This window comes from Rubrimonas cliftonensis, from assembly GCF_900107585.1.
Classification (GTDB): domain Bacteria; phylum Pseudomonadota; class Alphaproteobacteria; order Rhodobacterales; family Rhodobacteraceae; genus Rubrimonas; species Rubrimonas cliftonensis.
In genome coordinates, this window is sequence record NZ_FNQM01000002.1 from 1 (window position 1) to 446,539 (window position 446,539).

General features: G+C 72.2%; 401 protein-coding genes, 3 tRNA genes and 1 pseudogene (1 of these 405 cut by a window edge). 197 read left to right on the forward strand and 208 right to left on the reverse strand.

From position 1 onward, the window contains the following. Positions 1 to 425: 425 nt before the first annotated feature. The 4 genes from BLW43_RS02745 to BLW43_RS02760 form a co-directional block, all read right to left on the reverse strand. Complete coding sequence (locus BLW43_RS02745; protein WP_093248200.1) at positions 426 to 821, reverse strand: PIN domain-containing protein; 396 nt, start codon at positions 819 to 821, stop codon at positions 426 to 428. Next, entirely contained in the window at positions 811 to 1,038 is a 228-nt protein-coding gene (locus BLW43_RS02750) for an AbrB/MazE/SpoVT family DNA-binding domain-containing protein (RefSeq protein ID WP_093248201.1), read from the reverse strand. The genes BLW43_RS02745 and BLW43_RS02750 overlap by 11 nt, the downstream gene beginning before the upstream one ends. Positions 1,039 to 1,225: 187 nt before the next feature. Beyond that, complete coding sequence (locus BLW43_RS02755; RefSeq protein WP_093248202.1) at positions 1,226 to 1,795, reverse strand: Uma2 family endonuclease; 570 nt, start codon at positions 1,793 to 1,795, stop codon at positions 1,226 to 1,228. Between the two features lie 142 nt (positions 1,796 to 1,937). After that, positions 1,938 to 2,012 (reverse strand) — tRNA-Val (locus tag BLW43_RS02760). Positions 2,013 to 2,169: 157 nt separating this feature from the next. On the opposite strand from BLW43_RS02760, the gene BLW43_RS02765 reads away from it, so the two are divergent. Both BLW43_RS02765 and BLW43_RS02770 read left to right on the forward strand, forming a co-directional pair. After that, the gene (locus BLW43_RS02765; RefSeq protein ID WP_093248204.1) at positions 2,170 to 3,033 is read left to right on the forward strand and encodes an N-formylglutamate amidohydrolase; all 864 of its coding nucleotides are present in this window, start codon (positions 2,170 to 2,172) and stop codon (positions 3,031 to 3,033) included. A gap of 104 nt (positions 3,034 to 3,137) precedes the next feature. Continuing rightward, positions 3,138 to 3,212: transfer RNA gene (locus tag BLW43_RS02770), tRNA-Thr, on the forward strand. A 96-nt stretch (positions 3,213 to 3,308) separates the two neighbouring features. Here BLW43_RS02770 and phnE (BLW43_RS02775) read toward each other — a convergent pair. The 4 genes from phnE (BLW43_RS02775) to phnD form a co-directional block, all read right to left on the reverse strand. Further along, positions 3,309 to 4,127 carry a phosphonate ABC transporter, permease protein PhnE gene (phnE, locus tag BLW43_RS02775; protein WP_093248206.1) on the reverse strand — a complete coding sequence of 273 codons (819 nt, stop codon included), beginning with the start codon at positions 4,125 to 4,127 and terminating at the stop codon, positions 3,309 to 3,311. Between the two features lies 1 nt (position 4,128). After that, positions 4,129 to 4,890, reverse strand: coding sequence for a phosphonate ABC transporter, permease protein PhnE (gene phnE / locus BLW43_RS02780; RefSeq protein ID WP_245730899.1), 762 nt, complete (start codon positions 4,888 to 4,890; stop codon positions 4,129 to 4,131). A gap of 44 nt (positions 4,891 to 4,934) precedes the next feature. Next, the gene (phnC, locus tag BLW43_RS02785) at positions 4,935 to 5,753 is read right to left on the reverse strand and encodes a phosphonate ABC transporter ATP-binding protein (protein WP_093248210.1); all 819 of its coding nucleotides are present in this window, start codon (positions 5,751 to 5,753) and stop codon (positions 4,935 to 4,937) included. A 90-nt stretch (positions 5,754 to 5,843) separates the two neighbouring features. Beyond that, a complete protein-coding gene (phnD, locus tag BLW43_RS02790) occupies positions 5,844 to 6,794 on the reverse strand; it encodes a phosphate/phosphite/phosphonate ABC transporter substrate-binding protein (protein WP_093248212.1) in 951 nt (316 codons plus the stop codon). Between the two features lie 299 nt (positions 6,795 to 7,093). On the opposite strand from phnD, the gene BLW43_RS02795 reads away from it, so the two are divergent. From BLW43_RS02795 to BLW43_RS02820, 6 genes are read left to right on the forward strand one after another with little or no spacing between them, the layout of a single operon-like run. Then, positions 7,094 to 9,943, forward strand: coding sequence for a monovalent cation/H+ antiporter subunit A (locus BLW43_RS02795; RefSeq protein ID WP_093248214.1), 2,850 nt, complete (start codon positions 7,094 to 7,096; stop codon positions 9,941 to 9,943). 1 nt (position 9,944) lies between these two features. Then, positions 9,945 to 10,280, forward strand: coding sequence for a Na+/H+ antiporter subunit C (locus tag BLW43_RS02800; protein ID WP_093248216.1), 336 nt, complete (start codon positions 9,945 to 9,947; stop codon positions 10,278 to 10,280). After that, the gene (locus BLW43_RS02805) at positions 10,277 to 11,803 is read left to right on the forward strand and encodes a monovalent cation/H+ antiporter subunit D (protein ID WP_093248218.1); all 1,527 of its coding nucleotides are present in this window, start codon (positions 10,277 to 10,279) and stop codon (positions 11,801 to 11,803) included. Before BLW43_RS02800 ends, BLW43_RS02805 begins: the two co-directional genes overlap by 4 nt. Continuing rightward, on the forward strand, positions 11,800 to 12,291 hold the full coding sequence (locus BLW43_RS02810) for a Na+/H+ antiporter subunit E (protein ID WP_093248220.1): 492 nt from the start codon (positions 11,800 to 11,802) through the stop codon (positions 12,289 to 12,291). Before BLW43_RS02805 ends, BLW43_RS02810 begins: the two co-directional genes overlap by 4 nt. Next, complete coding sequence (locus BLW43_RS02815; RefSeq protein WP_093248222.1) at positions 12,288 to 12,557, forward strand: K+/H+ antiporter subunit F; 270 nt, start codon at positions 12,288 to 12,290, stop codon at positions 12,555 to 12,557. Before BLW43_RS02810 ends, BLW43_RS02815 begins: the two co-directional genes overlap by 4 nt. Beyond that, positions 12,554 to 12,958 (forward strand): Na+/H+ antiporter subunit G, encoded by a 405-nt coding sequence (locus BLW43_RS02820; protein WP_093248224.1) that lies wholly within the window; start codon positions 12,554 to 12,556, stop codon positions 12,956 to 12,958. Before BLW43_RS02815 ends, BLW43_RS02820 begins: the two co-directional genes overlap by 4 nt. A 36-nt stretch (positions 12,959 to 12,994) precedes the next feature. Here BLW43_RS02820 and BLW43_RS02825 read toward each other — a convergent pair whose 3' ends face one another. The 6 genes from BLW43_RS02825 to BLW43_RS02850 all read right to left on the reverse strand — a co-directional run bounded on the left by BLW43_RS02825 (position 12,995) and on the right by BLW43_RS02850 (position 21,892). Next, the gene (locus BLW43_RS02825; RefSeq protein WP_093248226.1) at positions 12,995 to 15,610 is read right to left on the reverse strand and encodes an HAD-IC family P-type ATPase; all 2,616 of its coding nucleotides are present in this window, start codon (positions 15,608 to 15,610) and stop codon (positions 12,995 to 12,997) included. Between the two features lie 386 nt (positions 15,611 to 15,996). Further along, positions 15,997 to 16,761: a fumarylacetoacetate hydrolase family protein gene (locus BLW43_RS02830; protein ID WP_093248228.1), complete on the reverse strand. Its 765-nt coding sequence runs from the start codon at positions 16,759 to 16,761 to the stop codon at positions 15,997 to 15,999. 145 nt (positions 16,762 to 16,906) lie between these two features. Continuing rightward, positions 16,907 to 19,087, reverse strand: coding sequence for an RNA degradosome polyphosphate kinase (locus BLW43_RS02835; protein ID WP_093248230.1), 2,181 nt, complete (start codon positions 19,085 to 19,087; stop codon positions 16,907 to 16,909). Positions 19,088 to 19,166: 79 nt separating this feature from the next. Then, complete coding sequence (locus BLW43_RS02840; RefSeq protein ID WP_093248232.1) at positions 19,167 to 19,841, reverse strand: P-loop NTPase family protein; 675 nt, start codon at positions 19,839 to 19,841, stop codon at positions 19,167 to 19,169. After that, entirely contained in the window at positions 19,838 to 20,977 is a 1,140-nt protein-coding gene (locus BLW43_RS02845; RefSeq protein WP_093248234.1) for an AI-2E family transporter, read from the reverse strand. The genes BLW43_RS02840 and BLW43_RS02845 overlap by 4 nt, the downstream gene beginning before the upstream one ends. Positions 20,978 to 21,127: 150 nt before the next feature. Continuing rightward, the gene (locus tag BLW43_RS02850) at positions 21,128 to 21,892 is read right to left on the reverse strand and encodes an NAD kinase (RefSeq protein WP_245730900.1); all 765 of its coding nucleotides are present in this window, start codon (positions 21,890 to 21,892) and stop codon (positions 21,128 to 21,130) included. A 337-nt stretch (positions 21,893 to 22,229) separates the two neighbouring features. Here BLW43_RS02850 and glyA point away from each other — a divergent pair, with 337 nt between their 5' ends. From glyA to ribD, 4 genes are all read left to right on the forward strand, one after another. After that, positions 22,230 to 23,525: a serine hydroxymethyltransferase gene (glyA, locus tag BLW43_RS02855; protein WP_093248238.1), complete on the forward strand. Its 1,296-nt coding sequence runs from the start codon at positions 22,230 to 22,232 to the stop codon at positions 23,523 to 23,525. Between the two features lie 418 nt (positions 23,526 to 23,943). Then, complete coding sequence (locus tag BLW43_RS02865; protein ID WP_175478729.1) at positions 23,944 to 24,348, forward strand: acyl-CoA thioesterase; 405 nt, start codon at positions 23,944 to 23,946, stop codon at positions 24,346 to 24,348. 106 nt (positions 24,349 to 24,454) lie between these two features. After that, positions 24,455 to 24,925 (forward strand): transcriptional regulator NrdR, encoded by a 471-nt coding sequence (nrdR, locus tag BLW43_RS02870; RefSeq protein WP_093248244.1) that lies wholly within the window; start codon positions 24,455 to 24,457, stop codon positions 24,923 to 24,925. A gap of 17 nt (positions 24,926 to 24,942) precedes the next feature. After that, entirely contained in the window at positions 24,943 to 26,091 is a 1,149-nt protein-coding gene (gene ribD / locus BLW43_RS02875) for a bifunctional diaminohydroxyphosphoribosylaminopyrimidine deaminase/5-amino-6-(5-phosphoribosylamino)uracil reductase RibD (protein WP_342741586.1), read from the forward strand. 9 nt (positions 26,092 to 26,100) lie between these two features. Here the strand turns inward: ribD and BLW43_RS24225 are convergent, their stop codons facing one another. From BLW43_RS24225 to BLW43_RS02925, 10 genes are all read right to left on the reverse strand, one after another. Next, on the reverse strand, positions 26,101 to 26,973 hold the full coding sequence (locus BLW43_RS24225) for a cell wall hydrolase (RefSeq protein ID WP_245730901.1): 873 nt from the start codon (positions 26,971 to 26,973) through the stop codon (positions 26,101 to 26,103). 180 nt (positions 26,974 to 27,153) lie between these two features. Beyond that, a complete protein-coding gene (locus BLW43_RS02885) occupies positions 27,154 to 28,137 on the reverse strand; it encodes an ArgK/MeaB family GTPase (protein WP_093248246.1) in 984 nt (327 codons plus the stop codon). Continuing rightward, entirely contained in the window at positions 28,134 to 30,800 is a 2,667-nt protein-coding gene (gene ppdK / locus BLW43_RS02890; RefSeq protein ID WP_093248248.1) for a pyruvate, phosphate dikinase, read from the reverse strand. The genes BLW43_RS02885 and ppdK overlap by 4 nt, the downstream gene beginning before the upstream one ends. Before the next feature lie 130 nt (positions 30,801 to 30,930). Then, positions 30,931 to 33,207, reverse strand: coding sequence for a glycine--tRNA ligase subunit beta (gene glyS, locus BLW43_RS02895; protein WP_093248250.1), 2,277 nt, complete (start codon positions 33,205 to 33,207; stop codon positions 30,931 to 30,933). Between the two features lie 88 nt (positions 33,208 to 33,295). Beyond that, positions 33,296 to 34,252, reverse strand: coding sequence for a glutaminase (locus BLW43_RS02900; RefSeq protein ID WP_245730902.1), 957 nt, complete (start codon positions 34,250 to 34,252; stop codon positions 33,296 to 33,298). Continuing rightward, entirely contained in the window at positions 34,249 to 34,656 is a 408-nt protein-coding gene (locus BLW43_RS24230; RefSeq protein ID WP_093248252.1) for a DUF6446 family protein, read from the reverse strand. The genes BLW43_RS02900 and BLW43_RS24230 overlap by 4 nt, the downstream gene beginning before the upstream one ends. Before the next feature lie 190 nt (positions 34,657 to 34,846). Continuing rightward, complete coding sequence (locus BLW43_RS02910; protein ID WP_093248253.1) at positions 34,847 to 35,671, reverse strand: capsular polysaccharide export protein, LipB/KpsS family; 825 nt, start codon at positions 35,669 to 35,671, stop codon at positions 34,847 to 34,849. 18 nt (positions 35,672 to 35,689) lie between these two features. Then, complete coding sequence (locus tag BLW43_RS02915; RefSeq protein ID WP_093248255.1) at positions 35,690 to 35,986, reverse strand: hypothetical protein; 297 nt, start codon at positions 35,984 to 35,986, stop codon at positions 35,690 to 35,692. Between the two features lie 25 nt (positions 35,987 to 36,011). Then, the gene (locus BLW43_RS02920) at positions 36,012 to 36,941 is read right to left on the reverse strand and encodes a glycine--tRNA ligase subunit alpha (protein ID WP_093249857.1); all 930 of its coding nucleotides are present in this window, start codon (positions 36,939 to 36,941) and stop codon (positions 36,012 to 36,014) included. Between the two features lie 100 nt (positions 36,942 to 37,041). Beyond that, positions 37,042 to 37,758, reverse strand: a complete 717-nt coding sequence (locus BLW43_RS02925) for an SIMPL domain-containing protein (RefSeq protein WP_093248257.1) — start codon at positions 37,756 to 37,758, stop codon at positions 37,042 to 37,044. Between the two features lie 91 nt (positions 37,759 to 37,849). Between BLW43_RS02925 and BLW43_RS23355 the strand changes: the two genes are divergently transcribed. Continuing rightward, positions 37,850 to 39,643: a hypothetical protein gene (locus tag BLW43_RS23355; RefSeq protein WP_175478730.1), complete on the forward strand. Its 1,794-nt coding sequence runs from the start codon at positions 37,850 to 37,852 to the stop codon at positions 39,641 to 39,643. Positions 39,644 to 39,674: 31 nt separating this feature from the next. Here the strand turns inward: BLW43_RS23355 and BLW43_RS24650 are convergent, their stop codons facing one another. The 10 genes from BLW43_RS24650 to BLW43_RS02975 all read right to left on the reverse strand — a co-directional run bounded on the left by BLW43_RS24650 (position 39,675) and on the right by BLW43_RS02975 (position 51,134). Continuing rightward, the gene (locus tag BLW43_RS24650) at positions 39,675 to 41,312 is read right to left on the reverse strand and encodes an NTP transferase domain-containing protein (protein ID WP_093248264.1); all 1,638 of its coding nucleotides are present in this window, start codon (positions 41,310 to 41,312) and stop codon (positions 39,675 to 39,677) included. Then, a complete protein-coding gene (locus BLW43_RS02935) occupies positions 41,309 to 42,343 on the reverse strand; it encodes an XdhC family protein (protein ID WP_093248266.1) in 1,035 nt (344 codons plus the stop codon). The genes BLW43_RS24650 and BLW43_RS02935 overlap by 4 nt, the downstream gene beginning before the upstream one ends. Before the next feature lie 116 nt (positions 42,344 to 42,459). After that, positions 42,460 to 43,014: a putative glycolipid-binding domain-containing protein gene (locus tag BLW43_RS02940; RefSeq protein ID WP_093248268.1), complete on the reverse strand. Its 555-nt coding sequence runs from the start codon at positions 43,012 to 43,014 to the stop codon at positions 42,460 to 42,462. Next, positions 43,004 to 44,245, reverse strand: coding sequence for a vWA domain-containing protein (locus BLW43_RS02945; RefSeq protein ID WP_093248269.1), 1,242 nt, complete (start codon positions 44,243 to 44,245; stop codon positions 43,004 to 43,006). The genes BLW43_RS02940 and BLW43_RS02945 overlap by 11 nt, the downstream gene beginning before the upstream one ends. A 68-nt stretch (positions 44,246 to 44,313) precedes the next feature. Beyond that, positions 44,314 to 44,922 carry a glutathione S-transferase family protein gene (locus tag BLW43_RS02950; RefSeq protein ID WP_093248271.1) on the reverse strand — a complete coding sequence of 203 codons (609 nt, stop codon included), beginning with the start codon at positions 44,920 to 44,922 and terminating at the stop codon, positions 44,314 to 44,316. Positions 44,923 to 45,211: 289 nt separating this feature from the next. Continuing rightward, positions 45,212 to 46,300: an ABC transporter ATP-binding protein gene (locus BLW43_RS02955; RefSeq protein ID WP_093248273.1), complete on the reverse strand. Its 1,089-nt coding sequence runs from the start codon at positions 46,298 to 46,300 to the stop codon at positions 45,212 to 45,214. Positions 46,301 to 46,322: 22 nt separating this feature from the next. Next, positions 46,323 to 47,984: an alpha-glucosidase gene (locus tag BLW43_RS02960; RefSeq protein WP_093248275.1), complete on the reverse strand. Its 1,662-nt coding sequence runs from the start codon at positions 47,982 to 47,984 to the stop codon at positions 46,323 to 46,325. Between the two features lie 6 nt (positions 47,985 to 47,990). Further along, a complete protein-coding gene (locus BLW43_RS02965) occupies positions 47,991 to 48,821 on the reverse strand; it encodes a carbohydrate ABC transporter permease (protein ID WP_093248277.1) in 831 nt (276 codons plus the stop codon). Beyond that, positions 48,818 to 49,783: a carbohydrate ABC transporter permease gene (locus tag BLW43_RS02970; RefSeq protein ID WP_093248279.1), complete on the reverse strand. Its 966-nt coding sequence runs from the start codon at positions 49,781 to 49,783 to the stop codon at positions 48,818 to 48,820. Before BLW43_RS02970 ends, BLW43_RS02965 begins: the two co-directional genes overlap by 4 nt. 76 nt (positions 49,784 to 49,859) lie before the next feature. After that, positions 49,860 to 51,134, reverse strand: coding sequence for an ABC transporter substrate-binding protein (locus BLW43_RS02975; RefSeq protein WP_093248281.1), 1,275 nt, complete (start codon positions 51,132 to 51,134; stop codon positions 49,860 to 49,862). Between the two features lie 224 nt (positions 51,135 to 51,358). Here BLW43_RS02975 and BLW43_RS02980 point away from each other — a divergent pair, with 224 nt between their 5' ends. Beyond that, on the forward strand, positions 51,359 to 53,287 hold the full coding sequence (locus tag BLW43_RS02980) for an amidohydrolase (RefSeq protein WP_342741587.1): 1,929 nt from the start codon (positions 51,359 to 51,361) through the stop codon (positions 53,285 to 53,287). 62 nt (positions 53,288 to 53,349) lie between these two features. Here the strand turns inward: BLW43_RS02980 and BLW43_RS02985 are convergent, their stop codons facing one another. After that, positions 53,350 to 54,633 (reverse strand): NAD(P)/FAD-dependent oxidoreductase, encoded by a 1,284-nt coding sequence (locus BLW43_RS02985; RefSeq protein ID WP_093248284.1) that lies wholly within the window; start codon positions 54,631 to 54,633, stop codon positions 53,350 to 53,352. Positions 54,634 to 54,769: 136 nt separating this feature from the next. Between BLW43_RS02985 and lysM the strand changes: the two genes are divergently transcribed. Further along, positions 54,770 to 55,201, forward strand: coding sequence for a peptidoglycan-binding protein LysM (gene lysM / locus BLW43_RS02990; protein ID WP_093248286.1), 432 nt, complete (start codon positions 54,770 to 54,772; stop codon positions 55,199 to 55,201). A gap of 58 nt (positions 55,202 to 55,259) precedes the next feature. On the opposite strand, the gene msrA is transcribed toward lysM, so the two are convergent. Both msrA and BLW43_RS03000 read right to left on the reverse strand, forming a co-directional pair. Next, complete coding sequence (msrA, locus tag BLW43_RS02995; protein ID WP_093248288.1) at positions 55,260 to 55,871, reverse strand: peptide-methionine (S)-S-oxide reductase MsrA; 612 nt, start codon at positions 55,869 to 55,871, stop codon at positions 55,260 to 55,262. A 108-nt stretch (positions 55,872 to 55,979) separates the two neighbouring features. Then, complete coding sequence (locus tag BLW43_RS03000; RefSeq protein ID WP_093248290.1) at positions 55,980 to 57,374, reverse strand: aspartate aminotransferase family protein; 1,395 nt, start codon at positions 57,372 to 57,374, stop codon at positions 55,980 to 55,982. Positions 57,375 to 57,525: 151 nt separating this feature from the next. Between BLW43_RS03000 and speB the strand changes: the two genes are divergently transcribed. Beyond that, a complete protein-coding gene (gene speB, locus BLW43_RS03005) occupies positions 57,526 to 58,521 on the forward strand; it encodes an agmatinase (RefSeq protein ID WP_217632090.1) in 996 nt (331 codons plus the stop codon). Then, positions 58,518 to 59,882: a glutamine synthetase family protein gene (locus tag BLW43_RS03010; protein WP_093248292.1), complete on the forward strand. Its 1,365-nt coding sequence runs from the start codon at positions 58,518 to 58,520 to the stop codon at positions 59,880 to 59,882. The genes speB and BLW43_RS03010 overlap by 4 nt, the downstream gene beginning before the upstream one ends. A gap of 43 nt (positions 59,883 to 59,925) precedes the next feature. Here BLW43_RS03010 and BLW43_RS03015 read toward each other — a convergent pair whose 3' ends face one another. Together BLW43_RS03015 and BLW43_RS03020 are read right to left on the reverse strand one after the other, a co-directional pair. Beyond that, the gene (locus BLW43_RS03015) at positions 59,926 to 62,592 is read right to left on the reverse strand and encodes a spermine/spermidine synthase domain-containing protein (RefSeq protein ID WP_093248294.1); all 2,667 of its coding nucleotides are present in this window, start codon (positions 62,590 to 62,592) and stop codon (positions 59,926 to 59,928) included. Further along, complete coding sequence (locus tag BLW43_RS03020; RefSeq protein WP_093248296.1) at positions 62,589 to 63,209, reverse strand: putative 2OG-Fe(II) oxygenase; 621 nt, start codon at positions 63,207 to 63,209, stop codon at positions 62,589 to 62,591. Before BLW43_RS03020 ends, BLW43_RS03015 begins: the two co-directional genes overlap by 4 nt. 159 nt (positions 63,210 to 63,368) lie before the next feature. On the opposite strand from BLW43_RS03020, the gene BLW43_RS03025 reads away from it, so the two are divergent. Next, positions 63,369 to 63,788, forward strand: coding sequence for a hypothetical protein (locus tag BLW43_RS03025; RefSeq protein WP_093248298.1), 420 nt, complete (start codon positions 63,369 to 63,371; stop codon positions 63,786 to 63,788). 22 nt (positions 63,789 to 63,810) lie between these two features. On the opposite strand, the gene BLW43_RS03030 is transcribed toward BLW43_RS03025, so the two are convergent. Genes BLW43_RS03030 through BLW43_RS03045 form a run of 4 tightly spaced genes read right to left on the reverse strand, consistent with a single transcriptional unit; the run spans position 63,811 to position 66,994 of the window. Further along, on the reverse strand, positions 63,811 to 64,425 hold the full coding sequence (locus BLW43_RS03030) for a HupE/UreJ family protein (protein ID WP_175478731.1): 615 nt from the start codon (positions 64,423 to 64,425) through the stop codon (positions 63,811 to 63,813). Next, positions 64,422 to 65,051: a HupE/UreJ family protein gene (locus BLW43_RS03035; RefSeq protein WP_093248302.1), complete on the reverse strand. Its 630-nt coding sequence runs from the start codon at positions 65,049 to 65,051 to the stop codon at positions 64,422 to 64,424. Before BLW43_RS03035 ends, BLW43_RS03030 begins: the two co-directional genes overlap by 4 nt. A gap of 24 nt (positions 65,052 to 65,075) precedes the next feature. Then, complete coding sequence (locus BLW43_RS03040; protein WP_175478732.1) at positions 65,076 to 66,095, reverse strand: HupE/UreJ family protein; 1,020 nt, start codon at positions 66,093 to 66,095, stop codon at positions 65,076 to 65,078. Next, positions 66,092 to 66,994 (reverse strand): peptidyl-prolyl cis-trans isomerase, encoded by a 903-nt coding sequence (locus tag BLW43_RS03045; protein ID WP_139283966.1) that lies wholly within the window; start codon positions 66,992 to 66,994, stop codon positions 66,092 to 66,094. The genes BLW43_RS03040 and BLW43_RS03045 overlap by 4 nt, the downstream gene beginning before the upstream one ends. A gap of 246 nt (positions 66,995 to 67,240) precedes the next feature. On the opposite strand from BLW43_RS03045, the gene BLW43_RS03050 reads away from it, so the two are divergent. From BLW43_RS03050 to gspD, 12 genes are all read left to right on the forward strand, one after another. After that, the gene (locus tag BLW43_RS03050; protein WP_093248308.1) at positions 67,241 to 69,346 is read left to right on the forward strand and encodes a hypothetical protein; all 2,106 of its coding nucleotides are present in this window, start codon (positions 67,241 to 67,243) and stop codon (positions 69,344 to 69,346) included. Between the two features lie 76 nt (positions 69,347 to 69,422). Continuing rightward, positions 69,423 to 70,175 carry a prepilin peptidase gene (locus BLW43_RS03055; RefSeq protein WP_139283967.1) on the forward strand — a complete coding sequence of 251 codons (753 nt, stop codon included), beginning with the start codon at positions 69,423 to 69,425 and terminating at the stop codon, positions 70,173 to 70,175. Positions 70,176 to 70,251: 76 nt separating this feature from the next. After that, positions 70,252 to 71,985, forward strand: a complete 1,734-nt coding sequence (locus tag BLW43_RS03060) for a GspE/PulE family protein (RefSeq protein ID WP_093248312.1) — start codon at positions 70,252 to 70,254, stop codon at positions 71,983 to 71,985. Positions 71,986 to 71,987: 2 nt separating this feature from the next. Then, entirely contained in the window at positions 71,988 to 73,208 is a 1,221-nt protein-coding gene (locus BLW43_RS03065) for a type II secretion system F family protein (RefSeq protein ID WP_093248314.1), read from the forward strand. After that, positions 73,205 to 73,681, forward strand: coding sequence for a type II secretion system major pseudopilin GspG (gspG, locus tag BLW43_RS03070; protein WP_093248316.1), 477 nt, complete (start codon positions 73,205 to 73,207; stop codon positions 73,679 to 73,681). The genes BLW43_RS03065 and gspG overlap by 4 nt, the downstream gene beginning before the upstream one ends. Then, positions 73,665 to 74,114 carry a GspH/FimT family pseudopilin gene (locus tag BLW43_RS03075; RefSeq protein WP_093248318.1) on the forward strand — a complete coding sequence of 150 codons (450 nt, stop codon included), beginning with the start codon at positions 73,665 to 73,667 and terminating at the stop codon, positions 74,112 to 74,114. The genes gspG and BLW43_RS03075 overlap by 17 nt, the downstream gene beginning before the upstream one ends. Next, positions 74,107 to 74,520, forward strand: coding sequence for a PulJ/GspJ family protein (locus tag BLW43_RS03080; RefSeq protein WP_093248320.1), 414 nt, complete (start codon positions 74,107 to 74,109; stop codon positions 74,518 to 74,520). The genes BLW43_RS03075 and BLW43_RS03080 overlap by 8 nt, the downstream gene beginning before the upstream one ends. Continuing rightward, the gene (locus BLW43_RS03085) at positions 74,517 to 75,119 is read left to right on the forward strand and encodes a prepilin-type N-terminal cleavage/methylation domain-containing protein (RefSeq protein ID WP_093248322.1); all 603 of its coding nucleotides are present in this window, start codon (positions 74,517 to 74,519) and stop codon (positions 75,117 to 75,119) included. The genes BLW43_RS03080 and BLW43_RS03085 overlap by 4 nt, the downstream gene beginning before the upstream one ends. Beyond that, positions 75,116 to 76,189: a PilN domain-containing protein gene (locus BLW43_RS03090; protein ID WP_139283968.1), complete on the forward strand. Its 1,074-nt coding sequence runs from the start codon at positions 75,116 to 75,118 to the stop codon at positions 76,187 to 76,189. The genes BLW43_RS03085 and BLW43_RS03090 overlap by 4 nt, the downstream gene beginning before the upstream one ends. A gap of 7 nt (positions 76,190 to 76,196) precedes the next feature. Further along, a complete protein-coding gene (gene gspM, locus BLW43_RS03095; protein ID WP_093248326.1) occupies positions 76,197 to 76,760 on the forward strand; it encodes a type II secretion system protein GspM in 564 nt (187 codons plus the stop codon). An 87-nt stretch (positions 76,761 to 76,847) separates the two neighbouring features. Then, positions 76,848 to 77,492, forward strand: coding sequence for a hypothetical protein (locus BLW43_RS03100; RefSeq protein ID WP_093248328.1), 645 nt, complete (start codon positions 76,848 to 76,850; stop codon positions 77,490 to 77,492). Then, on the forward strand, positions 77,482 to 79,680 hold the full coding sequence (gene gspD, locus BLW43_RS03105) for a type II secretion system secretin GspD (RefSeq protein ID WP_093248330.1): 2,199 nt from the start codon (positions 77,482 to 77,484) through the stop codon (positions 79,678 to 79,680). The genes BLW43_RS03100 and gspD overlap by 11 nt, the downstream gene beginning before the upstream one ends. Positions 79,681 to 79,717: 37 nt before the next feature. Here the strand turns inward: gspD and BLW43_RS03110 are convergent, their stop codons facing one another. Then, positions 79,718 to 80,500, reverse strand: coding sequence for a hypothetical protein (locus BLW43_RS03110; RefSeq protein WP_093248332.1), 783 nt, complete (start codon positions 80,498 to 80,500; stop codon positions 79,718 to 79,720). 266 nt (positions 80,501 to 80,766) lie between these two features. Here BLW43_RS03110 and BLW43_RS03115 point away from each other — a divergent pair, with 266 nt between their 5' ends. From BLW43_RS03115 to BLW43_RS03125, 3 genes are all read left to right on the forward strand, one after another. Further along, positions 80,767 to 81,414: a putative 2OG-Fe(II) oxygenase gene (locus tag BLW43_RS03115; RefSeq protein ID WP_093248334.1), complete on the forward strand. Its 648-nt coding sequence runs from the start codon at positions 80,767 to 80,769 to the stop codon at positions 81,412 to 81,414. Positions 81,415 to 81,538: 124 nt separating this feature from the next. Beyond that, positions 81,539 to 81,904: a hypothetical protein gene (locus BLW43_RS03120; RefSeq protein ID WP_093248336.1), complete on the forward strand. Its 366-nt coding sequence runs from the start codon at positions 81,539 to 81,541 to the stop codon at positions 81,902 to 81,904. Between the two features lie 46 nt (positions 81,905 to 81,950). Beyond that, on the forward strand, positions 81,951 to 82,853 hold the full coding sequence (locus tag BLW43_RS03125) for a M15 family metallopeptidase (protein ID WP_139283969.1): 903 nt from the start codon (positions 81,951 to 81,953) through the stop codon (positions 82,851 to 82,853). Between the two features lie 23 nt (positions 82,854 to 82,876). Here BLW43_RS03125 and BLW43_RS03130 read toward each other — a convergent pair whose 3' ends face one another. From BLW43_RS03130 to rsmI, 6 genes are read right to left on the reverse strand one after another with little or no spacing between them, the layout of a single operon-like run. After that, positions 82,877 to 83,572: an RraA family protein gene (locus BLW43_RS03130; RefSeq protein WP_093248340.1), complete on the reverse strand. Its 696-nt coding sequence runs from the start codon at positions 83,570 to 83,572 to the stop codon at positions 82,877 to 82,879. Next, entirely contained in the window at positions 83,569 to 84,477 is a 909-nt protein-coding gene (locus tag BLW43_RS03135) for an alpha/beta hydrolase fold domain-containing protein (protein WP_093248342.1), read from the reverse strand. Before BLW43_RS03135 ends, BLW43_RS03130 begins: the two co-directional genes overlap by 4 nt. 16 nt (positions 84,478 to 84,493) lie before the next feature. Continuing rightward, positions 84,494 to 85,435: a glutathione synthase gene (gshB, locus tag BLW43_RS03140; protein WP_093248344.1), complete on the reverse strand. Its 942-nt coding sequence runs from the start codon at positions 85,433 to 85,435 to the stop codon at positions 84,494 to 84,496. 10 nt (positions 85,436 to 85,445) lie between these two features. Next, the gene (locus tag BLW43_RS03145) at positions 85,446 to 86,192 is read right to left on the reverse strand and encodes a BON domain-containing protein (protein ID WP_175478733.1); all 747 of its coding nucleotides are present in this window, start codon (positions 86,190 to 86,192) and stop codon (positions 85,446 to 85,448) included. 5 nt (positions 86,193 to 86,197) lie between these two features. Next, the gene (locus BLW43_RS03150; RefSeq protein WP_093248348.1) at positions 86,198 to 86,581 is read right to left on the reverse strand and encodes a YraN family protein; all 384 of its coding nucleotides are present in this window, start codon (positions 86,579 to 86,581) and stop codon (positions 86,198 to 86,200) included. Continuing rightward, positions 86,574 to 87,539: a 16S rRNA (cytidine(1402)-2'-O)-methyltransferase gene (rsmI, locus tag BLW43_RS03155; protein ID WP_093248350.1), complete on the reverse strand. Its 966-nt coding sequence runs from the start codon at positions 87,537 to 87,539 to the stop codon at positions 86,574 to 86,576. The genes BLW43_RS03150 and rsmI overlap by 8 nt, the downstream gene beginning before the upstream one ends. A 54-nt stretch (positions 87,540 to 87,593) precedes the next feature. Here rsmI and BLW43_RS03160 point away from each other — a divergent pair, with 54 nt between their 5' ends. Genes BLW43_RS03160 through murJ form a run of 3 tightly spaced genes read left to right on the forward strand, consistent with a single transcriptional unit; the run spans position 87,594 to position 93,239 of the window. After that, on the forward strand, positions 87,594 to 88,802 hold the full coding sequence (locus tag BLW43_RS03160; RefSeq protein WP_175478734.1) for a penicillin-binding protein activator: 1,209 nt from the start codon (positions 87,594 to 87,596) through the stop codon (positions 88,800 to 88,802). Between the two features lie 5 nt (positions 88,803 to 88,807). Continuing rightward, a complete protein-coding gene (locus tag BLW43_RS03165; protein ID WP_093248354.1) occupies positions 88,808 to 91,654 on the forward strand; it encodes a [protein-PII] uridylyltransferase in 2,847 nt (948 codons plus the stop codon). 10 nt (positions 91,655 to 91,664) lie between these two features. After that, positions 91,665 to 93,239: a murein biosynthesis integral membrane protein MurJ gene (gene murJ, locus BLW43_RS03170; RefSeq protein ID WP_093248356.1), complete on the forward strand. Its 1,575-nt coding sequence runs from the start codon at positions 91,665 to 91,667 to the stop codon at positions 93,237 to 93,239. Between the two features lie 8 nt (positions 93,240 to 93,247). Here the strand turns inward: murJ and BLW43_RS03175 are convergent, their stop codons facing one another. Further along, positions 93,248 to 93,898, reverse strand: coding sequence for a rhomboid family intramembrane serine protease (locus BLW43_RS03175; protein WP_093248358.1), 651 nt, complete (start codon positions 93,896 to 93,898; stop codon positions 93,248 to 93,250). Between the two features lie 92 nt (positions 93,899 to 93,990). Between BLW43_RS03175 and trpS the strand changes: the two genes are divergently transcribed. Continuing rightward, a complete protein-coding gene (gene trpS, locus BLW43_RS03180) occupies positions 93,991 to 95,022 on the forward strand; it encodes a tryptophan--tRNA ligase (RefSeq protein WP_093248360.1) in 1,032 nt (343 codons plus the stop codon). 13 nt (positions 95,023 to 95,035) lie between these two features. Here trpS and BLW43_RS03185 read toward each other — a convergent pair whose 3' ends face one another. From BLW43_RS03185 to BLW43_RS03205, 5 genes are all read right to left on the reverse strand, one after another. Further along, positions 95,036 to 95,839: an RlmE family RNA methyltransferase gene (locus BLW43_RS03185; RefSeq protein WP_093248362.1), complete on the reverse strand. Its 804-nt coding sequence runs from the start codon at positions 95,837 to 95,839 to the stop codon at positions 95,036 to 95,038. Positions 95,840 to 95,844: 5 nt separating this feature from the next. Beyond that, entirely contained in the window at positions 95,845 to 96,963 is a 1,119-nt protein-coding gene (locus tag BLW43_RS03190) for a Ppx/GppA phosphatase family protein (RefSeq protein ID WP_093248364.1), read from the reverse strand. 55 nt (positions 96,964 to 97,018) lie between these two features. Continuing rightward, positions 97,019 to 97,909 (reverse strand): methylenetetrahydrofolate reductase [NAD(P)H], encoded by an 891-nt coding sequence (metF, locus tag BLW43_RS03195; protein ID WP_093248366.1) that lies wholly within the window; start codon positions 97,907 to 97,909, stop codon positions 97,019 to 97,021. Positions 97,910 to 98,269: 360 nt separating this feature from the next. Further along, positions 98,270 to 99,202: a sulfurtransferase gene (locus tag BLW43_RS03200; RefSeq protein WP_093248367.1), complete on the reverse strand. Its 933-nt coding sequence runs from the start codon at positions 99,200 to 99,202 to the stop codon at positions 98,270 to 98,272. A 238-nt stretch (positions 99,203 to 99,440) separates the two neighbouring features. Then, positions 99,441 to 99,899, reverse strand: coding sequence for an SAM-dependent methyltransferase (locus tag BLW43_RS03205; RefSeq protein ID WP_093248368.1), 459 nt, complete (start codon positions 99,897 to 99,899; stop codon positions 99,441 to 99,443). Positions 99,900 to 100,027: 128 nt separating this feature from the next. On the opposite strand from BLW43_RS03205, the gene BLW43_RS03210 reads away from it, so the two are divergent. Continuing rightward, complete coding sequence (locus BLW43_RS03210) at positions 100,028 to 100,627, forward strand: LysE family translocator (protein WP_093248369.1); 600 nt, start codon at positions 100,028 to 100,030, stop codon at positions 100,625 to 100,627. Between the two features lie 26 nt (positions 100,628 to 100,653). On the opposite strand, the gene BLW43_RS03215 is transcribed toward BLW43_RS03210, so the two are convergent. The 6 genes from BLW43_RS03215 to BLW43_RS03240 all read right to left on the reverse strand — a co-directional run bounded on the left by BLW43_RS03215 (position 100,654) and on the right by BLW43_RS03240 (position 104,491). Beyond that, positions 100,654 to 101,283, reverse strand: a complete 630-nt coding sequence (locus BLW43_RS03215; protein WP_093248370.1) for a CoA transferase subunit B — start codon at positions 101,281 to 101,283, stop codon at positions 100,654 to 100,656. Between the two features lie 49 nt (positions 101,284 to 101,332). After that, positions 101,333 to 101,572 (reverse strand): EF-hand domain-containing protein, encoded by a 240-nt coding sequence (locus BLW43_RS03220; protein ID WP_093248371.1) that lies wholly within the window; start codon positions 101,570 to 101,572, stop codon positions 101,333 to 101,335. Between the two features lie 15 nt (positions 101,573 to 101,587). Continuing rightward, the gene (locus BLW43_RS03225; RefSeq protein WP_093248372.1) at positions 101,588 to 102,283 is read right to left on the reverse strand and encodes a CoA transferase subunit A; all 696 of its coding nucleotides are present in this window, start codon (positions 102,281 to 102,283) and stop codon (positions 101,588 to 101,590) included. Positions 102,284 to 102,356: 73 nt separating this feature from the next. Then, complete coding sequence (locus BLW43_RS23360; protein ID WP_093248373.1) at positions 102,357 to 103,880, reverse strand: alpha/beta hydrolase; 1,524 nt, start codon at positions 103,878 to 103,880, stop codon at positions 102,357 to 102,359. A 136-nt stretch (positions 103,881 to 104,016) separates the two neighbouring features. Next, positions 104,017 to 104,093, reverse strand: a tRNA-Arg gene (locus tag BLW43_RS03235). 86 nt (positions 104,094 to 104,179) lie between these two features. After that, positions 104,180 to 104,491: an ETC complex I subunit gene (locus tag BLW43_RS03240; RefSeq protein ID WP_093248374.1), complete on the reverse strand. Its 312-nt coding sequence runs from the start codon at positions 104,489 to 104,491 to the stop codon at positions 104,180 to 104,182. Positions 104,492 to 104,597: 106 nt separating this feature from the next. Here BLW43_RS03240 and uvrB point away from each other — a divergent pair, with 106 nt between their 5' ends. The 8 genes from uvrB (at position 104,598) to BLW43_RS03280 (ending at position 115,644) form a co-directional block, all read left to right on the forward strand. Beyond that, positions 104,598 to 106,772 carry an excinuclease ABC subunit UvrB gene (gene uvrB, locus BLW43_RS03245; RefSeq protein WP_425441160.1) on the forward strand — a complete coding sequence of 725 codons (2,175 nt, stop codon included), beginning with the start codon at positions 104,598 to 104,600 and terminating at the stop codon, positions 106,770 to 106,772. A 204-nt stretch (positions 106,773 to 106,976) separates the two neighbouring features. Then, the gene (locus BLW43_RS03250) at positions 106,977 to 108,617 is read left to right on the forward strand and encodes an amidohydrolase (RefSeq protein ID WP_093248377.1); all 1,641 of its coding nucleotides are present in this window, start codon (positions 106,977 to 106,979) and stop codon (positions 108,615 to 108,617) included. Next, complete coding sequence (locus BLW43_RS03255; protein WP_093248378.1) at positions 108,614 to 109,555, forward strand: ABC transporter permease; 942 nt, start codon at positions 108,614 to 108,616, stop codon at positions 109,553 to 109,555. Before BLW43_RS03250 ends, BLW43_RS03255 begins: the two co-directional genes overlap by 4 nt. Beyond that, a complete protein-coding gene (locus tag BLW43_RS03260; RefSeq protein ID WP_093248380.1) occupies positions 109,552 to 110,451 on the forward strand; it encodes an ABC transporter permease in 900 nt (299 codons plus the stop codon). The genes BLW43_RS03255 and BLW43_RS03260 overlap by 4 nt, the downstream gene beginning before the upstream one ends. Before the next feature lie 36 nt (positions 110,452 to 110,487). After that, positions 110,488 to 112,059: an ABC transporter substrate-binding protein gene (locus tag BLW43_RS03265; RefSeq protein ID WP_093248382.1), complete on the forward strand. Its 1,572-nt coding sequence runs from the start codon at positions 110,488 to 110,490 to the stop codon at positions 112,057 to 112,059. A gap of 65 nt (positions 112,060 to 112,124) precedes the next feature. Then, a complete protein-coding gene (locus BLW43_RS03270) occupies positions 112,125 to 113,549 on the forward strand; it encodes an amidohydrolase family protein (RefSeq protein ID WP_093248383.1) in 1,425 nt (474 codons plus the stop codon). Beyond that, positions 113,546 to 114,532 (forward strand): ABC transporter ATP-binding protein, encoded by a 987-nt coding sequence (locus BLW43_RS03275; protein WP_093248384.1) that lies wholly within the window; start codon positions 113,546 to 113,548, stop codon positions 114,530 to 114,532. The genes BLW43_RS03270 and BLW43_RS03275 overlap by 4 nt, the downstream gene beginning before the upstream one ends. Beyond that, positions 114,529 to 115,644 (forward strand): ABC transporter ATP-binding protein, encoded by a 1,116-nt coding sequence (locus BLW43_RS03280; protein ID WP_245730904.1) that lies wholly within the window; start codon positions 114,529 to 114,531, stop codon positions 115,642 to 115,644. The genes BLW43_RS03275 and BLW43_RS03280 overlap by 4 nt, the downstream gene beginning before the upstream one ends. Here BLW43_RS03280 and BLW43_RS03285 read toward each other — a convergent pair. From BLW43_RS03285 to BLW43_RS03365, 17 genes are all read right to left on the reverse strand, one after another. After that, positions 115,605 to 116,318, reverse strand: coding sequence for a toxin-antitoxin system YwqK family antitoxin (locus tag BLW43_RS03285; protein WP_093248385.1), 714 nt, complete (start codon positions 116,316 to 116,318; stop codon positions 115,605 to 115,607). The genes BLW43_RS03280 and BLW43_RS03285 overlap by 40 nt on opposite strands. Before the next feature lie 19 nt (positions 116,319 to 116,337). Beyond that, the gene (locus tag BLW43_RS03290; protein WP_093248386.1) at positions 116,338 to 118,314 is read right to left on the reverse strand and encodes a type VI secretion system Vgr family protein; all 1,977 of its coding nucleotides are present in this window, start codon (positions 118,312 to 118,314) and stop codon (positions 116,338 to 116,340) included. Positions 118,315 to 118,319: 5 nt separating this feature from the next. Further along, positions 118,320 to 120,875 carry a type VI secretion system ATPase TssH gene (gene tssH, locus BLW43_RS03295; protein WP_093248387.1) on the reverse strand — a complete coding sequence of 852 codons (2,556 nt, stop codon included), beginning with the start codon at positions 120,873 to 120,875 and terminating at the stop codon, positions 118,320 to 118,322. Then, positions 120,872 to 121,813, reverse strand: a complete 942-nt coding sequence (gene tssG / locus BLW43_RS03300; RefSeq protein WP_175478735.1) for a type VI secretion system baseplate subunit TssG — start codon at positions 121,811 to 121,813, stop codon at positions 120,872 to 120,874. Before tssG ends, tssH begins: the two co-directional genes overlap by 4 nt. Next, positions 121,810 to 123,672, reverse strand: coding sequence for a type VI secretion system baseplate subunit TssF (gene tssF, locus BLW43_RS03305; protein ID WP_093248390.1), 1,863 nt, complete (start codon positions 123,670 to 123,672; stop codon positions 121,810 to 121,812). The genes tssG and tssF overlap by 4 nt, the downstream gene beginning before the upstream one ends. Positions 123,673 to 123,680: 8 nt before the next feature. Then, entirely contained in the window at positions 123,681 to 124,136 is a 456-nt protein-coding gene (gene tssE / locus BLW43_RS03310) for a type VI secretion system baseplate subunit TssE (RefSeq protein WP_093248391.1), read from the reverse strand. Next, positions 124,129 to 124,629 carry an Hcp family type VI secretion system effector gene (locus BLW43_RS03315; RefSeq protein WP_093248393.1) on the reverse strand — a complete coding sequence of 167 codons (501 nt, stop codon included), beginning with the start codon at positions 124,627 to 124,629 and terminating at the stop codon, positions 124,129 to 124,131. Before BLW43_RS03315 ends, tssE begins: the two co-directional genes overlap by 8 nt. A 33-nt stretch (positions 124,630 to 124,662) precedes the next feature. Then, positions 124,663 to 126,141, reverse strand: a complete 1,479-nt coding sequence (gene tssC / locus BLW43_RS03320) for a type VI secretion system contractile sheath large subunit (protein WP_093248395.1) — start codon at positions 126,139 to 126,141, stop codon at positions 124,663 to 124,665. An 82-nt stretch (positions 126,142 to 126,223) separates the two neighbouring features. Further along, on the reverse strand, positions 126,224 to 126,793 hold the full coding sequence (tssB, locus tag BLW43_RS03325) for a type VI secretion system contractile sheath small subunit (RefSeq protein ID WP_342741588.1): 570 nt from the start codon (positions 126,791 to 126,793) through the stop codon (positions 126,224 to 126,226). A 112-nt stretch (positions 126,794 to 126,905) separates the two neighbouring features. Then, a complete protein-coding gene (tssA, locus tag BLW43_RS03330) occupies positions 126,906 to 128,015 on the reverse strand; it encodes a type VI secretion system protein TssA (protein WP_175478736.1) in 1,110 nt (369 codons plus the stop codon). Continuing rightward, positions 128,012 to 131,911, reverse strand: a complete 3,900-nt coding sequence (locus tag BLW43_RS03335; protein WP_139283972.1) for a type VI secretion system protein — start codon at positions 131,909 to 131,911, stop codon at positions 128,012 to 128,014. The genes tssA and BLW43_RS03335 overlap by 4 nt, the downstream gene beginning before the upstream one ends. A 49-nt stretch (positions 131,912 to 131,960) precedes the next feature. After that, complete coding sequence (locus tag BLW43_RS03340; RefSeq protein WP_093248401.1) at positions 131,961 to 132,710, reverse strand: DotU family type IV/VI secretion system protein; 750 nt, start codon at positions 132,708 to 132,710, stop codon at positions 131,961 to 131,963. Beyond that, positions 132,707 to 134,101, reverse strand: a complete 1,395-nt coding sequence (gene tssK, locus BLW43_RS03345; RefSeq protein ID WP_093248402.1) for a type VI secretion system baseplate subunit TssK — start codon at positions 134,099 to 134,101, stop codon at positions 132,707 to 132,709. The genes BLW43_RS03340 and tssK overlap by 4 nt, the downstream gene beginning before the upstream one ends. Continuing rightward, entirely contained in the window at positions 134,098 to 134,547 is a 450-nt protein-coding gene (locus tag BLW43_RS03350; protein WP_093248403.1) for a hypothetical protein, read from the reverse strand. Before BLW43_RS03350 ends, tssK begins: the two co-directional genes overlap by 4 nt. Next, a complete protein-coding gene (locus BLW43_RS03355) occupies positions 134,544 to 135,266 on the reverse strand; it encodes an SPOR domain-containing protein (protein ID WP_093248404.1) in 723 nt (240 codons plus the stop codon). The genes BLW43_RS03350 and BLW43_RS03355 overlap by 4 nt, the downstream gene beginning before the upstream one ends. 184 nt (positions 135,267 to 135,450) lie before the next feature. Beyond that, a complete protein-coding gene (locus BLW43_RS03360) occupies positions 135,451 to 135,840 on the reverse strand; it encodes a DUF4280 domain-containing protein (RefSeq protein WP_093248405.1) in 390 nt (129 codons plus the stop codon). A 656-nt stretch (positions 135,841 to 136,496) separates the two neighbouring features. Next, on the reverse strand, positions 136,497 to 136,967 hold the full coding sequence (locus tag BLW43_RS03365) for a hypothetical protein (RefSeq protein ID WP_139283973.1): 471 nt from the start codon (positions 136,965 to 136,967) through the stop codon (positions 136,497 to 136,499). Between the two features lie 963 nt (positions 136,968 to 137,930). On the opposite strand from BLW43_RS03365, the gene BLW43_RS03370 reads away from it, so the two are divergent. Continuing rightward, positions 137,931 to 138,365 (forward strand): SET domain-containing protein, encoded by a 435-nt coding sequence (locus BLW43_RS03370; protein WP_093248407.1) that lies wholly within the window; start codon positions 137,931 to 137,933, stop codon positions 138,363 to 138,365. Then, a complete protein-coding gene (locus BLW43_RS03375; protein WP_093248408.1) occupies positions 138,362 to 138,694 on the forward strand; it encodes a DMT family transporter in 333 nt (110 codons plus the stop codon). The genes BLW43_RS03370 and BLW43_RS03375 overlap by 4 nt, the downstream gene beginning before the upstream one ends. Before the next feature lie 60 nt (positions 138,695 to 138,754). Here the strand turns inward: BLW43_RS03375 and BLW43_RS03380 are convergent, their stop codons facing one another. The 4 genes from BLW43_RS03380 to BLW43_RS03395 all read right to left on the reverse strand — a co-directional run bounded on the left by BLW43_RS03380 (position 138,755) and on the right by BLW43_RS03395 (position 146,266). Then, entirely contained in the window at positions 138,755 to 139,858 is a 1,104-nt protein-coding gene (locus BLW43_RS03380; protein WP_093248410.1) for an extracellular solute-binding protein, read from the reverse strand. Beyond that, positions 139,855 to 141,939 (reverse strand): hybrid sensor histidine kinase/response regulator, encoded by a 2,085-nt coding sequence (locus BLW43_RS03385; protein ID WP_139283974.1) that lies wholly within the window; start codon positions 141,937 to 141,939, stop codon positions 139,855 to 139,857. The genes BLW43_RS03380 and BLW43_RS03385 overlap by 4 nt, the downstream gene beginning before the upstream one ends. A 353-nt stretch (positions 141,940 to 142,292) precedes the next feature. Then, positions 142,293 to 144,683: a YbcC family protein gene (locus tag BLW43_RS03390; RefSeq protein WP_093248413.1), complete on the reverse strand. Its 2,391-nt coding sequence runs from the start codon at positions 144,681 to 144,683 to the stop codon at positions 142,293 to 142,295. 20 nt (positions 144,684 to 144,703) lie between these two features. Then, entirely contained in the window at positions 144,704 to 146,266 is a 1,563-nt protein-coding gene (locus BLW43_RS03395; RefSeq protein WP_093248414.1) for a proton-conducting transporter transmembrane domain-containing protein, read from the reverse strand. A 101-nt stretch (positions 146,267 to 146,367) separates the two neighbouring features. On the opposite strand from BLW43_RS03395, the gene BLW43_RS03400 reads away from it, so the two are divergent. After that, entirely contained in the window at positions 146,368 to 147,282 is a 915-nt protein-coding gene (locus tag BLW43_RS03400; RefSeq protein ID WP_093248415.1) for a LysR family transcriptional regulator, read from the forward strand. Here the strand turns inward: BLW43_RS03400 and BLW43_RS03405 are convergent. From BLW43_RS03405 to BLW43_RS03415, 3 genes are all read right to left on the reverse strand, one after another. Beyond that, positions 147,279 to 148,118: an SDR family NAD(P)-dependent oxidoreductase gene (locus tag BLW43_RS03405; protein ID WP_093248416.1), complete on the reverse strand. Its 840-nt coding sequence runs from the start codon at positions 148,116 to 148,118 to the stop codon at positions 147,279 to 147,281. The two genes, BLW43_RS03400 and BLW43_RS03405, sit on opposite strands and share 4 nt — an antisense overlap. 142 nt (positions 148,119 to 148,260) lie before the next feature. Next, on the reverse strand, positions 148,261 to 149,175 hold the full coding sequence (locus BLW43_RS03410; protein ID WP_093249876.1) for a polysaccharide deacetylase family protein: 915 nt from the start codon (positions 149,173 to 149,175) through the stop codon (positions 148,261 to 148,263). Between the two features lie 5 nt (positions 149,176 to 149,180). Further along, a complete protein-coding gene (locus tag BLW43_RS03415; protein WP_093248417.1) occupies positions 149,181 to 149,654 on the reverse strand; it encodes an ureidoglycolate lyase in 474 nt (157 codons plus the stop codon). Between the two features lie 239 nt (positions 149,655 to 149,893). On the opposite strand from BLW43_RS03415, the gene BLW43_RS03420 reads away from it, so the two are divergent. The 4 genes from BLW43_RS03420 to BLW43_RS03435 are packed head-to-tail and all read left to right on the forward strand — an operon-like array spanning position 149,894 to position 153,730. Continuing rightward, entirely contained in the window at positions 149,894 to 150,988 is a 1,095-nt protein-coding gene (locus BLW43_RS03420; RefSeq protein WP_093248418.1) for an ABC transporter ATP-binding protein, read from the forward strand. 24 nt (positions 150,989 to 151,012) lie between these two features. Next, positions 151,013 to 152,044 (forward strand): extracellular solute-binding protein, encoded by a 1,032-nt coding sequence (locus BLW43_RS03425; protein WP_093248419.1) that lies wholly within the window; start codon positions 151,013 to 151,015, stop codon positions 152,042 to 152,044. Continuing rightward, positions 152,041 to 152,916: an ABC transporter permease gene (locus tag BLW43_RS03430; protein ID WP_245730906.1), complete on the forward strand. Its 876-nt coding sequence runs from the start codon at positions 152,041 to 152,043 to the stop codon at positions 152,914 to 152,916. Before BLW43_RS03425 ends, BLW43_RS03430 begins: the two co-directional genes overlap by 4 nt. Further along, the gene (locus BLW43_RS03435) at positions 152,909 to 153,730 is read left to right on the forward strand and encodes an ABC transporter permease (RefSeq protein WP_093248421.1); all 822 of its coding nucleotides are present in this window, start codon (positions 152,909 to 152,911) and stop codon (positions 153,728 to 153,730) included. The genes BLW43_RS03430 and BLW43_RS03435 overlap by 8 nt, the downstream gene beginning before the upstream one ends. Here the strand turns inward: BLW43_RS03435 and hisD are convergent. The 9 genes from hisD to choX all read right to left on the reverse strand — a co-directional run bounded on the left by hisD (position 153,727) and on the right by choX (position 162,936). Next, the gene (gene hisD, locus BLW43_RS03440) at positions 153,727 to 155,052 is read right to left on the reverse strand and encodes a histidinol dehydrogenase (protein WP_093248423.1); all 1,326 of its coding nucleotides are present in this window, start codon (positions 155,050 to 155,052) and stop codon (positions 153,727 to 153,729) included. The genes BLW43_RS03435 and hisD overlap by 4 nt on opposite strands. 11 nt (positions 155,053 to 155,063) lie before the next feature. Continuing rightward, a complete protein-coding gene (locus BLW43_RS03445) occupies positions 155,064 to 155,852 on the reverse strand; it encodes an ABC transporter permease (RefSeq protein ID WP_093248425.1) in 789 nt (262 codons plus the stop codon). Between the two features lie 10 nt (positions 155,853 to 155,862). Further along, positions 155,863 to 156,885, reverse strand: a complete 1,023-nt coding sequence (locus tag BLW43_RS03450; protein ID WP_093248427.1) for an ABC transporter permease — start codon at positions 156,883 to 156,885, stop codon at positions 155,863 to 155,865. A 7-nt stretch (positions 156,886 to 156,892) separates the two neighbouring features. After that, complete coding sequence (locus BLW43_RS03455; RefSeq protein ID WP_093248430.1) at positions 156,893 to 157,975, reverse strand: ABC transporter substrate-binding protein; 1,083 nt, start codon at positions 157,973 to 157,975, stop codon at positions 156,893 to 156,895. A gap of 22 nt (positions 157,976 to 157,997) precedes the next feature. Continuing rightward, a complete protein-coding gene (locus BLW43_RS03460) occupies positions 157,998 to 159,113 on the reverse strand; it encodes an ABC transporter ATP-binding protein (RefSeq protein ID WP_093248432.1) in 1,116 nt (371 codons plus the stop codon). Between the two features lie 67 nt (positions 159,114 to 159,180). Next, positions 159,181 to 159,951: a glucose 1-dehydrogenase gene (locus BLW43_RS03465; protein WP_093248434.1), complete on the reverse strand. Its 771-nt coding sequence runs from the start codon at positions 159,949 to 159,951 to the stop codon at positions 159,181 to 159,183. A gap of 121 nt (positions 159,952 to 160,072) precedes the next feature. Continuing rightward, entirely contained in the window at positions 160,073 to 161,101 is a 1,029-nt protein-coding gene (choV, locus tag BLW43_RS03470) for a choline ABC transporter ATP-binding protein (protein WP_175478737.1), read from the reverse strand. Next, the gene (gene choW, locus BLW43_RS03475) at positions 161,101 to 161,937 is read right to left on the reverse strand and encodes a choline ABC transporter permease subunit (protein WP_093248436.1); all 837 of its coding nucleotides are present in this window, start codon (positions 161,935 to 161,937) and stop codon (positions 161,101 to 161,103) included. The genes choV and choW overlap by 1 nt, the downstream gene beginning before the upstream one ends. A gap of 81 nt (positions 161,938 to 162,018) precedes the next feature. Then, the gene (choX, locus tag BLW43_RS03480) at positions 162,019 to 162,936 is read right to left on the reverse strand and encodes a choline ABC transporter substrate-binding protein (protein WP_093248438.1); all 918 of its coding nucleotides are present in this window, start codon (positions 162,934 to 162,936) and stop codon (positions 162,019 to 162,021) included. A 118-nt stretch (positions 162,937 to 163,054) separates the two neighbouring features. Here choX and betI point away from each other — a divergent pair, with 118 nt between their 5' ends. The 4 genes from betI to betA are packed head-to-tail and all read left to right on the forward strand — an operon-like array spanning position 163,055 to position 168,357. Further along, entirely contained in the window at positions 163,055 to 163,639 is a 585-nt protein-coding gene (gene betI, locus BLW43_RS03485) for a choline-binding transcriptional repressor BetI (RefSeq protein ID WP_093248441.1), read from the forward strand. Further along, the gene (gene betC / locus BLW43_RS03490) at positions 163,636 to 165,144 is read left to right on the forward strand and encodes a choline-sulfatase (protein ID WP_093248443.1); all 1,509 of its coding nucleotides are present in this window, start codon (positions 163,636 to 163,638) and stop codon (positions 165,142 to 165,144) included. Before betI ends, betC begins: the two co-directional genes overlap by 4 nt. A gap of 55 nt (positions 165,145 to 165,199) precedes the next feature. Beyond that, a complete protein-coding gene (betB, locus tag BLW43_RS03495; protein WP_093248445.1) occupies positions 165,200 to 166,684 on the forward strand; it encodes a betaine-aldehyde dehydrogenase in 1,485 nt (494 codons plus the stop codon). A 14-nt stretch (positions 166,685 to 166,698) separates the two neighbouring features. Beyond that, complete coding sequence (betA, locus tag BLW43_RS03500) at positions 166,699 to 168,357, forward strand: choline dehydrogenase (protein ID WP_093248448.1); 1,659 nt, start codon at positions 166,699 to 166,701, stop codon at positions 168,355 to 168,357. Positions 168,358 to 168,487: 130 nt separating this feature from the next. On the opposite strand, the gene BLW43_RS03505 is transcribed toward betA, so the two are convergent. Further along, complete coding sequence (locus BLW43_RS03505; protein ID WP_093248451.1) at positions 168,488 to 168,736, reverse strand: ParB N-terminal domain-containing protein; 249 nt, start codon at positions 168,734 to 168,736, stop codon at positions 168,488 to 168,490. A gap of 187 nt (positions 168,737 to 168,923) precedes the next feature. On the opposite strand from BLW43_RS03505, the gene BLW43_RS03510 reads away from it, so the two are divergent. After that, positions 168,924 to 171,929: a hybrid sensor histidine kinase/response regulator gene (locus BLW43_RS03510; RefSeq protein ID WP_093248454.1), complete on the forward strand. Its 3,006-nt coding sequence runs from the start codon at positions 168,924 to 168,926 to the stop codon at positions 171,927 to 171,929. A gap of 103 nt (positions 171,930 to 172,032) precedes the next feature. Further along, the gene (pip, locus tag BLW43_RS03515) at positions 172,033 to 174,792 is read left to right on the forward strand and encodes a prolyl aminopeptidase (protein ID WP_139283975.1); all 2,760 of its coding nucleotides are present in this window, start codon (positions 172,033 to 172,035) and stop codon (positions 174,790 to 174,792) included. A gap of 27 nt (positions 174,793 to 174,819) precedes the next feature. Here pip and BLW43_RS03520 read toward each other — a convergent pair whose 3' ends face one another. After that, positions 174,820 to 176,049, reverse strand: coding sequence for a Zn-dependent hydrolase (locus BLW43_RS03520; RefSeq protein WP_093248461.1), 1,230 nt, complete (start codon positions 176,047 to 176,049; stop codon positions 174,820 to 174,822). A 250-nt stretch (positions 176,050 to 176,299) separates the two neighbouring features. Here BLW43_RS03520 and BLW43_RS03525 point away from each other — a divergent pair, with 250 nt between their 5' ends. From BLW43_RS03525 to BLW43_RS03630, 22 genes are all read left to right on the forward strand, one after another. Beyond that, positions 176,300 to 178,369 (forward strand): hydantoinase/oxoprolinase family protein, encoded by a 2,070-nt coding sequence (locus BLW43_RS03525; protein ID WP_245730907.1) that lies wholly within the window; start codon positions 176,300 to 176,302, stop codon positions 178,367 to 178,369. Further along, positions 178,366 to 180,009, forward strand: a complete 1,644-nt coding sequence (locus BLW43_RS03530) for a hydantoinase B/oxoprolinase family protein (protein WP_217632092.1) — start codon at positions 178,366 to 178,368, stop codon at positions 180,007 to 180,009. The genes BLW43_RS03525 and BLW43_RS03530 overlap by 4 nt, the downstream gene beginning before the upstream one ends. Positions 180,010 to 180,061: 52 nt before the next feature. After that, on the forward strand, positions 180,062 to 181,069 hold the full coding sequence (locus BLW43_RS03535; protein WP_217632093.1) for a TRAP transporter substrate-binding protein: 1,008 nt from the start codon (positions 180,062 to 180,064) through the stop codon (positions 181,067 to 181,069). Then, positions 181,059 to 181,637, forward strand: coding sequence for a TRAP transporter small permease (locus BLW43_RS03540; protein ID WP_093248465.1), 579 nt, complete (start codon positions 181,059 to 181,061; stop codon positions 181,635 to 181,637). The genes BLW43_RS03535 and BLW43_RS03540 overlap by 11 nt, the downstream gene beginning before the upstream one ends. A gap of 12 nt (positions 181,638 to 181,649) precedes the next feature. Next, complete coding sequence (locus tag BLW43_RS03545) at positions 181,650 to 182,951, forward strand: TRAP transporter large permease (protein ID WP_093248467.1); 1,302 nt, start codon at positions 181,650 to 181,652, stop codon at positions 182,949 to 182,951. 185 nt (positions 182,952 to 183,136) lie between these two features. After that, positions 183,137 to 184,201, forward strand: coding sequence for a TRAP transporter substrate-binding protein (locus tag BLW43_RS03550; protein WP_175478738.1), 1,065 nt, complete (start codon positions 183,137 to 183,139; stop codon positions 184,199 to 184,201). An 82-nt stretch (positions 184,202 to 184,283) separates the two neighbouring features. Next, positions 184,284 to 184,865, forward strand: coding sequence for a TRAP transporter small permease subunit (locus BLW43_RS03555; RefSeq protein WP_093248471.1), 582 nt, complete (start codon positions 184,284 to 184,286; stop codon positions 184,863 to 184,865). A gap of 40 nt (positions 184,866 to 184,905) precedes the next feature. Next, a complete protein-coding gene (locus tag BLW43_RS03560; protein WP_093248473.1) occupies positions 184,906 to 186,189 on the forward strand; it encodes a TRAP transporter large permease in 1,284 nt (427 codons plus the stop codon). Between the two features lie 42 nt (positions 186,190 to 186,231). Beyond that, the gene (locus BLW43_RS03565) at positions 186,232 to 188,277 is read left to right on the forward strand and encodes a hydantoinase/oxoprolinase family protein (RefSeq protein WP_093248475.1); all 2,046 of its coding nucleotides are present in this window, start codon (positions 186,232 to 186,234) and stop codon (positions 188,275 to 188,277) included. Then, positions 188,274 to 189,929 carry a hydantoinase B/oxoprolinase family protein gene (locus tag BLW43_RS03570; protein ID WP_093248477.1) on the forward strand — a complete coding sequence of 552 codons (1,656 nt, stop codon included), beginning with the start codon at positions 188,274 to 188,276 and terminating at the stop codon, positions 189,927 to 189,929. Before BLW43_RS03565 ends, BLW43_RS03570 begins: the two co-directional genes overlap by 4 nt. Before the next feature lie 104 nt (positions 189,930 to 190,033). Beyond that, positions 190,034 to 192,565 carry a cation:proton antiporter domain-containing protein gene (locus BLW43_RS03575; RefSeq protein ID WP_093248480.1) on the forward strand — a complete coding sequence of 844 codons (2,532 nt, stop codon included), beginning with the start codon at positions 190,034 to 190,036 and terminating at the stop codon, positions 192,563 to 192,565. Between the two features lie 154 nt (positions 192,566 to 192,719). Then, positions 192,720 to 193,691 carry a TAXI family TRAP transporter solute-binding subunit gene (locus BLW43_RS03580; RefSeq protein ID WP_093248482.1) on the forward strand — a complete coding sequence of 324 codons (972 nt, stop codon included), beginning with the start codon at positions 192,720 to 192,722 and terminating at the stop codon, positions 193,689 to 193,691. 95 nt (positions 193,692 to 193,786) lie between these two features. Then, a complete protein-coding gene (locus BLW43_RS03585) occupies positions 193,787 to 196,546 on the forward strand; it encodes a TRAP transporter permease (protein ID WP_093248484.1) in 2,760 nt (919 codons plus the stop codon). A gap of 16 nt (positions 196,547 to 196,562) precedes the next feature. Continuing rightward, positions 196,563 to 196,991: a universal stress protein gene (locus BLW43_RS03590; RefSeq protein ID WP_093248486.1), complete on the forward strand. Its 429-nt coding sequence runs from the start codon at positions 196,563 to 196,565 to the stop codon at positions 196,989 to 196,991. 82 nt (positions 196,992 to 197,073) lie between these two features. Next, complete coding sequence (locus tag BLW43_RS03595) at positions 197,074 to 198,021, forward strand: carbon-nitrogen hydrolase family protein (protein ID WP_093248488.1); 948 nt, start codon at positions 197,074 to 197,076, stop codon at positions 198,019 to 198,021. Between the two features lie 23 nt (positions 198,022 to 198,044). Then, a complete protein-coding gene (locus tag BLW43_RS03600) occupies positions 198,045 to 200,813 on the forward strand; it encodes an aminotransferase class I/II-fold pyridoxal phosphate-dependent enzyme (RefSeq protein WP_245730908.1) in 2,769 nt (922 codons plus the stop codon). A gap of 18 nt (positions 200,814 to 200,831) precedes the next feature. After that, entirely contained in the window at positions 200,832 to 202,283 is a 1,452-nt protein-coding gene (locus BLW43_RS03605; RefSeq protein ID WP_093248490.1) for a biotin carboxylase, read from the forward strand. Positions 202,284 to 202,287: 4 nt separating this feature from the next. After that, a complete protein-coding gene (locus BLW43_RS03610; protein WP_093248492.1) occupies positions 202,288 to 203,274 on the forward strand; it encodes a C45 family autoproteolytic acyltransferase/hydrolase in 987 nt (328 codons plus the stop codon). Positions 203,275 to 203,387: 113 nt separating this feature from the next. Beyond that, positions 203,388 to 204,104, forward strand: a complete 717-nt coding sequence (locus BLW43_RS03615; RefSeq protein ID WP_093249896.1) for a paraquat-inducible protein A — start codon at positions 203,388 to 203,390, stop codon at positions 204,102 to 204,104. Further along, positions 204,101 to 204,802 (forward strand): paraquat-inducible protein A, encoded by a 702-nt coding sequence (locus BLW43_RS03620; RefSeq protein ID WP_245730909.1) that lies wholly within the window; start codon positions 204,101 to 204,103, stop codon positions 204,800 to 204,802. The genes BLW43_RS03615 and BLW43_RS03620 overlap by 4 nt, the downstream gene beginning before the upstream one ends. Continuing rightward, the gene (locus tag BLW43_RS03625; protein ID WP_175478739.1) at positions 204,799 to 206,610 is read left to right on the forward strand and encodes a PqiB family protein; all 1,812 of its coding nucleotides are present in this window, start codon (positions 204,799 to 204,801) and stop codon (positions 206,608 to 206,610) included. Before BLW43_RS03620 ends, BLW43_RS03625 begins: the two co-directional genes overlap by 4 nt. 2 nt (positions 206,611 to 206,612) lie before the next feature. Then, positions 206,613 to 207,173, forward strand: coding sequence for a PqiC family protein (locus BLW43_RS03630; protein ID WP_175478740.1), 561 nt, complete (start codon positions 206,613 to 206,615; stop codon positions 207,171 to 207,173). A gap of 390 nt (positions 207,174 to 207,563) precedes the next feature. Here the strand turns inward: BLW43_RS03630 and BLW43_RS03635 are convergent, their stop codons facing one another. Then, complete coding sequence (locus BLW43_RS03635) at positions 207,564 to 209,162, reverse strand: ABC transporter substrate-binding protein (RefSeq protein ID WP_093248498.1); 1,599 nt, start codon at positions 209,160 to 209,162, stop codon at positions 207,564 to 207,566. Between the two features lie 323 nt (positions 209,163 to 209,485). Between BLW43_RS03635 and BLW43_RS24715 the strand changes: the two are divergent. From BLW43_RS24715 to BLW43_RS03675, 7 genes and pseudogenes are all read left to right on the forward strand, one after another. Next, positions 209,486 to 209,652: pseudogene (locus BLW43_RS24715) on the forward strand (integrase core domain-containing protein); the annotation flags it as partial. A gap of 486 nt (positions 209,653 to 210,138) precedes the next feature. Then, a complete protein-coding gene (gene gap, locus BLW43_RS03650; RefSeq protein WP_093248504.1) occupies positions 210,139 to 211,140 on the forward strand; it encodes a type I glyceraldehyde-3-phosphate dehydrogenase in 1,002 nt (333 codons plus the stop codon). 105 nt (positions 211,141 to 211,245) lie between these two features. Beyond that, complete coding sequence (locus BLW43_RS03655) at positions 211,246 to 211,566, forward strand: hypothetical protein (RefSeq protein WP_093248506.1); 321 nt, start codon at positions 211,246 to 211,248, stop codon at positions 211,564 to 211,566. 7 nt (positions 211,567 to 211,573) lie between these two features. Next, positions 211,574 to 211,852 (forward strand): hypothetical protein, encoded by a 279-nt coding sequence (locus BLW43_RS03660; RefSeq protein WP_139283977.1) that lies wholly within the window; start codon positions 211,574 to 211,576, stop codon positions 211,850 to 211,852. Beyond that, the gene (locus tag BLW43_RS03665; protein ID WP_093248510.1) at positions 211,852 to 213,042 is read left to right on the forward strand and encodes a phosphoglycerate kinase; all 1,191 of its coding nucleotides are present in this window, start codon (positions 211,852 to 211,854) and stop codon (positions 213,040 to 213,042) included. Before BLW43_RS03660 ends, BLW43_RS03665 begins: the two co-directional genes overlap by 1 nt. Before the next feature lie 86 nt (positions 213,043 to 213,128). After that, positions 213,129 to 214,364 (forward strand): PQQ-dependent sugar dehydrogenase, encoded by a 1,236-nt coding sequence (locus BLW43_RS03670; protein WP_175478741.1) that lies wholly within the window; start codon positions 213,129 to 213,131, stop codon positions 214,362 to 214,364. Then, on the forward strand, positions 214,354 to 214,944 hold the full coding sequence (locus BLW43_RS03675; RefSeq protein WP_175478742.1) for a c-type cytochrome: 591 nt from the start codon (positions 214,354 to 214,356) through the stop codon (positions 214,942 to 214,944). Before BLW43_RS03670 ends, BLW43_RS03675 begins: the two co-directional genes overlap by 11 nt. A gap of 26 nt (positions 214,945 to 214,970) precedes the next feature. Here BLW43_RS03675 and BLW43_RS03680 read toward each other — a convergent pair whose 3' ends face one another. From BLW43_RS03680 to BLW43_RS23365, 3 genes are all read right to left on the reverse strand, one after another. Further along, positions 214,971 to 215,663, reverse strand: a complete 693-nt coding sequence (locus tag BLW43_RS03680) for a metal-dependent hydrolase (RefSeq protein WP_093248514.1) — start codon at positions 215,661 to 215,663, stop codon at positions 214,971 to 214,973. A gap of 30 nt (positions 215,664 to 215,693) precedes the next feature. Then, positions 215,694 to 217,844, reverse strand: a complete 2,151-nt coding sequence (gene scpA / locus BLW43_RS03685) for a methylmalonyl-CoA mutase (protein ID WP_093248516.1) — start codon at positions 217,842 to 217,844, stop codon at positions 215,694 to 215,696. Between the two features lie 584 nt (positions 217,845 to 218,428). Further along, entirely contained in the window at positions 218,429 to 218,788 is a 360-nt protein-coding gene (locus BLW43_RS23365; protein WP_175478743.1) for a caspase family protein, read from the reverse strand. A 121-nt stretch (positions 218,789 to 218,909) separates the two neighbouring features. On the opposite strand from BLW43_RS23365, the gene BLW43_RS03695 reads away from it, so the two are divergent. Beyond that, positions 218,910 to 219,275 (forward strand): DUF4174 domain-containing protein, encoded by a 366-nt coding sequence (locus tag BLW43_RS03695; protein WP_175478744.1) that lies wholly within the window; start codon positions 218,910 to 218,912, stop codon positions 219,273 to 219,275. A gap of 145 nt (positions 219,276 to 219,420) precedes the next feature. Here the strand turns inward: BLW43_RS03695 and BLW43_RS03700 are convergent, their stop codons facing one another. The 9 genes from BLW43_RS03700 to BLW43_RS03740 form a co-directional block, all read right to left on the reverse strand. Beyond that, on the reverse strand, positions 219,421 to 220,005 hold the full coding sequence (locus tag BLW43_RS03700) for a hypothetical protein (RefSeq protein WP_093248530.1): 585 nt from the start codon (positions 220,003 to 220,005) through the stop codon (positions 219,421 to 219,423). 89 nt (positions 220,006 to 220,094) lie between these two features. After that, complete coding sequence (locus BLW43_RS03705; protein WP_093249912.1) at positions 220,095 to 222,137, reverse strand: acetyl-CoA carboxylase biotin carboxylase subunit; 2,043 nt, start codon at positions 222,135 to 222,137, stop codon at positions 220,095 to 220,097. Next, on the reverse strand, positions 222,119 to 222,466 hold the full coding sequence (locus BLW43_RS23370; protein WP_093248533.1) for a hypothetical protein: 348 nt from the start codon (positions 222,464 to 222,466) through the stop codon (positions 222,119 to 222,121). Before BLW43_RS23370 ends, BLW43_RS03705 begins: the two co-directional genes overlap by 19 nt. Before the next feature lie 131 nt (positions 222,467 to 222,597). Beyond that, on the reverse strand, positions 222,598 to 222,831 hold the full coding sequence (locus tag BLW43_RS03715; protein ID WP_093248535.1) for a hypothetical protein: 234 nt from the start codon (positions 222,829 to 222,831) through the stop codon (positions 222,598 to 222,600). 32 nt (positions 222,832 to 222,863) lie between these two features. Beyond that, positions 222,864 to 223,541, reverse strand: a complete 678-nt coding sequence (locus tag BLW43_RS03720) for an SDR family oxidoreductase (protein ID WP_093248537.1) — start codon at positions 223,539 to 223,541, stop codon at positions 222,864 to 222,866. A gap of 104 nt (positions 223,542 to 223,645) precedes the next feature. Beyond that, positions 223,646 to 224,056, reverse strand: a complete 411-nt coding sequence (locus BLW43_RS03725; protein WP_245730910.1) for a RidA family protein — start codon at positions 224,054 to 224,056, stop codon at positions 223,646 to 223,648. A 16-nt stretch (positions 224,057 to 224,072) separates the two neighbouring features. Beyond that, positions 224,073 to 224,291, reverse strand: coding sequence for a hypothetical protein (locus BLW43_RS03730; protein WP_139283978.1), 219 nt, complete (start codon positions 224,289 to 224,291; stop codon positions 224,073 to 224,075). Then, on the reverse strand, positions 224,284 to 224,520 hold the full coding sequence (locus BLW43_RS03735; RefSeq protein ID WP_139283979.1) for a hypothetical protein: 237 nt from the start codon (positions 224,518 to 224,520) through the stop codon (positions 224,284 to 224,286). Before BLW43_RS03735 ends, BLW43_RS03730 begins: the two co-directional genes overlap by 8 nt. Positions 224,521 to 224,582: 62 nt before the next feature. After that, a complete protein-coding gene (locus tag BLW43_RS03740; RefSeq protein ID WP_093248543.1) occupies positions 224,583 to 226,115 on the reverse strand; it encodes an acyl-CoA carboxylase subunit beta in 1,533 nt (510 codons plus the stop codon). 218 nt (positions 226,116 to 226,333) lie between these two features. On the opposite strand from BLW43_RS03740, the gene BLW43_RS03745 reads away from it, so the two are divergent. Both BLW43_RS03745 and BLW43_RS03750 read left to right on the forward strand, forming a co-directional pair. Further along, on the forward strand, positions 226,334 to 228,625 hold the full coding sequence (locus BLW43_RS03745) for an NADP-dependent malic enzyme (RefSeq protein WP_093248544.1): 2,292 nt from the start codon (positions 226,334 to 226,336) through the stop codon (positions 228,623 to 228,625). A 190-nt stretch (positions 228,626 to 228,815) separates the two neighbouring features. Further along, the gene (locus BLW43_RS03750) at positions 228,816 to 229,310 is read left to right on the forward strand and encodes an invasion associated locus B family protein (RefSeq protein ID WP_175478745.1); all 495 of its coding nucleotides are present in this window, start codon (positions 228,816 to 228,818) and stop codon (positions 229,308 to 229,310) included. Between the two features lie 31 nt (positions 229,311 to 229,341). Here BLW43_RS03750 and sucD read toward each other — a convergent pair whose 3' ends face one another. The 5 genes from sucD to BLW43_RS24240 form a co-directional block, all read right to left on the reverse strand. Then, positions 229,342 to 230,238, reverse strand: coding sequence for a succinate--CoA ligase subunit alpha (gene sucD / locus BLW43_RS03755; RefSeq protein ID WP_093248546.1), 897 nt, complete (start codon positions 230,236 to 230,238; stop codon positions 229,342 to 229,344). Positions 230,239 to 230,249: 11 nt separating this feature from the next. Then, on the reverse strand, positions 230,250 to 231,428 hold the full coding sequence (locus BLW43_RS03760) for a malate--CoA ligase subunit beta (protein WP_093248547.1): 1,179 nt from the start codon (positions 231,426 to 231,428) through the stop codon (positions 230,250 to 230,252). Positions 231,429 to 231,509: 81 nt separating this feature from the next. Next, positions 231,510 to 232,481 (reverse strand): HpcH/HpaI aldolase/citrate lyase family protein, encoded by a 972-nt coding sequence (locus tag BLW43_RS03765; protein ID WP_093248548.1) that lies wholly within the window; start codon positions 232,479 to 232,481, stop codon positions 231,510 to 231,512. A 92-nt stretch (positions 232,482 to 232,573) separates the two neighbouring features. Then, a complete protein-coding gene (locus BLW43_RS03770) occupies positions 232,574 to 233,773 on the reverse strand; it encodes an aminotransferase class V-fold PLP-dependent enzyme (protein WP_093248549.1) in 1,200 nt (399 codons plus the stop codon). Positions 233,774 to 234,201: 428 nt separating this feature from the next. After that, a complete protein-coding gene (locus tag BLW43_RS24240; protein WP_245730911.1) occupies positions 234,202 to 234,837 on the reverse strand; it encodes a response regulator transcription factor in 636 nt (211 codons plus the stop codon). Positions 234,838 to 235,078: 241 nt separating this feature from the next. Between BLW43_RS24240 and BLW43_RS03780 the strand changes: the two genes are divergently transcribed. The 6 genes from BLW43_RS03780 (at position 235,079) to BLW43_RS03805 (ending at position 239,396) form a co-directional block, all read left to right on the forward strand. Further along, complete coding sequence (locus BLW43_RS03780) at positions 235,079 to 235,696, forward strand: 50S ribosomal protein L25/general stress protein Ctc (protein ID WP_093248551.1); 618 nt, start codon at positions 235,079 to 235,081, stop codon at positions 235,694 to 235,696. A gap of 101 nt (positions 235,697 to 235,797) precedes the next feature. After that, a complete protein-coding gene (pth, locus tag BLW43_RS03785) occupies positions 235,798 to 236,502 on the forward strand; it encodes an aminoacyl-tRNA hydrolase (protein ID WP_093248552.1) in 705 nt (234 codons plus the stop codon). A 73-nt stretch (positions 236,503 to 236,575) separates the two neighbouring features. Next, positions 236,576 to 237,334 (forward strand): SDR family oxidoreductase, encoded by a 759-nt coding sequence (locus BLW43_RS03790; protein ID WP_093249916.1) that lies wholly within the window; start codon positions 236,576 to 236,578, stop codon positions 237,332 to 237,334. Positions 237,335 to 237,444: 110 nt separating this feature from the next. Continuing rightward, complete coding sequence (locus BLW43_RS03795) at positions 237,445 to 237,879, forward strand: CBS domain-containing protein (RefSeq protein ID WP_093248553.1); 435 nt, start codon at positions 237,445 to 237,447, stop codon at positions 237,877 to 237,879. 340 nt (positions 237,880 to 238,219) lie between these two features. Continuing rightward, positions 238,220 to 238,717 carry a pantetheine-phosphate adenylyltransferase gene (gene coaD / locus BLW43_RS03800; protein ID WP_093248554.1) on the forward strand — a complete coding sequence of 166 codons (498 nt, stop codon included), beginning with the start codon at positions 238,220 to 238,222 and terminating at the stop codon, positions 238,715 to 238,717. Positions 238,718 to 238,799: 82 nt separating this feature from the next. Beyond that, positions 238,800 to 239,396 carry a peptidylprolyl isomerase gene (locus tag BLW43_RS03805; RefSeq protein WP_425441163.1) on the forward strand — a complete coding sequence of 199 codons (597 nt, stop codon included), beginning with the start codon at positions 238,800 to 238,802 and terminating at the stop codon, positions 239,394 to 239,396. A 48-nt stretch (positions 239,397 to 239,444) separates the two neighbouring features. Here BLW43_RS03805 and BLW43_RS03810 read toward each other — a convergent pair whose 3' ends face one another. Further along, positions 239,445 to 240,347, reverse strand: coding sequence for a LysR family transcriptional regulator (locus BLW43_RS03810; RefSeq protein WP_093248555.1), 903 nt, complete (start codon positions 240,345 to 240,347; stop codon positions 239,445 to 239,447). Between the two features lie 252 nt (positions 240,348 to 240,599). Here BLW43_RS03810 and BLW43_RS03815 point away from each other — a divergent pair, with 252 nt between their 5' ends. From BLW43_RS03815 to BLW43_RS03840, 7 genes are all read left to right on the forward strand, one after another. Further along, on the forward strand, positions 240,600 to 241,694 hold the full coding sequence (locus BLW43_RS03815) for an ABC transporter ATP-binding protein (protein WP_093248556.1): 1,095 nt from the start codon (positions 240,600 to 240,602) through the stop codon (positions 241,692 to 241,694). Positions 241,695 to 241,765: 71 nt separating this feature from the next. Then, positions 241,766 to 242,875 (forward strand): extracellular solute-binding protein, encoded by a 1,110-nt coding sequence (locus BLW43_RS03820; RefSeq protein ID WP_093248558.1) that lies wholly within the window; start codon positions 241,766 to 241,768, stop codon positions 242,873 to 242,875. 70 nt (positions 242,876 to 242,945) lie between these two features. Beyond that, positions 242,946 to 243,269, forward strand: a complete 324-nt coding sequence (locus BLW43_RS22835) for a DUF1330 domain-containing protein (RefSeq protein WP_139283980.1) — start codon at positions 242,946 to 242,948, stop codon at positions 243,267 to 243,269. Positions 243,270 to 243,325: 56 nt separating this feature from the next. Next, positions 243,326 to 244,588 carry an ABC transporter permease gene (locus BLW43_RS03825; protein WP_093249927.1) on the forward strand — a complete coding sequence of 421 codons (1,263 nt, stop codon included), beginning with the start codon at positions 243,326 to 243,328 and terminating at the stop codon, positions 244,586 to 244,588. A gap of 6 nt (positions 244,589 to 244,594) precedes the next feature. Continuing rightward, positions 244,595 to 245,449, forward strand: coding sequence for an ABC transporter permease (locus BLW43_RS03830; RefSeq protein WP_093248559.1), 855 nt, complete (start codon positions 244,595 to 244,597; stop codon positions 245,447 to 245,449). Between the two features lie 22 nt (positions 245,450 to 245,471). Continuing rightward, the gene (gene aroQ / locus BLW43_RS03835; protein ID WP_093248561.1) at positions 245,472 to 245,915 is read left to right on the forward strand and encodes a type II 3-dehydroquinate dehydratase; all 444 of its coding nucleotides are present in this window, start codon (positions 245,472 to 245,474) and stop codon (positions 245,913 to 245,915) included. Between the two features lie 67 nt (positions 245,916 to 245,982). Further along, positions 245,983 to 247,230 carry a CaiB/BaiF CoA transferase family protein gene (locus BLW43_RS03840; protein WP_093249930.1) on the forward strand — a complete coding sequence of 416 codons (1,248 nt, stop codon included), beginning with the start codon at positions 245,983 to 245,985 and terminating at the stop codon, positions 247,228 to 247,230. 16 nt (positions 247,231 to 247,246) lie between these two features. Here BLW43_RS03840 and hmuQ read toward each other — a convergent pair whose 3' ends face one another. Further along, positions 247,247 to 247,555, reverse strand: coding sequence for a heme-degrading protein HmuQ (gene hmuQ, locus BLW43_RS03845; protein ID WP_093248565.1), 309 nt, complete (start codon positions 247,553 to 247,555; stop codon positions 247,247 to 247,249). Positions 247,556 to 247,711: 156 nt separating this feature from the next. Between hmuQ and BLW43_RS03850 the strand changes: the two genes are divergently transcribed. Beyond that, entirely contained in the window at positions 247,712 to 249,007 is a 1,296-nt protein-coding gene (locus BLW43_RS03850; RefSeq protein WP_217632095.1) for an FAD-binding domain-containing protein, read from the forward strand. Further along, positions 249,007 to 249,873 carry a class I SAM-dependent DNA methyltransferase gene (locus tag BLW43_RS03855; protein WP_093248567.1) on the forward strand — a complete coding sequence of 289 codons (867 nt, stop codon included), beginning with the start codon at positions 249,007 to 249,009 and terminating at the stop codon, positions 249,871 to 249,873. Before BLW43_RS03850 ends, BLW43_RS03855 begins: the two co-directional genes overlap by 1 nt. A 4-nt stretch (positions 249,874 to 249,877) precedes the next feature. Here the strand turns inward: BLW43_RS03855 and BLW43_RS03860 are convergent, their stop codons facing one another. From BLW43_RS03860 to BLW43_RS03880, 5 genes are read right to left on the reverse strand one after another with little or no spacing between them, the layout of a single operon-like run. Then, entirely contained in the window at positions 249,878 to 250,579 is a 702-nt protein-coding gene (locus BLW43_RS03860) for a haloacid dehalogenase type II (protein ID WP_093248569.1), read from the reverse strand. Beyond that, entirely contained in the window at positions 250,576 to 251,421 is an 846-nt protein-coding gene (gene panC, locus BLW43_RS03865; protein WP_093248571.1) for a pantoate--beta-alanine ligase, read from the reverse strand. The genes BLW43_RS03860 and panC overlap by 4 nt, the downstream gene beginning before the upstream one ends. 20 nt (positions 251,422 to 251,441) lie before the next feature. Beyond that, entirely contained in the window at positions 251,442 to 252,527 is a 1,086-nt protein-coding gene (locus BLW43_RS03870; RefSeq protein WP_093248573.1) for a phosphotransferase family protein, read from the reverse strand. Between the two features lie 51 nt (positions 252,528 to 252,578). Then, positions 252,579 to 252,824 carry a glycine zipper 2TM domain-containing protein gene (locus BLW43_RS03875; RefSeq protein ID WP_093248575.1) on the reverse strand — a complete coding sequence of 82 codons (246 nt, stop codon included), beginning with the start codon at positions 252,822 to 252,824 and terminating at the stop codon, positions 252,579 to 252,581. Then, positions 252,824 to 253,207, reverse strand: coding sequence for an EF-hand domain-containing protein (locus BLW43_RS03880; protein ID WP_093248577.1), 384 nt, complete (start codon positions 253,205 to 253,207; stop codon positions 252,824 to 252,826). Before BLW43_RS03880 ends, BLW43_RS03875 begins: the two co-directional genes overlap by 1 nt. A 224-nt stretch (positions 253,208 to 253,431) precedes the next feature. On the opposite strand from BLW43_RS03880, the gene BLW43_RS03885 reads away from it, so the two are divergent. The 4 genes from BLW43_RS03885 (at position 253,432) to BLW43_RS03900 (ending at position 257,711) form a co-directional block, all read left to right on the forward strand. Beyond that, a complete protein-coding gene (locus tag BLW43_RS03885) occupies positions 253,432 to 255,036 on the forward strand; it encodes a sensor histidine kinase (protein ID WP_175478747.1) in 1,605 nt (534 codons plus the stop codon). Then, the gene (locus tag BLW43_RS03890) at positions 255,026 to 255,733 is read left to right on the forward strand and encodes a response regulator transcription factor (RefSeq protein WP_093248581.1); all 708 of its coding nucleotides are present in this window, start codon (positions 255,026 to 255,028) and stop codon (positions 255,731 to 255,733) included. Before BLW43_RS03885 ends, BLW43_RS03890 begins: the two co-directional genes overlap by 11 nt. 181 nt (positions 255,734 to 255,914) lie before the next feature. Next, positions 255,915 to 256,694, forward strand: a complete 780-nt coding sequence (locus BLW43_RS23375; protein ID WP_093248583.1) for a hypothetical protein — start codon at positions 255,915 to 255,917, stop codon at positions 256,692 to 256,694. Positions 256,695 to 256,835: 141 nt separating this feature from the next. After that, positions 256,836 to 257,711, forward strand: coding sequence for an HTD2 family dehydratase (locus BLW43_RS03900; protein ID WP_093248586.1), 876 nt, complete (start codon positions 256,836 to 256,838; stop codon positions 257,709 to 257,711). Positions 257,712 to 257,865: 154 nt separating this feature from the next. Here BLW43_RS03900 and BLW43_RS03905 read toward each other — a convergent pair whose 3' ends face one another. From BLW43_RS03905 to coaBC, 4 genes are all read right to left on the reverse strand, one after another. Next, complete coding sequence (locus BLW43_RS03905) at positions 257,866 to 258,384, reverse strand: hypothetical protein (RefSeq protein WP_093248589.1); 519 nt, start codon at positions 258,382 to 258,384, stop codon at positions 257,866 to 257,868. Between the two features lie 133 nt (positions 258,385 to 258,517). Next, the gene (locus BLW43_RS03910) at positions 258,518 to 259,291 is read right to left on the reverse strand and encodes a HesA/MoeB/ThiF family protein (protein ID WP_342741589.1); all 774 of its coding nucleotides are present in this window, start codon (positions 259,289 to 259,291) and stop codon (positions 258,518 to 258,520) included. A 1-nt stretch (position 259,292) separates the two neighbouring features. After that, a complete protein-coding gene (gene dut, locus BLW43_RS03915; protein WP_093248594.1) occupies positions 259,293 to 259,757 on the reverse strand; it encodes a dUTP diphosphatase in 465 nt (154 codons plus the stop codon). Continuing rightward, positions 259,754 to 260,995, reverse strand: a complete 1,242-nt coding sequence (gene coaBC / locus BLW43_RS03920; protein WP_093248596.1) for a bifunctional phosphopantothenoylcysteine decarboxylase/phosphopantothenate--cysteine ligase CoaBC — start codon at positions 260,993 to 260,995, stop codon at positions 259,754 to 259,756. The genes dut and coaBC overlap by 4 nt, the downstream gene beginning before the upstream one ends. A gap of 507 nt (positions 260,996 to 261,502) precedes the next feature. Here coaBC and BLW43_RS03925 point away from each other — a divergent pair. The 3 genes from BLW43_RS03925 to BLW43_RS03935 are packed head-to-tail and all read left to right on the forward strand — an operon-like array spanning position 261,503 to position 264,259. Next, positions 261,503 to 262,228, forward strand: coding sequence for an ABC transporter ATP-binding protein (locus BLW43_RS03925; RefSeq protein WP_245730913.1), 726 nt, complete (start codon positions 261,503 to 261,505; stop codon positions 262,226 to 262,228). Continuing rightward, positions 262,221 to 263,552, forward strand: a complete 1,332-nt coding sequence (locus BLW43_RS03930) for an ABC transporter permease family protein (RefSeq protein ID WP_093248598.1) — start codon at positions 262,221 to 262,223, stop codon at positions 263,550 to 263,552. Before BLW43_RS03925 ends, BLW43_RS03930 begins: the two co-directional genes overlap by 8 nt. 23 nt (positions 263,553 to 263,575) lie before the next feature. Next, on the forward strand, positions 263,576 to 264,259 hold the full coding sequence (locus BLW43_RS03935) for a copper chaperone PCu(A)C (RefSeq protein WP_093248600.1): 684 nt from the start codon (positions 263,576 to 263,578) through the stop codon (positions 264,257 to 264,259). Between the two features lie 73 nt (positions 264,260 to 264,332). Here BLW43_RS03935 and ubiB read toward each other — a convergent pair whose 3' ends face one another. Together ubiB and ubiE are read right to left on the reverse strand one after the other, a co-directional pair. Beyond that, on the reverse strand, positions 264,333 to 265,889 hold the full coding sequence (ubiB, locus tag BLW43_RS03940; protein WP_093248602.1) for a 2-polyprenylphenol 6-hydroxylase: 1,557 nt from the start codon (positions 265,887 to 265,889) through the stop codon (positions 264,333 to 264,335). Continuing rightward, positions 265,889 to 266,641, reverse strand: coding sequence for a bifunctional demethylmenaquinone methyltransferase/2-methoxy-6-polyprenyl-1,4-benzoquinol methylase UbiE (gene ubiE, locus BLW43_RS03945; protein WP_093248604.1), 753 nt, complete (start codon positions 266,639 to 266,641; stop codon positions 265,889 to 265,891). Before ubiE ends, ubiB begins: the two co-directional genes overlap by 1 nt. Before the next feature lie 184 nt (positions 266,642 to 266,825). Here ubiE and mutM point away from each other — a divergent pair, with 184 nt between their 5' ends. The 14 genes from mutM (at position 266,826) to BLW43_RS04015 (ending at position 281,324) form a co-directional block, all read left to right on the forward strand. Beyond that, positions 266,826 to 267,677, forward strand: coding sequence for a bifunctional DNA-formamidopyrimidine glycosylase/DNA-(apurinic or apyrimidinic site) lyase (mutM, locus tag BLW43_RS03950; RefSeq protein ID WP_093248606.1), 852 nt, complete (start codon positions 266,826 to 266,828; stop codon positions 267,675 to 267,677). A gap of 85 nt (positions 267,678 to 267,762) precedes the next feature. Beyond that, positions 267,763 to 268,539 (forward strand): enoyl-CoA hydratase, encoded by a 777-nt coding sequence (locus BLW43_RS03955; RefSeq protein WP_093248608.1) that lies wholly within the window; start codon positions 267,763 to 267,765, stop codon positions 268,537 to 268,539. A 152-nt stretch (positions 268,540 to 268,691) separates the two neighbouring features. Next, a complete protein-coding gene (gene rpsT / locus BLW43_RS03960; protein ID WP_093248610.1) occupies positions 268,692 to 268,961 on the forward strand; it encodes a 30S ribosomal protein S20 in 270 nt (89 codons plus the stop codon). Between the two features lie 349 nt (positions 268,962 to 269,310). Next, positions 269,311 to 269,760, forward strand: a complete 450-nt coding sequence (locus BLW43_RS23880; RefSeq protein WP_093248613.1) for a rhodanese-like domain-containing protein — start codon at positions 269,311 to 269,313, stop codon at positions 269,758 to 269,760. A gap of 113 nt (positions 269,761 to 269,873) precedes the next feature. Continuing rightward, on the forward strand, positions 269,874 to 271,295 hold the full coding sequence (dnaA, locus tag BLW43_RS03970; protein ID WP_093249943.1) for a chromosomal replication initiator protein DnaA: 1,422 nt from the start codon (positions 269,874 to 269,876) through the stop codon (positions 271,293 to 271,295). Between the two features lie 95 nt (positions 271,296 to 271,390). After that, on the forward strand, positions 271,391 to 272,473 hold the full coding sequence (locus tag BLW43_RS03975; protein ID WP_093248616.1) for an ABC transporter ATP-binding protein: 1,083 nt from the start codon (positions 271,391 to 271,393) through the stop codon (positions 272,471 to 272,473). Between the two features lie 81 nt (positions 272,474 to 272,554). Further along, positions 272,555 to 273,301, forward strand: coding sequence for a UMP kinase (gene pyrH, locus BLW43_RS03980; RefSeq protein WP_245730914.1), 747 nt, complete (start codon positions 272,555 to 272,557; stop codon positions 273,299 to 273,301). Between the two features lie 61 nt (positions 273,302 to 273,362). Then, positions 273,363 to 273,920 carry a ribosome recycling factor gene (frr, locus tag BLW43_RS03985; protein ID WP_093248624.1) on the forward strand — a complete coding sequence of 186 codons (558 nt, stop codon included), beginning with the start codon at positions 273,363 to 273,365 and terminating at the stop codon, positions 273,918 to 273,920. 35 nt (positions 273,921 to 273,955) lie between these two features. Next, on the forward strand, positions 273,956 to 274,714 hold the full coding sequence (gene uppS, locus BLW43_RS03990) for a polyprenyl diphosphate synthase (protein ID WP_093248627.1): 759 nt from the start codon (positions 273,956 to 273,958) through the stop codon (positions 274,712 to 274,714). Between the two features lie 117 nt (positions 274,715 to 274,831). Further along, entirely contained in the window at positions 274,832 to 275,671 is an 840-nt protein-coding gene (locus BLW43_RS03995) for a phosphatidate cytidylyltransferase (protein WP_093248630.1), read from the forward strand. Then, a complete protein-coding gene (gene dxr, locus BLW43_RS04000) occupies positions 275,668 to 276,843 on the forward strand; it encodes a 1-deoxy-D-xylulose-5-phosphate reductoisomerase (protein ID WP_425441164.1) in 1,176 nt (391 codons plus the stop codon). Before BLW43_RS03995 ends, dxr begins: the two co-directional genes overlap by 4 nt. 137 nt (positions 276,844 to 276,980) lie before the next feature. Next, complete coding sequence (gene rseP / locus BLW43_RS04005; protein WP_175478749.1) at positions 276,981 to 278,336, forward strand: RIP metalloprotease RseP; 1,356 nt, start codon at positions 276,981 to 276,983, stop codon at positions 278,334 to 278,336. Positions 278,337 to 278,380: 44 nt separating this feature from the next. Continuing rightward, positions 278,381 to 280,699 (forward strand): outer membrane protein assembly factor BamA, encoded by a 2,319-nt coding sequence (bamA, locus tag BLW43_RS04010; protein ID WP_093248646.1) that lies wholly within the window; start codon positions 278,381 to 278,383, stop codon positions 280,697 to 280,699. A gap of 70 nt (positions 280,700 to 280,769) precedes the next feature. Continuing rightward, positions 280,770 to 281,324 (forward strand): OmpH family outer membrane protein, encoded by a 555-nt coding sequence (locus BLW43_RS04015; RefSeq protein WP_175478750.1) that lies wholly within the window; start codon positions 280,770 to 280,772, stop codon positions 281,322 to 281,324. 56 nt (positions 281,325 to 281,380) lie between these two features. Here the strand turns inward: BLW43_RS04015 and lpdA are convergent, their stop codons facing one another. The 6 genes from lpdA to BLW43_RS04045 form a co-directional block, all read right to left on the reverse strand. Next, positions 281,381 to 282,778 carry a dihydrolipoyl dehydrogenase gene (gene lpdA, locus BLW43_RS04020; RefSeq protein ID WP_093248650.1) on the reverse strand — a complete coding sequence of 466 codons (1,398 nt, stop codon included), beginning with the start codon at positions 282,776 to 282,778 and terminating at the stop codon, positions 281,381 to 281,383. A 154-nt stretch (positions 282,779 to 282,932) separates the two neighbouring features. Further along, complete coding sequence (locus BLW43_RS04025; RefSeq protein WP_093248652.1) at positions 282,933 to 283,517, reverse strand: DUF924 family protein; 585 nt, start codon at positions 283,515 to 283,517, stop codon at positions 282,933 to 282,935. Positions 283,518 to 283,613: 96 nt separating this feature from the next. Further along, positions 283,614 to 284,912, reverse strand: coding sequence for an MFS transporter (locus BLW43_RS04030; protein ID WP_093248654.1), 1,299 nt, complete (start codon positions 284,910 to 284,912; stop codon positions 283,614 to 283,616). A 116-nt stretch (positions 284,913 to 285,028) separates the two neighbouring features. Continuing rightward, a complete protein-coding gene (locus BLW43_RS04035; protein WP_093248655.1) occupies positions 285,029 to 285,358 on the reverse strand; it encodes a TraR/DksA family transcriptional regulator in 330 nt (109 codons plus the stop codon). Positions 285,359 to 285,413: 55 nt separating this feature from the next. Next, positions 285,414 to 286,511, reverse strand: coding sequence for a tRNA preQ1(34) S-adenosylmethionine ribosyltransferase-isomerase QueA (gene queA / locus BLW43_RS04040; protein ID WP_093248663.1), 1,098 nt, complete (start codon positions 286,509 to 286,511; stop codon positions 285,414 to 285,416). Between the two features lie 126 nt (positions 286,512 to 286,637). Next, positions 286,638 to 288,011 carry a D-alanyl-D-alanine carboxypeptidase family protein gene (locus BLW43_RS04045; protein ID WP_245730915.1) on the reverse strand — a complete coding sequence of 458 codons (1,374 nt, stop codon included), beginning with the start codon at positions 288,009 to 288,011 and terminating at the stop codon, positions 286,638 to 286,640. Positions 288,012 to 288,312: 301 nt separating this feature from the next. Here BLW43_RS04045 and BLW43_RS04050 point away from each other — a divergent pair, with 301 nt between their 5' ends. The 5 genes from BLW43_RS04050 (at position 288,313) to BLW43_RS04070 (ending at position 293,501) form a co-directional block, all read left to right on the forward strand. Continuing rightward, positions 288,313 to 288,753, forward strand: a complete 441-nt coding sequence (locus BLW43_RS04050) for a phasin family protein (protein ID WP_175478751.1) — start codon at positions 288,313 to 288,315, stop codon at positions 288,751 to 288,753. 160 nt (positions 288,754 to 288,913) lie between these two features. Next, positions 288,914 to 289,285, forward strand: coding sequence for an ATP-dependent Clp protease adapter ClpS (gene clpS / locus BLW43_RS04055; RefSeq protein WP_093248670.1), 372 nt, complete (start codon positions 288,914 to 288,916; stop codon positions 289,283 to 289,285). A 289-nt stretch (positions 289,286 to 289,574) separates the two neighbouring features. Further along, positions 289,575 to 291,905 (forward strand): ATP-dependent Clp protease ATP-binding subunit ClpA, encoded by a 2,331-nt coding sequence (gene clpA, locus BLW43_RS04060; protein ID WP_093248675.1) that lies wholly within the window; start codon positions 289,575 to 289,577, stop codon positions 291,903 to 291,905. A 127-nt stretch (positions 291,906 to 292,032) separates the two neighbouring features. Next, a complete protein-coding gene (locus tag BLW43_RS04065) occupies positions 292,033 to 292,821 on the forward strand; it encodes a hypothetical protein (RefSeq protein WP_093248676.1) in 789 nt (262 codons plus the stop codon). Further along, positions 292,818 to 293,501: a hypothetical protein gene (locus BLW43_RS04070; RefSeq protein ID WP_139283982.1), complete on the forward strand. Its 684-nt coding sequence runs from the start codon at positions 292,818 to 292,820 to the stop codon at positions 293,499 to 293,501. Before BLW43_RS04065 ends, BLW43_RS04070 begins: the two co-directional genes overlap by 4 nt. 154 nt (positions 293,502 to 293,655) lie before the next feature. On the opposite strand, the gene BLW43_RS04075 is transcribed toward BLW43_RS04070, so the two are convergent. After that, positions 293,656 to 294,096, reverse strand: coding sequence for a hypothetical protein (locus tag BLW43_RS04075; RefSeq protein WP_093248681.1), 441 nt, complete (start codon positions 294,094 to 294,096; stop codon positions 293,656 to 293,658). A 217-nt stretch (positions 294,097 to 294,313) separates the two neighbouring features. Between BLW43_RS04075 and recQ the strand changes: the two genes are divergently transcribed. Further along, complete coding sequence (gene recQ / locus BLW43_RS04080) at positions 294,314 to 296,362, forward strand: DNA helicase RecQ (protein WP_093248687.1); 2,049 nt, start codon at positions 294,314 to 294,316, stop codon at positions 296,360 to 296,362. Positions 296,363 to 296,452: 90 nt separating this feature from the next. Here recQ and carA read toward each other — a convergent pair whose 3' ends face one another. Continuing rightward, positions 296,453 to 297,646, reverse strand: coding sequence for a glutamine-hydrolyzing carbamoyl-phosphate synthase small subunit (carA, locus tag BLW43_RS04085; protein WP_425441161.1), 1,194 nt, complete (start codon positions 297,644 to 297,646; stop codon positions 296,453 to 296,455). Positions 297,647 to 297,799: 153 nt separating this feature from the next. Between carA and BLW43_RS04090 the strand changes: the two genes are divergently transcribed. The 4 genes from BLW43_RS04090 to hisG all read left to right on the forward strand — a co-directional run bounded on the left by BLW43_RS04090 (position 297,800) and on the right by hisG (position 301,854). Next, positions 297,800 to 298,255, forward strand: a complete 456-nt coding sequence (locus tag BLW43_RS04090; protein WP_093248696.1) for a GatB/YqeY domain-containing protein — start codon at positions 297,800 to 297,802, stop codon at positions 298,253 to 298,255. Between the two features lie 89 nt (positions 298,256 to 298,344). Beyond that, a complete protein-coding gene (gene hisS, locus BLW43_RS04095; RefSeq protein WP_093248699.1) occupies positions 298,345 to 299,958 on the forward strand; it encodes a histidine--tRNA ligase in 1,614 nt (537 codons plus the stop codon). Positions 299,959 to 299,962: 4 nt separating this feature from the next. After that, positions 299,963 to 301,144: an ATP phosphoribosyltransferase regulatory subunit gene (locus BLW43_RS04100; protein ID WP_245730916.1), complete on the forward strand. Its 1,182-nt coding sequence runs from the start codon at positions 299,963 to 299,965 to the stop codon at positions 301,142 to 301,144. Further along, positions 301,138 to 301,854: an ATP phosphoribosyltransferase gene (hisG, locus tag BLW43_RS04105; protein ID WP_093248705.1), complete on the forward strand. Its 717-nt coding sequence runs from the start codon at positions 301,138 to 301,140 to the stop codon at positions 301,852 to 301,854. Before BLW43_RS04100 ends, hisG begins: the two co-directional genes overlap by 7 nt. A 6-nt stretch (positions 301,855 to 301,860) precedes the next feature. On the opposite strand, the gene BLW43_RS04110 is transcribed toward hisG, so the two are convergent. Further along, complete coding sequence (locus tag BLW43_RS04110; RefSeq protein ID WP_093248716.1) at positions 301,861 to 302,298, reverse strand: acyl-CoA thioesterase; 438 nt, start codon at positions 302,296 to 302,298, stop codon at positions 301,861 to 301,863. A 124-nt stretch (positions 302,299 to 302,422) separates the two neighbouring features. Between BLW43_RS04110 and bchI the strand changes: the two genes are divergently transcribed. The 3 genes from bchI (at position 302,423) to BLW43_RS04125 (ending at position 306,532) form a co-directional block, all read left to right on the forward strand. Beyond that, positions 302,423 to 303,421 carry a magnesium chelatase ATPase subunit I gene (gene bchI, locus BLW43_RS04115; protein ID WP_093248718.1) on the forward strand — a complete coding sequence of 333 codons (999 nt, stop codon included), beginning with the start codon at positions 302,423 to 302,425 and terminating at the stop codon, positions 303,419 to 303,421. Positions 303,422 to 303,666: 245 nt separating this feature from the next. Next, entirely contained in the window at positions 303,667 to 305,592 is a 1,926-nt protein-coding gene (locus BLW43_RS04120; protein ID WP_093249953.1) for a VWA domain-containing protein, read from the forward strand. Positions 305,593 to 305,638: 46 nt separating this feature from the next. Continuing rightward, positions 305,639 to 306,532, forward strand: a complete 894-nt coding sequence (locus tag BLW43_RS04125; RefSeq protein ID WP_093248721.1) for a DMT family transporter — start codon at positions 305,639 to 305,641, stop codon at positions 306,530 to 306,532. Here the strand turns inward: BLW43_RS04125 and BLW43_RS04130 are convergent. From BLW43_RS04130 to clpB, 3 genes are all read right to left on the reverse strand, one after another. Further along, positions 306,529 to 308,547: a sigma-54-dependent Fis family transcriptional regulator gene (locus tag BLW43_RS04130; RefSeq protein ID WP_217632096.1), complete on the reverse strand. Its 2,019-nt coding sequence runs from the start codon at positions 308,545 to 308,547 to the stop codon at positions 306,529 to 306,531. The genes BLW43_RS04125 and BLW43_RS04130 overlap by 4 nt on opposite strands. A 39-nt stretch (positions 308,548 to 308,586) precedes the next feature. Then, positions 308,587 to 309,072: a hypothetical protein gene (locus BLW43_RS04135; RefSeq protein WP_245730917.1), complete on the reverse strand. Its 486-nt coding sequence runs from the start codon at positions 309,070 to 309,072 to the stop codon at positions 308,587 to 308,589. 242 nt (positions 309,073 to 309,314) lie between these two features. Beyond that, on the reverse strand, positions 309,315 to 311,933 hold the full coding sequence (gene clpB, locus BLW43_RS04140) for an ATP-dependent chaperone ClpB (RefSeq protein WP_093248731.1): 2,619 nt from the start codon (positions 311,931 to 311,933) through the stop codon (positions 309,315 to 309,317). 538 nt (positions 311,934 to 312,471) lie between these two features. Between clpB and BLW43_RS04145 the strand changes: the two genes are divergently transcribed. Genes BLW43_RS04145 through dnaQ form a run of 4 tightly spaced genes read left to right on the forward strand, consistent with a single transcriptional unit; the run spans position 312,472 to position 315,225 of the window. Continuing rightward, the gene (locus tag BLW43_RS04145) at positions 312,472 to 313,056 is read left to right on the forward strand and encodes a Maf family protein (RefSeq protein WP_093248733.1); all 585 of its coding nucleotides are present in this window, start codon (positions 312,472 to 312,474) and stop codon (positions 313,054 to 313,056) included. Next, the gene (locus tag BLW43_RS04150) at positions 313,053 to 313,886 is read left to right on the forward strand and encodes a shikimate dehydrogenase (RefSeq protein ID WP_093248735.1); all 834 of its coding nucleotides are present in this window, start codon (positions 313,053 to 313,055) and stop codon (positions 313,884 to 313,886) included. Before BLW43_RS04145 ends, BLW43_RS04150 begins: the two co-directional genes overlap by 4 nt. Continuing rightward, entirely contained in the window at positions 313,883 to 314,521 is a 639-nt protein-coding gene (gene coaE, locus BLW43_RS04155; protein ID WP_217632097.1) for a dephospho-CoA kinase, read from the forward strand. The genes BLW43_RS04150 and coaE overlap by 4 nt, the downstream gene beginning before the upstream one ends. After that, on the forward strand, positions 314,518 to 315,225 hold the full coding sequence (gene dnaQ / locus BLW43_RS04160; RefSeq protein ID WP_093249955.1) for a DNA polymerase III subunit epsilon: 708 nt from the start codon (positions 314,518 to 314,520) through the stop codon (positions 315,223 to 315,225). Before coaE ends, dnaQ begins: the two co-directional genes overlap by 4 nt. Before the next feature lie 193 nt (positions 315,226 to 315,418). Here the strand turns inward: dnaQ and bhcD are convergent, their stop codons facing one another. The 4 genes from bhcD to bhcA all read right to left on the reverse strand — a co-directional run bounded on the left by bhcD (position 315,419) and on the right by bhcA (position 320,002). Further along, positions 315,419 to 316,411 (reverse strand): iminosuccinate reductase BhcD, encoded by a 993-nt coding sequence (bhcD, locus tag BLW43_RS04165; RefSeq protein WP_093248753.1) that lies wholly within the window; start codon positions 316,409 to 316,411, stop codon positions 315,419 to 315,421. A gap of 225 nt (positions 316,412 to 316,636) precedes the next feature. Beyond that, entirely contained in the window at positions 316,637 to 317,800 is a 1,164-nt protein-coding gene (bhcC, locus tag BLW43_RS04170) for a 3-hydroxy-D-aspartate aldolase BhcC (protein WP_093248755.1), read from the reverse strand. Positions 317,801 to 317,833: 33 nt separating this feature from the next. Then, positions 317,834 to 318,805: a beta-hydroxyaspartate dehydratase BhcB gene (gene bhcB / locus BLW43_RS04175; RefSeq protein WP_093248760.1), complete on the reverse strand. Its 972-nt coding sequence runs from the start codon at positions 318,803 to 318,805 to the stop codon at positions 317,834 to 317,836. Between the two features lie 3 nt (positions 318,806 to 318,808). Further along, the gene (gene bhcA, locus BLW43_RS04180; protein ID WP_093248761.1) at positions 318,809 to 320,002 is read right to left on the reverse strand and encodes an L-aspartate--glyoxylate aminotransferase BhcA; all 1,194 of its coding nucleotides are present in this window, start codon (positions 320,000 to 320,002) and stop codon (positions 318,809 to 318,811) included. A gap of 241 nt (positions 320,003 to 320,243) precedes the next feature. On the opposite strand from bhcA, the gene bhcR reads away from it, so the two are divergent. The 3 genes from bhcR (at position 320,244) to BLW43_RS04195 (ending at position 323,194) form a co-directional block, all read left to right on the forward strand. Continuing rightward, the gene (gene bhcR, locus BLW43_RS04185; protein ID WP_093248762.1) at positions 320,244 to 321,083 is read left to right on the forward strand and encodes an HTH-type transcriptional regulator BhcR; all 840 of its coding nucleotides are present in this window, start codon (positions 320,244 to 320,246) and stop codon (positions 321,081 to 321,083) included. Beyond that, positions 321,080 to 321,535 (forward strand): cell wall hydrolase, encoded by a 456-nt coding sequence (locus BLW43_RS04190; protein ID WP_093248763.1) that lies wholly within the window; start codon positions 321,080 to 321,082, stop codon positions 321,533 to 321,535. Before bhcR ends, BLW43_RS04190 begins: the two co-directional genes overlap by 4 nt. Positions 321,536 to 321,724: 189 nt before the next feature. Then, positions 321,725 to 323,194, forward strand: a complete 1,470-nt coding sequence (locus BLW43_RS04195) for an NAD-dependent succinate-semialdehyde dehydrogenase (RefSeq protein ID WP_093249956.1) — start codon at positions 321,725 to 321,727, stop codon at positions 323,192 to 323,194. 7 nt (positions 323,195 to 323,201) lie between these two features. Here the strand turns inward: BLW43_RS04195 and BLW43_RS04200 are convergent, their stop codons facing one another. The 7 genes from BLW43_RS04200 to BLW43_RS04230 form a co-directional block, all read right to left on the reverse strand. Beyond that, complete coding sequence (locus tag BLW43_RS04200) at positions 323,202 to 323,957, reverse strand: SAM-dependent methyltransferase (RefSeq protein ID WP_093248764.1); 756 nt, start codon at positions 323,955 to 323,957, stop codon at positions 323,202 to 323,204. Next, complete coding sequence (locus tag BLW43_RS04205; protein ID WP_093248767.1) at positions 323,954 to 324,880, reverse strand: pseudouridine-5'-phosphate glycosidase; 927 nt, start codon at positions 324,878 to 324,880, stop codon at positions 323,954 to 323,956. Before BLW43_RS04205 ends, BLW43_RS04200 begins: the two co-directional genes overlap by 4 nt. Beyond that, positions 324,877 to 325,743 carry a PfkB family carbohydrate kinase gene (locus BLW43_RS04210; protein WP_093248771.1) on the reverse strand — a complete coding sequence of 289 codons (867 nt, stop codon included), beginning with the start codon at positions 325,741 to 325,743 and terminating at the stop codon, positions 324,877 to 324,879. The genes BLW43_RS04205 and BLW43_RS04210 overlap by 4 nt, the downstream gene beginning before the upstream one ends. A gap of 59 nt (positions 325,744 to 325,802) precedes the next feature. Continuing rightward, the gene (locus BLW43_RS04215) at positions 325,803 to 326,609 is read right to left on the reverse strand and encodes a substrate-binding domain-containing protein (protein ID WP_093248773.1); all 807 of its coding nucleotides are present in this window, start codon (positions 326,607 to 326,609) and stop codon (positions 325,803 to 325,805) included. 140 nt (positions 326,610 to 326,749) lie between these two features. After that, entirely contained in the window at positions 326,750 to 327,406 is a 657-nt protein-coding gene (locus BLW43_RS04220; protein ID WP_093248776.1) for an aspartate/glutamate racemase family protein, read from the reverse strand. Beyond that, on the reverse strand, positions 327,403 to 328,866 hold the full coding sequence (hydA, locus tag BLW43_RS04225) for a dihydropyrimidinase (protein ID WP_093248786.1): 1,464 nt from the start codon (positions 328,864 to 328,866) through the stop codon (positions 327,403 to 327,405). Before hydA ends, BLW43_RS04220 begins: the two co-directional genes overlap by 4 nt. Continuing rightward, positions 328,863 to 329,804 carry a dihydrodipicolinate synthase family protein gene (locus BLW43_RS04230; RefSeq protein ID WP_093248790.1) on the reverse strand — a complete coding sequence of 314 codons (942 nt, stop codon included), beginning with the start codon at positions 329,802 to 329,804 and terminating at the stop codon, positions 328,863 to 328,865. Before BLW43_RS04230 ends, hydA begins: the two co-directional genes overlap by 4 nt. Positions 329,805 to 330,005: 201 nt before the next feature. On the opposite strand from BLW43_RS04230, the gene BLW43_RS04235 reads away from it, so the two are divergent. The 3 genes from BLW43_RS04235 to BLW43_RS04245 all read left to right on the forward strand — a co-directional run bounded on the left by BLW43_RS04235 (position 330,006) and on the right by BLW43_RS04245 (position 331,387). After that, positions 330,006 to 330,368, forward strand: a complete 363-nt coding sequence (locus tag BLW43_RS04235; protein WP_175478752.1) for a response regulator — start codon at positions 330,006 to 330,008, stop codon at positions 330,366 to 330,368. 81 nt (positions 330,369 to 330,449) lie between these two features. Then, a complete protein-coding gene (locus tag BLW43_RS04240; RefSeq protein WP_093248794.1) occupies positions 330,450 to 330,803 on the forward strand; it encodes a response regulator in 354 nt (117 codons plus the stop codon). 296 nt (positions 330,804 to 331,099) lie between these two features. Further along, complete coding sequence (locus BLW43_RS04245; protein ID WP_093248795.1) at positions 331,100 to 331,387, forward strand: hypothetical protein; 288 nt, start codon at positions 331,100 to 331,102, stop codon at positions 331,385 to 331,387. A 15-nt stretch (positions 331,388 to 331,402) separates the two neighbouring features. Here BLW43_RS04245 and BLW43_RS04250 read toward each other — a convergent pair whose 3' ends face one another. From BLW43_RS04250 to BLW43_RS04260, 3 genes are all read right to left on the reverse strand, one after another. Then, positions 331,403 to 332,212, reverse strand: a complete 810-nt coding sequence (locus tag BLW43_RS04250) for a transglutaminase-like domain-containing protein (RefSeq protein WP_093248799.1) — start codon at positions 332,210 to 332,212, stop codon at positions 331,403 to 331,405. A gap of 157 nt (positions 332,213 to 332,369) precedes the next feature. Continuing rightward, positions 332,370 to 332,981: a flavin reductase family protein gene (locus BLW43_RS04255; RefSeq protein ID WP_093248800.1), complete on the reverse strand. Its 612-nt coding sequence runs from the start codon at positions 332,979 to 332,981 to the stop codon at positions 332,370 to 332,372. 68 nt (positions 332,982 to 333,049) lie between these two features. Continuing rightward, positions 333,050 to 334,639, reverse strand: coding sequence for a gamma-glutamyltransferase family protein (locus BLW43_RS04260; RefSeq protein WP_093248801.1), 1,590 nt, complete (start codon positions 334,637 to 334,639; stop codon positions 333,050 to 333,052). Positions 334,640 to 334,971: 332 nt separating this feature from the next. Between BLW43_RS04260 and BLW43_RS04265 the strand changes: the two genes are divergently transcribed. From BLW43_RS04265 to xrtE, 3 genes are all read left to right on the forward strand, one after another. Then, on the forward strand, positions 334,972 to 338,508 hold the full coding sequence (locus BLW43_RS04265) for an SdrD B-like domain-containing protein (RefSeq protein ID WP_139283983.1): 3,537 nt from the start codon (positions 334,972 to 334,974) through the stop codon (positions 338,506 to 338,508). Between the two features lie 111 nt (positions 338,509 to 338,619). After that, complete coding sequence (locus BLW43_RS23380; RefSeq protein ID WP_175478753.1) at positions 338,620 to 338,787, forward strand: hypothetical protein; 168 nt, start codon at positions 338,620 to 338,622, stop codon at positions 338,785 to 338,787. 94 nt (positions 338,788 to 338,881) lie between these two features. Continuing rightward, positions 338,882 to 340,528 carry an exosortase E/protease, VPEID-CTERM system gene (gene xrtE / locus BLW43_RS04270; RefSeq protein ID WP_093248804.1) on the forward strand — a complete coding sequence of 549 codons (1,647 nt, stop codon included), beginning with the start codon at positions 338,882 to 338,884 and terminating at the stop codon, positions 340,526 to 340,528. 19 nt (positions 340,529 to 340,547) lie between these two features. Here xrtE and galU read toward each other — a convergent pair whose 3' ends face one another. Next, on the reverse strand, positions 340,548 to 341,441 hold the full coding sequence (gene galU, locus BLW43_RS04275) for a UTP--glucose-1-phosphate uridylyltransferase GalU (RefSeq protein ID WP_093248805.1): 894 nt from the start codon (positions 341,439 to 341,441) through the stop codon (positions 340,548 to 340,550). 211 nt (positions 341,442 to 341,652) lie between these two features. Here galU and BLW43_RS04280 point away from each other — a divergent pair, with 211 nt between their 5' ends. The 11 genes from BLW43_RS04280 (at position 341,653) to BLW43_RS04330 (ending at position 354,802) form a co-directional block, all read left to right on the forward strand. After that, positions 341,653 to 342,612 carry an aspartate carbamoyltransferase catalytic subunit gene (locus BLW43_RS04280; protein ID WP_093248808.1) on the forward strand — a complete coding sequence of 320 codons (960 nt, stop codon included), beginning with the start codon at positions 341,653 to 341,655 and terminating at the stop codon, positions 342,610 to 342,612. Beyond that, positions 342,609 to 343,925: a dihydroorotase gene (gene pyrC / locus BLW43_RS04285; RefSeq protein ID WP_093248812.1), complete on the forward strand. Its 1,317-nt coding sequence runs from the start codon at positions 342,609 to 342,611 to the stop codon at positions 343,923 to 343,925. The genes BLW43_RS04280 and pyrC overlap by 4 nt, the downstream gene beginning before the upstream one ends. Further along, the gene (gene plsY / locus BLW43_RS04290; protein WP_175478754.1) at positions 343,915 to 344,538 is read left to right on the forward strand and encodes a glycerol-3-phosphate 1-O-acyltransferase PlsY; all 624 of its coding nucleotides are present in this window, start codon (positions 343,915 to 343,917) and stop codon (positions 344,536 to 344,538) included. The genes pyrC and plsY overlap by 11 nt, the downstream gene beginning before the upstream one ends. Next, positions 344,535 to 345,647 carry a DNA-processing protein DprA gene (dprA, locus tag BLW43_RS04295; protein WP_093248815.1) on the forward strand — a complete coding sequence of 371 codons (1,113 nt, stop codon included), beginning with the start codon at positions 344,535 to 344,537 and terminating at the stop codon, positions 345,645 to 345,647. The genes plsY and dprA overlap by 4 nt, the downstream gene beginning before the upstream one ends. Before the next feature lie 12 nt (positions 345,648 to 345,659). Then, positions 345,660 to 346,316, forward strand: a complete 657-nt coding sequence (locus tag BLW43_RS04300) for a MarC family protein (RefSeq protein ID WP_245730918.1) — start codon at positions 345,660 to 345,662, stop codon at positions 346,314 to 346,316. A 97-nt stretch (positions 346,317 to 346,413) separates the two neighbouring features. Continuing rightward, positions 346,414 to 349,230, forward strand: coding sequence for a type I DNA topoisomerase (topA, locus tag BLW43_RS04305; protein ID WP_093248818.1), 2,817 nt, complete (start codon positions 346,414 to 346,416; stop codon positions 349,228 to 349,230). Positions 349,231 to 349,234: 4 nt separating this feature from the next. Continuing rightward, positions 349,235 to 350,389, forward strand: coding sequence for an AI-2E family transporter (locus BLW43_RS04310; protein ID WP_175478755.1), 1,155 nt, complete (start codon positions 349,235 to 349,237; stop codon positions 350,387 to 350,389). Between the two features lie 44 nt (positions 350,390 to 350,433). Then, positions 350,434 to 351,351, forward strand: coding sequence for a CE1 family esterase (locus BLW43_RS04315; RefSeq protein ID WP_093248836.1), 918 nt, complete (start codon positions 350,434 to 350,436; stop codon positions 351,349 to 351,351). A gap of 138 nt (positions 351,352 to 351,489) precedes the next feature. Further along, a complete protein-coding gene (locus BLW43_RS04320) occupies positions 351,490 to 352,893 on the forward strand; it encodes a circularly permuted type 2 ATP-grasp protein (RefSeq protein WP_093248839.1) in 1,404 nt (467 codons plus the stop codon). Positions 352,894 to 352,921: 28 nt separating this feature from the next. Further along, positions 352,922 to 353,860, forward strand: coding sequence for an alpha-E domain-containing protein (locus BLW43_RS04325; protein ID WP_093248843.1), 939 nt, complete (start codon positions 352,922 to 352,924; stop codon positions 353,858 to 353,860). 6 nt (positions 353,861 to 353,866) lie between these two features. Next, entirely contained in the window at positions 353,867 to 354,802 is a 936-nt protein-coding gene (locus tag BLW43_RS04330; RefSeq protein WP_175478756.1) for a transglutaminase domain-containing protein, read from the forward strand. A gap of 4 nt (positions 354,803 to 354,806) precedes the next feature. Here the strand turns inward: BLW43_RS04330 and BLW43_RS04335 are convergent, their stop codons facing one another. Continuing rightward, positions 354,807 to 355,349, reverse strand: a complete 543-nt coding sequence (locus BLW43_RS04335) for a hypothetical protein (RefSeq protein ID WP_139283984.1) — start codon at positions 355,347 to 355,349, stop codon at positions 354,807 to 354,809. A 155-nt stretch (positions 355,350 to 355,504) separates the two neighbouring features. On the opposite strand from BLW43_RS04335, the gene otnI reads away from it, so the two are divergent. Further along, a complete protein-coding gene (otnI, locus tag BLW43_RS04340; protein WP_093248848.1) occupies positions 355,505 to 356,293 on the forward strand; it encodes a 2-oxo-tetronate isomerase in 789 nt (262 codons plus the stop codon). 6 nt (positions 356,294 to 356,299) lie between these two features. On the opposite strand, the gene BLW43_RS04345 is transcribed toward otnI, so the two are convergent. Together BLW43_RS04345 and BLW43_RS04350 are read right to left on the reverse strand one after the other, a co-directional pair. Next, positions 356,300 to 356,995: a tellurite resistance TerB family protein gene (locus tag BLW43_RS04345; protein WP_175478757.1), complete on the reverse strand. Its 696-nt coding sequence runs from the start codon at positions 356,993 to 356,995 to the stop codon at positions 356,300 to 356,302. 130 nt (positions 356,996 to 357,125) lie between these two features. Further along, the gene (locus tag BLW43_RS04350) at positions 357,126 to 357,857 is read right to left on the reverse strand and encodes an HAD family hydrolase (protein WP_093248853.1); all 732 of its coding nucleotides are present in this window, start codon (positions 357,855 to 357,857) and stop codon (positions 357,126 to 357,128) included. Positions 357,858 to 357,995: 138 nt separating this feature from the next. Here BLW43_RS04350 and BLW43_RS04355 point away from each other — a divergent pair, with 138 nt between their 5' ends. The 3 genes from BLW43_RS04355 to BLW43_RS04365 are packed head-to-tail and all read left to right on the forward strand — an operon-like array spanning position 357,996 to position 361,218. Beyond that, on the forward strand, positions 357,996 to 358,712 hold the full coding sequence (locus BLW43_RS04355) for a FadR/GntR family transcriptional regulator (protein WP_093248855.1): 717 nt from the start codon (positions 357,996 to 357,998) through the stop codon (positions 358,710 to 358,712). After that, the gene (locus BLW43_RS04360) at positions 358,702 to 360,228 is read left to right on the forward strand and encodes an acyl--CoA ligase (protein WP_093248858.1); all 1,527 of its coding nucleotides are present in this window, start codon (positions 358,702 to 358,704) and stop codon (positions 360,226 to 360,228) included. Before BLW43_RS04355 ends, BLW43_RS04360 begins: the two co-directional genes overlap by 11 nt. A gap of 12 nt (positions 360,229 to 360,240) precedes the next feature. Beyond that, positions 360,241 to 361,218, forward strand: coding sequence for a 2-dehydropantoate 2-reductase (locus BLW43_RS04365; RefSeq protein WP_093248968.1), 978 nt, complete (start codon positions 360,241 to 360,243; stop codon positions 361,216 to 361,218). A 17-nt stretch (positions 361,219 to 361,235) separates the two neighbouring features. Here BLW43_RS04365 and BLW43_RS04370 read toward each other — a convergent pair whose 3' ends face one another. The 5 genes from BLW43_RS04370 to BLW43_RS04390 form a co-directional block, all read right to left on the reverse strand. Continuing rightward, positions 361,236 to 362,597: a hypothetical protein gene (locus tag BLW43_RS04370; RefSeq protein ID WP_093249122.1), complete on the reverse strand. Its 1,362-nt coding sequence runs from the start codon at positions 362,595 to 362,597 to the stop codon at positions 361,236 to 361,238. A 127-nt stretch (positions 362,598 to 362,724) separates the two neighbouring features. Then, entirely contained in the window at positions 362,725 to 363,399 is a 675-nt protein-coding gene (locus BLW43_RS04375; protein WP_093249150.1) for a hypothetical protein, read from the reverse strand. 6 nt (positions 363,400 to 363,405) lie between these two features. Then, a complete protein-coding gene (locus tag BLW43_RS04380) occupies positions 363,406 to 364,806 on the reverse strand; it encodes a selenium-binding protein SBP56-related protein (RefSeq protein WP_093249153.1) in 1,401 nt (466 codons plus the stop codon). A 108-nt stretch (positions 364,807 to 364,914) separates the two neighbouring features. Continuing rightward, a complete protein-coding gene (locus tag BLW43_RS04385) occupies positions 364,915 to 366,870 on the reverse strand; it encodes a heavy metal translocating P-type ATPase (protein WP_093249155.1) in 1,956 nt (651 codons plus the stop codon). Between the two features lie 101 nt (positions 366,871 to 366,971). Beyond that, positions 366,972 to 367,253, reverse strand: a complete 282-nt coding sequence (locus BLW43_RS04390) for a hypothetical protein (RefSeq protein ID WP_093249158.1) — start codon at positions 367,251 to 367,253, stop codon at positions 366,972 to 366,974. Positions 367,254 to 367,379: 126 nt separating this feature from the next. Here BLW43_RS04390 and BLW43_RS04395 point away from each other — a divergent pair, with 126 nt between their 5' ends. Genes BLW43_RS04395 through BLW43_RS24565 form a run of 5 tightly spaced genes read left to right on the forward strand, consistent with a single transcriptional unit; the run spans position 367,380 to position 372,950 of the window. After that, complete coding sequence (locus BLW43_RS04395; RefSeq protein ID WP_093249160.1) at positions 367,380 to 369,011, forward strand: ABC transporter substrate-binding protein; 1,632 nt, start codon at positions 367,380 to 367,382, stop codon at positions 369,009 to 369,011. 13 nt (positions 369,012 to 369,024) lie between these two features. After that, complete coding sequence (locus BLW43_RS04400) at positions 369,025 to 369,969, forward strand: ABC transporter permease (RefSeq protein WP_093249163.1); 945 nt, start codon at positions 369,025 to 369,027, stop codon at positions 369,967 to 369,969. Between the two features lie 10 nt (positions 369,970 to 369,979). Continuing rightward, on the forward strand, positions 369,980 to 371,860 hold the full coding sequence (locus BLW43_RS04405; protein ID WP_093249165.1) for a dipeptide/oligopeptide/nickel ABC transporter permease/ATP-binding protein: 1,881 nt from the start codon (positions 369,980 to 369,982) through the stop codon (positions 371,858 to 371,860). After that, positions 371,857 to 372,831, forward strand: a complete 975-nt coding sequence (locus BLW43_RS04410) for an oligopeptide/dipeptide ABC transporter ATP-binding protein (protein ID WP_093249960.1) — start codon at positions 371,857 to 371,859, stop codon at positions 372,829 to 372,831. Before BLW43_RS04405 ends, BLW43_RS04410 begins: the two co-directional genes overlap by 4 nt. After that, on the forward strand, positions 372,828 to 372,950 hold the full coding sequence (locus BLW43_RS24565) for a hypothetical protein (protein WP_281243466.1): 123 nt from the start codon (positions 372,828 to 372,830) through the stop codon (positions 372,948 to 372,950). The genes BLW43_RS04410 and BLW43_RS24565 overlap by 4 nt, the downstream gene beginning before the upstream one ends. 189 nt (positions 372,951 to 373,139) lie before the next feature. Here the strand turns inward: BLW43_RS24565 and BLW43_RS04415 are convergent, their stop codons facing one another. From BLW43_RS04415 to BLW43_RS04435, 5 genes are all read right to left on the reverse strand, one after another. Then, positions 373,140 to 374,321, reverse strand: coding sequence for a S8 family serine peptidase (locus tag BLW43_RS04415; protein WP_093249168.1), 1,182 nt, complete (start codon positions 374,319 to 374,321; stop codon positions 373,140 to 373,142). A gap of 41 nt (positions 374,322 to 374,362) precedes the next feature. Further along, on the reverse strand, positions 374,363 to 374,953 hold the full coding sequence (locus BLW43_RS04420; protein ID WP_093249170.1) for a hypothetical protein: 591 nt from the start codon (positions 374,951 to 374,953) through the stop codon (positions 374,363 to 374,365). A 73-nt stretch (positions 374,954 to 375,026) separates the two neighbouring features. Further along, positions 375,027 to 375,581, reverse strand: a complete 555-nt coding sequence (locus tag BLW43_RS04425; protein WP_093249173.1) for an RNA polymerase sigma factor — start codon at positions 375,579 to 375,581, stop codon at positions 375,027 to 375,029. 247 nt (positions 375,582 to 375,828) lie between these two features. After that, positions 375,829 to 376,119: a hypothetical protein gene (locus tag BLW43_RS04430; RefSeq protein WP_093249176.1), complete on the reverse strand. Its 291-nt coding sequence runs from the start codon at positions 376,117 to 376,119 to the stop codon at positions 375,829 to 375,831. Positions 376,120 to 376,198: 79 nt separating this feature from the next. Next, a complete protein-coding gene (locus BLW43_RS04435; protein WP_245730919.1) occupies positions 376,199 to 376,882 on the reverse strand; it encodes a GntR family transcriptional regulator in 684 nt (227 codons plus the stop codon). A 114-nt stretch (positions 376,883 to 376,996) separates the two neighbouring features. On the opposite strand from BLW43_RS04435, the gene BLW43_RS04440 reads away from it, so the two are divergent. From BLW43_RS04440 to BLW43_RS04455, 4 genes are read left to right on the forward strand one after another with little or no spacing between them, the layout of a single operon-like run. Further along, positions 376,997 to 378,211 (forward strand): CaiB/BaiF CoA transferase family protein, encoded by a 1,215-nt coding sequence (locus tag BLW43_RS04440; RefSeq protein ID WP_093249180.1) that lies wholly within the window; start codon positions 376,997 to 376,999, stop codon positions 378,209 to 378,211. Positions 378,212 to 378,227: 16 nt separating this feature from the next. Next, a complete protein-coding gene (locus tag BLW43_RS04445; protein ID WP_093249183.1) occupies positions 378,228 to 379,013 on the forward strand; it encodes an enoyl-CoA hydratase in 786 nt (261 codons plus the stop codon). Then, on the forward strand, positions 379,010 to 379,480 hold the full coding sequence (locus BLW43_RS04450) for a PaaI family thioesterase (protein ID WP_093249186.1): 471 nt from the start codon (positions 379,010 to 379,012) through the stop codon (positions 379,478 to 379,480). Before BLW43_RS04445 ends, BLW43_RS04450 begins: the two co-directional genes overlap by 4 nt. 18 nt (positions 379,481 to 379,498) lie before the next feature. Further along, entirely contained in the window at positions 379,499 to 380,764 is a 1,266-nt protein-coding gene (locus tag BLW43_RS04455) for an aminotransferase class V-fold PLP-dependent enzyme (RefSeq protein WP_093249190.1), read from the forward strand. Positions 380,765 to 380,771: 7 nt separating this feature from the next. Here BLW43_RS04455 and BLW43_RS04460 read toward each other — a convergent pair whose 3' ends face one another. From BLW43_RS04460 to BLW43_RS04480, 5 genes are all read right to left on the reverse strand, one after another. Beyond that, positions 380,772 to 381,824 (reverse strand): Ldh family oxidoreductase, encoded by a 1,053-nt coding sequence (locus BLW43_RS04460; RefSeq protein ID WP_175478758.1) that lies wholly within the window; start codon positions 381,822 to 381,824, stop codon positions 380,772 to 380,774. Between the two features lie 2 nt (positions 381,825 to 381,826). Further along, positions 381,827 to 383,353 carry a tripartite tricarboxylate transporter permease gene (locus tag BLW43_RS04465; RefSeq protein WP_093249197.1) on the reverse strand — a complete coding sequence of 509 codons (1,527 nt, stop codon included), beginning with the start codon at positions 383,351 to 383,353 and terminating at the stop codon, positions 381,827 to 381,829. A gap of 25 nt (positions 383,354 to 383,378) precedes the next feature. Beyond that, positions 383,379 to 383,825, reverse strand: a complete 447-nt coding sequence (locus tag BLW43_RS04470) for a tripartite tricarboxylate transporter TctB family protein (protein WP_093249200.1) — start codon at positions 383,823 to 383,825, stop codon at positions 383,379 to 383,381. Positions 383,826 to 383,894: 69 nt separating this feature from the next. After that, complete coding sequence (locus BLW43_RS04475; protein WP_093249204.1) at positions 383,895 to 384,875, reverse strand: Bug family tripartite tricarboxylate transporter substrate binding protein; 981 nt, start codon at positions 384,873 to 384,875, stop codon at positions 383,895 to 383,897. Positions 384,876 to 384,968: 93 nt separating this feature from the next. After that, positions 384,969 to 385,619: a GntR family transcriptional regulator gene (locus tag BLW43_RS04480; RefSeq protein WP_175478759.1), complete on the reverse strand. Its 651-nt coding sequence runs from the start codon at positions 385,617 to 385,619 to the stop codon at positions 384,969 to 384,971. A 186-nt stretch (positions 385,620 to 385,805) separates the two neighbouring features. Here BLW43_RS04480 and BLW43_RS04485 point away from each other — a divergent pair, with 186 nt between their 5' ends. Together BLW43_RS04485 and BLW43_RS04490 are read left to right on the forward strand one after the other, a co-directional pair. Further along, a complete protein-coding gene (locus tag BLW43_RS04485; protein ID WP_093249209.1) occupies positions 385,806 to 386,546 on the forward strand; it encodes an SDR family NAD(P)-dependent oxidoreductase in 741 nt (246 codons plus the stop codon). Positions 386,547 to 386,590: 44 nt separating this feature from the next. Continuing rightward, the gene (locus BLW43_RS04490) at positions 386,591 to 387,631 is read left to right on the forward strand and encodes an AbrB family transcriptional regulator (protein WP_093249961.1); all 1,041 of its coding nucleotides are present in this window, start codon (positions 386,591 to 386,593) and stop codon (positions 387,629 to 387,631) included. Positions 387,632 to 387,849: 218 nt separating this feature from the next. Here the strand turns inward: BLW43_RS04490 and BLW43_RS04495 are convergent, their stop codons facing one another. The 8 genes from BLW43_RS04495 to BLW43_RS04530 all read right to left on the reverse strand — a co-directional run bounded on the left by BLW43_RS04495 (position 387,850) and on the right by BLW43_RS04530 (position 397,267). Continuing rightward, positions 387,850 to 388,527 (reverse strand): DnaJ domain-containing protein, encoded by a 678-nt coding sequence (locus BLW43_RS04495; protein WP_093249212.1) that lies wholly within the window; start codon positions 388,525 to 388,527, stop codon positions 387,850 to 387,852. After that, positions 388,524 to 389,252 (reverse strand): vWA domain-containing protein, encoded by a 729-nt coding sequence (locus BLW43_RS04500; protein ID WP_175478760.1) that lies wholly within the window; start codon positions 389,250 to 389,252, stop codon positions 388,524 to 388,526. Before BLW43_RS04500 ends, BLW43_RS04495 begins: the two co-directional genes overlap by 4 nt. A gap of 64 nt (positions 389,253 to 389,316) precedes the next feature. Further along, positions 389,317 to 391,797: a DNA topoisomerase (ATP-hydrolyzing) subunit B gene (gene gyrB / locus BLW43_RS04505; protein WP_093249214.1), complete on the reverse strand. Its 2,481-nt coding sequence runs from the start codon at positions 391,795 to 391,797 to the stop codon at positions 389,317 to 389,319. 39 nt (positions 391,798 to 391,836) lie between these two features. Further along, positions 391,837 to 392,457, reverse strand: coding sequence for a LysE family translocator (locus BLW43_RS04510; protein ID WP_093249217.1), 621 nt, complete (start codon positions 392,455 to 392,457; stop codon positions 391,837 to 391,839). 63 nt (positions 392,458 to 392,520) lie between these two features. Further along, positions 392,521 to 393,708, reverse strand: coding sequence for a DNA replication/repair protein RecF (gene recF / locus BLW43_RS04515; protein WP_093249219.1), 1,188 nt, complete (start codon positions 393,706 to 393,708; stop codon positions 392,521 to 392,523). After that, the gene (gene dnaN / locus BLW43_RS04520) at positions 393,705 to 394,829 is read right to left on the reverse strand and encodes a DNA polymerase III subunit beta (protein ID WP_093249222.1); all 1,125 of its coding nucleotides are present in this window, start codon (positions 394,827 to 394,829) and stop codon (positions 393,705 to 393,707) included. Before dnaN ends, recF begins: the two co-directional genes overlap by 4 nt. Positions 394,830 to 394,953: 124 nt before the next feature. After that, positions 394,954 to 396,540, reverse strand: coding sequence for a gamma-glutamyltransferase family protein (locus tag BLW43_RS04525; protein WP_093249225.1), 1,587 nt, complete (start codon positions 396,538 to 396,540; stop codon positions 394,954 to 394,956). A gap of 49 nt (positions 396,541 to 396,589) precedes the next feature. Then, positions 396,590 to 397,267, reverse strand: a complete 678-nt coding sequence (locus tag BLW43_RS04530) for a class I SAM-dependent methyltransferase (protein ID WP_093249228.1) — start codon at positions 397,265 to 397,267, stop codon at positions 396,590 to 396,592. A 50-nt stretch (positions 397,268 to 397,317) separates the two neighbouring features. Between BLW43_RS04530 and BLW43_RS04535 the strand changes: the two genes are divergently transcribed. After that, positions 397,318 to 397,659 (forward strand): DUF2794 domain-containing protein, encoded by a 342-nt coding sequence (locus BLW43_RS04535; protein ID WP_093249231.1) that lies wholly within the window; start codon positions 397,318 to 397,320, stop codon positions 397,657 to 397,659. 44 nt (positions 397,660 to 397,703) lie between these two features. Here BLW43_RS04535 and BLW43_RS04540 read toward each other — a convergent pair whose 3' ends face one another. The 3 genes from BLW43_RS04540 to BLW43_RS04550 all read right to left on the reverse strand — a co-directional run bounded on the left by BLW43_RS04540 (position 397,704) and on the right by BLW43_RS04550 (position 401,356). Next, on the reverse strand, positions 397,704 to 399,296 hold the full coding sequence (locus BLW43_RS04540; protein WP_093249233.1) for a bifunctional metallophosphatase/5'-nucleotidase: 1,593 nt from the start codon (positions 399,294 to 399,296) through the stop codon (positions 397,704 to 397,706). Between the two features lie 87 nt (positions 399,297 to 399,383). After that, on the reverse strand, positions 399,384 to 400,901 hold the full coding sequence (locus tag BLW43_RS04545) for an alanine/glycine:cation symporter family protein (RefSeq protein WP_093249236.1): 1,518 nt from the start codon (positions 400,899 to 400,901) through the stop codon (positions 399,384 to 399,386). Positions 400,902 to 400,912: 11 nt separating this feature from the next. Continuing rightward, the gene (locus BLW43_RS04550; RefSeq protein WP_175478770.1) at positions 400,913 to 401,356 is read right to left on the reverse strand and encodes a universal stress protein; all 444 of its coding nucleotides are present in this window, start codon (positions 401,354 to 401,356) and stop codon (positions 400,913 to 400,915) included. A 206-nt stretch (positions 401,357 to 401,562) separates the two neighbouring features. Between BLW43_RS04550 and xylB the strand changes: the two genes are divergently transcribed. The 5 genes from xylB (at position 401,563) to alaS (ending at position 411,082) form a co-directional block, all read left to right on the forward strand. Next, the gene (xylB, locus tag BLW43_RS04555) at positions 401,563 to 403,038 is read left to right on the forward strand and encodes a xylulokinase (protein WP_093249241.1); all 1,476 of its coding nucleotides are present in this window, start codon (positions 401,563 to 401,565) and stop codon (positions 403,036 to 403,038) included. 512 nt (positions 403,039 to 403,550) lie between these two features. Further along, positions 403,551 to 404,720, forward strand: a complete 1,170-nt coding sequence (locus BLW43_RS04560) for an RsmB/NOP family class I SAM-dependent RNA methyltransferase (protein WP_093249244.1) — start codon at positions 403,551 to 403,553, stop codon at positions 404,718 to 404,720. 150 nt (positions 404,721 to 404,870) lie between these two features. Next, a complete protein-coding gene (locus BLW43_RS04565; protein WP_245730933.1) occupies positions 404,871 to 406,970 on the forward strand; it encodes an ATP-binding protein in 2,100 nt (699 codons plus the stop codon). A gap of 116 nt (positions 406,971 to 407,086) precedes the next feature. Beyond that, the gene (recA, locus tag BLW43_RS04570; RefSeq protein WP_093249246.1) at positions 407,087 to 408,154 is read left to right on the forward strand and encodes a recombinase RecA; all 1,068 of its coding nucleotides are present in this window, start codon (positions 407,087 to 407,089) and stop codon (positions 408,152 to 408,154) included. A gap of 267 nt (positions 408,155 to 408,421) precedes the next feature. Then, complete coding sequence (gene alaS, locus BLW43_RS04575) at positions 408,422 to 411,082, forward strand: alanine--tRNA ligase (RefSeq protein WP_093249249.1); 2,661 nt, start codon at positions 408,422 to 408,424, stop codon at positions 411,080 to 411,082. A 276-nt stretch (positions 411,083 to 411,358) separates the two neighbouring features. Here alaS and BLW43_RS04580 read toward each other — a convergent pair whose 3' ends face one another. The 10 genes from BLW43_RS04580 to BLW43_RS04625 form a co-directional block, all read right to left on the reverse strand. After that, a complete protein-coding gene (locus tag BLW43_RS04580) occupies positions 411,359 to 411,631 on the reverse strand; it encodes a hypothetical protein (RefSeq protein ID WP_093249250.1) in 273 nt (90 codons plus the stop codon). A gap of 153 nt (positions 411,632 to 411,784) precedes the next feature. Beyond that, positions 411,785 to 412,366, reverse strand: a complete 582-nt coding sequence (locus BLW43_RS04585) for a retropepsin-like aspartic protease family protein (protein WP_093249252.1) — start codon at positions 412,364 to 412,366, stop codon at positions 411,785 to 411,787. After that, the gene (locus tag BLW43_RS04590) at positions 412,363 to 414,234 is read right to left on the reverse strand and encodes an ABC-F family ATP-binding cassette domain-containing protein (RefSeq protein WP_093249255.1); all 1,872 of its coding nucleotides are present in this window, start codon (positions 414,232 to 414,234) and stop codon (positions 412,363 to 412,365) included. Before BLW43_RS04590 ends, BLW43_RS04585 begins: the two co-directional genes overlap by 4 nt. Positions 414,235 to 414,289: 55 nt before the next feature. Beyond that, entirely contained in the window at positions 414,290 to 414,781 is a 492-nt protein-coding gene (locus BLW43_RS04595; RefSeq protein ID WP_093249259.1) for a MaoC family dehydratase, read from the reverse strand. A gap of 2 nt (positions 414,782 to 414,783) precedes the next feature. Further along, entirely contained in the window at positions 414,784 to 415,293 is a 510-nt protein-coding gene (locus BLW43_RS04600; protein ID WP_093249265.1) for a MerR family transcriptional regulator, read from the reverse strand. Beyond that, entirely contained in the window at positions 415,290 to 415,592 is a 303-nt protein-coding gene (gene ihfA / locus BLW43_RS04605; RefSeq protein WP_093249270.1) for an integration host factor subunit alpha, read from the reverse strand. The genes BLW43_RS04600 and ihfA overlap by 4 nt, the downstream gene beginning before the upstream one ends. A gap of 100 nt (positions 415,593 to 415,692) precedes the next feature. Next, positions 415,693 to 416,664, reverse strand: coding sequence for a beta-ketoacyl-ACP synthase III (locus BLW43_RS04610; RefSeq protein ID WP_093249971.1), 972 nt, complete (start codon positions 416,662 to 416,664; stop codon positions 415,693 to 415,695). 62 nt (positions 416,665 to 416,726) lie between these two features. Beyond that, the gene (gene plsX / locus BLW43_RS04615) at positions 416,727 to 417,803 is read right to left on the reverse strand and encodes a phosphate acyltransferase PlsX (protein WP_093249273.1); all 1,077 of its coding nucleotides are present in this window, start codon (positions 417,801 to 417,803) and stop codon (positions 416,727 to 416,729) included. Between the two features lie 63 nt (positions 417,804 to 417,866). Continuing rightward, positions 417,867 to 418,070: a 50S ribosomal protein L32 gene (gene rpmF / locus BLW43_RS04620; RefSeq protein WP_093249278.1), complete on the reverse strand. Its 204-nt coding sequence runs from the start codon at positions 418,068 to 418,070 to the stop codon at positions 417,867 to 417,869. A gap of 207 nt (positions 418,071 to 418,277) precedes the next feature. Then, positions 418,278 to 418,820 (reverse strand): YceD family protein, encoded by a 543-nt coding sequence (locus BLW43_RS04625; RefSeq protein WP_093249284.1) that lies wholly within the window; start codon positions 418,818 to 418,820, stop codon positions 418,278 to 418,280. A 146-nt stretch (positions 418,821 to 418,966) separates the two neighbouring features. Between BLW43_RS04625 and BLW43_RS04630 the strand changes: the two genes are divergently transcribed. Next, positions 418,967 to 419,422, forward strand: coding sequence for an outer membrane protein assembly factor BamE (locus tag BLW43_RS04630; protein WP_175478761.1), 456 nt, complete (start codon positions 418,967 to 418,969; stop codon positions 419,420 to 419,422). 56 nt (positions 419,423 to 419,478) lie between these two features. Here the strand turns inward: BLW43_RS04630 and BLW43_RS04635 are convergent, their stop codons facing one another. After that, positions 419,479 to 420,714, reverse strand: a complete 1,236-nt coding sequence (locus BLW43_RS04635) for an MFS transporter (protein WP_093249296.1) — start codon at positions 420,712 to 420,714, stop codon at positions 419,479 to 419,481. A gap of 194 nt (positions 420,715 to 420,908) precedes the next feature. Here BLW43_RS04635 and BLW43_RS04640 point away from each other — a divergent pair, with 194 nt between their 5' ends. From BLW43_RS04640 to BLW43_RS04660, 5 genes are all read left to right on the forward strand, one after another. Continuing rightward, a complete protein-coding gene (locus tag BLW43_RS04640; protein WP_093249304.1) occupies positions 420,909 to 421,343 on the forward strand; it encodes an acyl-CoA thioesterase in 435 nt (144 codons plus the stop codon). A 342-nt stretch (positions 421,344 to 421,685) separates the two neighbouring features. Beyond that, positions 421,686 to 423,359: a urocanate hydratase gene (gene hutU / locus BLW43_RS04645; protein ID WP_093249307.1), complete on the forward strand. Its 1,674-nt coding sequence runs from the start codon at positions 421,686 to 421,688 to the stop codon at positions 423,357 to 423,359. Positions 423,360 to 423,529: 170 nt separating this feature from the next. Beyond that, the gene (locus tag BLW43_RS04650; protein WP_093249314.1) at positions 423,530 to 424,615 is read left to right on the forward strand and encodes a TRAP transporter substrate-binding protein; all 1,086 of its coding nucleotides are present in this window, start codon (positions 423,530 to 423,532) and stop codon (positions 424,613 to 424,615) included. Between the two features lie 71 nt (positions 424,616 to 424,686). Further along, the gene (locus BLW43_RS04655) at positions 424,687 to 425,190 is read left to right on the forward strand and encodes a TRAP transporter small permease subunit (RefSeq protein WP_093249322.1); all 504 of its coding nucleotides are present in this window, start codon (positions 424,687 to 424,689) and stop codon (positions 425,188 to 425,190) included. Next, positions 425,187 to 426,737, forward strand: a complete 1,551-nt coding sequence (locus BLW43_RS04660) for a TRAP transporter large permease (protein ID WP_093249332.1) — start codon at positions 425,187 to 425,189, stop codon at positions 426,735 to 426,737. Before BLW43_RS04655 ends, BLW43_RS04660 begins: the two co-directional genes overlap by 4 nt. 48 nt (positions 426,738 to 426,785) lie before the next feature. Here BLW43_RS04660 and BLW43_RS04665 read toward each other — a convergent pair whose 3' ends face one another. Together BLW43_RS04665 and pyc are read right to left on the reverse strand one after the other, a co-directional pair. Then, the gene (locus BLW43_RS04665; RefSeq protein WP_093249335.1) at positions 426,786 to 427,175 is read right to left on the reverse strand and encodes a YbaN family protein; all 390 of its coding nucleotides are present in this window, start codon (positions 427,173 to 427,175) and stop codon (positions 426,786 to 426,788) included. Positions 427,176 to 427,336: 161 nt separating this feature from the next. After that, on the reverse strand, positions 427,337 to 430,786 hold the full coding sequence (pyc, locus tag BLW43_RS04670; RefSeq protein WP_093249339.1) for a pyruvate carboxylase: 3,450 nt from the start codon (positions 430,784 to 430,786) through the stop codon (positions 427,337 to 427,339). Between the two features lie 233 nt (positions 430,787 to 431,019). On the opposite strand from pyc, the gene BLW43_RS04675 reads away from it, so the two are divergent. Then, positions 431,020 to 431,364 (forward strand): antibiotic biosynthesis monooxygenase family protein, encoded by a 345-nt coding sequence (locus BLW43_RS04675; RefSeq protein ID WP_093249341.1) that lies wholly within the window; start codon positions 431,020 to 431,022, stop codon positions 431,362 to 431,364. A gap of 99 nt (positions 431,365 to 431,463) precedes the next feature. On the opposite strand, the gene BLW43_RS24245 is transcribed toward BLW43_RS04675, so the two are convergent. From BLW43_RS24245 to BLW43_RS04730, 11 genes are all read right to left on the reverse strand, one after another. Then, entirely contained in the window at positions 431,464 to 432,177 is a 714-nt protein-coding gene (locus BLW43_RS24245; RefSeq protein WP_093249344.1) for a VPLPA-CTERM sorting domain-containing protein, read from the reverse strand. 223 nt (positions 432,178 to 432,400) lie between these two features. Continuing rightward, positions 432,401 to 432,892, reverse strand: coding sequence for a DUF6505 family protein (locus tag BLW43_RS04685; protein ID WP_093249347.1), 492 nt, complete (start codon positions 432,890 to 432,892; stop codon positions 432,401 to 432,403). Beyond that, positions 432,889 to 433,602: a biotin/lipoate--protein ligase family protein gene (locus BLW43_RS04690; RefSeq protein ID WP_093249975.1), complete on the reverse strand. Its 714-nt coding sequence runs from the start codon at positions 433,600 to 433,602 to the stop codon at positions 432,889 to 432,891. Before BLW43_RS04690 ends, BLW43_RS04685 begins: the two co-directional genes overlap by 4 nt. 19 nt (positions 433,603 to 433,621) lie before the next feature. Next, the gene (locus BLW43_RS04695) at positions 433,622 to 434,725 is read right to left on the reverse strand and encodes an Mrp/NBP35 family ATP-binding protein (RefSeq protein ID WP_093249350.1); all 1,104 of its coding nucleotides are present in this window, start codon (positions 434,723 to 434,725) and stop codon (positions 433,622 to 433,624) included. Further along, positions 434,722 to 434,925 carry a DUF6494 family protein gene (locus BLW43_RS04700; protein ID WP_093249354.1) on the reverse strand — a complete coding sequence of 68 codons (204 nt, stop codon included), beginning with the start codon at positions 434,923 to 434,925 and terminating at the stop codon, positions 434,722 to 434,724. Before BLW43_RS04700 ends, BLW43_RS04695 begins: the two co-directional genes overlap by 4 nt. Positions 434,926 to 434,998: 73 nt before the next feature. Then, positions 434,999 to 435,571 carry a DsbE family thiol:disulfide interchange protein gene (locus tag BLW43_RS04705; protein WP_093249360.1) on the reverse strand — a complete coding sequence of 191 codons (573 nt, stop codon included), beginning with the start codon at positions 435,569 to 435,571 and terminating at the stop codon, positions 434,999 to 435,001. Then, positions 435,564 to 435,728 (reverse strand): heme exporter protein CcmD, encoded by a 165-nt coding sequence (ccmD, locus tag BLW43_RS04710; RefSeq protein WP_093249364.1) that lies wholly within the window; start codon positions 435,726 to 435,728, stop codon positions 435,564 to 435,566. Before ccmD ends, BLW43_RS04705 begins: the two co-directional genes overlap by 8 nt. Beyond that, the gene (locus BLW43_RS04715; RefSeq protein ID WP_093249368.1) at positions 435,728 to 436,480 is read right to left on the reverse strand and encodes a heme ABC transporter permease; all 753 of its coding nucleotides are present in this window, start codon (positions 436,478 to 436,480) and stop codon (positions 435,728 to 435,730) included. The genes ccmD and BLW43_RS04715 overlap by 1 nt, the downstream gene beginning before the upstream one ends. A 66-nt stretch (positions 436,481 to 436,546) precedes the next feature. Continuing rightward, positions 436,547 to 437,212 carry a heme exporter protein CcmB gene (gene ccmB / locus BLW43_RS04720; RefSeq protein WP_093249371.1) on the reverse strand — a complete coding sequence of 222 codons (666 nt, stop codon included), beginning with the start codon at positions 437,210 to 437,212 and terminating at the stop codon, positions 436,547 to 436,549. Continuing rightward, a complete protein-coding gene (gene ccmA, locus BLW43_RS04725) occupies positions 437,212 to 437,898 on the reverse strand; it encodes a heme ABC exporter ATP-binding protein CcmA (protein ID WP_425441165.1) in 687 nt (228 codons plus the stop codon). The genes ccmB and ccmA overlap by 1 nt, the downstream gene beginning before the upstream one ends. A 107-nt stretch (positions 437,899 to 438,005) precedes the next feature. Next, positions 438,006 to 438,809 (reverse strand): potassium channel family protein, encoded by an 804-nt coding sequence (locus BLW43_RS04730; RefSeq protein WP_093249379.1) that lies wholly within the window; start codon positions 438,807 to 438,809, stop codon positions 438,006 to 438,008. A gap of 239 nt (positions 438,810 to 439,048) precedes the next feature. On the opposite strand from BLW43_RS04730, the gene acnA reads away from it, so the two are divergent. The 5 genes from acnA to BLW43_RS04760 all read left to right on the forward strand — a co-directional run. After that, positions 439,049 to 441,808, forward strand: coding sequence for an aconitate hydratase AcnA (gene acnA, locus BLW43_RS04735; RefSeq protein WP_093249382.1), 2,760 nt, complete (start codon positions 439,049 to 439,051; stop codon positions 441,806 to 441,808). Between the two features lie 377 nt (positions 441,809 to 442,185). Beyond that, positions 442,186 to 442,746, forward strand: coding sequence for a peptidoglycan-binding domain-containing protein (locus BLW43_RS04740; RefSeq protein WP_093249386.1), 561 nt, complete (start codon positions 442,186 to 442,188; stop codon positions 442,744 to 442,746). A gap of 5 nt (positions 442,747 to 442,751) precedes the next feature. Further along, a complete protein-coding gene (locus tag BLW43_RS04745) occupies positions 442,752 to 445,172 on the forward strand; it encodes a caspase family protein (RefSeq protein WP_093249389.1) in 2,421 nt (806 codons plus the stop codon). Positions 445,173 to 445,449: 277 nt separating this feature from the next. Continuing rightward, complete coding sequence (locus BLW43_RS04750) at positions 445,450 to 446,085, forward strand: MSMEG_1061 family FMN-dependent PPOX-type flavoprotein (protein ID WP_093249393.1); 636 nt, start codon at positions 445,450 to 445,452, stop codon at positions 446,083 to 446,085. A gap of 297 nt (positions 446,086 to 446,382) precedes the next feature. Beyond that, positions 446,383 to 446,539, forward strand: partial view of a sugar ABC transporter substrate-binding protein gene (locus BLW43_RS04760; RefSeq protein ID WP_093249400.1) — the start only. It continues 911 nt past the right edge of the window; only the first 157 of its 1,068 coding nucleotides appear in the window; it begins with the start codon at positions 446,383 to 446,385; its stop codon lies off the right edge, out of view.

Consider the following 446,539-nt stretch of genomic DNA (forward strand, 5'->3'; position numbering starts at 1 on the left):
TCACCGCCCTCGGCATACCCGTCACCGAAGCCATAGGATGAGTCCGTCCGGGGAAAGGGGAAATCCGGCCCAGCCGTGATTTGCTCAACAGAGTCCCCTGCAAGCCGTGTATCTGCTCGTGAGATCGATCGTGGGCCGATCGCGTCAGCCGCGCAGCATGCGCTTTCGGACGTGTGAAAGAGGGAATGTCCTCCCTCTTGAGACAACCAGTTCGTGGGGCGCCGCGCCCGCGCCGATCCACCGTGAACATGATGGCGGACGTGTCGGCCAGAAACCAGCGGCTTCTGAGGTGGCGTGGCTCACACCGTGATCGCACCCTGCCCGGCGCCAGGTAGCACGCCTGTCCTGTGAACGGCTGAGCCCTGTCCGACGCGTGTGTCGCCGCAGAGCGACCGATGAGCCAGATCAGGGCCGTCAGCGGCCGGTCAGGCGAAGGGGTTCGCGATCCGGAGCCGGCCTTCCACCAGCAGGCCGTCCTGCATGTCCTCGCTCCACAGCGTGGCGCAGCCGGCCAGCAGCGCGGCTGCGACGATCATCGCGTCGTAGACCGACAGGCCGTAGCGCTCGGCCAGCGCCCGACCAACGTCATGGGTCCGCGGCGTCAGATCCTCGACTGCGCACAGCGCCCGGACGCCGGCGAGGAAGGCGCCCGTCTCCTCCCAACTCAGCCCCGCCTTCCGACGACAGTTCACCAGCGCCTCGTTGAGCACCTGGACGCTGATCCGCGGCCCCTGCCCCAGGATCGCCTCGGCGCGGTCCGCTTTCGGCCCATCGTCCAGCAGGTAGAGAACCACGTTGGTGTCGGCGAATTCAGCGCTCATGCGTGGCGTCGCGGCCCAACCGCGCGGTCACGGGCAGCCTGCCGCGGAACCGGCGCAGGTCCGCGAGAACCTCGTCGGCGCGCGCATGGCGGCGCAGCTTCACCGCGCCGTCATCTTTCACGAGTTCGATCCGGTCGCCTTCCTTCAGGCCCAGTTCCCGGACAAGGGCCGAAGGCAGGCGCACCGCAAGAGAGTTTCCCCATTTCGCAACCTGCATCGCAGCCTCCATGACCAACCCAGAAAAGATATACATATCACAATGGATATCCGCAAGGCTGTGGCTGGGCGAGGGGTCCCAGAGCCAAGCGGGATACTAAGCCATCGAGAGCACTGCGATGACGGGGGCAGTCGTCGGCGCTTTCTCACACGCCAAGATTTCCCGATGATGCTGACCCGCTGCCGTGTCAGTCGGCCCAGAGCGCGCCAAGCGCGAACCCCACCGCGTCGAACGGCGCCACGCGCACTTCGGCGTCGTCATGAAGGGCGGCGATCAGCACCCATGCGCCGTCCTTCAGCGCGAACGCCTCCAGCGTGCGCGCCGCAGGGTCGACGAACCAGAGCCATGCGACGCCCTGCTCGCGATAGACGTCGCGCTTCTCGGTGAGGTCGTAGGTCCGGGTGCTTGGCGACAGCACTTCGCAGACCCAGTCCGGCCCCACGGTGATCCCGACATCGTCCGGCAGGCTCGGAAGCCGCTCACGTTGCCATCCGGCGAGGTCGGGGACGAGAACCTCCTCGCCCAGATGAAGCTCCGGTTCGATCAGAATTGTCCAGCCGCCGGGTCCCCCTTCATCAGCGTCGAAGGGGCCGCCCAGTTTTACGCCCAATCGCGTGATCGCCCGGCTGTGCCTCGGCCTCGGCCGCGGCTGGAGGTGCAGCGCGCCGCGGATCAACTCGGCCACCATGTTCGGCGGCGCGTCGAGCACGTCCTGATAGGTGGCCGGCCGCTTGATGCTGGGCGTCTGGACGTTCATCGCGAGCCTCCCTTCGACCGATAAGTAGCACGCCCGTGCCCTTCCCGCACCAGCTGCAACCGCGCTGCGGAAACGCCGGGGATACGTCACCAAAAACCTGACCAAGAGCTTGCCGAAGGGGACCATAACCCGTTGAAGGATATGGTGGGCGCGGCTGGGATTGAACCAGCGACCCCTACGATGTCAACGTAGTGCTCTCCCACTGAGCTACGCGCCCCGCGCGCCCGGACGCGCCGGGCGTTTGCGTCGAAGCCGTATAGTGGCGCTTGGCGGACTGCGCAAGCCGCTTCGTCGGGAGGAGTTCGGCCGCCATTTCAACGGAGCGATGACGGGTTGCGCTAGGCGCCGGCCGCTCCGCCGCTACACTTGCACCCATGAACGTCGCAGACGCCTACCTGCTGGACCAGCCGCGCGCGCCGCTTTCGCGGGCGGTGTTCAGTTCGCCGCATTCCGGGCGGCGCTACCCCGAACGCTTCGTCCGCGAGGCGCGGCTCGGGCGGGTCGAACTGCGCGCCTCCGAGGACGCCTTCGTGGACGAACTCTTTGCGGATGCGCCCTTCTTCGGCGCGCCGCTGCTGCGGGCGCAGGCCCCGCGCGCCTATGTCGACCTCAACCGCGCGCCGGAGGAGTTGGACCCCGCGGTGGTCGAAGGCGTGCGGACCACTGGCCTCAACCCGCGAATCGCCGCCGGGCTCGGCGTGATACCCCGCGTCGTGGCCGAGGGGCGGGCGATCTACTGGGGCAAGATCTCCGAGGCCGAGGCGCAGGAGCGGCTCGCCGCCTGCCACCGTCCCTATCACGAGGCGCTGGCCGGCCTGATGGCGCGGGCGCGGGCGGCCCATGGCGCGGCGCTCCTGTTCGACTGCCACTCCATGCCGTCGGACGCCCTGCGCGCCGCCCCGCGCGTCAAGGGCCGCAGGCCCGACGTGGTGCTCGGCGATCGCTTCGGCGCCTCCGCGGCGGAATGGGCCATGGTCCGCGCCCAGCAGGCCTTCGAGGCGGCGGGTTTTGCGGTCGCGCGCAACACGCCCTTCGCGGGCGGCTACATCACCCAGCGCTACGGCCGCCCGAACCAGGGCTGGCACGCTGTGCAGATCGAGATCGACCGCGCGCTCTATCTCGACGAGAAGCGCGTGCAGAAGGGGCCTGGCTTCGAGGCGCTGCGCCGCGCCCTCGCGCCCGTTGTGGCCGCGCTCTGCGACGCGGCGACGGAGGCGGCGCCGCTCGCGGCGGAGTGAGCCCCCTTGCATTCCCGACACCGCCGCCTTATCCGGACGGCGGCGCGAAGACGGGGGCCTGCACCCCTCGCCGCGCCTCGTCCCGGCTCGCCGGGAGCGGGCGGGCTGCGGTAGCTCAGTGGTAGAGCACTCCCTTGGTAAGGGAGAGGTCGAGAGTTCAATCCTCTCTCGCAGCACCATTACTCGCCGACCATGAGCAGGGCTTCGGAGGCCGCGCGGCCCGCTCGGACGGGCGCCCTCGCCAGTGCCCGGCGCGCGTCGCCGGCGCCGTCGGCTCAGATGATCGCGTGGCGCACCTTCGCGCTCACCCATTCGCTGGCGACCACGGCGGCGAGGATCACGATGATGATCATCGTCACCTGCGGCCAGGCCAGCGTGTTGAGCGAGCCCGAAAGCTGCAGGCCGAGGCCGCCGGCGCCGACGAGGCCGAGCACGGCCGACTCGCGGATGTTGATGTCCCAGCGGAAGACGCTGACGCCCCAGAACGCCGGCGCGATCTGCGGCCAGACGGCGTAGGTCAGCACCTGCGGCCCGCTGGCGCCGGTCGCCTGCACGGCCTCAACCTGGCGCGCGTCGATCTCCTCGATCGCCTCGTAGAGCAGCTTTCCGATGAAGCCGATCGAGCGCAGCGCGATGGCGATGACGCCGGCCAGCAGCCCGGGGCCGAGGATCGAGACCAGCAGCAGCGCCCAGATCAGCGAGTTGATCGACCGCGACGCGACGATCACGAACAGCGCCGCCGGCCGCAGGATCAGCGCGCTCGGCGTGGTGTTGCGCGCCGCGAGGAACGCCACCGGCAGCGCGATGGCCACGCCCAGCAGCGTGCCGAGCGTGGCGATGTTCAGCGTGTCCCAGAGCGGCCCCCAGAGCCGCTCCATGTAGCTCCAGCGCGGCGGGAAGGCCCGGCCGGCGATGTCTGCGGCCTGGCGCGGCGCATCCGAGACGAAGGCCCAGATCGTCGTCTCCGTCATCACCTCCCAGCACCAGACCGTCAGCGCGACCAGCCCCAGCCAAAGCGCCCACTGCGCCAGCGACTGGCGCGGCGTGCGCAGCCGCCAGTCGAAGCCGCCGTCGGCGCGCCGCGTCACCGCCATGTCACTGCACCCATCTGCGGATGTGGCTGGAGGCGTATTCCGCCGCCATCACGATGCCGATGATGATCAGCAGGATCGCCCCGGCGCTGTCATATTCGTAGCGGTCGATGGCGGTGTTGAGCGTCGCCCCGATGCCGCCGGCGCCGACGATGCCGATCACCGCGCTCTCGCGGAAGTTGATGTCCACGCGGTAGAGCGACAGGCCGACCAGCCGCGGCATGACCTGCGGCATGACCCCCCAGGTCACAAGCTGCAGCCAGCTCGCCCCGGTGGCGCGGATCGCCTCGGCCTGCGCCTCGTCGATGGTCTCGATGTCCTCCGCCAGCAGCTTCGACAGGAAGCCGATGGTCGCGAAGGTCAGCGTGAGGAAGCCCGCGAACGGGCCGAAGCCGAACATCGCCACCAGCAGGATCGCGACGATGATCTCCTGCAGCGACCGGCTGAGCGCGATGATCGCTCGGCAGACGTAGTACACCGCCGGCGGTGCGAGGTTGCGCGCGGCGCCGACGCCGATGGGAATGGAGATCAGCACGCCCGCGACGGTCGAGGTCACCGTCATGGTCAGGCTCTCGGTCAGCCCCTGGCTGATGTCGCGCCAGCGCGTCGTGAAATCCGGCGCGAGAAAGCCGCCGATGAAGCGGGCGCCGCGCTCCAGCCCGTCGGCCACCCGCGCCCAGTTGACGTCGAGCGTGCCCAGCGCCAGCGCGAGATAGACGGCCGCGCCCACGGCGAGCGCCCAGCGCCAGCGCGGATCCTTCACCATGGTCGGCGGCCGCCGCCATGTGCGGGGATGAGCCGTCTCGCGCATCAGGCGAGGCCCGCGAGCCGCTCGGCCTCGTCGCGCTCGGCCTCGCGGTCCGCCTCGGCGGCCTTGCGCATCGCCGTCCAGTCCTCCTCGCCGTAGATGCGGGTGAGGGCGGCGGCGTCGAGCGCGTCGGGCGGGCCGTCGAAAACAACCGCGCCCGCGCGCAGGCCGATGATGCGGGCGACGAACTGCTGCGCGAGCGCCACGTCGTGGATGTTGATGATCGCGGGCAGGCCGCGCTCGTCGCAGATCTCCACGATGAGCCGCATGATCTGGCGCGAGGTTTTGGGGTCGAGCGAGGCGGTCGGCTCGTCCACCAGCAGCAGCTCCGGCTCCTGCGCCAGCGCCCGCGCGATGCCGACGCGCTGGCGCTGGCCGCCAGACAGCGCGTCGGCGCGCTTGTCGGCGTGCTCGGTCAGCCCGACCCGGTCGAGCAGGCGGAAGGCGTTCTCGATGTCGGCGGGCGGGAAGCGCCGCAGCCAGCTGCGCCAGAAGGACGTGTAGCCGAGCCGGCCCGACAGCACGTTCTCCATCACGGTCAGCCGCTCGATCAGCGCGTATTCCTGGAAGATCATGCCGATGCGCCGCCGGGCCCGGCGCAGCGCGCCCCTCGGTAGCGCGGTCACGTCCAGATCGCCCAGCCGCACCTTGCCCGAGGTCGGCTCGACGAGCCGGTTGACGCAGCGGATCAGCGTGGACTTGCCGGCGCCCGATGGCCCGATGAGTCCCACCACCTGCCCCTTGGGCGCCGTGAAGCTGACGGCGTTCAGCGCCTTGTCGCCCGTGCGATAGGTCTTGACGAGGTTCTCGACGCTCAGCATCGGGCGGGCTCCTGCCGGGAACGCGGACGGGAACAAAATAGACGGGGCGCGGAGGCCGGAACCCGCGCGCCCCGCCGGAACGCGGTCAGATCACTGGCAGGTGTACGCGACGCCGTTGGCCTCGTCGATCTTGCGGATGACCGCCCAATCCTCCTGGAAGGAGATCGGGATGAACTGGGCCTCGCCCGATTTCGAGAACTCCGCCTCCAGCGACGAGCCCTCCCACTGGAACGAGCTGAACGCCTCCTTGATCTTCTCCTGCAGCTCGGGGGCGAGGTTGTGCGCCACGCCGTAGCCCGTCGTCGGGAAGGTCTGCGAGGTGTACAGGATGCGGATCTGGTCGGCGGAGATCACCTCGCGGCTCTCCATGCGCTTGCGCACCGAGTTCGCGATCGACGCGGCCGCGTAGTCCTTGTTCGCCACGCCGAGGATCGAGTTGTCGTGCTTGCCGGAGAACACGGCCTCGAAGTCGCGGCCCGGCTCCATGTCGTAGTCGGCCTTGAGGATCGCCGAGGGCGCCTTGAAGCCGGAGTTCGACGTCTCGGAGGTGAAGGCGAGCTGCTTGCCCTTGATGTCCTCGACCGTCTCCACGCCCGAGCCGGGGTAGGTGATGATCTCCATCTCGTAGCCGAAGCTGCCGTCGGCGGCCGCCATCATCGTGAACGGGCGGAAGCCGGCGCAGGCGACGGCCAGCGGGTTGGAACCGGTGTTGAAGCCCGCGATGTGCAGGCGGCCGGCGCGCATCGCCTCGATCTGCGCGGCGTTGGACTGGACCGGGAAGAACTGCACGGTCTTGCCCGTGACCTCCTCCAAGTGGGTCAGGAAGTCGGCCCAGGCCTCGGCGTAGACCGCCGGATCCTCGACGGGCGTATAGGCGAAGATGAGCGTGTCGGGGTCGACGAGCTGCGCCGGATCGGTCGGAATGTCGGCGATCATGTCGCCGTCGGCGTCGGCGTAGCGGCTGTCGAGCCTGAATTCGGCCATCGCCGGAGCGGCGGCGAGCAGGGCGACGCCGGCGACGGCGGAGAGAAGGCGGGACATCGGTTGGCTCCCATGACTGTGTTGCGACAGTGTAACTAGGGGCGCTCGCCGACGCTTGCGTTACGAAACCGTGACGGTTTCACGACTGGCGCCGCGCCTCGCGCGCTTGTCATCCGCCGATGCGATCGCAGCCGCCGCCCAGCCGGCGCGACGGCGCCGCGGGGGCGCGCGTCGGGTGGCCGCGTGCGCCACGTCGCAAGGTCGGCCACGGCCTACGTTCCTTTTCCCGGAGCAGCCGATATGCTTTGGTCGCCCGGCTCCGGGCTTCGATGTAGGCCACGCATGATGACTGGACCGGCATGACCCTCGCGCTGATCGCCCTGACGCCTTTCCTGGGGGCGCTGCTGCCCGCCCTGATGATCCGCACCGGGCGCAACGCCTGCGCCGTCACGGCCGGCGGCGTCACGCTGTTCGCGCTCATCCTGCTGCTGGTGGAGGCGCCGGCGGTGTGGCGCGGCGAGGTGCTGTTGCAGCGCGTCGACTGGATGCCGGGGCTCGGCCTGAACGCGACGTTCATGCTCGACGGCCTCGGCCTGTTCTTCGCCGGGCTGATTCTCGGAATCGGTCTGCTCGTGATTCTCTATGCGCGGTTCTATCTCGACCGCGACGACCCGATGGGCCGCTTCTACAGCTATCTGCTGCTGTTCCAGGGCGCGATGGTCGGCATCGTGCTCAGCGACAACGTGCTGATGCTGCTGATCTTCTGGGAGCTGACCTCGCTCAGCTCGTTCCTGCTGATCGGCTACTGGCGCCATGCGCCCGAGGGGCGGCAGGGCGCGCGCATGGCGCTGGCCGTCACCGGCATGGGCGGGCTGGCGATGATCGGCGGGATGCTGATCCTCGGCGACATCGCCGGCTCCTACGACCTGAGCGTGATCCTGACCAAGGGCGAGGCGATCCAGGCCTCGCCGCTCTACCTGCCGGCGCTGCTGCTGATCCTGCTGGGATGCTTCACCAAGTCGGCGCAGTTTCCGTTCCATTTCTGGCTGCCGCACGCCATGGCGGCGCCGACGCCGGTCTCGGCGTATCTGCACTCCGCGACCATGGTGAAGGCCGGCATCTTCCTCATGGCGCGCCTCTGGCCGGCGCTCTCGGGCACGCCGGAATGGTTCTACATCGTCTCGACCACCGGGCTCGTCACCATGGTGATCGCGGCGGTGATCGCGCTCTTCAAGGACGACCTCAAGGCGCTGCTGGCGTTCTCGACCGTCAGCCATCTGGGGCTGATCACCATGCTGCTGGGCTTCGGCACGCCGATGGCGGCGACCGCGGCCGTGTTCCACATCCTCAACCATGCGACGTTCAAGGCCGCGCTGTTCATGTCCGCCGGCATCGTCGACCACGCCGCGCACACCCGCGACATCCGCCGGCTCGGCGGGCTGCGGCGTCTCATGCCCGCGACGTTCTGGGTGGCGACGATCGCCGCGCTGTCGATGGCGGGCGCGCCGCTGCTCAACGGCTTCCTCTCCAAGGAGATGATGCTGGAGGAGGCGGTCCATACCCCGTGGCTCGGCCTCGGCTGGCCGATCCCGCTGCTGGCGACGGTCGGCGCGCTGTTCTCCGCGGCCTACTCGTTCCGCCTGATCGGGCATGTCTTTCTCGGGCCGCAGCGCGACGACTATCCCGCCGCGCCGCATGACCCCGGCCCCGGCCTGCTCGCCGCGCCGGCGCTTCTGGTCGCGGGCGTCGTCGCGATCGGCCTTGCGCCGGCCATGGTCGCCGGCGGTCTGGTCAATCTCGTCGCCGACGCCGTGACCGGCGGCGCGGCGGAGCCGGTAAAGCTCAAGATCTGGCACGGCCTGACGCTCGCGCTGGCCATGAGCGCCGTCGCGCTCGTCGGCGGCTACCTGCTGCTCGCCCGCTACGCCGATGCGGTGGCGCGCTGGCGCCGCGCCGGGGTCTTCGCCGCCAAGCCCGTCTTCGACGCCCTGATCGCGCTGCTGGCGGCGCTGGCCGAGCGCGGCACCTCGGCGCTTCATGCGGGAACCCTGCCGAGGGCGCTGGGCGCGCTCTGCGTCGCGCTGCTGGCGATGGGCTTCGCGGGGTGGGGCGAGGGCGCGCTGGCGGGCTCGCGCGAGACGCTGACGCCGCCGCTTATCGCGCTCGCGCCCTGGGCGCTGCTGATCGGCACATGCCTCGCCGCCGCGCGGATGCACCATGACCGGCTGATGATGGTGCTGCTGACCAGCGTCGTCGGGCTCGTGGTGTCGCTGGGCTTCGTCTACCTCTCGGCGCCCGACCTCGCGCTCACGCAGATATCGGTCGAGGTCGTGACCACGGTGCTGATGCTGCTGGCGCTGAACTTCCTGCCGAAGGACTCGCCCGACGAGACGGGCCCGATGCTCAGGACGGCCCAGGCCGGCCTCGCGCTCGTCGCGGGTCTCGGGGCCGCCGCGCTCTCCTACGCGGTGATGACTCGCGACGGCCCGACGATCTCGGAGTTCCACGTCGCCCAGTCCTACCCCGGCGGCGGCGGCACCAACGTCGTCAACGTCATCCTCGTGGACTTCCGCGGCTTCGACACCTTCGGCGAGATCATCGTGCTGGCGATCGCCGCGCTGGGCATCTACGCGCTGCTCGACGGCGCGCTGCGCGGGCCGAGCCTGGGGCGCGTGATCTCCTGGGTGCCGGACCAGGAGCGCTCGAAGGACCGGCATCCGATGATGCTGGTCGTCGCGACGCGATTCCTGCTGCCGGTCTCGCTGGTGGTGGGCCTGTTCATCCTGCTGCGCGGCCACAACCAGCCCGGCGGCGGCTTCATCGCCGGCCTCGTGGTGGCGATCGCGCTGGTGATGCAGTACGTCGCCTCGGGCTACGCATGGACCGCCCAGCGCCGCCCGATGGACCATCACGGGATGATCGGGCTGGGCGTGCTCGTCGCGGGCCTCACCGGCGCCGGCGCCTGGCTTGCGGACCGCCCGTTCCTGACGAGCGCCTACGGCTACGTCACGCTGCCGCCGCTGGAGAAGTTCGAACTCGCCACCGCCATGGCGTTCGACCTCGGCGTGTTCCTCACCGTGGTCGGCGCGGTCCTGCTCGCGCTGGAGAACCTGTCGCGCGTGGCGCGCTTCGCCGAGCAGCCGGGCCCCGACGAGCCGATGGACGTCGATCCGTCCGCCGAGCCGCGCACCGCGCAGGAGAAAGGCTGAAATGGAGCTTCTCGTCGCAACCGCCATCGGGGCGCTCACCGCGTCCGGCGTCTACCTGATCCTGAGGCTGCGCAGCTTCCCCGTGGTGATCGGCACGGCGATGCTGTCCTATGCGGTCAACACCTTCCTGTTCGCCACCGGCCGGCTCGCGGTGAACCAGCCGCCGATCCTCGGCGCCAGCGCGGCGGGCGTGGTCGACCCGATCCCGCAGGCGCTCGTGCTGACGGCCATCGTGATCTCCTTCGGCATGACCGCGCTCATCGTGATGCTGATGCTGCGCGCCTATCTCGAGACCAGCGACGACGCGGTGAACCTCGACCCGGAGGACCGGCCGTGAATCACTGGATCATCGCGCCGATCGTCCTGCCCGCGCTCGTCGCGCCGCTGATCGTGCTCGCGCTGCGCTACGACCTGCTGCTGCAGCGCGTCGCGTCGCTGGCCGCCTGCGCCGGGCTGCTCGGCCTTGCGGTCGGGCTGATCGCGATGGCGGGGGAGGGGCCGCCGCAGGCCTATCTGCTGGGCGACTGGCCGGCGCCCTTCGGCATCGTCCTGGTGCTCGACCGGCTGTCGGCGATGATGGTGCTGCTGACGGCGCTGCTCGGGCTCGGCGTGGCCGGCTACGCCGCCGGTTCGGGGTGGGACACGCGCGGCCGGCACTTCCATGCGCTGCTGCAGTTCCAGCTCATGGGCCTGTGCGGCGCGTTCCTGACCGGCGACCTGTTCAACCTGTTCGTGTTCTTCGAGGTGCTGCTGATCGCCTCCTACGGGCTGATGCTGCATGGCGGCGGCGCCGCGCGGCTGAAGGCCGGCGTGCACTACATCGTCGCCAACCTCGCCGGATCTACGCTGTTCCTGTTCGCCGTCGGCGCGATCTACGCGGCGACGGGCACGCTCAACATGGCCGATCTTGCGGTGAAGGCGGGGTCCGCGACGGCCGAGAACGCCGATCTGCTGCGCGTGGGCGGGCTGCTGCTGCTGGCGGTGTTCGCGCTCAAGGCCGCGCTCGTGCCCCTGCATTTCTGGCTGCCCACCGCCTACGCCGCCGCGCCCGCGCCCTCCGCCGCGCTGTTTGCGGTCATGACCAAGGTCGGCGCCTATTCGGTCCTGCGGGTCTACACCCTGATCTTCGGGGCGGAGGCCGGCTCTTCCGCCTGGCTGGCGGCCGACTGGCTGATCCCCGCGGCGCTGGTCACGTTGGCCGTCGGCGCCGTCGGCGTGCTGGGCGCGCGGCGGCTCGGCGCGCTCGTTTGCTTCTCGGTGGTCGCCTCCATGGGCACGGTGATGGCGGGCGTGGGGCTCTTCACCGAGCGCTCGGCGGCGGCGGCGATGTTCTACATGGCGCACTCCACGCTGGCCGCGGCGGCGCTGTTCCTGATCGTGGAGCTGGTGTCGGAGCGGCGGACGCGCGGCGACCGCATCGCCCCGGCGCCGCAGATGCGCCACGGCGAGCTCGTCGGCGGGTTCTTCATGGTGGCGGCCATCGCCATGGCCGGGCTGCCGCCGCTCGGCGGCTTCCTCGGCAAGCTCATGGTGCTGGACGCCGCCCGCGCCGACCCCGCAGTCTGGTGGATCTGGGCGGTGGTGCTCACCGGGTCGCTGGTGATGGTCGTCGGCTTCGCGCGCGCCGGCTCGGTCCTCTTCTGGCGCGTCGAGGGCGAGCCGGCCGAGGGGCTTTCGAAACCTGCGAACGCGCCGCTGTGGGCGACCGGCGCGGCGCTCGCCGCGCTGGCGGCGCTGACCGTCTGGGCGGGGCCGGTCACCGGCTACATGGAGGCCGCGGCGGCGCAACTGCACGCGCCGCAGGACTATGTCGACGCCGTGCTGGGCGCCCAGACCGTCGCCGCGAGGGCCCTGCCATGACCGACCGCCTGTTTCCGCACCCGCGCCTGAGCGTGACGCTCATGCTGGTGTGGATGATGCTGGTGAACGAGGTCAGCCTCGGGGCGCTCGTTCTCGGGGCCGCGCTCGGGGTCGTCGTGCCGCTGCTGACGGCGCCCTACTGGCCGGGCAGACCGCGCTTGACGCGCGGCTGGGGCCTCGCGGGCTTCGTGGCGCTGGTGCTGCGCGACGTCGTCGCTGCGAACATCGCCGTCGCCCGACTCATCATCTTCCACACCAACGCGTCGCTGAGGCCCGCCTTCTTCGCCGTGCCGCTGGAGCTGCGCCAGCCCGAGGCGATCACGCTGCTTGCCGGCGCGATCACGATGACGCCCGGCACCGTCTCATGCGACCTGTCCGCGGACGGGCGGAGCCTGCTCGTCCATGTGCTCGACGCGCCGGACCCCGACGCGGTGCGCGACGAGATCAAGCTCCGCTATGAGAAACGCCTGATGGAGATCTTCCCATGATCGAGTATGCGCTCGGCTTCGCCTACCTCGCCTTCGGCGCGGCGCTCGTGCTGAACCTCTGGCGGCTCGCGCAGGGGCCGAGCGCGGCGGACCGGATCCTCGCGCTCGACACCATGGTGATCAACGGCATCGCGCTCGTGATCCTGATCGGCGTCAGCCAGGCGACGGCCGTCTACTTCGAGGCGGCCATGCTGCTCTCGCTGGTGGGCTTCGTCTCGACGGTGGCGCTGACGAAGTTCATCCTGCGCGGGGACGTGATCGAATGAGCGGCGCGGGCGTCACGATCGTCGAGGCGCTGGCGAGCCTGCTGATCGTCATCGGAGCGGTCTTCGGGCTGGTCGGCTCCTACGGTCTGGTCAAGCTGCCCGATCTCGTCATGCGGCTGCACGCGCCGACCAAGGCCACGACGCTCGGCGTCGGCGGCGTGCTGCTCGGCGCGATGGTCCACGCCTGGGGGGTCGAGGGGCGGTCGAGCTGGCACGAGCTGCTGATCGCGCTGTTCCTGTTCGTCACCGCGCCGATCTCGGCCAACCTTATCGCGAAGGCGTGGCTGCATCGCGAGGGCGCCGACCGGCCTCTCCCGCCCACGGGGCGCGAGTGCGGCTGGGCGAACGACGACCCGCCGCCCGACGCCTCGGAAAGCGGACGGGGCGACCCGCCGCGCTGACGCCGCCGCAGGCCCTGGCGTCTGATGAGGGCCGCGTCAGGAGGGCCGCGTCAGGAGGGGCCCTAGTCTGATCTGCTTCTCGATCTCGACGATGGCGAAGAACGCCGCGCCGACCCCGACGATGACGAGCCCATCCGCCAACGGCACCGGCCGCGTGCCGAGCAGCGCCTGCAGCGGCGGCAGATAGGTCACCGCGAACTGCGCCGCGACGACCGTCGCGACCACGGCCCAGACGACCGGCGTCGCCCGCAGGGCGCGCCATGTCAGCGAGGTTCCGTGCATGTTGCGGATGACGAACAGGTTGAACACCTCCAGCACGACCAGCGTGTTCATCGCCATCGTCTGTGCGAGCGCCAGCGAATGCCCCCGGTCGATCGCATGGCTGAAGACGCCGAACACCGCGGCGATGAACAGCGCCGTCACGAACGCGACGCGCCAGACGAGTTCCGCCGAGAGCAGCGGCGCGTCGCGCCGGCGCGGCGGTCGGGCCATCGCGTCCGGCTCGCTCGGCTCGAACGCGAGCGCCACGCCCAGCGTGACCGCGGTGATGAGGTTGATCCACAGGATCTGCACCGCCGTCACCGGCAGCGCCAGCCCCGCCAGCAGCGCGAGCACCACCACCAGCGACTCGCCCGCATTGGTCGGCAGCGTCCAGCTGATCACCTTCCGAAGATTGTCGTAGACCGTCCGCCCCTCCCGCACGGCCGCGGCGATGGTGGCGAAATTGTCGTCGGCGAGCACCAGATCCGCAGCCTCCTTCGCCGCCTCGGACCCCTTCAGCCCCATCGCAACGCCCGCGTCGGCCCGTTTCAGCGCCGGCGCGTCGTTCACGCCGTCGCCGGTCATGGCGACAGAGAGGCCGTTGGACTGCAGCGCCGCGACGAGGCGCAGCTTGTGCTCCGGGCTGGTGCGGGCGAACACGTCCACGCCCGCGACCTGAAGGGCCAGCGCGGCGTCGTCGAGCCGGTCGATGTCGGCGCCGGTCATCACGCGGGCGGGGTTCTCCAGCCCGATCTGTGCGGCGATGGCGGCGGCGGTGCCGGCATGGTCGCCGGTGATCATCTTGACGCGGACGCCCGCCGCCCGGCACTCCGCGATCGCCGCGACCGCCTCGGGCCGCGGCGGATCGATCAGGCCGACGAGGCCGAGAAAGACCATCCCGCCCTCCAGCGCCGCCTCGTCGATCCGCGGGCCGGGCTGGGCGCGCTCCGCCAGCGCCAGCACCCGCAGCCCCCGGCGCGCCATCGCCTCCGCGCGCGCCGTCCACGCGGCGTGGTCGGTGTCGGGGCACATGCCGAGCACGCGCTCGGGCGCGCCCTTGAGCCGAACGACGCGGCCCTCCTCGCCGTCGGTCAGCACCGCCATGAACCGGTGGCGGCTGTCGAAGGGCACGGCGTCGATGCGCCGGGCCGTGATTTCCGGCGAGACCTTGGCGGCGAACGCCCTGAGCGCGCCCTCCATCGGGTCGCCCTCGACGGTCCAGACGCCGTCGCGAAGCCGCAGCGCCGCATCGTTGCAGAGCGCCGCCGCCGCGCTCAGCCGCGCCAGGTCTCCGGCGGGCGTCACGGCCCCCTCCGGCGCGTAGCCTTCACCCGAGACCTCGAAGGCCCCCTCCGGCGTCTCGACCGCCGCGACGACCATCTCGTTGCGGGTCAGGGTGCCGGTCTTGTCGGTGCAGATGACCGAGACCGAGCCGATCGCCTCGATCGCGGGCAGTCGGCGGACGATCGCGTTGCGCCGCGCCATCGCCTGCACCCCGATGGCGAGCGTGATGGTCATGACCGCGGGCAGCCCCTCGGGGATCGCGGCGACCGCCACCCCGACCACCACCATGAAGATCTCGCCGAAATCCCGGTGGTCGACGAAATGCCCGTAGATCAGCAGCAGCGCCGATACGGCAAGGATCAGCAGCGACAGCCAGCGCGCGAAATGGTCCATCTGCGCGACCAGCGGCGTCGAGAGCGTCTCGACCCCCGCGAGCAGGCCGCCGATGCGGCCGATCTCGGTCGTCTCGCCAGTCGCCGTCACCAGCCCGCGGGCCGTCCCCTGTGTGACGAGCGTGCCCGACCAGAGCATCGAGCGCCGGTCGCCGAGCGGCGCGTCCGCCGCGACCGGCTCGGGGGTCTTGTCGACCGGGACGGACTCGCCGGTCAGGATGGCCTCCTGCGCCGCGAGGCCGCGCGCCTCCAGGATGCGCAGGTCGGCCGGCGCCTTGTCGCCCGCCTCCAGCAGCACGACGTCGCCGGGCACGAGATCGGCGCCGTCCACGCTGGCGCGGGCGCCGTCGCGCAGCGTCGCCGCCCGCGGCGCCAGCATGCCGCGGATCGCGGCCATCGCCGCCTCCGCCTTGCCTTCCTGGACGAACCCGATGACGGCGTTGGCGAGCACCACGGCGATGATCACGCCCATGTCCACCCAGTGCTGCAGCGTCGCCGTGACCGCGGCCGCCCCGAGCAGGACGTAGATGAGCACGTTGTCGAACTGCGCGAGAAAGCGGCGCGCGGGCCCGCGGGTCCGCGTTTCCGGCAGTCGGTTGGGGCCGAGCGCGTCGAGACGGCGCGCGGCCTCGGCGCTGGTCAGGCCCGAGGGCGCGGCGTCGAGCGCCGCCAGGCAGTCTTCGGGCGTGCGGCTGTGCGCATCGGTCAGATGCATGGGCTGCCATCCTTCGTCCGCGGCCTGTCCGGTCGCGGCGCGGCCCGTCGCGGGGGACGACCGCGCCTCGCGCGCAACACAAGGTGGAATCGCCCCGCGTCGCAAGCGCCGCGCCGGGCGTGCGGCGACATGTTCCGGCGGCGGCGCCCCAGGCGGCGGGCAGGCCCCGCCGGACCCGCACGCCCGCGGTCTTGCGGGGACGCGCCTGCTCCGCCGCGACGCCGCGCCGGTCATGAATGCGGCGGGCCGTCGGGCGGGCGAGTAGCAGGGGGCGGAGGGGCCGGCGGGGCGTTCGTCGCCATGACGCCGCCCCTCCAGGCCCGTGCTTCCCGGACCTGCGCTTCTCAGGTCACGCTTTTCAGGCTACGCTTCCCAGCCTATGCTTCTCAAGCTGCCGCCATCGTCACCGGCAGGTCGCCGATTCCGTCGATGACCACCGTCACCGCGTCGCCGGCCTTGACGGGCCGCGCGCCCAGCGAGGTGCCGCAGGCGATCACGTCGCCGGGCATGAGCGTGACGTCGCGCGACAGTCGCGAGACGATCTCGGCGGGGCCCATGAACATGTCCGACGCGGCGTAGCTCTGCCGTTCGCGTCCGCCCACCATCACCTTCACCGTCAGCTCCCGCCAGTCGAGCCCGGTCGCGACGACCGGGCCGATCACGCCGAACCCGTCATAGCCCTTGGCCCGGGTCCATTGCGGGAAGCTCGGCTCGGCGGTGAGTATCTCCAGCGCCGTGAAGTCGTTGACGCAGGTGTAGCCGAGGATCGCCGCCGCGGCCTCCGCCTCGGTCGCGTCCCGGCAGGGCGCGCCGATCACCACCCCGAGCTCGCCCTCGAAGAGCACGCGCCCGACGCCCTCCGGGATGACCACAGTCGCCCCCGGCCCCGCCAGCGACGTGGCGGGTTTCAGAAACCAAAGCGGATGATCGGGCCGGCTCAGCCCGTTCTTCTCGGCCGCGGCGGCGAAATTGTTCCACAGCCCGATGAACTTGCCCGGCTCGCAGGGCGGCAGCAGCGTCGCGCCCGCCAGCGGCTCGTCCGGCCCCGCAGCCTCCGTCGAGCCCAGCCTTGCGCGCGGCGAGAGCGCGCCGTCGCCCAGAACCCCGGTCAGAATGCGGCCGTCTTCCGTGCGAATGCGAGCGAACTGCATGACGTGTTCCTGGCGTTGGGCGCCGGCGTGCGATTGCGGGGGCGCGCGGCTGGCGGGGGGAGGCCTGAACGCAGACTGTCCCGCCCCGCGCGCCCGTTGGCAACCCGCCCTGCCGCGCCGGCTTCTGGCGGCTGGGCGCCCGGCGCTATTGCGCCGCGCGCGCTTCGGTCAGGCGCGGCGCGTCCTGCGCGCCGGCGCGGCCGCGGCCCGAGAGGCTGGGATGCTCCATGAAGAAGGCGTGCGCGTTGAACGCCTTATCCCCCTCGGGCGGCTGCGCGCGGGTGAAACTGCCGTCCCCGGCCAGCACCCAGCTCTGCGCCTCGTCGCGCAGGTTCGCCGCCATCACCTGCTCGATGATCTGGGCGTGGACGGTCGGGTTGAAGATCGGCACCAGCGTCTCGACGCGGCGGTTGAGGTTGCGGTCCATCCAGTCCGCCGAGGAGATGTAGACCTTCGCGGCCCGTCCCGGCAGGCCCTGCCCGTCGCCGAAGCATACGATGCGCGAGTGCTCCAGGAACCGCCCGATCAGCGACTTGACGCGGATGTTCTCGCTCAGCCCCTTCACGCCGGGCCGCACGCCGCAGATGCCGCGCACCACCATGTCGATGCGCACGCCGGCCTGGCTGGCGGCATAGAGCGCGTCGATCACCTCCGGCTCGGTGACGGAGTTCATCTTGGCCCAGACCTGCGCCGGGCGCCCCGCCCGCGCGTGGCCGGCCTCGCGCTCCAGCCCCTCGATCAGCGTCTTCTTGAGCGTCAGCGGCGCGGCGGCGAGCGCCTCCAGCCCGGTCGGCTCGGCGTAGCCGGTGACGTAGTTGAACAGCTTGGCGGCGTCTCGCCCCAGCGTGGCGTCGCAGGTGAAGAGCGACAGGTCGGTGTAGATGTTGGCCGTGATCGGATGGTAGTTGCCGGTCCCGAAATGGCTGTAGGTCACAAGCCTGCCGGCCTCGCGCCGCACCACGACCGAGATTTTCGCGTGCGTCTTCAGGTCGATGAAGCCGTAGACGACCTGCGCGCCGGCGCGTTCGAGCTGGCGCGCCTGGCGGATGTTGGCGGCCTCGTCGAAGCGGGCCTTCAGCTCAACCAGCGCCGTGACCGACTTGCCGTCCTCGGCCGCCTCGCACAGCGCCGCGACGATGGGGGAGTTGCGCGAGGTGCGGTAGAGCGTCTGCTTGATCGCCACCACGTCGGGGTCGTGCGCGGCCTGCTGGAGGAACTGCACCACGATGTCGAAGGACTCGTAAGGGTGGTGCAGCAGCATGTCCTTCTGGCGGATCGCCGCGAAGATGTCGCCCTCATGGTCCTTCACCCGCTCCGGCAGGCGGGGCGCATAGGGGGCCCAGCGCATCTCGGGCCGGTCTGAAATGACGATCTCATCCAGCGCCTTGACGCCGATCAGGCCCTCCAGCTCGATCACCTCGTCGCGGCCCACGCCCATCTCGCGGGCGATCTTGGCCTTGAGCTGCGCCGGCGCGTCGGCGGTGATGGTCAGGCGGATGGCGTCGCCCTTGCGGCGGCGCTTGAGCGCGGTCTCGAACTCGCGCACGAGATCCTCGCTCTCCTCCTCCACCATCATGTCGCTGTCGCGCAGCACGCGGAACACCGCCCGGCCGGTCACGCGGTAGCCCGGGAAAAGCCGGTCGAGGAACAGTCCGAGCAGGTCCTCCAGCCGCAGGAAGCGGATGGCGTCGCCGCGGTCGGGCAGGCGGACGAAGCGCTCGACCTGGGGCGGGATCGGCAGCAGCGCGTCGAGCTCCCCGCCGTCGCCGGCGCGCTCCAGCGAGAGCGCCAGCGCGAAGCCGCCATTGGCGATGAAGGGGAAGGGGTGGGCGGGGTCGATGGCCAGCGGCGTGACCACCGGGAACACCTGATCGACGAAGTACTGCTCGACGAAGCCGCGCTCGGCGTCGGTCAGCGTGTCGGGTTCGGCGACATGCATTCCGCGCGCGGCGAGCTCCTCTCGCAGCGCCGCCCAGACGCGCTGCTGCGCCTGCATCAGCGCGCGCGCGCCGGCGTCGATCTCGGCGAGCTGCTGGGCGGGGGTCAGGCCGTCGTCGGAGGGCTTCTCCACGCCCGCGCGCACCTGCGCCCGCAGCCCGGCGACGCGCACGGCGTAGAACTCGTCGAGGTTGTTGCCGGAAATGGAGAGGAACCGCACCCGCTCCAGCAGGGGATGGCTGACGTTCTCGGCCTCCTCCATCACGCGCCAGTTGAAGGCCAGCCACGAGACCTCGCGGTTGAAGAAGCGCGCCGGCGCCGCGAGGTCGAAGTCGGGCTCGGCCGCGGCGGCGGGGTCGACCGTGGTGTTGAGAAAGTCGGCGCGCATGGGTCGGTCTCCGCAGGCTGTGTCGCAGGATCGCACTATCGTCGAAGGGCGGCGCGGGCGCGACGGGACGTCTCGCCGCTCAGCCGATCAGTTCGGCCGCGAGACGGCGGGTGATGGGCCGTCGCGCGGCCAGCGACGCCGCGTCGAGCCGCGCCACGATCTCCGCGGCGGCGGCGAAGCTGCGCTCGATCCGCGCCGCGAGAAACGCCGGCAGGCCCGGCTCCACCAGCAGCCGCCGGTCGTCGAAGCCCTTGGCCAGCACGGCCTCGAGCAGCGCGTCGTCCGGCGGATGCAGCCGCGCCGCCGTGGTCGCCGAGAGGCGCGACACGAGGTCGGCCAGCCGCGTCGGCCAGCGCGCCGGCGGCTCGCGGCCGGTCAGCAGCAGCGGCGCGCCATGGGCCTCGGCCAGATTGACCAGATGAAAGAGCGCGGGCTCCGCCGCCTGCGGCAGCCGGTCGGCGTCCTCGACCGCCAGCGCGCCGCGCGCCACGAGGCGGGGCGCGTCAGCTTCCGCCAGCCTCGCCGCCGCCACGATCTCCGCGCCGGACGAGGCGGCGAAGACATGGGCGAGATGGGTCTTGCCCGCGCCCGCCGGCCCGCAGATCGCAAGCCGCGGCCGCGGCCAGTCGCGCCAGCGCTCCACCAGCGCCAGCGCCTCGGCGTTGGCTGGACTGGCGATGAAGTCCTCGCGCCCCATGGCGTGCCGCGACGCCGCCGGCAGCGACAGGGGAAGCTGGCCGGCGGCCTCGGTCATTCGGCGGGCCGCCTCCCACGGTCGCGCTCATGGTCGCGCTCATGGTCGCGCTCGTGGTCGGGGTCGTCGGGCAGCAGCGCCTCGCCGCCCTGGTAGAGCCGGCCCTGACGGTACTGCTCCAGCGCGAAGCGCGCCAGCACGCCGATCGCCGCCGCCGTCGGCACCGCGATCAGCAGGCCGACGAAGCCCATCGCCGCCCCGAACGCCGACAGCGCGAACATCAGCCAGACCGGATGCAGGCCGACGCTGCCGCCCACCAGCCTCGGCGTGAGGTAGTTGCCCTCGACCGCCTGCCCGACCAGGAACACCGCCGCGACCGCGACGATCCACCAGGGTTCGCCCCAGAACTGAAAGAGCGCGATGCCGATGGAGAGAGCGCCCCCCACCAGCGAGCCGACGAAGGGGATGAAGCTGATCAGCCCGGCGAACAACCCCACGAGAATCCCGAAGTTCAGCCCGAGCGCCAGCAGCGCCACGGCGTAGAAGCCGCCGAGGATGATGCAGACGGTGAGCTGCCCGCGCACGAAGCCGGCCAGAACGCCGTCGATGTCGCCGGCGATGCGGCGGATCATGGGGGCGTGGCGGCGGGGCAGCCAGTGGTCGATCTCGTCGATCATCCTGTCCCAGTCGAGCAGCATGTAGAACGCCACCACCGGCGTGATGATCACCAGCCCGAGGAAGTCGATCACCGCGACGCCGCCCGAATAGATCGATTCGACGATCTTGCCGCTGGCGTTCTTCACCTGCGTCTCGAGGTTGTCGAACGCCGTCGCCAGCAGCCCGCCCTCGGTGACGGCGGCCGGCGCGTAGCGCTCCATGCCGCCTTCGAGGAACTGCTGGATGGCCACTAGATAGTCCGGCGTCGCCCGCACGACGCGCGCGAACTGGTCGATCAGCACCGGCACGAGAACGAGAATCGCCATGATCGCCGCCAGCACCACGAGGCCCATCACGGCGGCGGTCGCCGCCAGCCGCGAAAAGCCGCGCCTCTCCAGCCGGTCCGCGACGGGATCGAGGAAATAGGCGATCGCCATGCCGGCCAGGAACGGCGTCACCGCGCCGGAGAAGAGCCACAGGAAGAGCGCCAGCGCCAGAAGCGCCAGTCCCCACCATCGCGCCTGTTCGCCCAGACCCATGCCGTTCCTCCAGTCGCCAGCCCATCGCACATGCGGGCGACAGGCGGCGCGGTCAAGCGGGCCGCGCGCGAGGCTGCCGCGACGCCGCCTCGACCGCGCCGCGCCCGGCTGCGGGGAGCGCCGTGTCCGACGTGGACCTCGCCGCCCCGATCAGGAGAACTGCTCGCGCAGCAGGCGCTCGCTCAGGCCATGGCCCTGATCGAAGAGCAGCTCCATCTCGACCGCGTTGTGGAACGCCACCTCCACCCGCGCCACCTGGCGGACCTCGGTGCTGTCGGCCACGGCGAGAACCGGGCGCTTGAGGCTGTCGAGAACCTCGATCGTCACCTGCGCCGTGCGCGGCAGGATCGCCCCGCGCCAGCGCCGCGGCCGGAAAGCCGCCACCGGCGTCAGCGCCATCATGTCCGCCTCCAGCGGCAGGATCGGCCCATGGGCGGAGAGGTTGTAGGCGGTCGAGCCCGCCGGCGTCGCGACGATCACGCCGTCGCAGATCAGCATCGGCATCCGCTCCCGTCCGTCCACGAGGATGCGCAGGCGCGACGCCTGGTAGGTCGAGCGCAGCAGCGAGACCTCGTTGATCGCCAGCGCCTCGGTCGTCAGGCCGTGCACCGTGGTGGCCCGCATCTTGAGCGGGTGGATGACGTAACGCTCCGCCGCCGCGAGCCGGGCGGGCAGGTCCGCCTCCGAATAGTCGTTCATCAGGAAGCCGACCGTGCCGCGATTCATGCCATAGACCGGCGCGCTCAGGTGCAGCGTGTCGTGGAGCGTGTGCAGCATGAAGCCGTCGCCGCCGAGCGCCACGATCAGGTCGGCCTCAGGGGCCGGGCTCTGGCCGTAGAGCTTCACCAGAGACTGCAGGCTCTGCTGCGCGTCGGGCGCGTCGCTGGCCGTGAAATGTATGCGCTGGACCGCCACCCGCCCGCTCTCCCCCTCGCGGCCGGCTCCTGCGGGACGTCGCGCGGCCGACCTTGCGGCGCACTCTGGCCGGCGCGCGCGCGCGCGTCCATCGCGCTGTCGAGACGAGCGTCGGGCAGGGGCGCGCCTTCGGCCGAGGAATGGCGAGACGCCCCTGCGGGTGATGGCGGGCTCACCCGAAGTTGGGTGTCTTCCGCGCCGCAAGGGTGGCGCGCGAGAACGCCGGGCGTGATGATGTGTCGCTGCGCGCTTTCGCCTTCCACGGGTGGAGCGTTTCCTATACGAAACAAATCGAAAGCCAGCCTTGCGCTGAGCGAAACTTGCGGGAGAGAACGACATGGACGCCTCAATCCGGGATAGCGGCTTCTTCACCGACGGCGTCGAACAGCGCGACGCCGCGCTCTTCCAGTCGCTGACAAACGAGCTCGCGCGCCAGCGCGACGAGATCGAGCTGATCGCGTCGGAGAACATCGTCAGCCGCGCCGTGCTGCAGGCGCAGGGCTCCGTGCTCACCAACAAGTACGCCGAGGGCTATCCGGGCAGGCGCTACTATGGCGGCTGCCAGCATGTCGACGTCGCCGAGAGCCTCGCCATCGAGCGCGCCTGCCAGCTCTTCAACTGCAAGTTCGCCAACGTGCAGCCCCATTCGGGCGCGCAGGCGAACCAGGCGGTGTTTCTCGCCACGATCAAGCCGGGCGACACCTTCATGGGGCAGGATCTCGCCTCCGGCGGCCACCTGACCCACGGCGCCGCGCCCAACCAGTCGGGCAAGTGGTTCAACGCGGTGCAGTACGGCGTGTCGCGCGACACCAACATCATCGACTACGACGCGGTCGAGGCGATGGCGGTGGAGTGCCAGCCCAAGGTCATCATGGCCGGCGGCTCGGCGATCCCGCGCCAGATCGACTTCAAGCGCTTCCGCGACATCGCCGACAAGGTCGGGGCCATGCTGTTCGTGGACATGGCGCACTTCGCCGGCCTTGTCGCCGCCGGCCTCTATCCGAACCCGCTCGACTACGCCGATGTCGCCACCACCACCACGCACAAGACCCTGCGCGGCCCGCGCGGCGGCATGATCCTCACCAACGACGAGGCGCTGATCAAGAAGATCAACTCCGCGGTGTTCCCCGGCCTGCAGGGCGGCCCGCTGATGCATGTGATCGCCGCCAAGGCGGTGGCCTTCGGCGAGGCGCTGACGCCCGAGTTCCGGGCCTACGCCCAGCAGGTGATCACGAACTGCCAGGCGATGGGAGAGGAGATCGTCAAGGGCGGCCTCGCGCTCGTCACCGGCGGCACCGACACCCACCTCATCCTCGTCGACCTGCGCCCGAAGGGCGTGACCGGCAAGGCCGCCGAGCAGGCGCTGGGCCGCGCCCACATCACCTGCAACAAGAACGGCGTGCCGTTCGACCCCGAGAAGCCGATGGTCACCTCCGGCATCCGCCTCGGCTCGCCGGCGGGCACCACCCGCGGCTTCGGCGAGGCGGAGTTCCGCGAGATCGGCCAGCTCATCGTCGAGGTGATCGACGGGCTGAAGGCGAACGGCGAAGACGGCAACGGCGCTGTCGAGGAGACCGTGAAGGCCAAGGTCAAGGTGCTCTGCGACCGCTTCCCGCTCTACCCCGGGCTCTGAGCGGGCTGCGAAGCCGGGGCGGCGAGGGCGTCGAGAGCCGCGCTCACCGCCTTCGCGGTCGACATGACGGCCGCGCACGGCGCATCCGGCGGCCGCGGAGCGACCTTCGCGGCGTCGCTGGGCGGGATCACCGCCGCCGTCCCGCACGCCTGCGTGGGCGACGGGCGGAGCGAGGCGGAAACGGGATCACCGGGCTCCGACGGCGTCATTGCGCCCTCGCGGCGACGTCGCGTTCAGGCGCCGAGCCCTGCTAGGGGCCGAAACCCCGCAGGCGCGAGGCGCTCCTGTCGATCCGGCTCCGACCGCGTCGCGACCCCGCCAGAAATGGCGAGACGTCGCGGGCGCTTCGGATGATACTGGCGCTGAAGGGCGACGACCGGACCAGGCCGCGCCGCAGATGTCCCGCGCCAGAGAGAGCATGTCAGACCCCGTTCCCGTCTCCGCCGACGCCCGCCAGCTCGCGATCCGCGCCATCGCGATGCCGGCGGACACCAACGCCAACGGCGACATCTTCGGCGGCTGGCTCATGAGCCAGATGGACATGGCCGCCGGCGCCGTCGCGGCCCGCGTGGCGCGGGGGCGCGTGGCGACCGTGGCGGTGGACGCCATGAGCTTCCACGAGCCGGTCAAGGTCGGCGACGAGGTCACGGTCTATGCCGACGTCGTGAGGATCGGCCGCACCTCGATCCGCATGGCCATCGAGGCCCATCGCCGCCCGCGCGGCGAGGACGTCTCGGCGCTGGTGACGCGCGGCGTCTTCACCTTCGTCGCGATCGATGACGAGGGGCGGCCGCGGCCCATCGTCGACCCGGGCGCGATGTGAGCCTCGCGAAGCCGCCAATCCACATCTCGGGCTCTTTCCCGGCCTCTACCCAAGCCCTCGTCCTGCGCCTATGGTGATGGAGGTCTGACGGGGTGGAGGGGACCGGATGCGCTGCCCGTTCTGCGGAAACGCCGATACGCAGGTGAAGGACTCGCGCCCCGCCGAGGACCATGTCGCCATCCGTCGGCGGCGGTTCTGCCCGGCCTGCGGGGGGCGCTTCACGACTTACGAAAGGGTGCAGCTCCGCGATCTGATCGTCGTCAAGAAATCGGGGCGGCGTGAGGATTTCGATCGCGACAAGCTCGCCCGCTCCATCCGCATCGCGCTCCAGAAGCGACCCATCGAGCCCGACCGCATCGAGCAGATGATCTCGGGCATCGTCCGGCGGCTGGAGAGCCTCGGCGACACCGACGTGCCCTCCGACAGGATCGGCTCCATCGTGATGGAGACGCTCGCGCGGATCGACACCGTCGCCTATGTCCGCTTCGCCAGCGTCTACAAGAACTTTCAGGAGGCGGGCGATTTCGAGGAGTTCGTGGCTGAGCTGCGCCCGGCCGCCTCTTCGGACCCGGTCTGAGCGCGAGCGGGGCCGAGATGACCGCAGGGGCCGATGAGGATGCGCAGCGCATGCGCGCCGCGCTCAGTCTGGCGCAGCGCGGGCTGGGCCTCACGGCGCCCAATCCCACGGTCGGCTGCGTGATCGCGAAGGACGGGCGCGTGATGGGGCGCGGCGTCACGCAGCCCGGCGGCAGGCCCCATGCCGAGCAGGTCGCGCTCGCGCAGGCGCGCGCCGCCTGGGGCGCAGAGGCGCTGCGCGGCGCGACCGCTTGGGTGACGCTGGAACCCTGCGCCCACCATGGGCGCACGCCGCCCTGCGCGGACGCGCTGGCGGCCGCCGGGGTGTCGCGCGTCGTCTCCACGGTGGAGGATCCCGACCCTCGCGTGCGCGGACGCGGCTTCGCAGCGCTGCGCGCGGCGGGTCTGGAGGTGACGACCGGCGTGCTCGCCGACGAGGCGCTCGCCCTCAATGTCGGCTTCTTCACCCGTCTCGCGCTCGGCAGGCCGCATGTCACGCTCAAGCTCGCCGCCGCGCTCGACGGCCGCATCGCCACGGCCTCGGGCGAGAGCCGGTGGATCACCGGGCCCGCGGCGCGCGCGCGCACCCATCTGATGCGCGCACGGAGCGACGCGGTGCTCGTCGGCGCCGGCACGGCGCGCACCGACGACCCGATGCTCGACGTGCGCCTGCCCGGGCTGGAGGGTCGCAGGCCGCTCAGGATCGTCGCCGACGGCGGCCTGAGCCTGTCGCTCATGTCGCGCCTGGTGCGCAGCGCCGGCGAGCGCCCGCTTCTGCTGATGCACCGCGAAGGCGCGGCGCGTGAGCGTCGCGACGCCCTGCGCGCGCTCGGCGTCGAGATGCTGCCGACCGGGGATCGCAACGGCGAGCTGCTGCTCTCCGACGCGCTCGCCCGGCTCGGCGCCCGCGGCGTGACCCGCGTTCTGTGCGAAGGCGGGGGGCGCATCGCGGCCGCTCTGCTGCGCGACGACCTCGTGGACGAGATCGCGTGGTTCGCGGCCGGGGCCGTGCTGGGCGCAGACGCCGCCCCCGCGGTAGGTCGGCTCTGCGTCGAACGACTTGCGAACGCTCCGACCTTCACGCTTTCCAGCCATGAACGGCTGGGCGGGGACACGCTGTCGGTCTGGACGCGGCCGCTGCCGGGTCTGCGGTGGTCCCCGGCTTGAGACGTCCGCTCAGTTCGAGGCGACCCGCGTCGGATACCGATAGAAGATGTGATCGTCGACGCGCTTGATCCTGACCAGCCGCCGGGCCCAATCGGGCTTCACGGCAGTCGTGTGGAAGTGCGTGGCGGCCCCGACGACGACCCTCGGACGGCCGGATAGCATGAGATTCGCGATCTTGCCGGCCAGCCGCCAGGCCGCCGGCTCGCGCACGATCTCGGGCCGGCCGTCGCACATGAACGAGAACTGGCAGCTGTGCAGGCGCTTTTCGCCCTGCCGCACCACGCGGCAGATCGTGTCGGGGTAGGAAGGGCTGTCGACCCTGTTCAGCACGACCTCGGCCACCGCGACCTGACCTTCGAGCGTCTGGCCCCTAGCTTCGAAGTAGATCGCCTGGGAGAGGCAGCGCCATTCCTCGCCGCCTGCGCCAGCGTCCACGCGCTTGACGTTGTCGAGGTCGATCGCGCCCGCCACGTCGCCGAGCAGCAGCTCCGCCATCGCGTCGTCCGCCGCGTCGCGCGCCAGCGTTCGGGCGCGGGCGTCGGCGTCGTTGAAGGCGGCGAGATTCAGCGCGTCCGTCGAGAGCGCCGCCAGGGCCGGCGCCGGGTCGGGCGCGCTGAGCGGCGCCGCACCTTCAAGACGCGACGCTGCCGCGTCGAGCTGTTCGAGCGCCACCCGCTCCACGGACAGCACGTTCCGGATGTGGTCCGCCGCCTCGGATAGCGCATCCGGGGACAGCGCGTCGTGGGAAAGCGCGGCGGCCGCCGCGGCTTCTTCGGTGAGTTCCGCGTCCACCTCGCCGGTCGCGCTCGCGGCGCCGGCGAAAAGAACCAAGGTGCCGGCGCAGACGATGCGCGCCGCGATGTGTGCCCTCTTGATCGGCATGTTCGCCCTCTTGCGAGGCCGGTCGCGCCCGGCTGGCGCTTGCGCTCGGAACGCCCCCCTGCGTTCCGCCGCCCCGGCGTCTTCGATACAGTCCGGTTAATCGCGTCACCGTAATCCGTGACGCGGCCCCCAGGGTAATCCCTCCAGGGTACTCCCACAGAGCTGCAACCGTAAACATCGCTACTGTGGCGTAAATCCGACAGAAAGCGCCACAACTCCCCGCCGCCACACGCGCTGCGCGAGCAAAAAAGGTGAATGTCGAGATTCCACAGGATCTAAGCAGTCCGACAATCTCGCGAATCCTTCGCTCCCGAAACCCTCGATCAGGGCCCGTCTCAGCCATATCGTCGCCTGCCGGGCGCGCGAATCGTTAAGATCGCCCAGTTTCGCCATGCGTTCGAGCAGCGCTTCGGCGAGCGCCTCGATTCCTTCGCCAGTGCCGGCGGAGCAGGTGAGGACCGGGATGGCCGCCCCGCCCTCGCCAGCCCCGCCGTCGCCAGCCGCGAGCGAGAGCGCTCCGCGCAGGTCCGCCGCGGCGCGCTGCGCGGGCGCGCCCATGTCGGCCTTCGTCACGACGGCGAGATGCGGGATCTCGATGATGCCGGCTTTCATGTACTGCAGCGCGTCGCCGGCGCCGGGCTGGGCGCAGAACACCACCGTATCCGCCACGTCGGCGATCTCGGTCTCGGACTGGCCGACGCCGACGGTCTCCACGATCACGATGTCGAACAGCGCCCGCATCAGCACCAGCGCCGGCCATGCGGTCGTGGCCAGCCCCCCGAGCGCGGCGCGCGCCGCCATCGACCGCACGAACACGCCTGCGTCAGCGGGGTCGGTCGTCAGGCGCGTGCGGTCGCCGAGCAGCGCGCCGCCGGTCCGCCGGGAGGAGGGGTCGACGGCGATCACCGCCACACGCGCGCCCTTGGCGCGGAACTGGCGGATCAGCGCGTCTGTGAGCGTCGACTTGCCGACCCCCGGCGGGCCGGTGAGCCCGATCGCGTGCCCCTTCGCCGCGCGCCACGCCGCGTCGAGCATCGCGGCCTGCGCCGGGTCGTCGGGACGGGCCTCGCAGCGCGCGAGCGCCTGCGCCAGCGCCCGCTTGCCGCCGGCGCGCACCCGCTCCAGCGCCGCGGCGCCGGCCGCGTCGGCCTCCGCGTCGCTCATGCCGCGCCGGGCGCGCCATCGTCGCGGTCGCGCCGCGCGAGAATGCTGGCCTGCGCCGCCGCCAGCCGCGCGATCGGCGCGCGATAGGGTGAGCAGGAGACGTAGTCGAAGCCCGCCAGTTCGCAGAAACGCACCGAGGCGGGGTCGCCGCCATGCTCGCCGCAGAGCCCGAGATTGACGTTGGGCCGCCCGCGCCGGCCGCGCTCGACCGCGATCAGCAGCAGCTCGCCCACCCCCTCCACGTCGAGACTGTGGAACGGGTCTTCCGGGAACACGCCCGCCGCGAGATAGGCGCGCATGAAGCCGCCCGAATCGTCGCGGCTCAGGCCGTAGGTCATCTGGGTCAGGTCGTTGGTGCCGAAGCTCAGGAACTCGGCTCCTTCGGCGATCTCCTCGGCGCGCAGGGCGGCGCGGGGCGTCTCGACCATGCAGCCGACCTTGTAGCTGAAGCCGCGCTCGCGCTCCTCGCGCACGGCTTCCGCCACCGCCTCGATCCGCTCGCGCAGCAGCGTCATCTCGCGGTTGGTCGAGACCAGCGGGATCATGATCTCCGGCACGACCGGCGCCGAGGTCGCCTCGGCCGCCTCCACCGCCGCCTCGAAGATGGCGCGGGCCTGCATCTCGTAGATCTCCGGCACGGTCACGCCGAGGCGGCAGCCGCGCATTCCCAGCATCGGGTTGATCTCCGCCAGCTCCGCGGCGCGCGCGCGCACCTTCGCCACCGGCACGCCCATCGCCTTGGCGAGATCGGAGAGATCGCGGTCGGAGCGCGGCAGGAACTCGTGCAGCGGCGGGTCGAGCAGGCGGATCGTCACCGGAAGCCCGCGCATGATGACGAACAGCTCCACGAAATCGGCGCGCTGCCAGGGCAGCAGGCGGGCCAGCGCCGCGCGCCGCGCGTCGGGGCCGTCGGCGAGGATCATCTCGCGCATCGCGGTGATGCGCTCGGGCTCGAAGAACATGTGCTCGGTGCGGCAGAGGCCGACGCCGTCGACGTTGAAGCCGCGCGCCACACGGGCGTCGGCGGGGGTGTCGGCGTTGGCGCGCACCCCCATCCGCCGGTGCGCGTCGGCCCAGACCATCAGCGTGGCGAAGGCGCCGGAGAACTCCGGCTGCACCATGGGCGCGGCGCCGGCCAGCGCCTCGCCGGCGCCGCCGTCCACGGTGATCACGTCGCCCTCGCGGAAGCTGCGCCCGCCTGCGCTCAGCACGCCCGCCTCGGGGTCGAGCTTCATGTCGCCGACGCCGACGACGCAGGGCGCGCCCAGCCCCCGCGCCACCACCGCCGCATGGCTGGTCATGCCGCCGCGCGCGGTGATGACGCCGGCGGCGACATGCATGCCGCGGATGTCCTCCGGCCCCGTCTCCATCCGCACCAGGATCGCCGGCTCGCCGCGCGCGGCGAACACCTCTGCGGCGTCGGCGCTGAAGGCGACCGGGCCGGCGGCGGCGCCGGGCGAGGCGGCGAGGCCGCGCCCGATCACCTCGCGCGGGGCGGCGGGGTCAACCGTCGGGTGCAGGTGCTCGATCAGGAGCCGCGGGTCGATGCGCAGCAGCGCGGCGGCCCGCGTGAGCCGACCCTCCTCGGCGAGATCGACGGCGATGCGCACCGCCGCCCGCGCGCCGCGCGGCAGCGTGACGGCGTCGAGCAGCGAGACCGCGCCGTTCTCCAGCGTGAACTCCACGCGCACGGCGTCGGCCATTGCGGCCTCCGCCCCGCGCACGGCCTCCGCCAGCGCAGCCAGCGCGCCGGGCTCGGCGCTCTCCAGCGTGTCGGCGCCGTGGCCGGTCAGCGGCGTCGGCTGGCGCAGGCCGAGGGCGGCGTCCTCGCCCTGGCCCTGCGCGAGCCACCGGCCCGAGAGCAGCGGCGCGCCGGTGCGGGCGCAGCGGCTGTCGGCGGAGCCGGCGCCGCAGAGCCCCGGCCCGATGCCGAGCGCCATCGCCTCCACGACGAAGCCGAGGCCCGCCTCCGGGTCGTCGCCGCGCGCCATGCGCAGCATCCGCGCGCGAGGACTGGCCCAGCCGCGCGCGCTGGCGGCGAGCGCGAGGTCGAGCTGCTCGCGCGGGGTGGCGGGGAAGGGGGCGCCGGTCTCCTCCAGCACCACGGCTTCGAGCGCGGCGATCTGGCGGGCGAGCTCGGCGGCGCGGTCGCCGGAGGGGGCGGCGCCGGAGGGGGGGGCGCCGGCCAGCGCCTCGGCGGGCGTCTGCGACAGCGCCTGCTCCAGCGCGTCGACGTCCACCCCCAGCGCGACCGGCGCGAAGCTGAGGATCAGCCGCAGCCGCAGCTCCCGCGCCGCTGACAGCCCGACGCGCCGCGCGACGCCGGCCTCGGTCATCGCGCAGACGCCGATGTTGAGGATCGCCGCGGCGCCCGAGGCGCCTTCGCCGGCGGAGGCCCGCACCGACAGCAGCAGCGGGTCGGTCGCGTCGCCGAGCCTCCGCCCGCGCGCCTCCTCCAGCCGCGCCAGCGCGACGTCGAGCGCCGGGCCGAGCGCGCCGGCCCCCTGCGAAGCGATGCGGGCGCCGTCGGCGGTGGAGATGGCGAAGCCCGGCGGCATCGGCAGACCCGCCTTCGAGAGCCGCGCCAGCCGCGCCGCCTTCGCGCCGTAGCGCGCGGCGTCGGCGGCGTCGATGAGGTCCACGATGTCGCTGCGCGATGTCATATGACTGTCTAACGCGCAATTAACGGGTTAGGAAAGCGGCAATGATGCGCTGCGGCGCCGCCCCCTTCCGGACGGGGGCGGCGCGGCGGGGCAGGGCGAAGACGGGAGGCCGGGCGGCGCCGGCCGGCTCTCAGCCTTCGAGCTTCGAGAAATCCGCCGCGCGGCCCATCGCGTCGCGGATGCGCGCGAGCAGGCACAGGCGGTTTCGGCGCAGGATGGGGTTCTCGGCGTTGACCACGACATCCTCGAAGAAGGCGTCGATGGGCGCGCGCAGGCCGGCGAGCGCGGCCATTGCTTTGGTGAAGTCCTCCTGAGCCAGCGCGGCGTCCACCGCCGGCTCGGCGGCGTCGAGCGAGGCGAAGAGCGCCTTCTCCGCCTCGGCCTCGGCGAATTTCGGGTCGGGTTCCAGCGAATACTCCACCCCGTCCTTCTTCTCCTCCGCCGCGAGGATGTTCGCCGCCCGCCGATACCCCGCCAGCAGGTTCGCGCCGTCCTCCGTGCCCAGCAGCGCCTGCAGCGCCTCGACCCGGGCCACCAGCGGCACGAGATCGTCGGCCCCCTCGGTGAAGCAGGCGTCGATCACGTCGTGGCGGATGCCCTTGTCGCGGAGGTGGACGCGCAGGCGATCATGGAAAAAATCTAAAATGCTCCTTCTGATATCTGATGGTGCTTTGATCTTTTGGTGAACCACATCATCATAAGCGATTGTAAAAATCGATTCTTTAAAGTTTCGAAATATGCACGCCTCACCACTTTCAAGTATTTGTGAGATTTCGGGGTCGAGATTATTTTCATCGTCAAAAAAGTCTATAGCAAGCTTAAAATGTGTTCCGTCTATTTCTGCGTCAGAAATATGAAGCAGGCGCTTGTTATTCGCAAGTTGTAAAAAAATTATGCTCAGTGATATTTCAATGTAATGTGATAGAGATATTTTGTGGCTTGTGTCGGAGATATTACGAATGATACCCAGCGCCGCCCGCCTCAGCGCGAACGGGTCCTTGCTCCCCGTGGGCTTCTCATCAATCGCCCAGAAACCCGTCAGCATGTCGAGCTTGTCGGCCAGCGCGACCGCCACGCTCACCGGCGCCGTGGGAACCGCGTCCGACGGCCCCACCGGCGCATAATGCTCGGCGCAGGCCGCCGCCACCTCGGGCGCCTCGCCGGCGGCTTCGGCGTAGTAGCGGCCCATGACGCCCTGAAGCTCGGGGAACTCGCCGACCATGGCGGAGGCGAGGTCCGCCTTGGCGAGGCGGGCGGCGCGCTCGGCCATGTCGGGGTCGGCGCCCACCTTCGGCGCGATCTCGCGGGCGAGCGCGGCGATGCGCTCGATGCGGTCGAACTGGCTGCCGAGCTTGTTGTGGAAGGTGACGGCGCGCAGCTTTTCCGCCATCGCCTTCAGCGGCGTCCGCCGGTCGTTCTCCCAGAAGAACGCCGCGTCCGACAGGCGCGCGGTCAGCACGCGGCGGTTGCCCGCGAGAAGCGCCGCGCCGCCGTCCTGCGCCGCGATGTTGGCCACGGTGACGAATTTCTCGATGCGCCCCGTGTCGGGGTTGCGCACCGAGAAGAATTTCTGGTGCGTCTTCATCGAGGTGCGCAGCACTTCGGGCGGCAGGCTCAAAAACTGCTCGCCGATCTCGCCCATCACGCAGACCGGCCATTCCACGAGGCCGGCGACCTCCGCCAGCAGCCCGGCGTCCTCGACCAGCTCCAGACCCTGCGCGAAGGCCAGCGTGCGCGCGTCCGCCTCGATGCGGCGGGCGCGCTCGGCGCCGTCGAGCACGACATGCGCCGCCTCCAGCTTCAGCGCGTAGTCGTCGAAGCCGGTGACGCGGATCGGCCCCGGCGCGTGGAAGCGATGGCCGAAGGTGACGTCGCCGGCGGCGACGCCGTCGATCTCGAAGGGGACGATCTCGGCGCCGGCCTCGTCGCTCAGCAGGCACAGGATCGAGTGCAGCGGCCGCACCCAGCGCAGGGCGCCCGCGCCCCAGCGCATCGACTTCGGCCACGGGAAGTCCCGCACCACGGCGGTGACGACTTCGGCGATCACCTCCGGCGCGGGGCGGCCCGGCTGGTCGATCACGGCGAAGAGCACGGCGCCCTTCTTGTCGGCGCGCTCCTCAAGCTGGTTGCGCGCAAGCCCGATGGAGCGCAGAAAACCCTCGATAGCCTTCTCCGGCGCGTCGGCGCGCGGCCCTTTGCGCTCCTCGCGGCGCGGCGTGGTCGCCTTCGGCAGGCCGCGGATGTCGAGCGTCAGGCGTCGCGGCCCGGCGAAGGCGCTGGCGCCCTCGTAGATCAGCCCGGCCTCCACCAGCCCGTCGGTGACGCGCTTCTTCAGATCATCCGCCGCCTTCGCCTGCATGCGCGCGGGGATCTCCTCGGAGAAAAGCTCAAGCAGCAGGTCGGCCATGGCGGGCTCCGGATAAGGCTGACGCGGGGCAAAGCCCATGGCGGCGGGAAGGTCAAGGGCCGCGCGCGACGCTGCGGGCCGGGCGCCCTCAGCGCCCCGGCGCGGGGTCGTCCAGCGGGCCGAACACCGACCAGCCGGTGCGCGCCGCCAGCATCGCCATCGCCTTGGAGCCGATCAGCGAATTGCCCTTCGCGTTCAGCCCCGGCGACCAGACCGCGAGCGAGGCGACGCCGGGAACCACGCCGAGGATGCCGCCGCCGACGCCGCTCTTGCCGGGGATCCCCACCGAGAAGGCGAACTCGCCCGAGGCGTCGTAGTGCCCGCAGGTCAGCATCAGCGCGTTGATGCGCCGCGCGCGCTGCGGCGTGATCACCGGGTCGCAGCCGCCGGTTCGGCCCGCGGCGGCAAGGTAGCGGCCCGCCGCCGCAAGCTGCCGGCAACTCATCGCGATGGCGCAGCAGTGGAAATAGACCTGCAGCACCTGCTCGACGGGGTGGCGCAGATTGCCCTCGGCGGCCATGAAGTTGGCGAGCGCGCGGTTGCGCATGCCCGTGCGCGCCTCCGACGCCGCCACCCGCGCGTCGCAGCCGACGCCCTCATCGCCGCAGAGCCGGCGCACCAGCGTCAGCACGTCGAGGATCGCCGCCTCCGGCGTGCGGTCGGCCAGCAGCACGTCCGCGACCACGATGGCGCCGGCGTTGATGAACGGGTTGCGCGGCACGCCGCGCTCGTGTTCGAGTTGCACGATTGAGTTGAACGGGTCGCCGGAGGGCTCGCGCCCGACCCGCCGCCACAGCGCGTCCCCCGCGCGCTCCAGCGCGAGCGTCAGCATGAAGACCTTGCAGACCGACTGGATGGAGAAGCGGACGTCCGCGTCGCCGGCCGCCGCCGGCGGTCGCGCGGCGTCGACCGGCGCGACGGCGACGCCGAAGCGCGAGGGGTCGACCCCGGCGAGCTCCGGGATGTAGCTCGCCGGCGCGCCGCGCTCGGTCTCGCGCGCCATGGCGGCGGCGACGGCGTCGAGCGTCGCCTGAAAGCGGCTCACTCCACCACTTCGCGCCACTGGAACGCGCGCCCGTCGGGATAGACCGCGACGATGCGGCGGAAGCCCTGCGGCTCCCGCCCCGCCTCCACAGCCCGCGCTCGGCCGGCTTCGAGATCGGCCCCGAGCGCTGCGGCGTCGTAGCAGTCGAACCACTTCGGCGCGACGAGCGGCGCAGGGTCCGCCGCTTCGGGCGCGCCTTCGAGCGCCGCGGGATCAATGGTGAAGCAGCCGCGCAGCTTCAGCGGCGAGCTGTCGCCCGCCAGCCCGCGATAGTCGGAGACGGGCGTGTCGTTCTCGCCGACCAGCACCGACGTCCTGCCGTCGTCGCGCTCGTACCAGGCGTATACCTGCGCATACCAGAGCGCGGCCCCGAAGAGCGCGGCGAACGCCAGCAGAGCGATCATCAATGTTCTGCCCGACATCGGTCCTCGCGCAAAGCTTGCAGCTCGCGTTGCATACGAGGCTGCGGACCCGCGTGCAACGCGGGCCGTCGACTCGCCGCGGCCGGGTCTGGCGCTCGCCGCGCCGGCTTAGTTGGTGGAGGTCGATGCCGACCGCCGCCGAACCCGAGAAAAAATGGCGCCGGCAAACAATCTACGGCATGCCCTGCCGTCGCGCGGCGTCCCTCCAGGCGCTCAGACGTTCGACCGCTTCGAGCTGATCGACGGTGCGAAGCGTGGCGCTGCCGAAAAAACGGGCGTAAAGATGCTGAGTGGCGGCGAATACGTCCTCGGCCGTCAGCGTGTTGCGCCGCCGTGCGCAGGACATGCGGTCCTCGGTGAAGCCCCATCCGGCATAGTAGCCTAGGCCGTAGGTGACCACCTTGCAGCCGCGCAGAGCCGCCTCGAGCCCGGCGTTCGACGTGCACACGACGACGGTCGGCCGCGCCGCGCAAAGCAGCGCCAGCGAGGCGGCGCCGGGCGCGGTCACGACCTGTGGCATCTCGCGGGCGATCGCGGCCAGTTCCGCCTCGTTTGCGCCATTGAAGGGATGCGGCTTGTAGACCACGCGTCGGCCGGGATATTCATGCGCCGCGGCGGCGACCATTTCGACGTTGCCGTCCACCGCCGAGGGGCTGGCCAGCCACGCCATGTCGCCAGCGACCTGCCCAAGCACGACCACGTCGTCAGGCCCGATCACGCCCGACCAAGAACCGCAGATCTGGGCGTACTTCTGGATCTCGCCGCGCCGGGCTCGCGCGACCAGCGCCGCGGCCCGCGGGTCCTCGGTCCATGCGCCGGACTGGTAGGCGTTCAGCACCGCCTCAAGCTCCGTAGGGCGCCCGCCGTCGAAGTACGAGGCCAGCGCGTCCGCGAGGTAACCTTTCACCGGGCGCGTCGGCTCCCACCCAGACAGCATCAGGGACGCCTCAAGCCGCACCACGCGCAGGCCAATCACCGCCGCGTCCTCGATGCCCATCTCCCGCTCGGCGTATCCCTAGACATACAGCGCGAGCCGGTCGCGGCGCGCCGTGCGAAGGATAGCTGTAATCAGTCGTCCTGCGAGCCGCGGCAGCCAGCGGGCGCCATGTCGCCGGACCTTCCAGACGCGCAATCGGAACACGGAGGCGCCCGGCGCGGCGTGCCGCAGCACGGCTGCGCGGTCGCGGCCCACGGCGAGACCCAGGGCTACCGGGCGCGCATGCGACAAAGCCGAGGCCATCGAGACCTTCACAATCAGCGTGACGAGATTGAGCCCGTCGCGCGCGACGGCGGCGAGCGCTGCGGGGGTCACGCGCGATCGTCGCGCTTGACACTCTTCACGCCGCCGCCCCGCCCTGCTCGGTCGTGAGATAGAGGTCGGCGCAGCCCTTCGCGAGCGCGCGCACGCGGGCGATGTAGGCCTGCCGCTCGGTCGGCGAGATCACCCCCCGCGCGTCTAGCAGGTTGAAGAGGTGGCTCGCCTTGATCGTCTGGTCGTAGGCGGGGTGGGCCATCGGGTTGGGGCGGTTCCCGGTCGCGGGATCGCCGGGCTCGGCTTCGAGGATGCGGCGGCACTCCGCCTCGGCGTCCTCGAAATGGCGCAGCAGCGCCTCGGTGTCGGCGACGTCGAAGTTCCAGCGGCTGTACTCGCGCTCTGTCTGCCGGAACACGTCGCCGTAAATCAGCGGTATGGGCGCGTCGGGGCTGTTGAACGGCATGTCCATGACGTGTTCGACGCCGAGGACGTACATGGCGAGCCGCTCCAGCCCGTAGGTGAGTTCACCCGAGACCGGCCGGCAGTCATGCCCGCCGACCTGCTGGAAATAGGTGAACTGGCTCACCTCCATGCCGTCGCACCAGACCTCCCAGCCGAGCCCCCAGGCGCCGAGCGTCGGGCTCTCCCAGTCGTCCTCGACGAACCGCACGTCATGGGTCAGCGGGTCGAGGCCGATGGCTTTGAGACTGCCGAGGTAGAGGTCCTGTAGATCGGGCGGGCTCGGTTTGATGATGACCTGGAACTGGTAATAGTGCTGGAGGCGGTTCGGGTTCTCGCCGTAGCGCCCGTCGGTCGGGCGGCGCGAGGGCTGGACATAGGCCGCCGCCCAGGGGCGCGGTCCGAGCGCGCGCAGGGTGGTGGCGGGGTGGAACGTGCCGGCGCCCACCTCCATGTCATAGGGCTGGAGCACGGCGCAGCCCTGCCCCGCCCAGTAGGTCTGGAGCCGCAGGATGACGTCCTGAAAGCATCGCGGGGCGGTCTCGGCGGTCATCGGAAATGCCTTCTTCAGCGCGCGCATTGCCTAGCGCCGCGGCCCGAGCCGGTCAACGCGCGGGCTGGCGCATGATGGGGCGCGTCAGCCGTCCCCGGCCTCACTCCAGCGCGAAGACCATCTCGACGCTGGCGCTGATCGTGAGCGTTCCCGGCGCCACCGGCGCGCTGTCGAAGGCCTCGGCGCGCATCATCGGGCGTGGGCCGCCGCCCTCGTAGCCGAGGCTCACGGAGAGCGGCGCGCCGAGCGCGACGCCGGCGGCGTCGGCCAGCAGCCGCGCCGCCGCCATCGCGTCCTCCACGGCCGCCCGGCGCGCCGCGTCGCGCGCCGGGCGCGGGTCGGAAAGGTCGAAGCGGACGCCCTCGAACACGTTCGCCCCGCCCGCGGCTGCGGCGTCGAGCAGCGCGCCGACGCCATCGAGGGCGCGCAGCGTCACGGTCATGGTCTGGCGGGCCGCATAGCCGGTGATCGACGGCCCCTCGGCGCCCTGGTCGCGCGCGTAGCGCGGGGCGAGCTGCAGGTCGTCGCTGCGGAGATCCGCCTCGGCGACGCCGGCCGCGCCAAGCGCGTCCAGCAGGCCGCGCATCCCCGCAGAGGCGACCGCCCAGGCCCGCGCCGCCGTCTCGGCCTCGGCGCTGACGCCGAGCCTCGCCTCGGCGATGTCCGGCGACGCGGCGACGGCGCCGGACCCCGTCACGCGCAGGGTCCGCGCGCCAGTCTCCTGCGCCGTCGCCGTCGCCGTCGCCGTCGCCGACGCCGCCAGCGCCAGCGTCGCCAGCGCCGCGAGCCCGCCCGTGAACATCCGTGTCAGCGCCATCCGCGTCTCCTTTTCCCCGCCGCTCGGCTCTTGGCCGCTTGTCTTGCGGGAGGTAGTCTTGAACTTGGACGAAGTGGTTGGGAAGAGCGCGATGGCGCGTCGGGGCGGGATGGGCGGCGAGGCCGTGGGGCTGGTTCTGTCCTTCTCCACGGACGGTGTGCGCCTTTTGGGCCGCGAGGCCGGCGGCGCATGGGGCGAGCTCGGCCTTGCGCGCACGGCGGACCCAGGCTTCGGTGCGGCGGCGCGCGCGTTCGGCGCGGCGGCGGCCAGCTTCGCGCCGGGGACGGCGGTCGATGTCGCTCTGCCCCCCGAACACGGTGTCACGCTGTCGCTGGCTGCCGATGCGGGCGAGGGCGAAGCCGTCGCGGCCCTGTCGAAGGCGCTCGGCGCGCGCGCGAAGCACGCCGTCTGGGCGCTGGGCGCGGCGACGCCGGGCGCGCCGCGGCTTCTTTCGGCCGCGGACGCCGAGACCGTGCGCGAGGCGCGGGTCTATGCCGAGAGTTGGGGCCTCGCGCCGGCGACGATATCCTCCAGCGGCGCCGACGGCCTGCCGCACGGCCCTGCGCTCTGGCGCTCCAGAGACCCCGCCGCAGACCCGACCGCATACCGCGCCGCGCCCGCGCGTCCGGCTGAACGGGCTGACCCGGCTGAACGGGCGGCCCCGGCTGAACGGGCGGCCCCGGTGCGGGATGCGGCGAGGCGGCGCGCCCCCGTTCCTGCGCGGTGGCTGGCCGGTCTGCTGGCCGCAGGCGTCCTCGCCTGCGGCGTCGCGGCCTTCGCGGCGTTCGCGCCGCCCGATCGCGGCAGCGGGCGCGCGCCCGAAGGTTCGGGGCCGACGCTGGCGACGGCGCCGCCGGCCCCCTTCGCCGGGGTCCGCCCCGCGCTCCACGACGCGCCGCCCCGCATCGCCGCGGTCGCCGCCGCGCCCTTCGCCGGCGCCTTCGCGCCGGAGCGGCCGGCGGCGCAGGCGCCGTCGCAGTCGCCGCCCCGGCCGGAGACCGAGGCGACGACATCGCGCGTCCTGCTCCTGCTGGCCGACACCCGCCTGCCGTCGGCTGCGGCTTTCGCGTGGCGGGCGCCGCTTCCGACCGGGCTGGAGCGTCCGCCCTTCGTGCTGATCAACGCGCCGCTTCAGGCGCCGCCGCCGAGCTTCCGGCCGGAGCCGCCACAGGCGAGCGAGGCGCCCCAACCCGCGCCTCAACCGGCGCCGCTCGCCCGGCCCGCAGACGGCGTTCCGGACGTCGCCGGCGAGCCGGTCGCCGACGCCCCGGCCCCTCAACCGGAGTCGGTCGCGGTCTCCCCGGCCGTCGAACAGGTCGACGCCGTTTTCCCGCCGCCCGGGCAGGAAGCCGCCGCCGAGGCCGGAGCGCTCCCCGCCCCTGCGCCGGCTGGAGATGGGCCGCGTCAGGGGGGCGAACCCGAGGCCGAGCAGGCGCCTGGAAACGCCGCGGCTGAGGCGCGCGCCGCACCGCTCGGGCCCGCGCCAACACCTCGCCCCGCGGCGCTCGCCGCGGAGGCGGAGGCGACGATTGCGCGCGCTGAAGCGTCGGCGCGCGCGCCGAAGCCGACGAAGCGCCCGGCCCTCGCCGCGCGACCGCGCGCATCGACGACGGCGCAGGGGGCGCGACCGCCGTCCTCCGTCGGCCGCTCGGTGAGTTCCGCGGCCACGATCCGCAACGGGCTTCCGGCGTCCGGCCCCAACCTGATCGGGGTGTTCGGCGCGCCGAACGGCCGGCGCGCCATCATCCGCGACGGCTCCGGCGCGCTGCGCCGCGTGGCTGCGGGCGACAGGGTGGATGGCTGGGTGGTGGGGGCCATCACCGAGGAAAGCGTGCGCCTGCGCTCCGGCTCGACGACGAGCACCCTCCGCCTGCCGGGGCGCTGACGCCCCCCGCCGAGCACCGCGCCGGCTGCGGTCAGGCCGCGCCGGCGCGGCCGGCCCGCCACGCGGCCCAGGCCTCCGGCGTGTCGAGATCGACCGCCGCCGCCTCGCCGGGCGTCGCTACGAGTTCGACCAGATCGGCGTGCTCGGCGAGCACGGCGCGCGCGCCGGCGTCGCCTTCGAGCCGCCCCAGCGTCTCGAAGAAGCGCCTGCCGAAGAGCACGGGATGCCCCGGCGCGCCGGAGGCGGTGGCGGCGCGACAGATGGCGCGGCCCTCCTCGGGGTCGAAGGCGGCGATCAGACGGTCGACATGGGCGGGGCCGATCTCCGGCATGTCGGCCAGCGCCAGCAGCACGGCGTCCGCCTCGGCGGGAGCGGCGGCGAGTCCCGCGCGGATCGAGGCGGCCATCCCCTCCGCGGCGAGCGGGTTCTCCACCACGCGCACGCCGAGGCCCTCGAGCGCCGCGCGCCGGGCGGCGTCTGCGGGACCGACCACGGCGATCACCATGTCGGCGCGGCTGTCGAGCAGCGCGCGCGCGGCGCGGACGATCTGCGGCGCGCCGTCGATCTCCTCCATAAGCTTGTCGCGCCCCGCCATCCGCCGCGAGGCGCCCGCGGCCAGCAGCAGCGCCGCCACCAGCGGCCGGCGCGGCGCGGTGGCGCCGCCGGCGCGCGGCGCGGGGCGGGAGGGGATCTCCTTGAGCAGACCGCCGACGCCCATCGCCGCGATGTCCGCAGCCGTCACGGGAAGGCGCGCGACCAGCCGCTCCAGCACCCAGTCCGCGCCGTTTAGCTTCGGCGACCGGGCGCAGCCCGGCAGCCCGAGGACCGGTCGCCCGCCGATGTCGCCGAGAAAGAGCAGGTTTCCAGGATCGACCGGCATCCCGAAGCGCGCCAGCGCGCCGCCGGCCGCGACGACCGCCGCCGGCCCCACGTCGAGCCGGTCGGAGGTGGCAGAGGCCGTCAGCACGAGCGTGAAGTCGCCGTCCGCCCCGGCGAGCGCCGCGGCCAGCGCCCCGGTCTCGTGGGCGACCTCGACCTCGCGCACTGCGGTCACGCCGAGCCCCGCCAACCGGGCGCGCACCGCGTCGGCGCCCTTGGTCAGGAGCGCGGGCTTCATGCCGGGCGTGACGGTCAGCGCCAGCGTCGCGCTGCGCAGGGCGAAGGGATGGGCGGCCAGCGCGGCTCTCCCGGCCTGCCGGGCGCGCGACGCCAGCGCCGCGCAGACCGCCTCCACGGCGGCTCTCGGCGCGCCATAGGGGATGATCTTCACCGTCGCCGCCATCTGGCGCGGCGCGACGCGGGCGAAGTCGGGCAGCGTGGCCACGGTCACCGCCTCGTCCACGGCGTTCGCCGCGGCGATCGCCTCGTCGTCGACGCGCAGCACCGCGGCCTCGGCGGCGAAGAGGTTGGCGCGGCCGGTGAAGGGCGCCGAGAGATCGAGATGCGGCCCGGCCAGCGCCCGCGCGACCTGCGCCGCGGCGGCGTCCTCGTCGATGTCGTCGGGTTCGAGCCGCGCCACCGTCACGCGCGCCAGACCGGCCTGCGCCAGCGCCGCGACATCCGCCGCGGAAAGCCTGCGCCCTTTCTTCAGCTTGCCCGCCGGCAGCGCGAGCGAATGGGCCAGGACCGCGCCCTCGGCCTCGGCCGGCGGAACCGCGCCGAACTTCACGCCGCCCGCGCCGCCGCGCCTTGGGCGGGCCTCCTCAGCGACGCGGTGATCTCCGACAACACGGACAGCGCGATCTCGGCGGGGGATTTCGCGCCGATGTCGAGGCCCACCGGCGCATGGATGCGCCCGATCTCGGCCTCGGAGAACCCCGCCTCCGCCAGCCGCGCGACGCGCTTGGCGTGGGTGCGCGGCGAGCCGAGGCAGCCGAGATAGAAGATGTCCGAGCGCAGGCAGGCGCGGATCGCGGGGTCGTCGAGCTTGGGGTCGTGGGTCAGCGTCACCACGGCGGTGCGCGCGTCGAGCCCGTGGGCCTCCAGCGCCGCGTCGGGCCATTCGCGCACGATCGTCTCGCCGGGGAAGCGCGCCTCGGCGGCGAAGGCCTCGCGTGGGTCGATCAGCGTCGCGTCATAGCCGACCTCGCGCGCCATCCGCATCAGGGGCTGCGCGATGTGCACCGCGCCGACCACCGCCAGCCGCAACGGCGGGTTGTGGACGCCGATGAACCAGTTTCCGTCCTCGATGGGCGCGAAGCCCGAGCGGTCGGTGCGGAAGGCGTCGCGCACCGCCTGGCCAATGGGCGTGCCGGCGGCGCCGTCGAGCAGCACCCTGTCCCAGCTCTCCACATTCACGACATAGGCCGCGGCGCGCCGCGCGGCGCGGCGGGCGCAGAGGTCGGCGATCAACTCGCGCAGCGGGCCCCGGCCGACGCCGACGGGCTCCACCAGCACGCGGATCTCGCCGCCGCAGGCCAGCCCGACGGCGAAGGCCTCCTCATCGGCCACGCCGAAGCTGAGCAGGCGCGGAACGCCGTCCTCCAGCGCCTCCAGCGCCTCGGCGACGACGGCGCCCTCGACGCAGCCGCCCGACACCGAGCCGGCGATCTCGGCCTCGCTCGATACGGCGAGCTGGCTGCCGACCGGGCGCGGCGCCGAGCCCCAGGTCTGGATGACGGTCGCGAGCGCGGCGCCCTTGCCGGCGTCCAGCCACGCGAGAGCGGTCTCCGGGATCAGGTCGTGGGCGGCTTCGGTCATGCGTGCTCCTCCGCAGCACATGGTAGTGTCTCGACGCGCCCGGCGCCATGTCCGCGCGGCGAGATGTCCTTCGCTGCGCCCTTCGCAGCGATGGAGCCGGCGGCGGGAGACGCGCCTCAGCCCTCCAGCCGCCAAAGCTCGGGATAGAGGGCGACGACGCCGTGCTCATCCACCCGCAGGCGGGCCGTGTAGCCGTTGTCGGGCGAATCGTAGCGGTAGACGTCCTCCGCCTCGCGCGCATAGCGCTGACGCAGCGGCTTCAGCCGCCAGTCGCGCGGGTCGAGCCACGCCGCGACGCCGCCGCCCGCCGCGCCCACAGCCAGCCCCATCCGGCGGAGGGCGACGGTGTTGGTCGCCGGGGTGAAGCCGAGATCGACGTCCAGCGCGTCGGGCGGCGCATCGGTCGCGGCGCCGTCGACGGTCCAGCCCTCCGGTCCGCGGGCGATCTCGAAGCGGAGGTCGCGCCCGCCGACCCAGCCTTCGACCAGCGCGGCGCGTGAGCCGCCGTCGCGGTCGCATGTCACGCAATAGGCCATGCGCGCGTTCTCGCCGTTCTCGCGCCACACCGCGACGCCCTCCAGCACGAGGTCGTCGGGGCCGGCGCTGATGCGGCAGGCGTCCGCGCCCGGCGCGTCGAGCCGCCGCCACAGGACGGTGCGCTCAGCCCTCATCGAGCATCCGCATCAGCCGCGCCTTCTCGCCGACGTCGTCGGGCCGGGTCAGCGCCGAGGCCAGGGCGGCGATGCTGTCGATGCTGTGCGCCGCGCGAAAACTGTCCACGTTCGGCAGCAGCGCCCGCACCCCGCCCGCGCGCGGCGCGAAGCCGTCCCAGCGCAGCAGCGGGTTGAGCCAGATCAGCTTGCGGCAGGACAGGCGCAGCCGCTCCGCCTCCCTGGCGAGGATGGCGGGGTCCTCCCGGTCCAGCCCGTCGGTGATCAGCAGCACGACGGCGCCCTGGCCCAGCACCCGGCGCGACCAGTCGCGGTTGAAGGCGTGCAGGCAGGCCCCGATGCGCGTGCCGCCCTCCCAGTCCTGCGCCTCGCGTCCGGCGCGCTTCAGCGCCTCGTCGGCGTCGCGGCGGTGCAGGTGGCGCGTGACGTTGGTGAGCCGCGTGCCGAAGGTGAAGCTGTGGACATGCGCCCAGCCGGCCCCCTTCGCGTTGGAGGCGCCATGCAGGAAGTGCAGCAGCATCCGGCTGTAGGTCGCCATCGAGCCGGAGATGTCGCAGAGCGCCACGAGCGAGGGCCAGCGCTGGCGGCGCTCGCGCCGGGCGAGGTCGCGGATCTCGCCGTGGCGCATGGCCGCGCGCACCGTGCCGCGCCAGTCGGCGATGCGCCCGCGCGCGCTGGCGCGGGTGCGGCGCGACGCGATCGGCTGCACGGGCAGGGCGATGCGGGCGATCGCCAGCCGCGCCGCCTGCGCCTCGTCGGCGCTCATCTGGTCGAAGTCGCGCGCGCGCAGCCGCTCTTCGCCCGAGAAGGCTAGGGTGGCGTCGATCTCGATCTCCTCGCCATCCTCCGGCGGCGGGGGCGGCGGCTTGCGCGCGCCCTGCATCAGCGCCTCCATGGCGCGCATCTCGCCGGCCTGCTTCTCGCGGTCGCGCGGCGGCGCGCGCATCTGCGGCATCAGCGAGGCCATCATGCGCTCGATGAAGGCGGGGTCGCGCCAGAACAGGCCGAAGGTCGCGGCGAACACGGCGCGGTGCTCGGGGCGGGAGACGAAGCAGGCGGCGAGCGTGTGATAGAAGTCCTCGCGGCTGTCGAAGCCGGCCGCCTCGACGGCGCGGATCGCCTCGGTCACGCGGCCCGGACCCACCGGCAGCCCCGCGGCGCGCAGGGCGCGGGCGAAGTGGACGATATTCTCGCCCAGCCGGCCGTTCTTGGGGATCGCAATTTCGGCCATCGGCTTCTCCGCCCGCTGAGGCTCGGAGTCTTGGTCGCGCCGACGTTGCGGCGCAAGGGCCGGGCAGGTCAGGCCGCGATGGCGGCCGCGCCCCGGTTCATCGCCGCAGCGAGCGCCGGGCGCGCCCGCACGCGGCCGAGATAGGCGCCGACGCTGCCGCCCGGCAGATCGAACTTCGCGCTCTCGGCCCAGCCGGCGCAGTGGCCGAGCAGCAGGTCGGGCACCGTGAAGGCGTCGCCGGTGACGAAGGGCGCGTCGCCCAGACGGCGCTCCAGCGTCTCCATCGCGCGGGCGAACTCGGCGCGGCAGGTCTCCTTCACCGCGGGCACGCGCAGGGCCTCCGGCAGCGCGAAGCTGTGCTTGCCCGCGGTCCACAGCGCGCCCTCGATCTCGTCGACGCAGAACTGGGTGAAACTGTCCTGACGCGCGCGCGCCAGCGTTCCGGCGGGCGCGGTCAGCGCGCCGGCGCGATCCGCCAGATACTGCACGATCGCGACCGAATCGGTTATCGCCTCGCCATCCACGACCAGCACCGGGATCTTCCCAGCGTCATTCACCGCGAAGGCTGTTTCGGAGCGGGGCAGGGCGGGGTCGTAGTCGCAGCTCTCGCCGAGTTCCTCAAGCATCCAGAGCACGCGCATGGCGCGAGATCGCGGATGACCGACAAGTCTGAGCATCGTCCGCGCCGGATTGGGAGATTCGCTCTACGGTGGGCGTCAGCGACGCTCGCGCGACTTGACCCTTACGGGGATCGGCTGAGGCGCGGGCGACGGCAGAAGGTCATCGAGAAACTCGGCGAGGGCCTCGAGGATCTTTTTCACAACGCAGCTCCCTTCCCACGGACAGCATCTGACAAGCGTCCACCCGACATGTTACTTAGTCCTTAAGCCCGCATGAGCAAGCAGCGCTGGCCGAAACGATACCCGGTCGCGGCTCTGCGTCAACTGCGACGGATCGGCGACGGCCTCAGCTCAGCCGCGCGCAGGCGAGGCCGTCGTCGCGGAACAGGTGGCAGAGCGCGCCGTCGAGCCCGAGCACCGCCTGTCCGCCCTCGCGCGCCTGCGCGTCGCCGGGGGCGCGGGCGATCATCCGCTGGCCGTCCGGCAGAACGACATGCATGAGATGGCTCTCGCCCAGCTGCTCCACCACGTCGACCTTGCCCTCGACTCCGACGCCGCCGTTCGCCGCGCCCATGTGCTCGGGCCTGATCCCCAGAGTGACCGGCTCACCCTCGACGACCCCCTCCGCCGAGACCCGTGCGGTCACTTCGCCGCCGCCGGGAAGGGCGCAGCGCACGCCGTCCGGTCCCGTTCCCGTCGCACGGGTCTTGATGAAATTCATCTGGGGCGAGCCGATGAAACCCGCGACGAACAGGTTGCGGGGGTGATGGTAGAGCCTCAGCGGCGCGCCGACCTGCTCCACCTCGCCAGCGCGCAGCACCACGATCTTGTCGGCCAGCGTCATCGCCTCGACCTGATCATGCGTGACGTAGATCATGGTCGCCGCCATGTCCTGGTGCAGCTTGGCGATCTCGATGCGGGTCTGCACCCTCAGCGCCGCGTCGAGGTTGGAGAGCGGCTCGTCGAACAGGAACACCTTGGGGTCGCGAACGATGGCGCGGCCGATCGCGACGCGCTGGCGCTGGCCGCCCGACAGGTCCTTTGGCAGCCGGTCGAGCAGGGGCGTGAGTTCGAGGATGCCCGCGGCCTTCTCCACCGCCTGCTTCACCGCGTCGTCGCCGCCGCCGGCGAGCCGCAGCCCGAAGGCGATGTTCTCGAACACCGTCATGTGCGGGTAGAGCGCATAGCTCTGGAAAACCATCGAGATGCCACGCTTCGCCGGCGGCAGGGCGTTCACGCGCTTGCCGTCGATCAGCAAATCGCCGCTCGTGATGTCCTCCAGCCCGGCGATGAGACGCAGCAGGGTGGACTTGCCGCAGCCCGAGGGGCCGACGAACACGACGAACTCGCGGTCGCGGATCTCGAGGTTCACGCCGTGGATCGTCTCGACCTTGCCGAAGGATTTTCGGACGTTCTTCAGCAGAACCTCGGCCATCACTCACTCCCCGTCGTTCTGTTTATTGGTATGCCGCGAAGAAGGCGTCGAAGGGGCCGAGCCGCGCTCCGGCCCCCTCCATCGCGCCGCCGAAGCCGTGCCCGCCGAGCGGGCTCATCGGCCCGAAGCCGCCGGTGTCGAAGCTCGCCGCGCCCGCGCCCAGGTTGAAGACGCAGAGCAGGCTGCTCCCGTCATGCCGGCGGCTGAACGCGACCACCGGCTCCGGCGCGTCGTGGAAGGCGATGTCGCCCTTGAGCAGCGCGGGCTGCCCGCGCCGCCATTTCAGGAAGGCCCGCACGCGATTGAGCGGCGAGACCGGGTCGCGGTGCTGGAGGTCCACGGCGCGGTCGAGATGGTCCGGCGGCATCGGCAGCCAGGGCTGGCCGTCGGAGAAGCCGCCATGGGCCGCCGACGCCGACCATGGCATCGGCGTGCGGCAGCCGTCGCGGCCCTTGAAGTCGGGCCAGAAGCGGATGCCGTAGGGGTCCTGCAGCAGCTCGAAGGGCACCACGGCTTCGGTCAGCGCCAGCTCCTCGCCCTGATAGAGGCAGGGCGAGCCGCGCAAGGACGTCAGCAGCGCGGTCAGCATCGGCCCGGCGCGGCGCGGGTCCTGCGAGAGGCGCCATCGGCTCAGCACGCGCATGTTGTCATGGTTGGAGAACGCCCAGGACGGCCAGTTGTCCGGCTGCCGCGCCATGCCTTCGGAGACGCGCCGGACATGCGCGGCCGAGTAGCTGTCGTTGAGGTAGTCGAAGCTGTAGGCCATGTGCAGCCGGCCGGGCGCGGTGTAGTCCTCCAGCGCCTTGTACATGTTGGTGACGGCGCCGACCTCGCCGACGCTCGCCGTCCCGGGGTAGCGGTCCATCAGCGCGCGCAGCCGCTCCATGAAGCCGAGATTCTCGGGCCGGTTGATGTTGTAGAGCGGCTGCTGCATCGAATACGGGTTCTGCTCGGGAATGCCGTTGACCGACATGCCCGGCGCGATGGGCGGATTGTTCCGCAGCTCGGCGTCGTGGAAGTACATGTTGGCGGTGTCGAGGCGGAAGCCGTCGACGCCGCGCTCCAGCCAGAACCGCGCGACGTCGAGCATCGCCTCCTGGACGTCGGGATTGTGGAAGTTCAGGTCGGGCTGGCTGGTGAGGAAGTTGTGCAGGTAGTACTGCCGCCGGCGCGACTCCCATTCCCACGCCGAGCCGCCGAAGATGCTCAGCCAGTTGGTCGGCGGCGTGCCGTCGGGCTCAGGGTCCGCCCATACGTACCAGTCATGGCGCGCGTTGCGCCGGTCGATCCGGCTCTCCTGGAACCACGGGTGCTTGTCGGAGGTGTGCGACAGCACGAGGTCGAGCATCACGCGGACGCCGCGGCGGTGGGCGCCGTCGAGCAGGGCGTCGAAATCCTCCAGCGTGCCGAACATCGGGTCGACATCGCGATAGTCGGCGACATCGTAGCCGAAATCCTTCATCGGCGAGGTGAAGAACGGCGAGATCCAGATCGCGTCGACGCCTAGGCTGGCGATGTAGTCGAGCCGCGCGGCGACGCCAGCGAGGTCGCCGACGCCGTCGCCGTTCATGTCGAGGAAGCTGCGCGGGTAGATCTGGTAGATGACGCCGCCGCGCCACCAGTCGGGGTCTCCGCCGAGCTGGCGCGGGGCGTTCGCGTCCGCAGGCGCGGGAGGCACGAACATCGCGGTCTATCCCTTGACGGCGCCGGCGGTCAGGCCGGACACGATCTTGCGCTGGAAGATCAGCACCAGAACGATCAGCGGCACGGTGACGATCACCGAGGCCGCCATGATGTTGCCCCAGGGCAGCTCGTACTGCGACGCCCCGGTGATGAGCGCGATCGCCACCGGCACCGTGCGCATCTCGTTGGACAGCGTGAATGTCAGCGCGAACAGGAACTCGTTCCACGCCGCGATGAACGCGAGCAGGCCGGTGGTCGCCAGCGCCGGCCCCATGATCGGCAGGAACACTTTTCGCACCACGATCAGGGGCGTCGCCCCGTCGACGTAAGCCGCCTCCTCAAGCTCCTTGGGCAGCTCGCGCATGAAGGTGGTCAGCACCCAGACGGTGAAGGGCAGGGTGAGGATCAGGTTGGCGAGGATCAGCCCGGTCAGCGAGTTGTAGACGCCGAGCGCGCGGATCAGCTCGAACATCCCCGACAGCACCGCCACCTGCGGGAACATCGACACCGACAGCACCGTGAGCAGCAGCGCGCCGCGGCCGCGGAAGTGGACCCGCCCCAGCGCGAAGGCCGCCGTGACGCCGAGGCCCAGCGACAGCACGACCACCACCACCGCGACGAACACCGAGTTGAAGATGTTGCGCGCAAAGGGTTGCTCGCGGAACACCGCCGCATAGTTGGTGAAGTCGAAGCCGGGCAGATAGGTGACGTCGAACAGCTCTGACGGCGCCTTCGTGCTGGAGACGATGGCGTAGTAGAATGGGAACACCGCGAAGATCGCGATCGCGGCCAGCAGCACGACGAAGCCCAGCTTGCTGGGGAGGCTCCAATGGCTCATCGCGGGTCTCCCCCCAGCTTCACCTTGCCGATGGTGATGGTGGCCAGCGTCAGCGCCGCGATGATGAGAAACAGCATGGTCGAGGCGGCGGAGCCGTAGCCGACGTCCTGGAAGTCCACCAGCTGCTGCCGGGCGTAGACCGACATCGTCATGGTGTCCTGCGAGTTCGACGTGAGCACATAGATCAGGTCGAAGATGCGCAAGCTGTCCAGCGCGCGGAAGATCACCGCCACCATCACCGCCGGATAGACGAGCGGCAGCGTGACCTTGAAGAACACCCGCACCGGGTGCACCCCGTCCACCCGCGCGGCCTCGTAGCAGTCGCTGGGCAGCATCTGCAGGCCGGCGAGGATCAGCAGCGCCATGAAGGGCGTCGTCTTCCAGACGTCCACGATGATGACGGCGAGCATCGCGGTGTCTGGGCTGGCGGTCCACGCCACCGGCTCCGCGAGCAGGCCGAGCGTCATGCCGAGGTCGTTGAGCATCCCGAACTGGTCGTGCAGCATCCAGCCCCACATCTTGGCGCTCACGATGGTCGGGATCGCCCAGGGAATGAGGATGGCGGCGCGCACCCAGCCGCGGCCGGGGAACTTCACGTTCAGCGCCAGCGCCACGATCATGCCGAGGACCGTCTCCAGGCTGACCGAAACGAAGGTGAAGTAGAGCGTGTTCCAGACCGCGGTCCACCAGTTCGCGTCGGACAGCAGGCCGCCCCATTCGCTGTTGTAGAAATTGTCGACGCCGACGAAGCCGTAGTTGCCGATGTCCGACAGGCTGGCGTCGGTGAAGCTGAACCAGATGGTGCGGATCAGCGGCCAGCCGGCCACGAGAAACAGCACCACCACCATGGGCGCCAGAAACAGCAGCGCCGAGCGCACCTTCGCGCGTGAAAGTTCGCTGCCTTCGCCGCCTGTCCGCGCCCGTTCTGGCGCGGCGGCGTGCAGGTTCGCGGCTTCGGCCATCGTCGCGTCTCCCCCCCCAAGGCCGCGCGCCCCGGGCGATCTTGCGCCGCCCGGGGCCGTTATCGGTCGCGTCGCGTCACCAGCCGCGGCGCTTGACCCCGTTCAGCTCGCCCTCCAGCGCGGCGAGCGCCGACTGCGCGTCGGAGCGGCCGCTCAGCACGTTGTGGGCGGCGTTCCAGAACGCGCTCGACACGCGGTTGTACTTCTCGCCGGTCACGCGCGAGGGGCGCGCCACCGCATTCGTGAAGGTGTCGTAGAGGTCGCCGAAGAACGGCACGGCGGCGAGCACCTCCTCGTCCCGATAGAGCTCGGCGATGGTCGGGTTGTAGGACGCCTTGATCGCCCGGCGCTTCTGCTCCTTGTAGGAGGTCAGATACATCACGAGGTCGGCGGCGATCTCGGGATTGGCCGAGTAGCGCGATACAGCGAGCTGCCAGCCGCCCAGCGTGCCGGTGTACTGGCCCTCTTCGCCGCCCTTCGGCAGCGCCACGACGCCCACCTTGCCCTTGATCGGGCTGTCGTCGGAGTTGGCGAGCGACCACGCATAGGGCCAGTTGCGCATGAACACGGCGTTGCCCGACTGGAACACGCCCCGCGCCTCCTCCTCGGCGTAGTTCAGCACGCCCTCCGGGGTGATCTCGCCGACCCAGCTTCCGGCGAGGTCGAGCGCCCTGACCGCCTGCGGATTGTTCACCGTGATGTCGCCGTTCCCGTCGACGATCGTGCCGCCGCGGTAGGCGTGCAGCCACTCCAGCGCGTCGCAGGTCAGACCCTCATAGGCCCGGCCCTGGAAGACGAAGCCCCAGATGTCGTCGTCGCCCGCGGCGCGCTCGGCGTCCATCACGAGCTTCGCCGTCTCGGTGAGGTCTTCCCACGTCTCGGGCACGTCGCGACCATGCTTCTCCAGCAGGTCGCGGCGGTAATAGAGCACGCCGGCGTCAGTGTACCACGGCATCGCCTTGAGCGCGCCGTCCACCGTGTTGTTGGCGATGATCGCCGGGAAGTGCCCGTCCTCGGCGCCGTCCGAATACTGCGACAGGTCGATGAAGTGCGCGCCGAGGATGCCTGGCCAGATCACGTCGATCTGGAACACGTCGATATCCTTCGCGCCGGCGGCGAGAAGTTGCTGATAAAGCGCCAGACGCTCGGTCGTGGAGTTCGGCGTCGAGACCACCGTGACGCTGTGGCCGGTCTCCGCCTCCCACGCCCTCACCCCTTCCTCGCAGAGCGCGAGTTCGGCGCCGACGGCCCCGCAGGAAATCGACAGGTCCGCAGCTTCGGCGGCAAGGGGCGCGGCGGACGCGCCGGCGACGAATACGGCCGCGGCGGCCGCGAACGATGCGGGTTTCATGGACTTCTCCTCTCCCGGTCGGTCGCGCGCCCGCTGGTCGATGGGCGCGTCTTTCGTGTTGCTTATCAACCTACAGAGGCGCCGCACCGGGTCAACCCCAAGGGGTGAACCGGTTCCAGCCTTGTCCCGGCGTCGCCGGTGCGGCAGACTGCGGCGGCGTCCGGCATCGGCCACGCTCGCGCGACGGCGCCGCATGGCGCGAGGGCTGGAGGGAGGCCACCGGGGTGGACGGACCGCTGCGCACACCGATTATCGCGCTGCTCGCCATGCTGGCGGCCACGCCGGCCGCCGCGCAGGAAATCGCCGACCGCATCTGGTTCGGCGGGCCGATCCTGACCATGGAGGACGGCGCGATGCGCGCCGAGGCGCTCGCCGAGAAGGGCGGGGTGATCCTCGCCGTCGGTTCCGAGGCTTCGGTGGCGACCCATCGCGGCGCCGGCACCCGGATGATCGACCTCGCCGGCCGCACGATGCTGCCGGGCTTCGTGGACGCGCACGGACATGTCTTCGCGATCGGGCTGCAGGCCTTGTCGGCGAACCTTCTCGCGCCGCCCGACGGGTCGGTGACGGATATCGCGGCGCTTCAGGCGACGCTCGGCGATTGGGCCGCGGCCCACCCCGAGCGGGTGGCGCGCGCCGGCCTGATCCTCGGCTTCGGCTATGACGACGCCCAGCTCGCCGAACTGCGCCACCCCACGCGCGAGGCGCTGGACGCCGTCTCGACCGAGACGCCGGTCTACGTGATCCACCAGTCGGGCCATATCGGCGTCGCCAACAGCGCGGCGCTGGCGGCGGCGGGCGTCGACGCCGCCAGCGTCGATCCCGCGGGCGGCGTGATCCGGCGCCGCGGCGACGGCCAGCCGGACGGCGTGCTGGAGGAGGCCGCCCATTTCGCCGCGCTGATGCGGCTGATCGGCGAGCTCGACGCCGATGCGGGCCGCGCGATCTTCCGCGCCGGGACCGAGCTGATCGCCTCGTTCGGCTACACCACCGCGCAGGAGGGCCGCGCCACTCCGGGCGCCGCCCGGCTGATGCAGGCGGTCGCGCGCGAGGAGGGCCTCGCCATCGACGTGGTCGCCTATCCCGACGTGCTGCTCGACCGCGACTTCATCGCCGGCGCGGTCTCGCGCGACTACGCGCACGGCTTCCGGGTCGGCGGCGCGAAGCTGACCATCGACGGCTCGCCGCAAGGCTTCACCGCGCTGCGCGACCGTCCCTATCACGCCCCGCCTTCGGGCTTGCGGGCCGACTACCGCGGCTACGCCGCGGTGACGCCGGAGCAGGTGTTCGACGCGGTGGACTGGGCGTTCGGCGCCGACATCCAACTGCTGACGCACGCCAACGGCGAGGGCGCCGCCGACCTGCTGATCGCCGCGATCCGCACCGCGACCGCCGCGCATGGCCGGGCCGACCGCCGGCCGGTCCTGATCCACGGCCAGTTCCAGCGCGAGGACCAGGTCGACGCCTTCGTGGCGCTTGGGGTGTTTCCGTCCCTGTTTCCGATGCACACGTTCTACTGGGGCGACTGGCACCGCGAGCGCACCGTCGGTCCGGCGCTGGTCGACGACATCTCGCCCACCGGCTGGTACCGCGCGCGCGGCGCGATGTTCTCCACCCACCATGACGCGCCGGTGGCCTTCCCGGACTCGATGCGGGTGCTCGACGCGACGGTGACGCGGCGCTCGCGCTCGGGCGACGTCATCGGCCCCGACCAGCGCGTGGACGTGATCACCGCGCTCAAGGCGATGACGATCTGGCCCGCGTTCCAGCATTTCGATGAGGACCGGAAGGGCTCGCTCGCGCCCGGCAAGCTCGCCGACCTCGTGGTGCTGTCCGGCGACCCGACCGCGGTGGACCCCGAGACGCTCGACGCCCTGCGCGTCGTCGAGACGATCAAGGCCGGCCGCACCATCTTCGCCGCGCCGCCGCCGGCGGACCGGCGCGGCGCGCTGGGGTTCCGCCCGGGGCGCGACGGCGCCGACCCGTTCGCCGCTTTCCTGCGCGGCGCGGCGGCTGCGCGCGACGCCGCCGGACTTGGCGGCGGGCCGCTGGCGCGGGCGATGCGCCGCGCGGCGGCGGCCGGCCCGCATGACGCCGCCTGCGTCGCCGGCGTCCTGTCCGACGCGCTCGCCCTGTCGGCCGCGGCGCGCTGAGGCGCGGGGCGCGCGGCGGCGCCGCGTGGGAGAACCCAGCCGGCGCCGCTCGAACCCGCCGCTCAGAGACGGTCCCGCAGGGCGTACCACGTCATCGCGAGCGCCAGCAGCGCCGGCCGGAGCCGGTCGCCGCCGGGGAAGGGCGGGCAGGGGACGCGCGCCAGCACGTCCCAGCGGTCGAGCGCGCCGCGCACCGCCTCCGCCGCGACGGCGCCGCCCATGGTGGCCATGTGGACGCCGGCGCCGGACCATCCGCCGATCACCAGCGTCCGCGTCCCCGCCCTGCGGAACAGCGGCGCGCGGGCGGCGGTGATCGCCAGCGTGCCGCCCCAGGCGTGATCGATCCTGACGTCGCGCAGTTGCGGGAAGACCTTCGCGAGCGGCCGCCGCACCAGCGCGGCGACGTCGTCGGGAAACCGCTGCGAATAGGTCTCGCCGCCGCCGAACAGCAGCCGGTCGTCGGGCGTCAGCCGGAAATAGTTGAGCACGAAGCGGCTGTCGGCGACGCATTCGCGCCCCGGGATGAGCGCCGCGCCGTCGAGCGGCTCGGTCGCGACGATGAAGTTGTTGATCGGCATGACCCGCGCCGCCGCGCCGCGCTCCAGCCGACAGAGATAGCCGTTGGCGGCGACGATCACCCAGTCCGCCGTCACGGCCCCTGCCGCCGTCTCGACCCTGCCCTCCTCCAGGCGCGTCGCGAGCGTGCGCTCGTGCAGCCGCGCGCCGGCTGCCTCCGCCGCGGCGGCGAGGCCGAGCGCGAAGTTGAGCGGGTGCAGATGGCCGCCCTCGCCGTCCTCCAGCCCGCCATGATAGCCCGGCGAGGCGACGCGGGCGCGCATCTCGTCGCGCCCGAGGGCGCGGATCGACGGATGGCCGTAGCGCGTCGCGGCGTGCTCGGCGTAGGCCTCGAAGTCGCGCAGGTGCGCTGGCCGGCAGGCGGCCTCCAGGTGTCCCGGCGCGAGGTCGCAGGCGATGGCGTGCTCGGCGACCAACCGCTTCACCAGCGCGGTGGCCTCGGTCGAGATCGCCCATATCCTGCGCGCGTCCTCCGGCCCCACCGTTTTCTCGTAGGTCCGGATGTCGGTGCGCGGCCCGTGGCTGAGCTGCCCTCCGTTGCGCCCCGACGCGCCCCAGCCCATCCGGTGCGCGTCGATCACGACCACGTCGAGCCCGGCCTGCGCCAGATGCAGCGCCGCCGAAAGCCCGGCGTAGCCGCCGCCCACCACGCACACGTCCGCCCGCGTTTCGCCGCGAAGCTCCGGCCGTTCTGGCGCCGGGTTCGCCGTGGCGGCGTACCAGGAGGGCGCGTGCGCGCCGGGGAGGTCGTTGGCGAAGAGATGGTTCATGGGCTCGGCGGCGCTCCAGGTTTACGGCGGATCGCCGCAGGGCGTCAGGGCGATGGCGCGGCGGCGAGACCGCGCCTAGTGTCGGCCGCGTCAGGTGGACGTCGCCGCGAATGGCGATCGCAATAGGGAGACCGACATGGGTCTGTTCAGTTTTCTCAAGGATGCAGGAAAGTCCATATTCGGCGGCTCGGCCGAAGCCGCCGAGCCGGAGAAGCTCAAGGAGGAGATCGCCGGCGCAGGCGTCGACGCCTCCAAGTTCGACGTCGCGATCGAGGGCGACAAGGTGGTGCTGAGCGGCGCCGCCGCCACGCAGGAGGAGCGCGAGAAGGCGATCCTCGCCGTCGGCAACATCGAGGGCGTCGCGACGGTCGAAGACGTCGTCACGGTCGCCGCGCCGGAGCCGGAATCGGCGTTCTACGAGGTGAAGAAGGGCGACACGCTCTCCGGCATCGCAAAGTCGCAGTATGGCGACGGCAACAAGTACATGAAGATCTTCGAGGCGAACAAGCCGATGCTCTCGCACCCTGACAAGATCTATCCTGGCCAGAAGCTGCGCATTCCCGCCTGAAAACCGCGCTGGAGCTGCGGTCCCGCCCCGGCGGGGCCGTCGGCCTTCCGCCGCAAGGTCAGCCGAGCCGCCTGAGCGCGTCGGCCGGGGTCTCGCCCCAGATGCGCCGGATGCGGCGGTCGCGCCCGCAGGAGGCGCGATAGAAGCCGTATTTCGCCGCGTTCGTCTCATGGTAGTTCTGGTGATGGTCCTCGGCCGGCCAGAACGTCGCGGCATCGCGGATGGGCGTCTCGATCTCGTCGTCGAGCGCCTCGGCCGCCGCCGCCCTCGCAGCCTCCGCCGCCGCCCGCTGCTCGGGCCCGCCGACGAAGATCGCGGGCGCATAGGACGGGCCGCGGTCGCAGAACTGGCCCCGGTCGTCGAACGGGTCGATGGTGCGGAAATAGATCTCCAGCAGCCGCGGGTAACTCACCCGAGCGGGGTCGAAGCGGATGCGCACCGCCTCGGAGTGCCCCGTCCCGCCATAGGTCACCTCCTGGTAGGTCGGATTCTCGACCCAGCCGCCCGTGTAGCCCGAGACCGTCTCGACCACGCCCGAAACCTTGTCGAAATCCGCCTCGACACACCAGAAGCAGCCGCCGGCGAAGATGGCGGCCTCGAGCGCCGCGTCCTGCGCCAGCGCGCCCCTAGCCGCCAGCAGCATCAGCGCCGCTGCGAATAGCCTGATCATCCCGTCGCCTCCGCCGCCCGTCGTTCAGATAGCGCGGCGCGACCGGCGAACCACGCCGACGCCCGCACCGCGCGGGTGAATCGCCGCAAGGCGCGCGATGCGGCCCGCTCAGGCCGCTGCGCCCTTGCGCGCATAGGCGTCCGCAAGGCCGTCCAGCGCCTTGCGGGCGCGGGCCGCCAGCTCGTCGATCTCCCCATGCGAGATGACCAGCGGCGGCGAGATGATCATGGTGTCGCCCACCGCCCGCATCACCAGCCCGTTCTCCACGCAAAGGTCTCGGCACCGGGCGCCGGCGCCCATGCCGTCGAGCGGGGCCAGGCGCGTGCGCGCCGCGCTGTCGCTCGCCAGCTCCAGCGCGCCGAGCAGACCCTTCGTGCGCGCCTCGCCCACCATCGGGTGATCGGCGAGGCCCGCCCATGCCTTGGCGAGATAGCCGGCCAGATCGTCCCTCACCCGCTCCACCAGCTTCTCCTCGCGCAGGATGCGCAGGTTGGCCAGCCCCGCCGCGCAGGCCGCCGGATGCCCGCTGTAGGTGTAGCCGTGGTAGAACTCGCCCGCCTTGTGCGCCACGACCTCGGCCACCCGGTCAGAGATGAGCACGCCGCCCATCGGGATGTAGCCCGACGTCATGCCCTTCGCGATGCTCATCAGGTCGGGCTCGATGGCGTAGGTGTCGGAGCCCCACCAGTTCCCGGTGCGCCCGAAGCCGCAGATCACCTCGTCGGCGATCAGCAGGATCTCGCGCTCGCGGCAGATGCGGCTGATCTCCGGCCAGTAGGTCTCGGGCGGGATGATCACGCCGCCGGCGCCCTGGATCGGCTCGGCGATGAAGGCGCAGACGTTGTCCTCGCCGATCGCGTCGATGGCGGCCTCAAGCTCGCGGGCGCGGGCGCGGCCGAACTCCGCCGGGTCGCTCTCTCCGCCCTCGCCGAACCAGTAGGGCTGGCCGATGTGGTGCACGCCGGGCACGGGCAGGCCCGACTGCGCATGCATCGCGCCCATGCCGCCGAGCGAGGCGCCGATGACGCTGGAGCCGTGATAGGCGTTCCTGCGCCCGATGAACATCTTCTTGGAGGGCTTGTCGAGACAGTCCCAGTAGACCCGAGCGAGGCGGAACACCGTGTCGTTGCTCTCGCTGCCGGAGTTGGTGAAGAACACGCGGCTCATGTGGGCGGGCGAGACTTCCGACAGCGCCTCGGCGAACTCCGTCGCGGCCGGATGGGTGCACTGGAAGAAGGTGTTGTAATAGGGAAGCTGGCGCATCTGCCGCGCAACGGCCTCCACGATCTCCTCGCGCCCGTAGCCTACGTTGACGCACCACAGGCCCGCCATGCCGTCGAGCAGGCGGTCGCCGTCATTGGTCGTCAGCCAGCAGCCCTGCGCCGACGAGATCACGCGCGTCCCCTTCGCGGCGAGCTCCGCCGTGTCGGTGAACGGGTGCCAGTGATGCGCGGCGTCGGACGCCTGGATCTCGGCGGTGGTGCGCAGGTTGAGAGCGGTCATCGGGCCTCCCGCCGTCGGGTGTCTGGGGGTGTGGGATGGAGCCTACCTCGTATGCGCGGCCGGGCAGGTCAAGCCGCCGTGGCGCCGCGGCGCCTTGCCTTCGCGGCCCCGCCCGTGCATCGGTCGGGGCTGAACGCCCGGAGCCGAACCGATGAGCACGCCGCCAGAATCCCCCCAGCAAGCCGCCCTTCGCCGGCGTGACAACGCCTTCGCCGTGGACGATCCGCACGCGGTGACCCATGACGAGTACATGTATGCGGGCGCGCTCAGCTTCTGCCGGCGCCGCTACGCGCGCACGCTGGAAGGGGTCGATCTCGCGGTGGTCGGCGTGCCGTTCGACACCGCCGTGACGAACCGCCCCGGCTGCCGGCTGGGGCCGCGCGCGATCCGCGCCGCCTCGACGAACCTCGCCTGGTCGCGCGCCTGGCCCTCGCCCTTCGACCCGTTCGAGCGGCTGAGCGTGGCCGACTGGGGCGACGTGTGGTTCGACCATGGCCGCCCCGAGACCGTGCCCGCCCAGATCGAGGCCGCGCTCGCCTCGGTGCTGGAGCAGGGCGCCGGCGTCCTGGCTCTGGGCGGCGACCATTTCACGACCTGGCCCAGTCTCAAGGCCCATGTCGCCAAGCATGGCGGGCCGCTGGCGCTGGTGCAGTTCGACGCCCACACCGACACATGGCCCGACGACGGCCGCATCGACCACGGCACGATGTTCTATCACGCGATCCGGGAGGGGCTGATCGACCCCGCCGCCTCGATTCAGGTCGGCATCCGCACCACCAACGACGACCCGATGGGCGTTCAGGTCTTCGACGCGCTGATGGTCCACGAGCAGGGCTGGCGCGCGGCGGCGGAGGCGATCCGCGCCCGCGTCGGAAACCGCCCGGTCTATGTGACCGTCGACATCGACGCGCTCGACCCGTCGCAGGCGCCGGGCACCGGCACGCCGGTCTGCGGCGGGCTGTTCATGCACCAGCTCAGCCAGATGATCCGCGCGATGCAGGGGCTCGACGTGCTCGGCATGGACGTCGTGGAGGTCTCGCCGCCCTACGACAACGCCGAGATCACCGCGCTGGCCGGGGCGACGGTCGCGCTGGAGCTCGCGTGCCTCTACGCTTCCGGAGCCCGCTTCGCGGCGAGGAGGCCATGAACATGTTCGCCGCCCGCGCCGCCGCCTTCATGGCCGAGAACCCCGACGTCGAGATCGTCGAACTGGTGTTCCCCGACATGAACGCGGTGATGCGCGGCAAGTGGCTGCCGGCGCGGCAGATCGAGAAGCTCGCCAAGGGGTCGGTGCGGATGCCGATGTCGACCTACAACCTCGACATCGCCTCGGAGGACGTCGTGGCGGCCGGCATCGCCGTCGACATCGGCGACCCGGACGGCGTCGGCTGGCCGATCCCGCACGCCTTCGGCCGCTGCCTCTGGGCCGAGCGGCCCACCGCGGTCGCGCTGATGACCATGACCGAGCCCGGCGGCGCGCCCTGCGTCTATGACCCAAGGCAGGTGCTCGCCCGCGTCAACGACCGGCTGAAGGCCAAGGGGCTGACCGCGGTGGTGGCGCCGGAGCTGGAGTTCTACCTCGTCGACGGCGAGACGGACGATTTCGGCCACGCCCGCCCGCCGCTTGGCGTCGGCGGCGACCGGCTGGAGGCGAGCCAGGTCTACATGCTCGACGTCAAGTCGGCGTTCTCCGGACTGCTGGCCGAGATCGACGCCGCGGCCATCGCGCTGGGCGCGCCGGCGGAGGCCGCCACGGCCGAATTCGGCCCCGGCCAGTTCGAGATCAACCTCGCCCATGTCGAGGATCCGCTGGCCGCGGCCGATCACGCGATCATGCTGCGCCGGGCGATCAGGGGCGTGGCGCGCAAGCACGGCGTGGACGCCTGCTTCATGGCCAAGCCCTATGGCGACCAGTCCGGCTCGGGCCAGCATTTCCACGTCTCGCTGATCGACGCCGACGGGCGCTGCGTGTTCGACAGCGGCGAGATGGCGGCGCCGAACGCAGCGATGCGCGCCGCTGTCGGCGGGCTGCTGGAGACGATGGCCGACGCGACGCTGCTGTTCGCGCCGCACCTGAACTCCTACCGCCGGCTGAGGCCGCATTCCTATGCGCCCTGGCTGGCGACATGGGGCCTCGACAACCGCAACGTGGCGGTGCGCTGCCCGGCGCTCGCGGGGCGCGCGGCGCGGATCGAGCATCGCGTGGCGGGCGCCGACGCCAACCCCTATCTGGCGCTCGCCGGCATTCTCGGCGGCGTGCTGCGCGGGCTGGAGACCGCCGCCGACCCCGGCGAGCCGACCGAGGGCGAGGCGCAGCCGCAGGCGCGCAGCGCCCTGCCGACGACATGGCCCTCCGCAATCGAGGCCTTCGAGAGTTCCGACTTCATCCGCGACACGCTCGGCGCGGAGTTTGCGCGCGTGTTCGCGATGATGAAGCGGCAGGAGATGGAGCGGCTGCTGGAGAGGGTGACGGACGTCGAATACGACACCTATCTCCGCACCATCTGACCGGCGCGTTCCGGGACTGTCGCCGGGGGCCCGGCGCCGCCTCTCAGCGCGGCGCGAGCCGGTCGAGCGCCGCCGCCGCCTCCCGCCGCGACGGCGCAGCCCTGTGGAGGGCGCGCAGCAGGCTCGCGGCGGCCGCCGGGTCGCGCCGCGCGAGCGCCTCGGCGAGAAGCAGGACCGGGTTGTAGGCCGGCGCGAAGTCGGGGCTGAGCCGCACGACCTCCAGCAGATCCGGCGCGAGCCGGGCGGCGTCCGTCGCCGGATCTCCCGTGACCGCCGTCGCGCCCGAGGCGCCCAGCGCGATGAAGCGGTCGCGGGCGCGCCAGTAGGCTTCGAGGCGCGCGGCGAAGTCGGCGGCCTGCGCGGTGGGCGGCAGGGCCACTGCGTCGGCCGCCCGGCGCGGCATGGCCTCGGTCAGCGCGATCAGGCGATCGGCCGCCGGGCCGAGCGGGGCGTAGACGGTGCGCGGCGCGGCGTACATCGCCACCGGGTGGTCGTCGGTGTTGAGCGGCCCGTCGCCGACGAAGGCCGCCAGCGCCTCCGGCCCTGCGATGAAGCCGCCGAACAGGGCGAACGGGTCTCCGAGCCCGGTGGCGGCCAGCGCCTCGCGCAGCCTGTCGTCAATCTTGCGCCGCATCAGCGCCGCGGCCTCCGGCGGCGCGCCGGCCTCGGTCCCCACCAGCGCCAGCAGCGGCGTGATGACGTTCTGGTTGCCCATGTAGAGCCGCGCGTCGGGAAACGCCGTCTGGAAGCTGCGCGCGATCAGCCTGAAGGTGGCCAGGTCGAGCTGATGCAGCGGCAGCCACTGCGTGAACACGCCGCCCGCCGCCAGCCGCGCCCTGATCGCCTCGAAATGCTCCACGGTGTAGAGCATCCCGGCGCCGTCGCGCGCCGGGTGGAAGGTGTCGGCGAGGATGACGTCGTAGCGCTTCGGCGTCGCCGCCACATGGCGCCGCGCGTCGGCGACAGACAGGGCGATGCGGTCCCCCGCCGCGGCGATCTCCCGGTCCACCGCCTCGAAATACGGAACTAGCGCCAGCGCTTCGGGGAGGATGTCCACCGCCTCCACGCGCAGCCTCGGGTGCGCCGCAGCGGCGGCGACCGTGGCGCCGGTGCCGACACCCAGAAACAGCGCCGAGCGCGGCTCGGGGTGCAGCATCAGCGCAAGATGGCCCTGTACGCGGTCGAGCCGGTAGCTCGGCGTGCCGCCCATGACGAAGGCGCCGTCGACCAGCAGGTAGCGCGCGCCGGTGGCGTCCTGCGTCACCGAAGCGGAGGCGGAGGGGCCGTCGAGATGCGCGAGCACCGCGCCGCCGGGCGGGATCGTCACGAGCCGCCGATCGAACGGGCCGAGAAGGGTCAGCCCGGCCAGCGCGGCTGGCAGACCGAAGGCCAGCGCCGCGCCGGCGCGGATGCGCCCGCGGGGCCAGAGCGCCGCCGCCAGCGCGAGATACCCCAGCGCCAGCGCCGCCAGCGCTCCCACCGGCCCCAGCGCCGGCACGAGCCCCAGCCCCACGGCGACCGGCGCCAGCGCCGCGCCGAAGGTGTTGGCGGCGAAGGCGGCGCCGAGGCCGCCGTCGGGCCCGCGCATCGCCTGCGCCAGCGCGCTGAACAGCGCGCCCATCGCCGCGCTCGCCGGGCCGAAGACGAGGATTGCGAGCGCCGCCTCGCCCAGCGGGCCGCCGCTCTGCGCACCGGGCAGAGCGGCCTCCAGCGCGTCGCGCAGCGCCGGCCCCGCCAGCGCCGCCAGCGCGCCGGTCGCGCAGGCGCCGGCGGTGATCGCCGCGAGCGCGCCGCTGTGGATGGCGCCGGGGCGGCGGGCGCAGAACCTCTGCCAGAGCGCGGCGCCGATGGCGGCGCCGGCGAGGTAGACGGCCACTGCGGCGGCGAAGGAATAGACGGTGTTCTGCATCGCCTGCGCCAGCGCGCGGATGGTGGCGATCTCGAAGCCGATGCCGAGCAGCCCGCTGGCGAAGAGCGCGGCGAGCCCGGCGGTCGTCCAGCCGCCGCCGGCTTCGCACGCCGGCAGGCGCGGCCGCGCCGCCTCGCCGCGCGCGGGGCCGGCCAGCATCAGCCCGGCGCAGAGGATGTTGACGGCGGCGAAGGCGCAGAGCGTCGCGGCGTAGCCGAGCGCCGGGGCCAGCCAGGCCGCCGTCAGCAGCGCGCCGGCCATCGCGCCGGCAGCGTTCGCGGCGTAGAGACCGCCGAGTCCCCTGCCGTCGCGCGCGGCGCGGGCGAAGGCGCGTTCGGCGGCGGGCAGCGTCGCGCCCATCGCCACCGTGGCCGGCGCCAGCAGCAGCAGCGGGCCGCCGAACGCCGCCGTCCAGCGCCAGAGCGGGGAGGGCGCGACGCCCATCGCCTCCAGCAACAGGTCGTTCGCCAGCGGGATCAGGAAGATCAGCGCCAGCGTCCAGACCCCGATCGCGACCTCGAGGCCGGCATACCACAGACCCGGCCGCCGGCTGCGCGCGATGGGTTGGTCGAGGGCCAAGGCGCCGAGCGCCAGCCCCGCGAAGAACGCCGCCACGACGGCTAGGGTGGAGAGCGCCTCGTGACCCAGCCCCACGCCGAGCATCCGCGTCCAGACCACCTGATAGCCCAGCCCGGCGAAGCCGGAGAGCACGAGCAGGCCATGCATGGCGAGGCGCGACCCTCCGGCGGCGCGCGTCTCGGCGCCGGAAGGCGACGGATCCGGGGCGGCCGCCGCCGTCATCGGAAATTCAGCACGTAGCCCCAGCTGTCGAGCCGCTCGGGGAGGGCGTTGAAGGCCGCCGTCAGCCGCGGCGGGCCCTGGTTGGGCGGCACCTCGTGCATCATGTAGCTCGGAAACAGCACCATGTCGCCGGGCGCGACCGGCGGCATCGAGAAGATCGGCGAGTTGAACGGGTTCACCTCGCAGCGCCGGTTCTGGTTCTCCATCACGAAGCCCGTCGCGCCCACATGGCGGTGGAACACGGTCGCCGCGGAAGGGTGCGTCTCCGTGAGGTAGAGCACGCCGGAGATGAAGCTGTTGGCGTGGTTGTGCATCTTCTGGGCGCCGCCGGTCTCCATGCGGTTGATCCAGATCTCCTTGATCGCCCAGCCCAGCTCCTCGCCCAGCAGCGTCTTGCCATAGGCGCGCAGGCGCGGGCCGACGCAGCGCAGGACGGCCGTGAAGTTCTCGTGGCTGCGCGGGTCGGCGACGGGCGTGTGGGCGAGCAGTGCGGTGCGCACGTTCGGCCCTGTCGCGGACTCGGTGAACTGGTCGATCAGCGCGGATACGAGCTCGGGCGGCGCGACGCCGCGCGCGACCATGACCGGCGTGGGAAACAGACCGACGATCTCATCCATGGGCCCTGTTCCGCTCCCGGCTGCGCAGGAGAGCGTTAACACCGGGCGCGAGCGCGTTGAACGACCGTCATCGAAATTTGATGTTGCCGCCGTCACGGCCCTGTCACGCCGTGCGTGCTATTCGTTCCGAAATCATGATCATGACTGGGAGACCGACGGATGCTTTCCCGACGCGCCGCCATTTTGTCCTGCGCCGCCTTCGCCGCCACCGGCGCGCGGGCGGCCGAGCTGCTCGAGGTCGCCGCGCTGCATGCGCCCGAAGAGCAGTTTTCAGACCTCGCCCGCGCCCATGAGGGCCGACGCGCGCGGTTTCGCGGCTACATGGCTCCGCCGCTGCGCGCCGACGCCAGCTTCTTCGTGCTGACCGGCGTGCCGATGTCGATCTGTCCGTTCTGCGACACCGAGTCGGAGTGGCCGCAGGACATGCTCGCCGTCTATGCCGACCGGGTGATCGAGGTGGCGCCGTTCTACAAGCGCATCGAGGTGACGGGGACGCTGCGGCTCGGCGCCCACACCGACGAACTCACCGGGCTCGTCAGCCGGGTCAGGGTCGAGAACGCGGTCTACGCGCCGGTCTGAGCGGCGCGACGGGGGCGGGGGGTCAGAGCCCCCCGGCCTGCGCGACCGTCAGCGCGAGGGAGGCCGCGCCGGCCGCCGCCAGCCAGCTTCCCGCCACGCGCCACACCATCGACAGCAGCGGAACGCGGTCCGCCGCGGCGCGCGCGCAGGCGACGCCCAGTATCACTGCGACGGACCCCGCCGCCGTGACGCCGAGGGAGAACAGGATCGGGTCGACCCCGCCGCCGAGCGCCGCCTGGCCGTTAGCCGCGCCCATCGCCAGCCCCACGAGCCCCGCGAAGGTCGCCACGCCCCATGGGCCAGGGCGCGCGTTCAGCGCCGCCAGCACGCCGCAAAGGGCGAGCGTCGCCGTCACTGCGGGGTCGAGCGCAGGCGCCTCGCCGACGACGCCGAAGCTCGCGGCGAGCGCGCCCAGCAGCAGCGCGGGCGGCGCGGCGACCAGCGCCCAGCGGCCGCTCTCGCGCGGCTGCAGCCCCGCCATGAGGGCGAGCGCGACAAGGGTCGCGCCATAGGCCACGCCTGTCGCCACATGCAGCGCGCCGGCGTAGAAATCCCCGAACTCCACGCCGACGAGATGCGCGCTCGCGGCGCCCGGGCTCAGCGCCGCCGCCAGAGCGAGGAGGAGCGCGCGCCTCACAGCGCCGCGGCCAGCGCGTTGGCGGTGGCGAACGCGCCCACCGCGGCGACGCCGGCGCCGCAGGCCCTGAGCGCGACGCCGCCCTGCGCGACCCGGCGCGCGCCCTCGCCGATCAGGATGCCCAGCGCATGGAGGAGGCCCGTGGCGAGGACGAAGCCCACGCCGTAGGCGAGCGGGTTGGCGGCGGCGGGCATCTCCTCGCCATGGGCGCTGCCGTGAAACACCGCGAAGACGCCGACGAGCGCCACGGCGGCCCAGACCGGCGCGCGCCAGCCGAGCAGGATGAAGACGCCGAGGCCGAGGGCGGAGACGCCGATGCCGATCTCGATCCCCGGCGCCGGATAGCCCAGCACGGCGGCGAGCGCGCCCACGGCCATCATCATCGGGAACGCGATCGGCAGCGCCGTGACGAGGGGCCTGCCGAGCTGCGCGCCCCAGAGGCCGACCGCGACCATGGCGGCGAGGTGATCGAGCCCCATCAGCGGGTGCATCGCCCCGTCGATGAAGCCGCCGGCCACGCCGACCTCCTCATGCGCGGCGGCGGCGGCCGGCAGCAGGGTTGCGGCGAGCACTGCGGCGAGACGAGCGGCGGAAGAGGCGGCGGAACGGGCGGATGGCAAGGGCATGTCGTTTGCTTTCCTCGGAGAGGGTCAGGCGATGAGCAGCGCGGCGGCGCGCTCGACGAACCAGAAAGCCGCGACGGACCCGACGACGTAGGCGGCGGGCGGCGCGCTGCGTCGCGGCATGGGCGCGGTCATGTAGCGCCACCCAGCCGCCAGCCCCAGCGCCAGCAGCACGAACACGAGCTGGCCGATCTCCACGCCGACGTTGAAGGCCAGCAGCGCCAGCAGGGCCGCGCCTTCCGGCAGGCCCAGCTCCATCAGCGCGTTGGCGAAGCCGAAGCCGTGCAGCAGCCCGAACCCGAACGCCGCCAGCCACGGATTGCGCAGCGTGAAGCTCGTGTCGCCGCGGTCGGCCTTCAGGATCTCCACGCCGATGAACACGATGGACAGCGCGATCATGGCGTTGACGAACGCCTCGGGCACGCCGATCCAGCCGAACGAGACCGCCGCGAGGGTGAAGCTGTGCGCCACCGTGAAGGCGGTGATGGTGCGCACCAGCCCCCAGCCGGAGCCGGAAATCCACATGAGCCCGAGCACGAAGAGCAGATGATCGATCCCGATGAGGATGTGCTCCACGCCAAGGTTGACGTAGGCCCCGGCGAGTTCGGCCCGGCCGGACCAGCTGGTCGCGTCGAAGTTCGGTCGCGCAACGGCGACGGGGTCGCTCGGCGTCAGCATGAGAACCTGCACGCCGCCGTCCAGCGCGCGGATCCGGATCATCGCCGCCGAATGCGCGACGCCGAGCCCCGTGAAGCTGACGTCGCCGGCGAGACCCTCCGCGCCGCACTCGAGCATCGGCCCGTCGGCGACGCAGTGCTCCGGCCAGAGCGGCTCCACCTTGACCCCGTCGGCGTCCCCGGTCTCGCTGGGCCGGTTGTCCCAGCGGGCGGCGTAGCGGCCCGGCTGCATCTCAGTGACGCTGACCACCGACATCGACGCCTCATGCGCCTCGGCGGAAGCGGCGACGCCGATCAGCGCCGCCGCCCCGAGCACGACCGCGCGCAGGCGCCGGGCGATCGCCCCGAAAGGAGGCCGCAGACCGCTCATTGCGTGAACGAGTCGGCGTCGGACGCGGCGACCTCCGCCGCGCGCTCCGCGAACGCGTCGGCGTCGTAGGGCGCCCGCGTCACGCGATAGCTCGCCATCAGCGCCTCGATGGACTGGCGCGCGGCAATCTTGAAGCGCTCGTCGCGCCAGTCGGCCTCGACGGACCCGGCCACGTCCTCGAACTCGGTGACGACCGGCGGGACGCGCTCCTCGAACATGGCGACCTGCCAGCCGCCCTCCGTCGGGGCCGGCGCCCATTCGCCCGCCGGGAGCTGCGTCAGGGTCTCCACGAAAGCGGTGCCGAACACCTGCTCCAGCGCCGGGCGCGGCCTTTCGGGGAAGGGGAAGATCCTGACCTCGCCGGGAGCGAGCTGCGTCTTCCCGGCGAAGGCGTCGTTGAGCCGGGCCGCGAGCGCCTTCGCCTGCTCTTCGTCGCCGTCGAGCCGCGCAAGGCGGAACGTGATGAGTTCGGGCGCCGTGTAGCGGTCGCGATTCGCCTCGTACCAGGCGCGCAGCGTGCGCTCGTCGGGGTCGTCGACCGTCACTGCGGTGTGCATGAGCACCCGCAGCTTCTGCATGATGCGCTCGCGCACCATCTCGTCGCCTTCGTCGAGGCCGAGCGCCCTGGCCTCGCGGTAGAGCGTCTCGTTCATGATCCAGCGATCGACGAGCGGCTCCATCTCCGCGGGCGTCGGCGCTCGGCCCCGCGTCTCCGCAAAGATGTCGACGATCTCTCCGTAGGCGGGCGCGTCGACGACGATGAGGCGCGGGTCCGCCGCCTCCGCCCGGGTCAGCCTGTCGGCGGCGAAAAGCGCGAGACCGATGGCGAGGAACTGGGCGAGCGGGTCGCGAAGGATGCGGCGCGCTAGGCCGCCTGTGCGGGTGATCTGAGGTGTCATGGCGCGGCTGTAACCGAGCCGCGCCGCGTCGGAAAAAGAATTTACTGTGACAGGCGTCGCCCGACGGCCGCCGCCCGGGGCGCGCGCGGCGCAGGCGGCCGGCACGCGCCCGGCACGCGCCCGACTTCACAAAAGTGACGTACAAGTTTCGCGTGAGTTGCGATTTTCCGTTGCAGTGAATGGTTAACCCTTCGCCAATGCCCGGCGAAAGCCGTGCAATGATCTGATTCATCGGGGGAGTGCCGCATGGCAATCGAGACCAGAAATTCAGTCGCCGCGCTGCTTTGCGGCGCCAGCGTGCTCGCCATGGGCGCCGCGCCCGCAATGGCGCAGCAGGCGCAGGCGTACGCGGACCGGATCGAGGCGCAGGGCGCCTACCTGACCGGCGACAAGCACAACCACACCACCTGCACCGATGGCACGACCTCGGTCCGGACGCTGGTCGATCAGTCCGCCGTCGTGTACGGCCTCGACTGGTTCGCCCAGACCGGCCACGGCGGCACCGGCAACCGCGACTGCCGCTTCGACGACATCCAGACTGGCAACGTGGTCCCGCTGACCAATCTCGGCTCGTTCAACCCGCGCGAGTTCTGGGAAGACACCATCGGTCTCGACGCGCTGAAGGGCGACGATATCGGCAACCGCATGTGGCGCTGGCAGTCGATCTACGAGTACGCCTATCCCGACATCGCCAATGCCGGCAAGCTGGCCGACAAGCCGACCTGGATCGGCATCGAGACCAACGCGCCCGGCCACGAGCACGTCTCCATGGGCATCATCGGCAACCAGTTCCGCACCGTCGGCGACGCTTACGCCACCGCCCAGTTCGAGTATCTCTGGGATCGTGGCGACAACGACACCTCCGGCGGCGAATCGCTGGACTTCGAGAACCCCGCCAACCGCGGCGTCGCGAAGCTGCCGAACGTCACCGGCGACCACTCCAAGTCGGTCAAGTCGGTGGAGTGGCTGCGCAAGCATTACCCGACCGACAGCTACTACGTGCCCGCCCACGTCGAGCGCCAGGGCGCCTACACCCCGGGTGAGAACCGCGGCTACAACGCCGAGGATCTGCGCGACTACCACAACGCCGGCCTGTTCAACCCCAACGACGTGACCAGCCCCTCGCTCGCCTTCGGCGGCGAGATGCAGGCCGGCCACATGGCGGCTGCGCAGCGCGGCACCTACTCCGCCGGGCGCCCCTCGGTCGGTCTCGGCACCTTCGGCGGCTCGGGCTGCTACGGCGCGGCCGAGATGTCGCTGCCGGGCACGGCGCCCGACGGCACGCCGCTCACCCGTGAGCTGGTCAACGAGATCGCCGACGCGTGGGAAGCCGAATACGCCGGCGTGCCCGATGCCGGCGGCTTCAACCGCAACGCCTCGCTGCCGCGCTATGTGTTCTGCAAGCCCGGCGTGAAGACGCTGTGGGACGCGATGCTCAGCGAAGGCCGCCGCTACTTCATCTTCGGCTCCTCCGACTGGCACAACCGCGGCGCGTTCGGCCCGTTCGAGCCGCACTCGACGCTCGACTTCTGGCCGGGCGAGTACCAGAAGATCTACGCCTACACCCGCGGCGTCTCCGGCAAGTACGACCTGCGCACCGCGCGGGCCGTGGTCTCGGGCATGCGCTCGGGCAACACCTACTCGGTCATGGGCGACCTCATCGGCCAGTTCAACTGGGTGATGTGCCAGGGCGGCAAGTGCGCTACCATGGGCCAGGAGCTGGTCGTCAACCCGGCCGGCGCGGACGTCGAGTGGTTCATCCGCATCGAGGACCCGTCGGGCGTCAACAACTCGCCCTACGCGTTCAGCAACCCCTACCTGCTGCCGCTGGGCCTCGAACAGCCGCTGAACGCCCCGATGCTCGACAACATCGACATCATCCGCGGCGACATCACCGGCCCGATCGACCCCTCCGACCCGGCCTACAAGACGATGGTCTCGCATCCCTCGACCGAGATCTTCATGACCATGTTCCGCGACGAGTTCTCGGCTGAGGGCGACTTCCTGATCGCCTCCGGCACGCTGCCGGCCGAGACCTTCACCAACGACATGTACTTCCGCATGCGCGGCACCAACCTGCCGAAGGGCACGCCGAACGGCACCGACGCCGACGGCAACCCGCTCAGCGACAACAACGCCGGCCGCGTCGTGTGCCCGTTCCCCTACACCGCCGAGGAAGGCACGAACGGTCGCAACTCCTTCGATCCGATGGCCTGCCCGCTCTACCTGCCGACCAACGACGAAGGTCAGCAGGTGCTCAGCTTCGACGTCGAGGCCTGGGCGAACCTCTGGTTCCACGCGAACCCGATCTTCGTGAAGGTCGCGCCGACGCAGCAGGCTCGCCTGCGCTGATCGCGCTGATCACTGAAATCGGGCGGGGGCTTTCGGGCCCCCGCCCTTTTGCGTTCTGAAAGGGTGTCGTCGCGTGGTGGCGGGGCTTCAAGACATCTCGGCGCTCGCGGCAGTCCTCGCCGCGCCGTTCTTCGGGAGTTTCGCGCTGCTTCTGGCGCATCGCTGGCCCTGGGACGCGGGCGTGGCGTTCGGCCGGTCGCGCTGCGACGGCTGCGGCGAAGGGCTCGACGCGGCGGCGCTGGCGCCGGTGATCGGCTGGGCGATGCTGGGCGGGCGGGCGCGCTGCTGCGGGGCGCCGCTCTCGCCCGCGTATCCGCTGGCGGAGATCGCGGCGCTGGGGCTGGCGCTGTGGGCGGCGGCGCTGACGAGCGGGCCGATACTTCTTGCAAGCGCCGTTCTGGGCTGGGCGCTGCTGGCGCTGGCGCTGATCGACCTGCGGACGATGACGCTGCCAGACGTCCTGACGCTGCCGCTGGTCGCAGCCGGGCTCGGCCTGTCGCTGGCGGGGCTGACCGGAGACCCCGCGGCCCATGCGCTCGGCGCGGCGCTGGGCTACGGCTCGGTCCGGGCGGCGGCGACGCTGTGGCGCACGCTGCGGGGCGTCGAGGGCGTCGGGATGGGCGACGCCAAGCTGCTGGCGGCGGCCGGCGCGTGGGTCGGCGTCGGTGGCCTGTCCTCCGTGATGCTCTGGGCCTGCGGCGTCGGCCTCGTCTGGGCGGCGGTCGCAGCGGCGCGCGGCGGCGACTGGCGCGGCCCGACGCCGTTCGGCCCCGCGCTCGCCACGGGATTCTGGATGACATGGCTGCATGGCCCCGTCGCGCCCTTCTGAGCGGCCCGGCCGGGGCCGTGGCGTCATCAAGCTGTCGTCGAACGGCCATAGAAACCGCCGCCATGGAGAGAGCGTCGTGACAAGCCTGCGTGCCGTCGCCGCCGATGGGGCCATGCTGGCCGACGCGCTGCGGGCGGAGGATCTCGCCGACGCGGCGACGCTGGCGCGCGCCGCCCGCGTCTCCGAGGAGACGGGCGAGCGGCTCGACCGCGTGCTGACGCGTCTCGGCATGGTCGGCGAGCGCGACATGGCGGCGGCGCTGGCGCGCATCGCCGGCCTGCCCTGCGCCGCCCCCGAGACGCTTGCAGGGGCGCCCGACCTGCTGGAGCAGCTCGGCGCCCGCTTCGCCGCGTCGGCCCGCGCGCTGCCGATCGAGGATGACGGCGCGGCGGTGCGGCTCGCCGTGGCCGACCCGTTCGACGCCGCCCTGGGCGATCTCGCCGCGATGAAGCTGGGCCGCCCGGTGAGCCTCTGCGTTGCAGCCCCCGCCGACATCGACGCTGCGCTGGAGCGCCTCGCCGGCGCCGGACGCGGGGCCATCGACGCGCTGGCCGAGGCGGCCGGCGCGCCCGACGAGGACTCCGCCGAGGACGTCGCGCGCCTGAAGGACATCGCCTCCGAGGCCCCCGTCATCCGCATGGTCAACCTCATCATCCGCCGCGCGGCGGAACTGGGCGCTTCGGACGTGCATCTGGAGCCCTTCGAGCGCCGCCTGCGCCTGCGCTATCGCGTTGACGGCCAGCTGCGCGAGGCCGAGGCGCCGCCGGCCTCGCTGCGCGCCGCGGTCGTGTCGCGCATCAAGATCATGGCGCGGCTCGACATCGCCGAGAACCGGCTGCCGCAGGACGGGCGCCTGCAGCTCACGGTGCTGGGCCGCGAGCTCGACGTGCGCGTGGCCACGACCCCAACGCTGCACGGCGAGGGTGTGGTGATGCGGCTGCTCGACCGCAGCGGCAAGGCCCCGGCGCTCGACAGCCTCGGCTTCGACGCCGCGGCCGTGGGGGCGCTGGAGGCGCTCATCGCGAGGCCCAACGGCGTGATCCTCGTCACCGGCCCCACGGGCAGCGGCAAGACGACGACGCTCTACGCCGCGCTCGGCCGGCTCAACACGCCCGAACGCAAGATCGTCACGGTCGAGGATCCGGTGGAGTACCAGATCGACGGCGTGAACCAGATCCAGGCGCGGCCGCGCATAGGCCTGGGCTTCGCCGAGGCGCTGCGCGCGATCCTGCGGCAGGATCCCGACGTCATCATGATCGGCGAGATCCGCGACGCCGAGACCGCGCGCATCGCCGTGCAGGCGGCGCTGACCGGGCATCTGGTGCTGGCGACCCTTCACGCGAACTCCGCCGCCGCGGCGGTCACCCGGCTGCGCGACATGGGGGTGCCGGAATACCTTATCGCCGCGACGCTCGTGGGCGCGGTGGCGCAGCGGCTGGTCCGCCGGCTCTGCCCAGACTGCGCGCGGCCGGAGGAGCCGGCGCTGGCCGCGCGGCTCGACCCCGGCGGCGCGGGGCATCTCGCGCCCGGCGGCTGCGCGGCCTGCGGCGGCGCGGGCTACCGCGGCCGGGCGGCGATGCTGGAGGTTCTCGCAGTCGGGGAAGGCGCGCGGCGGCTGATCCTCGACGGAGCCGACGCCGCGACGCTGGAGGCGGAGGCGGTTTCGCGCGGGATGCGCACCCTGCGCGGCCACGGGCTTGCGTTGGCGCGGGAGGGGCGCACCAGCCTCGCCGAGGTCGCCCGCGCGGCGAGCGACGACGCGGCGGCGCCCGCCATGGCGGCGCCGTCGGCCGCCGCGGCGGGGGCCTGAGCGTGGCGCGCTTCCGCTATCGCGCGCTCGAGTCGGGCGGCGGGGCCGTCGTCGGCGCGCTCGACGCCCCCGACCGCGCCGCCGCGGTGGAGGCCCTGCGCCGGCGCGGGCTGCTGCCGGTGGACGTCGCCGAGGGCGGCGGCTTCGATCTCGCGGCGCTGCTCAACGCCGAGATCACGCCGCGCAGGGCGCTCTCGCAGGCAGAGCGCATCGGCTTCACCCGCGCGCTCGCGACGCTGACCGGCGCCGGGCTGCCGCTCGACCGGTCGCTGGAGATCGTCGCGGAACTCGGCGAGCGCAAGGCGGGCCGCGCGATGGCGGCGCGGCTGCTCTCGGCCGTGCGCGGCGGCGCGGCGCTGTCGGCGGCGATGGCGGCCGAGGGCGACGCCTTCCCGCCGATGCACCGCGCGGTTGTGCAGGCGGGCGAGGCGGGCGCGGCTCTCGGGCCGGCGCTGGCGCGGCTCGCCGACGGGGAGGAGGCGGCGGCGCGGCGGCGGTCGGCGCTGACCGGCGCGCTGATCTATCCCGCCTTCCTGATGGTCGCGGCCGTCGGCGCGATTGCAGTCATGCTGCTCTTCGTCGTGCCGACCTTCGCGCCGCTGCTGGAGGACGCCGGGGCCGAGCCGCCGGCGCTGACTCGGGCGGTGATGGCCGCGGGCGACGTCTTCGCCGAGGGCTGGCCGCTGATGCTGGCGGGGCTGCTGGCGCTCTGGCTCGGCGCGCGCGCGGCGCTGGCGCGGCCGGCGCTCAGGCGCGCGGCCGCCGCGGCGCTGCTGCGCGCGCCCCTGCTCGGGGCGCTGCTGGCCAAGCTCGCCAGCGCCCGGCTCGCGCGGCTTCTGGCCGAACTCACGCAGAACGGCGTCGCGCTGCCGGCCGCGCTGCGGCTCGCCGGCGCGGCGGTTCCAAACGCCGCCTTCCGCGCCGAGATCGCCCGCGTCACGCCGCTGGTGGAGGCCGGCCGCGGCCTCGCCCGCCCGCTCGCGGAGGGCGGCGTCGCCGCGCCGCTCGCCGTCCAGCTGATCCGCGTGGGCGAGGAGAGCGGGCGACTCGGGCCGATGCTCGCCAAGACCGCCGACATTCTCGAAACAGAGGCGTCCGAGGCGCTCGACCGGATGCTGAGCCTGCTCACCCCGGCGCTGACGCTGGTGATGGGCGTGATGATCGCGCTCATCGTCTCCTCCGTCCTCCTCGCGCTGCTCCAGATCAACGAGTTGACCCTATGACCGCCAAGCCGCCTCTCTCCCGCTCTCCCGACAGACAGCCCGCGCCTCCGCCGCGCCGCGCTCGCGCCGACGCGGGCTTCACCCTGCTGGAGCTCCTGGTGGTCGTGACCATCCTCGTGCTGCTGACCGCCGCGGTTGGCACGGTGGCGCTGAACTTTCTCGGCGGTGCGAAGCAGGACGCGGCGCGGATACAGATCGGGCAGATCGAGGCGGGGCTCGACCTCTATCGCCTCGACATGGGCCGCTACCCGACCGAACGCGAGGGGCTTGAGGCGCTGGTGAGCGCGCCGACCGGCGCCGCGCGCTGGGCCGGGCCCTACCTGCGCAAGCGCGACGCGCTCGAAGACCCGTGGGGCGCGCCGTTCACCTACGCCGCGCCGGGGCAGGGCGGCGCGCCCTACGACCTATTGTCGCTGGGCTCGGACGGCGCCGAAGGCGGCGAGGGCGAGGCCGCCGATGTCCGCAATCGCTGAGCCGCGGACCCGCGCGGCGGGCTTCACGCTGCTGGAGATGCTGGTGGCGCTGGCGGTCGTGGCGCTGCTCGCCGCCGCCGCGCCGCGCTTCGTCGCGCCCGGCGCCGGGGGGCTGGACCGGGCGACGCGGCTCGTCGCGGGCGAACTGCGTGCCGCGCGCGCGCAGGCGATCGAGCGCGGCGCGCCGGCGGCGGTGACGTTCGACGTCGAGAGCGGCGCGCTGCGCCGCACCGGCGCCGAAGCGGCGTTCCTGCCCGAGGACGTCTCGCTGAGCCTCGTCACCGCGGCGGAGGCGGAGGCGCTGATGGGCGCGCCGGGCGTGGTGTTCTTCGCCGAGGGCGGGGCCACCGGGGGCGCCGTGACGCTCGCGCGCGGCGGCGCGTCGGCAACGGTCGCCGTGCGATGGCTGACCGGGGCGGTGCGCGTTGAGTAGCGGGTCGGCGGCAGGGGAGCGGCCGGGAGAGGGGCGGCCCGGAGAGGGGCGGACGGCGGGCTTCACGCTTCTGGAATGCCTCGTCGCCTTCACGGCGCTGGCGCTGATCCTGTCGGCGTCCTACGCGGCCTTCGGCGCCGGCGCGCGCGGCGCCGACGCCGCGGCGACGCGGCTTGAGGCGCTGGCGCGGGTGGAGAGCGCCCTTGCGCGCGCCGCGGTCTCGCCGCCTGCGGGCGGCGCGGCGGAGACGCGCGACGGGCGCTGGACCGTCCGGATGACCGCGGCGCCCTACGCGGAGGCGCCGGGACTTGTGCGCATCGCGGCCGAGGCGCGCTGGCGCGACGGCGCCGCGGAGCGCCGGCTGTCGCTGGCGACGCTCGCTCCGGCGCGGGATGACCGGCCGTGAGGCGGCAATCGGGCTTCACCCTGATCGAGCTCCTCGTCGCCGCGGCGCTGCTGGCGCTGATCGTCGCGACCGCCGCCGGCGGCCTGCGCTTCGGCGCGCGGGCCTGGGACAGGACGTCGGAGAGCGCCGAGGCGGCGCTGGAGGGTCGCGCCCTGCGCGGCTTTCTGCGCGCGCTGATCGAAGGCGCGGCGCCGATCCGGCTGCGGGAGGGCGAGCGGGAGCCGCCGGTGCTGTTTCTCGGCGCGCAGGACCGGCTGACGCTGGCCGCGCCGCTGCCTTCGGCGCTCGCGCCGCCCGGGCTGCACCTCGTCTCGCTCGCGTTCGAGCCGGCGCCGTCCGGCGGCGGGCTGGCGCTGGTCATGCGCTGGCGGGCGCTGGGCGCGCTGCGGCCGGCGCTGTCGCTGCCGCCGCAGGACGGCGCCGAGACGCTGGTCTCCGGGCTCGAGCGCGGCGGCTTCGCGTATCTCGGCCCCGACGGCGCCGCGGTTCAGTGGCGCGGCCCCGCGCCGCCGCGCCTCGTCGAGATCGCCATGGCGGGCGCGGCGCTGGGCCCATGGCCCGCCCTTGCGGCCGCGCCGCGCGCCGGGGTCGCGCCATGAGCCTGGCGGGCGATTTCCTGCGCTGGTGGGGGGCGGAACTCGCCGCGCTCGTCCCCGTGGCGGTCCGCCGGACCCTGGCGCCCTCGCGCGATCGCCTCGTCGCGGTCGTGTCCGACGGCGCAGCGACGGACGCGACGCTTGTGCGTGAGATCGGCGGCCGCCGGGCCTCGCTGGGGCCGCTCTCGACGCTCGGCGCGCGGGAGCGGCGCCGCCTCGCCGCCGCTGCGCGGGCGGGACGGCTGACGGTGACGCTCGCCCCGCCGCCCGCCGCCGCGGTGACGCGCCGCGTATCCCTGCCGCTGGCCGCCGAGCGCGACCTGGAAGCCGTGGTCGGGTTCGAAATGGACCGGCTGACGCCGTTTCCGGCCGACGCGCTCTACTGGCGGTGCGAGATCGCCGCGCGCCGGCCGGGGCAGGGCGCGCTTGACGCCGACGTGGTGTTCGTCCCGCGCGCGCCCTTCGCCGGCGTCGCCGCCGCGCTGGCCGACGCCGGGCTGCCCGTGGTCGGCGCCGCGCTGCCCGGGCCCGACGGCGCGCTGCTGCCGCTGCGCGGCGGCGCCGAAGCCGCGCAGCGCCGCGCGCCGCGCTGGGGCGCGCGCCTCGCATGGCTCGGGGCGGCGGCCAGCGTCGCGCTCTGCGCCGCATGGGCCGGTCTCGCGCTGCAGACGCTGGAGGATCGCGCGACTGCGCTCGAGGAGCAGGCGCTTGCGCTGCGCCGCGCCGCCGTCGCCGCGCAGGACCAGCGCCGCGCGGCGGAGGCGGCGGACGCGGCGCGGCTCGCGCTCGATCTGCGCGCCCGCACGCCGCTCGCCGCGGAGGCGCTGGCGGAGCTCTCGGCGATCCTGCCAGACGACGCCTGGCTGAGCGCCCTGCGCCTCACCGAGGAGGCGGTCGAGATCACCGGCCACGCGGCGGACGCCGTCGCGCTCGTCGCGCTGATCGACGCCAGCCCCGGCTTCGCCGCGCCGCGCTTCCTTGCGCCGATCACCCGCGAACCGGGCGAGGCGGGCGAGCGCTTCACGCTGACGGCGCGCCGCGCCGGCGTCGGCGCTCCGGTGACCACCCCGTGACCGCTGCATGACCGCGCCGCGCCGACTTCCCGCGCCGCTCGGCGCCGTCGCCGCGCTGGGGCTTGTCGCCGCGCTGGCGGGGCTCGGCTGGTTCGGCGCCGCGGCGCCGCTTCTGGCGCACCGCGCCGCGCTGATCGAGCGCGCCGCCGTCGCGCAGGAGCAGGCGGCGCGCTTCGCGGGGGCGCTGGCCCAGGCGGAGGCGGCGCCGGTCGTCGCCGCGCCGGCCGACGCGGCGCTGGCCGCTCCGACCCCCATGCGCGCGGCCGCGGCGCTGCAGGGACGTCTCGACGCGGCGGTTGCGGCCGCCGGCGGCACCCTGCGTTCGGCGCAGGTGCTCGACCCCAGGCCGCTGGAGGGCGCGGCGCGGGTGGCGGTGACGCTGGATGCGAGTTTCGACGCCGCGGGCCTGCGCGACTTCCTCCACGCCGTCGAGACCGGCGCGCCGCTCGTGTTCGTCGAGAGCCTCGACGTGCGGCGCGCGCCGGGCGCGGAGGAGGCCGAGGCGGGCGGCGTCGCCGTGCGCGCGACCCTCTGGGCCGTGGCGGCCACCGATGCGGCGGAGGCGAGATAAGCGGGTAATGGTGATCGAACTGTCACATAGTCGCGTTAAGGCTTCCCGGCGCGCGGCTCGTCGGCCTTGCGCGCAGGAGTCGCCGTCATGCTGCGCATGATCCTGCTCAACATGCTCGTCTGGGGCGCCGCGGCCTTCGCGGCGGCGGGGTTGGCGCGCGTCGCCGCCGCGCCGCCGGTCGAGCGTGCTCCGGCTCGCGTGTCGCTGTCGGCGCCGCTGGAGGTCGAGGCCCCGCGGCGACCCGGACCCGACGCCTTCGCCGCGATCGCGGAGCGGCCGCTGTTCTCGCCCTCGCGCCGTCCTCCCGCCGTCGTCGCGTCGGCCGGCGCGGCGCCCGACGGCCCGCCCCCGCCGCTCGCCCTGATCGGCGTGGTCGGCGGGGGGCAGACGCGCGTGGCGCTGGCGCGGACCTCTGGGGCGCAGATCTCGGGCGGCCGGGCGGACGAGACCCTGCGCCTGCGACCGGGGGATGTCGTCGATGGCTGGACCGTCGCCGAGATCGCCGAGCGCGCGATCACGCTTGAGCGTGGCGGGGAGCGGCGGAGCGTCGCGCTCGGCGACGCCGCGCCGGACGTCGACGCCGCCCTCGACGGACCCCTGAGCGCCCCGTCAGGCGCCCCGGCCCGCGCAACGGCCCGCGCCCGCCGGCCCGGGCGGTCCAACGCTCTGATCGGCCCCGACGGCGCGTTCGGCCTCGAGCCCGGAGAGTACCTCGGCGCCTATGACGACTGACGCCCGACGATCCTTCGCCCCGCGCGTCGCGGCTGCGCTGCTTCCGCTTGCGCTCGCGGTCGCGTGTTCGGAGACGACGCCCGCCGTCGATCCGTTCGCCGATCTTCGCGCCGAGGCGGCCGCGCCGCGCGGTCCGCTCGCGCCCCGGTCGACCGCGGCGGCGGCGGAGGGCGGCCCCATCGGCGCCGGCGCGGCCCGTCCGCCGGTCAGGGGCTTCGTGCGCCGCGGGCGCGACGGCGCGCTCGGCGCGCCCGGCGGCGGGAGCGACCTCGCCGCCGGCGGCGGCGGCGAGTTCACCGTGAACTTCGAGAACGCGCCCATGGCGGACGTGGTGCGCGCGATGCTGGAGGACGGGCTCGGCGCGAGCTATGTGCTCGACCCGGCCGTGAGCGGCATGGTGACGATCCGCACCAACGCCCCGCTCTCGCGCGCCCAGATCCTGCCGACGCTGGAGGAGATCCTGCGCCTCAACGACGCCGCGCTCGTCGAGAGCGCCGGCGTCCTGCGCGTCATCCCGCGCGAGGCGGTCGGCCTGACGGCGCCGCTGATGACCGCCGACAGCATCGCCCAGCGCGGCCTCACCACGCGGGTGACGCCGCTGCGCCATGTTTCGGTGGAGGACGTGCGCGGCGTGCTGGAGCAGTTTGCGCCGGTCGCCGGGGCGCTCAGCTACGACGCCAACCGCAACCTCGTCTTCTCCATCGGCAGCAGCGCCGAACAGCGCACCATCGCCGACCTGATCGCGCTGCTGGACGTCAACGCGCTGGCCGGGCGGAGCGTCGCGCTCGTGCCGCTGCGCAGCGGCGACCCCGAGGGCGTGACGGGCGAGCTCGACGCGATCTTCGCCGAGCGCGGCGGCCGGACCCCGCGCCTGCGCTTCGTCCCGGTCGAGCGGATGAGCGCGGTGCTGGTGATCGCCGAGAACCCGCGCCTGCTCGACGAGGCGCTGCCGGTGCTGCAGGGGCTGGACCAGGGCGCCGACACGCTGATGCAGATCCATGTGATGCCGGTGGAGAACCGCGAGGCGGCGGAGATGGCGCAGGTGCTTGGCGCGGCCTTCGGCGTGCGCGCCACCGTCACCCGCGCCGCGCGCGCCGGCGGGCTCGCGCCGGGGCTGACGCCGAGCGCGGCGGGGGCCGCGCCCGACGCCGCCGCTTTCGCCGCGGAGGCGGAAGGCGGCGCGGCCGCTGCGGCGGACATTGGCGGCGGAGGCATCGGCGGCGGGATCGACATCGGCGGCGCGACGCCGACCCGCGGCGTGGCGCGGCTTTCCGCCGACGAGGGCAGCAACGCGATCATCGCGCTGGCCGACGCCGACGGCGCGCGCCGACTGCGCGCCGCCATGCGCCGGCTGGACCATCAGCCGCTCCAGGTGATGATCCAGGCGACGCTCGCGGAGGTCACGCTCAACGACCGCCTCGAATACGGCGTCCGCTGGTTCTTCGAGCGCGGCAATTTCGCGGGGAGCTTCTCGGACGTGGCCAGCGGCGCCGTCGGCGCGGTGTTCCCGGGCTTCAGCGCCGTGTTCGATTCCGGCGACGTGCGCGCGGCGCTGAGCGCGCTCGACGAGATCACCGACGTCCGCTTCCTGTCCACGCCCACGCTGATGGTGATGGACAACCAGACCGCGCGTCTGCAGGTCGGCGATCAGGTGCCGGTGACGACGCGCAGCAGCACCAGCGTCTCCGACCCCGACGCGCCGATCGTCACGGAGACGGAGTTCCGCGACACCGGCATCATCCTCACGATCCGGCCGCGCGTGAACGGCAACGGGCTGGTGCAGCTCGACGTGCGGCAGGAGGTGTCCGACGTCCTGCCCGGGCCGGGGGGCGTGAACCCGACCTTCTCGCAGCGGGTGGTCGAGAGCACCGTGGCGGTGGACAGCGGCGACACGGTCGCGATCGGCGGCCTCATCAGCGAGCAGGGCAACCGCAGCCGCTCCGGTCTGCCGGTGCTGAGCAACATCCCCGTCGTCGGCGCGCTGTTCGGCGTGACGACCACCAGCGCGGAGCGCACCGAGCTCATCGTGCTGCTGACGCCCGTGGTCGTGCGCGACCAGCAGGGCGCCCGCGCGGCGACGGACGAGCTGCGCGACCGGCTGGAGGGCATCTTCGGCCCGCCGCCGCCCTCCGACCCGCTGACCGGCCCGCGCCGGGGCGCGCTCTGGTCGACGGGGCCAGGCCCCTGACGCGCCGGCGCCGCGGCGCCCTGCGCGCGCGTCCGTTTCAGGGCGCGGCTCGGGGCGCTGGGGGGCCGAGCGGGACGGCGCCGCGCCATTCCACCACGCGGAAGCCGTTCGGCCCCTCCAGCGTCACCACCGCCGCGACCGCGGCGCGGGCGCCGGCCGGCGTCTCCGCCTCGGCGCGCAGGGCGTAGGCCCGGCCGGGAGCGGGGACAGGATCGGGCTCGGCCGCCTCCACGGTCGCAGGCGTCCGCCGGCCATGCGCCGTCAGGCGCTCCGCCAACGCGGGCCACAGGGCCGCGGGCGCCAGGCCGCGCGCCGTCTCGACGGTCGGGAAGGCGACCGCGTCCAGCGACCACGGGATGCCCGCGGCGGCCAGGGCGCGACGCCGCGCCAGCACCGCCGCAGCGAAGGCTTCAGGCTCGGCGAGCCCCGCCGCCTGCGCCGCCGCCGCGAGCTCGCGCGCGTCGGCGCGGTTGAGATCGACCCGCGCATCCTCCGCGCGCGCCGTGACGCGCACCGTGACGCCCTCGAAGCTCCATGGCTGCGGAGCGCCGTCGAGCGGCGGCGGCGGCGGGCCCGCGCGCCGGGCGGCGGACGCCGACAGCGCCGCCGCCGCGCGCCAGAGGCCGGCCTCCGCCGCGGCGCGCGCCTCGGCCGCGCCGACCGCGCCGGCCGCCGCGGCGACGGCGCCGCGGCTGTCGCGGGTCAGCCCCGCCGCCAGCGCGGCGAGCGCGAGACCGAAGCCGAGCGCCGCGACCAGCGCGAAGCCCGCCGCGGCGCCGCGCCCGCCTCCCGGCCTCCCGCCGCCCTCGCGCCGCCCCATCCTCGCCCTCCGTCGCCGCGCCGCCGGCCGCCTCCGCCGCCTCGCCGCTTCATAGGGCGCCTGCGCGGCCCCGGCGAGACAGGAGCTCGGCGGGATCCGGCGCGGACAGGGCGCCTGCGCGCAGCGGCCGCGAACGGGGAGACGGCGCCGCCCGGGTGCGGCCTTGCGCCTCCGCCGCCCCGGCGCGCACGTCGGAGCGGCGGCGTCGCAAATCCGTCGTCAAGCCGCGCTATTCACCCGGTGTTCCCAGACCGAGGCCGCCGCCCATGCCCCCGCCCGCGAAACCCGCGCAGAAGCCCAGCGTCATCGGGCTTTTTCCGACGCCGGTGATGACCGTCCCCTCGCTCTGCCCGCCGGAGCTCTGCGCCTCGATCCTGGCCCAGGCGCGCGCCGATGCGAAGGAGCGCAATGCGCACGACCAGCGCCTCGCGCACAGCGCGATGGTGCGGCCGGAGGACGACCAGCGCTTCGGCCGCCTCGCCAGCCTCCTCGACCCGCACCTGACCGAGTTCGGCGCCGTTCTGCTCGGCGAGCGGCTGCGGTGGCGCGTCAAGGAGATGTGGGTGAACGTCATGCAGGCCGGCGGCCGGCAGGAGATGCACAACCACGCCAACAGCTTCGTCTCCGTCGTGGTCTATCTGACCGACACCTCGGCGGGCTCCCGCACCGTGTTCCACAAGGCGCTCGGCGGCGGCGACTTCGCCTTCGTCAACGAGAACAAGGCGACGCAGGTCTCCGCCTACAACGCCCGGCGCTGGGCGGCGCCGCCGATGCGCCCGGGCGACGCGATCTTCTTTCCGAGCTACCTGCTGCACGAGGCGCCGCCGCATGAGGGCCCCGAGCGGGTGACGCTGGCGCTCAACAGCCTGCCGGAGCGCATCGACAGCTGGGGCTATGCGGTGAACTTCGGCTGACGGCGCCGCAGGGGACGAAGGCGCGACCGCCGGTCGCGCGCGCGGCGATGCGGCGAATCCGCGTGTCATTCCAGCGGCGCATTGGCTAGGCTGCGCGCGGGTCCAGTCATTCCGGAAGCGCGCCATGAAATTCTCGCCCATCGCCTGCACCGCCCTGCTTCTGGCCGGCTGCGCCGGCGCGCCGGCGCCGGAGGGCTTCCAGCGCATCGCCTCCCAGACGGAGTTCCTCGACAAGGTCGCCGACGTGCCGATCACCTTCGACAACGGCGTGCAGCTCATCGCGAACCGCGACGGCAGCATCGGGGGCGACGCCGACGGCGAGACGCCGAAAGGGACATGGCGCTGGACGCCGGACGGCAAGCTCTGCCGCACCGTCACCATCGGCCAGCAGGATTTTCCCGAAGTATGCACCGCCATCGAGATCGATGACGGGCTCATCCGCCTGATCGACGGCGACGGCGCGGTGTTTGCGGAAGGCTCGCTGGGATGAGCGGCGCGCCGCGACGGCGGGCGCGGAGGATTTCCGGGGCGGGACGATGACGGAGCGGCGCGGCGGGGCGCTGCGGCTCGTCGGGCCGCTCGCGATCGCCTTCGCCATCCTCGCCGCGCCGGTGATCTGGCGCCTGACCGCGCCGCAGGAGCAGGCCGCGCTCACTGCCCAGCGCGCCGCGGTGCTCGAAGCGCAGATCGCCAATCTTGCCGACCGCCTCGATCTGATGCGCGACCGGATGGAGGCGCTGGAGGCGGCGCAGAAGCAGGCCGCCCTGGCCCCCCTGCCCGACATCCCCGCCACGCCCGCCCCGGCGGCGCAGGGTTTTGGCGGCTACGCCGACCTGATGCGGCTCTCGGCGCGGCGCTCCTACAATACCGGGTTGAAGCTGCTCAGCACCGCGACGCTGCGCGAGGTGTTCGGCGACCCCGCCGACGCGCTGGGGCAGGAATGCTCGCGGCCGACGAGCCCGCGTCTGCTGGCGCTGCTGGAGACGCGCGACGTGGGCCCGTTCCGCGCGCAGCTCATCAGGCCCGCGCTCGATAGTCTGGAGGCGATCCTCGCGCGCGTGGAGGACGACGACCCCGACCTCTACGCCCAGCTCAAGTCCTATGGCGGGCTCTGCGCGCGGCTGGTGCGCGGCTCGCAGGAGGCGATCTCGCGGCACGCCTTCGGGCTGGCCATCGACATCTCCATCGGCGGCACGCTCGACGCGATGGGCGACGGGCAGACCCAGCTCGGCCTGATCCTGATGAGCGACTTCTTCCTCGAGGAGGGCTGGATCTGGGGCGCCGCGTTCTCGCGCGAGGACAGCATGCACTTCGAGGTCAGCCAGGAGCTCTTCGAGCGCTGGCGCGTCGCCGGGCTGCTCGACGTTGAGCTGCCAGAGGGCGCGGCGCCGCCGGACCTGCCCGACCTGCCGGAGGACGCGCCGCCGCCGGCGGAGTGAGGCCAGGCGGCGGCGAGCGGGTTTCAGCCCTTGCGCGCGGCGTAGCGGGCCTGCGTCTCGGCGTTGGGCGGGTAGAGGCCGGGCAGGGTGGCGCCGGCCTTCACCTCCGCCAGCGCCCAGTCCTCAAAGGCCTCCTGCTCCGTCGCCGCCGCGGCGACCTCCGCCGCCATCGCGGCGGGGATGACCACGGCGCCGTCGCCGTCCGCTGCGATCCAGTCGCCGGGCTCGACGCACACGCCGCCGCAGCCGATCACGTCGCCCCAGCCGGTGAAGTGCAGGGCCGCGACCGAGGCGGGCGCCGCGGCGCCGGCGCACCAGACGGCGAGGCCGGTCTCGCGCACGCCGGCGATGTCGCGCACCGCGCCGTCAGTCACCAGCGCCGCGACGCCGCGCACGGCCATGCGCTGGCACAGGATGTCGCCGAACACCCCCGCCGCCGAGACGCCCATCGCGTCGATCACCGCCACCGCGCCGACCGGCATCGCCTCGATGGCGGCGCGGGTCGAGTTGGGCGAGGCCCAGGCCGCGGGCGTCGCGAGGTCCTCGCGCGCAGGTGCGAAGCGCAGGGTGAAGGCGCGGCCGACGATGCGCGGCCCCGGCGAGATCGGCGCCGCGCCGCGGATCCACAGGTTGCGCAGTCCGCGCTTGAGCAGCACGGTCGTCAGCGTCGCGGTCGATACGGCCTCCATCGCGGCCTTGAGCGCGGCGTCCTCGGTCATGGTCGGTTCTCTCCTGAGAGGCGGCTTGCGATGAAGGCGCCGGCTTCGGCCACGGTCGCGTCGGCCTCCGGCGCGGCGCCGACGAAGACGGGCCAGGCGTGCGGGGCGTCGGCCGACCAGCGCATCGTGACCCGCCCGCCAGCCGCGCGCCAGACCTCCGCCATCGCCGCGGCGTCGCCGGCGAGCAGTTCCGCGCGGCTCGCCGTGATGAACAGCGGCGGCGGCGGGGCGTCGAAGCGTGCGAAGACCGGCGAGGCTAGCGGGTCGCGCGGGTCGCCCCCGGCCATGCGCATCGCCACGACTTCCGCGAATCTCTCGGCAGGCAGCATCGCGTCCGAGCGCATGTTGGCGCGAAGCGTCGGGCTCGTCAGCGTCATGTCGCACCAGGGCGAGAAGGCCGCGACGCAGGCGGGGTCGGGCAGGCCCTCGCGCCGGGCGGCCAGCGTCAGCGCGCAGGCGAGCCCGCCGCCCGCGCTGTCGCCCGCCGCCGCCACGCGCAGCCCGCGCGCGACGAGGCCGCGATAGGCCGCCAGAGCGTCGTCGATCTGCGCCGGGTGGGGGTGTTCCGGCGCGCGGCGATAGCGCAGCACGAGCGCCGGCGCGTCGGCGGCCAGCGCCAGCGCCGCGGCGAGGTGGCGGTGCGTCTCGGGTGCGCCCATGACGAAGCCGCCGCCATGCAGGTAGAGGATCGCCACGCCGCGCTCGGACGGCCCGACCCAGAGCGCGCCCTCGACCTCGCGGGGGGTCGCCCCGGTGGGCATGGCCGCGAGCATCGGGACGGCGCGCTCCAGCCATCCGCGCATCGCGGCGAGGTTCTTGGCCCGGGCGACGCGGGGCTTGTTGACGTGGCGCAGGAAGGCGGTGATCAGCCGCATCCGCGTCGAGGGGCGCGCGTCGCCTGTCATGGCGATGCGGCCGCGCTCAGCCCGCGCGCCGCGCCTCGATCGCGTCCCACATCAGCCCCGCGCCGTTGACCCCGGAAAAGCGCTCGAGTTCCTGGATGCCGGTGGGAGAGGTCACGTTGATCTCGGTGAGGTTGCCGCCGATGACGTCGATGCCGACGAAGATCAGCCCGCGCTCTCGCAGCGTCGGGCCGATGGCGGCGCAGATCTCGCGGTCGCGCTCGGTCAGCTCGCTGGGAACCGCCGTGCCGCCGACATGCATGTTCGAGCGCGATTCGCCCTTCTGCGGCACGCGGTTGATGGCGCCGATGGGCTCGCCCTCGATCAGGATCACCCGCTTGTCGCCCTCGCTGACGGCCGGCAGGAACTTCTGCGCGATCAGCGGCTCGCGGTTGATGCCCATGAACAGTTCGTGCAGCGAAGCGAGGTTGCTGTCGGCCTGCGGCAGCTTGAACACCCCGGCGCCGCCATTGCCGTAGAGCGGCTTGAGGATCATGTCGCCATGCTCGGCGCGGAACGCCCGGATGTCGGCGAGCCCGCGGGCGATCATCGTCGGCGGGCCGAGATGGGCGAAGTCGAGCACCAGCAGCTTCTCGGGGCAGTTGCGCACCCAGAACGGGTCGTTGACCACGAGGGTGTGCGGGTGCACGCGTTCCAGCAGATGCGTCGTGGTGATGTAGCCCATGTCGAAGGGCGGGTCCTGGCGCAGCAGGACGACATCCCACTCCGCAAGGTCGATCTGCCGGCGCTCGCCGCGGGTGAAGTGGTCGCCGCGCTTGCGCCTCACCTCCAGGTCGCAGCCCGTCGCCAGCACGCGCCCCTCGCGCCAGACCAGCGCATCGGGGTGATATTCGAACAGCCTGTGGCCGCGCGCCTGCGCCTCCTCCGCCATGCGGAAGGTGCTGTCCGCGTCGATGTCGACGCCGCTGATCGGGTCCATCTGGATGGCGACGGAGAGCATGGGCGGATCCTCAGCCGGCGGCGGGGGCGGGCGCGGGGCCGAAACCGTCGCTGTTCCCGTCAGGCCGCGGCGTCTGTGCGAGACGGCGCGGGTCGTCGATCGAGAGCACATGGCTGACCACCGACGTCACGCCGGGGATGGCGGCGGCGATGCGCGTGACGCGCTGAAGCTCCTGCGGCGAGCGGGCGAGGCCGATGAGGTTCACCACGCCCCTGTGCGTCTCGATGTTGTAGTTGATCGAGCGAATCCCGGCGTCGGCGACCATCCGCGAGCGCAACTGCGTCGTGATCCAGAGATCCTGGCTGTAGCGCTGGATGCCCGGGTCGCCGGCCAGCGAAAGTTCGTTGATCACCTCGCGCACGCCCGGCGCGGCCCAGGCCTGCTTCACCGCCTCGATCCGCTGGTCCTGCCGCGAGACGGCGCCGCTCAGCAGCACCCTGCCCTCCACGACGTCGACGCCGACCCGTCGGAAGAGTTCGGGCGAGGCGTTCAGCAGGTTGTTGTTTATGGTCGTCTCGATCTCGATGTCGGTCAGCGCGTCGCGGGTGGTGCGCTCCTCCGCGACGGCCGCCGTCGTCACGGCGCCGGCGGCGACGATGGGGACCGCGGGAGAACAGGCGGCGGCCAGCGCCGCCAGGACGCCCGCGACGGCGACGCGGGCGGCCCATGGGCGGGCGCGCGGCGCCCTAGGGTATGCGCGGGCGCGCGGCGCCCGAGGATATGCGCGGGCGCGCGGCGCCCGAAGGAACGTGCTCATCAGGTTCACCATGCCTCGCTCATGCGGGCGTTCTCCACCACGTCCACCGCGCCGTCAGGCCCCACGAAGGCCGCGTCGAAGCGAACGGGCGCGTCGCCCGTCTCTGCGTGCAGCATATACCTCACGGCCGCCGCCTCCAAGCGCGCCCATTGGCGCGGCCCGATCGCGTCGCGCCGCAGCGCGCCGCGGCCGCTCTTGACCTCGACGAAGGCGATCACGCCGCCGTCGCGCACGATCAGGTCGATCTCGCCTTCCGGCGCGCGCCAGCGTCGCGCCAGCACCTCGGCGCCGCGCGACTCGTAGAAGCGCGCCGCGGCGTCCTCCCCCGCGAGGCCGGCGCGATGGTTGCGCCCGCCGCGCCGGGCGCGCGGCGCCGCCGCCTCAGCCATCGCGAGCCTCCTTCGAGAGCGCGAGCGCGCGGGCGTAGACCGACTTGCGCGGCGCGCCGAGCGCCAGCGCGACCGCCCGGCTCGCCTCGCGCACGCTGGCGCCCTTCAGCGCCTCCGACAGCGCGGCGTCGATGTCCGCCTCGGAGGTCGCCGTCGCCTCCGGCGGGCCGATCACGACCACGACCTCGCCCCTGGGCGCGCCCTCGGCGGCGTAGGCCTCCGCCAGCGCGCAAAGGCTGTCGCGCCGCGCTTCTTCGAAGCGCTTGGTCAGTTCCCGGCAGACCGCGGCGGGGCGATCGCCGAGCGCCTCCGCCATCGCCGCGAGGCTGTCGGCGAGGCGGCGCGGGCTCTCGTAGAAGACGAGCGTCGCCGGAACCTGCGCGAAGCTCTCCAGGAACCGCGCCCGCTCGCCGGTCTTGGTGGGCGGAAAGCCCGCGAAGAGGAAGCGGTCGGTCGGCAGCCCGGCGATGGAGAGCGCGGCGAGCAGCGCCGAGGCGCCCGGCGCCGCGGTCACCGGCAGGCCCGCGTCGATCGCCTCGCGCGCCAGCCGCCAGCCGGGGTCGGCGACGAGCGGCGTGCCGGCGTCCGACACCAGCGCCACCGAGGCGCCCTCCGCCATCCGCGCGAGCAGCCGCGGGCGCTGCTGGGCGCCGTTGTGGTCGTGGTAGGGGATGATGGCGCGTTCGCCGAGCGGCACGCCGTGGATCTCCATAAGCTGCCGCAGGCGCCGCGTATCCTCCGCCGCCAGCACGTCGGCCCGCGCCAGCGTGTCGAGCGCGCGCAGGGTGATGTCGTTTGCGGCCCCGATCGGCGTCGCCACCAGATGCAGGCCCGGCGCGAGCGGGGAGGGCGCGGCGCGCGTCGCCCCAGGGTCGGCGTCAGCGTCGGCGTCGGCGTCTGGCGCGACGGCGGCGGGCGCGCGGCGCGGGTCGCGTTTACTTCGCAGTGGCGCTTGCATAGCATCCTGTCGCCGCGGGCAGCGCCGCGGGCAATGGTCTTGAGGATTAGCAGGATGCGCGCCGCCGTCGTTTCAGTCACCCGTTTTCTCGCCGGTCTCTGCGCCTGCGTCGCCCTGGCCGCCTGTGCGCCCCGCCCAGCGCCCACGACGACCGGCGCAGCCGGCGCGGCGCCGTCGCAGGCCGCGGTCTCCGAGCGGCGCGTCGACGTCTCGCAGCCCCTGCTGATCGGCGTGCTCGCGCCGCTGTCGGGGTCGGACACCCGCGCCACCGCCTTCGGCGCCGATCTCGTCGCGGCGGCTGACATGGCCGCGCGTGAAAAGGGTGTGGGGCTTGTGAGGCTCAGCAGCTTCGACACTGGCGCTAATGCGGCCACCGCCGCGATTGCCGCGAGGTCTGCGATTGATGCCGGAGCCGTTGCGCTTGTCGGTCCCGCTTTCGCGATCGCTGCGCGTTCGGTCGCGAACTTAGTCGCCGAAACTGGAACTACGACGCTTTCTTTCACGCCGGACAGCGCTTCTGGCTCCGTTCCTCTTTGGGTGATTGGCGAGCTTCCCGAGGACGACGCAGATCGTATCGTCGGATACGCTGCTTCAACGGGCGTACGATCGATCGCTATCGTCTTCCCAGAGAACCTTTATGGGCAAGTTGCTTCGGCAGCGCTGCGCGATTCAGCGCGCCGACACAATGTTCGTGTTGGTTACGAATTCAGCTATCAATATAGTCCAGATGGTATTGCAGCTGCGGTTGAATCGAACGCTGCCGCTGTGCGCGCCAGTAATGTAGAGGCAATAGTGATACCAGACGGCGGACTTGCGCTTATTTCAGTAGTGTCATTTCTCGATTACTATGACGTTTCGCCGCGCAAATTGCAGTTTATGGGGATGGGGCTCTGGAATACTCCGGAGGTTATTCGGGAGCGGTCCATGCGAGGTGGTCTTTTCGCTGCGCCAGATATGGCGGCCCGTCGAAACTTTGGGGAGCGTTTTGCAGCCGTTACCGGACGCCAGCCCGATCCTCGCGCCTATCTTGGATATGATGCGGTAGCGGCGCTGGTTGACCTTGTGTCCGAAGCGCGTGTTGCAGGGTCGGCAGAACCTTTTTCGATAGAACGAATGACGCGCCAGCGTGGATTCATTGGGCCCGGGGGTACTTTCCGGCTCAAGACTGATGGTACAAATGTCCGGCCGCGCGCGATCTACGAGGTGACCGGGGACGGCTTCGCGCTGCGCGACCCGGCGCCGGCCGGCGCGCCGGGGAGTTGACGCGGGTGGATCGCGCCGCGACCGCCGACGAGGCTTCCGCCTCGCATCCGTCCGAGACGTCGACGCCGGTGGACGCGGACCCGCTCGAGGGGCTCGGCGCGCGCGTGCGCGCCATGGCGGCCGGGCAGGATGCGACGGCGGCCCGCGCCGTCGCCCACGCCGCGCTGTCGGAGGCCGTCCGGTGCGCCAAGGAAGCCGCGCGCGCCGCGCTTGGGGCGCAGGGCGACGGCGTCGCCTCCGCGCGCGCGCTCGCGGCGTCGATGGATGCGGTGGTGCGCGGCGCGCTCGACGCCGCCCTCGCGCTTCACCCCAACCCCAGCCCCACGCGCGGCGAGCGGCTCTGCGTCGCGGCGGTCGGCGGCTTCGGGCGGGGGGAGATGGCGCCGTTCTCCGACATCGACCTGCTGTTCCTGCGCCCCTACAAGCAGACAGCCTGGGGCGAGAGCCTCATCGAATGCGCGCTCTACCTGCTGTGGGACCTGAAGCTGAAGGTCGGCTACGCCGTCCGCACGCCGGAGGAATGCCTCCGGCTCGCCGGCGCCGACGTCACCATCCGCACGACGCTGCTGGAGAAGCGCTTCCTGTGGGGCGACCCCGCGCCCCTGGAGCAGCTCGACGCCCGGCTCTGGAAGGATCTGTTCCAGCGCACCGGGCCGGAGTTCGTGCAGGCCAAGCTCGCCGAGCGCGACCAGCGCCACAAGCGCAACGGCGGCTCGCGCTATCTCGTGGAGCCCAACGTCAAGGAGGGCAAGGGCGGCCTGCGCGACCTCCAGACGCTCTACTGGATCGCCAAGTATCTCCACCACGCCGACGACGTCGCGGCGCTCGTCAAGGCCGGCGCGCTGACCGAGGAGGAGGTCGCCACCTTCTCCGCCGCGGAGCGGTTCCTGTGGACGGTGCGCTGCTGGCTGCACTGGGTGGCGGGCCGCGCGCAGGAGCAGCTGAGCTTCGACATGCAGGTGGAGGTGGCGTGCCGCATGGGCTACGAGGATCGCGGCGGCCGGCGCGCGGTGGAGTGGTTCATGCAGAACTATTTCCGCGCCGCCAAGGACGTGGGCGACCTCACGCGCTGGTTCTGCGCCGCGCTCGAGCAGAGCCACCGCAAGCCGCGCCCCGACCTGCGGAGCTTCGCGCGCGCGTTGGGCCTCGGCGGGGCGACGCCGCTCGCGGCGGGTTTCCTGTTCCGCGACGGGCGCATCGGTCTCGCCGACCCCGACCTCTTTGACCGCGACCCCGCGGCGATGCTGCGGCTCTACGCCGAGGGTCTGCGCACCGGCTCGCTGCTGCACCCCGACGCGATGCGCGCGGTCGCGGCGAAGCTCGATCTCGTCGACGACGCGCTGCGTGCCGACCCGGAGGCCAACGCCATCTTCCTGTCGCTGCTGGCGCGGTCGACCGACCCCGAGCGCGCGCTCAGGCGCATGAACGAGAGCGGCCTGCTCGGGCGGTTCATCCCGCAGTTCGGCCGCATCGTCGCGATGATGCAGTTCAACATGTACCACCACTACACGGTGGACGAGCACACCATCCTCGCGGTGAAGGCGCTGCGCCGCATCCGCGACGGCGAACTGATCGCCGACCTGCCGGTGGCGAGCGAGATCGTGAAGGCCGGGCTCGACATGGAGGTGATGTCGGTCGCGCTGTTCCTGCACGACATCGGCAAGGGCCTGCCGGAGGACCATTCCGAGGTCGGGGCCGTCGTGGCGCGGGATCTCTGCCCGAGGCTCGGGCTCGACGCGGCGCAGAGCGAGCTGGTGGAATGGCTCGTGCGCCATCACCTGCTGATGAGCGACACCGCCCAGAAGCGCGATATCGCCGACCCGCGCACCGTGCGCGACTTCGCCGACGTCGTGCGCAGCCCCGAGCGGCTGCGGCTGCTGCTGGTGCTGACGGTCTGCGACATCCGCGCCGTGGGGCCGGGGGTGTGGAACAACTGGAAGGCGCAGCTCCTGCGCCATCTCTACTACGACACCCGCGCCGTGCTGACCGGCGGGGCGGAGCGGCTGTCGCGCGCCGACCGCGTGGAGGAGGCCAAGGACGCCGTGCGCCGCGCGCTCGCCGGCTGGCCCGCGGCGGCGCTGGAGGCGGAGACGGCGCGGCACTATCCGCCCTACTGGCTGGGCCTCGACGTCGACGCCCATGCCGCCTTCGCTCAAATGGCGCGCGAGCAGGCCGAGGAGCGCGCGGCGCTGACCGCGCAGGGCCGGGCGCCGGCGCCGGGGGCGGAGGACGCGCTGGCCCTGCGCATCGACGCCGACGCCGGGCGGGACGCGACGCGGGTGCTGATCTCGATCGGCGACCATCCCGGCATCTTCAGCCGCATGGCCGCGGCGCTGGCGCTGGCGCGGGCGCATATCGTTGACGCGCGCACCTTCACCACCGTCGACGGCATGGCGACATCGGCGTTCTGGATCCAGGACGCCGACGGCGGCGCCTATGCGGCCGACCAGTTCGAGCGGCTCCGCCTCGCCATCGGCCGCGCGCTTTCCGGCGAGATCGCGCCGCGCAAGGCGCTGGCGGAGCGCCGCCGCTCCGCGCGCCGCCGCGAGCGGCCCTTCGAGGCGCCGACCCGCGTCACCTTCGACAATGACGCCTCCGACATCTACACCGTGATCGAGGTCGACGCGCGGGACAGGTTCGGCCTGCTCTACGACCTCACGCGGGCGCTGGCGAACTGCAACATCAACATCTTCTCGGCCGTCATCGCGACCTACGGCGAACAGGCGGTCGACGTGTTCTATGTGAAGGACATCTTCGGGCTGAAGATCCGCTCGCCGGCCAAGCAGCAGGCGATCGCGCGGCGGCTGCGCGAGGCGGTGGCGGACGCCGCGGCCCAGACGCTCGCCGACTGAGTCCGGACCGATGACGACCGCGCCCGTCCGCCTGATGCGCGGCTTCGCGACCGTGGGCGGCCTCACCATGGCCTCCCGCGTGCTGGGCTTCGCGCGCGACGTGCTGATCGCGGCGCTGCTCGGGGCGGGGCCGATGGCGGAGGCGTTCTTCGTCGCCTTCCGCCTGCCCAACATGTTCCGGCGCTTCTTCGCCGAGGGCGCCTTCAACATGGCCTTCGTGCCGCTGCTCGCGAAGCGGCTGGAGGGTGAGGGGAGCGAGGCCGAGCGCCGCGCCGCGGCGCAGGACTTCGCGGAGGAGGCGCTGGCGGCGCTGACCGCCGTCCTGCTCGCGCTGACGGCGCTGGCGCTCGTGGCGATGCCGGTGCTGATGCTGGCGCTGGCGGGCGGCTTCGCCGACGACGCCGAGCGCTTCGACCTCGCCGTGGCCTACGCGCGCATCGAGTTTCCCTATCTGCTGTGCATGTCGCTGACGGCGCTGTTCTCCGGCGTGCTGAACGCGCTGGGGCGTTTCGCGGCGCCGGCGGCGGCGCCGATCCTGCTCAACGTGTTCCTGATCGGCGCGATGGGGCTGGCGCTCGCCTTCGCCTGGCCGGTGGGCGACGCGCTGGCCTGGGGGGTGCTGGCGGCGGGCTTCGCGCAGGCGGCCATGGTGTGGCTGGCGGCGCGGCGCGCAGGCATGGCGCTGCGGCTGCGCCGGCCAAGGCTGACGCCCGGCGTGCGCCGGCTGGCGCGGCTGGGCGCGCCCGGCGCGCTGGCCGGCGGGGCGACGCAGATCAACCTCGTCGTGGGCACGCTGATCGCCTCGTTCTTTCCCGGCGCGGTGGCGTGGCTGAGCTACGCCGACCGGCTTTATCAGCTGCCGCTGGGGGTGGTCGGCGTCGCGATCGGCGTGGTGCTGCTGCCGGAGCTTTCGCGCCGGGTCCGCCGCGGCGACGAGGCCGGCGCCCGCGACGCGATGAACCGCGCGGCGGAGCTGTGTCTGGCGCTGACGCTTCCCGCGGCCGCGGCGCTGGCCGCCGTCGCCGGGCCGATCGTCTCGGTGCTGTTCGGGCGCGGCGCGTTCTCGCCCGAGGACGTGGCGGCGACGGCGACGGCGACGGCGCTCTATGCGCTGGGGCTGCCGGCCTATGTGCTGCAGAAGGTCGTCCAGCCGATCTTCTTCGCGCGCGAGGACATGGACAGCCCGCTGCGCTACGCCGTGGCGGCGATGGCGACCAACGTCGTGGTGGCGGCGGCCGGCGCCCCGCTGGTCGGCTATGTCGCGATCCCGCTGGGCACGGTTCTGGGCGCGTGGCTGCAGCTCTGGCTGCTGATGCGCGGCGCCCGCGCGCGAGACCCTGCGGCGCGGGCCGACGCGCGGCTGGCGAAGGCCGCGCCACGGCTGCTGGCGGCGTCGCTGGCGATGGGCCTGGCGCTCTGGCTCGGCGCGCAGGCGCTGGGCGAGGCGCTCGCGGCGCCGGGCCTGCGCTGGCTCGCGCTGGCCGGTCTGATGCTCGGCGGCGGCGCGCTCTACGCCGTGCTGGCGGTGACGGGCGGCGGCGTGCGTCCGGCCGATCTGAGGGCCGCTCTGCGCCGCCGGGACTGACGCCGCGCTCAGATGGGCCCGATGGCGAAGCCGCGGCGCGGGGTCAGCAGTCCGCCGGCGAGCCAGCCGCCGATGAAGCCGCCGAGATGCGCCTCCCACGCCACCCCGCCGCCGGTGAGGCTGACCGACAGCAGCACGTTCACCGCGGTCAGCGCTAGGATCGTGCTCCAGAAACGGCGCCGCGGCAGGGCATGGGCGACGACATGACGCCACTCCCACCGCTTCATCGCCCCGAGAAAGCCGAAGAGCCCGCCGGAGGCGCCCACCATCGGCACGAACTCCAGCCCCGTGTCCGCGACCAGGCCGAAGAAGAGCGCGCCGACGACCGCCGCTCCGAGAAACAGCGCCAGCATCGCGCGCTCCCCGACAGCCCGGCACAGATGCGTCCCGAGCGCGAGGAAGACGCCGGTGTTCATCGCCAGATGCAGCATCCCGCCATGGAAGAAGGCGTGGCTGACGAACGACCAGTAGAACGCGAGCGGCACGTTCTGACCGGATCGCCACGCCTCGAAGTAGATGTCGTAGAAGGCGACGTAGCGATAGACGGTCCAGCGCAGTCCGCGTGGGAGCACGCCGATGTCGCTCAGCGTCAGCGTCGTCTCCAGCACGACGAAGACCGCCGCCATGGCCCAGACGATCGGCGGCGCGCCCGTCCTCATGGCTTGAGCCCCGGCCCCTGGCCGGCCCCATTCGCTTGACCGGCGCGGCTGCGCCGCCTATCACCCGCCCGCACCGCGCCGGGGGAATGAGAATGTCGGAAGTCGCTGGCCATGCCCACCGCGTGTTCTCGGGCGTCCAGCCCACTGGGAACCTCCATCTGGGCAATTATCTCGGCGCGGTCAAACGCTTCGTTGAGATGCAGGGGCGCGGCGCAGAGACGCTGTATTGCGTGGTCGACCTGCACGCCATCACCGTGCCGCAGAAGCCCGCCGAACTGCGCGGCGCCATCCGCGAGCTGACGGCGGCGTTCCTCGCCTGCGGACTCGACCCCGAGCGGTCGATCATCTTCAACCAGAGCCAGGTTCCCGCGCACGCCGAGCTGGCGTGGCTGTTCAACTGCGTCGCCCGCATCGGCTGGCTCAACCGCATGACCCAGTTCAAGGAAAAGGCCGGCAAGGACCGCGAGGGCGCCTCGGTCGGCCTCTACGCCTATCCGGTGCTGATGGCCGCGGACATCCTCGTGTACAAGGCGACCCATGTGCCGGTGGGCGAGGACCAGAAGCAGCATCTTGAGCTGGCGCGCGACATCGCCGCCAAGTTCAACCTCGATTTCGAGGCGCCGGACTATTTCCCGCAGCCCGAACCGATGATCGAGGGACCGGCGACGCGCGTGATGAGCTTGCGCGACGGCACGAAGAAGATGTCGAAGTCCGACCCGTCCGACCTGAGCCGCATCAACCTCACCGACGACGCCGACGCCATCGCGCTGAAGATCCGCAAGGCGCAGACCGACCCCGAGCCGCTGCCGGAGACGGTGGACGGGCTCGCCGGCAGGCCGGGCGCCGACAACCTCGTGGGCGTCTACGCCGCGTTGACCGACCGCACCAAGGCCGACGTGGTGGCGGAATGGGCGGGCAAGCCGTTTTCCGCGTTCAAGCCCGCGCTGGCCGACCTTGCGGTGCAGAAGGTCGCGCCGATCGCCGGGCGGATGCGCGACCTGCTCGCCGACCCCGGCCACATCGACGCGGTGCTGGCGAACGGCGCGGAGCGGGCGTCGGCCATCGCCGAGCCGGTGGCGCGCGGCGCCTATGACCTCGCCGGGTTGCTGCGCACCCGGGGCTGAAGGCCGGCGCCGGTCAACCCTCGTCGTCTCGGCCCTCGTCGTCGCCGGGCGTCTGCGCGGGCTCCGGCCGGAAACCGCTGGCGACGACATACATCTCGGCGCTGTCCTTGCGGCTCGCCGGCGGCTTCACATGGGCGACGGTTGCGAAGCGGCGCTTCAGCATCGCGAGAAGCTCATTTTCCGCACCGCCCTGCAGCACCTTGGCGACGAAGGTTCCGCCGGGGTTCAGCACCTCGCAGGCGAACAGCGCCGCCGCCTCGCAGAGCGCGATGATGCGCAGGTGGTCGGTGGCGCGGTGCCCGCTGGAGGCGGCGGCCATGTCCGACAGCACCACGTCGGCCGGCCCGGCGAGGGCGTCCTTGACCACCTGATCGGCGTCGTCGGCGAGGAAGTCGAGTTCGAGGATTTCGGCGCCCTCGACATGGTCGACCGGCTGGATGTCGACCCCCAGCACGAAACCTCGCGCCTTGCCCTGCTTGCGGCCGAGCGCGTTGACGCGGGCGACGGCGATCTGGAGCCAGCCGCCGGGCGCGCAGCCGAGATCCACCACCCGCGCGCCGGGCACGAGGAAGCGCTGGCGGTCGTCGATCTCCGACAGCTTGTAGGCGGCGCGGGAGCGGAAGCCCTCGCGATTGGCGCGCTGCACATAGGGGTCGTTGAGCTGGCGCTGGAGCCAGAGCGTCGAGCTGAGCTTGCGCCCCTTGGCGGTCTTGACGCGGGTGTGGAGCGCCGCCCGGCCGCCGTCCGTCGCCTTGCCGCCGCCTGCGCCGCGCCCCCCGCCCGGTCTGCCGCCGCGCTTTCCCCCGCCGTCCGCCATCGGCGTCAGACCCGGCTGGCGGAGCCGAGGCCCTCGCCGATCAGACCGTAGAGCAGCCCCTCGCGCAGGCCGCGGTCGGCCACGCGGATGCGCTCGGTAGGCCAGAGATTGAGCACCGTGGCGAGAATCGCGCCGCCGGCCACCAGAAGCAGCGAGCGGTCGGGACCGATGAAGGGGTGGCGGGTGCGCTCGTCGTCGTCCAGCGCGACGATCTGCGAGATCACCGCCATGGCGCCGTCGCTGGGCAGCCACATGCCGTCGACGCGCGCGCGGTCGTAGCGGCGCAGGCCGAGATGGGCGCCGGCGAGCGTCGTCACCGTGCCCGACGCGCCGATGAGCTGGTAGGCGCCGAGGGCGTCGCGCCGCTTGCCATAGGGCGCGAAGGCGCGGATCTCGTCCTCGAAGGCGGCGCACATGGCGTCGAACCGCGCCTTGGGGTTCTCGATTCGGCTGAACCTGTCATGCAGCGTGGCGACGCCGACGGGCGCGGAGACCCAGTCGACGATATGGGCGGCCGCCGCGCGCGCGCGGGCGTCCGCCTCCAGCGCGCCGCGGCGGGCCGGCGCCAGCGCCATCAGGAGCCTGCCGCGCAGGTGCGGGGGCGTGCCGCTGAGGTCGATCCAGATCAGCTCGGTGGAGCCGCCGCCGATGTCGACGACCATCAGCTGGTCGGCCTCGGGCACATGGAGCGGCGCGCAGCCGGCGACCGCGAGCCGCGCCTCCTCCTCGGCGGAGATGATGTCGATGCGCAGACCGGTGCGCGAGCGCGCGCGATCGATGAAGCCGGACCGGTTGGCCGCCCGCCTGCAGGCCTCGGTCGCGACCGCCCGCATCCGCCGTACGCCGTGACGGCGGATCTTCTCCGCGCAGACCGCCAGGGCGTCCAGCGCCCGGCGCATCGCGACCTCGCCGAGCACGCCGCTCTCCTCGACCCCCTCGCCGAGCTTCACCGCGCGGCTGAAGCTGTCGACGACCTGAAAGCCGGCCGGCGTCGGGCGGGCGATGAGCAGGCGACAGTTGTTGGTGCCGAGATCGACGGCGGCGAGCGGCGCTGCGCGGACGCCCGGGCCGCCGCTTCGGCGCGTCTGCTCGTTCCTCTCCGCCTGCTCCGTCGATGCGTCCATTCCACTCGATTAAACGAGGGGTGGCTGGGCGGCAAGGCGGCGCATGCGTCCGCGATCAGGCGCCGCCTGCGGCTGCGACGCGCGTAGGCTGCGGCTCGAAGCCGATGGCTCGGCACACTTCGAACGGCAGATCGGGATTGTTGAGGGTGTAGACGTGGAGGTGCGACGCCCCCTCCGCCAGCAGCTGCGCGCACTGCTCGGACGCGATGGAGACGGCGAGATCGCGCGCAGCCTCCTCGTCGGCCGCGTTCTCGAAGGCGCTCGTCATCCAGTCGGGAACGCTTGCGCCGCAGCCCTCGGCGAAATGGCGCATCTTCACGAAGTTCTCCACCGGCAGGACGCCGGGGATGATCGGCGCGTCGATCCCGGCCTTCGCGCAGGCGTCGCGGAACCGCAGGAACGTGGCGTTCTCGAAGAAGAACTGGGTGATGGCGTTCTCGGCGCCGGCGTCCAGCTTGCGCTTGAGATGGTCGATGTCGGCGCGCTGGTCGGCCGCTTCGGGGTGCTTCTCGGGGTAGGCGCCCACGGTGATGCGGTGCCCGCCCTCGCGCGCCAGCGCCTCGATCAGCTCGACCGAGCCGCCGAAGCCGTCGGGATGGGGGGCGAAGACGCCGGTCTCCTTCGGCGGGTCGCCGCGCAGCGCGACGACGCGCGCGCAGCCGAGCGCGCGGTAGCTGCGGGCGACCTGCAGCGTCTCCTCCCGGGTGGCGCCGACGCAGGTGAGGTGGCCGGCCACGTCGAGGCGCGCGCGCTCGCGGATCGCGGCGATGGCCGCCAGCGTGCGTTCGCGCGTCGTTCCGCCTGCGCCGTAGGTCACCGAGACGAACTGGGGGCCGAGCGGCGCGAGGCGCTCGACCGATCGCCAGAGGTTCTGCGCCGCCGTCGGCGTCTTGGGAGGGAAGAACTCGAAGGAGATCGTCGGCGCTCGACGGGCGGGATCATGCATCGGGCAGGCTTCCTTTCGGCGGCGCGTCGCACCTGCGCCGGAGACGCGAGGATGATAGGGCGATGCTGCGCCGCGATCAACACGGGCGGCAGTCGCAGGCGCCGAGGCGGCGCAATCCGAAGACATTGCCCGTCGAGGCGTTGCGGTAGCGTAAATAATGGCAGGGCGGCGACGCCGGAGCGGCGCGCGGCCTGACCGCCCCGCGGCCGCCGCCCCACGCCAGCGCCTCCTCGCGGTCTTCCTGTCGCGCCCTGATCCGGCCAGCCCGGACTCGCTCCAGGCCCGCGATGCGCCGCGCCGCGGGTCGCGGGGGCGTCCGGATGCGCCGGCGCGGAACGTCCCCGCCGGCGCGCCGACCCGTCAGCCGCCGGGCGAGAGCGGCAGGCCCGCCCGCGTCCAGCCGACGACGGATTCGGGATAGAGCTTCACGTTCTCGACGCCGGCGAGTTCGGAGAGCGCGAACCAGTTGGTCGCCGCCCAGTGACCGGTGTTGCAGAAGCTCACGATGGCGTCGCCGTTCGCCTCGGCCGCCAGCGCGCGGGCGCGCTCGAGCGCGGACTCCGGCGCGGTGACGCGGGGCGAGGATGGGGCGAACCAGCTGCTGTGCACGAGGTTGAGCGCGCCGAACAGGGTGCCGGCCTCCTGGGCCGCGTCGTGCTTCTTCAGCCCGCGGAAGAACTCCTCGGGGCGCGCGTCCACCAGCACGGCGCCGTCGCCGCCCTCGGCGGCGCGCACATCATCGCGCGTCGCGAGCCAGTCGTCGGCGATGCGCGCCTCGAAGGCGCTGCGCGCGACCGTCGTCGGCTCCGTCGTGACCGGCAGGCCTGCGGCCTCCCAGGCCTTCTGGCCGCCGTTGAGGATCGCGATCTGCGAGACGCCGGCCGATTTCAGCGTCCAGTAGACGCGGGCGGCGGCGCCGAAATCGCTGTCGGTCGCGCCGCGATAGGCGACCACGACCGGGGTCTCGGCGGTCACGCCGGCGGCCTGGAGCGTCTCGGTGAGCGCCGCGTCCGAGATCAGCGCGCCGGGGTTCTCCTTCGGGCCGCGATAGGCGCCGTAGGGCGTGTTGACGGCGCCGGCGATGTGGCCGTCGGCGAAGCCCTCGCTCACGAGCTTGCCGGCCTTGTCCTTCACCGTCTCGGGCGGACGGATGTCGAGGATGCGCAGGTCGGGCGTGCTCTCGATCAACGCCGCAAGCTCCTCCGGCTCGACGAGCTTGCGCCATTCCGAGGCGACGGCGGGCGGCGCGACGGCGAATGTCAGCGCGACGAGGGCGAGCAGTCTTGTGAACATGGCGCATCTCCTCAGGGCGTGTCACGGGCAGCGGCTATCTGCGCGCGGCCTTCGTCGCGCGCAACGGCGGGCCCGGTCCCGAGCCGCCGGCGGCGTTCGCCGCCGACGCGCCATCGGCGGAGGAACATCCGGCCGTCAGGTTCGCCACGGAACCAGGTTCCGCCTGAGCGCGGCTGGCGTGAAGGGCGTTCCTATTTCGGCGCCTTCGCCTCTCGCATCACGCCTGCGCGCACGGGCGTCACGCCTGCGCGCGAGGGCATCGTTCGGGCTTGAGGTCGATCAACGGCGTGCCGTCGAGGCAGTCGAGGCCACGCACCAGCAGCGTCGCGCCCTCCACGCCCAGCAGCGCGACGGGCGACGAGGCGACAGGGTTCGGCCGCAGCGGCGAGCGCAGCGCGAAGGTGCCGACGGTCGCGCCGTCGCGGCGCGGGTTCTGCCGCACGAGGTCTCGCCGGGCGCGGTGCATCCAGTAGAGCAGCTGCAGGCGGGCCCGGCCCGCGACGCCGTCGAGCGCCTCGGCCCAACGCGGGTCGATCTCGACGCGGCAGACCGGGCCCGCCTCCATGTCGCCCTGCTTGGGGCAGTCGGCCGGGTCGGTCCAGGGCGTGCGGATGCGGCCGATGAACCAGACGCCGGCGTCGAAATCCGTCGGCGTCTCGGTGACGATCTCTCCGGGACGCAGGTCGCTGTCGGTCATCTCTCGCGCTCCGACGGGGCTGGCTGAGAGAGGATGGCGCCGCGGGCCTCGGCGGGCAAGCGGCGGGCCATTGCGCCGGGAACAATCGCCACGTTGCAGGGACTCGGCGGCAGGCGTAGCGAACGGTCATGAGTCTTGACCTTCTTCTCGCGCTCGCGGCGCTCGCCGTCGCCTCGACCTGGACGCCGGGGCCGAACAACCTGATGCTCGCGAGTTCCGGCGCCACTTTCGGCCTGCGCGCGACCCTGCCGCATGCGCTGGGCGTGGCGCTCGGCTTTCCGCTGATGCTGTTCGTCGTCGCGCTGTTTCTCGGCGAGGCGTTCCAGCGCAGCGAACTGCTGCGCGAGACGCTGCGCTGGGTCGGCGTCGCGCTGCTTCTGTGGCTGGGGTGGCGCATCGCGACGGCGGGCAGAGCGAAGGCGAAGGGCCGCGCGCGCCCCTTCACCTTCCTTGAGGCCGCCGCCTTCCAGTGGGTGAACCCCAAGGCCTGGGCCATGGCCGTGTCGACGGCGGCCGCGTTCCTGACCGGCGCCGCGCCGGTGCGCGAGGCGGCGCTCTGCGCGGGCGTCTTCGTGCTGAGTGGACTGGGCTCGGCGCATGCCTGGGCCGGTCTGGGGGCCGCGATTGGGCGCCTGCTGTCCACGCCCGGCCGGCTGACGGCGTTCAACGCGACGATGGGCGCACTGGTGGCGGCGTCGGCGATTTATCTCGCCGTCGCCGATCTCTGAGCCTTCGAGGGCGGAGCAGGCGCGCGTCAGTCGACGAGCGCGGCCTCGGTGGCGGCGCGGGCCGCGTCGAGGTCGACGCCAGGCGCCAGCTCGACGATCTTCAGCCCGCCCTCGACGACGTCGAAGACGCCGAGATTGGTCACGATGCGGTCCACCACCGCCTTGCCGGTCAGAGGCAGGGAGCATTCCTTCAGCAGCTTGCTCTCGCCGGCCTTGTTGGTGTGGTCCATGATGACGACGACGCGCTTGACGCCGGCCACGAGGTCCATCGCGCCGCCCATGCCCTTCACGAGCTTGCCGGGGATCATCCAGTTGGCGAGATCGCCGGCCTCGCTGACCTCCATCGCGCCGAGGATGGAGATGTCGATGTGGCCGCCGCGGATCATCCCGAAGCTCGTCGCGCTGTCGAAATAGGAGGTGCGGTCGAGCTCCGTGATGGTCTGCTTGCCGGCGTTGATGAGGTCGGCGTCGACTTCGTCCTCGGTGGGGAACGGGCCCATGCCGAGCATGCCGTTCTCCGACTGCAGGGTTACGTCCACGCCTTCGGGGATGTGGTTGGCCACCAGCGTCGGGATGCCGATGCCGAGATTGCAGTAGAAGCCGTCCTCAAGTTCCTGCGCGGCCCTTCTGGCCATGTCGTCGCGTGTCCAGGGCATTTCTTGGTCGCTCCTCGGGCGTGACGGCCGCGCAGGAAGGCTCAGTCCTTCAGGCGGCCACTTTCTTTACGGTGATGTCGGCGTGGTTGCGCAGCGCGTCCGCCATCATCACGGCCGCGTACTGGTGCGCCATCGCCGAGGCGAAGGTCGCGGCGATCTCGGGGTGCTTGTCCGAAAATCCCTTGCCGCTGTACTTGTCGGCGAGTTCGCGGCCGTCGGTGATGAACACGTCCATGCACTCACGGATTTCGCGGCGAAGCTGTTCGGTCAGGGAATCGTATTCAGACATCTTCAAGGGCTCCGGTCAGGCGGCGCGGACAGTGCGCTGCTCGATCCTTTTTTCATGGCTGCCCTTGAAGATATGTTGAACAAATATCCCCGGCGTGTGGATCAGGTCCGGATCGAGCGCGCCGGGCTCCACCAGTTCCTCCACTTCCGCGACCGTCACCTTGCCCGACATCGCGCAGAGCGGGTTGAAGTTGCGCGCCGTCTTGCGGAACACGAGGTTGCCCTGCGCGTCGCCCTTCCATGCCTTGACGATGGCGAGATCAGCGCGGATGCCGCGCTCCAGAATGTAGGTCTCGCCGTCGAAGTCCTTGTGTTCCTTGCCTTCCGCGATGACGGTGCCGACGCCTGTCTTGGTGTAGAAGCCGGGAATGCCGCAGCCGCCGGCGCGCAGGCGCTCGGCCAGGGTGCCCTGCGGATTGAACTCCAGCTGGAGCTCGCCGCTGAGATACTGTCGCATGAATTCCGCGTTCTCGCCGACATAGCTGGAAATCATCTTTGCAATCTGGCGGCTCTCCAGCAGCACGCCGAGGCCGAAGCCGTCGACGCCGCAGTTGTTCGAGGCGACCGTGAGATCCTTCACCCCTGATTCGCGGATGGCCGCGATGCAGTTCTCGGGAATGCCGCAGAGGCCGAAGCCCCCGGCCGCGATCAGCATGCCGTCGCGCAGGACCCCGTCCAGGGCCTCGGCGGCGTTGGCGCGAACCTTCTTCATGGCGGATGTCCCTCCGGCGGCTGACGCCCCGTTCTAACGTCGCTCGCTGCGCTGCGCAAAGGGCCGCGGGCGTTCAGCGCGGCGGCAGGATGGCGCGGGCGGCGCGGGCGACGCGCGCCACCGGCCCGGCGTCGCCGCCCTCGCCGACGGAGGCGCGCAGGGTCTGCTCCGAGCGGCTCGCGCTCAGCAGCCAGAACAGCAGGTTGTCGCCGAAGACCGGGCTCTGGGTGATGGCGACGTGCTCCGAAGGCAGCAGCAGGGTGCTGGCGAGCCCCGAGATCGGCGAGCGCAGGGCGATCTCGCGCCGCTCCGCGTAGCCCTGGCGCTCGTCCATGAGCGAACTGGCGCGCAGAACCACCCCGTCCCCCTCCTCGAAGCCGACGATCTCCACGGCGCCGTCCTCCGGCGATACGACCGCCGTGGCCGGCGTCAGGTAGCCGCCGCCCACGACGAGGAACGCTTCGAGCCCCTGCGGAAAGCTGGCTGGACGGTCGAGCGCGGCCTGCAGCTGCTCCGCCCGGGCCAGCGCCTTGCGCTGGTGGGCGAGCCCGCGCGCGCGGCGGACCGCGGGATCGAGAACGTCGGGCATCACCGCCTCGAGCACCGGCGCGGCCTCCGGCGACGCGAGCCCCCAGCCGAAGCGCTCCCAGAGGCCGGGATCGAAGATGTCGACCGCCGGGCCGGTCTCGTCGCCGTAGCGCACGCGGCCGTGCCGCAGCCGGGGCAACAGCTGGTAGGTCGATGCGTGCGTGCCGATCAGCGCGGGCGGGAACTCCGGCTGCAGGAAGCCGAAGCTCTTGCCGTTCACGAGGTTCTCGAAGGCGATGACCGAGCCGGCGTTGGGCGGCGCGATCAACACGACGGTGCCCACGTCGCCGACGCCCTCCCATGTCAGGGGCGGCAGGCCGCCGTCGGCCGGCAGATCCTGCCCGCCATACATGAGGTAGTAGCGCGCGACGAGCGCGCCCATGGAGTGCGCCACGATGTCGAACACGACCGGCTCGCTCGCCGCGCCGAGGACGCGCCGCCGCTCCGCCTCGACCTGGGCGCGCTTGCGCCTGATGAAGTAGTCGAGGTCTTGCGCGGCCTCCACGATGTCGCGTCGCCAGTCGTAGGGAAACTCGAAGGCGTCGAGATTCTGGGCGCGCTCGGCGATCTCGGCGGCGCGGGTCTCGCGGAAGTCGTAGCCCCCGGCGATGAGGGTGCGGATGATCCCGCCATAGACGTCGAGCGAGAGCGTCGCGCCGAGGATGTCGGCCCGCGCAACGCGCACGACCCCGTCGGGCCGCACCCCGTCGCGCAGCGCGCCGAGCGCGGCGCCCTCGGGGCCGATGGGCAGCGCCAGCAGGCTCAGCGCCTCGGGCGTGTCCGGCTCCAGCGCGAGCCGGCTCTCGCCGCCCCAGACCGTGACGCTGGAACGGGTGTCCACGAGCCGCGAGCCGAGCGTGCCGGGGATGGTGATCACCGGCCGCCGCGCCTCGGCGTCTATCGCCGCCACGTCGGCGTAGATGCGGGTGAGGTCCGGCGGAGCGGGATCGCTCCCGCACGCGGCGAGCCCGGCCGAGGCGGCGACGAGAAGGGCGGCGGTCCGGCGCATCTGGAGCCCGTCGGGGATTGTTCGGCCCCGATCCTATTTCCGGGCTGCGCGATGGGGAAGCGGCGATGCGCGCGTCTGGCCCCTGGAGGCGTCCGGCCTCGCGGACCTGTGACCGGCCCGGACAGGTGCGGAGGGCTGGCGACCCCGGAGGGACTCGAACCCCCAACCTCGGACTTAGAAGGTCCTTGCTCTATCCGGTTGAGCTACGGGGCCCGCGCGCCGCCCTTATCACAGAGCCGGGCCGCTTCGCGCAACAGCCGCGCCGGGCGTCGTCGCGGGTTCCCGGCTCCGCCTTCGGTTCAATGGGTCCAGGGCGCCCGCCGCTCGGTGGCGAAGTTGTCGCCGTAGCCGCGCGGGCGGATCGTCGGACGGCGCTTCTTCGGCTCCAGCACCTGAAAGGCGATCCTGTGGCGTTCGGCGTACTCGACCGCGGCCTCGCGGCTGTCAAAGCGGAGCTTGACCTGGCCGTTCATGTCGTCGCTGGAGGTCCAGCCCATCAGTGGATCAATGGTGCGGCGGCTCTCGGGGGCATACTCCAGCACCCAGGACTTCGTGTTGGCCTGTCCGGATGTCATCGCGCTCCGGGCCGGCTGGTATATCTTGGCGAGCATCGGCTGGCTCCGCTGATTCATTGCGCTATGGATATGACGGAGTGCGTCGCGGCGCTCAAGCGCCCCGGCGTCGCGGGGCCGAACCCCAGGTCGGATGTTGCACGCCATGACCACTGACACGCTCGTCACCGTACCCCAGAGGCCCGCCCGCCGCGAGAAGCTGGAAGGCGGCGTCCGGCTGGAGATGGTCAGCGCGTTCTCGCCGGCCGGCGACCAGCCCAGGGCCATCGGCGAGCTCGCCGAGGGCGTCATGGCCGGCGAGCGCGACCAGGTGCTGCTCGGCGCCACCGGCACCGGCAAGACCTACACCATGGCGAAAGTCATCGAGGCGACCCAGCGCCCGGCGATCATCCTCGCCCCCAACAAGACGCTGGCGGCGCAGCTCTACGGCGAGTTCAAGAGCTTCTTTCCCAACAACGCCGTGGAATACTTCGTCAGCTACTACGACTATTACCAGCCCGAGGCGTATGTGCCGCGTTCCGACACCTACATCGAGAAAGAGAGTCAGATCAACGAGCAGATCGACCGCATGCGCCACTCCGCGACGCGGGCGCTGCTGGAGCGCGACGACGTGGTGATCGTGGCGTCGGTGTCCTGCATCTACGGCATCGGCGCGGTCGAGACCTACGGCGCGATGACCCAGGATCTTGTCGTCGGCAGGGCCTACGACCAGCGCACGGTGATGCGCGAGCTGGTGGCGCAGCAGTATCGTCGCGCCGACATGAATTTTTCGCGCGGCGGCTTCCGGGTGCGGGGCGACAGCCTGGAGATCTGGCCCGCCCACATGGAGGACCGCGCCTGGCGGCTCAGCTTCTTCGGCGAGGAGCTGGAGAGCATCCACGAATTCGACCCGCTGCTCGGCGAGCGCACCGCGACGCTCAAGCACGTCCGCGTCTACGCCAACAGCCACTACGTCACGCCGCGGCCGACGCTCAACCAGGCGGTCAAGCACATCCGCGAGGAGCTGAAGGTCCGTCTCAAGCAGTTCGAGGCCGAGGGCAAGCTTCTGGAGGCGCAGAGGATCGAACAGCGCACCAACTACGATATCGAGATGATGGAGGCGACCGGCTCCTGCAACGGCATCGAGAACTACAGCCGCTATCTCTCGGGCCGCAAGCCGGGCGAGCCGCCGCCGACGCTGTTCGAATACATCCCGGACAACGCCATCGTCTTCGCCGACGAGAGCCATGTCAGCGTGCCGCAGATCGGCGGCATGTATCGCGGCGACTACCGGCGCAAGTTCACGCTGGCCGAATACGGCTTCCGGCTGCCGTCCTGCATGGACAACCGCCCGCTCAAGTTCGAGGAATGGGACGCGATGCGCCCGCAGTCGGTGTTCGTCTCGGCGACGCCTGGAAAGTGGGAGATGGAGCGCACGGGGGGCGTCTTCGTCGAACAGGTCATCCGTCCGACGGGCCTCATCGACCCGCCGGTGGAGGTGCGCCCGGTCAAGATGCAGGTGGACGACCTGCTCGACGAGGTGAAGGCGACGGCGCTGGCCGGCTACCGCAGCCTCGTCACCGTGCTCACCAAGCGGATGGCGGAGGATCTGACCGAATACCTGCACGAGCAGGGCGTGCGGGTGCGCTACATGCACTCCGACATCGACACCATCGAGCGCATCGAGATCCTGCGCGACCTGCGGCTCGGCGCCTTCGACGTGCTGGTGGGGATCAACCTGCTGCGCGAGGGGCTCGACATCCCCGAATGCGGGCTGGTGGCGATCCTCGACGCCGACAAGGAGGGGTTCCTGCGGTCGGAGACGTCGCTGATCCAGACCATCGGGCGCGCGGCGCGCAACGTCGACGGCAAGGTGATCATGTACGCCGACCGCATCACCGGCTCGATGGAAAGGGCGATGCGCGAGACCGAGCGCCGCCGCGCCAAGCAGACCGAATACAACGAGGCTAATGGCATCACGCCGCAGAGCATCAAGCGCAACATCGACGACATCCTGCAGAGCGTCTACGAGCGCGACCACGTCACGCCGAAGATCGAGAAGGGCCCCGACGTCGGCCCAAACCTCAAGGCGCATCTGGAGCACCTGCGCAAGCAGATGATCAAGGCGGCCGAGAACCTCGAATTCGAGGAGGCGGCGCGGATGCGCGACGAGATCAAGCGGCTGGAGGCGGTCGAGCTGGCAGTCGCCGACGACCCGATGGCGCGGCAGTCCGCCGTCGAGGCGGCGTCGGAGGCGGCGGTCTCCGCGGCGGGCCGCTCGAAGGCCGGCCGCGCCGGCTCCCGCGGGAAGCCGGCGAGACGCGGCAAGGCGCGCGGCTAGGCGCCGCGGCTCACCGATGCGGCGCCGCGCGCCGTCGGGCGCCTTCCGCCTGGGCGGGCGCGCGACGGCGCCGCATTGTCGCGCGCTTCGCTTGACATCCCTCCGCCGCCCGTTTGAGCTTGGCTCGGCAGTAGGCGCCGGTCGCAGGGAGAGCCGCTTGAACGCCATGGCTTCTGGAAGGACGGTCGCCAGACGGGGCGGCCGGTGAACGGCGGCCGCGTCCACGCCGACGTCGTCCTGACCGGCGGGCGCGTCTGGCGCGGGCTCCGCGAAGACTGCTGCGAGGCCGTGGCGCTCTGGGGCGGGCGGGTGCTCGCGACCGGCTCGGCCGCCGAGATCGGGCCGCTTGTCGGCCCGGCGACGCGGGTCGTCGACCTCGCCGGGCGCCTTGCCACGCCCGGCCTCAACGACGCCCACATGCACCTGCTGCCCTACGGCACGGCGATGATCGAGGTGGACCTGCGCCCCGCCGCGGCGCCCACGCTCGACGCTCTGCTCGGCGCGCTGAAGGCCCGCGCGGCGCGCACGCCGCCGGGCGGCTGGATCGTCGGGCGCGGCTACGACCATTTCAGGCTCGACGTCGGCCGCCATCCGTTCCGCGAGGAGCTCGACGCCGCCTGCCCCGATCATCCCGTCTACATCGTGCGGACCTGCGGGCATGTCTCGGTCGCCAACAGCGCCGCGTTGGCGCTGTCGGGGATCGACGAGAGCACGGTCGGGCCGGCGGGCGGGCTGATCGAGAAGCAGAACGGCCGGCTGACCGGGCTGCTGGCCGAGCAGGCCCGCGAACTGGTGATGGACGCGATGCCGCGCGCGACGGTCGAGACGCTGACCGACGCCATCGAGCGCGCCGGGCGCGACCTGCTGAGCTACGGGATCACCTCCGTGATGGAGGCGGCCATCGGCATCCGCGACGGCTGGAGCGAAATGCTCGCCTACCAGCGCGCGCATCGCGAGGGCCGCCTGCCGGTGCGCGTCTACGGCGTGCTGATGGGAGACCGCAACCGCACCGTGCTGCCGGAGGCTATGGCGGCGGGCATGGTGACGGGCGGCGGCGACGACCGCTTCCGCATCGGCCCGGTGAAGATCTTCACCGACGGCAGCTTCGGCGGCCGGACGGCGGCGATGAGCCGGCCCTACAAGGGCGGTGACGCGCAGGATCTCGGCATCCTGTGCCTGCCCGACGACGAGCTGCGCGAGATGGTGCGCGAGGCCCACGCCGCCGGCTACGCCATGGCGATCCACGCCATCGGCGACCGCGCCATCGAGCAGGTGCTGCAGGCGCTGGAGGCTGCGCTCGACGCCATGCCCGACCCCGAGCGCCGCCACCGGATCGAGCATTGCGGCTGGCTCACGCCCGACCAGATGGACCGGATGGCGGCGCGCTGCATCCTCCCGGCGCCGCAGCCGGCCTTCAACTACTATTTCGGCGACCTCTACCTGACGCTGGCCGAGCCCGAGGCCGTCGCCGCCAGCTACCCGATGCGGACATGGATGGAGCGGGGCCTGCACCCCTCCGCCTCCACCGATTGCCCGGTCTGCGAGATCGCGCCGATGCCGAACCTCTACGCCATGGTCACGCGCCGCACGTCTCGGGGAACGCTGATCGGCCCCGAGGAGCGGCTGAGCATCGAGGAGGCGCTGCACGCCTACACCTGGGCGTCGGCCTACGGCTCGAAGGAGGAGGCGATCAAGGGTCGGCTGGTTCCGGGCCAACTCGCCGATGTCGCCATCTTCTCGCGCGACCTGCTGACGGCCGAGCCCGACGACATCCTCGCCACGGCCTGCGACATGACGATCCTCGGCGGCGAGGTGGTTTTCGAGCGCGCGGGCGCGGCGGGATGATCGCCCAGCTCGCCAACCGCATCGCCCTCTCGATCCCGGTGCTGCTCGGCGTGCTGGCGCTGGGCTTCGCGCTGCTGCAGCTCGTGCCCGGCGACCCGGCCATCGTGCTCGCCGGCCCCACCGCAACGGAGGAGGTCGTGCAGGCGATCCGCGTCGAGATGGGGCTCGACAAGTCGGTGCCGCACCAGTTCGTCCTGTATCTGGGGCGGCTGCTGGAGGGCGATCTCGGGCGTTCGCTGATCTCCAACAAGACCGTGGCGAGCGAACTCGGCGCCGCCATCGGGCCGACGGCGGAACTGATGGTCGCCTGCCTCGCCTGGTCGATCCCGCTCGGCATCCTGCTCGGCACGGTGGCCGCGTCGCTGCGCGGCGGCGTGATCGACCGGCTTGTGATGGCGTTCTCGGTCGCCGGCGTCTCGCTGCCGATCTTCTTCATCTGCCTGCTGATGATCCAGTATCTCGGCGTCGAATGGCGTCTGTTCCCGTTTCTCGGGCGCGGCGGGCCGCTCTGGACGGCGGAGGGCCTCGACCACATCGTGCTGCCGGCGCTGTCGCTGGGGCTGATCTTCGTCGGCCCGGTCGCGCGGATGACGCGCTCCTCGGTGCTGGAGGTGCTGAAGCTCGACCATGTCCGCACGGCCCGCGCCAAGGGCCTGAGCGAGACGGCCGTGCTGGTGCGCCACGGCCTGCGCAACGCGCTGATCCCGGTGGTGACGCTGGTGGGCCTGCAGGCCGGCTATCTGCTCGGCGGCGCGGTGGTGACCGAGTCGGTGTTCTCCTGGCCCGGCGTCGGGCGGCTGGCGGTGGGCGCGATCCTGTCGAGCGACTTCCCGCTGGCGCAGGGCGCGATCCTGACGCTGGCGATGGCGTTCATCGTCATCAACCTGATCGTGGACGCGGCCTACGCAGCGCTCGACCCGCGGGTGCGCGGCGCATGAGCCTCGCCGAGCCCGCCGCCGGCGCGCTCGCCGAGGACGCCGCGCCGCCAGCGCGCCGGCGGCTGTGGCTTAGGCTGCTGACCGACCCCGGCGCGGCGCTGGCGCTGCTGATTCTGCTGGTCGTGGTGCTGGGCGCCGTCTTCGCGCCGCTGCTGGCGCCGCACGACCCCTACGCCGCCTCGCGCGCGGTGATGCAGCCGCCCGTGTGGGCGGACCGGGGCGACTGGACCCACATCCTCGGCGCCGACGGGCAGGGCCGCGACATCCTTAGCCGGGCGCTTTACGGCGCGCGCCTGACGCTTCTGATCGGCGTGGTCAGCGTGGCGCTGGGCGGCGTCGTCGGCTCCGCCATCGGGCTGCTATCGGCCTTCTACAGCCGGATCGACCCCTACATCATGCGGGTGGTGGACATGCTGCTGTCCTTTCCCGCCATCCTGCTGGGGCTGGCGCTGGTGGCCGCGCTCGGCCCCGGCGCGACGCCGGTGATCATCGCCCTCGCCATCGCCACGGTGCCCGATTGCGCGCGCATCGCGCGGTCCATCGGCGTCGGCGTGATGGCGCAGGAGTTCATGGAGGCGGGCCGCGCCGTGGGCCTGTCGGACTGGGCGCTGTTCCGGCGCTACCTGCTGCGCAACTGCATCAGCTCCATCATGATCTTCATGTCCCTGCGCTTCGGGCAGGTGATCCTGCTCGGCTCGGCGCTCAGCTTCCTCGGCCTCGGCGCCCGGCCGCCCGCCGCCGAGTTGGGCATGATGGCGGCTCAGGGCCGCGACTTCCTGCTGTTCGCGCCGCACATCGCCGTGATCCCCAGCGCGATGATCTTCGTCATTGTGCTCGCCGCCAATGTCGCCGGAGACGCGCTCCGCGACGCGCTCGACCCCAGACTGAGAGCCTGACCCCGCCAGAGACCGCCCTTCCAGAAGGAGAGTTCCATGCGCAGACGTCTCACCCTGTCAATCGCCGCCATGGCCGTCGCCGCGCCGCTCGCCGCGCAGGAGATCACCATCGTCCGCGAGGTCGACAGCAACAACTACGACCCCCACCGCACCACCGCCCGCGGCGCCGCCGAGGTGCTGTTCATGCTGGGCGACACGCTGGTCGCGCTCGACACCGACATGCAGACGATCACCCCCGGCCTCGCCGAGAGCTGGGAGGTCTCCGAGGACGGCAAGGTCTACACCTTCAGGCTGAAGGAGGGCGTCAAGTTCTGCGACGGTCGCGACATGACCGCCGACGACGTGGTGTATTCGATCCAGCGCTGGATCGACCCCGAGACCAAGTCGCCGGTGGCGTGGCGCGCTGGCGACGTCGCCGAGGTGAAGGCGCTCGACCCGCTCACCGTCGAATACCGGCTGGAGGCGCCCGTCTCCGAACTGCTCTACCAGCTCACCCAGGCCTTCGCGATCATCATCGACAGGAACCAGGTCGAGGCGCTGGGCGCCGATTTCGGCGTGACCGGCATGAACGGCACCGGGCCGTTCTGCTGGGGCGAATGGACGCCGCGCGACAAGATGGTGATCACCCGCCACGAAGGCTATTCGTGGGGGCCGCCAGTCTACGAGAACCAGGGACCGGCGCACATGGCGCAGATCACCTGGCAGATCGTGCCTGAGGAGAACACGCGCACCGTCTCCGTCATCACCGGACAGTCCGAGGTGACGCAGTACGTCCCGCACATCGCGGTGTCGCGCCTGCGCCAGACGCCGGGCGTGCTGATCCAAAAGTCCGATCTGGCGTTCTGGACCTATTTCATCGGCTTCAAGACCGACAAGACCGTGGTTTCCGACCCCGTCGTGCGGCAGGCGATGAACCTCGCCGTCGATCAGGCGGCGATGGCCGAGGATCTCTATTTCGGCGAGGTCGAGCCCGCCTACAGCTATGTCAGCCAGGAGGCGCTCGACTGGAACGCCGATCTCGACGACCGGCTGCTGAAGTTCGACCCCGACCGCGCCAACGCGATGCTCGACGAGGCCGGCTGGACCCGCGGCGCCGACGGCGTGCGCGAGAAGGACGGCGTGCGGCTGGAGCCGCTGATCTACGTCTTCGCCGGCTCCGGCTGGTCCAAGATCTCCGAGGCGGTGCAGGCCTATCTGCGCGAGATCGGCGTGAACCTCGTCGTGCAGCCCTTCGACGCCACGGTGGCCTGGGGAAAGCTGGCGACGCAGGAGTTCGACATGTTCGGCATGTCCTACCCTTACGTCTCGTCGGGCGACGCGCTGAACCTCTATTTCCGCTCCGAGAACATGCCGACGCCGAACCGCATGAACTGGAACGACCCCGAGACCGACCGCCTGCTCGACGCCGGCAAGACCGCGCTCGACCCGGTGGTGCGCGCGGCGAGCTATGGCGAGGTGCTCGGCAAGGTGCATGACGCGGCGGTGTGGATCCCGCTCTACCACGAGCCGATGATCATCGCGCAGTCCGACCGGCTGGAGCCGGTGGAGCCGCACAACATCTACGGCTGCGGCCTCTACAAGGGCCTCGACCTCAAGTTCAGGGAGTGAGCCGCGGCGGCGGGCGCCCGAGCGGCGCCCGCCCTTGAATGGGCAGGAGCGGCGAGGGAAAGCGCATGACGACGACGGTGATCCGAAATGCCGACTGGATCGTGGCCCATGACGGGGCGCGGCACGTCTACGCCAGCGGGGACGTCGCCTTCGGCGGCGGCGCGCTGACCCATGTCGGCGGCGCCTATGCGGGCGCGGCGGATGTGGAGATCGACGGCCGCGGCCGCATGGTCATGCCGGGCCTCGTGAACGTCCACTCGCACCCGTCCTCGGAGGCGATGAACAAGGGCTTTCTCGACGAACTTGGCAGCAAGGGCCTTTACATGTCCTCGCTTTACGAGTTCATGCCGCTGTTCCGCTGCGACGACGAGGGGCGCGAGGCCTGCGTGCAGGTGGCGCTCAGCGAACTGCTGATGTCGGGCGTCACGACGGTGGTGGACCTGTCGGTGGCGTGGGACGGCTGGCTCGACACGCTCGCCGTCTCGGGCCTGCGCGCGGTGGCCGCGCCGATGCACCGCTCGGCGCGCTGGTTCACCAAGAACGGCCATGTGGTCGAGTACGAGTGGGACGAGGCCGCCGGCCGCAGGGCGATGGACGAGGCCCTGCGGGTCATCGACGCGGCGAACGCGCATCCCTCGGGGCGGCTCTCGGGCATGTGCGCGCCGAGCCAGATCGACACCTGCTCCGAAGAGCTGATCCGCGACAACTTCGACGCGGCGCAGGAGCGGGGCGTGCCCTTCCAGATCCACGCCGCGCAGTCTGTGGTGGAGTTCCACGAGATCACGCGCCGCCATGGCCGCACGCCGCTGCAATGGCTCGACGACCTCGGCGTGCTGAAGCCCGGCGCGATCATCGGCCACGGCATCTTCCTCAACGACCATGTCGGCGCGCACTGGCCCGAGGCGCGCGACTTCGACCTGCTGCGCGAGAGCGGCGCGGCGGTGGCGCACTGCCCGACCGTGTTCCAGCGCCGCGGCATCACCCTGCGCACGCTGGGGCGCTACCTGCGCGGCGGCGTTCCGGTGGGGATCGGCACCGACACCTATCCCCACAACATGCTCGAGGAGATGCGCAACGCGCTGACCAACAGCCGCGTCGTCAGCCGCAACGTCTACGACGTCGCCACCTCGCAGGTCTTCGACGCCGTCACCACCGGCGGCGCGGCGATCCTCGGGCGGTCCGACATCGGGCGGCTGAGCCCCGGCGCGAAGGCCGATCTCGTGCTGGTCGACGTGGCGCACCCGGCGATGCGGCCCCTGCGCGAGCCGCTGCGCTCGCTGATCTACGTCGCCGCCGAGCGCGCGGTGCGCGACGTGTTCGTGGACGGCCGGCAGGTGGTGGCGGACGGGCGCGCGCTGGCCTTCGACCTTCCCGCCGCGCTCGACCGGCTGGAGGCGGCGCAGCGCCGGGCGGAGGCCGCGTTCCGCCAGCTCGACTACGCCGGGCGCAGCCACGAGGACGCCTCGCCCTTCGTCTACGGCCGCGCATGACCGAGGCGCCGCTGCTCAGCGTCGAGGATCTCCGCGTCCATTTCCGCGTCGAGGGCCGCGTCTACCGCGCGGTGGACGGGGTGAGCTTCGCCGTGGAGCGGGGCCGGACGCTGGGCGTCGTCGGCGAGAGCGGCTGCGGCAAGAGCGTGACGTCGCTGGCCGTCATGCGCCTCGTGCAGACGCCGCCGGGCGTCTATGCCGGCGGGCGGGTGATGTTTGACGGCGTGGACCTGCTGACGCTGTCGGCGCGGCGGATGCGCGCCCTGCGCGGCGGGCGCATGGCGATGATCTTCCAGGAGCCGATGACCTCGCTGAACCCGGTCTACACCGTCGGCGACCAGATCGCGGAGAGCCTCGCGGCCCATGCCGGCCTCAAGGGCGCGGCGGCGCGGGCGCGGGTGACGGAACTGCTGGAGCTGGTGCGGCTGCCCTCGGCGGCGAAGCGCGCGAGCGACTATCCGCACCAGCTTTCCGGGGGCCAGCGCCAGCGGGTGATGATCGCGCTGGCGCTCGCCAACGACCCCGACCTGCTGATCGCCGACGAGCCGACGACGGCGCTCGACGTGACGATCCAGGCGCAGGTGCTCGACCTGATCGGCGACCTGCGCGCGCGCACCGGGGCGGGGGTGCTGCTGATAACGCATGACCTTGGCGTGGTGGCGGAGACCTGCGACGCGGTGGCGGTGATGTATGCCGGCCGCGTGGTCGAGACGGCGCCGGTCGCGGCGCTGTTCGCCGACCCGCAGCACCCCTACACGGTTGGGCTGATGGCCGCGGTGCCGCGGGTGGACGCCGCGCGCGGGCGACTGGAGACCATCGAGGGCTCGGTGCCGCCGCCGTGGTCGACGGCGCCGGGCTGCCGCTTCGCCTCGCGCTGCCCGTTGGCGGACGCGCGCTGCCGCGCCGAGGCGCCGCCGCTCGCCGCCGTCAGCCCCGGCCATGCGGTGGCGTGCTGGCGCGCGCCCATCGAGGCGGCGGCGTGAGCCCGCCGGAAGCCGGGGCCGCGCCGCCGGCGCTGGAGGCGCGCGGCCTCGTCAAGACCTTCGACGTGCGCCGCGGGCTGCTGCGTCGCAGGGTCGGCGCGGTGCAGGCGGTGGCCGATGTCAGCTTCTCGGTCGGCGCCGGCGAGACGCTGGCGCTGGTGGGCGAGTCCGGCTGCGGCAAGTCCACGCTCGGGCGCGCCGCGCTGCGGCTGATCGAGCCGACCGCCGGCGAGGTGCTGCTCGACGGGCGGAGCCTGACCGCGCTGCCGCCCGGCGCCCTGCGCGCGGCCCGGCGCGACATGCAGATCATCTTCCAGGATCCGTTCGGCGCGCTCAACCCGCGCATGACCGTGGCGGAGACGCTGGCCGAGCCGATGCTGCTGCACGGCCTGGCGGACGCGGGCGACGTCGGCGACCGGGTGCGCGCGCTGCTGGCGGCCTGCGGGATGCAGCCGTTCCACGCCGGGCGCTATCCGCACGAGTTCTCCGGCGGCCAGCGCCAGCGCATCGGCGTGGCCCGCGCGCTGGCGACGCGGCCGCGGCTGGTGGTGTGCGACGAGCCGGTGTCCGCGCTCGACGTCTCGGTGCAGGCGCAGATCGTCAATCTCCTGCAGGACCTGCAGGCGGAGATCGGCGCGGCCTATCTGTTCATCAGCCACGACCTCGCCGTGGTGCGCCACATCGCGGCGCGGGTGGCGGTGATGTATCTCGGCCGCATCGTGGAGACGGCGCCGACGGCGGAGATATTCGCGCGCCCGCGCCACCCCTACACGCGGCTGCTGCTGGAGGCCGCGCCGCGGCTGCGGCCGGGCGCGCGCAGCCGAACGGTGGTCGAGGGCGATCCGCCGAGCGCGATGGCGCCGCCGCCCGGCTGCGCCTTCCACCCCCGCTGCCCGATGGCCGAGGCGCGCTGCCGCATCGAGCGTCCGCAACTCGGGCGCGTCGGCGGCGCCGACGTGGCCTGCCATTTCGCGGAAGCTGCGCCGACGCCGCAGGACGAGGCGCCGCAGGCGGAGGAGGGGATGCTGGCGCGCCGCATCGCCGCGCTGCAGGCTGCGCGCGCCGCCGTCGGTCAGGATCGCCGGCCGGCCGCAGCCCCGCCGCCAGCCTGACCGGGCGCCAGCGAGGCGTAGAACGCCGCGACGGGATCGGGGTCGCCGCCGCCGCCCCCCGCCGCTGGAGCCGGGTGGTCGATCGACGACGCCTCGCGCCCGTCCGCATAGGTCGTTTCGCGCCCGGTCTTGACGCCTTCGCGGTAGAAGGCGCGGTGGGCGAGGGCGCCGTCCGGTCCGTACTCCTCGCACCAGCCGTCCTGCACGTCCTCGACGAAGTGCGCGCGCATCGTGAGCCCGCCGCCAGACCCGTAGGCCTCCGTTACGCCATGGCGCAGCCCGGCGCGGAACGTCACCAGCGCGCTCAGCGCCCCGGCGGCGTCGTAGAAGCGCGCCGGCCCTTCGGGCGCGCCATCCTTCAGCGTCATCTCCGCGGCGAGGCGGCCGTGGCGATACTGGCGGAGCGGCCCGCTCGGCGCGCCGTCGCGCCAGGTGGTCTCCGCCAGCCTGCGGCCCTGCGCGTCGAAATCCACGGCGACGCCGTCCAGCGCGCCCGCGCGGTAGAACGCCTGCCGCACGGGGCGGCCCGCATCGTCATAGAGGCGGAACGGACCGTCCAGAACGCCGTCGCGGAAACACGCCTCCTCCACCACCGCGCCGGCGTCGTTGCGCCGTTCGACCGCGCCGTTGAGCTGCGGCGGGGCGTCGTCTCCAGTGGCTGCGTCCTCGTCCATGCTCCGTCCCGCCCCGCGGTCAGTTGATCTTCACCAGGCCGCCCTTGACCGTCAGCATGCCGCCGCCGTCCACGGTCGCGCTCGCCGAGCCCTTCACGGTGGTCGAGGTGCCGCCGCTCAGGTCGAGGCTCGCGCCCGCCTTCACCGAAGCGCTCGTGCCGGCGGAAAGCGTCATCCCGGCGCCGGACTTCAGGCTCATCGAGCCGCCCGACTCCAGGTTCAGCGCGCCGCTCGACTTGATGGTGACGTCGCCCGTCACAGTGATCGTCAGCTTGCCCTTGACAGTCATCGTCGCGTCGCCGGCGACCGTCTCGGTAAGCTTGGCCCCGTAGTCGCGGGTCTCGTCGCTCGTCACGGTCAGGCTGCGCTTGCCGCCGACCTCGTGGGTCTCGTCGCCCTCCGTCACCGTGACCGTGCGCGAGCCCTTCTCGACCGTCAGGCTCTCGGCGCCCTCGCTGATGGTCACGGTGCGGGCGTTCTTGATGGTGGTGGTCTCGTCATGGCCGATGTCGGTGGAGCGGTCGTTGAGGATCTCCAATGTCATGTCCTTCTGGGCGTGGATGTAGATCTCCTCCGCATCCGCCTTGTCCTCGAAGCGCAGTTCGTTGAAGCCCTCGGCGTCCTTGGAGCTGTCGGACTTCAGCGTGGTCCTGGTCTGCTCGGCAGGCAGCGCGTAGGGCGGAGCGTTCTCGCCGTTGTAGACGACGCCGGTGACGAGCGGGCGGTCGGGGTCGCCGTCGAGGAAGGCGACGACGACCTCCTGACCGATGCGCGGCAGCGTGAAGGCGCCCCAGCCCGCGCCGGCCCAGACCTGCGCGACGCGCACCCAGCAGGAGCTGTTCTCGTCGCCGGCGCCCAGCCTGTCCCAGTGGAACTGGACCTTGATGCGGCCATGGGCGTCGGTCCAGATCTCCTCGCCGGCCTTGCCGACCACCTTCGCGGTCTGCGGCCCGGCCATGCGCGGACGCGGCGTCGCCTGAAGGGGACGGAACGGGGTGTCCTTGGCCTGCGCCTCGAAGCGGTTGGCGTAGTCGCCGCGCGCGGCGCGATGGCTGACGGCGCGGATCAGGTAGTCGCCGTTCAGGCCGCTCTCGGGATGGTCGGAGAGCGCAAAGGTCGCGCCGGCGATCATCAGGCGCAGCGGCGAGGCGCCCTCGACGATCTCCGCCTCCGCCTCCAGCGCCTCCAGCCGCCGCCGCGCGACGCTCTGGCCGCCGTCGGTGTCGTCGTAGCCGCCGGGATAGACGTAGGGGCCGCGCGCGCCGTCGCCGATGCTGACCTGCAGCGTCTGCGAGGGCGTCTCGAAGTTGAAGTCGCGCGCGTCGACCTTGCCGGAGACGACCGCGCCGCGCGCCGCGAGGCTCTGAACGCGGCGCTCGCCCATCTGCTCGCCCTGCCGCGGCAGGGGCAGGAACGGCACCGCGCCGCCCGCAAGCTCGGCGCAGGCGCTGACGTCGTCGAAGATCACCAGCGTGCACGCGCTGGCGGAATGCTCGAAGAAGTAGCCGAGCCCCTCCTCCTCCAGCAGCCGCGAGACGAAGGCGAGGTCGGTCTCGCCGAACTGCACGCAGTAGGGCCGCGCCGTCAGCGTTCCGGTGAGCGACAGGCGGTAGTCGGTGAAGCCGGCGTCGTCGAACACAGCCGAGACGATCTCGGTCGTCGTCTGCTCCTGGAAGATGCGGTTGTCCGAGCGCAGCGACAGCAGCGACAGCCATGGCCGCAGGGTCAGCGCGCAGGCCCGCCCCTCGCGCCGCACCGACCAGACGCGCCCCCTGATGACCCGGCTGACGTCGTCGCCGCCGGTCAGCGTCACGGTCGCGTCGCCGCCGAGCAGCGGGGCGAGGTCGGCGCCGTCGCTCGCCGCCTCGGCGGTCAGGCGGAATTCGAAGGGCGCCGACAGCCGCTCCTCGCCCTCCAGCGTCAGCAGGATCAGCGCGTCGTCGCCGAGCGTGGTCGAGAGCTTGAGGGAGGCGTGCGCCTGCGTGGGGTCGGCCATTGCGCTCACCGCGTCCGCAGGGTGAAGCCGCCGTCGGCCCCGAGGGCGACGTGGACGCCCGCCGCCGGCGCCGCCTCCGCGATGCGGTCTAGCATGAGGCCGGCGACCTGCGGCGTCAGCGTGTCGGCGATGACGGCCTCGACGTTGCGCGCGCCGCTCTCGCTCTCGGTCGCGCGGGCGATCAGCGCGTCGAGCACCGCGCGGTCCCATGTCAGCGCGACGCCGTGGTTCGCCGCCAGCCGGTCGCGCAGCGCGTCGAGCTTCATCGCCGCGATCCGCGACAGATGCTCGGGACCGAGCGGGCGGTAGGGCGTCACGATCAGGCGGCCGAGAAAGGCGGCGGGGAAGGCGCGCAGCAGTTCGGGCCGGATCGCGGCGGCGAGCGCGGCGGGGTCGGTCACGCCGCGCGCCGCGCAGTCGGCCAGCGTCCCGGCGCCGACGTTGGAGGTAAGCAGGATCAGCGTGTTGCGGAAATCGACGAGCTGCCCCTCGCTGTCCTCCAGCACGCCCTTGTCGAACACCTGGTAGAACAGTTCGATCACGTCGCGATGCGCCTTCTCGATCTCGTCGAGCAGCAGCACCGAATAGGGCCGGCGGCGCACCGCCTCCGTCATGACGCCGCCCCTGCCATGGCCGACATAGCCCGGCGGCGCGCCCTTTAGGCCCGAGATCGAATGCGCCTCCTGATACTCCGACATGTTGACGGTCACGAGCGCGCGCGGCCCGCCGAACAGCGCATCCGCCAGCGCGGCGGCGGTCTCGGTCTTGCCGACGCCGGAGGGGCCGACGAGCAGGAAAACGCCGGTCGGCCGCGCGGGCTCGCCGAGCTGCGCGAACCAGGACTGAACGCGCCGGCAGATCGTCTCCAGCGCCCCGTCCTGCGCGATGACGCGGGCGCGCAGCCGGGCGAGCAGGTCGCGCGCGCCCTCGGCGCCCTCGCGCAGCATCTCGCCGGTGGGCACGCCCGTCCAGCCGGAGACGACCTGCGCCACGGCGCGGGCGTCGACGAAGGCGTGGACGAGCGGCTCGCGGCCCTCCTGAAGCGTCTCCATCTGAAGGCGCAGCGCGCGCAGTTCGACGCGGTCGGCGGCGGCGGCTTCAAGCTCCAGCAGCCGCCGCACCACCTCGCGCTCGTTGCGCCAGCGGCTCCGCATCTCGTCGGCGCGCGCGCGCATCGCGTCCCTCTCGGCGTCCAGCGTCGCCGCACGCTCCGATTGCGCCGCGTCGCCCAGCGAGGTTTCGCGTGCAAGGCGGCCGATTTCAACCTCCATCGCGGCGATCCGGGCCAGTGCGCCCGCCAGCGCCGGGGGGTGTTCGGACTGGCTGACGGCGACCCGGGCGCAGGCGGTGTCGAGCACGCTGATGGCCTTGTCGGGAAGCTGCCGGTCGCTGATGTAGCGATGCGAGAGGCGCACGGCCTCGCGCAGCCCGCCCTCCAGCACCCGCACGCCGTGATGGGCCTCCAGTTTCGCCGCGACCCCGCGCAGCATCTCCACGGCGGCGTCCGGCTCCGGCTCGCCGACCTTGACGACCTGGAAGCGGCGCGCGAGGGCGGGATCCTTCTCGATATGGCGCTTGTATTCGCCCCATGTGGTCGCGGCGACGCAGCGCAGCTGGCCGCGCGCCAGCGCCGGCTTCAGCAGATTGGCGGCGTCATTCTGGCCCGCCTGCCCGCCGGCGCCGATCAGCGTGTGCGCCTCGTCGATGAACAGCACGATCGGTTGGGGGGAGGCGGCGACGGCGTCGACCACGCCGCGCAGCCGGTGCTCGAACTCGCCGCGCATCCCCGCGCCGGCCTGCAGCGCGCCGAGGTCGAGCGACAGCAGGCGCACGGCGGCGAGGCTCGCAGGGACGCGTCCCTCGACCATGCGCAGCGCCAGCCCCTCCACCACCGCCGTCTTGCCCACGCCCGCGTCGCCGGCGAGGATCGGGTTGTTCTGGCGGCGGCGCAGCAGGATGTCGACGAGCTGGCGGATCTCGTCGTCGCGGCCGACGACCGGATCGATGCGGCCCGCGCGGGCCTCCGCCGTCATGTCGAGCGTGAAGCGCGCCAGAGGGGCGTCACCCGCGTCGGGCCCGGCCTCCGCAGGGCCTTCCGACCCGCCCTGCGCCGCGCGCGCAAGGTCTGGATCGAGGTCCGTCGGCAGCTTCGCCAGCATCGGCGCGGCGGCGACGAGCAGCCGGCGCGACGCCTGCCCGCCCAGCATGGCGCGGATCAGATGGCCCGAGCGCACCCGGTCGGCGCCGCCGCCGAGCGAGGCGACGCTCCACGCCTCCTTCAGCGCCTCGACCAGATGCTGCGAGAGCGCCGGGGTGCGCGTCGCGCCGCCCTGGAACTGGTCGATGGCGCGCCGGAGGTCCGCGACGACCGCCGCGGCGTCGACGTCATGGGCGCGCAGCAGGCGGGCGGCGTCGCCTTCGGCGTCGGCGAGCAACTCCACGAGCAGGTGCTCAAGCTCTACGGCCGCCTGCCCGCGCCCGTTGCAGCGCTGCGCCGCGCGTTCGAGCGCTGCGCGGCAGGCCGGGTTGAGGCGCGAGACCAGCGCCTTCACGTCGGTCATCGCGCGTCCCGCATCCGGCGCAGGCGGACGTCCACCGCGCCGTCGGCCTCAAGGCGGCGGGTCGCCACCCAGGAGGTCCAGCCGAGCCGTGCGCCGCCGACGGCGCCGAGAACGGCGCGCGGCGCGGCGTCGGCGCGCACGATCAGGCGGCAGGTCGCGTCGGCCTCGCGCGGCAGCGTCGCGTCGACCAGCGCGCCGAGCGCGCCCGCGCCGCGCCCGCCGGGCAGCAGGTCGTTCAGCATCGGCGCGCCCATCGGCCCGATGTCGAGCCGGAAGCCCGCATCCTCGATCCACGCCGCGCCGCCCAGCGTCGCGCCGCGGCCGAGCCGTGCGCCGCGGACGGCGGAAAGCCGGGTGCGGTCGGCGGCGCGCAGGGGCGCCCAGCCGCCGACGAAGGCGCGGGCGCGCACCGGCGCGGCGAAATGGGCCGAGATCGCGCGCTCTGCGGCGTGCAGACTCTGCGGCTGCTGGTGGATCAGGCCCGCCGCCGCCATCAGCGTGCGGTCCACGGCGCTCGCGCTGCCCGGCGACAGCCGCCCGCACAGCGCGCGCAGCGCCTGGGCGTCGGGGCTTTCCTCGGGGCCCGGCCAGTCCGCCGGCCGCTCCAGCCGCAGCGCGTCGAGCATCAGCCGCACGAGGCGGTTCACGAAGATGTCGAAGAACGCCCGCGCGCCCTCGTCGCCTGCGCGCACCTGCGCGGCGACCGCATCCGCGAGCGGCTGCGGCAGGGGCCCGTGCGGCCCGAAGAAGGTCAGCGCGCCGGTCTCGATCACCTGACCGCCCTCAGCCTCGCGGCGCAGGCTCTTGAGGTCGCTCGGCTCGAACGCCTCGTCCACGGCGCCGCTGAACCGCACCGGGCCTTCGCCGGCGGCCTCCAGCAGGCGCGCGGCCTGCAGAAGCTGGAACGCCTGCGGCTCGGCGCGCAGGCGTTCGATCACGCCAGAAGGGCTTCGCCGCTTCGCGCCGGCCATCGCGCCCACTCCCTGTCCCTGCTGCGGCTCTCGATCGCCAGTTCCGTGAAGGCTCCGGCGCCGGCGTAGAGGCCGAAGAAGCGCGAGAGCACCGAGCCGAAGAGGTAGCCCGAGCCGCCGACGAAGTTCTCCTCGGCCAGCGTCAGCCGCACCTCGAACCCGCGCACCCAGCCGCGCCAGGCGTCCTCGCCCATGCGCCGCGCCACGCGGGCGGCGGCCACGTCGACCACGCCCTCGATCTGCCGCCGCGCCGTGGCGTCATGGGCGGCGCTGTAGAGCGTCAGCGCCTCGCGCAGCGCCGCGCCGGCCTCGGGCCCGTCCACGAAGGACAGCCGGTTCAGGGAGAGATGCGAGATCAGCCGCCAGAGGTCGGCGCCCACCGGCGGCGGGTCGATCTGCGGCGTCGGCTTGGTCGCGCAGATGACCGCGGAGACCGGCGCCTCGACCTCCAGGCCGAAGCGGGCGCCGACGGGCAGCCGCTCGGCGAGGCCGCGGTTGGTGCACAGGCAATGCGCGAAGGCGACCGGCGCGCCGGGCGCGCACGGGTCGAAGGCGCTGTCGCAGAAGGCGATGTCGATCTCGCCGCCGCGCTTGTCGGGCCGCAGCGACGGCGAGCGCCGGGCCACCCAGTAGACCGCGTCGGGCCGGCCGGCGTCGGCATGGGTCCAGGAGAAGAACGGCTGCGCCAGGGCGCCGTCGCGCGCGCGCGCGCTCGCCAGCGTGACCTGCGCGATGCTGTGGATCTCGGTGCTGCGCTCCTGCCTCAGATCGGGTTCCAGGCGGTATTCGCTGCGGGTGCGGTCGATGCGGATCGGCTCGGAGACGCGGTTGAACAGGTTGACCACCGGCGCGCCGCCGAGCCGGAAGGCGTCGCGCTCCGCCCCGGCCGGCGCGCGGCCGGGCGCGTCGAGGACGAAGACGAGGTCGAGCCAGCGGCCCGCCGCGATCCCGGCGGCGGCGCGCAGGCCCGAGACCTCCGAGAACAGGAACTTCTCCGGCAGGGCGAAGTATTCCTGGATCAGCCGGTGGCCCTGATGGGCGTGGGCCGGGTGCGGCAGCAGCGCGTCCTCCGGCTCGAAGCCGACGGCGCCGAGGGCGCCCGCGCCGAGCCGCCGCGCGCGGTCGGGCAGCCGCTCCTCCAGCGTGGGCGGGTCGCCGCCGTCGGGCGCGGCGAACACGGCCCAGACCTCGCGCGCATGGCGATGCAGCGTCTCGTGGAGCTGCGTCGCGGCGGCGAAGGAGCCGCCGAGATGGAAGCGCAGCGCATCGGGCAGCATGTCGGCGAAGCACTCGCCGCCGAGCGCGCGCAGCCTGACGCGCAGCAGTCCGCCGACGTCCGTGCGGCCGTCGAGGAAGGGAAAGAGCGCGGGGTCCGGCCGGTCCGCCGCCTCGACGTCGATGGGCCAGAGTTCGACGCGCGAGGCGGTGCGGAAGCGGCAGACGGCGCCATCGCCGGTGGGCGCGACGAGCTGCGTGCCCCGCTCGACGACGAAGCCGTGGGCGGCGCGGGCGCGGGCGGGGTCGATACGGAATTCGGCGATGGCGAGCGTCGGCACGGGGGCGGCCAGATGCGGATAGAGCGTCTCCAGCAGCGCATGGGCGATGCGCGGGTGCTGGTGGTGGATCGTGCGCTGGAGGCGCGCGGTCAGGAAGGCGAAGGCCTCGATCATCCGCTCGACGTTGGGGTCCGCCGAGCCCTGCGGGCCGAGCTCCAGCGCGCCGGCCACGCGTGGGTGGCGCCGGGCGAAGTCGGCGCCCTCGGCGCGCAGCGCCTCCAGTTCCCGGAGGTAGTAGTCGAGGTGTTCAGCGCGCGCGTCGGTCGCCATGGGGGCTCTTATGCAGGGAAGTCGAGCTGACCTGAGAACGTGAACGCCTCCAGCGTGCGCGAGAGCCTCAGCCAGCCCGTGACGCGGGCCTCGAGGCGCCCGGCGACAGCCGGATCGGGAACAACCGACACTTCGGGGCGCTCGAGCCGGGGCTCGAAGGCGAGAATGGCGTCGCGCATCGCATCGGCGAGGCGCGCGCGGTCGTCGGGCCGGGACGGCGCGAACTGCTCCAGCGACGGCACGCCGTAATCCACGACGAGGCGTTCGGCGGGCCCGCGCCGCGCGGCGTCGGGCCCCGCGCGCGTCGCCAGCAGGGCTCGCAGCGAGGCGGAGACGGCGCCGGCGAGCCCCTCGGCGTCATAAAGCGCCCCCGGCGCCGCGTCCTGCGCGGCGCCGAGCAGCTTCTCGAAGAACGGCGCGCGCGCGCCTTCGATGACGCGCGGGCCGACGGTCGCGCTACGCAACTTCCTGCAGCTTCAGGTCGTGGCTCACCGGCTGGACGCCGTCCGCGGTGTTGTCGTCCTTCTTCTGCGGGATGTAGTTGTAGGTGACCTTGCTGTAGCTCAGCGTGATCGACTCCACCGGAATGTCGCCCGTCCCGCCGCCGACGCTGACGTTGGAGACGATGACGTGCTCCATGATGATCTCGAGATACTTCACGGGCTTGTTGTCGCCGTCGGCGCGGTAGGCCTGGAAAGTGCACTTGTCGATCATGTTGCCCTGCCAGCAGAGCTTCAGCAGGTCATCGGTCGAGGCGTCGGTGTACTTGGTGAACTGGAAGTCGGTGTGGTTCGCCTGCTCCACCGTGCCGCCGCCGGCCGCGCTGCGGGTCGGCGAGGTCGGCTGGTTGAAGGCGTGCGACCAGGAGAGGACCTGGAGCTGATCGGTGTGCTCGGAGTCGGTCGACTCGCCCTTCACCTCGGGCCCCTCGATCTTCATGAACATGTTGCCGGCCATGGCTCAGCTTCCTTTCGTTCGTGTGCGTGAGGGTCAGGCCGCCGCGGCCGGAAGTTCGGCCACGAGTCGGATCGACGTCGACAGTTCTTCGAGCTGGAAGTGCGGCCGCACGAAGATCACGGCCTGATAGCTGCCCGGCCGGCCGGGGACCGGCTTCACGTCCACCCGCGCCTCGCGGAGCGGATACTTGGCCTTGAGCGACTGGCCGGCGTCGTCCTTGCCGAGGACGTATTCCGAGATCCAGGTGTTGAGGTAGTCGCGGATGGTGTCCTCGCTCATGAACGAGCCGATCTTGTCGCGCATCATCACCTTGACGTAGTGGGCGAAGCGCGACGCGTTCAGCATGTAGGGCAGCATCGCCGAGAGACGCGCGTTGGCGTTGGCGGCGCTGGTGTTGTAGAGCTTGGGCTTGTTGACGGTCTGCCCACCGAAGAACGCGGCGAAGTCCTCGTTCTTCTTGTGGACGAGGGTGATGAAGCCAAGCTCGTTCAGCTCGTTCTCGCGGCGGTCGGTGATGGCGACCTCGGTCGGGCTCTTCATCGCCACGTCGCCGTCGATGGTGAAGAAGGTGTGGATCGGCAGGCCCTCGACCTTGCCGCCGCCCTCGACGCCGCGGATCGCGGCGGTCCAGCCATGCTGCGAGAAGGACGCCGCGATGCGCTCGGCCATCACATAGGCGGCGTTGCCCCAGAGATACTTCGAGTGGTCGACGCCGGTCACGTCCTCACGGAAGTCCATGCCCTCGACCGGCTTCGTGGCGGGTCCGTAGGGCAGGCGCATCAGCACGCGCGGCAGCACCAGCGCGACGTAGCGGCTCTCCTCGCTCTCGCGGAACGACCGCCAGGGGGCGAGCTCGGCGCTCTCGAAGATCTTCGCGAGATCGCGCGGGATCGGCATCTCGGTGTGGCTGTCCATGTCGAACAGGCGCGGGCTGGCGGCGGCGATGAACGGCGCATGGGCGGCGGAGGCGACCTCGGAGATCAGCTTCAGCAGCGCGACGTCCTGCGGATGGCGGCCGAACTCGAAGCCGCCGACAAGCATCGAATAGGGATGGCCGCCGAAGGTGCCGTACTCCTCCTCGTAGACCTTCTTGAAGAGCGCGCTCTGGTCGAACTCCACGGCCTTCTCGAGATCCTTCAGCAGATCGGCCTTGGAGACGTTGAGCAGGCGCAGCTTCAGCTTCGTGCCGGTCTCGGCCTTGAAAACGAGATGGCGCAGGCCGCGCCATGTGGCCTCGAGCTCCTGGAACTCGGGACTGTGCAGCACCTCGTTGAGCTGGTCGCTGAGCAGGGTGTCGATCTCTGCGATGCGGGCGTTGATCATCGCCACCACGTCCGAGCCGACCTTGGCCTCGTCGGCGAGCACGTCGTTCACGAACTCGCCGACGAGGTCGCGGGCGTAGTCGCGCTGGCTCTGATCGCGGGCGATCTTGCCGTCATAGATGATCTGGTCGAGCAGGCTGCGCTCTGCGGTCTCGACCGCGGCGTCGCCGTCGTTAACTTCCTGAGCCATCATGTGCTTCCGGTTCTAGGGCGCGGCGCCGGGGGCGCGCGGCGAGGGACGAGGGGCGTGGAGCGGCGCGGTCGGCGCGCCGTCAGGCTTTGTCGGCGCCGGTCTCGGGCGCGTCGTCCGCGGGCGTCTCGGCCTTGAGCTGGTCGCGCAGCGTGGTCTGCCGTTCGGTGTTGGCCACGATCTCGCCGAGCAGGGCGTCGAGGCGGTCGTTGCCGTCGAGCTTGGTCAGCAGGTCGCGCAGGCGGGCGCGGGCCTCGAACAGCTTCGAAAGCGGCGGGATCTGGGCGACGACGTTCTCGGGCTCGAAATCGTCGAACTTCTCGAACTTCAGTTCGACGTTGATGTTGTCCTCGGCGCCGGGCTGCAGGCGGTTCGGCACGCGGAAGGCAAGGCGCGGCTTCGAGGCTGCCAGGACCTCGTCGAAGTTGTCGCGGTCGACGCCGACGAACTTGCGGTCGGCGACGCGTGGCGGCGCCTCGGCCGGCTTGCCCGAGAGGTCCGCCATGACGCCGATGACGAACGGCAGTTCCTTCTTCTCGATGGCGTCGCCGGTTTCGACATCATAGGTGATCTGCACGCGCGGCGGGCGAACTCTGGACAGTTTATGCTGTATGTTATCGGCCATTCTGCACTCCATGGTGTCATGCGCCATCGATCAGCATGTCTAGGGTCGAACTTATTGACGCCGCGTTATTTTCGACTGTCGCCAATGGAAGCTGAGCGCTGGTTCTTCGTGAAAAGCGCGGCGCATTTTCGACGCCGGCTCACTTCTTCGCCGCCGGCGCCATCAGCCAGTTGAGCATTTCCGGATCGCGCCCCTCCTTGGGCAGGTCGCGCAGCACGTCGGCGAGCGTCATGCCGCCCCAGCGCACCGCGCGCTCGATCAGATAGGGGGTCGGGCTGTGGGGCTCGATCCGGCGCAGCAGCGCCGCGATCTCGATCAGCGCCCGGTAGGCGTGCTCCCGGTCCCCGTCCGTCGCGATCGCAGGGACGGGGGCGGCCGGCGCGCGGGAAGGCGCGGCGGAGGTCGCCGTCTCCGAAGCCGCCGCGGCGCCCGAGGCCGGCGCAGGCGGCGGCGCGACGGGCGTGGCGGGCCGCCTGCGCGCCAGAATCGGCCCGACGAGACCGCCGACCTCGCGCGCCGCCCGCCGCAGCGCGGTCATCGACGGCGCGGCGTCGCCCGCCAGTCGCGTCAGCGCGGCCTCCAGCGCCTCGGCCGCCGCATCCGCCGCCGTCAGCGCGTCGTCGAAGGCCAGTAGCGCGGCCTCGGGCGTGGCGTCGGCCAGCGCGTCGAACTCCCCGATCGTCAGGTCATGGGCGGCGTCGGCCTTGCGCGATGACCTGGCGCGGCGCTGCGCCGCCTCGCCGTGGCGCGCCTGCTCGTAATGCGACCAGCTCAGCGCGACCCGCTCGCCCTCGCGCTCGCCGCGCGCGATCGGCGCCAGCCGGGCGGCCCTCGCCAGCGCGCCGTCCAGCCACACGATGGGGCCGTAGCGCGGCGAGTCGGCGTCGCCGTCATGGGCCGGATGCATCCCCTCCCAGAAGGTCTCGCACAGCGCCGCGACGAAGCGCATCCCGGCGGCCGCCGCCGCGAAGCCGCCGTCGCGCACCGCGGCGTCGACCAGCCAGCAGGCGACCAGGAGATCCTTCGATTTCGTCGCCAGCGCGTCGCGGCAGAGCGCGACCACATGGGCGTCGTCGGCGCGCTTGACGTCGCGTTGCCAGACGCCCTGCGGGAGGTCCGCGTCCTCCTCGCGCCGCGCTTCCTCGATCGCCGCATGGACCGGACCGTAGCGCAGCGAGGGGCCGGTGGGCTCGGGCCCGGGCAGCGGATCGAGCAGCCCGGCGAAGGTCGTCGCGACGTCGGCGCTCATCGGCCCGGCCCTCCCGCGGGGAAGACCGGCATGCGCAGCGCCGGCCCGGCCGCCTGCAGGCCGCCCGCGTCGAGCGGGCGGATCTCGACGCGCATGTAGAGCTCGGCGCGGTCCAGACTGGCCGCGCCCGCCGCAGCCGCCGGGTTGACCAGCAGCGGCGTCGCGATGCGGATCACGTTCGGGCGCGGGTCGCCCAGCGTCTGCAGGTCGGCCCCGCCGGGGGCGTTCGCGGCGACCATGGTGACGAGCGACCAGCGGTCGTCGTAGCTCAGCGTCAGCGTCCGGTCCTCCACCGCGGCGTCGCTGCGCCCGGGCTGGGCGGGCAGGTTCGGGCCGTTGCGCGCCCAGCGGAAGCTGAGCCTGATCGGGTCGCCCTGCCGCCAGATCAGCGCGCGCGGCGGCTCGAAAGAGCTCAGCCGCTCGGCGCCGATCTGCGCCGACCATTCGACGATCTGATCGCCGGCGCGCTCGCGGTCGCGGTTGGTGCGGAAGGCGAAGCGCACTGCGAAGGCGGCGCCGCCGGGCGCGATCGCGCCGTCGGGCCCGCCGAGGAAGGCGCGGACCTCCGCGAGGGCGGCGGTGAACTCGCGCGCGCGCTCCTCCTCGTAGTGGCGCGCCGGCGAGGCGGCGGCTTCGAGCTGGCGTGCGATCTCCGCCCCGTGGGCGCTGAAGAAGCGGCGCACGCTGTCGGGGTCGGCCGCGTCGGCGGCGCGGGACGGGTCGGCCAGGCGCGCCGCGCCGCCGACGCCCACGAAGGGAAAGCGCCCTGCGAGCTGCGCGTCGAACGCGTCGGCGATCTCGCCCTGCGCCGAGAGCGCGTTGGTCGTCCCGATATCCTCGCAGCGGTAGCGCAGCGCCCTGACCAGCGCGAACATCTGCTGGCCGAACCAGCCGGCGCCCGGGCGGACGGCTTCGAGCCGCTCGGCGCAGTTCGCCGCGTCGAGCTCGTTCAGGCCGACGACGATGAAGCGTTCGAGTTCCGACAGCGCGTTGCGCGGGCTGCGCGCGGCGTAGTCCGACAGCGTGGCGAGGATGTCGCGCCAGCGCGCGGCGGCGGCGGCGGCTGTCGCGTCGGTCGCGAGCGCGCCGCCGTAGTAGGCGACGATCGGCGCGGCCTGCTGCTCTCCGAGCGCCTGCACGAAGCCGCGCCAGTGGCGCACGACGCCGGCGAGCTCCGCGTCGCCGAACATGCCGAACATGGCGGGGGCCGACTGGGCCTCGCCGTCCCATGCGTCGACGCCGGGAAAGAAGGGCGCATAGGGCGCGGCGCCGTCGAGCTCGGCGTCGATCTCGCCGAGCAGCCGCGCGGCCTGCCGGTCGGCGACCTCCGCCAACTGGCGCTGCAGGGTCCGCAGACCGAGCAGCGCGGTCTGGTCGCGCAGCTTCGCCAGCAGCGGCGCGGCTGCGGCGAAGGACGTCGCCTCGACGCGCGTCGCGTCGCGCCCGCCGCCCTCCAGCGGGCGCAGCGCATCGTTGACCAGCGCCGACATGCGGGCCTCGGTGCGCGCGCGCACGACCGTGATCATCTGCTCGCGCAGGTCCGGCGGGAAGTCGCCCAGCGCGCTGGTGAGCGCGCCGAGCAGCCAGCCCGCCGTCTCCACCGCCTCGCCGAGGCGGAACGGATCCCAGCTCAGCCGCGCCGCGCCGACGTCGAGCCGCCGGCCGACCGAGGGCGCGCTCTGCGCCAGCCTGCCGTCCTCCAGCAGGGCCGCGGCGGCGTCGCGCAGCATCGGGTAGAGCGGGTCGAGCTCGGTCCCGTTCGGGCCGTCGCGCAGGATGGCGCGGCCCGAGAAGCCGACGAGCTGCCGGATCGTCAGCCGCGCCTCGGCCTCCGAAGCGTCGATCTCGTCGTCCAGCCGCGCGCGCAGGCCCGGCGGGGCGAAGCTGAGCCCGGCGATGGCGGCGGCGGAGCGGCGCAGGTCCTGGTCGAGGCGCCCGGCGCGATGGTCCAGCCAGTTCGCCTCCGGGTCGGCCAGCAGCGCCTCGGCCTCGTCGACGCCGCGCAGCAGCGAATCGAGACGGCCGACGATGTCGGCGTCCTGCGCGCCGGACTCGGTGAGCAGCCATGCGGCGTCGGCCGAGACGCCGCTCAGGGCGCGGAACAGCGGCGTGGTCGGATAGGCCGCGGCGAACACGCCCTCGTCGGGCTCCCCCAGCGCCGCCTTGAGCTGCGGGCGCATCGACGCCCGGTCGATCTGCGGCGCGTCAGTGCGGGAGAGCGCCCGGACGTAGATCTCGTAGGCGTCCATGAAGCCGGCCGGCGGCGGAAAGCCGATGGCGTAGTTCGACAGCTGCGCCAGCTCCTCGGCGGTGCGCGAGTCGCGCAGCGCGTCGTAGATCGCGATGTTGCCGTCGAACTCCGCGAGATCCTCGGCGAACCGCGCGATGCCGGCGGCGTCGAGCGCGGCGCGGTTCCGCGTCGTCGCGAGCGCCTGCGCGAAGCGGTCATGCAGGCCGTCGCGCAGCGCGCGCAGCGCGACCTCGTTCAGGCCGGTCGCCACGGCGCGCTCGATGCGGCTCTCGATGGGCGAGAGATAGCTCGTCGGCGCCAGCGGCGTCGGCAGGTCGTTGATGGTCAGCGTCGCCATGGCGTTGAGGATGTCGCGCGTCTCGCGGTTCAGCGTCTCCTGCGGGACGGAGAGGCCCTGGCTCTCCAGCCCGCGGTTCTCGGTGATCGACCGGTCGATGACGGAGAGCAGCCGCAGCAGGTCGCTCTGCGCCCCGCCGCCCTGGCTGAGCAGGAACAGCCCCAGCGCGCCGAGCGCGGCGAGCCCGCCGGCGGCGACCTTGAGGCGCAGCGCGGTGCGCGCGCGCTGCGTGAGCCGGCCCCTGGCGGGTCTGGCGAGGCGGCTCTCGGCGAAGATCTTGCGGGCGAAGACCTCCGCCGCGAAGGGCGCGGCCGAGCCCGCCCCGCCGTTTCCGCCGCCGACGAAGTAGAGGCCGCGGAACATCATAGGGTCCGCGAAGGCGGTGGCGCGCAGCATCGGCGTCAGCAGGCGGCGCAGGGGCGCCTCGAAGGCTGCGACGCGGCTCGACATGTCCAGCATCGCCTCCGACCGCTCCCCCGGCCGGGACGCCAGCGCCGCGAGGGCGAGCCCGTCCAGCGAGGCCGAGATCGCGGCGATCGCCGTCTGGATCGTCGCGGGATCCCACGGCGTCTCGGGCGAGCCGGGCGCGGACCAGCCGATCAGGGCGTCGTCCTCGCCCGCATCCTGCGCGGCGCGGCGCAGCGCGGCGAAGCCGGGCTCGGCCTCGATGCCGGTGACGAGCAGATAGACCGGCAGGCGGAGGCCGCCGACGGCCTGCGCCTCCTGCAGGAGGGCGCCGAACCGCTCGCCGAGCTCCGACAGCGCGCCGGGGCTCTCGTCCTCCAGCCGAGCGAGCACCTGTGCGCGGATCGCGAACGCCACGCCGTCCACCGGGCGGTCCGGCCGCTTGCGCCGGTAGCCCATGAGCGTCGCGCGCCACAGCGCGCGCCAGCCGTTCTGCGCCAGCAGATCGTCGCCGAAGCTGAGGATGACCCCGTGCGGCGTCATCGCCACGCGCGCGGGGCCCTCGGGGGCGCCGAGGGGCGCCAGCCCTTCCGGCGCACCCGCCGCCGCGGCCGCCACGGCGGCCTCGACGTCGGCGCCGGGGGCCCCGACCAGGGCGATCAGCGGCGGCGTGTCGGCGCCGGAGACGGCGCCGGCGAAGGATGCGGTCGAGCGCTCCAGGGCCGAGGCGGCGTCCCGGGCGGCGTCCCGCGCGGCGTTTCGGGCGGCCCCGCGCGCAAACGGCGGTTCGGCGACCCGCTGGAGCGCGCCGGCGATCGCCTCTCGCCTCATCAGGCGCGTGGCGGCCAGATAGGTCGCGACCGCGCCCGACAGCAGCAGCGCGGTCAGGATGACGGCGAGCATCGGCAGATTCGCTGTGGCCCAGGTTGTCATCGAGCTGCGGCGCCTTCTTTCATGGACCCACGGCGGCGATGCTGGCGGCGCGCAGGGCGACCGGGCCGAAGGTCCAGAGCCACGTGACGTGCGACAGGACGACATAGCCGAGGAGGACGCCGAGCACGGCGAGCCGCCAGCGCTCGACGTCCCGCGGCGGGCGCGGCGCCGGCTCGGTCTCGGTGCTGGCGTGGGCTTGGGCGAAGGCGGCGGCCATGTCGGGGCCGGCGGGCGGCGCGTGGTCGGTGGCGAGTTCGAAGAGGCCGCGGCGCAGGCGCTCGATCTCGCCGCCGTCGTCGGCCCCGCGCCAGCTCCCGCGGAAGCCGCAGGACAGCGCGAGGAAGATGGTCATGGCGAGGTCGCGCCGCCCGGCGTCGCGCCGCGCGAGGATCGCCGAGGCCGCCTCCAGCACGCGCTCGCCGGCGATGCGGCTGCCGTAGAGCGAGCGCTCCAGCAGGGTCGAGGCCCAGATGGTCGCCCCGCCCCAGCGGGTGAGGTGGATCATCGCCTCGTCGGCGTAGCTCGCCAGCACATAGGCGCTGTCGACCTGCTCCCAGCCGCCGCCTTCGGGCTGGCGCCGGGCGCCGAGAAGGCCCAGCCGCCGCGAGAGCTCGGCGAAGGCGTCGCGCGCCACCTCGCCAGAGCCGGCGTCGCCGCCGGAGGCGGAGCCGTCCTCGGCGCGCGCGCGGATCGCGGCCAGCGCGGCGTGGAATTCCTGGAAGTCGCGCAGGCTGCGCCGCGTCTCGCGCGGCAGACGCTCCACCTTCATGAGGCGTCGCCAGCGTCGCCAGCGTCGTCGAGCGGCAGCGCGAGGACGATGCGCGCCGGCTCGCCGGGCTGCCCGCCGCCTTCCGGGTGACGCACTTCCAGCGGCGCGCCCGGCGCGACGAAGCGCGGGTCGAGCGCGACCGTCGCCAGGACGCCCTCCTCCGGCGCCACGATGTCGAGGGCGTCTACGCTGTCGACGAGCCTGCGCGCCGCGCCGCGGACGCGGCTGAGCCGCACTTCCGACATCCGGTCCGACGACGCGATGCAGGCGGCCGCGGCCCACTGCGCCAAGCGCTGCGCGCCGTCGCCCGGCGCGGCGTACATGAGAAGGTGGACGGCCTCCGCGCCGCCGCCGGCCCCGGCGGCGTTCACGAAGCCGCCGTCGTCGTCACGCGCGAAGGGGAGCAGCCGGTGGGCGGCGCGCAGGCGGGCCATCGCGCCGAGAATCATGCCGGCCATGGCCTGGAAGCCCGGCAGCGCGTCGTGATGCAGGTAGGTCGGCGCCGTTGGCGGGGCCAGCCGCCGGTCCACCGCCGCCGCCGCCCCGAGCGCGTCGCAGAGCGCGAGGTGCAGCTGGTAGGGCGACGCCGCCTCGTCGCGCAGCAGCGCCTCCAGTCGCGGCAGCGGCGCCGAGATGGCGCGCAGGGCGATGTCGTCCTCCCGCGTCTCCACGCCGAGCCCTGCCGCTGCCCCCCTGAGCCGCTCGGCCACGCCGGTCGCCTTGCCGCGCAGATCCTCGGCGACGGCGCGCGCGACGGCGTGGATCGGCTGCTCCCGCGTCGCGCGCAGCGCGGGCGGCTGATAGGGCAGCAGCTCCAGCCGCCCGCCGACCTTCGCCACCTGCGCGATCGGCAGGGACACCCACGCGGCGCCCGGCCCGATCATCGGGGAGGCGGTGGCGTGGAGGGTGAGCGCCGGGCGCAGCCGCGGCGTCGCGACCGGGTTCTCGCCCAGGTTCTCGTCCATCACGAGCTCGCCCTCGACCGACAGGTAGCGCCGCAGCGCGCCCGGCGCCGCGGCGCGGGCGCTGTGCGCGGCCACGCCGAGATGGATGGTCGCCGGCCTTGCGGCGAGATCCTGATCCAGGGCGTCGAGGTCGAGTTCCAGCGAGGCGGCGCCGGGGCGCGGATGCGCGACCACCAGCCCGTCCGGCGTCAGCGCGTCGAGCTCGACGACGCGGAAGCAGCCGGCAAACAGCGCGCCGGCGTCGATTTCAAGCGCGCGCACGCCCCAGAAGAAGGGGGCGGCCGCGCGCAGCTGGTAGTTCAGCGTCGCCTCGATGCGCCGCGCCTCCTGCTGCATGTGCTGGGGGGCGAGCATCATGCCCTCGTGCCACTGCACCGCCTCGGGCGTCTCGGCGGCGGCGGGGCCCTCGGGGCGTCGGGCGCTCATTGCGCGACGTCGAAATCGCGGGGGCCGAGCGTGACCCGGACGCCGTCGAGGTCCGGCAGCTGGGCGCGATGCGCGCCCGGGCCTGCGTAGCTGGCGAAGACGAACACCGCCTCCACGCCGCAGGGGAAGCTCACGCTGTCGGGCCCCACGCTCTGCCCCGGCGCGATCTCCCACCCGGTCACGTCCACGCCGTCGGGATTGTCGCGCAGGATCTGGTCGCGGGTGGAGAAGTAGGTCGAGGCGGGCAGGGCCGCGAGCGCGTCGGCGGCCCGCTCGTCGCGCGCCACCACGACGTCGACGGCCGTCGCGGAGGCGCCGTTGGCGTCCGGGGCGGCCACGATCTCGACGGCGCCGCTGGCGTCCACGCCGCAGACCGTGGCGCAGGCCGACAGGAGCCCCGCCGCTGCGGCGCAGGCCGAAAGGCGCAGGAACGTCTTGGCGCTCATCGCGGCGTCTCCGTAGGGCGCAGGACCGGCGTGATGGCGAAGGCGCGGCGGATGTCCTCCGCCGCCCGCGCGGCGCTGCCGGAACTGGGATAGGGGCCGATGGTCACTTCCGACCATTCCCGGCCGCCGGGGTCGACCGAGCCCACCAGCCGCGCCGGCATCGCGCGCGCGCCGAGTTCCTCGGCGAACGCCTGCGCATCGGCGCGCCTCGCGAAGGCGCCGGCGGACAGCGTGTAGCTTTCCGGCTCCAGCGCCGCCAGCGCGGCCGTCGCGCGCGGGTCCGGCGCCGGGTCGGAAGACGCGTCGTGACGCGCGGGGTCGGCAGGCGCGCCGTGACGCGCGGGGTCGGCAGACGCGCCGTGACGCGCGGGGTCGGCAGGCGCGCCGGCGTCGGCGTTTCCGCCGGCGGGCGCGTCCGCCGGTCGGGGACGCGTCGCCGCCCGCGCGTCCGCCGAAGCGAGGGCGGCTGCGCCCGGCCCGGGGGCCTGAGCCGCCGCGCCCGCGGGGGCGACGCCGGCCGGGGGCGCGTCCCCGGCGGCGCCGAAGGGTGTTCGCGCGGAGGTCTCGGCGGAGGTCTCGGCGGAGGTCTGCGGGGCGGCGCCTGCCTGCATCGCGCCCGCGGCGCCGGCGGCCGACAGCGTCACGCCGAATACGGCCCCCAGCAGAAAGGCGCTCACCGTCGTCGTCACGAGTCCGGCGAGAATCACGACCCTGAGCATCGACTGTCTTCCCTGCATTCTGCACTGTCGCCACCCGCCGTTCTGGCGCGCGGAAGTTGAGGCGTCGCTATCACTCGCCCGATGCGCGAAAAAAAATTTCGGTCTGGCGTGCCGGACGGCGTCGGACGGCGTGTCTCATCAGCATGATGAACCTTCGTTTCGAGGTGGTTTCCCGGGCGGGCCGCTAGCTGACCATCACCGTGAACTGGCCCGCCATGGAGAACTGGATGGCGCCGCCATAGGCGCATGTCGCAAGGCAGCCGTCGTGCAGCGCCGGCTTGCCGCCGATCAGGACGGTCGCGGAGCCCGGCGCCCATGGAGCCACCGTCATCGGGATGCACGGCATCGGCGTGAGTGCGCCGAGGGCGGCGGCGGTGGCGGCGGCGACGGTGGGATTGGCGAGGCTCATGCAGGTTCCGAAAGTGGGAATGTTGAGCATGGGGACGTAGTCGAAGCTGGTGCCCGCCGGCAGACCGCCGGCCATCACCGTCTGTCCCGGCGCCGCGACGAATGCCGCCGGCGCCGCGCCGAAGCTGCACGACATCATGGCTCCGGTGACGACTTGAAAGGACATTGCGGCTCCGGATGCGGCCGCTCTGGAACGCAGGATGCGCCGGTTCGCTCGCCGTGCGCGCCCACATTCCGGGAGCGTGATCGTCGCCCGGTGTTGTTGTCGGATATGGTAAACTTTCGTTTAAGGCGCCTGCGTCGCGTCCCCGGCTTCGCGCCTCCCGCCGCTTCGGCGGCGCCGCCCGGTCAGTCCGGCCTGCGCCCCAGATCCGCGTGTCGCCGGCGTCTCCCGCCCTGCGGGGCGGTCAGGCCGCAAAGGCAGGCGCCGTCGGTCCCGCCGCGACGCGACAGGCGAGAGCCGCTTGCGCGACCGGCGGAAGCCGCCTGACGGCGCCCGCGCCACTCTCCGGCGCATGGCCTGCGCCGGGCGAAGCCTCGGGATTGCGCTGTGGAGCCTGCCGCCGCCCCCCGCCGCGCCGGGGCTGGGACGCGCGGGCAATGACCCGAACCATGATGCGATGGGGCCGCGCTCGCCCGCTGGCCTCCGGGATGGGGCGCATGGCCCGCATCCGATTCGAGTCGCGGCGCCTGTGGCGGGGCGTCCGCAGCCTCGCCCATGCCGATGCCGGCGACCGTATCATCGGAGGCGCGCCGCTCCGGCCGGGCGCGCGTCGCCGTCCGCACGGTCCCGCCGGGCGCCCCGAAATCTCCCGGCCGACGCTACCGGCGCAAGCGATCCTGTCGCCCGGGCGAGGGCTGCGACCCTCCGCCCGCTGGGCGCGCGCCGACCGTCGTTGCGGCGACGATCGCGATCTGGGACTGCGCGATGGCGTTCAGCCTTGCGACCATCGCGGCCGCCGCTGCGGGCGCCAGATCCGGCCGCGCCGCGGCAAACAGCGCCGCATGCCTCAGAGACTGGGCCGTGGCGGCCATCCATTTCCGCGCAAGCGGCGGCTCGATCCGGTCGAGCGCGTCCTCTATGCCGCAGGCATGTCGCCGCAGCTCTTCGGTCGTCGACCCGGCTTCGATCGTGCTGAGAAGGGTCGCCGCCTCGAGCGCCAGCCCGGCGAGTTCGGCGTCGATCTCGAAAGCGGCGCCGTTGATCTGAGACATCGGAATGCGTCTCCGAAAGAAACTGTACGGGGTTAGGGAAACACTTAACGATCTGTTAGGCAAGCGGGCCGCCGTCATGGCGCCATGGTCGCAGCGCGCGTCGGAGCGCCGTACGGCGTGGGGCGCGAAATGGGCGTTAGCGCAGGGCGCGGAATGACGGACATCGCGCGGGAACGGAGCGCAAGCAATTGAAATAAAGAATGAAAGCTATCCGGCGCGTTTGCGGCGGGATCCAGCCGGCTCGCGGCGTCCGATCGCCCTGAACCGGCGGGCGGCTGCCCGGCGGGCCCGTTTGGCGCGGTCGGCGACAGCGTCCCGCAGTCGTTCGTTAAAATTTTAGAAAGTTTTCGCGCCAAGCATGAAAGCGAAGCCCTGTCGAAGTCCGGAGCGACGCGTATGCGCGCACTGAAAGCGGCCATTGAAAAGCGACGGTCCAAATTTCTCGCCGCGCGCCTTTCGGGATGCGGCGACCGTCCCCGGTGGCGACCGTGACGGCTTGGGCGCCGAGGCGGGTTGCGCCGCGGCACGCAGCGCGGACCGTGCGTCTCCAGCGTCGCCAGCTTCCCGCCCGTCGCTCGAGATCTCTCGATGATCCCCGCCGAGGAGCCGCCAGCGCGGCCTGATCCGCGCGTGCCACGTCAGAAACTGCTTGAAGCGGCGGCCCCAGCGCCCGTCGCGAAGAACGACCCGTCCCGCTCCGCCCCCAGACGCCGCGCGCCCCGCTCGCCGCAGCGTTTCCGTGCGCAGCCCGGACGCCGCGCGCCGAACGCGCCGGAGGCGGCGCCGCGTCCGGCGCGCCCGGCTGCGTCCGGGTCCGACGCATGGTCGACCCCGCCGAAGCAGGCGAGATCACCGAAAGCGAGGCCATGGCGGTCGCGGTCGGGCGGGCTGTCCCGGGCGGACGGTCCTGCGCTGTCCGCTTCCCGCGCCGCCACCTTGCCGCTGTGATCCCATCTGCAAAGCCGGCGCTACTCTCGGTTGTGTGCGTCACGCCGGAGAGATGCGTTGCGTCGTGATCAACCCATGCATGAGGAACTGTAGATGTTCTTGATCAGAACCCGGCTCGACATGAGCCCGATCCACGGAATCGGCGTTTTTTGCGTAAACATGATCCATGCCGGCGCGCGCGTGTGGCGTTTCGAGCCCGCATTCGACAAGACTATCAGTGAAAGCGAACTGGCGCGGCTCCCCGAGCATGTGCGGGAGCATGTAATCGTGCATGCGGAACACTTCCCAGAGCTTGGAGTTTATCGCTTGTCGAGCGACGAGGACAAGTACATGAATCATTCCATCACGCCAAACCTCCGCGTGACTGAAGATGACGTGCTCGTAGCCATCCGGGACATCGCGCCTGGCGAAGAACTGACCATAGACTACGGAGAGATCGGGATGATTCATCACATCGAGCGGAGCATCGATCCGGAACTCTCCCGCGCCGGCAGGGTCGTCGCGCAGCGCAGGATGACGGCGGCATGAGCGGCGCGGGGATCGCCATCACCGGCTTCGCGGTCGCCACGGCGATTATCGCCGACTACTTCATCAAGATCGCTTCCCAGAAGGAAGCCTCGTTGTTGACCTGGAGCTTCCTTATCGGCGCCAGTCTCTATGTGCTTTCGGCCGGCGGCTGGCTCTTTGCAATGAAGACGATGACTCTGGGGCAGGTGGGCGTCCTGTACTCGGTCGTCACGATACTTGCATTGACCGCGATGGGCGTGATCTGGTTCGAGGAAACGCTGGGGTGGCGCGAGGGCCTCGGCATCTTCTTCGCACTGCTTTCGGTCCTGCTCATGTCGCGATTCCTCTAGGTGAGGCTGCGGGCCTAGCCCCGCGCCCGGCCGATGCGCTGCGTCGGCCGGGCGCCACGCCTACTTGGGCAGCTTGAGCCACATCCAGCGGTTGTTGATCTCCGACTGCATGCCCGTGCCGACCGCTGCGAGCGGGTAGAAGCGTTCCCGCATCTCCTCCGGCGGATAAACGCCCGGGTTGGAGACGATCTCGGCGCTCACCATCGGCTTCGATCCTGGAACGGCGTTCGCGGCCTGCGACCAGTTCGTGAGGCGCGCAGCGACGTCGGGCCGCAGCAGGTAGTTCACGAGCAGGTGCGCCTCCTTGCGGTGCGGGGCGCCGCGGGGGATGGCGAAGCTGTCGACCCAGATCTCGGAGCCCTCCCGCGGCAGCATGTAGCCGACTTCCAGCCCCTGGGCGGCCGACGCCATCGCAAGCAGCACCTCCGTGCTCCAGGCGAGCGTGACGCAGGAGGCGCCCGTCGCCATCGCGTTGATGAGTTCGCTGTCGATCGCGCGCCAATGGACGGAGGCGCGCTCGATCGCCGCCATCGCGGCCTCGATGTCTTCGGGGTTCTTGCTGCCCGGGTCAAGGCCGAGCCAGGCCAGCGCCGCGCCGATCGCGGTCTCCGGCGCGTCGATGACGTGGACGCCGCAGCTCTCGAGGCGCCGCGCCAGCTCGGGCTCGAAGATCAGCCCCCAACTGTGCGGAACGCCTTCGGGAAAGCGGCGCTCGAGCTCCTTGACGTTGTAGCCGATGCCGGTGGTGCCCCAGAAATAGGGCATGGTGAGCGTGGCGTCCGACGCCGCGCCCGGCATCAGCGCCATGATGGACGTGTCGACGCCGGCGCTGTTCGGCACCAGGTCCAGATCGAACGGCTCGATGACGCCGGCTTTCGCCAGCCGGTCGATCTGCTGCGAATAGACCACCACCAGATCGAAGCCCTGCCCGCCCAGCAGCAGGCGCGCCTCCGCCTGTTCGCTGCTGGTGTAGGTTTCGATGACGACGTCGATTCCGGTCTCCTTCTCGAAATCCGCGATGACCTTGGGGTTGATGTAGTCCACCCAGTTGTAGAGCCGGACCATCCGGCTGGCGTCCGCCGTCGCCATGGCGGGGAGCAGGACGAGAGCCGCGAGGCTGGTCAGCGCCGCGGCGACGCCCGCGCGGCTGCGGCGTCGGATCATGATCCCACCCCCCGTTTCGCGGCGCCGCGCGCGCTTCTCCGTCGCGGCAGCGCCGCCAGCGCCGCCTCCAGGCTCCCGGCGTCGACCGGCTTGGTGATGAAGCCGTCCATTCCCGCATCGACCGCCGCGGCGACATGCTCCGGGCCGACATGGGCCGACATGCCATGTATCCGCGGCTTCCTTCGCAGATCGAGCGCCCGGATGCGCCGCGTGGCCTCGCACCCGTCCATTCCCGGCATGGATATGTCCATGAGGATCAGGTCCGGCGCGAAGGCGCGCGCGAGGTCGATCGCCGCGCGGCCGCTGGCGCAGACGGTCACGCTGCATCCCAGGCGCTCCAGCATGGCGCGCGCCACCTCGAGGTTCACGTCGTTGTCGTCCACAACGAGGACGCGCGGCGCCTCTGCCGGCTCGTCCATGTCGGGCGCGGCGCCGGGCGCGCCTTCAGTCTGCTCCTCCGCGGCGGCGTCCTCGCTGTCGACGACTTTCAGCGGCAGGCGGACGGTGAAGGTGGAGCCGACGCCGGGCTCGCTCTCGATGGCGACGCCGCCGCCCATGCCCTCCGCCAGCCGCTTCACGATGGCGAGGCCGAGGCCGGTGCCGCCGAAGCGCCGCGTGGTCGAACTGTCGGCCTGCTCGAACACGTCGAAGACCCGCGCCTGCGCCTCCGGCGCGATGCCGATGCCGGTGTCCTCGATCGAGATCGCAAGCGTCTGCGCGCCGTCCCGAGCGTCCTCGGCGGAGACGGAGATCGCGACGCGGCCCTCATGGGTGAACTTGATGGCGTTCGAGACCAGATTGTAGATGATCTGGCGGATGCGTGTCTCGTCGCCGGCGTGCAGCGCCGACACCTCCGGCGCCACGGCGTGTTCGAGCGCCACGCCCTTGCTGCTGGCGAGCGGCTCGAAGAGGCTCGCGCAGTCGGCGACCACGCCCCTCATGTCCAGCGGCCGGCAGTCGAACCGCGTCGCCTGGGCCTCGAGGCGCGACAGGTCGAGGATGTCGTCGAGCAGCGAGACCAGCGTCTTTCCGGATGACGTTATGATGTCGAGCATCTTGAGCTGCTTGTCGTCGAGGCGCGTGTGGCGGAGGATGCCCGCCATCCCGAGCACGCCGTTCATCGGCGTGCGGATCTCGTGGCTCATGGTCGCGAGGAACTGGGACTTGGATTTCGAGGCCAGCTCCGCCGCCTGCGTCTTCCGCAGGATGACGTCCTGCGATTGCATCACGCGCCGCTCCAGCGGGAGGAAGATGAACGCCGCGCTGAAGATCAGCGCACCGAAGCACAGCGCGACGAGCACGACGCTCTCCGTCGCGAGGTCGTCCGTCGCCTTCAGCAGCGCCGCGTATTCGTCCCGCCGCATCTGCAGCAGCGCCGGCTGCGTGACCTTTGAGATGTCGATGCCGAGCGTGGAGTACCGCTTCGCCTCCTGGCCCAGCGGACCCCCGCGCTCGATGAGCGGCTCCGCCAGCCTGATCATGACCGTGATCTTCTCGAGCGGCCTCAGCATCGGATTGGAGAGGATCGCCATGGTCCGCGGGGCGAGCGCGCCGGCGTCGCGCAGCCGGGCGATGCCCCTGGCCGCCGCCGAGAGCTGCTCGCGCCCGCTGCGGATGCTCGCGCGGCTTTCCTCGGCGCGCCAGACGTCGCTGGAGGCGACGAGGTCGTGAAGCCCCAGTTCGATCGAGGAGATGCCGCTCTGCGCCGACGTCAGGGCCTCGGAGATCTGTATCTTCGTCCGCACGTCCTCCCGCATGGCGCTGATCGAGAAATGCGAGAACAGCACGACGCCGAGGATGAGGGCGAACGCCGCGGTGAGGCGCAGCCGCAGATAGAGCCGCGTGACCGGCGGCGTGTGCCGAGGCGGCGTCGCCTCTGGCGCCTCCGGGCTCCGGGCGCCGTCGCGAGCGATCCTTCGACCCAGCGCGCCGGAGATGCGGCGTCGGAGCGCGTCCAGCGTCATGGCGATGGCCGCGCCTGCGTCGTGGCGCGCGCCGCACTCAGCCGGGCTGGCGCTGCGCGCCCCCGATGCGGTCGACGCCGCGGATCCGTCGACGAGGTTCTCATGCAAGTCTGCCAATGGCGCGATATCCGGTCGTATCTGAACAATGCGTGCAGTTAGACAAGCACACAACCGAAGATAGCGCACCGGAGTTCGGCGCCACGGGCGCGGGCAGCTGCGGTCGTCGCGTTGGCGCCACGGGGCGAAGATGCCCGATCTCCGCGCGCAGGGGGCCCGCACGGCCGTCAGGAACCTCCAGGAATGCCGATCCGGGTTCGATCACGGCGCCGAGCATAGCACCGTTCCGCATTCAGGGCGCGAGGCTGACTGCGTCGCGGCCCGGCGCAGGCGCTTCGCCTGACGCCGGGACCGTCCCGGCCTTCGGCCCGGTCGGCGCCTTGCGCCGCGCGATGCGGATGTTCGGGCCGTTCTCAGGCGGCGAGACCAACCTCCACGTCGTCGCGCCATTCAAGCCCCGGTCGGTATCGGGCCGCGATCCGCCCGTCCCTCAGCGCGAACAGGTGCATCCAGCCGTTGTCGAACAGGGCGCGCACCGCCGGATGGCGCTCAAGGACCGCCGTGACGGCCTCCTGCGGGGCCTCGATCATCACCGACAGCCTCAGCGGCTCGTGCGTCCGGCGCTCGCCGTCATGCAGCGCCTGCGTCGGCAGGCCGGCGCGAAGCCGCCCGCCATTGCCCTCCACCACGCCGATCCCGCCGACGACGTTGTGGATCAGCTTGTCGCCGCCGCCGAAGGCCTCGGGGGCCACGGCCGAGCCGTAGTATTGCAGGCTGATCCAGCTCGCCACGACGACCGGCGCGGTGAGGATCAACTCCAGCGTCGCGCCGCCCTCGTCGCGCCGCCAGTCGTAGCTGTGCAGGAAGGCCCTGCCGGCGAGGTCCGCACCCGCGGTCGCCGCGCGCGGCCCCGCGATGAAGGCGGCGCATCCCGCCAGGCCCCATTCCGGGCGCACCTGGGCCCAGTCGAGCGCCCGTGCGGCGACCGTGGCCGGCGTGGCGTTCGGCAACCGCGCCGCGCGCTCGGCGCGCGTCTCCGCGCCGGCCGCGGCCAGCCAGACCCGCGCCGCGTCGAGCGTCTCGGCGTCGCCCTGCGCGGGGTCGTCGACGTAGAGCGTCACTTCATCGGTCGTCGTGTCGTGCAGGCCGCCGACGAAAATGGCGTCCGGCGCCAGCGAGACGCCGCGTCCGGCCAGGCCCGCGCGTGTCTCGGGGTCGTTCAGCAGCGTCGCCAGCAGCCGCGCCGACACCGCGCCGGTGTAGCCGCCGCAGGCGCCGCAGTGATAGGCGCTCTCATGCGGGTTGTTGGCGACCTGCGCGCCATGGCCGATCAGCAGCACGAGCGGCGCCTGCGCGTTCGCCAGCCCCATCGCCTTCAGGACGGCGGCGCCGGCGTCGGCCTTGGCGCCTGCGTCGAGCTCGGTCTCGAAACGCGGCGGCGGCCCCATCTCCACCTGCCGCTTCGCGCCGAGGGCGTCCTTCACCAGCTTGAAGCCGTAGAGCGGCCCGGCGGCCTCGACGAAGGCGAAGGACGACACCGCCGCCTGCCGGAAGCGACCCCAGGCGCGCATCGCGCGCGCGGCGATGCGCGCGTCCTGCTCCGCGTCGGGGGCCGCGCGGCTGCTCGATGCGAGCGTCGGGCGCAGCAGCGCCGGAAGATGCGCCTCGGCGGCGTCCGAGCCGTGGTCGCGATGGGCGACGGGCAGGCCGAAGAAGCCCGCGAAGCCGACGGTCTCGACGTCGGGGCTCTGGCGCTCCAGAGCCCGGCGGAAGATTTCGGAGCGGACGTCGATGCAGAATGCCGCCTGCAGCGCGGGGCGGGGCGGCGCGGCGGCGGCCGCAGTCGCCGCCGCCGTCGCCAGCATCGCGGCGAGGCGGCGCTGGTGTGCACGCTCCGAGGCGTCCTGAAGGGTCGCGTCGATCATCTGGTCGCGCGTTGGCGTCAGCGGCGCCTCGTGCGCCGCCACCGTCGCCGCCCAGCCGGCCTGCGTCTGCGGCGCATGGGCCAGCAGAGCCTCCTCCCAGAGCAGGCGGATCGCCAGGAGATCGGTCAGCGCGCCGTCGGTTCCGCCGTCCAGCTCCGCCCGCCAGAGCAGCCAGCGCGCGTGCTGCGCCCAGCCGCCGAAATCCATCAGCAGGCGATGGAAGGCGGTCTCCGCGGCCGCCGCGGTGACGCCCAGCCCGTCGGCCGCGCGCAGGATCGCGCGCTCGGGCGTGTCCGGCGCGTCGGCGACATGGGCGCAGAAGCCGGCGAGCCCGGCGATCTCCGGCGTCAGGTCGTGGGTCGCCCAGGCCTTCCACGCGTCATAGGCGCGCCGTCCGGGCGCCGGCGTCCACAGCGCCTGTCCACGGTCGAAATGTCCGGCCGCCCAGAGGCCCACGGTGCGGTCGATCACCGTCGGCCAGTCGACCGCGCCGGTTCTCGCGGCGAGTTCGGCCACGGTCGGCAGCGCCGCCGGCGCCGCGCCCTCCCCGAGGCAGGCGGCCTTGAGCGTCTGCAGGTCGATGGGCGGATGGAGCCCCTCGCAGGCCTCCAGCGCGGCGCTCAGATCCTCGTCGGCGACGCTCCCCGCCACGATCTCCGCCGCATAGTCGGCCCGCGGGCGCGTCAGGCGGACGCCGGCGACGCGCGCGAGCCGCGCGCAGGCCGTCGCGAAGGGCTCGCCGGTCTGGCCGAGGAAGGGGTTGGCGGCCACCGTCGCATCGAGCGGGAAGGCGGGGGGGATCGCCCGCGCGGCGGCCTCGGCGGCCTTGAGGACGGCGTCGACCCGAGCCGGCGTCGGCGGCGTGTGCTGCAGCAGCATTTGCGTGTCCTCCCGATTGGTCATGGGTTCCTCGCCGCCCGGTAGCCGCCGATCAGGCGGTCGAGCAGCGCGTTGAGATAGAGGCCGTTCGCGAGATGCACCCGCAGGCTGGCGGTCGCCGGGTGATGCGCCCAGAGCGGAAACAGCGCCTGCGCCACGGCCACCGCGCCGAAGCTGGCCACCGCGACGACGATCAGCGCCCATTGCAGCTGCCCCGGCGCCGGGGCGGCCGGCAGATGCGGCCCCCAGATCGCCTCGGCGACGAGCTGGAGCGCGAAGTAGGCGGCCGCCGCCGCCAGCGACGCGCGCGCCGTGCGCCGCGTCAGCGCCTTCGGCGCGGCGTCGGCCAGGCCCTGCGCGACCAGATAGGCCACGCCGAAGACCAGCATCGCCCCGAGCGCCAGCGCCTGCGGCGACTTCGGCCCCGCCACGGCGATGAAGGCGCCGGCGACGGCGCCGTAGAGCAGCACGGCGAGCGCGAAGGACTTCGCCACCGCCCCGAGGCTGGGAACCGCGACGGGCCCTGGCCTGCGGGTCGCCGCCACCGCCCTGACCGCTCCGCCCGAGGACAGGAAGGCGTGCGCCTTGTAGAGCGAGTGCGCCACGATGTGCAGCAGCGCCAGCGTCCACAGCCCGAGCCCGCATTGCAGCAGCATGAAGCCCATCTGCGCAACCGTGGACCAGGCGAGCGCGGTCTTGACGGCGCTCTGCGTCAGCATCACCAGCGAGCCGAAGAGCGCGGTGAGCCCGCCGAGCATCACCAGCCCGGCCATCACGCCGGGGCTCGCCTGCACGATGTCGGCCGTCCGGATCAGCAGCACGCCGCCGGCGTTGATGACGCCGGCATGGAGCAACGCCGAGACCGGCGTCGGCGCCTCCATCACCTCCGTCAGCCAGCCGTGCAGCGGGAAGGCGGCGGTCTTGAGCGCCGCCGCGAGCGCAAGCATGGCGACGGCGAGATGCCCCGCGATTGGCAGCCCGCCGGCCGCCGCGCGGGCCAGCGCCGCCAGATCCGTCTCTCCGAACGCGATGAAGAAGAGGATCGCGGCCAGCGCCAGCGACGCGTCGCCCGCGCGCCAGACGAGCGTGAACTTCGCCGCCGCGCGCTGGGCCTCGGGCCGATGCGCCCGGAACAGCAGCAGCCGCCGCAGCCCGGCGCCGACCGCGACGAAGGCGAGGATCAGCGCGCCGAAGCTCCCCGCCTGAACGAGGACAAGCACCGCCGCAAGCGTGGCGAGCATCAGGCCGTGAAAGGCGCCCTCCTGCGCCTCGCCGTCGAGATAGCTGCGCGCGTAGCGGATGACGATCCAGCCGATGAAGGCGACGAGCAGCGTCATGGCGGCGCTGACGGCGTCGAGGCGCAGCGACAGCCGCGCCGCGCCCTCCAGCATCGACGCCTCCGCCGGCCCGGCCGAGACGAAGCGCGCGACCCCGAACGCCGCGAGCGCCAGCGCCGCGAGCGCCGCCCGCTCCGCAAGCAGCGGCAGTCCGCCGGGACGGCGCCCCGGCGACAGCGCCGCGAGCGCCGCGACGACCAGCAGCGGGGCCGGCGCGAGAAATGACGGCGGAAGGGAGGACAGCATGGCTCAGCTCCGGACGATCTGCGGACCGGCGTGAAGCTAGGGCTTGCCGATCTTCCAGAAAATTACATATTATCGGGGTAAATCATCTATCAGATAGAACGATGTCCTCGCTCAACCTGCATCACCTGCGCCTGTTCCGCGCCATCGCGCGCGATGGCACGCTGACCGGCGCGGCGCGGGCGCTGAACCTGTCGCAATCGGCGCTCTCGACCCAGCTTCGCACGCTGGAGGCCGCGCTCGGCCACGACCTCTTCGAGCGGCGCGGGCGCGGGCTGGCGCTTTCCGAGGCCGGGCGCATCGCGCTCGACCACGCCGACGCGATCTTCAGGACCGCGGACGACCTCACCGCCACCCTGCGCGACGTCGCCGGGCCGCGGCGGGCGCTGCGCGTGGGCGCGCTCGCGACCCTTTCGCGCAACTTCCAGCTCGCCTTCCTGCGCCCGCTCATCGGGCGGCGGGACGTCGAGGTGGTGCTGCGGTCGGGGCCGCAGGCGGAGCTGCTGCGCGGTCTCGACGCGCTGTCGCTCGACGTGGTGCTGACCAACCTCGCCCCGGCGCGCGACGCCGCCAGCCCCTATCTCGTGCAGCGCCTGTCGGAGCAGCCCGTCAGCCTCATCGGCACGCCGGCGCGGGCGAGGGGTGGCGCCCGCCCGCTCGCGGCGCTGCTGTCGGACGCGCCGCTGATCCTGCCGACGCCCGAATCCGCGATCCGGGCGACGTTCGACGCGCTCGTGGAGCGTCTGGGGGTGACCCCGATCATCGCCGCCGAGGCGGACGACATGGCGATGCTCCGGCTGCTGGCGCGCGAGGACGCCGGGCTCGCGGTCATTCCCACCATCGTGGTGAAGGACGAGCTGGACAGCGGCGCGCTGGTCGAACTCGCCCGGCTCGACGACATCCGCGAGGCGTTCTGCGCCGTCACCATCCAGCGCCGCTTTCCCAACCCGCTGCTGGCGGAGGTGCTGCGCGCGCAGGCCGGCGCCGGCCTCCCCGTCGCTCCGGCGGCGGAGGCCTAGCCGTCCCTGCAGAACGCCGCGAAGGCCTCCACGTAGTCGGGATGCCAGCGCGACAGCGGCGGGCGGTTCTCGATGATGTCGCCGGCCGCCCAGGCGATGCGCTTCTCGTCGAGCGCGCGCGGCACGTCGTTGTCGGGGCACAGGATGTAGAAGTCGCCCGCCGCGAGCCGCTTCATCATGAAGGCGACGGTCTGCCCGGGCGTCCAGGCGGCCTCGGGCTTCTCCGTGCGGCCGCGCGCCGTCAGCCCGGTGAAGACGAAGCCGGGGATCAGCAGATGCGCCGAGACCTCGCAGCCCGGCGTCGAGCGCAACTCGTGCTGAAGCGCCTCGGTGAACGCCTTCACGCCGCTCTTGGCGACGTTGTAGGCGGGGTCGCCCGGCGGCGTCGTGATCCCCTGCTTGGAGCCGGTGTTGATGATCAGGCCCGGCGTCTTCCGCTCGATCATCCCCGGCGCGAACATCCGGCAGCCGTGGACGACGCCCCAGAGGTTGGTCTCGATGACACGCGTCCAGTTCTCCAGCGAGCCGAACAGCGCGCTGCCCGGCTGCACGCCGGCGTTGTTCATCAGCACGTCGACCGGACCGAGGCGGCTCTCGACGGCCTGCCGCAGGGCCTGCAGCTCCTCCACGCGCCCGACATCGGCGCGAAAGGTCGTCACGCGCTCGGGGCCGCCGTCGATGTTCGCCGCCGCCTCGGCGAGCCTGCCCGCGTCGATGTCGACGATGCAGACGCGCAGGCCGAGCGCGGCGAAGGCCTGCGCCGCGGCGAGGCCGATGCCGGCCGCGCCGCCGGTCACGACCGCGACGCCGCCCGACTTGAGTGCTGGATGGACCATTGCCTGCTCGCTTCGTTCGGGGATCGCTCCGTCTGGCTGACCACGGTAACGCGGTTCGCCGGCCGGGGCGACGCCGAACGCGCGGCCGCCTTCGGGGGGGGAGGCGCCTGCGGCGCGGCGGCGGGCGCGGTAGGGCTGGGCGCTAGACCTGCGCGGGGTGCTCCGCCGCCCAGTGGCGGGCGATGTCGAGCCGACGCGTGATCCAGACGCCCTCCTTCGCGGCGACGTAGTCGAGAAAGCGCGCCAGACCCGAGGCGCGCGCCGGGTGGCCGACGAGCCGCATGTGCAGGCCGACCGACATCATCTTCGGCGTGCGGGCGCCTTCCTCCCACAGCATGTCGAAGCCGTCCTTGAGGAATTCGAAGAACTCCCGCCCCGTCGCCATGCCGCCGCGCCCGAACTTGGCGTCGTTGTGGGTGAGCGAATAGGGCACCACCAGATGCGGTCTGCCCCCGACCTCGGTCCAGTAGGGCAGCTCGTCGTCATAGGCGTCGCTATCGTAGAGGAAGCCGCCCTCCTCCGCGACCAGCCGGCGGGTGTTCAGGCTCGGCCCGTAGCGGCAGTACCAGCCGAGCGGACGCTCGCCCACGGTCGCCTGCAGCGAGGCGACGGCGCGGCGGATGTGCTCGCGCTCCTCCTCCTCGCTCAGCCAGTAATGCTGCACCCAGCGCCAGCCGTGGCAGCAGACGTCGAAGCCGGAGGCGGCGACGGCGGCGGCGGCCTTGGGGTTGCGCTCCAGCGCCAGCGCGCAGCCGAACACGGTCATCGGCAGGCCGCGCTCCTGAAAGAGCCGCATGAGCCGCCAGAAGCCGACGCGCGAGCCGTAGGCGAACATGCCCTCGCCGGCGAGGTCGCGCCCCCGGACGTCGGGGTCGAGCGGCGCCTCGGTCAGCGCCGTCTCGGTGTAGCCCTCGCCGTCCTGGAACGACGGTTCGGAGCCCTCCTCGTAATTCACCACGAAATTCAGCGCGACGCGGGCGCCGCCGGGCCAGCGCGGGTCGGGCGGCGCGTCGGCGTAGCCGATGAGGTCGCGGCGGCTGTGGGTGCTGTCGTCCATGGCGGTCATCCCCTCACAAGAAACGGCTCGACGTCGACGAACTCCTCGTCGCCAGGGCCGCCGTCGCGCCACATCAGCACCGCGAGGCTCGCCGGCGCGGCGAGCAGCGTCAGCGGATGGTGCCAGACGTCGGCGCCATAGGTGACGCCGACGCCGCCCTCCGCCAGGAACGCCCGCGCGGCGGAGACGTCCGGGCCGCCCTGCGGCGCATGGGGCGCGACGATCACCAGCATGGCGAGGTCGCCCATCGGCACGAAGCTCTGCGAGCTGAACTGGTGGCGCTCCATCCGCCGCGCCTCGACGGGCAGCGACGCCGCCGCCTCCACGCGCGAGAGCGAGAGCGACGGACGCGCCGCCTCGCGACGCGACGCGAGCGCGCCCTCGAAGAAGGCCCGTCCGGCTGATATCGGCGGGACGAGCGGCTCGCCGAACGGGGCGAACGCCGCGGCGGTCAGCGGTTCGATGGAGATGGCGCGCATCGGCACGTCCCTGCAGCTTCGGTCGCCACAGCGGGCGCCATCCAGCCCGCCGCGTCGATAGCTCTGGCGATGTCCCCGGACGCATGGACAGAAATTGATTAAATTTTCAGCCGCCAGCCAAATGGAATGCCATCTTTTGGCTAGTTTCCTCCCAGTGCCGGCCCATGGGCTGAAAATCGTTGCAAGGAATCGCCCGCCGCTTTGCGACTTGGGCTGATTGGATCGGAAGCGGGATCGCAATGGCCGATGGCGGCGCAGTGACGGAGGCCGGCGCGACGCACGGGGTCAGCCTCGAAGTCGACGCGGTAAGCCACGAGTTCGGCGCCTATCGGGCGCTGGACGACGTGTCGCTGCGCGTCGAGCCGGGCGAGGTGATGGCGCTGCTCGGCCCGTCCGGCTGCGGCAAGACCACCCTGCTTCGGGTGATCGCGGGCTTTCTGGCGCAGTCGCGCGGCGCGGTGTCGGTCGGCGGCGTGCGCGTCGACCGGCTGCCGCCGGGGCGGCGCAACATCGGCATCGTGTTCCAGAACTACGCGCTGTTTCCCCACCTGACCGCCGCGCAGAACGTCGGCTACGGGCTGGCGGCGCGCGGCGCGGCGCGCGCCGAGATCGCGCGGCGGACCCGCCAGTTTCTGGAAGTCGTCCGAATGGAGGCCTACGCGGAGCGGCTGCCGCGCGAGCTCTCCGGCGGCCAGCAGCAGCGCATCGCGCTGGCGCGCGCGCTCTGCGTCAGCCCCGGCGTGCTGCTGCTCGACGAGCCCTTCGCCGCGCTCGACAAGAACCTCCGCCTCGACATGCAGATCGAGATCAAGCGGCTCCAGCGCCGCTTCGGGCTGACCGCGATCCTCGTCACGCACGACCAGGAGGAGGCGATGAGCGTCGCCGACCGCGTCGCGGTGATGCGCGGCGGGCGTATCGAGCAGCTCGGCCCGCCGGCCGACGTCTACGACCGGCCCGAGACGCTGTTCGTCAACAATTTCATCGGCTCGACAAATCTCCTGCCCGGCGCCGTCGCGGCCGACGGCTCGGTGCGGCTCGCCGCCGGCGCGACAGTTGCGCCGCCGCGCCCCGCGCCGGCCGGCGCCCGCGTCGTCGTCTCGGTGCGGCCGGAGGACGTGACGCTCCACGACGCGCCGGCGCCCGACCGGTTTCCGGCCCGCTGCCGCCTCAGCCTGCCGCTGGGCGCTGTCACGGTGCTCGATCTCGAAGCGGAAGGGGGCGCCGCCGTCAAGGTCGTGCGGCTGCGCTCCGCCGAGGGGCCGACGCTCGACGGCCCCCTCTGGTGCGGCGTGCGCGAGGGCGCGCGCGTCTCGATGTTCGCGGAAGACAGCTAGAACCCGACACGCAAGGAGACCGCCATGACACGACATCTCTTCAATCGCCGCGCCGTCCTCGGCGGGGCGGCGGCCGCGACGGGCGTCGCGCTCTCGGGGCTGCCGGCGCGCGCCTCGGGCGACGTGATCGCCGCGATCTATCCCGGCTCCTGGGAGGAGGCCTTCCGCAGCATCGTGGGGCCTGCGCTGACCGAAGCTTCCGGCGTCAACCTCGAACTCGATCCGCTCTATGCGGTCGACCAGATCGCCAAGGCCCGCGCCGCCCGCGGCCTGGCGCCGTTCGACGTGTTCGTGCTCGACCCCGGCCCGGCGGCGAGCGGCATGGAGATGGGCCTGTACCAGCCCCTCGACATGTCGAAGCTGAGCAACGCCGCGAAGCTGCCGCAGGTGTTCGTCGACGACTTCAGCATCCCCGTCGCGGCGCAGGTGGTCGGCATCGCCTACAACCCCACGAAGGTCGCCAAGCCCGCCGGCTGGGCGGACCTCTTCAAGCCGGAATTCGCGAGCCGGCTGGGCCTCACCGGCTTCCAGACCACCTTCGGCACGACCTCGCTGATCGAGATCTCGAAGATCTTCGGCGGCTCGGAGACCGACGTCGCGCCGGCGATGGAGAAGATCAAGGAGATCCTGCCGCAGGTGGCGGCCGTGGCCCAGCCCTCGGCGATGGCGGGGCTGTTCCAGCAGGGCCAGATCGACCTGATGTACACCAACACCCAGACGGTCGCGACGCTCAAGGGCCGCGGCGTGGACATCGAGTTCGCCGTCCCCGAAACCGGCGCCATCGCCTTCGTGACCACCATGCACATCGTGAAGGACGCCGAGAACGTCGAGAACGCCTACAAGTATCTCGACACGGTGATCAGCGCCGGCGTGCAGGACAAGCTGATGCAGGCGCCGTTCAACTTCATCCCCGTCAACGGCGACGTCGACCTGCTCGACACCCTGCCGATGGCGTCGCTCGACGAGATGAACGGCTTCGTCCGCCATGACTGGACGAAGATCAATCCGCTGCGGCCCGGCTGGATCGAGCAGTTCAACCGCGAGGTCGCGGCTTGACCGCAGCCGCCTCGGACCTTCGCGCAGGCGCCGTCGCGCGCCTGCGCCTCTCGCCGCCCGAGTGGCCGCTCGTGGCGCCGCTGGGGCTGATCTTCGTCGGCTTCTTCCTCGCGCCGCTGGCCCTGCTGGTCTGGACCAGCATGCACGCCGACGCGGAGATGACGCGCCTCGGGCCGGAGAGCTGGATGCGGTTCCTCGGCGACCCTTTCTATCTCAAGGTCGCCGCCGACACGCTGCTGCTCGGGCTCAAGACGGTGGCGCTGACGCTGGTGCTGGGCGTCGCCATCGGGCTGATATTCCTGGAGGCGTCGCCGGCGCAGCGCACCGCGCTGCTCTTCATCATCATCCTGCCGTTGCTGCTGTCGGTCGTGGTGCGGACCTTCGCGTGGATCGTCATCCTCGGCTCGGAGGGCGTGGTCAGCAACGCCGCATTGGCGCTGGGCCTTACCTCGGCGCCGTTCTCGCTGCTGCAGACCGAGCTCGGCCTCATCATCTCGCTCGCCCAGATAGAGCTGCCGCTCATGCTGCTGCCGCTGCTGTCGGTGATGGGGCGGATCGACCCGAACCTGCTCGACGCCTCGCGCGCGCTGGGGGCGAGCCGGTGGCGCACGCTGTGGCGGGTGATCCTGCCGCTCAGCGCGCCGGGGCTGACGGCGGGCTGCCTGCTGGTGTTCGCAAGCTCCACCGCCGCCTTCATCTCGCAGTCGGTGATCGGCGGGGGGCGGCTGATCTACATGCCGCTGGTGATCTGGCAGCAGTCGATCGTGGTCTACAACTGGCCCTTCGCCGCGGTCGTGTCGCTGTGCCTGCTGATCTCGGTGCTCGGGGTGATCGGCGTGATCCACTGGCTGGGGAGGCGCGTCCGTGCGTAGGATCCATGCGCCCGCCGACGCGCTCTACGCCGCGGTGGTGGGCCTTCTGGGGCTTATCGCGCTGGCGATCCTCGTCGGGCCGGTGCTCGTCGTGCTCGCAGTCTCGTTCACCAGCGAGCCGAGCCTGCGCTTCCCGCCGCAGGGCTTCTCGCTCAGATGGTACGCCGCCCTGATCGACCCGGCGCAGTCCGGCCACATCCACGAGGCCGCGCTGAACTCCGTCACGGTCGCGCTCCGGGCGGCGGGCGTCGCGACGCTGGTCTCCGGCGCGGCGGCGCTGTGGCTGCGCACGCGCAGCGGCCCTGCGGGACGGGCGGTCGACCTCGCCTTCATGTCGCCGCTGGTGCTGCCGATGCTCTCCTTCGGGCTGGCGGCGCTGATCCTGCTGACGACGATCCGCGTGCGGCCGACGCTGTTCTGGCTGTCGGCGGGGCATCTCGTGGTCGTCGCGCCCTATGTGCTGCGCACCACCGCCGCGAGCCTCAGCCAGCTCGGCCAGCCGCTTCTCGACAGCTCGGCGAGCCTCGGCGCCAGCCGCCTCTACACCTTCCGCCGGATCACGCTGCCGATCATCGCGCCGGGCCTTGCGGCGGGCGCGTTCCTCGCCTTCATGGCGTCGATGGACAACGTGCCCGTCTCGCTGTTCCTGAGCAGCGCGCGCACCGACATGCTGCCGATCCGGCTATGGGGCATGATCGAGTCCAGCCTCGACGTGCGGGTGGCCGCGGCGTCGGGCGTGCTTGTCGTCTCCACGACCCTGCTGCTGCTCGCCATGAACCGCCTCGTCAACCTGTCGAGACGGATCAGCCGCTAGCGGACGGGGGCTCGGTCCCGGTCCATCGCCACCGCCGCGGCGTGGGCGGCGAAGCCCTCGTAGCGCGCGAGCGCGTGGGCGTGGCGGGCCATCTCGGGGTAGGCGGCGGCCGTGACGTAGCCGACCGAGCTGCGCTTCATGAAGTCGGTGACGGAGAGCGGCCCGAAGGACTTCGCCCAGCCCCCGGTGGGCAGGACGCAGTTGGGGCCGAGAACGAAATTGCCCAGCGTGATCGGCGTGCGCCGACCCAGCAGCACCTCGGCGGCGTTGACGATGCGGCCCAGATGCGCGAACGGCTCGTCCGAAAGCACCTCCAGATGCTCCGGCGCGTAGTCGTTGACGAAGGCGTAGGCGTCCTCCAGCGACGCCGCCAGCACGACGCCGCCGCGCGGGCCGCCAAGCACGGTCGAGACGAAGCCCGCGCGCTGCTCGGGCAGGGCGGCGATCAGGCCGGGCAGGGCGGCCAGCGCGCCTTCCGCCACGGCCCGGTCATGGGTCACGAGATAGGCCGAGCTGTCGGGGCCGTGCTCGGCCTCGATCATCAGGTCGGCGGCTGCGAGGCGCGGGTCAGCCGTTTCGTCCGCGAACACGATCGATTCGGACGGTCCCGCCGGCAGGCCGGTGTCGATCCGCCCGGCCAGCAGCCGCTTCGCCGCGACGACCCACGGGCTGCCGGGGCCGACGATCTTGGCGGCTTTCGGGATCGGCCCGGCGCCGAAGGCGGCGGCGGCGACGGCCTGCGCGCCGCCGGCCTTGAACACGCGACCCACGCCGGCCTCGCGCGCCGCGACCAGCGTCGCGGCGTCCACCCCGCCCTGAGGCGTCGGCGGCGTCAGGATGCAGGCCTCGGGAACCCCGGCCACCATGGCGGGCACCGACGTCATCATCGTCACCGACGGAAACGCCCCCTTGCCGCGCGGCACATAGAGCGCGACGGACGGGATCGGCGTCCAGCGGTCGCCGGCGAAGGCGCCTGGGCGGACCTCCTCCAGCCACATCGGTTCGGGAAGCTGCTTCTCGTGGAAGCGGCGGATGTTCGCGACGGCGTAGCGGATCGCCGCGATCACCTCCGGTTCGACCGCGCGATAGGCGACCTCGAAATCCTCCTCGGTCGCCTCCAGCGCGCCAAGCTCGCCCGTCACGCCGTCCAGGTCGCGCGCGAAGCGGCGCAGGGCGGCCTCGCCCTCGGTGCGCACCGCCTCGATGATCGGGGCCGCGCGCTCCAGCACGTCGCCGAGTTCCTGGTCCGCCCGCAGCATCAGCGCCGCCCGCGCCGCGCCGTCCATGGCGCCCAGTTCGTGCAGGTTCACGCGCAGCGTCATCGCTCGCCCCCTCATTTGGCCTTCAGGAAGATGTCGAGCCCCACCAGCCGGTCCAGCGCCCAGATCGCCGCCGCCGCCGCCAGCACGAAGATGCTGGAGACCGCGGCGAGGTCGGGCGTTATCACCGCCCGTATGGAGTTGTAGACATGCACCGGCAGCGTGACCGTCCGCGCATCCACCAGCAGCAGGCTCACCAGGAACTCGTTCAGCGCGAGGATGAACATCAGCAGCGCCCCGGCGACAACCCCGGGCGCGACCGCCGGCAGCGTGACCAGCAGAAAGGTCTGCGCCGGCCCCGCGCCGCAGTTCGCCGCCGCGCGCTCCAGCTCCGGGTCGAGCCCGTTCACGCTCGCCGCCACCGCCCAGATCATGAAGGGCAGGTTGATCACGCAGGCCGCAAGGCCCACCGGCCAGACCGCGCCCAGCAGGCGAAGCTCGCCGAACAGCAGCATCAGCCCGATCCCCGAGCCGATCAGCGGCACGGTGAAGGGCAGCAGCAGGTAGAGCTGGATCGCCGTCGCCCGCCTGAACCGCCAGCGCGCCAGCGCCACCGCCGCCAGCGTGCCGGCGGGGATGGCTACCGCCGTGCAGACCGCCGCCACCTCCAGCGAGCGCAGGAAGGCGCCGCGCAGCGCCGTGCTCGACAGCACCTGCCCGTACCAGCGCAGCGAGAAGCCCTCGGGCGGAAAGGCGACGATGTTCCCTGCGGTGAAACTGGCGCCCAGCACCACCAGCGAGGGCGCCGCGAGAAACGCCGCGGCCAGCGCCGCGACCGTCCAGTGCAGCCAGCCGCCCCTCACCGCGCGCCCCTCACCGCGCGCCCCTCACGCCCAGCGCGGCGACGCCCGCCGCGGCCAGCAGGACGCCCGCGACCGTGGTGCCCGCCAGCGTGAGCAGGAGCGTGATCGCCGAGCCCAGCCCGGCGTCCGACGTCCGGAAGAACTGGTCGTAGACGAGGTTGGCGAGGAAGTCGTTGGTCCCGCCGCCGAGAATGGCGGGCGTCGCGAAATCGGTCAGCGTCAGCGTCGCCACCACCAGCGCCGCGGCGATCAGGCCGGGGAGGGCCATGGGGATGACGACATGCAGCAGGGCGCGCGGCCAGCTCGCGCCGCAGCTCTCCGCGGCGCGCTCGACCTCCTCGGGAATGGCGGCCAGCGCCGGGGCCAGCATCAGCACCGCAAAGGGCAGCATGTACTGCACCAGCCCGAACAGCACGGTGGGATACTGGAACAGCATCCGCCACGGGCCGAGGCCCAGCGCGCCCAGCGCCTCGTTGGCCAGCCCCTCCTGCCCCAGCACGATCAGCCAGCCATAGGCGCGCACGACCTGCCCGATGAAGAAGGGCAGGAACAGCCCCACCAGCAGCAGCTTGCGCAGCCGCGCCGAGCGGGTCCGCGTCATGGCGTAGGCGTAGGGGAAGGCCAACGCGAGACAGATGATCGTGACGACCGCCGCGGCGAGCAGGCTGCGCCGCGCCGTCGCCCAGAACGCGCCCGACCCCAGCGCCCTGGCGTAGTTGGCGAGCGACCAGTCCTCCGACAGCCGGTAGGTGCGGAAATCCATCTCGCGCAAGCTGGCGTCCGCCATCACGCCGAGGCCCCAGAGCAGCAGCGCGACCAGCGCCAGCGCGGGCGCCAGCAGCGCCCATTTGACCGCTCCCGACGCCCGCGCCGGCCACAGCGCCGCCAGCCCCTCGATCGCGTCGAGCAGCCGCCAGCTCAGCGGATAGGCGGGCCCGCCGCCGCGGGCGGGCCCGGTTTCGGGACTGGTCTCGGGTCCGGTCGCAGGTCCGAGACCGGATCCGGACTGCGGCCGCGCGTCGGGATCGGTCATGCGCGGCTCAGCCCTGCATGATCTCCTTGAACTTCGCGAACCATTCCGCGGTGTGCTCGGCCTGGATGCGCGGCGGCACCAGCAGGAGCTTCGCGAAGTCGGCCTCGGTGGTCGGATAGCTCGGGTCGCCTGCGAGATCGGCCGGCGGCGTCAGCCCCGGCGCGACGCCCGGCAGACCCAGCCCGTCGAGCCACACCTGCTGCGCCTCCAGGCTCAGCGCGAAGTCGATGTAGCGCTTGGCCCAGTAGAGCTCGTTCTCGGGCAGGCCCTTCGGGATCCACATGCCGTCGGTGTCGACCTTGGCGCCCTCCTGCGGCACGGTCCACGCGACGTCGACGCCGTTGGCGCGCGCCTCGCGGGCGTTGGAGCTGATGGTGCAGGCGACGTCGATCTCGCCGTTCTGGAACCAGGCCGTGAAGTCCGGATCCTCGCCCAGCAGCGGCTGCTGGTCCTTCAGCTTCGCGATGAACTCCCAGCAGGCGTCCATGTCGCCGGGGATGTCGGCCAGCGTCCCGCCGCCGGCGATCTGCGCGGCGGGGTGGAAGCCGATGCCGTCATTGTAGAGCGCGACGCGGCCCCTGAACCTCGGGTCGAGCAGCACGTTCCACGAGGTCGGCGCGCCGTCGGGGAACGCCTCGGGCCGGTAGGCGAGCACATAGACATAGGCGTAGGTGTTCACGATCGGCACGCCGTCGAGCCCGATGGGTCTGGCCAGCGGCAGGACGTTGGCGAGGTTCGGCAGGTCCGAGATGTCCTCGCACGCGCCGCGCAGCGCCGAGCTGGTGGCGTTCGCGGTCGTGTCCCAGTTGATGTGGATCGGCGGGATGCGGCCCTGATCCACCGCCGCCCAGATGCGCGGCTTGATCTCGTTGTCCTCGGTCAGGTCGTGGCGCACCGCGACGCCGGTCGCGGCGGTGAACGGGTCGGAGACGCCCTTCTTCAGGCTGTCGACCCACACCCCGCCCCAGGCGCGGACGATGATCTCGGCCGGCTTCTCCGGCTCCTGCGCGCGCAGGCCGAAGGGCAGGGCCGACGCCCCCCCAAGGGCGGCGGCGGTGGTCAGCAGGCGGCGGCGGCTGAGGTCGGTCATGCGGTTCTCCCTGTCGTTGGCGTCAGTCGGCGTCGAAGAGGATCATGTCGTCGCGCGCCCAGCCCGCCGTCACGGCGGCGCCGGGGGCGTGGCGGGCGTGCGCGCCTGGGTCGCGGTCGATGGCGCGCAGGCGGGCGCCGCCCATGGTCGGCAGGCGCAGTTCGTAGAGGATGCGGTCGCCCTCGAAGATCGCGTCCTCGACCAGCGCAGGCGCCGCCGCGTGGCAGCCCGCCGGCGTCGCGCCGGCGCCGGCCAGCCGCACCCGGTCGGCCCGCAGCGACCCGCGGGCGCGGGCGCCCGGCGCGGGGGCGGCGCGGCCCGCCGGCGCGCGGCCCGGCAGTGTCGCGCCGGCGATCGCCAGCGCCGGCCCTTCGGCGGCGACGCCGTCGAGAAACGCGCCGACGCCGAGGAAGCCGGCGACGAACGCGTGCGCCGGCTCGCGCCACAGCGTCTCGGGGTCGGCGTCCTGCAGGATGCGGCCCTGGTCCATCACGATCACCCGGTCCGACATCACCAGCGCCTCGCGCTGGTCGTGGGTGACGTTGATCGTGGTCACGCCCAGCTCGCGCTGGATGCGGCGAAACTCCAGCTGCATCTCCTCGCGCAGCTTGGCGTCGAGCGCGGCCAGCGGCTCGTCGAGCAGCAGCAGCTCCGGCTCGAACACCAGCGCGCGGGCGATGGCGACGCGCTGCTGCTGGCCGCCCGACAGCTCATGCGGCCGCCGCGCGCCGAGCCCGTCGAGCCGGACCAGAGACAGGAACCGCGCGACGCGCGCAGGAATGTCGCGCGCGTCCCAGCGGCGCATCCTGAGCGGAAACGCCACGTTCTCCGCCGCCGTCATGTGCGGAAAGAGCGCCAGGCGCTGGAACACCATGCCGACCGAGCGCCGGTGCGGAGGGATCGCCTCGACGGGGCGGCCGTAGAGCCGCAGCCGCCCGGCGTCGGGCGCCTCGAAGCCCGCGATCAGCCGCAGCAGGGTGGACTTGCCCGAGCCGGACGGGCCGAGGACGGTGAGGAAGCGGCCGGCCTCAAGCCGGAAGCTCGCCTCCGCGAGCGCGGCCACGTCGCCATAGCGCCGCGACACGCCCTCCGCTTCGACCGCCGGCGCGACGGATGGTGCAGCGCTCGTCGGCTTCATGGTCGGACCCCGGAGATGCCTGAATCATGTTCGCCGCCTGCGCACGGGTGTCAACGCCGCGCGCGGCCTAGATCGATGCGAGGTAGCCGCCGTCCACGCCGAGGCACTGGCCGGTGACGTAGGCCGCCGCGTCCGAACACAGGAACACCGCTGCGCCGCCGAGATCCTCGACCGCGCCGAAGCGGCCCATGGGGATCCTGTCCAGCATCGCCGCCGACCAGTCCGCGTCGGCGTAGAACGGCTCGGTGAGCGCGGTGCGGAAATAGCCGGGCGCGATCCCGTTCACCCGCACGCCCTGGGGCGCCCATTCCGCCGAGAGCGCCCGCGTCAGGCCCAGCAGCCCGGACTTCGACGCCGTGTAGGGCGCCGCCGTCGGCACGCCGACGAAGGACGTCAGCGAGCAGACGTTCAGGATCGCGCCGCGACGGCCGCCGGCGATCATCGACCGCGCCGCGGCCTGCGCGAGGAAGAAGGCGCCGCGCAGGTTGACGTCCACGATCCGGTCCCACAGCGCCTCGTCGACGTCGAGCGACGGCCTGACCTCCTCGACGCCGGCGTTGTTGATCAGGATGTCGAGCGGACCGAGCGCGGCCTCCGCCGCCGCGATCGCCGTTTCGGCGGCGCCCGCGGCGGAGACGTCGTGTTCGAGGGTCTCGGCGCGGCGGCCGGCGGCGCGGACGGCGGCGGCGGCGGCGTCCAGCGCGCTCCTGCCGCGCGCTGTGAGGGCCACGTCGGCGCCCGCCTCAGCCAGCGCGACCGCGAGCGCGGCGCCGATGCCGCGGCTCGCGCCGCTGACGAGCGCGCGGCGGCCGGCGAGGTTGAAGGATGAAGCGATCATGCCGGGGCGACCTCTCTGCTGGCGCGGAGGGATCGGACGACAGCCTGGCTCCCGGCGTCAAGGCTCGACCGACGCGCCGCCGCGCGTCGGTCCGAGGGGGTCGCAGGCCCCGCCCGCCGCGTCAGGCTCGGGGGTCCAGCAGCTTGGCGAAGACGGCGTTGCGGGTGACGACGCCGGCGAGCGCGCCGTCCGCGACGACGCCGATGGGCCGGTCCGCGTCGATCAGCGCCTGCATCACGTCGGCGATGGGCGTGTCCGGCGTCACGCTCGTCTCCGGCGTCGCGCCGTTGGCGGCGGTCATCACGTCGCGGGCGCAGAGCACGCCGAGCGGGTTCATGTGCGCGACGAAGTCGGCGACGTAGTCGTTGACGGGGTTGGAGAAGATCTCCTGCGGCGCGCCGTGCTGGATGATCCGCCCGCCCTCCATGATCGCGATGCGGTCGCCCAGCTTGAACGCCTCGTCGAGATCGTGGCTGACGAAGATGATCGTCCGCTTCAAGCTGCGCTGCAGCTCCAGCAGCTCGTCCTGCAGCCGGGCGCGGATCAGTGGGTCGAGCGCCGAGAACGGTTCGTCCATAAGCAGGATCGGCGCCTCGGTGACGAAGGCGCGCGCGAGGCCGACGCGCTGCTGCATGCCCCCCGACAGCTCGCCCACCTTGCGCTCCGCCCAGTCCCTGAGGCCAACCAGCGCCAGCTGTGCGTCGACGCGCGCCTCGCGCTCGGCCTTCGGCGTTCCGCCGAGCTCGAGCCCGAGGCCGACATTCTCGCGCACCGAGCGCCATGGCAGCAGCCCGAACTGCTGGAACACCATGGCGATGGCGTCCAGGCGCATCCGGCGCAGGGTGCGGGCGTCGGCGTGGGTGACGTCCACCATCTCAGCGCCGTCCCGCACGCGCACCGCGCCGCGCGCCACCGGGTTCAGCCCGTTGACCGCGCGCAGCAGCGTCGACTTGCCCGAGCCGGACAGCCCCATCAGCACGAGGATCTTGCCCGCGCCGACCTCCAGCGTGCAGTCGTGCACGCCCAGCACCTGCCCCGTCGCCGCCTCCACCTCGGCGCGGCTCCGGCCTTCGTCCATCAGCGGCAGCGCGGCGGCGGGGTCGTCGCCGAAGACGATGGAGACGTTGTCGAAGGCGACCGCGGCGTCCATCAGCTTCTCCTCCCGACATGCAGCATCCGGTCCAGCATGATCGCGACCACGACGATCACGAAGCCCGATTCGAAGCCGAGCGCGGTGTTCACCTGGTTCAGCGCGCGCACCACCGGCACGCCCAGCCCGTCCGCGCCCACCAGCGCCGCCACCACCACCATCGACAGCGACAGCATGATGGTCTGGTTCAGCCCGGCCATGATCTGCGGGAAGGCGTAGGGCAGCTCCACCTTGAGGAGCGTCTGCGTGGGCGTCGCCCCGAAGGCGCGCGCGGCCTCCAGCAGCGGCTGCGGCGTCGAGGCGACCCCGAGATAGGTCAGCCTTATCGGCGCCGGCAGCACGAAGATCACCGTCGCGATCAGCCCCGGCGTCATGCCGATGCCGAAGAACACGATGGCGGGAATAAGATAGACGAAGGTCGGCAGGGTCTGCATCAGGTCGAGCACCGGCCTCAGATAGCCGTACATGCGCGGCCGGTGCGCGGCGGCGATGCCCACCGGCACCCCGATCGCCATGCACACGACGCAGGCCGAGAGCACCAGCGTCAGGCTCTCCGTCGTCTCCTCCCAGTAATCCTGGTTGAGGATGAACAGGAAGCCCAAGCCGATGAACAGGCAGGTCTTCCAGTTGCGCTGGAGCGCCCAGGTCAGCGCGACGAAGGCGGCGATGACGATGAGCGGATGCGGCGTCTGCAGCACCCAGAGGATGCCGTCGATCAGCGCGTCCATCGCGTCGGAGAGGCCGTCGAAGAACCAGTCGCCGTTGTCCCGCAGCCAGTCGAAGACCGCGCTTGCGGTCTTGCCGACCGGGATCTTGGCGTCGCTCAGCCACTCCATGGGCGGTCTCCGTGCGGGCGGGTTCGGGGGAGGGGGCCGGCCCCGGGCGCGCCGGAGCCAGTCTCAGGGCGTCGGCGGGGCTCAGAGGCCGAGTTCGGCCCTGACCGCGGCCAGGCCGTCGCCGCTGTCGATGGTCGTCACGCCGTCGAGCCAGCCGTCGAGAACCTGCGGGTTCTCCTTGAGCCAGGCCAGGGTGGCGTCCTCGGGGTCCTCGCCCGCGTCGAGGATCTCGCCCATGATGCGGTTCTCCATGGCGAGGGTGAACTTCATGTTCTTGAGCAGCCGCCCGACATTGGGGCACTCGTCGACGTAGCCCTTGCGCGTGACGGTGTAGACCACGCCTTCGCCGCCGAAGAAGTCCTCGCCGCCGGTGAGATACTTCAGCGAGAAGTTGGCGTTCATCGGGTGCGGCTCCCAGCCGAGGAACACCACAGGCTCCTGCTTCTCGTAGGCGCGTCGCACCTGCGCAAGCATGCCCTGCTCGGAGCTTTCCACGATGTCGAAGCCGTCGAGGCCGAACCTGCCCTCCTCGGTGAGCGACACGAGGTAGGTGTTGCCCTCGTTGCCCGCCTCGATGCCATAGATCTTTTCGTCCAGTTCGTCGCGGAACTTCGCGATGTCGGCGTAGGTCTTGAGGCCGGCCTCCCAGGCGTAGGTTGGCGTCGCGAGCGTGTACTTGGTGCCTTCGAGGTTAACCGCGACCTGCTCGATCGTCCCCCGCTCCAGATAGGGCGCGATGGCGCCGTTCTGCGCCGGGATCCAGTTGCCGAGGAACACGTCGAGGTCGTCGTTCTCCAGCGAGGCGAACGTCACCGGCACCGACAGCACCTTGACGTCGACCTCGTAGCCGAGCGCCTCCAGCACATGCTTGGCGGTGGCGGTGGTCGTGGTGATGTCGGTCCAGCCGACGTCGGAGAACACGACCTCGTCGCAATCGGCGGATGCAGCCGTCGCGGCGCATGCCAGCGCCAGCGCGGACACGGTGGTCCAGACCCTCATTGTCGCACTCCCTGTTGCTTGATGGCGTTAACGCTGGGGGAAGTTGATTGACTAGTCAAGCAATAATCTGCCACCGTGTCGGCGGCCGGTCGCAGGCCGGGCGGCGCGGGAGCGTGGAATGCCGAGAATTGGGATGAAGCCGATCCGCCGCGCGAGCCTCGTCGAGGCGGCCATCGCGGAGATCGGCGACAGCGGGTCGCTCAACGTCACCGTGAGCCGCATCGCGCAGCGCGCGGGCGTCTCCAGCGCGCTCGCGCACCATTATTTCGGCACGAAGGAGAGCATCCTCCTCTCCGCGATGCGCCACATCCTCTCGGTCTATTCGGCCGACGTGCGCGCCGCGCTGGCCGGCGCCGCCGACCATCGCGGGCGCGTCGAGGCGGTCGTCCGCGCCAGCTTCGCGCCTGAGCAGTTCCGCCCTGCGGTCATCTCGGCGTGGCTGATGTTCTACGTCGGCGCCCAGCGCTCGCCCGAGACGGCGCGGCTGCTGGCGATCTACAAGCGCCGCCTGCGCTCGAACCTGCTCGCCGGTCTCCGCCCGCTGGTGGGGCGCGAGGCGGAGCTCGCCGCGGAGGGCGTCGCGGCGCTGATCGACGGGCTCTATATCCGCCAGAGCCTCGCCCGCGGCGCCCCGCCAGACTCCGCGGAGGCGACGGCGGTGGTGCTCGACTACGTCAACAGGGTTCTGGGGAGCCGTCCATGACGCAACCCGACATCCTGATCCTGATGGTGGACCAGCTCAACGGGACGCTGTTTCCCGACGGCCCCGCCGAGTGGTTGCACGCGCCCAACCTGCGGCGGCTGGCCGAACGCTCGACGCGCTTCGCCAACGCCTACACCGCCTCGCCGCTGTGCGCGCCGGGGCGGGCCTCGTTCATGACCGGCCAGCTTCCCTCGCGCACCGGCGTCTACGACAACGCCGCGGAGTTCTGTTCGGCGATCCCGACCTTCGCGCATCACCTGCGCCGCGCCGGCTGGCGCACCTGCCTGTCGGGCAAGATGCATTTCGTCGGGCCCGACCAGCTCCACGGCTTCGAGGAGCGCCCGACGACCGACATCTATCCCGCCGATTTCGGCTGGACGCCCGACTACCGCAGGCCGGGCGAGCGCATCGACTGGTGGTATCACAACATGGGCTCGGTCACCGGCGCCGGCGTCGCCGAGATCACCAACCAGATGGAGTATGACGACGAGGTGGCGCACCACGCCGTCGCGAAGATCTACGACTACGCGCGCGGCCATGACCCGCGGCCATGGATGCTGACGGTCAGCTTCACCCACCCCCACGACCCCTATGTGGCGCGGCGGCGGTTCTGGGATCTCTACGAAAACTGCGACCACCTGCCGCCCGACGTGCCGGCGATGGACTACGAGGCGCATGACGCCCATTCGAAGCGCATCTTCGACGCCAACGACTGGCGCGGCTACACGATCACGGAAGACCACATCCGCCGCGCCCGCCGAGCCTATTTCGCCAACATCAGCTATCTCGACGAGAAGATCGGCGCGATTCTCGCCGCGCTGGAGGCGACGCGGCGGGAGGCGGTCGTGCTCTTCGTCTCCGACCACGGCGACATGCTCGGCGAGCGCGGGCTGTGGTTCAAGATGAGCTTCTACGAGGGCTCCTCGCGCGTGCCGCTGATGATCGCGGCGCCGGGGATGGCGCCGGGGCGGGTGGATGCGCCGGTCTCGACCATCGACGTCGCGCCGACCCTGTGCGACCTCGCCGGCGTCGACCTCTCGGAGGTGTCGCCCTGGACCGACGGCGAGAGCCTCGTCGCGCTCGGCGCCGGGGGGCGGCGCGAGAGCCCCGTGGCGATGGAGTACGCCGCCGAGGCCTCCTACGCGCCGCTCGTGGCGCTTCGCCAGGGGCGCTGGAAGTTCACCCGCTGCGCGCTCGACCCCGACCAGCTCTTCGACCTAGAGGCCGACCCGCACGAGCTGACCGACCTCGCCGCCGACCCGGCCCACGCCGGGACGCTGGCGGCGTTCTCGGCGATGGCGCAGGCCCGCTGGGATCTCGCCCGCTTCGACGCCGAAGTGCGCGAGAGCCAGGCGCGGCGCCGGGTGGTGTACGAGGCGCTGCGCAACGGCGCCTACTTCCCGTGGGACCACCAGCCGCTCCAGCGCGCCTCCGAGCGCTACATGCGCAACCACATGGACCTCAACGTGGTCGAGGAGAACGCCCGCTTCCCGCGCGGCGAGTGATCCCGCGCCGACGCCCCCACCCTCCGACACGCCCCAATCCACCGGGAGACCCGCCATGCGCGACGACACCCCTGCAAGGCCGCTCCGGGCGCAGCCCGCAGCCAGCCACTTCGTGAACGGCGCGCCGCTTGAGGACGCGGCCGGCGCCGCCATCGCGGTGATCCATCCAGGCGACGGCGAAGCCGTCGCCGAGGTGCGCGCCGCCACGCCCGGCGTGCTGGGCGCCGCGCTCGAAGCCGCCGGCGCGGCCCAGCCCGGCTGGGCCGCGCTTGGCGGGGCCGGGCGCGGGCGCATCCTGCGCCGCGCCGCCGACCTCATCCGCGCCCGCAACCGCGAACTCTCGATCCTGGAGACGCTCGACACCGGCAAGCCGCTGTCGGAGACGCTGGTGGCCGACGCGGCCTCCGGCGCCGACGCGCTGGAGCATTTTGGCGCGCTGGCGGCCGATCTTTCCGGCGAGCACGTCCCCCTGCCGGGCGGCGACTTCGCCTACACGCTGCGCGAGCCGCTGGGCGTCTGCGCCGGGCTCGGCGCCTGGAACTACCCGATGCAGATCGCCTGCTGGAAGGCCGCGCCGGCGCTCGCCTGCGGCAACGCCATGGTGTTCAAGCCGTCCGAGACCACGCCGCTTTCGGCGCTGAGGCTCGCCGAGATCCTGCTGGAGGCCGGCGTCCCGCCGGGCGTCTTCAGCGTCGTGCAGGGGCTGGGGGACGTCGGCGCCGCGCTGGCCACCGATCCGCGCGTCGCCAAGGTCTCCCTCACCGGCTCGGCCGCCACCGGGCGGCGCGTCTACGCCGCCGCCGCCGGGCACATGAAGCACGTCACCATGGAGCTTGGCGGCAAGTCGCCGATGATCGTGTTCGAGGACGCGGATCTCGACGCCGCCGTGTCCGGCGCGATCCTCGGCAACTTCTACAGCGCCGGACAGATCTGCTCCAACGGCACGCGCGTCTTCGTGCATGCCTCGCTGCGCGAGGCGTTCCTCGAGCGCCTGGCCGCGCGGATCGAGGCCGGCGTCGTCATGGGCGACCCGCTGGACGAGGCGACGAATTTCGGCCCGCTGGTCTCGGAACGCCAGCGCGGGATCGTCGAGGGCTACGTCGCGAAGGGCCTCGCCGAGGGCGCGCGGCTCGTCTGCGGCGGCGCCCGCGTCGAACGCCCCGGCTTCTGGTTCGCCCCCACCGTGTTCGCCGACGTGAGCGACGCGATGACCATCGCGCGCGAGGAGATCTTCGGCCCTGTGATGGCGGTGCTGGACTTCGAGGCCGAGGACGAGGCCGTGGCCCGCGCCAACGCCACGCCCTACGGGCTGGCGGCGGGGCTCTACACCCGCGACCTCGCCCGCGCCCACCGCGTCGCGGGCGCGCTTCAGGCCGGGATCGTCTGGGTGAACGCCTACAACCTCACGCCCGTCTCGGTCCCGTTCGGCGGCGTGAAGGCGTCGGGCGTCGGGCGCGAGAACGGCCGCGCGGCGCTCGCGCACTATTCCCAGACCAAGACGGTCTACGTCGCCGCCGGCGGCGTGGACGCCCCCTTCTGAGCGAGGCGAGAGCGATGCAGGCGGATTACGTGATCGTCGGCGCCGGCTCGGCCGGCTGCGCCATGGCCTTCAGGCTGGCGGAGGCCGGGCGCTCGGTGCTGGTGATCGAGCATGGCGGGACCGACTGGGGCCCGTTCATCCAGATGCCGGCCGCGCTCAGCTACCCCATGAACATGGCGCGCTATGACTGGGGCTTCTCGTCGGAGCCCGAGCCGCATCTCGGCGGCCGCAGGCTGGTCACGCCGCGCGGAAAAGTGGTCGGCGGCTCGTCCTCGATCAACGGCATGGTCTATGTGCGCGGCCATGCGCGCGACTTCGACCACTGGGCGGAGTCGGGCGCCGAGGGCTGGAGCTACGCCGACGTGCTGCCCTATTTCCGCCGCATGGAGCATTGGCATGACGGCGGCCATGGCGGCGACCCGGCCTGGCGCGGGAGCGACGGCCCGCTCCACGTCACCCGCGGCCCCCGGCGCAACCCGCTGCATCACGCCTTCGTCGAGGCCGGCCGGCAGGCGGGCTACGGCGTGACGCCCGACTACAACGGCGCCCGGCAGGAGGGTTTCGGCCCGATGGAGCAGACCGTCTGGAAGGGCGTCCGCTGGTCCGCCGCCAACGCCTATCTCAAACCGGCGCTGAAGCGGGAGAACTGCGGCCTCGTGCGGGCCTTTGCGCGCCGCGTCGTGATCGAGCAGGGCCGCGCCGTCGGCGTGGAGGTCGAGCGCGGCGGCGCGGTCGAGGTGATCGGCGCCGGGCGCGAGGTGATCCTCGCCGCCTCCTCGATCAATTCCCCCAAGCTGCTGATGCTGTCGGGGATAGGCCCCGCGGCGCATCTGGCCGAGCACGGGATCGAGGCGGTCGCCGACCGGCCCGGCGTCGGCGCCAACCTTCAGGACCATCTGGAGGTCTACGCCCAGTTCGCCGCGAAGCGGCCGATCACGCTCTACCGCTACTGGAACCTGCTGGGCAAGGCGGCGATCGGGGCGCAGTGGCTGTTCACGAAGACCGGCCTCGGCGCCTCCAACCAGTTCGAGAGCGCGGCCTTCATCCGTTCCCGCGCCGGCGTTGAGTATCCCGACGTCCAGTATCACTTCCTGCCCATCGCCGTGCGCTACGACGGCAGGGCGGCGGCCGCCGGCCACGGCTTCCAGGCCCATGTCGGGCCGATGCGCTCGCCCTCGCGCGGGGCGGTGACGCTGCGCTCGGCCGACCCCGCCGAGGCCCCGCGGATCGTGTTCAACTACATGTCCACCGAGCAGGACTGGATCGACTTCCGCGCCTGCATCCGGCTGACGCGCGAGATCTTCGCCCAGCCGGCCATGGCCGAGCACGTCAGGTTCGAGATCCAGCCGGGGCCGGGCGTGCAGAGCGACGACGAGATCGACGGCTTCATCCGCGAGCACGCCGAGAGCGCCTATCATCCCTGCGGCACCTGCCGCATGGGCCGGCGCGACGACGCCGGGGCGGTGGTGGACCCCGAGTGCCGCGTGATCGGCGTGGACGGGCTGCGCGTGGCCGACAGCTCGATCTTCCCGCGCATCACCAACGGCAATCTCAACGGCCCCTCGATCATGACCGGGGAGAAGGCCGCCGACCACATCCTCGGCCGCCAGCCGCCCGCCCGCGCCAACGACCGCCCGTGGCTCCACCCCGACTGGGAGAGCCGCCAGCGCTAGGCCGCGCCAGGGCGCCCGACGAGCCGGACGGCCGACACGCCGCAGGCGGCGAGGGCGCGCGCAGACTGCGACCGGCGCCCAGGTCGGCGCCGAGGTCGGCGGCCCGACCGGCGCCGGGGCCGGCGCGCGTTCAGCGCACGCGGGCCTGCACCAGCACCGCCGCCACCTCGGTCTCGCCGAGCGACCTCAGCGCCTCGAGCCGATGCAGCCCTTCGATCAGCACGAAGCGGTCGCCGTCCTCGCGCAGCTGGATGGGCGTCTTCTGTCCGTGCTCCATGATGTCCTCGGCCAGCGCATCGGTCCGCGCCGCATCAAGGGTGCGGCGGCGCTTGGCGGGAACATAGACGCGGTCGATGGGGAGCAGGCGACGCTGAAGCATCGCGCGACGGTATCGCAGCCGCGGTCCGCAGGCCAGCCTTCCGCCAGCCGGGGGCGGCGGCTTCCCGGCCGCCCCCGGCTGGCGGGACGGGCGGGAGGCCCGATGCGCAACCGCACCTTAAGGAAGAATGCGTCTTGTTCGCCCCATGTCTCGAGCCGATCGCGCGGCGCCGCAGGGGAACGACGCAATGAACGATGCGCCCCTGGAGAGCGGCGACGCAGCGGCGCGACGCGAGGGCCGGGCGGAGCGCACCCTGCGCGTCCTCGCGCTGGCCGTCGCCGCCTTCGCGGCCGTCGCGCTCTGCCTCGCCGTCATGGGCGGGCGGAATGCGCTGGAGGCGTCGAGGGCGCGCCTCGCCGCGCAGGAGTATCGCGCGGCCTTCGAGGCGCTGACCGAAGGGGCGACCGCCGCGGCGGAGAACATCGCGCGGCTGCGCGGCGCCTCGGACCATCTCGCGCCCGAGGAGCTGGAGGCGTTCGTGCGGTCCGCCGTCGTCGCCTCCTCGCCCATGGTGCTCCAGCAGGGCTGGGCGCCGGTCGAGGCCGCGGCCCCCGGCGCGGCGCTGCTGCTGATCGACCGCGACGAGGCTTCGGTCAGGGTGCTCTCCGGCGGCGCGGCGCAGCCCGCGCTGGCGGGCCGCCTCGCCCGGATCGAGGCCGGCGCCGTCAGCATCGACGGCTTCGCGACCCGCGATCCGGGCCGCGAAGCGACGCCCGGGGTCGTCACGATCCTCGCGCCGACCGCGCGCGGGGCGGGGCGGATCGACGGCGCCGCCTTCGCGACGATCGATCTCGCCGCCGTCGCCGGCGCCCTGCCGCCCCATCCGCGCGCCGAGATCGTCGGGCTGCGCGTCGTGCGCGACGGCGTCGCCCGTTCGATCTTCGGCGACGGCGTCGCCCGTCCGGCCCTCGGCGACGGCGTCGCCCGTCCGGCCCTCGGCGACGGCGCGGCGAAGGCGGACGACTTCCTGCAGTCGACGCGGCTACGGCTCGCAGACGCCGTTGTGGAGATCGATGTCGGATGGCGCCCCATGCCGGCCTGGCGGGCGGTTCTGGCGCAAGGCGACGGCGCGCTGACGGCGGCGCTCCTCGGCATCCTGCTGACCTGCGCGCTGGCGACGCTCGCGCCCCGCCGGTCGGCGCTTTCGGCGGCGGCCGCCGCGGCCGCCAGCCGGCGGAAATCGCAGCTCGTCGCCGCCCTGGGCCATGAGGTCCGCACGCCGCTCACCGCGATCATCGGCATGGCCGAGCAGATCCGGAAGGGCCCGATGACCGAGCGGCAGAGCGTCGAGGCCGCCACGCTGGTCCGCTTGGCCGAATCGCTGCTCTCGACCATCGGCCAGATCCTCGACTTCTCGACGCTCGAGGGCGGCCGCCTCGACGTCGACAGCGTCGATACCGACCTCGCCGGGCTGGTCGGCGAGGTGGCGCAGGCGATGAACGTGCTCGCCGCGCAGAAGCGGCTCGATCTCGTCGTGAACATGCCCCTGCACGTTCCGCGCCTGGTGAAGACCGATCCGCCCCGCCTGCGGCGGATCCTGACCAACCTGCTGTCGAACGCCGTGAAGTTCACTTCGGAGGGAGCGGTCACGCTCACCGTCTCGCTGAACCGCGAACGCGGCGACCGGGGCGGGCCGGCCTGGTTCCGCTTCGTCGTGGCGGACACCGGCGCGGGCATGACGCCGGAGCAGGCGCGGATCGTCTTCGAACCGTTCGGCGAGGCCTCCGGCGCCGCCGCGCGCGGCGATGGCGGCGCCGGCCTCGGCCCCGGCGTCGCGCGGCGCCTCGCGCGGCTGCTCGGCGGCGACGTCGCCGTGTCGAGCCGGCCGGGCCGCGGCGCCGTGTTCACCCTCGAACTGCCCTTCGAGACGCTGCCCGCGCCGCGTCGGCTGCGGCGTGAGATCGGACTGTGCTCCGCCCAGAAGATCCTCGTCGCCGTGCAGGATGCGCGGACGCGCGACGTGCTGGTGGAGACGTTGGACGGCGTCGGCGCGCTGGCCGTCGGCGTCTGCGACATCGCCGAGGCGCGGGACGCGCTGGCCGGCGAGGAGGCCATGCGCGACCCGTTCGACATGGTGCTGTTTCAGGGCGTGTTCCGCGACAGGGGCTCGCTGCTGGAGACCCTCGATCTCGCGCAGTCCTGCGGGCTCCGGCCGACGCCGGTCTGGGTGCGTCCGAGCTGGATGGTCCCGGCGGAGGCGCCGCAGTCGTCCTGCGGCGTGGCGACCGTGCTCGAGGGCCCGTTCCTTCCCGAGAACGTGGCGCGCGGGATCGCGCATGCGGCGTCGGGCGGTCGGATCGCGGCGTCGCCTGAGCCGGGGAACGCCGCGCAAGGCCCCGGCCGGCGCGGCCCGAGCGTGCTCCTCGTCGAGGACGATCCCGCGAACCGGGAGCATGTCGAGGCGCTGCTGAAGGGCCTCGGTTGCAAGACGCGCATCGCCGGCGACGGCGTGGAGGCGATCGAAGCGATGCGGCAGGCGCGCTTCGATCTCGTCCTGACGGCCTGCCAGACGCCGGCGGCGGACGGCTGCGACGCCGCGGGGCGCATGGTCGAACTGATGCGCGCCGGCGCCCTTTGCGAGGCCCCGATCATCGCGCTCACGGAGGAAACCACGACGGAAGACCGCGCGCGCAGCCTCGCCGCGGGGATGTCGGACTGCCTCGCGAGGCCCGTCCGCGCAGCGGCGCTGGCGGCGCTGGTGGACAGATGGACGGCCCGCGGACCCGCCGGCGCCGCGGCGCAGGCCGACGCGCGCGACGCGGGCGGGGCGCCGCCGGCGGCTGCCCGCCCGTCAACCCCGCCCGCGGCGGCGCCCAGCTCCCCGCCCAGCTCCCCGCCCTGCGCCGCGCCTGCGGGCGGCCCCCCCGACCTCTCCGGGCCCGAAGCGGCGCAGCCCTGGCCAACCGGGCCGCTCGATGCGCCTCTGGAGCGCTTCGCCGCCGAGCTGCGGCGCGACCTTCTCGCCATGCCGGCGGCGCTGGAGGCGGGCGATCTCGACGCCTGCTCGCGCGCCGCGCGCGCCATGCGGGTCTCCGCCGGTCGGATGGGCGCGACCGCGCTCGCGGAGGCCGCGCAGGATCTGGAGCTGTCGGCGCAGGCCGCGGATGCGACGCCGGCGCATGTCGCGCTGACGGTCCGCGCGCTCGCGGTGGAGTTCAGGGCGTTCGTCGCCGGCTTGAAGGGCGCGGCCTAGCCCGTCGGGCGGCCGCCGCGATCCGCGCCGGCGCCGGCGCCGCTTGCCGCGCGCCGCGATCGATGCGCGACTGCGCGCGGACCCGCCGCCGGAGACGCCGCGCATGACCATCGAGGACCAGCTTCACCCCGAGATCGAGCCCTTCGAGACGCGGCGCATCGCCGTCGATCCGCCCCATGTCCTGCATGTGGAGCAGTGCGGGAACCCCGACGGCCTGCCTGCGCTGTTCCTGCACGGCGGGCCGGGCGGCGGCGCCAGGCCGTTCCAGCGGCGCACCTTCGACCCGGCGCGGTTCCGCGTCGTGCTGTTTGACCAGCGCGGCTGCGGGCGCTCCGAGCCTTCGGCGGAGCTCGCCGGCAACGAGACCGCGGCGCTGATCCGCGACATCGAGACGATCCGCGCCGCGCTGGGAATCGACCGCTGGCTCGTCACGGGCGGCTCCTGGGGCAGCCTGCTGGCGCTCGCCTATGCCGGCGCCCACCCCGAGCGCTGCCTTGGGCTGCGGCTGCATGGCGTGTTCCTCGGCTCGCCCGACGAGACGCGCTTCTGGTTCCACGGCATCGGGCGGTTCTTCCCCGAAGCGTTCGCGGAGTTCGAGGCCCATGTCGACGCGGCGGAGCGCGGCGACCTGCTCGAAGCCTACCGCCGCCGCCTGACCGACGACGACCCCGCCGTGCAGGCCGCCGCCGCGCAGGCGCTGCGGCGCTTCTCCGCGCGCAGCCAGACCCTGCTGCCGAGCGCGACGCATGTGAACGCGCTGACCCGGCCGCGCGCGGCGCTGGAGATCGCGCGCATCTTCACCCACTACTGCTCCAACCGCTTCTTCATGCCCGAAGGCCACGCGCTCGCCTGCGCCGCGACGCTGCGCCACCTGCCCTGCGAGATCGTGCAGGGCCGCTACGACGTGGTGACGCCGCCGCGCTCGGCGTGGCGGCTGGCGCAGGCATGGCCGGAGGCGCGCCTCACCATGGTCGATCTCGCCAACCATGTCGCGACGCCGGAGGCGCCGGCGCTTTCGGCGGCGCTGAGGGCCGCGACGGACCGGCTGGCCGACCGGCTGGGGCCGGCGCGTGACGCGCCGACCATCGACGACTGGCTCGCGCCGCGCGCCTGCAAGGCGCCGGCCGTCTCCGACGACGGCGGGCTGCTCGCCTTCCTCAGCGACGAGACCGGCTTCGATCAGCTCTGGACGATGGATCTCGCCGCCGGCGGCCCGCCGACGCAGCTTCTGGCGTTGAACGAATGCGTCGGCGCGGTCGCCTTCCGCCCCGGCGCGCGCGACATCCTGTTCACCACCGACGTCGGCGGCGACGAGCGGCATCAGCTCCATCTGCTCGCCGAGGGCGCCGGGCAGGCGCGGGCGCTGACCGCCGACCCGCGCCGCGTGCACGCCTGGGGCTGCTTCGACGCCGAAGGCGCCCGCGCAGCCTTCTCCCGCAACGCCCCCGACCCGCGTCATATGAGCGTGGTCGTGACGGACCTCGCGACGGGCGCCGAGCGCGTCGTCGTGGAGGGGCCGGGCTGGCGGCAGCCGATGAGCTTCCACCCCGACGGCAGGCTTCTGGTTCAGGACAACCGCGGCGGCATGTTCGACGCCGGGCTCGACCTGCTCGACCTGGACGCCGGCGCCGTGCGCGAGCTGCTGCCGCGCGGCGCGGGCCGCCACATCGCCGCCGCGCGGTGGAGCGACGGCGGCGCGCGGCTCATGCTGGCGATGGACGACGGGACCGGCTTCCACGGCCTCGCCGCGCTGGACCTCGCCTCCGGCGCGCTCGACTGGCTGAGCCGGCCCGAGGGCGACGTGGAGCTGCTCGCGGTCGCCAAGGGCGGCGCGCTGGCGGCATACGCCGTCAACGCCCAGGGCTTTACGCGCATAACGTTGCGCGACATGGCGTCGGGGACGGATAGCGACCTCGCCACGCCCTTCCCCGGCCGCGCCACGGCGCTGGCCTTCACCCCCGACGGCGCGGCGCTGATCGTCGCGCAGGCGGGCTTCTCGCGGCCCTCGACGATCCTGCGGCTGGATCTCGCGAGCGGGGAGGCGACCGTGCTGGCCGAGGGCGCGCCGCCGCCGCCGGGCGCGGTCGAGCCGCGCCTCGCCCATGTCGAGAGCTTCGACGGCGCGCAGGTTCCCGTGTTCGTCTTCGAGCCCGCCGGCCCCGTCCCGCCCGGCGGGCGCCCGGCGCTGGCGATGGTGCATGGCGGGCCGGAGTCGCAATACGCCGCCCATTGGCGGGCCGACGTTCAGCATCTCGTGCGCCGCGGCTGGGTGGTCGTCGCGCCGAACCTGCGCGGCTCCACCGGCTACGGCCGCGCGTGGCAGGCGGGCGACGACCTCGACAGGCGCATGGACAGCGTGCGCGACCTCAAGGCGGTGCGCGACTGGCTCGCCGCCCGGCCGGACGTGGACGCGGGGCGGCTCGTGGTCGCCGGCCAGTCCTATGGCGGTTTCATGGTGCTGGCCGCGATCACCGAACACCCGCAGGACTGGCGGGCGGCGGTGGACTTCTACGGCATCGCCGACTTCAACACCCTGATGGCCACCACCGGGCCGTGGCGGCGGGCGCTGCGGGCGGTGGAGTATGGCGACCCGGACACGGAGGCCGGCCGGGCGCTGCTCGCCGCCATCTCGCCGATGCGCAGGGTGGACCGGATCGAGACGCCGCTCTTCATCGCCCATGGCCTAGACGACCCCCGCGTGACGCCGAGCGAGAGCGAGATGCTGTTCTCGGCCCTGCGCGGGCTGGGCCGCGACGTGACGCTCGTCCGCGTGCCCCACGCCGGCCACGGCTTCACGCGGCTTGGGGACCGCAGCGCCGTCTACGGCGCCATGATGCGCTTCATCGAGACCCGCACGCGGTAGCGGGCGGGGTTCCGGGGCCGCGCCGCTTCAGCCGCGCAGCAGGGCGTCCGCCGCGGCGACGAAGACCTGCGCGCCCAGCGCGATGTCCTGCTCGGCGGTGTCCTCGGTCCAGTGGTGGCTGACGCCGCCGATGCTGGGCGTGAACAGCATTCCGGTCGGCATCAGCGGCGCCATGTACTGCGCGTCGTGCCCCGCGCCGCTCGGCAGCGCCATCCATGCGCCGGGGGCGACGCGCTCGGCGGCGGCCTCCAGCGCCCCGCGCGCGCGCGGGTGCATCACCGCCGGCTCGCTCTGGCCGAGCGTCTCCAGCGTCGCGGGGCAGCGGCCCTCGGCGTTCGCCTCGGCGACCAGCGCCTCGAGCCGCGCGCGCATCCGGTCGAGCACGGCGCGGTCGGCGTCGCGGAACTGGAACAGCATCTCGGCGCGGCCGGGTATGATGCTGGGCGCGCCGGGGTCGAGCGTGATGCGCCCCACGGTCCAGACGCTGTGCGGCCCGGCGACTTCGGGGAACCTCGCCTCGATGCGCTGGCAAAAGCGCGTCAGCGCCGCGCCCGCGTCGCGCCGCGCCGCCATCGACGTCGTGCCGGCGTGGTTCTGCGCGCCCTCGAAGGTGATCCGATACTGCCAGATCGCCACGATGGAGGTCACGACGCCGACGCGCAGCCCGGCGCGCTCCAGCCGGTCGCCCTGCTCGATGTGGGCTTCGAGAAAGGCGCCGTGGCGGCCCTGCTCTAGCTGCGCGCGCGGCAGCCCGGCGAGCCCCGCCTCCGCCAGCGCCTCGCGCAGCGGGCGTCCGTCGGTGCGGTTGCGCGCGGCGTCGATCTCGGCCTCGGTCAGCGCGCCGGTGAAGGAGCGGCTGCCGTGGAAATGGCCGAAATGCCCCTCCTCGTCGGCGAAGGCGATCACGTCGACGCCGGCCCCGGCGCCGGCTAGGCCGGCGTCCTCCGCCACGGCGCGCGCGGCCTCCAGCGCGTAGACGACGCCCAGCGCGCCGTCGAGCCATCCGGCGTGGTTCTGGCTCTCAAGATGCGAGCCGGCGAGCAGCTTCGGCCCGTCGCCCATCGCCCGGCTCACGACGCTGGCGATCCCGTCGATCGACGCCTCGGCGCCGGTCTCGCGCAACTGCGCGACGAGCCAGCGCCGCGCCTCCATGTCCTGCGCCGACAGCGTCGGGCGGTGCACGCCGGTCCTGTAGGCGCCCATGGCGCGCAGCGTGTGGAGATCGCGCAGGACGCGCTCGGGGTTCGCCTGGGCCATGGCGTCGGTTCTCCCTGCTCGCTCGCGCCGGAACGCCGTTCGCGCGCCTCGGCCGCCAGCGCACCTCAGCACGACGCCGGGCGCAGGGAAACCTGGCGCGCGCACGAAGCTGCGGATCGGGCAAGGCTTTGGCCCGGCGCCCGAAAAGCGGGCTGGGGCCGACCCGGGCGCCGCATCGGCGGACTTCGCGCTATCGCAGTGGGCGGCGCTGCGGCTAGCCTGTCTGCGAATCGGACCGGAGGCTCACAGAGTGCCTGCTTCGCTGGCCGCCGACATCGGCGGCACCTTCACCGACGTCGTGGCCGAGCGCGAAGGCCGCCGCTTCACCGCCAAGGTGCTGACCACCCACGGCCGCCCCGAGGCCGCCGTGCTGGAGGGCGCGCGGCAGGTGCTCGACGCCGCGGGGATCGGCTTCGCCGACCTCGGCGCCGTCATCCACGGCGCCACGCTGGCGACCAACGCGATCATCGAGCGCAAGGGCGCGCGCACGGCGCTGATTGCGACCGAAGGCTTCCGCGACGTCGTCGAGATCGCCGACGAGAGCCGCTACGACCAGTACGACATCGACATCGAGAAACCCGCGCCGCTCGTGCCCCGCCCCCTGCGCTTCACCGCGCCGGAGCGCGTCGACGTGAACGGCCGCGTCCTGCTGCCGCTCGACGAGGCGGCCGTGCGCGCGGTCGCGCGGGAACTCGTCGCGCAGGGCGTCGAGGCGGTCGCGGTCTGCTACATCCACGCCTACGCCAACCCCGCCCATGAGCGGCGGACCCGCGAGATCCTCGCCGACGTCGCGCCCGACCTGCCGGTGTCGCTGTCGAGCGAGGTCTGCCCCGAGATCCGCGAATACGAGCGCACCTCCACCACCATCGCCAACGCCTTCGTCCAGCCCTTGATGGCGGGCTACCTGACGCGGCTGCGCGCGGCGCTGGAGGCGCTCGGCTGCCCGGCGCCGCTGTGGCTGATGACCTCCGGCGGCCATCTGACCAGCGTCGAGACCGCCTGCCGCTTCCCGGTGCGGCTCGTGGAGTCCGGCCCTGCCGGCGGCGCGATCCTCGCCGCCCATGTCGCGCAGGAGCGCGCCGAGCCGCGCATCCTCTCCTTCGACATGGGCGGCACCACCGCCAAGATCTGCTTCATCGAGGGCGGCGCGCCGCTGACCTCGCGCAGCTTCGAGGTCGACCGTTCGGCGCGGTTTCTCAAGGGCAGCGGCCTTCCGATCCGCATTCCGGTGATCGAGATGATCGAGATCGGCGCCGGCGGCGGCTCGATCGCGCGGCTGGACGCGACGCGCTCCATCGCCGTGGGGCCGCAGAGCGCGGGCTCCGAGCCCGGCCCGGCCTGCTATGATCGCGGCGGGACGGCGCCCACGGTGACGGACGCCGACGTGGCGCTCGGCCGCATCGCGCCGGAGCACTTCGCCGGCGGCGCGATGACGCTGGACGTCGCGCGCGCCGCCGAGGCGCTGGCGTCGGCGCTGGGCAAGCCGCTCAACCTGCCGCTGGAGATGGCCGCGCTCGGCGTGTCGGAGATCGTGGACGAGAACATGGCCAACGCCGCGCGGGTGCACGCCGCCGAGCGGGGCGTGTCGCTGGAGGGGCAGACGCTGGTCGCCTTCGGCGGCGCCGCGCCGCTGCACGCGGCGCGCATGGCCGAGAAGCTGGGGCTGCGGCGGGTGATCGTGCCGGCCGATGCGGGCGTCGGCTCTGCGCTGGGCTTCCTGCGTGCGCCGGTGGCGTTCGAGCTGGTGCGCAGCCTCTACATGCGGCTCGACGGCTTCGACGCGGGCCGCGCGAACGCCGTGCTCGACGCGATGTCGGCGGAGGCGCGGGGGCTGGCGCAGGGCGCGCCGCGGCTGGCGGAGGCGCGGCAGACGTTCATGCGCTACTGCGGGCAGGGCCACGAGATCGCGGTGGACCTCCCTGACGGCCCGCTCGACGCCGGGGCGCCGGAGGCGCTGCGCGCGGCCTTCGAGCGCGCCTATGCCGGGCAGTTCGAGCGCGTCATCCCCGGCGCCGCGATCGAGGCGCTCAACTGGTCGGTCACGGTCCACGCCCCGCAGGCGCCGCCGGCGCGGACGCCAGCCGTCGAGCCGGCCGCGGCGCCGGCGCCCATCGGCGCGCGCGATGTGTTCGACAGCGCCGCGCGCGCGACCCGCAGCGTGCCGATCTACGCCCGCGCCAGCCTGCCGCCGGGCGCCTGCGCCGCCGGTCCGGCGCTGATCGTGGAGCCGGCGACCTCGACCTACGTCACCGAGCGCTTCGACTTTTCCGTGGACGGCGGCGGCGCGCTGGTGCTCGACCTGAGGAGGGACGCCGCGTGAGCCTTTCGCCCATCGATCTGCAGATCATGTGGTCGCGCCTGATCTCGGTGGTGGAGGAGCAGGCGCAGACCCTCATGCGCACCGCCTTCAGCCCCATCGTGCGCGAGTGCGGCGACCTCTCGGCGGGCGTCTTCGACGCCGAGGGCCGGATGCTGGCGCAGGCCGTCACCGGCACGCCCGGCCACGTCAACTCCATGGCCGAGTCCGTCAAGCACTTCATCGCGCGCTTTCCGCCCGAGACCATGAAGCCCGGCGACATCTACATCACCAACGACCCGTGGATGGGCACCGGCCACCTCAACGACTTCGTCCTGACGACGCCGGCCTTCCACGACGGGCGGCTCGTCGCGCTGTTCTCCTGCACCAGCCACCTGATGGACATCGGCGGCATCGGCTTCGGGCCCGACGCGACCGACGTGTTCATGGAGGGGCTCTACATCCCTTTCCTCAAGCTCGCCGAGGGCGGGCGGATGAACGAGACGCTGCTGGCGATGATCCGCGCCAACACGCGCCTGCCGGTCGACACCGAAGGCGACGTCTACTCGCTCGCCGCCTGCAACGACGTCGGCTGCCGGCGGCTCTCGGCGATGATGGACGAGTTCGGGCTGGAGACGCTCGACGAGATCGCCGCCCACATCCTCGCCCGCTCGCGCGAGGCCGTGCTGCGCGAGGTCGCGGCGCTGCCCAAGGGAACATGGCGCAACGAGATGACGGTGGACGGCTACGACGCGCCGGTGACGCTGGCGGCGGCGGTGACGGTGAGCGACGGCGGGATCCATGTCGACTACGAGGGCACGAGTCCCGCCTCGAGCCGCGGCATCAACGTGCCGCTCTCCTACACCACCGCCTACACGGTGTTCGGGCTGAGCTGCCTCGTCGGCGGGCGCATCGCCAACAACGCCGGCTCGCTGGGGCCGCTGACCGTCTCCGCGCCCGAGGGCTGCATCGTCAACGCGCTCAAGCCGCGCCCCGTCGCCTCGCGCCACGTCATCGGCCAGATGCTGCCGGACGTGGTGTTCGGCGCGCTGCGCCAGGCCGCGCCCGACCGCGCGCCGGCCGAGGGCACGTCGTGCCTGTGGAATCTCAACGTGCGCGGCGTCGCCGAGAAGGGCGAGAGCGGCAACTACGGCTTCACCATGGCCGTGACGTCGAACGGCGGCACCGGCGCGCGGCCTGCGCGCGACGGGCTCTCGGCCACCGCCTATCCCTCGGGCGTCAAGGGCACGCCGGTGGAGATCGCCGAGGCGGTCACGCCGCTCGTGTTCTGGCGCAAGGAGTTCCGCCCCGACAGCGGCGGGGCGGGCCGCACCCGCGGCGGGCTCGGCCAGATCATCGAGGTCGAGAGCCGCATCGGCGCGCCCTTCGACCTGCTCGCCGCCTATGACCGGATCGACCACCCCGCCCGCGGCTGCGACGGCGGGGGGGACGGCGCGCCGGGGCGCGTGGCGCTGGCCTCGGGCGCGACGCTCAGGGGCAAGGGGTTTCAGACGATCCCGCCGGGCGAGCGGCTGGTGGTGATGACGCCGGGCGGCGGCGGCGTCGGGGCGCCCGCCGAGCGCCCGCGCGCGAAGGTGGCGGCCGACGTCGCCGCCGGGCTCGTCTCGCCCGGACAGGCGGAAAAGACCTACGCCATGGAGTGACGCTATCGGAGCGCTGCGGGAGACGCCGACGCGCCGGAACAGGGAGACGCAGATGACGACCACACGACGCACGACCTTGGCGGCGCTCGGACTCGGGGCGCTCGGTCTGGGAGCGATGCTGGCCGCGACGCCGGCGCTGGCGGAGACCCGCTGGGATCTCTCGACCGTCTGGCCCGACGGCAACTTCCATACGATCAACGCGAAGCGCTTCGCGGAGGAGGTCTCGGCCGCGACGGGCGGCGAGGTCGTGATCGAGGTGCGCTCCGGCGGCCAGCTCGGCTTCAAGGGCCCCGAGCACCTGCGCGCCGTGCGCGACGGGCTGGTGCCGATGGCCGACGTGCTCAACATCCAGCAGGTCGGCGACGAGCCGGTGCTGGGCGCCGAGGGCGTGCCGTTCCTCGTCTCCTCGGCCGACGAACTGCGCGCGCTGCACAGGCACCTGCGCCCTGTCTACGAGGCGGTCGCCGCGCGCAACAACCAGAAGATCCTCTACATGGTGCCGTGGCCGACCCAGTATCTGCACATGAAGGCGAAGGCCGAGAGCCTCGACGCGCTCGCCGACACCAAGGTGCGCGCCCCCGACAAGAACGCCGCCGACATGCTCGACCTCGCGGGCATGGCGGGCGTGCTGATACCGTGGGGCGAGGTGGTGCCGGCGCTGGCCTCCGGCGCGGTCTCGGGCGTCTCGACCTCCGCGGTCTCGGGCGTGGACGGCAAGTTCTGGGAGTTCCTCGACTACGTCTATCCGACCAACCACGTCTGGTCCTCGCAGATGGTGACGGTGAACCTCGACGCCTGGGCGGCGCTGACGCCCGAGCGGCAGGCCGCCGTGGAGGCGGTCGCCGCGCGGCTGGAGCCGGAGTTCTGGGAGACCTCGGTGGCGGCGGACGGCGAGAGCCTCGACAAGCTCAAGGCCGGCGGCATGCAGGTGGTGGAGATCCCCGCGCCGATGATGGCGGAGTTCCGGGCGCGCACCGCCTCGATGCTGGAAGACTTCCTCGCCCGCGTCCCCGAGGCCGAGGCGCCGGTGCGCGCCTATCTCGCCGACCTTGGCCGCTGAGGCCGACGCCGCGCCCGTCCCCGCGCCGCTTGCGCGGGGGCTCGCGCTCGTCGACGCCATCGGCCAGGGCGCGGCCTGGGTCGCTGCGGCCTGCCTTGCCGCGCTGACGCTGCTGATGGCCGCCGAGATCGGGACGCGCGCGCTCTCCAACGTCGCCCCGATCTTTCCGGCGACCATTCCTGTGGCTTGGGAATACTCCTCCTGGCTGATGGGCAACGCGTTCCTGTTCGGCTCGGCGGCGACCCTGCGGGCCGGCGGGCACATCCGGGTCGCCGCGCTCGTGTCGGCGCTGCCGCCGGGGGCGCTGCGCATTCTCGAGATCGCGGCGTCCGCCGTCGGGCTCGGCGCGACGCTGTTTCTCGCCAGCTCCATGACTTCCTTCGCGCTCGACGCGATGGCGCGGGGGCAGAGTTCGGCCGCCACCGGCGCGCTGACCTGGCCCGCCAAGGCGGGGCTGGCGCTCGGCGCCTCGATTCTGTGCCTGCAGATGGCCGCGCGGCTCGTGCGTGCGCTGGCGGGGCTGCCGCCCGACGCGCCGCGCCGCGCCGTCGAGCTTCACGCCGACTGACGGGAGGGGCCGATGGGCGTCGTGCTGGGCTCGATGGTGGGCGTGCTCGCCCTGCTGCTGGCGGGCGGCGTCTGGATCGGGCTGGCGCTCGGCCTGACGGGCATGACGCTGCTGGGCATGTTCCGCAGCATGCCGCTCGACAAGCTGCTGCCGCAATATGTCTGGAACATCCTGACGACGTCGGAGCTGGTGGCCCTGCCGCTGTTCATCGTGATGGGCGAGATCCTGTTCCGCACCCGGCTCTCTCAGTCGCTGTTCAACGGGCTGGCGCCGCTGATGGGGCTGCTGCCGGGGCGGCTGCTGCACGTCAACGTCGTCGGCTGCTCGATCTTCGCCGCGATCTCCGGCTCCTCCGCCGCCACGACGCAGGTCGTCGGTCGCATCTCGCTGACGGAGCTGACGCGGCGCGGCTACGACCCCGCCGTGGCGATGGGCAGTCTCGCCGGCGCGGGCACGCTGGGGTTCCTCATCCCGCCCTCCAACATCATGATCATCTACGGCGTGCTGGCCGACGTCTCGATCCTGAAGCTGTTCGCGGCGGGGCTGATCCCCGGGCTGCTGCTGGCCGGCTGCTTCATGGGCTGGATCATGGTCCAGGCGACGCTGCGGCCCGGGATCGTGCCGGCTTCGGAACGCGCGCTGGGGCGGATGCGGCTGCGCGACAGGCTGATGGCGACGCGCGAGCTGGCCCCGGTCGTGCTGCTGATCCTGTGCGTGCTCGGCTCGATGTATGGCGGGATCGCCACGCCGTCCGAGGCCGCGGCGGTGGGCGTGCTCGGGGCGCTGGCCATCGCGGCCTTCCAGGGCGCGCTCGACCGCGCCGCGCTGCGCGACATCGCCCTCGGCGCCGCCGGCACCTGCTCGATGATCGCGCTGATCGTGCTGGGCGCCTCGATCCTGTCGAACGCCTCCGCCTTCCTCGGCGTGCCCGGCGCCGTGGCGCAGCTCGTCACGGCGATGGAGCTGACGCCCTTCGCGCTGATCGCGGCGCTGATCGTGCTCTACCTCGTGCTGGGCTGCTTTCTCGACGGCTTCAGCATGATCGTGATGTCGCTGCCCATCGTGCTGCCGCTGATCGGCGCGGCGGGCTTCGACAAGGTGTGGTTCGGGGTGTTCCTCGTGATCGTGGTGGAGATGTCGCAGATCACGCCGCCGGTCGGCTTCAACCTCTTCGTCATCCAGGGCCTCACCGGCGAGAGCCTCGGCCGCATCGCGCGGGTGACCCTGCCATACCTGCTGATCATGGCGGCCTTCGCCATGGTGATGGCCCTCGCGCCGGGGCTGGCGCTGTGGCTGCCCGGCCTGCTTGCGTGACGGCGCGCCCGGCGGCGACCTCCGGAGCCGCGTCTGCGGCCTTCGTGGGCAGGTGCGCGATCATGCTGCATCCGGGCGCCGAGAAAATGAACCGATCGCCGCCGCATGGCCGATCCGGCGACACAGGCGTTGACCCGGCGGCGTTAATGCATCGTAGTCGGCGGGTAACGAAAAGGGGGAGACGCATGTTCCGCAACGCAGTCGTCGCAGCCTTCGCCACGGTCGCACTGGCCGGAGGCGCAGACATCGAAGCCGCCAGCGCGCAGGAGCTGCCGTCGCTCCAGATCAAGGCGGTCGGCCTGAACGGCGCCACGCCGGTCTCGATCATCGACGAGGTGCCGTTCTGGACCGAGACGATCCCCGCCGCCTCGGGCGGCCGGATCACCGCGCAGATCACGCCGCTCGACCAGATGGGCATCGACGACAAGACGATGCTGCGCCTGCTGAAGCTGGGCGTGATGGACTTCGCCGGCATGGACATCTCCAAGATGGCCGGCGACGACGCCGTGTTCGAGGGCTGCGACCTCGCCGGCCTGACGCTGACGCCCGCCGAGGCGCGCGCGGCCTGCGAGGCGTGGCGGCCGGTGATCGACGAGACGCTCCAGCGCGACTGGGGCGTGAAGCTGCTCGCCATCGGCGGCAACACGCCCCAGGTGTTCTGGTGCCGCGAGCCGATCGACGGGCTCGACAGCCTGCGCGGCAAGAAGATCCGCGTCTTCAACAACACCATGCGCGACTTCCTCGCCGGGCTCGACGCGACCGTGATCTCGATGGCCTTCGCCGAGGTGGTCCCGGCGCTGAACAACGGCGTGGTGGACTGCGCGGTGACCGGCAGCCTCTCGGGCAACACCGCCGGCTGGACCGAGGTGACCGAGGCGATCTACCCGCTCTCGCTCGGCTGGAGCATCAACATCCTCGCGGTGAACCTGAAGACCTGGCAGCGGTTCGACGAGCCGACCAAGGCATTCTTCCTCGAACAGGCGGGCGCCTACGAGGACAAGATGTGGCGCACGCTGACCCAGGCCACCGACGAGGCCGCGAACTGCAACACCGGCCAGCAGCCCTGCACGCTGGGGAAGCTGGCAAGCACGACCATCGTTCCCGTCGCCGAGAAGGACAGCGCGGCGAAGAAGGCGCTCCTCGAAAGCGCCGTGCTTGCCGGCTGGGCCCAGCGCTGCGGGGCGGACTGCGTCACGGAATGGAACGAGACCGTCGGCGCGAAGCTCGGCCTGACAGCGCCGGCGCCCTGAGCGCCGCCGCCTCGCGCCGGAGCGCGCCGATGACGCCATACCGTGAGGAACGGCCCTCCCGCGCCGGCGCGGGGGCGGCGTGATGCTGCGGCTGGTCGCCGGGCTGCGGAGCGCCGCGCGCGTCGCCTCCTGGGGCGCCGGGGCGCTGATCATGGCGGCGGCGATCCTGATCGGCGTCGATGTGATGCTCCGCGGCGCGTTCCGCGTCTCGATCGGCGGGGCCGACGAGCTGGCCGGTTACGCGCTCGCCGCCGCCGCCGCCTGGGGGCTGGGGCTGGCGCTGACGGACCGGGCGCATATCCGTATCGACAGTCTCTATGGCCTGTTTCCCATGCGGCTGCGGCTGATCCTCGACTTCCTCGGCCTAGGCCTGTTCATCGGCTTCTTCGGCTTCGCCTGCTGGCACGGGCTGGGCGTGCTGGAGCAGTCGCTCCAGTCCGGCTCGCGCAGCCAGTCGGCGCTGCAGGTTCCCACCGCGTGGCCGCAGGCGCTGTGGCTCGCCGGGCTCGTGGCCTCGCTGCTGGTCGGCGTCGCGCTGTGGGCGGCGGCCGCGGCGTTGGTCCTGCGCGGCGAGGCGGGCGCCGCGACGCGGCTGATCTCCACGCGCTCGGCGCAGGAGGAGGTCGCCGAGGAGATCGCCGCGACTCACGCGCGCGCCGAATGACCGTCGCCGCTCTCCCACGGTCGCCCGAGGCGGCGCGCTGATGGTTCTCGTCACGGTCCTCATCCTGCTGGGGCTGCTCGCCGTCGCCGTGCCGGTGGCGGCGGTGCTGGGGGTGCTGGGCCTCTCGCTCTCCACGCTCTACTCGCCGCTGCCGCTGACCTTCGCGATGGGCGAGATCCTGTGGTCGACCTCGAACAACTTCCTGCTCGTGGCGATGCCGTTCTTCATCCTGCTCGGCGAGATCATGCTGCGTACGGGCATGGCGGAGCGGATGTACGCCGCGCTGGCGCTGTGGATGCCGTGGCTGCCCGGCGGGCTGATGCACGCCAACGTCGCGGCCTGCGCGCTGTTCGCCGCCACCTCCGGCTCCTCGGTCGCGACCGCCGCCACCATCGGCACCGTCGCGCTCGACGAGGTGGAGAAGCGCGGCTACTCCGAGCGGCTGTTTCTCGGCACCATCGTTGCCGGGGGCACGCTGGGCATTCTTATCCCGCCCTCGATCAACATGATCGTCTATGGCGTGCTGACCGAGACCTCGATCCCGCAGCTGTACCTCGCGGGCTTCCTTCCGGGGCTGCTGCTGGCGGCGCTCTTCAGCCTCACCGTCGTCGCTCTGTGCCTGATCAACCCCGCGCTCGACGGCGAGCGGCTCACCTCGAGCCGGGCGCAGCGCCGCGCCGCGCTGCCCGACCTCCTGCCTCCGGTGGTGATCTTCCTCGCCGTGGTCGGCTCGATCTACGCCGGCTGGGCGACGGCGACCGAGGCGGCGGCGCTGGGCGTGATCGCCGCCCTCGCCATCGCCGGGGCGCAGCGACGCCTGAACCTGCCGGTCCTGCTGTCGGCCTTCGAGGGCACGATCCGCACCACGGCGATGATCATGGCGATCATCCTCGCGGCCTATTTCCTCAACTTCGTCATCACCGCCATCGGGCTCACCGGACAGATCAACGCGCTGATCACCTCGCTGGGGCTGTCGCCCTACGCGCTGCTGGCCGTGGTGGTCGTGTTCTACCTCGTGCTGGGGATGTTCATGGAGACGCTCTCCATGATGGTCGCAACCGTGCCGATCATTGCGCCGGTGGTCGTGGCGGCGGGGTTCGACCCGGTGTGGTTCGGCGTCGTGGTGATGCTGCTGATGGAGCTCGCTATGATCACGCCGCCGGTCGGCATCAACCTCTACGTCGTGCAGGGGCTGCGGACCCGCGGCCGCATCGACGACGTCATCATCGGGGCGGCTCCGTTCGTCATCGCCATCATGGCGACCGTGCTGCTGCTCGCCGTCTGGCCGCAGATCGCCCTCTGGCTGCCCGGCGCGCTGCGCTGAACCTTGTCCCGGCGCCCTGCGCCTGCTGTCGCGGAGACTGCATTGACCGAACCCCACATCCGCATCGGCGTCGACATCGGCGGCACCTTCACCGATCTGCAGATCCTGAACGAGGCGACCGGCGCCCTGGCGAGCTTCAAGACGCCGACGACGCCCGACCCGTCCGAGGGCCTCGTGACCGGCGTGCGCGAGGCGGCGGCGCGCTTCGGCTTCGACCTCGCGGCCGTCCGCCTGATCGTCCACGGCACGACCATCGCCACCAACGCGGTGCTGCAGCGCCGCCTCGCGCGGGGCGTGCTTCTGACGACCGCGGGCTTCGAGGACGTGCTGGAGATCGGCCGCCACGGCCGCCGCGACATCTACGGCCTGAAGCCGCACCAGGAGCCGCCGCTGATCCCGCGCGACCGCCGGCTCGGCCTGCCCGAGCGGATGCGCGCCGACGGCTCGGTGGAGACGCCGCTGACCGGGGCCGCGGTCGCCGAGGCGCTGGACCGGCTCGCCGCGCTGGGCGCGGAGGCCGTCGCCGTCTGCCTGCTCAACGCCCATGTCAACGCGGCCCACGAGACGGCGCTCGCCGAGGCGCTGGCGCGCGCGCGCCCCGACCTGCCGGTGTCGGTCTCCTCCGCCATCAGCCCCGAGATCCGCGAATACGAGCGCTGCTCGACCACCGCCCTCAACGCGCTGCTGATGCCGACCGTGGGCGGCTACCTCGAGCGGCTGGGCGGGCGGATGGCGGAGGCGGGCCTCTCGGCGCGGCTGCTGCTGGTGCAGTCCAACGGCGGCGTCTGCACGGCGGCGCTGGCGAAGGCGCAGCCGGCGCGGCTGCTGCTCTCGGGCCCCTCCGGAGGGGCGCTCGCGACGCTGCGCACCGCGAAGGCGCTGGGCCGCGAGAACGTCATCGGCGTCGACATGGGCGGCACCTCCTACGATGTCTGCGTCGTGGCGGGTGGCCGGCTGACCTCGGTGACGCAGGGCGAGATCGACGGGCTGCCCGTCCGCCTGCCCATGGTGGAGATCCGCACCATCGGCTCCGGCGGCGGCTCCATCGCGCGGGTGGACGAGGCCGGGCGGCTGCGGGTGGGGCCGGAAAGCGCGGGGTCGCAGCCCGGCCCGGTCTGCTACGGGCGCGGCGGCGAGCGGCCTACCGTGACCGACGCGAACGTGGCGCTGGCCCGGCTCGACCCCGGCTTCTTTCTAGGAGGCGCCATGGCGCTCGACCGCGCCGGCGCGGCGGCGGCGATCTCGCGCGACGTCGGTGCGCCGCTGGGGCTGGCGCCGGAGGCGGCGGCGGAGGGGATGCTCGCGGTGACGGAGGCGCGCCTCGCGGCCGCGGCGCGGCTCAGCCTGTTCGAGAAGGGGCTCGACCCGCGGGAGTTCGCGCTGCTCTCCTTCGGCGGCGCGGGTGGGCTGCACGCCACCAGCGTCGCCGAGGCGCTGGGCGTGCGTGAGGTCGTGTTTCCCGCCGACGCCTCGACCTTCTCGGCCTTCGGCATCCTCTATTCCGACATCACCCACGATCTTGCGCGCTCGCGCGTCACCCCCGCCGACGAAGCCGCGCTGCCCTGGCTCGCCGAGACGCTGGCGGAGCTGCGCGCGCAGGGCGAGGCGCTGCTCGCCGACGACGGCGTGCCCGAGGCCGACCGGCGCGCCGCCGTCTCGGTCGACATGCGCTATCGCGGGCAGGCGTTCGAGCTGGTCACGCCTTGGGAGGTCGACCTCCCCGACGCCGCGGCGCTGGCGCGGCTGCTCGACGGCTTCCACGAACTGCACCGGCTGCGGTTCTCCTACAGCGACCCCGACGCCGCGACCGAGATCGTGGCGGTGCGCCTGAACGCCATCGGCGCGCTGCGCACGGCGACCGAGGCGGGGCGCAGCGCTGGCGGGGAGGGGACGCCGCCGGGCGTCCGCGAAATCTGGCTCGGCGGCGGCTGGCGGCCCGCAGCGGTTCACCGCCGCGAGGCGCTGACCGCCGCCGTCGACGGGCCGGCGCTCGTCGAGGAGGAATACACCACCTGCCTCGTCGGCGAGGGCTGGCGCTGCGCGCCCGGCCCCGCCGGCGCGATGATCGTCACGAGGACCGCGCCATGACCCCCGACGCCCTCAAACCCGACGCCGACGCGCTCAGCCCCGTCAGCCTTGAGATCTTCCGCAACGCGCTGACCGCCACGGCGGCGGAGATGGACGTCACCGTGTGGCGCACCTCGCGCTCAACGGTGGTGCGCGAGCTGCTGGACTACTCCACCGCCGTCTTCGACCGCGACGGCCGCAACGTCGCCCAGGCCGCCCGCATCCCGCAGCACCTCAACTCCATGGGCGCCGGGCTGCTGACGGTGATCGAGGAGCATCTGCCGCTCGACCGGTGGGAGGACGGCGACGTGGTGATCACCAACGATCCCTACAGCGGCGGCCAGCACATCCCCGACATCCTCGCCTTCCGCCCGGTGTTCGTGAACGGCGCGCGCGTCGCCATCGTCGGCACGCTCTGCCACCATCTCGACATGGGCGGCATGGCGGCGGGCTCCTACTCCGCCACGGCGACGGAGATCTTCCAGGAGGGGCTGCGCATCCCGCCGATCAAGCTCGTCCGGCGCGGCGCAATGGACGAGAACGTGTTCGCGATCATGACGCGCAACGTGCGGCGGCCGGACATGCTGAAGGGCGACCTTCAGGCGCAGCTCGCCTCGCTCGGCGTGGGCGAGGCGAATGTGCGCGCGCTCGCCGGGAGGGTGGGCGCGGAGGTCTTCGTCGCCTCCTGCGCGCGCATTCTCGACCAGTCCGAGGCCGCGATGCGGGCGATGCTCTCGCGCATTCCCGACGGCGTCTATTCCTTCGAGGACTGGCTGGACGACGACGGCATCACGCCCGACCCGATCCGCATCCACGCCGAAGTCACCATCGCTGGCGACCGCGCGACGGTGGACCTTTCCGGCTCCAGCCCGCAGGCGCGCGGGCCGGTGAACGCGACGCTGGCCTCGTCGCTCTCGGGCGTCACCTTCGCGATGCTCGCTGTCTCCGACGTCGACATCCCCGCCAACGCCGGCTGCATGAGGCCGGTGACGGTGGTCGCGCCCGAGGGCCTCGTCGTGAGCGCGCGGAGCCCCGCGCCGGTGGCCAACCGCATCGCCTGCACCCATCGCGTCGCGACCACCATCCTCGGCGCGCTGAGCCGCGCGATCCCCGACCGGGTGCCCGCAGCCTACTACGGCGTCAGCTATGTGATGACCTTCCAGACCATCGGGCTGGACGGCGCGCGCGGCGTGCTGGTGGAGATCGAGGTCGGCGGCTCCGGCGCCCATCACGACGTCGACGGGCTCTCGGGCTACACCTACGGGATGCACAACAACTCCAACATCCCCGTCGAGATGATCGAGAGCGAGATGCCGCTGACGATCATGGCCTATGGCCTCTCGCCGGGGTCGGGCGGGGCGGGGCGGCGGCGCGGCGGGCTGGGCCTGTTCCGGGAATGGCGCGTCGACAGCCCGGAGGCGATCTTCTCCGCCAACGCCGAGCGCTTCCGCTTCCGCCCCTACGGTCTGGAGGGCGGCGAGCCGGGGCGCGAGGGCCGGCTGACGCTGATCCGCGACGGCGAACGCACGGCGCTCGGCTCCAAGGTCAACAACCTCCCGCTCAGGCGCGGCGACGTGATCCGGCTGGAGACCTCGGGCGGCGGCGGCTTCGGCCCGCTGGCTGACCGCGCGCCGGAGGCGGCGGCGCGCGACGCGGCCCTCGGCTACGTCTGAACCCGCGGCCCTGCGGCGTCATCGGACGGCCCGGGCCCTCGATTGCATGGCCGCGGGGCGGCCAATAAGCTGACCCGGCCGGGTGGGCTGGCGTCGGGAGTTCGATGGACATCGCGCTCTACCTCGCGGCGGCGACGAGCCTGATCATGGCCGCCGCCGCCGGCCTGTCGGCGGTCTCGCGCTTCGTCGGCCTGCCGATGCCCGTCGTCGTGGCCTTCGCGGGGCTGCTCTACGGCGTTTTCGGGCTGACCAGCGGCCTGACCTTCTCCGGCGCCGCGCTCGACAGCTACGACCAGTGGTTCGTCGAGTCGCTGGCGCTCGACGCCAGCGGGCTGCTGCTGCTGTTCCTGCCGCCGCTGCTGTTCGAGATGGCGATGGGCGTCGATTTGCGCCGCATCCGCGACGAGGCGGCGACCATCGCCATCATGGCGATCATCGCGGTTATCGTCGCGACGGCGACGGTGGGCGCGGGCGTCTGGCTCGGCTCGGCGTGGATGGGCTCCGGCGTCGGGCTCGTCGCCTGCCTGCTGCTCGGCGCCGCCGTCTCCACCACCGACCCCGCGGCGGTGATCACGACCTTTCGCGAGATCGGCGCGCCGCGGCGGCTCGCCGCGCTGCTGGAGGGCGAGAGCCTGCTGAACGACGCCGCCGCCATCGCGCTCTACGCGCTGCTGCTGGGGGTGGCGGCGTCGCAGGGCTCGGCGACCTTCGGCGGTTTTCTGGGCGATTTCTCGCAGTCCTTCGCGGTCGGCGCGGCGACGGGTCTTGCGATGGCGTGGCTGGCGGCGCGGATCTATCCGCTGCTCGGGGCCTCCGCCGCGGCGGAGGCGTCGGCCACGGTCGCGCTCGCCTACGGCGCGCATCTGGCGGCGGAAGTGGTCTTCGGCGGCTCCGGCGTCGTGGCGGTTGTGGTGGCCGGCGCCGTCACCGGCTCCTCCGGCTTCGTCAGCATGGGGCCGCGCAACTGGGCGACGACGCGGGCGGTCTGGGCGCAGATCGGCTTCTGGGCCAACGCGGCGATCCTGTTCATCGTCGCCTCCGCCACGCCGGCGCTGCTCGCCGATTTCACGGTCGCCGACGGCGCGCTGGTGGTCGTCGTCTATGTCGGGGCGCTGCTGGCGCGCGGCGCGGTGCTGTTCGGGCTGCTCCCGGTTCTCGACCGCGCCGGCCTCTCGACGCCCATCGGCGCGCGCCAGAAGGCGCTGCTGCTCTGGGGCGGGGTGCGCGGGGCGGTGACGCTGGTGCTGGCGATCTCGCTCACCGAGGTCTCGGCGCTGGGCGAGGACGCGGGGATCGTCGGCGCCGTCGCAGCGGCCTACACGCTAGCGACGCTGGGCCTCAACGCGGCGACGCTCGGCTGGGTCACGCGGCGGCTGGGGCTCGACCGGCTGTCGCCCGCCGACGCGGCGCTGCGCGAGCGCGTCGCCGCCGGCGCCATCGAGCGCGTCGCCGAGGTGGTCTCGAACCTCGCGCGCGCCCGCGACATCGAGCCCGAGGCCGTCGCATTCGTCACCGACGCCCTGCGCCGCCGCCGGATGGAGGCGGAGGAGGAGGCCGAGGCGGAGGCGCAGGGCGAGCGCATCCCCTTCGGCGAGCGACTGCGGCTCGGCCTGACCATCGTCTGCGGGCAGGAGGCGCGGCTGGTGCGCCGGGCGTTCGAGGAGGGCGCCATCGGCCCGCGCGCCACGCTCGCGCTTTCCGGCGCGGCGGAGCGGCTGGCCGACGCCGCGCGCGTCGGCTCGCGGGAGGGCTACGACGCCGCGGTGGAGGCCGAACTGCGCCCCACGGCCTGGTTCCGCGCCGTCCATCGCCTGCACCGGCTGTCGGGCTTCAGCCGGCCGCTGCGGCAGGCGCTGGAGCTGCGCCAGACCTGCCTGCTGGAGACCGAGCGCGTCATCGGCGAGCTTCAGGCGTTCAGCCAGACGCGGCTGCCGGCGATGGTGGGCGCCGACGCCGCCGCCAACATCGCCGCCGCGCTGGCGGGCCGGCTCGACGGCGTGGTCGACGAGATCACGGCGCTGTCGCTGCAATACCCCGCCTATGCGCTGGCGCTGGAGAAGGCGCTGATGGCGCGCGCGGCCGTGCGGCGCGAGCGGCAGGAATACGACCGGCTGCACCGCGACGGCGTCGTGGGGCCGGAGCTGCGCGAGGCGCTCGCGCGCGAGCTGGACGATCTGGAGCGCCGCGTCGCCGCGCCGCCGCGCCTCGACGTGAGCGCCTCCTCCATCGACCTGCTGAGCGCCGCGCCGATGTTCGCCGGGCTCGACGACAAGCAGAAGCGCCGCGTCGCCAAGCTGCTGCGCACCCGGCCGATCTTTCCCGGCGACGTGATCGCGGAGATCGGCGAGCGCGGCGACACGCTGCACTTCGTGGCTTCCGGCGCGCTGGAGGTGCAGCACGGCGACGGGCGCGCCATCACCCTGTCGAACGGCGCCTTCTTCGGCGAGCTCGGCCTTCTGGCGCCCTCGCGACGGCGCGCCACGCGGGTCGTCTCGCTCAGCTTCGGCCAGCTCCTCACCCTGTCGCGGCGCGATTTTCGCCGGCTCGCCAGCCGCGAGCCCGAGATCGAGCAGCGCATCCGCAGCGCCGCAGAGGCGCAGCTCCGCGGCGGATTCTCGGCGCCAGGGCAGCGCTAGGCGTGACGCCGCCCCGCCCCGGCGGCGGCATTGTTACGGTTTCATGTCAGGTGGTTAACGGGCGAACGAAAAAAGCCGTGCATGTCCGCGCCCGCTGTGTTGAGCTATGCGCAAGACGCAAAGCCGTCATAATCGACACAGGTGGAAATTCGATATGCGCATGATCAAGACGATCGCCGTCGCAAGCGCCGGTCTGCTCGGCGCGCTGACCTCCGCTTCGGCGCAGGAGACGTTCATCACGATCGGCACCGGCGGCCAGACCGGCGTGTACTATGTCGTCGGGCAGTCGATCTGCAGCCTCGTCAACCGAGGCCAGTCCCAGCACGGCATCCGCTGCACGGCGCCCTCCACCGGCGGATCGATCGCCAACATCAACGCCATCAAGGCGGGCGACATGGACATGGGCGTGGCCCAGTCCGACTGGCAGTATCACGCCTACAATGGCAGCGCGCGGTTCGAGGGCGAGGGCTTCCCCGGCATCCGCGCGGTGTTCTCGGTGCATCCCGAGCCGTTCACGGTGGTCGCGCGCGCCGACGCCGGCATCTCGACCTTCGACGACCTCAAGGGCAAGCGCGTGAACGTCGGCGTTCCGGGCTCGGGCCAGCTCGCCACCATGCAGGTGGTGCTCGACGCCAAGGGCTGGACGATGGACGACTTCTCGCTCGCCTCCGAACTCGCCCCTTCCGAGCAGGCGCAGGCGATGTGCGACAACAAGGTTGACGCGATCATCTTCACCGCCGGCCACCCCAACGGCTCGATCCAGGAGGCCACCACGTCCTGCGAGGCGGTGCTGGTCGACGTCTCGGGCCCGGCGATCGAGCAGCTCGTCGCCGACAACCCGTTCTACGCGGTCGCGACCGTGCCGGGCGGCATGTACGCCGGAAACCCCGAGGACGTGACGACCTTCGGCGTCCGCGCCACCTTCGTTTCGGCCGACACCGTGCCCGAGGAGACGATCTACCAGACCGTCAAGGCCGTCTTCGACAATTTCGGGCGCTTCAAGCGGCTGCATCCCGCCTTCGCGACCCTGAACGAGGAGGAGATGATCACCTCCGGCAACTCCGCGCCGCTGCATGACGGCGCCCGGCGCTACTTCGCCGAGAAGGGCTGGCTGCCCACCAACTGAGGCCGCCAGGGGCGTTCGCCGTCGCGGCGGTCCGGCGCCGCCGCGACGCCCCGGCGCAGCATCGTGCGCGAGTGTGCAGGACGGAGACCGCAGCCATGGCCGACAGCGCGCAGCAGACCGGCAGGCAGGGCGCCAGCCAGACGGAGCTCGATGAACTCGTCGCATCCTCCGACGTGGGGGGCAGGGCGCCGGCGCGGCCCGTCGCCCTGCTGATCGCGGGCGTCGCGCTGCTCTGGTCGCTCTTCCAGCTCTGGTTCGCCTCGCCGATCCCCTTCGCGGTGGGGTTCGGCGTGTTCAACGACACCGAGGCGCGGTCGATCCATCTCGCCTTCGCGCTGTTTCTCGCCTTCACGGCGTTTCCGGCGGTGCGCTCGCCGTTCCAGCTCGTGCTCGGCGTCGGCGTCCCGCTGCTGCTGACGGCGCTGTTCATGATCGGCGCGAAGCCTGGCGAGAGCGTCTGGTGGGCGCCGCTGATCGGGCTCGGCGTGGCCGCGGCGGTGCTGGCCGGCTCGCCGCGGGAGCGGGTCGAGCCCTGGGAATGGGCGCTGACGCTGATCTCGGCCGCCGCCGCGCTCTATCTCTACATCTTCTACCGCGAGATCTCCGACCGCGTCGGCGCCCCGATCACGCAGGACATGATCGTGGGCGTGGCGGGTCTGATGCTGCTGCTGGAGGCGACGCGCCGCGCCCTCGGGCCGGCGCTGATGATCGTGGCGACGGTGTTCCTCGTCTATACCTTCCTCGGCCCCTACATGCCGCAGATCATCTCGCACAAGGGCAACTCGCTCAGCGAGGTGGTGAACCACCAGTGGATCACGACGCAGGGCGTGTTCGGCATCGCGCTCGGCGTCTCCACCAGCTTCGTCTTCCTGTTCGTGCTGTTCGGCGCGCTGCTCGACAAGGCCGGCGCCGGCAACTACTTCATCCAGGTCGCCTTTTCGCTGATGGGCCACATGCGCGGCGGTCCCGCCAAGGCCGCGGTGGTCTCCTCGGCGATGACCGGGCTGATCTCCGGCTCCTCCATCGCCAATGTCGTCACCACCGGCACCTTCACCATTCCGCTGATGAAGCGCGTCGGCTTCTCCGCCGAGAAGGCCGGCGCAGTGGAGGTGGCCAGTTCCGTCAACGGCCAGATCATGCCCCCGGTCATGGGCGCCGCGGCGTTCCTGATGGTCGAGTATGTCGGCATCCCGTATTTCGACGTCGTGAAGCACGCCTTCGTGCCGGCGGTGATCAGCTACATCGCGCTGGTCTACATCGTGCATCTGGAGGCGATGAAGGCCGGCATGAAGGGCCTGCCGCGCGCCTATGAGCCGGGGCCGCTTCTGCAGCGGCTGATGGGGATCGTCGTCGCGATCATCGCGATCTGCGCCCTGTCCTTCGCGGTCTACTACGGCATGGGCTGGCTCCGCCCGGCCTTTCCGGACACGGCCGGCTACATCGTGTTCGGCCTGCTGACGGCGGTGTACGTCGCGCTGCTCTGGGTGGCCTCGCGCGAGGCGCCGCTGCGCATGGAGGACCCCAACGCCCCGGTCACCTCGCTGCCGCTGCCGGGGCCGACGGCGCGCGCCGGCTTCCACTTCATCCTGCCGGTCGTCGTGCTGGTCTGGGCGCTGATGGTGGACCGTCTGTCGCCCGGCCTGTCGGCGTTCTGGGCGGCGTGCTTCATGATCTTCATCCTGCTGACGCAGCGCCCGCTGCTGGCGCTGATGCGCGGCGAGGGGCGGTTGGCGCAGGCCGTTCGGCAGGGCGTCGTGGACCTGCTCGACGGGCTGATCACCGGCGCCCGCAACATGATCGGCATCGGAATCGCCACGGCCGCCGCCGGGATCATCGTCGGCGCGGTGAGCCAGACCGGTGTGGGCTCGGCGCTGGCGGACGTGGTCGCGGTGCTCTCGGGCGGCAACCTGATGGCCATCCTGGCGCTGACTGCGGTGCTGTCGCTCATCCTCGGCATGGGGCTGCCGACCACGGCGAACTACATCGTCGTCTCGGCGCTGCTCGCCCCGGTGATCGTGACCCTGGGCCAGCAGAACGGCCTGATCGTGCCGCTGATCGCCGTGCACCTGTTCGTGTTCTACTTCGGGATCATGGCCGACGTGACCCCGCCGGTGGGGCTGGCGAGCTTCGCCGCCGCGGCCGTCTCCGGCGGCGACCCGATCCGCACCGGCGTCATCGCGTTCTTCTACTCGCTGCGCACCGCGGCGCTGCCGTTCCTGTTCATCTTCAACACCGACCTGCTGCTGATCGACGTCGGCTGGGCGCAGGGGATCTTCGTCTTCGTCACGGCGACGCTGGCCATGCTGCTCTTCGCCGCCGCGACGCAGGGCTGGTTCCTGACGCGCAACCGCATCTACGAGGCCGCGGCGCTGCTGCTGGTCGCCTTCACGCTGTTCAGGCCCGGCTACTGGATGGACATGATCAGCCCGCCCTTCACCGAGCGCGAGCCCGGCGCGATCGTCGAGGCCGCCGCAGCGACGCCGCCCGGCGAGGCGCTGCGCCTGCGGGTGAACGGGCTCGACCAGTTCGGCGACCCGATCAGCTTCGTCGCCCTGCTGGAGATGCCGGCCGACGCCGCCGGCGAGACCGACGGGGCCGCGCGGTTGGAGCAGGCCGGCGTCTTTGTCATGGAGCGTGACGGCAGGACCATCATCGACGATGTCGCCTTCGACAGCCCCGCGCAGGCCGCCGGCCTCGACTGGGATCAGGAGGTGGTGCGCGTGCTCCAGCCGGTGTGGCAGCCGAGCAAGTACCTGATGTACGTCCCGGCGCTGGGCCTCCTGGCGCTGGTCGTGCTGACGCAGCGCCGCCGCGCCGAGGCCGCCGAGGCCCGCGGCGCCGCGGCGACGGCCTGAGGGGAGGGCGGGGAAGATGTTCGCCAACATCCTGCTGCCGGTCGATCTCGGCCATGACAGCTCGTGGATCAGGGCGCTGCCCGCTGCGGCGGAGCTGGCGCGGCGCGACGGCGCCACGCTCCACCTGCTCGCCGTCGCGCCGGATTTCGGCATGACCGCGGTGGCGGGCTACTTTCCGGCCGGTTTCCAGCAGGACGCGGTGGCGCGGCTCAACGCCGATCTCGCGGCCTTCGCCGCGGCGAACGGGCCGAAGGACGTGGCGACCAAGGCCCATGTCGGCCTCGGCCACGCCGCGGAGCAGATCCTCGCCGCGGCGTCTGCGACGAAGGCGGACCTGATCGTCATGGCCTCCCACGCGCCCGACATGGTGCGCTCGTTGCTCATCGGCTCCGTGGCCGACAGGGTGGTGCACGCCTCGCCGGTTTCGGTGCTCGTCGTTCGATGATAAGCGTCGCCGACCAGGGCGCTTCGACGCCGGCGCCCCCGACGCGTCCTCGCCCGCCCCGTTTTCGAGAGACCGCGTCGCCATGACCCCCTTCGCCATCGCCGGCGTGCAGATGCACGTCGCCGCCGCCCATGACAACGTCGAGGCGATGCGCCATCGCCTCGACGTCCTGATGGCGCGGTTTCCGTGGACCCAGATGGCGCTGTTCAGCGAGCTTGCGCCCTACGGCCCGCTGCTGCGCTTCGCCCAGCCCTTCCCCAACCAGGCGCTCGACCAGTTCTGCGTCGATGCGCGCCGCCATGGCGTCTGGCTCATCCCCGGCTCGATGTTCGAGAAGGACGTCGACGGCCGCATCTACAACACCTCGGTCGTCATCAATCCGCACGGCGAGATCGTCGCGAAGTATCGCAAGATGTTCCCGTTCCGTCCATATGAGGCGGACGTGTCGGCGGGCGAGGGGTTCTGCGTGTTCGACGTGCCGGGCGTCGGCCGCTTCGGCCTCTCGATCTGCTACGACATCTGGTTTCCCGAGACGACGCGCCAGCTCACCGCGATGGGCGCCGAGGTGCTGCTTCACCCCGTGCTGACCGGCACGACCGACCGCGACGCCGAACTCGCCATCGCGCGCGCCACCGCGGCGCAGTTTCAGTGCTATGTCTTCGACGTCAACGGCCTCGGCGCCGGCGGCGTGGGCCGCTCGCTGGTGGTCGATCCCTCCGCGACGGTGCTGCACCAGTCGGCGGGGCAGGAGGACATGTTCCCCTTCGAGGTCGACCTCGACCTCGTGCGCCGCCAGCGCGAGAACGGCCTGCGCGGGCTGGGGCAGGTGCTCAAGAGCTTCCGCGACCGCCCGGTGGACTTCCCGGTGTACGACCGGGCGAGCGGGTCGGACGCCTATCTTGCGACGCTGGGGCCGCTCAGGATGCCGCAGCGGCCGCCGCCCCTGCCGGCTCCGCCGGTCGACGCCGCCGCCGACATCGCGTCGACGGCGCTGACCTACGGCCGCCCTGCGGCGGTCTCGGCGGAGTGATCTGAACGCAGACGGAGGCGACCATGGCCGATGACGGAATGGCGACCACGAAGGGTTCGATCGGGGAATACTACAGCGCGGTGCAGCTGCGCGCGGACCGCTGGACGGCGCTGCGGCAGACGCTGGAGGCCGCGGCGCGGCACGGGCCCAAGGCGCGAGGCGCGGCCAAGCTCGCCGCCAAGGCCGAGGCGCTGCTCGACAGCCTGACGCCCATCGAGGCCTACTGGGCCTTTCCCGGACGCGCCGCCTTCGAGCACATGCGCCGCCAGCTCGCCCACGGCCATCTCGACGACGCCGCCCATCTCGTGCGCCGCGCCGCCCGCGCCCTGACCTCCGGCGCCTATCGCCGACGCCATATCCCGCTCTCCATCGAGGACGCCGAGGCGGAGGAGATGGAGGACGAGTCGACGCTCTCGGTGGAGGCGCGCGCGCTCGTGCGCCCCTATTTCGAGGTGCTGGTCGTCGACGACATCTCCGAGCATCAGGAGCGCTGGCTGCGCGCCTCGCTGCAGCGCGCCCGTCGCCCGGAGGACGCCTTCGTCTACGAGATCGTCGTGGTGCCGAGCCTGGAGGACGCGCTGATCGGCATCCTCTTCAACCACAACATCCAGGCCGTGATCGTCCGCCCCGGCCTGCGGCTGAAATCCGAGAACCGGCTCACCGTCCTGACCCGCTATCTCAACCGCGTCGGCGAGGACGAGGACGTGGACGCCCTGTCGCCGGAGGATTACGGGCCGGAACTGTGCCGGCTCGTCTCCAAGGTGCGGCCCGAACTCGACGCCTATCTCGTCACCGACCGCTCCGTGGAGGACATCGCCGGCATGGATCTCGGTCACTGCCGCCGCGTGTTCTACAATCAGGAAGACTTCCTGGAGCTGCACCTCAACATCCTGCGCGGTGTCAACTCACGCTACAAGACGCCGTTCTTCACCGCGCTCAAGGAATACTCCAAACAGCCGACTGGCGTGTTTCACGCCATGCCGATCAGTCGCGGCAAGTCGATCAGCCGGTCGCACTGGATACAGGACATGGGGGCGTTCTACGGCCCCAACATCTTCCTCGCCGAGACGTCGGCCACCTCCGGCGGGCTCGACAGCCTGCTGGAACCGCATGGCCCAATCAAGAAAGCGCAGGAATACGCGGCGCGCGCCTTCGGCGCGAAGCAGACCTTCTTCGCCACCAACGGCACCTCGACCTGCAACAAGATCGTCGTGCAGGCGCTGGTGCGGCCCGGAGACATCGTGCTGGTGGACCGCGACTGCCACAAGTCGCACCATTACGGCATGGTGCTCGCCGGCGCCGAAGTAGTCTATCTCGACAGCTACCCGCTCAGCCAGTACTCGATGTATGGCGCGGTGCCGCTGCGCGAGATCAAGCATGCGCTGCTGAAGCTGAAGGCCGCCGGCAAGCTCGACCGGGTGCGCATGCTGCTGCTGACCAACTGCACCTTCGACGGCATCGTTTACAACGTCGAGCGCGTGGTCGAGGAATGCCTGGCGATCAAGCGCGACCTGGTCTTCCTGTGGGACGAGGCGTGGTTCGCCTTCGCCCGCTTCGGCCCGACCTATCGCCAGCGCACCGCGATGGCGGTGGCGAACACCCTGCGCCAGAAGCTGCGCGAGCCCGACTACGCGAAGGCCCATGCGCGCCACGCCAAGGCGCTGGAGGGCGCCGACGACGAAAAGCTTCTGGAGACCCGCCTGATGGCGCCGCCGGACGCGCGGGTGCGCGTCTACGCCACCCAGTCCACCCACAAGACGCTGACCTCGCTGCGTCAGGGCTCGATGATCCACGTCAACGACCAGGACTTCAAGGGCGAGGTCGAGCAGTCCTTCCACGAAGCCTACATGACCCACACCTCGACCTCGCCGAACTACCAGATCATCGCCTCGCTGGACGTCGGCCGCCGGCAGGTGGAGCTTGAGGGCTTCGAGATGGTGCAGCGGCAGGTCGAGGCCGCCATGTCGATGCGCCGCGCCATCGCCACGCATCCGCTGCTCAACAAGTATTTCAAGCTGCTGACCGCTGGCGACATGATCCCGGAGGCCTATCGCGAGAGCGGCGTGCAGAGCTACTACAGCTCAAGCCAGGGCTGGACCGACATCTGGGAGAGCTGGGCGAGCGACGAGTTCGTGCTGGACGCCACCCGCGTCACGCTGGCGGTGGGCGGCACCGGCTGGGACGGCGACACCTTCAAGAACGCCATCCTGATGGAGCGCCACGGCATCCAGATCAACAAGACCTCGCGCAACACCGTCCTGTTCATGACCAACATCGGGACGACGCGCTCCTCGGTCGCCTATCTCATCGAGGTGCTGGTCGGCGTCGCCAAGGAACTCGACGACAGGCTCGACGACGCCTCGCGCATGGAGCGCCTCGCCTTCGAGCGCCGCGTCAAGTCGCTGACCGAGGATTTGCCGCCGCTGCCCGACTTCAGCCGCTTCCACGCCGCCTTCCGTCGCGACGAGAACTCGCCGGAGGGCGACATCCGCCGGGCGTTCTTTCTCGCCTACGATGAGAAGAACTGCGATTACATGCCGCTCGACGGCGAGATCGACCGCGTCGTCAGGAGCGGCGCGGAGGTCGTCTCGGCCTCCTTCGTCATTCCCTACCCGCCGGGCTTCCCCATCCTCGTGCCGGGGCAGGTGATCAGCGAGGAGATCCTCGCCTTCATGCGCGCGCTGGATGTCAGCGAGATCCACGGCTACCGCCCCGATCTCGGCCTGCGCGTGTTCACCGACGCGGCGCTGTCGATCGAGGCCGGCGCTGCGCTGCGCCGGGCAGCCGAATAACAAACGACGGAGGGCGGCATGCCCAAGAAGACGCTGAAAAACATCTCCGAGATACGCCGTTTCTTCCACACCAATCAGGAGCCGATCTACTTCATATCGGCGACCAACTTCAACCTGCTCGGGATCGACGAGTGGGTGAAGAACTTCAAGTATGTCAACTACCTCGACTGCTACGACGGCCGGCACCCGAACGTCTTCGTGCCGGACGAGCAGCCCCATGCCGAGTTCCAGTCGATTGAGGACATCAACAACTACCTGCTCCAGCACAAGCAGGTGGACGACTACACGAAGGATCGCGGCGGCAAGCCAAAGTTCGTGTTCCTGATGTTCGACGAAAAGACCGAGAAGCTTGCGAAGCAGATGGGCGCCGAGGTCTGGTTCCCGAAGGCCAGCCTGCGCACCCGCGTCGACAACAAGATCGAGACGGTGCGCATCGGCGACAAGGCGGGCGTGCCGTCGGCGCCGAACACGCTCGCCGAAGTCGGAAGCTGGGAGGATCTGACGAAGCTGGCCAGGGAGGCCGGGCTGGGCTCCGACCTCGTGCTGCAGTCCGCCTTCGGCGACAGCGGCCACACGACCTTCTTCGTCAAGGACGAGGCCGACTTCCGCAAGCACGAGCACGAGATCGTCGGCCAAGGCGAGATCAAGATCATGAAGCGGCTGGTCTGCCGCGGCTCGGCCATCGAGGCTTGCGCCACCAGGGCCGGCACCATCGTCGGCCCGCTGATGACCGAGCTCGTAGGCTTCAAGGAGCTGACGCCCTATCGCGGCGGCTGGTGCGGCAACGAGATCTTCCCGACCGCCTTCGCGCCGAAGGTCCGGAACAAGGCGCGCGAACTGACGTTCAGGTTCGGCGAGCAGCTCAAGGCCGAGGGCTATCGCGGCTACTTCGAACTCGACTTCCTGATCGAGGAGAAGACAGGCGAGATCTATCTCGGCGAGCTGAACCCGCGGATCACCGGGGCCAGTTCGATGACCAACCACGCCGCCTTCGCCCACGCCGACGCGCCGCTGTTCCTGTTCCACCTGCTGGAGTTCAGCGGCAAACCGTTCGACATCGACGTGGAGGAGCTGAACGCCCGCTGGGCCGATCCCGACATGATCGACTCGTGGTCCCAGATGGTCATCAAGCACACCGAGGACAGCGTCGACATCGTGACCCAGGCGCCCGAGACCGGCATCTACCGCATGCTCGACGACGGCCGCGTGGTGTTCGACCGGTTCGACTATCACCGCCGCGCCGTCGAGAGCGAGAAGGAGGCGTTCTTCCTGCGCATCCTCAAGCCCGGAGACTACCGCTACGAGGGCGCCGACCTCGGCATCCTCGTGACGCGCGGCCGCTCGATGACGAAGAAGTTCGAGCTGGACCCCCGCGCCCGGAAGTGGATCGACGGCGTCAAGAGCGCCTTCTCGGCGCGGCCGCTGCCCTCCGCCGCCGCGCTCGCCGAACCCGCCTTCAAGATCCTGTGACGGCGTGGCGCTCACCTTCCGCGCCGTATCCGAGGATGCGCCCGGCCCGCTCTGGGCCGGCCTGTTCCGCGAGCACTGGCCCGCCTATCGGCGCTGGTGGCTGAAGCAGGGGGCCGAGGCGCGCCCGACCTATCGCGAGAGCCGCGAGGCGCTCAGCGCCGCCATGCCGGAGATGATCGGGCTCTACGAGGCGCTGTGCGACCTCGCCGGCGGTGGCGACCTCGAGGCGCGCTTCCTCAGCTTCCACTGCCCGCCGCCCTATCTCTCGGCCTGCTCGCAGGCGGTCTGGCCGGGCGAGGCGCCGCTGCTGGTGCGCAACTACGACTACAGCCCGGCGCTGTTCGACGCGCTGGCGCTGCGCACGCGCTGGGGCGGCGTGGGGGTCAAGGGCGTCTCCGACGGGCTCTGGGGCCTCGTGGACGGCGTGAACGAGGCGGGCCTCGCCGTCTCGCTGACCTTCGGCGGCCGGCAGGTGGTGGGAGACGGGTTCGGCGTGCCGCTGATCCTGCGCTACGTCCTGCAGACCTGCGAGACCGCCGAGGAGGCCGGCCGCCGGCTCGCCCGCATCCCCTGCCACATGAGCTACAACGTCACCGCGCTGGACGCCAAGCGCCGCTACCTCACCGCCTATCTCGCGCCCGACCGGCCCGCCGTCGTCACACATGCGGCCGTCGCGACCAACCATCAGGAGCGCGTGGAGTGGGAGACCCACGCCCGCTTCACCGCGACGGTGGAGCGCGAGCGCTACCTGCTCCACCGGCTGACGCTGCATGTCGAGCCGCAGGAGCGCTTCATCGCGGCCTTTCTCCGCCCGCCGCTCTATTCGCTGGCCTTTGCGCGCGGCTTCGGCACGCTCTTCACCGCCGCCTATCGCCCGCGCGAGTACGGCTTCGAGCTGCGCTGGCCGAACGCGGTCTGGCGGCCGTTCGACGACCCCGGCGCCCCGGCCGCGATGCGCGTCGCGCTGCCCGACCTCGCCGCGCAGGGGTGATCGCGGTCCGCGGCGCCGCGACCGTTGCGGATGGCGCAGACGTGCACGAAAAGCGGCGTCGCGTCGCCGGCGGGTTCACAAGCCCGCCGATCCGGACGACATGGAGCGCGATGATGCGCGAGGACGACATCGATGCGACCGCGAACGGCGCCGGCGCCTTCACAGGCGGCGCGCGGAAGCGCGCGGCTGCGGACCCTGCCGGGCTTCGCCTCGCCGCGCTCGGCCCGGACGACCTGATCGCCTGTCCCGCCTGCGACCTGCTGCACCGGCTGCAGACACCCCCGCCCGGCGGCAGGGCGCGCTGCCGGCGCTGCGGCGCGGCGCTGCTGACCGACCGGGCGGCGGCGCTCGACACCGCGCTGGCCTGCGCCTTCGCCATCCTGATCCTCATCGCCGCGACGCTGTTCTTTCCGTTCCTGACGCTGGAGGCCGCCGGCGTCGTGCGCCGCGTCTCGCTGCTCGACGCGGTGCTCGCCTTCGCGGCGGGGTGGCTGGCGCCGCTCGTCATCGCCATGGCCGCCTTCGTCGTCGCCGCGCCGGCGGCCCGCGCGGCGCTGCTGATCTATGTGCTCGGGCCGCTGCGCCTCGACCGCCCGCCGCTGCCCGGCGCGCGCGCCGCCTATGCGCTGGCCAACGAGATCAGGCCGTGGTCGATGGCCGAGATCTTCCTGCTCGGCGTCGCGGTGGCGCTGGTGAAGGTGGCGGGGCTCGCCTCGGTCAGCCTCGGCCCCGCCTTCTTCGCCTGCGCGGTCGGCGTCGCGCTGATCGTCGTGGAGGACGCCGTGGTCTGCCGCTGGTCGATCTGGCGGATGCTGGAGGGCGCGCGATGACGGGGGCGGCAGCGATGACGGGGGCGGCCGCCGCGCCGCTGATGATCACCGCGCGGGAGGCGGGCCTCGTCGGCTGCCGGCGCTGCGGCGCCGTCTCGCCCGCCGGCGCGGCGCGGTGCCGGCGCTGCGGCGCGCGGCCCGACGTCGTGGACGCGCGCTCGCTGCAGACCGTCTGGGCGCTGCTCGCCGTGGGGCTGATCGCCTACATCCCGGCCAACATCTGGCCGATGCTGCGCGTCAGCCGTTTCGGGACGACGCAGGAAAGCACCATCGTCGGCGGCGTGATCGAGCTGATCGACCATGGCGCCTACGGCGTCGCCGCCATCGTCGGCGTCGCCAGCGTCGTGGTGCCGATCGCGAAGTTTCTCGTGATCGCCTGGCTCGCCGTCGCCATCGCCGCCCGCCGCCGCCGCGCCCCCGACGCGCACGCGCTGCACCGGATGCACCGCCTGGTGGAACTGGTCGGGCGCTGGTCGATGGTCGACATCTTCGTCGTGGCGATCCTCGCGGCGCTGGTGCAGCTCGGCCTGATCGCCGCCATCCATCCGGGCCTCGCCGCCGTGTTCTTCGCGGTGTCGGTCGTCTTCACCATGCTCGCCGCGCAGGCCTTCGACCCGCGCCTGTTGTGGCTGGAGCATGGCCGCTCGGCCGCGCCCCAACCGCAGCCGCCCCGTCCCGTCGCAGGAGCCGACCGTTGACGCATGACGCCGACATCGCGCCGCCAGACCTCGAAGACCGGCCGTCGCGCCGCATCTCGCTGGTCTGGCTGCTGCCGCTCCTGGCGCTGGCCGGCGCGCTCGGCGTCGCATGGAGCGCATGGTCCTCGCGCGGGCCCGTCATCGAGATCGTGTTCGAGGACGCCTCGGGCGTGCGCGCCGGCGAGACCACCCTGCGCCGCCGCGACATCGAGGTTGGCCGCGTCGAGGACGTCAGCTTCGCGCCCGACGCGGATCACGTCGTCGTCACCGCCCGCATCGAGCCGGAGATCGCGCCGCTGCTCGACGACGGCGCGCAGTTCTGGGTGGTGCGCCCCGAGATCACCACGCGCGGCGTCACCGGCCTCGGCGCGCTGGTCTCTGGCGTCCACATCGAGACGGCGTGGGACGATGGGACGGGAGAGCCGCGGCGGGAGTTCGTCGGGCTGCCCGAAGCGCCGCTCACCCCGCCCAACACGCCGGGCCTGCGCGTCACGCTGCGCGCGGCGGAGGGCGGCTCGGTCGCCGTCGGGGCGCCGGTGTTCTTCAAGGGCATCGACGTCGGCCGCATCGAGAGCCGCCAGCTCACGCCCGCCGGCGACGCGGTGGAGTTCGAGGCGTTCGTCCGCGCGCCCTACGACGCCCACCTCACCCGCGCCACGCGGTTCTGGAACGCCTCCGGCTTCGACGTGGAGCTCGGCGCTGAGGGCGCGCGCCTGCGCGTCGCCTCGCTCCTGTCGCTGCTGCAGGGCGGCGTCGGCTTCGACACGCTGGAGGGCGCGCGGGCGCAGGGCGCCGCGGCCGCCGCCTCCGGCGCCGTGTTCCGGCTCCACCCCTCCGAGCGGGACGCCCGCGACAGCCTGCTCGACGGCGACGTGGAGCAGGCCGCGCTGATCACCGTCCGCTTCGAAGGCTCGGTGCGCGGCCTCAGCGCCGGGGCGCCGGTGGAGTTCCGCGGCATCCGCATCGGCTCGGTGCGCGACATCGCGCTGTCCGTGGAGGAGGGGGCCGAGGCCACGCTCGCCGCGACGCTGCAGATCCAGCCGCGCCGGCTTGGCGTGCCGGACCGGCGGGCCGCGCTCGACTTCATCGCCGACAACGCGCGCCGCGGGATGCGCGCCAAGCTCCAGAGCGGCAGCCTCATCACCGGCGCGCTCTATGTCGGCCTGGTGCAGGACGTGCAGGGGCCCGCGAAGTTCGACGCGACCGCCGAGCCCCATCCGGTGCTGGAGACCGCGCCCTCCGACCTCGAGACCGTGACGGCCACCGCGCAGGGCATGATCGCGCGCATCAACGCCCTGCCCATAGAGGCGCTGCTGACGGAGGCGACCGGGCTCATGAGCAGCCTCGCCGCCGTGGCGGCGGACCCCGCGACGCAGGGGCTTCCCGCCGACGCCGCGGCCGCGGTGCAGGCGTTCGGCCGGCTGGCGCAGTCGCCCTCGCTCGCCGAGGCCCCGGTCGCGCTGGCGCGCGCGCTCGACGAGGTCGAGACGCTGCTGACGACGCTGCGCGAGACCGGCGCGGTCGACCAGCTCGGCGCCGCCGTGGCCGACGCCCGCACCGCGATGGCGGCAGCCAGCGCGGCGGCGGCCTCGGTCGAGGAGGCGACGACGCGGCTGCCGCGGCTCGTCTCGGCGCTCACCGCCACCGCCGACCGCGCGGACGCCGTGCTCGCCTCGTTCGAGGTCGGCTCCGAGCTCAACTACGAGGCCGTGACGGCGCTGCGCGAGGTGCGGGACGCGGCGCGGGCGGTGACGGCGCTGATCTCCGCCTTGGACCGGCGGCCGAACTCCCTCATATTGGGCAGATGACAGTGTACCGTTTCGCGATCTTCGGCCTGCTCGCGCTGCTGGCGGCATGCGCCGCGCCGCAGGAGCAGCGCCTCTATCTCCTGGAGCCGCCGCGGGCCTCCCCCGGCGGGCCGATCGAGGCCTCCGTGGTCGCCGTGCGGGCGGTGGACCTGCCCGCCTACGCCCGCGCCACCGCGATGGTCCACATCGTCGAGGACGGCTCGGTGCAGCAGTCCGACGTCGCCCGCTGGGCCGACGATCCGGCGCGCGCCGCCACCGTCACGCTCGCCAACCAGATCGCGGACCGGACCGGCGTCGATGTCGTGACCGAGCCGTGGCCGAGCGACGCCCGTCCCGAGGCCGTCGTCTCGGTGCTGATCGAGCGCTTCATCGGCGCGCTCGGCGGAGACCTGACGCTGAGCGGGCGCTACTCGATCACCGGCGCCGACCGGCGGTCGGAGCGCGCCTCGTCGGGCTTCTCGATCGTCACGCCGACGCAGGGTCCGGGCTTCGAGGGCCTTGCCCGCGCCCATGGCGTCGCACTCGACACGCTCGCCGCGCAGATCGTCGAGAACCTGCGCTAGAGCGTTTCCACGAGCCGACAGAATCAGCCGGCGACAAGAAAACCGCTGCAAGACAGGAGCCTCGAGCGGCAGAGCTGACGCAGGCAGGTCTCACGCCGCTCCGGCGGCGCCGCGCCCATGGGCGGGCGGATCGGCGCAACGGCCTCGCCCCTTGCGCCCTCCGGGCCCCGAACCGCCCCGAAGCAGGGTCGGAACGCGCATGATGCGGAGTCGGCCTGTCCCCAGCTCCTGTAGCGCGCAGCCGTGCGGCGCCGAATTGAGATTCTCCGTCGCCCCGCCACAGCCGCGACGACATCGCGGCGCGAGCCGATTGTCCTCGCGCTGTCGCCCGGCGCCTGTCGGCGGTCGCCGCCGCAGGGCCGGGCGCTCTGGCGCCGGCTGTCGCCGGGCCTACTTCGTCGTCGCCCAGTAGAAGGCGGAGTGGATCGAGCCGCCCTGGCTGAAGCCCTCGACGTTCTTCTGCATCGCGACCTGCTGGATCTGCTGGAACATCGGCGCGAAGGGCGAGACCTGCTGGTGGATGCGCTGCATCTCCTCGTACATCGCCGCGCGCTTGTCGCCGTCCTTCTCCAGCACCGCCGCGTCCGCCAGCGCCTCGGTCTCGTCCGCCGGCCAGGCGTTGCGCCAGGCGAGCAGCCCGGTGGCGTTCGCCTCGTCGGAGTTGTCGGGGTTGCGGGCGAAGGTGTCGGCGTTGGTGTGCGGGTCGGGGTAGTCCGGCCCCCAGGCCTCGAGCGCGATCTGGTGCTTGCGGGCGCGATACTCGGTGAGCACCTCCTTGCCGGTGCCGACGCGCAGATCGATGGTCACGCCGGCCTCGGCCATGGTGCTCTGGATGCGCTGGGCCATGTCCAGCCGCTCCTGGTCGTTGCGCACCGAGATGGTGAAGGAGAGCGGGCCGACGCCGGCCTCCGCCAGCAGCGCCTTCGCCTTCTCGACGTCCAGCGAATAGGGCGTCTCGGTGATCGCGCCGAGGAAGCCCGCGGGCAGGAAGCTCTGGTGGACGCGGTACTGGCCCTTCAGGAAGGTCGAGGCCATGCCCTCGTAGTCGATCAGATACTTGAACGCCTCGACGACCTTGGGATTGTTCAGCCCTTCGACCTTCTGGTTGAAGGAGAGGTAGGGGATGCGGCCCTTCACCTCGTCGATCACCTTGAGGTCGGCGTCGCCCCCGATGCCGGCGATGTCCACCGGCGTCAGCTTGCGCGCCACGTCGACGTCGCCGCGCTCCAGCAGCAGGCGCTGGGTGGCGGGCTCGCCGACATGGCGCAGGAACACGCGGCGCAGCGGCACCTCGCCCCGCCACCAGGTGTCGTTTGCCTCCAGCACATAGCTCTCGCCGGGCTTGAAGCTGATCTGGCGGTAGGCGCCGGAGCCGGCGGAGTTCGACTTGAGCCACTCATGGCCCATGTCGCCGTCGACCTCATGGCTCAGCGCGAGCTCCTTGTCGACGATTGAAGCAACGACGGCGGTGAGGCAGTTGTAGAAGAAGCTCGGCGCATAGGGCTTGTCGGTGACGATGGTCAGCTCGTACTCGCCGGTCGCCTTGATCTTCTCGGCGACATTGTCCTTGGTGAAGCCGAACTGGGTGAGGATGAAGGACGGCGTCTTGTCGAGGATGACGGCGCGCTGCAGCGACCATGCCGCGGCGTCGGCGTTCACCGGCGCGCCGGAGTGGAACACGGCGCCTTCGCGCAGCCTGAAGCGGTAGGTGACGTCGTCGACCTGCTCCCAGCTTTCCGCGAGGCCCGGCACGAGCGGCCCGAGATTGGCGGGGTCGAGCTCGATCAGCGTGTCGTACACGTTGTTGTTCATGTCGTTGCCGGAGAACTCGAAGCTCTCGGCGGGATCGAGCGACACGATGTCGTCGATCTTGTCCGCGATCACCAGCGTATCGGCGGGCGTCTCGGCCCAAACGGCCGCAGGCGTCATCAACGAGACGATCGCGAGCGCCGTTGCTGCGCGCAGCGAACCGGCTGTTACGGATTTCATCTGGTGCTCTCCTGACCTTGGGCCCCGGGGGCGTGCCGGCGCGGAGACGCGCATGTTCCCCGACGCGCCGCCAGACTGACAACAGACCCCGCGCCCTGTCCAGCGGCGCCTGACATCCTGCGGGCCTGAGGCGGGGCGCGCCGCGCCGGAAAGCCTCAGCCATGGGCTCAGGCCGGGCGCCTGCGCGAAAAAGCGTCGCACCCCTGCGCCGCGACCATGCAGGACGGGCCGGCTCCGCCCTGTCGGGCGGCATGGTTCTGGGCTGAGCGGCTTCCGGCGCGCTCCGGCATCGCGCCCGCCCCGGCAAAGCTGCCCCGAATGCCTTCGCCGAGAGTTTCCGGGGCCGGATGCGCGACGAATGCCTCACAACGCGCACCTGTTCTTCTCGATGAACCACGCCTGCGTCGTGATCGCCGGCTGGGTCCATGACTGCAATACCGAACGCCGGCATTCCTCGCTGGGCCACCTCACACCCGCAGCCTTCGCCGCCACCTCACACCCGCAGCCTTCGCCGCCACGTTGCGCTCGCAACGGGCATCGACGCTGCGCCATCTGAAAAGCTGCGCGCCGATGCCCGTCGCGCACGGCGTCGGCGCGCGCCCTCGGCGACCGGCGCAGCGGCGCGACACGGGGTCCGACGCGTTTCGATCGCCCCGAAGGCTTCCGCCGATTCGCGGGAGGGGGGCGAGGCGCCGCCGCGCGTCGGTTCGCTGACCCCATGGCCACTGACGCCAGCGCGAGTTTCCGGCGCGCTTCCGAGACGGCGGTTCCCGGCGCTCCACCGGGCGGCGGGAGCGCCGGACGTCGGCCGCCGCGGCCCGCAGCGCGCCTTGTGAGATCGTCCGGGCCTGGAATACGGCGCTCCGGGGGCCTTTCGACGACCCTCCGGCCCGCCTGCGCTTTCGCCGCGCCGCCGCCGCCGTTATAAGCCGCCCCGAACGGGCGCATGGGGCGTCGGCGCGAGGGAGCAGGTGTCATGGCGGTCAAGGTGGCGATCAACGGTTTCGGGCGGATCGGGCGCAACGTGCTGCGCGCGCTGATCGAGTCGGGCCGCACCGATGTCGAAGTCGTTGCGATCAACGATCTCGGTCCCGTCGAGACCAACGCCCACCTGATCCGCTTCGACAGCGTTCACGGCCGCTTTCCGGGCGAGGTGAAGGTCGTCGGCGACAGCATCGACGTGGGTCGCGGCCCGATCCGGGTCAGCGCCATGCGCAACCCCGCCGAACTGCCCTGGGGCGACGTGGACATCGCGCTGGAGTGCACCGGCATCTTCACCGACAAGGCGAAGGCCTCCGCCCATCTGCAGAACGGCTCCAAGCGCGTTCTGGTCTCCGCGCCCGCCTCCGGCGCCGACAAGACCATCGTGCACGGCGTCAACACCGACGCGCTGACGAAGGATGACCTCGTCGTCTCCAACGCCTCCTGCACCACGAACTGTCTCGCGCCCGTCGCCCATGTCCTGCATCAGGTCGTGGGCATCGAGAAGGGCTTCATGACGACGATTCACAGCTACACCGGCGACCAGCCGACGCTCGACACGCTGCACAAGGATCTTTACCGCGGCCGCGCCGCCGCGATGAGCATGATCCCGACCTCGACCGGCGCCGCGAAGGCCGTTGGCCTCGTGCTGCCCGAACTCAACGGCAGGCTCGACGGCGTGGCGATCCGCGTGCCGACGCCGAACGTCTCGGTGGTGGACTTCAAGTTCATCGCCAGCCGCGCGACCAGCGTCGACGAGATCAACGCCGCCATCCGCGCCGCCGCAGACGGCCCGCTCAAGGACGTGCTCGGCTACACCGACGCGCCGAACGTCAGCATCGACTTCAACCACGACCCGCATTCCTCGATCTTCCACACCGACCAGACCAAGGTGATGGACGGGACCTTCGTGCGCGTGATGAGCTGGTACGACAACGAGTGGGGCTTCTCCAACCGCATGCTCGACACCGCCGTGGCGATGGCGAAGACGATGTAAGCTGGTGGAAGTCTCCTTCCGCCTCCTGCTCGTGGTCCTCGCCGCCTTCGCCCTGGCGGCGGCGGATCACTACGTTCTGGGCGACGCGATCAAGGGAGCGTTCTGATGGAGGACAAGGGCGCGCCGCTGCGCGAAATCGGCGAACTGCTTGAGCGGCAGTTTCCCGATTTCATCTGCCTTCGCTGCGGCCATGACACTTTCATGGTCATTGCGAACCCGCGCCCGGCGCAACCAGGGCAGACAGTTCCTAGGCTGGCGCGGCGGGCTGGTTTAATGTTCGAGCGTGTGGCCTTCGCTACAGGGACAGCCTTCGATCAACCTGAGAATTTCGCCAAGGTTGTTTGCAAACGATGCGGTCTAGCGGAAGATCACTATCTGCCGGCGCTGGCCGCCACGTTCATGAAAGCGGGCGGCGAAGATGACTAAGCTGACCGTGATCGATGGCGGCAAGTCGCCCTCAGGCGGCGGACCGGAGGACCCGATGATTGAAGCGCGAGTAGGGCGGCTGGAGGAGGACGTTCGCGAGATCAAGGCGGACATCCGCGAGATGCGCCGCGACGTGTCCGAGTTGAAGGACCGCTTCTCCCGCATGGAGGTCGGCATCGAGCGGATCAGCGCGCGGCTGGACAGCATTCCGAATGTCTGGCAGTTCGCCATGGGTCTGGTCACGACGGTTGTCGCCGTCGCGGCCTTGTTAGTGAGCCTTCGCTGATGCCGTTCAAGACCCTCGACGACCTCGACCTCGCCGGCAAGCGGGTGCTGACCCGGGTCGATCTCAACGCCCCGGTGCGCGAGGGGAAGGTCACCGACGACACCCGCCTGCGCGCCATCGCCCCCACCGTGCGCGACATCCTGGACAAGGGCGGCAAGCCGGTGCTGCTGGCGCATTTCGACCGGCCCAAGGGCCGCGTCGTGCCCGAGATGAGCCTCGGCCAGATCGCCCCCGCGCTGGAGAAGGCGCTGGGCGTGCCGGTCGAGTTCATCGACGCCTGCACCGGCCCGGCGCCGCTGGCCCATGCGCTGGCGCTGGCGCCGGGCAAGGTGCTGCTCTGCGAGAACACCCGCTTCCATGCCGGCGAGGAGAAGAACGACCCGGAATTCGCCGCAGAGCTGGCCAAGCTCGGCGAGGTCTATGTGAACGACGCCTTCTCCGCGGCCCATCGCGCCCACGCCTCGACCGAGGGTCTCGCGAAGCTTCTGCCCTGCGCGGCGGGGCGGCTCATGGAGGCGGAGCTGAAGGCGCTGGAGAAGGCTCTGGCGACGCCGGAGCGGCCGGTGATGGCGGTCGTCGGCGGCGCGAAGGTCTCCACCAAGCTCGATCTGCTGGGCAATCTCGTGGAGCGGGTGGACGTACTCGTGATCGGCGGCGCGATGGCCAACACCTTCCTGCTGGCGCAGGGCAAGCCGGTCGGCACTTCGCTGGTGGAGGCGGAGATGACCGACACCGCGCGCGAGATCCTCGCCCGCGCCGAGAAGGCCGGCTGCGCCGTCGTGCTGCCGGTGGACGTGGTGGCCGCCGAGGGCTTCAAGGCGAACTCGCCGCACGTCACGGTCGCCGCCGACGCGACGCCCGATGACAGGATGATCCTCGACGCCGGCCCCAAGACGGTCGCCGAGATCGAGAAGCGCCTCGCCGCGGCGAAGACGCTGGTGTGGAACGGGCCGCTCGGCGCCTTCGAGATCGAACCCTTCGACGCCGCCACCGTCGCCGCCGCGCGCAGGGCCGCCGAACTCACGAAAGCCGGCAAGCTGATGAGCGTCGCCGGCGGTGGCGACACGGTCGCGGCGCTGAACGCCGCCGGGGCGGCGGGCGACTTCTCCTTCGTCTCGACGGCCGGGGGCGCGTTCCTCGAATGGCTCGAAGGCAAGACGCTGCCGGGCGTCGCCGCGCTTTCGGCCTGACCGCGAGAAAGTTGCAGAACGGCGCTTCCACCAGCCGGCGTCGCTGCGCATAATCGTTCCAACCAGAACAACGGGAGGAGACGACAATGCAGCGGAAGACCCTTGCAACGACCGCCGTCGCGCCGTTTGGCGTGGCGCTGGCGCTGGCGCTGGCGCTGGCGACGCCGGCCGTGGCGCAGATGAGCGCGCTCGACGTCACCAACGCCGCCGCCAGCAGCCAGAACCAGGACCTGAGCCCCCACCGCACGCCGCCGACGCCCGCCGCGCTCGACGCGCTGCCGGTCGACAGGCTGAAGCTGCCGGCGGGCTTCAAGGCGGAGGTCTGGTCGCATGGCCACGCCGCCGGGCGCACCATGGTGATGGGCGACAAGGGGACGGTCTTCGTCGGCACGCGCCAGCTTGGCCGCGTCTACGCGATCACCGACCAGGGCGGCGAGCGCACCGTGCGGGTGATCGCGGAGGGACTCGTCCAGCCCAACGGCCTCGCGTTCCGCGACGGGTCGCTCTACGTCCTCGCTATCAACGAGGTGTTCCGCTACGACGGGATCGAGGACAATCTCGACGCGCCGGGCGAGCCCGTCGCGCTGACCGAGGCGTTCGGCCTGCCTCCGGAAGTCCATCACAACTGGAAATACGCCGATTTCGGGCCCGACGGGCGGCTCTACGTCCAGGTCGGCGCCGATTGCAACATCTGCGAGGTCAATCCCGGCGTCCACGCGCAGATCCGCGCCTACGAGCCCGACGGCTCGAACATGGAGATCGTGGCGCGCGGCGTGCGCAACACGGTCGGGTTCGACTGGCACCCGGCGACCGGCGAGCTTTGGTTCTCCGACAACGGCCGCGACTGGGCCGGCGACGACGGCCCGCAGGACGAGTTCAACCGCCTGCCGGCGAACCTTTACGGCGCCAGTTTCGGCTTTCCCTATTGCCACTCCGACGGCGTGCCCGACCCCGACATCAGGCGTCCCAACCCCTGCGCCGGCGTCATCATGCCCGCAGCCCTTCTCGGCCCGCACGCCGGCGCGCTGGGCGTGCGGTTCTATGACGGCGACATGTTCCCCGTCGCCTACCGCAACGTAGCCTTCGTGGCTCGGCGCGGCTCGTGGAACCGCGAGGACAAGTTCGGCTACGACGTGGTGGCGGTCACGACGCATCCCGACGGGAGCGCGACCGTGCAGCCCTTCATGACCGGCCTGCTGGACGAGGCGGCCAACGACTTTGTCGGCCGCCCGACCTACATCCTCCAGATGCCGGACGGCGCGCTGCTGGTCTCCGACGAGACCAATGGCGCGATCTACCGCATCTCCTACGATGCGGGCTGATCCCCGCCGCACCGCCGGCCAGCGCGGCCTCGTCGCGCTGGCCTTCTCGCTCCTCGGCGCCGCGGCCGCCGGCGCCGCCGACATCGATGCGCTGGCGGAGCAGTGCGCCGGCTGCCACGGCGAAGGCGGCGTCTCGCAGATGGCGGAGGTGCCGTCGCTGGCCGGCCAGCCGGAATTCTTTCTGTTCGACCAGCTCTTCTACATGCGCGAGGGCGTGCGGCAGGTGGAGGCCATGGAGGGCATCGCCGACGGGCTCAGCGACGCCGAGATCGACGCGCTGGCCAAGCGCTACGCCGCCGCCGACCCCGCGCTCGCCGGCCCCGAGCCGGACCCTGCGCGCGTCGCCGATGGCGCGGCGCTGGCAGAGGCCCGCCGCTGCGCGTCCTGTCACGGCGCCGGTCTGACGGGCCGCGAGGCGATCCCGCGGCTGGCGCGTCAGCGCGTCGACTACCTCCGCCATGCGCTGATCGCCTACCGCGACGAAACCCGGCGCGGCGCCGACACCACGATGACCGCCGCCGTCCACGGCCTGAGCGACGGCGACCTGGACGCGCTCGCCCACTACGCCGCCGCGCAGTAGGGGCGGGGCGGCCGTCACCGCCTGCGTCAGAGGGTGACGGCCTCCATCACCTTCGGCGCGATCACCCGAGTCGGCGCCATGGCCTGCGCAAAACCCTCCGCCGTCTGCTCCAGCAGCGGAAAAGTCCCGTAATGGCAGGGGATGACGGCTTCGAAGTCGAAGAACTTGCCGCAGGCGAATGCGGCGCGCCTTGCGTCCATCGTGAAGTGGCCGCCGATCGGGACGATCCCCCATTTCGGCGCGTGCAGCTCCGCCAGCAGGCCCATGTCGGCGAACACGTCGGTGTCGCCCATGAAATAGAGCGTCTCGCCGCCCGCCTCGATCATCCAGCCGGCCTCGGCGCCGAGATAGACCGGCCTGCCGTCCACCGGCATCGAGCTGGAATGCACCGCATGCACCAGCGTGGCCGCGACCCCGCCAAGATCGACCGTCCCGCCTTTGTTGAGGCCGATGGCGCCTTCCGTCGCGAGGAAATTGGCGAGTTCGTAGATGGCCACGACCACAGCGCCCGTCTTGCCGGCGATCTCCACCGCGCTTGAGGCGTGGTCGGAGTGGGCGTGGCTGAGCAGGATGTGCGTGGCGCCGTCCACCGCCTCGTCGAAGCGGTCCTCGGGAAAGCTCGGATTGCCCCTCAGCCACGGGTCGAGCAGCAGCACGCGGCCGCCCACCTTGATGCGGAAACCGGAATGGCCGAGCCAGGTCAGGGTCCAGTCGCTCATGGTCCATCTCCTGCGTTGGCGGCCGGCGGCTCACTCCGCCGCGTGCGGCCTGCGCGTCTCGTCGATCAGCCGCAGGATCTTGCGCGCCGCCTCGGGAATGTTGGTGCCGGGGCCGAAGATCGCCTTCACGCCCTTGGCCTGCAGGAACTCGTAGTCCTCCCGCGGGATCACGCCGCCGCAGATCACGATGATCTCGCCGGCGCCCTCGGCCTTCAGCGCCTCGATCAGCAGCGGCGCCAGCGTGCGGTGGCCCGCCGCCTGCGAGGAGACGCCGACCACATGCACGTCGTTGTCCACCGCGTCGCGGGCGGCTTCCTCGGGGGTCTGGAACAGCGGGCCCACGTCGACGTCGAAGCCGATGTCGGCGAAGGCGGTGGCGATGACCTTGGCGCCGCGGTCATGCCCGTCCTGGCCCATCTTCACCACCAGCATCCGCGGGCGGCGGCCCTCGACTTCGGCGAAGGCGGCGACCTCGTCGCGGATCGCCTGATACTCCGCGTCGCCCTCATAGGCCGCGCCATAGACGCCGGCGAGCGTGCGCACCTCGGCGCGGTGGCGGCCGAACACCCGCTCCATCGCGTCCGATATCTCGCCGACGGTGGCCCGCGCCGCCGCCGCCTCGACCGCCGCCGCCAGCAGGTTGCCGCTCTCCCGCGCGGCCTGCTCCAGCGCCGTCAGCGCCGCGTCGCAGGCCGCCTGGTCGCGGCTCTCGCGCAGCGCCTTCAGCCGCGCCACCTGGCTCTCGCGCACGGCGGCGTTGTCGATGTTGAGGATGTCGACGGGCTGCTCGGTCTCGGGGCGGTACTTGTTGACCCCGACGATCACCTCCTCGCCGCGGTCGATGCGCGCCTGCTTGCGGGCGGCGCTCTCCTCGATGCGCAGCTTCGGCATCCCCGACGCCACCGCCTCGGTCATGCCGCCGAGCCCCTCGACCTCGTCCATCAGAACGCGGGCCGCGGTCGCCATGTCCGCCGTCAGCTTCTCGACGTAGTAGCTGCCGGCGAGCGGGTCGATCACCTTCGTCACCCCCGTCTCCTCGGCGAGGATGAGCTGGGTGTTGCGGGCGATGCGGGCGGAGAACTCGGTGGGCAGCGCCATCGCCTCGTCGAAGCTGTTGGTGTGCAGCGACTGCGTGCCGCCCAGCACCGCGCTCATCGCCTCATAGGCGGTGCGCACGATGTTGTTGTAGGCGTCCTGCTCCTGCAGGCTGACGCCGGAAGTCTGGCAATGGGTTCGCAGCATCAGGCTTTCCGGCTTCTTCGCGCCGAAGCCGTGCATGATCTCGGCCCAGAGCAGCCGGGCGGCGCGCAGCTTCGCCGCCTCCATGAAGAAGTTCATGCCGATGGCGAAGAAGAAGCTCAGTCGCGGCGCGAAGGCGTCGACGTCGAGCCCGCGCGACAGCGCCGCCTTCACGTATTCCTTGCCGTCGGCGAGCGTGAAGGCCAGCTCCTGCACCAAGTCCGCGCCGGCCTCCTGCATGTGGTAGCCGGAGATCGAGATGGAGTTGAACCGCGGCATCTCCGCCGCCGTGTAGGCGATGATGTCCGCCACGATCCGCATCGAGGGCGCGGGGGGATAAATGTAGGTGTTGCGGACCATGAACTCCTTGAGGATGTCGTTCTGGATGGTCCCGCTCAGATCAGTGGCGGCGCAGCCCTGTTCGCGCCCTGCGACGATGAAACTCGCCAGCACCGGGATGACCGCGCCGTTCATCGTCATCGACACCGACATCTCCTTCAGCGGGATGCCGTCGAACAGGCGCTTCATGTCCTCGACGCTGTCGATGGCCACGCCCGCCTTGCCGACATCGCCCACGACGCGCGGATGGTCGCTGTCGTAGCCGCGGTGGGTGGCGAGGTCGAAGGCGACGCTCAGCCCCTTCTGCCCCGCCGCCAGCGCCTTGCGGTAGAAGGCGTTCGAGGCCTCTGCGGTGGAGAAGCCCGCGTATTGGCGGATGGTCCACGGGCGGCCGGCGTACATTGTCGCCCGCGGCCCGCGGGTGAACGGAAACTGGCCCGGCAGGCCGCCGAGATGGTCGAGCCCCGCGACGTCGGCCTCGGTGTAGAGCGGCTTGACGTCGACGCCCTCGGCCGTGCGCCAGGTGAGCGTCTCGACGTCGCGGCCCCGCAGCTCCTTCTCGGCGAGCGCGCGCCAGGCGGAAAGATCGGGCGTGTCGGTCATCGGGCGTCTCCGCTGCGATCCGGTCCGGCGGCCGGGGCCGCGCCGGAGAGATGCGCGACTTTACCGCCCCGCGGGCGGGAAAGACACCGCCCCGCGGAGTCGCAGCAGGGGGCTGCGGTCAGAAGCGCTTGAGCTCGATCACGCAGGGCCGGTCCTCGCGGCGGCCCGTCATGCGCATGACGCCGCCCTGCACGCGCCCCTCGAAGACGAGGTCGAGCACGTCGTCCTCGATGCCGATTCGCGGGCCTTCGTCCAGGTCCCGACGCCCAGCGCGCGCACCTCGCCGTCTGCGAGCACCGTGAACTCCAGCCGCCGGTGCAGGGGGCGCCGCTCCAGCGCGTCTCGGGCTCGGGCGGCCCCGCGGCCCAAACGCCGCGCCCGCCTGTGATGGAGACGCGCACCGGGTCGCCCTCTGGCCGCGCCCAGCGCGGATCGCCCCCAGCTGATCGGCCTTGCGTCGCAGCGCATCGCGCCCACCCAGTTTCCGTCGAAGCGGGAGGTGCGGCCAGGCCCGGCGTCGGGGTCGCTCGGCACCACCTGTCGCGTCAGCGAGGAGGTCTCCCTGGGCGCCCGCCGGCTGCCGGTCACGCGGGCGACGAGGCCGCGGTCACGGATGAACACGTCCTCGATGCGCTCGCCGGGCTCGCGCGGGGCCGCGCCAGCGCCTCGGCGTAGGGGCTGTTGGGGCCCTCGCCGTCGAAGGCGACGGCGCCCGGCTCGGTGGCGAAGGCGATCAGCGTGCCCGGCGGCGCCTCGACGCCCGGCGCGGCGCCCGCCTGCATCAGCGCGTCGACGGCGACGGACCGGGCGCGCAGGTCCGCGAAGTCGTGCGGCGCTGCGTCCACGGGTGCGAGCCGGTCGCGCCGCTTCGCCGGCGCGCAGGCGGCCAGCACTCCCGGGGCGAGGCATGGCCCGAACAGAACTCCGCGGATGTCATGCTCCATCGACATGTTTCTTCCGAGCGGTGGCGGCCAGGCTAAGGTCCCTTCGCCGCGGGGTCTTCCCCGGCCCGTGCGCCGGGCTGGACGGGGTCGCGGCGCGCGCCATGTCCTCGCCATGATGTGCATGCTCGCAGGACTGACCATTTGCGCGGCCGCCGAACTGGGCCCGGAGGGCCTTGACGCGCTGCGCTGGGAGGCGCGCCCGGTCGTGGTGATCGCCGATCCCGACGACCCGCGTCTCGCCGAGCAGCTCGCGCTGTTCGAGGCCGACGCCGCCGACATGATCGAGCGCCGCAATGTCGTGATCGTGGACACCGCGCCGGGCTCGGCGCTGCGCCGGCGGTTTGGCGCGGACGGCTTTCTGGTGGCGCTCATCGGCCTCGACGGCGGCGTGAAGCTGCGCAGCGACGCCGTGACGCCGCCCGGTCGGCTGGAGGCGCTCATCGACGCCATGCCCATGCGCCGGCGCGAGATGCGGCGAGGCGATTGAACCGCGCCGCCGCCGCCACCAATTTCATGGCGCGTTTGCGTAGACGGCGGTAAGATGCCGTCGGATGGATTGGAGGGCGAGATGACCGGTCCCAACGACAAGATGCCGCCGTTCGACGACAGCCCCATCGTGCCGCGCGAGGGGCCTAAGCCCTGGTACTGATCCATCGGCCGTGGCGCTCCAGCCGCGCCACGCCGCCTTCAAGCGCCGCCTCGGCCTCCTTCGCCAGAACCAGCGTGCGGACCTTCACGGCCACCATGTCGCGGAACGCGGTCATCAGGCGCGGCGCGGGCATCTTGCGCAGCTCCCCCTCGCGCAGGTCGGCGATGAAGGCCGACAGGGTCGCCAGTTTCGCGTAATAGGCCACGACGGGCTCCACGACATTCCCCGGCAGGAGGTGGATCTCGCCCACCAGCGCCGAGAACACGGTGTCGTGCTTCTCCAGCGGGACGATCGGCTTGAACTGGGCATCCTGCGTGAACGTGCCGTGCAGGCGTTGCAGGCGCGGCATGTAGCCGCCGTCCTGCTTCTCGTCCTCCTCAAGCTCCCGCCGATGCGTGCGCACTTCCGCCAGCAGAGCCTTCTGCAGGTCGATGATCTTCTCGCGCCGGCGCTGCTCCTCCAGCTGGCGCTCGCGCGCGTGGTTCACGAACCAGCCGGCCGTCGTCACCAGCGCCGTGATGACCGCGGCGATGACGACGCCCAGCCAGACGGGACCGAAGCTCTCCATGCGCGTCGCTCCTTGCAGCCGCCGCACATCGAACAGGATAGGGGCGGGTCCGTCTCCAGTCTGCGAAAAACCTGAGCGCGGCGCCAGCCCTACTCGAACTCCATGATCACCTCGTCGACCGCGAGGCTCGCGCCGGGCGCGGCGTGGATCGTCCTGACCTTGCCCTTGCGCTCGGCGCGCAGGACGTTTTCCATCTTCATCGCCTCGACCGTGGCGAGCGTCTGACCCTCCTGCACCTCGTCGCCCACCGCGACGGCGATGGAGACGACGAGCCCCGGCATCGGGCACAGGAGCTGCTTGGCGCTGGCGCCGTCCTCGCGCGGGGGCATCAGCGCGGCGAGTTCGGCCAGCCGCGGCGAGCGCACCGCGATCGCAAGGTCCGCGCCGCGCCAGCGCAGGCGGAACCCCTCGGTCAGCTGGTCGACCTTGAGCGTCATCGGCGCGCCGTCCACCGTGACGCGCGCCAGCCGCGCGCCCGGCGCCCATCCGCCGAGATCCACGCCGTCGGGCGCGCCGCGGCCGTTCAGCGCCACGTCGAACCGCGCGTCGCCGAACGTCGCGACATAGGCCTTCGGCAGCTTGCGTTCATGGTTCGTCAGCACGCCGCTCACCGACGCGGCGCGGGCGTCCACGGCCGCGCGCATGGCCGCGGCGACATGGGCGAGCCGGCGCAGGTCCGCCTCGGCGATGGCGGCGCCGTTGAAGCCGTCTGGGAACTCCTCGGCGATGAAGGCGGTCGTCAGCCGTCCCTCTACGAAGCGCGGATGGTCCATCACGGCGGCGAGGAAGGGCAGGTTGTGGCCGATGCCCTCCAGCTCGAAAGCATCGAGCGCATCGCGCATCGCTGCGATGGCGGCGTCCCGGTCGGGCCCCCATGTGCAGAGCTTCGCGATCATCGGGTCGTAGTAGCGGCTGATCTCGCCGCCCTCGCACACCCCGGTGTCGTTGCGCACCCTCACGGGCGACCGCGCGTCGGCCGACACCGTGGCGCCGCCGAGCGCGCCCTCGGGCGTTGCCGGGTCAAGCGTCCCGGCAAGGCCGCGCTCCTGCGGGGGGCGATACCGCGTCAGCCGGCCGATGGAGGGCAGAAAGCCGCGATAGGGATCTTCGGCGTAGAGCCTGCTCTCGATGGCCCAGCCGTCGAGCGTCACGTCGCCCTGCGCCAGCGGCAGCCGCTCGCCCGCGGCGACGCGGATCATCAGCTCCACGAGGTCGAGGCCGGTGACGAGTTCGGTCACCGGATGCTCCACCTGAAGCCGGGTGTTCATCTCCAGAAAGTAGAAATTGCGGTCGCCGTCGACGATGAACTCGACCGTGCCGGCGGAGCAGTAGTCCACCGCCTTCGCCAGCGCCACCGCCTGCGCGCCCATCGCGGCGCGCGTCCCGGCGTCGAGGAACGGCGAGGGCGCCTCCTCGATGACCTTCTGGTTGCGGCGCTGGATCGAGCATTCGCGCTCGCCGAGGTGGATGACGTTGCCGTGCCGGTCGCCGAGCACCTGGATCTCGATGTGCCGCGGCTGTGTGACGAACTTCTCGATGAAGATGCGGTCGTCGCCGAAGCTCGCCTTGGCCTCGTTCTTCGACGACTGGAAGCCCTCGCGCGCCTCTGCGTCGTTCCAGGCGATGCGCATCCCCTTGCCGCCGCCGCCCGCCGACGCCTTGATCATCACCGGATAGCCGATCTCGCCGGCGATCTTCACGGCCTCGTCGGCGTCCGCGATCAGCCCCATGTGGCCGGGCACCGTGGAGACGCCGGCCTCCGCGGCGAGCTTCTTGGAGGTGATCTTGTCGCCCATGGCGTCGATCGCGGAAGCCGGCGGCCCGATGAAGGCGACGCCCGTCTCCTCGAGCGCGCGGGCGAACTCGGCGCGCTCGGACAGGAAGCCGTAGCCGGGGTGCACCGCCTCGGCGCCGCTGTCGCGGATGGCGGCCAGCACCTTGTCCATGGCGATGTAGCTCTCGGCGGCGGGGGGCGGGCCGATGTGCACGGCCTCGTCGGCCATGCGCACATGCAGCGCGTCCCGGTCGGCGTCGGAATAGACCGCGACCGTCCCGATCCCCATTTTCCGCGCGGTCTTGACGACCCGACAGGCGATCTCCCCGCGGTTGGCGATCAGGATCTTCTTGAACATGCGCATCCCCCGGGGCCGGCGTCTCGGTCGGAGCGTGGCTCCGACGCGGCGCGATCGGCCCACCGCCGCCAGCGCCGCGCGCCTCCCTCATGAAAGATTTGTCTCAGGGCGTCCAGCGTCCCGGACGTCGCGGCGGCGCCGTCGAGAAAGACCGCCGCCAGCGTCACCTGCGCCCTGTCCTCGCCTGAAACGACATGAACCACCGGCGCGAGCCCGCGCATCCGGCTCAGCCGGCGCCACAGATCCTGCCGCGCCGCCGTCGCCATGCGCGCCCGCCACAGTCGCCCCGCGCCGGGCGGCGCCGCGACGGTCTCCGTCGCGCAGACCACCGAAGTCGCCCGGCGCGGCGCGCGTGCGAGGGCGCAGGGGGCGACAACCGTCTCGCCCTCACGCTCCACCAGCGTGAAGCGGCCCGCGGCGCGCCGCGGCCCCGCCAGCAGTGCGCGCAGCGCCTCGGGGCTCAGCGGTCGCGCCCCATGTTCATGATCGCCACGCCCATGCCCACCGCCGCCCCGGTGAAGCCGAAGCCCGCGGCGAGCATCAGATAGCCGAGCCAGCCGACCTCCGAGCCCGCCATCAGCGTGCCGATCCGCCCGACATCGGTCCAGACGAGCCCCAGCAAAGCGGCCAGCCCCGCGAAGAAGCCGGTGGCGCCGTGGCGGGCGAGGAAGCGGATGAGGCGGGGGTCGGTCATGGCGAGGGACGTAGCGCGGACGGGCCGCCGCGTCAGCCCTCGGGGTTCGGCATGAGATAGACCTCGCCGACCGTCACATGCGCCGGCTGCTCCAGCGCATAGACGACGGCGCGGGCGACGTCCTCGGCCTTCAGCGCCTGCGGCTTGGCCTCGTCGAAGAAGGGCGTGTCGACCATGCCCGGCGCGATCACCGTGCAGCGCCCGCCCCACTCGCGCATCTCCTCGGCGAGGTTCTCGCCGAAGCCGTGCACGAAATGCTTGGTGGCGCCGTAGACCGAGCCCTTGAGCGTCGCGCGGCCCGCGCGCGAGCCGGTCAGCAGCATGTGGCCCTTCGTCTTGCGCAGATGCGGCAGCGCGGCGTGCACGGTCGCGACGAGCCCCCACACGTTCACGTCGATCATCGCGCGCCAGTTGGCGAGGTCGCCGTTCTCCGCGCCCGCCGCGCTGGCGCCCATGCCCGCGTTGGCGAAGGCCGCGTCGAGCCCGCCGAACGTCTCCGCCGCGCGCGCCATCGCCGCCTTCAGCGCGTCCGCGTCGGTCGCGTCGCAGGGCAGGGCGAGGGCGTCGCCGCCGATCTCGCGCACCAGCGCGTCGAGCCTGTCGGCGGAGCGCGCGGCCAGCGCAACGCGCCAGCCGGCCTCAGCCGCCGCGCGCGCCGTCGCCGCGCCGATGCCGCTGGAGGCGCCGGTGATGAAAAGGGTTCTGCTCATGGGGCGGTCTTTCGGTCGGGGTCGCCGCCGCGCAGCGAGGGGCGCAGAGGCTGTGAGACGTCTAGCTGTGTCGCCCTTGCGCGATGCGCAACCGCCGGCGCGGCTCAGCCCGGCCGGCGGGCGACGCAGTCGATCTCCACCAGCGCCCCCACCGCCAGCGCCGTGACGCCGACCGTCGTGCGCGCCGGCAGCCGGTCGGCGGGAAAGAAGCTCCTGTAGGTTTCGTTGAACGCGGCGTAGTCGCGCTCGAACCCGGTCAGGAAGCAGCGGCACTGCGCCACATGCTCCAGCCCCAGCCCGAGCTCGCCCAGCACGAGGCGGAGGTTCTCCATCACCCGCCGCGTCTGCGCCTCGACGCCTTCCGGCAACGGCGCGTCGGGGGCCGCCGGGTCGGTCGGCATCTGCCCGGTCAGGATCACCCACCCGTCGCTCTCGACCGCATGCGAGAACGGCGCGACGGGGCGCGGGCCGGCGGGCAGGGTGTGGAAGCGCATCTCGTCGCGTCGCGCAGTCACGACGCCTCCCGCGCGGTCACGATGCGGCGCGCCGCGGCGCGGCGTCTTCGCTCAGCACGTCCGCGACGCAGTCGAGCCATTCGCGCAGGCTCGCCGGGTCCGCGGTGCGGCCGTCCGGCAGCATCGCGGTGTCGCTGAGCACCTGCGCGACTTCCGCCTGGGGATCTCTCGCGAGCCTCTGCTCCAGAAAGCCGCGCATCGCCCGATGGGCCTGGTCCGGTGTGAGACTATCCATCGTCGCCTCCTTCGCGCGCCGATCCTGTCGCCACGCTGAAATAGTCGCGGGGCCTTTCGTTTCTGCCGCCATTCCTGATCCGGTCGCCCCTGACCTGCGCCCAGATCTGGGCGCCGTCTTCCTCGAGCGCAGCATACCATGCGGTTCCGTACCGGTCGCGCCCGATGAAGTTGGCCGGATCGGCGACAAGCCGCGTCAGCGCGTCGCGCGCCTTCGGCGTGTCGGCCATGTGGCCGGGGGCGGCCCTGAATATGTGAGCCGCGTCCGTCTCGGAAATGCGCGGCGCCGCAGTCACAACGGCAGATTGTCGTGCTTCTTCCACGGCGTCTCGACCCGCTTGCCCCTCAGCGCGGCGAAGGCGCGGGCGACGCGGCGGCGGGTGCTCATCGGCATGATCACCTCGTCGATGAAGCCGCGCTCGGCGGCGACGAAGGGGTTGGCGAAGCGGTCCTCGTACTCCTTCGTGCGGGCGGCGATCCTGTCGGGGTCGGCCAGTTCCGAGCGGTAGAGGATCTCCGTCGCGCCCTTGGCGCCCATCACGGCGATCTCGGCGGTCGGCCACGCATAGGTGACGTCGCCCTTCAGGTGCTTGGACGCCATCACGACATAGGCGCCGCCATAGGCCTTGCGGGTGATCACCGTCACTTTCGGGACCGTCGCCTCGCCGAAGGCGTAGAGCAGCTTGGCGCCGTGCTTGATGATGCCGGCGTATTCCTGCGCCACCCCCGGCAGAAAGCCCGGCACGTCCACGAAGGTCAGCAGCGGAATGCCGAACGCGTCACAGAAGCGCACGAAGCGCGCCGCCTTGCGCGCGCTGTCGATGTCGAGGCAGCCCGCCAGCACCATCGGCTGGTTCGCCACCACGCCGACCGTCCGCCCCTCGATCCGCCCGAAGCCGGTGATGATGTTGCGGGCGAAATCGCGCTGCTGCTCGCAGAAATCGCCCTCGTCGAGCACCTTCGTCACCAGCTCCTTCATGTCGTAGGGCTGGTTGGGGTTGTCGGGGATGAGGCTGTTCAGGCTCTCCTCCAGCCGCTCGGGACTGTCGAAGAACGGCCGCTGGGGCGGCGTCTCTCGGTTGGAGAGCGGCAGGAAGTCCACCAGCCGGCGCACCTCCGCCAGCGTCTCGACGTCGTTCTCGAAGGCGGCGTCGGCCACCGAGCTTTTCGAGGTGTGGGTCTTGGCGCCGCCCAGCTCCTCGGCGGTCACGGTCTCGTTGGTGACGGTCTTCACCACGTCCGGCCCGGTCACGAACATGTAGCTTGAGCCCTTCACCATGTAGATGAAGTCGGTCATGGCCGGCGAGTATACCGCGCCGCCGGCGCAGGGGCCCATGATGACGCTGATCTGCGGGATGACGCCCGAGCCCTCGATGTTGCGCTGGAACACGTCGCCATAGGCCGCGAGCGAGCCCACGCCCTCCTGGATGCGGGCGCCGCCGCTGTCGTTCAGCCCGATCACCGGCGCGCCGTTGCGCATCGCCATGTCCATGATCTTGCAGATCTTCGCGGCCACCGTCTCGCTGACCGAGCCGCCGAACACCGTGAAGTCCTGGCTGAAGACATAGACCTGCCGGCCGTTGATCGTGCCCCAGCCAGTCACCACGCCGTCGCCCGGATAGGTCGTCTCGGCCATGCCGAAGTCGTGGCAGCGATGCGCCACGAACATGTCATATTCCTCGAACGAGCCCTCATCGAGCAGCGCCTCGACCCGCTCGCGCGCGGTGAGCTTGCCCTTGGCGTGCTGGGCCTCGATCCGTTGCGCGCCGCCGCCGAGCCGAGCCACGGCGCGGCGCGCCTCGAGTTGCTCAAGGATGTCTTTCATGGCTTTCCCCTCGCCTGGGCCGACGCGACCCTTTCCGCCTGCCGCGCGCGCCGCGCCGCGTCAAGGGGCCGCCGCGCCGCTGGCCGCAGACCGGTCCAATCCGCCGCGCCCTGCCGCGGAGCGGCTTCGCGCCGGCGCGGGCCTGTGTATTGTGCCTGTCGACAAGAGCCCGGATGGAACCGGGGCAGGTTGGAACGGCAGGGGCGGGGGGAGCCGACATGAGCGACACGGGCGACGAACTGGGCGCGCAGGCGCTCGCCTACCATGAGGCGGGACGGCCGGGGAAACTGGAGGTGCGCGTCACCAAGCCGATGGCCACCAGCCGCGACCTCTCGCTGGCCTACAGCCCCGGCGTCGCCGCCGCGTGCCTCGCGATCCGCGACGACCCGACCGCGGCGGCGCGCTTCACCGGGCGGCAGAACCTCGTCGCGGTGGTCTCCAACGGCACGGCGGTGCTGGGTCTCGGCGACATCGGGCCGCTGGCCTCCAAGCCGGTGATGGAGGGCAAGGCGGCGCTGTTCAAGAAGTTCGCAGGCATCGACTGCTACGACATTGAGGTGGCGGAGACCGACCCCGCGAAGCTGGCCGCCATCGTCGCCGCGCTGGAGCCGACCTTCGGCGCGGTGAACCTGGAGGACATCTCGGCGCCGGCCTGCTTCGAGGTCGAGCGGCTCTGCCGCGAGACCATGGGCATTCCGGTCTTCCACGACGACCAGCACGGCACGGCCATCGTCGTCGCCGCCGCCGTCACCAACGCGCTGCGGCTGGGCGAGAAGCGGTTCGAGGATCTGCGCGTCGTCTCCACCGGCGGCGGCGCGGCGGGCATCGCCTGTCTCGACCTGCTGCGCCATCTGGGCGTCAGGCGCGAGAACATCATCCTCTACGACCGCGACGGGCTGGTGCACCTGCAGCGCCCTCTTGACGGCCGCAAGCCCGACTACGCGCTCCCCGGCCCTGGCCCGACGCTGGCCGAGGCGATGGTCGGCGCCGATCTCTTCCTCGGCCTCTCCGGGCCGGGGGTGCTGAAGCCCGAGATGGTGGCGGCCATGGCGCCCAACCCCATCATCCTCGCGCTCGCCAACCCCAACCCCGAGATCATGCCCGAGATCGCGCGCGCGGCGCGGCCGGATGCGATGATTGCGACGGGCCGCAGCGACTATCCCAACCAGGTCAACAACGTCCTGTGCTTTCCGTTCATTTTCCGCGGCGCGCTCGACTGCGGCGCTACCGAGATCAACGAGGCGATGAAGATCGCCTGCGCCACCGCCATCGCCGATCTCGCCCACGCGCCGGGCACCGAGGAGGCCGCGCGGGTCTACGCCGGCGAGCGCCTGGTCTTCGGCCGCGACTACCTCATCCCCAAGCCCTTCGACCCGAGGCTGCTGGCGACGGTTGCGGCCGCCGTCGCCGAAGCCGCGATGGAGAGCGGCGTCGCCACCCGACCGATCACGGACATGCCCGCCTATCGCGAGCGTCTGGAGCGCACCGTGTACCGCTCGGGCTTCCTGATGAAGCCGATCTTCGAGCGCGCACGGCAGGTGCGCCGCCGCGTCGTCTTCGCCGAGGGCGAGGACGAGCGCGCCCTTCGCACCGCGCTCGCCATGGCGCAGGAGGGCGTCGACCGGCCGGTGCTGATCGGCCGCCGCCGCGTGCTCGCCGCCAACATCGAGAAGCTCGGCCTGCCGCTGGAGGTCGGGCGCGACTTCGAGCCCTGCGACCCCGAGGACGACCCGCGCTACGGCGACTACTGGCGCGACTACTACAACCTCACCAGGCGCGAGGGCGTCACGCCCGACCTCGCCCGCGCGATCATGCGCACCAACACCACCGCCATCGGCGCGGTCATGGTGCATCGGGGCGAGGCCGACAGCGTGATCTGCGGGCTGTTCGGGCAGTATCTCTGGCATCTCAACTACATCCGGACCGTTCTGTGCCGGGACGGCAAGCGCCGGCCCATCGGGGCGCTCGTGGCGATGATCCTCGACAGCGGGCCGATCTTCATCGCCGACACGCAGGTTCACGCCGAGCCGACGCCGGCTCAGCTCGTCGAGATCGCGCGGGCGGCGGCGTCGGAGCTGGGCCTGTTCGGGATAACGCCCAAGGTCGCCTTCATCAGCGCCTCGAACTTCGGCAACCTGCGCGACGCGGCGTCGGAGCGCGCGCAGTCGGCGGTGCGCCTGCTCGACGCCGAGGGGGCGGATTTCGACTATGAAGGCGAGATGCATGTCGATGTCGCGGTCGACCCCGCGCTGCGCGAGCGGATATTTCCCAATTCCCGGCTGGAAGGCGCGGCGAACCTGCTCATCATGCCGTCCATGGATGCGGCGACGGCGGCGAAGAACGTGCTGAAGTCGCTGGCCGGGGGGCTGCAGGTCGGCCCGATCCTGATGGGGATGCAAGGCGCCGCCCACATCGTCACCCCGACGATGAGCGCGCGCGGACTGCTCAACGTGGCGGCGCTGGCCGGCGGCGGGGAATTCGGCGGGGCGGACCTGGCCGATCAGGCCTGAGCCGCCGCGCTGCCCCGCGGGCCCTCGCTGGTGCTCGGCGGTCTCGGCGCCTTCGGCGTGATGGAGCGGCGCACGGCGAGGCGCGCCCGATCGCTGCTTCACCCGCCACCTGCAAGGTCGTATAGTGGTGGCCGTGCCCCGGTCCGAATGGCCGGGTCCAAATTTCTGGATGGAAGAGAGTTTCCGCGCCATGAACAGAACGGCTGCATGCGTCGCCGGCGGCCTCGCCTTCGCCCTCGCGTCCGGCGCGCTGGCGCAGGACGGCGCCGCGGCAGATTTCGAGACCTTCGACGACTGGGCTTTCTCATGCTCCGCCGGAGCGTGCCAAGTCTACTCCGCGCTGGTCGAACGTGAGACAGGTCGCTTGAACGTATCGCTTTCCATCGTGCGCGACCCGGAGACAGACGGCCTGACCGCGATCGTGAACGTGCCGCTCATGGTGGCGCTCCAGCCCGGCGTGCAGATCATCGCCGAGAAGGGCGCTCCGCTGCGCGCCGGATATCAGTTCTGCGAAGAGAGCGGATGTCGCGCGATCGTGCAACTCGACGCCGAGGCCGAGACGGCCATGCGCGACAGCGGCGTGGTGGCGATCGACCTGTTTCGATACGGCGAGTCGTCGCCGCGGCGCACGACGATGTCGCTCGACGGCTTCGACGAGGCGATCGAGCGTCTGCTGCTGCGGTAGCCGGCGCGGCGTTCGCCGCGCCGGACCGCGATCAGGCCATCGCCTCGGCGCCCACCATCCTCGCGACGGTTTCGCCCATCGAGGAGGGGTTGGGGCAGATCGTGACGCCAAGCTCCTGCAGCAGCGTCACCTTCTCCTGCGCGCTCTCGCCGAAGGCGGAGATGATGGCGCCGGCGTGGCCCATCTTCCGGCCCTTGGGCGCCGACAGGCCGGCGACATAGGCCGCGAGCGGCTTCTTCATGTTCTCGCGCCAGTAGCGCGCGCCCTCGGCTTCCTGCGGGCCGCCGATCTCGCCGATCATCAGCACCGCGTCGGTCTCGGGGTCGTTCTCGAACAGCTCCAGGATGTCGCGGAACGAGGAGCCGTTGATCGGGTCGCCGCCGATGCCGACCGAGGTCGACACGCCGAGGCCCAGCGTCTTGAGCTGGCTCGCCGCCTCGTAGCCGAGCGTGCCCGAGCGGCCGACGATGCCGATGCGCCCCTCGCTGTAGATGTGGTCGGGCATGATGCCCATCATCGACTTGCCGGGTGAGATCACGCCAGCGCAGTTCGGCCCCACCAGCCGCAGCCGCGTCTCGGCGCGGTAGCGGCGCAGGTAGCGCTTGACCTTCATCATGTCCTGCGAGGGGATGCCGTCGGTCACGCAGACGGCGAGGCGCACGCCGGCGTCAGCGGCCTCCATGATCGCGTCGGCTGCGAAGGGTGGCGGAACGAACACCATGGAGGCCTCCGCGCCGGTCTCGGCGACCGCGCCCTTCACCGTGTTGAACACGGGCTTGCCCAGCATGGTCTCGCCGCCGCGGCCCGGCGTCACGCCGCCGACGATGTTGGCGCCGTAGTTGATCGCCTGCTCGGTGTGGAACATGCCGATTCGGCCGGAGATGCCCTGGACGATGATCGGCGTCGACTTGTCGATGAGAATGGCCATGGTTCCCTCCCTCAGGCGGCTTTTTCGGCGGTGGGGCGGGCGGCGACGGCCTTCTCGGCGGCCTCGGCCAGCGTCTCGGCGGTGATGATCGGCAGGCCGCTCTGGGCGATGATGCGGCGGCCCTCGTCGACATTGGTGCCCGAGAGCCGGACGATCACGGGCATCTGCACGTCGAGCTTCTGGAACGCCTGAACCACGCCCTCCGCGACCCAGTCGCAGCGGTTGATGCCGGCGAAGATGTTGACCAGCATCACCTTCACGTTGGCGTCGCCGAGCACGACGCGGAACGCCTTCAGCACGCGCTCGGGGCTCGCGCCGCCGCCGATGTCGAGGAAGTTCGCGGGCGCGCCGCCGGCGAGCTTGATCATGTCCATCGTGGCCATCGCCAGCCCGGCGCCGTTGATCATGCAGCCGATGTCGCCTTCGAGGCCGACATAGGCGAGGCCGCGGTCTGCGGCGGCGCTCTCGCGCGGGTCCTCCTGGCTGCGGTCGCGCAGTTCGCTGATCTGCGGCCGGCGGAACAGCGCATTGTCGTCGAAGCTCATCTTGGCGTCGAGCGCCACGAGATCGTCGGAGCCGGTGACGACCAGCGGGTTGATCTCGACCATGGTGGCGTCGAGGTCGCGGAAGGCGCGGTAGGAGGCCATCAGGATCTTGACGAGCTTGTTGACGAGCCGGCTGTCGAGCCCCAGCCCGAAGGCCAGTTCGCGCGCCTGGTACTCCAGCAGGCCCGCGGCGGGGTCGATCGAAATGCGCAGCAGCGAGTCCGGCTCCTCGACGGCGATCTCCTCGATCTCCATGCCGCCGGCGCTGGAGGCGACCAGCATGATCCGCTCGGAGGCGCGGTCGAGCACGATGCCGAGGTAGAGCTCCTGCGCGATGTCGGTGGCCTCCTCGACATAGAGGCGGCCGACCAGCTTGCCGCGGCTGTCGGTCTGGCGTGTGACGAGGCGGCGGCCGAGCATGTCGGAGGCGGCCTCCTGGATCTCGGTCTCGGAGGAGCAGATGCGCACGCCGCCGGCCTCGCCGCGGCCTCCGGAGTGGATCTGCGCCTTCACGACCCAGCGATCGCCGCCGATCTCGCGGGCGCGGTAGCTGGCCTGTTCGGGGCTGTAGGCAAGGCCGCCGACCGGCACCGGGATGCCATAGCCCGCCAGCAGTTCCTTGGCCTGATACTCGTGGATATCCATGGGCTTATTCCTCCTGACGTTTCTTGTTTGCGCGTGGTGTGCGAAGCGGCCCGACCCCTTTCGCGGCGCCGGGCGCGCGGGTCAGGCCGCCTGCGCGGCGCCGGCCTTGGCGGCGATGGCCTCGGCGATCACCAGAACGTTGTTGGCCATCTTCTCGCTGGCCGCGTCGATCATCTTGCCGTCGAGCGAGGCGGCGCCACGGCCCTGCGCCTCCGCCTCGCGCAGCGCCGCGATGATGTTGCGGGCCTTCTCCACCTCGGCGGGCGGCGGCGAGAACACCTCGTTGGCGAGCTTGATCTGGCTGGGGTGGATCGCCCACTTGCCCTCGCAGCCGAGCGCCGCGGCGCGGCGGGCGCCGGCCATGTAGCCCTCGGGGTCGGAGAAGTCGCCGAAGGGCCCGTCGCATGCGCGAAGGCCGTAGGCGCGGCAGGCGATGACCATCCGCGTGATCGAGGCGTGCCACTGGTCGCCGGGATAGTCGGGGTTCAGCCCGCCGATGTTGGTGGTGCGGGCGCGCATCGAGGCCGCGTAGTCGGCGACCCCGAAGTGCAGCACCTCCACGCGCGGGCAGGAGAGCGCGGCGAAGCGGGCGATATCCTCGACATTGGCCATGCCGAGCGCCGTCTCGATCAGCACTTCGATGCAGACATTGTTCTTGAGGCCCTTGGCCGCGGAGATCTGGTTGATCATCGCGTCGACCATGTAGAGGTCGCCCGTGACGCCGACCTTGGGGACCAGCAGCGTATCCACCTTCTCGCCGGCCTGCTCCAGCAGGTCGACCACGTCGCGATACATGTAATGGGTGTCGAGGCCGTTGATGCGCACCGACACGGTCTTGCCCTTGCCGCGCCAGTCGATGTCGTTCAGGAGCTGCACGGCGTTCTTGCGCGCCTGCTCCTTCTCGGGGGGGGCGACGGCGTCCTCCAGGTCGAGGAACACGACGTCGGCCTCGCTCTCGGCGGCCTTCTCGACCATGCCGGGGTTGGAGGCGGGCACCGCGAGCGTGCTGCGCTGCAGGCGCTGGCGGCGAAGGGGGTGAAGCGTATGGCTCATGGCGCTGATCCTTTGTCGAGAAACCGGAAAAAAAGCCCCGGGCCGCCGCTCAAGGCGCGACGAGCCCGGGAGTCAGGGAGGTTCCGGAAACTCTATTCGGCGGCCATCTTCGCGGCGGCGCCGGCGCGCGCCTCGCGGTAGTATTCGGAAGCTGCGGCGACGCCGGCGCCGGTGTCGATCATCGCGCCGTTGTCACGCAGCGCCATGCCCGCGACCGAGAGCGCGGTCAGGCACATGCCCTCGTTCAGATCGCCCAGATGGCCGATCCGGAACGCCTTGCCGGCGAGCCGCGCGAGGCCCGAGCCGAAGGAGGTGTTGTAGGCGTCGTAGCCGGTGCGGATCACCTTCACCGCGTCCACGCCCTCGGGGACCATGATGGTGGTCACGGTGTCGCTCTCGAAGCCGGGCTGGGCGCAGATCTTGAGGCCCCAGGCGGCGACGCCGCGGCGCACGCCCTCGGCGAGGCGCGCATGGCGCGCGATGACGTTGTCGAGGCCTTCTTCCTCGAGGATCATTTTGAGCGAGACCCGCAGGCCGTGGAACAGCTGCGTGGGCGGCGTGTAGGGGAAGTAGCCGTCGCCGTTCAGCTTCAGCATGTCGGCGAATTCGAAATAGGCGCGGCGCATCCTGGCCGACTTCGACGCCTCCAGCGCCTTCGCGCTGACGCCGAGCACGCCGAGGCCGGCGGGCAGCATCAGGCCCTTCTGCGAACCCGTCACGATCAGGTCCACGCCCCAGTCGTCCATGCGGAAGTCGATCGAGCCGACGGCGGACACGCCGTCCACGAACAGCATCGCGGGGTGGCCGCTGAAGTCCAGCGCCTTGCGGACGCCCTCGATGTCGGACGATACGCCGGTGGCGGTCTCGTTGTGGGTGGCGAACACGGCCTTGATGGCGTGCGCCCCGTCGGCGGCGAGGACGGCGGCGTAGTCCTCGACCGGCACGCCCCGGCCCCACTCGACGTCGATCACATGGACGTCGAGGCCGAGACGCTCGGCCATCTCATGCCAGAGGTGGCTGAACTGGCCGAAGCGGCTCATCAGCACCTTGTCGCCGGGGTTCAGCGTGTTGGTGATCGCGGCTTCCCAGGCGCCGGTGCCGGAGCCGGGGAACATGAAGACCGTGCCGGTCTCGGTGCGCAGAATATTCTTCAGCCCTGCGAACAGCGGCTTCGTGAGGTCGCCGAAGTCGGGTGCGCGCATGTCCTGCATCGGCACGTTCATCGCCTGTCGCACGCGCTCGGGGACGTTGGTCGGGCCGGGAATGAACAGGTGGTTGATGCCGGTCTTCATGGCGCAATCTCCTCCAGGTGCGCGCCTCTGAAGCGGGGCGCTGTGCGAATCTCCGCAACTTTATTGCGCTGGGCGCCTGATTCGCAGAACCCTCCGCCGGAGACAAAACGCTCGCCGGGCGGGTAGGGGCGCATCACCCGTTCGGGCCGCCCCAGTTCGCGCCCCAGTTCGCGCCCCAATTCACGCTGCGGGTCGCGTCCTCCGGGGGGCGGTCGCCTCCAGTCACGCCTGCCGCCGCACCGGCCGAGGATGGCGCGCATGGCCGCCATGCGATGCGCCGGATCCCGCAAGGCGCGGCCGGCGATCGTCGCGGGGGCGCCGACCGAGGCGGGCCGCCGTCTCGTCGGCCGGGCCGAGGGGCGCCGTGGGCGGCGCGCAGCGCGGCGTCCGGCGCATCGAACGCGCCGGATCCAGCCCGCGTCGGGGGCTCACATGGCGCGTTCGGTCAGGTAGCGCGCCACCGCGGCGGCCCGGTTGGGCACGTCGAGCTTGGAGAACAGAACCTTGAGGTGATGCTTGACGGTGTTGGGGGAGATGCCGAGCCGAGCGCTGATCTGGTCGTTCGTCCAGCCCTGCGCGAGCGCGCCAAGCACGTCGCGCTCGCGCGCGGTCAGCCGCTCGAACGGGTCCGAGCGCAGCATCTCGAAATCGACGTAGGGAAAGCTGGAGCGACCGGCCGCGACGGCGCGGATCGCCTCAAGCAGCGTCTCCGGCGGGTCGGCCTCGGTGACGCAGCCGCGCGCGCCGGCCTGCATCGCGTCGCGCACGCGGGCGGGCGTGGCGGCGCGCAGCCGCGCGATGGCCCGGACCTCCGGCTGGCGGCGCCGAAGCTTCTCGAGATACGGCACGAGGCCGCCGCCCCCGGCGCCGCCCCCCTCCGCCGCGCCGGCCGCCCCGAGTCGGGCGCAGACCACCGCGAGGTCGACGCCCGCGATCTTGGCCTCGCGCATGAGCCGCTCGCCGGTCTCGTCGGCGAAGGCGATGGAGAAACGGCCCTCTTCGCGCAGGACTGCGTCCAGCCCCTGCACGAACCAGGCGTTAGGGTCGACGACTGCGATTTTCACGATAGTTCCTCCCTGCGCCATTCCTCAGCACGCAAGGCGGGGGGTCAAGAGGGCCCTGCGCGGCGGCCGGGCGCAGGGTAGCCGCAGGGCGGGCGGCGCAGGGCAGCCGAAGAGGGCCGCGCCGCGCAGGGGCGGTCGCAGATTCGACCTTCCCTCCGGCCGCCGCGTGGATTATACGCGCGCTCAGCCGCGGCGACCGCACCCCTGGAGGCGCGCCGCATCAACCTTGAAGGAGCCGACCATGGGCGCAACGACGACGCTCGAGGCCACGGCGCGCGAGGGGACGGGCAAGGGGGCCGCCCGTACTGCGCGACGCAATGGACTCGTTCCCGGCGTGATCTATGGCGGCGGGGAAGCCCCGCAGCCGATCAACGTCAAGTTCAACGAGTTGCTGAAGCTGCTCAAGAAGGGCAAGTTCCTGTCGAGCCTGCACAACGTCGTGGTGGACGGCAAGGACAACCGCGTGATCTGCCGCGCCGTGCAGCGCGACGTGGTGAAGGACATGCCGACGCATGTCGACTTCCAGCGCCTCAGCGAGCGCTCGCGCATCAAGCTGTTCATCCCGGTCGAGTTCCTGAACCAGGGAACCTGCCCCGGCCTCAAGCGCGGCGGCACGCTGAACGTGGTGCGTCACGAGGTGGAGCTGAACGTGACGGCGGGGAGCATCCCCGACCGCATCGAGGTCGACCTCGGCGCTGCGCAGCTCAACGACGTCATCAAGATCTCGGCGGTGACGCTGCCGGCCGGCGTGACGCCGACGATCACGGACCGCGACTTCGTCATCTGCTCGATCGCGACGCCGTCCGGCTTCGTCGACGCCGGCGAGGAAGGCGAGGGCGAGGAGGCGGCGGAGGCTTGAGCCCCGCCGCGCCCTTTGGCCCCAAGGACGGGGCCCCGAAAGACGCGCGCCGCCCCTCGCCGGGCGGCGCAGCCGTTTCAGGGGGCGAAAGGATCGGGTCGATGCGTCTGTTCGTCGGGCTGGGAAACCCGGGCCCCCGCTACGCCGACACGCGGCACAATATCGGCTGGATGGCGCTGGACGCCATCGCCGAAGCCCACGCCTTCGCGCCCTTCCGCGCGAAGTTCCAGGGCCGGCTCGCCGAGGGCGTGCTGGGCGGCGAGAAGGTCATGCTGCTCAAGCCCGAGACCTTCATGAACCTCTCCGGCCAGTCGGTCGGCGAGGCGGCGCGCTTCCACAAGCTCGCGCCGTCGGAGATCGTGGTGTTCCATGACGAGCTCGACCTCGCGCCTGGCAAGCTGCGGGTGAAGCTGGGCGGCGGCCACGCCGGCCACAACGGGCTGCGCTCGCTCCACCAGCACATCGGGCCGGACTATGCGCGCGTGCGGATGGGCATCGGCCATCCCGGCGACAAGAACCGTGTCGCGGATTATGTGCTGCACCCCTTCCACAAGGCCGACCGGGAGTGGCTCGACGACATGCTCGCCGGCGTCTGCGACGGCGTTGCGAAACTTGCGGCGGGCGACGCGGCCGGCTTCCAGAACGCCGTCGCGCTGCGCATGGCCCCGCCGAAGCCGCCAAGACCGCTGAAGCCGGAGGCGCGGCCGCAAGCGGGCCCGGACGCCGCCCCCGCCCGGCCGCAGGCGCAGGGCGCTGACGGGCCCACCTCTCCCTTCGACGCGCTAAAGGGTCTGCTGCGCCGCTGAGCCGTCGGGCTTGCCGCCCGCCGCGCGAGCGCCGAATGTCCCGCCCGACGACTGGCGGAGAGGGGACATGAGCATGGGCGTTTCAGGCAAGGTCGCGCTGGTGACGGGCGCGAGCCAGGGGATCGGGCGCGCGACGGCGGACGCCTTCGCCAGGGCCGGGGCGCGCGTCGTCTATGCCGCGCGACGCGCCGACGCCGTGGCGCAGGCGGCCGAGGCCGCGGCGGCTGGCGGCGCGGAGACGCTTGGCGTCGCCTGCGACGTGACCGACCCCACTGCCGTCGACGCCCTTTTCGCCGCCATCCTCGACCGCTTCGGCCGCCTCGACGTCGTCTTCAACAACGCCGGCGCTGCGATGCCCGCGACGGAGACGGGCGACGTGAGCTGGGAGGACTGGCGCCGGCTGGTCTCGGTGAACCTCGACGGCGCCTTCCTCGTCGCGCGCGGGGCGTTCCGCATGATGCGCGCGCAGGCGCCGAAGGGCGGGCGCATCGTCAACAACGGCTCGATCTCGGCCCATGCGCCGCGCATCGGGTCGATCGCCTACACCGCCTCCAAGCACGCGATAACCGGGCTCACCAAGACGATTTCGCTCGACGGCCGCCAGCATGACATCGCCTGCGGCCAGATCGACATCGGCAACGCGGCTTCCGACATGACGGCGGCGATGACGAAGGGCGTGCCGCAGGCGGACGGCTCGATGAAGGTCGAGCCGGTGATGGACGTCGCCCATGTCGCCGACGCGGTGCTCCACATGGCCTCCCTCCCGCTGGAGGCGAACGTCCAGTTCATGACGGTGATGGCGACGAAGATGCCTTTCGTCGGGCGCGGCTGACCACAGCCGCGCGGCTGCGGCTTGTCGTTCATTGCAATGAGCGGCGTCTGCGCGCACCATTCCCTCAAGAGAATGGCCCGCCGGGGCCGCACGCAGGGAGGGAATGCGACATGACGGTGACGGCGATCCTGCAGCAGAAGGGCTCTCGCGACGTCTCCACCATCCGGCCCGACGCGCTGCTGGCCGAGTGCGTCCGCGAACTGGCCGCGCGCAAGATCGGCGCGCTGGTCGTCTCGGGCGACGGCCGGCGGGTGGAGGGCATCATCTCGGAGCGGGACGTCGTGCGCGTGCTGGCCGAGCACGGCGCGGCCTGCCTGCAGCGGCCGGTCTCCAGCGTCATGACGACGGGGGTGGAGTTCGCGGCGGACGGCGACCGCGCTCTCGACGTGCTCCAGCGCATGACCAGAGGGCGCTTCCGCCACATGCCGGTGGTGCGCGACGGCCAGCTCAGCGCCGTCATCTCCATCGGCGACGTGGTGAAATACCGCATGAGCGAGATCGAGATGGAGCGTTCGGCGCTGGAGGACATGGTGAAGGGCTTCTGAGCCGCGCCATGGTCACGCCCGCCTGCGTCGCGACGCTCGCGCGCGGCTACCGACGGCGAGGCGACGCGGGCGGAGGCCGAGAGGGCGGCGTCGAAGCGCGACCGGGCCGCACGCCTCTCCGGGCGGATCGGGCGGCGTGGCCGGACGCCCCGCGGCGCTCTGCGCCCCGCATCGGTTCGATCGCCGGATCGGCCTCCGGGGCGGGCGCGACGCCGACAGCCGCGGGCGCCCGATCCGCCTTGCCCGCCCGAAACCGCCTGAACCGCGCGATGCGCCGCACTTGACCCGGCGCGCGCAAGAATGTTGCCTGCGACGCTCATGAAGCCGCGAGGAGGGGCGCGTGCGCATCGGACTGTATCCCGGGACGTTCGATCCCGTGACGCTCGGCCATTCCGACATCATCCGCCGCGCGGCCAAGCTGGTCGACCGGCTGGTGATCGGCGTGGCGATCAACCGCGACAAGGGCCCGCTCTTCAAGCTGGAGGAGCGGGTCGAGATGCTGGAGGAGGAACTCGCGCCAGTGCGCGACGCCGGCGCCGACATCGAGGTGCGGCCCTTCGAAAACCTGCTGATGCACTTCGCCGAGGATGTCGGCGCCGGCGTGATCTTCCGCGGGCTGCGCGCCGTGTCCGACTTCGAGTACGAGTTCCAGATGGTCGGCATGAACCGCGCGCTCAACGACGAGATCGAGACGGTGTTCCTCATGGCCGAGGCCAATCACCAGGCCATCGCCTCGAAGCTCGTTAAGGAGATCGCGCGTCTCGGCGGCGACGTCTCCGCCTTCGTGACGCCTTCGGTGATGACGCGGCTCACCGACAAGTTCGGCATGACGGGTTGACCCCGCGCCGCGCGCGGCCCATCGGAGGGCCCCGTTCACCCGGCCCGACCATGGGCCGGCGTTCGCAGGAGAGCCGCACATGATGGACCGTCGCATGTTCGCCGCCGGCGCGCTTGTCGCCGCGGCCTTCGCCATTTCCGCACAGGAGGCCGCAGCCTTGGACGTCAAGGATCCAGAGAACACCCTAGTCATGACCCTGAGAAGCGGCGACGTGATCATCGAGCTGATGCCCGACGTCGCGCCGCAGCATGTCGAGCGCGTCAAGACCCTCGCCCGCGAGGGCGCCTATGACGGCGTGGCCTTCCACCGCGTCATTCCCGGCTTCATGGCGCAGACCGGCGACGTCGAGCACGGGAACACGACCAAGGGTTTCAGCGCCGGCCGGGCGGGCACCGGCGGCTCGAACTATCCCGACCTCAAGGCTGAGTTCTCGCAGACGCCGTTCGAGCGCGGCACGCTCGGCATGGCGCGCAGCCAGTCGCCCAACAGCGCCAACAGCCAGTTCTTCATCTGCTTCGAGGAATCGGCGTGGCTGAACGGCCAGTACACGGTGTTCGGCAAGGTGGTGGACGGCATGCAGCATGTCGACAACATCAAGATGGGCTCGCGCGCGGACAACGGCGCCATCGACGGCGATCCGGATGCGATCATCTCGCTGAAGGTGGCGGCGGACCTCTGACGTCCGACGCCCGACCGTCGGGGGCCGGCGGGCGCCGCGCGGCGGCGCTCACCAGTCCGGGCCGACGCCCTTGAAGCGCTCGGCGAGGAAGTCGACGAAGACCCGCAGCTTCGGCTGCGGGAAACGTCCGGCGGGGTAGACCGCCCAGACGCCGAGAGGCGCCGGGCGCGCGTGCGGCAGCACCTCCACGAGCCGGCCGTCCCGCAGGAACGGCGCCGCGATGAAGGCGGGTGAGAATGCGACGCCGAGGCCGGCCGCCGCAGCCAGCGCCAGCGCATCGCCGTTGTTGATCGTCAGCCGTCCCTGCGCGCGCACCTGCCGCTCCTCGCCCGAAGGGCCGCGCAGCCGCCAGGCGCCGCCGGAGGCGAGGTTGGCGTAGTGCAGCAGGTCGTGCTCGCCAAGCTCCTCCGGCGTCGTCGGCGCGCCGCGCCGGGCGACATAGTCGGGCGAGGCCACAAGCACGAGGTGCGTCTCGGCCAGTTTGCGCGCCATGAGCGAGCTGTCGGGCAGCGCGCCGATTCGCACCGCCATGTCGAAGCCTTCCGCCACGATCTCGACGAAGCGATCGTCCAGCGTCATGCGCGCGGCGACGTTGGGATAGGCGCAGAGAAAATCCGAGACCGCCGGCGCCAGATGCGCAAGCCCGAAACTCACCGGCGCCGAGACGCGCAGTTCGCCCTTCGGCGCGCCCTGCATCGAGGCCGCCATGGCGTCCGCCTCGCCCGCATCCATCAGCACGCGCACGGCGCGGTCATAGTAGGCGAGCCCGATGTCGGTGGGGCTCACGCGGCGGGTGGTGCGGTTGAGCAGACGCGCGCCGAGCCGCGCCTCCAGCGCCGAGACATGCTTGGATATCGCGGACTTGGAGACGCCCATCTTGCGGGCCGCATCGGTGAAGCCGCCGAGGTCCACGACCCTGACGAAGGCCTCCATCTCCGTGAGCCGGTCCATCGCATCCCCTCGCGCCCGCGCCGGCGCACGGACCGGAGCGCGCAGTGTTAACGGGCGCCGCCGGGGCTGGGCAAGACGGGGCGGCCACCTCTGCGCACGCCGCGCAACCAAGGCCGCGCGCGGCGCCCAAAAGGCAGGCGACGCGCCGCAGAAGAACGAAAAAACGCCGCGAACCGGTTGTGACTTCGGGTTCGGACATGCTTAGCTTGGACACGAGCGCCGACAGAGCGCATGGAAAGACAGGGTGAGCCGATGGGCGATGGCGCCGGCGAGAAGCCGTTCGTGGTCTTTGATCGCGTTCAGAAAAGCTACGACGGTGAGACTCTGGTCGTGAAGGATCTGAATCTCGGCATCGGCAAGGGCGAGTTCCTGACCATGCTCGGGCCGTCCGGCTCGGGCAAGACGACCTGCCTGATGATGCTCGCAGGCTTCGAGACCGCCACCCACGGCGAGATCCGCCTCGGCGAGAAGCCGATCAACAACATCCCGCCGCATCGCCGCGGCATCGGGATGGTGTTCCAGAACTACGCGCTCTTTCCGCACATGACCGTGGCGGAGAATCTCGCCTTTCCCCTCCAGGTCCGCAAGACGCCGAAGGCGGAGATCGAGGCCAAGGTGCGGCGCGCGCTCGACATGGTTCAGATGGGCGCTTTCGGCGGTCGTCGTCCGGCGCAGCTCTCCGGCGGCCAGCAGCAGCGCGTCGCGGTGGCGCGCGCGCTGGTGTTCGACCCCGAACTCGTGCTGATGGACGAGCCGCTGGGCGCGCTCGACAAGCAGCTGCGCGAGCAGATGCAGTACGAGATCAAGCACATTCACGACAGCCTCGGCGTGACGGTGGTGTATGTCACGCACGATCAGGCCGAGGCGCTGACCATGAGCGACCGCGTGGCCGTGTTCAACGACGGCGTCATCCAGCAGCTTTCGCCGCCGCAGGTGCTCTACGAGCGCCCGATGACCAGCTTCGTCGCGCAGTTCATCGGCGAGAACAACAAGCTCGCAGGCCGGGTCAAGGCCATCGAGGACGGCGAGGCGCTGGTGGAGATCGACGGCGGCGGCTTCTCGCGCGCGCTGGCGGTCAACTGCGGCGACGCCGGCTCGCGCACCCAGCTCTCCATCCGCCCCGAGCGGGTCACGGTGGGCGAGAGCAACCTGCCCAACCGCGCCGAGGCCCGGGTGCAGGAGCTGATCTATCTCGGTGACCATATCCGCTGCCGCATGAGCGTGCTCGGCTACGAGGATTTCGTCGTCAAGGTGCCCAACACCCCCGGCCACGCCCATCTCGCCGCCGGCGAGACCACGACCGTGGCTTGGCATACCGAGGATTGCCGCGCGCTCGACGCCGCCTGAAGCGGTCGCGCGCGGACACTCAGGCCCCGCATTGCGCCGGGGCGACTTTTGAACCAACCGGGAGACCACCTATGCGGAAAACGCTTCTAGCCGGAACGGCGCTCGTCGCTGCGGCCGCGGCGCCGAGCTTCGCCCAGAACATGGAAGGGACCCTGACCATCGTTTCCTGGGGCGGGGCCTACTCGGCGTCGCAGCAGAACGCGTACCACGCGCCCTACCTCGAGAAGAACCCGGGCGTCACCATCGTGAACGACGAGAGCTCCGCCGAGGCTGTCGCCCGGCTGCGCGCGATGACCGAGGCCGGCAACGTCACCTGGGACATCGTGGACGTGACCGGCGCCGACGCCATCCGCCTCTGCGACGAGGGGCTGGCGATGGAGATCGACCACAACGAGTGGCTGGCGCCGGCCCCCGACGGCACGCCCGCCACCGAGGACTTCGGCGAGACCATCCACACCGACTGCTTCATCCCGCAGATCGTGTTCTCCACGACCTTCGGCTACCGCACCGACGTGGAGGCCTGGGAGGGCCGCGAGCCCGACGACCTGTGCGACGTGTTCGACCTCGAGGCGTTCCCCGGCACCCGCAGCCTCGAGCGGCGCCCGATCTCGAACCTCGAATGGGCGCTGATCTGCGACGGCGTCGCGATCGACGACGTCTATGACGTGCTGGAGACCAACGAGGGCCAGGCCCGCGCCTTCGCCAAGCTCGACACCATCAAGGACAGCACGATCTGGTGGACCGCCGGCGCCGAGACGCCGCAGCGGCTGGCCGACGGCGAAGTGGTGATCGGCTCCACCTACAACGGGCGGCTGTTCTCGCTGATCGTCGAGCAGAACCAGCCGGTCAAGATGCTGTGGGACTGGCAGACCTTCGACCTCGACGGCTGGATCATCCCCGCCGACGTGCCGGATGAGAAGCTGCCCCTGATCAAGGACTACATCCGCTTCGCGACCGACACTCAGCGGCTGGCCGATCAGGCGAAGTACATCTCCTACGGCCCGGCGCGCGCGTCCTCGGCGCCGCTGGTCAGCACCCATGCCGAACTCGGCATCGAGATGGCGCCGCACATGCCGACCGACCCGAACAACGCGGGCAACACCTTCCTGTTCAACTACGAATGGTGGGCGGACAACCGCGACGATCTCGACGCGAAGTTCCAGGCCTGGCTGACGCGCTGAGCCGGTCTTGGCGCGGGCGGTTCGCCGCCCGCGCCGGCGCCCGCGCGTGCGCGGGTTTCGGGAGGCGGACATGGCCAAGGGCTGCTGGATCGTCGGCGTCGACGCGACCAACCCCGACCGTTTCGGACGCTACGTCGGGGCGTCGGCGCCTGGCCTGACGGGGCTGCGCGCGACCCGCCTAATGCGCCGCGCCGCGCATGACGGAGCCGAGGGCGCGCGTCGCGGCGTCGACATCGTCGTGGCGTTTGGCGGCCATGCAGGCGCCCTGTCACGCCGTCGTCTTGCGTCAGCCCGTCGGAAGAGCGCGCTCCACCGCCTCGCCCCTTCGCCCGGCGCCTTCCTGGCACGGGAAAAGCGCGGAATGAAGCTGAACCGTCGGAGGAGAGCCCGATGACCGACGCCACCCTTGGCGGCCCGAGCCGAGCGCCCTCGCGCGAGGAGCAGGCCGCGATGGCCGAGAAAAGCGAGGGCGGCGTGATGCTCGCGGCCGACGGCACGCCGCTGAAGCTGAGCCTCGCGCGCTCGCTGCGCCGCAAGCGGCTGCGTGCCTTCCTTCTCGTGCTGCCGCTGCTGGCCTTCGTGCTGCTGACCTTCATCGCGCCGATCGCGGACATGCTGTTCCGCTCGGTCGAGAACCAGATCATCCCCGACAACATGCCCCGCACCGTAGCGGCGCTGGAGGAATGGGACCCCGCCGAGAGCGAGCTGCCGCCGGACGCCGCCTTCGAGGCGCTGGTGCTGGACATGGTGGAGATGGAGGCCGCCAAGAGCCACACGCGGGTCGGCTCGCGCCTGAACTACGAGCAGTCAGGCATGTCGGGGCTGTTCCGCAAGACCGGGCGCCGGGCCGACCGCGTCGAGGGCGACTACCGGGCGGGCCTCATCGCCATCGACGAGGAGTGGGGCGAGCGCCAGACCTGGACCACCCTGAAGAACTTCTCCGGCGCCTACACGCTGGGGTATTTCCTCTCGGCGGTGGACATGACCTACGGCGAGACAGGGGAGATCGTCGCCAAGCCCGAACTGCAGCAGATCTACATGTTCCTGTTCGAGCGCACGCTCTGGCTGTCTCTGGCGATCACGGGGACGACGCTGCTGCTGGGCTATCCGATCGCCTACCTGCTCGCCAACCTGCCCATGCGCACCTCCAATCTGCTGCTGATCCTGGTGCTGCTGCCGTTCTGGACCTCGCTTCTGGTGCGAACGTCCTCGTGGATCGTCATCCTCCAGCAGCAGGGCGTGCTCAACGACACGCTGGTGGCGCTGGGGCTGATCGACGACCAGAACCGCCTGAGCCTGATCTTCAACCAGACCGGCACCATCGTGGCGATGACGCATATCCTGCTGCCATTCATGATCCTGCCGCTCTATTCGGTGATGAAGACCATACCGCCCAGCTATGTGCGCGCGGCGAAGTCGCTCGGCGCGACGAACTGGACCGCATTCTGGCGGGTCTACTTCCCCCAGTCGATCCCCGGCATCGGCGCTGGGGCCATCCTCGTCTTCATCCTGTCGATCGGCTACTACATCACGCCGGAACTGGTGGGCGGCACCTCGGGCGTGTTCATCTCGAACCGGATCGCCTATCACATCTCCAGTTCGCTCAACTGGGGGCTGGCGGCGGCGCTCGCGGTGATCCTGCTGATCGCCGTGATGGGGCTCTACTGGCTCTACGATCGCATCGTCGGCATCGACAACGTCAAGCTGGGGTAACCGACCATGGCCGCACTCCCTCCCTACGCCGGGCTTGGCGAACGCGTCTGGTGGTATTCGTTCCGCGTGATCTGCGGGCTGATCTTCCTGTTCCTGATCCTGCCGATCCTGATCATCATCCCGCTGAGCTTCAACGCGGAGGACTTCTTCACCTTCACGCCCGGGATGCTGGCGTTCGACGCCGAGGCGTATTCGCTGAAGCACTATGTGACCTTCCTGACCGACGAACGCTGGACGCGGGCGGTGCAGAACTCGTTCATGATCGCGCCGGCGGCGACGCTGCTCTCCACCGCGCTGGGCACGCTGGCGGCGATCGGGCTCAGCCAGGGGACGATGCCCTACAAGGGCGCGATCATGGCGGTGCTGATCTCGCCGATGATCGTGCCGCTGATCATCTCGGCGGCCGGCATGTACTTCTTCTACAGCCGCATCGGCCTGCAGGGGACCTACGCCGGCGTGATCCTCGCCCACGCCGTGCTCGGCACGCCCTTCGTCATCATCACCGTGACGGCTACGCTGGTGGGATTCGACCGCAGCCTGACGCGGGCGGCGGCCAATCTCGGGGCCGGGCCCGTGACGACCTTCTTCAAGGTGCAGATGCCGCTGATCCTGCCGGGCGTGATCTCCGGCGGGCTTTTCGCCTTCATCACCTCCTTCGACGAGGTGGTGGTGGTGCTGTTCGTCGGCGCCCAGCAGCAGAAGACGCTGCCGTGGCAGATGTTCACCGGCTTGCGCGAGCAGATTTCGCCCGCCATTCTCGCCGCAGCCACCATTCTGGTGACGTTCTCGATCATCCTGCTGGCGACGGTGGAGATCCTGCGGCGACGCTCCGAGCGGCTGCGCGGCATGTCTCCGGGCTGACGCCCGACCCGGAGACTCCGCGATGCCCGACCGCGTGTTCGCGCTCAACGGCCCGAACCTCAACCTGCTCGGCCAGCGCCAGCCCGAGATCTACGGCGCGGCGACGCTGGCCGACGTGGAGCGGGAGTGCGCGGCGCTCTGCGGCGAGCTGGGGCTCGCGCTCGAGTTCCGCCAGAGCAACCATGAGGGCGTGCTGGTCGACTGGGTGCAGGAGGCGCGCGGCGCCGCGAAGGCGATCGTCATCAACCCCGGCGCCTTCACCCACACCTCCGTCGCGCTGCTCGACGCGCTGAACGCGTTCGACGGGCCGGTGATCGAGGTCCACATCTCCAATGTCCACAAGCGCGAGGACTTCCGCCGCCATTCCTACGTCTCGCTGCGCGCCGACGGGGTGATCGCCGGCTGCGGGACCGACGGCTACGGGCTCGCGCTGCGCCGGGTCGCGAACCTTCTCGCAAGGCCCTGAGCGCCGCGCCCTTGAGGCGCTCCGCGCGATGGGACAGTCTCCGCCGACCAGTTCGGGGAGACGGATGATGGCGCAGGACAAGGCCGCGTTTCGCGACGGGCCGCTCACCGGGCTGAGGGTGCTCGACATGAGCCGCGTGCTCGCCGGCCCCTCCTGCGGCCAGCATCTCGGCGACCTGGGCGCCGACGTGATCAAGATCGAGCGCCCCGGCGCCGGCGACGACACCCGCGCCTGGGGGCCGCCCTTCGTGAAGGACGAGGCGGGTCGCGACACGGCCGAGAGCGCCTATTACCTCTGCGCCAACCGCAACAAGCGCTCCGCGGCGGTGAACCTCGCCAGCGAGGCGGGCCTCGCCGTCATCCGCCGCCTCGCCAGCCGCGCCGACATCCTGCTGGAGAACTTCAAGCTGGGCGATCTCGAGCGGCGCGGGCTCGGCTACGCGGCGCTGTCGGCGGAGAACCCCGGGCTGATCTACTGCTCCATCACCGGCTTCGGACAGGACGGGCCGGCGGCGCGGCGGCCGGGCTACGACTTCATGATCCAGGGGCTCGGCGGCATCATGTCGGTGACGGGGGAGGCGGGGCGCGAGCCGATGAAGGTCGGTGTGGGCATCGCCGACGTGATGACCGGCATGTACGCCTGCACCGCGATCCTCGCCGCGCTGAACGCTCGTCAGACCACCGGGCGCGGGCAGCACATCGACGTGGCGCTGTTCGACAGCCAGCTCGCCTGGCTCATCAACCAGGGCACGGCCTACCTCACCAGCGGCGAGACGCCGGTGCGGCGCGGCAACGCGCATCCGACGATCGTGCCCTACGAGACCTTCGAGGCCTCCGACGGCTGGTTCATCATCGCCTGCGGCAATGACGGCCAGTTCGCCCGGCTCTGTGCGGCGCTGGGCGCCCCGGCGCTTGCGCAGGGGCCGGACTACGCGACGAACCGCGCACGCGTCGAGGCGCGCGGGCGGCTGGTCCCGGCGCTCAACGCGCTGACGCGGGCGCAGCCCAGGGCGCACTGGCTCGCCGCGCTGGAGAAAGCCGGCGTGCCCTGCGGCCCGGTCAACGACATCGCGCAGGCCTTCGCCGAGCCGCAGGCCGTCCACCGCGGTGCGCGGCTCAGCCTGCCGCATCCCACGGCGGCGGGCGGCGCGGTCGAGACCATCGCCAACCCGGTGCGCCTCAGCGAGACGCCGGTGAGCTATCGCCACGCGCCGCCGACGCTCGGCCAGCACACCGCCGAGGTGCTCGCGGAGGCCGGCTATTCGGCGGCGGAGGTCGCGGCGCTTCAGGCCGAGGGGGCGGTGGCCTGCGGCTGACGCGCGCCCGCCCGGCTCAGACGCCGTCGACCGGCTCGAAGCCCTCGAACTCCGGCGGGCCGAGATAGAGCGGCTTCACGCCGCCGAGGTCGCCATGGGAGGCGCGGAACGAGGGCGACTTCATCCAGCCCATGAACGCCTCCCTGCTCTCCCAGGTGCTGTGCGAGCAGTAGAGGACGTGGTCCTCCCGCTCCGGCCCCTTCAAAAGCTGGAACGAGACGAAGCCGGGCGTCTCGGCGAGGCGGCTGTCGCGCCGGCGCCAGACCGTCTCGAACGCTTCCTCCGATCCCTTCGCCACCCTGAAGCGGTTCATCGCCACATACATCGGATGTTCTCCCGGGCGCCTGTCCCATGCGACGAAGGCGCCGCAACGCCGTCGACCGAGACGAGTCTAGCATGTCGGTCGTGCTTCTGGACCTCCGCGGCAGGGCTGTTATGTCACAGGGGCGGCTTGGTCCAGGCCTCGCGACGGGGGAGCTCGATGAACCAGTTCAGCCTCGATCTTCCCGGCGTCGCCGGCGACGACGCCGCGACCGCCGACCAGCGGCGCTGGCCGCCGACGCGCGCCGAAGGGCTCGCGCGGCTGGAGGCGTTCCGCGGGCGCATGGGGCGCCATTACGCCAGGAACCGCAACTTCGACTGGGGGCCTGACCGGCGCGACAACGTCTCGCTCGTCTCGCCCTGGCTGCGCCGCCGCCTCGTGACGGAGGAGGAGGCGGTGCGCATGGCCGTCGAGACGCACGGGGGCGGGGCCGACAAGTTCGTTCAGGAGGTCTTCTGGCGCAGCTACTGGAAGGGATGGCTGGAGATGCGGCCGTCGGTCTGGCGGGCCTATGTCGCGGGGCGTGACGCCGACCGGATGGCGCTGCGCGACTATCCCGACCTCGCGGCGCGGCTGGCGAAGGCGGAGGCCGGCGAGACCGGGCTGGAGTGCTTCGACGCCTGGGCGCGCGAACTCGTCGACACCGGCTGGCTCCACAACCATGCCCGCATGTGGTTCGCCTCGATCTGGGTGTTCACGCTGGAGCTGCCGTGGCGGCTCGGCGCGGACTTCTTCCTGCGCAACCTGCTTGACGGGGACCCCGCCTCCAACACGCTCGGCTGGCGCTGGGTCGCCGGGCTGCACACCCGCGGCAAGGTCTATTCCGCCGAGGCGTGGAACATCGCGAAGTTCACCTCCGGCCGGTTCCAGCCCGACCCGCGCGACCTCGCCCCCGACCCGGCGCCCCTGCACGAGGAGCCGACGGCGCCCGCCGCGCCCCTCGCGCCGGCGCCGCGCCTAGACCCCGACCGCCCCGCCGCGCTCCTGCTGACCGAGGAGGATCTTGCGCCCGAGGACTGGCGCGCCGCCCATGGCCTCGACTTCCGCGGCTTGCGCGCCGCGGCGACGCTGCAGCTTTCCCAGGCGCGGTCGGACCAGCCGATCTCGCCGGCGGTGGCGCGCTTCGACTGCGGCGCGCTGGAGGACGCCGGTGAGCGCGCCCGCGCCCTCGGCGCGCCGCTGGCCGAACGCCTCGCCGATGTCGCGCCGGCGGACCTCGCGCGCTGGGCCCGCCGCGCCGGCGCCGTGCAGGTCGTGACCGGCTGGGCGCCGGTCGGTCCCGTGCGCGACCAGCTCGCCGCCGCCCGCCCGGCGCTGAGGGAGGTCGGCGCGGAGCTGGTGATGCTGCGCCGGCCCTGGGACGACGCGGTGTGGCCGCACGCCACGGCCGGCTTCTTCAAGGTCAAGGAGAAGATCCCCGGCCTCGTGAAGCGCTTGATCCACGGCGCCGCCTGATGGCCGGGAAAGGGCTCGACGCGCCCCACGGCGACGGCCCTGAGGACGACGGCCCCGAGGGCGACGGGGTCGATCGCGAGGCGCTGTGGGAGGCTTATCAGGAGGGGCTGGCGCTGGAGAAGCTCGGCGAGCTCGACGCCGCCGCCGAGGCCTACCGCGCCGCGCTGGCGCTAGACCCTGACGACCATGGCGGCGTGTCGATGCGGCTGGCCGCCATCGGCCGCGCGGCCTCGCCCGAGCGCGCGCCGCCGGCCTATGTCGCGACGCTGTTCGACCAGCACGCCGAGGACTTCGACGCCATCCTCGTCGACCAGCTCAGCTACCGCACGCCGCAGGACGTCGCGGCCGCGCTGGCGGGCATGGGGCCGTTCCCGGCGATGCTCGACCTCGGCTGCGGCACCGGCCTCTGCGCCGTAGCGCTGGAGGGCGTGACGCAGACGCGCACCGGCGTCGATCTCGCCGAGGCGATGCTGGGCGAGGCCGACGACCGCGGCCTCTACGACGCGCTCTTCGTCGGGGACGCCGAAGGGTTCCTGGAGGCCGCGCAGGAGGAAGGCGAGACGTGGGATCTGATCGTCGCCGCCGACGTGCTGCCCTATCTCGGCCCCGTGGAGACGCTGTTCGCCGACGTCGCGGCCTGCCTGAACCCCGGCGGCGTGTTCGCCTTCTCCACCGAGAATCTCGTCGTGGAGGCCGCGTCCGGCTGGGGCGTCGGGCCCAAGATCCGCTACGGCCATGGCGAGCCCTACCTGCGCGGGACGCTTTCGGCGGCAGGGATGAGCGTCGTCTCGATCACCCCGATCGTGGTGCGCACCGACGACGGGGCCCCGGTCGAGGGCCAGCTGTTCGTCGCCCGCCGGCCCTGAGCGGTCAGCGCCCCACGCCGAGCGAGACCCGCGCCGCGAGGTCAGCGATGTCGTCGGCGACGAGATCCCACGGTCCGTCGGGGCTCAGGTCCGCGGTCTGGCCGGGGCCGTGCTCCTGCGGGCGCGGGATGAAGCCGGCCATCAGGCCCGCCGCGCGCGCCGCGCGCAGGTCGTCGTTGTGGGCGGCGACCATCATCACCGCGCCCGGCGCCAGCCGCAGGGCGGCGGCGGCGGCGAGATAGACCTCCGGCTGCGGCTTGTAGGCGCGCGCGACGTCGGCGCCGAGGACGCAGTCCCAGGGCAGGCCGGCGTAGCGCGCCAGCCGCGTCATCAGCGCGATGGAGCCGTTCGAGCAGGGCGCGATCATCGCCATGGTCCTGAGCCGCGCCAGCCCGTCGGGCGCGTCGGGCCATGCCGGCAGCCGCTCCCACGCCGTCGCCAGCGCGGCGCGGGCGGGCGGCGTCATCCGCGCGCCGAACGCCGCCAGCGTCTCGTCCAGCATCTCGGCGTGGAGTTCGTCGAGCGCGACATAGGGCCGGCCGCCGGCGCGCACCCGCTCCATCGCCGGCTGATAGCGCGCCCGCCACGCGGCGGCGAAGGCGAAGGGTTCGACCTGCGGCAGCGCGCGCGAGACGTCGCGGGCGACGCCCGAGCGCCAGTCGACCACGGTGCCGAACACGTCGAAGATGAAGGCCTGCGGTCTCATGCGATCTCCACGTTGTCGATCAGCCGCGCCCGCCCCAGCCGCGCTGCGGCGAAGACGCGGGCGGGCCGGGCCGGGTCGAAGCCGTCGATGGCCGCGAGGCTCGCGGCGTCCCGCGCCTCGACGTAGTCGGGCGGCGGGAAGCCGGCCTCCGTCAGCGCGCGCGCCGCCTCGCCGCAGGCCTCGGCCGGCGTCGCGCCGGCGGCGATGCGCGTCGCGGCGCGGCGGATTGCGGCGCAGAGCGCCGGGGCCGCCGCGCGCTCCGCCGCGCTCAGGTAGCGGTTGCGCGAGGACATCGCGAGGCCGTCGGCCTCGCGCACGATCGGCGCGCCGAGGATGCGCGTCGGGATGTCGAGATCGGCCGCCAGGCGTCGGATCACGGCGAGCTGCTGCCAGTCCTTCTCGCCGAAGATCGCGACGTCGGCCTGCGCCTGGTTGAGATACTTCGTCACCACCTGCGCAACGCCGTCGAAATGGCCCGGCCGCGCCGCGCCGCACAGCACGTCGGTCAGCCCCGTCACCCGCACCTGGGTCGCGAAGCCCGGCGGATACATCTCGCCCGCGTCGGGCGCGTAGAGCAGCCCGCAGCCGGCGCCCGCCAGCATCGCCGCATCCGCCGCCTCGTCGCGGGGGTAGGCGGCGAGATCCTCTCCGGCCCCGAACTGCGTGGGGTTCACGAACAGCGTCGCCGCCACCCTGTCGGCCTCCCGCAGCCCGATCTCCACGAGGCTCAGGTGGCCCGCGTGCAGCGCGCCCATGGTGGGCGTCAGCGCAACGCGCAGGCCCTCGGCCTTCCAGCCGGAGACGGCGGCGCGCAGGGCCGCCACGGTGCGCACGATGTCCATCGATGTCCTCCGGGAGAGCCTCAGCCCAGCGCGGCCTCGGCCTTTTCGATCAGTTCCGGCACGCGGGGCCCCAGCCCCTCGAACCGCGCGTCGCTCGTGGCCCCCGCCAGCCAGCGGGCGTAGATCTGCTGCAGCACCACCGCCGTCTTCCACAGGCCGAACGCCGTCGCCCAGGCCACGTCCGCCACCGGCAGTCCGGCCCGCGCGAGATAGCGGTCGGCCAGCTCCTCCTGCGACGGGTAATCCCCCGAGACGGTCGTCGCCGAGAACATCCCGCCCCAAGCCCCGCGGTCGGCGGCGAAGTAGCCGAGCGCCACGCCGAGGTCCACCAGCGGGTCGCCCAGGGTCGCCATGTCCCAGTCGAACATGGAGCGCACGCGGTCGGGCGCGCCCGGCGCGAACATGCAGTTGTCGAGCTTGGGGTCGTTGTGCAGCACCGAGACGCCGAGCGGCGCCGGGGCGCCCGCCGCCAGCCGGGCGGCCACCCGGTCGAACGCCGGAACGTCGCGGTCGCGCGCCGTCTCCCAGCGCCTCGCCCATCCCGCCACCTGCCGCGCGGCGAAGCCGTCCGGGCGGCCGAGGCCGCCGAGCCCGACTTCGACGGGATCGATCGCGTGCAGGTCCGCCAGCGCGTCCATCAGCGCGAAGGCCGTCCGGCGCTCCACCGCGGCGCAGTCGGCCAGTTCGGGCGGAAAGGCGCGCCTGACGACCACGCCCTCGCGGCGCTCCATGACGAGAAACGCCGCGCCGATCACGCCGGGGTCGTCGCAGTAGGCGAGGGGCGCCGGGGCCGGGCGATAGCGCGGCGAGAGCCCGGCGAGCACCGCGCGCTCCCGCGCCATGTCGTGCGCGCCGCGGGGCAGGGGCCCGTGCGGCGGACGCCGGACGACGACCGCGCGCTCGGCGAAGCGAAGCTCGTAGGTGAGGTTGGCGTAGCCGCCGCGGAACTGGCGCAGGCTCGGCGCACCCTCGAGCCCCGCGACGTTGGCCCTGAGCCACGCGCCGAGCCGCTCGACGTCCAGCGTCTCGCCGGCGCGCGGCGGGCCGAGATCTCCCGCCCCGCCGTCGTCGCAAGGGCGCGCGCCCGCCGCGTCGCGACCGTTCATCGCCGCCGTCCGTTCACGCGCGCGGTCGCTCCCCGCCCGCCGGCCGCCCGATCACTGGCCTGAGGCGATCCGGCCGCCGGCGATGGTCCCGAGCACCGCGCCGGCGCCTGTGGCGAGCACCTTGCCGCTGCCGCCGCCGAAGACCGAGCCCACGGCCGCGCCGGCGACGCCGCCCACGACCTGCCCGGTCAGCTCCTTCTGCTCGGGCGTCTGGTTGGCGCAGCCCGCCGCGGCGACCGCCATGATGAGCGCCAGTGTCGCGGCCCGCGCGCCGCGCATCCCTTCAACGGCTTTCATCAGTTCCGCTCCCTTTCGAAAACCATGATCTCTTCAACCGAGAGCGCGCCGTCGCGGTTGCTGTCGATGTCGAAGAAAAGGCCCATGCGCTCGGCGACGGCCTCGCCGAGAGAAACGTAGCCGTCGCCGTTCGCATCCGCCGCGCCGAAGCGGGCGGGGTCCACCTGCGGCACGTCCGCCTGCGAGACGCGGCCATCGCGGTCGGCGTCGACGCCGCCGAACAGCGAGACGAAATGTGCGACGTACTCATCGACGTTGAGCGCGCCGTCGCCGTTCTGGTCCGCGTCCGCGAAGGCAGCCGCGACGCCGCTCTCCTGAGCCTCGACGCCGGGCGCCGCAAGCAGCGCCAGCGCGGCGAAGCACGCCGCTTTTCCGTACCGCATTCGCCGTTCTCCCTCTTCTGAAGCCGCCAGAGCATAGCCCGATGCGCGGCCGCGCGACAGGTCTTGCGCGGGCGGCGCGGGCGCGCGCGACAGGGGGGGCTGGGGAGCACGGGGGGCGTGACAGGGAGGGGCGTGACAGCGCGTCCCGCGGCTTCTAGCTTCGCGCCATGGCGGATGCGGCGAGCGACGCGGCCGGCGCGCCGGCGCGCGGCAGGATCGGGGCGGTGACGCGCGACGCGATCGCGCGCCGGCTGGCGTGGGCCGTGCTCGGGCTGGCGGCGCTTCTCGCCGGGCTTGGCGGGCTCGCCGGCTGGGGCGCCTCGCGCATCGCCGAGGAAGTGGGGCGCGCCGAGCAGAGCATGGCGCGGCTGGAGGTCGCGCGCACGGTGGAGGCCGCCTTCACCCGCTATCTTCTCGCCGAGATCGGCCGGCGGCTGGAAGGCGAGGTCTCGGTCGCCGAAACCCGCGAGGCCGCCGAAGTGCGCGGGATGCTGCTCACCTATCGGCAGGACATCAACCGCCAGATCGCCGCCGCGCCGGCCGCGACGTTCTCGGCGGCCCGCTCGGACCTTCTGCGGGCCCGCGCGCTGGTGTCGCTGTTCGAGGCCATCGAGACCGACTCGATGCTCGATCGCCGCGCACGCGCCGGGGCAGGCGGGCCCGAGGCCGCGCGCGAGTTCTACGTGCGCATCGCCGCGGAGCGCGACGGGGCGTTCCGCAACATCGTCGCGGAGGTGGTCGCCGACGCGCGCGGCAGGGTGACGGACGCCTATCAGCGTCTTGAGTCGTTGCGGACGCGGCTGGCGTGGAGCGGCGCGGGCATCGCGGCCGCATTCATGGCGGCCGCCGTGGTCTTCGCGCTGGGGTTCCACCGCGGGCTCGTGCGCCCGATCCAGCGCCTTGCGGAAGTGGCGGCGGCGTTCGGGTCGGGCCAGCGCGCCGCGCGCGCGCCCGTCGCCGCGCCCGGCGCGCTGGCCGCCCTGTCCTCCCGGTTCAACGACATGGCCGACCGAATCGCCGGCGAGCAGGTGCGGCTGGAGGCTGAAGTCGCGGCGCGCACCGCCGATCTCGCCGCCGCCAACGCCGAACTGCGCGCGGTCGACGCCGCGCGGCGGCGCTTCTTCGCCAACGTCAGCCATGAGCTGCGCACGCCCGTGACCGTGCTGCTCGGCGAGGCGCAGGTCGTCCTGCGGGGCGCGGCGGCGCCGGAGGCGATGCGCGAGGCTCTTGAGCGGATCGCCGGCTCCGGCGGCTATCTGCGCCGCCGGCTGGACGACCTGCTGAGCCTCGCGCGGTCGGAGGACGGGACGCTGCGCATCGCGCTCGGCGAGGCCGATCTCGACGCCGCGCTCGCAGGGGCCGTCGACGCCGCGCGCGCCTACGCGGCGGCCAACGAGATAACGCTCCGCTTCGAGCCGTGCGGCGCGACGCGGCGGGTGCGCGCGGACGCGGCGACGCTGCGGCAGGCGGCGCTTGCGCTGATCGACAACGCCGTGAAGTTCTCGCCCCCCGGCGCCGCGGTGACGCTCAGCGCCCTGCCAGGCGCGGCCGGCTTCAGCGTCCGCGACGAGGGGCCGGGCTTCGGCGGGGGTGACGCCGAGGCGCTCTTCGGCCGTTACGCGCGGGGGGGCGACAGCCAGCGCGCGGGCGGCGCGGGGCTCGGCCTGTCCATCGTGCGCTGGATCGCCGAGCAGCATGGCGGCACGGTGACGGCCGCCGACAGGCCCGAGGGCGGGGCCTGCGTGCGGTTCCTGCTGGGCGAGGACGCCATCGACGACGAAACCGGGCCGCAGAGCCCGACAGGGGAGACGACCGGACATGCCGTCTGACGAAAGCGAGCGGTCCCCGGCCGCTCGGCGCGCCGAGCCGACCCTGCTGCTGGTGGAGGACGACACCGGCATCGGGCGGATGCTCGAGCGGGGCCTGCTCGCCGAGGGCTACAGGGTCCGCTGGGCGCGGGATCTGCGCGAGGCCGCGGAGATAGCGCGCGCCGAGACGCCGGATCTCGTGGTGCTCGACCGGATGCTGCCAGACGGGGACGGCGCGGCGTTCTGCGCGGCGTTCCGGCGTTCCGGCTCCAGCGCGCCCGTCCTGATGCTCACCGCGCGCGAGACGCTGGAGGACAAGCTGCGCGGCTTCGACGCCGGGGCCGACGACTACCTCACGAAGCCCTTCGAGTTCGACGAGCTCGCCGCCCGGCTCGCGGTGCTGCGTCGGCGCGGACATGGGGGCGTCGCCCCGTCCCTCACCCTCGAACCAGCCCTGCGCGAGGTGCGGTTCGCCGGGCGCGCCGTGCGTCTGACGCCGCGCGAGTGGCCGCTGATGGCGCATCTGCACGCCAACGCCGGCGCCCCGGTGACGCGCGATGCGCTGATCGCCGACGCGTGGGGGCTGGAGGGCCAGGTGACGGAGAACAGCGTCGATGTCTATGTCGGCTACCTGCGCCGCAAGCTCGGCGAACTGCGCTGCGGCGCGCGCATCGAGACGGTGCGCGGCGTCGGCTTCATGCTCGTCTTGGTCGGGTGACGGGGCCGGGTGACAGGCTTGCGGGCAAGACGGGATCGCGGGCGCGCGCGGGCGTGCAGGCATGTGGGCATGCGGCCGCTCTGCAGGGGTGAACCGGCCGCCGTCTGTGCTAGGCTCCGCCGCGAGTCGCAGGCCGGCGTCCGGGTTCCGGCGCGTCGCAGAAGAGGGGACTGGAGCCGCAATGTCTGAGAACAAGACCAACTCGATCTACTACATCGCCGGCGCGCTGGTCGTCGGCGCGCTCGTCGGCGCCGCGGTCGCCTCGCGCAATGACGGCGAGCAGGCGGCGATGGAGCGCCGGATCGTGGCGCTGGAAGGCCAGCTTGCGGAAGCCGGCGACGCCGGGGCGGACGCCGCCGCCGCCGCCGCGCAGTCCGCCGCGGATGCGACCGCCTCCGGGCTTGCGGCGCTCGAGACCCGCGTCGACACGATGGCGAGCGAGACGGCGGACGCTCTCGCCGCCGCCGCCGACACGGCGGGCGACGCCACCGCGGAGTCGGTCGCCGCGGTCAGCGACCGCGTCTCGGTGCTCGCGCAGCAGATGGCCGCCATCGTGGGCCGTATTGAGGAGATGGGATCGGCTGCGGCGCCCGGCGCGTCCTCCGGGGCAGCGCCCGAGGCCGCGCCCGAGGCCGCCGCGTCGGAAGGCGGGGCCGCTTCCGCGGAGGCCGAAGCCGCCGCCGCGCCGGCGCCCGAGCCGGAGACCGAGCCGGAGACCGTCGTGATCCCCGAGGGCGCGATCGAGCTCGCCGTCGGTCAGACTGCGCAGATCGGCGGCTCGGGCGTGTTCCTCTCCCGCGTGGACGCCGAGGCGCAGTCGGCCCAGGTGCTGATCGTCGGCGCCGGTCGGGCCACCGTGAGCGATCAGTCGGACCCTGTGACCCTCTCCGACGGCTGCACGCTCAAATTGGCGGTGACGATGCCGCGCCGCGCCGCCTTCACGACGGTCTGCCCCGAGTAAGCTGGCGCCCGCCGCCGACCCTGGCCGGCCGCGCGTGAAACAATCATGCGCGGCTGGTCTGCTGCAATGCAAAAAAGTTCTCGCCACGGGCGTTGAACCGGTGCTATCCCCCTCGCCGCCGAAACGGGGAGGACAACGGGCATGACGGTCACGGACGCCGAGCTTCAGGGCTACGAGGCCTATGTCGGGCGCGAGGCGCGCGACGCCTGCGTGATCGCGCCCGAGAGCTGCGACCTCATGGCGGCCACGCTCGACCGCGACGACCCGAGATACGCGCCCGGCGATCCGCTGCCGCCGATGTGGATCTGGATGGGCTTCCGCCCACACGCAAGGCGCAGCCAGATCGGCCATGACGGCCACCCCGCGCGCGGCGACTTCCTGCCCCCCGTCGCGCTGCCGCGGCGCATGTTCGCCGGCGCCCGCCACCGCTTCCTCGCGCCGCTGCCCTGCGGTGAGACCATCGAGCGCGTGCAGCGCATCAAGGCGGTGACGCCGAAGCGCGGCGCATCGGGCGCGATGGTGTTCGTGACCGTCGCGCAGAGCTTCGTCGTGGACGGCGTGACGCGGATGGAGGAGGAGCAGGACATCGTCTACCGCGAGGCCGCGACGCCCGGCGAGGCGCCGCCGCCCGCCGCGTCGAAGCCCGCGCCGCAGGCGCCGTGGTCGGAGACCTACCACCCCGACGTGGTGACGCTGCTGCGCTACTCCGCGCTCACCTTCAACGGCCATCGCATCCACTACGACCGGCCCTATGCGACGCAGGAGGAGGGCTATCCCGGCCTCATCGTGCATGGGCCGCTGACCGCGACGCTGCTGGCCGACCTCTGCCGCCGCCGCTCGGGCCGGGATTTTCTCGCCGCCTGGGAGTTCCGCGCGCGAAAACCGCTGTTCGACGTCAACCCGATCACCCTGACCGGGACGCCGGCCGCCGACGGGCTGAGCGTCGATCTCGCCGCCTACGACCATGAGGGCTTCGCGGCCCTCACCGCCACGGCGATCTTCGAGGCCGCGACCTAGAGCGTTCTCCGGGCCGGCCGGATCAGTCGGCGAAAGGAAGGCCGCGAGAAGACGTTGGCGCAACGCGGCGGGCCCGGCGCGGTCAGGTCGAGCGCCGCTCCGGCCGCGCCGCGGTCCGTCCGGCCGTGGCGCGCCCCCGGCTGCCGCCCCCGGACTACTTCGCCACCGTCTCCACGCCCAGCGCGAAGGCTTCTATGATGGTCACGCGCACCCGGTCGCCGGGTTTGCGGGCCTCGGCGAAGGCGCGCATCTCCGGTGCGACGACGAAGCGCAGCGTCTCCCCGGCCTGATCGCGGACGACCGCCGTCGCGGTTGCGGGATCATAGGCGACGACTTCGAGCGTCTCCTCCACGCCCATCGCGACGCCTGCGCCGGGCTTCTCGCCCTCGGCCGTGCGTACGGCGTCGGTGACGGAGAGCGGCGCGCCGTCCTCGGCGGTCGCCATGCGCGCGGCGACTGCGCGCATGTACTCCACCGCGACGGTATCCCCGACCTCGATCTGATCGAAATTGCGCACCTCGGGACTGGCGAGGACCTCGAAGACGGCGCCATCCTCGCCGCGGAGCGTCAGGGCGCGGGCGTCGCGGTCGATGGCGTCGACGGTGGCGGTCATGCGCAGCGCCTCGGCGCGCTCGGCCTGCGCCGGCGCCACGGGCGCCTGGGCGCAGGCCATCGGGCCTCCGCAAGCTACGGCGAAACAGAACAGGGCGCGGCTGAACTTCATCGTGAACCTCCCGATCGGCGCTCGCCCGGCGCGGCGCCGTAGTCGACATGCTACCCCGGCGCGAAGTGTCGGAGCCTGTCGATCAACGCGCCGGACGATCTGTCGCGCTCGGCGTTCCGCATGCCGGGCAGTCGGCGCGGCGCTTCACCACCAGCGTCCGCGTCTCCGCCGACAGCGCGTCATAGAGCATGAGCCGCCCGATCAGCGGCTCTCCGGCGCCGGTGATCAGCTTGACCGCCTCCACCGCCTGAAGCGCGCCCATCACGCCGGTCAGCGCGCCGAGCACGCCGGCCTCCGCGCAGCTCGGCGCGAGCCCCGCCGCGGCGTCCACGGGGAAGACGCAGGCGTAGCAGGGGCCGCCGGCTGCGGGATGATAGACGGCGATCTGCCCCTCCCACTGCCCCACGGCGGCGGAGACGAGGGGGATGCCGGCGGCGACGCAGGCCGCGTTCAGGATGCGCCGCGTGGCGGCGTCGTCGCAGCCGTCCAGCGCCAGCGCGCAGCCGTCGAGCAGCGTCGCCGCGTTCTCCGCGGTCAGCCGCTCCGCGACCGGCTCGACCACGCTCAGAGGGTTGATCGCGGCGAGCGCCTCGGCCGCGCTCTCCACCTTGAGCCGGCCGACGCGCTCCGTCGCATGGATCACCTGCCGCTGGAGGTTCGACAGCGACACCGTGTCGTGGTCCACCACCCGCAGCCGCCCCACGCCCGCGGCGGCGAGATACATCAGCGCCGGCGCGCCAAGGCCCCCGGCCCCGAGCACGAGCGCCTGCGCCGCGCCCAGCCGGCGCTGTCCGGGCCCGCCGATCTCGCGCAGGACGATGTGGCGGGCGTAGCGGTCGAGCGCCGCGTCCTCCACGTCAGCGCCCCGTCGAGCCGAAGCCGCCGGCGCCGCGGGCGGTCTCGTCGAGCGCCTCGGCCTGCGTCCACGCCGCCCGCGCAACCGGGCAGAGCACCGCCTGGGCGATGCGCTCACCGTGGCGGATCACCAGCGGCTCGCGCCCGAGATTGACCACCAGAACCATCAGTTCGCCGCGATAGTCGGCGTCCACCGTGCCGGGGCTATTGGGCATCGACAGCCCCTCGCGCAGCGCGCGGCCCGAGCGCGGCCGAACCTGAAGTTCGAAACCGGCGGGAACGGCGACGGCGAGTCCGGTTGGGATCGCCGCGCGGTCGAGGCTCGCCAGCGTCAGCCCGGCGGCGCGGGAAGGCTCCGGCAGGCACGCGCGCAGGTCGGCCCCGGCGGCGTCGACGGTCTCGTAGGCGGGCAGGGGCAGCGCGGGGTCATGGTGCGGCAGCCGCAGGACGGGCAGGGGAACGCTCATGTCTCGGCCTGCCGCGCGGCGAACCAGTCGGCCACGCGGAGAGCCAGCCGCCGCGCCGTCTCGGCCTTGCTGAGCCGCGGCCATGTCTCCGTCCCGGCGTCATCGGTGACGATCACGGCGTTCTCCGCGCCGCCCATGACGCCGCCTCCCGCCGCCGAGACGTCGTTGGCCACGATCCAGTCGCAGCGCTTGCGCAGGCGCTTGGCGGCGGCGTTGGCGGCGACGTCGTCGGTCTCGGCGGCGAAGCCCACCACCAGCGCCGGCCGCCTGCCCGCCGGCAGGGCCGAGACGGTCGCGAGGATGTCGGGGTTCTCGGTCAGCGCCAGCGGCGCCGGGGCCGAGCCGTCCTTCTTGATCTTGCCGGCGCGCGCCTCCGCGGGGCGCCAGTCCGCCACGGCGGCGGCGAAGATCGCCAGATCGGCCGGCAGCGCCGTCTCGACGGCGGCGAGCATCTCGCGCGCCGTCTCGACGCGGACGACCGCCACGCCCGCCGGCGCCGGCTCGACGGTCGGGCCGGTCACCAGCGTCACGCCCGCGCCAAGCTCGCGCAGCGCGGCGGCGATCGCCATGCCCTGCTTGCCCGAGGAGCGGTTGGCGAGATAGCGCACCGGGTCGATCGGCTCATGGGTGGGCCCGGAGGTGACGAGCGCGCGAAGCCCCGAGAGCGGCCCGCGCACGGCGTCACCGGCCCGCGCCAGCAGCGCGAGGGCCGCGTCGCGGATCGCCGCGGGCTCCGCCATCCGCCCCGCGCCGAACTCGCCGCAGGCCATCTCGCCCGCATCGGGGCCTACGACAGCGACGCCGTCGCCCTTCAGCGCGGCGAGGTTGCGGCGGGTGGCGGGATGCTCCCACATGCGCACGTTCATCGCCGGCGCGATCAGCACGCGCTTGTCGGTCGCCATCAGCAGGGTCGATACGAGGTCATCGGCGTGGCCGTTAGCCATCTTCGCCATGAGGTCGGCCGTGGCTGGCGCGACGATCACGAGATCCGCCGCCCGCGACAGCTGGATGTGCCCCATCTCCGCCTCGTCGGTCAGGTCGAAGAGGTCGCGGTAGACCTTCTCCCCCGACAGCGCGCCGGCGCTGAGCGGCGTGACGAACTGCTCCGCGGCGCGGGTCATCGCCACCGTCACGCCCACGCCCGCGCCGCGCAGCAAGCGGATCAATTCGAGGCTCTTGTAGGCCGCCACCCCGCCGCCGATGGCGAGCAGGACGCGTCTGGCGGTGCTGGAGACCATGGCGGGCGCCTCGTGCCGGGGGGTTGCCCGCCGCATCTAGCCCCCGGCGCCGGACGGCTGCAAGAGCGCGCCCGGGAGGGGCGACGCCGCGCGCGGCCCATCCCGCCCCGGCGCCGCTACGTCATGGAAACTTCATGCGCGTCTCCGCGCGATCGGCGTTACGTCGGAATGGACAGACATTTGGCGGATGCCGGCGGTCGCGACCGGGCGCGCAGCCGTCCGGAAGCCCGCCTGACGGTCCGCCGCCCGTTCATGGGGGACGGCGCTTGGCCGGGCCGGTTTCGTGACGGCTGCGTGAAGTTTTCGACGCCGCCGACGCCGCCCCTTCACGTCGCGCCGCCCCGCGGCTAGAGGTCGGGTTACACAATAACAGGGGCTGGACCGGGCTGTGGGGCGAAAGATGATCGGGGATCCTGGCGCGCAGGCGAGGTGCGGACGCGCCTCCGAAGGCGGGTCCGGCGGTTGCGCCCGTGCGACGGGTCGCCTTCGCGGCGGGGCCGCGCGCCCGTGACGGCTCCCGCGCTCAGCGCCCGCGACGTGACGGTGACGGCGGCGGACGGCCGACTGCTTCTGCGTCTGGACCGGCTCGACGTCGCGCCCGGCGCGGCGCTGGGCGTGCGGGGGCCTTCCGGCGCCGGCAAGTCGACGCTGCTGAACGCGCTCGCAGGTCTGCTGCGGCCGGCGACGGGCGCGATCCGCTGGGGCGGGACCGATGTCGCGGCGCTGGGCGAGGCGGCGCGGGATGCTTTCCGCCGTCGCTTCATGGGGCTGATCTTTCAGGACTTCCTGCTGTTCGAGGAGCTCTCGCCGCTCGACAACGCCGCCGTCGGCGCCGCCTTCGCGCCGCGGGCGGAGCGCGCGGCGATCCGCGCCCGCGCCGCCGCGCTGCTCGACCGGCTGGGCGTGGCGGCGGGCGCGCGGGACGTCTCGCGCATGTCGGGCGGCGAGCGCCAGCGCATCGCGGTGGCCCGCGCGCTTTCGGGCGGGCCGCGCGTGATCCTTGCCGATGAGCCGACCGCGAGCCTCGACCGCGCCAACGCCGACCTGCTGATCGCCGACCTGCTGGCGCTGGCGCGCGAGGGCGGCGGCACGGTGATCGCCGTCAGCCACGACCCCGCCGTGACGATGGCGATGGACCGCATCGTGTCGGTGGTAGACGGCGTCGCGCGCGACGGCGACCACGCCGGCGCGGCGGTCGTCGCAGCGCCCGTCGCGGAGCGCGCCCGTGCCTGAAGCGCTCAACGAGCTGTGGTTCGCCCTGCCGGTCAGGGGGCGCGATCTCGCCGTGCTGCTGGCCTGGCTCGCTCCCGCCGCGCTCGCCGGCGCGCTGATCCTGCGCGGGCACCGCGCCGGGCCGCTGGTGGCGGCGCTGCTCTGGCGCTTCCGCTGGTCGAACCTGCTGTTCTCCGGGCTGATCGCCGTCTCCGTGGGGCTTGGCGTCGCGCTGGTGGCGCAGGAGCGCGCGCTCAGGCAGGGCACGGCCAAGGCGGCCGACAAGTTCGACGTGATCCTCGCCGCGCCGGGCGACCAGATCCGGATGCTGCTGGCGGCGGTGTATCTCCAGCCGACCGACGCGCCGCTGCTGCGCGGCGACGTGCTGGCGCGGCTGCAGGCCGACCCGCAGGTCGACCTCGCCGCGCCCATCGCCTTCGGCGACAGCTTCGACGGCGCGCCGGTGGTCGGCTCAACGGCGCAGTTCGTCGAGCATCTCTCCGGCCCGCTCGCCGCGGGGCGGCTTTTCGCCCGCGAGGACGAGGCCGTGGCCGGCGCGCTCGCCTCGGTGGACGTGGGCGACAGCTTCACCCCGGTCCACGGCCACGGGCCAGCCGCCTCCGCGGGCGAGACCCATGACGGCGTCACGATCCGCGTGGTCGGCCGCATGGCGCCCACCGGCAGCCCCTGGGACCGCGCCATCGTCGTCCCGGTCGAGAACGTCTGGACGGTCCACGGCCTCGCCAACGGCCACGCCCCGTCTGCGGGAGACCGTCTCGGCCCGCCCTTCGACCCCGACTATTTCCCCGGCACGCCGGCGTTCCTCGTGCGCGCCGACGAGATCTGGAAGAACTACGCGATCCAGGCCCGCTATGACGGCGAGGGGGTGATGGCGTTCTTCCCCGGTTCGGTGCTGGGGCGGCTGCTCGCGCTGCTCGGCGACATGCGCGAGATGATGTCGCTGATGGCGGTGGCGACGCAGGCGCTGGTGGCGGCGGGCGTTCTCGCCGGGTTGGTGGCGCTGACGCGGCTGTTCTCGCGGCGCTTCGCGCTGCTGCGGGCGCTCGGCGCCCCGCGGCGCTTCGTGTTCGCGGTGGTCTGGAGCTACGCCGCCGCGCTCATCGGCGCCGGCTGCGCCATGGGCCTCGCCTTCGGCTGGATCGCGGCGCAGGTCGTCTCCCGCATCGTCACCGCGCGCACCGACGTGCTGGTGGCGCCCGCGCTCGGTTTCGCCGAGGCGCATCTCGTCGCCGCCTTCTTCAGCCTCGCCACGTTGCTGGCCCTGCTCCCCGCATTCGGCGCCTATCGCCGCGGCGTGGTGGAGGACCTGCGCGCCGCCGCCTGACCCAGCCGCCGAAAGGTTCCGCCATGCTCCGCACCACCATCCTCCTGCGCCTCGCAGCCCTCCCCGTCGCCGCCGTCCTCGCGCTTGCGCCGCCCGCGCAGGCCGATCAGGCGGCCGCACAGGCCTCGGGCGCCGCAGACCACGACCACGACCACGACCATGCGGAGCATGGCGCCGACGACCACGCGGACCACGAGCATGCCGAGCATGGGGACGACGACCATGCGGAGCATGGGGACCACGAGCATGCCGAGCATGGCGGCGACGACCATGCGGAGCATGGCGCGAGCGACGACCATGTGGCCGTCGCGCCCTTCGGCCTGCGCGCGCTCCACCCCTGGACCAACGCCGGCGATGGTCGCGAGGCGCTGGTCTATGTCGAGCTGCAGAACCACGCCGCCGACGGGCTGACGCTGACGGGCGCGCGCTCGCCCGCGGCGGACCACGCCGAGCTTGTCGGCTTCCAGCTCAGGGACGGCGCGCCGGCCCATGTCGCCGTCGGCGCCATGACGCTGGACGCGGGCGGCGACGCGACCCTCGCGCCCTTCGGCCTCGCGATCCGTCTCGAGGGCCTTTCGGAGCCGCGGCATGAAGGCGAGACGCTTCCGGTCACGCTGCTGACCGACCGCGGCGCGCTCGAAATGCTGGTCTCGGTGGAGCGCGCCGGCGCGACCCAGCACAGCCACGCCGGCCACATGCACGACTGAGCCGCCGGGGCCGCCTGCAGGGGCCGCTCGGCCGGCGCCCTGCGGGCGCCTTCCCCGTCGCAGGGCGCAGGCCTCAGCCCAGCACGTTCGCGAGCCAAAGCGCGCCGACGACCGCGCCGCCCCCCGCCGCCCCTGCGCCCACCATGGTCCAGACGCGCGGCCCGGCGTCCTTGATGCGCACCGCGGCGTCCAGTTCCTCGCTGCGGTCGGCGGCGATCACGAACTTCTCGGCGATACCGGGCAGCCGCGGGGCGTAGCGCGCCAGCACCAGCACGGCGTCGCGCACGTCGCGCGCGATGGCCTTGGGGCCGAGATTGTCGCGCATCCAGGTCTCCACCACGGGCTTCGCGGCGGTCCAGATGTTCACCTGCGGGTCGAGGCTGCGCGCGACGCCCTCCACCACGATCATGGTGCGCTGCAGCAGGATCAGCTCCGTGCGGGTGCGCATCCCGAAGCGCTCGGTCACTTCGAACAGATGCGCCAGCAGCCGCGCCATGGAGATGCGGCTGACGTCCTGCCCGAAGATCGGCTCGCCGATGGCGCGCAGGTTCTGCGCGAAGAGCTCCACGTCGCGGTCCGCCGGGACGTAGCCGGCCTCGAAATGCACCTCGGCGATGCGGCGGTAGTCGCGGCTGAGGAAGCCGTAGAGGATCTCGGCGTAGGTGCGCCGGGTCAGCGGATCGATGCGGCCCATGATGCCGAAGTCGAGCGCGAGAATCGCCCCGTCGGGCCGCACCTTGAGGTTGCCCTGGTGCATGTCGGCGTGGAAGAAGCCGTCGCTCAGCGCGTGCTTGAGGAAGGTCTGGATGATCTTCTCGGCCAGCCGCGGCAGGTTGACGCCCAGCTTCTCCAGCGCCTCCGGGTCGCCCATCGGCGCGCCCTCGACCCATTCCATCGTCATCACGCGCCGGGCCGAGAGGTCCCAGGTGATGGCGGGCACCACGAACATCGGGTCGTCGGCGGTGTTGTCGCGGAACTCCGAGGACGAGGACGCCTCCAGCCGCAGGTCCATCTCCGCCGAGACCACGCCGTTGAAATGGTCCACCACCGCCGTCGGCCGCAGGCGGCGGGTGGAGGGCAGCAGCAGCTCCAACGTGCGGGCGATGAAGTAGAAAGCGCTGATGTCCTTGCGGAACTGGCGCTCGACTCCGGGCCGCAGCACCTTCACCGCCACCTTCCTGCCGGTCAGCCGCTCAACGGCGGGGTGCACCTGCGCGATGGAGGCCGCGGCCACCGGCGGCTCGAACACCGAGAACATCTCGTCGACCGGGCGGCCCAGCTCGCTCTCGATCGTGGCGCGCGCCTGCTCGACCGGGAAGGGGGCGAGCCGGTCCTGCAGCACCCGCAGCTCGCGGGCGATGTCGCGGCCCACCACGTCGGGCCGCGTGCTCATGAGCTGGCCGAACTTGATGTAGGCCGGGCCGAGGGCGGCGATGGCGCGCGGCAGCGCCGGCATCTCCGGGTCGCCCTTCAGGCCGAAAGGGGCGATGGGAAACGTGACGACGCGCAGCACGGCATGGAAATAGGGCGGCGGGTCGAAGGCCCGCAGCACCCGCGCCAGCGCGCCGGTGCGCGCGAAGGTCGCGCCGACGCGGGCCAGCCGCCACAGGTTCGCAGGCGTCTGGAACATCAGATGCGCCAGCCCGAATGGATCGCCGCGACCCCGAGCGTCAGGTTGCGATAGCTCGCGCGCGAAAATCCGGCTTCGGCGATCATGCCCCGGAACGTCTCCTGATCGGGGAAGCGCCGAATCGATTCCACGAGATACCTGTAGCTGTCGCGATCCCCCGTCACCGCCTGCCCGAGCGCGGGGATCACGTTGAAGCTGTAGAGGTCGTAGGCCTGCGCCAGCAGCGGCTGCGGCACGCGGGAGAACTCAAGGCAGATGAAGCGCCCGCCGGGCCTCAGCACGCGCCAGGCCTCCGCCAGCGCGTCCTGCACCCGCGTCACGTTCCGGATGCCGAAGGCGATCGTGTAGGCGTCGAAGCTGCGATCGGGGAATGGCAGCGCCATCGCGTCGCCGCAGACCCACTCGACGCCGTCGATGCGGTCCTTCTCCGCCCGCGCGCGGCCCTCCGCCAGCATCGCCTCGGTCATGTCGCAGACGACGACCTCGCCGGCCCCCTTCAGGCGGCGCTGGAAGCGGAAGGCGATGTCGCCGGTGCCGCCGGCGACGTCGAGCAGCTTCATGCCGGGCCGCGGCGCGAGCCAGTCGAGCGCGGCCTCCTTCCAGACGCGGTGGATGCGCGCGCTCATCAGGTCGTTCATCAGGTCGTAGCGCGCCGCCACGGAGGTGAACACGCCATGCACGCGCCCGGCCTTCTCGCCCTCCGGCACGGTCTGATAGCCGAAATGGGTGGTGGGCTGGTCGTCTTCGGCCATGGCGCGCGTCGTTCCTTGGTTGTGTCGGGCCTCTGGCGTGTCGGGCCTCTGGCGTGTCGGGGCGGAAGCTAGCGCGGCGGCGGCGAAAGGACCATGTTGCGCGGCGTGACGAATGGACCGTCCGCGCCGGGCGCCGAATGCGGCCTGTCCGCGGCGCCCGCGCTTTCCGAAAGGCCGAGAGCGAATGCCCGAACTCCCCGAGGTCGAGACCGTGCGCCGCGGGCTCGCGCCGGTCATGGAGGGCCGCCGCCTCGCCCGCGTCGAGCAGAACCGCCCTGACCTGCGCTGGCCGCTGCCCGACGCCTTCGCCGCGCGGCTGACGGGGCGCAGGGTGCTGCGCCTCGGCCGGCGCTCGAAATATCTGCTCGCGGAACTCGACGGCGACGAGACGCTGATCGTGCATCTGGGCATGTCGGGTCGGATGCTGGTCGAGGCGGAGACGGTCGGCGATTTCGCGCACGCCGCCGGGCGGCTGCCGGCGCATGACCATGTGGTTTTCCACATCGAGGGCGGGCCGCGGATCGCCTTCAACGACGCGCGGCGCTTCGGCGCGATGGACCTGTGGCCGACCGCGGCGCTGGAGAGCCACCGGCTGCTGGCCGCGCTCGGCCCCGAGCCGCTGTCGAACGCCTTCCACGAGGCGCATCTCGCCGCGCGGCTCGCGGGGCGGCGGACGCCGATAAAGGCGGCGCTGCTCGACCAGCGAATCGTCGCCGGGCTCGGCAACATATATGTCTGCGAGGCGCTGCACCGCGCGCAGGTCGCGCCGGCGCGGCTGGCGGGGTCGCTGAGCCGTCCGCGCGTCGCGCGCCTGGCCGCCGCGATCCGCGAGACGCTGACGGCCGCGATCGAGGCCGGCGGCTCGTCCCTGCGCGATTTTCGCCATGCGGACGGAGAGCTGGGCTACTTCCAGCACGCCTTCCGCGTCTATGGCCGCGAGGGCGGGCCCTGCCTGCGGGAGGGCTGCGGCGGCGTCGTCGGCCGGCTCGTGCAGAGCGCGCGGTCGTCCTTCTGGTGCCCTCGCTGCCAGCGGTGAACCGGTTCTCGCGTTAACACGGCGCTTGATCGGCGGCGCCGCGTTGCGATAGTGCCGCCCGGCCCATCCATCGGAGACCGCCGCAATGGCTTACGAGACGATCATCGTCGAGACCCGGGACCATGTCGGGCTGATCCGCCTCAACCGGCCCGAGGCGCTGAACGCGCTGAACGCCCAACTGGTCGAGGAGCTCGGCGAGGCGCTGGCGCGCTTCGACGCCGACGACGCCATCGGCGCCATCGTGCTGACCGGCTCCGAGAAGGCGTTCGCCGCCGGGGCCGACATCAAGGAGATGCAGGGCAAGAGCTTCGTGGAGGCGTTCCGCGAGGACTTCATCACCCGCAACTGGGAGGCCGCGGCCCGCACCCGCAAGCCGGTGATCGCCGCTGTGGCCGGCTACGCGCTCGGCGGCGGCTGCGAGCTGGCGATGATGTGCGACTTCATCCTGTGCGCCGACAACGCGAAGTTCGGCCAGCCCGAGATCAACCTCGGCGTGATGCCCGGCGCCGGCGGCACGCAGCGGCTCACGCGATTCGTCGGCAAGTCGAAGGCGATGGAGATGAACCTGACGGGGCGGTTCATGGACGCGGCCGAGGCCGAGCGCTCCGGGCTCGTCAGCCGCGTGGTGCCGGCCGACAGCCTCGTGGACGAGGCGTTGGCGACGGCGGCCAAGATCGCCGAGAAGTCGCTGCTCGCGGTGATGGCGACGAAGGAGGCGGTGAACCGCGCCTACGAGACGACGCTGAGCGAGGGCGTGCGATTCGAGCGCCGCATGTTCCACGCGCTCTTCGCCACCGAGGACCAGAAGGAAGGCATGGAGGCCTTCATCGACAAGCGCCAGCCGCAGTTCAAGGACCGCTGAGGCGCGGGAACGCCCCCCGCCCGGATCCCGGCCCGGCCCGGCAATGGGCGTTGACATCGGCGGGTCGGGGAGCGTATCAGCGCGCTTCGCACGGAACCTAAGGTTCGCGCGGCGCTTGCACTCTGCGCCGGCGACGAGATTACGGGAAGACGATGGCCAACACGCCGCAATCCGAGAAGCGCATCCGGCAGACCGCGAAGCGCACCGCCGTCAACACGGCGCGCCGCTCGCGCATCCGCACCTTCATCCGCAAGGTGGAGGAGGCGATTCTGGCCGGCGACCCCGCCGCCGCGCGCACCGCGCTGCAGACCGCGCAGCCCGAGATCATGCGCGGGGCGTCCAGGGGCGTCCTCCACGCCAACACCGCCGCGCGCAAGATATCGCGGCTGGCGCACCGCGTGAAGGTGATGCAGCCGGTCTGACCGGCACTCCGCAGCTTCACCGGCCCTCGACAGAGCCCGCCGCTCGCAGCGGCGGGCTCTGTCGTCTCTGCGTCACCTGATCGCCGCAATTGGTCGCGGGCAGGCGCCTTCCAAATTGTTGCCTCTTGTCGCGGCGGCGGAGTATCCTGCCGGGGATCGGGCGAGCGGTTTGGCCTTCAAGTGACTCCCAAGTAGTTTTCTATTTCTGTTCAGTACTTTCGCCTGTCAACCAAGTAATTTTGAATGAATCCGCCTGTTCATGGCTGGTTCCAGTTGCGACCGGCTTCGTCGCGGGCATACCCTTTCGGCGGCGACTCAAGCGCGCCAAGCATGACAGAGAGGTGACGACATGGCGGCTCCGTCGGCTGGGGAGATCGGCCTCGTCACGCCTGACGAGGCGTGGCGGATGGCGTTGTCCGGCGAAGACGCCCTCATCGTCGATGTGCGCAGCCGAGCGGAATGGACCTTCGTGGGCGCGCCGGACCTCGGCGACGCTGGTGCGTCGATCGCCTTCGTGGAATGGACGCAGTTCCCGGGCGGTGCGCCGAACCCCGCCTTCGTCGAGACCGTCGAACGCGCGGCTGCGGAGGCCGGCTGTTCTCGAATCCTCTTTCTCTGCCGCTCCGGCGCGCGCTCCGACGCCGCGGCCCGGACCATGCAGGCGCGATTCGCCGAGACGGGCCGCGCCGTCGCCTGCTTCAACGTGGCCGAGGGATTCGAGGGCGATCTCGACGCCGACGGCCGCCGTGGGCGGCGCAGCGGCTGGAAGGCCCGCGGCCTTCCCTGGAGGCAGTCTTGAGCGCGGGCGGGGTCGCGTCCGGCGACGGGGCCGCCGAACCCTCCCGCCCGGCGCGCGTCGCCCCCCGCGACGGCGTCGCCGCGCTGCGCGGCGCGGCGGCGCCCGCGCCCGGCGTGCTCAAGGGGGCGCATGTCGGCGACGAGCCCGGAGTCGCCTGGCGCACCGCCTGCGACAGCCTGCGGGCCAAACTCAGCCCCGCCGCCCATGCGCGCTGGGTGACGCCGCTGCGGCTCGTGGCGGTGGAGGACGGCGTTGCGCGGATCAGCGCGCCGACGCGCTTCATCGCCGACTATGTCACCCGCACCTACGCCGACCACATCGCGGTCGCCCTGCGCGCCGCGAGGATGCCGATCGAACGCGTGGCGGTCGCCGCGGCGCGAGACGCGGACCTTGCGCCGGCGCCGGCCGGGGCCTCGCCAGACGCCGCGCCCGACGCCTTCCCCGAGGCGCCCGGCTCCGCGCAGGGCGGGCGTCGCGAGACCGGCGGGCAGGATCCGGCCTCGGCGCCGCTCGACGGACGCTTCACCTTCGACAGCTTCGTGGTCGGCAAGCCCAACGAGCTGGCCCACGCCGCCGCCCGGCGCGTGGCGGAGGGCGACGCGGTCGCCTACAATCCGGTATTTCTCCATGGCGGCGTCGGCCTGGGCAAGACGCACCTGATGCACGCCATCGGCTGGCGCCTGTGCGAGCTGCATCCGCGCAAGAAGGTGCTGTACCTCTCCGCCGAGCAGTTCATGTACCGCTTCATCCAGGCGCTGCGGAGCAAGGACACGATCGGCTTCAAGCAGGCGTTCCGCTCGGTCGACGTGCTGATGGTCGACGACGTCCAGTTCATCGCCGGCAAGGACGGCACGCAGGAGGAATTCTTCCACACCTTCAACGCGCTGATCGACGCCGGCAAGCAGATCGTGATCTCCGCCGACCGTGCGCCGGGGGAGATCGACGGGCTGGAGGAGCGCATCCGCTCGCGGCTGCAATGGGGGCTGGTCGCGGACATCCACCCGACCACCTACGAGCTGCGCCTCGGCATCCTGCAATCCAAGGCCGAGGCCGCCTGCGCGGCCCATCCGGGCCTGACCGTCGACCACAAGGTGCTGACCTTCCTCGCCCACCGCATCGCCTCGAACGTGCGGGTTCTGGAGGGGGCGCTGACGCGGCTGGTGGCGTTCTCCACGCTGGTCGGCAGACCGATCACGCTCGACGTCGCGAACGAGTGCCTCGCCGACCTCCTGAAGCAGCACGACCGCAAGATCACCATCGAGGAGATCATGCGCAAGGTGGCCGACCACTACTGCCTGCGCCTCTCCGACATGACGTCGGCCCGGCGCGCCCGCGCCGTGGCGCGGCCGCGCCAGGTGGCGATGTATCTCTCCAAGACGCTGACCTCGAAATCCCTGCCTGAGATCGGCCGCCGCTTCGGCGGGCGCGACCACACCACCGTCATGCACGCCGTGCGGAAGGTGGAGCAGCTCGCCGAGAGCGACGCCCAGATCGCCGAGGACGTCGAGCTCCTGCGCCGCATGCTCGAAGCCTGAGCCGACCGCCTCCGTCCGCCGCAACGCCCTCCGCCCCGGTTCACGCGACAGCCGCCGCGCCGTAAAGCGGGGCGGGCGGCAAGGGGGATTGGCTGATGAGCGTGCGGATCGAGGGCGCGGTGAAGCGATTCGGGGCGGAGACGGCGGTGGACGGCGTCAGCCTCGACCTGCCGCAGGGCGCATTCCTCGTCGTGGTGGGGCCGTCGGGCTGCGGCAAGTCCACGCTCCTGCGGCTGGTTGCGGGGCTGGAGACGCTGGACGACGGCGCCATCGCGCTCGACGGCCGCGCGGTGGCGGGCCCGGGCCTGCATGTCGCCCCCGAGTCGCGGCGCGTCGGGGTCGTGTTCCAGTCCTACGCGCTGTGGCCGCACATGAGCGTCGCGCGCAACGTCGCCTTTCCCGTGGAGGCCGCCGGCGCCTCGCGCCGCGCGGCGCTGGAGGAGGCGATGGGCCACCTGCGCAGCGTGTCGATGGAGGCCTTCGCCGACCGCGCGCCAGCCGCGCTCTCGGGCGGCCAGCGCCAGCGCGCCGCGCTCGCGCGCTGCCTCGCCAGCCGCGCCGGCACGGTGCTGATGGACGAGCCGCTCGCCAATCTCGACCCGCACCTGCGCGCGGCGATGGAGGAGGAGCTGGCAGCCTTCCACGCGCGCGCCGGCGTCACCACGCTCTACATCACCCATGACCAGCGCGAGGCGATGGCGCTCGGCGACGTCGTCGCCGTGATGGGGCGGGGGCGCTTCCTCCAGGTCGCGCCGCCGGAGGACGTCTACGCCCGGCCGGCCTCGGAGGAGGTGGCCCGCTTCATCGGCCGCGCGGCGGTGCTCGACGCGACCATCGAGCGCGTCGAGGGCGCGACGGCGCTGGCGCGCGCCGGCAGGCCGGCGGCGGCTGCATCCGGCCCGGTCCGGATGCGCTGCGCCGAGGGGACGCAGGCGGGGCCGTCGCGCATCGTCCTGCGCCCGGAGGACGCCGCGATCGACGCCGAAGGCCCGCTGCGCGGCGTCGTGGGGCAGGCGCTCTACCGCGGCGGCGCCTGGGAGGCGACGGTCGAGGTCTCCGGCCTTGGCGCGATTCCCGTCGTCTCGCGCAACAGGCTGCGCGCGCGCGACGCGGTCGGCCTCAGGTTGCTCGGCGGCTGGGCGCTGCCGGGTCGAAAACAAGGCGGCGCCCATGTTTAGGGCGGGAACGCCTTGCCAATCCGCGCCGGTGCGGTAGGACAGGCGCGCCCAGACGCCGGTTCCCGCAGGAGTGCGCCGCCCATGCCGCCAGCCGACCCCCCGGCCGAGACGCCAGCCGCGCCGATGTATCCCCGCGTCCTGCTCAAGATCTCCGGCGAGGCGCTGATGGGCGACCAGGGGTTCGGCCTGCACCCCCCGACCGTGCGGCGCATCGCCGAGGAGGTGAAGCAGGTGCATGACCTCGGGGTGCAGATCTGCCTCGTGATCGGCGGCGGCAACATCTTCCGCGGCCTTTCCGGCGCCGCCCACGGCATGGAGCGGGCGACGGCCGACTACATGGGAATGCTCGCGACCGTGATGAACGCGCTGGGCATGCAGGGCGCGCTCGAGGGCCTCGGCATCTTCACCCGCGTCATCTCCGCCATCCCGATGGACCAGGTCTGCGAGCCCTACATCCGCCGCCGCGCGATCCGCCACCTGGAGAAGGGGCGAGTCTGCGTCTTCGCCGCCGGCACCGGCAACCCCTACTTCACCACCGACACCGCCGCGACGCTGCGCGCGATGGAGATGGGCTGCGGCGCCATCTTCAAGGGCACCCAGGTCGACGGCATCTACGACAGCGACCCCAAGACCAACCCCGACGCCACGCGCTACGCCTCGGTCAGCTACGACGAGGTGTTGCAGCGCAACCTCAGAGTGATGGACGCATCGGCGATTGCGCTCGCGCGCGACAACAAACTGCCGATCATCGTCTACTCTCTGCGCGAATCCGGGGCCTTCGCGAAAGTCTTGAGGGGTGAAGGAAAATTCACCATTGTCCATCCATAACCGTGGGCGGCGCGCCGAGGCGCGCCGTGGCGGACGCCCAGCGAAGAAGGCGACCTGATCCATGTCAGACGATTTCGACCCAGATCTCGACGATATCGAGAAGCGCATGACCGGCGCGCTGGCCTCGCTGCGCTCCGAATTCGCCAGCCTGCGGACCGGCCGCGCCTCCGCCTCGATGCTCGACCCCATCACCGTCGACGCCTACGGCCAGCAGACCCCGATCAACCAGCTCGGCACCATCAACGTGCCCGAGCCGCGCATGGTCTCGATCAACATCTGGGACAAGGCGATGGTGGGCAAGGTGGAGAAGGCGATCCGCTCTTCCGGCCTCGGCATCAACCCCGTCGTGGACGGCACCATCCTGCGCCTGCCCATTCCCGAGTTGAACGAGGAACGCCGCCGCGAACTCGCCAAGGTTGCAGGGCAGTACGCCGAACATGCCCGAGTGGCCGTGCGCAATGTGCGGCGCGACGGGATGGACACGGTGAAGCGCGCCGACGGCCTGTCGGAGGACGACCGCAAGATGTGGAACGACGAGATCCAGGCGCTCACCGATTCGGCCATCAGGAAGATCGATGAGGCGCTCGAGAGCAAGCAGCAAGAGATCATGCAGGTCTGAGACGCGCCCTCAGCCAGCACCCGGAGAAAGCGCTCATGCCTGACGGCGCCGCGTCATCCACCGTCATTCCCGCAGCTTGCGCCGCCGGCGTGCGGAGCGGTCGGCACGTCGCCATCATCATGGACGGCAACGGTCGCTGGGCGCAGCGCCGCGGGCTTCCCCGGCTCGCCGGGCACCGCGCGGGGCTGGAGGCCGTGCGCCGCATCGTGGAGCTGTGCCCCGAGTTCGGCATCGACACGCTGACGCTGTTCGCCTTCTCCACCGAGAACTGGCGGCGCCCGCCCGAGGAGGTCCGCGGCCTGATGGCGCTGTTTCGGCGCTATCTGCGCAAGGAGGCCGCCGAGCTCGCCGACAAGGGCGTGCGCGTGCGCTTCATCGGCGACCGCACCCAGCTCGACATCGACATCCAGCAGCTCATGGCCGGGCTGGAGGCGCGCACCGCCGACTGCCGGCGCTACGATCTGGTGCTGGCGGTGAACTATGGCGGCCGGGCGGAGATCGCCGCCGCGGCCCGCAGGCTCGCGCGCGAGGTGGCCGAGGGGCTGCGCAGTCCCGACACCATCGACGAGGCCGCGATCTCGGGCGGAATGCAGATCGCCGACCTTCCCGACCCCGACCTCGTGATCCGGACCAGCGGCGAGCAGCGCATCTCCAACTTCCTGCTCTGGCAGTGCGCCTACGCCGAGTTCGTGTTCGCCGAAGAGTGCTGGCCGGACTTCGACCGCGACGCGCTGGAGCGCGCGATGCGGGCCTTCGGCGCGCGCGAGCGGCGTTTCGGCGCCGTCGTCGGCTGAGCGCCGTCCCGAAAGGCCAGCAAGGTGAGCCCTGACAGGTGAGGCCAGTCCCGACAGAGCGGCGCGGCCCCGGCGGCGCAGGCGCGGCGTCGTGAGCGCGCCCGCGCGCGAGGCGTCGTGAGCCGCGCCGAGGCGCTCGCCGCCGCCTTCGCGGCGATGAAGGATCTGCGCGCCCGCACGCTGACGGCGGCCGCGATGATCGTCGTCGCGGTCGTTCCCATCGCGATGGGCGGGTTCTGGGCGACCGCCTTCATCGCCGCCGTCGCGGCCCTGATGGGGTGGGAGTATCGCCGGCTGACCGCCGCCGCCGCCGGCCCGCGGGACCATGCGCTCTACGCCGCCAGCTTCGCCGGCGCGGCCGTCTGCGCCGGCGAGGGCGCGCCGTGGACGGCCGCGGCGCTGCTTCTGGCCGCAGGCTCCGGCTTCGCCGCGCGGGACGTCGCCGCGCGCAGGGCGCCGGGCTGGCCTGTGGCGGGCGCGCTGCTGCCCGGCGCCGCCGCGGCCGCCTTCGCCGCCCTGCGCGCCCTGGAGGGCGACGGGCTGAACGCCGTGCTCTGGGTCGCGGTGATCGTCGCCGCGACCGACACGGGCGCCTTCTTCGCCGGCCGGCTCATCGGCGGGCCTAAGCTCTGGCCGGCGGTGAGCCCGAAGAAGACCTGGGCCGGCCTCGGCGGCGGCGTCGCCTTCGCGGCCCTTGCTGGACTGCTGTTCTCCGGGCTCACCACCGGCACCTTCGCCGAGGAGGTCTGCACCGTCTCCGCGATCGCGGCCTTCGTCGCTCAGGGGGGCGATCTCGCCGAATCGGCCTTGAAGCGGCGCTTCGGCGCGAAGGACAGCGGGACCCTTTTTCCCGGTCATGGCGGCGCCCTCGATCGGCTGGACGGTTTCGTCGCGGTGACACTGGTCGCCGCCGCCGTCACATTCGCACGGGGAGGAGCGCCGGTGTTCAGATGGTGAGACGGGTCACGATCCTGGGGTCCACGGGCTCCATCGGCCGCAGCACGCTAGAGGCGCTGGACTGGCTCGGCGGGCGCGAGGCCTTCGCCGTGGAGGCGCTCACCGGCGCGTCCAACGTCGCGCTGCTGGCCGAGCAGGCGCGGCGCTGCGGCGCCAGGCTCGCCGTCACGGCGGACCCCGCGCGCCTGCCCGAACTGCGCGCGGCGCTCTCCGGCTCCGGCGTCGAGACCGCGGCGGGGCCGCAGGCGGTGATCGAGGCGGCCGCGCGCCCTGCCGAGTGGGTCATGGCGGCCATCGTGGGCGCCGCGGGCCTCGCGCCGACGCTGGAGGCCGCGCGCCGCGGCGCCGTCGTCGCGCTCGCCAACAAGGAATGCCTTGTCTGCGCCGGGCCGCTCTTTCTCGCCGCCGTCGCCGAGGGCGCCGCCACGCTGATCCCCGTCGACAGCGAGCACAGCGCGATCTTCCAGGTGCTCGACGCGCGCGCCGCGCCGGAGCGCATCATCCTGACGGCCAGCGGCGGCCCGTTCCGCGACTGGACGCTGGAGCGCATGGCCGCCGTGACGCCCGCGCGCGCCGTGCAGCACCCAAACTGGAGCATGGGCGCCAAGATCTCCATCGACAGCGCGACCATGTTCAACAAGGCGCTCGAGATGATCGAGGCGCGCTGGCTGTTCCGGGCCGAGCCCGACCAGATCGAGGTGATCGTCCATCCGCAGTCGATCATCCATTCCATGGTGGGCTACGCCGACGGCGCGGTTCTGGCGCAACTCGGCCCGCCGGACATGCGCGGCGCCATCGCCTATGCGCTGAGCTGGCCGGGCAGGGCGCCCACGCCGATGGAGCGGCTCGACTTCGCGGCGCTGTCGCGGCTCGATTTCCACGCGCCCGACCCCGAGCGCTTCCCAGCCCTGCGGCTGGCGCGCGCGGCGCTGGAGCGCGGCGGCGGCGCAGGCTGCGTGCTGAACGCGGCGAAAGAGACGGCGCTGGAGGCCTTCATGGCCGACCGCATCGGATTTCTCGACATGGCGCGCGTGGTGGAGGCGGCGCTGGAGCGGCTCGACGGCGCCCCCGCGCCGGCCGCGCTCGACGACGTGTTCGCGCTCGACGCCGAGACCCGCGCGATGGCGGCGGAGCTCTGCGCCGAGCGCGCGCCGGTCGCGGCCCGGGCCTAGCCGGCGCCGCCCGGGGCGGTTGGCGGCGGTCGACTTGACGCCGCGCGGCGCCCATGTTCACGCGGGCTCCCGGTCGTCCGCCGGTGGCGCAAGCCGCGCCGGCGTGCGAAAAGTGGATGGATGCTTTCGGAGGTGACATGGATCTGTTGACGCAACTGCCGGTGATCGGGCCGACCCTGTCGGTGATCGTCCCGTTCCTGCTGGTGCTCGCGATCGTCGTCTTCGTCCACGAATACGGGCATTATATCGTCGGCCGCTGGTGCGGCATCGGGGCCGACGCCTTCTCGGTGGGCTTCGGGCCGGAGATCTATGGCTGGACAGACAGTCGCGGCACGCGCTGGCGCATCGGCGCGCTGCCGCTCGGCGGCTATGTCAAGTTCCGGGGAGACGCCGACCCGGCCTCCGCGTCGGCGGATGACGCCGCGATCTCGCGAATGACCCCCGAGGAGCGCGCCGGCGGGTTTCACACCGCCAGCGTCGAGCGACGGGCGCTCACCGTTCTGGCTGGGCCCGTGGCGAACTTCCTGCTCAGCGTCGCGATCTTCGCGCTGATGGCGCTGGGGCAGGGGCGGCCGCTCAGCGAGCCGGTGATCGGCGGCCTCTCCGACGACGTGAACCCCGAATTCAGCGCCGCCCTGGAGCCTGGCGACCGCGTGCTGAGGATCGACGGCGAGCCGGTCGCGGACTTCGCCGCCATCCAGGCGCGCCTCGCCGAGGCGGACGGCGCCGGCGACGTCGCGCTCGACATCGCGCGCAACGGCGAGGAGCGTCGGGTGGTCGCACCCTGGCGCGCGCCCGCGCGCGTCGACGCCGTCACGCCCGGCGGCGCGGCCGACCGCGCCGGGCTGGAGGCGGGCGACGTGATCCTGGCGGTGAACGGCGAGCCGGTGGACGGTTTCTCCGCGCTCCAGAAGGCGACGCGCGCCTCCGGCGGCGAGACCATGCGCCTCACGGTCCTGCGCGGCGGCGAGACGGTCGACGTGGATGCGACGCCGGAGATGAGCGCGGCGACCGATCCGCTGACGGGCGAGACCGAGACGCGCCCGCTGCTCGGGATCCAGAAGCTCCAGACCGAGATCGCGCCGCTCACCGAGACCGCCGGGCCGTTCGGCGCGCTGGTCTTCGGCGCGGAGCGGACGTGGATGGTGGTGTCGCTGTCGATCTCCGGCATCGCGCAGGTCGTCAGCGGCGCGCAGGACGCCGCCGAGGTGCTGGGCGGGCCGGTGCGCATCGCAGAGGTCTCCGGCGACGCCGCCGCGGGCGGGCTCGCGAGCTTCGTCGGGCTGATCGCGGTGCTCTCCACCTCGATCGGCCTGATCAACCTCTTTCCGATCCCGGTTCTCGACGGCGGGCACCTGATGTTCTACGCCATCGAGAAGGCGCGGGGCAGACCGCTCCGGCCGCGCTGGCAGGAGATCGGCAACAGCATCGGGCTGGCGCTCGTGCTCAGCCTGATGGCCTTCGCGACGTTCAACGACCTGTCCCGTCTCTGACCGGAGCGGCGACGACAGACACCCGGCCGACCACTGGAGCACCGATGACCGTCGACATTCTCGTACGCCCGCTCCGCGTCCTGCTCGCAGCCTGCGCGCTTGCGGCCGCGACCGCGGCGCCGGCGCTTCTCGCGCCCTCGGCCGCCGTCGCGCAGTCGGCCGGCGTCGTGCGGGACATCGTGGTTCTGGGCTCGCGGCGCATCGAGCCGGCGACCATCGCCTCCTATCTCACCATCGGCGTCGGCGATCCGATCGAGGACGCGGCGCTCAACGCCTCGGTGCGGCGGCTGTTCGACACCGGCCTGTTCAGCGACGCGTCGATCGCGGTGGACGGCGGCCAGCTCATCGTCCGCGTGACCGAAAACCCGACGATCAACCGCGTCGCGTTTGAGGGCAACGACAGCATCACCGACGAGATCCTGCTCTCCAGCATCTCGACCCGGCCGCGCCGCGCCTACACGCGCGCCCGCGCCGAGGCGGACGCTCAGGTTGTCACGGAGCTCTACCGCCGCGCCGGGCGCTACGGCACCTCGATCGAGCCGGTTCTGATCGAGCAGCCGGACAACCGCGTGGACCTCGTGTTCGAGATCGACGAGAGCAGCGTCACCGGCGTCAACGCGATCACCTTCGTCGGCAACGAGGCGTTCTCCGACCGCCGCCTGCGCCGGGTGATCGAGACGACCGAGAGCGGGATCTTCTCCTTTGCGCTGACCTCCGACATCTACGATCCCGACCGGCTGGAGTTCGACCGCGAGCTGCTGCGCCAGTTCTATCTCTCGCGCGGCTACGCCGACTTCACGGTGCTGTCGGCGATCGCCGAGCTGGCGCCGGACCGCGAGGGCTTCTTCATCACCTTCACGGTCAGCGAGGGGCCGGTCTACACGTTCGGCGAGCAGTCCGTCGTCGTCAGCGCGCCCGGGCTCGACCCCGCCGAGTTCGAGGCGCTCATCGGCGCCGCGCCGGGCGACACCTACGACAGCGAAGTGGTCGAGCGCACCATCGACCGCATGATCTTCCTCGCCGGCCAGCAGGGTTTCGCCTTCGTGGACGTGCGCCCCCGCGCAACCCGCAACCCCGAGACGCTGACGATCGACATCGCCTATGAGTTGGTGGAAGGCGCCCGCGTCTATGTCGAACGCATCGACATCGAGGGCAACGCGCGCACGCTCGACCGGGTGATCCGCCGCCAGTTCGACCTCGTGGAGGGCGACGCGTTCAATTCGCGCGAGGTCGACGCGGCGCGCCGGCGCATCCGCGGTCTGGGCTTCTTTTCGCGGGTGGACGTCGCGACGCGACGCGGCGACAGCGAGGATCGCGCCAGCATCCTCGTCGATGTCGAGGAGCAGTCGACCGGCTCGCTGACCTTCGGCCTGGGCTTCTCCACCGCCGACGGCCCGGTCGGCGAGATCAGCATCACCGAGCGCAATTTCCTAGGCCGCGGCCAGTTCGTGCGCGCGCGGCTCCAGGTCGCGGGCGACTTCCAGGTCTACGACTTCGCCTTCCGCGAGCCGGCCTTCCTCGACCGCGATCTCGAGGCCGGCTTCGACGTGTTCCTGCGGCAGGAGGACCGCTCCGACGAGAGCTCCTTCGAGGAGACCAACATCGGCTTCATCCCGCGGATGGAGTTCCCGGTTTCCGAGAACGCCCGCCTCGGCCTGAGCTACACCTTCGCGTCGGACGAGATCCGCGACGTGCGCGACGACGCCTCGGATTTCATCAAGGCCGACGAGGGCACTGCGATCACCTCCGCGGTCGGCTACGTCTACACCTACGACCTGCGGAACGACACGCTGGAGCCGACCGCCGGCTTTCTGGCGTCCTTCGGACAGGATTTCGCGGGCGTCGGCGGCGACACGCAGTATGTCCGCACCACGGCGCGGGCTCGCGCCTACACGAGCTTCTTCGGCGAGGACGTGGTGGGCAGCTTCGAGGTCGAGGGCGGAAACATCACGACCTTCGGCGACGACATCCGCATCACCGACCGATTCTTCCTCGGCGGGGACCGGTTCCGCGGCTTCGAGAGTTCGGGCATAGGTCCGCGCGACCGGACGACCGACGACGCGCTCGGCGGCAACAATTTCGCCATCGCGCGGACCGAAGTCACCTTCCCGCTCGGCCTGCCGGATTCGCTTGGCGTCTCGGGGGGCGTCTTCGCCGATGTCGGCACGCTCTGGGGGCTCGACACCAACAACCGCGGTGGCGTGACCGTGGACGACGACCCCAGCCTGCGCGCCTCCGTCGGCGCCAGCCTGTTCTGGGACTCCGGCTTCGGCCCGCTGCGCGTGAACTTCGCCTTTCCCATCGTCAAAGAGGACGGCGACAAGGATGAGTTCTTCCGCCTCACTGCCGGTACGCGCTTCTGAGGTCCGGCGGCGCGGGGCGCCGTCGGGGTTCGGGGGATTGCCGGCGCCAAGGCTCTTGCGGGCGCTGGCGATGGCGCTCGCGCTGGGCTTGCAGGCCGCCGGCGCCGCGGGGCAGACCGCCGCGACGCCGCGCAGCGGCGGCGTGCTCGTCGTCGACATGGACGCCGCCCTGCGCGAAAGCGCCGCCGCGCGCGCCCTTCGGGAGGCGGAGCTTGCGGCGCGCGGCGAACTCCAGAAGCGCTTCGACGCGATGCAGGCTGAGCTCGAGGCCGAGGAGACGGAGATGGTCCGCCTCCGGCAGACCATGCCGCGCCTGGAGTTCGACAAGCTCGTGGTCGCCTTCGACCAGAAGGTTCGCGCCGCCCGGCGCGACGCGCAGCAGTCCGGCGCCGCGCTTCAGGCGCGCTTCGCGCAGGCGCAGGCTTCCCTCGCCGCCGTCGCAAGGCCGATGCTGGAGGAGATCATGCGCGAACGCGCCGCGGCGCTCGTGATCGACCGCAAATCCGCGCTGGCTGTGGCGCCGGAACTCGACGTCACCGCCGCCCTGATGGAGCGGATGAACGCGCGCCAGCCCGACGCCGCGGGCCTCATCCCGCCGCCGTCGGCGGAGGAGAACGCGCCCTGACGCGCGCCGCTCGGCGCGACGACGGCTGACGGCGAAGGCGGTCCGGCCGCTGCCGCTCAGTAATGGATGGCGCGGCCCCAGGCGTCGAGAACGCTCTCGTGCATCATCTCGCTGAGCGTGGGGTGGGGGAAGACCGTGGCCATCAGGTCCGCCTCGGTCGTCTCCAGCTGGCGGCCGACCACATAGCCCTGGATCAGCTCGGTCACTTCCGCGCCGATCATGTGCGCGCCGAGCAGCTCACCGGTCTTCGCGTCGAACACGGTCTTGACCATGCCTTCTGGCTCGCCCAGCGCCAGCGCCTTGCCGTTGCCGATAAACGGGAAGCGCCCGACCTTGACCTCGTAGCCCAGCTCCTTCGCCTTCGCCTCGGAATAGCCGACCGAGGCGACCTGCGGCTGGCAATAGGTGCAGCCGGCGATGCTCTCGACCTTCACCGGATGCACGTCGTTCCGGCCCGCGATGATCTCGGCGACCATCACCCCCTCATGGCTGGCCTTGTGGGCGAGCCAGGGCGCGCCGGCCACGTCCCCTATTGCGTAGAGGCCTTTAACCCCGGTGCGGCAGTGATCGTCAGTTACGACATGGGTCTTCTCGACCTTCACGCCCAGCTTCTCCAGCCCCAGCCCCTCGGTGTTGCCGACGATGCCGACGGCGGAGATCACCACGTCCACCTTGATCGCCTTCGTCTCGCCGCCGGTCTCGACATGCGCCGTCACGCCGTCCCTGGCGCGGTCGAGCTTCCTGACCGACGCCTTGGGCATGATCTTCAGCCCCTGCTTCTCGAAGGACTTCCTGGCGAAGGCGCTGATTTCGGCGTCCTCGACCGGCAGGATGCGGTCCATGACCTCCACCACGGTCGTCTCTGCCCCCAGCGCGCTGTAGAAGCTGGCGAACTCGATGCCGATGGCGCCGGAGCCGATCACCAGCAGGGTCTTCGGCATCATCGGCGGCGTGAGGGCGTGCTTGTAGGTCCACACCCGGTCGCCGTCGGCCTCCAGCCCGGGCAGCTCGCGCGCCCGCGCGCCGGTGGCCAGCACGATGGAGGGCGCGGTCAGCGTCTCCTCGCCCTTGTCTGTCACGACCGTCACCTTGCCGGGCTCGGGCACGCTCGCCGCGCCCATCACCACCGTCACCTTGTTCTTCTTCAGGAGGTGGCCGACGCCCTGGTTGAGCTGCTTGGCGATGCCGCGCGAGCGCTTCACCACGGCGTCGAGGTCGTAGCCGATGCCGTCCGCCTTCAGCCCGAACTCCTTGGCGCGGTGCATCAGGTGGAAGATCTCCGAGGTCCGCAGCATCGCCTTGGTGGGAATGCAGCCCCAGTTCAGGCAGATGCCGCCGAGGTGCTCGCGCTCCACCACGCAGGTCTTGAGCCCGAGCTGCGCGGCGCGGATGGCGCAGACATAGCCCCCCGGCCCTGCGCCGATCACGATCACGTCGAAGCCCTGTGCGGCCATGGTCGTCCTCCCGTCGATTTGGTCAGAGGCTAGCGCGCGACCGCCCGCGGGTCGAGCCGCCGGCGCCTCATGGCCGTCCTGCGCCGGCGGCGGAGAAGCGCCCGGCAGGCCCCGCCGGGGGCGGCGCGGCGCCGGGTCGCGCCTCCGGGCCCCGTCAGGCCCTGTAGCCGCCCTCGGCGAGCCACGCGGCCTCCTCGGGCGTGTCGCGGCGGGCGAGCGCGGCGTTGCGGAACGGAAAGCGGCCGAAGCGGCGGATGATGTCGCGATGCGCCACGGCATGGGGCAGGTTCGCGTCCGCCCCGGTCTCCGGCATCCGCGTGAGGATCATGCGCACGCAGCGGTCCTGATCGGCGAGGCATTCGGCGTGCATCAGCGGCATGTAGAAGAACTGCCGCTCGGGCTCGGCGATCCTCAGATCCTGGTCGAGGCGGATCGCGCGTTTCGCCACCGAGCGCGCGCGGACGTCGCCGGAGAACGCCCCGGCTTCGCCTCGAAAGGCGTTCCGCGGGAACTGGTCGAGCAGCACGATCAGCGCCAGAGCCCCGCGCGGCGTCAGCGTCCATTCGAGGCAACGGCCCTCGCGCGCCGCGCCCATCGCCGCGCCGAAGCGCTCGGCGATCGCGGCGTCGAGCGCCGCGTCCTGCGCATACCATTTCTCCGGGCCGACTTCCCTGAGCCAGAAGTCCAGGACCGCGTCCTGCCGTTCCTGATGCTGTCGCATCGCCTGATCGAGCGCCATGGCGCGCCTCCTCCTGATCCGCCGAACTGCGCCGGCCTCGCCTTCAGTAGCGCGGCGCCGTCATGGCCGCGTCAAGCCCCGCCTTCCGCGGGGCGCTCAGGACGCCGCGGCGGCCGGCGGCGTCCGGGCGTCCTCCTGGCCGTCGGTCGGCTGGTCGTCGGTCTGCGCGCTCTCAGCCGCGATCTCGGTGACGATCTCCACGGCGACGGGGCTGGCGCTCGCCAGCACGCTGGCGTGCGGCCCGGTCGTCGCCGCGTCCGGCGCGGGGCGGCGCGTCATGCGCCATGCGCCGTAGCCGGCGATGGCGACGAAAAGCCCCGCGAAGTAGGCGAAATAGGCGCCCGGCCCGGCCAGATCCATCAGCGCGCCGACGACGAGCGGGCCGCTGACGGCGCCGACGCCGTTGAGAAACAGCATCCCGCCCGAAGCCGACGCCATCTCCTCGGGGTCGAGGAAGTCGTTCGTGTGCGCGATCAGCAGTCCGTAGAGCGGGTTGCCCATCGCGCCGACAAGGGCCGCCGCCGCGAGGCTCGACCAGAAGCCGCTCGTCAGCGCGCCGAACAGGGCCGCCAGCGCCGCGGCGGCGCAGCAGCCCACGATCAGCATCCGCCGGTCCATCCGGTCCGACAGCCATCCGATGGGCCACTGCGCCAGCAGCCCGCCGAGGTATATCGCGCCCACGAACATGGAGATCTGCGTGATCGTCAGCCCGGCCTGGGCGCCGTAGACCGCGCCCATGCCGAACATCGCCGAGATCACGCCGCCGAGGATGAAGACGCCGACGCAGCCGAGCGGGGAGGCGGCGTAGAGCCGCCGCAGCGTCATCCGCCCTGCGGTGCGGAAGAAGGGCGCCGGCGCGGCGTGCAGCAGCATCGGCGCGACCGCGACCGAGACGAGCGCGGAGATGAGCGCGAACAGCGCGAAGCCCGCCGGGTCCGCCAGCGTCAGAAGGCCCTGCGCCGCCACGATGCCGACCATCTGCACCAGCATGTAGGCCGACATCGCCTGCCCGCGCGTCTCGTTGGTCGCGCGGTCGTTGAGCCAGCTCTCCGAGACGACGTAGACGCCGCAGAAGCTGAAGCCGACGATCAGCCGCACGCCGGCCCACACCCACGGGTCAGGGAACGCGGCGTAGAGCAGGAAGCCCGCCGAGATCAGCGACGCCAGGGCTGCGAACACCCTCACATGACCGACGTTGCGGATCATCAGCGGCGTGAGCCGGGAGCCGATGAGGATGCCGACGAAATAGGCCGACATCACGAAGGAGAGCGCCGTCGGCGTCATCCCCTCGATGGCGCCGCGCACGCCCAGCAGCGTGCCCTGCAGGCCGTTGCCGAGCATGAGCAGCATCAGGCCCAGCAGCAGCGCCCAGCTGTCGCGAAACACGCCGATCATCGCGCACTCTCCGCCATGGCGCGCACCGGGCCCGCCGGTCGCTTGATGCGCGGGAGCGCGGCTCGGGGCAAGCCGCGATCAGCCGCCTTCGGGGGCGCGCATGGCGGCCATGCCGCTCACGCGCATTTGGCGCAGCGCGGGGCGTGCGGCACGGCGTCCAGCCGCCCGGCGGCGATGGCTCCGCCGCAGGCGACGCAGACGCCGAACTCGCCCTCCTCGATGCGGTCGAGCGCGGCCTCGATGGCGCGGATCTCGCCGAGGCCGGCGGCGCCGAGGCTCTCGAGCACCTCGTCGCCCTCCCGCTCCGTCGCACGCTCCTCGGCGTCGGGGTTCGGCGTCTCGTCGAGGTCGTGTTCTATGCCTTCGAGGCGCGTTCGCAGCTCGGCCAGCCGCGCCTGCAGGCGCGCGGCGTAGGGTGCGGGATCGACGGTCTTTCGCTTGGTCATCTGGGCGCCTCCGGGCTTCAGGCTACGCGCGGGCGCCTGCGCCGACAAGCCGGCGTCAGCCGCGCGGCAGCAGCAGCGAGCTGTCGCCGTAGCTGTAGAACCGATAGCCCGACGCGATGGCGTGGGCATAGACCTCCTGCATCCGCGCCGCGCCCATCAGCGCGCAGACCAGCATGAAGAGCGTGGAGCGGGGGAGGTGGAAGTTGGTCATCAGGCCGTCCACCGCGCGCAGCTGATAGCCCGGCGTGATGAAGATGTCGGTCTCGCCGCGCCAGGGAGCCACGCGCCCGTCCTGTTCCGCCGCGCTCTCCAGCAGGCGCAGGGCGGTGGTGCCGACGGCGATGACGCGCCCGCCGGCCGCCCGCGCGGCGTTGATCGCGGCCGCCGCCTCCGGCGATATCTCGCCCCATTCGGCGTGCATCCGGTGGTCGAGCACGTTGTCGGCGCGCACCGGCAGGAAGGTGCCGGGGCCGACATGCAGCGTGACCGAGGCGGTCAGCACGCCGCGCGCCTTCAGCGCGGCGAGAACCTCAGCGTCGAAATGCAGCGCTGCGGTGGGCGCGGCCACCGAGCCGTCTCGGCGCGCGAACACGGTCTGGTAGTCGGCGCGGTCGCGCGCGTCGGGCTGGCGGCGCGATTCGATATAGGGCGGCAGCGGGGGCGCGCCGATGACGGCCACCGCGGCGTCGAGATCGGGGCCGCTCCGGTCGAAGCGCAGGGTCGCCTCGCCGCCGTCCAGCGAGAGAATCGTGGCGGAGAGCGCCGGCGCCCCGGCGCCGCAGTCCTCCTCCCACGGAACGAACGCAAGGCTGTCGCCGGGCCTGAGACGCCGGGCGGGGCGCGCCAGCGCGCGCCAGACGTCGGGGGCGGCGCGCGCGGCGAGGGTCGTCTCGATGCGCGCGACGCCCGAGCCGTCGCTCGTCTCGCGCCGGCGCTCGCCGCGGAGCCTGGCGGGGATCACGCGAGTGTCGTTCAGCACCAGGAGGTCGCCCGGCGCGAGCAGGCGCGGCAGATCCTCCACGGCGCGGTCGTCGAGCGGGTCGCCCGGCGCCGCGCCGCGCGCGGCCAGCAGCCGCGCGGCGCGTCTGGGGCGCGCGGGCCGCAGGGCGATCAGAGACTCCGGCAGCACGAAGTCGAAGTCGGAGACCCTCACCCTGCAACTCCCTTGAACAATGCTCCCGCCCGCTTCCTCCGGCGAACGCGCCGCGAGCAATCGACCGAACCATGGTGCTGCGCGGCGAGGGGCGCTGTCGAGAGGGGACGGTCCGTGTCGCGCGGCTCAGCGCTGCGGCGCCACGGCCTCGCAGCGGCCGCCATCGCGGATCAGCCGCGCGCATGCGGCGTCGGCGGTCTCCCGGTCGAGCCCGGTGAGCCGCGCGCGATAGAGTGCGCCGGACGCTCCCGTGGCGACGTCGATCTCGCGCCCGGCCCGCGCCAGCGCCGGCATCTCGCCCAGCGCCGCCGCGGCGAGTTCGGCGATGGCGGTCTCACGCGCCGGGAAGGCGCCGAGGGTCAGCGTCCAGGGCCCGCCGCCGGCGCCGGCGCGCGGCGCGGGCGGCGCGGCGCGCGTGGGGGCCTGAGGCGTAGGGTCGACGAGGGCGGCGACCACCCGGTTCGGGGCGGGCGTCGGCGCGACGGCGGGAATTGCGCCGGCGGAACGGGCCGCCGGAGCGCCGTCGAAGCTCGCCGCGTTGGCCGCGGAAGGCGTCAGCGCGGCGCCGATGGCCGCGGCGCCGCGACTCAGCGCGTCGCCCGCCCGGGCCGCGGCGACTGCCCCTGCGTGCGCGCCGCCGGGGCGAGGCTCTGGCGGCGGCGCCGTCAGCACGGCGGTCAGCAGGCTCGGCGCGCCGGCCGGCGCCCTCGGGCGCTCCGGCGAGCGGCTGAAGCCGAGATCCAGCAGCTGCGCGACCTTGCTGTTGCGGGCCTTCGAGCTCGCGCCGCCGAAATAGGATACGATGACGCTCTTGCTCCCTCGCTCGGCCGACGCCACGAGGTTGAAGCCCGCAGCGCGCGTGTAGCCCGTCTTGATGCCGTTGGCGCCCAGATAGTCCCCGAGCAGACGGTTGGTGTTCCAGACCGTGCGGCCGAAGGCGGGGGTCGATTCGCGCCCGAACAGGTTGAAGTAGCCGGCGTGATCGCGCTTCAGCCGCAGCCCCAGCAGCGCCATGTCGCGCGCGGTGGAGAGGTGGCCGGCCGCCGTGAGGCCGGACGCGTTGCGGAAGGTCGTGCCGGTCATCCCTAGTTCGCGGGCGCGTCGTGTCATCAGCTTCGCGAACGCCGCCTCGCTGCCCGAGACGGCCTCCGCCAGCACAACAGCGCTGTCATTGGCCGAACGCACCGCGGCGGCGCGGATGAGTTCGCGGATGCGGACCCGCTGGCCTGGCCGGAAGCCGATCTTGGAGGGCGGCTGCGCGGCTGCGGCGCGGGAGACCGTGACGCGCTGATCAACCGAGATCTGGCCGCTCTTGATGGCGTCGAACACCAGATAGAGCGTCATCATCTTGGTGAGCGAGGCGGGATGCAGGCGCTCGTCGGCGTTGCTCGCATGGAGCACCTCGCCGCTGCGGGCGTCCATCACCAGAACCGCCTCCGTCGGCCTGGCCAGGGCTGCTCCCGACAAGACCAGAATCGTCATCGCCGCGATTGCGGCCATCCATCTGAAGCTGCCCATCTGCACGCCCGTGATCCACTCGATGCCCCGAAAGCTGGCGGATGTTTCTCCGCCTCGCCTTAAGATTTTACTGTAACATGAAAAGATTCCATACGAAACGGCGTCGATGGATCTCTCGTCGGGCGCCTCTGGCCGCTGCGTGGCCGCCGCAAAGCCTGCGGCTCTTCGTCCATGTTGCAGTGCAGCATGGGGCTTGACGCAGTGCAGCAAGGCGCGTATCTCGGGCTCATTCGCGGAGGTCGTGGTCCTTCGCGCACCGTCAACGCCAAGAGGAGAACTTCACATGGCCGCTGAGAACGAGAAGATGACCCCGTCCGTCGAGACCTTCGCCGCCGACGCCCAGAAGGCCGTCACCGAGCAGGTCGAGAAGGCCTCGAAGTCGTTCGAGACCGTCTCCGCCTTCGGTCAGGAGACCATGGAGGCCATGCTCAAGTCGCAGGGCATCGCAGCCAAGGCTGCCGAGGAGCTGCAGGCCGAGGTGATGGCCTACACCAAGAAGTCGGTCGAAGAGACCGTGGCCCACGCCAAGGAGCTCGGCTCGGTCCACTCGCTCGCCGAGCTGGTCGAGAAGCAGACCGCCTTCGCCAAGGTCTCGTTCGATTCGATGATGCGCCAGAGCGCCCGCGTCAACGAGATGCTGGTCTCCGCCACGAAGGACGCGATGGCTCCGTTCAACGCCCGCGTCGCCGCGTCGGTCGACCTGATGAAGTCGACCGCCGCCTGAGGCTTCCCCAAGCCGCCCTCCCGCCGCGGCGGGAGGGTTTCGGAAAAGGGGCCGCCGCCGCCGCGGGAGGGTTCCGGACGACGGGGGGCGCAAGCCCCCTTTTTTCGTGGCGCCAGCCGGATATATGATGCGGCCGATGCAGGGAGAGTATGCAGCGCCGATGATCCGCAAGCGTTCGACGACGACAGCCCTTCGGCCGACGGCCGGCGAGGACGAGACCGGCGGGACCGGCCCGGGTCCGGGCTCCGCCGTCGTGACGCGCACCCGCCCCAAGACCCAGCGGCCCCACCGCTACAAGGTTCTCCTGCTGAACGACGACTACACGCCTATGGAGTTCGTCGTGCACGTGCTGGAGCGATTCTTCGGCCTGACGAACCCGCAGGCCGTCGAAGTCATGCTGGTGGTGCACCGCAAGGGCGTCGCCGTGGTCGGCGTCTTCTCCTACGAAGTCGCCGAGACCAAGGTGACGCAGGTGATGGAGTACGCGCGGCGCAACGAGCACCCGCTCCAGTGCACGATGGAGAAGGAATAGCGGCGCGCCCATTCCGCGCCGCGCGCCTCCGCCAGCGGCCGTCGCCGCCATCCGCCGCGGGGCCGCGCACGGCCCGATGCCGTGCTCCGCGCCGCTCAACCTTGCGTTCACCGTGCAGGCCCACACTTGACGTCTCGCCGACGCAGGACGCGCGGGCCCGTCGCAGGAGATTTGCGGGCGGCGCCCTTGAACAGGTGCTGACACCGCCGACATCGTGTGGTGTGATCAATGCGCACAAGCCGGAGCGCGCCTCCCGCGCCCGGACATCATGCCCCTGAGGGAGACGCAGATGCCGTCGTTTTCGAACACCCTTGAGGAAGCCATTCACCGGGCCCTCGGCCTTGCGAATGCGCGTCGGCATGAGCTGGCGACGCTTGAGCACCTGCTGCTCGCGCTCGTCGACGAGGCGGAGGCGTCGCGCGTGATGCGTGCGTGCGGCGTCGACCTCGACGAACTGCGCAAGGCCCTCACCAAGTTCATCGACGATGAGCTGGAGGCGCTCGTCTCCGACGTGGACGGCTCCGAGGCCGCGCCCACCACCGGCTTCCAGCGCGTCATCCAGCGCGCCGCGATCCATGTGCAGAGCTCCGGCCGCACCGAAGTCACCGGCGCCAACGTGCTCGTGGCGATCTTCGCCGAGCGCGAGAGCCATGCGGCGTTCTTCCTGCAGGAGCAGGACATGACGCGCTACGACGCGGTCAACTACATCTCCCACGGCGTCGCCAAGAACCCGGCCTTCGGCGAGAGCCGGCCGGTGCGCGGCGCCGAGGAGGCTGTCGAGGAGGAGAAGGCCACGGCCAGCCCGGAGAAGCCGCGCAACGACGACAGCGCGCTCGCCAAGTACTGCGTCGATCTCAACACCAAGGCGATGGAGGGGGGCGTCGACCCGCTCATCGGCCGGGAGCCCGAAGTGGAGCGCTGCATCCAGGTGCTGTGCCGCCGCCGCAAGAACAACCCGCTGCTGGTGGGCGACCCCGGCGTGGGCAAGACCGCCATCGCCGAGGGGCTGGCCAAGAAGATCGTCGAGGGCGAGACCCCCGAAGTTCTGGCCGGCGCCACGATCTTCTCGCTCGACATGGGCGCGCTTCTCGCCGGCACCCGCTACCGCGGCGATTTCGAGGAGCGGTTGAAGGCCGTCGTCAAGGAGCTCGAGGAGCACCCCGACGCGATCCTGTTCATCGACGAGATCCATACCGTCATCGGCGCCGGCGCCACCTCCGGCGGCGCGATGGACGCGTCGAACCTGCTGAAGCCCGCGCTCCAGTCGGGCTCGCTGCGCTGCATGGGCTCCACCACCTACAAGGAGTACCGCCAGCACTTCGAGAAGGACCGCGCGCTCAGCCGCCGCTTCCAGAAGATCGACGTCAACGAGCCGTCGGTGGACGACGCCATCAAGATCCTGCGCGGTCTCAAGCCCTATTTCGAGGAGCACCACGACATCCGCTACACCGCGGACGCGATCAAGGTCGCCGTGGACCTGTCCGCGAAGTACATCCATGACCGCAAGCTGCCCGACAAGGCGATCGACGTGATCGACGAGGCCGGCGCGGCGCAGCACCTGCTCTCGGCCAGCAAGCGCAAGAAGACCATCACCGCCAAGGAGATCGAGGCGGTCGTCGCCAAGATCGCCCGCATCCCCCCGAAATCCGTCTCCAAGGACGACGGCGAGATGCTCCGCGACCTCGAGGCCAACCTCAAGCGCGTGGTGTTCGGGCAGGACCAGGCCATCGTGGCGCTCGCCTCGGCGATCAAGCTCAGCCGCGCCGGCCTGCGCGAGCCGGAAAAGCCGATCGGCTGCTACCTGTTCGCCGGCCCCACCGGCGTCGGCAAGACCGAAGTGGCCAAGCAGCTCGCCGACGTCATGGGCGTGGAGATGAAGCGCTTCGACATGTCTGAATACATGGAGAAGCACAGCGTCTCGCGGCTGATCGGCGCGCCGCCGGGCTATGTCGGCTTCGACCAGGGCGGCCTGCTGACCGACGCCGTCGACCAGCATCCGCACGTCATCCTGCTGCTCGACGAGATCGAGAAGGCGCACCCCGACGTCTACAACATCCTGCTGCAGGTGATGGACCACGGGAAGCTGACCGACCACACGGGGCGCAAGGTCGATTTCCGCAACGTCGTGCTCATCATGACGTCGAACGCCGGCGCCGCGGAGCAGGCCAAGGCCGCCATCGGCTTCGGCCGCGAACGGCGCGAGGGCGAGGATCTTGCGGCCATCGAGAAGATGTTCACGCCGGAGTTCCGCAACCGTCTCGACGCGGTGATCTCCTTCGCGCCGCTGCCGCGCGAGGTCATCCTGCAGGTGGTGGAGAAGTTCGTGCTGCAGCTCGAGGCCCAGCTGCTCGACCGAGGCGTGAGCATCGAGCTCACCCCCGAGGCGGCGCAGTGGCTCGGCGAAAAGGGCTACGACGACAAGATGGGCGCCCGCCCGCTCGGCCGGATCATCCAGGAGCACGTCAAGAAGCCGCTCGCCGAGGAGCTTCTGTTCGGCCGGCTGGTCAAGGGCGGGCTGGTGCGCGTCGCGGTGAAGGACGGCGCGCTGGTGCTGGAGTATCCCGAGCCCGACGCCAAGCGCCTCAAGCGCGACGAGACGCCGCTTCTGACGGCGGAGTGACCGGCGACGCTGCTTTCGGAGGCGCGCCGACGCCGCCGCGTCCCTCAATGGGCGCGGCGGCTTTTTCTTGACCCGGGTCGGAACGGGCGTCTAGGCAGGTGGGGCGGGAAGACTGGTTGGAGGGCGTATGGCACGCTTTCGCGCCCGCGCCGGCTTGATCGCGGCGCTCTGCATCACATCGCCTGCGGCGGCGACCGCGCAGGACTCTGCGCGCTACGCGAGCGTCGCCATCGGGGCAGCGCAAGCGCCGGTTCACCTGGCGCTGGTGGCGAACGCTTCATGCGACCGCTGCGACGACGTATTCGACGCGCTGTTCGACACTAGACTTCTCGACGGCGAGCGCGTTTCGCCGTATGCGGCGGCTCTCGAGGCTGGTCGCCTGCGCATCGTCTGGCGCTCGTGGCTCGACGCGGACCGGGAACTCATCGCCGATCTTCTCGCCCGCTGCAGCGAAGCGCCGGGTGAGACGATGCGCAGGCTCTCGTCGGCGCCGCAGATGATACTCAGCTTTCCGCACCCGGCGACGCGCGAACCGATCCCGATGACATGGCGCGAGTTCGCCGAGATCCTCGGTCCGGTCCTGACGCCGGATCTGCTGAGCGAGGCCGATCTTCTGGCGTGCCCGCGCGACGCCGAGGCGAGCCAGCAGGTCATCGGATACTTCCGCGCCTTCGAGCAGGAGTATCCCGACGTGAAGCCGCCGCTCGCCTTCATCAGCAGTGAACGGTTCGAGGGCCTCGACGCCATCGAGAAAGGGCTCGCCGCCGCGCTTGGCCTGGAGTACGGGGCGATCCTCGCCCGCCGCTCGGCTGCGCGCGTCGCGCAGTTTCGAGACGCGCAAGCCGTGATCGAAGGCGACGCCAGTCACCGCCGCCGGATTTCGCATCATCCTCTCGCGATCGCAGGCGCGCCATGAGAGGTACCTCCCTCGTCCTCGTGGCCGCCCTGTTCGGGGCCGCGGTTTCGGGCCCGGTCTCTGCGCAGCAGGCCGAGCCGCTCGGCTACGGCGTCGAGGACGCGCCCAACCGCTACGCCTTTCTTTCCCTCGTGACTTGCCGGCACTGCGTCGACCTCTATGCGACGATCCGCGACGGCGAGGTTCATGGCGTCCCCGTGCTGGCGCGCGAGGCCGCGGCGCAGGCGCATCAGGCGCTTGAGGACGGGCGCATCCGGCTCGACGTGTATTTCGTCCACCAGTCGCGCAAGGATCTCTGGGCCGACCTGCTGGTGCGATGCAGTGCGGATCCGCTTGAGTCGCACCGCCGGCTCCAGCTTGCCGAAAGCCACTGGCGCGACGTGACCTTCCGGCATGGCGAGGGCTTCAAGCGGGTCGAGATACCGGCGGCGCGCGCAGTGAAGGTCATGCGTGCGATACTCAGCCCCGACCTGATCGCCGCCGACGCCTTCGACGGCTGCCTGCAGGGCGAGGCCCGCGCGGCGGAAGTGGTGAAGGTCTCGCGCGAACGCTACGAAGAGGCTCGCAGCGAAGCAGCTGACGCGACGGTGAACTTCCCGGCGGCCTTCATCGACGGAGAGTTGAACATGGGCGCCGTCGAGATTCTCCATGCCATCGCGGACGATCTGGCGCGCCGCTAGAGCGGCGCCCGATCTGACTGCGTCAGGTCTGCCGCTCTATGCCACCGCCTTTTGGCGGCTTGCTTGTCGCTGACCGATCCAGTCGATATGTTGATCGCCCCGCCACTTCGTCCTGCTATCGCCGTCGCGCCTCGGGCTCAGCCGGCGCGCGCTCTCACCGTTGCGGCGTCGTTTGCCCCGCGTAGTAGTCGCGCCGCGACTCCGCCAGCGCCGCGCGGTGCAGCGAGATCGCCATCGCCGCCGGATTATCGTCGTCGTCGAAGCGTGGCGCGGGGCGGGCCGCGCCGCTCTCGCCGCGGATCATCGCCAGCGCCAGTGCGCCCGCAGCGCAGGCTCCCGCCAGCGCGCCCGCGACCGGGCCGCCGAGAATCGCCGCAGCCGCCACGGCGAGACCGCCAACCGCAAGCATCGCCATGTCCTCCTGCGTGATGTCCGTGCGCGCCTGCCTCGCCGGACCGCGCTCCTCCCGCGCCTCGCGCAGCAGGCGGCGCAGCGCCGCGCGATAGCGCGCCCGCGCCGGGCCGCCGAGCCGCTCCAGATCGGCGCGGATCATCGCGCGGGCGTCGACGTCGTCGAAGGTGGCGGTCACGGTCATGGCCCTGCTCCGTCGCTGGCTCGATGGGACCGACTTTGGCTCAAATTTTCAGGAAAGTCGCGCGCATTCGTGGTTTATGCCGTCATGTCAGGTGGTTAACCTTGTTTTGTCGGGGCTGGCGCCGTGCCGCGACAGATGGGATACCGGAAAGAGAGCCCAACCGCGCGCCGCCCGGCGCGCCCAGCAGACGCCGCCGACAAGGACGCCTCCACCCGCCATGCACGACGCCCGCGCCCTGCTCAAGACCGTGTTCGGCTTCGAGGATTTCCGCCCCGGCCAGCGCGAGATCGTCGATGCGGTCATCAATGGACGCGACGTGCTGGCGATCATGCCCACCGGCGGCGGCAAGTCGCTGTGCTACCAGTTGCCGGCGCTCGCCCGCGACGGCCTGACCGTCGTCGTCTCGCCGCTCATCGCGCTGATGCGCGACCAGGTGCGCGCGCTGCAGGCCGCAGGCGTCCCCGCCGCCGCGCTCACCTCCGCCAACACGCCCGAGGAGCAGGAGGAGATCTTCGACGCGCTCGACCACGGCCGCCTGAAGCTGCTCTACATGGCGCCCGAGCGCGTCGCCGTCTCCGGCCCGCTCCTGCGCCGCGCGCGCATCACCCTGCTGGCGGTGGACGAGGCGCATTGCGTCAGCCAGTGGGGCCACGACTTCCGCCCCGACTACCTGCGCATCGGCGACCTGCGCCAAAGCCTCGGCGGCGTGCAGACCGCCGCCTTCACCGCCACCGCCGACGCCGAGACCCGCGCCGAGATCGCGCAGAAACTGTTCGATCGCCCGCCCGAGACCTTCCTGCGCGGCTTCGACCGGCCCAACCTGTTTCTCGCCTTCGAGCCGAAGAACCAGCCGCGCCAGCAGCTCCTGCGCTTCGTGAAGGCGCGCAAGGGCCGCTCCGGCATCGTCTACGCCTCCAGCCGCAACAAGACCGAGGTGCTGGCGAAGGCGCTCAGTGACGAGGGCCTGCCCGCGCTCGCCTACCACGCCGGGCTCGACCCCGTGACGCGCCAGCAGAACCAGGACCGATTCCAGCGCGAGGACGATCTGGTGATGTGCGCCACGGTCGCCTTCGGCATGGGCGTCGACAAGCCCGACATCCGCTTCGTCGCCCATGCCGACCTGCCCAAGTCGGTGGAGAGCTACTATCAGGAGATCGGCCGCGCCGGCCGCGACGGGGCGCCGGCCGACACGCTCACCCTCTACGGCCTCGACGACATCCGCCTGCGCCGCATGCAGATCGACGAGAGCCCCGCGCCGGAGGAGCGCAAGCGCGGCGACCACCAGCGCTTCAGCGCGCTGCTGACGCTCGCGGAAGCCCCGCGCTGCCGCCGCATGACGCTGCTGGGCTATTTCGGCGAGACGCTGGCGGAGCCCTGCGGCGCCTGCGACCTCTGCCGCAATCCGCCCAAGCTCTTTGACGCCACCGTCGCCGCGCAAAAAGCGCTCTCGGCGATCCTGCGCACCGGCGAGCGTTTCGGGATGGAGCACCTTATCGCCATCCTGCGCGGCGAGACGACCGAGAAGGTGGCGGAGCGCGGGCATGACCGCCTGCCCACCTTCGGCGCCGGGAAGGAGTTCGACCGCAACCAGTGGCGCGGCGTGTTCCGCCAGCTCGCCGCGCTCGGCGTGGTCTGGGCTGACGCCGAGCGCCACGGCGCCTGGCGCTGCGCCGAGGCCGCGCGGCCCATCCTCAAGGGCGAGCAGCCGCTCCAGATGCGCGCCGACGCGCTGCGCCCGGCGAAAGGGGCGGGGGGCCGCGCTGCGCCCGCCGCGCTGGTGGCCGAGGAGGACGAGCCGCTGCTCTCGGCGCTGAAGGCCAGGCGCCGCGAACTGGCCGAGGCGCAGGGCGTCCCCGCCTATGTCGTGTTCGCCGACCGCACGCTGATCGACATGGCGACCGCCAAGCCGCAGACGCTGGCCCAGCTCGGCGAATGCCACGGCGTCGGCGCCAAGAAGCTCGACCAGTACGGCCGCATCTTCCTCGACGTGCTGACGCAGGGGGCCGCCCCGCCGCACCCCGCTCAGGCGAAGCTGTCGGACGCGGCGCTCGCGCTCTGCGCTGCGCTGGAGGAAGCGGCGCGAGACCTCGCCCGCGGCGAGGACGGCGCGGAGAAGCCCCTCAGCCTGCCGCGCGCCGCCATCGCGAAGATCGCCGAGACGAAGCCCCGCAGCGTCGAGGCGCTGGCGCGCGTGCCGGGCGTGGGCGAGCAGAAGGCCCGGCGCTTCGGCGCGGCGTTTCTCGCCGTGATCGCCGCCGCCCGCTAGCCCCGGCGACGGCGGCCCCCGCGAGGGGTGAGCCCGGCCGGACTTAGGGCGGACGAAGCGCCGTGAGACGGAGCGCGGCGTCCGCCGCGGCTAGCCCATCGCCGAGACGAAGCGATCGAACAGATAATGGCTGTCATGCGGGCCGGGGCTGGCCTCGGGGTGGTGCTGCACCGAGAACACCGGCCGCCCCGCCACCTTCAGCCCGCAGTTCGAGCCGTCGAAGAGCGAGACATGGGTCTCGATCACGCCCGTGGGCAGCGTCTGCGCGTCCACCGCGAAGCCGTGGTTCATCGAGACGATCTCGACCTTGCCGGTTTCGAGATCCTTCACCGGGTGGTTCGCGCCGTGGTGGCCGTGGTTCATCTTCACCGTGCGGGCGCCGAGCGCGAGCCCGAGCATCTGGTGGCCGAGGCAGATGCCGAAGACGGCGATCGGCGTCTGCTCGATGATCTCGCGGATCATCGGCGCGGCGTATTCCGCGGTCGCGGCGGGGTCTCCGGGGCCGTTGGAGAGGAACAGGCCGTCGGGGTCCAGCGCGCGCACCTGCGCCGCGGTGGCGCCGGCGGGCAGGACATGCACCTCGCAGCCGGCCTCCACCAGCCGCCGCAGGATGTTGCGCTTGGCGCCGTAGTCGATGGCGACCACGCGCCGCCTGCCGGGCCGCGGCGGCGCCGCGTCCTCGCCGCCATAGCCGCCCGGCCAGCGCCAGCCGCCGTCGGCCCAGGCGTAGGCTTCGGGCGCGGTCACGTCGCGGGCGAGGTCCGCCCCGACCAGCCCGGCGAAGGCGCGCGCCTGGGCCACCAGCGCCGCCTCGTCGAACACGCCGTCGGCGGCGTGGGCGATCACCGCGTGGGGGGCGCCCTTGCCGCGAATCAGCCTCGTCAGCCGCCGCGTGTCGACGCCGCCGACGCCGATCAGTCCGCGCGCGCTCATCCAGTCGGCGAAGCGTCCCGCGGAGCGCCAGTTGGACGGCGCGGTGGGAACCTCGCGCGTGACGCAGCCGAGCGCGGCGGCGGTCCCGCCCTCCTCGTCCTCGGCGTTGGCCCCGACATTGCCGATATGGGGAAAGGTGAAGGTGACGATCTGGCCGGCATAGGAAGGGTCCGTCAGGATCTCCTGATAGCCCGTCATCGCAGTGTTGAAGCACAGCTCGCCAGCCTGCGCGCCGGAGGCGCCGAAGCCGACCCCGCGCAGCACCGACCCGTCGGCGAGCGCGATTCGCCCCGTGAGGGCGCGGGCGTTGGGGTGGGGCATGGGCTGCGACTCCTCGCTGATCTCGCGCATGTATGGCGCACATCCTGGGGGCGTCAAGATGGTGTCTGGGTATTTTTCCTTTGATTACAGCGGCTTGAAAATTTTCTGTTGCGTTGCCGCATTGTGTCGGGCGCGTTAGGGTCCGTCACGGGGCGCACGGGCCCGGCTTTTGCAGGAACGTTGATGAGAGACCGGATCGCCTCGGCCCTCAAGGAGGCCATGAAGTCCAAGGACGCGACGCGCACCTCGACGCTGCGCCTCGTCATGGCCACCCTGAAGGATCGCGACATCGCCGCGCGCGGCGACGGCGAGGACGCGCCGGGCGAGGACGAGGCGGAGGCGCTGGCGATCCTCGCCAAGATGATCAAGCAGCGCGAGGACAGCATCCGCGCCTACGAGGAGGGCGGCCGGCTGGAGCTTGCGGCGCGCGAACAGCAGGAGATCGACGTCATCCGCGAGTTCCTGCCCCAGCCGCTCACCCAGCAGGAGGTCGACGCCGCCGTGGCCGCCGCCATCGCCGAGACCGAGGCCGAGAGCATCAAGGACATGGGCCGCGTCATCGGGATGCTGAAGGAGCGCCACCCCGGCCAGATGGACTTCTCCAAGGTCGGCGCGCAGGTGAAGGCCGCGCTGGGCTGAAGCGTCGGAGCGCTGCGGCCGCGCCGCCCAGCTTGCCGCCTCCGGGCGCATCCGCTATCCCCCGGCGCGACCTCAGCGGGGCGGGCTCCATGGCGAAAGACAAGGCGAACAGGCCGCGCCGGCCGCGCGCGGAGACCCCGCGGGGTTTTCGCGACTGGTTCGGCGCGGAGGTCGAGGCGCGCGCCGCCATGCTGGGCGCGATCACCGAGGTCTATCGCCGCTACGGTTTCGACCCGCTGGAGACCTCCGGGATCGAGACGGTCGAGGCGCTGGGCAAGTTCCTGCCCGACGTCGACCGCCCCAACGAGGGCGTGTTCGCCTTCCAGGACGACGACGAGACGTGGCTGGCGCTGCGCTACGACCTGACCGCGCCGCTGGCGCGCGTCTACGCCCAGCACCAGCAGACCCTGCCGACGCCCTATCGCCGCTTTGCGGTCGGGCCGGTCTGGCGCAACGAGAAGCCGGGGCCGGGCCGCTTCCGCCAGTTCTGGCAGTGCGACGCCGACACGGTGGGCGCCGCCTCCGTCGCCGCCGACGCCGAGATCTGCGCCATGCTCGCCGACGCGCTGGAGGCGGCGGGCATTTCGCGCGGCGACTATCTGGTGCGCATCAACAACCGCAAGGTGCTTGATGGAGTAATGGAGGTTGCTGGCCTTCATGACGTTTCAGACCCGACGCGATTCAGCATTGAGCGAGGGATCGTTGTTAGAGCGATCGACAAGCTGGACCGGCTTGGCCCAGACGGAGTGCTGGCATTGCTTGGAGAAGGTCGAAAGGACGACAGCGGAGATTTTACAAGGGGAGCAAATCTCAGCACCCAACAGATCGAAATCATCATGGGATTTGTCGACGCTTCCCGACTTGTGCGCGAAGAACTTGAAAATGGCCCACCAAATCCGGATTTGAGGATTCCATCTGGTATGGGTTTTGTTGTCGAAGATGCGGACAGGCACTCCGAGGGTGTGGGCCGTCTATGGAATTGGGCCGTCCTCGATCACCTGATGCGCCTCGTGGGTCAATCGCGGAGTGGCGAGGAGGGAATTCGGGAGCTTGGAGAGATCATCGATCTCTTACAGGCTCAGGGCTACGGGCCCGACCGCATCCGCCTCGATCCCTCGGTGGTGCGGGGCCTCGGCTACTACACCGGGCCGGTCTACGAGGCCGAGCTGACCTTCGAGATCCTCGACGAGAAGGGCCGCCCGCGCCAGTTCGGCTCGGTCGCCGGCGGCGGGCGCTACGACGACCTCGTGAAGCGCTTCACCGGGCAGCTGACGCCGGCCACCGGCGTCTCCATCGGGGTGGACCGGCTGCTCGCCGCGCTCGCCGCCAAGGGGCGCGGGCCGAAGGAGGGCGGCGGGCCGGTGGTGGTCTGCGTGATGGACCGCGCCCGCATGGCCGACTACGCCGCCATGACCGGCGCGCTGCGCGCCGCCGGCCTGCGCGCGGAGACCTTCCTCGGCGGCGGCAAGATGGCGAAACAGCTGGCCTACGCCGACAGGCGCATGAGCCCCGTGGCGGTGATCGCCGGCGAGGACGAGTTCGCCCGCGGCGTGGTGCAGCTCAAGGACATGGCGCTCGGCGCGCGGCTCGCCGCCGGGATCGAGACCAACGAGGAATGGAAGGCGCAGCCCGCGCAGCTCGAGGTTCCGCGAGATAGGCTGGTCGAGGCCGTCGAGGCGATGATCGCCCGCGCCGGGGGCTGAGGCGGTGGCCGCCGACCGCGCCTATCTCGCCGGCGGCCGCGTCGGCCCGGCGCGCGCCGCGCTGGCGGCGCTGACGGCCCGCATGATGGCCCGGTTCGAGGCCGCCGGCGCCCAGCGCGTCGACCCCGCGGCGCTGCACCAGGCCGACGTCCTGCTCGACGTCTATGGCGAGGATCTGCGCGGCCGCGCCTTCATCGTCGAGCAGCCCGGCGCCGGGCCGCTGTTCCTGCGCCCCGACTTCACCCTGCCGGTGCTCCAGCTTCACCGCGCCGCGCGCGCCGAGCCCGCACGCTACTGCTATCTCGGCCCGGTCTGGCGTCGTCAGCCGGGCGCGCAGAATGGGCGTCCGACGGAGTTCCTGCAGGCGGGCGTCGAGGTCTATGGCGAGGACGCCGCCGAGGCCGACGCGGAAGTGTTCGCGCTGATGCGTGACGCGCTCGCCGAGGGCGGCGTCACGGCGCCGGAGGTCGTGACCGGCGATCTCGGCGTCGCCATCGCGGTGCTGGAGGCGGTGGCGATGGCGCCCGCCCGCCGCGCCGCGCTGCGCCGCCACTTCTGGCGCCCCGTCCGCTTCCAGGCGCTGCTGCGGCGCTACGCCGGCCCCGCGCCGGCGCCTTCGCCCCTGCGCCGCGCGCTGCTTGAGGCGGCTTCCGCGGGCGGGGTTCCCGCGCTCGCCGAGGGCGCCGGCGGCGTCGTCGGCGCGCGCGATCTCGCTGACGTCGCCGCCCGCGCCCAGGCGCTGGCCGAGGACGCCGCCGCCGCGCCGGTCGCCGCGGAGGACGCGCGGCTCATCGACGCCGCGCTCGCCGTCGAGGGCCCCGCCGACGCCGCCCACGCCCGCCTTGCGGAGCTCGCGAAGGCCGGCGGCGTCGACATCGCGCCGGCGCTCGAGCGCTTCGCCCGCCGGCTCGACGCCCTGGCGCGGCGCGGCGTGGAGGCCGGCGCCCTGCCGTTCCGCGCCGCCACCGCGCGCACGCTGGAATACTACGACGGCTTCGTGTTCGAGATGGCCGCGCCGGGCCGGCCCGACCTGCCGCCGCTCGCCGCCGGCGGGCGCTACGACGGCATCGCCGCGGCGCTTGGCGGGCCGCCGGCGCCGGCCGTCGGCGCCATGGTGCGGCCCGAGGCGCTGCTCGCCGCGGGCGGCCTCGCCGATGCGTCCGCGCCGGAGGCCGCCGCATGCTGACCCTCGGCCTGCCTTCCAAGGGCCGCCTCCAGCAGGACGCCGTCGACCGCTTCGCCGCCGCCGGCGTGCGCGTGGAGCGCAGCCCCGAGGGGCGCGAGTACGCGGGCCATGTCAGCGGCCTGCCCGACGCCGGCCTCGCGCTGCTCTCCGCGGGCGAGATCCCCCGCGCGCTCGCCGAGGGCGCCATCCATGTCGGCGTGACCGGGGAGGATCTGATCCGCGAGCACATCCCCGACGCCGAGACCCGCATCGCCCTGCCGCTGCGCCTGGGCTTCGGCCGCGCCGACCTCATCGTGGCCGTGCCGGCCTTCTGGGTGGATGTGGAGACCATGCACGACCTCGACGAGGCGGCGGCGGCGTTCCGCGCCCGCCACGGCCGGCCGATGCGCGTCGCCACCAAGTATCACGCGCTGACGCGGCGCTTCTTCGCGCAGGCGGGCGTGGCGGACTACCGGCTGGTGGACAGCCAGGGCGCCACCGAGGCGACGCCGAAGAACCGCGCCGCGGAGCTGATCGTGGACATCACCTCGTCCGGCGAGACCCTGCGCGCCAACCACCTGCGCGTGCTGGAGGACGGGCTGATCCTGCGCTCGGAGGCGATGCTCTGCGTCTCCCGCGCCGCGCCCTGGGGGCCGGCGGCGCGGCGGGCGCTGGCCGAGCTTGGCCATCGCCTCGGCTTCGACGGCGAGGGCATCGCGCTGGGCGGCTGACGCCGTTCAGGAGATCGTCGCCAGCGCGTCCCTGAACGCCTGCGGCAGCGGCGCGGGGCGCCGCGTCTCGCGGTCGACGTAGACATGGACGTAGCGGCAGACCGCCGCAGCCTCAGCGCCTGCGCCGAACAGCGCGAGGCGGTAGGTGACCGAACTCGTCCCCGCCCGCTCAACGCGCAGGCCGGTCTCCACCGTCTGCGGAAACCCCACCGCGGCGAAGTAGCGGCAGGCCGTCTCGCCGACGAGTCCGATCACCGGGCCGCGCAGCACGTCGAACCGCGCGCCCTCGACCAGCCAGCGGTTCACCGCCGTGTCGAAATACTCGTAGTAGACGACGTTGTTCATGTGGCCGAACAGGTCGTCGTCGCGCCAGCGGGTGGGGCTCGCGAAGCGCACGGGAAAGGCCTCGCGCAAGGGGCGGTCTGGGGGGAGGAGGGCGGCCATGGCGATGCTCCTGCGACCGGAGGGCTGCGACGGACTGTCAGGCCCGCTTTACAGTCAGCCCCCGAGCGCGGAAAGTGCGCGGTGCGTGACCCGCCCACGGACCAGCCGCAAGGACCCCGCCGCCATGGCCGTTTTCCCCTTCACCGCGATCGTGGGACAGGACGAGATGAAGACCGCCCTGCTGCTGGCCGCGGTCGACCCCTCGATCGGCGGCGTGCTGGCCTTCGGCGACCGCGGGGCCGGCAAGTCCACCGCGGTGCGCGCGCTGGCGGCGCTGCTGCCGCCGATCCGCGTCGTCGCCGGCTCGCCCTACAACGACGACCCCGACGCGCGCGACTGCCCCGAGGCGGACCGCGCGAAGGCCGTTGAGGCCCCGACCCCGGTGGTGGACCTGCCTCTCGGCGCCACGGAGGATCGGGTCGTCGGCGCGCTCGACCTCGAGCGCGCCCTGACCCGCGGCGAGAAGGCGTTCGAGCCCGGCCTGCTGGCGCGCGCCCATCGCGGCTTTCTCTACATCGACGAGGTCAACCTGCTGGAGGATCATCTCGTCGACCTGCTGCTCGACGTCGCCGCCTCCGGCGAGAACGTGGTCGAGCGCGAGGGCCTGTCGGTGCGCCACGCGGCGCGCTTCGTGCTGGTCGGCTCCGGCAACCCCGAGGAGGGCGAGCTGCGCCCGCAGCTGCTCGACCGCTTCGGCCTGTCCGTCGAGGTGAGCACACCGAAGGAGCTGGCCGAGCGCATCCTCGTCGTGCGCCGCCGCGACGCCTTCGAGCGCGACCGCGCCGGTTTCGTCGCCGAATGGGCCTCTGAGGAGGCCTCGGTGCGCGAAAGGATCCTCGCCGCCCGCGCCCGCCTGCCCGGCGTCGAGGCGCCCGACGCGGCGCTGGAGAAGGCCGCAAGGCTGTGCCTCGCGCTGAAGGCGGACGGGCTGCGCGGCGAGCTGACGCTGCTGCGCGCCGCCCGCGCGCTTGCGGCGCTGGAGGGCGCCGGCGTCGTGACCGACGCCCATGTGCGCGCCGTCGCGCCCTCGGCGCTGCGACACCGCCTGCGGCGCGACCCGCTCGACGAGGCGGGCTCGGGCGCGCGCGTGGCCCGCGCGCTCGACGAGGTGCTGGCGGCGTGAAGCCCGGCTGCGTCCAGGCTTCCGCGGCTCCGGGCGCAGCGCCGGACGCGGCGCGGCCGGTCGACGGCCCGCGCCCCGCCGGCGACGTCGCCGGCGCAGCCGTTTGGCCATCAGCCGAGGTGTTTGCGCGCAGGCGGGCGCCTGAAGCGCCGGCGCCGGCGCCGTCCGCGTCAGCGGCGCCGCAAGCGGCCTTCGCCGCTGGCGAGGACGGCGCCGGCTGGTCCGACGCCGCGGCGGCGGCGGACATGCTGGCGCTCGACCCCGCGGCGCTCGGCGGCGCTCGGCTGCGGGCGCGCTTCGGCCCCGCGCGGGACGCCTGGCTCGCCCGTCTCGCGGCGGGGTTGCCGGAGGGCGCGCCCTTCCGGCGCATCCCCGCCTCCGTGACCGAGGAGCGGCTGCTCGGCGGTCTCGACCTCGCCGCGACGCTCGCCGCGGGGCGCCCGGTGACGCGCCGCGGCGTGCTGGCGGAGGCTCACGGCGGCGTCGCGGTGCTGGCGATGGCGGAACGCGCGCAGGCGACGCTCGCGGCCCATCTCGGCGCCGCGCTCGATGGGGGCGTCGTGCGGCTGGCGCGCGAGGGCGCCGGCGGGGCGGTCCCGGCCCGGCTCGGCGTGGTGGCGCTCGACGAGGGCGAGGAGAGCGAGGAGAGCGAGGAGGCCGCGCCGCCCGCGCTCCGCGAACGGCTCGCCTTCGATCTCGCGCTCGACCGTCTGCGCCCCGAGCCGATGTCGGCGGATCACCGCGCGCGGATCGCCGAGGCCCGCCGCCGGCTGCCGCATGTCGCCTGCCCCGACGCGGTGCTCGAGGCGCTCTGCGCCGCCGCCGAAGCGCTGGGCGTCGCCTCGCCGCGCGCCGCGATCTTCGCGCTGCGCGCCGCCTGCGCCGCCGCCGCGCTGGAGGGCCGCGCGGAGGTCGAGGCGGGGGACGCCGCGCTCGCGGCCCGCCTCGCGCTGGGGCCCCGCGCGACCCAGGCCCCCGCCGCGCCGGATGAGGCCCCGGAGGACGATGCCTCCGAGGACGCGCCGGACGAGACGTCTCCCGACGAGACGCCGCCCGACCGGGGCGATCCGCCGCCGGACGCTCCCGAGCCTGACGCTGACCGGCTCGACGAGGGGCCTGCTCTCGGAGAATTGACCGAACTGGTGATCGCCGCCGCCCGCGCCTCGCTGCCCGCCGGGGTGCTGGCCGGGCTCGCGGCGGCGAGCGGGGCGGGCCGCGCGCCCGGCGCCGGCGCTGCTGGCGCGATGCGCCGCGCCGCGACCCGCGGCCGTCCGCTCGGCGCCCGGCCCGGCATGCCGCAGGGGGGCGCGCGGCTCGATCTCGTGGAGACGCTGCGCGCCGCCGCGCCCTGGCAGCCGCTGCGCCGGCGCGAGGCCGCCGAGCGCGCCGCCGCGGCAGTGGACGCGAATGAAGACGCGGCCAGAGACGGGGCCAGAGACGGCGCTGGAGACGGGGCTGGAGACGGGGCTGGAGACTTGGCCATGGACGCGACCGGCGACGCGGCCGGAGACGCTTTCCCGCCCGCCCCCCGGCGCGTGCTGGTGCGGCGCGAGGACTTCCGCCTGCGTCGGTTCAAGCGCCCCGCCGAGACGTTGACGATATTCGTGGTCGACGCCTCCGGCTCGGCCGCCGCGCAGCGCCTCGCCGAGGCGAAGGGCGCCGTGGAGCTGCTTCTGGCCGAGAGCTACGTCCGGCGCGACCGCGTGGCGCTGGTGACTTTCCGCGGCGCCGGGGCGGAGCTGGCGCTGGCGCCGACGCGCGCGCTGGCGCGGGCGAAGCGGGCGCTCGCGGGGCTGCCGGGCGGCGGCGGCACGCCGCTGGCGGCGGGTCTGGAGCTCGCCGCGCTGGAGGCCGAGGCCGCGCTGCGCCGGGGCTGGACGCCGACGCTGGCGATCCTCACCGACGGCCGCGCCAATGTGCGCCGCGACGGGAGCGGGGGGCGCGAGGCCGCCCGCGCCGAGGCGCTGGAGGCTGCCGGGCGGCTGCGCGCGCTCGGCCTAGGCGCGGCGCTCATCGACAGCGGCGCCAGGCCCAGCCCGGACGCCGCCGCCGTCGCCGCAGCTCTCGGCGCGCGCTATCTGCCGCTGCCGCGCGCCGACGCGGCGGCGCTCGCCGGGGCTCTGTCCGGCGCCCCGTCCGGGGCGCCTGCGGCGACGGGCGCGAGAGCGTGACGGGCGGCGGCTTTCCTCCGTCGCGCCGGGCGCCCAGGGTCGCGCCATGACGTCGCCCGACCCGCCGTTCCCGCTGCTCCCCGCCGTGCTGCTGACGCTGCTGGCGTTCGCCGCCAACTCCATCCTCGGGCGGCTGGCCATGGCGGAGGGGCTGATCGGGCCTGGCGCCTTCACCGCGCTGAGGCTCGGCGCCGGGGCGCTGGTGCTGGCGGCGCTGGCGCTCTCGCGCCCCTCGGGCCGGGCGGCGGCGCGCGCCACGGCCTCGCCCGCCAGCGCCGTGACGCTGTTTCTCTACGCCGCCGCGTTCTCCTTCGCCTATCTGCGCATCGACGCCGCGATCGGGGCGCTGGCGCTCTTCGCCTCGGTGCAGGCGACGATGTTCGTCGGCGCGCTGATGGGGGGCGAGCGCCCCGGCCCGGCGCGCTGGCTGGGCGCGCTCTCCGCTCTCGCGGGGCTCGGCGCGCTCGTGGCGCCGGGCGCCGCGGCGCCGGACGGGCTGGCGCTGGCGCTGATGGCGGTCTCCGGGGCGGCGTGGGGCTGCTTCTCGCTGATCGGCCGGCGCGGCGGCGCGCCGCTGCCGCGCATGGCCGGCGCCTTCGCGCTGGCGGCGCCGCTTGGATTCGCCCTCTGGGGCGTCGCGGCGCTGGCGGGGGAGAGCGGAGCGATGGACCCGCGGGGCGCGGCGCTGGCGCTGGCTTCGGGCGGCCTGACCTCGGCCTGCGGCTATGCGCTCTGGTATGCGATCCTGCCGCGGCTGCGCGCGACGACGGCGGCGCTGGCGCAGCTGACCGTGCCGCTCATCACGCTCGGCGGCGGCATGGCGGTGCTCGGCGAGCCGCTGACATGGCGCTTCGTCGTCGCCGCCGTTCTCGTGCTGGGCGGCGTCGGGGCGGCGACCATGGTCGCCGAGCGGCCGCCAGCAGCCCGGAAAACGCCCTAGCGATAGACGCGCTGGATGTCGTAGCGGTCGAGCTTGCGGTAGAGGGTCGGGCGCGTGATGCCCAGCGCGTCGGCAACCCGGCTGAGGTTGCCGCGATGCTCGGCGATGGCGCGCAGGATGGCGGTCTTTTCCGCGTCCCTGAGCGAGCACGGCTCAGAGGGCGCCGGCGGCTGCGCCTGCGGTTGCCCACGGTCCTGCCGCTTGGCGCCTGCCACGCCCGGCGCGGTCTCCGCCCCGATCTCCGGCGGCAGGTCGGCCAGCGTGACGCAGCGGTCGCGCGACAGCGAATGCAGGCGCTGCACGAGATTGCGGAGCTCGCGCACGTTGCCCGGCCAGCGGTAACGCAGCAGCGCCTCGGCGACGGGGCTGGCGAAGCGCAGCGGGTCGAGCCCGTATTCGGCCGCGAGGCTGCGGTTGAAATGCTCCAGCAGCAGCAGCACGTCGTCGCCGCGTTCGCGCAGGGGCGGCGCCTGAACGGTGACGGCGCCGATGCGGTAGAACAGGTCGGCGCGGAAGCGGCCCGCCTCGGCCTCGGCGCGCAGGTCGCGGTTGGTGAGCGCCACGAGCCGGGCGTCGAAGGGGCGGCCCCGACTGTCGCCGATGCGGTGGATCACCCGCTCCTCCAGCACGCGCAGCAGGTAGGGCTGGATCTCGATCGGCATCTCGCCGATCTCGTCGAGGCAGAAGACGCCGCCGCAGGCCTGCTCCAGCTTGCCAGCCCGGCCCTCCTTCACGGCGCCGGTGAAGGCGCCCTCCACATGGCCGAAAAGCTCGCCGCCGAACAGGTCGCGCGCGATGGCGCCGCAGTTTATCGCGATGAAGGGCGTCTGGCGCGGGCCGGAGAACTCGGCGTGGATCAGCCGCGCGAACAGCTCCTTGCCGGTGCCCGTCTCGCCCTGCACCAGCACCGGCGCGTTGACGCGGGCGATGCGGCGGGCAAGGTCGATCGCCTCGAGCATCGCGTCGCAGCGGGCGACGATGTCGCCCTGCCCGGCGGGGCGGCGGACGGCGGCGGCGCGCGCCGGGGCCCCGCCGGCGCGGCGCGGCTTGCGGGCGCAGTCGAGCACCAGCGCGACGCCCCGCACCTCGCCGCCGATGCTGAGCGCGCAGACGTCGCGACAGCCCAGATCGGGCGGCAGGGCGGCGGCGACGGTGTCCGCCGACAGCGCGCCGTTCAGCTCCACCAGCCGCTCCCCGATCGCCGTCGGCGCCTCGCGCCCGTCGCCGAGGATCAGACGCTCGAAGCCGCTGCGGTGCAGCACGCGTCCCATCGCGTCGAGGATCACCACGCCGTCCTCGCCGCCGAGCATGGGGGCCTGCTCCAGCAGCGCGTCGAGCAGGCGGATGCGCTCGGCGTTCAGGGCGTGGGCCAGCACCGCCTCGATCTCTCCGGCGGCGGCGGCGGCGAAGGCGGTGTTGTGCTCGCGGAAGATGCGGGTGAGGCCCGAGAGATCCACCGCGCCGATCACCGACTGGTCCACCGGGTCGCGGATCGGGGCCGCGGCGCAGCTCCAGTCCTTCAGCCCCTCGACATAGTGCTCGGAGCCGTGGACGAACAGCGGCTGGCCGGCCTGCAGCGCCGTGCCGATGCCGTTCGTCCCCACCGCGTCCTCACGCCACAGCGCGCCGACCTGGAGGTTGATGCGGCGGCCGGCCTGAAGCGTCGCGGGGTCGCCGATGGCCTCGATCACCAGCCCTTCCTCGTCGGTGAGGATGAGCATGGCGTCGGCCCCGTGCAGCATCCGCCCGATCTTGTCGAGCGAGCGTCTGGCGGCGCGGCACAGCGCGTCGTTGGCCGCGCGCAGGCGCGCGACGCCCTTCTCGTCGCTCAGCACCGGGGCTTCGGCGCGGGTCGGGTCGACGCCAGCCGAGGTGCTGCGCGTCCATGACTGGTGGATGACGCTGCGCACCACCTGGCAGGCGCCGGCGCCGGCGTGGTGGCTATCCCAAGCGGCGTTGACGCGGCGATGGTCGCTCGCCGTTGACGGAACGCGCTGGCTGGCCTCGGCTGGCATCGGCGGCTCCTTGCTGTCTGGCGGGGTGCGCCGGTCGCGTCAGATATCCGTGTATCCGAGAAGCGTCTTGATTTCCGCCGCGAGCGCCGCGTCGTCGCGCCCTGCGCCCATCGCAGCCCCGTCCAGAATCGCAAGCCTGCTCCCGATTTCGGGCGAAACGGCGGCGTGGAAGCCGTTCTCGCGCGTGGCGAGCAGGAACTTCCAGCGACCGTCGACGCGGCGGATCTCGCCGAGGAAGTGCATCTGGCGGTTGGTCTCGAAGTCCACCACGACGACCCGCTTGTTGGGGCTGACGCGGACATAGGGCCGCGGCGCTCCCGGCGGCGGCGCCGCGCCATGGCTTATGATCAGCCCTTCGGCCTGCGGCGCCGACGGCGCGGCGGCCTGCGCCTTGCGTGCGGAATAGGCGCCGTTGGAGAACTGGTCGGCGAGGCGCTCGATCGTCGCGCGGTTGCCGTCGATCAGCCGACGCGCCGCGACGTCCTCTCGCCGGGGTCCGGATCGGGGGGAGATGATGGTGACCATGAACGCTCTCCCCGGGGTGCGACCTCATTGCGTGAGGTTCGATTTACAACTTTTACGCTAGGGGCTGCGGCGCCTCTACGGCAATCATTCTTTGGTCATATATCGGTCAATTCGCGTCTCGAAGTCAACGAGGGCGCAATTTCACACGCTCTGCGGGCAGTTTGGCGGCTGTTGCGAAGGCTTCACTGAAACGCCGCGGAGGTGGCCGGCGCCACCCCCGCGAATCAATCCTGCGCGCTGCTTCAGTGCACCGTGGCGCGAGGCGGCTCGCCGCCGTCGCCCGGCGGCGGGGCCAGACGGTCGCCGACGACCAGGCCCTCCGGGCCGGCCGACACCGTGATCACGTCGCCGTCATGCGCCGCGCCGGAGAGGATCAGCTCCGCCAGCGGGTTCTGAAGCGCCCTCTGGATCACCCGCTTCAGCGGCCGGGCGCCGTAGATCGGGTCGTAGCCCTTCTCGGCGAGCCAATCGAGCGATGGGCCGTCGATCTCCAGCGTCATCTTGCGGTCGGCCAGCCGCCTTTCGAGCTGGGCGAGCTGGATGGCGACGATGCCGGCCATGTGGTCGCGCCCCAGCCGCTCGAACAGCACGATCTCGTCGAGGCGGTTGAGGAATTCGGGCCGGAAGTGCGCCCGCACCATGCCCATCACCGACTCCCGCGCGTCGTCGACCCTCGCGCCGTCGGGCAGGGCGGTGAGGAACTCCGCGCCGAGGTTCGAGGTCAGCACGATCAGCGTGTTGCGGAAGTCCACCGTGCGGCCCTGGCCATCGGTGAGGCGGCCGTCGTCGAGCACCTGCAGCAGCACGTTGAACACGTCCTGATGCGCCTTCTCGACCTCGTCGAACAGGATCACCTGATAGGGGCGCCGGCGGACGGCCTCCGTCAGCACGCCGCCCTCGTCGTAGCCGACATAGCCCGGAGGGGCCCCGATCAGCCGCGAGACGCTGTGCTTCTCCATGAACTCGCTCATGTCGATGCGCACCATCGCCTGCTCGTCGTCGAACAGGAACTGCGCCAGCGCCTTGGTCAGCTCGGTCTTGCCGACGCCGGTCGGGCCGAGGAACAGGAAGCTGCCCAGCGGGCGGCTCTCGTCCTGCAGGCCGGCGCGGGCCCGGCGCACGGCGTTGGAGACGGCGCGCACCGCCTCGGCCTGGCCGATGACGCGGGCGCCAAGACCCTCCTCCATGCGCAGCAGCTTCTCGCGCTCGCCCTCCAGCATCTTGTCCACGGGGATGCCGGTCCAGCGGCTGACGACGCCGGCGATGTGGCTGGGCGTCACCGCCTCCTCCACCATCACGTCAGACTGCTCGGCGGCCTCCGCGGCCTGCAGGTCGCGCTCGAACTGCGGGATCACGCCGTAGGCGAGCTCGCCCGCCTTGGCCAGATCGCCCGCGCGCTTGGCGTTCTCCAGATCGACGCGCGCCTGATCGAGCTTCTCCTTCAGCGTGCGCGCCTCGCCGAGCTTGTCGCGCTCCGCCTGCCAGCGCGCGGTCATCTCGGCGGAGATCTGCTGGAGGTCGGCGAGCTCCTTCTGGAGCGAGGCGAGCCGCTCCTGCGAGGCGACGTCGGTCTCCTTCTTCAGCGCCTCCGCCTCGATCTGCTTCTGCATGATGTCGCGGTCGAGCGCGTCGAGCTCCTCGGGCTTGCTGTCGACCTCCATGCGCAGGCGGCTGGCCGCCTCGTCCATCAGGTCGATGGCCTTGTCGGGCAGGAAGCGGTCGGCGATGTAGCGGTTCGAGAGGGTCGCCGCGGCCACCAGCGCGCTGTCGGTGATGCGCACGCCGTGGTGAACCTCGTATTTCTCCTTCAGGCCGCGCAGGATCGAGATGGCGTCCTCGACGGACGGCTCGTCCACGAACACCGGCTGGAAGCGGCGGGCGAGCGCGGCGTCCTTCTCGACGTGCTTGCGGTATTCGTCGAGCGTGGTGGCGCCGACGCAGTGCAGTTCGCCGCGGGCGAGGGCGGGCTTCAGGAGGTTCGAGGCGTCCATCGCGCCGTCGGCCTTGCCGGCGCCGACCAGCGTGTGCATCTCGTCGATGAACAGGATGACGCCGCCGGCCTCGGCCTGCACCTCGCCCAGCACCGCCTTCAGCCGCTCCTCGAACTCGCCGCGATACTTCGCGCCGGCGATGAGGCTCCCCATGTCGAGCGCCATCAGCTTCTTGTCCTGAAGGCTCTCGGGCACGTCGCCGTCGACGATGCGCAGGGCGAGGCCCTCGGCGATGGCGGTCTTGCCGACGCCGGGCTCGCCGATCAGGACGGGATTGTTCTTGGTGCGCCGCGAAAGCACCTGGATGGTGCGGCGGATCTCTTCGTCGCGGCCGATCACCGGGTCGAGCTTGCCGTCGCGGGCGGCTTCGGTGAGGTCGCGGGCGTATTTCTTGAGCGCGTCGAAGCCGGCCTCGGCGTTCTGGCTGTCGGCGGTGCGGCCCTTGCGCAGGTCGGCCACGGCCGCGTCCAGGCGCTGGGCGTCCGCGCCCGCCTCCTTCAGCGGCCTGCCCGCGGCGTCCTTCGCCAGCGCCACGAGCAGCCGCTCGGCGGACACGAAACTGTCGCCGGCCTTCTGCGCCAGCGCCTCGGCCTCGGTCAGAAGGCGGGCGAGCCCGGCGTCCATGTAGATCTGGCCGTCGCCGCCGGAGACTTTCGCGATCTTGCCCACGGCGGCGTCGGCGGCTTCCTTGGCGCGGGCCACGTCGCCGCCCGCCTTCGCGATCAGCCGCGCCGCCAGCCCCTCAGGGTCGTCGAGCAGCGCCTTCAGCAGGTGCTCCGACGTCAGCCGCTGGTGGCCTTCGCGCAGGGCGATGGTCTGGGCGGCCTGGAGGAAGCCGCGGGCGCGGTCGGTGAATTTCTCCAGATTCATGGGCGAGGCTCCTTCGCAGCGCGGCCCGCTCGCCCGGATGGCGCGACGCTGGCCGCCTTGGGTGGTGAACGGCGCCCGGAACGGCGCGCCGTCTTCGCTCATGAAGTGGTGCGGGGGCCGACGGACCGCAACATGCCGTGCGTCCCTGCGGTCGAGCGTCGCGCCGCCCCGGTGGGCGCGACGCGCGTGGCCTGCGGGCGGGGCGTGGTCCGCGCGCGTGTCGATAACCCCTTGACCGTGACGCTCCGGCCGGCGACCATTAGGCCAATGTTTCAACGTCATCGATCGCGTCTCCAAAGTCGGACGAAGGGGAGCGCTCGGTGATGAATGGGTCTCACTTTGCGGCGGTGAAGGATTAACCTCTGTATTAACCGATCATGCGCGCGCTCGTTTCATCCTGGTCGCTCTACGCTTGGCGAGCGGGCCTTCTCATTCTGAATCGATTTCGTCGGTCCGCTGGGCGCCGGCCCGTATTGGGCCGACTCACCGCGCAAGGGCCGCGTCTGCGCCGCGGCGGACAGAGAGGAGACCGAAGCGAGTGCTGGTTCTGGCGTCAGGCTCGAAGACGCGGGCGCAGATTCTGCGCGCCGCGGGCGTCGAGGTGGAGATCATGCCGGCGCGCGTCGATGAGGACGCGGTGAAGGCCGCCTTCGACGCCGAGGGCGCGCCCCCGAAAGATGTCGCGGACGCGCTGGCGGCGATGAAGGCGGAGCGCGTCTCCCGGCGCGCGCCGGGCCGGCTGGTGCTGGGCGCCGATCAGGTGCTCTCCTGCGACGGGCGTCGCTTCGACAAGCCCGACGGCGCGGATGCGGCGCGCGACCAGCTCCGCGCGCTGCGGGGGCGCAGCCACAGCCTGCACAGCGCAGCCGCCGTCGCGCTCGACGGCGCGGTGATCTGGCGCCATGTCGGGCGGGCGCGGATGGACATGAGGCCTTTTTCAGACACGTTTCTGGAAGAGTATCTGGCGTCGGGAGGCGAGGCGCTGGCGGGGGGTCTCTATCGGTTCGAGGGAACGGGAGCGCAGCTGTTCGGCGCGGTGAAGGGGGATCACTTCACGATCCTCGGCCTGCCGCTGCTCGAAGTGCTGGGCTTCCTGCGCGCGCGGGGGGCGTTGACGGAATGAGCGGTCTGAACGGTCCGGTGGCCGGCGTTTTGGGATGGCCGGTGACGCACTCGCGCTCTCCGCTGGTGCACGGCCACTGGCTGAGGAGATACGGCCTGCGGGGCGCTTATGTCGCGCTGCCGACGCGGCCCGAGAGCCTGGAGACCGCGTTTCGCGGGCTCCAGGCCCTGGGCTTCGTCGGCGGCAACGTCACCATTCCGCACAAGGAGGCCGCTCTGGCGCTGGCCGACGCCGCCACGCCGCGCGCGCGCCGCATCGGGGCGGCGAACATGCTGCTGGTGCGCGACGGCGGGATCGAGGCCGACAACTCCGACGGCTTCGGCTTCATCGAGAACCTGCGCGCCGCCGCGCCCGGCTGGCGGGCCGACGCCGGGCCGGCGCTGGTGCTGGGGGCGGGCGGCGCGGCGCGCGCAGTGGTGGCGTCGCTGCTCGACGCCGGGTGCGGCGAGCTGCGGCTCGTCAACCGAACCCGCGCCCGCGCCGAGGCGCTCGCCGAGGCCCTCGGCGGGCCCATTCGCGTGCTGGACTGGGGCGAGGCGGCCGCCGCGGCGGGCGGAGCGGCGACGCTGGTGAACTGCACCTCGCTCGGCATGGCGGGCGCCGCGCCCTTCGACCTGCCGCTCGACGACGCCGCGCCGGGCGCGCTCGCCACCGACATCGTCTACGCCCCCCTGCGCACGCCCTTCATTGTCGCGGCGGAGCGGAGGGGGCTCGCGACGGTCGACGGTCTCGGGATGCTGCTGCATCAGGCTCGGCCCGGCTTCGCCGCGTGGTTCGGGGCGGAGCCGGAGGTGGACGAGGCGCTCCGCGCCGCGGCGCTCGCCGCATGAGCCCGCCCCCCGGAGCGGGCGCCGCGCAGCCGCCGCTGGTCTCGGTCGGGCTCACCGGCTCGATCGGCATGGGCAAGTCCACCGTCGCGGGCATGTTCGGCAAACGCGGCGCCGCGCTCTGGGACGCCGACGCGGCGGTGCATCGCCTCTATGCGCCGGGCGGCGCCGGTGCGCGCGCCATCGAGAGCCTCGCGCCGGACGCCGTCGCGGGCGGCGCGGTCGACCGCGCGGCGCTGCGCCGGGCGATCCTGGAGGATCCCGATCTGCTCGCCGGCGTCGAGGCCGTCATCCATCCGCTCGTCGCGGCCGACAGGGCGGCGTTCCTGAGCCGCGCCCGCGGCGAGGGCGCGCGCATCGCCGTGTGCGATGTTCCGCTGCTGTTCGAGACGGGATCGGACAGGGTCGTGGATGTCGTCGTCACGGTCTCCGCCCCGGCCGAGGTGCAGCGCGCGCGGGTGCTCGCCCGGCCGGGCATGACGCCGCAGGCGTTCGCTGCGATGCTTGCGCGGCAGACGCCGGACGCCGAGAAGCGGGCGCGCGCGGACTTCGTGATCGACACCGGCGGCGCGCTTGACGACACCCAGGCGCAGGTCGACGCGATCGTGGAGAAGCTTGAGAGGGGATGGCGGCGATGACGCGCGAGATCGTGCTCGACACCGAGACGACGGGGCTCGACCCCGACGCCGGCGACCGGGTCGTGGAGATCGGCGCGATCGAGCTGGTGAACCACGTCGCGACCGGGCGCGTGTTCCACGTCTACCTCAACCCCGAGCGGCCGATGAGCGCGGGAGCGGAGGCCGTGCACGGCCTCTCCGACGCCTTTCTCGCCGACAAGCCGCGCTATGCGGCGGTCGCGGCGGAGTTCGAGGCCTTTGTCGGCGAGGCCGTGATGGTGATTCACAACGCCGGCTTCGACATGAAGTTCCTCAACGCCGAGCGCCGGCGGATGGGCTTCGCGCCATGGCCGATGAGTCGCGCCGTCGACACGGTGGCGATGGCGCGGCGCAAGCATCCCGGCGCGCAGGCGAGCCTCGACGCGCTGTGCCGCCGCTACGGCGTCGACAACTCCGCACGCGAAAAGCATGGCGCGCTGCTCGACGCGGAGCTGCTTGCCGAGGTCTATCTCGAACTGATCGGCGGCAGGCAGCCGGGCTTCGGCCTGAACCTCGGCGCCGCGCGCGGCGAGGCGGGAGCGGGCGCGGCCAGGTCCGGCGCCTACGCGCCGCCGGCGCGCCCCAGGCCGCTCGCGGCGCGGCTGACCGACGCCGAGCGCGCCGCGCATGCGGCCTTTGTCGCGGAGATGGGCGAAGCCGCGCTTTGGCGCCGGTTCAAGGGGTGACGGCGGTCGCCATGCGCCGTCGCCTGACGGCCCTGCGCCGGGACCGGCCCGCCCTATACGCTTCATGCGGAAACCCGTTGCGACGGTCGGGCGCGAGACGGCGCATCACGCCATCAAAGGTCGGCTGAGGGCCGTGGCTCAAGGCCGGGGCGGCGCCGCCGGCGCACTCCGCGCCTCCCGGCGGCGCCGCGGGTCAGAGCGTCAGCGTCTGCGCCTTGCCGCTCTCGACCGCGCGGGCCATGGCGACCGCCGCCGCGGCAAGGTCCTGCAGGCCGACGCCGGTGCCGTCGAACAGCGTGATCTCGTCGTCGCCCGTGCGGCCGGGGTGGTCGCCGTTGATGACGCGGCCGAGCGGCGTCACGGCGTCCTCGCCGATCAGGCCCTGCGCCACCGCATGCTGCGCCTCGCCGATGGTGATCGACTGCGCGACCTCGTCGGTGAACACCGTCGCGCGGGCCAGCAGGGCGGGATCGACCTCCTGCTTGCCCCTGGTGTCGGTGCCCATGCAGGCAAGATGCGTCCCCGGCTTCACCCAGTCGGCCATGATCTGCGGCTCGGTGGAGGAGCCGATGGTGATGATCACGTCGGCCTCGGCGCAGAGCCGCTCGCGCTCGACCGCCTCGAACGGCAGGCCGATCTCGGCGGCGACCGCGCCGAGCTTCGGCAGCATGTCGGGGTGGTAGTTCCACGCCACGACGCGCTCGAACCGGCGCTGTTCGGCGGCGGCGCGGAGCTGGAACTGCGCCTGATGGCCGGCGCCGACCATGCCGAGCACCTTCGCGTCCCTGCGCGCCAGATGCGCGATGGAGACGGCGGAGGCCGCTGCGGTGCGCAGCGCGGTGAGGTGGTTGCCGCCGACCAGCGCGCGCAGGCGGCCGGTGTCGGGGTCGAACAGGAACACGGTCGACTGGTGGTTGGTCAGCCCCCTCGCCGCGTTGCCGGGCCAGTAGCCGCCCGACTTGAGGCCCAGCACCAGCCCCGCGCGGTCGAAGCCCGACTTGAAGCCGTAGAGCGCGTCGGCGTGGCCGATGGCCTCGCGGATGACGGGGAAGTTGTAGGCGTCGCCCCGCGCCATCGCCGCGAACACCTTCTCGACGGCCTCGAAGGCGTCGGCGCGGCTGACGACCTCCTTGCAGACGTCTTCGGACACGATGGCGATGGCGGCGGCGTCGGCGGCGTCTTTCATCGGGCGGGCTCCGGCAGGCTGGGGCTGACGGCCAGGATGGCGGCCAGGAAGGTGGGCGGGGGGCGGGCGGCGGCGCGTCGCCCATGAGGGCGCCCCCTCACCCCGGCCCTCTCCCGCAGGGCGGGAGAGGGGGCGCGGGTTGCGCCCGCGGCGCAACGCGGCGTCGGCGGATGTCCTCCCGAGGCTTCGGGAGAGCGGCGCGCGCCATGCGCGCCGCCTTCGGTGTCAGTAGGCCTTGCCGCGGGCGGTCACGGGCCAGAGCGTCTCCACCTTGCCGCCCCGCACGCCCACATACCAGTCATGCACGTTGCAGGTCGGGTCGCAGTGGCCGGGCACGAGGCGCAGCTTGTCGTTGACCTTCAGCACGCCCTCGGGGTCTGCGATGACGCCGTGCTCGTCGGAGCACTTGACGTACTTCACGTCGGTCCGGCCGAAGATCACCGGCAGGCCGCTGTCCACCGACTGCGCCTTGAGGCCGGCGTCGCAGATCGCCTTGTCGGCCTTGGCGTGGGACATGACCGAGGTGAGGATGAACAGCGCGTTCTCCCATTCGCCCTCGTCGATGCGCTTGCCGTCCTTGTCGAGGATGCGGCCGTAGTCGGCGTCCATGAACGCGTAGGAGCCGCACTGCAGCTCGTTGTAGACGCCCGAATCGCCCTCGAAATAGTAGGAGCCGGTGCCGCCGCCGCCGACGATGTCGCACTCCAGCCCCTCGGCCTTCAGCGCATCCACGGCGTCCTTGACCATGGCGATGGCGATGTCGACCTTCGCCTTGCGCTCGTCGTAGCTGTCGAGGTGCTGCATCGCGCCCTGATAGGCCTGGATGCCGGCGAATTTCAGCCCCGGCGCGGCGTCGATGGCCTTGGCGATCTCCACCACGGCGGGGGTGGTGGTGACGCCGCAGCGCCCGGCGCCGCAGTCGATCTCGACCAGCACCTCGATCTGCGTGCCGTGCTTCACCGCCGCCGCCGAGAGGTCGGCGATGTTGGCGACGTCGTCGGCGCAGCAGATGGCGCGGCCGCCGAGCTTCGGCAGGCGGGCCAGACGGTCGATCTTCGCGGGGTCGCGCACCTGGTTGGACACCATGGCGTCGGTGACGCCGCCGCGCACGAAGGCTTCCGCCTCGCTGACCTTCTGGCAGCAGACGCCGACCGCGCCGCCCAGTTCGATCTGCGCCTTCGCGACGTCGACGGACTTGTGCATCTTGCCATGCACGCGGTGGCGGACGCCGTGCGCCTTGCACCAGTCCCCCATCTTCCTGACGTTGCGCTCGAAGGCGTCGAGATCGACGATCAGGCAGGGGGTCTGGATGTCCTTCTCGTCCATGCCCGGAATGGCCGGGATGTCATAGCCCACTTCGTAGGCGTCGAATTTTGCCGGTGCGTTCATCGATTTGGTCCTCCCGTCGGACTTCGATCAGGTTCAGCTCTTCATCCAGGGCAGTTTGTCGAGATCGACGTTGCCGCCGGTTATCACCACGCCGACGCGCTTGCCCTCGAACACCGCGCGGTTTCGCAGGATCGCCGCGAGCGGCACGGCGCAGGACGGCTCCATCACGATCTTCATGCGCTGCCAGGTGAGATACATCGCGTCGATGATCTCCTGCTCGCTCGCCAGAAGCACGTCCGTCACATAGCTGCGCACGAAATGCCAGGTGCGCTCCTTGAGCGGCACCTTCAGGCCGTCGGCGATGGTGGTAGGCGCATCGTAGGCGACGATCTGGCCGGTCCTGAAGCTCTGGTAGGCGTCGTCGGCCTGCTCCGGCTCGGCGGCGTAGATCTTCGTGCTCGGCGCCAGGTGCGAGAGCGTGAGGCAGGAGCCGGAGACCATGCCGCCGCCGCCGATGGGCGCGATCAGGGCGTCGAGGGGCCCGAGCTCTTCGAACATCTCCTTGGCGCAGGTGCCCTGGCCCGCGATCACGCGGGGGTCGTTGTAGGGGTGGACGAACTCGGCGCCGGTGGACTCGACGACCTCCTTGAACACCGCCTCTCGCGACGTGGTGGAGGGCTCGCACTCGATCACCTCGGCGCCGTAGCCGCGCATGGCGGCCTTCTTCGCCTCGGGCGCGGTGCGGGGCACGACGACCTTGCAGGGGATGCCCCGCCGGCCGGCGGCGTAGGAGAGCGAAAGGCCGTGGTTGCCCGAGGAATGCGTCGCGACGCCCTTCGACGCCTGTTCGTCCGACAGCGAGAACACCGCGTTGGAGGCGCCGCGCGCCTTGAACGCGCCGGCCTTCTGGAAGTTCTCGCACTTGAAGAACAGCTCCGCCCCGGTCATCGCGTTGAAGGTCTGCGAGGTCAGGATCGGCGTGTCGTGGATGTAGGGCCTGATGCGGTCATGCGCCGCCGCGACGTCCGCATAGGTCGGAAGGTCGAGATCGTCTTCTCCGCGCATCGGTCAGGCCGCCTTCTGCTGGGGGACGCCGGCGGTGGTGCGGTAGTAGTCCTGCGCCGCGGCCACGCCCGCGCCAAGCGTTATCGGGTAGTTGAGATCGGCCATTGCCATTTCAACGGTGGCGATGCCCGAAAGCGCCATCGAGGGCGTCAGCGAGCCGAGATGGCCGATGCGGAAGGCGCGGCCGGCCATCTCGCCGAGGCCCACGCCGAAGGACATGCCGTAGGTCCTGAAGGCGTGGTTCACCAGCGCGTCGCTCTTGAAACCCTCGGGGACGTAGATCGCGCTCACCGTGTCGGAGCAGAGCTCGGGGCGGTTGGCGCAAAGCTTCATGCCCCAGGCGGCGACGGCGCGGCGCACGCCCTCGGCCATGCGGTGGTGACGGGCGAAGACGGCGTCGAGGCCCTCCTCGTCCAGCAGCATCTTCAGGCTTTCGCCAAGGCCGAACAGCAGCTGGAGCGGCGGCGTGTAGGGGTAGCCGCCCTTGGCGTTGGCCCCGATCATGTCGCGGAAGTCGAAATAGGCGCGCGGGCAGGCGGCCGTCTCCATCGCCTGCAGCGCCTTGCGGCTGACGCCGACGATGGCCATGCCGGTGTAGAGCATGAAGCCCTTCTGCGAGCCGGTCACCGCGAGGTCCACGCCCCACTCGTCCATGCGGAAGTCCATGGACGCGATGGAGCTGACGCCGTCGACGTAGAGCATCGCGGGGTGGCCCGCCGCGTCCATCGCGCGGCGCACCGCGGCGATGTCGCTGCGCACGCCGGTCGCGGTCTCGTTGTGGGTGGCGAGCACGGCCTTGATCGCGTGGCCCTTGTCGGCGGCCAGCGCCTCCTCGATGCGGTCGGCCGGCGCGCCCTCGCCCCAGGGGGTCTCGATCACCTGCACCGTGAGGCCGAGGCGCTGGCAGAGCTCGATCCAGCGGTGCGAGAACATGCCGTAGCGCGCCGCGAGCACGGTGTCGCCCGGCGAGAGCGTGTTGCTGACTGCAGCCTCCCAGCCGCCGGTGCCGCTGCCGGGGAAGGTCACGACCTCGGCCGTCTCGGTCTTGAGCACCTTCTTCAGCCCTGCGCGCACCGGCGTCAGCAGGTCCACGAAGTCGGGGGCGCGGTGGTCGAGCGTCTGCATGTTCATCGCATGGCGGAGACGATCGGGGATGTTGGTGGGGCCGGGAATGAAGACCGGATTCTGACCCTGCATGGCGCGTTCTCCCGTGGCGTGAGGCCCGTTTCTCGTGTGGCGCGATCAATGACGCGAATCGCGGCGGAGCGCAATTTTTCTGAGATTATTTTCCATAAAGCAGAAAATAACACCAAGTATCTGTTGTGGAATGGGTTTTATTTTTTCAGCGCAAGCTTGGGTGCATTGCGGAAGAATTTTTTGCGTTGCGTGCGCGGACGGTCCGCGTCAGGAGTTCGGCACTCGCTCCGGGGAGCACGCGATGAACATGACGGTCAAGAGGCCAAGGGGGCGGCCCCGCGGCGCGGATGCCGACCGCGGCGGCGCCGTGCAGTCGCTGGAGCGCGCGCTCGGCCTGCTGACCGCGCTGGCGCGGCAGGACAGCGCGACGCTGTCGGATCTCGCGCTGCGGACGGGAACGCCGCCCTCCACCGCGCACCGCCTGCTGACGACGATGGAGGCGAGCCGCTACGTCGCCTTCGACGAGGCGACGAACCTGTGGACCATCGGGGTCGAGGCGTTCCGCACCGGCAGCTCCTTCCTGCGCCAGACCCGCGTGGTGGACGCCGCGCGCGACGTGATGCGCGAACTGGTCGAGCTTACCGGGGAGACGGCGAACGTCGCGGTGCCCGATGGCGGCGAGGTCGTGTTCGTCAGCCAGGTCGAGACGAGCCACCCGATCCGGGCCTTCTTCGGCCCCGGTGCTCGGGCGCACATGCACGCCTCGGGCATCGGCAAGGCGCTGCTGGCGGCGATGGGCAGGGCGGAGGTGGAGCGTCGGCTGCAGAAGGTCGGGCTGCCGGAGTTCACGCCGAACACGCTCGCCTCGCCGGCGGCGCTGTTCGCCGATCTTGAGCGCATCCGCGGCCGCGGCTGGTCGCTCGACGACGAGGAGCGCAATCTGGGGATGCGCTGCGTGGCGGCGGCGATCCGCAACGCCCATGGCGAGGCGGTGGCGGGCGTCTCGATCTCGGGGCCCTGCGTGCGGCTGCCCCATGACAGGGTGGCGGAGGTCGGCCCGATGGTCCGGCGGGCCGCGGCGCGCATCACCGAGCGCATCGGCGGCGCGCAGCCCGACGAGTCTGCGGCGGCGGCGTCATGATCGCGCTCGCAAAGGCGGCGGCGATGGCCGTGGCGATGGCCGGCCAGCAGGCCGGGCTGCCCGACAGCGCCGCGGAGGCGCTGGGCTGCCTTGCGCTCAACGTCTATCATGAGGCGCGCAGCGAAGGCGCGATCGGGCGGCGGGCGGTCGCCCATGTCACGCTGAACCGGATGCGCGACCCGCGTTTCCCCGACGACGTCTGCGGGGTCGTCACCCAGAGCGCCGGGGGCTCATGCCAGTTCTCGTGGTGGTGCGACGGGCGCAGCGACGCGCCGCGGAACATGCAGGCCTTCGAACTCTCGGCGCGGGCGGCGGCGCGGGTCATGGCCGGGCAGATTGCGGACCCCACGGACGGCGCGCTCTATTTCCTGCCCAAACGCATGGGGCGGCCGGGCTGGACGCGCGACCTGCGCCAGACCGCGGTGATCGGCGAACACCGCTTCTTCGAGTGAGCGGCGGCGCCGCCGCGCGCCCCGAAGGCGGCCGGTCCGCGGCCTGACGCCGGGATCGCGCGTCGGCGTCGCGCGGCTGTGCGGGGGGGGGCGGCGGCGGCCTCCGCTGGACCTCGGGATCGATTCCTGCGAACCCTGCGTTTCAAGCCGACAGACCCGAAGGAGGAGCCGAGCATGGCGGCGCAGGACATGACATGGACTCGCGAGAACCCGCGCGGCTGGCGGGATTTCATGATCGAGCAGTGCCTCGTCGGCGACGCGTGGAGCGGCGCGGACGACGGCTCGACGCTCGACGTCAACGACCCCTCGACCGGAGACAGGCTGGGAACGGCGCCGAAGATGGGCCGCGCCGAGACCGCGCGCGCCGTCGACAGGGCTCAGCAGGCGTTCCGGACCTATTCGGCGATGCCGGCGGCCGAGCGCGGCGCGCTGATGATGAAGCTCCACGGCCTGATGATCGAGAACCAGGCCGCGCTCGGCGAGCTGCTGTGCCGCGAGATGGGCAAGCCGCTGGCGGAGGCGAAGGGCGAGATCGCCTATGGCGCGGCCTTCGTGAAGTGGTTCGCCGAGGAGGCGCGGCGCGTCTATGGCGACATGATCCCCTCGCCCTGGGCCGACAAGCGCATCATGGTCACGCACGCCCCGGTCGGCGTGGTCGGCGCCATCACCCCATGGAACTTCCCCAACGCCATGATCGCCCGCAAGCTCGGCGCGGCGCTGGGCGCGGGCTGCACGATGGTCTGCAAGCCGGCCTCCGCCACGCCCTATTCCGCCATCGCCATGGCGAAGCTGGTCGAGGAGGCCGGCTTCCCGGCGGGAACTTTCAGCGTGGTGACGGGCTCGGCGCGCGAGATCGCGGCGGAGCTTTGCGAGAACCCGCTGGTGCGCAAGATCACCTTCACCGGCTCGACCGAGGTGGGCAAGGAGCTCGCCTCCAACGCGCTCAGGCACATGAAGAAGGTGTCGATGGAGCTTGGCGGCAACGCGCCCTTCATCGTGTTCGACGACGCCGATCTCGACGCGGCGGTGGATGGCGCCATCGCGTCGAAGTTCCGCAACGCCGGGCAGACCTGCGTCTGCGCCAACCGCCTGTTCGTGCAGGCGGGCGTCCATGACGCCTTCGTGGAGAAGCTGGTCGCGGCAGTCGAGAAGCTCAAGGTCGGCCGCGGCTACGACGAGGGCGTGACGCAGGGCCCGCTGATCGACCGGGCGGCGGTCGAGAAGGTGCAGGAGCACGTCTCCGACATGGTCGCGGGCGGCGCGACGGTGCTGACAGGCGGCGAGGCGGCAGGCGGCACGTTCTACAGGCCGACCGTCGTGACCGGCGCCAGGCCCGGCATGAAGGTCTTCGCCGAGGAGACCTTCGGCCCCGTGGCCCCGGTGTTCCGCTTCTCGACGGAAGCCGAGGCCATCGCGATGGCCAACGACACGCCCTTCGGGCTGGCGAGCTACTTCTACACCCGCGATCTCGGCCGCGCCTTCCGCGTGATGGAGGCGCTGGAATACGGCATCGTCGGGGTGAACTCCGGCATCATCTCCACCGAGGTCGCGCCCTTCGGCGGCGTGAAGGACAGCGGCATGGGCTCTGAGGGCTCGAAGTACGGGCTCGACGACTACATGGTGCGCAAGTACGCGCTGATCGGCGGGCTGGCGGGCTGAGGCGCGGTCAGTCCGCGTCCAGCGCAAGATAGACGTAGCCCCAATCGGCGGAGGTGGCGCGAAAGAGCGCCATCTCCGCCCGCGTCTCAGCGATCACGGCTTTGAGCACCCCGTCGGCGCCGGGCTCGAGCGCGTCGCAGCGGGCGGCGAGCGGGTCGTAGTAGCTCGTCCACCAAACCTCCGGCGCGAGCCGCTCGGCGGCCTTGAGGCGCCAGCCGCCTGCCTCGGCCTTGGCGACGGCGTCGGAGATGGACCCCATCTCCGGATAGGCCTCCGCCCAGAACGCGGCGGCCTCCGGCGGGCGCCGCGCCCCGAACCACACGCACTCCGAGACGACGAGGCCACCGCCGGCCCTGACCAGCGGTCTCCACGCCTTCATCGCGGTGGCGAAGCCGACATTGTAGGCGGCGCCCTCGCTCACGATCAGGTCGAGCGCGCCGGGCGCGACCGGCGGCGCCAGCATGTCGCCCCGGTGCGGCGAGACCGCGCCGCGCGCGGGCGGCGCCTCCGCCAACCTTTCGGCGAGGCGCGCGACGAAGGGTTCCGCGAAATCGACCGCGAGAACGTCGGCTCCGTAGGCTTCGGCGAGGTGGAGCGCCGTCGCGCCCGAGCCGCAGCCGAGATCGGCCGCGCGCGTCGGCCCGGCGTAAGGCGCGAAGCCCAGCGCGGCGATCATCCGCTCCAGCGTCGCGACGTCCCCCGGCCCCTCCCGCGGCGCGCAGGCATGGAGCGCGATGAGCGCGGCGACGGCTTCGTCGGTCATGCGGTCTCTCCCGCGAGCGCGACGGCGATCTCGGCCGCGAGCCGCGCGTTGTTCAGGATCAGCGCGACATTGGCCTTCAGGCTGCGGCCGGCGGTCGCCTCCAGCATGTGCGCCAGCAGGAAGGGCGTGACGGCCTTGCCGGCGACGCCCTGCGCGGCGGCCGCGGCGACGGCGGCCGCGATCAGCGGCTCCAGCTCGGCGCGCGGGATCTCGTCGCCGGGCGGGATCGGGTTGGCCACGAGCTGGCCGCCGTCGAGGCCGAGCGCGGCGCGCATCCGGTGCGCGCGGGCGATCTCGGCGGCCCCGTCGAGCCTGAGCGGCGCTGGCAGGCCGCTCTCGCGCGACCAGAAGGCGGGGAAGGCGTCGGTGCGGTAGCCGATCACCGGCACGCCGCGCGTCTCCAGCGCCTCCAGCGTCTTGGGCAGGTCGAGGATGGCCTTCGCGCCGGCGCAGACCACCGTGACCGGCGTGCGCGCCAGCTCCTCGAGGTCGGCGGAGACGTCGAAGCTCGTCTCGGCGCCGCGGTGGACGCCGCCGACCCCGCCCGTGGCGAAGACGTCGATCCCCGCGAGGCGGGCGCAGATCATCGTCGCGGCGACGGTGGTGGAGCCGTCGCGGCCCTGCGCCAGCCGAACGGCGAGATCGGCGCGCGAGAGTTTTTCGGCGCCGTCCGCGCGCGCCAGCGCCTCAAGCTCCGCGGAGCCCAGCCCGATGCGGATGCGACCCGCCAGAACGGCGATGGTGGCCGGCGCGGCGCCGGCGTCGCGCACCGCCTGCTCCACGGCCCGCGCCGTCTCGAGGTTCCGCGGCCAGGGCAGCCCGTGGGTGATGATGGTGCTCTCCAGCGCGACGAGGGGCGCGCCCGCGGCGCGCGCGGCCGCGGCTTCCTCCCCCCAGCCCAGCGGCGCGGCGGGCGCGCTCATGCGGCGCGCGCGTGGGCGCCGGCGGCCGCAAGCCCTGCGGCGAGCGCGGCCTCCGGCGTCGCGCCGCGGAGCGCCGCGCCGGCATGGGCCGCAACGAGAGCGTCGCCGGCCCCGGTGACGGACCGCACCGGAGACGGGTCGGGCCGGGCCGTGACCACGCCGCGCCGGCCGGCGTCCGCGGCTGGCTGCACGCCGTTGGTCACGACGGCGCGGGCCGCGCCCCGCGCGCACAGCGCCTCGGCGGCGGCGCGCGCGGCGTTTAGCCCGGTGGCGCAGATCGCCTCAGCCTCGGCGCGGTTGCAGTAGATGGCGGCGAGTTCCGCGAGGACGGGGCGCAGCTTCACCGCCTTGGCCTCGGAGGTTGCGTCGGCGGCCAGCGGCGGCCGGCCCGGCGCCATCGCCAGCGCGCGGATCACGGCGGCCGAAGGGTTGGCGTCCGTCAGCCAGAGCGCGGCGGGGGCGAGCCGGTCGAGCGGCAGATGCGCCGGCGTCATCGCCTCCAGCGCCGCGGCGTCGGCGACGGCGGCGACCAGTTCGCCGTCCGCCCGCTCGATGGCGACATAGCGCCCGGTCCCGGCCCCGGCGTAGCGGATGACGCCGCCAGCGTTCACGCCCGCCGCCTCGATCCGGGCGAGCAGCGCGTCGCCGTCGTCGTCGTCGCCCACGGCGGAGACGAGAGAGACCGCGAAGCCCGCGGCGGCCAGCGCGCAGGCCACGTTCAGCGCCACGCCGCCGGGGCGAACGGTCACGACGCCCGGCGCGTCGGGGCCGCGGGGCGCCGCGCCGCGCGCGCCGGGGCGGGCGCGGGCGATCACGTCCCAGTGGGCCGCGCCGAAACAGATGATGTGAGGAGCGTTCTCCATGGTCGCGTAGGGTGGCGCCGCAGGCGCGAAGGAGCAAGCGGCGTCGTGGCCCGGGCGGGTCAGTTTGCGGCGGGCTCGACCGGGGCGACGGGCGCCTCGCCGCCGATGGTCCAGGCGGCCATCGCAACGGCGCCGTCGACGCTGCGCAGCCACTCGGCCAGCTTCTGCGCCGTGGCGGTGTCCGCCGCCGGGCAGCGGCGTGGCGCCACCGGCGCCAGCTGGTGGGTGACGGCGAGCATCGGATGACCTTCGTTCAGGATCGCGAGGCCCTCGCGCGCCGGGCTCGCGGCGAAGACGCCGCGCTCCACGAGGGCGTAGCCGCCCGCCGAGGCGGCCGCGGCGATCGCGGCGTCGGGGTCGGCGGCCTCGCGCCACCAGTCGCCCCGGCCCGGTCGCGGGTCGATGGCCGCTTCGCGCCAGATCTGCATTTCGAGGGCTTGCGTCTGGGCGAAGGTGAACACCGGCGCGTCGCGCGCGGCGATGGCCTCATAGGCGCGCGCCGGCGTCGAGGCGTTGGCCACGCCGGCCGGGTCGGCCTTCGGACCCACGATGACGTGATCGGTGCGGAACACGGGGATGCGCGCGGTCCCGTCGCCTTCCGCCACCAGCCCGTCCGCGAGCGCCTCGGAGGGCAGCAGGGCCGCGTCCGCCTCGCAGTTCTGCACGGCGAGGATCGCGGCGCCGGGGCTGCGCTCGATGACCGTGATCGACCCGCCCGAGACCTCCGAGAAGGTCGTCGAGGCGAAGTCGAGGAAGTCGGCTGCGGGCGAGGGGCCGTCAGCCCCGACGACCACGGTGAAGGCGGCGGCGGGCAGCGCCGAGAGCGTGGCGGCGAGGCCGGCGGCAAGGACGTGCGAAGGGGTCATGGGCTCATGCTTCCATTGCGCTTGGGCGAGGAGATGGCGCCGTCGAGGCCGGAGCGCGGCGCCGCCGGGACGCGCGGCCGAAACGCGCGTCGGCGCGGATCGGTTGCGCGACCTGCGCGAGACCTGCAGCGCAACGGGGCTCAGGCGAGCACGGCGCCGAGCGCCATCGCGACGGCGGCCTGCGTCGGGTCGATCACGGGCGCGCCGAGCGCGTCGGCCAGCCGCGCGCGCTGGGGCGCCATGCCGGCGCAGCCGAGGATGATCGCGCCCGCGCCGTCGCCGACCAGCGCGCGGCCGACCCGCTCCAGCGCCGCGAAGGCGGCGTCGCCGCCGCTGTCGGCGACGCTGACCCCGAGCGCCCGCTCGCCGGCCAGCCGCTCGAGCACGCCCATCCGGCGCATCGAGCGCAGGTGCCGGCCGATGGAGGCCTCGCTGATCGCGACGACGCCGAACCGGTCGGCGCGCGCCATGGCGCTCAGCACGCCGGCCTCCTGGATGCCGAAGACCGGCGCGGGCGTGAGCGTGCGGCAGAGGTCGAGCCCGGGGTCGGAGTAGCACGCGATGACGAAGGCGCCGGCGTCGGGGCGGCGCTCGACGAGGCGGCCGAGCGGCAGCACCACCGCCTCGGCGTCGCGCTGGCTCTCGACGCCGAACGGCCCCTCGGCGAGCGTCAGGCACTCGATCGCGGGGCCGCCGGGGAACCGGAAAACCGCCAGTGCGGCGTCGATGCCGGCGGTGACGGCCGTGTTGGAGTTCGGGTTGACGACGACGATGGGGCGGGGGGCGGGGCCGCTCATGGCATGATCTCCGCGCCGAAGTTTCGCGCCGGGTCCATCTCCGGCGGACGGGTTCCAGGAATGCCGGTCATGTCGGCGCGGGCGCGCGCGACGTAGCGGCCCGAGCCGCGCTCGGCGACGAGCGCGCCGCCTTCCACGATGCGGCGGCCCCGCGAGAGCAGCGTCACGGGCCAGCCGGTCAGCGCCATGCCCTCGAAGGGCGTGTAGTCCATCGCGTCATGCTGGTCGGCGGCGGTGACGGTGCGCTTCAGCCCGGCGTCCCACAGCGCGATGTCGGCGTCGCCGCCGATGCGGATCGAGCCCTTGTCCGTGAGCCCGTAGAGCTTCGCCGCGTTGGTCGCCGACAGCGCGGCGAACTGGGGCAGGGTGATGCGGCCCTTGTTCACGCCCTCGGAGAACAGCAGCGGCAGGCGGAGCGCGATGCCCGGCATGCCGTTGGCGATCTGCTTGAAGCTGGCGTCCGGCCCCTTCGCGAGCTTGCCGGAGGCGTCGAAGCGATAGGGCGCGTGGTCGGAGGACCAGAGCGTGAAGGTTCCCGTCTGCAGGTGGCGCCACAGGATCTCCTGCGTGGCGACGTCGCGCACCGGCGGCGAGCACATGAACTTCGCGCCCTCCATGCCGGGGCGGTCGAGGTCGTCGCGCGTGAGAAAGAAGTATTGCGGGCAGGTCTCCCCGAAGATCCTGGCGCCCTCGGCGCGGGCCTCGCGCACCAGCTTCGCGCCGCCCTCGGTGGAGACGTGGACGATCACCAGCGGCGTATCCACCAGCCGGGCGAGGCAGATCGCGCGGTGGATCGCCTCGACCTCCGCCAACTCGGGATGCGAGGGGGCGTGGTAGCGCGGCGCGGCATGGCCGGCGGCGAGCAGGCGCTCGCTCATCCAGCCGATCATCGCATTGTTCTCGGCGTGGACCATGGTGACGGCGCCGTGGGTCTTGGCCACGGTGAGGATGTCGAGGAACTGCCGGTCCTCGATCTTCATCAGCTCGTAGGTGACGAACACCTTGAAGCTGGTCACGCCGCGGGCGAAGGCGGCGGGAAGCTCCTCGGCGAGAACCTTCTCGGTCGGGTCCGCGACGATCAGGTGATAGCCGTAGTCCAGCACCGAGTTGGGCGCGGCGCGGCCGTCATAGAGGTCGAGCGTCTCGATCACGCCCATGCCGCGATGCTGGGCCGCGAAGGGCACGATGCAGGAATTGCCGCCGAAGGCCGCCGAGACCGAGCCGGTGAAATAGTCGTCGGCGGTCATCACGCCCGACGCGCTCTCCTGCGCGATGTGGCAGTGCGCCTCGACGCCGCCGGGCATGACCAGAAGGCCGCTCGCGTCGATCTCGTCGTCGGCGCGCAGGTCTTCGGCCAGCGCGACGATGCGCCCCTCCCGCACGCCGACATCGGCGCGGAACACGTCCGACGCGGTGACGACGGTTCCGCCGCGGATGGCGAGGTCCAGCGCGCCGCTCACGCCGCCAGCCTTTCCCCGAGCGCCGCGACCCGCGCCTCGGTGCGGGCGATCAGGCGGTCGAGCTCCGCGAGGTCGGCGGCGGTCAGCTTCGGCCCCGGCGCGCGCACGGCGCTGGAGGCGATGGCGCCGCGGCGGCGCAGCACCTCCTTGCGGATGGCCAGCCCAAGCCCCGGCTGCTGCTCGTGGCGGATGAGCGGCAGCCAGGCGTCGAACAGGTCCTCGGCGCCGTCGACGTCGCCCTTGAGGTGGCGGTGGACGACGCCGACCAGCATCTCGGGATAGGCGAAGCCGGTCATCGCGCCGTCCGCGCCGCGCTGCATCTCCTGCGCCAGATAGAGCCCGCCATTGCCGCACAGGATGCTCATGCGCGGCGAGCCCTGCGCCTCGGCCGCCCGCACCGCCGACAGCTTGTTGAGGCCCGGGCAGTCCTCGTGCTTCAGCATGACGATCTGCGGGTGGTCGCGCGTCAGCTTCAGGATCGTCGCGGGGGAGACCTTCACGCCGGTCAGCTGCGGGTAGTCCTGGAAGCACACCGGGATGTCGGGGCCGAGCGCCTTGCAGACGGCGGCGTAGTAGCCCGCGACGGTGTCCTCGGTGGAGAGCGAGGGCGGCGGCGCGACCATCACGCCGGCCGCGCCCTTGTCCATCGCGAATTGCGAGAGACCGGCCAGCGCACCCATGCCCGCCGCCGAGACGCCCGCGATCACCGGCAGCGAACCGGCGCGCCCGATGAAGCGCCCGAGCGCGGCGCGCGCCTCGTCGGGGGCGAGCTTCGGGGCCTCGCCCATCACGCCGAGCACCGTCATGCCGTCGACGCCGCGCGCGGCGTAGTAGTCCACCAGGCTGTCGATGGAGGCGAGGTCGAGCGCGCCGTCATCGGCGAAGGGCGTGGCGGCGATGACGTAGACGCCGCTGGTGTGGCGATCGATCAGGGGCATGGGGCGCGGCTCTCCGGGCGAGGTGCGGACGACGCAGCCTAGCCGGCCCCGCGGCGTTGCGCGAGAGGCCGCCGCGGCGCGATCCGCCGCCGCCCGGCGTCGCCACGGCGCCAGCCGGTCCGCCCGAACCGCGCCGACATTCGTCGTCGCTCCGCGCAGCGTTTCATGCTTGAGTTGGGCCCGGGTTCGGGAGTGCGCGCCGTGAGTGAGAAACGCAGGGTTGCCATTGTCGAGAATGATGTTCTGCTGGCCTATTTCCTGCGGGAGATCGTCGAGCTCGATCTCGGCGCGGAGGTCGTCGGCGTCGCCCATACGGCCGACGAGGCCTCCGCGATGCTTGAGCGCCAGCGGCCGGACTGGGTGCTGATCGAGCTGCGCCTCGGCGGCGCGCGGGACGGCGTGGACGTCTCGATCGACTATCTGCGCCTGAAGCCGGACGGCCGGATCATCTTCATCACCGCGTCGAGCGAGCCCGGGGTCATGAGGCGGATCGGGGAGGACCACGCCTATCGCGTGCTGACCAAGCCGATCGATCCGACCAGCCTCATCGCCGCCTTCGACTAGCCGCGCCTCGCCGGCGCCGCGGATCGCCGGGCGGCGGGTGCGCTTTCGGAACCTTTTGCGCCCTGCGGGCCTTTCCCTGCCATGAAGATCATGGTTGTCGAGGACGATGCGCTGCTGGCGGAACATGTCTGCCAGCTGCTTCGCGAAGCGGGTTTCGAGCCGGTCGGGCCGTTCGCGACGGCGGCGAGCGCGCTGGAGGAGGCGCGGCGGCTCGACGCGGCGGGGGCGGTCATCGACTATGACCTCGGATCGGAGGCGTCCGGCGCCGAGGTGGCGCGGCTGCTCTGCGCGCTCGACCTGCCGGTGCTGTTCGTCACGGGCGTTCCCAGGGCCACGATCCCGACCGAGCTGCGGGCGTGCTCGTTCCTCGCCAAGCCCTTCAGCGAGCAGGATTTCGAGCGGATGGCGCTGGCCGTCTTCACGGCGCGAAGCTGAGCGGCGCGGGCTCGCGCGCGACAGGCGGGCGCGGCGCTTGACGGGCGGCGCGACGGGTGGCGCGGGGTTTCGGAGGCGCCGCGTTGAACCATCTGCGCGTGCTGCGCGAGAGCGTGGCCGACGAGAGCATCGACCCATTCTATCTCGATCCGCCCTTCAACTCCAACGCCAGCTAGAACGTGCTGTTCAAGGCGCCGGACGGCGTGCAGTCGGGCGCGCAGATCGAGGCGTTCGGCGACAGCTGGGCATGAGGCCTGACGGCGGAGGAGGCCTTCGACGAGGTCAAGGGCGGCGGCGTGAAGGACGAGCAGATCCGGTCGCTGATCGGCGCCATGGACCGGATGAAGGCGCCCATGGGCCTGTTCGTCACCCTCAACGAGCCGTCGAAGCCGATGCTCGCCACCGCCGCCGCGGCGGGGTTCTGGGAGACGGACTGGGGGCCGGTCCCCCGCGTGCAGATCGTCACCGTCGAGCAGCTGCTGACCAGCCCGGCGCCGCCCTACCGCATCCCCATGGCGCGCAGCGACACCCATCGCAGGGCCGCGCGGGAGACGCGCGACACCCAGGGCAGGCTCGACATCTGAGCCGCGCGGCCCGCCTCAGCCCCGCAGCTCGTCGATCCACACCTGGAAGCCGGTCAGCTCATGGCGGCCGAAGCTGTGCGTCAGCGGCACGTCCGCCGCGTCGCGCCCGCGCGCGATCAGCACGCGGCCGTAGCGCAGGTCGTTGTTGCGCGGGTCGAAGGTCCACCAGCGCCCGCCGAGATAGACGTCCATCCACGCCGCGAAGTCCATCGGCCCGAAGGGCGGCTGCTGGCCGATGTCGCTGACATAGCCGGTGCAGTAGCGCGCGGGGATGTTCAGCGCGCGGCAGAGCGCCACGGCGAGATGCGTGAAGTCGCGGCAGACCCCCACGCCCTCGCGCAGCGTCTCCGCCGCGGTGCGCGTGGGCCGCGAGTGCTCGTAGCCGAAGCGGACATGGCCGTGGACGAAGTCGCACACCGCCTGCACCCGCGCCCATCCCAGCGGCGCGGCGCCGAAGGTGCTCCAGGCGAAATCCGACAGCAGGTCGCTCTCGCAGTAGCGGCTCGGCAGCAGGAAGCCCAGCGCATCGGCGGGAAGCTGCTCGACGGGGTGCTGGACGGCGTCGAGGCCCACGGGGTCGGACAGGCCCGCGTCGCGCAGGACGCCCTCGGTCGACACCGTGAAGGCCCCCGCCGGGGCGACGAGCCGGGTGCACCAGTTGCCGAAGCCGTCGCGGTAGCTCTCGATCGGCGTCGCCGGGTCGGTGACGAGCAGATCGGGCCGCTCAAGGTCGCTCGCGCGCGAATAGTGCACGCTGAGCAGCAGGATCATCGGCGTCGGCGCGGGGAGGCTGTAGCTCAGCCGGCAGCCCAGTCTGATGCGCATGGGGATCCTTCGCGTGGGGGCGCGTCCGGCCGCCCTGACGGCGGGCCTCGCCTCACCTTGGCAGGCCCGCCCTGCGTTGTCGACGTCGCCGGGCGCGTCGCCGCAGCCCGGGGCGGAGAGGTTCCGGCGCCGACGGCTCGGCGTCGGGCTGTCGCGGTCAGGGCCTCGGGGCCGGGATGACGCGCGGCTCGATCTCCTCCACGCGCCCGTAGCGGTCCGCGAACAGGCGGGCCACCGGGTAGTCGCCGCCCCAGTCGACGCGCAGCGTCTCGGGGTCGACCAGCCCCTCGCGGGCGTGCAGCGCGACGGCCTCGCCCACCAGCAGCGCGCGGTTGGGGCCAAAGGCCAGCGAGACGATCCGGCGGCACTCCAGCGAGACCGGCGCGGCGGCGAGGCGCGGCGGCGCGACCTTGGCGCTGGGCGCCGTCTCCAGCCCCAGCGCCTCGGGCTCGCCGCGCTCGGGCGGATAGGCGGCGGCGGTGGCCACCATCGCCTCGGTCAGCGCCGGCGTCGCGAGGTTCACGACGAACTCGCCGGTGCGCTCGATGTTGCGCGTGGTGTCCTTCGGCGTCCCGTCGGGCTTGTGCTGGAGGCCGAGCACGATCAGCGCCGGCGTCTCGCCGAAGACGTTGAAGAAGGAGTAGGGGGCGGCGTTGACCACGCCCTCCGGCGAGACGGTCGTGACCCAGGCCACCGGGCGGGGGATCACCACCGCCGCCAGCAGCTTGTAGCGGTCTTGCGCGGGCAGGGCGTCGAGGTCGACCTGCATCAGCGCGGCGCTCCGTAGGCCGCCGCGGCGGCGCGGGTGGTGCTTGCGGTCATGGCGATACTCCCGGGTCAGAAGCCCGCCGCGCAGCCGTCCTTGCGGGGGTCGGAGCCGGCGACGTAGCCGCCGCCGTCGAGGCGGCGGATGATCTGCGCGCCGCCGAAACCGAAGGCGAGGTCGGGCTGCTCGACGGAAAGGCGGTGGCCCATGGCGACGAGGGCGGCGCGCGTCGCCTCGGGCGTCGCCGCCTCCACCGCGACGTCGAGGTTTGAGACCGCGCGCCAGCGCGGCGCGTCGGCGGCGGTCTGCGGGTCCTGCCCCCAGAGCTCCATGCGCAGCGTCATCTGAACATGGCCCTGCGCCTGCATCGGTCCGCCCATGACGCCGAACACCGCGAGCGGCGCGCCGCCCCTCATGAGAAAGCCGGGAATGATGGTGTGGAACGGCCGCTTGGAGGGGCCGACGCGGTTGGGATGGCCCTCGCGCGTCGTGAAGCCGGCGCCACGGTTCTGCAGCGAGATCCCTGTCCCCGGCACGACGACGCCCGAGCCGAAGCCGGCGTAGTTCGACTGGATGAAGGAGACCATCATCCCCTCCGCGTCCGCCGCGCACAGATAGACCGTGCCGCCGTGCTTCGGCGCGCCGGAGGCGAAGTCCTGCGCGCGCCCGGGGTCGATCAGCGCGGCCCGCTCGGCGAGATAGGCGGGCGAGAGCAGGTCCTCCGCCGTGACGCCGGTCATGTGCGCGGGGTCGGCCACCCAGGCCTCGGCGTCGCGCAGCGCGAGCTTGATCGCCTCGATCTGCAGGTGCAGCGCGCGCGGCTCGTCGGGGTCGAGGTCGCGCACGCCCGTGTGCGCCAGCATCCCCAGCGCCATGCAGGCGACGATCCCCTGCCCGTTGGGCGGGATCTCATGGAGCGAGACGTCGTCGAAACCGGCCGAGATGGGCTCAACCCAGTCGGCGCGGTGGGCGGCGAGGTCGGCCTCGGTCATCGCGGCGCCGTGCTCGGCGGCGAAGGCGGCGATGCGGGCGGCGAGCGGGCCGCGGTAGAAGCTTTCGGCGCGCGTCTCGGCGATCTCGGCCAGCGTGGCGGCCATGGCGGGGCAGGCGAAGCGCTCGCCGATGGCGGGCGCGCGGCCGCCGGGCATGAAGGCTTCCGCGAAGCCCGGCTGATCCTTCAGCTCCGCGGCGCCGCGCCCCCACAGCGAGCCGATGGCCGGCGACACGAGGTAGCCGCGCTCGGCGTAGGCGATCGCGGGCGCGAACAGGTCGGCGAAGGGCAGCCGGCCGAACTTCTCCGACATCGCGGCCCAGGCGCTGGGCGCGCCGGGAACCGTGACGCTCTCCCAGCCTCGGAAGGGCGCGCCGTCGGCGAAGCGGTCGGGGCTCCACGCCGCCGGCGAGCGGCCGGAGGCGTTGAGCCCGTGCAGCGCCGCGCCGTCCCACACCAGCGCGAAGGCGTCGGAGCCGATCCCGTTGCCGGTCGGCTCCAGCACGGTGAGGGCGATGGCCGTCGCCAGCGCCGCGTCCGCCGCATTGCCGCCGCGCGCCAGCATCGCGAGCCCGGCCTGCGCGGCCAGCGGCTGCGATGCGGCGACGACGTTCTCCGCGAACACTGGCGAGCGCCGCGAGGCGTAGGGCGTGATGTGGGCGAAGCGCATGGTCTCTCCGGCGTGGTCTGGCGGCTGATCCCACAGGAAGCAGCCTGCGGCGCGGGCGGGGCATCTCCGAATCGGCGCGAATCTGCCGGGCTTGTCAATGCCGCCGCCTACCCCGCAGTCGCTTAAAGCGTGTGTGAATAAGGGAATATGTTCACTTTCGGTTGTCGCCGAAATGGCCAATTAACATTTTGGTATCGTGAATTAAGATTCTACTTGCGTGCGGTCTGCTCTCATTTTACGCAAAATCACGAAATGTTGCTTCCTGTGTGACCGCTGCGCCCAAGGCGCGATGGCCGCGTTCGGGAATTGTGGCGATATCGAGGGGGCTGGGCTTGACATATTATTCCGGGGCGTCGCTTAAGGGTCGTCTGTTCGTTGACGGCGATGGCGACAACACTGAGTGGAACAGCGAGACGAACGTGTGGGAGGCCGGTTTCGCGGGCGTTCCCGTCAGTCTTGTCAACGCTCATGGCGCAGTGGTCGCGACCGTCCACACGAACCAGCACGGCTGGTACGAGTTCACGGGCGTCTGGCCGGGCGACTACCGGGTGCAGTTCCCCGAGATCGACGGCTACGAGTACGCCAAGAAGGACGTCGGCCACTACGGCTCGGATTCCGACGCGAACTCCAATGGCCTCACCGATCCGATCAAGATCAACTGGGGCGACCGAATCTGCGAGGTCGACGCAGGCCTCCAGCCCGTTCAGCCCGTCGATGATTGCGTCGTGACCGAGACGCTGCTCCACGAGAACTTCAACGCCGTCAGCGATCCCGACGACAGCGCCTTCATCAAGTCTGACGGCGGCTGGCAGGTCAGGCACGGTCAACTCTACACGGACGGCTGCAACGACGGCTATCTCACCTTCGAGAAGGTGCAGCTCGACGGGCATTCCTCCAGCCTGCTCACCTTTGACATCAAGACGCCGAACACCCATCCGTTCGAGGCGGATGACCGCTTCGAGGTGCAGATCTCCATCGACGGCGGCGCCTTCGTCACGCTCGACAGCTTCGTTGTCGACCATCACCGCGGCGTTTTCGTCGGCAGCGCCAGCGGCCAGACCTTCGGCGAGAGCTTCACGACGCTGAGCTACCTCAGCGAGAACCTGCCCGCCGGCGCAGGCTCCATACAGCTGCGCTTCCTCAACCACAGCAGCTGGTCCGACGAGATCTTCAAGATCGACAACGTCAAGCTGACGGCCGACAAGAAGATCTGCGAGGACTGCCCCGAGGACGCGACCAAAGTCGATTTCAACGATCTGACCAAGGGCACGATCGTCTCCGAGCAGTACGAGGGCGTCACCATCTCCGCCTTCGCCAACGGCGCCGGCAACAAGATCGTCGTCGAAGCCGAGCACATGGGCGAGTGGGGCTTCAGGAGCACCGACGGCGCCAACGCCTCGGGCGGCAAGTTCGAGAAGCTGAGCGGCCACGATGGCAAGCTCTACGCCAACTTCGACGGCCCGACTGGCGAGTACGACGTCACCATCCGCGCGCAGGACGAGAACGACGGCCAGAGCGAGCTCTACCTCGTCGTCGGCGACGACGTGCGCAAGATCGTGCTCGACCGCGACACCGACGGCGTCGGCTCCGACCATGCAGGCTTCAGCGACTTCACGATCAAGGATGTCCACATCGCCAGGGGGCAGCACTACTACGTCTATGCGAAGCGGGACGGCGACGAGTTCGTCCGCATCGACAAGCTGACTTTCGAGAGCGTCGCGCCGACCGAGAACCGCGCGATGATCTTCGACACCGACCACATCACCGGCGGCGACCACGATCTCGCCAACGGCGACCGCAAGGTGCTGATCATCTCCGAGGACGGCGACAGCTCCGACCCCGACGACAACGCGCAGGGCGGCCAGTTCCACCTCGATTTCGACGTTCCCTCCGACGTCGCCAGCTTCAAGCTCATCGACAGCGAGGAAGGCGGCACGGTCATCGCCTACGACGCCGACGGCGTTCAGATTGGCGACGTCATCCAGCTGCCGAAGCTCGCCGACGGCTCCGTGGCCACCGTGACGGTGGACCGCGAGGGCGTCTCCAAGCTCGTGATCACGCTGAACGGCTCGGGCGCAATCGACGACCTGTGCTTCAAGGGCGATGAGCAGCCCGCGCCCGGTTCGCTCTCGGGCCGCTACTTCTGCGACAGCAACGACAACGACCTGGATGACGGCGACGCCGTTGATCCGGCGGTCGCGGGCGTTCAGGTCGAACTGCTCGACGCGGCCGGCAACGGCACCGGGATCATCACGACGACCGCCGCTGACGGGACCTACTCCTTCACCGGCCTGCGTCCCGGCTCCTACGGCGTGAAGTTCACCGACCCCAACGGCGTGCTGGCGGGCAAGGTCCTGGTGACGCCGAACGTGGGCGACGACGCCACCGACAGCGACGCGATCGGCGACACGACGCTGTCGACGATCACCGGGATCGAGGTCGTCACCGGCGAGGACACGCCCGACAACGACGCGGGCGCGGAGTATCTGCCCGGTTCGCTCTCGGGCCGCTACTTCTGCGACAGCAACGACAACGACCTGGATGACGGCGACGCCGTTGATCCGGCGGTCGCGGGCGTTCAGGTCGAACTGCTCGACGCGGCCGGCAACGGCACCGGGATCATCACGACGACCGCCGCTGACGGGACCTACTCCTTCACCGGCCTGCGTCCCGGCTCCTACGGCGTGAAGTTCACCGACCCCAACGGCGTGCTGGCGGGCAAGGTCCTGGTGACGCCGAACGTGGGCGACGACGCCACCGACAGCGACGCGATCGGCGACACGACGCTGTCGACGATCACCGGGATCGAGGTCGTCACCGGCGAGGACACGCCCGACAACGACGCGGGCGCGGAGCAGCCCAACACCCCGCCGACCGCCGACGACGAGATGGCGAAGCTCTGCGCGAACACCCTGCTGTCGATCGACGTGCTCGACGGCGACCAGGACATGGACGGCGACGACCTCTCGATCACCGCGGTGAACGGCGAGGCCATCGTCGAGGGCGGCTCGGTGACGCTCGACAGCGGCGCGGTGGTGCGGCTGGAGAACGGCCGGCTGGTCTATGACCTGACGGGGACGGATGATTTCGACCAACTGCCGGTCGGCACGCAGGACAGCGACAGCTTCGTCTATACGGTCTCGGACGACGAGCTGACCGCCGAGGGCGCCGTAAACGTCACGGTGTGCGGCGACTTCAACACGTTGGAGACGATCGAAGCCGCCCTTGGCCAGGTCGGCCTGGTTCACGCGCTGGTCTTCGAGGACACTTCCGTCGGCGGATCGATCTACGATCTTGCGATCACGTCGGTCGAGTTCCCGGACAGCCAGCTGGGCGAGGTTCTGGCCAATCTGCCGCTCATCGATCAGGCGTACTGCCTGTCGGTGGCCACCTCGATAGACTTCGCCCCGACGGTTACAGAATTCACCGTGTCGCTGCTGGACGCCGACAGCTATCTCTCGGCGACCGTGGGCACGACGCCGTTCCCGACGTCCGACGGGGGGTTCAATCCGCAGAACGTCGACAACGTGAACTGGCTTCTGAACGAGGCGGAGGCGCTGCTCGCCGAGGGGTTCACGCAGGGCAACATCCAGCGCGCCATCTGGAACCTGCTCGACGGCGGGCCCGACAGTGTGCTGAACGGCAGCGTTGCGAACAACGGGTTCAACGCCAACCCCGAGTTCAGCTCCTTCGCCGACGCCTTCGAACTGACGGAGCGTGCGCTGGCTAATGACGGCTTCGTTGCTGGAGAGGGTGACATGGTGGGCCTGCTGCTGGACCCGGTCGAGAGCGGCGTGCAGCCCTTCGTCATCGCCGTCGAGTTCGACGCGCTGACGGCCGACTGCCTCTGCGAGAACATGTTCATCTGAGTCACGTCAGGGCCGCCGTGCGGCGGCCCTGACTGAGACGGTCAGTCACGCGGCGGCTGATCGTTGGCCCGCAACGCCGCAAGAGTCGTTGAACCCGAACTGGAGCGTTCCATGAAGACCATCATCACGATCACCACTCTGTTCGCCGCGACCGCCGCCAACGCGTCCGGGATCACAGACGACTTCGTCGTCCCCGAGATCGACGCGCTGGCCGGCGTCGCCGCCCTCGCCGTCGTCGGCGCCTCGGTCGCGCTCGTGCGCGAGCGCATGAAGCGCTGACCCGACGCTAGAAGACTGAAACCGCCGGCGAATTTTTCGCCGGCGGTTTCCGCGCGACCTGCTGCTGGCGCGCGCCGCTTGCAGGGGACACGCCATGGCCAAGACGGATGATGCTCAGGCGGGGTCGCGCCGCATGTTCGGACCGCATGCGGCGATCGCGGTGGCGGCTCTGGTCGCTCTGGAAATCCTGCTGATCGCCGTTCTCTTCAAGAACGCGTTTGATTTCGAATGCCGCGCCATGGCGCCGGCGGCGCTCTGCGCTGGGCTTGCGCTGCTCCCGGTGCGGGCGATGGTGGCGGGCGCGCTCGCCATAATGGCGCTGTGGCCCGATCGCGCGGCGCTGGCGGTGCAGGCCCGGCCAGCCCCGCACGGCTCCTGGATCGCCGTCAACCTTGCTGGCTTCGTCGCGATCCTGGCGCCATGGTTCTTTCTGTCGGACACAGCCGGTCCAGCCATTTTCGGCCTCGCCCTCGCACTCTGGCTCGGCGGAGCGCTGGCCGCGTCGGCGGGCGCCCTGCTGGCCGCCGCCCCGGCGCCGGCCCTTGCGCAGGCGGCGCAGCTCGGCGGCTGGCGGTTGGCGGCGGCTTGCGCGCTCGGTCTCGCCACGCCTGAGCTGGCGACGCTGGCGCAGAATTTCTGGAAGGTCGAAGCGTTGGCCGCGGTCACCTTCGAGGCGGCCCGCGCGCTGCTGTCGCTCTTCGCTGACGACATCGTGAGCGATCCGTCGCAGGTGCTGCTCGGCGTGCCCGAGTTCCGCGTCCTGGTCGGCCCGCAATGTTCGGGGATAGAGGGCTTCGCGCTCATCACGGGTTTCATGGCGTTCTATCTGTGGCTGTTCCGGGACCGGCTGCGCTTTCCCAACGCGCTGGCGCTCATCCCCGTCGGCCTCGCGCTCAGCTGGGCGCTGAACGTGGTGCGGATCACCGTGCTGATCCTGATCGGCGCCAACGTCTCGCCCGATCTCGCCGTAAACGGCTTCCACAGCCATGCGGGGTGGCTGATGTTCACGCTACTGTCGCTGTCGCTGGCGGCCGCCGCCCATGCGTCGCCCTGGCTGCGGCGCGCGCCCGCCGGCGCCGCGCCGACGTCAGCCGGGCCGTTCGCGCCGCCGCCGCCGCTGCTGCAGGACTGGAACGTGGCGCGGCTCGCGCCGTTCATCGTTTTCATGGCGACGGCGCTGCTGGCTTCCACCCTTTTCGAGGTTCCGGCCGTCGCCTATCCGCTGCGGTTCATCGCGATGCTCGCGGCGCTCGCCGCATTCTGGCCGCTGCTCGCGCGGCTCGACTGGTCGCCCCATGCGGCGCCGGTCGCGGCCGGGCTCGCGATCGCGGTCCTCTGGATCGCCACCGATGCGCCCGCGGCGCCGGGCGGCCCGCTCGAAACCGCATTGGCCGCGATGCCGGCCTGGTTCTTCGCCGTCTGGGCGCTCTCGCGGGTGCTCGGCACGGCGCTGCTGGTGCCCGTCATCGAGGAGCTCGTGTTCCGCAGCTACCTGATTGAAAAGATCGCGCCCGCCGGTCGCGCCGGCGGCGGCGCCCGGCTTGCGCTCGCCGTCGTGGTGAGCACGGCGCTGTTCGCCGCCCTCCATGACCGATGGATCGCCGCAGCGGCTGCTGGCGCGGTCTTCGCCGCGTGCGCCCTCTGGCGCGGGCGCATCGCCGACGCCGTCTGGTGCCACGTCGCCGCAAACGCGACGATCGCCGCTTGGGCGCTCGCGCTGGGACGCTGGTCGGTGATCTGACGCAGCGCCCGCCGCGCGCCTATTCGGCTGCGCGGGGCAGGTCGGTGACGCTGGCGAGGTAGGCTGCGAAGTCGTCCCGCAGGTCGGGCCGCGCCAGCGCGAAGGCCACCGTGGCTTGCAGATAGCCCGCCTTCGAGCCGCAGTCGAAACGCTGGCCGCGGAAGCGGAAGCCGTGCACCGGCCTGCCTGCGGTGATCTCCTCCGCGATGGCGTCGGTGAGCTGGATCTCGCCGCCGGCGCCGCGCTTCATCTGGCCGAGGGTCTCCATGACAGACGGTGGCAGGATGTAGCGGCCGATGACCGCGAGGTTGGAGGGCGCGTCCTCGGGCTTGGGCTTCTCGACCATGCCGCGCATCTTGACGAGCTGGCCGTTCTCGCTCTCCGGGTCGAGCACGCCATAGGCCTTCGTCGCCTCGCGGGAGACCTCCATCGCGGCGACCATGGCGCCGCCGGTCTCGGCGTAGGCGTCGACCATCTGGCGCAGGCAGGGCGTCTCGGAATCGATCACGTCGTCTGGCAGGATCACGGCGAACGGCTCGTCCCCGACCAGGCGTCGCGCGCACCAGACGGCGTGGCCGAGGCCGAGCGCCTCCTGCTGGCGGACATAGGCGATGGCGCCCGACGGCATCTCAGACGGCTTCATCGCTTCGAGCAGGTCGGTCTTGTTCTTCTCGCGCAAGGCGCGCTCGATTTCCGGCGCGCTGTCGAAGTAGTCCTCAAGCGCCGACTTCCCCTTCGCCGTGACGAAGATGAACTCGTTGATGCCGGCTTCCCGCGCTTCGTCGATGGCGTACTGGATGAGGGGGCGGTCGATCAGCGGCAGCACTTCCTTGGGGATCGCCTTGGTCGCAGGCAGGAAGCGCGTTCCCAGTCCGGCCACGGGAAACACCGCTTTCGTTACAGTTCGCTGCATTCTCTTTCACCTCGACGAATCACGAAAACCTCTGAGGGCCTACCCCCTAACCCTCTCTGACACAAACTAGCATGGCTTGCGCGTGCATCTGAGGCGAATTTCTTGCGACGGGCGAGCGCCATCCGCGCCCCGGGCGCAGCGCCGCGCTTGTCGCGCCGCGGCCGATGCGCCAGAAGGAACGCCGCATCTTCCGCAGCCGGAGGCCCGCTTCGTGTTCGCCCACCGATCGCTGCTCGCCGCCTCGGCCCTCTCGCAGGAGGACATCCGCGCCGCGCTCGATCTCGCAGAGGAATACGTCGCGCTCAACCGAAGACGCGACAAGAAGGGCGCGGTGCTGCGCGGCCTCACGCAGATCAACCTGTTCTTCGAGCCCTCGACGCGCACCCAGGCGAGCTTCGAGCTGGCCGGCAAGCGGCTCGGGGCGGACGTGATGAACATGTCGGTCGGCTCCTCGTCGGTGAAGAAGGGCGAGACGCTCATCGACACCGCCGTGACGCTCAACGCCATGCGCCCGGACCTGCTGGTGGTCAGGCACCAGATGTCCGGCGCGGTCGCGCTGCTGTCGGAGAAGGTGAATTGCGCGGTCATCAACGCGGGCGACGGCGCGCACGAGCACCCCACGCAGGCGCTGCTCGACGCGCTGACGATCCGCCGGCGCAAGGGGCGGCTCTCCCGCCTGACCATCGCGATCTGCGGCGACATCCTGCACAGCCGCGTCGCGCGCTCCAACATCGCGCTGCTCGACCGGATGGAGAACCGCGTCCGCCTCGTGGCCCCGCCGACGCTGCTGCCGCCCGACATCGACGCCTGGCGCGTGGAGGTGTTCCAGGACATGGCGGAAGGCCTCCGGGGCGCGGACGTCGTGATGATGCTCAGGCTGCAGTCGGAACGCATGTCGGGCGGCTTCGTCCCCTCGGTGCGGGAGTTCCACCATCGTTACGGGCTCGACCGTGAAAAACTCGCGAACGCCGCGCCGGACGCCATCGTGATGCATCCCGGCCCGATGAACCGGGGCGTCGAGATCGACGCGGTGGTGGCGGACGATCTCGAGCGTTCGGTGATCACAGAGCAGGTGGAGATGGGCGTGGCGGTGCGCATGGCGGTGCTGGACCTGCTCGCGCGGCATGTTCCGGGGGAGACCGGCGCGGCGGCGGCGGAGGCGCGCGCATGATCCTCGCCAACGCCCGCCTGATCGACCCCGCCTCGGGCCGCGAGGGGCCGGGCGCGCTGACCGTCGAAAAGGGGCTGATCGCCGAGGTCCGCTGGGGCGACGTCGCCGCGCCGCCCGGCGCGACGGACTGCGGCGGCCACGCGCTGGCGCCGGGCTTCATCGACATCGGCGTTACGGTGGGCGAGCCGGGGGCGCGCCATCGCGAGAGCTTCCGCAGCGCCGGGCGCGCGGCGGCGGCGGGCGGCGTGACGACCATCATCGTCCAGCCCGACACCGAGCCCTGCGTGGACGACCCTGCGATCCTCGACTTCATCGCCCGTCGCGCGGACGCCGCCGCGCCGGTGCGGGTGCACGCGATGGGGGCGCTGACCAAGGGGCTTCATGGCCGGGAGATGGCGGAGCTGGGTCTGCTGGCCGACGCCGGCGCCGTCGCCTTCACCGACGGCGCGCGGACCGTGGCCGACGCCCGCGTGTTCCGCCGCTGCCTCGCCTACGCCGGCGGGCTGTCGCGGCCCGGCCTCGTGATCCACCATGCGCAGGAGGCGAGGCTTTCCGACGGGGCCTGCGCGACCGAGGGGGCCTTCGCCGGGCGGCTCGGTCTGCCGTCAGCGCCCGCCATCGCGGAGCGGATCGCCGTCGAGCGCGACATCGCCATCGCCGAGCTGACCGGCTGCCGGCTGCACCTCGCCTGCGTCTCCACCCGCGGCGCGCTGGCGGCGCTGGCGCGGGCCAGGGCGGCCGGGCTGGCTGTGACGGCGGGCACGAGCATCCACCACCTGTCGCTCAACGAGCTCGACGTCGGGAACTGGCGCACCTTCTTCCGCCTCGACCCGCCCCTGCGCTGCGAGGACGACCGCGCGGCCACGGCGCAGGCGGTGGCCGACGGGCTGATCGACGTCGTCGCCTCGCACCACCTGCCCTGGGACGAGGAGAGCAAGCGCGTGCCCTTCGAGGCGGCGGCGACCGGCGCCGTGGGGCTGGAGACGCTGCTGCCCGCGGCGCTGACGCTGCATCACGCCGGGCTCGCCGACCTGCCGACGCTGATGGCGCGGCTGTCGCTGGCGCCCGCGCGGCTGCTTGGGCTGCCGGGCGGCCGGCTGGAGGTCGGCGCCCCGGCGGATCTGACGCTGTTCGACCCCGACGCGCCCTTCGTGCTCGACCGCTTTGCCCTGCTGTCGAAGTCGAAGAACACGCCCTTCGACCGGCGCCGGATGACCGGTCGGGTGTTGCGCACCTTCGTCGGCGGCGTCACGGTCTTCGAGAGAGGGGGCCCGGAAGGCTCCCGGGGAGGGGCGGGCGCCGATGCTGCATGACGTCATGGGATGGGAGCGCGCGGCGCCGTGGCTGGGGCTGTCGGCGCTGGTCGGCTACCTGCTCGGGTCGATCCCGACCGGCGTGATCGTCGCGCGGCTGCGCGGGCTCGGCGACCTGCGCGCCGTCGGCTCGGGCAACATCGGCGCGACCAACGTGCTGCGCACCGGCGACCGGCTCGCCGCCGCGCTGACGCTGCTGGGCGACGCCGCCAAGGGCGCCGCTGCGGTGCTGCTGCTGGCGCAGTGGGGGCCGCTGCCCTCGATGCTCGCGGGCGTCGGCGCGTTCTTCGGGCATCTCTTTCCGGTCTGGCTGCGGTTTCGCGGCGGCAAGGGGGTGGCGACCTTTCTCGGCGTGCTGCTGGCGCTCTACTTGCCCGCGGGGCTGATCGCGCTGGCGGTCTGGCTGGCGGTGGCCGTCCTCACCCGCTTCTCCTCGCTCGCGGCGCTGGTGAGCGCGGCGCTGGCGCCGGTGTCGCTGGCGCTGCTGCACCAGTGGGGCGCGGTGCTGGCGGCGGCGGCGCTGGCCGCCGCGCTGTGGCTCGCGCACGCCCGCAACATCCGCCGCCTGCTGAGCGGCGCCGAGCCGCGCATCCGGCTGGGGCGCGCCGGGTGAGTTTCGCGCCGCCGCGCGACGACGCCGGGCGGCGCGACTGGCTCAGGCTGATCCGGTCGGAAGGCGTCGGGCCGCGCGGCTTCCAGCGCCTCGCGGAGCGCTTCGCCAGCCCCGCCGAGGCGCTCGCGGCGCTGCCGGAGATTGCGCCGCGCGTGCGGCTGGCGAGCGCGCAGGAAGCCGAGCGCGAGCTTGAGGCCGGCGCCGGCGCCGGGGCGCGGCTGGTCTGCTTCGGCGAGGCCGCCTATCCGCCGGCGCTGGCCGACATCCCCGATCCGCCGCCGGTGTTCTGGACGCTCGGGGAGCCCGGCCTCGCGCTGCGCCCCTGCGTCGCGATCGTCGGCGCGCGCAACGCCTCGGCGGCGGGCGCGCGCTTCGCGGCTGAGCTTGCGCGCGGGCTGGGCGAGGCCGGCTGGGTCGTGGTCTCGGGGCTGGCGCGCGGGGTGGACGCCGCCGCCCATGGCGCGGCGCTGGCGACGGGGACGGTCGCCGTCCACGCGGGCGGGGTCGATGTCGTCTACCCGCCGCAGCATGCGGCGCTTGCGGAGCGCATCGCCGGGACCGGCCTGCGGATGTCTGAGCGGCCGATGGGCGAGCAACCGACCGAGCGCAGCTTCCCGCGCCGCAACCGGATCGTCTCGGGGCTCAGCCGGGGCGTCGTGCTGGTGGAGGCGGCGGAGCGCTCCGGCTCGCTGATCACCGCGCGCATGGCGGCGGAGCAGGGCAGGGAGGTCATGGCGACGCCCGGCGCGCCGTCGGACCCCCGCGCGGCCGGCTGCAACGCGCTGATCCGCGACGGCGCCGCGCTGATCCGCGGCGCGGCGGACGTGCTGGAGGCGCTTGGTCCGGCGCTTGCGCCGCCGCGCGCCGCGCGCCCCCTGCGCCCGGCCTCGAGCCCGTCGCGCCCGTCCGCCGCCGGCCTGCCCGATGCGCCGCCGGACGGCCCGCCCGCCGCCCGCGTCGCCGCGCTGCTGAGCGCGGCGCCGGTCAGCTTCGACGCGCTCGCGGCGGCGGCGGGGCTGCAGGCTGCCGACCTCGCCGCCGCGCTCTCGGAGCTGGAGCTCGACGGCCTCATCGACCGCCGGCCCGGCGACCTGATCGCACTGGCCTGAGGGGAGGGGCGCGTGACCGACGCCATGCTTGAGACGGCGCTCGTCGCCTTCGCGACCTTCTTCGCCACGATCGGGCCGCTCGACGTCGCCATCGTGTTCGCCACCCTCACCGCCGGAGACCGGGGGCGCGCGCGGCGGACGCTCGCGCTCAGGGCCGTGCTGATCGCCGGGGCGATTCTGCTGAGCTTCGCGCTGTTCGGCGAGGCGGCGCTGGGCCTGTTCGGCGTGACGATGCCGGCGCTGCGCATCGCGGGCGGGGTGCTGCTGATGCTGATCGCCATCGATCTCGTGTTCGCGCGGCCCTCCGGCGCCGCCTCGACCACGGCGGAGGAGAACGCCGAGGCCGCGACCCGCGCCGACATCAGCGTGTTTCCGCTGGCGACGCCGCTGATCGCGGGGCCGGGCGCGATCGGCGCGGTGGTGCTGCTGATGGGCGACGCCGGCGGCGACCCGGCGGCCTCGGCGATGGTGATCGCGGCGCTCGGCGCGATCCTCGCGCTCACCTTCGCGCTGATGCTGATCGCCGGCGGCGTCCAGCGCGTGCTGGGCAGGACGGGCGTGCATGTCGTGGCGCGCGTCTTCGGCGTGATCCTCGCCGCGCTGGCCGTGCAGTTCGTGCTCGACGGGCTGGCGCAGAGCGGGCTCTTTCCCGGCGCCGCTGCGCGCTGAGCCGCTCGCCGCGCACATCATGCGGCGTTGACAGCCGCACCCGCGGCGCCCAGTTTCCCGCTCCGCGCGCAGACCGCGCCGCAGGAGAGTTGAGCCCATGGCCGTCGTCGTCGTCGAGTCCCCCGCCAAGGCCAAGACCATCAACAAGTATCTCGGCGACGACTACACCGTGCTGGCCTCCTACGGCCATGTGCGCGATCTGCCGCCGAAGGACGGCTCGGTCGATCCGGAGCAGGACTTCGCGATGGTCTGGGAGGTCGACAGCGCCTCGAAGAAGCACGTCCGCGCCATCACCGAGGCGCTGAAATCCGACGGCAGCCTGATTCTCGCGACCGACCCCGACCGCGAGGGCGAGGCGATCTCGTGGCATCTGCTGGAGGCGCTGAAGAAGGCCAAGGCGGTCAAGCCGGCCACCCAGGTCAGCCGCGTCACCTTCAACGCCATCACGAAGCAGGCCGTCGGCGAGGCGATGAAGCGCCCGCGCGACATCGACATGGAGCTGGTCTCCGCCTATCTCGCCCGCCGCGCGCTGGACTATCTCGTGGGCTTCACGCTGTCGCCGGTGCTGTGGCGCAAGCTGCCCGGCGCGAAGTCGGCGGGGCGCGTGCAGTCGGTCGCGCTGCGGCTGATCGTGCAGCGCGAGATGGAGATCGAGGCGTTCCGCCCGCGCGAGTACTGGACCGTGCGCGCCGAACTGCTCACCCCGCGCGGCGACGCCTTCGAGGCGCGGCTGGTCACGCTCGACGGGGCGAAGCTCGACCGCTTCGACCTTGCGACCGAGGCGGACGCGCTGAAGGCGGTGCAGGCGGTGGCCGAGGGCGTGCTCGGCGTGGCGTCGGTGGAGGCGAGGCCCGCGACGCGCAACCCGTGGCCGCCCTTCATGACCTCGACCCTGCAGCAGGAGGCCAGCCGCAAGCTCGGCTTCGGCGCCAAGCAGACGATGAGCACGGCCCAGCGGCTGTATGAGGCGGGCTGGATCACCTACATGCGGACCGACGGCGTGGACATGGCGCCCGAGGCGGTGACGGCGGCGCGCAGCGCCATCGAGAGCCGTTTCGGCAAGGCTTACGTCCCCGACAGCCCGCGCGTCTACAAGACCAAGGCCAAGAACGCGCAGGAGGCCCACGAGTGCATCCGGCCGACCGAGATGGACCGCGGGTCCGACGCCGCGGGCCGGCTCGAGCCCGACCAGCGCCGCCTCTATGAGCTGATCTGGAAGCGCACGCTCGCCAGCCAGATGGCCAGCGCCCGGCTCGAACGCACGACCGTGGAGGTCTCAGGCCCGCGCGTCGGCCTGCGCGCCACCGGGCAGGTGGTCAAGTTCGACGGCTTCCTGAAGATCTACGACGAGAGCCGCGACGACGACGCGGGCGAGGACGGCGCCCGGCTGCCGGAGATCATGCAGGGCGAGAAGGCGGTGCTGGCGCCCTTCAGGGGCTCGTCGCTCGACGCCGACGTGGCGAGGGCGCTGGCGCGCGCCGACGAGAAGGCGGAGGCGAAGCCGGCGGGCTTCGTGCTGGCCTCCGGCCCGGTGGGCGACGAACTGACCGATGGCGGCGGCGCCGCCGACCCCGCCGCGCTCGGCGCCCAGAGCTTCACCCAGCCGCCGCCGCGCTACACCGAGGCCACGCTCGTCAAGCGCATGGAGGAGCTGGGCATCGGCCGGCCCTCGACCTACGCCTCGATCATCGACACGATCCAGACCCGCGGCTACGTTCAGAAGGACGGCAACCGCCTGATCCCCGAGGACAAGGGCCGCCTCGTGACGGCGTTCCTGGAGGAGTACTTCTCCCGCTACGTCCAGTACGACTTCACGGCGGCGCTGGAGGAGGGGCTCGACGAGGTCTCCGGCGGGCGGGCCGACTGGAAGGCGCTGCTGCGCGAGTTCTGGGGGGACTTCTCCAGCGCGGTGGACGAGACCAAGGAGCTGCGCATCTCCGAGGTGCTCGACCGCATCGACGCCGCCCTCGGCCCGCATCTCTTCCCCGACCGCGGCGACGGCGTCGACCCGCGCCAGTGCAGGCTGTGCGGCGCGGGGCGGCTGAGCCTCAAGACCGGCAAGTTCGGCGCCTTCATCGGCTGCTCGAACTATCCCGAATGCAAGTACACCCGCCCGCTCGGCGCGTCGGAGGCGGAGGCGGAGGCCGCCGACCGCCTGCTGGGCCACAGCGAGGACGGGCTGCCGGTGACGCTGAAGGTCGGGCGCTTCGGTCCCTATGTGCAGATGGGCGAGCCGGAGGAGGGCGGCGCCAAGCCCAAGCGCGCCTCGGTGCCGAAGGGCATGCCGCTGGACGCGGTGGACCTGGCCAGGGCGCTCGACTGGCTGGCGCTGCCGCGGCTGATCGGGGCGCATCCGGAGGACGGCGAACCGATCGAGGCGGGCATCGGCCGCTTCGGGCCCTATGTCAAGCACGGCAAGACCTACGCCAACCTGCCCAAGGACGAGGACGTGCTGACCATCGGCATGAACCGCGCGGTCGACCTGATCGAGCAGAAGCGCGCCCGCGGCCCCGGTCGCGGCGCGGCGGCGGCGCCGCTGCGCGTGCTGGGCGAGCATCCCGACGGCGGGCCGGTCGAGCTGCACGCCGGGCGCTATGGTCCCTACGTCAAATGGGGCAAGGTCAACGCCACGCTGCCCAAGGAAGTCGAGGCCGAGGCCGCCACGCTGGAGATGGCGCTGCCGCTGATCGCCGAGAAGGCGCCGAAGAAGAAGGCGCCGGCGAAGAAGGCCGCCGCGAAGTCCCCCGCCAAGGCCGCCGCCAAGGCCGCCGTGGGCAAGACCGCGAAGAAGAAGGCGCCGGCGGCGAAGGCGACGGCTGGCAAGGCCCCCGCCGCCAGGGCGGCGGCGAAGAGGAAGGCGGCGGCAGGCGCCGACGCTGCGCCTGAGCCGACGTCGGCCGCAGAGGACGAATGAGCCGGTGAGCCCGTCGAGCAGCGGCGGCCCGGGTCGCGACAACGGCGGGCCGCGGCCGTCGGACGCGCCCGACGGCCGAAATGTCGGCGCGCTCTTCGCGCAGTGGCTGCGGCGGACCTTCGCCGACCCGCAGATCGTCATCCTGCTGCTGATCATCGTCAGCGGCGGCGCGCTGCTGACGCTGGCGGCGGACGTTCTGGCCCCGATCCTCGCCAGCGTGGTGATCGCCTGGCTGATGGAGGCCCCGGCGGCGGCGATGGCGCGGCGCGGCCTGTCGCGCACGCTGGTGGCCGCGCTCCTGACGGCGCTGTTCGTCGCGCTGCTGGCGGCGGCGCTGCTGCTCGCCGCGCCGGTGCTGCTGGGGCAGGTCGCCCAGCTCGCGCGCGCCCTGCCGCTGCTCGCGAGCGAGGCGCAGGCGTTCATTCTCGCCCTGCCCGTGGACTATCCGGAAGTGTTCGACGCGGACCAGATGCGCGATTTCGCCGCCGGCCTGAACGCCGACATGGCGCTGCTCGGGCAGCGGATGGTGCGCCAGTCCGTGGCGCAGCTGCCGAACGTCGCGACCATCGGGCTGTATCTGCTCATCCTGCCGCTGCTGGTCTTCTTCTTCGTGCGCGACCGCAGGGCGATCACGCTCTGGATCGCGGGCTTCCTGCCCGATCACCGCCCCCTCGCCGACGAGGTCTGGGCCGACATCAGCATGAAGATGGGCGGCTATGTGCGGGGGCGCGCCTATGAGATGGCCATCGTCGGGGGCGCGAGCTACGCGGCGTTCTGGCTGCTGGGGCTCGACTATGCCCTGCTCCTGGCGACGCTGTCGGGGCTGTCCGTGCTGATCCCCTATTTCGGCGCGCCGGTGGTGGGCCTGCCGGTCGCGCTCACCGCCTTCGCGCAGTGGGGCCTCGGGCCGGAGATGATGTGGACGCTTGCCGCCTACACCGTGATCCAGACCATCGACGGCGCGATCCTCGCCACGATCATGCTCGCCGGCGCGGTGAACCTGCACCCGATCGCGGTGATGGTGGCGCTGCTTGTGTTCGGCGACCTCTACGGATTCTGGGGCGTGGTGTTCGCAGTGCCGCTTGCGTCGGTGGTCCAGGTGACGCTGGACGCCTGGCGCCGGCGCGCGGGCCGGCCGATGCCGCCGCCCGATCCTTGAGAGGCGGCGGCCGGCCGCTACCTTGGCGGCGGGGAGGAGAGCCCATGAGCCTCGCATCGCGAACCGTCGCCGCTTCCATCGCGCTCGCCGCCGCGCTGCTGGCGACAGCCGGCGCGTCGGCGCAGGAGCGCCTGAGCTTCGAGCACGACGGCGTGGCGCGCGCCGCGCTGATCGACGCCGCCCCCGGCGTCCGCGACGCGCCGCTTCTGCTGGCGCTGCATGGCGGCATCGGCTCGGCCAGCTTCGCCCGCCGGCGCGCGGCCGTGACGCTCTGGCGGCGCGGCTGGGTGGTGGCGTGGCCCGAGGCCGCGCCGGAGTGGAACGACGGCCGGCGCGACGGCGACGGCGACCTCTACAACGACGCCGACGACGTGGCGTTCCTGCGCAGCCTCGTGGCGCGGCTCGCGGCGGAAGGGCGGGTCGACCCCTCGCGGGTGTTCGTCGCCGGCCCCTCGATCGGCGGCATGATGGCGCTGCGCGTCGCCTGCGAGGCGCCCGACCTCGTGCAGGGGGTCGCCGCCGTCATCGCCGCGCTGCCCGTCGGTCTGGACTGCCCGGCCGCCGCGCCGCCGATGCCGGCGCTCTTCATCCATGGCACGGAGGACCGGATCGTGCCGCCCGAGGGCGGGCGCATCGGCGGCGACAGCCTGCTGATCCGCGACCGCGGGCGCGTCGAGCCCATCGCGGAGACGGTGGCGCTCTTCGCCCGCCGCAACGGCTGCGCCGGCTACGCGGCGCGGCCGATGCCAGACCGCGCCCCCGAGGACGGCGTGACGACGGAGCTGCGCGCCTATGAGGGATGCGCGGCGCCGCTGACGCATCTCGTGTCCTTCGGGGCGGGGCATACCTGGGCCGGCGGCGGGTCGATGCGGCTGGGAGACATGCTGATCGGCGCGACCACGCAGGATTTCTCGGCGACCGCGGCGGTCGAGGCGTTCCTGTCCTCGCTCGTCGCCGACTGACCGGCGCCCGCGCGGTGGGCGCCAAACGTTAACGGCGCCTGCCGCCCGAGCACTGCAATCCGCCGGAGACTTCTCGCGCGAGCCCACTGGACGCGCCTGCGCCGCTTTGCTTTGCTTGTCGGGCCGCAGGGGGAAACCATGTTCGATGAGATGACCGGCGATGGCGGCGTACGCCCGCCCTACCACGACATCGCCGCCTGGCTTGAGGCGATGGGCCCCGAGGCCATGGAGCTGAAGCGGCTGGAGGCGGAGACGCTGTTCCGCCGCATCGGCATCACCTTCGCGGTCTATGGCGAGGGGGGCGACCCCGAGCGCCTGATCCCCTTCGACCTCATCCCGCGGGTGTTCTCCGCCGAGGAGTGGCGCACTCTCTCGCGCGGGATCACCCAGCGCGCCCGCGCGCTCAACGCCTTCCTGTGGGACGTGTACCACCGCGGCGAGATCCTGAAGGCGGGCGTGATCCCGGCCGACCTCATCTACCGCAACGCCGCCTTCCTGCCGGAAATGATGGGCGTGGACCCGCCGGGGCGCATCTACAGCCACATCGTCGGCATCGACATCGTCCGCACCGGCCCGCACGAGTTTCTCGTGCTGGAGGACAACTGCCGCACGCCCTCCGGCGTCTCCTATGTGCTGGAGAACCGCGAGATCATGATGCGGATGTTCCCCGACCTCTTCGCCGGCGGGCGGGTGCTGCCGGTGGACGGCTACCCCGACATGCTGCGCGCGACGCTGGAGGAGGTGGCGCCGCCGGCCTGCAAGGGCGACCCGACCTGCGTGGTGCTGACGCCGGGGCCGCTGAACTCCGCCTACTACGAGCACAGCTTCCTCGCCGACCAGATGGGCGTCGAACTGGTCGAGGCCCGCGACCTGTTCGTGGACGAGGGCAAGGTGTGGATGAAGACCACCCAGGGCCCCAGCAGGGTGGACGTGATCTACCGCCGCATCGACGACGACTTCATCGACCCGCTGGTGTTCCGCCCCGAGAGCGTGCTGGGCGTGGCGGGGCTGATGAACGCCTACCGCTCGGGCGGCGTCACCATAGTCTCCGCGCCCGGCGCCGGCGTGGCCGACGACAAGGCCGTGTACTGCTACGTTCCCGACATGATCCGCTTCTACCTCGGCGAGAAGGCGATCCTGAAGAACGTGCCGACCTGGAAGTGCTCCGAACCCGAGGACTGCGCCTATGTCCTCGCCCATCTCGACGAGGTGGTGGTGAAGGAGGTGCACGGCTCGGGCGGCTACGGCATGCTGATCGGGCCGAAGTCCACGGCGGCCGAGCGCGACGTCTTCGCCCGCAAGATCCGCGAGGCGCCCGGCGTGTTCATCGCCCAGCCGACGCTCGACCTCTCGACGGTGCCCTCGCTCAGCCCGCTCGGGCCGAGCCCGCGGCATGTGGATTTCCGCCCCTTCGCGCTCGTCGGCAAGGACATCCGCCTCACCCCCGGCGGGCTGACGCGCGTGGCGCTGCGCGAGGGCTCGCTGGTGGTGAACTCCAGCCAGGGCGGCGGCGTGAAGGACACCTGGGTGCTGACGGAATGACCGGCGCGCGTCGCAGGGGGGAGATCTGATGGCCACGCTCAGCCGCACCGCGGCCGACCTTTTCTGGATGGCCCGATATCTGGAGCGCGCGGAAGCCATGGCGCGGCTCGTGGAGATGGGCCGCCGGATGGCGATGCTGCCGAACTCGGCGGAGGGGCATCGCGAGGAATGGCGCTCGGTCGCCGCCGCCGCCGGCTGCGCGGCGCATTTCGAGGATCGCGACGTCGACCAGAAGACGGTGATCGTCGGGCTGGTGCTGGACCGCGCCAACCCGTCCTCCATCGTCTCGTGCCTAGACCGCGCCCGTCACAACGCCCGCTCGGTGCGCACGGCGCTGACGACGCAGGCCTGGGAGACGCTGAACGAAGCTTGGCTAAGGCTCGGCGACCTGACCGAATCGGCGGCGCTGCGCGAGCTGCCGCAGACGCTGGACTGGGTGAAGGGCCGCTGCGCGCAGTTCCGCGGCGCCTCCGACGCCACCATGCTGCGCGACGACCGCTACGACTTCGCCCGGCTCGGCCTGCTGATCGAGCGCGCCGACATGACGCTGCGCCTGCTCGACGTGAAGCATTACGTCCTGCTGCCGGAGACCGACGTGGTCGGCGGCGGGCGCGACCGTCATCAATGGACGTCCGTGCTGATGGCGACCTCCGCGCTCAGGGCCTATCACTGGGTCTATCGCGGCGACTTCTCGCCGTGGCGCATCGCGGATTTCCTGATCCTCAACGGGGCCTGTCCTCGCTCGCTGGCCCATTGCAGCCTGGAGTCCGTCGCGGTGCTGGACCGGCTTGCGCGCGGCTACGGCGAGCGTCACGCCTGTCACCACACCGCCTCGGAGACGGTGGCGCTGCTCAGCGATCTCGACATCGGCGCCATCTTCCATGACGGTCTGCACGAGTTCCTCACGCGCATGATCGCGCGCAATAACCGGCTCACGGCGGAGATCGCCGACGCCTATCATTTCTGAGGGATCATGCGCCTCTCCGTCCGCCACGCCGTCACCGTCTCCGTGTCCCCGGCCGCGCCGGGCGTCGCCGTACGGCTGAAGATGTTCCCGGCGGCGTTCGAGGGGCAGAGGACCCTGGCGTGGCGGGTGCTGCTGAATGGCGAGGCCGCGGCCCCCGATTTCGTGAACGGCTGGGGCGACGGCGTCGCGACGCGCTTCCTGCGTGGAGGCGTGAGCGCGCTGGAGATCGTCGCGGCGGGAGAGGTCGAGACGACGGACTGCGCCGGCGTGCTGCGCGGCTTCCGCGCCCCGCTGCGCCCCGGCGTCTGCCTGCGCGAGACCTCGCGCACGCGCCCCGACGCCGCCATCGCGGCGTTGGCGAAGGAGGCGGTCGCCGGCGCGGCCACGCCGCTCGACAGCGCCCACGCTCTGCAGGACGCGGTTACGCGGCGCATCGCGCCGACGGGCGCGGCGCATCAGAGCGCGGCGGCCGCCCTGAGCGCGGGCGAGGGCGGCGCCGACGAGATCACGCATGTGCTGATCGCGGCCGCGCGCTCGATGGGGTGGCCGGCGCGCTTCGTCTACGGCTATCGGCTGGCGGACGCCCCAGGCGCCTCCGACGCCCCGGACGAAGCTGGCGGCGCGGCGAAGGCCGGGACCGACGAGGCGGAGGCGGCGGCGGAGGCGGAGGCGGCGCGCTCGGCCATGGTGGCCGCGCTCACGCAGCCCCATGGCTGGGCCGAGCTCTGGGTCGAGGGCATCGGCTGGATCGGTTTCGACGCGGCGCACGACCTCTGCCCGACCGACGCCTATGTGCGGCTGTGTTCGGGCCTCGACGCCGTCGACGCCGCCCCGCTGCGGGTCCACGCCGAAGGCGGCGCCGAGACCTCCGCGACTGCGGAGGTCGCCGTCGTTGCGGGCGAGGGCGGCGGGAGGCAGGCCGGCGGTCAGACCCAGCAGTAGCCGCTCAGCGCGCCGGGTCGTCGGCCATCGCGAAGGCGGCGCTGGCGGCGAGCCAGCCCTGAAGCGCCGCGAACACGCCGCCGGCGCGCAGGATCAGATGTTCGCCGCTCGTCGTCACGAGGCCCATGGACCGTGAGAGGGAGCGCACGGGCGACTGGCCCTCGGCGCTGGCGAGCCGGCCGCGCTCGCTGAACATCGGCGCCGCGCGCTCGGCGTTGATGCGCCGGATCTCGCCGTGAACCGCGGCGAGCGTCTCGAGATAGGCTGCGGCTGCGGCGCGTGTCGCGGCGTCGGCCTCCGGCGAGGCGACGGCGGCCTGCGCCCCGGCGCACGCGTCGGCGATGGCGGCGATGGGCGCGATGTGGGGGCCGCTGCGGGGCAGGAAGCGCGCACGGTTGTCGTAGTGGCGGCAGGCGGCGGCGCCCACTGTCTCCACGTCCCGCCCGGCGGCGAAGCCCGGGCCGGCGACGCCGGCGGATGCGAGGCTGCAGACGACGGCGATGACGGCGATGCGCATGGTCTCGACCTCCAGTTGTCCAGACATCATGGTAAGATTAACCGCAAAGCGTCAATAAAATGTTATAAACGCGTGAGCGCCCACGGATGCGCTCGTCCCCAGGCCATTGCCATGGCGCGGCCGGCGGGCATGACTGGGGCCTGTCAGCGGCGCAGGCCGCGCGCAGAAGCCGCCGGAGCCGCCCCATGCCGAAGTTCGCCGCCAATCTGAGCATGATGTACGGAGAGTGGGACTTCCTCGACCGTTTCGCCGCCGCGGCGGAGGACGGTTTCGGCGCCGTCGAATACCTGTTTCCCTACGATCATCCCGCTGCGGAGCTGCGTCGGCGGCTCGACGACAACGGTCTCGTGCAGGCGCTCCACAATCTGCCGCCGGGCGACTGGGCGGCCGGCGAGCGCGGCGTCGCCATCTTCCCCGAGCGCGTGCCGGAGTTCCGCGAGAGCGTGGCGCGCGGCGCGGACTACGCCGCCGCGCTGGGGGCGCAGTCGGTCAACTGCCTCTGCGGCCTTGCGCCGGAGGGGGCGGACCGTGCGCGGCTCTCGGCGACGCTGGTGGAGAACCTGGCCTTCGCCGCCGGGCGCATGGCGGCGGTCGGGGTGAAGCTGGTGGTCGAGCCGATCAACAGCCGCCGCGACATGCCCGGGTTCTTCCTCAACACCGTGGCGCAGGCGGCGGAGCTGCTGGACGCCGTCGGCGCCGACAACCTCTCCATCCAGTTCGATATCTACCACGAGCAGGTCATGGCCGGCGATCTGGCGCCGTCGCTCAAGACGCATCTGCCCCGCATCGGCCATGTGCAGGTCGCCGACACGCCGGGCCGGCACGAGCCGGGCACGGGGGAAATCAACTACGCCTTCCTGTTCGACTGGCTCGACCAGATCGGCTATCGCGGCTGGGTCGGGTGCGAGTACCGCCCGCGCGCCGGGACGCGCGCGGGCCTTGACTGGATCAGGCCCTGGCTCGGCGGGCGCTGAACGGGCTCACGCGGCGATCTGCGCCTCGATTTCGCCCTTGACGCCGTCCGGCAGGCCCAGCGCGGCGGCGAGGCTGTCGAGATAGGCGCGCTCCATCGGGTGGTCGGCCCCGCAGACCAGCGCCGACATGGCGTAGATCTCGCGCGCGGCCTGCTCGCTGTCGGCCAGCGCCGCGATGGCCTGGGCGTCGATCGGCTTGTCGAGCTCGGCTGCGAGCGCGGCTCGGGCGTCCTCGCCCATCTCGCTCAGCCGTCCCTCGATGATGCCGCGCTCCTCTGCGCTGATGTGGCCGTCGGACTTCGCGGCCGCGACCATGGCGGCGAGCAGCGCGTGGGCGCGGGTCTCCGCGGCGGGGCCGTCGAGGTTGGTGATCGGCGCCTCGGGCCCCGAGATCCGCTCCGGCTGCGCCTCTGAGGCCGCCGCCGCGGAGTGCTTCACATAGGCGTCGTAGGCGAGCTTGCCGAGATAGCCGACGCCGCCGGCGAGCACGCCGGCCTTGGTGATCGAGCGCCCGCTCCTGGTGCCGAGCAGCAGCCCCAGCACCGCCGTCGCCGCCGCGCCGCCGAGGGCCGCGTTGCGCATCTGGCCGCGCGCCGCCGGGTCTTCCCCGACGCCGAGCTTCTGCGCCGCGGCGTCCTCGCCCTTGCCGTAGAGTTCCTGTCCCGAGGTCATGATCTGATTGAGCAGCGATCCGAAGTTCATGGCTTGCCTCCTGTCATGCGCCGACGCGCGCCCCGTCGCAGGGCCGCTGACAGATAGGCGGGGAAACGGGCCGACGCGACCAGATTCGCTGCGCTGGCCCGCTTTCGCCCTGCGGCGCGGTCGCGCGCGGTCAGCCTGCGACGCGGTCGCGCGCGTCCAGCCAGTCGGGCAGGGCGGCGATCGAGGGGAGAATCGCATCGGCGAGCGGCGCCAGGTCGTCATGGCGGGCCGGGCCCGTCAGCACCCCGATCGCGAGGGCTCCGGCGGCGCGCGCGGCCCCGAGATCGTGCACGCTGTCGCCGATCATCGCCACGGCGCGCGGCGCCACTCCGGCGGCGGCGGCGAAGGCGAGCACCATGTCAGGGGCCGGCTTCGGCGCATGGCCGCTGTCGTAGCCTGCGATGAAGGAGAAGCGGTCGAGCGCGCCGACCGCCGCAAGATGGTCGCGCGCCGCCGCCTCTCCGTCGTGGGTGGCGACGCCGAGCGCGAGGCCCCGCGCGAGCAGACCGTCCAGCAGGCCCGGCAGGTCCGGCGCGGCGGGGGTGAGAGTCAGGCCCCCGGCCGCCGCGCTCGCGTCAAGCGCCAGCGCCTCCAGCCGCTTCGCGTCGAGCCCCTCGGTCATCGGCGCCCAGACATGCGCCAGCGCGTCGGCGGAGCCGGCCACGATCACCGACCCCGCCGCGAAGGCGCCGCTCTCGATGTCGAAACCGCAGGCGGCGCCGAGCGCGCGGCGCCGGTCCGGGTCGTCGGGGGCGAGACGCTCGATCAGCGCATGGGCCGCGCGCCGCCATGTCGCGGCGAAGTCGAACAGGGTGCCGTCCTTGTCGAACAGCACGGCGCGAATCTGCGCTCGCCCAGGCATCGCTTGGTCCCCTATCGTCGCGTGGCGGCACCCTGACGCGGCGGCCTCGCCGCGGCAAGCAGGCCGTTGGCGGGCCAATCGAAATAATGGTCCACGATTGGTCTTGAGTCGTGTGCACGAATCCGGCATGTTCGCGGCATGACCACGGCGAACCAAGCTCTCGACCGCCTGCGCGCAGCCATAGAGGATGGCGAGTACGGCGCGGGCGCGCGCCTGCCAGCCGAGCGCGCGCTGGCCGTCTCCCTCGGGCTCGGCCGAGGCACGCTGCGCAAGGCGCTCGCGGCGCTGGAGCGGGAGGGCCGCATCCGCCGTCGCGTGGGGGAGGGCACGTTCGTCGCCGACGGAGAGGCCGCGACGCTGCGCTTCGACGCCGCGCCGAGTCCGGCGGACGTGATGGAGGCGCGGCGGATGCTGGAGCCCGCCATCGCCCACGCCGCGGCCCTCCGCGCCAAGGCCCCCGAGGTCGCCGAGATAACGCGGCTTGCGAACCCCGAGGGCGACGGGGTCGACTGGCGCGGCTGGGAGGCGCGCGACATCGCCTTCCATGCCGCGCTCGCCGCCGCCAGCCGCAACCCGCTGCTCAGCGCGCTGCTCACGATGATGCACGAGATGCGCGAGCGGGAGGACTGGGGCCGCCTGCGCAGCCGGACGCTCACGCCCGAACTTCAGACCTCCCACGCCCGCCAGCACGCCGCGATCGCCGCGGCTGTGGCGGATCGCGACGCGCCAGGCGCCGCCGCGGCGATGCGCGCCCATCTCCTCGCCGTCGAGACCGATCTCGCCGGCGAAATCCAGAACGCCGATCCGGGCGAAGCCGCGCCCACCGACCTGCAAGGAGCCGAAGATGTCCGCTGAAATCCTGAGCGCCGTCGAGCGCTTCGCCTCTCGCGGAAACGGGCCCGCCATCGGCGCTCCGGGCAGGCCGGACCTCGACTACCCCGCGCTCGCGGCCCAGATCGCCGCCGGCGCGCGTCAACTCGCCGGCCTCGGCGTCGCGCCGGGAGACGCGGTGGCGATCGTGCTGCCGAACGGGCCGGAAATGGCGACGGCGTTCCTCACCGTGGCGGCCTGCGCCACCGCGGCCCCGCTGAACCCCGCCTACACCGAGGACGAATACGCCTTCTACATGGAGGATCTGGACGCGAAGCTGCTGATCGTCGCCGCAGGGGTCGAGACGCCCGCCCGCGCCGCCGCGGCGCGACTCGGCGTCAGGATCGCCGAGCTTGCGCACGACGCGACCGAACCCGCCGGCGCCTTCACGCTGGTCGACGCGCCCGGCGCCGCCGCGCGCCGCAACGGCCCCGACGACGTGGCGCTCGTGCTCCACACCTCCGGCACCACCTCGCGCCCGAAGATCGTGCCGCTGACCGCCGGCAACATCGAGGCCTCCGCCGGCCACATCGCGGCGGCGCTTCACCTCACCGGCGAGGACCGCTGCCTCAACATCATGCCGCTGTTCCATATTCACGGGCTGATCGCGGCGGTCCTCTCCAGCGTCTCCGCGGGCGCCTATGTCTGCTGCTCTCCCGGCTTCAACGCGATGCGGGTGTTTGCCTGGATGCACGAGTCGCGGCCGAGCTGGTACACCGCCGTGCCCACCATGCACCAGGCGATCCTCTCCCGCGCCGGCCGCAACGCCGACGTGATCTCGCAGACGAAGCTGCGGCTGATCCGCTCGTCCTCCGCCTCGCTGCCGGCGCCGGTGTTCCACGAGCTGGAGAAGACCTTCGGCTGCCCGGTGATCGAGAGCTACGGCATGACCGAGGCCGCGCACCAGATGGCCTCAAACCAGCTCCCGCCGGGCAAGCGCAAGCCGGGTTCGGTGGGCGCCGCCGCCGGGCCGGAAGTGTCGATCATGGGCGAGGACGGGTCGCTGCTGGCGCAGGGCGAGACCGGCGAGATCGTCATCCGCGGCCCCAACGTCACGCCCGGCTACCGCAACAACCCCAAGGCCAACGCGGAGAACTGGACCAATGGCTGGTTCCGCACCGGCGACCAGGGCGTGATGGACGAGGACGGCTTCATCTCGATCAACGGCCGCCTGAAGGAGATCATCAACCGTGGCGGCGAGAAGGTCTCCCCGCGCGAGGTCGACGACGTGCTGATGGAGCACCCCGCCGTGGCGCAGGCCGTGGCCTTCGCCCTGCCGCACGAGAAGCTGGGCGAGGAGGTCGCCGCGGTGATCGTGCTGAAGGAAGGCGCCAGCGCCGAGGCGAAGGAGATCCGCGAATTCGCCGCGAAGTCGCTGGCGGCGTTCAAGGTGCCGCGCGAGATCATCTTCATGGACGAGATCCCCAAGGGCGCGACCGGCAAGCTCCAGCGCATCGGGCTGGCCGACAAGCTGGGGCTGACCAAGGCCGGCGCGGCGTAAGGGGGCCCTGCGATGAAAGTGTGCATCTTCGGCGCCGGCGCCATCGGCGGCTATCTCGCAGTGCGGATGGCCAACGCCGGCGTCGACGTCTCGGTGGTGGCGCGCGGGCCCAACCTCGCCGCCATCAGGGAGCACGGGCTGCGCCTGCGCATCGACGGGCGGGAGGAGGTCGCGAAGGTCGCGGCCTCCGACAGCGCCGCCGATCTCGGCCCGCAGGACTACGTGTTCACCACGCTCAAGGCGCACTCGTTGCCGCCGGTGGTGGACAGGATGGCGCCGCTGTTCGGGCCCGACACCGCCTTCGTGACCGCGATGAACGGCGTGCCCTACTGGTACTTCCACGGGCTCGCCGGGCAGGACTGGCGGACTGTCGAGGCGGTCGATCCGGGTGGGCGCGTGTCGCTGGCGATCCCGCCCGGACGCGCCATCGGCTGCGTCGTCTATCCCGCGACCGAGAGCCCCGAGCCGGGCGTCGTCGAGCACCATGACGGCGACCGCTTCACGCTCGGCGAGCCGGACGGCTCGAAGAGCGAGCGGGTGAACGCGCTTTCGAAGGCGATGATCGAGGCGGGCTTCAAGGCCCCGGTGCGGCCGCGCATCCGCGACGAGATCTGGGTGAAGCTCTGGGGCAACCTCGCCTTCAACCCGCTCTCCGCCCTCACGCATCAGACGCTGGACGTGCTCGCGACGCAGGACGACCTGCGCGGCGTGGCGCGCGCCATGATGCTGGAGGGCAAGGCTGTCGCGGAGGCGCTGGGCGTGAAGTTCTCCATCGACGTCGACAAGCGCATCGCGGGGGCAGCGGAGGTGGGCGCGCACAAGACCTCGATGCTGCAGGACCTCGAGCGCGGGCGGCCGATGGAGATCGACGCGCTGCTGACCGGCGTGTGCGAGCTCGGCGCAGCGGCCGGCGTCGCGACGCCGACCCTCGATCTGGTGCTGGCGCTGGTGCGGGCCCGGGCGCGGGCGGCGGGCTGCTACGAGGGTTGAGAGGGGGCGGCGCCGCGTCAGCCCGGCGTGGCTGCGCAGTTGCGCTCCAGCTTGAGGCGGGCGGCGTCCGCCGCCCAACTCGACTCGCCCAGCGTGTCCAATGCGTCGCCGATCGACGCGCAGAGGCGCGCGCCGTCGGCGGGCGGCGGCGCGTCGGTCCAGAAGCGCCGCGCTGCAGTCCAATGGCCGACTTCCTCGAGGAAGGAAACGCCGAAGTAGTAGGCGGACGCCAGCGAGTCCGAGAACCCCTCTTCCAGACGGAACCCGCCGTCCTTGTCGAGCGTGTTCCGCAGGGACCACGCGATCATTTCAGGGATCTTGTCGCGCGCCCACGCCTGATCGGCTTCGCTGATGTGCGGCCAGCCAAAGCGCAGGATGCGCGCCACGTCATAGAGGTTGTGGTTGTTCCAGTTCATGCGCGCGCGCCAGCCATAGGGATATGTGGCCTCCTCGCGCGCCCTGAGCGTCTCGATTATCGCCGGCCACCGTTCGACGTCGCCCCGCGCATAGGCGACGATGTGATAGGTCATGCTGAGGTCGGCGGTCTTCACGATGCGATCACCGTCGAGATACCAGGCGCCCCACCAACCGGTTTCGTGATCCTGCGCGCCGGTGAGAAAGAACTTGAACGCCTCCGCGACCGCGCTGAGCCGCGTCGAGGTCGTCAGATCGACGGCTTCGACCCATTTCGCGCTCAGATGCTGCTTGAAGACGCTCTGGCTGAGGGAGATCATAAGGCTGGCGAGTTCGCCGCGGTTGTCCACCCCGGTATGGGCGATGTCGGAGACCAGCAGCGACTGCATGCGATCGAGGAGCTTCTTGGGGGTGTCCAACTCCCTGAGCGAGGTGATGCGGTAGCGCGGCGCCCGGCCCTCGTCGACGAGCTTCTGGAGACCGGCCACGGTCGCGCCGATGCGCATGAAGTATTCTTCGTAGCACACCCCCCAATGTCCATCGACGGGCGACTGCGCGGCGGCGTAATGCTGGTCGGGATCTTCAAGGCTGATCTCGATGCGGTCGAGCTTTTCGCCGAGACGACTCCAAAGCGCAGTATAGCGATACAGCCATTTGGCTTCGAGATACATCTGCTGGGAACAGTGCAGGTCCTTGCCTTCGGCCTCCGCCTTCGCGAGCAGGTAGGCGACGGCGTTCATGCGGCGGCCGTACTCAAGGCGGTTCTCGGAATAGTTGCGATCGAACTGCTCGAACTGCCTCGTGATCATCGCCTGGTGTTCCCGCCCGGGGTCGACCTCCAGGCGCTCTCCCGAGGCGCTCGCCCCCTTGGCCGTCGTGATGATGGGCTCGCTCTGGTTGTCGGCGCCAGCCGGCCAGGCGACGCAGAGAGAGAGCGAAAACGCGATGGTCAGGCGCAGAAACATCGACAACTCCCGATTCGACCCATGCCCATCGTAGCGCGAACCGGCGCGGAAATGCGCCCTTTCGGCATGCCGCCGACGTGCTGCCGATGAGTGCGCCGGCGCGCGAGCGGCGCACTGCTTCGGCGGCTCAGGCGGACCAGAGCTGTGGCTGCAACGTGGCCGCGCCGACGAGGATCAGGCTCAGCGCCCAGACGATCGAGAGGTCGAACCAGCCGCGCCTGAGAAAGCTCAGGCCCAGCCACCCGTGGACCAGCAGCGCGACGGCGCCCCCCGCCGCGATCATCGCCGCCGCATGCGCCGCCGCCACCATGAGCGCGGCGCCGGCGGCGCCCGCCATCAGCGCGCCCGCCGCCTCGGGCCCGGCAGACCCCGCGGCGCAGAGACCGAGATAGGCCGGAAGCAGCATCAGCCCCGCGCCATGGGCGATCGCCACCGCGAAGGACCACAGCGCCAGCCGGCTCGGCGGAATTCGGGCCAGCGCCCTGGGGTGCCGCCGCCAGACCAGCAGCGCCGCGCCGGCGAGGATCAGCAGCGCCGAGGCGGCGAGCCGGATCTCCTCCTGATGCCGCGCCAGCGTCGCCAGCGCCGCGAAGGGCAGCAGCATCGCCAGCATCGCCGCGAAATGCCCCAGCGCCAGCGGCCCGAGCGCGCGCAGCAGATGCGCGCGCCCGCGATGTCCCGCGCCGCCGTTCATCAGCCCGGCGGAGACCGCGAGCGGCCACCCCATCCCCGGGTTCAGCCCGTGATAGAGGCCGCTCCCAAGGACTGCGAGCCAGAGCAGCGCCGTGGATTGCTCGAACACCGCCGCTCAGACGTTCGGGTAGCAGAAGCTGTCGGTCGAGCAGTCGCCGCCCTCCAGCCTGATCTGGTGCGCGCGGTAGCCCTTGGGAAACTCGACGTGGAAGGCGGGGTCGAGCGTCAGCCCGCCATCGGGGCCGACGTCGGCCTTGACCATCGCGCCGCCCCGCTCGCCGGGATAGAACTGGTCGTCCCAGGTCGAGTAGAGCGAGTTGGTCCAGTAGACGCGCTTGCCGTCGCGGCTGATCTCCAGCATCTGCGGGCCATAGCCGAACGCCTTGCCGCTCGGGTGGGCCGTGTTGCGCACGACCCCGCCAAGATGCACGGAGCCGGCCAGCGTCGGCCTGCGCGGCTCGCTCACGTCGTACTGCCGCAACTCTCCCGTGCCCCAGCAGGCGACGTAGAGGAAGCGGTCGTCGAGCGAGAGGTCGATGTCCGTCACCAGCGGCGGGACGGCGCCGAAACCCTGCAGCAGCGGCGGCAGGGCGTCCTTGTCCGCCGGCTCGGCGGGAATGGCAGCGGTCTTCTCGCAGTGGAATTTCCCGCCCTCGCGCCACCACGTCCAGATCGAGCCCTCGAGGTTGTTGGTGTCCACGACGACGCCGAGGAAGCCGTATTCCTTCGCCGGGTCATGGGCAGGCCGCACCTCCAGCGCCATCTGGTGGTTGGCGCCGAGGTCGATGGTCTGGACATGGCGGCGGGCGCGCAGGTCCCAGAAATGCAGGCTGTGGCCGTAGCGGTTGGCGAGCAGATCCTCCGGCACGACGCCGTTCTCGTACTGCGGCGGCAGCCCCCATTCGCTCGACACCATGTAGTCGCGCGGCAAGTTCCACCAGAAATCATAGTGCTTGTCCTGCGGGCCGCGGTCCATCTCCCACCGGCCGCGGATCTCGAAGGTCTCGCAGTCCATGATGAAGATGCCCGGCGGGCCGTCTGTCCCGTCCGCGCCGCCGCCGCCCAGCGTCGAGACGTAGACGCCCTCCGGCCCGCAATGGACCGTGTGGGGGCGCGAATAGCCGGTGCGGGCGAACAGCTCCTCCGGCTCGATGATCTTGTGGATCGTCGGCTTTCGCGGGTCGGGCTGCGTGTCGATCACATAGATGCGCGAGGAGCGGATGCCGGGGATGATCAGGTAGCGCCGCTGCAGGAAGGCGTGGCCCGTCAGCGGCGACAGCGCCGAGGAGCAGGCGTTCCAGCCGAAATGGTGGAACTCGTCGCCCTTGTTCGGCATCGCGAGCATGTGGACGATCTGACCGCACGTCCCGGAGGACGGATCGACGTCGACCACCGCCAGCGCGTCGGGCTGCGAGAAGTCGGGGCTCAGCATCAGCGTGTAGGCCAGGGTCTCGGGCGGCGCCGCCATCGCCATGCGCGGCGAGGGGTGGAAGGTCGGGTCGGGTCTCAGGTTCATTGCGGATCCTCCGGTTCTGGGCCGGTTCGGACGACCGGCTTGCCGGGGCCGCCGCGGCGGCGGCGCCGGAGCGGACAGCATGCGCCACGGCGGCAGGTCGGCGAAAGGTCAATCTCGTCGCGGCGCCGGCGCGCCCTCGGCCGCGCCCCCATCTCGCGCGTCGACCGGTCCGATCCCGTCGCCGCCGCCCAGCGCGCGCAGGGCGTTGAGGATCGCGGCGACGTCGATCAGTTCTTGCAGCAGCGCGCCCTGCACAGGGGTGATCAGGCCGAAGGCCGCCGCGACCATCCCGAGAATCGACAGGCCCACCCCGACGAAGACGCTCTGCAGCGCGATGGCGCGGGAGCGGCGGGCGATGAGGACGGCCGGCAGCGCGCGGGCGACGTCGTCCACCAGCAGCACCACGTCCGCCGTCTCCGCCGAGGCCGCCGCGCCGCGGGCGCCCATCGCCATGCCGACATCGGCCGCCGCCAGCGCGGGCGCGTCGTTCACGCCGTCGCCGACCATCATCACCGGGCCGTGCTTGCGCTCCGACAGCACGACGAGCACTTTCTCGTCGGGCGTCAGGTCCGCGCGGATGGCGTCGAGCCCCAGCCCGCCGGCCACCGCCTCGGCGACGTCGCGCCGGTCGCCGGTCGCCAGGACGATGCGCGCGACGCCGGCTCCGCGCAGCCCTGCGATCAGCGCCTGCGCGCCGTCGCGCAGCGCGTCGGCCATGACGATCTCGCCGAGCGCCGCGCCGTCGGCCGCGACCGCGACCGTCACCGCCCCCGCCTCGGCCGCGGCGTCGGGGCCGGATTGCGCGTCGGGCGCGTCCCGGCTCCGCACGTCGCTCCCCGCATCCCCCGGCTGCGCGCCGAGGCGGGAGCGCACGAAGCGCCGCCCGCCGACGACGACGCGGCGGCCCTCCACGACGCCCTCCAGCCCCTCTCCCGCGGTCTCGCGCACGTCGCTCGGCGTCGAGAGCGCCAGCCCGCGCTCCCGCGCCGCGGCGACCAGCGCCTCAGCCACCGCGTGGCGCGACACCTGATCGAGCGAGGCGGCGAGCCGCAGCGCCTCCGCAGGGTCGACGCCCGGCGCCGGCGCGACGCGCCGCAACGCCGCGCGGCCATGGGTGAGCGTGCCGGTCTTGTCGAGCACCAGCACCCGCACCGCCGCCAGCGTCTCCAGCGTCTTGCCGCTCTTGACGAGCACCCCGCGCCCCGCGGCCCGCGACAGCCCGGCCACGAGCGCCACCGGCACGGCGAGGATCAGCGGGCAGGGCGTGGCGACGACGAGCACCGCGACGGCGCGCGTCGGGTCGTCGGTCAGCCCCCAGGCCGCAGCGGCGAGGGCCACGGTGGCCGCAAGAAACACGATCGCATAGCGGTCGGCGAGCCGCGCCATCGGGGCGCGAGCCTTCTGGGCCCCCTCCACGATGCGCAGAATGGCGGCGAAGGCGCTGTCGGCGGCGCACTTCTCGGCGGTCAGGTCGAACGGCTCGCCGACATTGGCCGAGCCGCTCAGCACCGGCTCGCCCGCCATGCGCTTCACCGGCAGCGGCTCGCCGGTCAGCGTGGACTGGTCGAGCACCGCGACGCCGGCCGCCACGGTTCCGTCCACGGGCGCGACGTCTCCCTTGCGGATCAGCAGCCGGTCGCCGGGGGCGATGGCGTCGAGCGCGATCTCCTCCAGCTCGCCGTCGCGGTGGCGCATCGCGCTGCGCGGAGCGTGGGAGAGCAGGGCGGTCATCTCGCGCCGCGCGCGCGCCTCGGCGAAGCTCTCCAGATACTGGCCGCCGGCGTACATCAGCGCGACGATGGCGGCGGCGAGGTGCTCGCCGAAGGTCATCGCCGCGCTCATCGACAGCGCGGCGACGATGTCGAGCCCGATCTCGCCGCGGCGCAGGCTCGTCACGATCTCCCAGACCAGCCCGGCGAGCACCGGCGCGGCCCCTGCGAGCCACAGCAGCCGCGCCCAGTCCGCGGCGCCGGACGCCCACGCCGCCAGACCCGCCGCCAGCCCCGCGACCGCGCAGGCGAGCAGGGCGGGCCGCAGAAGAGCGCGCGCGCGATCCGCCGACATGAAACCTCCAGACGCCGCAGACATCGTCCACCTTCGCCGATCCCGCCGCCTTGATCGAGATCAGGCCCGGGGGCGGTCGAGAGATCGCAGAGGCCCCCGCGTCAGCCGTCGTCGAGGCCGGCGCAGCGCGCCCTCGCGCGGGCCGCCGCCGCCGCGGCGCGCCTCCCGGCGGCCCGGACGTCGCCCGCGGCGTCCATCCCCCCGGCGAGCCCGGCCGCCTCCCTCCGCGCCGCCAGCCAGCGCCGCGCCGCCATGTCGGCGTCCGAAGGGCGCCGCCGGTTCACGCCGGGCAGGCCTTCGACGGCGCCGGGTTCGTTCACCGCGTCGAGGTCGGCCCGCAGCCGCGCCGCTTTGCGTCGATGCGCGTCAGGCATGCATGACATGGCGCATCTCCCGTTTGGCGGGAAGAATCTCATGATGAATTGTTGCGCCCCGCGCCGTCGACATGGTGGGATGGCGCATCCGCCCCGCGTCGGCCCGCCGGCGCGCGCCGTCACACGGAGGTCGCCATGACCTGTCGCCGATCCGCCCTCGGGGCCGCCCCCGTCCCCGCCCCCACCCCCGTCCCCGCCACGGCCCCCGCACCCGCCACGGCTCTGCTCGGCGCCGCCCTCGCCGCCGCGCTGAGCGTCGCCGCGCCAGCCCCGGCGCAGACCCCGCCGGGCGTTCTGGTGGTCGCCCAGATCGCCGAGCCGCAGTCGCTCGACCCGCACGCCGTCACGGCCGTGAACGATTTCCGCATCCTGATGAACATCTACGAGGGGCTGGTGCGCTACGCCCCCGGCACACTGGAGGTCGAGCCGGCGCTGGCCGAGAGCTGGGACGTCTCCGACGACGGGCTGGTCTACGAGTTCGCGCTGCGCGAGGGCGTCTCCTTCCACGACGGCGCGCCGCTCGACGCCGAGGCGGTCGTGTTCAACTTCGAGCGGATGCTGGACGAGGACCATCCCTACCACGACACCGGACCGTTCCCACTGAGCTTCTTCTTCTCCGCCGTCGAGAGCGTCGAAGCGGTGGACCCGCTGACGGTGCGCTTCACGCTGGAGGCGCCCTATGCGCCGTTCCTCTCCAACCTCGCCTATCCGACCGGGCTGATCGTCTCGCCCGCCGCGGTCGGCGCGCATGAGGAGGATTTCGGGCGCAACCCGTCCGGCGCCGGGCCGTTCCGCTTCGTCGAGTGGGTCTCCAACAACCGCGTCGTCATCGAGGCCAACCCCGACTATCGCGACGGACCGCCGGACCTTGAGGCTGTCGTGTTCCGCCCGATCACCGACGCCAACACCCGTGTCGCGGAGATGCTCTCGGGCGGCGTCGACGTGATGGTGGAGGTGCCGCCGGACAACCTCGCGATGTTCGAGGACGACCCTCGCTTCGACGTCCACGAGCAGGCCGGGCCGCATCTGTGGTTCCTGATCCTCAACACCCGCGAGGGACCGATGGCGGACCGGCGCGTGCGCCAGGCGGTGAACTACGCCATCGACAAGACCGCGCTGGTGGAGAACGTGCTGTCGGGAACCGCCGAGGTCGCCGCCGGCCCCACGCCGCCGGCCTTCGGCTGGGCCTACAACGAGGCGCTGGAGCCCTATCCCTTCGACCCCGACAAGGCCCGCGCGCTGCTGGCCGAGGCGGGCCACGAGGGCGCCGAACTGACTTTCTACGTCACCGAAGGCGGTTCGGGGATGCTCGACCCGGTGGCGATGGGCGCCGCGATCCAGGCCGATCTCGTCCGTGTCGGTCTCGACGTGACCATCGAGACCTATGAGTGGAACACCTTCCTCGGCCGCGTGAACCCCGGCCTGGAAGGCAAGGCCGACCTCGCGCAGATGGCGTGGATGACCAACGACCCCGATACGCTGCCCTATCTCGCCCTGCGCAGCGAAGCGACGCCCGAGCAGGGCGGCTTCAACTCCGGCTACTACGCCAACCCCGAGGTGGACCGGCTGCTGGAGGACGCCCGCCGTTCGACCGACCAGGACGAGCGCGCGCGGCTCTACCGCGAGATGCAGGCGATCGTGCAGGAGGACGCGCCCTGGGCCTTCATCGCCAACTGGAAGCAGAACGCCGTGACGAGCGCCAAGGTCGCAGGGTTCGAACTCCAGCCCTCCTTCTTCCTGCTGCTGAGGGACGTGACGAAGAACTGAGGGCCTGCGCGCCATGGGCGCCTACATCCTCAAGCGGCTGGCGCTCACCGTCCCGATCCTCGTCGGGCTGTCGATCGTCGTGTTCGCGATGATGGCGCTGATCCCCGGCGACCCCGCGACCGCGATCCTCGGCGCCTACGCGACGCCGGAGAACGTGGAGCGGCTGAACCGCCAGCTCGGGCTCGACCGGCCGCTGGTCGCGCAGTACTTCACCTGGGCCGGCAACCTGCTGCAGGGCGACATGGGGCGCAGCTTCGCGCTCAACCGCCCTGTGGCCGACGAGGTGTTCGAGCGCTTTGGCGCGACGCTGGTCCTCGCCGGCGCGGCGCTGGTTCTGGCCTCGGCGCTGGGCCTGCTGGCGGGGATAATCTCCGCCGTGCGGCAGTTCGGCTGGACCGACAGGGCGCTGACGCTGCTGGTGCTGGTGGGCGTCTCGACGCCCTCGTTCTGGCTCGGCCTGCTGCTCATCATGCTGTTCGCGGTGGAGCTGCGCTGGCTGCCGGCCTCGGGGATGTTCGCGATCTACGGCGGCGGCGACCTGCCGGACCTGCTGGCGCATCTGGCCATGCCCGCCGTCACGCTGGCGGTGGTGGCGGCCGGCGTCATCGCGCGGCTGACGCGGACCGCGATGCTGGAGGTGCTGCGGCAGGACTGCATCAGCACCGCCCGCGCGAAAGGCGTCGCGGAGCGCCGCGTGATCTACGTCCACGCCTTCAAGGCGGCGCTGGTCTCGGTGATCCCGCTGATCGGCGTTCAGGCGGGCTTCGTGCTAGGCGGCGCGGTCTATGTCGAGACGGTGTTCCAGTGGCCCGGCGTGGGGCGGATGCTGGTCGACGCCATCGCGCGGCGCGACCTGCTGCTGGTGCAGGGCGGCGTGCTGGTGGTGGCGGCGTTCTATGTGCTCTTCAACCTGCTGGCCGATGTCGCGCAGACGCTGGTCGACCCGAGGTTGCGGTGAGGGGCCCGCCATGAGCGGTTTGCGGGCCGCGATGGCGCAGCTCGCGCGCAACCGGCTCGCGGCGGTCGGGCTGGCGCTCTGCGCCGCCATCGCGCTGGTCGCGCTCGCCGCGCCTCTGCTGCCGCTGCCCGACCCGAACGCCACCGCGCCCGCCGACCGCCTGCTGCGGCCCGGCGCGCCCGGGCATCCGCTGGGGACCGACCATCTGGGGCGCGACATCCTCTCGCGGCTGGTCTGGGGCGCGCGCGTCTCCATCGCCGTGGGGCTCTCGGCGACGGCGATCGCGGCGGCGGCGGGTTCGCTGATCGGGCTGGTGGCGGGCTATGCGGGCGGCCGGGTGGACGGCGCGCTGATGCGGGCGATCGACGTGGTGATGGCGTTTCCCTACATCCTGCTCGCGCTCGGCGTCGTCGCGGTGCTGGGGCCGGGGCTGATGAACGCGCTCTTCGCCATCGCGGTGGTCAACGTGCCGTTCTTCGCGCGCACCATCCGCGGCGTGACGCTGGGCCTGTCGCGGCGCGAGTTCGTCGAGGCCGCGCGCCTCTCGGGGGCCTCCCACGCGACGATCCTGTTCAGCGAGGTGGCGCCGAACGTGGCCCCGGTGATCGTCGTGACCATGTCCACAACGGTCGGATGGATGATCCTGGAGACTGCGGGCCTCAGCTTCCTCGGCCTCGGCGCGCAGCCGCCGCAGGCCGATCTCGGAGCGATGCTGGGCGAGGGGCGGGGGCTGCTCTTCACCGCGCCGCATGTCTCGGTGATCCCCGGCGTCGTGATCTTCGCGCTGGTGATGAGCATCAACCTGCTCGGCGACGGCGTGCGCGACGCGCTCGACCCGCGGCTGAAGGCCGGCGCGCTGGCCGCGCCCGGCGCGGCGACGGCGGTGCGGCGTTCGGGCGCTGGAGAGCCGGCGAAGGGGGAGGGTCTCGCGGTCTCGGGTCTCGTCACCGAGTTCGCCAGCGGCGGCCGCAGCCTGCGCGCGCTCGACGGCGTGGATTTCGCCGTGGCGCCGGGCGAGCGGCTGGCGCTGGTGGGCGAGTCGGGCTCCGGCAAGTCGGTCGCGGCGCTGTCGCTGACCCGGCTGGTGCCCTCGCCGCCCGGCGCGATCACCGCGGGCCGGGTGGACTTCGCCGGCGAGGATCTGCTCGCCGCCGCGCCCGAACGGCTCCGGCGCCTGCGCGGAGACCGCGTCGCCTACATCTTCCAGGACCCGCTGACGACGCTGCACCCGCTCTTCACCGTCGGCGCGCAGGTCGCCGAGGCGTTGCGCGCCCATGCGCCGCTCGGGCGCAAGGCGGCGCGCGAGAAGGCGGCCGAGCTGCTGGAGATGGTGCGCATCCCCGCCGCGCGCCGCCGGCTCGACGCCTATCCGCACGAGCTGTCGGGCGGCATGCGGCAGCGCGCCTGCATCGCCATGGCGCTCGCCAACGACCCCGCGCTGCTCATCGCCGACGAGCCGACCACCGCGCTCGACGTCACCGTGCAGGCGCAGGTGCTCGACCTGATGCGCGGGCTGGCGGAGGCGCGCGGGACCGCCGTGCTGTTCATCACCCATGATTTCGGCGTCGTCTCCGCGCTCTGCGACCGGGTGGCGGTGATGTACGCCGGGCGCATCGTGGAGAGCGGGCCGACGGCGCAGGTGCTCGCGGACCCTGCGCATCCCTACACGGCGGGGCTGATCGCCTGCGTGCCGGTGCTCGGCCGGCCCGACCGCGCGCTCGCCGCCATCGAGGGGCTGCCGCCGGCGCCCGACGCGCTGCCGCCGGGCTGCCCCTTCGCGCCGCGCTGCCCCCATGTCGAGGCGCGGTGCGAGGCCGCGCGCCCGCCGCTCGCGCCGGTCGGCGAGGGCAGGGCGGCGGCCTGCGTCAAGCCGCTCGCGGGGGCGGCGTGAGCGCGCCGCCGCCGCCGGCCATCGAGGCTCGCGGGCTCACCCGCGTCTTCGGCGGCGGGCGCTCGCTGCTCGGCGTAAGGCGGCCGGGCGTGCACGCCGCTCAGGACGTGAGCCTCGCCGCCCATGCCGGCCGGACGCTCGGCGTCGTCGGCGAGTCGGGCTGCGGCAAGTCCACCGTCGCGCGGATGCTCGCGGGGCTCGACCGACCAACGAAGGGCGCCGTCCTGCTCGACGGCGAGGACGTCACGGCAAGGCGCGGCGTCGCCGAGCGGGCGCGGCGCGTGCAGTACGTCTTTCAGGATCCCATCGCCTCGCTCAACCCCCGCAAGACCATCCGCCAGACGCTGGAGGCGCCGATGCGCCGGCTGCTGGGCATGGGCGCGCCGGCCCGCGCCGCGCGGCTGGACGACCTGATGGCGGCGGTTGGCCTGCGCGCGGCCTTCCTCGACCGCCATCCCCACGAGTTCTCCGGCGGGCAGGCGCAGCGCATCGCCATCGCCCGGGCGCTGGCCGCCGAGGCGAAGGTGGTGGTGCTCGACGAGCCGGTGTCGGCGCTTGACGTCTCGGTGCAGGCGCAGGTGCTGACGCTGCTCAAGCGGCTGCGCGCCGAGCTGGGGCTGACGCTGGTGTTCATCAGCCACGACCTCGCCGTGGTCGAGACGATCTCGGACGATCTCGCGGTGATGTATTTCGGGCGGGTGGTCGAGGCGGGGCCGGCGCGCGCGGTCTACGCAGCGCCGCGCCACCCCTACACCGACCTGCTGCTGCGCTCCGCGCCGAGGCCCGGCGTCGAGCGGCTGGAGGCCGAGCGCGGCGCCGCCGACCTGCCCGATCCGCTGGCGCCGCCGCCCGGCTGCGCCTTCGCCGCGCGCTGCCCCCGCGCCGAGCCGCGCTGCCGGGCCGAGCGGCCCGAGCTCGACGAAGGCGGCGACGACGGCGCCCGCGTCGCCTGCTGGCGGCCCCTGCGATGAGCGCGCCGCCGCGCAGCGCCATGCGCGCCGTCTCTCGCGAGCGCATGGCCCTGGCCGCGCGCCGGATGATCGCCGCCGAGGCGCGCCTTGCGCGGCGGTTCTCCGGCGTCTTCGGCTGACCCTCCACCCCGCTTTTCGTGCGTCGCCGGCCCCAGGGTCGCGGGGCCCGAACGGGGCGGCGAAGCCCCCCGGCGAAGCTGCGCGCCCGGCGCGGCGTCGGACCCGGCTGCGCGAGGCCCGCCGCCCCAAGCCGTCGCCCTGTCGCGGTTCTCTTGTCGGCGACTGATCCGGTCAGCGCGGCGAACGCCCTAGCCGCCGCCGCAGCTTTCGGGCGCGGAGACGAGCCCCGCGCCGAAAATGGCGTCGCGGCCCGCCGGGCCCAGATCGCGCGCTCCGGCCGCGAGCCGGCGTCTGACGGCGGAGATCTCGAGGCTCTCCAGCCCGTGGTCGGCGGCGATCGCGGCGGTCACGAAGGGCGCCGCCGCCGAGGTGCCGTTGAGGACGCGCATGCGTCCCCGGTCCATCAGCAGGATGTCGACGCCGGGCGCGGCGAGGTCGATCTCGGCGCCGCGCGCCGCGCGGTCGTAGACCTCCAGCGTCCGGTCCACCGCAGTCACCGCCAGCACGAAGGGGAAAGCCGCGGGGAAGCGGGGCGGGACGGCCGGGCCGTCGTTGCCGGCCGCGGCGACCAGAACCATGTCGCGCGCCGCCGCCCGCGCCAGGCCGCGGTCGAGCAGCTTGTTGCGCGGCCCGGCCAGACTGATGTTGACGACGTCGACGCCCTCGCCGCGAAGCCAGTCGACGGCGCGGAGGATGCCGACGACGCCCGCCGCGTCGCCGCCGTCGATCGCGGGATCGACGACGTTGGCGCTGTGGAGCGCGGCGCCGGTCAGCCGGCCGGGGCCGGTGAGTAGGCCGGCCATCAGGTCGCCGTGGTCGGAGGCGGGCGGCGCGTCGGTCTCGAAGAACTTCCGCTGCACGACGCGGCCATCGGCGAGGCCCGGGTGGGACGGCGCAACGCCCGCGTCGATCATGCCGACCGAGCGCACGGCCTCGCACCCGTCGTCAGGCCATCCGATCAGCGCATTGGCGTAGAAGCGGCCGGCTTCGGCGCCCGTCGCGCTCTGCAGCCGGTAGAGATGGTGCGCGCCCGCGGTCGCGCCGGGCGACGCGGCTTCGATCTCGGCGATGGCCTGCGCGATCGTCCGCCCGGGCGGAATCGCGAGCACGATCAGCACCTCGTCGAGATCGGTCAGACGGTGGGTCGAGATCTCCGTGTAGCCAAGACGCAGCGATCGCGCGAGCGTCGCTTCATGGGGCGGCGCGGTCAGGACGACGACTTCGCGCGCGTCGAGGATCTCCGCGGCCGGCTGGGCGGAGCCGCCCGCTTCCAGCAGGGGCTGAGACGGCGCCGCGCAGGACGCGGCGAGCAGGGCGGCGAGCAGGGCGGCGAGCGGGGCGGCGAGCGGGGCGACTGGGCGCTGGCGCATCTTCGTCCTCCGGCAGGTTCGTTTCAGACGACGGGCCAGGCCTATTCGTCCGCGACGAGGTCGATCAGGGGCGACGCCTCCAGACGCGCCCGGGCCGCGTCGCGGGCTTCCGCCGACGCGAAGCCGAGCCGGTAGAGGCCGATGGCGCCGGGCCCGTCGACGATGCGCGCCTCGACGCTCGTCAGCAGTTCTGCGATGGCCGCAGCGGTCGCGTCGGGCGCGAAGCCGACGCCGAGGACATGCCGTGCGGCGGGCTCGGACGCGGTCCGGTAGGCCGGGGCCTCGCCGCCCGTCCACTGCGCGGCGATGTAGACGGCCTGACCCAGCCCGACGACGGCGAGCAGCGCCGCCGCCGCCCGCCACATGGCCATGCGCCGCGGCGCGGCCGCATCGGCGCGCCCCGAGGGCTCGCGCCTGATGGCGGCCTCCAGCCGGCGCCAGCCGAAAGCCGTGGCGTCCGGTCCGGCGTCCTCGCCGCGAAGCGCCGGCCCGAGCCCGCGCATCAGCGCGATCTCCGCCTTGAGGGCGGGTTCCGCCGCCATCGCCGCCTCGATCCGGTCGGAGAGATCCGGCCGGGCCGCGCCCCGGACATAGGCGAGAAGGTCGTCCTCCGAGAATTGCCGGGTCGCCATTTCCTTCACTCCTCGCTGCGGGCCACTTGTTCTGACACTGCAATGTCGTCCGGCCCGCGCCTCCGGTTCAAATTCATCCGCCGAGGCGGGAAAGGCAGCGCATCAGAAGCTTCTTGGCGTGAAACACCCGCGTCTTGACGGTTCCTTCCGGAATGCCCTCGATCGCCGCGACTTCCGGGTAGCTGAGCTCCTCGAAGAAGGCGAGATGCACCACGGCGCGATGGTTGGCTGACAGCTTCCCGACGCATTCCCTGACGCGCCTGGCGTCCTGCGCCGCGGCGATGACGTCGTCGGCGTTCGGGTCGTCGCCGGGCGTCGTCTCGTCCGGCTCGCCCAGCGACACGCGCGCCTGCTTGCGGACGTGATCGACGGTCTTGTTCCGCGCGAGCGAGAAGATCCATGACCGCACCGAGGAGCGCCCCTGAAAACCCGCCGCGCCGCGCCACACGCTCAGCATCGTTTCGTGAACGATGTCGGCGGCTTCGGACTCGTCGCGCAGGCGGCTGCGCACGAAGCGGCGCACGGGCTCGGCATGCGCGAGGTAGAGCGCGCGCATCGCCGCAACGTCGCCCCCCGCCACGCGCGCCAGAAGCTCGGCGTCGCGCGGGTCGTCCGCCCCTTCGATCATGCAGCCCCTTCCAGTCGGGGCGCGCGAGCGACCCCGGTTCCGTCGGATGCGCGCGGGCCGCGAACCGGCGCTGCGACTGCTGCGTATCACGGAGGCCACATGGCGACCAAGCGCAGGATGGGCCGCGCCGCTTACCGCCGGGGGCGGCGCGTCGACGATCTCCGGAGCGTGTTCCAAGTTGACCGGATCAGTCGGCGACTGGAGAACCGCGACAAGGCGACAGCTTGGAGCGGCGGAGCTGGCGTCGTCAGGCCGAACGCCGCTCCGGTCGGCGCGGGCGCCCGAAGGAGGCGGGATCGCGACGGATGGCCCGCTCGACGGCCTTGAAGTCCAGCGCGGCGCCACGCTTCGCCATCAGGATCGCGACGACGCTTTCGCCGCCGTCCCGCCGAGGCGCGCCGGCTTCCGCGGTCTCCCGCACGCCCGGCCGCTCGCCGAGCGCGGTCGGCGCGTTCGCGAGGCGGCCGACCTCCTGCGCTACCTCGGCCCCGCTGACGGCGACGCCGCCCGGAGGTCGCCCAGAGGCGGTTTTCCGCATGGCGTTCCTGCAAGGCGGGGGTCATCGGAAGGTCGGCCTTGCTGGCGTCGCGGACCGTGCTCGGACGGTCGGCCGATGCTCAATCGGCCTCGACGATGTTCATGTAGCGCGCCAGCCCCGACCGGATGTGGACCTCGGCGGCCTGCCGCGCCTGCTCCGGGCCGCCTGCGGCGACGCCGAGCAGGATCGCCTCGTGCTCCTCGATCGACCGCGCGATGTTGGTGGCGATGGAGAGGCCGCGGCGACGGAAGAGATGCATCTCCTTCACGAGGTTGTCGTAGATCGTCTTGCCCTTGGGGTTGGCCGCCGCCTGCATCAATATGTCGTGGAACTCGATGTTGAGCGCATAGTATCCGTCCGCGTCGTCCTCGACATGGGCGCGGCGCATCCGGTCCATGTTGCGCTCGAGCCTCTGCACGAGATCGCCCTCCATGCCGGCGCCGACCCGCCGCGCCGCCGACGCGCAGGCCATGGCGAAGATGGCCCCGCGCAGGTCGTAGAGGTTGCGCACTTCGGCGATGGTCGTCTCGTGAACGAAGGCCCCGCGGTTCGCGATGAGGTCGATCAGCCCGGAATCCGCGAGCGAACGGATCGCCTCGCGCACCGTGCCCCGGCTCACCCCCATGGCCGTGGACAGCGCGAGTTCGTTGAGCTTCTCGCCTGCCGCGAGATGGCCCTCGATGATCATGCGCTCGATCTCGAGACGCGCCTCGCCGGCGAGCGTCGCCCGCTGCTGACCGATGGATTTCGCCTCAAGCGCCATGGCGCCATGTCGCTGGGCGCGCCCCTCATTGTCAACAATTAACATTTACATTGCGCGGCGTCGGGCCATGGCTTAGACGGATACGGCACGCGCCAGTTCGACGGGAGACCAGCCATGGCAGAGCCTGCGTCGCACCAGACCGCCGGAGCAGCCGCCCCGGCGAGCGAGGCGCTCGCGGGGCTTCGCGTGCTCGACCTCACGCGCGTGCGCTCCGGCCCGACCTGCGTGCGCCAGCTCGCCGACTGGGGGGCGGACGTCGTCAAGATCGAGGCGCCCGAGGATGCGGCGCAGTTTGGCGGGCCGCGGTCGGGGCCTGACTTCCAGAACCTGCATCGCAACAAGCGCAGCCTGACGCTCGACCTGAAGTCGAAGGAGGGTCTGCGGGCCTTCCGCAGGCTCGCCGAGACCGCCGATGTGGTCGTGGAGAACTTCCGACCCGGCGTGAAGAAGCGGCTGGGGATCGACTACGACACGCTCGCCGCCGCCAATCCCGGGCTGATCTACGCCTCGATCTCCGGCTTCGGGCAGGACGGTCCGCTGGCCGACCGCCCAGGCTTCGACCAGATCGCCCAAGGCATGGGCGGCCTGATGTCGATCACCGGCAAGCCCGGCGAGGGGCCGATGCGCGTGGGCATCCCGGTGGCGGACCTGTGCGCAGGCCTGTTCGCGGCGCAGGGGATCATGATCGCGCTGCTGGAGCGGGCGAAGTCGGGCAAGGGGCAGTGGGTTCAGACGTCGCTCCTGCAGGCGCAGGTGTTCATGCTGGATTTCCAGGCCGCGCGCTTCCTCATGGACGGCGAGGTGCCGAAGCAGGCGGGAAACAACCATCCCACGTCGATCCCCACCGGCGTCTTCCGGACTGCGGACGGCCACATGAACATCGCCGTCACCGGCAACGTCATCTGGCGGAAGTTCGCCGAGGCGATGGGCCGGCCCGACTGGCTGACCGACGACCGCTACGAGACGGCGCCGCTGCGCTCGGAAAATCGCGACGCGCTGGGCGCCGAGATCGAGGCGATCACCGAAACCCGCGCCACGGCGGAATGGATCGATACGCTGATCGCCGCCGGCGTGCCGGCTGGCGAGATCAACGACATCGGTCAGGTCTTCGCCGACCCGCAGGTGCGCCATCTCGGTCTCGCCCAGCCCGTCGTCAGCCATGAGCGGGGCGCGACGGAACTCGTCGGCCAGCCGATCCACATGAGCCGCACGCCGAGCCGCATCGCGTCGCCGCCGCCCATGGCGGGCCAGCACTCCGCCGAGATCCTCGCCGAGCTCGGCTACGGCGCCGGCGAGATCGCCGCGATGAAGGCTTCCGGCGCAACCTGACCAGAAAGACCGAGCCATGACCGACAAGATCATCACCGAGCAGTCGGGCGACATCGCCCGCATCGTCTTCAACCAGCCGGAAAAGCGCAACGCGGTCTCGCTGGAGATGTGGGAGGCGGTTGAGGCGGCGGTTACGCGCTTCGCCGCCGACGAGAGCGTGCGCATCCTCGTTCTCTCGGGCGCGGGCGGCAAGGCGTTCGTCTCGGGCGCGGACGTCTCGAAATTCGAGAGCGAGCGCGCCAGCGCCGAGGCCGTCGCCCACTACAACGCGACGACGAAGCGGGTTTACGATCTTGTGGAGGCCTTTCCCAAGCCGACCATCGCGCAGATCGACGGCTTCTGCGTCGGCGGCGGCGTGGCGCTCGCGCTCTGCTGCGACCTGCGCATCTGCGGCGACAACTCGCAGTTCGCGATCCCCGCCGCGAAGCTGGGCCTAGGCTACGGCTTCCCCGGCATCAAGCGGCTGGTCGACGTGGTCGGCCCGGCCTTCGCCAAGGAGATCTTCTTCACCGCCCGCCGCTTCGACGCCGAGGAGGCGCGGATCATGGGGCTCGTCAACCGGGTCGTGCCGGCCGAGAAGGTGGGCGAGGCGGCCGAGGAGACGGCGCGGATGATCGCCGAGAACGCGCCGATGACCGTCAACTCGGTGAAATTCATCGTTGGCCAGACCGTGCTCCCCGAAAGCGGGCGCGACCTCGCCGCCTGCGACGCCCGCGTGAAGGCCTGCTTCGACAGCCAGGACTACATCGAGGGCCGCCGCGCCTTTCTCGAGAAGCGCAAGCCGGAATTCGTCGGCGCATGAGCGCCGGGGCGGCGGCGCGGTCGGTCGACGCGCAGGCGGCGCGCGGGCGGCTGGAGCAGGCGCTCGACGGCCACAGCCAGGCGTTCGAGACCTTCTTTCTCGCGCGCTTTCTCGATCTTTCCTTCGAGTATCTGCCGGCGGACGCGCCGGACGCCGGGAAGGAGGCTTGCCGCGTCTCCTTTCCGGTGAGCGAGATGGTGATGAACCCGCAGGGCTCGCTCCATGGCGGGGTGATGGCCTCGGCGATGGACATCTCCATGGGCCATCTCGTGAACAAGGTGGCGGGGCCGGGCGCGACGATCGAGATGAAGATCCAGTTCATGCGGCCCGTGACCGAGGGCATGGCGACTTGCGAGGGGCGCTTCACGCGGCGCGGCCGCGCGCTCTCCTTCATGGAGAGCCGCCTCACGGGGCCCGACGGCAAGCTCGCGGCGCTTGCGACGGCGACATGGAAGATGCCTGGTTGAGAAAGCAGGGATGACGCGATGCTGACCTCCAAGCCCGGCCTCATGGATGAGGTCCGCGCCCGTTTCGCCCATGTCGACGCCTGCCCGTTCGACGGTCCGCGCGTGTTCTTCGAGAACGCGGGCGGCGCGCTGACCCTGAACTCGGTGGTCGAGACGACGGCGCGCATGGCCGCGATCCCCGACAACCAGGGCCGCGACAACCCCGCCTCGCACGCGCTGGTCGCGATGATCGACAAGGCGAAGGCTGACATGCGGGTGCTTTTCAACGCGCCCGACGGGCAGTTCTTCGTCGGCGAGAGCGGGACCGAGCTCATCTTCCGCCTCGTGCGCGCCGCGGCGATGGGCACGCCCTCGGGGCGGGTGCTCGGCAGCACGCTGGAGCACCCCGCGACCCGCAGCTCAGCCGCGAAGTGGGCCGCGGCGGCGGGCAAGCCCCATGTCCTCGTGCGCCACGACGTCGCGACCGGATCGGTCGGCCCCGACGAGTACGCGCCCGAGATCACGCCCGATACGCGCGTCGCCACGATCCTGCACACCTCGCCCGTCACCGGGATGGGTGTCGACGTCGCGGCCGTCGCGCGCGCGATCCGCGCCGTGGCGCCGGAGTGCTTCATCATCGTGGACGGCATCCAGCACGCCGCGCATGGTCGGCTCGACATCGCCGGCTACGACGTCGACGGCTATGTCGTCTCCCCCTACAAGGCGTTCTCGCGGCACGGCTACGGCGTTGCGTGGGTCTCGGATCGGCTGTCGGCGCTGCCGCACGACCACCTGCTCGACGCGCCCGGCGCGCCGTGGGAGCTCGGCACCCGCGACACCGGCGCCTACGCGACCTTCTCCGACGTGGTGGACTATTTCGAATGGCTGGGGAGCCATTTCACGGTCGCGGAGGACCGCCGCGCGCGCATCGTCGCCGCCGGGGAGGCCATCCACGCCCATGAGAAGGCGCTGACCGACGCGATGCTGCGCGGCGTCGGCAACCAGAAGGGCCTCGCCGACATGGCCGGCGTCACGATCGTCGGCGGCGTCGACAACCCCCGGCGCGAGGGCCTCGTCTCGCTGTCGGTGGCGGGCAGGGAGGCGCCCGAGGTGGTCGCCGCGCTGCGCGACCGCGGCGTGCGCACCCACACCCGCAAGGCCGATCACTACTCGGGCAACATCCTCGACCCGATGGGGCTGGCCACCTGTGTGCGCGTCTCGATGTGCCACTACAACACCGAGGCGGAGGTCGCGCGTTTCCTCGCGGCGATGCGCGAGATCACGGAGGGAGCGGAGGGGGCCTGAGCCGGCGTCAGAGAGCCGCGCGGGCCCGCAGATCCTCCAGCAGGGCGCGGGGCAGGGTCAGTCCGTCCCGCCGCGCGGCCCGCAGCGCCGCCAGCGCACGGTCTCCGGGCATCCGGATCGGCGCGGCGCCGGGCCGGGCCGGCGTCCCGCCGAGGGCTGCGCGGACCGACGCGAGCCGCTCCGCGAGCGCCATCGGGGCCATCAGCGCGCCGGCGTCGATCAGCAGGAACATGTGGCCGAGATCCTGCCGCGCGCCCGGCGAGCCGAAGGCGTCCGGCCCCTCCCATGCGAGCCTGCCGCCCGACAGCCCGGCGGCGAGCAGGTCGAGCATCAGCGACAGCGTCGCGCCCTTGTCCCCGCCGATCGCGAGCAGCACGCCGGAGAGCGCGGCGCGCGGGTCCGTGGTGGGCTCGCCCTGCGCGTCGATCGCCCAGCCTTGCGGGATGGCCTCGCCCACTGCGGCGGCCTTGCGGACGCGCGCGCGCGCGGCGACGGAGAGCGCCATGTCGAACAGCACATGCGCGCCGTTCGGGTCGGGAACGCCGATCCCCAGCGGCGTGTTGCCGAGACGCGCCGCGCGCCCGCCCGCCGGCGCGATCATCGGCGAGGTGGTGGTGGTGACGACGGCGGCGAAACCTGCCTCCGCCGCCTCCCACAGATAGGGCGCGATCGCGCCGAAATGGCTGCCGCCCCGGCAGAAGACGGCGGCGACGCCGGTTCGGCGGGCGGCGGCGATCCCCTCCTCCAGCGCCCGCGCGGCGACGGCCGGGCCGAGCCCGCCGCCGCCGTCGAGCCTGAGCAGCGCCGGGGCGAGGGTCTCGACGCGGGGCGCCGCCGCGGGGTCGACGCCGCCCGCCGCGATCCGGTCGCAGTACTGGCCGACGCGGATGAGGCCGTGGGTGGCGACGCCCATCGCCTCGGCCATGGCGAGAACGCGGGCGGCGGCGCGGGCGGGCCGCTCGGCTGCGCCGGCCCGCTGGAACGCGCGGGCGGCGAGGTCTTCCGCCTCGGTCAGGCTGACGGCCTGCGCCGGCGCGTCCGTGGCGCGCTTCGTCTCCACGCTCAGCCGCCGGCGCTCTCGGCCGACGCCGCATTGCGCGACCCGAAGCGGTTCAGCAGCGGCAGCAGCAGCACCAGCGTCACGGTCACGCCGATGATCCAGAGCGACGGCGCGCGGTCCACGAAGATCATGAAGGAGCCGCGCGAGATCGTCAGGGTCTGGCGCAGCGCCTCCTCGGCGAGCGGCCCCAGCACCAGCGCAAGGACGAGCGCGGCCGGCGAGAACCCGTAGAGCCGCATGAAGAAGCCGATGACGCCCGCGGCGAACATCAGGTAGAGCTCGATGAAGCTGGCATGGACGCTGAACGTCCCGATCGCGCAGATCACCACGACGGTCGGGCCTAGGATGCGATAGGGCACCTTGATGATCTGCACGAACAGCGGGATCGCGAAGATGCTGATCGCAAGCAGCGCCATGTTGCCCAGATACATCGAGGCGATGAGGCCCCAGGCGAGCTCGGGGTTCGTCTCCATGAACAGGGGGCCGGGCCGCAGACCCCAGAGCAGGAAGGCCGCCAGCAGCACGGCGGTGGAGGCCGAACCGGGGATGCCGAGCGTCAGCAGCGGGATCATCGCGCCCGAGGAGGCCGCGTTGTTGGCCGTCTCCGGCGCCACGAGGCCGGCCATCTCGCCGTTGCCGAAATTGTGGCCGTTGCGCGAAATCGAGCGCTCGGTGGAGTAGGCCATGAGCGAGGCGATCGTCGCCCCGGCCCCCGGAATGACGCCCACGACGAAGCCGAGGATCGAGCCGCGGACCATCGTCATCCGCGTCGAAAGCCAGTCCTCCGCCGTCGGCCAGAAGCGCGACTGGCGGTCGTACTGCACGATGCCGCCGGTGCCGGTGCGGTGCAGGCCGGTGTAGAACGCAAAGAACAGCTCGCCGAGGCCGAACAGCCCGATGGCGACCGGGATGAAGTAGACGCCCCCGATCAGCTCCGCCGAGCCGAAGGTGTAGCGGCCCTGGCCCGTCTCGAGGTCGACGCCGACGGTGCCGAGTGCGAAGCCGATCAGCGCCGAGATCACCCCCAGCTTCCAGTGCGACCCGATCATGACGATCAGCGTCAGCATCCCCATGACTGCGAGCAGGAAGTATTCGGGCGGGCCGAAGCTGCGCGACACCTGCGCGAACATCGGCGCGAGGATGGTGATCAGGATCACGCCCACGGTGCCGCCCACGAAGGAGGCCGCCGCCTGCATCACCAGCGCCGGCCCGGCGCGGCCGTTGCGGGCGAGGGGGAAGCCGTCGAAGGTGGAGGCGACCGTGGCGCTCTCGCCGGGCGTGTTGAGCAGGATCGAGGTGATCGTCCCGCCATACATCGCGCCGTAGTAGATCGCCGCGAGCATCATGATCGCGCCGGTCGGGTCCATCCCGAAAGTGACCGGAAGCAGGATGGCGAGGCCCGCTGACGGCCCGAAGCCCGGGATGACGCCGACCACCATGCCGACCATCGCCCCGATCAGGAGATAGAGCAGGTTTATCGGCGAGATCGCGACCGAGAACCCCATCATGAGGTCGGAGAAGACATCCATCGGACTGTGCTCCCTGGAGCCGCGCTCAGATCGGCAGATCGATGAGTGCTGGCGGCATGTTCGCGTTGAGCAGCTGGTCGAAGAGCAGGTAGACGACGCCCGGAACGATCACCGCGACGAGCCCGTTCGTCAGGCGCCGCCCCGGGTTGAGCACGGAGAGGGTGAGCAGCAGGAACAGGAAGGTCGCCACGAAGCCGCCGAACAGTCGCAGGAGCACGGCGTAGCCGAGCGCGAAGGCGATCAGTACCGCCACGTCGCGCCACTGCTCGAACGCGCCTCCGGGGCCGCGCCGCGCGCGAAGCTCGTCGACGAGCGCCCAGAGGGTCATCACGATCGCCGCGACCCCGATGATGCGCGGAAAGAAGCCCGGCCCGAGCCGCCCCGTGCGCGACAGGAAGCCGAGATCCGCAAACGCCACATAGCTGTAGAAGATCGCGCCGGTGAGCACGACGAGGAAAAAGGCGATGCGCATGAATTGCGCTCCCATGCGTGAGGGACCGAACGCCCGGAAGCGCCCGGCCCCCTGACTGTCGCTGACCGATTACTGGATCGCGCCGACCGAGCGCAGAACCTCGCCGAAGCCGTTCTTCGTCCTGCTCAGGAACGCGCCGAACTCGTCGCCGTAAATGACGGTGGGCGTCAGCGTGTTGCTGCGGATGTACTCGCCCCATTCAGGCGTCTCGACCACCTTCTTCATGGTCTCGATCCACCATTCCTGCGCCTCGGCGGGCGCGTCGGGCGGCAGGATCAGGCCGCGCGGCATCGACACGCCGATGTCGTAGCCCAGCTCGCCCATGGTCGGCACGCCGGCGAGGGCGTCGGGGACGCTCTGGCCGGAAAACACGAGCGGGCGCAGGTCGCCGGACTCGATCAGGCCGAGGATCTCGCCAGGGTTGCCCACCATGGCGTCGAGCGCGTTCGAGAGCAGCGCCGTTGTCTGTTCCGACATCGAGTTGAACGACACATAGTCGAACTCGAAGCCCGCCTTCTGCGCGAACAGCGTCGGCACGATGAAGTCGACGTTGACCGTGCCCGTGCCGCCGATGTTCATCGGGTTCGCCTTGGCGTGCTCGATGAACTGCTCGATGTTCTGAATCTCGCTGTCACGGTTCACCACCAGCACCAGATCGTCGGTGGTCAGAAGGGCGACGGGCGTGAAGTCCTCCGGCTGCCAGGGCGTGTCGGCCTGCAGCGGCGTGGTCACGAAGCTCCCCGAGGTGGTGGAGATGCCGTAGGGGTCGCCCGACTGGGTGTAGAGGTAGCCCCAGCCGACCGCGCCGGAGCCGCCGGCGCGGTTCTCGGCCTGGATGTCGCCGGGATAGAGGTCGTACTTCGTCAGGATGTCGATGATGTTGCGCGCCATGATGTCGTTGCCGCCGCCCGGGCCGAAGGCGATCGTCCAGTCGAGCGTCTCGTCGGCCGAAGGGTAGTCCTGCGCGACCGCAGGCGACGCGAGCGCAAGCGTCGCGGCGACGGCGGCGGCCTGAAGCCTCTCCCGCGTGAAGATGGTTCCGAAGTCCATGTTATCCTCCCTGGATGGTGTTCGGTCAGCAGCGGAGGCGCGCCCGAGGCGTTCATCCGCTTGTTGCGTCTTGCCGACTCGTTGTTTCGTTCGTCAGAGCGTTGCGATCAGGCGCGCCTTTCCGTTCAGGTGGTGGGCGGCCCCGGCGCGCCGCGCCGCGTCGGCGTCGCCGGCCTCGATGGCTGCGACGATGCGGCCGTGCTCGCGGTTGGAGAGCCTCAGCGACGCCTCCCCCTTCAGCACCTGCCGCCGCATGAGCCGCACCTCCTTGCCGAGCGAGGCGTAGAGCGCCTGCGTGCGCGCGGCGCCGGCCTCGGCGGCGATGCGGTCGTGAAAGGCTAGGTTGAGCTCGAAGTAGCGCCCCTCCTCCGCAGCGTCGATCGCCGCCTCCATCTGCGTCACCTCGGCGCGCAGAGCGGCCCTGAGCCGCGCGTCGGCGCATTCCGCGACCTGCGCGCAGAGCTGCCCGGCGATGAGCGCCCGCAGGTCGTAGAGCTCCAGCGCGTCCTCGACCGAGAGCTTGCGGACGAAGACGCCATGGTTGGCCACGGTCGTCACGAGGCCGTCGCGCTCCAGGGACCGCGCCGCCTCGCGCACCGGGCCGCGGCTCACGCCGAGCCTCTCGGCGAGGGCGAGTTCGTCCAGCCGCTCGCCGGCCGCGACCTCGCCGCACAGGATCATGCGCTCGAGCTCGTCGCGCACCTCCAGCACCAGCGGACGCCGCCGCTCGAAGACCTGTCGCATGTTCGAGGCCATCTCCATCGCCCCGATCACAAGGGATGGATTGTAGAATGTCAACATTATTCCATTGATTGCTGGCGCCGGCGGGGATACCCGATAGGGTGGCGAGACAGCCGGAGCCGTTCCGGAAATGCGGCGCGGAGCCGGCGCAAGCGTCTGACACACCGCGAAGAAGCCGAGGGATGAGAGATGACGGAACGGACACTGGCAGGAAAGACCGCGTTCGTTTCCGGCTCGGGCCGAAACATCGGCCGCGCCGTCGCGTTGCGACTCGCCGGACTTGGCTGCGACGTCGTGGTGAACGGCGCGAAGGACGAAGCCGCCTGCCGCGAGACCGCCGATCTGGTGGAGCGCGCCGGGGCGAAGGCCCTCGTGGCGATGGGCGACATGGGCGCCGCCGCGGACATCGAGGCGATGGCTGCGGCGGCGCTGGAGCGCTTCGGCGGCGTCGACATCCTCGTGAACAACGCCGCGCGCCGGCCGCACAAGCCCTATCTGGAGATGAGCGACGCGGACTGGAGCGGCGTGCTCGACGTCGCTCTCACCGGCGCCTTCCGGGCGAGTCGGGCTTTTCTGCCGGGCATGGTCGATCGCGGCTGGGGCCGGATCATCAATTTCGCCGGCATGAAGGCGATCCGCGGATATTTCGAGGGCGCGCCGATCTCGGCCGCGAAGCACGGGGTCTGGGGGCTGACGAAGGCGCTTTCGCAGGAGTTCGCGCCGAAGGGCGTCACGGTGAACGCGATCTCGCCGGGCCAGATCCGGGCCGACAGCGCGCGGGAGGACGATCCGAAGCGGGTGGCGACCATCCCGGCGGGCTTCATGGGGCGCCCGGACGACGTCGCCGCAGTGGCGGCCTTCCTCGCCTCGCCCGACGCGCGCTTCGTCACCGGCCAGATGATCGCGGTGAATGGCGGGGAAGAAACCTGAAACTGCCCGCCGCAAGGGGTGAGGCCGCCGGGCGGCGGGACGGCCTGCGCCGGCAGCTGCTGACCTGCGCCTGCGGCGCCGCGGGGGTCGCTGTCTTCTGGGCCGCCGGCGTGCCGCTGCCGTTCCTGTTCGGCCCGCTCGTCGCCTGCCTTCTCGCCGCGCTCGCCGGCGTCCCGGTCGCGGGGACGGGCAGGCTCGGCAAGGTCACGCGGACGATCCTCGGCGTCGCCATCGGCGCCTCGATCACCCCGGAGGTGATGGACCGCGTGCCGCAGATGGCCGCCTCGCTGGCGCTGGTTCCGCTCTTTCTCGCGCTGATCGCGCTCATCGGCGTGCCGTTCTTCCGCCGCGTCTATGGCCTCGACCTGCCGACGGCGTGGTATGCGGCGATGCCCGGCGGCCTGCAGGAGATGGTGCTCTTCGGGCAGGAGGCCGGCGGAAACGTGCGCGTGCTCTCCCTCATCCACGCCACGCGCCTGCTTGTCATCGTCGTCGCCGCCCCGCTGATCATGACGCAGGGCTTCGGCGCGAACCTCGACAGCCCGGTGGGCGACCCGGCCGCGACGCTGCCGCCGCACGAGATGGCGATCATGGCATTCGCGGCGATCGCCGGCTGGAAGGGCGGGGAGCGCATCGGCCTGTTCGGCGCCCCGATCCTCGGGCCGATGATCCTCGCCGCGGCGCTGTCGCTGTCGGGCGTCCTCCACTATCGGCCGCCCGCCGAGGCGATCCTCATGGCGCAGTTCTTCATCGGCGTGGGTCTCGGGGCCGGCTATGTCGGGGTGACGCTCGCCGAGGTCCGCCGCGATGTCGTCGCAGGGCTGCTCTTCACCGCGATGGTCGCAAGTCTCGCCGCGCTCTTCGCCGAGATCGTGATTCTGCTGGGGCTTGCGCCGCAGGTGGACGCGTTCCTCGCCTTCGCCCCGGCGGGGCAGGCCGAGATGGCGGTGCTCGCCATCGTGGCGGGGGCCGATCTTGGTTATGTGGTGGTGCATCACCTGACGCGCATATTCCTCATCATCACCGGTGCGCCGATTCTCGCGCGCCTGATCGGGGTCGGGCGCAGCCGACCCGGCGGACCCTAGAGCGGCCTGCGAGCTGGCCGGATCGGTCGGCCACAGGGAAACGGCGACACGGCGACAGCATGGCGCGGCAGAGCCGACGCAGTCAGGTCGAACCCCGCCCAGGGCCGCGCCATGGCCCCGAGCCTGCGCGCGACCTTCCGCCGCCCAGCCGCCCCGCCACGTCAGACGGACGGCGCGTCCGCCCGCCGCAGCCGCCATTTCGCCGGCGCGCTCCGGGCTCAGCCGAGCAGGACGTCGCGCGCCGCCTGCACCCGCGCGGCGAGTTCCGCGGTGCCGCCCTGATCGGGGTGGACCTTCTTCATCAGCCGCCGATAGGCCGCCCTGACCGCCGCCTCGTCGGCCCCGTCGTCAAGGCCGAGCACGCGCAGGGCCTCGCGCCGCGACATCGCCGGCGCGTCGTCAGCGCCTGCCGCGCGGTCCTCGTCGCGCCAGCCGGGGAAACGCCAGTCGAGATAGCCCGACAGCAGCCGCAGCGAGGCGCCGTCGTCAGCGTCGATCTCCGCCGCGAGGCGCAGCAGCTCGGTGCGGTCCATGCCGGAAAGGTTGCGCCCGGCGAAGGCGCCGGCCCGCACCTCGCCGTCCATCGAGCCGTCGGCAGGGTCCAGCACCATCGCCAGCGCCGCCGTCTCGACGCGGGAGGGCGCGCCGCCGGCGCCGACCCCGCCCGCGCCGCCGCCGGCCGCGGGGCGCCTCGACATCAGGAGGCCGACGCCCGCCGCCGCCAGCGCAGCGGCGAGCGGAAGCTGGCGGGCCGCCAGCAGCAGGGCCGCGGCGGCGAGCGCCGCGACGCCGGCGCGGCGCGCCGTGCGTGGGGCCAGCGCCCCGCCATGGGCGCGCAGCAACGAGACGGCCAGCCAGGCCGCCGCGATCAGCAGCGGCGCGAGCGCCGGGCTCACCGCAGATCGCCCAGCAGCCGGCGCGACGCGCCGTCGGCCCGCGCCTCCAGCGCCTTCAGCCCGCCCGCCGCATAGGCCGCCGCCGCCCCGAGCAGCGCGCGCAGCTCCGCCGCCGCCCCCGCGTCGAACGGCGCATAGGCGCCGCCGGTGATGCGGGCGATCTCGCGGAACGCCTCGCCGGCCGCGGGGTCCGCGCCTTCCTGGAAGCAAAACGCCCTGACCCCGAGCAGCCGCAGCTCTCCGGCGCGCGCGGCGAGGTCGGCGAAAGGCTCCTCCATGCTGTCGCCGACCAGCGCCAGCGCCGCGACGGGATGCGCCCGCGCCTCCGCCCCCGCGTGGCCGAGGACGCGGCCGATCTGCGTCAGGCCGCCTTCGCAGCGGATGCGCCGCATCATCGCTGCGAGCCGGGCCGCATCCGCCGTCCACTTCGAGGCCTTCGTCTCGCCGCGGCCGCGGAAATAGACCAGCTGCACCTCAAGCCCGCCGACCTTGGCCGCGGCGTCGAACATGTCGCCCTGCAGCTCGGTCGCCAGATCCCATGTCGGCTGGCGGCTCATCGTCGCGTCGAGCGCGAAGATCAGCCGCCCGGCGCCGCCGCCCGCGCCCGAGGCGCGCAAGGCCGTCGCCCGGTCGAGGAACGCCGCGATTTCGTCCGGGCGCGCCCGCTTCTCGACGGTCCGCTCCGGTTTTCGGTCGACGCCGCGCGCGATCGGTTTCCCAGCCATGGCGCAAAGGTGGTTCGCGCGCGCCGCGCTGGCAAGGCGCGCCGCGCCGGAAGCCGCGTCGGGCTCAGATGTCGAGGTTGGCGACCGACAGGGCGTTGTCCTGGATGAACTGGCGGCGCGGCTCCACCACGTCGCCCATCAGCTTGGTGAAGACCTCGTCGGCCTCGTCCATGTGGTCGACCTTCACCTGCAGCAGGGTGCGGGCGTCCGGGTCGAGCGTCGTCTCCCAGAGCTGTTCGGGGTTCATCTCGCCTAGGCCCTTGTAGCGCTGGAGCGCGAGGCCGCGCTCGCCCTCCGCCAGCACGCTGTCGAGCAGTTCGGACGGCGCCCGCACCGGGATCGACTTGTCCCGGCGGATCAGCCGCGCGGGCGCGCCGTAGATCTCCGAAAGGCTCTCCTGATGGCCGGCGAGGCGCCGCGCCTCCGAGGAGGACGCCGCGGCGGCGTCGATGATCCGGGTCTCCTCCACGCCGCGCACCGTGCGGCGCAGCACCACGCCGCCGTCCTGCGCGGGCGCGCCGGTCCAGCCGCGCTCGGTTTCGGGCGCGACGGCGTTCAGGCGGTCTGCCACAGCCGCCGCCGCCTCCGGGGCCGGCATCCGGAACAGAAAGGCGGCCGGGCGCTCCTCGGTCTCCTCATGGGGACGGCGACGGAAGACGCCGGCGAGCGCGGCCTGCTCCAGCACGAAGCGGGGGTAGTGGGTCGGGAAGGCGGCGAGCGTCTGGCGCACGGTGCGCGCCTCCTCCACCACGCGCACGAGGTCGGCGTCGCGGATCGCCTCGCCGGAGGCCAGCTCCAGCACCGCGTCGCGCGCGCCCTCCGCAATGAGATAGTCCTCCAGTTCGCGCTGGCCCTTGAGATAGACCTCCGACTTGCCGCGCGATACTTTGTAGAGCGGCGGCTGGGCGATGTAGAGGTAGCCGCCTTCGATCAGCTGCGGCATCTGGCGGTAGAAGAAGGTCAGCAGCAGCGTGCGGATATGGGCGCCGTCCACGTCGGCGTCGGTCATGATGACGATCTTGTGGTAGCGCAGCTTGCCGACATCCACGAGGCTCTCGCCCTCGCGGTCGCGTCCGATGCCGGTGCCTAGCGCGGTGATCAGCGTGCCGATCTCGTTGTTGCTCAGCATCTTGTCGAAGCGGGCGCGCTCGACGTTCAGCACCTTGCCGCGCAGCGGCAGCACCGCCTGATAGGCGCGGTTGCGGCCCTGCTTGGCCGAGCCGCCGGCGCTGTCGCCCTCCACCAGCAGCAGTTCCGACTTCGACGGATCCTTCTCCTGACAGTCGGCGAGCTTGCCGGGCAGCGAGGCGACCGTGTCCATCGCGCTCTTGCGGATGGTCTCGCGGGCGCGGCGGGCGGCCTCGCGGGCCAGCGCCGCCTGCATCACCTTGTCCATCACGGTGCGGGCGGGCTTGGGGTTTTCCTCGAACCATTCGCCGAGCTTCTCGTAGATCAGGCTCTCGACGACGGGGCGGACCTCGGAGGACACCAGCTTGTCCTTGGTCTGGCTGGAGAATTTCGGGTCAGGCACCTTGACGCTCAGCACGCAGGTCAGCCCCTCGCGCGCGTCGTCGCCGGAGAAGGCCACCTTCTCGCGCTTGGCGAAGCCCGAGGAGGTCGCATAGCCGTTCACCGCCCGCGTCAGCGCGCCGCGGAAGCCCGCGAGGTGGGTGCCGCCGTCCTTCTGGGGGATGTTGTTGGTGAAGCACAGCGTGTTCTCGTGGAAGCTGTCGTTCCACCAGAGCGCGGCCTCCACCGCGACCCCGTCGCGCTCGCCGCGCACCATGATCGGCTTGTCGAGCATCGCGGCCTTGGAGCGGTCGAGGTGGCGCACGAAGGCCTCCACGCCGCCGTCGTAGAGCATCGTCTCCTCGCGGTGCTCGGCGCCGCGCTCGTCGCGCAGCACGATCCGCACGCCGGAGTTGAGGAAGGCGAGCTCGCGCAGCCGGTGCTCCAGCGTACGGAAATCGTAGTCGATGTGGCTGAAGGTGCCGAGCGAGGCGAGGAAGCGCACCTCGGTGCCCTTGCGGCCCTCCGCCTCGCCGGTGACGCTGACGGGCTTCACCGTGAAGCCGCCCTCGAAACGGGCGTAGTGCGCGCGGCCGTCGCGCCAGATGCGCAGCTCCAGCCAGTCGCTGAGCGCGTTGACCACCGAGACGCCGACGCCGTGCAGGCCGCCCGAAACCTTGTAGCTGTTCTGGTTGAACTTGCCGCCGGCGTGGAGCTGGGTCATCACCACTTCCGCCGCAGAGACGCCCTCCTCGTCGTGGATGGCCGTGGGGATGCCGCGGCCGTTGTCGGAGACCGACACCGAGCCGTCGGCGTGCAGCGTGACGCGCACGAGGTCGGCGTGGCCGGCCAGCGCCTCGTCGATGGCGTTGTCCACCACTTCGTAGACCATGTGGTGCAGGCCGGAGCCGTCGTCGGTGTCGCCGATGTACATGCCCGGCCGCTTGCGCACGGCCTCGAGCCCGCGCAGCACCTTGATGCTGTCTGCGCCATATTCCGGCTGGCCCTGCTCGGGCTGGTCAGGCGTGTCGGTCATGGAGGCGTCCGTCCTTCGGTTTCTGGCCGCGCGGGCCGCTCAGCTGGCGGCTATGGCGACGCCGGCGGCGCCCAGGACGCCCCCGGAGAGCTTGTTGATCCGCGCGGCGGCGCCGGCGGAGGTGACGGCGCGGCCGGCCCGCGCGGCGAGCGCCGCCCAGACCAGGCCGCCGCCGACGCAGATCGAGACGATCACGGCGAGGATCGCCGCCGCGTCGGCCGTCGTCAGCCGCGCGGCGTCGAAGAAGCCGGGAAAGATGGCGAGGTAGAACAGCATCGCCTTGGGGTTGCCGAGATTGACCACCGCGCCCTGGGTGAAGGCGCGGGCGAGGTCGCCGCGGCTGGGGCGCCCGAGCCGGTCCGGCGCGGCCGCCGGCGCGGTGAGCAGCCGCCATCCCAGCCAGATCAGCCACGCCGCGCCCAGATACTTGATGATGATAACGCCGGTCTCGAACCAGACCGACAGCGCCGCCAACCCGAAGATCGCCGCCAAGGCGAAGGCGACGTCGCCGAGCACCGCGCCCACCGCCATCGCCGCGCCGGGAAGGAAGCCGAACGCGACCGAGCGCGCCACGATCGCGGCGGCCACCGGCCCGGGCGAGGCGATGGCCAGGGCGAAGGCTGCGGCGAACAGTCCGAGCTGCGCGAGCGTCACGGTCATGCGGCGGCGACCGACAGACCGGCATGCGCCGGGAAGCGGCGGCCGAGGCGGGCGGGGGCGGCGTCAGGCATCGCAGGGCTCCAGCACGGAGCCGTCCGGCCCGTCCGACATGGCGAAGCGCTGCGCCCGCCCGCCCAGCGCGTCGAAAAGACCGGGCTCCGCCGCTGTCATCCAAGCCTGCGCGCCAAGCGCGTCGATCTCGTCGTAGAGCGCGGCGCGGCGGTCGGGGTCGAGATGGGCGGCCACCTCGTCGAGCAGCAGGATCGGCGCGGCGCCGGCGGTCGCGTCCGCCGCGAGCGCGCGCGCATTGGCCAGCGTCAGCGAGATGAGCAGCGCCTTCTGCTCGCCGGTCGAGCACAGCCGCGCGTCCACGCCCTTCGGCGCGAACACCGCGGAGAGGTCGGCCCGGTGCGGGCCGGTCAGCGCGCGGCCGGCGGCGGCGTCCTCGCGTCGCGAACGGGCGAGCGCCGCGCGGAAATCATCCATGGCGCCAGAGGCTTGCGCCCCATCGCCCGGCGCGGCCCGCGCGCCCTTCTCCAAGCCAGATCCCATGCCGCCGACAATAGCGATTTCGGCCAGAGGGAACAATGTCTTGGCGTTCTCGAAGGCGCCCCGCAGCCGCGCGGCCGCGGCGTCGCGCGCTCGGGCGACCGCCAGACCGTGCTCCGCCATCCGCGCCTCCAGCGCGTCGAGCCAGCGCGGATCGTTCGGGCCGTCGCGCAGCAGGCGGTTGCGCTCGCGCATGGCGCGCTCATAGGCGAGCGAGGCCTCGGCGTGGCCGGGGAAGAAGCTCAGCGCGGCGCGGTCGAGCCAGCGCCGCCGGCCCTCGGGCCCCTCGATCCAGAGGCGGTCCATCGCCGGGGTCAGCCACAGCATCGGCGCGACTTCCCCCAGCGCCGTCTGCGTCTCGGCCTTGTCGTCGATCTCGACGCGGCGCCGGCCCTCGGGCTCTCCGGTCAGAGCGACGGCGCGCGCGCCCCGGGGCGTCGCAACCTCCGCGCGCACCCGCCAGCCCGCGCCGACGCCGGATCGGGCCAGCTCCTCCGCCTTCGCGCGGCGCAGGCCGCGGCCCGGCGAGAGCAGCGAGACCGCCTCCAGCAGGTTGGTCTTGCCCGACCCGTTCGGCCCGTGCAGCGCCACCGGCCGACCGTCGAGCGCCAGTCGCGTCTGCGCATGGCTGCGGAACTGCGAGACCGCGAGCCGCGAGACGAAAAGCGTTGCGCGGCCGTTCGGGGGGAGCGGCTCGCTCACACCCGCATGGGCATCACGACGTAGATGGCGCTGTGGTCCTCGCCCTCGCGCACCAGCGTCGGCGCGCCGCTGTCGGCGAAGCAGAACACCGCGTCCTCGGCGTCGATCTGGTCGGCGATCTCCAGCAGATACTTGGCGTTGAAGCCGATCTCCAGCGGCTCGGCGGGGTAGGCGACCTCGACCTCGTCGGTCGCCGAGCCGCTGTCGGGGCTCGTCACCGTCAGCACCAGCCGGTCCTCGGTCAGCGCGAGCTTGACGGCGCGAGACCGCTCCGCCGAGACGGTGGCGACGCGGTCCACCGCCTTCTTGAACACGCCGGGATCGACCCGCATCTCGTTGGGGTTGTTCTGCGGGATGACGCGCGTGTAGTCGGGGAACGCGCCGTCGATCACCTTGGAGGTGAGCACGAGGTCGCCCACGGCGAATCGGATCTTGGTGGGCGAGACCGAGACCTGCACCTCCGCCTCGCCGACCTCCAGCATCCGGCGCAGCTCGCCCACGGTCTTGCGCGGCACGATGACGTCGGGCGCGCCGACGGCGCCTTCGGGGGCGGCGGCGTCGACGCAGGCGAGGCGGTGGCCGTCGGTCGCCACGGCGCGCAGCCGCGGCTCGGCGCCGTTGGCGGCGGCGGGCGTATGGAGATAGACGCCGTTCAGGTAGTAGCGCGTCTCCTCGGTCGAGATCGCGAAGGCGGTCTTGTCGAACAGCCGGCGCAGCGTCGCCGCGGGCAGGGCGTAGCTGGCGTCGTAGCTGCTGTCCGCCATCACCGGAAAATCCTCCCGCGGCAGGGTCGGGAGCGTGAAGCGCGAGCGGCCGGCGGAGACGTCGAGCCGCCCGGCCGTCCCGTCGTAGCTCAGCGTCACCATCGCGCCGTCGGGCAGCTTGCGCACGATGTCGTGCAGGGTGTGCGCGGGCGCCGTGGCGGCACCGGCGCGCTCCACCATCGCCGGCGCGGTCTCGGCGATCTCGATGTCGAGGTCCGTGGCGCGCAGCCGCACCTCGGCGCCCTCGGCCTCGATCAGGACGTTGGCGAGAATCGGGATGGTGGTGCGCCGTTCGACGACGCCCTGCGCGCGGCTGGTCGCCTTGAGGAGCGCGGCGCGCTCGACGCTGATCTTCATGGTCGCACCACTTTCTCGGCGCGCAGAGGAGCCCTGCGCAAGTTCGGGGGTCGCCACCATAAACCGACGCGGCCCCGCGTCAATTTCCGCCTGTCGCAGCGCAGCGAAAAACCCCGCCGCCAGATCAGTAGCCGAGCGCCACGCCGTCCTTGCGCGGGTCGGAGCCGCCGATCAGCACGCCCCGCTCGTGGTCGATCTCGATCGCCTGCGCGCCGCCGAGCGCGCCCTCGCGGCGGCGCACGTCATGGCCCATGTCGCGCAGGGCGGTCGCCGCGGCCTCGCCGTAGCCGTTCTCCAGCATCAGCGCGCCGTCCTCGTGGAAGCTGCGCGGGCCGTCGATGGCCTCCTGCGGGTCCATCCCGAAATCGACCATGTTGGTGAGGATGCGGACATGGCCGGTCGGCTGGTACTGGCCGCCCATCACGCCGAACGGCATCGCGACGCGCCCCCCGCGCCTGAGCATCGCGGGTATGATCGTGTGCAGAGGCCGCTTGCCGGGCGCCAGCTCGTTGGGGTGGCCGGCCTCCAGCGTGAAGCCGGCGCCGCGGTTCTGGAAGTTGATCCCGAACTTCGAGGAGGCGAGGCCCGAGCCGAAATCGTGGAAGATCGAGTAGATCAGCGACACCGCCATGCGGTCGCGGTCGACGACGGTGATGTAGATCGTGTCCTTGTGGACAGCGCCGGTCGCGGCGCGCACGTCCGGCATCGCCCGGTCGGGGTCGATGAGCGCCGCCAGCGCCGCAATCTTGGCGTCGCCGAGCATCGGCTCCAGACCGTCCGGCATGTGGTCGGCGTCGGCGACGAAGCGGTTGCGGGCGTCATAGGCGATGCGGGCGGCCTCCGCCTCCAGATGCGCCCGCTGCGCGCCGAAAGGGTCGAGCGCGGCGATGTCGAAGCCCTCCAGCAGCTTCGCCATCAGCAGCGCCGTGACGCCGTGGCCGTTGGGCGGCAGCTCGACCAGCTCCACGCCGCGATAATCCGCCGAGACCGGCTCGACATAGTCGGCGCTTGCGCTGGCGAAGTCCTCGGCCTCATGCAGGCCGCCGAGCGCGCGCAGGCTCGCGACCATGTCCTCGGCGACCTCGCCCTCGTAGAAGCCCTTGGCGCCGTCCTTCGCGATGCGGCGCAGCACCTCCGCCTGACCCGGCGCGCGGAACATGTCGCCGGCGCGCGGCGCGGCGCCGCCGATCAGGTAGAAGTCGCGCGCGGCGCCGGAGAGGCCCTCGGTCGAGCGCGCCCAGTCCAGCGCCACGCGCGGCGCCACCGGCACGCCGGCCTCGGCGTAGGCGATGGCGGGCGCGAGCGTGTCGGCGAGGCTCCAGCGCCCGTGGTCCGCCGAGAGCTGCGCGAAGCCGGCGATGGCGCCGGGCACGGTCACGGCGAGCGCGGAGCGGACGGGAATGCTCTCGAAACCCTGCGCGCGCACGGTCTGCGCGGTCATCGCCTTCGGCGCGCGGCCCGAGGCGTTGAGGCCGATCAGCCTGTCCTCGCCCGCGGGCTTGACGATGGCGAAGCAGTCGCCGCCTATGCCGGTCATCTGCGGCTCGCACAGGCCCAGCGTCACGGCCGCGGCGATGGCGGCGTCCACCGCGTTGCCGCCGCGCTTCAGCACATCGACGGCGATGCCCGAGGCGAGCGGATGCGAGGTCGCGCACATGCCGTTCTCGGCGTAGGCGGTGGAACGGCCGGGGAGGTGGAAGTCGCGGGGCATGGGGCGCGGGCTCCGGAAGGCTTTGCAGGGCTGCGAGCCTCCGCTTAAGTCAATCGCGCGGGATGCGCCAGACTGTCGCGCAGCGCGCGGCGCGATCTTCCAGCGCGGGCGGCGTCGGCACGACATGGGCGGCGACGCGCTCCAGCCCCGCCGTCGGCAGGAAGCCGCGCGCCGCGTCCGCCAGCAGCACCTCCGCCCCGGCCGCCGCCGCGTCGCGCAGCCAGTCGAGGATGCGCAGCGACGCGGCGCGCTCGTAGAACACGTCGGCGGCGAGGATCACGTCGAACCCGCGCGCCGGCGCCTGCGTCAGATCGCCGTGCAGCGCCGAGACGCGCGCGCCGTTCAGCGCGGCGTTCATCGCGCAGGCCTCCAGCGCGGCGGGGTCGAGGTCGTTGGCGACCACCTCCGCCGCGCCGGCGCGCGCCGCCGCGCAGGCCTCCAGCCCGCCGCCGCAGGCGAAGGCGAGCACGCGCCTGCCGGCCACCCGCGCCGGCGCGTCGAGCACCGTGCGGGCGAGCGCCTGCCCGCCGGCCCAGGGAAAGGCCCAGAACGGGGGCGCGAGGCCCTCCGCCTCCAGCGCCGCCTCCGTCATGCCCCAGATCGGCGTGATCTCGTCGGCGACGCGCATGAGCAGTTCCGGCGTCAGCGGCGGCGCGCGCGTCGCCGTCGCCCCGGCGATGAAGGCGCGCAGCCGCGCCGCGCGCGCCGCGGTCAGCGCCTCGCTCATCGCGCCTCGCGGCCCTTGCGGCCCGCCGGTCCGACGCCCATGGTGGACGCATGGAGTTCCACAGCTTCCCCGCGCCGCACGTCGACGCCGTGTCCTTCGACCGGCGCGAACTGTCGGCGATCCTCTCCGTATACGGCCGGATGGTCGCCGCCGGCGAGTGGCGCGACTACGCCATCGACGCCACGCGGGACGCCGCCGTGTTCTCGATCTTCCGCCGCACCGCCGAGCACCCGATCTACCGCGTCGAGAAGCGCCCCCGGCTCGCCCAGCGGCAGGGGGCCTATGCGGTGATCGCCATGGACGGGCACATCCTCAAGCGCGGGCGCGACCTGGCGTCGGTGCTGCGGGTGCTGGAGGCCAAGCTCATCAAGGTCGTCGCCGGGCGCGACTGAGCCGCCCGGCGCGCGCGGCGTCGTTGGGGGCGCCGCTCGGGGCCTCACTCGGCCGTCGCGATGCGGCCGTCGGTCGTCGGCGCGTAGGGGCTGTTGGCGGCGAGATAGTCCGCCAGCACCAGCTCCAGCCCCGGCCCGAAATCGTAGGGGTCGATGGCGGCGTCGCGGAACATGGCGTAGCCGTCGCCGCCGCGGCGCATGTAGTCGTTGGAGACGACGCCGTAGGTCTCCTGCGGGTCGAGCGGCTGCGGGCCCTCCGGCGTCAGCACGCTGGCCGAGACGACGCGCGAACCGGGCGCCGCCTGCGGGTTCCAGACATAGGTCATGCCCGCCACCTGCGGGAACCGCCCGGCGCCGTCCTCGACCTGGCTCAGGCCGTTCTCCAGCGCCGCAAGGATGTGGTCGCCGCGAATGCGGAAGGTCGCCAGCGTGTTCTGGAACGGCAGCACCGTGAGCACTTCGCCCATCGTGACCTCCCCGGCGTCGATGGAGGCGCGGAGGCCGCCGCCGTTCTGGATCGCGATCTGCACGCCCTGGCCGCGCACCCGGTCCAGCATCGCCTCCGCGACCAGCACGCCCATCTCGCAGACGCCGGCGCGGCAGGAGCCGCGGTCGCCGTCGACGGGCGCGGTCGTCTCCGCGACGACCTCGCTCATCAGCGCCTCGATGGGTTCGCGCATCGCCGCCACCCGCGCTGCGATGGCGGGATCGGGCGTCACCGAGGCGTCGAGGACGATGGTGTCTCCGGTCGCCGACGTCACGTCTCCGGCGTCGTCGAAGACGAGGGTGAGGTGGCCGACATATTTGGAGTAGGCCTCGGCCTGCACGATCGGCACGGCGCGACCGTCCTCGCCCGACACCGTCACGGGGTAGGGTTCCGCCCCATCGACGGTGTTGGAGAGCAGCGTGTGCGAGTGCCCGCCCACGATGGCGTCGATCCCCGGAACCTGCGCGGCGATCTCCATGTCCTTGCGCAGGCCGACATGGGTGAGCGCGATGATCTTGTCACGGCCCTCGGCGCGCAGCCGCTCGACCGTCTCGGTCAGCGCCGCCACCTCGTCGCGGAACGGGATCCTGGGGCCGGGCGAGGAGGTCTCGGGCGTATCGGCGGCGACGGCGGAGACGATGGCGACGGTCTCGCCGCCGACCTCCAGCAGGACGTAAGGCGCGACGCGCCCCGCCAGCCCCGGCTCGGCCGAGACGTCGATGTTGCCGGAGACGACGGGGAAGCTCACCCGGTCGAGGAACGCGGCCAGACCCGCCGGCCCGTCGTCGAACTCGTGGTTGCCGAGCGCCATGGCGTCGAAGCCGATGGTCGCCATGAACTCGGCCTCCGCCGCGCCCTTGTAGGTCGTGTAGAAGAGCGAGCCCTGGAACTGGTCGCCAGCGTCGAGCATCAGCACGGGCTGGCCGGCGAGCGCGGCGCGCAGCTCGGCGATCTTGGCCGCGACCCGCGCGACGCCGCCGAAGCAGTCGCCCTTGGCGTCGGTCTCCGCGTCGCAGGTCGAGCCGAATTTCGTGATCGGCTCGATGCGGCTGTGCAGGTCATTGATGTGGAGAATGTGCAGTGTGAACTCCGCCCGCGCGGCGCCGGAGAAGGCGGCGAGGGCGGCGGCGATGAGGCAGGCGCGGCGCATGGCGGGCTCCCTGAACGAGACGACGCCCCGGATGGTCTCCGGGGCGTCGCGAAAATCAAGCCGCCAGTTGTGCCGATGGCGGCGGGATCAGTTGAACTTGCGGATCTGCCCGCCCTTCAGCCGGCTGAGATAGCTGTCGAGTTCGTCGCGCACGATCGGCATAAGGAAATAGATGCCGAATATGTTGACCACCGCCATCGCGAAGATCATCGCATCCGAGAAGTCGATCACCGCGCCAAGCTGCGCCGAAGCCCCAACGACAACGAAGAAGCAGAAGATGAGCTTGAAGATCAGCTCGCTCGTGTAGCCCTCTCCGAACAGATAGGTCCACGCCTTCACGCCGTAGTAGCTCCAGGTGATCATCGTCGAGAAGGCGAACAGCACCACCGCGATGGCAAGGACGTAGGGGAACCACGAGATCGCGCTGCCGAAGGCCGCCGATGTCAGCTCGACGCCGCCGAGGCCGGTCTGGTCGAGATACATGCCGGTGATGACGATGACGAGCGCGGTCATGGTGCAGATCACGACCGTGTCGATGAACGGCTCCAGCAGGGAGACGAAGCCCTCGGTGATCGGCTCCTTGGTGCGCACGGCGGAGTGCGCGATGGCCGCGGAGCCGACGCCGGCCTCGTTGGAGAACGCCGCCCGGCGGAACCCCTGGATCAGCGCGCCGACGACGCCGCCGGTCGCGCCGGCCCCGGTGAACGCCCCGTCGAAGATGGCGCCGAAGGCCGCGCCGATCTGGTCGTAGTTGATGATGATGATGATCAGCGCCGCGCCGCAGTAGATCGCGGCCATGAACGGCACGATCTTCTCGGTGACGTTGGCGATGGACTTGATCCCGCCGATGATCACCGCGAACACCACCGCCGCCATCACGAGCCCGGTGATCCAGCCCGCGCCATTCAGGAACGAGGCGTCGCCGCCGGTGATGTTCACCAGCTGCGCATGCGCCTGGTTGGCCTGGAACATGTTCCCGCCGCCGAGCGCGCCGCCGATGCAGAAGATTGCGAACAGCACGGCAAGCGGCTTGCCGAGCGCCGCGTAGCCCCGTTCGGGAAGGGCTTTCGAAAGATAGTACATCGGCCCGCCGGAAACTGTGCCGTCAGCGTATTCGTTGCGATACTTCACGCCGAGCGTGCACTCGACGAATTTCGACGCCATGCCCATCAGCCCGGCGAGGATCATCCAGAACGTCGCGCCGGGGCCGCCGATGCTGACGGCCACGGCGACGCCCGCGATGTTGCCGAGACCGACCGTGCCCGAGAGCGCCGCCGTCAGGGCCTGGAAGTGGCTGACCTCGCCGGCGTCGTTGGGGTCGGAGTAGTCGCCGCGCACCAGCGCGATGGCGTGGCCGAAGGCGCGGAACTGGATGAAGCCGTAATAGAGCGTGAAGATCGTCGCGGCGACCACGAGCCACAGCACGATCCACGGAAACGCCGTGCCTGGCAGCGGCGCGAAGATGAAGCTGACGAAGGGCCCGGTGGCCGCCGCGAAGGCTGCGTTCACCTGCTGGTCGACGGTCATCGCGGCGTCGGCGGCGTCCTGCGCCGCGGCCGGCGCGGCGGCGACGGCCGCCAGGGCGGCGGGATACAAGGCTTTCATGCGCGCGGCCCTCACTTCTCGGAGACGGGAACGACGGTGACGGGCACGCTGGCGTGCATCACCAGATTGGCGGCGACCGACCCGAAGATGCGGCTCTTGAGCCCGCTCGCGGAGGTGCGTGCGATCACCACGCCGACGGCCCCGGCCTTACGGGCCTCCTCGTCGAGGATGTCGGCGGCGTCGCCATGGCGCACCGTCCCTTCGGCGGAGACGCCGTGGCTCCTGAGCGAGGCGAGGGCGGGGTCGATCACGCGCTCATGGGCGATGGCGATCTCCTCCTCGCGGCGCTTGTGGCGCGCCGCGTTCTCCTCCGGTGTCTGGAAGCTGAACGGCGACCACTCGATCACATAGACGAGCTTGAGCGCCCCCCCGGCGCCGACCATCCTGCGGGCATGCTCCACGGCCTTCTCGCCTCCCGGCGAGCCGTCCAGCCCGACAATGAGAACTGTCACGATACACCCCCTCCAATTGTCATGAAAACAAAACCTAACCATCAAACTCCTGCGGCGCGAGAATAATTTAACCATGTTCTCGGCATCAGCCCAGTTTTAAGGCGGTCGCTGCGCACGATCGCGGCCGCGCCGCGGGTTGGCGCAAGCGGGTCGTCCGGGCGACGAACGCGCCGCGAGACGACTGGAGGGCTGACGGGAGGGCTGACGCGATGGCGACCTATCTGGGGATCGATCTGGGCACCTCGGCGCTGAAGGCGCTGCTCGTCGACGAGGCGGGCGCCGCCTTGGCGCAGGAGAGCGCGGCGCTCACGGTTCAGCGTCCGCGGCCGGGCTGGTCGGAGCAGGCGCCCGACGCGTGGATCGCGGCGTGCATGGCGGCGCTGGATGCGCTGGCCGCCCGGGCGCCCGCGGCGATGGCGGCGGTGCGGGGCGTCGGCCTCTCCGGCCAGATGCACGGCGCGACGCTGCTGGGCGCGGACGACCGCCCCCTGCGGCCGTGCATGCTCTGGAACGACGGCCGCGCCGAGGCGCACTGCGCCGAACTGGAGGCGGCGGCCGACTTCCGCGGCCTCGCGGGCAACGCGGTGATGGCCGGCTTCACCGCGCCGAAGGTGGCCTGGGTGCGCGCCCATGAGCCCGAGGTCTTCGCGCGCATCGCCCGCGTGCTGCTGCCGAAGGACTATCTCCGCCTCGCGCTCACCGGCGAGGCGGTTTCGGACCCCTCCGACGCGGCCGGGACGCTGTGGCTGGACGTCGGCGCGCGGACGTGGAGCCCGGCGCTGCTCGCCGCCTGCGGGCTCGACGAAGCCGCGACGCCGCGTCTGGTGGAGGGCAGCGCGGTGTCGGGGCGCCTCCGCCCCGCCCTCGCGGCGCGCTGGGGCATGGCGCAGGCCCCGGTCGTCGCCGGGGGCGCCGGCGACAACGCGGCGTCGGCCTGCGGCGTGGGCGCGGTGCGCCCGGGAGAGGGCTTCGTCTCGCTCGGCACGTCGGGAGTGCTGTTTCTCGCCACCGCGGGCTTCGCGCCGAACCCCGCCCGCGGCGTGCACGCCTTCTGCCACGCCGGGCCCGGCCTCTGGCACCAGATGGGGGTGATCCTCTCCGCCGCCGACAGCCTCTCATGGCTCGCGCGCGCGCTGGGCCGCCCGCCCGAGGCGGTCGCCGCCATGGCGGCGCAGGCCGACCCCGCGACGGCGCCGCTGTTCCTGCCCTATCTCTCGGGCGAGCGCACGCCCCACGCCGACGCCGGCCTTCGCGGCGCGTTCGTCGGGCTGGACCACGCCGCCGGGCCCGAGGCGCTGGCGCGCTCGGTGATGGAGGGGGTCGCCTTCGCCCTCGCCGACTGCGCCGAGGCGCTGGACGGTGGGGCGGCCGGGGCGGTGGCCGGGAGGCCGGCGAGGGCGCCGTCCGGGCCGCTGCACGCCGTCGGCGGCGGCGCCCGCTCGGACCTGTGGCTGCGGATGATCGCCGACGCGACCGGGCTGACGCTGGCCCGGCCGCAGGGCGCCGAGGCCGGCGCGGCGCTCGGCGCGGCGCGGCTCGGCCTCTGCGCCGCCGAAGGCGAGGCGCTTCAGGCCGTCTGCGCGCCAGCCCCGGCCGCGGAGGTGGTCGAACCCGGCCCCGGCGCGGACCTTGCCGCCGAGCGGCTCGCCCGCTGGCGGGCGGCCCTGCCGGCCTCCAGCTTCTAGAGGCGCGGCGAAGGGAAAGGGAGCCACGTTGCGCGGCCGTACTCCGTGACGACGCAAGACGATGAGGGGAGCGGCGCCGGCCGACGCCGCGGCGCAGCCGTCAGGGACGCGAACCGTCGACTGCTTCGGCCGTTGCGCCCAAGACGCGCCGTCGCCCTTCCCTCGGCCACCCGCCCGTCCTCGCAGCGGGTCCGGCGTCCGGGCGCGCGCCTCGCGGCGGGTCGAGCTCTGCAGGATTGCGCCGGGTCCGGCGGCGACGGCGGTCGCCCGGCGCGCCTTCCGCCACGTCGATCGGAGGTTTTCAACGCAGACCTATTGCGCAAGCCGCGCCTCCGTGTTTGCCTGTACTGGCTCCAACTGAACGGTCGGCGACGCCGCCGCGATTTCGGGAGCGCCCTTCAGGAGACCTCCATGCTGCGACCAGTCCTGCGGAGCCCGCGTCGATCGCCCTGGCGCCGCCCGGTTTCACCCCGCGCCGCCGAGCGCGCGATCCCGAGACCCCGCCCGGAAGCATGACGCCCCCCGCCAGGATGGCGGCGGCCATCGAGGCGCTGGAGGCCGTGGAGCGGTCGGACGCGCCCGCGGAGCGGGTGCTCGCCGCCTGGGGGCGCGCCAACCGATACGCCGGCTCGAAGGACCGCGCTGCGGTGGCCGACCGCGTGTTCGACTGCCTGCGCCGGCGCCGGTCGCTTGCGTGGCCGCTGCGCGCAGACACGGCGCGCGCCGCGGTGATCGGTTCCGTGCTGGCGGAGGGCGGCGACCCGGCCGCTTTGTTCACCGGGCAGGGCCATGCGCCGGCGGCGCTTACCGCCGACGAGTTCGCGGCGCTGGCCGAGCCGCCCCCGCCCCCGCCCGATCCCGTGAGGCTCGACTATCCCGACTGGCTGGACGCGCCGCTGCGCGAGGGGCTCGGCGCCTCGTTCGAGGCCTCGCTGCTCGCGATGCGGACGCGGGCGCCCGTCGACATGCGCGTGAACACGCTGCGGGCGGATGTCGACGCCGCCCGGCGCAGGCTTTCGGCGGACGGGGTGGAGACCTCGCCCGGACCGTTCCCCGAACTCGCGCCGCATTGTCTGAGAGCGGCGCCCGGCGCGCCGGTGGCGCGGGGGCGGGCCTACGCCGACGGGCTCGTGGAGTTGCAGGACGCCGCCAGCCAGGCTGTCGCCGCCTTCGCCGCGGCGCGTCCGGGCGAGGCGGTGCTCGATTTCTGCGCGGGCGGCGGCGGCAAGACCCTTGCGCTCGCCGCCGACATGGGCGGGCCCGCCGCGCCCGGAAGGCTGATCGCCCATGACGCCGCGCCGAGACGCATGGCGGATCTGCCGGCGCGTCTCGCCCGCGCGGGCGCGCGCGCCGATCTTGTCGCGCCGGAACGGTTGGCGGCCCTTGGCGGTCGCTGCGATCTGGTGTTCGTCGATGCGCCATGTTCAGGGTCCGGAGCCTGGCGCCGCGACCCGGCGGCGAAATGGCGGCTGACGCCGGAGAAGCTTGCGCGCCTGTGCGCCCTTCAGGCCGACGTGCTCGAGGCGGCGCGGGCCTGCCTGCGGCGAGGGGGAAGGCTGGTGTACGCCACCTGCTCGGTTCTGCCGCAGGAGAACGCCGGACGCTTCACGGGCGACGCACGACGCGTGCTGCTGCCGGCGGACGGAGCGGACGGCTTCTACGCCGCGCTCGCGCAGTTCTGAAGCGCGCTCCCTTCGGCGCCCGGCCGAGCGCCTCGCGGGCTCGGTCAACGCCGCGGCTTGCAGGGCCCGAAGGCGTCGGCGATGTTTGTATTTGCACCGGGCGCGTGCAAACCTGCCTCCAGCAATCCGCGAAGGGCGCGCTTGGAAGGCATGACGCAGCACTACGTCGCCACCGCGGTGGTCGCCGCCGCCCCATCGGCCGCGCCCGACCGCCGCGCCGCCCACGGCGCGTCGGCGCAACGCGCCCTGCCGGCGATCGCCTTCGCCATGTTCGCGACGGTCTCTGCGGCGCTGGCCGTGTTCGCCGCCGTCGAGAGCGGCGGCGTCGCGGCAGGTTCGGCGGCGCTCGGAGCGGTCGGCGTCGCCGCGGCGGCGTGCTGGGTCGCCGTCCGTCGGCAGCGCGGGCCGGCGTCTTCGGCGCGGCGCGCCGCGCGCGCTTTCGAGGCGTTCTTCGGCACGGCGCCGGAGCCCGCCGCCCTCACCGACGCCGATGGCTGGCTGATCGCCGCCAACGCCGCGGCGGGCGGACATGATGCGCCTGCCCCGGACCGCGGGCCCGTCGCGGCTCTTCTGAGCGGCCATGTCGACGATCCCGCAGCCGTCGTCTATCGCATGCTGAGCGCCGCGGCCGCTTCGGGCGTTGCGGAGGAGGTCGCCACGGGGCCGAAGGGGCCTGTCATCGTCGGCGCGCGCTCCATGCGCGACGGCGCCGTGTTGTGGACGATCGCCCGAGCCGCGGCGCCGGCGCGGCTTTCCTCCGGAGCCGACCTTGTTCTGGAGTCGCTGCCCATCGCCGTGGCCCGCCTCAGCATCGACGGCGTGGTGCTCTCGGCCAACGCCGCGGCGCGGATGCTGCTCGGCGGAGCGATGCGCCCCGGCGTGGCGCTGGCGGACGTGATCGAGGGGCTCGGCCGGCCCATGTCGGTCCGCATCGCCGAGGCGGAGCGCGGCGACAGCAGCGGCCGACCGGAGATCGCGCGCGGCGAGGCGGACGGGCGCGAGGTCTTCGCGCAGGTCTCGCTCACCCGCACCGAAATCGACGGCGGCGCGTTCCTCTTCGCCGTCATGGCGGATGCTACCGAGCTCAAGACCCTCGAGGCCCAGTTCGTGCAGAGCCAGAAGATGCAGGCGGTCGGCCAGCTCGCCGGCGGCGTGGCGCACGACTTCAACAACCTGCTCACCGCGATCGCCGGGCATACCGACCTGATGCTCCAGCGCCATGAGCATGGCGATCTTGACTACGCCGATCTCACCCAGGTCCGGCAGAACGCCAATCGCGCCGCCGGCCTCGTGCGCCAGCTTCTGGCGTTCAGCCGCAAGCAGACGCTGCGCCCGACGGTGGTCAACCTCGTCGACACGCTGACCGAGACGAGCCACCTGCTCAACCGCCTGCTGGGCGAGCGCGTGCGCCTCGCCATCACCCACGCCGAGAACCTCGGGCTGGTCAAGGTGGACGAGCGGCAGTTCGAGCAGGTCGTCATGAACCTCGCCGTGAACGCGCGGGACGCCATGCCCAACGGCGGCTCGGTCTCCATCGTCACGTCGAACGCGCGGATCGACGCCGAACAGCGCCACGGCCGCGCCGTCGTGCCGAAGGGCGACTACGTCCTGATCGAGATCGTGGACGAGGGCACCGGCATCCCCACCGACAAGATCGACCAGATCTTCGAGCCGTTCTTCACGACGAAGCGCGCCGGCGAGGGAACCGGCCTCGGCCTCTCGACCGTCTACGGCATCGTCAAGCAGACCGGCGGCTTCATCTTCGCGCGCAACCGCGTCGAGGGCGGCGCCGCCTTCTCGATCTACCTGCCGCGCTACTACCCCGCTCAGGGCGAGGTCGCGCCCGCCGTGGCCCCCATCGCGCAGCCGGCCGACCTGACCGGCCGCGGCGTGGTGATGCTGATCGAGGACGAGACGCCGGTGCGCGCCTTCGCGGCCCGCGCCCTGAAGCTGCGGGGCTATCAGGTCGTCGAGGCCGCCTCGGGCGAGGAGGCGCTGGAGATCCTCGCCGACCCCGACCTCGCCATCGACGTCATCGTCTCCGACGTCGTCATGCCCGGCATGGACGGCCCCGCCTGCGTGTTGGAGGCGCGCAAGATGCGGCCCGACGTGAAGGTGGTGTTCGTCTCCGGCTACGCCGAGGACTCCCTGCGCCGCAGCATCGACGGCGTGGGCGAGTGCATGTTCCTGCCCAAGCCCTTCTCCCTGAACGAACTCACCGCGAAGGTGAAGGAGTGCGTCTCCTCTTGAGCCGTCAGAATCGTGTTGTGTTCGCCGGATGTTCTGATAGAACGTCAAGGGAACACGGGCGCAGGTCGATCAATGGGGCGGTTTTCGCGCCGTTGCCATGGCAGGGGAAATCCGCGATGACGCAGGATGTGCTGAACCTTCTCGAAAGGCGCGACATGGACAAGCAGAAGGCGCTGGACTCCGCGCTGGCGCAGATCGAGCGGGCCTTCGGCAAGGGCTCGATCATGCGGCTCGGGGCCAACGACCCGGCGATGGACATCGAGGCGGTCTCCACCGGTTCGCTCGGGCTCGACATCGCGCTCGGCATCGGCGGCCTGCCCAAGGGGCGGATCATCGAGATTTACGGCCCCGAAAGCTCCGGCAAGACCACGCTGGCGCTGCATGTGATCGCGGAGGAGCAGAAGAAGGGCGGCATCTGCGCCTTCGTCGACGCCGAGCATGCGCTCGACCCGGTCTATGCGCGCAAGCTCGGCGTAAAGGTGGACGATCTGCTGATATCGCAGCCCGACGCCGGCGAGCAGGCGCTCGAGATCACCGACACGCTGGTGCGCTCCGGCGCCGTCTCCGTGATCGTGGTCGATTCGGTCGCGGCGCTGACGCCGCGCGCCGAGCTCGAAGGCGACATGGGCGACGCCACGGTAGGCGCCCAGGCCAGGCTGATGAGCCAGGCGATGCGCAAGCTCACCGCCTCGATCAGCCGCTCAAAGTGCATGGTCATCTTCATCAACCAGATCCGCATGAAGATCGGCGTGATGTTCGGCAGCCCAGAGACCACGACCGGCGGCAACGCGCTGAAGTTCTACGCCTCGGTGCGGCTCGACATCCGCCGTATCGGCGCGATCAAGGATCGTGACGAGGTCGTGGGCAACAGCACCCGCGTCAAGGTGGTCAAGAACAAGGTCGCCGCGCCGTTCCGGCAGGTCGAGTTCGACATCATGTACGGCGAAGGCATCTCGAAACTGGGCGAGTTGATCGACCTTGGCGTGAAGGCTGGCGTCGTCGAGAAGTCTGGCTCCTGGTTCTCCTTCGCGGACCAGCGCATCGGCCAGGGCCGCGAGAACGCCAAGACCTTCCTGCGAGAGCATCCCGAGGTGGCGCTCGCCATCGAGGACAAGGTGCGCGCCGCCCACGGGCTGGACTTCGCGATGATGGCGGGAGACGACGAGGCCGTGGTCGAGGACTGAGGCGGTCGCGCATCTTCCTGAGCCCCCGGTTCCGGGGCTCAGGGGGCGGATCGCGCCCGACCCGGCGCCCCTCCCGGCCCCTGCGGACCGGCCGCAGGCAAAGGGCTGCGGTAGAGCGCGGGAGCGGTCCGGGCGCCAGCACCGGGGCGGCTCCGCGGGCCGCCCGTCGAGTCGATCCGCCTTTGGCGCCCCGCGTGGACAGAGCGGCGGCGCCGGGCTAGACGTCGCGACGGCGCGCTGGCCGCCGCGCCGTGCTGGAGCATCGCCATGACGTCGCTGAACGAAATCCGCTCGACCTTCCTCGACTACTTCGCCAGGGCGGGGCACGAGACCGTCGCCTCCTCGCCGCTGGTGCCACGCAACGACCCCACGCTGCTCTTCACCAATGCGGGCATGGTTCAGTTCAAGAACGTCTTCACCGGGATGGAGAAGCGCAACTACGTCCGCGCCGCCACCAGCCAGAAATGCGTGCGCGCCGGCGGCAAGCACAACGACCTCGACAACGTCGGCTACACCGCGCGCCACCACACCTTCTTCGAGATGCTCGGCAACTTCTCGTTCGGCGACTACTTCAAGGAGCGCGCGATCCCGCTGGCGTGGGATCTCGTGACGAAGGAGTTCGGCCTGCCGGCGCATAAGCTGCTCGTCACCGTCTACCACGACGACGAGCAGGCGGTGGACATCTGGAAGAAATACGCCGGCCTGCCCGACGACCGGATAATCCGCATCGCGACCAGCGACAATTTCTGGACCATGGGCGCCACCGGCCCCTGCGGCCCGTGCTCGGAGATCTTCTACGACCACGGCCCCCACATCCCCGGCGGCCCGCCGGGCAGCCCCGACGAGGACGGCGACCGGTTCATCGAGATCTGGAACCTCGTCTTCATGCAGTTCGAGCAGTTCGAGGATGGACGGCGCGAGAACCTGCCCCGCCCGTCGATCGACACAGGCATGGGCCTGGAGCGCATCGGCGCGGTGCTGCAGGGCAAGCACGACAACTATGACACCGACGTGATGCGCGCGCTGATCGAGGCGTCCGCTCAGGCGACGGGCGCCGACCCCGACGGCCCCGGCCGCATCCACCATCGCGTCGTGGCCGACCATCTGCGCTCGACCGCCTTCCTCCTCGCCGACGGCGTGACGCCGTCGAACGAGGGGCGCGGCTACGTCCTGCGCCGCATCATGCGCCGCGCGATGCGCCATGCTCACCTGCTCGGCGCCAAAGATCCGGTGATGCACCGGCTCGTGCGCGCGCTGGTGCGCCAGATGGGCGAGGCTTTCCCGGAACTCGGCCGCGCCCAGAGCATGATCGAGGAGACGCTGCGCATCGAGGAGGAGCGCTTCCTCGCCACCCTCGAGCGCGGCCTGCGCCTGCTCGCCGACGAGGCGGCGAAGCTTGGCGACGGCCAGACGCTGCCCGGCGAAGCGGCGTTCAAGCTCTACGACACGTTCGGATTTCCGCTCGACCTCACTCAGGACGCGATGCGCGAGCAGGGCAGGGCGGTGGACGTCGCCGGCTTCGAGGCCGCCATGGCGGCTCAGCGCGCCAAGGCCCGCGCTGCGTGGGCGGGCTCGGGCGAGGCCGCCGACGACGGGCTGTGGTTCGACATCCGCGAGACCGCGGGGGCGACGGAGTTCCTCGGCTACGCCACCGAAAGCGCCGAAGGCGTGATCGCGGCGCTGATCGTGGACGGCGCCCGCAAGGGCTCGGCGCAGGTCGGTGCGCGGGTGCAGATCGTCGCGAACCAGACGCCGTTCTACGCCGAATCGGGCGGGCAGGTGGGCGACGCGGGGGAGATCCGGACGACGACGGGCCGCGCCCGCGTGCTTGACGTCAGGAAGCGCGCCGGCGATCTGTTCGTCCACGAGGCCGAGATCGTCGAAGGCGAGATCGTGCAGGGCGAACCGGCGGTGTTCTCGGTCGACACCCCGCGCCGGGCCGCGATCCGCGCAAACCACTCCGCGACGCATCTGCTTCACGAGGCGCTCCGCGGCAGGCTCGGCGACCACGTCGCCCAGCGCGGCTCGCTCGTCGCGCCCGACCGGCTGCGTTTCGACTTCGCCCACGCGAAGGCGATGAGCGCCGATGAACTTACCGCCGTCGAGGCCGAGGTCAACGCCTACATACGGCAGAACAGCGCCGTCTCCACCCGCGTGATGTCTCCCGAAGCGGCGCAGGCGCTCGGCGCGCGGGCGCTCTTCGGCGAGAAGTACGGCGACGAGGTGCGCGTCGTGGCGATGGCCGAGCGCCCCGAGGGCGAGACCGGCCCAGCGGGGCGCGTCTATTCGCTCGAGCTCTGCGGCGGCACCCATGTCGCGCAGACCGGCGAGATCGGGTTGCTTCGGGTGCTCGCCGAAAGCGCCTCGGCCGCCGGCGTGCGCCGCATCGAGGCGCTAACCGGGGCCGCGGCGCTCGCCCATCTCGACGCGCAGGAGACGCGCCTGAAACTCGCCGCCGGCGCGCTGAAGGCGCAGCCCGAGGAGGTCGCTGAACGGGTGGTGGCGCTGCTCGAGGAGCGCCGCCGACTCGCCTCGGAGATCTCCGACCTCAGGCGGAAGCTGGCGCTCGCTGGGGACGGCGCCGCGGCGCCGGAGGCGAAGTCGGTCGGTGGCGTGCCCTTCCTGGCGCAGGTGCTTTCGGGCGTCTCGGGCAAGGAGCTGCGGGGCCTCATCGACGCCCACAAGGGGCGCCTCGGATCGGGCGCGATCCTTCTGATCGCCGAGGCCGACGGCAAGGCGGCGGTCGCCGCCGGCGTCACCGACGACCTCACGGCGCGCGTCTCGGCGGTCGATCTCGTGCGGGCCGCCGCCGAGGCCATGGGCGGCAAGGGCGGCGGCGGTCGGCCGGACATGGCGCAGGCTGGCGCGGCGGATGCGAGTCGCGCCGCGGAGGCGATCACCGCCGCGGAGGCGGTGCTCGGCGGCTGAGCGCGCCCGCCGGCGACGCCGCAGCTCCGGCGCAGGATCGGCGGGGGCGGGACAGGTTCCGCGCGGCGGCCACTCGGCGGAGCCGGGGGCGCAGGGCGCCCGTCGCGTAGCGCCGGTCGGCGAAAGTGCGGGCCCCGGCGCCGTTTCGGGTGAGGGGGGATCGCGGGATCGTCCTCGTGGGCCAGAAGGGTCAGCAGCCCCCCCCCCGAGAACGCGGCCATCGCCGCGCGGCCCGCTCCATGGCCTCAGCCGATCACGCGTCGCGCAGCGCGCTCGTCACCGACTCTCGCGCCTTGGCCATCGTCGCGATGGCGTCGTCCAGCGCTTCATGGTCGCCGTCGGCACTTCGAAGCCGAGCTTCAGTTCCGGCGCGGCCTCGGCGAAAGCTCTGAAGTGAAGGTTGGCCTCGACGTGGTGGTGGGTCTCCAGTCCGCCCAGCCGCATGTCCTCCGCGGCGCAGAACGGCCGCGCGAAGCCCCGCGGACCGAATAGGCCTGCGCCGAGCCCAGCCAGCGCGTCGTCGGGCCGTCGGGAGATGTCGCGGAACATGCCGCGCCGCGCCAGCCAGACCGCGCCAAGTCTCTGACCGACCGTCGCCGATCAGCTCTGCGCCGGATGAAGGGCGAGCAGCCGGGTCAGCTCCAGCTCCGGATCGGGGCCCGTCGGCCGGCCGGTAGGCCGCGCCTCGCTGACGTCGCGCGCTCACCGCTCCAGCACCATGCGGTCCCCCTCGACGCGCCAGCGGGCGAAGCGGTCGAGCCAGCGGATGCCGAGCAGGGAGGTCGAAAGCTCGCCGCCATTGACGACGGCCGCCACGTCGCGGTCGTCGAACGGGCCGATGGCCAGTCGCTCCAGCCTGACCGGCGCGCCGTAGACGACGCCGTTCGCAGTGTTCGCTGGGCGGGTGTAGGCCAGCCGGTCAGGGTCGAGCCCGGCCCGCGCGGCGTCGGCGCGGCTGAGTACGATCTCGGTGGCGCCGGTGTCGATAAGGAAGTCCACGCTCGCGCCGTTGACTGAACCGCTGGCGCGAAAGTGGCCGTTCGGCCCGCGGCGCAAGACGGCTGCGTTCTCCGTCACCGCCATGACAGGCGCCGAGGAGAGCTGCGCGCCGATGATGTCGCGAAAGCCGTAGAGCACGATCGCGGCCAGGAAGATCAGCGCCCATATCGCCGCGTGGCGCAGCGCCTCGCCCATGCGCCGGCCATAGGCGGCGAAAAGGCCGCCGCACACCAGCACGAGCAGCCCGGCGAGGTAGACGAGCCGCGCGGTCTCGTCCCCGCTCACGCGGCCTCGCGCTCGGCCGCTTCGAGCCGCTCCTGCGCCGCAAGCCACAGCGCCTCGGCGCGCGCAATGCCGTTCTCGATCTCGGCGCGCTTCTGGGTGAGCGTCTCGAAACGCTTGGGGTCGGGGTGGGTGTAGAGTTCGGGGTCGGCCAGCAGCGCGTCGATCTTGGCGCGCATGTCGGCGAGCTTCTCCATGCGCGCCTCGGCGTCGGAGACCTCGGCGCGCAGCGGCGCGAGCGCTCGCCGGCGCTCGGCGCCCTTCTGCTTCGGGGCCGCCTTCGCCTCGGTCTTCGCCGCGGCCTTGGCGGCGTTCCCGCCGAGCAGCAGGTCGCGGTAATCGTCCATGTCGCCGGCGAAGGGCCTTACGGCGCCGTCCTTCACCAGCCACAGCCGGTCGGCCACGGCCTCGACGAGGAACGGGTCGTGGCTGACGAGGATCACGGCGCCGTCATAGTCGTTCAGCGCCAGCGCAAGCTGCTCGCGGCTCTCCATGTCGAGGTGGTTGGTCGGCTCGTCGAGGATGAGGATGTGCGGCGCGTCCAGCGCCATCAGCGCCATCAGCAGGCGCGCCTTCTGCCCGCCGGAGAGCTTCTCGACCGGCGTCTCCGCGATCTCGGCGCCGATGCCCGCGCCGCCGAGACGCGCGCGAAGCTGGCTCGGCTTCTCGGTCGGCCGCAGCCGCTGGATATGCTGCACCGGCGTCTCGCCGAGCACCAGCTCGTCGAGCTGATGCTGCGCGAAAAAGCCGATGCGCATCTTGGATGGCTTGGTCATGTCGCCCGACAACGCCGCGAGTCGCCCCGCGATGAGCTTCGACAGGGTGGACTTTCCCTGACCGTTGGCGCCGAGCAGGGCGATGCGGTCGTCGGGGTCGATGCGCAGGGAGAGGTCGCGCAGCACGGGCTTGCCGCCGTATCCCACGGACACGCGGTCGAGCGCGATCAGCGGCGGGGCCAGCTCCTCGGGCTGCGGAAAGCGGAAGGGGGCCACGGCCTGCCCGCGCTCCAGCGTGATCGGCTGGAGGCGGCTCAGCATCTTGAGCCGGCTCTGCGCCTGCTTGGCCTTGCTGGCCTTGGCGCGGAAGCGGTCGACGAAGCTCTGCATGTGGGCGCGGGCGGCCTCCTGCTTCGTCGCCTCGGCCTGGGCCTGCATGGCGCGCTCGCGGCGCAGCCGGTCGAAATTGTCGAAGTCGCCGGGCGTGTAGGTCAGCCGCCCGTTCTCGACCGAGAGAATCGCCCCGACCGAGCGGTTGAGCAGCCCGCGGTCATGGCTGATCACCAGCGCCGTCGCCGGGTAGCGGGCGAGGAAGTTCTCAAGCCAGACCGTGCCTTCGAGGTCGAGATAGTTGGTCGGCTCGTCGAGCAGCAGCAGGTCCGGCCGCGAGAACAGCACCGCCGCCAGCGCCACGCGCATCCGCCAGCCGCCGGAGAACTCCGAGCAGGCCCGCGCCTGCGCCGCCTGGTCGAAGCCGAGCCCCGCAAGGATCGCCGCCGCACGCGCCTCCGCCGAATGGGCGTCGATATCGGTCAGCCTGAGCTGGATGTCCGAGATGCGCGCCGGTTCGGTCGCCGTCTCGGCCTCCGCCAGAAGGGCGGCGCGCTCGCGGTCGGCCTCCAGCACCGTGTCGATGAGGCTGACGGAGGATGCCGGCGCCTCCTGCGCCACGCCGCCGAGCCGGGCGCCGGCGCGCACGACGATCGACCCCTGGTCGGGCTCGAACGTCCCTTCGATGAGGCGGAACAGCGTGGATTTTCCGCAGCCGTTGCGGCCGACGACGCCCACCTTGGCGCCCATCGGCACGCGCGCGCTCGCCCCGTTGAACAGGCGCCGTCCGGCCAGCGTAAAGCCCATGTCCGTGATCGTCAGCATGGGCGTTGCGCTAGCAGAGGCGGGCGGCGCTGTCCACGCGTGGAAGCGGATCGGGTCAGGCGGGGCGCTTCAGGAACATCTGCGTCCACTCGAAGTCGAGCACCGGTTCGGGCTCCGGGGCCTCGGGTCGGCGACGGTTCGCCTCGGCGGCGAGCGCCACGAACCCGCGGTCGGGTTTCGAGCCGGAAGGCCGCGCCGAGCGCACCTCCGCCCGCAGCGAAATCGTGTCGCCGGGGCGCACGGGCTTCAGCCAGCGCAGCCGGTCGATCCCCGGCGAGCCGATCGAGCTCCTCCCGCAGCGCGCGGCGACGATGTAGAGCCTGAACGCGACCAGTAGCGTGTGGAAGCCAGAGGCGATCAGCCCGCCATAGGGGCTCTCGGCCGCTGCGAGCGCGTCGATGTGGAACGGCTGCGGATCCCACCGGAAGGCGAAGTCGAGGATCTGGGTCTCGCTGATCGTCGCGCCCGGCGTCTCGATGACGAGGCCGGGCGTGAAATCCTCAAACCAGCGTTCGCCCTCGCCGGCGGCGGGCGCCGCCTGCGCCATCTTCAGCCCGCGAGGCTGGCGCGGGCGCGTTCGAGCCGGGCGATCACCGGGCCGAGCGCGGCCCCGAGGCGCACGCCCATGGCGGCGGCGGGCGCGTCGAAGGCGGTGGTCGCCTCGGGCTCGTCGTCGGGGCCTTCCGGAGGTTCGCCGACCACCGGGGCCTCGCCGTCGCCGATCATGGCGACATGGCGCGGGCCGCGCTCGCGGAAAACCTTCTGCAGGCCCTTGATCGTGAGCCCCTCGTCATGGAGCAGCGTGCGGATGCCGCGCAGCAGCGACATGTCGGCGGGGCGGTAGTAGCGCCGCCCGCCGCCGCGCTTCATGGGCGAGAGGTGGGGGAACTTCGTCTCCCAGAAGCGCAGCACATGCGCGGGGATGTCGAGTTCCTCGGAGACCTCGGAGATCGTGCGGAACGCGCCGGGCGCCTTGTCGCGCCGCGCCTCGGTCTCGGGCGCCGCGCCGAGATCGAGTTCGGCGGGCGCCTCCGCCGCCGGCCGCGCCGCGCCGCTCACGATTCGCCCGCAGCGTTGATGCGGTCCTTGAGGATGTGGGAGGGCCGGAACACCAGCACCCGCCGCGGCTCGATCGGCACTTCCTCGCCCGTCTTGGGGTTGCGGCCGATGCGGCGACCCTTGTCGCGCGCCTGGAACGTGCCGAAGGAGGAGATCTTCACGGTCTCGCCCTGCGCCAGCGCGCCGGAGATGTGGCGCAGCACGCTCTCCACCAGTTCGGCGCTCTCGTTGCGCGACAGGCCGACCTCACGATAGACGCCTTCGGACAGATCGGAGCGCGTCAACGTCTTGCCCGCCATGGCGGCCTCCCGGTAGCCCTTGTTCGGCGCAGAGTGGGCGCGCGGCGAAAGGATGTCAACTTCAAGGGTTTGCGGCGGGGCCTTGACGCCGCGTCCACCGTCACCAGCGCAGCAGCGCCGCGCCCCAGACGAGCCCGCCGCCGATCGCCTCCATCAGCAGCAGGTCGCCCCTGCCGATCCTGCCGTCGTGCACGGCGGTCGACAGCGCCAGCGGGATCGAGGCGGCGGAGGTGTTGCCGTGGTCCTGAAGCGTCAGGATCACCTTCTCCATCGGCACGCCCGCCTTCTTCGCCGTCGCCTCGATGATGCGCAGGTTGGCCTGGTGCGGCACGACCCAGTCGATATCGGCTGACGCGACGCCCGCCTTCTCCATCGCCTCGTCGGCGACCTCCGCGAGCTTGGCGACGGCGTGCTTGAAGACCTCGCGGCCCTGCATCCTGAGCTTGCCGCTGGTCTGGGTGGAGGAGGGGCCGCCGTCGACGTAGAGGATGTCCTGATGCGCGCCGTCGGAGTGCAGGCAGGTCGCGAGCAGCCCGCGGTCGGACGGCGCGCCCTCGCCCTCATGCGCGCCGAGGATCACCGCCCCCGCGCCGTCGCCGAACAGCACGCAGGTCGTGCGGTCCTCCCAGTCGAGGATGCGGCTGAAGGTCTCCGCGCCGATGATCAGCGCACGGCGCGCCTGGCCCTTGAAGATCAGCGCGTCCGCCAGCGACAGCGCGTAGATGAACCCCGCGCACACCGCCTGGACGTCGAAGGCGAAGCCGCCGGTCATGCCGATGGCGTGCTGCACCTTCGTCGCGGTCGAGGGAAATGTGCGGTCCGGGGTGGCGGTGGCGATCACCACAAGGTCGATGTCCGCCCCGGTCAGACCGGCATGGTCGAGCGCACGCCGGGCGGCGGCGGTGGCGAGGTCGGAGGTCAGCTCGCCCTCGGCGGCCATGTGGCGGGCGCCGATGCCGGTGCGGCTGCGGATCCACTCGTCCGAAGTGTCGAGGCGCGCGGCGAAATCCGCGTTGGTCATCACCTTCTCGGGCAGGTAGCCGCCGCAGCCCAGAGGAACCGCCCGGATCATCGCCCCGCGTCCCTTCGCGGCCGCCAGCGCCGCACTCCGTCCGCTCACGCCACCGGTGTCGTTCATTGCGCCGCCGCGCCTCCCAGCGCCTGCCTCTGCATCGTCAGGAACGCGGCCCTGCCTGCCACCCGTTCGGTGAACCCGGTGCGGGCCATGCGCGCGGCGAGCGAAATCGCGGCGGCGACGCCCGTGGCGTCCGCCGAACCGTGGCTCTTCACGACGGCGCCGCGCAGACCGAGGAAAACCCCGCCGTTGACGCGGCGCGGGTCGATCCGCCGCTTCATGCGCGAGAGCGACGGCATCGCCATCAGCGCCGCAAGCCGCGACAGCCAGGTGTGGCGGAAGGCGCGCTTCAGTTCGTCGCCGATGAAGGCGGCCGCGCCCTCTGCCGACTTCAGCGCCACGTTGCCGGTGAAGCCGTCGGTCACGATCACGTCGGCCTTGTCGCCGCAGAGGTCGCCTCCCTCGACGTAGCCGCGCCAGTCGTAGCCGCCGTGGTCGGCGTTCTCGCAGATGAGGCGGCTGGCCTCCTGAAGCTCGGGCCGGCCCTTGCCTTCCTCGCTGCCGACGTTCAGCAGGCCGACGCGGGGCCGGTCGAGATCGAGCGCGACGCGCGCATACTCGGCGCCCATGACGGCGAACTGCGCCAGCGCGGTCGGATCGGCGCGCACGTCGGCGCCCACGTCGAGAACGATCGTGTGTCCGCTTGCGCTGCGCGAGGGCCAGAACACCGCGATGGCGGGGCGGTCGACGCCCTCGGCGCGACGCAGCCGCATCGTCGCCATCGCCATCAGCGCGCCGGTGTTGCCGCAGGAAACCGCCGCCTGCGCCTCGCCGGCCTTGATCGCCGAGAGCGCGGACCACATGCTGGTGTCCTGCGCCCTGCGCAGCGCCACCGAAGGCTTGTCGGTCATCGCCACCGCCTGCGCCGCATGGCGCACCTCGCACCGCCCCGCGAGCGCCGCGCGCCGCGCAACGAGCGGCGTCAGCACATTCTCCGGTCCGTGTAGCAGGAAGCGCAGGTCGGGCATTTCGCGCGCGCACCGGTCGACACCGGCGACGACGGTCGCAGGGCCGCGGTCGCCGCCCATGGCGTCGACCGAAATCACCGGGTCGGGGGCAGCCGCCATCGCTTTCATCGCTCGGATCGCCGGCGCGGGCGCAGTTCGATCATTCGCGCGAAACCGCGCCGGGGCGCGATCTCAGGCCGCTTCGCTGTCGAGATCGACCTCGGTCGCCACGACGACTTCGCGTCCGGCGTAATGCCCGCAGGCGCCGCAGACATGGTGCGGGCGGCGGAGCTCTCCACAGTTCGGGCACTCGTTGGGATTGTCCGCAACGAGGGCGTCATGCGACCGGCGCATGTTGCGTTTGGAGCTCGTCTTCCTGTTCTGCGGAACAGCCATGTCTCAACCTCCGTCAGGCCCGGCGCGCGCCCTGTATGGCAGTGCGCCCCTGCGAAAACCACCGCGCGCCCCGACTGGACCAGCGCATAGCGCCGCGCCGCCCGCCGCGCTGCGCGCTCACTGTGCGAGCGGGGCTCATACCGCCTAACGCGCGGCGCCGCAAGGCCGGGCGCGGCCTCCGCGCCGCGCCGTGAGCCGATGCCGCGCTCAGGTCGAGCCATCGCGGCCGCGCAGTGCGGCGAGGCCGGCGAACGGTCTCGCATCCTCGTCCGTCATCGGCGCCACGCCCGGCGGCGCGGTCAGGGCGCCCTCGAAGTCGACCCCCGCCTTGCGCGGGTAGGGATCGAGCGCGAGCGCGGCGGTCTCGGCGGCGATCTCCCCGAAGTCGATCGCCTCGGCCAGCGGTTCGGGCGCCTCCTCCGCGTCGGGGTGGAACAGCGCCTCTGCCTCGGCCATGCGCGCCGGCGGCGCGAAGAATCGCTCGAACGGCTCCGACAGCGCCGTGTCGACCGGCTCAAGCGTCACGACGCAGCTCTGCGTGAAGGCGGCGTCGACGACGCCGCTCACGCGCCAGCCGCCCGGCCCCCAGGGCTCAGCCTTCGCGACGAATGACAAAGCCCGCACGGCGGGGACGTCGAAGCGCCGCGCCAGCGCGACCAGCGCCGCCTCGTCGGCCTCATCGCAGACCGCATCCCCGGCCTCCAGCGACGCGACTGGAACGGGGTGGGAGAACTCCGGCTTTTCAGGCATGACATCGTCCCGGCGAAGGCGCGAAGCGGCTACCGCCCGGCGCCGGGCAGGTTCCCGGCCCCGCGGGAGCTCCGCGTTGAAAATACATGATCGCGCCGCTAATGGAACAGCAGTCGGGCGCGGTCCGACGAAGGGGAGAGACGACGGTGGCTGAAGGCAGGGCGCGTTTCACGGGAGTTTGCGCAGCGGCGGCGCTGGCCTGTCTCGTCGGCTGCGGCCCGACATACAGCAACCACGGCTTTGCGCCGCAGATCGCCGAGCTAGACGCGATCGAGGCGGGGGCGGACACGCGGGGCTCCGTCCTGCGCCGCCTCGGCCGGCCCTCGGCCTCCGGCGCCTTCGACGAGGACGTCTGGTTCTACGTGGCGAGCCGCATGGAGCACTTTGCGTTCTTCGAGCCGGAGGTGATCGACCGCAAGGTGGTCGTCGTCGCCTTCGATGACGCCGGCCTCGTCGAGCGCGTGAACCGCTACGGGCTCGACGACGGCCGCATCGTCGACCTCGTCTCGAACACGACGCCGACCTACGGGCGCGAACTCTCCGCGCTGCAGCAGCTCTTCGGCAACATCGGCGCGCCGCGCGCGGCGGACGTGCTGAACTAGCAATTCTCTCGCCGGGCTCGGGCGATGGGGCCCGGCGACGCCATGCGCGCCGCGCGTCAGGCCTCCGCCGGAGGGCGCGCGATGGCGAGCCACAGCAGCGCCGCGCCCGCCAGCGCCAGGAACGGGATCATGGCGAGGTTCACCGCCTCCCATCCGAGGTCGTTCATCAGCGCGCCGGAGCTGAGGCTCGCCACCGTGACCATCCCGAAGACGAGAAAGTCGTTGAGGCCCTGCACCCGAGAACGCTCCTCCGGCCGATGCGCCGCCGCCAGCATGGCCGTCGCGCCGATGAAGCCGAAGTTCCAGCCCAGGCCCAGCAGGATCAGCGCGCCGTAGAACTGCGTCAGGTCGACCCCGGTCAGCGCCACCCCGCCGCATGCCGCCAGCATCGCCAGCCCCAGCGCGATGATTCGCGGCGCGCCGAATCGTGCGATCAGGTCGCCGGTGAAAAAGGAGGGCGCGAACATCGCAAGCACGTGCCACTTCACCACGCTCGCCGCGTCGTCGGGGTCGAAGCCGCAGGCGACCACCGCAAGCGGCGTGGAGGTCATGACGAGGTTCATCAGCGCATAGGTCACCATGGCGCAGATCATCGCCACGGCGACCCGCGGCTGGCGGACGATGACGCTCAGCGGGCGCGCCTGCGGCGCGTCGGCGGCAGGCTTCGGCGGGCGCGGGGCGTCGAGGAAGATGAAGGCGCAGGCGCCGAGAAGGTTCAGCGCCACCATAGAGAGGTAGGCCCCTGCGAAGGGCGTCGGCGCCAGCGCGTCGCGCGTGAGCTTGACGAGTTCCGGCCCGATCAGCGCGGCCAGAAGCCCGCCGGCCATCACCCAGCTGATCGCGCGGGGCCGGAAGGCGGGCGAGGCGGCGTCGGCGGCGGCGAAGCGGTAGAAGCCCTGGGCGCCCATGTAGACCCCGGTTAAGGCGGCCCCCGCCACTAGCATCGGAAACGAGCCGACCAGCAGCGCCGCGGCGCTGACCGCGCCGCCCAGGGCGCCGCAGAGCGCGCCGAGCAGGAAGCCGGGCCGCCGGCCCACGCGCCCCATCAGCATCGAGACCAGCGGCGCGGCGACCATCGCCATCGCCACGGTGGCGGCGATCGGCAGGGTCGCGAGCGCCTTGTTGGTCGCCAGCAGCTGTCCCGCGAGCCCGCCGAGGATGAAATGGATCGGCATCTGCGCGCCGAGCAGCGCCTGCGCGGCGACGAGCACGGCCACGTTGCGGCGCGCCTTCGCGTCGTCATGCGCCGGCTGGGCGGCGTCGAGCGCCGCAGGGGTCGATGCGTGTGCCATGCCGAAGGCTCATAGGCGCGCGGGCGGTCCCGCGCAATCCGCGCGGCGCGCGGCTCTCCGTCTCGGCGCCGCCGAAGCCGAGACGGGTGGCGACGGCGAAGCGTCGCCCTCGCGTCGGCGCAGGGCTCGGTCTAGGCTCGGGCGCAGCGTCGCCGTGGCGCGACCGCCGACTGACCGCCGCCGGAAAGCCGCAGATGCCCCCGTCGCCCCCGCGCCCTCTCGAAGCCTTTCCCGCCCGCGTCTCCGAACGCCTGCGCTATCGCGACACCGACCGGCAGGGCCATGTGAACAATGCGGTGTATGCGACCCTTTTCGAGATCGGTCGCGTTGATTTCCTGCTCGACCCCGACCGGCCGCCCGCGCCCGCGGGCGCGCAGTTCGTGATCGTGCGACTCGCCATGGACTTCCGCCGCGAGCTGCGCTGGCCCGGAACGGTGGAGATCGCCACCGGCGTCACGCGCATCGGGGCGCGGTCCATCGCGATGGAGCAGGGCGTCTATCTGAACGGCGAGGCCGCAGCGACGGCCGAGAGCGTGGTCGCCCTGATGGATGACGCGTCGCGACGGGCCGTCGACATTCCCGCGACGACGCGCGCGGCCCTTGAGGCGTCGCTGCTGCCTGCGCGCTGAGGCGTCGCGAGGACGGCTCGTGCTGAAAGCCGTGATCGGGGGGCGGCGGCCTTCCCGCCGAGCCCGAACCGTCCGCGGCTCGGCGTCGTTTCGCGCGGGCCGGTTGTTCCCATGGATGGCGCGCGCCGCTGGTCCGCGCCGCGCGCCGCCTTTGGAATTGACGATGCCGAAAATATGCATTTACATATTAACTCCGGCGGCAGATGGCGGACCCGGCATGGCGCACCTCGCGCAGAGAGCGGCCTCATGGATGGACGGCGCTTCCGTCCGCGCCGCGGCGGCCGTCGCCCCGCGCTGCGCCGGCGTTTCGCCGACGGCGCGGCGAGCTCATCGGGAGGATGCATGACCGATCCACGCCGCAACGCCCGCGACGTCTTTCCGCCGACGGGGCCGCGGATCAGCGCGAAAAGCTGGCTGACCGAGGCGCCGCTGCGGATGCTGATGAACAACCTCCATCCCGACGTCGCGGAACGGCCGCATGAGCTCGTGGTCTATGGCGGCATCGGCCGCGCGGCGCGGACCTGGGACGACTTCGATCGCATCGCCTCCGAGCTGCGCAGGCTCGAGGGCGACGAGACGCTGCTGGTGCAGTCGGGCAAGCCGGTGGGCGTGTTCCGCACCCACGCCGACGCGCCGCGGGTGCTGATCGCCAACTCCAACCTCGTGCCGCGCTGGGCGACCTGGGAGCATTTCTCCGAGCTCGATCGCAAGGGCCTGATGATGTACGGCCAGATGACGGCGGGCTCCTGGATCTACATCGGCGCGCAAGGTATCGTTCAGGGCACCTACGAGACCTTCGCGGAGGCTGGCCGTCAGCACTACGACGGCGACCTGACGGGGCGGTGGATTCTCACCGGCGGCCTCGGCGGCATGGGCGGCGCACAGCCGTTGGCGGCGGTGATGGCCGGCGCCTGCTGTCTCGCGGTGGAATGCGACGAGACCCGCATCGATTTCCGCATCCGCACCCGCTACGTCGACGAGAAGGCGCGCGACCTCGACGAGGCGCTGGCGATGATCGAGCGCTGGACGAAGGCCGGCGAGGCGAAGTCGGTCGGCCTGCTCGGCAACGCGGCGGAGGTGTTCCCCGAACTGCTGCGCCGCGGCGTGCGGCCCGACATCGTCACCGACCAGACCTCCGCCCACGACCCCGTCCACGGCTACCTCCCGATCGGCTGGACCGTCTCGGAGTGGCGCGAGCGGCAGGAGAGCGACCCGAAGGCCGTGGAGAAGGCCGCCCGCGCTGCGATGCGCGCCCATGTCGAGGCGATGGTGGGCTTCCACAGGGCCGGCGTCCCGACGCTCGACTACGGCAACAACATCCGCCAGGTCGCGCTGGACGAGGGGCTTGCGGACGCCTTCGCCTTTCCCGGCTTCGTGCCCGCCTACATCCGCCCGCTGTTCTGCCGCGGCGTCGGGCCGTTCCGCTGGTGCGCGCTCTCCGGCGACCCCGAGGACATCCACCGCACCGACAGGAAGGTGCGCGAACTGATGCCGCATGACGCGCACCTGCACCGCTGGCTCGACATGGCGCGCGAGCGCATCGCCTTCCAGGGCCTGCCCGCGCGCATCTGCTGGGTGGGGCTGGGAGACCGCCACCCCATCGGGCTCGCCTTCAACGAGATGGTGCGCACCGGCGAGCTGAGCGCGCCGGTGGTGATCGGCCGCGACCACCTCGACAGCGGCTCGGTGGCCTCGCCGAACCGCGAGACCGAGGCGATGCGGGACGGGTCGGACGCCGTGTCGGACTGGCCGCTGCTCAACGCGCTCCTGAACTGCGCGAGCGGCGCGACCTGGGTCTCGCTGCACCATGGCGGCGGCGTGGGCATGGGCTACAGCCAGCACGCTGGCATGGTGATCTGCTGCGACGGCTCGGCCGAGGCCGATGCGCGCCTCGCCCGCGTCCTGTGGAACGACCCCGCCACCGGCGTCATGCGCCACGCCGACGCGGGCTACGACATCGCGCTCGACTGCGCCCGCGAACACGGATTGCGGCTGCCCGCGATCCTGGGAAACTGACGACGAACCCTCACCCCGACCCTCTCCCGCAGGCGGGAGAGGGGGCGCAAGCGTCGAGGACGGCGCCGCGTGGGCGGGTGGGGCGCGAAGGGGGATGATATCGCCCCCTCTCCCGCAAGCGGGAGAGGGCCGGGGTGAGGGACTGCAAGGCTGACAGCAGGGAGAACGAGATGAAAAGACGTGATTTTCTGACCGCCGCCGCCGCCGCGCCCGCCGCGGCGCTGGCCGCCCCGGCCATCGCGCAGGGCGCGGCGACCGAATGGAGGATGGTCACCGCCTGGCCCAAGAACCTGCCGGGACCGGGCGTCGCCGCCCAGATGCTGGCCGACCGCATCACCGCGCTCTCGGGCGGGCGGCTGAAGGTGACGCTCTACGCCGCCGGCGAGATCGTGCCGGGGCCGGGGGTGTTCGACGCCGTCGCCGAGGGCACTGCCGAACTCTACCACGCGGTTCCCGCCTACTGGGGCAGCAAGTCCAAGGGCATCCTGCTGTTCGGCTCCCAGCCCTTCGGCCTGCGCGCCGAGGAGCAGTTCGGCTGGATGGCCCATGGCGGCGGACAGGCGCTCTATGACGAGATCTATGGCGGCTTCGGCGTGAAGCCGTTCCTCTGCGGCAACTCCGGCCCGCAATGGGCGGGCTGGTTCCGCAACGAGATCACCAGCGTCGACGACCTGCGCGGCCTGAAGTTCCGCACCACCGGCCTCGCGTCGGAGATGGCGAGCAGGCTCGGCATGGCGGCGCAGGCGATGAGCGGCCCGGCGATGTTCCAGGCGCTGCAGTCCGGCGCGCTCGACGCCGGCGAGTTCATCGGCCCGTGGACCGACAGCGCGCTGGGTTATCACCAGATCGCCAAGAACTACTACTGGCCGGGCGTCGGCGAGCCGTCCTCGGCTGAGGAATGCGGGATCAACGCGCAGGTCTTCGCGGACCTGCCCGACGACCTGAAGCAGACCGTGCAGTACGCCTGCGAAAGCCTCTACAACGTCGTCACGACCGAGTACAACACCAACCACGCCAAGGCCTTGCAGCGTCTCGTCGCCGACGAGGGCGTGGTCGTGCGCAAGCTGCCCGACGACGTGATGTCAGCGATGGGTAACGCCGCAGGCGAGGTGATCGCCGAGATGCGCGACAGCGACGACGCGCTGATCAAGCGCATCACCGAGAGCTACCTCGCCTATCGCGGCCTGATCAGCGGCTACATGACCTACGCCGACAACGGGCAGATGAACGCCCGCGCGCTGCCCTACACGTACTGATCGCGGCGCTCGCCGCGCATCCCGCTCCGGCCCCCGTCTCGGGGCGCCGGGGCGTTCCCCCAGGAGACGCCATGCTCGCCTTCGCCGACGCGCTGGACGCGCTCAACCGACGGATCGGGATGGCGGTGCGCTGGCTGGCGCTCGCCATGGCGCTGCTGCAGCTTCTCATCGTCGTGCTGCGCTACGTCTTCGGGCTGAGCTTCGTGTTCCTCACCGAGGGCGTGCTCTATCTGCACGCCGGATTGTTCATGCTCGGCGCGGGCTACACGCTGCTGGTGGATCAGCATGTGCGGGTGGACATCTTCTACGCCCGTCGCTCGCCGCGCGGGCGCGCCGCGGTCGACGTGTTCGGCGCGCTGTTCTTCCTCGCGCCGGCGCTGCTTCTGCTGCTGTGGTGGAGCTGGCCGAGCGTCACCCGCTCCTGGGCGATGCTGGAGGGGCCGATCTCGGTGGGCGGCGTGCCGGCGACCTTCCTGCTGAAGTCCCTCGTGCCGGCCTTCTGCGCGCTGCTGCTGGCGCAGGGCCTCTCCATCCTGCTGCGCGACCTTCTCCGCCTGCGGGCGGGCCGCGGATGAGCCCGCCGCTCGACCTCCTGATGTTCGCGGCGCTGATCGGGGCGATCCTGCTCGGTTATCCGGTGGCCTTCACCATCGCGGGCGTCGCGTCGCTGTTCGCGCTGCTCGGCGCGGCGCTCGGGCAGTTCGACCTCGCGCTGATGGGCGCCCTCGCTCAGCGCGTGTTCGGGCTGATGACCAACGAGGTGCTGACCGCCATCCCGCTTTTCGTGCTCATGGGCGTGGTGCTGGAGAAGAGCCGCATCGCCGAGGAACTGCTGGAGACCATGGGCCGGCTGTTCGGGCGGATGCGCGGGGGGCTGGGCGTCTCCGTCGTGCTGGTGGGGGCGCTGCTCGCGGCGTCGACCGGCATCGTCGGCGCGACCGTGGTGGCGATGGGGATGATCGCGCTGCCGACCATGTTGCGCAACGGCTACGACGCGCGGCTCGGGGCCGGGGTCGTCTGCGCCTCGGGCACGCTGGGGCAGATCATTCCGCCCTCGACGCTGCTCATCATCCTTTCTGAAGTGATGTCGAACGCCTTCCAGCAGGCGCAGTACGCGCAGGGCAAGTTCACCATCGAGACGCTGTCGGTGGGCCAGGTGTTCGCCGCGGCGCTGGGGCCGGGGCTGGCGCTGGTGGCGCTCTACGTCCTCTACATGCTCGGTCGGGCATGGCTGACGCCAGAGGCCGCGCCGGCGATGCGGGAGGCGTCGGACGCGCCCTCGCGCGCGGAGGTGGCCGCGGCGATCCTGCCGCCGGTGCTGCTGATCGTGGCGGTGCTCGGCGGCGTTCTGGGCGGGGTGGCGAGCCCGAACGAGGCGGCGGCGGTCGGGGCCGTGGGGGCGATCCTGATGGCCGGGCGCAAGGCCGGCGCTCCCAATCGGCTGGTGCTGGCGGGCGCCGCAGCGCTGCTGCTGCTGGCGGTGGCGGCCGGGCTCGCGCCCGTGCGCCTGCAGCGCAGCGACGCCGGCGCGGCGGATTTCGCGCTGGGCGCCTCCTACGCCGGGCTGGCGCTGCTGGGGGCGGCGGCGCTGGCGGCCTCGCTGCGCGCGACCTTCCGGGCCGGCTCGCTGGCGCCCTCGCTGACCGCGACCATGACGCTGACCGCGATGATCTTCGCCACCATCCTCACCGCCAGCGTCTTCTCGCTGGTGTTCGTCGGGCTCGGGGGCGAGGCGCGGGTCGCGCAGATACTGGACGCGATGCCGGGCGGGGCGGAAGGCGCGCTGCTGTTCACGCTGGCGCTGATCTTCGCCATGGGCTTCTTTCTGGATTTCGTCGAGATCACGGTGATCCTGCTGCCGCTGGTCGCGCCGGCGCTCATCGCGATGGGCCATGACCCGGTGTGGCTGGCGACGCTGATCGCCGTGGTGCTGCAGACGAGCTTCCTGACGCCGCCCTTCGGCTTCTCGCTGTTCTACCTGCGCGGCGCTGCGCCGCCGGAGGTGAGCACCGGCCAGATCTACGCAGGCGTCGCGCCCTTCATCGCGCTGCAGGTCGCGGCCGTGGCGCTGATCTGGCTGGCGCCGGGTCTGGCCTCATGGCTGCCGGGCGTTCTCTACTGAGCGCCGCAGCCGTTCCCCAAGCCCCCGCCGGACGCCGACGCCCGGCGCTCAGTCCCCGTCCGCCGGGCTGGCGGGGGCGCCGGCGGGCGTGCTGGGGCGGGTGAGGATGAAGGTCGCCACGCCCGTGAGCGCGACCGCCTGCGCCGCAAGCACCCACGCCGCCGCGCCCAGCGCCAGCGGGACGCCGAAGCTGACCGCCATCGAGGCCAAGGCCAGCCGCTTGGCCCGCGGGCTGATCGCGCCATGCGCGCGCCAGTCCGCGATCGGCGGGCCGAGCCTTGGGTGATTCACGAGCCAGTCATGCGCCGCCGGCGACGCGCGGGCGAAGCACAGCGCGGCGAGCAGCAGGAACGGCACGGTCGGAAGCAGCGGCAGCGCCACCCCGAGAACGGCGAGCCCGACGCACATCCAGCCCGTTACATAGTACGCTGCGCGCATGGCTGGCACTGTGACCGATTCCGCGCTGCGGCGCGACCGTCGCGAGGGCCGCAGGCCTCAACTCCGGGAGAGGCCGGCGGCCGCGCGCCGCGCTCCCCGCCGGAGCCGGCGCCACGACGAGGGCGTTTCCGCCCCCCACACGCCGCCTTGCGGACCGGGCGTCAGCCCTCAAGCTCGACGAGAAGATCCTTGGCGTCCACCGAGGCGCCGACCTTGGCCAGCACCTGCTTCACGACGCCGTCGCGGTCCGCGTGCAGGCCGGTCTCCATCTTCATCGCCTCGATCGTCACCAGCAGGTCGCCCTGCTTGATCTGGGCGCCGGCCTCGACGTTCACGCGCGCGATCACGCCGGGCAGCGGGGCCGCGATATGGCGAGGGTTGCCGGGCTCGGCCTTCTGGCTCGCCGCCTTGGCGCCGGTGGCGTGGCGGTCGGGCACGCGGATGTCGCGCGGCTGGCCGTTCAGCTCGAAGAACACCCGCACCTCGCCCTCGTGGCTGTCGCCGATCGCCGAGAGCCGCACCACCAGCGTCTTGCCCGGCTCCAGCTCGATGGCCAGCTCCTCGCCCACCTCCATGCCGTAGAAGAAGGTCGGCGTGGGAAGCTGGCGCACGGGGCCGAACTCGCGGCGGCGGCCCATGTAGTCGAGATAGACCTTGGGATACATCAGGTAGGAGCAGAGATCCTCGTCATCGACCTCCTTGCCCTCCAGCTCCTCGGAGACCTTGGCGCGCACCGCCTCCAGATCGACCGGCGCCATGGTGGCGCCGGGGCGGCCCTCGATGGGCGCGTCGCCCTTGAGCACCTTCTTCTGGATCGCCTCGGGCCAGCCGCCCGGCGGCAGGCCGAGTTCGCCGCGCATCATGCCCACGACGCTGTCGGGGAAGGCGATGTCCTTGGCGGGGTTCTCTACGTCGGCGCGGCTGAGGCCCTGCGTGACCATCATCAGCGCCATGTCGCCCACCACCTTGGAGGAGGGCGTGACCTTCACGATGTCGCCGAACATCGCGTTGGCCTCTGCGTAGGCCTTCGCGACCTCGGGCCATTTGTCCTCCAGCCCGACGCTGCGCGCCTGCGCCTTGAGGTTGGTGAACTGGCCGCCCGGCATCTCGTGGAGATAGACCTCCGCCGCCGGGGCCTTCATGTCGGTCTCGAAGGCGACGTATTTCGCGCGCACCTGCTCCCAGTAGTCGGAGATCGCGCGCACCGCCGCCGGGTCGAGCCCGGTGTCGCGCTCCTGCCCGCGCAGCGCGGCGACGATCGAGCCGAGGCAGGGCTGCGAGGTCATGCCCGAGAAGGCGTCCATCGCCGCATCCGCCGCGTCCACCCCGGCCTCCGCCGCCGCCAGCACCGAGGCGCCCGAGAGGCCCGAGGTGTCATGGGTGTGGAAGTGGACCGGGATCGCCACCTCGTTCTTCAGCGCCGAGACAAGGCGGCGGGCCGCTGCGGGCTTCAGCAGCCCCGCCATGTCCTTCAGGCCGAGGATGTGGGCGCCGGCGGCCTCCAGCTCCTTCGCCATGCTCACATAGTAGTCAAGCGAGTATTTCGCGCGGTCGGGGTCGTCGATGTCGCCGGTGTAGCAGATCGAAGCCTCCAGGATCTTGCCGGACTCCAGCACCGCATCCATCGCGACGCGCATGTTCTCGACCCAGTTCAGCGAATCGAAGACGCGGAAAACGTCCACGCCGGTCTGCGCCGCCTGCAGCGTGAACAGCCGCACCACATTGTCGGGATAGTTGGTGTAGCCGACGCCGTTGGAGGAGCGCAGCAGCATCTGGAGCAGGTGGTTGGGCATCCGCCGGCGCAGGTCGCGCAGGCGCTGCCACGGGCATTCCTGCAGGAAGCGGTAGGCGACGTCGAAGGTCGCGCCGCCCCAGCACTCCACTGAGAACAGGCCCGGCAGGTTGCGGGCGTAGGCGTCGGCGACGTTGACCATGTCGCGCGAGCGCATCCGCGTCGCCAGCAGCGACTGGTGGCCGTCGCGCATGGTGGTGTCGGTGACGAGCAGGCGCTTCTCGGCCAGCATCCAGTCCGCCACGCCCTTCGGGCCCTTGGCCTTGAGCAGGTCGGCGGCGCCGGGGGGCGGCAGCTCGGTCGCCCAGGCGGGCGCCCGGGGGGACTTGGCGTGCGCGGGCGGGCGCGGGCGTCCGGCGGTCTCGGGGTGACCGTTCACGGTGACGTCGGCGACGTAGCGCAGGATCTTCGTGGCGCGGTCGCGGCGGGCCCTGAACTGGAACAGCTCCGGCGTGTCGTCGATGAACTTGGTCGTGTAGGTCGCGTTGACGAAGTGCGGGTGCGCGATCAGGTTCTCGACGAAGGCGAGGTTGGTCGCGACGCCGCGGATGCGGAACTCGCGCAGCGCGCGGTCGAGCCGGGCGATGGCCTCATGCGGGTCCGGGGCCCAGGCGGTGACCTTCTCCAGCAGCGAGTCGTAGAAGCGGGTGATGACGGCCCCGGAATAGGCGGTGCCGCCGTCGAGCCGGATGCCGAAGCCCGTCGCGCCGCGATAGGCGGTGATGCGGCCGTAGTCGGGCACGAAGCTGTTGAGCGGGTCCTCGGTGGTGATGCGGCACTGCACGGCGTGGCCGTCGAGCCGGATGTCGTGCTGGGCCGGCACGCCGCTGTCGGCGACGTCGCCGATGCGCGCGCCCTCGGTGATGCGGATCTGCGCCTTCACGATGTCGATGCCCGTCACCTCCTCGGTGACGGTGTGCTCGACCTGAACGCGCGGGTTGACTTCGATGAAGTAGAACTCGTCGGTGTCGACATCCATCAGGAACTCGACGGTGCCGGCGCATTCGTAGTTGGCGTGGCGGGCGATGCGCAGGCCGTACTCGCAGATCTCGGCGCGCTTGGCCTCGGTGAGGTAGGGGGCCGGGGCGCGCTCGACGACCTTCTGGTTGCGGCGCTGCACGGTGCAGTCGCGCTCGAACAGGTGCACGATGTTGCCGTGCTGGTCGCCGAGGATCTGCACCTCGACGTGCCGGGCGCGCTGGACCAGCTTTTCGAGATAGCCCTCGCCGTTGCCGAAGGCGGCCTCGGCCTCGCGGCGGCCCTCCAGCACCTTGGTCTTGATCTCGTCCTCACTGAGCACGGGGCGCATCCCGCGCCCGCCGCCGCCCCAGCTCGCCTTGAGCATCAGCGGATAGCCGATCTCGGCGGCCATCCGCGCCACTTCGGCCATGTCGTCGCCGAGCACCTCCGTCGCCGGCACGACGGGCACGCCGGCGGCGATGGCGGCGCGCCGCGCGCTCGCCTTGTCGCCCAGCATCCGCATCGTCTCCGCCTTCGGACCGATGAAGGCGATGCCCGCCGCCGCGCAGGCGTCAACGAAGTCGGGGTTCTCCGAGAGCAGCCCGTAGCCGGGGTGGATCGCGTCCGCGCCCGACAGCCGCGCCACGCGGATCACCTCGTTGATGGCGAGATAGGCCGCGACCGGCCCCAGCCCTTCGCCCACCTTGTAGGCCTCGTCCGCCTTGAAGCGGTGCAGCGCCAGCTTGTCCTCCTCGGCGTAGATCGCCACCGTCCGCTTGCCGAGCTCGTTGGCGGCGCGCATCACGCGGATGGCGATCTCGCCGCGGTTGGCTACGAGGATCTTCTTGAAGCTCTTCATTGGCGCGTTCCCTCGGGGATGTGGCGATCCGGCGTGACTCGGGGCAGGCTAGCGTCAGGCGCGCTGCGGTGCAGCGATGCTTTGTGTCGCGCGCGGCGCGCGCATGAAAGAAACTCGAAAGGGTTCTGAATGGGAACAGCAATCTGCGCCAGTCCCGCGTTCGGGGCGGGGCGGGTCTCACCCCAAGGAGTGAGCGGGCGATGCCGGGCTCACCCGGTTGGAAGGAGCGGCCGATGATCGCGGTGATCTTCGAGGTCTGGCCCAAGGCGGATCGGCGGACGCCCTATCTGGAGATGGCGGCGACGATGCGCGAGCATCTCAAGGACATCGACGGCTTCATCTCGGTCGAGCGATTCGAAAGCCTGACCGAGCCGGGCAAGCTGCTGTCGGTCTCGTTCTGGCGCGACGAGGCGGCGCTGGACTCATGGCGCAGGCTGGGCGCGCATCGCAAGGCGCAGGCGGCGGGCAGGGGAGACATGTTCGCCGACTACCGGCTTCGGGTCGCCGGCGTGATCCGTGACTACGGGATGACGGAGCGCGAGGAGGCGCCGGAGGACAGCAAGGCGCTGCACGGTTGAAACGCAAATGCCCGCCGCTTCGGATGAAGCGGCGGGCGCTGCCGGGTTCGACGGCCGTCGGGAGAAGCTTTCGCTCCTCCGTCAGACGGTGCGGCGGGATCAGGCGCGGCGACGCATCGCGACCAGCGCGCCCAGACCGGCGAACAGCATCCAGCCGGCGGCCGGCAGGGGGACCGGAGCGACATCGCCGCCGCCAAGGCTGAGAGCGTTCACGCCGCCGGTGAGCGACACGTCCAAGAATTCGGACTCGAAAGCACCCACGGCGATGGTGAAGGTGAAGTCCTGCGGCTCACCGCTGCGAAGGGCCATTTTTTCGGTCGACGTTCCGAGATCTTCGACGCTGACGGAGCGGTCCAGGAGGGAACCGTTCTGGATGATGGAGAGGCCCGCAAACGCCGAGCCGGCGTCGCTCGTCAACTCGATCTGCGTCATCGCTTCGAGGTACCACTCCACCTCGAAAGTGACGCTGCCCACCATGTCGGATTCATTGAAGAATTCGAAGCCGGCAGCGCCTTCGTAAAGCCCGACCGCTTCACCGAAGACGGGATCCGACGTCCCGAACAGCGTGAAAGCGAGACTGATCACTTCATCCGAGGCGATGGGCGTATCGGGAAATTCTTCGACTATGCCAGTACCGTCGGTGAAGCCATCGAATCCGTCCTGGAAGACGTCGCCAAAGACAGAGATATTGTCTGACTTCTCAACGACCCGCACGGACACGGAGCCGTCTGCGAAAGAAAAGGTGGCGGCGGAGACGGGCGCGGCGGCGAAACCGGAGAGCAGGATGCCTGCGGCGAGGAAGCGAACGTTCATGGTATCCCCCAGAAAACGAGGCCGGCGCAACTATGGCGCGAGCCAACTGAACACGACGCGACCCTAGGGAGACTCGGTTGGAGAGGTCAACGACTCTTAACGAAAGGTAAAAAAATGTTTGACAACTGTCATTAAAACTACGAATAACCAGCACGTATCTGGTCGGTCTTGCAACTGATGCACGAAGGTCCGGCAGCCGCCATGGTTCGAGGGGCGTGTTCGCTCAGCGCCAGCCGTGGTCGTCGCCGTCGACATGCTTCGCGACCATGTCGATCGAGGCGTCGCCGGGGCGGATGGAGCGGAACGCCTCGTGGACCCCGGCCTCCGAAAGCCGGCGCTCGACCACGAGAAGGTCGTTGAGCTCGTGATCCTCGCACATCGCCTGCATGTGCGCGACTTCCTCCCGCGCGACCGGCAGCGCCGCCTCGAGCGCGGGCGCGCCGTAGCGGGCCACGAAATGCGCGGCCAGAGCGAGGGTCGCCGCCTCGATCTCCGCCTGCGTGGCCTCTGCGACGGCGACGATGGTGGCCCGCCCGAAGCTCTCCAGCCCCAGCCAGCCGTTCGCGAAGGCCTGCCGGCGCTTGCCTGCAATGTCGGCCTCGGTCCAGTTCGAGAACTCGAAGGCCCCCGAGACGGCCCATTCGTCAGACATTGCGGCGCGCTCGAACACGTTGTCGTCGGAGGCGTCGAACCGGATGGTGCGCGCGAACCTCACGGCCCGCGCCCTTCCAGCATCACGGCGAGGGGGATCGTCTCGACGGCTCCTTCGCCGCGCCGGAGCAGCATCCCGCCGTCCTCGTCCATCCCCATGAACACGCCTTCGCGCCCGAAGGCGACCACGGGCCCGCCGACGCCCGTGAGCCGCCCGGTCCAGTCGCGGTGGAGCGGGCGCATGCCCTCCTCCTCCCAGCGGTTGATCCAGACGAGCGCATGGCGAGCCCAGCTCTCCAGCAGCCCCTGGGGCGTGATCTCGCCGCAGCCCTCCTCCAGCAGCGCGGTGGCGTCAGGCCGGGCGCCCGGCGGCGCGGCGCCGTCGAGCGCGAAGGCGATCTCGACGCCGACGACGAGCCAGGCGGGAACGCCGTCCGATGGCGGGCCGGCGTCGGCGCGCAGCCGCCCGCAGCGCGCGCCGTTGACGCGCAGCTCGCCCGGCCAGCGATACTGCACCGCGAGTTCGGGCGGGCCTAGCGCGCCCAGCGCGTCGGCGAGCCCCGAGCCCACGGCGAACACCATCGCCATCGACTTCGCCAGCGAGACCTCCGGCGCGAACACCAGCGCGGCGCGCAGCCCGGCGTCACCGGCCTCCCAGACCAGCGTTCCGGCGTCGCAGCCCATCGCCGCCATCGACACCGCCTTGGCGAAGGGGTCGGCGCCGCGCGGCGCCTGCACGCCGCTCAGCAGCGGCGGGAAGGTGACGGCCGTCATCGCCCCCATCACGGCGCGTTCATTCGGCGGGCGCGAGGGCGCCGGCCATCAGCGCGCGGGCGATCGCCCGGAACGCCTGCGCCTGCGGGCTGCCCGGCTGGCTCGCGACGATGGGCGCGCCGCCGTCGCCCGCCACGCGGATCGCCAGATCGAGCGGGATCTCGCCGAGGAAGGGCGCGCCGAGCCGCGCCGCCTCGGCCTTCGCGCCGCCATGGCCGAAAAGCTGCGTCTCGCCCTGGCAGTGCGGGCAGATGAAGGTGGACATGTTCTCGATGATCCCGAGGATCGGCACGCCGGTCTTGGCGAACATGTCGAGCGCCTTGCGCGCGTCCAGCAGCGCGATGTCCTGCGGGGTGGAGACGACGACGGCGCCGGTCACCTCGGCCTTCTGGGCCAGCGTGAGCTGCACGTCGCCGGTGCCCGGCGGCAGGTCCACCAGCAGCACGTCGAGCCGCCCCCAGGCGACCTGCCCCAGCATCTGCTGCAGCGCGCCCATCAGCATGGGCCCGCGCCAGACCACCGCCTCGTCCTCGGCGGTGAGCAGGCCGACCGACATCAGCGTGACGCCATGGTTGCGCAGGGGGATGATGGTCTTGCCGTCGGGCGAGGACGGCCGCCCGGAGACGCCGAGCATGCGCGGCTGCGACGGCCCGTAGACGTCGGCGTCGAGCAGGCCCACGCGCAGACCTTCTGCGGCCAGCGCCACGGCGAGGTTGGCCGACACGGTGGACTTGCCGACGCCGCCCTTGCCCGAGGCGATGGCTATGATCCGGTCGACGCCCTCGATCCTCTTCGAGGCGGGCGCGGGTTTCGGGGCGCCGAAGCTCAGGTCGGGCGGCGGGCCTTTCGGCGCCGGGCGCGGCGACGATTGCGCGTCGGCGTGCGCCGTCAGCACGGCCGTCACCTTCTCCACGCCGGGCAGCGCCTCGACGGCGGCGACGGCGGCGCGGCGCAGCGGCTCCATCGCTGAGCCGCGCGCGGGGTCGACCTGGATCACGAAGGAGACGGCGCCGCCTTTCGCCGAGACGCCCACGGCGGCGCCTGAACTCACGAGATCCCGCCCGGTGGCGGGGTCGACCACCGTGGCGAGCGCCTTGAGGACGTCGTCGCGCGATGGGCTCATGCGCCGGTCTCGATGTCGCCCTCGACGACATGGGAGACGCCGAGCGCCTCGACGGTGAGCGTCACGCGGGCTTTCAGCGGACCGGACAGCGCGCCCGACGCGTCGGCGGCGCGCGCGGCCTTCTCGATCTCCTGCTGGGACGTGACGCCGACCTGCTTGAGGAACTTGCGCATCGACATGTTGAATTTCTCGTCGTCCATGGCCGCCTCCGGTCTTCGCCTGAAACCTGCGCGATCAATCGCGCAGCGCCCGGCCTTGTCAAGCGAAGGCGCCCTAGCCGGCCGCGTCGCGGATGGCGGGCAGGATGCGCTTCTCCAGATCGCTGTTCTGGATCGGGCCGACATGCTTGTAGACGATGCGGCCTGCGCCATCGATCACGAAGGTCTCCGGCACGCCGTAGACGCCCCACTCGACGCTGGCGCGGCCGTTGCGGTCGACGCCGATGCGCGCGTAAGGGTCGCCGAGATCGTCGAGGAACGCGCGGGCGTTGGCGGGCTCGTCGCGGTGGTTGAGGCCGATGACCGTCACGCCGGTCTCGGCGAGCTTCATCAGCTCGGGATGCTCGACGCGGCAGGGGCCGCACCAACTCGCCCACACGTTCACCACCTTGACGCCCGGCGCCCTCAGCGCCTCGGGGTCGACGCCGAGTCCGCCCTCGCGCAGCGGCGGCAGCGTCGTGGCCGGGGCGGGGCGGTCGATCAGCGCCGAGGGCAGCGCGGACTTGTCGTAGCCGAAAAACTGCGTGGCCAGCAGATAGCCGCCCATCATCGCCGCCAGCGCCAGGAACACGCCGAGCGGCAGGAAGCGTCCCCAGCCGCGGCCCTCCCGAGCCTCCGCGTCAGCCATTCTTCGACCTTTCCCGCGCATCGAGCGCGTCGAGTTCACGCCGGGCGCGGCGCGCCTCGACGAGGCTGAACCAGACCAGCGCGCCCATCACCGTCGCCGTCACCGCGTAGGCCGCGATCACGGAGTCCCAATGCGCGCCCTCCGCCAGAAAGCCCATCACGCCGTCTCCATCGCCGCGCGGCGCAGCTTGAGCGCGCGCGCGCGCCGCAGCCGGATCTCGGTGCGCGCACGCAGGAGCACCAGCGCGATGAAGAAGGCGTAGAAGCCGGCGATGGTGACAAGCAGCGGCCAGTAGAACACGTCCGCCACGTTGGTCTCCGCGTCGAGCGAGAGCGAGGCGGGCTGATGCAGCGTCTGGTCGCCGAAGATCTCCACCGCATAGCGCGACAGGAAGGCGAAGACGACGCCCGTCAGGCAGAGCACGCCCGACAGGTCGGCGGCCTTCTCGGGGTCGTCCACCGCCGCCCACAGGCCGATGTAGCCGAGATAGAAGAACAGCATGATCAGGATCGAGGTGAGCTTGGGATCCCACACCCACCAGGTTCCCCAGGTCGGCTGGCCCCATATCGCGCCGGTGACGATGGCCGCCAGCGTCAGCCCCGCGCCGATCGGCGCCGCCGCCTTGGCGACGAGGAAGGAGACGTGGTGGCGGCGGATCAGCCCGACAGCCGACGCCACCGCCATGATGAAGTAGATGTTGATCGCCATCATTGCGGCGGGAACGTGCACATACATGATGCGCACGGTCTCGCCCTGCCTGTAGTCGGGCGGGACGAAGAACAGGCCCCAGGCGGCGCCGCCGAGCAGCAGGACCAGCGCGGCGCCGGCGGCCCAGGGCAGGATCACGCCCGAGACCCGCATGAACTCGGCGGGGTTGGCGTAACGCCAGAGGGATCGGTTCTCGCTCATGGCCTCAGAGTTAGCCGAGCGCCGCGCGCCAGACAACGCGACCGCTCCTCACGGCTGCGCCAGCGCCTAGCGCATATTGACGCGCAGGGCGGCCGCCGCCGCCAGCGGCCCGGCGACGAGGCTGAGCAGCGTGACGGCGCCGAGCAGCGCCAGCGGCGCGACGGCGTCGAGCCCCACGGCGGCGCGCGACACGGCGCGCGCGCCCAGCACCAGCGTCGGCAGGTAGAGCGGCAGCACCAGCAGCGACAGCAGCAGCCCGCCGCGCCGCACTCCCACCGTCAGCGCCGCGCCGACGGCGCCGATCAGGCTCAGCCCCGGCGTGCCGACCGCCAGCGCCGTCATCAGCGGCCAGAAGGCGGCGGCGGGCAGGTCGAGCATCAGCGCCAGCGCGGGCGCCGCGGCGATCAGCGGCAGGCCGGTCGTCAGCCAGTGCGCCAGCGCCTTCACGCCGGCGACCGCCTCCAGCGGCAGCGGCCCGAGCGCCAGCAGGTCGAGCGCGCCGTCCTCCCAGTCGGCCTGGAACAGGCGGTCGAGCGAGAGCAGGCAGGCCAGCAGCGCGGCGGTGAAGATCACGCCGCCGGCCACGCGGGCGAGCGCGTCGGTCTCCTCTCCCAGCCCCAGCGGCGTCAGCAGCGCGACCATCGCGAAGAACGCGACGCCCATCGCGCCGCCGCCGCCGATGCGCAGCGACAGCGCCACGTCGCGCCGCAGAAGCGCCCAAGCCGCCCGCATCAAGACCAGGCTCCGGCGAGAAAGGGGTCTTCCTCGGCGGCCGCGGACCCGCCGGGGCCGGTCGCCGCGCCGCCCCGCGCGTCAGGCTGGGCCAGCTTCACCTCGATGGTCGCGCCGAGCCCGGTCGCGACGTGGCTGACGATCACCGCCACGCCGCCGCGCGCCAGATGCGCGCGCGTCAGGTCGGCGAAGGCCGCCACCGTCGCGACGTCCAGCGAGACGGTCGGCTCGTCCAGCAGCCAGAGCGGCCGGTCCGTCACGAGCAGCCGCGCGAGCCCCAGCCGCCGCTTCTGCCCCGCGGAGCAGTACGCCGCAGGCAGATCGGCGACGCCGGAAAGGCCGAGCGCCTCCAGCGCCGGGTCGGGATCGCGCCCGCCCTCCATCGCCGCCCAGAAGGCGAGGTTGTCGGCCACCGAAAGCTGCGGCTTCACCGCGTCGAGATGGCCGGCGAAGGCGACGAGCGCCTGCGCCTCCTCCCGCGCCTCCCGGATCGAGCGGCCGCCGACGCGCGCATCTCCCGTCTCCAGCGGAACGAGCCCCGCAAGCGCGCGCAGCAGGCTCGACTTGCCCGCCCCGTTCGGCCCGGTGACGAGCGCGGCCTCGCCCGGGGCGAGACGAAAGGCGGGACAGACCGAGACGCGCCGCCCGGCGCGTCGGACGGCGAGAGGATCGACCTCCAGGCCGATGGCGGAGACGGTGGCGGGATTTTCCGCGGTTCTTCTCGACTGTCCGGGCTTGCGTTCCATCGGCGGCAGTTTTCGCGGCAAACCCGCGCCGGCGCAATCGGGGCGCGCTAGTTGCGCGCGGGCGCCGCGTCCTCGCGCGCCTGCGGCCGGACGGTCGGCCGGCGTTCGGGACGCATCGCCTCGCCGAGCGCGGCGGCGACGATGCCGGCCGGCATGGCGATGACGCCGATGCCGACGACGGCGGTCGCCCCGGCGAAGACGCGTCCCAGCGGCGTGATCGGGGTGACGTCGCCGTAGCCGACGGTTGTGAGTGTAGCGATCGACCACCACATCGCCCGCGGGATCGAGCCGAACGCCTCCGGCTGGCCGGAGCCCTCCACGAGGTAGAGCAGCGTCGAGGCGAGCAGCATCAGCACGCCGCCGAACGCCAGCGTCACGGCGAACTCGAAGCGACGGGCCGCGAGCGCCGCGATCAGCCGGGCGGAGGCGCGGCTGAAGCGGCCGAGCCTTGCGATGCGCAGGATGCGCAGCAGACGCGCCATGCGCAGCAGATAGGCCTCGCCCCCGCCGACGAGCAGGAACGCCGGCGCCAGCGCCAGCAGGTCGACGAGCGCGGGCCAGCTCAGCGCATAGCGCAGTCGCCCGAAGCGTTCCGCATAGCGAGGGTCTTCCGGCGCGATCCAGATGCGGACGACGTACTCCGCCAGAAAGACGCCGCCGATCAGCACCTGCGCGACGCCGAGCCCGCGATGGAATGCGGCGCCGAGGCTCGGCTCCGTCTCAAGCACCGCCAGCGCGACCGAGGCGAGGATGAGCGCTACGAGGGCGCGGTTGACCGGAGAAAGCCCCGCCCGCCGCCACGCCTGCGGTTCCAGCTGCCGGTAGAGCTCCGAGCGCAGCCTGCGCGCCATGATCGTCTCCCACTCCGTCCAGGTCGAGGATGATGCGACGCGGCGCCAGGCGCAATCGCCGGCTGGCTGGCGCGGGCGAGCGCGGCGGGGGGCCGCGTTGCGGCGCGGCGGAAACTGCGTCAAACGAAGAGCGCTAGACAAGATCGCAGGCCGCCATGGCCCGAGCGGCGCCTGAAGCTGACCGCTTCCGGCGCGCCGAGGCGGGGAGGCCGCGGCAACAGCCAGAGAGGCCCGCCCACATGACCATCACCGTAGGAACCGACGCCGCCAAGGCCCGCCGTGAACTGACGGTAGGCGGCAAGACCTACGCCTATTACAGCATCGCCGCCGCGTCGGAGGCTGGCCTCGGAGACTTCTCGAAGCTGCCGGCCGCGCTGAAGGTGGTGCTGGAGAACCTGCTGCGCTTCGAGGACGGCAAGACCGTCTCGACCGACGACATCAGGGCCTTCGCCGAGTGGGCCGCGAACGGCGGCCGCGCCGAGCGCGAGATCGCCTATCGCCCGGCGCGCGTGCTGCTGCAGGATTTCACCGGCGTGCCCGCCGTGGTGGACCTCGCCGCGATGCGCGACGCGATCATCAGGCTCGGCGGCGACGCGGAGAAGATCAACCCGCTGAACCCGGTCGATCTGGTGATCGACCATTCGGTGATGGTCGACGAATTCGGCAATCCGCGCGCCTTCCAGCTCAACGTCGAGCGCGAATACCAGCGTAACGGAGAGCGCTACGAGTTCCTGAAATGGGGGCAGGGCGCGTTCGACAATTTCCGCGTCGTGCCGCCGGGCACCGGCATCTGCCACCAGGTCAACCTCGAATACCTCGCCCAGACGGTCTGGACCGACCGCGACCAGGCGGGCGCCGAAGTCGCCTACCCCGACACGCTGGTTGGCACCGACAGCCACACCACGATGGTCAACGGCATGGCGGTTCTGGGCTGGGGCGTGGGCGGCATCGAGGCCGAGGCGGCGATGCTGGGCCAGCCGATCTCCATGCTCATCCCCGAGGTCGTGGGGTTCCGGCTCGACGGCGCGCTGAAGGAGGGCGTGACCGCGACCGACCTCGTGCTGACCGTCACGCAGATGCTGCGCAGGAAGGGCGTCGTCGGAAAGTTCGTTGAGTTCCATGGCGATGGGCTCGCCAACCTGCCGCTGGCGGACCGCGCGACCATCGCCAACATGGCGCCCGAATACGGCGCGACCTGCGGCTTCTTCCCCATCGACGAGGAGACGCTGCGCTACCTGAAGGTCTCCGGCCGCGCCGAGGACCGCATCGCGCTGGTGGAGGCCTACGCCAAGGCCAACGGCTTCTGGCGCGACGCGTCCTACGACCCGGTCTACACCGACACGCTGCAGCTCGACATGGCGACGGTCGAGCCCTCGCTGGCCGGCCCGAAGCGCCCGCAGGACCGCGTGCCGCTGAGCCTCGCCGCCGAGCAGTTCCTCAAGGTGGTGGGCGACCATCGCGGCGTCGACCTCTCCGGCGAGGCCGAGAAGATGGCGGTCGAAGGCTCGCCCGCCGCCGCCGCGCCGACCATCGACGCCATGGCCAAGACCGCGAAGGTCGAAGGCGCCGACTATGAAATTCGCGACGGCTCGGTGGTGATTGCCGCCATAACCTCCTGCACCAACACGTCGAATCCCTATGTGATGATCGCCGCGGGGCTCGTGGCGCGGAAGGCGCGGGCGCTGGGCCTGACCGCGAAGCCGTGGGTCAAGACCTCGCTGGCGCCGGGTTCGCAGGTCGTCAGCGCCTATCTCGACGCGGCGGGTCTGACCGAGGATCTCGACGCGCTGGGCTTCAACCTGGTGGGTTACGGCTGCACCACCTGCATCGGCAACTCCGGGCCGCTGCCCGAGCCGATCAGCAAGGCCATCGCCGACGCGGACCTTGTCGCCTGCTCGGTGCTGTCGGGCAACCGCAACTTCGAGGGCCGCGTGAACCCCGACGTGCGGGCGAACTATCTCGCGTCGCCGCCGCTGGTGGTGGCCTACGCCATCGCGGGCGACATGAACGTGGACGTCTCCGGCGGGCCGATCGCCCAGACGCCCGACGGCAGGGACGTATACCTCAAGGACATCTGGCCGACGCAGATGGAGGTGGCGGAACTGGTCGAAAAGACCGTGACGCGCGAGAGCTTCCAGAGCAAATACGCCGACGTATTCAAGGGCGACGACAAGTGGCGCGCGATCGAGACGGTGGACGCGCTGACCTATTCGTGGCCGGCGACCTCCACCTACGTCCAGAACCCGCCCTATTTCGAGGGGATGGGGCCGGAGAAGGGCGAGATCAGCGACGTGAAGGATGCGCGCATCCTCGCCATCCTCGCCGACAGCGTGACGACCGACCACATCTCGCCCGCCGGCAGCTTCAAGCCTACGACGCCCGCAGGCGCCTATCTGGAAGGCCGGCAGGTGCCCGTGCGCGACTTCAACAGCTACGGCGCGCGGCGCGGCAATCATGAGGTGATGATGCGCGGCACCTTCGCCAACATCCGCATCAGGAACGAGATGCTCGACGGCGTCGAAGGCGGCTATACGACCGGCCCGGACGGCTCGACCATGCCGATCTACGACGCGGCGATGGCGTGGCTGGAGCAGGGCCGCGAACTCGTGGTGATCGCCGGCAAGGAATACGGCACCGGGTCTTCGCGCGACTGGGCGGCGAAGGGCACGATGCTTCTGGGGGTGAAGGCGGTCATCGCCGAGAGCTTCGAGCGCATCCACCGCTCCAACCTCGTCGGCATGGGCGTCGTGCCGCTGGAGTTCACCGGCGGCCAGGACCGCAAGTCCCTGAAGCTCGTCGGCGACGAGGAAATCTCGATCTCCGGCCTCTCGGGGGCGCTGCGGCCGCGGCAGAACGTCGAGGCGACGATCAGGCGGGCCGACGGCTCCGCCGAGACGATCACGCTGCTCTGCCGGATCGATACCGAAATCGAGATCGAATACGTCGAGCACGGCGGCGTGCTGCACTATGTGCTGCGCAACCTCGCCAAGGCGGCCTGAGCACAGCGGAGACACCCCCGCCGGTCGCGGGGGGCCGCAGGGACCGCGCAGGTGTTCTCGCCCGTCGCGAAAATCTCGCGGCGGGTCCGTTTGGAGCCGCGCAGCGGAGTTGTCCGCTGCGCGCACGCGCGTCGGCTCGCCATCTAGATCGATCGGGCGCTTGGGTGGGAGCGCCCGCGTGACCCGGAACATGCGACGCCGGACGCCATCCGTGGCATAGTGGCGGGTGCGGGACGGCGCCGGCGCGCAAGCCGGCGTCGCGCCGTCCCGGCCCCGCGCACGCCCCCGACCGCCTCAGGCGGCGTGTGACGCGTGACACATCCCCGGATGCGGATTCCGGTAGGATCGAAGCGGTTCGCAGAGAAGGAGGCTCCGACATGAACATTCGGATAGCGGCGCTGGGCGCGGCGGCTGCGGCGGCGCTCGCCGGCTGCGCCGACGTTCCGGGCTTTCTGAGCCCGGCCCCAGCCCAGAGTTCGGCCGCGTGGCCGAGCGTCGACACGCCGATGACCACGGCGGACTACATCGAGATCCAGTCGCGGCTGACCCAGCTCGGCTATGACGCGGGCGCCGTCGACGGCCTGCCCGGCGCACGGACGCGCGCGGCCGTCGCGGCATACCAGAGCGATCTCGGCGTTGCGCCGGACGGCCGGCTGACGCCGACCCTCGTCGCGGCGCTGCGCGAGGACACCGGCGCGCTGCTGACCGGCGCGGTCTACACCGACCAGCAGCCGGCGGCGCCGGCGTCCTCGCAGCGCGACGCCGCGTCGAGCGCGGCGGCGCAGCCGGTCCGATACGAGCGGTATCGCAGCGGCGGCGGTTCAGGTGGCGGTTCCGGCGGCGGTTCCGGCGGCGGCTCTGGCGGCGGCTCTGGCGGGGGCGGCGGTTCAAGCGGCGGCGGCGGCGGCGGGGGCGGCGGCGGCGGCTGGGGAGGATGACCGGCATGGGGCGCGCATCCATTCTCGCCGCCGTCGGGGCCTGCCTGCTCTGCGTGGCGGCCGGCCCGGCGTCGGCGCAGGAGGAGCTTGCGCTGGAGCGGCTCATCCTGCGCTCGGAAATCCCGGGCCTGCCGGACCGGAGGATCGATCTCGGCGAGCGCGCGTCGCGACGCTACGGCGTCGTGATCGGCAACGCCGACTACGCCCATGTCAACGACCTGAAGAACGCCGTCGCGGACGCGGCGCTGGTGGCGGGCTTCCTGCGCGACCGCGGCTACGAGGTTCTGGAGCGGACCAATCTCGACAAGTTGGGCTTCGAGGCGCTGCTGCGGCGCATCCTGCGCGATGTCGACAAGGATACCGAGGTCGTCTTCTACTTCGCCGGCCACGGCGTGCAGATCGGCGCGCACAACTTCATCATCCCCGTCGACGCGCGGCTCGACGGCGCCTATGACGCGCCGTTCGAGGCGGTGTCGCTCGACAGTCTGATCCGCATCCTCGGCGCGCGGGCGCGGCTGCAGATGATCATCCTCGACAGCTGCCGCGACAACCCGTTCGAGAACGCCGAGGCCTTCGTGGAGCTGCGCGGCGAGGCGCTGCCGGCGCGCTCGGGCTTCACGACGCAGACCGCGCCGGTCAACACGATGCTGGCGTTCTCGACTTCGCCGGGCGCGGTGGCGTTCGACGGCGAGGGCGCCAACAGCCCGTTCACGGGCGCGCTCGTGGCCGGGGCGGCGGCGAACCCCGAAGCGCCGGTGGCGGAGATCCTCGCGAAGGTGCGCAAGGACGTCTATCGCGCCACCGACGGGCGGCAGGTCTCCTGGGACAGCTCGACGCTGGTGGAGCCGATCTATTTCGACGCCGCGCGGGCATACGAGGTCGCCGTCGCCGACGGCGCGGCCGGCTCCGTCTCCCGCGGCGTGGCCGTGGCCCCGGTCGCGCAGGCGGAGCCGCCGGCGGCGCCCGGCTCGATTCGCCTGTCGGCGCGCTACGACCGCGAGGTGGAGATCGGCGCCGCGCTTTTCGCCGGGCTGAAGGCGGAGGATGTTCCCGCGTCCTCGCTGACGCTCGCCGAGCCGCCAGCGAGCGGGGCGCTGGCGAGCGCGCCGCGGCAGGGGCCGCGGCGGCCGCTGGGCGTGGGCGCGCCGTTGCCGGACGGCGGCTCGCTGCTCTTCGTCTCCGACGCCGACGCGGCCGCCGCGCCCCAGCGTTTCGAGCTGGCCGCGCCGGGCGGCGCGATCGCGGTGGAGCTGACGCTGACGCCAGACCCCTGCGACGCCCAGGCCGGCGACCACCTCGACCCCGGCGGCGTGGGCGTCGCGGTCTACGCCAACGAGATCGACCCCCAGGCTGCGACGGCGGCCTGCGCGGCGGCGGTCGCGCGGTCGCCCGGGACCGCGCGGTTCCACTACCAGCTCGGCCGCGCCCGGCTGGCGGCGCGCGACTTCCCTGAGGCGCGCGCCTCGTTCGAGAAGGCGCGCGACCTCGGCCACGCGCGCGCCTGGCAGGCGCTGGGCGACATGATCGCCCGCGAGGAGGCGGCGACCGGCGGCCGCGCCGACCTGCTGGCCCCGGAGCCGGCGCTCGCGCACTACGCGGTGGGCGTGGAGCAGGGCGACCCCTACGCATTCTACGCGCTGGGCCGACAGCTGCTGCGCTACGGCGAGACCAGCGGCGCGCGCGAGCAGGGCTATCAGCTCATGATGCGCGCGCTGGAGGTCGGCCACACCTTCGCGATGAACGAGCTGGGGGCGTTCTTCCTGGAGCAGGGCTCGGACCACTACGATCCCGACCGGGCGCTGCGCTACTACGCCGAATCCGCCGCACGCGACGACATCTACGGCTTCAACAATCTCGGACTGGTCTATGCGAACGGGCTGGGCGGCGTGACGCCGAACGGGCCGCAGGCGCTGGAGTGGTTCGAGAAGGCGGCCGAGGCCGGACATCCCTATGCGCCGGGCAACATCGCGCGGCTCCACAACGCCGGGCAGATCGGCGGCGGGCCGAACTATGCGCAGGCGGTGCGGTGGTACGATCGCGGCCTGCCGCGCGGCGACGCGTGGGCCGGCGCCAACGCGGCCTGGATCATCGCCAACCGCCGGCCTGGCGGCTACCAGCCCTGGGACGCGGCGACGCGCGCGGCCAAGACCATGGTCCTGCGCGACGCCGAGGCGGCGGCGGCGGCGCGCGACGTGCTCTCCGGCCTCGACGGGCGGGCGCTCGACGGGGCGGCGCAGGCGCTGATCGACGAGATGGGCGAGCCGCTGACGGTGGACGGCGCCTTCGGGCCGGCGAGCGAGGCCGCCATGGCGCGGCTGACCGAGCGGCTGGGCGCGCCGACGCCGCCGGGCGACCGCAAGGCGCGGCTGGAGGCGCTCGCGCGGCTCTACTGGAGCACGCGGCCCTTCCGGGTCGACCTGTTCTGACGGCTGCGGGTCCGGACCGAACGCTGAGGGCGGCTCCCGAAAGGCGGCCGCCCGCGGGCGTCGCGAGACTCGGGGCGGTCGCCACGCTCCGCGCCTCGCGCAGCCGGGCGGGCGGCTCCGCGGCTCATCCCGACGGCCCGGCTCGCCCGCCCGCGGCGCCCCGGCCGCAGTCCAGCGCGCACCCCGCGACCAGAGACCCGTCCATAGGCCCGGCTTCGGTGTTATGCTGCGGGCGGTCGATCGACCGTCCCGCAAGCATTTCGGAGGATGGGTCTCAATGTTTCAGCCGACCGACGTGGTCACTTCCGAGGCGGAGATCCGCAGCGTGATTTCAGGCCAGTTCCCTTCCCAGCAGGGCAAGATCGTCGATCATCTCGACCGTCACATCCGGTCGTGGATCGAGCGTTCGCCGTTTCTGACCATGGCCGACTACAATGCGGCGGGGCAGGTCGACATCTCGCCCAAGGGCGATCCGGCGGGCTTCGTGAAGGTCCTCGACGACCGGACCCTCGCCATTCCGGACCGGCCGGGCAATCACCGCTACGACAGCTTCCTGAACATCATCGAGACGGGCCGCATCGCCGTCATGTTCATGGTCCCGAACCGGCGGGAGGTCGTGCGGGTGAACGGGACGGCGCAGGTCGTGCGCGACCGGGCCCTGCGCGAGAACATGGCGATCATGAGCCGGATTCCCGACTTCGCCGTGGTCGTGCGCGTGGAGGAGGCGTTCTATCACTGCGGCAAGGCGGTGCTCCGCTCGGCGCTGTGGGAACCGGACAGGGCGGGCCCGATCGAGGGTCTGCCGAGTTGCGCCGAAGCCGTCTTCGATCAGGCGAAAATCGCCGACCGCAGCCTCGCGGAGCTTGAGGCCGCCTTCCGGGCCAACGAGGAAAGGCGCCTCTACGACGAGTGACGCCCTGCGCCCAGCGCCATGCGCGTGGCGGCCGCGCGCGTTCGACCGGCGAGGCGCCGGGCCGCTCTGCGCGCGCGCCGGACAAGCCGGGCGCCATGATGGGCGCCGTCCATCCTCGTGAAGCGCCCCGCGCCGCGCGACTTGGCCGCCACGGCGCGCGCCGGCGCCCGGACCCCGGCGCCGACAAACGCATTGAAACGCATCTCGATTCGTAACCTAATCGATTGAGGGCCGTTCACCGAGGCGAGCCCGTCAACGGGCGAAAACGCCCGGTCCTTCGCTGGGGAGCGAAACGTCATGAAAGAGAAGTCGCCGCGCGACGACGCGCAACTCACCGCCATCGCCGGGGACGGCGCGGCGGCCGATCCCTCCCGACGGGACCTGTTCCGGGCGGTGGGCGCAACGGCGATGGCCGGCGCGCTGTTCGCCAGCGCCGGTTTCGACCCCGCGCTCG

What these genes read in the sequence shown, in the direction of transcription:
- xrtE (WP_093248804.1), top strand. Translation starts at nt 338,882, where the DNA reads ATGGCCAAGACGGATGATGCTCAGGCGGGGTCGCGCCGCATGTTCGGA.
- BLW43_RS03975 (WP_093248616.1), top strand. Translation starts at nt 271,391, where the DNA reads ATGAGCGTGCGGATCGAGGGCGCGGTGAAGCGATTCGGGGCGGAGACG.
- BLW43_RS02910 (WP_093248253.1), bottom strand. Translation starts at nt 35,671, where the DNA reads ATGGGCATCGAGGACGCGGCGGTGATTGGCCTGCGCGTGGTGCGGCTT.
- BLW43_RS03560 (WP_093248473.1), top strand. Translation starts at nt 184,906, where the DNA reads ATGGTTCTCGTCACGGTCCTCATCCTGCTGGGGCTGCTCGCCGTCGCC.
- BLW43_RS04035 (WP_093248655.1), bottom strand. Translation starts at nt 285,358, where the DNA reads ATGACCAAGCGAAAGACCGTCGATCCCGCACCCTACGCCGCGCGCCTG.
- BLW43_RS03870 (WP_093248573.1), bottom strand. Translation starts at nt 252,527, where the DNA reads ATGAACGGTCGCGACGCGGCGGGCGCGCGCCCTTGCGACGACGGCGGG.
- BLW43_RS03460 (WP_093248432.1), bottom strand. Translation starts at nt 159,113, where the DNA reads ATGAAGCCGACGAGCGCTGCACCATCCGTCGCGCCGGCGGTCGAAGCG.
- BLW43_RS03020 (WP_093248296.1), bottom strand. Translation starts at nt 63,209, where the DNA reads ATGGATGAGATCGTCGGTCTGTTTCCCACGCCGGTCATGGTCGCGCGC.
- phnE (WP_245730899.1), bottom strand. Translation starts at nt 4,890, where the DNA reads ATGGTGAAGGATCCGCGCTGGCGCTGGGCGCTCGCCGTGGGCGCGGCC.
- BLW43_RS03405 (WP_093248416.1), bottom strand. Translation starts at nt 148,118, where the DNA reads ATGGTCCATCCAGCACTCAAGTCGGGCGGCGTCGCGGTCGTGACCGGC.
- BLW43_RS04355 (WP_093248855.1), top strand. Translation starts at nt 357,996, where the DNA reads ATGACCACGGCGAACCAAGCTCTCGACCGCCTGCGCGCAGCCATAGAG.
- BLW43_RS04200 (WP_093248764.1), bottom strand. Translation starts at nt 323,957, where the DNA reads ATGACCGACGAAGCCGTCGCCGCGCTCATCGCGCTCCATGCCTGCGCG.
- BLW43_RS02840 (WP_093248232.1), bottom strand. Translation starts at nt 19,841, where the DNA reads ATGACCGAGGCCGCCGGCCAGCTTCCCCTGTCGCTGCCGGCGGCGTCG.
- BLW43_RS03145 (WP_175478733.1), bottom strand. Translation starts at nt 86,192, where the DNA reads ATGAGCACGTTCCTTCGGGCGCCGCGCGCCCGCGCATATCCTCGGGCG.
- tssC (WP_093248395.1), bottom strand. Translation starts at nt 126,141, where the DNA reads ATGGCTCAGGAAGTTAACGACGGCGACGCCGCGGTCGAGACCGCAGAG.
- BLW43_RS04150 (WP_093248735.1), top strand. Translation starts at nt 313,053, where the DNA reads ATGAGCGGTCTGAACGGTCCGGTGGCCGGCGTTTTGGGATGGCCGGTG.
- BLW43_RS23880 (WP_093248613.1), top strand. Translation starts at nt 269,311, where the DNA reads ATGGCGGCTCCGTCGGCTGGGGAGATCGGCCTCGTCACGCCTGACGAG.
- BLW43_RS04745 (WP_093249389.1), top strand. Translation starts at nt 442,752, where the DNA reads ATGGGGCGCGCATCCATTCTCGCCGCCGTCGGGGCCTGCCTGCTCTGC.
- BLW43_RS04545 (WP_093249236.1), bottom strand. Translation starts at nt 400,901, where the DNA reads ATGAAAGCCTTGTATCCCGCCGCCCTGGCGGCCGTCGCCGCCGCGCCG.
- BLW43_RS03360 (WP_093248405.1), bottom strand. Translation starts at nt 135,840, where the DNA reads ATGTCCTTTCAAGTCGTCACCGGAGCCATGATGTCGTGCAGCTTCGGC.
- murJ (WP_093248356.1), top strand. Translation starts at nt 91,665, where the DNA reads ATGACGACCGCGCCCGTCCGCCTGATGCGCGGCTTCGCGACCGTGGGC.
- BLW43_RS02795 (WP_093248214.1), top strand. Translation starts at nt 7,094, where the DNA reads ATGACCCTCGCGCTGATCGCCCTGACGCCTTTCCTGGGGGCGCTGCTG.
- lysM (WP_093248286.1), top strand. Translation starts at nt 54,770, where the DNA reads ATGGGTCTGTTCAGTTTTCTCAAGGATGCAGGAAAGTCCATATTCGGC.
- BLW43_RS04475 (WP_093249204.1), bottom strand. Translation starts at nt 384,875, where the DNA reads ATGGACTTCGGAACCATCTTCACGCGGGAGAGGCTTCAGGCCGCCGCC.
- BLW43_RS04075 (WP_093248681.1), bottom strand. Translation starts at nt 294,096, where the DNA reads ATGACCGTGACCGCCACCTTCGACGACGTCGACGCCCGCGCGATGATC.
- BLW43_RS03410 (WP_093249876.1), bottom strand. Translation starts at nt 149,175, where the DNA reads ATGGACGACAGCACCCACAGCCGCCGCGACCTCATCGGCTACGCCGAC.
- BLW43_RS04440 (WP_093249180.1), top strand. Translation starts at nt 376,997, where the DNA reads ATGGCAGAGCCTGCGTCGCACCAGACCGCCGGAGCAGCCGCCCCGGCG.
- BLW43_RS03220 (WP_093248371.1), bottom strand. Translation starts at nt 101,572, where the DNA reads ATGTCTGAATACGATTCCCTGACCGAACAGCTTCGCCGCGAAATCCGT.
- galU (WP_093248805.1), bottom strand. Translation starts at nt 341,441, where the DNA reads ATGCAGCGAACTGTAACGAAAGCGGTGTTTCCCGTGGCCGGACTGGGA.
- hmuQ (WP_093248565.1), bottom strand. Translation starts at nt 247,555, where the DNA reads ATGTATGTGGCGATGAACCGCTTCAGGGTGGCGAAGGGATCGGAGGAA.
- hisD (WP_093248423.1), bottom strand. Translation starts at nt 155,052, where the DNA reads ATGACGCTGCGCGTGAACCTGCACGAACTGGGCGCCATGGACGGCGCG.
- BLW43_RS04365 (WP_093248968.1), top strand. Translation starts at nt 360,241, where the DNA reads ATGAAAGTGTGCATCTTCGGCGCCGGCGCCATCGGCGGCTATCTCGCA.
- BLW43_RS04065 (WP_093248676.1), top strand. Translation starts at nt 292,033, where the DNA reads ATGGCACGCTTTCGCGCCCGCGCCGGCTTGATCGCGGCGCTCTGCATC.
- bhcD (WP_093248753.1), bottom strand. Translation starts at nt 316,411, where the DNA reads ATGAAAGACGCCGCCGACGCCGCCGCCATCGCCATCGTGTCCGAAGAC.
- BLW43_RS04250 (WP_093248799.1), bottom strand. Translation starts at nt 332,212, where the DNA reads ATGCGCATCAGACTGGGCTGCCGGCTGAGCTACAGCCTCCCCGCGCCG.
- BLW43_RS03375 (WP_093248408.1), top strand. Translation starts at nt 138,362, where the DNA reads ATGAGCGGCGCGGGGATCGCCATCACCGGCTTCGCGGTCGCCACGGCG.
- betA (WP_093248448.1), top strand. Translation starts at nt 166,699, where the DNA reads ATGCAGGCGGATTACGTGATCGTCGGCGCCGGCTCGGCCGGCTGCGCC.
- plsX (WP_093249273.1), bottom strand. Translation starts at nt 417,803, where the DNA reads ATGAAAGCGATGGCGGCTGCCCCCGACCCGGTGATTTCGGTCGACGCC.
- BLW43_RS03380 (WP_093248410.1), bottom strand. Translation starts at nt 139,858, where the DNA reads ATGATCCGACGCCGCAGCCGCGCGGGCGTCGCCGCGGCGCTGACCAGC.
- BLW43_RS03135 (WP_093248342.1), bottom strand. Translation starts at nt 84,477, where the DNA reads ATGACAGGCGACGCGCGCCCCTCGACGCGGATGCGGCTGATCACCGCC.
- BLW43_RS02940 (WP_093248268.1), bottom strand. Translation starts at nt 43,014, where the DNA reads ATGAGGGCTGAGCGCACCGTCCTGTGGCGGCGGCTCGACGCGCCGGGC.
- BLW43_RS02960 (WP_093248275.1), bottom strand. Translation starts at nt 47,984, where the DNA reads ATGTTCGTGCCTCCCGCGCCTGCGGACGCGAACGCCCCGCGCCAGCTC.
- bhcA (WP_093248761.1), bottom strand. Translation starts at nt 320,002, where the DNA reads ATGCAGGGTCAGAATCCGGTCTTCATTCCCGGCCCCACCAACATCCCC.
- BLW43_RS04565 (WP_245730933.1), top strand. Translation starts at nt 404,871, where the DNA reads ATGACGCAGCACTACGTCGCCACCGCGGTGGTCGCCGCCGCCCCATCG.
- BLW43_RS04715 (WP_093249368.1), bottom strand. Translation starts at nt 436,480, where the DNA reads ATGAGCGAGAACCGATCCCTCTGGCGTTACGCCAACCCCGCCGAGTTC.
- tssH (WP_093248387.1), bottom strand. Translation starts at nt 120,875, where the DNA reads ATGACCGACGTGAAGGCGCTGGTCTCGCGCCTCAACCCGGCCTGCCGC.
- BLW43_RS03555 (WP_093248471.1), top strand. Translation starts at nt 184,284, where the DNA reads ATGCTGCGGCTGGTCGCCGGGCTGCGGAGCGCCGCGCGCGTCGCCTCC.
- BLW43_RS03855 (WP_093248567.1), top strand. Translation starts at nt 249,007, where the DNA reads ATGGCCGGGAAAGGGCTCGACGCGCCCCACGGCGACGGCCCTGAGGAC.
- BLW43_RS04405 (WP_093249165.1), top strand. Translation starts at nt 369,980, where the DNA reads ATGAGCGGTTTGCGGGCCGCGATGGCGCAGCTCGCGCGCAACCGGCTC.
- BLW43_RS04230 (WP_093248790.1), bottom strand. Translation starts at nt 329,804, where the DNA reads ATGCCCCTGATCGATCGCCACACCAGCGGCGTCTACGTCATCGCCGCC.
- metF (WP_093248366.1), bottom strand. Translation starts at nt 97,909, where the DNA reads ATGCATGATCCCGCCCGTCGAGCGCCGACGATCTCCTTCGAGTTCTTC.
- BLW43_RS04465 (WP_093249197.1), bottom strand. Translation starts at nt 383,353, where the DNA reads ATGGATGTCTTCTCCGACCTCATGATGGGGTTCTCGGTCGCGATCTCG.
- BLW43_RS04015 (WP_175478750.1), top strand. Translation starts at nt 280,770, where the DNA reads ATGGCGCTCGCGCTGGGCTTGCAGGCCGCCGGCGCCGCGGGGCAGACC.
- BLW43_RS04595 (WP_093249259.1), bottom strand. Translation starts at nt 414,781, where the DNA reads ATGGCGCAGGCGGCGCCCGCCGCCGGCGAGGGCGAACGCTGGTTTGAG.
- BLW43_RS04400 (WP_093249163.1), top strand. Translation starts at nt 369,025, where the DNA reads ATGGGCGCCTACATCCTCAAGCGGCTGGCGCTCACCGTCCCGATCCTC.
- BLW43_RS04220 (WP_093248776.1), bottom strand. Translation starts at nt 327,406, where the DNA reads ATGAGCGGCCCCGCCCCCCGCCCCATCGTCGTCGTCAACCCGAACTCC.
- BLW43_RS03570 (WP_093248477.1), top strand. Translation starts at nt 188,274, where the DNA reads ATGACCCCCGACGCCCTCAAACCCGACGCCGACGCGCTCAGCCCCGTC.
- BLW43_RS04025 (WP_093248652.1), bottom strand. Translation starts at nt 283,517, where the DNA reads ATGGCGCTCGATCAGGCGATGCGACAGCATCAGGAACGGCAGGACGCG.
- BLW43_RS04205 (WP_093248767.1), bottom strand. Translation starts at nt 324,880, where the DNA reads ATGAGCGCGCCCGCCGCGCCGCTGGGCTGGGGGGAGGAAGCCGCGGCC.
- BLW43_RS03655 (WP_093248506.1), top strand. Translation starts at nt 211,246, where the DNA reads ATGGAGGACAAGGGCGCGCCGCTGCGCGAAATCGGCGAACTGCTTGAG.
- dnaN (WP_093249222.1), bottom strand. Translation starts at nt 394,829, where the DNA reads ATGAAGATCAGCGTCGAGCGCGCCGCGCTCCTCAAGGCGACCAGCCGC.
- BLW43_RS04650 (WP_093249314.1), top strand. Translation starts at nt 423,530, where the DNA reads ATGAAAAGACGTGATTTTCTGACCGCCGCCGCCGCCGCGCCCGCCGCG.
- BLW43_RS03575 (WP_093248480.1), top strand. Translation starts at nt 190,034, where the DNA reads ATGGACATCGCGCTCTACCTCGCGGCGGCGACGAGCCTGATCATGGCC.
- BLW43_RS04420 (WP_093249170.1), bottom strand. Translation starts at nt 374,953, where the DNA reads ATGGCGACCCGGCAATTCTCGGAGGACGACCTTCTCGCCTATGTCCGG.
- BLW43_RS04590 (WP_093249255.1), bottom strand. Translation starts at nt 414,234, where the DNA reads ATGCTGACGATCACGGACATGGGCTTTACGCTGGCCGGACGGCGCCTG.
- BLW43_RS04580 (WP_093249250.1), bottom strand. Translation starts at nt 411,631, where the DNA reads ATGTTCCGCGACATCTCCCGACGGCCCGACGACGCGCTGGCTGGGCTC.
- BLW43_RS03215 (WP_093248370.1), bottom strand. Translation starts at nt 101,283, where the DNA reads ATGCCCTGGACACGCGACGACATGGCCAGAAGGGCCGCGCAGGAACTT.
- uvrB (WP_425441160.1), top strand. Translation starts at nt 104,598, where the DNA reads ATGACCACTGACACGCTCGTCACCGTACCCCAGAGGCCCGCCCGCCGC.
- BLW43_RS03420 (WP_093248418.1), top strand. Translation starts at nt 149,894, where the DNA reads ATGGCCGATGGCGGCGCAGTGACGGAGGCCGGCGCGACGCACGGGGTC.
- BLW43_RS03335 (WP_139283972.1), bottom strand. Translation starts at nt 131,911, where the DNA reads ATGCTCGCCGTCATCCTGACCGCGCTGCTGCTGTCGGGCGCGGTCGCG.
- BLW43_RS22835 (WP_139283980.1), top strand. Translation starts at nt 242,946, where the DNA reads ATGGCCAAGGGCTGCTGGATCGTCGGCGTCGACGCGACCAACCCCGAC.
- BLW43_RS04360 (WP_093248858.1), top strand. Translation starts at nt 358,702, where the DNA reads ATGTCCGCTGAAATCCTGAGCGCCGTCGAGCGCTTCGCCTCTCGCGGA.
- pth (WP_093248552.1), top strand. Translation starts at nt 235,798, where the DNA reads ATGCGTCTGTTCGTCGGGCTGGGAAACCCGGGCCCCCGCTACGCCGAC.
- BLW43_RS24565 (WP_281243466.1), top strand. Translation starts at nt 372,828, where the DNA reads ATGAGCGCGCCGCCGCGCAGCGCCATGCGCGCCGTCTCTCGCGAGCGC.
- BLW43_RS04190 (WP_093248763.1), top strand. Translation starts at nt 321,080, where the DNA reads ATGATCGCGCTCGCAAAGGCGGCGGCGATGGCCGTGGCGATGGCCGGC.
- BLW43_RS23355 (WP_175478730.1), top strand. Translation starts at nt 37,850, where the DNA reads ATGGCGCGTCGGGGCGGGATGGGCGGCGAGGCCGTGGGGCTGGTTCTG.
- BLW43_RS03505 (WP_093248451.1), bottom strand. Translation starts at nt 168,736, where the DNA reads ATGCTTCAGCGTCGCCTGCTCCCCATCGACCGCGTCTATGTTCCCGCC.
- BLW43_RS04705 (WP_093249360.1), bottom strand. Translation starts at nt 435,571, where the DNA reads ATGGCTGACGCGGAGGCTCGGGAGGGCCGCGGCTGGGGACGCTTCCTG.
- BLW43_RS02945 (WP_093248269.1), bottom strand. Translation starts at nt 44,245, where the DNA reads ATGGCCGAAATTGCGATCCCCAAGAACGGCCGGCTGGGCGAGAATATC.
- BLW43_RS03025 (WP_093248298.1), top strand. Translation starts at nt 63,369, where the DNA reads ATGCTTTCCCGACGCGCCGCCATTTTGTCCTGCGCCGCCTTCGCCGCC.
- BLW43_RS03425 (WP_093248419.1), top strand. Translation starts at nt 151,013, where the DNA reads ATGACACGACATCTCTTCAATCGCCGCGCCGTCCTCGGCGGGGCGGCG.
- lpdA (WP_093248650.1), bottom strand. Translation starts at nt 282,778, where the DNA reads ATGGCCGCACAGGGCTTCGACGTGATCGTGATCGGCGCAGGGCCGGGG.
- alaS (WP_093249249.1), top strand. Translation starts at nt 408,422, where the DNA reads ATGACGTCGCTGAACGAAATCCGCTCGACCTTCCTCGACTACTTCGCC.
- BLW43_RS03450 (WP_093248427.1), bottom strand. Translation starts at nt 156,885, where the DNA reads ATGACCGATCCCGACGCGCGGCCGCAGTCCGGATCCGGTCTCGGACCT.
- BLW43_RS02970 (WP_093248279.1), bottom strand. Translation starts at nt 49,783, where the DNA reads ATGGCCGAAGCCGCGAACCTGCACGCCGCCGCGCCAGAACGGGCGCGG.
- BLW43_RS03590 (WP_093248486.1), top strand. Translation starts at nt 196,563, where the DNA reads ATGTTCGCCAACATCCTGCTGCCGGTCGATCTCGGCCATGACAGCTCG.
- BLW43_RS03600 (WP_245730908.1), top strand. Translation starts at nt 198,045, where the DNA reads ATGGCCGATGACGGAATGGCGACCACGAAGGGTTCGATCGGGGAATAC.
- scpA (WP_093248516.1), bottom strand. Translation starts at nt 217,844, where the DNA reads ATGACCGACACGCCCGATCTTTCCGCCTGGCGCGCGCTCGCCGAGAAG.
- BLW43_RS02950 (WP_093248271.1), bottom strand. Translation starts at nt 44,922, where the DNA reads ATGCTCAGACTTGTCGGTCATCCGCGATCTCGCGCCATGCGCGTGCTC.
- BLW43_RS03370 (WP_093248407.1), top strand. Translation starts at nt 137,931, where the DNA reads ATGTTCTTGATCAGAACCCGGCTCGACATGAGCCCGATCCACGGAATC.
- ccmD (WP_093249364.1), bottom strand. Translation starts at nt 435,728, where the DNA reads ATGGGCTTTCTGGCGGAGGGCGCGCATTGGGACTCCGTGATCGCGGCC.
- BLW43_RS04330 (WP_175478756.1), top strand. Translation starts at nt 353,867, where the DNA reads ATGCGCCTCTCCGTCCGCCACGCCGTCACCGTCTCCGTGTCCCCGGCC.
- BLW43_RS04050 (WP_175478751.1), top strand. Translation starts at nt 288,313, where the DNA reads ATGGCCGCTGAGAACGAGAAGATGACCCCGTCCGTCGAGACCTTCGCC.
- gspD (WP_093248330.1), top strand. Translation starts at nt 77,482, where the DNA reads ATGACGACTGACGCCCGACGATCCTTCGCCCCGCGCGTCGCGGCTGCG.
- xylB (WP_093249241.1), top strand. Translation starts at nt 401,563, where the DNA reads ATGGCGACCTATCTGGGGATCGATCTGGGCACCTCGGCGCTGAAGGCG.
- BLW43_RS23360 (WP_093248373.1), bottom strand. Translation starts at nt 103,880, where the DNA reads ATGCGCCGGACCGCCGCCCTTCTCGTCGCCGCCTCGGCCGGGCTCGCC.
- BLW43_RS03805 (WP_425441163.1), top strand. Translation starts at nt 238,800, where the DNA reads ATGGACCGTCGCATGTTCGCCGCCGGCGCGCTTGTCGCCGCGGCCTTC.
- BLW43_RS24245 (WP_093249344.1), bottom strand. Translation starts at nt 432,177, where the DNA reads ATGAACGTTCGCTTCCTCGCCGCAGGCATCCTGCTCTCCGGTTTCGCC.
- BLW43_RS04700 (WP_093249354.1), bottom strand. Translation starts at nt 434,925, where the DNA reads ATGGACGACGAGAAATTCAACATGTCGATGCGCAAGTTCCTCAAGCAG.
- BLW43_RS03255 (WP_093248378.1), top strand. Translation starts at nt 108,614, where the DNA reads ATGATCGCCCAGCTCGCCAACCGCATCGCCCTCTCGATCCCGGTGCTG.
- BLW43_RS04240 (WP_093248794.1), top strand. Translation starts at nt 330,450, where the DNA reads ATGAAGATCATGGTTGTCGAGGACGATGCGCTGCTGGCGGAACATGTC.
- BLW43_RS03720 (WP_093248537.1), bottom strand. Translation starts at nt 223,541, where the DNA reads ATGAGCAGAACCCTTTTCATCACCGGCGCCTCCAGCGGCATCGGCGCG.
- clpB (WP_093248731.1), bottom strand. Translation starts at nt 311,933, where the DNA reads ATGAATCTGGAGAAATTCACCGACCGCGCCCGCGGCTTCCTCCAGGCC.
- ribD (WP_342741586.1), top strand. Translation starts at nt 24,943, where the DNA reads ATGACCGCAGGGGCCGATGAGGATGCGCAGCGCATGCGCGCCGCGCTC.
- glyA (WP_093248238.1), top strand. Translation starts at nt 22,230, where the DNA reads ATGGACGCCTCAATCCGGGATAGCGGCTTCTTCACCGACGGCGTCGAA.
- gspM (WP_093248326.1), top strand. Translation starts at nt 76,197, where the DNA reads ATGACCGCGCCGCGCCGACTTCCCGCGCCGCTCGGCGCCGTCGCCGCG.
- BLW43_RS04425 (WP_093249173.1), bottom strand. Translation starts at nt 375,581, where the DNA reads ATGATCGAAGGGGCGGACGACCCGCGCGACGCCGAGCTTCTGGCGCGC.
- BLW43_RS03750 (WP_175478745.1), top strand. Translation starts at nt 228,816, where the DNA reads ATGAACAGAACGGCTGCATGCGTCGCCGGCGGCCTCGCCTTCGCCCTC.
- BLW43_RS04625 (WP_093249284.1), bottom strand. Translation starts at nt 418,820, where the DNA reads ATGCCTGAAAAGCCGGAGTTCTCCCACCCCGTTCCAGTCGCGTCGCTG.
- BLW43_RS03285 (WP_093248385.1), bottom strand. Translation starts at nt 116,318, where the DNA reads ATGGACGAGGACGCAGCCACTGGAGACGACGCCCCGCCGCAGCTCAAC.
- betB (WP_093248445.1), top strand. Translation starts at nt 165,200, where the DNA reads ATGCGCGACGACACCCCTGCAAGGCCGCTCCGGGCGCAGCCCGCAGCC.
- BLW43_RS03580 (WP_093248482.1), top strand. Translation starts at nt 192,720, where the DNA reads ATGCGCATGATCAAGACGATCGCCGTCGCAAGCGCCGGTCTGCTCGGC.
- rseP (WP_175478749.1), top strand. Translation starts at nt 276,981, where the DNA reads ATGGATCTGTTGACGCAACTGCCGGTGATCGGGCCGACCCTGTCGGTG.
- BLW43_RS03290 (WP_093248386.1), bottom strand. Translation starts at nt 118,314, where the DNA reads ATGGCCGACCCCACGCAGGCGCACGCCTCCCTCAAGCTCTCGACCACG.
- BLW43_RS03415 (WP_093248417.1), bottom strand. Translation starts at nt 149,654, where the DNA reads ATGCGCGCCATCTCCATCGAACCGCTGACCGCCGCGGCGTTCGCCCCG.
- BLW43_RS24230 (WP_093248252.1), bottom strand. Translation starts at nt 34,656, where the DNA reads ATGATCGCTCTGCTGGCGTTCGCCGCGCTCTTCGGGGCCGCGCTCTGG.
- bamA (WP_093248646.1), top strand. Translation starts at nt 278,381, where the DNA reads ATGACCGTCGACATTCTCGTACGCCCGCTCCGCGTCCTGCTCGCAGCC.
- BLW43_RS03585 (WP_093248484.1), top strand. Translation starts at nt 193,787, where the DNA reads ATGGCCGACAGCGCGCAGCAGACCGGCAGGCAGGGCGCCAGCCAGACG.
- BLW43_RS03205 (WP_093248368.1), bottom strand. Translation starts at nt 99,899, where the DNA reads ATGACCGACAGCGACCTGCGTCCCGGAGAGATCGTCACCGAGACGCCG.
- topA (WP_093248818.1), top strand. Translation starts at nt 346,414, where the DNA reads ATGGCCGTCGTCGTCGTCGAGTCCCCCGCCAAGGCCAAGACCATCAAC.
- BLW43_RS04640 (WP_093249304.1), top strand. Translation starts at nt 420,909, where the DNA reads ATGCCCCCGTCGCCCCCGCGCCCTCTCGAAGCCTTTCCCGCCCGCGTC.
- trpS (WP_093248360.1), top strand. Translation starts at nt 93,991, where the DNA reads ATGTCGGAAGTCGCTGGCCATGCCCACCGCGTGTTCTCGGGCGTCCAG.
- BLW43_RS03350 (WP_093248403.1), bottom strand. Translation starts at nt 134,547, where the DNA reads ATGAGCGCCAAGACGTTCCTGCGCCTTTCGGCCTGCGCCGCAGCGGCG.
- glyS (WP_093248250.1), bottom strand. Translation starts at nt 33,207, where the DNA reads ATGGCCGACCTGCTGCTTGAGCTTTTCTCCGAGGAGATCCCCGCGCGC.
- BLW43_RS04635 (WP_093249296.1), bottom strand. Translation starts at nt 420,714, where the DNA reads ATGGCACACGCATCGACCCCTGCGGCGCTCGACGCCGCCCAGCCGGCG.
- BLW43_RS02750 (WP_093248201.1), bottom strand. Translation starts at nt 1,038, where the DNA reads ATGCAGGTTGCGAAATGGGGAAACTCTCTTGCGGTGCGCCTGCCTTCG.
- BLW43_RS04135 (WP_245730917.1), bottom strand. Translation starts at nt 309,072, where the DNA reads ATGGTCACCATCATCTCCCCCCGATCCGGACCCCGGCGAGAGGACGTC.
- hisG (WP_093248705.1), top strand. Translation starts at nt 301,138, where the DNA reads ATGCTGACCCTCGGCCTGCCTTCCAAGGGCCGCCTCCAGCAGGACGCC.
- BLW43_RS04030 (WP_093248654.1), bottom strand. Translation starts at nt 284,912, where the DNA reads ATGATCGGCGTGTTTCGCGACAGCTGGGCGCTGCTGCTGGGCCTGATG.
- BLW43_RS04540 (WP_093249233.1), bottom strand. Translation starts at nt 399,296, where the DNA reads ATGCGCCGCGCCTGCCTCATCGCCGCCGCCCTCGCCGCCTTCTCCGGC.
- BLW43_RS04535 (WP_093249231.1), top strand. Translation starts at nt 397,318, where the DNA reads ATGGAGTTCCACAGCTTCCCCGCGCCGCACGTCGACGCCGTGTCCTTC.
- BLW43_RS03665 (WP_093248510.1), top strand. Translation starts at nt 211,852, where the DNA reads ATGCCGTTCAAGACCCTCGACGACCTCGACCTCGCCGGCAAGCGGGTG.
- choX (WP_093248438.1), bottom strand. Translation starts at nt 162,936, where the DNA reads ATGAGGGTCTGGACCACCGTGTCCGCGCTGGCGCTGGCATGCGCCGCG.
- BLW43_RS04255 (WP_093248800.1), bottom strand. Translation starts at nt 332,981, where the DNA reads ATGCAGGTCGACCTCGACGCCCTGCCCGCGCAAGACCGCTACAAGCTG.
- aroQ (WP_093248561.1), top strand. Translation starts at nt 245,472, where the DNA reads ATGCCCGACCGCGTGTTCGCGCTCAACGGCCCGAACCTCAACCTGCTC.
- BLW43_RS03520 (WP_093248461.1), bottom strand. Translation starts at nt 176,049, where the DNA reads ATGGCCCAGGCGAACCCCGAGCGCGTCCTGCGCGATCTCCACACGCTG.
- gap (WP_093248504.1), top strand. Translation starts at nt 210,139, where the DNA reads ATGGCGGTCAAGGTGGCGATCAACGGTTTCGGGCGGATCGGGCGCAAC.
- BLW43_RS03825 (WP_093249927.1), top strand. Translation starts at nt 243,326, where the DNA reads ATGGCCGAGAAAAGCGAGGGCGGCGTGATGCTCGCGGCCGACGGCACG.
- BLW43_RS04470 (WP_093249200.1), bottom strand. Translation starts at nt 383,825, where the DNA reads ATGCGCATCGCCTTTTTCCTCGTCGTGCTCACCGGCGCGATCTTCTAC.
- BLW43_RS04195 (WP_093249956.1), top strand. Translation starts at nt 321,725, where the DNA reads ATGACATGGACTCGCGAGAACCCGCGCGGCTGGCGGGATTTCATGATC.
- BLW43_RS04695 (WP_093249350.1), bottom strand. Translation starts at nt 434,725, where the DNA reads ATGAGCCCATCGCGCGACGACGTCCTCAAGGCGCTCGCCACGGTGGTC.
- BLW43_RS03265 (WP_093248382.1), top strand. Translation starts at nt 110,488, where the DNA reads ATGCGCAGACGTCTCACCCTGTCAATCGCCGCCATGGCCGTCGCCGCG.
- BLW43_RS03595 (WP_093248488.1), top strand. Translation starts at nt 197,074, where the DNA reads ATGACCCCCTTCGCCATCGCCGGCGTGCAGATGCACGTCGCCGCCGCC.
- BLW43_RS03730 (WP_139283978.1), bottom strand. Translation starts at nt 224,291, where the DNA reads ATGGATAGTCTCACACCGGACCAGGCCCATCGGGCGATGCGCGGCTTT.
- BLW43_RS04345 (WP_175478757.1), bottom strand. Translation starts at nt 356,995, where the DNA reads ATGAACTTCGGATCGCTGCTCAATCAGATCATGACCTCGGGACAGGAA.
- BLW43_RS02985 (WP_093248284.1), bottom strand. Translation starts at nt 54,633, where the DNA reads ATGAACCATCTCTTCGCCAACGACCTCCCCGGCGCGCACGCGCCCTCC.
- hisS (WP_093248699.1), top strand. Translation starts at nt 298,345, where the DNA reads ATGGCGAAAGACAAGGCGAACAGGCCGCGCCGGCCGCGCGCGGAGACC.
- BLW43_RS03090 (WP_139283968.1), top strand. Translation starts at nt 75,116, where the DNA reads ATGAGCCTGGCGGGCGATTTCCTGCGCTGGTGGGGGGCGGAACTCGCC.
- rsmI (WP_093248350.1), bottom strand. Translation starts at nt 87,539, where the DNA reads ATGCAAGCGCCACTGCGAAGTAAACGCGACCCGCGCCGCGCGCCCGCC.
- BLW43_RS04485 (WP_093249209.1), top strand. Translation starts at nt 385,806, where the DNA reads ATGACGGAACGGACACTGGCAGGAAAGACCGCGTTCGTTTCCGGCTCG.
- panC (WP_093248571.1), bottom strand. Translation starts at nt 251,421, where the DNA reads ATGGACATCGTGCGCACCGTGGCGGCCCTGCGCGCCGCCGTCTCCGGC.
- BLW43_RS03820 (WP_093248558.1), top strand. Translation starts at nt 241,766, where the DNA reads ATGCGGAAAACGCTTCTAGCCGGAACGGCGCTCGTCGCTGCGGCCGCG.
- BLW43_RS04500 (WP_175478760.1), bottom strand. Translation starts at nt 389,252, where the DNA reads ATGGCTGGGAAACCGATCGCGCGCGGCGTCGACCGAAAACCGGAGCGG.
- BLW43_RS03830 (WP_093248559.1), top strand. Translation starts at nt 244,595, where the DNA reads ATGGCCGCACTCCCTCCCTACGCCGGGCTTGGCGAACGCGTCTGGTGG.
- BLW43_RS03955 (WP_093248608.1), top strand. Translation starts at nt 267,763, where the DNA reads ATGGCTTACGAGACGATCATCGTCGAGACCCGGGACCATGTCGGGCTG.
- BLW43_RS03355 (WP_093248404.1), bottom strand. Translation starts at nt 135,266, where the DNA reads ATGCTCAGGGTCGTGATTCTCGCCGGACTCGTGACGACGACGGTGAGC.
- choW (WP_093248436.1), bottom strand. Translation starts at nt 161,937, where the DNA reads ATGGAGTGGCTGAGCGACGCCAAGATCCCGGTCGGCAAGACCGCAAGC.
- gshB (WP_093248344.1), bottom strand. Translation starts at nt 85,435, where the DNA reads ATGCTCTCCGTCGCCATCCAGATGGACCCGATCAGCGGCGTCGACATC.
- BLW43_RS02835 (WP_093248230.1), bottom strand. Translation starts at nt 19,087, where the DNA reads ATGCGCGCCGACTTTCTCAACACCACGGTCGACCCCGCCGCCGCGGCC.
- BLW43_RS03050 (WP_093248308.1), top strand. Translation starts at nt 67,241, where the DNA reads ATGGCAATCGAGACCAGAAATTCAGTCGCCGCGCTGCTTTGCGGCGCC.
- BLW43_RS03815 (WP_093248556.1), top strand. Translation starts at nt 240,600, where the DNA reads ATGGGCGATGGCGCCGGCGAGAAGCCGTTCGTGGTCTTTGATCGCGTT.
- BLW43_RS04070 (WP_139283982.1), top strand. Translation starts at nt 292,818, where the DNA reads ATGAGAGGTACCTCCCTCGTCCTCGTGGCCGCCCTGTTCGGGGCCGCG.
- BLW43_RS03545 (WP_093248467.1), top strand. Translation starts at nt 181,650, where the DNA reads ATGGGCGTCGTGCTGGGCTCGATGGTGGGCGTGCTCGCCCTGCTGCTG.
- BLW43_RS03605 (WP_093248490.1), top strand. Translation starts at nt 200,832, where the DNA reads ATGCCCAAGAAGACGCTGAAAAACATCTCCGAGATACGCCGTTTCTTC.
- BLW43_RS03185 (WP_093248362.1), bottom strand. Translation starts at nt 95,839, where the DNA reads ATGGCGGACGGCGGGGGAAAGCGCGGCGGCAGACCGGGCGGGGGGCGC.
- dut (WP_093248594.1), bottom strand. Translation starts at nt 259,757, where the DNA reads ATGAGCGTTCCCCTGCCCGTCCTGCGGCTGCCGCACCATGACCCCGCG.
- bchI (WP_093248718.1), top strand. Translation starts at nt 302,423, where the DNA reads ATGGCCGTTTTCCCCTTCACCGCGATCGTGGGACAGGACGAGATGAAG.
- BLW43_RS03890 (WP_093248581.1), top strand. Translation starts at nt 255,026, where the DNA reads ATGCCGTCTGACGAAAGCGAGCGGTCCCCGGCCGCTCGGCGCGCCGAG.
- BLW43_RS03875 (WP_093248575.1), bottom strand. Translation starts at nt 252,824, where the DNA reads ATGAAAGCCGTTGAAGGGATGCGCGGCGCGCGGGCCGCGACACTGGCG.
- BLW43_RS03745 (WP_093248544.1), top strand. Translation starts at nt 226,334, where the DNA reads ATGAGCGACACGGGCGACGAACTGGGCGCGCAGGCGCTCGCCTACCAT.
- ccmB (WP_093249371.1), bottom strand. Translation starts at nt 437,212, where the DNA reads ATGCGGGCGGCTTGGGCGCTTCTGCGGCGCGACGTGGCGCTGTCGCTG.
- BLW43_RS23365 (WP_175478743.1), bottom strand. Translation starts at nt 218,788, where the DNA reads ATGGAGCATGACATCCGCGGAGTTCTGTTCGGGCCATGCCTCGCCCCG.
- BLW43_RS03935 (WP_093248600.1), top strand. Translation starts at nt 263,576, where the DNA reads ATGCTCCGCACCACCATCCTCCTGCGCCTCGCAGCCCTCCCCGTCGCC.
- BLW43_RS02955 (WP_093248273.1), bottom strand. Translation starts at nt 46,300, where the DNA reads ATGGCCGAGGTTCTGCTGAAGAACGTCCGAAAATCCTTCGGCAAGGTC.
- BLW43_RS04675 (WP_093249341.1), top strand. Translation starts at nt 431,020, where the DNA reads ATGATCGCGGTGATCTTCGAGGTCTGGCCCAAGGCGGATCGGCGGACG.
- BLW43_RS02935 (WP_093248266.1), bottom strand. Translation starts at nt 42,343, where the DNA reads ATGACCGAAGCCGCCCACGACCTGATCCCGGAGACCGCTCTCGCGTGG.
- BLW43_RS03705 (WP_093249912.1), bottom strand. Translation starts at nt 222,137, where the DNA reads ATGTTCAAGAAGATCCTGATCGCCAACCGCGGGGAGATCGCCTGTCGG.
- BLW43_RS04210 (WP_093248771.1), bottom strand. Translation starts at nt 325,743, where the DNA reads ATGGAGAACGCTCCTCACATCATCTGTTTCGGCGCGGCCCACTGGGAC.
- BLW43_RS03760 (WP_093248547.1), bottom strand. Translation starts at nt 231,428, where the DNA reads ATGGATATCCACGAGTATCAGGCCAAGGAACTGCTGGCGGGCTATGGC.
- BLW43_RS02765 (WP_093248204.1), top strand. Translation starts at nt 2,170, where the DNA reads ATGAACGTCGCAGACGCCTACCTGCTGGACCAGCCGCGCGCGCCGCTT.
- BLW43_RS04450 (WP_093249186.1), top strand. Translation starts at nt 379,010, where the DNA reads ATGAGCGCCGGGGCGGCGGCGCGGTCGGTCGACGCGCAGGCGGCGCGC.
- BLW43_RS04445 (WP_093249183.1), top strand. Translation starts at nt 378,228, where the DNA reads ATGACCGACAAGATCATCACCGAGCAGTCGGGCGACATCGCCCGCATC.
- BLW43_RS03015 (WP_093248294.1), bottom strand. Translation starts at nt 62,592, where the DNA reads ATGACGGCGGCGGCCGCCCCGGATCCGTCGCCTTCCGGCGCCGAGACG.
- BLW43_RS03130 (WP_093248340.1), bottom strand. Translation starts at nt 83,572, where the DNA reads ATGACCGAGGACGCCGCGCTCAAGGCCGCGATGGAGGCCGTATCGACC.
- mutM (WP_093248606.1), top strand. Translation starts at nt 266,826, where the DNA reads ATGCCCGAACTCCCCGAGGTCGAGACCGTGCGCCGCGGGCTCGCGCCG.
- coaBC (WP_093248596.1), bottom strand. Translation starts at nt 260,995, where the DNA reads ATGGTCTCCAGCACCGCCAGACGCGTCCTGCTCGCCATCGGCGGCGGG.
- BLW43_RS03010 (WP_093248292.1), top strand. Translation starts at nt 58,518, where the DNA reads ATGAACATGTTCGCCGCCCGCGCCGCCGCCTTCATGGCCGAGAACCCC.
- BLW43_RS02800 (WP_093248216.1), top strand. Translation starts at nt 9,945, where the DNA reads ATGGAGCTTCTCGTCGCAACCGCCATCGGGGCGCTCACCGCGTCCGGC.
- BLW43_RS02920 (WP_093249857.1), bottom strand. Translation starts at nt 36,941, where the DNA reads ATGACCGCCGAGACCGCCCCGCGATGCTTTCAGGACGTCATCCTGCGG.
- speB (WP_217632090.1), top strand. Translation starts at nt 57,526, where the DNA reads ATGAGCACGCCGCCAGAATCCCCCCAGCAAGCCGCCCTTCGCCGGCGT.
- BLW43_RS03850 (WP_217632095.1), top strand. Translation starts at nt 247,712, where the DNA reads ATGAACCAGTTCAGCCTCGATCTTCCCGGCGTCGCCGGCGACGACGCC.
- BLW43_RS04350 (WP_093248853.1), bottom strand. Translation starts at nt 357,857, where the DNA reads ATGCCTGGGCGAGCGCAGATTCGCGCCGTGCTGTTCGACAAGGACGGC.
- carA (WP_425441161.1), bottom strand. Translation starts at nt 297,646, where the DNA reads ATGCGCGAGATCAGCGAGGAGTCGCAGCCCATGCCCCACCCCAACGCC.
- BLW43_RS04315 (WP_093248836.1), top strand. Translation starts at nt 350,434, where the DNA reads ATGAGCCTCGCATCGCGAACCGTCGCCGCTTCCATCGCGCTCGCCGCC.
- BLW43_RS02885 (WP_093248246.1), bottom strand. Translation starts at nt 28,137, where the DNA reads ATGAGCGACGCGGAGGCCGACGCGGCCGGCGCCGCGGCGCTGGAGCGG.
- BLW43_RS04090 (WP_093248696.1), top strand. Translation starts at nt 297,800, where the DNA reads ATGAGAGACCGGATCGCCTCGGCCCTCAAGGAGGCCATGAAGTCCAAG.
- BLW43_RS04740 (WP_093249386.1), top strand. Translation starts at nt 442,186, where the DNA reads ATGAACATTCGGATAGCGGCGCTGGGCGCGGCGGCTGCGGCGGCGCTC.
- BLW43_RS04430 (WP_093249176.1), bottom strand. Translation starts at nt 376,119, where the DNA reads ATGCGGAAAACCGCCTCTGGGCGACCTCCGGGCGGCGTCGCCGTCAGC.
- BLW43_RS02745 (WP_093248200.1), bottom strand. Translation starts at nt 821, where the DNA reads ATGAGCGCTGAATTCGCCGACACCAACGTGGTTCTCTACCTGCTGGAC.
- plsY (WP_175478754.1), top strand. Translation starts at nt 343,915, where the DNA reads ATGCTGCATGACGTCATGGGATGGGAGCGCGCGGCGCCGTGGCTGGGG.
- BLW43_RS03045 (WP_139283966.1), bottom strand. Translation starts at nt 66,994, where the DNA reads ATGACACCTCAGATCACCCGCACAGGCGGCCTAGCGCGCCGCATCCTT.
- uppS (WP_093248627.1), top strand. Translation starts at nt 273,956, where the DNA reads ATGCCTGACGGCGCCGCGTCATCCACCGTCATTCCCGCAGCTTGCGCC.
- tssA (WP_175478736.1), bottom strand. Translation starts at nt 128,015, where the DNA reads ATGAGCGCCGACGTCGCGACGACCTTCGCCGGGCTGCTCGATCCGCTG.
- BLW43_RS03695 (WP_175478744.1), top strand. Translation starts at nt 218,910, where the DNA reads ATGCTCGCAGGACTGACCATTTGCGCGGCCGCCGAACTGGGCCCGGAG.
- BLW43_RS04385 (WP_093249155.1), bottom strand. Translation starts at nt 366,870, where the DNA reads ATGTCGGCGGATCGCGCGCGCGCTCTTCTGCGGCCCGCCCTGCTCGCC.
- BLW43_RS04660 (WP_093249332.1), top strand. Translation starts at nt 425,187, where the DNA reads ATGAGCCCGCCGCTCGACCTCCTGATGTTCGCGGCGCTGATCGGGGCG.
- otnI (WP_093248848.1), top strand. Translation starts at nt 355,505, where the DNA reads ATGCCGAAGTTCGCCGCCAATCTGAGCATGATGTACGGAGAGTGGGAC.
- msrA (WP_093248288.1), bottom strand. Translation starts at nt 55,871, where the DNA reads ATGATCAGGCTATTCGCAGCGGCGCTGATGCTGCTGGCGGCTAGGGGC.
- BLW43_RS23375 (WP_093248583.1), top strand. Translation starts at nt 255,915, where the DNA reads ATGTCTGAGAACAAGACCAACTCGATCTACTACATCGCCGGCGCGCTG.
- pyc (WP_093249339.1), bottom strand. Translation starts at nt 430,786, where the DNA reads ATGAAGAGCTTCAAGAAGATCCTCGTAGCCAACCGCGGCGAGATCGCC.
- BLW43_RS02865 (WP_175478729.1), top strand. Translation starts at nt 23,944, where the DNA reads ATGTCAGACCCCGTTCCCGTCTCCGCCGACGCCCGCCAGCTCGCGATC.
- BLW43_RS03510 (WP_093248454.1), top strand. Translation starts at nt 168,924, where the DNA reads ATGAACGATGCGCCCCTGGAGAGCGGCGACGCAGCGGCGCGACGCGAG.
- BLW43_RS03000 (WP_093248290.1), bottom strand. Translation starts at nt 57,374, where the DNA reads ATGACCGCTCTCAACCTGCGCACCACCGCCGAGATCCAGGCGTCCGAC.
- BLW43_RS03275 (WP_093248384.1), top strand. Translation starts at nt 113,546, where the DNA reads ATGACCGAGGCGCCGCTGCTCAGCGTCGAGGATCTCCGCGTCCATTTC.
- BLW43_RS03465 (WP_093248434.1), bottom strand. Translation starts at nt 159,951, where the DNA reads ATGATCGCTTCATCCTTCAACCTCGCCGGCCGCCGCGCGCTCGTCAGC.
- tssB (WP_342741588.1), bottom strand. Translation starts at nt 126,793, where the DNA reads ATGGCGCATGACACCATGGAGTGCAGAATGGCCGATAACATACAGCAT.
- tssK (WP_093248402.1), bottom strand. Translation starts at nt 134,101, where the DNA reads ATGAGCGCCCGACGCCCCGAGGGCCCCGCCGCCGCCGAGACGCCCGAG.
- BLW43_RS03035 (WP_093248302.1), bottom strand. Translation starts at nt 65,051, where the DNA reads ATGCCCTTGCCATCCGCCCGTTCCGCCGCCTCTTCCGCCGCTCGTCTC.
- BLW43_RS04750 (WP_093249393.1), top strand. Translation starts at nt 445,450, where the DNA reads ATGTTTCAGCCGACCGACGTGGTCACTTCCGAGGCGGAGATCCGCAGC.
- BLW43_RS03715 (WP_093248535.1), bottom strand. Translation starts at nt 222,831, where the DNA reads ATGACCGACCCCCGCCTCATCCGCTTCCTCGCCCGCCACGGCGCCACC.
- BLW43_RS03100 (WP_093248328.1), top strand. Translation starts at nt 76,848, where the DNA reads ATGCTGCGCATGATCCTGCTCAACATGCTCGTCTGGGGCGCCGCGGCC.
- BLW43_RS03675 (WP_175478742.1), top strand. Translation starts at nt 214,354, where the DNA reads ATGCGGGCTGATCCCCGCCGCACCGCCGGCCAGCGCGGCCTCGTCGCG.
- BLW43_RS03905 (WP_093248589.1), bottom strand. Translation starts at nt 258,384, where the DNA reads ATGGCCTGCGCCCAGGCGCCCGTGGCGCCGGCGCAGGCCGAGCGCGCC.
- gspG (WP_093248316.1), top strand. Translation starts at nt 73,205, where the DNA reads ATGACCGCCAAGCCGCCTCTCTCCCGCTCTCCCGACAGACAGCCCGCG.
- BLW43_RS03270 (WP_093248383.1), top strand. Translation starts at nt 112,125, where the DNA reads ATGACGACGACGGTGATCCGAAATGCCGACTGGATCGTGGCCCATGAC.
- dnaQ (WP_093249955.1), top strand. Translation starts at nt 314,518, where the DNA reads ATGACGCGCGAGATCGTGCTCGACACCGAGACGACGGGGCTCGACCCC.
- BLW43_RS03400 (WP_093248415.1), top strand. Translation starts at nt 146,368, where the DNA reads ATGTCCTCGCTCAACCTGCATCACCTGCGCCTGTTCCGCGCCATCGCG.
- ppdK (WP_093248248.1), bottom strand. Translation starts at nt 30,800, where the DNA reads ATGACATCGCGCAGCGACATCGTGGACCTCATCGACGCCGCCGACGCC.
- betI (WP_093248441.1), top strand. Translation starts at nt 163,055, where the DNA reads ATGCCGAGAATTGGGATGAAGCCGATCCGCCGCGCGAGCCTCGTCGAG.
- BLW43_RS04125 (WP_093248721.1), top strand. Translation starts at nt 305,639, where the DNA reads ATGACGTCGCCCGACCCGCCGTTCCCGCTGCTCCCCGCCGTGCTGCTG.
- BLW43_RS03700 (WP_093248530.1), bottom strand. Translation starts at nt 220,005, where the DNA reads ATGGAGAGCTTCGGTCCCGTCTGGCTGGGCGTCGTCATCGCCGCGGTC.
- BLW43_RS02845 (WP_093248234.1), bottom strand. Translation starts at nt 20,977, where the DNA reads ATGGGTCTGGGCGAACAGGCGCGATGGTGGGGACTGGCGCTTCTGGCG.
- BLW43_RS03110 (WP_093248332.1), bottom strand. Translation starts at nt 80,500, where the DNA reads ATGGGGCGGCGCGAGGGCGGCGGGAGGCCGGGAGGCGGGCGCGGCGCC.
- ubiE (WP_093248604.1), bottom strand. Translation starts at nt 266,641, where the DNA reads ATGGCCGAAGACGACCAGCCCACCACCCATTTCGGCTATCAGACCGTG.
- BLW43_RS02830 (WP_093248228.1), bottom strand. Translation starts at nt 16,761, where the DNA reads ATGCAGTTCGCTCGCATTCGCACGGAAGACGGCCGCATTCTGACCGGG.
- BLW43_RS03840 (WP_093249930.1), top strand. Translation starts at nt 245,983, where the DNA reads ATGGCGCAGGACAAGGCCGCGTTTCGCGACGGGCCGCTCACCGGGCTG.
- BLW43_RS03225 (WP_093248372.1), bottom strand. Translation starts at nt 102,283, where the DNA reads ATGAAGAAGGTTCGCGCCAACGCCGCCGAGGCCCTGGACGGGGTCCTG.
- BLW43_RS03535 (WP_217632093.1), top strand. Translation starts at nt 180,062, where the DNA reads ATGACGACCACACGACGCACGACCTTGGCGGCGCTCGGACTCGGGGCG.
- BLW43_RS03120 (WP_093248336.1), top strand. Translation starts at nt 81,539, where the DNA reads ATGAAATTCTCGCCCATCGCCTGCACCGCCCTGCTTCTGGCCGGCTGC.
- BLW43_RS03615 (WP_093249896.1), top strand. Translation starts at nt 203,388, where the DNA reads ATGCGCGAGGACGACATCGATGCGACCGCGAACGGCGCCGGCGCCTTC.
- phnC (WP_093248210.1), bottom strand. Translation starts at nt 5,753, where the DNA reads ATGCTGAGCGTCGAGAACCTCGTCAAGACCTATCGCACGGGCGACAAG.
- bhcB (WP_093248760.1), bottom strand. Translation starts at nt 318,805, where the DNA reads ATGCGCGGAGAAGACGATCTCGACCTTCCGACCTATGCGGACGTCGCG.
- BLW43_RS02815 (WP_093248222.1), top strand. Translation starts at nt 12,288, where the DNA reads ATGATCGAGTATGCGCTCGGCTTCGCCTACCTCGCCTTCGGCGCGGCG.
- BLW43_RS02820 (WP_093248224.1), top strand. Translation starts at nt 12,554, where the DNA reads ATGAGCGGCGCGGGCGTCACGATCGTCGAGGCGCTGGCGAGCCTGCTG.
- BLW43_RS03040 (WP_175478732.1), bottom strand. Translation starts at nt 66,095, where the DNA reads ATGAGCGGTCTGCGGCCTCCTTTCGGGGCGATCGCCCGGCGCCTGCGC.
- phnE (WP_093248206.1), bottom strand. Translation starts at nt 4,127, where the DNA reads ATGGCGGTGACGCGGCGCGCCGACGGCGGCTTCGACTGGCGGCTGCGC.
- BLW43_RS03770 (WP_093248549.1), bottom strand. Translation starts at nt 233,773, where the DNA reads ATGAAGACCGGCATCAACCACCTGTTCATTCCCGGCCCGACCAACGTC.
- BLW43_RS04370 (WP_093249122.1), bottom strand. Translation starts at nt 362,597, where the DNA reads ATGTTTCTGCGCCTGACCATCGCGTTTTCGCTCTCTCTCTGCGTCGCC.
- choV (WP_175478737.1), bottom strand. Translation starts at nt 161,101, where the DNA reads ATGGACGCCGCGGTCGCCTTCGACAACGTCTCCATCGTCTTCGGCGAC.
- BLW43_RS04335 (WP_139283984.1), bottom strand. Translation starts at nt 355,349, where the DNA reads ATGATGTCTGGACAACTGGAGGTCGAGACCATGCGCATCGCCGTCATC.
- BLW43_RS03175 (WP_093248358.1), bottom strand. Translation starts at nt 93,898, where the DNA reads ATGAGGACGGGCGCGCCGCCGATCGTCTGGGCCATGGCGGCGGTCTTC.
- BLW43_RS03620 (WP_245730909.1), top strand. Translation starts at nt 204,101, where the DNA reads ATGACGGGGGCGGCAGCGATGACGGGGGCGGCCGCCGCGCCGCTGATG.
- BLW43_RS04110 (WP_093248716.1), bottom strand. Translation starts at nt 302,298, where the DNA reads ATGGCCGCCCTCCTCCCCCCAGACCGCCCCTTGCGCGAGGCCTTTCCC.
- BLW43_RS04455 (WP_093249190.1), top strand. Translation starts at nt 379,499, where the DNA reads ATGCTGACCTCCAAGCCCGGCCTCATGGATGAGGTCCGCGCCCGTTTC.
- BLW43_RS03075 (WP_093248318.1), top strand. Translation starts at nt 73,665, where the DNA reads ATGTCCGCAATCGCTGAGCCGCGGACCCGCGCGGCGGGCTTCACGCTG.
- BLW43_RS03860 (WP_093248569.1), bottom strand. Translation starts at nt 250,579, where the DNA reads ATGAGACCGCAGGCCTTCATCTTCGACGTGTTCGGCACCGTGGTCGAC.
- BLW43_RS03740 (WP_093248543.1), bottom strand. Translation starts at nt 226,115, where the DNA reads ATGAAAGACATCCTTGAGCAACTCGAGGCGCGCCGCGCCGTGGCTCGG.
- BLW43_RS04045 (WP_245730915.1), bottom strand. Translation starts at nt 288,011, where the DNA reads ATGGCCGCAATCGCGGCGATGACGATTCTGGTCTTGTCGGGAGCAGCC.
- BLW43_RS04390 (WP_093249158.1), bottom strand. Translation starts at nt 367,253, where the DNA reads ATGTCATGCATGCCTGACGCGCATCGACGCAAAGCGGCGCGGCTGCGG.
- BLW43_RS03790 (WP_093249916.1), top strand. Translation starts at nt 236,576, where the DNA reads ATGGGCGTTTCAGGCAAGGTCGCGCTGGTGACGGGCGCGAGCCAGGGG.
- pyrH (WP_245730914.1), top strand. Translation starts at nt 272,555, where the DNA reads ATGCCGCCAGCCGACCCCCCGGCCGAGACGCCAGCCGCGCCGATGTAT.
- BLW43_RS03260 (WP_093248380.1), top strand. Translation starts at nt 109,552, where the DNA reads ATGAGCCTCGCCGAGCCCGCCGCCGGCGCGCTCGCCGAGGACGCCGCG.
- BLW43_RS03210 (WP_093248369.1), top strand. Translation starts at nt 100,028, where the DNA reads ATGAGTCTTGACCTTCTTCTCGCGCTCGCGGCGCTCGCCGTCGCCTCG.
- betC (WP_093248443.1), top strand. Translation starts at nt 163,636, where the DNA reads ATGACGCAACCCGACATCCTGATCCTGATGGTGGACCAGCTCAACGGG.
- BLW43_RS03680 (WP_093248514.1), bottom strand. Translation starts at nt 215,663, where the DNA reads ATGAGCGACTGGACCCTGACCTGGCTCGGCCATTCCGGTTTCCGCATC.
- sucD (WP_093248546.1), bottom strand. Translation starts at nt 230,238, where the DNA reads ATGGCCATTCTCATCGACAAGTCGACGCCGATCATCGTCCAGGGCATC.
- BLW43_RS03765 (WP_093248548.1), bottom strand. Translation starts at nt 232,481, where the DNA reads ATGAGCCATACGCTTCACCCCCTTCGCCGCCAGCGCCTGCAGCGCAGC.
- BLW43_RS04480 (WP_175478759.1), bottom strand. Translation starts at nt 385,619, where the DNA reads ATGCGACAGGTCTTCGAGCGGCGGCGTCCGCTGGTGCTGGAGGTGCGC.
- clpA (WP_093248675.1), top strand. Translation starts at nt 289,575, where the DNA reads ATGCCGTCGTTTTCGAACACCCTTGAGGAAGCCATTCACCGGGCCCTC.
- pyrC (WP_093248812.1), top strand. Translation starts at nt 342,609, where the DNA reads ATGATCCTCGCCAACGCCCGCCTGATCGACCCCGCCTCGGGCCGCGAG.
- ihfA (WP_093249270.1), bottom strand. Translation starts at nt 415,592, where the DNA reads ATGGCGGGCAAGACGTTGACGCGCTCCGATCTGTCCGAAGGCGTCTAT.
- BLW43_RS03125 (WP_139283969.1), top strand. Translation starts at nt 81,951, where the DNA reads ATGACGGAGCGGCGCGGCGGGGCGCTGCGGCTCGTCGGGCCGCTCGCG.
- BLW43_RS03810 (WP_093248555.1), bottom strand. Translation starts at nt 240,347, where the DNA reads ATGGACCGGCTCACGGAGATGGAGGCCTTCGTCAGGGTCGTGGACCTC.
- BLW43_RS03190 (WP_093248364.1), bottom strand. Translation starts at nt 96,963, where the DNA reads ATGGACGCATCGACGGAGCAGGCGGAGAGGAACGAGCAGACGCGCCGA.
- BLW43_RS04690 (WP_093249975.1), bottom strand. Translation starts at nt 433,602, where the DNA reads ATGACGGCCGTCACCTTCCCGCCGCTGCTGAGCGGCGTGCAGGCGCCG.
- clpS (WP_093248670.1), top strand. Translation starts at nt 288,914, where the DNA reads ATGATCCGCAAGCGTTCGACGACGACAGCCCTTCGGCCGACGGCCGGC.
- BLW43_RS04510 (WP_093249217.1), bottom strand. Translation starts at nt 392,457, where the DNA reads ATGACCGTGACGCTCGCGCAGCTCGGACTGTTCGCCGCAGCCTTCGCC.
- BLW43_RS03240 (WP_093248374.1), bottom strand. Translation starts at nt 104,491, where the DNA reads ATGCTCGCCAAGATATACCAGCCGGCCCGGAGCGCGATGACATCCGGA.
- BLW43_RS02810 (WP_093248220.1), top strand. Translation starts at nt 11,800, where the DNA reads ATGACCGACCGCCTGTTTCCGCACCCGCGCCTGAGCGTGACGCTCATG.
- nrdR (WP_093248244.1), top strand. Translation starts at nt 24,455, where the DNA reads ATGCGCTGCCCGTTCTGCGGAAACGCCGATACGCAGGTGAAGGACTCG.
- BLW43_RS04325 (WP_093248843.1), top strand. Translation starts at nt 352,922, where the DNA reads ATGGCCACGCTCAGCCGCACCGCGGCCGACCTTTTCTGGATGGCCCGA.
- rpmF (WP_093249278.1), bottom strand. Translation starts at nt 418,070, where the DNA reads ATGGCTGTTCCGCAGAACAGGAAGACGAGCTCCAAACGCAACATGCGC.
- BLW43_RS23380 (WP_175478753.1), top strand. Translation starts at nt 338,620, where the DNA reads ATGAAGACCATCATCACGATCACCACTCTGTTCGCCGCGACCGCCGCC.
- BLW43_RS04130 (WP_217632096.1), bottom strand. Translation starts at nt 308,547, where the DNA reads ATGCCAGCCGAGGCCAGCCAGCGCGTTCCGTCAACGGCGAGCGACCAT.
- BLW43_RS04415 (WP_093249168.1), bottom strand. Translation starts at nt 374,321, where the DNA reads ATGCGCCAGCGCCCAGTCGCCCCGCTCGCCGCCCCGCTCGCCGCCCTG.
- BLW43_RS03340 (WP_093248401.1), bottom strand. Translation starts at nt 132,710, where the DNA reads ATGAAGGTGGAGCGTCTGCCGCGCGAGACGCGGCGCAGCCTGCGCGAC.
- BLW43_RS04395 (WP_093249160.1), top strand. Translation starts at nt 367,380, where the DNA reads ATGACCTGTCGCCGATCCGCCCTCGGGGCCGCCCCCGTCCCCGCCCCC.
- rpsT (WP_093248610.1), top strand. Translation starts at nt 268,692, where the DNA reads ATGGCCAACACGCCGCAATCCGAGAAGCGCATCCGGCAGACCGCGAAG.
- BLW43_RS04730 (WP_093249379.1), bottom strand. Translation starts at nt 438,809, where the DNA reads ATGGCGCGCAGGCTGCGCTCGGAGCTCTACCGGCAGCTGGAACCGCAG.
- ubiB (WP_093248602.1), bottom strand. Translation starts at nt 265,889, where the DNA reads ATGTTCCAGACGCCTGCGAACCTGTGGCGGCTGGCCCGCGTCGGCGCG.
- BLW43_RS04215 (WP_093248773.1), bottom strand. Translation starts at nt 326,609, where the DNA reads ATGACCCCTTCGCACGTCCTTGCCGCCGGCCTCGCCGCCACGCTCTCG.
- BLW43_RS03200 (WP_093248367.1), bottom strand. Translation starts at nt 99,202, where the DNA reads ATGTTCACAAGACTGCTCGCCCTCGTCGCGCTGACATTCGCCGTCGCG.
- BLW43_RS03365 (WP_139283973.1), bottom strand. Translation starts at nt 136,967, where the DNA reads ATGACGGCGGCCCGCTTGCCTAACAGATCGTTAAGTGTTTCCCTAACC.
- coaE (WP_217632097.1), top strand. Translation starts at nt 313,883, where the DNA reads ATGAGCCCGCCCCCCGGAGCGGGCGCCGCGCAGCCGCCGCTGGTCTCG.
- BLW43_RS03880 (WP_093248577.1), bottom strand. Translation starts at nt 253,207, where the DNA reads ATGCGGTACGGAAAAGCGGCGTGCTTCGCCGCGCTGGCGCTGCTTGCG.
- BLW43_RS03780 (WP_093248551.1), top strand. Translation starts at nt 235,079, where the DNA reads ATGGGCGCAACGACGACGCTCGAGGCCACGGCGCGCGAGGGGACGGGC.
- pip (WP_139283975.1), top strand. Translation starts at nt 172,033, where the DNA reads ATGACCATCGAGGACCAGCTTCACCCCGAGATCGAGCCCTTCGAGACG.
- BLW43_RS04320 (WP_093248839.1), top strand. Translation starts at nt 351,490, where the DNA reads ATGTTCGATGAGATGACCGGCGATGGCGGCGTACGCCCGCCCTACCAC.
- BLW43_RS04655 (WP_093249322.1), top strand. Translation starts at nt 424,687, where the DNA reads ATGCTCGCCTTCGCCGACGCGCTGGACGCGCTCAACCGACGGATCGGG.
- BLW43_RS04610 (WP_093249971.1), bottom strand. Translation starts at nt 416,664, where the DNA reads ATGATCCGGGCGGTTCCTCTGGGCTGCGGCGGCTACCTGCCCGAGAAG.
- BLW43_RS03390 (WP_093248413.1), bottom strand. Translation starts at nt 144,683, where the DNA reads ATGCTGCTGCAGCACACGCCGCCGACGCCGGCTCGGGTCGACGCCGTC.
- frr (WP_093248624.1), top strand. Translation starts at nt 273,363, where the DNA reads ATGTCAGACGATTTCGACCCAGATCTCGACGATATCGAGAAGCGCATG.
- BLW43_RS03635 (WP_093248498.1), bottom strand. Translation starts at nt 209,162, where the DNA reads ATGAAATCCGTAACAGCCGGTTCGCTGCGCGCAGCAACGGCGCTCGCG.
- BLW43_RS03735 (WP_139283979.1), bottom strand. Translation starts at nt 224,520, where the DNA reads ATGGCCGACACGCCGAAGGCGCGCGACGCGCTGACGCGGCTTGTCGCC.
- BLW43_RS03315 (WP_093248393.1), bottom strand. Translation starts at nt 124,629, where the DNA reads ATGGCCGGCAACATGTTCATGAAGATCGAGGGGCCCGAGGTGAAGGGC.
- recA (WP_093249246.1), top strand. Translation starts at nt 407,087, where the DNA reads ATGACGCAGGATGTGCTGAACCTTCTCGAAAGGCGCGACATGGACAAG.
- BLW43_RS03160 (WP_175478734.1), top strand. Translation starts at nt 87,594, where the DNA reads ATGCGCGCCGCCGTCGTTTCAGTCACCCGTTTTCTCGCCGGTCTCTGC.
- recQ (WP_093248687.1), top strand. Translation starts at nt 294,314, where the DNA reads ATGCACGACGCCCGCGCCCTGCTCAAGACCGTGTTCGGCTTCGAGGAT.
- BLW43_RS02975 (WP_093248281.1), bottom strand. Translation starts at nt 51,134, where the DNA reads ATGAAACCCGCATCGTTCGCGGCCGCCGCGGCCGTATTCGTCGCCGGC.
- BLW43_RS04260 (WP_093248801.1), bottom strand. Translation starts at nt 334,639, where the DNA reads ATGCGCTTCGCCCACATCACGCCCTACGCCTCGCGGCGCTCGCCAGTG.
- BLW43_RS04525 (WP_093249225.1), bottom strand. Translation starts at nt 396,540, where the DNA reads ATGCCCCGCGACTTCCACCTCCCCGGCCGTTCCACCGCCTACGCCGAG.
- BLW43_RS24225 (WP_245730901.1), bottom strand. Translation starts at nt 26,973, where the DNA reads ATGCCGATCAAGAGGGCACACATCGCGGCGCGCATCGTCTGCGCCGGC.
- BLW43_RS03455 (WP_093248430.1), bottom strand. Translation starts at nt 157,975, where the DNA reads ATGACCGACCTCAGCCGCCGCCGCCTGCTGACCACCGCCGCCGCCCTT.
- BLW43_RS02825 (WP_093248226.1), bottom strand. Translation starts at nt 15,610, where the DNA reads ATGCATCTGACCGATGCGCACAGCCGCACGCCCGAAGACTGCCTGGCG.
- BLW43_RS03395 (WP_093248414.1), bottom strand. Translation starts at nt 146,266, where the DNA reads ATGCTGTCCTCCCTTCCGCCGTCATTTCTCGCGCCGGCCCCGCTGCTG.
- acnA (WP_093249382.1), top strand. Translation starts at nt 439,049, where the DNA reads ATGACCATCACCGTAGGAACCGACGCCGCCAAGGCCCGCCGTGAACTG.
- BLW43_RS02925 (WP_093248257.1), bottom strand. Translation starts at nt 37,758, where the DNA reads ATGGCGCTGACACGGATGTTCACGGGCGGGCTCGCGGCGCTGGCGACG.
- BLW43_RS03795 (WP_093248553.1), top strand. Translation starts at nt 237,445, where the DNA reads ATGACGGTGACGGCGATCCTGCAGCAGAAGGGCTCTCGCGACGTCTCC.
- BLW43_RS04120 (WP_093249953.1), top strand. Translation starts at nt 303,667, where the DNA reads ATGCTGGCGCTCGACCCCGCGGCGCTCGGCGGCGCTCGGCTGCGGGCG.
- bhcR (WP_093248762.1), top strand. Translation starts at nt 320,244, where the DNA reads ATGAACATGACGGTCAAGAGGCCAAGGGGGCGGCCCCGCGGCGCGGAT.
- hutU (WP_093249307.1), top strand. Translation starts at nt 421,686, where the DNA reads ATGACCGATCCACGCCGCAACGCCCGCGACGTCTTTCCGCCGACGGGG.
- BLW43_RS03670 (WP_175478741.1), top strand. Translation starts at nt 213,129, where the DNA reads ATGCAGCGGAAGACCCTTGCAACGACCGCCGTCGCGCCGTTTGGCGTG.
- BLW43_RS04665 (WP_093249335.1), bottom strand. Translation starts at nt 427,175, where the DNA reads ATGCGCGCAGCGTACTATGTAACGGGCTGGATGTGCGTCGGGCTCGCC.
- BLW43_RS04380 (WP_093249153.1), bottom strand. Translation starts at nt 364,806, where the DNA reads ATGAACCTGAGACCCGACCCGACCTTCCACCCCTCGCCGCGCATGGCG.
- BLW43_RS04435 (WP_245730919.1), bottom strand. Translation starts at nt 376,882, where the DNA reads ATGGCGCTTGAGGCGAAATCCATCGGTCAGCAGCGGGCGACGCTCGCC.
- gyrB (WP_093249214.1), bottom strand. Translation starts at nt 391,797, where the DNA reads ATGACCGACACGCCTGACCAGCCCGAGCAGGGCCAGCCGGAATATGGC.
- BLW43_RS02755 (WP_093248202.1), bottom strand. Translation starts at nt 1,795, where the DNA reads ATGAACGTCCAGACGCCCAGCATCAAGCGGCCGGCCACCTATCAGGAC.
- BLW43_RS03550 (WP_175478738.1), top strand. Translation starts at nt 183,137, where the DNA reads ATGTTCCGCAACGCAGTCGTCGCAGCCTTCGCCACGGTCGCACTGGCC.
- bhcC (WP_093248755.1), bottom strand. Translation starts at nt 317,800, where the DNA reads ATGAACGCACCGGCAAAATTCGACGCCTACGAAGTGGGCTATGACATC.
- BLW43_RS04560 (WP_093249244.1), top strand. Translation starts at nt 403,551, where the DNA reads ATGACGCCCCCCGCCAGGATGGCGGCGGCCATCGAGGCGCTGGAGGCC.
- BLW43_RS03900 (WP_093248586.1), top strand. Translation starts at nt 256,836, where the DNA reads ATGACGGTCACGGACGCCGAGCTTCAGGGCTACGAGGCCTATGTCGGG.
- BLW43_RS02965 (WP_093248277.1), bottom strand. Translation starts at nt 48,821, where the DNA reads ATGAGCCATTGGAGCCTCCCCAGCAAGCTGGGCTTCGTCGTGCTGCTG.
- BLW43_RS03150 (WP_093248348.1), bottom strand. Translation starts at nt 86,581, where the DNA reads ATGGCTGAGGCGGCGGCGCCGCGCGCCCGGCGCGGCGGGCGCAACCAT.
- phnD (WP_093248212.1), bottom strand. Translation starts at nt 6,794, where the DNA reads ATGTCCCGCCTTCTCTCCGCCGTCGCCGGCGTCGCCCTGCTCGCCGCC.
- tssF (WP_093248390.1), bottom strand. Translation starts at nt 123,672, where the DNA reads ATGGCGACCGACGCGCGCGCTGAACACCTCGACTACTACCTCCGGGAA.
- BLW43_RS03115 (WP_093248334.1), top strand. Translation starts at nt 80,767, where the DNA reads ATGCCCCCGCCCGCGAAACCCGCGCAGAAGCCCAGCGTCATCGGGCTT.
- BLW43_RS04530 (WP_093249228.1), bottom strand. Translation starts at nt 397,267, where the DNA reads ATGAGCGAGGCGCTGACCGCGGCGCGCGCGGCGCGGCTGCGCGCCTTC.